This is a genomic window from Cellulophaga omnivescoria, assembly GCF_027915275.1.
Lineage (GTDB): Bacteria > Bacteroidota > Bacteroidia > Flavobacteriales > Flavobacteriaceae > Cellulophaga > Cellulophaga omnivescoria.
The window spans coordinates 2,363,599-2,695,000 of record NZ_CP115819.1 but is presented as its reverse complement, the minus strand read 5'-3'; the positions used below and the strand labels follow the sequence as shown (position 1 = coordinate 2,695,000).

The window sequence follows — 331,402 nt, the reverse complement described above, 5'->3', positions numbered from 1 at the left end:
ATCATATGTGCTGATCCCCGCAGATTTTCGCAGCTTATCGCGTCCTTCTTCGCCTCTGAGAGCCTAGGCATTCCCCATACGCCCTTTTGTAACTTGTCACTATTAAATGTTTTACATACCATTTAATAGCCTCTTGCTCTTCTCTATTTCGTATTCTTTTTATTTCTTATCGTGATAATTACCCCTGTGGTAATTATACACAATGTCCCAATATGTCAATGAACGTTATTGTAAGTCGCAATAGATAATTTAATGATCTATGCTCCTAACTACAATACTCTGAAAATAATCTTAATTATCTCCAAGCATTGCCTGGTGGAGAATATCGGAGTCGAACCGATGACCTCCTGCGTGCAAGGCAGGCGCTCTAGCCAGCTGAGCTAATCCCCCATATACTAAAAGTAGTATATAGTAGCTTGTAGTTAGTACTGCCAACTACTACTCAACTTCCAGAATTTCCTTCTACATTACGTTTATAATGTTATCTCAATACAACCAAACTAATCAATTATAGCCTCTTGTTTTACCTTGACTACTTCTGTAACACTTACTATTGATAAGCTTTACTTAGTAGTCCCAGGCAGACTCGAACTGCCGACCTCTACATTATCAGTGTAGCGCTCTAACCAGCTGAGCTATGGGACTCAATCTTAGTTGTTGTATCTTAATATTTTGAAGTGACAGCGAAAAAAGAAAATAAATCTAGTTACAACTAAATTCTTACTACATAAACTAATATGTAACGGTCGTATTTCTCTAGAAAGGAGGTGTTCCAGCCGCACCTTCCGGTACGGCTACCTTGTTACGACTTAGCCCTAGTTACCAGTTTTACCCTAGGTCGCTCCTTGCGGTGACGAACTTCAGGTACCCCCAGCTTCCATGGCTTGACGGGCGGTGTGTACAAGGCCCGGGAACGTATTCACCGGATCATGGCTGATATCCGATTACTAGCGATTCCAGCTTCACGGAGTCGAGTTGCAGACTCCGATCCGAACTGTGATAGGTTTTATAGATTCGCTCCTTATCGCTAAGTGGCTGCTCTCTGTACCTACCATTGTAGCACGTGTGTGGCCCAGGACGTAAGGGCCGTGATGATTTGACGTCATCCCCACCTTCCTCACGGTTTGCACCGGCAGTCTTGCTAGAGTCCCCACCATAATGTGCTGGTAACTAACAACAGGGGTTGCGCTCGTTATAGGACTTAACCTGACACCTCACGGCACGAGCTGACGACAACCATGCAGCACCTTGTAAATTGCCCGAAGGAAAGTCTATCTCTAAACCTGTCAATCTACATTTAAGCCCTGGTAAGGTTCCTCGCGTATCATCGAATTAAACCACATGCTCCACCGCTTGTGCGGGCCCCCGTCAATTCCTTTGAGTTTCATTCTTGCGAACGTACTCCCCAGGTGGGATACTTATCACTTTCGCTTGGCCGCTCAGATCGAAATCCAAACAGCTAGTATCCATCGTTTACGGCGTGGACTACCAGGGTATCTAATCCTGTTCGCTACCCACGCTTTCGTCCATCAGCGTCAATCAATTGTTAGTGATCTGCCTTCGCAATCGGTATTCTATGTAATATCTATGCATTTCACCGCTACACTACATATTCTAACCACTTCACAATAATTCAAGACCGTCAGTATCAAAGGCAATTCTACAGTTGAGCTGCAAACTTTCACCCCTGACTTAACAGCCCGCCTACGGACCCTTTAAACCCAATAATTCCGGATAACGCTCGGACCCTCCGTATTACCGCGGCTGCTGGCACGGAGTTAGCCGGTCCTTATTCTTACAGTACCGTCACCAGACTACACGTAGTCCTTATTCTTCCTGTATAAAAGCAGTTTACAATCCATAGGACCGTCTTCCTGCACGCGGCATGGCTGGATCAGAGTCTCCTCCATTGTCCAATATTCCTCACTGCTGCCTCCCGTAGGAGTCTGGTCCGTGTCTCAGTACCAGTGTGGGGGATCCCCCTCTCAGGGCCCCTACCCATCGTAGTCTTGGTAAGCCGTTACCTTACCAACAAACTAATGGGACGCATACTCATCTTACACCGTAACCTTTATTATAAATATGATGCCATATATATAAACCATAAGATATTAATCCAAATTTCTCTGGGCTATCCCTTAGTGCAAGGCAGATTGTATACGCGTTACGCACCCGTGCGCCGGTCGTCAGCAAGAGCAAGCTCCTCTGTTACCCCTCGACTTGCATGTGTTAAGCCTGCCGCTAGCGTTCATCCTGAGCCAGGATCAAACTCTTCATCGTTGTTTTGTAAATATTCTTAACAACCTAAAATCGTCTAAAACCAAACTCATTCTCTTTTTTTAATTCAATAATACCACTAAGTAGCATTATTTTGCTGTCTCTTCAATATGTCAAATGAACTTTTAATTCTTGTAGAAATACTAGACTCGAACTAGTTGATTAACAATATAATCATTCCAAAATTTCTTAACTCCTACCCTCTCTGAAAGCGGTTGCAAATGTATAACGTTTTTTTAAACTGACAAAATAAAAAATTAAATTATTTTAGTGCTTATTTCTGCTTTTACAACCCTAGCAAATTGGGAATGCAAAAATAGTATTTTTAATTACTACTAAACAAGCTTTTGTAAACTTATTTTTTAACCTTTTTACAATACTAATTTTACAACCTAATCAATGAACTTTACTAACTTTATAACTGCTCGTTTGTCCGTTAGCGGCTGCAAATATACTCCCATTTTTGAACACCACAAGCCTTTTTTACATCTTTTTTAAAAGTATTTTTAAAAATACAAATAACTTACTGCAATTCAATTCTTTAAAGCTTAAGTTTTTTTTAGATTTTTTATTAACCCACAACAAACTCCTAAAACCACACCTTAATATATGGTAGTTTGTGTTGAAAGTTTGGGTTATCGATCTGAAAAACTACATTATATATAAAAAGGACAATAAATATAATTTGAATTTTTGAACTAAACAAGAGTTTACTACTCCTTTTTATTAGTTATCCATTTGTTAGTCAGCGTAGTATAATCATAATTTAAAACCGTAGGTTGCTCCTTTAACCTACCTTTTGCAAAAGCTCGCTGCAGAATATCCTCAATTAAATAGTCTTCATGCACGCTTTCTGGATGATACTCTGCCTTAATACTAATTTTAAAAAACTTAGCAGAAGTATTATACCAAAAGGCTCGCCAACCATTTCTTAATTCTTTAACAAGTCCAAAAGCAGTATCTCCTGTTTGCCTATTTATTAGCTTAATGAGTATTTGCCCCTCTGTACGTGTTAACTTTTTTAATCTTTCAGAAAATTGATCTTCTATTTCTTTATGAACTTGCCTGGTGTATTTACGTTTTTTTGACTTCTTCTTAATTTTTTTTAAACTATCATTAAGTACAACCAATTTTTCTGCAGCCATTTTTGCGTAGGGATACACCTTTAATGTTTTTCTCCTTAATATATAGTAGCGTAATTTTTCTTCTTTGGAAGCAAATTTTAATGGTCCAAATACATAAACCTCATTTAAAGATATAGATGTATCATAAACAGAATCACCTTCTATCTTATACAACTCCAAATCTACAGAGTCTTTTTTAACCTCTATTTGCGCCGTACTTGTAAGTGTAAACAACAACGCTATTATTAATGATGTACTTTTTATTAGTTTCATACAATACTTAGTGTTCATATAATTAACGATAAACACGTAACGATATTATTAATTAAATAATGAATATTATTAAATTTGTATTTAAATATATACGTTTATGAGCGCAAAGAAAATTATTACTGAAAAATCTCTTGATTTTTTTGAAAGATACTTAAATAATGCATCACCTACAGGTTATGAGTGGGAAGGGCAGAAAATATGGATGGAGTACTTAAAACCATATGTAGACACATTTATTACGGATACTTACGGCACTGCTGTGGGTGTTATTAATCCGGATGCAAAATATAAGGTAGTTATAGAAGGACACTCTGATGAAATTTCTTGGTATGTAAATTACATTTCAGACAACGGATTACTATATGTAATTAGAAATGGAGGAAGTGACCACCAAATAGCACCATCTAAATGGGTTAACATACATACAAAAAACGGTATTGTTGAAGGTGTTTTTGGATGGCCCGCAATACATACAAGAAATAAAGGAAAAGAAGAAGCTCCTAAATTAGACAATATTTGTATTGATATTGGAGCTAAAGACAAGGCCGAAGTTGAAAAAATGGGCGTACACGTTGGTTGCGTTATTACATACCCAGATACTTTTAAGGTTTTAAACGGAAACAAGTTTGTTTGTAGAGCTATAGACAACAGAGCTGGTGGATTTATGATAGCTGAAGTTGCGCGTTTATTGCACGAAAACAAAGTAGAATTACCTTTTGGCTTATACATTACCAACTCTGTACAAGAGGAAATTGGCCTTAGAGGGGCGGAAATGATTACACAAAGAATTAAACCTAACGTTGCTATTGTTACCGATGTTTGCCACGACACTACCACCCCAATGATTGAGCAAAAGGTACAAGGCTTTACAGAAATTGGCTCTGGACCTGTAATTTCTTATGCACCAGCAGTACAAAACAAACTTAGGGAACGTATAATTGAAACTGCGGAAGCTAATGAAATACCTTTTCAGCGTATGGCAGCATCTAGATCTACTGGTACAGATACAGACGCTTTTGCATATAGCAATGGCGGTGTTGCCTCTGCACTTATATCTTTACCATTACGTTATATGCACACTACGGTAGAAACTGTACATAGAGACGATGTTGTAAATGTGATACGCTTGATTTACGAAACACTATTAAATATTAAAAACGGAGAAACTTTTAGTTACTTTGATTAACTATACTTGGCCTCTTTTATTTTAGAAGAGGCTTTTTTTTTACTTTTATAATATGGATGAGCTTATAGATCTTTTAGATAGCAACGGTAATTTTACCGGTAAAACAGCTTTAAAATCTGATGCTCATAAAAATGGTTGGTTTCACCAAACAGTACATATTTGGTTTTATACTGATAAAAAGCAAATTTTACTACAACAGCGTGCAAAAAGTAAAGACACATTCCCTCTATTATGGGATGTTTCTGTTGCCGGACATATTGGAGCTGGAGAAGACATTATTAATTCTGCTTTAAGAGAAATTGAAGAAGAAATTGGAATTACCATTCAACAAGCAGATTTACAAAAAATTGGTTGCTTTAAATCTATCCAAAAACATACCAATTACTTAATTGACTGTGAATTTCACCACACCTTTATCTGTGAATTAAATACAGAGTTTAATCTCCTTAAAAAACAAGATATTGAGGTTGAAGACTTACAACTTAAACTTATTTCTGATTTTAAAATAGAATTAAACAATAGTGAAACGAAGAAACTTTATGTTCCACACAGTAAAAAGTATTACAATACAATTATAGAAGCAATAGAAAAGGTTATATAATTTTAAAACAGCTGTATTTTCTTGCGGTTCAAAGATGATATTATTTTTTTCTGATAAAAAGAAATGAATTAAAAAAAACCGCTACACAATATTATTGCACAGCAGTTTTTTACTAAAAATTTAATGTATAACTTATAACGAGACTAAAAACTCTGATACATTTGACAACTTATAAGTTTGCTGATCTCCTTTTTCCATATTTTTCACAACAAAATCGCCATTAAGTAACTCTTGTTCCCCTATTAAAACAACATAAGGAACATTACGCTTATTAGCATATTTCATTTGTTTTTGCATTTTTACAGCTGAAGGATACACATCTGCTTTTACTCCGTTTTTACGTAACTCTGTAACCAATTCTAAAGCCGCAAAAGCTTCTTTATCTCCAAAATTAACACAAAGTATTTCCAATGATTTATTTATTTCTTCAGGAAAAAGATTTAGCTCTTCTAAAACCAAATAAATTCTATCTAACCCAAAAGAGATACCTACACCACTAACATCTTTTAATCCAAAAATCCCTGTTAAATCATCATAACGTCCACCACCACCGATAGAGCCCATTTTTACTCCGCTTGGTGCAGCAACCTCAAAAATAGCGCCTGTATAATAGTTAAGTCCGCGAGCCAAAGTAACATCTATAGTAAGATTAGCAGATTGTAAACCTAATTTTTCTACCGCATTAATAATAAAAGTAAGCTCTTCTACTCCTTTTTTACCTTCTTCTGAGTCCTTAAGCAATTCTGCCAAAACTTGCAATTGCTCTGTATTAGAACCTGATAATGAAAATAAAGGTGTTGCTTTTTTAATTGCATCTTCAGAGATACCCTTTTCTAGCATTTCTTTAGTTACTCCCTCTACTCCTATTTTATCTAACTTATCTAAGGCGACAGTAAAATCTATTAAACGCTCTTTTGCACCTATAACCTCTGCTATACCTGCAAGAATTTTACGATTGTTTAATTTAATTGTTGTTCCTACAAGTTCTAACTCTGTAAAAACAGCATCATACAATTGTACCAATTCTATTTCCTGTAACAGGGAGTCCGACCCAACAACATCTGCATCACACTGATAAAATTCTCTAAACCTGCCCTTTTGCGGCCTATCTGCTCTCCAAACAGGCTGTATTTGATATCTTTTAAAAGGAAAATCAATTTCGTTTTGGTGCATTACCACGTAACGTGCAAAAGGTACGGTAAGATCATAACGCAATGCTTTTTCTGAAATTTTTGTAGTTAATGATCCCGAGTCCTTCTTTTGGTATAGTTCATCATTAACTTTATTTAAATAATCACCTGAGTTTAATATTTTAAATATTAAGCGATCACCTTCATCACCATATTTACCCATTAAGGTTTGTGAATTTTCAAAAGAAGGTGTTTCTATAGGCTGAAAACCAAATGTCTGAAAATGTTTCTTTACAATATCAAAAATGTAATTTCTTTTTGCTATTTCAGACGGTGAAAAATCTCTTGTTCCCTTTGGTATTGATGGTTTTTGTGCCATAACTGTTAAAAATGTATAGAATGATAAATCATTCTTTATGCCTTTATAAAGGCTATTAATATTGTTTTATATGTAATTTACTTATTAGTAGTCTAACTAATAATATTATCAAACCACTTGTACAAATCTCCTTTAGTTATTACCGCTCCTTGCTTAATTAAATTAAATTTATCTAAATTTTTATCATCAGTATAAATTTTAGAAGCCGTTAAATACTCTACAAAGTCTGACTGCCAGTTTTTCTTAAACCAAGCAAACCCAACACTTGTTGTTAAATCTACATCAGGATTCATTACTTTAACAGAAAGCAGTTTCATTTCTTTTTCTTCTAAATGAAACAAATGCATTTGTTGTGCAGATACATTTTCTAAATACTCTACTTTAGTTAATACACCTTCCCAAATTAAATCACTAAAAACATCTAACTCCTCTTCTGCAACTTCTGGTTTATCTTTTTTAATAGTTTCCCATTCTTCTGCAGTAATTGTTTGCGATGCTAAAAAATTTACAAACTCTGGTTGCAATTCTTCTAGTTGTTGTTTTGTTAGTCTTGCATATTTCATTTTGCAAAAATAAAAAAAGGCTATGCATAAGCATAACCTTTTAATAATTAAAATTATTTATTTTTTACTAGAAAATAAAGCGCAAACCAAATTGTGCTTGCCATCTAGATAACAAACTTGCATCATACCCATTTGTTCTAGTTAAACTAGGGTCAAAAGTGTAGGTAGGTGCCTGTGTACGGTCTGCCTCATAAACATCTGGGGCTGGATTAGCATCTGGGAAGCTAACTCCCACCGGACTAATATTATTTGGCTGGCGTACAATACCCCAATCAGAACTAATTAAGTTTCCAACATTTAGGACATCAATACTAAATTGTATTTTGTTATTGTTAGCAAACTTATAATCTTGTAAAAATTTAAGATCCCAACGACCTCTCCAAGGAGCTAAAGCACCGTAGCGCTCCATAAACTCTCCTCGGTTATCTTTTAAATAATCATCTTGCTGAATATATGCTTCAAAAGCTTCTGCTTGGCCTGCTCCTGAAAATTGCATTTGAGAAATTTCTGCCTCAGTAGGAATGTATAATAAATCGTTATTTTGACCAGATCCATCACCATTAATATCACCAGCATATGTATAATTATACCTTGCACCTTTAGCATACTCAAAGAAAGTAGAAATTGTTGTATTCCATTTTCCTTGTCCGTACTCAAAGTTTTTGGATAGAACACCAATAAAACGGTGTGTATCTCCGTATTTAGAATAACTTAAAACGTCTGCATTTGCATTACCTGCATTTGGATTAAACTCAAAAGCATCACCAGTAATTTCCGCTTCAATAGAGTTTACATCTTTAGCATTTAAATAGCTATAAGCAGCCATTACGTACAAGCCATTATCAAAAGTCTTTTGTCCTTTGGCTGAAACATTAAATACTCTTCCTTTGTCAGAATTAGTAAATACATAAGCATTGTTACCCGTATCACCAGATAAGTAAACTGGTCTATCTCCTCCTGGACCAACCAATGTACCTGTAGGCTCTCTTAATCCCCAGTTTTGTACGTGAGCAGCGTTTAAATCCTTAGTATAAGAAACATCTAACGTACCAATAATACCATTTTCAAACTTTTTATCTAAGCCTAAATTAGTTCTCCATACTTGTGGAAATTTAAAATCTGGATCTACAGTTTGGTAATAAAACACATCTACACCTTGCACTTGATTACCCAACCATACAAATGGCAATCTACCAGTAAACAAACCAGTACCACCACGTACTTGTAAAGAATTATCTCCTTTTGCATCCCAATTAAAACCTACTCTTGGAGAAATTAACCATTGGTTACTTGGTAATTTTTCAGAATCTATAAATACCTCTTCTCCCGTTTCTGGATTGTAATAAGGTATACTTGGCACATATGTACCTTTCCTTGCTATATTCTCACGAATTTTATCTGCCGTATCAAAAAACAAAGGCTTATCAAAACGAACTCCATAAGTTAATTTAAAATCTTCTGTAGCATTCCACTCATCTTGCACATAAAATGCCATTTGCCCAACACTAGTTTCTGCCAAACTCCAAGTATCATTAGTATTATTTGCTGCATTAATACCTTCAGCATTTGTAATAGCATCAGAAATTAACCCATTATCTACTGCTGTTTGAAAATCTGCTAAACTACCAAATGCACCAAAAGCTCCTACGTAACCTCTTGCATCTGCATAACCATATGAACCCAGGTTAAATGAGTTTTTAAAATCAAATTTTTCAAAAGAGAAACCAATTGTATATGTATGATCTCCTTTAAAAATATTGGTATTGTTAGAAAACTGAAAAACCTTTTGATCTAATGTGTTATTAATTGAAAAAGGCTCATGACCTACAACAATATAATTAGACCCATTACCATCCTGTATAGTCATTGCAGGAATTGGAGAAGATAAAGCATCTCTAAAATCATCAAAATGAGAATAACCAACTTGCAATTTATTTGTCATAGTTTCAGACAATGTAGAATTTAATTCTATCTGAAAAGATTTTAAATTGTTATTAATTTCATATCCAGAGTTCTCAAATTGTAAAGTTGTAAAATTTGGTCCTCTTTGTCTAATAGCCGTAGGGTGAGCTGGTTTTTCTTTAGAAGAATTTAAAAAGTTATAAATAACAGCCAATCTGTTATTATCATTAATATTCCAATCTAACTTAAAGATACCTTTAGTAGACTCTCCGCCGTAAGTAAAACCTTCATAACGACCAGTATCATAACCAATACCTGCTAAGGCAGACTGTACAGCCATTAAATCGCTTTCTAAAACTCTAGACTCACCTATACTACCAGAGCCCGTATTAGGCACCCATCCATTTGTCCCTAAATCATCTCTTTCCTCTTTTTCAAAATTAGCAAAGAAAAATAATTTATTTTTAACAATTGGCCCACCAATACTTACACCATATTGATTTTGAGTTAATTTAGGCTTAATTACATCTTCTCCTTTAACCTTACCGCCTGTTAAGTCTTCATTTCTAAAAAAACCATAAACAGTACCATGAAATTCATTAGTACCACTTTTTGTAACCGCATTTACAGATGCTCCCGTAAAACCAGACAATGTAACATCATAAGGAGCTGTACTTACTTGTATTTGCTCTAAAGCATCTAAAGAAATAGGTTGCGAACCTGTTTGCCCGCCTGGTGTTGGAGAATCTAACCCAAAAGGATTATTAAAAATTGCACCATCTAAAGAAAAATTATTAAACTGATCATTACGACCTCCAAAAGAATCACCACTTGCCGTAGGCTCTAGTCTTGTAAAGTCTTGTGCAGATCTAGAAATTGTAGGCAATTTAGTTAGTTCTCTACTACCCACACTTGTTTCTGCCCCTGTACGCCCACTACCAAATGTACCACTTTGGTCTTGAACCAAAATAATTTCATCTAACATTTGACTAGATTCTGTTAGAGTTACATTAAAATTAAAAGTTTTACCTAAAGTAAGGTAAACATCGTTCTTAACTTGGTTTTCAAAACCTACATAAGAAACTGTAATTACATAAGGACCACCAACCCTCATATTTAAAAGGTTATACCTACCTTCATCATTAGTAATACCGCCGTATTTAGTACCTGTTGGTGTATGCACAGCAATAACATTTGCCCCCATAAGAGGCATTGCCTGATCGTCTACAACCAAACCTTTAATGTTTGAGGTTGTTACCTGAGCGTTAACCGACAGGGAAACAAACAAAAACGATAAGCAAAAAAATAAATAGTTTTTCATATTGTTCTAAGTTAGTTATTTTTAGATATGCTAAATTTAGAACAAAAAAAAAGAGTTATGCGTGCATAACTCTTTTTTCTATTAACATTATATTAACTATTTATTTAGCTTCAGCTACAACTTCAAAAGGAAATTCTACAATTACCTCTCTGTGTAGTCTAATCTGAGCATTGTAAGGCCCAGTTCTTTTAACAGAACCACCTTTAATAGAAATATATTTTTTGTCTATTGATTGACCTGCTTTTTCTATAGCTGCGGCTAAATCTATATTAGAAATAGAACCAAATAATTTAGTTCCAACACCAACTTTAGCAGGTATTTTAATTTCTAATTGCTTTAATGCTTCAGCAGTTTTATTAGCTTCATCAACAATTTTCTTTTCTTTATGAGCTCTTTGCTTTAAGTTTTCTGCTAAAACCTTCTTTGCAGATGGTGTAGCAAGAGCAGCTAATCCTTGAGGAATAAGAAAGTTTCTTCCGTAGCCGTTTTTAACTTCTACTACGTCATCCTTAAAACCTAAATTCTGTACGTCTTGTTTTAATATAAGTTCCATTGTTTAGCTTTTTTTATTTTAATAAATCGCCAACATATGGCATTAATGCTAAATGACGCGCTCTTTTAACAGCAACAGCCACTTTTCTTTGATATTTTAATGAAGTTCCAGTAAGTCTTCTTGGAAGTAATTTACCTTGCTCATTAACTAACTTAATTAAGAAATCTGGATCTTTGTAATCTACATACTTAATACCAGATTTTTTAAATCTACAGTATTTTTTCTGTTTGTTAGTCTCAATGTTTAACGGAGTTAAATATCTAATTTCTCCGTCTTTTTTTCCTTTTGCTTGTTGTTCAATAGCTGACATAATCCTTAAGCTTTAGTTTTTAATTTTGTTCTTCTTCTCTCTGCCCAAGAAATAGCGTGCTTGTCTAGCTTTACAGTTAAGAAACGCATAACACGTTCATCTCTTCTAAATTCTAGCTCGTAACCATTGATTACATCACCAGGTGCAGTAAATTCAAACAAATGGTAAAAACCACTTTTTTTGTGTTGAATAGGATAGGCCAATTTTTTAAGTCCCCAATTTTCTTTGGCAACCATTTTGGAACCTTTTTTAATTAAGAAATCTTCAAATTTCTTAACTGTTTCCTCTATCTGTACATCAGATAGAACGGGATTCAGAATGAAAACAGTTTCGTAATGATTCATATTATATATATTTTTTTCAGTCCGCAAAAGTAATTATTTTTTTCTATTCTCACAAGAAAAGCTAGAAATCTTCGTTCTATATAAAAATAGTTATTAACAAACCCCAATTTTCTAACCAAACCCAAATGAAATCCATAACTCGTTAAATGCTAATTACACAACAGATTAATGCATGTTCACATCTTTTCTTGCAATTCATCTGACAATTTTAGTACTTTAGCTGAGATTTAACCCCACAAATCAACTTATTTATGAAACTAAGATGTATAATTGTAGATGATTCTTCTATGCAACGTATGGCCGTGGCAAAGTTGGTTAACAATCATCCAAACCTAGCAATGGTGGCTGAGTACAGCAATGCTATTGAAGCCAAGAACGGACTTAAGAACAACGAAGTTGATCTTATTTTCCTAGACGTAGAAATGCCAATCATTAACGGATTTGACTTATTAGAGTCTCTAGAAAATCCGCCACAAGTTATACTTATAACTGGTAAACCTGATTACGCATTAAAAGCTTTTGATTATGACGTAACAGATTATTTACACAAACCAATTACAATGAGTAGGTTTGATGCCTCTGTTAAAAGAGCTGTTGCTAAGTATGAGCAAATGCACAGAGTACAAGAAGATGAAGAACATATTTTTGTAAAAAGTAATCTTAAAAAACGTAAGGTTATTTTAAATGATATTAAATGGATAGAAGCCTTAGGTGATTATATTAAACTTGTTACAGACGAGGCCAATATTGTAATTTTATCTACAATGAAATCTTTTGAAAAGCAGTTGCCTGAAGATAAGTTTTTAAGAATACATAAATCTTACATAGTTAACTTAGAAAAGGTTGAAAAATTTAATAGCAAAAACGTAGAAGTTGATGGAAGACAAATACCTTTAAGTAGAAATAAAAAAACGGAGCTTGCTGAAGCGCTAAGCAACGTTTAAAAATTATACATTATAAAAAAGCCGACTATTAAGTCGGCTTTTTTTTGCTATTTTTTTAAATATAATCTACATTATAAATTACCCTTACACCTTTAAATTGACCAATTGCATTAAAAGATTTTTCAATTTTTTTTATGTAATCTTTTGTTTTACCTAAAGGCTGCTCTTTTTTTATTTTTAAAACAACATTTTTTAAATACAAGTTTCTTATTCTGGCCACCGCAGGGAATTCTGGTCCCAAGACATCATCTTTAAAAGCTACGCGCAAGGATTTTGCAAACCAAGCAGAAGCATCTTCCACCTTACCATAATCTCTGTGTTTAAATGTTATTTTTAATATCCTATGCAAAGGCGGATACTTAAAAAACCTACGTTCATTAATTTGGTCTGTGTACATTGCCTCATAATCATTAGTAGATACTTGTTGCAATATTTGATGATAAGGGTTGTACGTTTGTATTAATACCTTACCTCTTTTTTGAGCCCTACCTGCCCTACCAGAAACTTGCGCTAATAGTTGATAACTACGTTCATGTGCTCTAAAATCTGGAAAATTTAATAGGTTATCTGCATTCATAATACCTACCAAACTTACATTACCAAAATCTAATCCTTTAGTTAGCATTTGAGTACCCACTAAAACATCTAACTCGTGTTTTTCAAAAGAAGTAATTATTTTCTCGTACGCATGTTTACCCCTAGTTGTATCTAAATCCATACGGCCAATTCGCAGGTTTGGCATTAGCTCTTGCAGTTCTTGCTCTACCTGCTCTGTACCAAAACCCTTGGTATTTAAGGTAGACATACCACAAGCCAAACAACTTTTTTGTAAAGCCATGTGATAACTACAGTAATGACAACGCATTTGTTTTTTGTATTGATGATAGGTTAAACTTACATCACAATTTGGGCATTGTGGTGAGTGGCCACAAGTTGTACATTCTACTATTGGTGCATACCCTCTGCGGTTTTGAAACAAAATTACTTGTTCTTTCTCTTGTACTGCTTCTGTAATACCGCGTAATAACCGTTCTGAAAAATGACCTTTCATACGTTTTTTACGCGTTAGCTCTTTTATATCTACCAACTCTACTTCTGGCATTAGTACATTACCATACCTACGCGTTATTTGTGCATAGCCATATTTTTTCTGCTTAACATTGTAATACGTTTCTATACTTGGCGTAGCAGAACCTAAAAGAATATTGCAATTACTAAAATTTGCTAAAACAATTGCGCTATCTCTGGCGTGGTACCTTGGTGCCGGATCGTACTGCTTAAAAGACGCCTCATGCTCTTCATCTACAATTATTAACCCTAGGTTAGAAAACGGTAAAAACAACGCTGACCTTGCACCTATTACAATTTGAGCCTTAGACTTGTTTGCTAAAACATTGTTCCAAACCTCAACCCTTTCATTTACTGTATACTTAGAATGAAAAACAGCAACATATTCACCAAAGTAGTTTTGTAGCCTTGCAATTAATTGTGTTGTTAACGCTATTTCTGGTAATAAATACAATGCCTGTTGCCCTTTAGCCAAGTAATCTGCTATTAATTGCACGTATACCTCTGTTTTACCCGAAGAAGTAACGCCATGTAATAAGGTAACCTTATTTTCTTTAAAACTAGATTTAATTGCCTGTAAAGCATTAGCCTGGTACTGATTGAGCTCTTTTAGTTGTTTTGTTTTTTTTGTAGAATCAAAAACAACCCTATCTGTTCGTACAAAAAACTCTTCTAAAATTTCTTTATCTATTAAAGCCTTAATTATAGCTGAGGAAGATTTGCTTTTTTCCTCTAACTCTTTTACTGTTATTTTTTTATGATTAGTTCCTTGTAATTGAAATAATGATAAAATTACATTACTTTGTTTTGGTGCTCTAGAGAGCGAGTCTAACAAAGCACTTAATTCTTCTTCGGTTTGGTACTTTGGTCCCAACTTAACATACCTTACCAGTTTGGGCTTGTATTGTTGGTAAACTTCTTCCTTAGTTAAAATTACATTTTTATCTAACAGACGTTTTAAAATAGGTAGCACGTTTTTTTTATCTACTATAGCTGCAATTTCTTGCACCTTTAACATAGACTGGCGCTCTAATGCTTCAAACACTAAAAACTCTTCATCTGTTAGTGTATTTTCATCTACGGTAGTCTCAGAATTTTTTAATATTAAAGTTTCACTCTCCAATAAAAAGGCACCCGGAACTGCGCTCCTAAAAACTTCACCTATAGAACACATATAGTATTTAGCTACCCAAGACCAATGTTTAATTTGTAACTCTGTAACTATGGGCTCATCATCTAGTATTTGATGAATATCTTTGGCCTCATATAAAGTTGGTGCTGTACCGTGTATTTCTGCAACTAATGCTGTATGTATTTTAGATTTGCCAAAGGGTACGGCAACGCGCATACCCACTTTTAAAAAATTGGCTTCTGCCCTTGTTACACTATACGTAAATAGTTTTTCTAAGGGAATTGGTAATATTACATTTATAAAATGCTGCATAAAGTAGGTTACTCCTTAACACGTATCCAAGTTTGAGTTCTGTAAATAAATGCTAAGTAACCACGAACTTTTAACTTATCTGGATCTTCTGGATCTAACCAAATTTTACATCTAAAAGTCATTGCTTGTTCTGGATCAAAAAGATGTTTTCCTTTGTATTCGTTTTTGTCTGTTTTTTCTGCATTTTTAATAATATGCAAGCCTAAAATTGGAGCATTTTTTAAATCGCCCTCACATTTTTCACAAACGGCATCTCTACGTTTTGGATCTACAATCTTAATTATTTTCCCATACATTTTGCCGTTTTTCTCATAAACGTCAATTATAGCTTTTTCTTTTCCGTTTCTATCATCAATAGTTTTCCACTTTCCAAAAACAGATTGTGCTACACTTATATTAGCGATAAAAAATAAGATTGCAATGGTAAATAGTGTTTTATTCTTCTTCATTTTGTATAATTTTTTTCTTTAATGAATTTAATGTTGCATTTAGCTCAAACCCTAATAAAAGGATGTTGGCATTTAACCAAATATAAACCATCAGAATTAATAATCCGCCTAAAGCACCATACAATTCATTGTACCTTGCAAATTTATCTACGTAAACTCCAAACAAGTAAGAAGTTAGCACAAATAAAATTGTTGTCATTAATGAGCCTGATGAAAAAAACTTTGTTTTTTTACCTTCTGCCGTACCAAAATAGTACAAAATTGAAATTGATAGGTAAGACAAAAATGTAAAATAAACTATTTTAGCTATCTCGGTAGTCCAAATATCTGTCTCTTCTAATCCTGTGCCAAAATAAACCTGTGTGGTGTCTGATATATTTTCTATCACATAAATCTCAAAATACATATACACAATAGCACTAACTATTATTAATATAGACAGCAATAAACCTACCATTAAAGCATACAAATATTGTCTTATAAAATGACGATTTAAACTTATATGGTAAGAATTCTCAAAACCACTAAAAATAGCATTAACACCGTTTGCTATTAAAAATATAGACAAAACAAATGTAGATGATAATAAACCTCCACGCTTTTGACTCATTATTTCATCGTAAATCTGATCAAAAAAATAATCGTTTATAGCATTTGGTAATACATACTCTAAGTATGCAATAAACTCTGTATTTAAGTTAGTATCTGGGTTACCAGAATCTACATAAGGTATTAAAAACGGTATTAGTGTTACCAAAAATATTAATAATGGGAACAATGCCATAAACAAACTAAATGCAATGGCACTGGCTCGTGTAGATAAGGTTCCTTTTAAAATTCCATTAAGGTAAAGCTCTAATAAATCATACAAAGACAAACCTACAAAGGCTGGCAAAGTAACTTTTTTTAATAGTGCTACTATCCAGTTTATTACTGGTATTTTTGCTAGTTTTTCTTCAATTTCTACCGACATTAAACTGCTTTAAGGCTTAAATCCATATTATAAACAGAGTGTGTAAGTGCGCCAGAAGAAATATAATTTACACCGCATTCTGCATATTCTCTAATAGTATTTTCATTAATACCACCACTAGATTCTGTTAAACATTTGTCTCCAATTAATGCAACAGCAGTTTTTGTATCCTGGTAATTAAAATTATCTATAAGGATACGGTACACACCATCTGTCTTTAAAATTTCTTTAATTTCATCAAGATTTCTAGCTTCAACTATAATTTTTAAGTCTCTGCCTGTTTCTTTTAAGTATTCTTTTGTTTTTTCTATGGCTTTGGTTACACCACCTGCAAAATCTATATGGTTATCTTTTAGCATAATCATATCATACAAAGCAAACCTGTGGTTTTCTCCTCCACCTATCTTTACAGCCCATTTTTCTGCTGCACGCAAACCTGGTGTAGTTTTACGAGTATCTAATATCTTAGTATTTGTACCTTCTAATAATTTTACAAAAAAGTTTGTTTTAGTAGCAATAGCACTCATACGCTGCATAGCGTTTAACACCAATCGTTCTGCTTTTAAAATACTTTGTGAGCTGCCCGTTACATAAAAAACAATATCTCCGTGTTTTACAGTTTCACCATCATTAATAAGTGTTTCTACCTGTAAACCTTTGTCTACATATGCAAAAACTTGTTTAGCAAATTCTACACCTGCAATAATACCATTGTCTTTAACCAGTAATTTTGCTTTACCAGTTGCTGTTGCAGGTATACAAGCCAAAGAACTATGGTCGCCATCTCCTACGTCTTCACGTATTGCATTACTAATAATTAGGTCTATTTCTTTCTGAAACTGCTCTTCTGAAATCATTAATTTGTTTTTGTTTTGTGCTAATTTACTAAATTGTTTTATTAAACTTTAACTGTTTTTTTGATTATCTACATAATGCAGTTGTTATCTAATAATTTTTTAAAAATTGACATTATATTTGTGGTATGACTATTAAGCTACTAGCCATTGGCAAAACCGATAATAAAAATTTACAAGCTTTAATTGCTGAATATGAAAAGCGATTAGGGCATTATATTAAGTTTAATTTAGACATTATACCAGATATAAAAAATGTAAAAAACCTATCTGAAGCACAACAAAAAGAAAAGGAAGGCGAGCTTATTTTAAAAAAGTTGAGCCCTACAGACGTGCTTGTACTTTTAGATGAAAACGGAAAACAATTTACTTCTGTAGATTTTTCTGATTACTTACAAAAGAAAATGAATGCAGGAATTAAACAATTGGTTTTTGTTATTGGAGGTCCTTATGGTTTTAGTGATGCAATTTACGCTACTGCTAAAGGAAAAATTAGTCTTTCTAAAATGACATTCTCTCACCAAATGGTACGTTTGTTTGTGGTTGAACAAATTTACAGAGGGTTTACTATTCTACGTAACGAGCCTTATCATCATCGGTAAAATTAGCTTTAACTAATATTTGAAAACAAAACTCCTTTACATACTATTATTTAGTTTTTCTACCTCTTTATTTTCTCAAAATATAGTACATACACTTCCTTTTAAATTAGTTAAAAACAGAATATTTATAAAAGGTAAAATAAATAACAACCCTTGTTATTTTATGTACGACACCGGATCTAGTGGTTTTAATATTGATTATCTGTTTGCTAAAAAAAACAACATAAATTTAATTAAAAAAGATGTATTAGTCTCTCTAGGAGATACATTTAATTACTATTTAAAAAAAGAAGATAACATAAGAAGTGTATTAGTTAACGAGTACGATTTTAATGCTTTTCATAAAGCAACCATTAACCTAGACTTTTTTAGACAATTTAATGTAAAAGTTGATTACCATAAAAAGCAAATAACATTAAGCAATAATGAAGAGCAGATTTTAGAACAAAGTAATAGTATCCTATTATTAAAAAACAAAGACAATTTATACCTGTACGGGTTTTATGAAATTTACGGTACAGTTACAATTGGTGACACAGTTATACCTGGCTACTTTATGGTAGATACAGGAAATGGCAGATATGTTACGCTGTTAAACTACCCAAACAATAATTTAAACGAATTGAAAAAAAGTATTAGAGACAATTTTAGTTATGTTGACGTAAGTATGCCAACAGCACATACTTCTGGTTTAAACAATACACTTATAACCAATAAAACTAAAGTACTAATTGGGAATAAAACGTACAATGGTGTGCTAGTAGATATTGCAAATACAACACTAAACAATTTTCCTAACAACAAGTTTATTGGTTTTATAGGAGGCGGAATGCTAAAACACTTTACCATTTACAGTAACCAGAACAAGCTAATACTAGAACAATCTAGAGATAAAGTTAAGGTAGCGCCTGAGTTAATTACTGATGGCTTTAAAATTATAAAAAGAGGTGAAAAAGCATTTGTGAGCACCACTTTTATCAATAAAACTACTACCGCAAAAGTTTCTTTAAATGATCAGATATTAGAAATAAATAACACTCCTGTTAAAGATTTGAGCAACACAGAAATAGAACAACTAAAAACAAAACTAGGGAATGTTATTACTTATAAATTAAAAAAGAAAAAGAACATATTTTTTATAAAAACTAAGGTTAAAAATTTTTTAGAATAAGATGTAATAAAAAAGACCGCACTTTTTAGTGCAGCCTTTTATATTTACTTGTAACTTATAAACTACTAATAAAGAACTCTAAATTTAATAGTGTTTTCCACCTTTTTTAAAGCCTTAATAACCTCTTTGTTATACTTTTTATCTAGGTCTGTAATTACATATCCAACTTCACTATCTGTAGATAAGTACTGACCGGTAATATTCATTTCATACTCTGCTAAAACCTTATTTATTTTAGCCATTATACCCGGTACGTTTTTGTGTATGTGTAAAAAACGATGTGCATTAGTTTGCCTTGGCAAGCGTATACTAGGGAAATTTACTGCATCTACGGTATTACCAGAGTTAATATACTCCATAATTTTATTAGGTACAAAATCTGCAATATCTCTTTGCGCTTCTTCTGTACTACCACCAACATGCGGTGTTAATATTACGTTATCTAACCCTTGCAACTCAGTAAAAAACTCACCATTACTACGTGGCTCTTCTGGGTAAACATCTACTGCTGCCCCACCAATTTTACCACTTTTTAATGCTACTACTAATGCTTGTATATCTACTACAAAACCACGAGATAAATTAATAAGCATAGCACCATTTTTCATTTGGTTAATTTCACGCTCACCAATAAAGTTCTTGTTTGCTTTATTATCATCAATATGTAATGTTACCACATCAGACACATTAAGTAAATCTTCTAAAGTATTACATTTTGTAGCATTACCAAGCGCTAATTGGTCATTAACATCATAATAATACACACGCATACCAATAGCTTCTGCTAAAACAGATAATTGTTTACCTATATTACCATAACCAACAATTCCTAAGTTTTTACCACGTACTTCTCTAGAGTTAACTGCTGTTTTATTCCATTGCCCGCTGTGAATTTCCTGACTCCTAGGAAATACATTACGCATTAAGGTAATAATTTCTCCAATAGCCAACTCTACAACAGAACGTGTATTGCTATAAGGCGCATTAAATACAACTACACCTCTTTTTTTAGCACTCTCTAGATCTATTTGCGTAGTACCAATACAAAATGCACCAACTACTAAAAGTTTATCTGCTGCCTCTAATACTTTTTTGGTTACTTGTGTTTTAGAACGAATACCTAAAACGTGTACTCCTTTTAATTTTTCTATTAATTCATCTTCCGGTAGACTGTGTTTTACAAGTTCTACAGAAAAACCGTCTTCAGATAAATTATGAAATGCTGCCGGATGCACATTTTCTAGCAACAATATTTTTATTCTGTTTTTTGGGTATGATATTTTTCGTGGCAAATCATTTACAAACAAAAACTCATCCATATTTGGTGTAACGTGATCTGCATTTGTTGTAGCTTTATCTCTACTTACATTTTCTGTATATGCAAAAAACTTATCTGCAATTCCAGCTTCACGCATTACATAATCACTATACCCATCTCCTATTACTTGTACCTCACCATCTAGGTCTAAGTTTTTAAGACACTCTATTTTACCGTTGTGAGATGCCAAAACATTAGCCTCATCAAAACCAATAATATTACCATCCGCATCAAACTTAAACGTATTTGCATATACTTTATTAGATGGTATGTTGTATTCTTCAACTATAGGATCTATAAACTCTTTAAATCCGCAAGAAATAACATAAATATCATCAGAATAGTTATGAAAAAATTCTTTATTAGTCTCAATAGACTTAGATATTTTATCTCTAAGTTCTGCTACCAATTGTGTTAAATGGCTTTTATGCGCATTAAGTAGTTTTATGCGTTTTTCTAAGGACTCTGTAAAGGAGATATCGCCATCTATTCCTAGGTTGGTAATTTCTTGTATTTCTTTAATAATTTCTTCTTTGTTAGCATTACCTTGTAATGTAATTTCAGCTAAAACATCTAAAGCTTCAACTCTGGTTAGCGTGCTATCAAAATCAAAAACATATTTTCTCCCTTGGTCTACCATTTTTAAAAAATTTAAGTAGTAAAAGTAAAAAATATTAGTGTGATAGTTGCTAAGTGAAAAGTAAAATTAAAGCAAAAAAGGCGTATCATCACATATGCTATAAAAATTGTTTTTTAAGCCCCTTTAAATTAAGAATATGATAATAAAATTAAAACCAACGACGCACTTTTTTTGTGTAAGATGTGTATTCTTTACCAAATTTTTGGGTTAGCATTTTTTCTTCTGGCAATATTTGGTAAGCGTTCATATAAGATACAAATGCAGCTGCTAAAAGCATATTAAAAGCATTACTTAAAAATAAACCCCAAGCAATTAATAACAAAAGCATTGCTAAATACATTGGGTTTCTGGTAAATTTGTATATACCAGTAGTTACTAATGTATTTGTCTTCTCTAAATTTTTAGGATCTACAGTAGTTTTGGCTTTAAAAAATTTATATGTTGATGCCGCTAAAACCAAAAGCATAACCACTAACAAACCTTTTAAAAGCATTGTTCTTCCAAAAAAGTCAAAAATACCAAAAGGTAAAAATCTTGCTAAAACGTACATAAACAAACCAAAAATAAAAACAACTACTACTGGCGGAAGCTTTAAAGACATATTAAATATTTAAGAAAATAAAATTACTACTTTTGCAATTGGTTTTTAAAAAATTTAATGTAAAATTTTACAAAAACACTCCTAATTACAAATAATGAAAATAGTATTTGCCACACATAACGCTAATAAATTTAAAGAGGTACAAGCCTTAGTTCCTAAAAACATTACACTTGTTTCTTTAACAGACATTGGTTGTTTTGATGATATACCAGAAACAGCAGATACTATAGAAGGCAATGCTATACAAAAGGCAAATTATGTTACAGAAAAGTACAACTTACCTTGTTTTTCTGATGATACTGGTTTGCTTGTAAATGCTTTAAATGGTGAACCCGGAATTTATGCTGCTCGTTACGCCGGAGAACAAAAAAGTGCAGAAGACAATATGGCAAAACTTTTACAAAAGTTAGGAGACAACCCAAACAGAGAAGCACATTTTAAAACAGTTATAGCTCTGCAAATTAATGGTGAGCAACATATTTTTACTGGTATCGTAAATGGTTCTATTACACAAAGTAAACAGGGCACAGATGGTTTTGGATACGATCCTATTTTTACTCCCGAAGGTTACAACAAAACATTTGCACAATTACCGCTAGAAACAAAAAACAAAATTAGCCACAGAGCAAAGGCTACAATACAGCTAATTACTTTTTTAAAACAATACAATTATGGCTAAGCAAACAGTAGAAGTTTCTGTAGCATCTGAACGTGCCGAGGCATATGGTGGTGTACTTATTGCTTTTTTTGCCGCACTTATGGCAATTTCTCAGTTAGTAAACGGAGAATTAGAAGAAGAAATGATGATTGCACACAACAAATTGGTTAATTATTCTAGTTGGTATCAGTCTAAAAGCATAAAAGAAAGTTTAAAAGAAAGTGAATTAGACAACCTAGAAGCTCTTTTGTACACTAATGCCGTTGCTGAAGAAAAAAGAGATTTTGTGTACAGTAAAATAGAAAAAACCAAAGCACAAATAAAAAAGTACAAGGCAGAAAAACACGAAATTTTAATTGGTTCTAAAAACATTGAAAAAAAAGATTGGACTCAAGACTTAGATGGCAAAATGGGCGTAATTACTGGCATTAACGAGTGGAAAGTACTAGCACAAAAATATGATATAGCTACCCGTAAGTTTGATTTTGGAGTTCTTTTTTTTCAAATAAGTATTGTTTTAGGTGCCGTTTGCATAATAATTTATGACAATCCTACATTGCAAAAATCACTAGTTGCTTTAATGATTATTTTTGGGGTAATTGGTGTTATTTTATCTATTTACGGCTATAGTCTTGCTCCTTAAATATAACTATTACTTATGTTGTATGGTTATTCAAAATATTTAAAGTACTTTTGCAGCTTATTAAAAAACGCCGCTGGTATAGCATGTGTTACTCTGAGTTATAATATGATAAACGCTCTATGTAACATACATATTTGCGATTAAGAATAACATATTATGACAAAATTTGAAGCATTAGGGCTAGATAAGTCCCTACTTGATGCTATTGTAGATCTTGGATTTGAATCTCCATCAGAAGTACAAGAAAAAGCAATTCCAATCCTTTTAAACCAAGAAACAGACCTTGTAGCATTAGCACAAACTGGTACAGGTAAAACAGCTGCTTTTGGTTTTCCGTTAATTCAGAAAATTGATACAAGTAGCAGAACTACTCAAGGATTAATACTATCTCCTACACGTGAACTCTGTTTACAAATTACTAATGAACTAAAAGCGTATTCTAAATACGAAAAAGGTCTTAACGTTGTTGCAATTTACGGTGGTGCTAGTATTACAGAGCAAGCAAACCAAATTAGAAGAGGAGCACAAATAGTTGTTGCTACTCCTGGTAGAATAAAAGATATGATTAGCCGTGGTATGGTTAACATATCTAAGTTAGATTACTGTGTATTAGATGAAGCGGATGAAATGTTAAATATGGGCTTCTATGAAGACATAAAAGACATTTTATCTAACACTCCAGATGAAAAATTTACGTGGTTATTCTCTGCAACAATGCCAAGAGAAGTATCTACAATTGCTAAAAAATTCATGCACAACCCACAAGAAATTACTGTGGGATCTAAAAATGCAGGTGCAACTACCGTACAACATGAGTATTATGTTGTTGGTGGTAGAGATAGATACCCTGCATTAAAAAGATTAGCAGATACCAATCCTGATATTTTCTCTGTTGTTTTTTGTAGAACCAAAAGGGACACGCAAAGGGTTGCCGAAAAATTAATTGAAGACGGTTACAATGCCGGTGCTTTACACGGAGATTTAAGTCAAAACCAAAGAGATTTGGTAATGAGCGCTTTTCGTAAAAAACAAATACAAATGCTTGTTGCTACAGATGTAGCCGCACGTGGTATAGATGTAGATGACATTACACACGTAATAAACTACCAATTACCAGATGAAATTGAAACCTATACACACCGTAGTGGGCGTACTGGTAGAGCAGGAAAATCTGGTGTATCTATGGTAATTGTTACTCGTAGTGAACTACGTAAAATAAAAGCTTTAGAGAAAAAATTACAAACAGAATTTTTATCAAAAAAGATTCCTACAGGGATGGAAATTTGTGAAATTCAGTTATACCATTTAGCAAACAAAATAAAAAATACAGAAATTAATGAAGAAGTAGAAAACTACTTACCTGCAATTAATGATGTATTAGAGGGTGTAGACAGAGAGGAACTAATTAAAAAAATAGTTTCTGTAGAGTTTACTCGTTTCTTTGACTATTACAACAAAACTAAGGACCTTAACACGTCGGACCGAGGAGAAAGAGGTGAGCGTGAAGGTCGTAGCAGAGACAAAGCAGAAATACCTACTAGTGGTTCTGTGCGTTACTTTATTAATGTTGGTGAGCGCGATGATTATGATTGGATGACATTGAAAGATTTCTTAAGAGATACTGTTGGTCTTGGTAAAGAAGATGTGTTTAAAGTAGATGTTAAGGAAAGTTTCTCTTTCTTTAATACAGATGCAGAACACACAGAAAAAGTCCTAGCCACATTTACAGAGTTTAAAGTAGATGGCAGATTTGTTAACGTAGAAATTTCTAACAACCCTGGAGGTGGCGGTGGTCGCGGAAGAGGTGGTAGAGGTCGCGGAGACAGAGGCCGTTCTTCATCTTCTCGAGGAAGAGATAATAGAGGTGGCGGTGACAGAGGTCGTTCTCGCAATAAAGACAGTAGAGGAAGCCGCGATAGTGGCGGAAGCTATGGTAACAAAAGAAGTAAAAGAAGATACTAAGCTTTTAAGTTAATAGAATATTAAAAATACGCTTCGGCGTATTTTTTTTTGTTTATTTACCACCTCTAATCAAAAATTTAACCCATATTCCGCACCTAAAGAGATAAACTTTAATATCTTAGAGTTTTTAGTAGAAGATAAACGACACCACTTTTTTTATGAATAAATACATCCTACTTGTTTTTAGCTTAATTACATTCTGTGGATTTTCACAGGAAAAAAAAACAAAAGAAAAAGAAAATGAGTTTACTGCAACCATTATAAATGCGCAAACTGATGAACCGATGCCTAGTGTACACATTGTAAACCTTAACCAAGTAAAAGGTACAATTACAGACCAAAAAGGTAAGTTTACAATACCTGCAGTTGCCAATGACACACTTTACTTAACATACCTTGGTTTTAAATCTCAAAAAATTAAGGTTACTAATGATATGCTTAAGTTTAAAGACACTAAAATTACCTTAACAGAACTTGCTTTTGCCTTAGAAGAAGTTGTTGTAAAACCATACCAGTTAACAGGCTTTTTAGAAATAGATGCTAAAAACGTTAGTTTAAACGATTCTTACCAATATGCAATCTCTGGACTAAATACAGGTTATGAAGCCGGTAACAAAAACCCAAGTGCTGTTACAAAAGTACTTGGCGCTATCTTAAATCCGGCAGATTTACTCCGTAATTTATTTGGTAAAAAACCTGCACAAATGCGCAAACTTCGACAAATAAAAGAAGATGACCGTATTAGAGATTTACTAGCTGCAAAGTTTGACAGAGAAACACTAACAGAATTACTACAACTAGAAAAAGTAGATATTGAAGATATATTAAACAACTGTAACTACTCTAAGTCCTTTATACAAACAGCTAACGATTTGCAAATATTAGATGCAATTAGCGGTTGCTATGAAGAATACAAGGTTTTAAACAGAAAAAAATAACAGTACAATTACCTACTGCTTACATTACACACCTTAACACTAACTATGACAAAATTAGAATTTTTACAGAAGAATGTTTTTACAGATCTTCAAAACTTAAATACAGGATTTGATGCTGATGACAACTTTTACTTTTCTGAGCTAGATTTTGCAATGGTTTTAGAACGTATTGAATACTTTGGTATTGGCATACACGCTATTAAACCATATATAAATGAAGAATTTGGCACTACTAAAACCAATGAAGATTACAGAAAAAAAGCAACAGATGCTAAATGGTATAAAAGAGCTTATTTTGATTTAAAAAAGGCTACACCAAAAATGATATATAATGCAGATTATAAAGTATCAGCCAAGTTGCTAAACAAAGAAGAAAACAATACCACTCAAGAAAATTAATATTAACAACTATAATGGGATTATTTAATAAAATACTTGGTAACGCAAGTGAAGTATCTGTAGAAAAATTAAATGAAAAATACGGAAGACTTCTAACAGATAATGAACAAGTAGAACTAGGATTTAAATTATTTAGAGATACGTTTATGTTTACCAATAAGCGTTTAATATTAATAGATGTACAAGGTTTAACTGGCAACAAAGCAGAGTACAGGTCTATGCCATACAAAAGCATCTCTAGATTCTCTTTAGAGACAGCAGGTACTTTTGACTTGGATGCTGAATTGAAAATCTGGATTTCTAGCGAAAACCTTCCATCTGTTAGTAAAAAGTTTAACAAAAGTATAGATGTTTACGAAGTACAAAAATATTTGGCAAGCAAAGTAATGTAACAACTTTACAGCCTATTAAAAAAGCCTATATTTTAAAAAATATAGGCTTTTTTGTTTTTAGTAAACTACGTATTATTTACTTGCAAATAGTTTTACATCTTCTTCTGTAACTTCTTGTCCGCCTAAAATAATTAATCGTTCTACAACATTGCGTAGCTCTCTAATGTTTCCTGTCCAGTCATAACTTTTTAACAATGAAACTGCTTTATCAGAAAATACTTTTTTAGCCGTTCCTTGCTCTTTACTTATTTTATCTGCAAAATATGTTATTAACAAAGGAATATCTTCTCTTCTATCATTTAACGCTGGGACTTTTATAAGTATAACTGCAAGTCTATGGTATAAATCTTCTCTAAAATTACCTTCTGCTATTTCCTTTTTTAGATCTTTATTTGTAGCTGCCACTACCCTAACATCAACCTTTATATCTTTATCTGTACCAACTCTAGATATTTTACTTTCTTGTAAAGCACGTAACACTTTTGCCTGCGCAGACAAACTCATATCACCTATTTCATCTAAAAAAATAGTTCCTTTATTTGCTGCTTCAAATTTACCAGCTCTATCTTTAACTGCAGATGTAAATGCTCCTTTAACGTGACCAAAAAGTTCACTTTCTATTAATTCAGATGGTATTGCTGCACAGTTCACCTCTATAAATGGTGCTTTACTACGCGGGCTTTTTTCATGTAACCAATGAGCTACCAACTCCTTACCCGTACCATTAGATCCTGTAATTAAAACACGTGCATCTGTAGGAGCTACTTTTTCTATCATATCTTTTATTAAAGATATGCCTTCGCTTTCTCCTATCATTTGGTAGTTTTTACTAACTTTTTTCTTAAGTTTAGTATTTTCTACAACCAAATTTTTACGATCTAATGCATTACGTACTGTTGTTAGCAACCTATTTAAGTCTGGTGGTTTAGATATATAATCAAAAGCACCTAAACGCATTGTGTTTACTGCAGTATCTAAATCTCCGTGACCAGAAATCATTATAAATGCCAATTCTGGTTTTAATTTACGCGCAGCTTCTAATACCTCTACACCATCCATTTTTGGCATTTTAATATCACACAAAACTAAATCGTAATCGTTTTTTTTAATGGCATCTATACCTTTTAAACCGTCTTCTGCCTCTTCAACATTATAAGTATCGCTTTCTTCTGATAAAATTTTTACCAAAACCCTGCGTATTGCAGCTTCATCTTCTATTACTAATATTTTTGACATATACGTGTTTTAAAAAATTCCTATTTTAAATCCTGTTTTAAAATATACATTTCCATCGTCATATAACGAATATACGCTTTTTCTTTCTTCATCTCTTAACAAACCTCTTTGTGATAAAGTATGGCCCGCTAATGCATAAAAAGATATATTTTTATTAATGTTATACTGGTAGCCAAAAGCACCTACTATTACAGACAAAGATAAGCCGGAGCCTAAGTCGTTATCAGGTAAAGCAATATCATTTTGTACATTTACAAAATAACCATCCAATAATAATGCCGCTTTAAATGTGTGGTGTTCTTTTAAGTGATATTTAAACTCCATTCTAGGCACACCAACCATATACGACCAGTTTGGATGAAATTTTTTGTAGTAACTTATAATAGGTAAAGGAACATCAAAACCAGTAGCATTGTTGTATGACAACCCTAATATTAACCTTGTAGGTTTTTCTTTTTTCATATCTGCCTTAATAGTTAAAACAGAATAATTTAAATTAAAATCTTCTTTTTGCACACCATTAATAAAGTTAGATGCTAACCTTGGTGTTACCAAACCTACAAAAGTCCATTTATCATTAAGTATATGCGCATACCCTAAATTAAGATCTACAATTCTTAATTTTTCTAATTCCTTATCATCAAACTCATAAATACTATCGTTTGCAAAATCTATAATACCATATTCTGCACCAGCAACTAAATAATTTTTTTCATTTAGCTTTATAGGAAGATTTGCCAAAAACCGAAATCTAGAAATACTTCTTGAAGATTTTTTTTTGGGCAAAGTAGTGTATTCTAACCTTACAATATCTGAGCTTTGTGACCAGACCAGCTGCACTATTAGAAAAAAACAAACTCCTAAAAGTTTTTTCATACGTAAACAAGTATATGCGTAATTCTTAACTAAATTATTTACTAATAATATGTATATCTCTTTGTGGAAAAGGGATAGATATATTGTTTTTTCTGAAAGCAGCGTCTATTAAAAAACGTAAATCGCTTTTTATTCTTGGATCTCCATAACTATCATTTGTATAATAATTTACAGAAAACATTAAGGCTGAATCTCCAAAATCTTCAAACAACACAAAGGGCTTAGGATTTTTTAAAATTCCGTTTTTTTTATCTATAATTTCTAATAACAATTTAGATACCAACTCTACATCACTACCATAAGCAACACCAACTTTAACATTTTCTCTTGTTGTTTTATGGTTTTGTGTATAATTATAAATACTGTCTGTTAAAAACTTATGGTTTGGAATAACAATAACTTTATCATCTCTGGTTAACGCTCTTGTTGTTCTTAACCTGGTTTCAAAAACTCTACCCACCTTACCTTCTACTTCTATAATATCTCCAATATGTAGAGACTGATCTAGAATAATTAATATACCAGATATTATATCCTGAAAAAGGTATTGCAATGCAAAACCTAAACCAACAAATAAAGCGGCAGACGCTGTAAGTAAAACTGTTAAATCTACTCCAGAAGAATGCAAAACAGTTATTACAGCTAGGATATACAAAAAGTACTTTAAAAAACTAAATATGCTTAAAAACTTATTTTTATCATCTTGCGGTAATTTAGCAACAACAATTTTATGTACTAGTTTTAAAATATAAGTAACTGCTAAAATAACCACAACAATAGTAACCAACGTACTTACCGTAATAACTACCTTATCACCATCTACCAACTTATAAGACATAAAGTCTTTTAAATATTTAAGTATATTTTTTAATTCTTCCATCTTAATACTTTAACCACTTATATAAGTCTTTATAGCTCGGCTTTTTACCATACATTAATATACCAATTCTATAAATTTTTGCTGCTAACCAAACTATAGACAAAAATGTTACTAATAACAAAGCTATAGAAACAACTAATTGCCATACAGGTACACCACCTTCTCCTATACCAGAAGACAAACGCATTAGCATTACAATTGGAGATGTTAACGGAAATAATGAAAAACCTACTGCCACAGGACCGTGAGGATTACTAAACACCGATATAAAGCCAACATAAATTGCCAACATTAGCGGAGATATAACTGGTAACATAAATTGCTGAGTATCTGTCTCATTATCTACAGCTGCACCAATTGCCGCGTAAATAGAACTATAAATTAAATACCCTAATATAAAGTATACTAAGAAAAAACTAAATAAAGATACCCAAGGAATTTGAACAAACATTTCTGCAAATTTCTGCACGTTATCCTCCATACCACTACTGGCCACCTGTATAGCCTGTGCTTGTGGTAGATTAGCACCACCGTTTTGTAAAGCAGTAACGTCCAAATCAAAAATTAAAAAAACAACCAAAAACAACAAAGAACCAGATAGCACCCAAATAGTAAACTGAGTTACACCTGCTAAAGAGGTTCCTATTATTTTACCCATCATTAACTGAAAAGGTTTTACAGATGATATTATTACCTCTATTACCCTACTTGTTTTTTCTTCTATTACACTACGCATTACAAAACTACCGTAGATTATAATAAACATCATTATTAAATAACCAAAACCACCACCAATTATGGCGTTAAGCTCATTTAACCCTTTTAAGTTTTCTTTACCTTGAAAAGTAGCCGTGTGTATAGAAAAGTTTTTACTAATAGCACTATATTGCTCTGGCGAAACTCCTAAATGTTCTAATCTTTTTTGTTTAAGACGGTATTGAAAAATATCTTCTAAATCATCTAAAAAACCATCTGTAGGAGACTCTTTAGAAAAAAAGTACGATGCGTTTGCCACTTCCTCTAAACTATTTCCGTTTGGTATAAATACCAAACCATAATGCCCAAGTTGCTCTGTAGAATCTTTTGCTTGCTCTAAACTTATGTTTTTAAAACGTATTACAGAGGTACTTTCTGTACTATTAAAATCTTCTTTAAAAAAGCTACTTTCGTTTAAAACTGTAATTACTTTTTTATCACTATCATTAAGCATAGCTAAATACAACACCAAAGCAACCATACCTACCATTAAAATAGGACTTAAAAAAGTCATTATTATAAACGACTTATTTTTTACCTTAGCTAAATACTCTCTTTTTATAATTAAGCCTAATTTCCCCACTATTTTGTTTTGCTTTTTACGGTTTGTATAAAGATATCATTTGCAGACGGTATAGTTTCTACAAAGTGGTTTACTTTTCCTTTTTCTGACAAATACCCAAGTAATGCACCAGTATCATTAGATCTAAGCTGAATTTTAAAATCTAGTTGCTCATCTTCTTTATTGTAAGATGGCGTCCAAATTTTATGTTTTTCTTCCAATTTCTGTAAAACATCATTCTTTTCGGATACTTGCAGACCTACATTAAAAATATTGTTTTTATATTGTTTTTTAATGTCTGATAATTTACCGTCTAATATTTTTTCTGACTGATGAATAAGCGCAATATACTCGCATAATTCCTCTACAGACTCCATACGGTGAGTAGAAAATATAATAGAAGCTCCTTCTTCCTTTAAATGAAGAATTTCATCTTTAATAATATTGGCATTAATAGGATCAAAACCACTAAATGGCTCATCAAAAATTAATAATTTTGGTTGATGAAGTACTGTTACTACAAATTGTATTTTTTGGGCCATACCTTTAGATAACTCCTGTACTTTTTTATTCCACCAGTCTCCAATATCTAGCCTATCAAACCAATATTTAAGTCGTTTTGTAGCTTCTTTTTTAGATAAGCCTTTTAACTGTGCTAAATACAAAGCTTGCTCACCAACCTTCATACTTTTATACAATCCTCTTTCCTCTGGCAAATACCCAATAGTAGCAATATGCTCTGGCTGTAAAGGTTCTCCATCAAAAAAAACAGTGCCAGTATCTGGATAAGTAATTTGATTTATTATACGTATTAGCGTAGTTTTTCCTGCGCCGTTTGGTCCTAGCAGACCATATATACAATTCTTAGGAATTTCTAAGGAAACATTGTTTAGGGCTGTATGGTCTCCAAATTTTTTAGAAACACCTTTTGCCGCCAAAATAGTATTCATTTTCACAATTTTTTCAAAGATAGATAAATGGTAGCATATAAAAATAAAACCCACCCTTATTTACATAAGGATGGGAAAAAAAATGAGCAGTGACAAGCACTGCTCAATACTTATATTTTTTAAGAGAACATATCTTTAACTTTTTCAAAAAAAGATTTGTCAGATTTTTCTGGATGAGGAACAAAGTTATCATTATCTCTCATACGCTCAAAAAACTCTCTTTGCTCTTTGTTTAATTCTTTTGGTGTCCAAACATTTACGTGTACTAAAAGGTCTCCACTTCCATAACCATTTAAGCTAGTAATACCTTTACCTCTTAAACGTAGTATTTTACCAGATTGTATACCTTCTTCTAGTTTAATACGTACTTTACCACCAACAGCATCTATCTCTTTAGAAGTACCTAAAACTGCTTCAGAAATACTAATGTATAAATCGTAATGCAAGTTATCACCTTCTCTTTTTAAGGTACTATGCTCTTCAGTTTCAATAAGTACTATTAAATCTCCGTTAACGCCGTTACCTGGAGCACTATTACCTTTACCAGGTACTTTTAACTGCATCCCATCTTCTACACCACCAGGTATTTTTATAGATACCGTTTCTTCTTTAGCAATTAAACCTTGTGCATCTGCACCAGCTGGTTTTTTATCTATAATCTGGCCACTACCACCACAAGTACTACAAGTAGCAGAAGTTTGCATTCTTCCTAAAATGGTATTTGCAATTTTAGTAACCTGCCCAGAGCCATTACAAGTAGTACAAGTGTTGTATGTTACACCATCTGCTTGTACTTTACGTTTAACTTTTACCTTTTTTTCTACGCCATTAGCAACTTCATCTAAAGTTAACTTAACTCTAATTCGTAAATTAGAACCTTTAACTCTACGCTGGCCGCCTCCGCCAAAACCGCCAAAGCCACCACTAAAGCCGCCTCCGCCAAAAATATCTCCAAACTGACTAAAGATATCATCCATATTCATACCGCCGAAGCCGCCACCGCCACCGCCAGCACCACCTTCAAAGGCAGCGTGACCGTATTGATCATATCTTGCTTTTTTATCAGGATCACTTAATATCTCATATGCTTCTGCAGCTTTTTTAAACATCTCCTCTGCTTTAGAATCACCTGGGTTTTTATCTGGATGAAATTCTATAGCTTTTTTACGGTATGCCTTTTTTATTTCTGCTGCAGTTGCATTTTTAGCAATGCCTAATATGCTGTAAAAATCTTCTTTCATTTTTTATTTTTAGTTCCCAACAACAACTTTTGGGTGACGAATAATTTTATCTCCTAACGTAAATCCTTTTTCTATTACGTCTATAATTTTCCCTTTTAACTTTTCATCTGGAGCTGGTATTTGTGTAATAGCCTCGTGTACGTCTGCATTAAATGCATCACCTTGTACAACTTCTATTTCTAACAATCCTTTACCTTTTAAAGTCTCTTTAAATTTATTTTGTATAAGCTCTACACCGGTAACCAACTCTTTATCCTCTGACTTAGAAATTTCTTTCATAGCACGGTCAAAATCATCCATAACAGGAAGCATAGATACTATAACCTCTTGACCCGCTGTTTTAAACAAGTCCATACGTTCTTTAGATGTTCTTTTTTTATAGTTTTCAAACTCAGCAAACAAACGTAAAAACTTATCTTTTTCTTTAGCTAAGTCTTGTTGCAATTGTTCTTCTATAGACAACTCTACCGTTTCTTCTTCAGTAGTTTCTGTATTTTCCTTAACTTCTTCAGCAGCTTTATTCATTTTTTCTTCTTGTGCTACTTCTTCAGCTTTATCTTTTTTACTCATTATATGCTAATGTTTAATATCTTGAAAATTAAGATGGCAAAAGTACTGCCATTTCTTTAAAAATGTCAAAATGTCACTAAACTTTATTAAAAAAATACTATAATTTACTTGCTCTAAGCATTTCTCTTTTTCCTGGAGGTCCCGGCAGTCGCTCTACCTTAAAACCAACTGCCAACATTGCACGCCTTACGCTACCTTTTGCTGCATATGTTACTAGCACTCCGTTTGTTTTTAATGCATTGTACATTATAGCAAAAACGTCTTCTGTCCAAAGTTCTGGTTGCACTCTTGCTCCAAAGGCATCAAAATAAATGAGGTTATAAGCTTCTTTATCAGTTATATCTAAAAAGTTCTGCTCCCTTTTTAGTAAATTAAAATACGGCAATACTTCTTCATTAACTTCCCAATTTGCTTTATGCATTTTAGTAAATACATCTTCAAAATCTTTAGCTTTTAACTGCTCTACGTAATTTAACTGCGATACCTCTTCTAATGCTACCGGATAAGCCTCTACCCCTGTGTAATTTATATTTAAATTGCTTTTTGGTGCCTCAATTGCCGTAATTATAGCATTCAGTCCAGTTCCAAAACCAATTTCTAAAATAGAAATAGGCTCATCTTTAAATAAAGATAAGCCGTGTTTTATAAATACATGATAAGCTTCTTGTACTGCTCCGTGCTTGGAGTGGTATTGCTCATTCCATTCTTCTATTTGTATGGTTTTAGAACCATCACCTGTTGTAATTATTTTTCGTTTCAAATATTTACTCTTTTAAAAGCACACCATCTGCCTGAAACCTGTACGTTTTTTTTGGCGTTGTTATTTGCGCTATTTCTTCTTTAGTTGCCCCACCATCTTCTGCATAGTGTTGTTGTTCATCTACAGACATTTGCTCTATAAATGCTTTACCGTTTACAATAACTTCTTTACCTGTAATATCTTTTGGCATAAAAAAACCATAATCTTTAAACTTAACCATAGCTTGCTCACCGCCCCCCAAATCTAACTTCATCCAACAACCTTTAGACTGACAAACATCTAATACCTTGCCTTTAAATTTTGTTGTTACCGTATCTGCAACTGCTAAATTATGGTATACAGATGCCATTTCTTTAGTAACTTTAGCATTATCTTCTGTAATTTTTTCACCAAAAGATGCTAATTCTTCTATTTTTTGCTCAGGTTCCTGAACTACGGTTTCTTTTTTTGCCTCTTTGCAAGACATAAACAATAAAATTACTACAAGCAAAATGTTAAAACTTTTCATATCTGATAAAATTTAGTGATAGAATGCAAATTTGGACATTTTTAATCTAAAAAAGAAGTACTAGTACTGATAATTGATTAATTTTATGAACTTAAATTCTGAATACTATGGATGTTACTACAAACCAAATTAGTGTAGAAAAAACAAAAAACACTAAAATAAACGATGTTGATTTTAATAATCTTTCGTTTGGAAGTATTTATATGGATCATATGTTGGTCTGTGATTACAAAAATGGCGCTTGGGAAGCTCCTAAGGTTGTGCCTTATCAGCCAATTTCTTTAGACCCTTCTGCTAAAATTTTTCACTATGGTCAATCTATTTTTGAAGGAATGAAAGCCTACAAGGATGAACAAGACACCATTTGGATGTTTCGTCCTTTAGACAATCACAAACGTTTAAATTTATCTGCAAAAAGATTAGCTATTCCAGAAATTCCAGAGAGTTATTTTATGGAAGGTCTTAAAGCATTATTAAAAACGGATAGCGATTGGATTCCTCAATCTGCAGGAAGCTCACTATATATAAGACCATTTATTTTTGCTACAGGCTTAGGTTTTCACGCATCACCAGCAGATGAATACAAGTTTGTTATTTGTGGAGCCCCTTCTGGCTCTTACTTTTCTGGCGAAGTAAAAGTACTTATTGAAGAAACGTATTCTAGATCTGCAAACGGTGGCGTTGGTTTTGCTAAAGCAGGTGGTAACTATGCTGGCCAATTTTACCCAACTAAACTTGCACAGGACAAAGGATACCAACAGGTAATTTGGACAGATGACAATACACACGAGTATATTGAAGAAGCTGGCGCAATGAATGTTTTTGTTCGTATTAATGATACTTTATTAACGTGTCCTACTAGTGACCGTATTTTAGATGGTATTACGCGTAAAAGTATTTTAAAAATTGCTGAAGACGAAGGTATAAAAACTGAAGTACGTAAAATAAAAGTACAAGAATTAGTAGATGCTGCAAATGATGGCAGCTTAAAAGAAATGTTTGGTGCAGGTACTGCTGCTGTAATTTCTCCTATTGCAGGTTTTGGGTTTAGAGATAATGATTATATGTTACCAAATGTAGAAGATAGTTACGCTACTTTATTAAAAAACCGCATTACAAGTATACAGTATAACAAAGCTGAAGATAAATTTGGATGGCGTTTTAAGGTTGAATAACCTTATGTTACCTATATAATATTAAAAAAGTGCCTAATTAGGCACTTTTTTTATTTATTAAGAATACTTTCTATACTAGGCTTAAAGTAATTAGGGCCTTTTAAAATTTTTCCATCTTCTCTGTATACAGGCTTACCATCTGCTCCAAGCTTACTCATATTACTACGCTGTATTTCATTAAAAACTTCTTCAATTTTATACTGCATACCATGTTCTAATATTGTACCACATAAAATATAAAGCATATCACCCAAAGCATCTGCAACTTCAACCATATCATTATTATTAGCCGCTTCTAAGTACTCCTTATTTTCTTCATCCATAAGGTTAAAGCGCAATAAATTTTTTTGCTGTCCTAAATCTGCTTTTAATTCTTCAGAAACACCAGCTCCAAAAGATTTATGAAATAACTCTACCGCTTTAAGTTTATTTTTCATTTGTATAATTTTACGTTAGTTTTGCACAAAAATAGAAATATGTTTACCACCGGACAATATATATTTGCCGCTCTTTTTGTTATTGTTTTTACTATTATTATTGTAATTACATATAAAAGAGACAAAAAATTACATTTAAAAAACTATTCTGGTGTAAAATGGGTAGCCATTACCTTTATTATCTTCATAATATCATTGTTTATTATTAAACAATTTCTAAAAAATTAACGCTTTTTTACCGTTCACAACAAAAATCAAGCAACACACAACAAAAAATAGGCTTTCTTCGTTATAGTGTAAGAAAAAACGTATTTTTGCGTTGTACTGATAACAAATTCTGTTAAATGACTATTTTTCTTAACATTTTATTTATTCTTGTGGCCGTTAATGCCTTACTTTTAGTGTTTAGTGTTAATCGTAATAATGCTAAAGTTAAAAAACCTGTTAGTAAACCTACATCACAAACAACGGCTAAAGTATACCCGCTTAATATAATCTCTACAAAATACAAAAAAGCAATATAGTTTTTTACCTTTGTAAGGTATGAAACAGTTGTTACTTGTTTTTTTAGGTGGAGGTGCAGGTAGTGTATTGCGTTTTCTTATAAGCAAAACACTAAATAATTCATTTCAACCTTATTTTTTAGGAACTTTTTTAGTTAATATAATAGGTAGTTTACTTATTGGCTTTATTATTGGCTTAACTTTAAAAGGTAATTACCTTACAGAAAATCAAGCTTTATTATTAGCTACTGGTTTTTGTGGAGGGTTTACCACCTTTTCTACTTTTGCACTAGAAAACCAATCTTTATTAAAAACCGGAGACTTTCTACATTTTACTTTTTATACTTTATTAAGTATTGCCATTGGTATTTTTGCCGTAATTGGCGGGTTTTGGATTTCTAAATCCTTATAATATTTCACAAAAAATCATTCTTTTCGCAATATTACACCTCTACAGCAATAATTTATGCTGTAATACTCCTTGGTTTCTATTTATTCCATTTTTTAAATATCATTTTAATAAAAAATTAAAATAATATTACATTACCCCTATTTAAAATGGGGTTAATTTTATTTATATCATAAAAATTAAAAAAGTACCCATAAAAATTATAGGGTCTTTATCATTATTAAATACATTTACCCTGTAAATAACTAAACGATATGAAAAAAATTGAAGCAATTATTAGAAAATCTCAATTTGATGATGTTAAAAAAGCACTACACCAAATTGAAGTAAACTTTTTTAGCTACTGGGATGTTACTGGAGTTGGAAACGAAAAACAAGGACATGTATACCGAGGAATATCTTACAGCACATCTGATATTCAAAGAAGATACTTATCTATTATAGTTTCTGATGAATTTTTAGAAAAAACTGTAAATACAATTTTAGATGCTGCTTACACAGGCAATGTAGGAGACGGAAAAATTTTTGTATCTGAAATTATAGACGCTTACCGTATTAGAACCAAAGAAAACGGTCACGCAGGAATAAACTAACCAAACCAAGACACTATTAAAAATTTAAAATTATGATTAACGAACAACAAGAAGCACTAAGTAAAGCTGTTGAAAGCATCAACAGTGATATGGGTGCATTATGGATAACAATAGCTGCCATTTTAGTATTTTTTATGCAAGCTGGTTTTACATTAGTAGAAGTTGGCTTTACACGCAGTAAAAACTCTGGTAACATAATAATGAAAAACATTATGGACCTTTGCGTAGGTTCCTTAATGTTCTGGGCTGTAGGTTACGGAATTATGTATGGTAGCGATACTGTTTTAGGCGGATTTTTTAGATTAAGCCCAGCAGAACAAGGGTATTTTTTCTTTTCTGCAGACGATTGGTATAACTTATTTTTTCAAACAGTATTTTGCGCTACTGCTGCTACAATAGTATCTGGAGCTATAGCAGGGCGTACAAAATTCTCTACATACCTTATATATTCTGCCATTTTAACAACAATTATATATCCTATTTCGGGTAGTTGGTACTGGCCTTTTGATGATAATGCCTGGTTAAATGTTGCTGGTTTTGTAGACTTTGCAGGTTCTTCTGTAGTACACGCAGTTGGTGGTGGCGCAGCTTTAGTTGCTGCAATTATGGTTGGCCCGCGTATAGGTAAATATACAGATGGTAAAGTGAACGTAATTCCAGGACATAACATGATACTTGGTGCATTAGGTGTATTTATCCTATGGTTAGGTTGGTTTGGCTTTAATGGTGGATCTCAACTTGCATGGGGTGGATCTGATACTGTTGCCGCTGGTAGTGTAATTATAAATACAAACTTAGCTGCTGCTATTGGTGCTGTTGCTGCCTTATTTTTTACTTGGATTAAATATGGTAAACCAGATATTTCTATGACATTAAACGGTGCTTTAGCTGGTTTAGTAGGTATTACTGCTGGTTGTGGTGCTGTAAACGCATGGGGAGCATTAGCAATAGGCCTTATCTGTGGAATAGCAGTTGTACTTTCTATTGAGTTTATAGATAGAAAATTAAAAATTGATGATCCAGTAGGTGCAATATCTGTACACGGTGTATGTGGTTTTATTGGTACTGTTTTAGTTGGTGTTTTTGCTTTAGATGGCGGACTACTAAGTGGCGGTGGAGCTAGCTTATTACTAGTACAAACATACGGTTCTTTAGCTTACATTTTATGGGCTGCAGGAACAACATTTATTATACTTTTTATACTAAAGAAAACTATTGGTTTAAGAGTTTCTAAACAAGAAGAATTAGAAGGTTTAGATGTTCATGAACACGATATTGAGGTATACCCAGAGTTTACAACAACAGAAAAATAAATAAAAGAAACAAAAACGGAGCGTTTTGCAGAACGCTCCGTTATAAAATGTTTCAAAAACAAAAAATAAAATCACTAACAAACCCCTTAAAATTAAGGGTTTACAATTTATTTGATATGAAATTGAATACGACAACAAATTACTTAAAAAAATTATCATTTTCAATAATGATGTTATCTTCAGCATTAATATTTGCTCAGGAAGAAGAAGAAAAAAAATTAGAGTTTAGCGGATCTGTAGATGCTTATTTTAGAACAAATTTAAGTGCAGATGATAAAGCAGTAGACGGAGAGTATTTAGCTCCTTTAACATCATTTGCAAACGAAACTGGTTTTGCACTTGGTATGGCTAACATTATTGCTAGTTATGAAGGTGAAAAAACCGGTGCAGTAGCAGATCTTGTTTTTGGACCAAGAGGTGAACAAGCCATTACTGGGTTAAATGTTAACCAATTATACGCATACTGGAATGTAAGTGAAGGAACAAAACTAACAATGGGTCGTTTTAACACCTATTTAGGGTATGAGGTAATCTCTCCTGTAGGTAACTTTAATTACAGTACATCTCACTTATTCTCTAGCGGACCTTTTTCTCATACTGGTTTAAAGGCCGATTTTACATTATCTGATGATTTTAGCTTAATGCTTGCTGTAATGAATGTTACAGATGTAGATAATAATTTAACTAGCCAATATGCTCTTGGAGCACAATTAGGTTATGCTGGTCAATATTTAAACCTTTATTATGATGACACTGCTAACCTAGGTTTTGAAATTGATTATACTGGTGGTTTTGATTTATCTGATAGTTTTTACTTAGGTATAAATGGTGCTTATGCTGATAACGATGGAAATGGATTTGCTGGTGTAGCATTATACCCACAAATTAAAGCATCAGAAACTGCTTCTTTTGGATTAAGAGGTGAGTATTTTACACAAATTATTGATGGTTTAGATGATGAACCTAGTGTATTTGCTACTACATTAACTGCTAGTTTTACTGTTGAAGATTTAACAATTAAACCTGAGGTTAGGTTAGATGCTTGGAGCAATAACGAGCCGTTTTTAGATAACGACGGCGATCCTTCAAAAAGCTTGTCTACCTTTTTAATTGCAGCAGTTTATTCTTTTTAAAAAAATTAAGTTTAGTTTATAGTTTGGTTGTTGAAGAAAGTCTAGTTTGTGCGCTAGGCTTTCTTCTTTTTTAATGCTCTTTGTTAAATGCCTTTACCCCTGCTCTAACCTCTATATCCAATGTATTTACAATTGGTACTACTGGGCAAGAATATTTTTTACTATAAGCACAATAAGGGTTGTATGCCTTATTAAAATCTACCATAATAAAATCTTCATCTGTCTCAGACAGCTCTATGTATCTACCACCACCATAAGTTTCTTTACCATTTGTTTTATCTAAAAAAGGTAAAAACAAATGATCTTTATATTTTTCTTGTTTTATTAATTGTTGGTTTTGATATACTTCTAGTTGTAAATCTTTTCCGTTTAATTTAAAAAATAACCTTCCGTATAATTTATACTCTTGACTCTGATTTGTTGTGGTTGCCATTAAAAATGGAGTTGCCCCTAAAGCCAACTCTAACCTAGCCTTTACCACATAGTTGGTATCTGGCTCAAAAAAATCTAAACCATCAAAATCTTTTCTGTACTTATTTGGTAATGGAGATGTTTTTGCATCTTTGTATTCATCGTTTAACTTTTTATGATATTCTAAAATACTTTTTAGCTTATCAGATTTTGTTGCCGCAATTTTTTCTTCAACCTCATTAGTATGATACTTTTTTTGACCATTACAACTCAACAATACCATTATAAATACAAATACAGTATACCTCATTTTATTACATTAAATTAATACTGTAAAAATACAACTTATTACTTTTTTACTTAGCTTTGTTTTAGAATAAAAGAAAAATGCAAAGACTTTCAATATATAAATCTGTGGTTATCTGTACCTTAAAAAGGTGCCAGCGCTGCTGTATTTAATATTGAAATAGATATATTATACTAATACTAAGCCTGGCGAGAAAATCGTCAGGCTTTTTTTTATTTAATTACAAAATGAAAAAACTATACACAAACTACATAGATTCATTTAAGGGTTTATCTAAAGAGGTTTGGTGGCTAGCACTAATTACCCTTATAAATAGAGCTGGCACAATGGTTATTCCGTTTTTATCACTCTATTTAAAAAACGATGTAGGATTAACGTTTGAAAATGTTGGTGTGGTTATGTCTTGCTTTGGAGCAGGTTCACTAATTGGTTCTTGGCTTGGAGGCACCTTAACCGATAAGTTTGGGTATTACAAAGTAATGCTGTTTAGTTTGTTTACTAGCGGTATTCTATTTATTCTTCTTCAATTTTTACACGATTACTACAGTATTTGTGCAGGTATTTTTATACTTATGATTGTTGCAGATTGCTTTAGACCTGCAGCTTTTGTTGCTTTAATTGCTTACAGTAAACCAGAAAACAAAACAAGGTCTGTTACACTTATTAGACTTGCTATTAACCTAGGTTTTTCCGCAGGTCCTGCCTTGGGTGGTATTATAATTACATCTTTAGGCTATATTGGCCTTTTTTGGGTAGATGGTTTAACCTGCGTATTGGCTAGTATTTTACTACTTATGGTTTTAAATCCTAAAAAAGCACGAGTTATGGACAGCTCTAAAAACGAAAATCCAAAATCTGCGTATTTAGACGGGTATTATTGGGTATTTATATCCGCTATGGTATTATTTGGCTTTTGCTTTGTTCAATATTTTTCTACAGTACCTGTGTATTATAGTGACGCCTATAAATTAAGCGAGTTTAAAATTGGATTATTATTGGCTATGAACGGTTTTTTAATATTTGCTTTTGAAATGCCTCTTATAAAATATTTAGAAAAACTAAAATACTCTAAAATTAGCTATGTTATTTTTGGTTTAATTTTAGTTGGACTAAGCTTTCTGCTACTAAACGTTTTCTCTTGGGTTGGAATTTTAATTATTGGAATGTTATTAATGACTTTAGGAGAAATGATAGCATTCCCTTTCTCTAACGCAATTGCTATGGAACGCTCTAAACGAGGTAAGCAAGGAGAATATATGGCATTGTATAGTATTGCTTTTTCTATTTCGCATATTTTTGCTCATAATTTTGGGATGCACTCTATTGCAAATAATGGTTATATATTTACCTGGAATACTATTACAGGTATAGCTGTACTTGGTATGGTGTTACTTTTTATTTTAAAACGAATAACAATTACAAACAAATGAAAAAACTAATTTATATAATATTGGGACTATTAATTAGTCTAGCTTTTGCCTGTGCAGATAAGAAAAAAGAAACTGTAAAAACTGAAGTAATAAATAATGCAGAAACTAAAGAGCGTTTTTATCCTGAACTAGACTCTACCCGTTACAATGTAGCTTTTTTAATTATGGATGGCACTTTTAATACTGAGTTTACCGCTCCTTTTGATATTTTTCAGCATACAAAGTATAGAGAAAATATTAAAGCAATGAATGTTTTTACAGTAGCTAACACCTTAGAACCCATAACCACGTTTGAAGGTGTACGCATTTTGCCAGATTATAACTATGTTGAAGATAAACTACCTAAAATAGACATACTGGTTATACCTAGTGCAGAACACCATTTAGACTCTGATTTAAAAGATACTACAATGCTTAATTTTGTAAAAAAAGTAAACAATGATGCACTTTTTATGACATCGCACTGTGATGGTGCTTTTGTACTTGCTAAAGCTGGTGTTTTAGATAATGTAACCTCTACCACCTTTCCTAGTGACATAGATTTATACAAAAAAACCTTTCCTAAATTAAAAGTTGCAGATAATGTATTGTTTGTACACCATAAAAAATACATTACCTCTGCAGGCGGAGCCAAAAGTTTTGAAGCCGCTCTTTATTTATGTGAATATTTATACGGTAAAGACGTTGCAGAATCTTTAGCTGGCGGCTTGGTTATAGATTGGGATATAAACAAAGTGCCACACCTTATTCTTCCTTAAGTATAAATCTTCCTTTTTTAAGGTATTTTTCAATTAAAGCATTATATTCTGGTGTAAGTTTTAATAATGTAGTAGACTCTAAATTATAAAGTTTATCTGCATCTGTATATCCATTTTTAAGCAATTCCTCTAAGTAAAAAATAGAAGTTCCAAAATCATCATTTTTTGCACTTAAAGATATTATTTTAAGGTAAGGATCATAATCCTTAGGTTCAATTATGGTTTTTAACATATATAAAAAGCTAAGAGCATCAAAGTCTTTGTTTTCTTCTGCCAAAATAGTATCTATATAGTCTTCCGTTAGCGCAATTAAATATCCCTCTAACCTGTATCCCATTTTTTGCTGCTCTTGGTTAGAGCTATTTTTAAACTTTTCTATTTCTTTGGTTTGGTGTGCCCACCAACCAAGGTTATTAAAGTTATGTGTGTATGCATCTTCTTCTACATAGTATTGAAAATCGTTTTTTAAAGATTGTTCTTTAAAAAGCACATTATTTTCTGCCCTTTTTAACGACTTGTATATTTTATTTTTACGTAACTGGTTACTGTTATTTTTTAAAGTATCAATATTTTTAAATGGTTTATAAACCACAATGGTTTGGTCTACCAATTCTTTTGCATTTTTAAGTTTGTTTGCACCTACTAACTTATTTATTTTTGAAAGTGCAGCATTGTAGTTTTTATTTACAAATAAACTATCTACTGCTATATTACCTTTGGCCATAGCAGACATTTTAAATAAGTCTAAAGCTTTTTGTAAATTAGATGTAGAGGGCCAATTATTTTTAGATTCCTCTATTAGTAACTGATTGGGAATTTTTAACTTATTCAGGAGCTTTTCATTAGCTAATACTTCAGTATAATTAAAATTATACTCACTAACAATACTAATGTAATAGTAAGGTTTTTTTACATTAATAATTTCTATATTACCTATAGTAGAATTATAAGTCAGCACACCATCAATATTAGAAATAAATGCCGGTATTGTAGATGCTAACCTGCCTGCTCTATTAAACCCTAAAGTGTATACTTGTTTTTCATCTATAGGTAACATACCTACTACAGCATTAAATGTTTTAGAAAAAGCTAAAATACTTTTAGAGACTGTTAACGTATCATTTAAATTGTTTGATGCCGCTAAAATATATCCTTTTTCTTCTGCAACCCCTGCCATTAAACGTAATACTTGCTTTTCTTTATTATCATAATCAACAACAAAAACAACAGGCCATTTTTTATTTACATTGAAGCTTGATGGTAAAAAAAGAGAAAAACTATACGCTGAGGAATCTGACACCTTAATATTGTCTAAAACAACTCCTTTTTTCAACTTTAATTCTTGTGCAGAAATCTGCAAACTTAACAATGCTAACAGTAGAAGTACTAATTTTTTCACAAATGATGTCTTTTGGTTTTTAGTTAGATAGAGTTAAAAACTAAAAATACTATTATTATTTGTTTTTAACTCTATATGAAGCATCAAAAACCTAGCCAAAAAAGAAACTTATAAATTAGTCTCCAATAACACCCATTTCTACCCCTTCAGAATAAGCAACTTGTATACCGTGTTTGCTAAAAGCATTTTTTATGGCTTTATTAGCCTGAAACGTAACTGGCCAATAATCATCTGGCTGCACAAAAGGCCTAACTAGCAATTGTATACTATGGGTATCAAAAGTTTGTATACCTATATCCGGAATTGGATCTTTTAATACGTTTGGAAGTTCTAACAATGCATCAATAATAATTTTTTCTACTTTAGGAAAACTCTCTGAATAAGGCATAGTAACTAATAACTCTAACCTAATCATTCCCTTTTCCGAATAGTTGGTAACCACAGAATCTGTAATTTTAGAATTAGGTATTATTAATACCTTGTTACCTGGTGTAATTATATCTGTACTAAAAATGCCTATTTCCGAAACACGACCAAATTTATCTTCAAGCTGTATCCAATCATCTATTTTGTACGGTTTTAACGTTAAAATTAAAATACCAGATGCAAAATTACCTAAACTACCTTGCAACGCCATACCTACTGCAAAACCCACAGCAGCTAAAATTGCCATTAACCCTGTTAAATCTGCCCCAACAATAGAAGCTGCAATAAACAAAGCGGTACCCTTTAGCAATACGCCTACTAAAGAAGATACAAATGGGCGTAATGTTTTAGAAATGCCTGTTTTTTCTAAGGCAACACCAACCATTTTTAATACCCTTTTTACCAGTTTAAAACCTATCCAGATTACTAAACCAGCACCAATAATACGAGGCAGAAAAAAAACTGCCTTATCTGTAGCTATTTGTATGTATTTTCCAATAGTGTCTAAATCTTCTGCTTGCATTTTAACCGTACTAAAAAATGAGTTTTTTATTTAAAAGTGCAAATTACAAATTTACTCCTAAAACCTATGTTTTACCCTTCTATTTTTTTAATAGGCGCGTTAGAAACTACATCTGATAAAATTATGTGCGTACGTGCCTCACCATATTGTATTAACCTATCTATAAATTGTTCTAAATGAAACTGATTTCTAAGCACCACTTCCATTATAATATTCTCATTACCAGTTATTCTATAACAATTTATAACCTCATCAAAAGTACCAACTAACTCTAAAAAAGGCTTTAATTTACCCATAAAAGCACGTAAAGTAATAATTGCTTTTAGTTGGTAGCCCGTTTCTGTATGTGATACCATTGCTTTATAACCAGTAATGATTCCTAAATCTTCCATTTTTTTTACACGTTCTGCAACCGCAGGTGCAGATAAGCCTACTTGCCTACCAATATGTGCAAAAGATTCTCTTGCATTTTTTTGTAAATAGTTTAGAATTTTCCAACTAATAGCATCTATCTTATTATTCAAAGCCTTTAATATTTAAAATATTTAGAATCAAAAGTAAAAAGAAAAAAACACTTTACAATCATAATTAAATCAATAACAATAAGAGTGTAATTTTATACTATAACAGTAACTACAATGCCATACAGAAATCTTAGTACAGTTCCGGTTTATAAAAAAGCATTATCGCTTTGCCATACTAGTAGAGAACTAGCATCTTACTTTAGCTACAATAAAGATTTATTACAATTGTATAAATCTAGTAGTTTAAGAGACATTATGGCGAATTCTATACTTACAGATGCCATTTTACTTCCTATACAAATAGAGCAAGCAGAGCGTAGCGACTGTAAACATACTAAGTTGCATAGCATAAAATTTATTAATACTATTACCAGAAATATACTTAGCTATTGTAATGGTTTAGAACACCACGGAGTTAAGGAAAAAGAATATTTAAACCTATTGCGTACGGAAATTACAAGTTTTAGGAAGACATATAAAAACTGGCGTAGATCTTTACGTTAATTATGTTTTAATTAAAATAAAAAAAAATCACCTAACATAATGCTAGGTGATTTTTTTTTATAACAGATTAAACTTTTACATATTTCTACGGTACTGTCCTCCTACCTGAAAAAGCGAACTTGTTATTTGTCCTAATGTACATACTTTAGAAACCTCCATTAACTTCTCAAAAATGTTTTCATTTTTAACAGCTGCTTGTTGCAAGTCTTCTAATAATTTATCTGCATTTTCAGTTCTATTTTGCACACTTTTTAAAGTATCTATTTGCGCTAGCTTTTCTTCCTCTGTAGCACGTATAACTTCTGCTGGTAAAACCGTAGGTGAACCTTTAGAACTTAAAAATGTGTTTACACCAATTATAGGAAACTCACCTGTATGTTTTAAGGTTTCATAATACAAGCTCTCTTCTTGTATTTTAGAGCGTTGATACATTGTTTCCATTGCTCCTAAAACACCTCCACGCTCTGTAATCCTATCAAACTCTTTTAAAACTGCTTCTTCTACAAGTTCTGTTAATTCTTCAATAATAAAAGCACCTTGAATTGGATTTTCGTTTTTAGCAAGTCCTAGCTCTTTGTTAATTATTAACTGTATTGCCATTGCTCGTCTAACAGATTCCTCTGTAGGTGTGGTAATAGCCTCATCATACGCATTGGTATGTAATGAGTTACAATTATCGTTTATAGCATACAACGCCTGTAATGTTGTTCTAATATCATTAAAATCTATCTCTTGTGCGTGTAAACTACGGCCAGATGTTTGTATATGATACTTTAGCATTTGCGCTCTTGGATCTGCACCATACTTTAATTTTAGTGCTTTTGCCCATATTTTACGTGCAACTCTACCAATAACTGCATATTCTGGATCTATACCGTTAGAGAAAAAGAAAGATAAGTTTGGACCAAATTTATTGATATCCATACCTCTACTTAAGTAATACTCTACATATGTAAAACCATTTGCTAATGTAAATGCCAATTGTGTTATTGGATTTGCGCCAGCTTCTGCAATATGATAGCCAGAAATAGAAACCGAATAAAAATTTCTGACTTGTTTTTGTATAAAATATTCTTGTACGTCTCCCATTAAACGCAGTGCAAATTCTGTTGAGAAAATACACGTATTTTGCGCTTGGTCTTCTTTTAAAATATCTGCTTGTACTGTACCACGTACTTGCGCTAAAGTAGTAGCTTTTATTTCTGCGTAAACCTCTGCAGGTAAAACCATATCACCAGTTAAACCAAGTAACATAAGACCTAAACCGTCATTACCCTCTGGTAAATCTCCATTATATACAGGTCTGCTTAATCCTTTGTTATCGTATACTTCTTTAAATTTAGCTTCTACCTGTGCCTCTAAGCCATTTTCTTTAATGTATTTTTCACAATTTTGATCTATTGCGGCGTTCATAAAGAAACCTAACAACATAGGAGCCGGACCATTAATAGTCATAGAAACCGATGTCATTGGATGACTTAAATCAAACCCAGAATATAATTTTTTGGCATCATCTAAACAACATATAGAAACCCCTGCGTTACCAATTTTACCATAAATATCTGGTCTGTGATCTGGATCATTACCATACAAAGTAACCGAATCAAAAGCAGTAGAAAGCCTTTTTGCTGGCATACCTAAACTTACGTAGTGAAAACGTCTGTTGGTACGTTCTGGTCCGCCTTCACCAGCAAACATACGGGTTGGGTCTTCACCAGTTCTTTTAAAAGGATATAAACCAGATGCATATGGAAATTCTCCTGGCACATTTTCTTGCAAACACCATCCTAAAATATCTCCCCAAGCTTGGTACTTAGGCAAAGCTACTTTTGGTATTTGTGAATGAGATAAGGACTCTGTATGTGTATCTATCTTAATTTCTTTATCTCTTACTTTAAAGCTATAAACAGGTTGCTTGTATTTATTTACTTTGGCATCCCAAGTTATAATAACTTCCCAGTTGTAAGGGTCTAAATCCATTTTTACTCTATCAAACTCCTTAAATAGTAAATTTAAAAAGTCTTTATCTGCATCTTCTTTTACCCCTTCTAAAATTGCAGCTGTATCTAAGCCATTTTTAAGCAGTAAATCTGCCGCTGTTTTTGGTGTATTAGAAACCGATAATATTGTTTGGTAAACACCATACAAACGCTGAGCAACTTTAGTTTGCACAGCTACAGTAGCATCATACCCTCTATTATTTTCTGCAATTTCTGATAAATAACGTGTACGAGCAGGTGGTATAACAAACACCTTTTCTTCTATTTCGTTACCAAATTTAAAAGTAGACTTTAAATTTGCATTAGCTTTTGTAGCTAATGTATCCATTATTTTTGTGTACAACCTGTTCATACCAGGGTCATTAAACTGGCTAGCCATTGTACCAAAAATTGGCATATCTTCTTGTGGCGTATCCCATAAATTATGGTTACGCATGTATTGTTTTTTTACATCTCTAATTGCATCTAAAGCACCGCGTTTATCAAACTTATTAATAGCTACTAAATCTGCAAAGTCTAGCATATCAATTTTTTCTAATTGCGTAGCAGCACCAAATTCTGGTGTCATTACATATAATGATACGTTACTGTGTTCAATAATTTCAGTATCAGACTGTCCAATACCAGATGTTTCTAACACAATTAAATCGTACTCGGCAGCTTTTAAAACTTCTACAGCTTCCTCTACATACTTAGACAAAGCAAGGTTAGACTGCCTTGTTGCTAAAGAGCGCATATACACACGCTCATTATTAATAGCATTCATACGTATACGGTCTCCTAAAAGTGCACCACCAGTTTTTCTTTTAGACGGATCTACAGAAACTAGCCCTATTTTTTTGTCAGGGAAATCTAAAAGAAAACGCCTAACCAACTCATCTACCAAACTAGATTTACCAGCTCCACCAGTACCAGTTATACCAAGTACAGGCACATTTTTTGTAGATTTTTCTATCTTAGAAAAGTACTCTACAAACTCTTCATGTCTGTTTTCTGCAAGACTAATTAAACGTGCAATAGTGTTTATGTCTTTGTTTTTTAAAGAGTCTGAAACCGTTGTACTTTCTGGTAATTTTAAAGCTGGTACCGGAAAATCGCTCTTTTCTACCAAGTCATTAATCATACCTTGTAACCCTAATTTACGGCCATCGTCTGGCGCATAAATTTTAGTAATACCGTGGTCCATTAATTCTTTTATTTCCTCAGGCAAAATTACGCCGCCACCGCCGCCAAATATTTTAATATGAGTAGCCCCACGTTCCTGAAGCAAATCATACATATATTTAAAATACTCGTTATGTCCACCTTGGTAAGATGTTATTGCAATTGCATTTACATCTTCTTGTATGGCACAATCTACTACCTCTGCAACACTACGGTCATGACCTAAGTGAATTACCTCTACGCCTGTAGATTGTATAATACGGCGCATAATATTAATTGCTGCATCGTGCCCATCAAACAGAGCTGCTGCTGTAACAATCCTAATTTTATGTTTTGGTGTATATGGTTTCTGTTGTTCCATTCGTATTAAATAGCTAATTTTAGACTTGCAATTTACGAAAATTGCAAAAATCTACACCAAAAACATTCAATATTATAAAAATATAAGAAAGCTAGGGTGCTTATTTGATAATACCCTAAATTAGTTAGCTTAATTTTATTATTTATGAAGCTAACCATACTTATTAATTGCCCAGACCAAGCTGGTATTATAAGCACAGTAACTAATTTTATACATACTAAAGGCGGTAATATTGTATATATAGACCAATATGTAGATAAAGAAAGTGCTACTTTTTTTATGCGGTTAGAGAGTGAATTTAGTAATGCGCTAACCCTTAATGAGTTTAAAAGTGGTTTTAAAACTTTAGCGCCTACTTACCAAATGAAATGGGAGATACACAAAGAAGTTACCGTGCCTAAAATGGCAATTTTTGTTAGCAAGTATGATCATTGTTTGTATGACTTATTAAGTAGACATAGCTCTGGAGAATTAGCTGTAGACATCCCTTTAATTATTAGCAACCATAATAAAGCAGAAAGTATTGCTAACCAATTTAATATTCCGTTTTACCATATACCAGTAACAAAAGAAACTAAAAAAGAAGCCGAAGAAAAACAACTTGCCTTGTTGGCAGAATATAAGGTAGATTTTATTGTTTTGGCAAGGTATATGCAAATTGTGAGCCAGACTGTAATAGACCAATATCCTAATAAAATAATAAATATACACCACTCATTTTTACCAGCATTTGCAGGTGCAAAACCGTACCACGCAGCCTATAAAAGAGGTGTTAAAATTATTGGAGCAACAAGCCACTATGTAACAGCAGATTTAGACGAAGGACCTATAATTGAACAAGATGTTACCACGGTATCCCATACACACAGCATTAAAGATTTAATTGCAAAAGGTAGAGACTTAGAAAAAATTGTATTGGCAAGAGGTGTAAAACTACATATAGAACGCAAAACAATGGTATTTAATAATAAGACAATTGTTTTTATATAGGTATTATATTTATTACTTTATCTGAGTTATATTCAAACAAAAAAGATTGCTAATGCGCTATGGCAATTAACAATCTCTAAGTATACAGGACTAAATAATTAGTCCTTTTATAGATATAATAATTTATATTACTTGTTTTTACTTTACAGTAAAATAAAATCTTCCATCAGTATCTGAATTCTTTATTTTAGTATGAAAGTTTATTTGAACATCCTTTCCATTGGTGGGATTAAATGTAAGTATTTGTTCTCCTAAACCTAGGCCAGCATTGGCTATAAAATAATTTCCAACTTTGTCTAATTTAATTCCTACACGTAATGTATAGCTTCCATCACTATAAATAGCTACTCCTAAAAGTTCTGAATCTTCAGGAACTGTATTTACAGCAAGATTTAACTTTCCTATTTCTTCTACTATATTTTCTTGCTTAAATGTTACAGGAGAAAAATTATCATCTTCAGTTAAAAAAACTGAAAAACCATAAAATGTTTCTGAAGCTTTAGTTAAGTCATAAATATCAATTTCTTTGTCTGACTTATCATCGTTTTGTTTGCTTTCCACTTTCATATTAATCCATAGAGTTTCCCCTACTTCATAGGTAACTTTATCATCATCTACATAGACAACTTCTCGATTTTCTAAATTATAAAATTCAGAATCATCAGAATTAGAACAACTGGTAAAAAAAATGGTTATAAGAATTAGACTAAATGCAATTTTTGAAATTTTCATAGCGTTTGTTTTTACTTTAAAGGTAAGTAAAGACTTACTTTTAAAAAAAGAATTAACTTATGTTTAATATTTTAATACATAAACTTTTAAGCTTATAATTACAACAGCAGCTAATATTTTTGTAAGCTTAATTTAGATTTCGTTAGCAACTATTAAAACTAAATTGTAGTAAACTTTACAAGTTGTTAATTTTTTTAATTAGGTAAGAAATAAGAAGTCCAATTGTAAATGTTGTAATTGTTGTACTTACAATAAGAGCTATTATTGCAGGTGTTGTAAATAAGAAATTAGAGTTACCTGTAGAGTCGCCAATAATTAAACAAAAGACAATCCAAATTACTAAATTCATGAATACAGAGTATTTAAATGAAGTTGAAATTAACGAATTGTTGTTTTTTGTATCTGTATAAGCTAGTTTTCCTCCTAACCAAAATGCTATTAAAAACGTTAAAACAAACCCAATTGTTTGAAAGCCACTACCTAAAACTATAGACATTGAGCTTAAGCCTTTACCTACATAAATAACAGGTATTAAAATAGTTGCAATTACTGTAAGTAGCACAATAGGAGCGCCTAATATATAAGATACAAAAATACTTTTGCCCAACTGCCTATTCATATTCATAAAATTTTGCTTTAAATAATTAGTAGTATTTGTATACGTTATTTTAAAAATAACACTCATTAAATGTAGTAAATATTTTACAAAAAAACACCTTAAGTATTTAACCTTAATAAATTAGCTATTAATTTATTAAGGTTAAAATGCTGTTAGCTCTCTAAAAGTTACCTTACTACAGTAGCCTCTAATTCTACTTTTAGTGTTTCAAAAAGACTTTTTACCTCTAACAAAGTACTAGCTTGTTGTATATTATGTTTGGCTATCCAATTTTGAAAAATATTAAAACAAGAAAAAAGTTCTTGTGATGATGTTGTAAAGATATTTAGTCTTACAATATTTTTACACTCGTAACCAGCTTCTTTAATTACCTTTTCTAAATTTTTAATAGCCATAATTAGTTGAACATCCATATTATCTGTACTACATTTTCCATTAGAATTAATTGCAGTTTGCCCAGAGACATACAAAGTACCTTTTGCATTAGTTACTTCTATAGCTTGCACATAACTTCTTTCATTTTGCCATTCCCACGGGTTAATAATTTGTTTTTTCATTAGTCTTAGTATAATTTTTGTTTATACCACAAAAATTTAAAAACTATGATAAAAAATGCGTGACAAACATCACAAATGCGAGTAATAAAAAAATTTAGGAAGATAACCTACTAAGTGTTTCTCGGGATACACCTAAATATGCAGCCAAAAGAGTCTTAGGAACTCTTTGAAACAAGAGTGGTTGCTGCTGTAGCAATTGCAAATAGCGTTCCTTTGCGTTTGAAGTTAAAAAAGATAAAATTCTGTTTTGTGATGCTATGTGTCCCGAGTGAGATTTTTTAAGAAAAAAACGCTCCATCTTAGGCATTTCTAAAGATAATTTGTTGTAATTCTTAAGGCTTATTGAATATACTTCAGTGTCTTCAATACATTGTAACGACATTTTTGCCTTTGTTTGGTTAAAGTATGCAAAAAAATCACTCTCCCACCAATCTTCCATTGCAAAAGACACTATATGTTGCTTGCCATTTGCATCATTAAACACTAATTTTAGAAGACCACTAATAACATAATAACAATTATTTACATCTTTCCCCTCTTTAATAATAAAATCGTTTTTTTTATATTTTTTATATTCAAAATGAGATAGTAAAATACCAAACTCTTCATTAGAAAAAGGGACTAATTTTGTAATATGTTCTTTTAGTTTTTCCTGCATTGGGTAATACGTACTTTTTTAAACTGTAATTAGTATTGTAAAGTACTACTCCTTAATATTGGTAATAATTTTAAATTCATTAGTTTTTCCCTGCAATGTATTTATAAAATTAGTCATTTCATTAGTAAGAAGTAGGTATTTCTGCTCTCTCCAAAATTTAGGCTTAAAAAGTTTTTTTCATAATAGGGCTTAGGTGTTTGTACTATAAAAAGTAAATTTTAATAGCTAATTTAAGTAAAAGAAAAGTATTCTAAAGCCCTATTATGTAATTCTACTGTTTGTTATATCTAAAATACGTTTCTAAAGGTTATAGGTATACTAAAAGGTACTCTTACAGCTTTTCCTTTTACTTTACCAGGAGTCATAAGTGGTAGTTTTGCAATAATTCTTCTACCTTCTAATTCTAATAATGGGTGTGGTCCTCTGGTTCTTATGTTTTTTACAGAGCCATCTTTATCAATAACAAACATAATGTTTATTCTACCGCCTACCCCTAATTTTTTAGCTTCCTCTGGGTAGCTAAAATTTTTAACAATATGTTTATTTATTTTTTTTTGAAAACAAGATCTCCAACTACTCTTAGCCATATCTTCGCAACCAGGAAATAGAGGAACATCGTCTACAATTACAAAGGGTACATCATCTTCAGCTTCTTTTTCTTCTTCTTTTAAACTTTCTTTACTTACTTTAATATCTATAACTTTTAAACGAATAGGTTCTCCTGGGTTAAATTTTGCATACAACACATATCCAGTACTAACTGCCGTATCCTTTATTGTAGCCACTTTTAGTGTAGGGAGTTTTTTTAGAACCCCATCTATTTTTTTTTCAATAAATTTAGTTTCTGGCCTACTAAAAATCTCTGTAGATTCTAGTTTTCCTTTAACGTCTGTAAAAAAGTTAAAATATACTTTTCCATTAAAATTCTGAGAAATAGAATCTTTTGGCACTTTTAAATTCTTATTAAATAGTTCTTCTATTTTACTTGTAAAGCAAATATTTTGTTCTCCTGGGCCGTTAGCTGTACAGTTACTAAAATTGGCATAATCGGTAACTTCTTCAAACGGTCTGTATGAGGTTATTTCTATACCATCTCCGTGCGTCTGGTAGTATTGTGCACTTAAGGTAAATGTAAATAACAAAGTGGCAAATAAGGTATTAAATGCTATTTTTAATTTTAGTTTCATAATAATTGTATTGTATAGTTTACAATTCAAATATTAAAAACTTTTAGGACTAATATAACCACCAACATATATTTGCTAGCTATTGGTTAATATTTGATATTAAAAATGTAATTAGAAGAGATAAACAAGAATATGCTTTTTATTCAGCTTTTATATTGATTGTGTTTTTAGCAGTTTTTTTAATTCCACATACCATTAGATTCTGTTAAAATTATTGGTGTATTATCTGTAATTAATATTGTTTGCTCGTGTTGTGTTATGTATCCTCCTTTGTTACCAACTAAAGTCCAACCATCATTAAGTTCTACTGCAATAGTAGATTTTGTAGAAATAAAAGTCTCTATTGCTACTGTAGTATTTTTTTTAAACCGTTCTCTATTTGTCCTAACTCTGTAATTTAAAATATTTTCTGGTTCTTCATGTAAACTTCTACCAACTCCGTGACCTGCTAAATTTTTAATCACTTTAAATCCAGATTTTTTAGCTTCAGACTCTATTAAATGTCCAATGTCTGCTATTTTTACTCCTCCTTTTATATTGGTAATTGCTTTGTGTAAAATATTTTTAGAGGCATCTACAAGTGGTTGGTGATTATGAATATCCTCACCAAGAACAAAAGAACCGCCATTGTCTGACCAAAATCCATTTAACTCAGCAGAAACATCAATATTTATTAAATCTCCTTCTTTTAGTATTTTATTTTTAGATGGTATACCGTGAGCAGCTTCTTTATTTACACTTATACAAGCGTAACCAGGAAAACCATAGGTTTCATAAGGAGCAGACTTAGCGCCATAACGCTTTAATATTTCTCCGCCATAAGCATCTAACTCTTTGGTAGACATACCAATTTTAGCATACTCTTTCATTAATTTTAGTGTAGTACCAACAACTTCACTAACTTTTATCATTCCTAGTAATTCTGATTCTGTTGTTATAGACATTTTCCTTATTTTAATAAGTTAGAAGAGTTTACTTATAGTTGGTTAGTTTTTACTTGTTTTTTACCACAGTACTTTGTTGGCATTTCGTATTTTATTTTTTCCGTTTATAGTGATTCTGTGTTATTTGATTCAGATAGGTTTTTGTTCCAATCAGTTCAAAATTCAGTTCGTTTGGTAGTTCCGTAAATAATGAAGAACCACCACCTAATAAAATCGGAATTGTTGTAAGTACCATTTCATCTATCAAGTCCGCTTTCAAAAAGTTCCGAATTGTGGTTCCTCCATCTACATATAACCGATGAAATCCTTTTTCGTGAATTTGGTCTAAAATTTCAGTCAACGTTCCTTTGACCAAAAACGCTTTTCCTTTGTGACTTTCAGGTATTTCTTTTAATTTATTACTCAAGACAAAGACAGGTTTATCATATGGCCATTCAACATCAAATCCAAGTACGGTTTCAAATGTTGTTCGTCCCATAACAAGTGCGTCAATTCCGTTATTGAATTCCACGTATCCCATATCGTTATTATCTGGGTTCGGAATAGTATATAACCAATCAATTCCGCCATTTTTGTCAGCAATATATCCGTCTAAACTTGTTGCGATAAATAGGCTATTCTTTTTACTCATTTTTCTTTTGGGTTCTGTATGTCAATATGAATGCCAACGTGTTTGTATATGGTTTGTTGCGTGTTTTAAGCACTTAATTTAGCAAATTAAACCGAATAGAAAATCTGCTTGAATTTTTGTAAGTAGGCCTGTACTAGCAAATAATTTTACACGAAGTAAAATTAGTAAAATGGGCAATGCAAAACTGAGAAGTCTACTATTTATATACAGTTTTAATGCCTGTAATTTTAATACCACTTGCCGAGCTTTGTATGAAAGGTTGTTAGCCAAAGGAAAGAGTAAAAAATTAGCTTTAATTGCAGTGTGTAATAAACTACTAAAACAAGCATTTTCAATTAATTCATCAAATTCAGATTCCGAAAATAGTTCTTTAAATTATTTTTGTGCTAATATTTAATTGTGTCTGTTTGATTTTGGACAATATAATTTTTAAAAAGGTATACTCTTTCCGCCTATTTTATGAAATTCCGCTCTTGTTCTATTCTAATTACGAACAGTTTTGAAATTTCCGAAAATTAAAGAAGTAAGTAAAAGTCCTATCCCAATACCGATAAAAGAACCCTTTGCAAAATCAGGTAATTGAAAAAAGTGAGATAAAATTTGTGAAGTTGCAATTACAAACATTCCAATTGATAATAAAATTAATGCTCTTCTTTTAGTTATTTTTTTCATTTGATTTTAGATTTTAAATAATTAGTATCTCAATTAAAGTATTTGTTACATTCAGTTTTTAGTTTCGTACGTTTTGGTTAATTACTTACGGTTTAGGCTATGAACAGTTGCGGGTTTTAAGTACTAAAATTTTGGTTCATAAATGACCTTCAATTTATTCATTTTCTTCTAATTAAGCTGTTTAACCGCTATTTTTTATATACGTTATTGTGTGTAGTTTTAGTTAACAAGTAATATGAGTCTTTTTTTAATAAACCAAAATTTTTATTTGATAATGTATATAATTCAAAATCTTCGAATTCGTTGTCAATTTTCAAAATATCATTTTCAATAGAGTATGAATATGATTCTGTTTTTTGCGATATTAAATTTTTCCATGTTGAAATGTTAGATTTTGAATCAAATGAAACTAAATGTTTTTCTTTTTCACCATTACTTGATAAATAATAATAACCACTAGGAGTAGATTTATTGGGTTCAATTTTAGTTTCTGAATTTGTTAAAATATCTATGTTTAATAATTGGGCTATTCTTTCATAAAAGATATAATTTTGGAATTTACTTTCTATACCAGTTAAACGGACTAGTTTTAAGTTGGGAATATTTTTGATTGAGTTGGTATTTGCTTTAAATAGATTGCAACTTAAAATTAATTGAGTGAGATTATTGTTTTTATTAAATTTATTAAACTCAATTTTTCCCTTCATTTTATGGTCAATTAAACGTAAGTATTTTACACTTGAATAATTATAAATTTCTTCAGGAATTGAATCAAAATCATTTTCAGAAATAAATAAGCTTTCCAATTTTTTTAGGCTGCTAATGTTTGGTATTTCTTCTACATGATTGTCTTCAATTAATAAATATTTTAGGTTAGTTAAATTAGATATTTTTTTTGGTAATTTAATAATGCTATTACTGCTTAAATCTAATTTTACAAGATTGGTAAGGTTGCAGATTTCTTCTGGAATTTTTTCTATTAAAGTATTGTTAATAATAAGTCCCTCTAGGTTTGTGAGCTTTTCAATTTCGATAGGAATAAACTTCAAATTATTTTTTATTATTATAAAATCGGTTAGTGATGTTAAAGTGAAAATAGAATTAGGTAATTCCGCGTCTTTATATGATTCAATCCATAAGAATTCAATTTTAGGCGAATATTGAATTAATAATTCTATATCAAATTTAGTAGCATTATAAAGGTATAAGTATTTAAGATTAACAGCTTCAGATAAATCAGTAGGGATTTTATTTTTATTAGATAGCCTAATATGTAATTCTTTAATACTTGTTAATTTTTTAGAACTGTAATCAGACAACTTATTTCTAGTACCAAATTCACAGGAGCTTGATATAACAATTAATGTTAATAGACAAAACTGTATAAAAGGTTTATTCATAATTAGTTATTATTAATTACACACAACGGTCTTGTGTATGAAACGTAGGGCAGCAGATAGGCGATACGTTTCGGTTTAACCACAAGCCATATCTTTTGTTTTTTTTTAATTTTTCTCTTTTAATACCAAATCAAAAGATTTGGCGGACTTCGTTAAAAGCTCTAAACTTTGGGTTAAGCTCCAAAACCCGCATTAATTATAGCCAATGTTAGCTTTAGTTTTTTTACTCTATTTTATTTAAAATAAACTAAATAAAAAACTGTTTTTAAGTTTATTTTAGCTATTCAAATTTTCTTTGAATTAATCTGTATGGTATCTTTTCGGAATTAATAGAATCACTTTTGGTTATATAAATTTCTGTCCAATCACCATACTCATTTAATTTATAGGTAAGGTGCATATATAATTCGGTATAATCCCAATTCAAATGCTCAGCAAAAAGATATTTAAGACTAAAGCTATGATCAACATTATTCAATGATTTAAAAGTTCTTTTAATCATATTAGGTAGATTATTTTTAGTATAATAAAAATCATAGGTAACAATAAGATCTTTTCTTTGTTTTTTTACACTTTTAATAATTCTATTTGATTCATCATAAGTTTTAATTAATAAACTATCATTTACTACAGTTGTTCTTTTATCAGGATATTTATAGCTAAAAACATTTGTAATTTTATCATAAACAGCCGAACTCTTTGAAGTAATTCTATTTTTTTTATCATATTTATATAATGTTTTGAAATTACTACTTAATAAGCTCAGAGATATTATTCTAGATTTAGAATCGTAAATTACTTGTTCTTTTTTTAAAGGATAGTATTCTTCATAAGTATATCTATGCCATTCTTTATTTTCAGATGACCACCTTTTGTCAATAAAAGACAGCTTTTTATATTTAGATTGTTTAAAGTCTAATGGAAAGTAATATTGTTCAATATTATAATATTCTGTATTATAAAATAGTTCTTTTGAGTTTAAATAAGTACTCTCTGATTTATTTATGGTTTGTGAAAAAGAAAAGTGAGTGTAAATAAATAATATTATAAAAAATATTTTTTGAATCATAATTTATTTCTCTTTTTGTAATTAAAGCTAACGGTCTCGTATAACCGTCAGTTACGGGATTAAAGTTAATGTTTTTCGGTTTAGCACTGACGTTAGCAATTACAGAGTGGATTTGGACGTAGTTGCATCCCCCGTAATTGCGGTTATATATTGTTGTACCTCGTTATTTTATTCGAGTATATTTTTTCATTATCTCAATCAGTTTATTGTGTGGTAACGCATAAACCTTATTTCCGTTAATTCCTTCCATTGTTTCAGCTGCTACCATAGCATTTATAATTGCTTCTTCAACAGCTTGAATTGTGGCATCAAAAATATCATTCATCCAGTCATTCGATACTGTTTGAACTGTAGTTTTACCTTCTCGAATATACGCTTCTTGGTTCGCAGTCGAAAAAGCAATAAATATGTCTCCTGAACCATTTGCTCCAATTCCGCCTAATTTTCCAATTCCAATTGGTACTCGTTGGGAAATTCTTTTTAATTGATAAGGAAGTAATGGTACGTCAGTAGCAACAACAACAATAATAGAACCATCTCCATTTTGTCTTCTTGATTTTGGTGATGCTATGTATTTAGGGTTTAAGGTGTCTTTTAATTCTTTTCCAACAGGCACTCCATCAACTCTAAACCTTCTTTTGTCTCCGTAATTTGATTGAACTAGCACACCAACTGTATAGGTTGTATCTGGAAATTTTAAAACTCGAGAAGAAGTTCCAATACCGCCTTTAAATCCAAAGCTCATCATTCCAGTTCCGCCACCTACATTGCCTTCTTCAACTTCTTCGGTAGTAGTATTTTCAATTGCTTCTAAAACATTTTTTTCTTGTACTTGAAATCCGTAAATGTCATTCAAAAATCCGTCATAAGTTTCAGCAACAACTGGAAAAGCCCACCACCAATCTTCATCACTCCAAGAAGTGTCAACCATCCATTTCAAAGTTGCTTGTCTAACAGTTCCGACGCTAAATGTATTAGTCAGCATTATTGGTGTTTCTAAAAAACCAGATTCTGTAATCCAAGTTGTTCCGGTCATTTCTCCGTTTCCATTTAGACTATACCAATTTGCATACAAAGGTTTCTTCTTTTTTCCACTTGGAAATATAGCAGTTACTCCAGTTCGGATTGGTCCTTTTCCTAATTCATTCTTTCCGTTTCCTGAAATAATGGTAGAATGTCCAACTGAAACACCTTTAACATCTGTTATTGCATTATATTTTCCTGTAGTTCCCTCAAATTGAATTCCTAAATCTCGTGCTCTTGGTTTTTGAGCATAAATTAAAATAGAAAGAGCAAGAAATATTATCGTTAATGTGTTTTTCAAAATCTTGGTTTTAATGAGGTACAACGTATTTGTGTATGATTTCGTTGCGTGTTTAAGCACTAAAGTTAGCAAATAAATCACAGATAGAAAGTCCGCGAGGACTTTCGTAAATAGGCTATAACTAGCAATGAATTATACACGTCTTAAGTTTGTAATTCATTAAATTAGAAACATAAACAGAAAGCACAAAAGAGAGGATTAAGGTTATTATACACGCAGAGACTACAGATCTCGTCAACATTGAAAATCCCCTCTCTTTTCTACACAGATTTCGTACAGTTCTATGAGGCTTTTAAGACCTCGATTTTAAGTCGTTGAAACTCGCGTAGGTTGTCCTTTCAAAAAAACAATTTCTTATGAATAAAGATATTAAATATTTTGGAATAGACATTAGTCATTTGGTTTTTGATGTTACAGATTCAGATGGTAATTATTATCAGTTTAAAAACACTATTTCAGGCTTTAAAAAGTTCGAAAAATTATTAGATCTATCGAGCCATTGTGTGATGGAAGCAACAGGATATTATCACTATCAGTTAGCTTATTATTTGCTTGAATCAGGTATTAAAATATCTGTAGAAAATCCATTAGCGGTAAAGCGATTTATACAAATGAAGTTGTCTAAAATAAAGACAGATAAGAGTGATTCTAAACTTATATGTGAGTATGCCAGTCAGGTAGACTTAAAGTTGTGGAAAGGCAGTTCCAAGCATCAAATAGAATGCTTGCAAATGACCAGACTCCTTTCTGTGTATACAAAACAGAGCACAATGTTAAAAAATAAACTACACGGTGAAACCGTTTTAGGAAATCCAAGTAAAGCGGTTGTGAGTTCTATAAAACGAAGTTTAAAACAGTTAGAAAAAGAAATAGACAACTTAGAAGTTAAATTATTGTTATTGGTAAAAGAAGTGCACCAAGATGTGCTAACACGGTTAAAAACTATACCCGGAATAGGAGCTAAAACAGCCTTAATGTTAGTGGTTTTAACGGACGGTTTTGAACGATTTAGTAGCGGTAGTGAATTATGTAGTTATGCTGGGTTAACACCCGTGATAAGAAATAGCGGAACAAGTGTAAATGGACGAAGTAGAATTAGTAAGATAGGAAATCAAAAACTGCGTAATCTCTTATTTATGTGTAGCTTTAATGCCTGTAAATACAATAAAGCTTGTCGTGATATTTATGAGCGTATCGTTGCCAAAGGAAAGAGTAAAAAGTTAGCATTAATAGCCGTGTGTAATAAACTATTAAAGCAAGCCTTTGCTATTGCAAAATCAGGACTAATATATGATGATTCTTACAGAAGCACTTTAGCTAAAAATTAGTTAGTTTTTACTTGTTTTTTACCACAGTACTTTGTTAGCCCTAGTTATTTCTTCCGTGACACTTTTTATATTTTATCCCGCTACCACATGGGCATAGTTCATTCCGTCCAATTTTCTTTCGTAAGTTTTCCTGGACTTTTTTAACCCCCGAAATTTCTCCATAATAATCTTTGTCAAAAAATTGCGCCCAAGTATTGTCGAGTGCGACCATATCAGATTCAGGGAATCTTTGAAGTCCTTTTTTTAAATGAAAACCTAAAAATCCTAATTCATTATCGGCTTTAAAATATTGACTATATTTTATTCTTCTTTCTATGTAGTCAATAAATTTTTCAGCAGTATTTAAGTATTTAGCAACTACTTCTAAATCAAAAACATTAAGAGCGACTGGGAATTCTTCATATTCCTTTCCTAGAAGGATATGAGTTTGATGAGTAATAGAAGGATAATCATCCAATACTATTGTCACAACGAAGCTTTTATTGATGTTTAAATCAAAATTATAATCAGGATTGTCTTTTAACTCAAAAATAAAGTCATTTGAATTATTCAAACATTTTGATGCTGTCAACCCTTGCTCATAAGCATCTTTAACAGCCTTTTTGAAATCATTCTGTATTGATTCTAGATTTCCTTTTTTTGATAAAGCGGTTAACTTTTTAGATTTAACTTGAAAGATTATAGCCTTGTCGTTTGAAAACGCTAGAATATCAATATCTGTGACCATTGTACTTTTGGTCTTCTTTATTATCAAGTTCTTTAGGGAGTTCGATTTACCGAACACATTTTCAATAATATTTAGTGTGATTTCTTCCGCAATTTCACCTCTGTTGTATAATGCTTTGGAAGAATACTCTTTATCAAAATTCATCCAATAGAATGGTGATTCATAAATTGCTTCTGATAAATCGTACGGAACAGGAATGAATAAATTTCCGTTTGGTAATTTAATTATTGGTTTTTCGGACAGAATATTGAAATCACCAATATCTGAGAAATTTTGATTCTGAGGTTGTGTTAAATCAAGTGTAAAGTTTTCGAGAATTCCCAAATACTCTTTATTCTTTTTGATTATGTCTTCAGTTGTTAAGGTGAAAACATCTAGTAATTTGGTTTTATAGGTTTCTTCAGAGTCGAACTTTAATTCGTTTAATTTGGTCTGTTGAAGAGTTTTTATTGAATGATAAAATTCGGCCAGAATATCAAGGTTTATTGACTTCTCATTTTGAAGCCATTCTTTATCATATTTATATTTTTCTGAAACCCATTTTGTATATTGATAATCGTACGCACCAGTTCCGGAATAGAACATTGTTTCTTGAAAGAATAAACCATTGTTAAAAAAGTCAAAAGGACTTTCTGATGGATTATCTATCATTTTCGAAATATCAGGTATAAATGTGTAATGAAGTTGCTCCATTAACTCATAAACTTCTTCGAAAATTTTTATTTCATCATCATAGTCATACGCTTTGTTTGGATTCCAATTTCTTATCCATAATCCCATAAGAAATCTAACCTCGTTATTATTGAAGTGTTCTTGAATATTTTTCGAAGCGAGTTCGTTGAGAGTTCCACAAAAATCTCTTAAAACGATTGCCGAAAGAACATATATAAAGTTGAAATTTGAAGTTATTTCGTTAAGCCTTTTTATAATTTGTTCTTTACTCATTCTATTATCGAAGGTTTTTTTAGTAATTAGGGCTAACTATAAATAAACGCAATTCATTGCGTTTATTCACCCATATTGGTGTAATAAACGTACATTTCAATTTTTAGCGCTTAATTTTCTTACAATATAAAAACATTTTTTGTTGTGCAATTACAGATATGTGTAATTGTATAAAAATAATTTATAATTGGTAGTAATTGGGTTATAGTTTACGGTACACGGTTTTAAAAAAAATCTCCTTTTACACTAGTTTGTAGGTACTAGTATAAAAGGAGAACATAAATAAATGTTAGGCACTTAATACGCTACGTCTATAAAACGCATAGCACCTGCTGGTACTGTTATTTCTATTTTATTGTTGGTTGCCGTTAGCTCTTCTTTAGATAAAATATCTACTATTTGTTTGGGCGTTTTGTACGCAAATGTTACGGTAACTTTTGTGTTTTGTGGGTTTATGTAATTTGGGTCTATTAAAATTAAACGTGTGTGGTTGTCATCTAATTTTATAGCACTCCATGATGCACCCGAGACTACAATTGGTAACTGCTTTGCACCTTTTGCTACTGTTGCTTTTATAACTGCACCAAACTCTTTTGCGGGTACTTTAACGCCATCTTTAATACCTACTTTGGCTGTAGATACAAAATATGGTTTGCTTAGTTTTTCTATTGTAGTTTTGGCTTCTACTGGTGCTACTGCTACCATACCGTATGGCATAATTGGCATATAGTTTAACCATCTGTATTTTACGCCTAGGGCAACGCTAGAAAAATCGTGTTCTGGTAGGTCTACTCCTGCCCAATGCATTTGCGCATATGAAAATACGGCATCATCATCTGTTGTGCTGTATTGTTTTAAATTATGGTGTGTATCTACGGTGTGTATTAGTTTTTCGTCTACGTTTTGTATTAAATGCCATGAACCTATAGAGGTTATATTTTCTGGTTTTACTACGGGTAACACACCAGATTTCATTAACGCAAATAAAATGTTTAAACCTGGTTCTTCTGTAAATGAGTTGTTTGACACTATACCGTACCTTGCGCCATAAGCTGCCATTAAAGTACCTTGCCTTAAATAAGGAGAAATAGAACGCTGACCACCTGGCGAAAGTGGTCGCCAACTTGTTGGGTTATCATCTATTAAACGCATAGCAAAATCGTTTACATATCCGCTAGACTGCATACCTACGCGGCCGACTAAATTAAGGTCTTGAGTTCTGTTACTGGTATCCTCGGAGGCTGGCACTAAAATATCGTTGTATTTATTAGAGAAAAACATTTCTTTCCATAATGGCAAATGAGATGTTGCTGCCCAAAACATATTTTTGTACCTAAAATACAATTTGGCTCTATTATTTTTTCTGATTGCTTTTGCCAATCTAGGCATATATTCTTTTACAAAATACTGTACTCTAGCATCTTCTACATTAGCCATTTCTGCATATACAAAACCATAACATGTGGTTGGTGCAACTTCTAATATTTTTTCTAGTGTTTCTATTTGTATGTAAAAAGGATCGTTACCGTGGCCTGCCCAAAACGTAAATGGTTGGTTTTTTGCCTCAAAATCTCTTGCCATTTGCACAATGTCTTCTCTAGAGTCTTGGTATTTACCACGTTTGTCTTTTTTAAGGGCTATTTTACCCATAGCTTTAACCATTGCAGAGCGCTCTGTACTTTCTTTTGGCGATTTCTGTATTACAAATTTTACATTATTTGCAGTTAGCTTTTTTACATCTTCATTAATTTTTTTAGAGGTAATCATTACCCAATCCTCGTCAGATTTTTGCTGGTATTCTGGTAATTTAAAGTCTAACGTTTGTTGGTATAGTTTTGCTAGGTTATTTTCTACCTCTAACATTCTGCCCTGTTTTGGCTGTTTTGTGCTCCACCAATTTTTATGGTCTAAATTATAAACATAAACTGCATTGCCACCATCTACTTCGCCCGCAGCAAATAAGCTATTTTTGCTGGGTATATAGGTAATATCACTATACACTTTTGCAGCAAATCTTTTGCCTTCTTTTGCTACAAGATTACCCTTGGTATCTAGCACATAAATTATACTACCGTGCTGAAACATAATTTGTTTACTTTTTGGCAAATACGCTCCTTTACTATGTGCATACCTCTGAGCATCTTTAGAACTACCATTAAATGTTGCTAATGTGTTAAAATTGCTATCCAGGGCTATAAAAAAAGATTTAAAGGATAAATCTGCAAAAAACAAAATATCATGTAAACCATCATTATTAATATCTGCCACAGCAAAATCTGTAACCATAGTTTTACCAAACTGTTTAAGTTTATTGTCTTTATACTCTAAGCGTTTTATAACTTGCTTGGTTTCTGGGTTTATAAATCCTAAAAAATCCCATCTAAATTTATCATGAACATAGGTCATTACAAAAAGGCTTTGCTTGTCTTTTTCTATAAAATTACCAGCCATTAATTTACGTACTACACCATCTATCTTGGTAGTAGACACTAACTCTCCTTTTGCATTTAACTCATACAAATTATAGTTGTTACCTCCTGCAAATATTTGTGGCTTGCCGTTATTTACCACAGCTACTTCACTAAAACGCACTTTATGTTTAGGTGTATAACTCCACAATTGTTTACCAGTACTGGTATAACAATAAATAGTACCATTAGCACTTGCTGCAATAAGTTCTTCTTTACCATTATTTGTAATATCTGCTGCAACTATATTAAACACTACAGCTGGGTTAATTGCAGGTTTGCTCCATATTTTTTCTCCAGAAAGTGTGTATGCAGCCAAAGCACCATCTAACTCAGACACATATAGTATTTGGTCTTTATTATTATTGGCAACAATAGCATTGCGTATGCCATTGCCCTCTGTTGTAAAGTTTTGTGCGTGTACAGTACCTAGCATTATAATAAATACTAGCATATATGTAAATTGGTTTTTCATTTTTTTTAAAGTTTTAGCTGTTTAAAAAATCACACATCTGTAAACAACAATTGTTATTTAGATGTTATTTGCATTGTCGAAGATATTGTCTTTGTACTTTTTTTTGTAGCCAATGGTAAATACGATGTCTACTTAAGTACAAACACCTAAAAATTAATTAGTTACCACTATACATAAATTTTATTTGTAGCAATAAGTATTTATGTTGTTCTAAGTAACTTTTTAGTATATAAAAACCAAATAGTTACAAGTAGTGACACCAATATACCTACACTATAAGATATGGTATAGTTTACCTTAAAACCTTCTGGCGCAACTAATATATAGGTAACTACAACTGTTGTCATAAAAGCTGCCGGAAAAATAATAAACCACGTTTTTTTACCTTGTTTTTTCATATACATGGCCGATGCCCATAAAACAACGGTAGCCATTACTTGATTAGACCATCCAAAGTACCTCCAAATTATGGCAAAATCTACTTTAGTAAGTATTATAGCTATTACAAAAAGCGGAATAGTTACCAAAAGTCTTTTTAATAATTTAGACTGATTTATGTTAAACGAATCTGCTATGGTTAAACGTGCGCTTCTAAAGGCTGTATCACCAGATGTTATTGGTGCAGCAACTACGCCAAATACAGCTAAAATTCCACCTAATTTACCTAGCATAGTATTACAAATTATATTTACCACCCAAGCAGCATTATGGCCATCTTGTGCCATTGCCTCTCCAAGCTGACTAACACCTCCAAAAAAAGACATAGAAACGGCTGCCCAAATTAATGCTATAATACCCTCTGTAACCATTGCACCAGCAAATACCTTTTTGCCATCTGCCTCATTAGATATACAGCGTGCCATTAATGGCGATTGCGTTGCATGAAAACCAGATATAGCACCACAAGCAATGGTAACAAATACCAACGGAAAAACTGGAAAAGTATCGGGGTTAGAATGCAAATTGCGTAAAGTGCTAATACTAAACTCTGGTATGGTATAGTCTTGAAAAAGTAAGGCGCCAAACAACCCAAAAGCCATTAGCAGTAAACAAAGTCCAAATAAAGGATATATTTTACCAATTAGCTTGTCTATAGGAATCATAGTTGCTAAAATGTAATATAAAAATATAACTATAACCATTGTAGCTGCACTAACTCCTGTAAGCTCTTGTAGTATACTAGCTGGTCCTTTTACAAATACTACACCTACTAAAACCAATAATACTACGGCAAAAATTCTCATAAAATGCTTTACACCATTGCCCAAATACTTGCCTACTATTTCTGGTATACTTTGCCCACCATGACGTATAGATAACATTCCGGAAAAGTAATCATGTACAATGCCACCAAAAATACACCCAAAAGTAATCCATAAAAAAGCCACTGGACCCCAAAGCGCACCAGATATTGCTCCAAAAATAGGACCTAAACCTGCTATGTTTAAAAACTGAATTAAAAATATTTTACCCAACTTAAGAGGTACAAAATCTACACCATCTTGTTTGGTTATAGCTGGCGTTTTACGGTTTGTATCTATACCAAATTGTTTTTCTACATAGGTACCATAAACAAAATAACCAACAACAAGAATTACCACACAGATTAATAAAGAAATCATACTCTTTTTATTTAAAGTTGGTTTTTATGTTTTTTAGCAAAATTATTAAGTACTTTTTGTTGTAAAGTTGTTAGGTTCTCTCCTTTTAAAAACCAATATACATTTCTAGAGATTACAATATCTTTTTGTAACAAAGGCATTAAGTTACTTATTAAATTACTGGTTACTGCCTGTTTGTTTTGTTGTAGTATACGTAAAAACAAAGCTGTTTCATAATAAGTAATGTTTTTACTAACTACCAAACTTAAATCTGTTACGTAATTACTATTTAACCTAGTATTAGCGTTTAACAAAGAGTTTAATGCAGCTATTTTAAGTTTAGTATTTCCTTTGGTTATAAACGTTTTTAAGGTAGATAAATAGGTATCTTCACTTCCGTTTTCTGCGTAGAGAATAGCATTACGTACTAGATTGTTATTTTTTAATGTGTTTTGCGTTACCGCAGCTACTACATCTTTTTCGTATTTTTTTTGAAGATTTACATACGTTAATGCAAACAATTGTTTTTGAAGATTATCACTATTTAAATAAGCAATATAATTTTTGCTTGAAAAATTAGAAGCCGTAACCTCTTTTATTTTTTCTACTACTGCGCCGTGCGCCCAGTGCCAAAGCGTATAACATGTTAAAGATGCACCATCTACAGTATCATCTTCATTTAACTCTAACAAAGTTTCACCAGCAACAGCATCTACAATATCATGAGATTTTACAGTGGTTAAAATTTCATCAATTCTAATGCTCTTAAAAGGCGAGTCAACATCTAAAAGTATTTTTTGCGTTTTACTATAATCCTCTTCTGTATATGGTTCTCTCTCATACTTTTCTAAGGCTACACCTTTTGCTAATTCATATTTTTGATACTCGCCAATGGTGTTCCAAATAATACGGACAGGAACAATTTTACACAAGTTCTCATAACAAATAACAGATTCTACATCCATATAATAAGATACTGGCAAGTTGTTTTTGCCTTTTACTTCTACAAGTACGGCATCTTCAATATTATTTTGCCCTTTACCAGGATGATGAACTTTTATATGGTGCTTTATTTCGTTATTAGATTGTACTAAGTGTCTTTTAGCACTTTTATCGGTAAATAAAAGTGCTAAAAAAACAACCGTAATTATGTAGGTATATCTTATAAACATTAGTAACAACGAACTTCAAAAAGCTTAATATTAGGATCGCCATAGGTATCATTAAAAGTAACACGTATTGCATTAGTTTTTATGGTTTTAAAATTAACTTTTACCAAACGTGTTCTGTTATCCGTTACCTCTGCAATGGTTTTCCAGCTTCCTTTTTCTCTTGCTTCAACTTTAAAAGATTTTACCAGCTCTGGCGGTATACCAATAACCTGTCCTTTGTTTTTAGCCGGATTCTTATGCATCATCATTTTACGCTGCAAATTAGTGTCAAACTTAAACTCTACAGCTGATAAGTCTATATTCTTTTTCCACTCTAACTGCAATTCTGCTTGTAAACCGTCTGCTTGCCAATGGTGTATTTTTTCTACCTCATCTCTGCCAACACCATCAATTAAATTTTTTACATCCCCAGATATTGTAGAAGAACCAAAAATTACACTTGCCTGCCTAGCTTTATCGTTTTTATCATTTGCTGGTCTGTTTGGCAGGTAAGAGTCGTCTCTTAACAACTGTTCTTGCAAGTCGTTTATATACTTTTTACCTATTTCTCTAGGTGTAACTTTATGTTGTATACACAATGCAGATGCCGTACCTACTGCTTGCCCCATTAGAGCGCAAGTAGCAATAATACGGGATGATGATAATGCCATATGTGATACACTTACGTTACGCCCAGCTAACATTAAATTACTTATATTTTTAGAATACAAACAACGAAAAGGAATTTCATAAACCTGCTTAAACCTAGAATGAAAATAACTAGCTGGCTCGGTTAAATTCTCTATTCCTCCAGGGCAATGCTCATCTAAAGACCAGCCACCATAGGCAACAGTATCTGTAAAATGACGGTATTCTTCCATATCTGGTTGGGTTAAAATATAATCTCCCATAAACCTTCGAGACTCTCTACGGCCTGGCACAGAACCTATCCAATCTAAAGCTATATTTTCTGCTTCAGGAAAATTACCCGAATTTTTAATATGGTCCCAAACACCGTAAAAACGTGCTAGTAATTTGTGTTTTATATCTTCTCTCTCTCCAATAATATCATTATTACTACCAATTTCTACCCACCAAAAACCTTCTTTTACTTGTTTAATTTTACGGTGCTTGTCTTTAAAAGCTGTTTCTGCATCAAAAGGAATTGCGTAAGAAGGCGGATTAAACTTTATTGGTCTACCCATATCTTTTGTAATCATCATAATACAGTCTCCCATTACCCAATTGTCTGGCACATCTGGAGCAAAGGACTCTCCAAACTCCTCTTTGCCTTCTCTACCAATTCTGTACTCCGCACCAGCCATTGCAGCCATTAAACCATCTCCAGAAGAATCTATAAAAACATCTGCGTTAAATGTATATGCCATTTCTGTAGTGGTTTGTCTTGCAAAAACAGATTTTATTTTATCTCCATTTTTAACCACGTCATAAGCTTGTGTATTTAAAAATAATTCTAAATTGTTTTGTCTTGTAACAAAATCATACAAAACGTGGTCCCATACAGGGTAAGACTCTTGCTCATTAAAATGCCAATTTTCTATAAGCATTTCTTCTAAAACACCTGTTTCTCTTTCTACAATATGTTTGTTTTTTAAACTCTGTACTCCGTTTACAGTAACTCTAATTTCACTAGAGGCATTACCGCCAAGCACTGGCCTATCTTGTATTAAAACTGTTTTATTACCCATTCTTGCAGAAGATACTGCAGCACATATACCTGCCATACCTGCACCAACAACCACAACATCTGCAGTAATTGTTTTTTTCCTATTTAAATGAAATTGTTGTCCGTCTGCATTGGTATTCCAATTAGGAGTTGCAACAGTTTCTGTGTTTTTATTTTGCGCTGTTAGCTCCCCTACTATAGGTAACATACTTGCAGCTAAAACTCCTTTTGTACTTGTTTTAAAAAACTTTCTTCTTTCCATTATATAAAGCTAAAATGTGGTATGTATTATTTATTAGGACAATTTACTAAGTAGGTATAAAATAAATGTTTTGCTCAGTAATTTAATTGTACCTCTCAGTACTTACGTTTATTTTTTAAGCAATACACTTCACTCCCTTTATCTTTACTATTTTTGATAAAAACTATTTATATGAGTAAAACTTTGGTTAGGATTGAAAATTGGAACAGAAAAGATCACTTTAATTTTTTTTCAAAGTTTGATGAACCATTTTTTGGAATTACAGTTACAGTTGATTGTACTTTGGCATACAAAAAAGCAAAAGAGAACAATACTTCGTTTTTTCTTTATTATTTATACCGTGCATTAGAAGCTGCAAACCAAATTGAAAATTTTAAATATAGAATTATAGATGATAAGGTGTATTTATTTGATACCATTAACGCATCACCAACTATAAATAGGCCAGACAATACCTTTGGCTTTTCTTTTATAAATTATAATAAAGACGAAGTTAGTTTTATTGCAGACGCTAAAAAAGTAATTAAAAAAGTACAAGAATCTACAAGTTTGTTTCCTGAGGAGGAAGATAAAATAAACGTTATACACTTTTCTGCTTTGCCTTGGTTAAACTTTACTAGTATGTCTCACGCTAGAAATTATAAATACCCAGATAGTTGTCCTAAAATATCTTTTGGAAAAATAATGACCACAGACAATACTAAAACAATGTCTGTTTCTATACACGCGCATCATGGTCTAGTAGATGGCTACCACGTTGGTCTTTTTGTAGATAAGTTTCAGGCTTTATTAAACAAATAAAAAAAACCTTGTTATGGCATTTTACTGCCTTAACAAGGTTTTACTTTTATCTATCTATAAAAATATTTTAAAACTCTAAAACCGAATTAGGCGGTAATGGAACCTTATTTTGTTTGCGCCATTGTACCAATTCTGCTAACATTGTATTGGCAATATCTTTATTGGTTTCTACTAAGTTTGTAGACTCAGACGGATCTGCGTTTAAGTTGTACAACTCTAACTTACCATCTGCTAAAAACTGAATTAACTTGTAGTTGTTTTTTCTAATTACAGAACACGTACCGTGTTTCCATTGGCTAGCTATATGCCAAAACAAAGGGCGATTTGTAAATTGCTCATTGTCTTTAGTAAACATTGGAGTAATAGAATTACCATCTAACTCACCGTTATAATTTTTTATACCTGCAACATCTAAAAACGTAGGAAAAAAATCTAACGCAGTTATGGCTTCTTTACTTCTTCTTGCCTGTACTTTACCTGGCCAATTTACCAGTGCAGGTACTTTTATTCCGCCTTCATAAATATACCCCTTAGCACCACGTAGTAAATCGTTTTTACTTTGTCCGCCATTATACCCGTTATCTGAAGTTAAAATTATCATTGTATTTTCTCTAAGACCGTTATCATCTAAATACTTAACAATTCTGGCAACATTAGTATCTACAGACTCTACCATAGATGCATACCCTGCATAATGTTCTTTTCTTTTTATTTTTTCTGCAATACCTTGTCCGGTAATAGAGTCTACCTCTTTATTTAAGTATTTTTGGTATAGTTCTTCATTACGTTTTCTAACAGGTGCGTGTACCGCATAATAATCTAAATTAATAAAGAAAGGTTCATTTTTATGATCTCCTATAAACTCAATAGCTTCATCTGTTAACCTATCTGTAAGCCATTCATCTGTTGGTTTTTGCTCTATAAACGGATTGCTAAATGGTGCTATATAACCACCACCTACACTTTTATAGCCACCTGGTTCTAAAGCAGGGTCTCCACGGTATGTACCTGCAACGTTTTTTATAAAACCACGACCCTCTGGGTAATATTGGTGTATTTCTGGTGTTTTATGTTTTGCTACCCAACTATAATCTCCCGGATCTGGTTGTGTCAGTTTCTGTTGTATAGGGAAAGTCATTTTCTTTTCTTTTTCTGGGTAAGGCCCAACAATGTGCCATTTACCTATGTGTATTGCCTTGTAGCCAGCATCTGCTAAAGGCTCTGCAAAAATGGTATGCTCCTTACCCACTGTCCACCTAGAAAAGATGTTTTCTTCTGCTGTACCTTTTTCTAAAACAGGTACAGTATACACCCCTGTTCTAAAAGATTGCTTACCTGTAAAAATTGCCGTTCTAGATGGTGAACACGTTGGGTACATATAAGCATTATCTAATACCAAACTTTCTTTAGCAAGCGCATCTAAATTAGGGGTTTCATAATAAGTAGACCCATTAAAACCAACATCTGCATACCCTAAATCATCAACCAGAATAAATACTATGTTTGGTTTTTTAACTTCTGTTTGTTGTGCTACCTCTTTGCCTTTAGTTTCTGGTTTTTCTTTGCAAGAAAAAGCTAAAAAGGTAATAAAAAAGCAGGCTACAATGGGATGTCTAAAAACATTTTTTTTTAAATGTATCTCTATCATATATTATTTTAATTTAAATTGATCATATTCAGGATTTACTTTAGCATCTCTAAACCTTGGTCTATCCTTCCATAAATTATAGGTTGCTTTTAACTGATTAACATCTTCTGGGTATTGCCCCTTATCGTCTGTATTTTGTATCCAATTTTCTAATTCAGTTCTGTGTTCTGCAAGAACAGCTGCGTATTCTAATTTTTCAGCTAAATTATTCATCTGGTGCGGATCCTGTTTTAAATTATACAACTCTTCCTTTGGGCGTATACCAAACCAATGTTCTTCTTGATATGGGGTTAATTTACCTTCTTTATGTAGTTTTTTAAAATCTTTTACTATTGGTTTATTATCTCTATAACCCGCTTGTAACATTGGTCTTTCTGGGAAATAATTACGAATATATCTAAAGTCTTTAGATACTACGGTTCTTATCCTATCTATAGTATAATCACATCTATCTCTTGCTCCAATAACATATTCTGGGGCATTGTAATCTTTTGCGAATAAATCTTGCCCATCTAAATATTTTGGCAAAGAAACTCCTCCCATAGCAAGGGTAGTTGCAGATACATCTAAAAGTGAAACTAAGTCGTTACTAACTGTACCAGCATCTATTGCAGGATGGTTACCTTTAATCATTAATGGTACCAGCATTCCGCCTTCGTAACAAAATTGTTTATGACGTAAAGAAGAATTACTTCCGTGATCGGAAAAGAAAAATATAATTGTATTCTCTAATTCTCCATCTTTTTCCAACTGTTTTAAAATATTTTCTACAGTAACATCAGATCCCCTATTGGCATTATAATGTTCTGTCCAAGCTTTTCTCTGCGAAGGAATATCCGGAAAATAAGGCGGCAGAGGCACATCATTATCTGCCAGCTTTTCACCATCGCGCACATATTTAGCATCTTTTTTTCCTCCCATTATTTGTACCTGTCCAAACCATGGTTGGTTTTTATCTTTTCTTGCACTCCAAACTCCATCGGTAACAGACATGTAATTAACTGCTTTGTTTCCTTGCCAGCCGTTCATTCCTGGTTTATAATCCTTTTCATTACCTACTGCATACAAGGCTTTACGATTGTAATGAAAATTATAATCGTCTTTACCAGAATTAAAAACAAAATATCCAGCATCTTTCATTAACTCCGGAATAGTCTTCATTCCTTCTGGTAAATTAATTCTAAGTTCTTCTGGCACAACTTCTCCATCGGTAGTTCTGCTAGATCTATGGTTATGTGTTCCTGTAGTTGTTTGCATGACACCAGTAATTAAGGCAGATCTACTTGCAGAACATACTGGAGCTGTGGCATATGCACGAGTAAATAATACTCCGTCTTTTGCAAATTTATCTATTATAGGTGTATGCCCAATATTAATAGAATCGCCATAACACCCCATAAATGGAGACAAGTCTTCTGCAACTATCCAAAGTATATTTGGTTTTTTTACAGCAATCTGCTCTTTAGATTTGCATCCAAATAAACATATAAACCCTAATAAATAAAGTGATAAAATTATTTTTTTCATTTTTTCTTATTTATTTAATTCAATCAGTTTTTTACCAAAAGCAATACCCAAACGTTTTTGGCCCTCTGCGTTGTAATGCACATTGTCTGTATGCTTAGGGTAATCTTTCCATTTTCTGTTTGTGGTTGTTTTTAAAAGAATAGCACTATTATTTTCTTTACAAAAATCTGCCATTGCTTGTCTAACCATTTCTGGACCTTCTTTAAACCTGCCATAGGTTGAGTTAATTTGTCCTATAACAAAGGGCAATTTTTCTACGTTTAAATCTTTTTTATAAGCATTGTATAATTCTTTTAAGTTTGTTTTATAACTCCTTGCAGCAACCTCTTTAGCCGCATCATTTTCACCTTGCATCCAACATAAGCCCATAATATTATATGTATTTCCTTTTTGGGTTATTGAAGTTACTATTCTTTGTATGTCTTGTATATGCATACTATACAATTTGGCTTGTTGCTTTTCTTCTCCTTTTTCTACAGCTTTACTTTTTTCTAAAGACCAATTAGGGCTCCAAGCGCCATATAAAGAAGTACCTCCTTTAGACCTTTTTATAAGAACAAACTTCTTATTTGGGTATTTTTCTGCTAAGGTTACGCCTAATAAAAGCTCTGGACCAAAACGTTTTTTAAAATTGTATTTTTCTGTTGGTTTATTATCGTAATACGATAACGGTTTGGCATCTGCTCCATTAAAACTTAGCAATACTGTTTTGGATGCTTTTGCAATTCTATTTTTTGTAATAGCATCTAAAAGACCATAATTACCTGCGCCTGCCATATTAGATTGCCCTGCTAGTAGCACAACCTGAACATTATCTTGCGCTCCTACGGCACCAAAATAAAGTAGAAAACATATTATAATTTTAAAATTCTTCATTATATCTATTATTTATCTTCTAAAACAGTTACATAAAAAACCTCGTAAGGCTTTAGTGTTGGGTTAGCTGTTACTTTTATGCCTTTTAAAAGGTCTTTGCAAACAGTTTTTTTTGCATCTTTTAATTTTATTTTTAAAGTTGCGTCTGTTTTACCTAGGTTAACTACAGATAAAATATGGTTACCTTCTTTATTCTTTATAACCTTCCAAGCACAGGTTTTAACCCCTAATTTATTTGTTTCTGTTACTGTTACTTCCGGCAATTTATTGTTAGTTGCTAAATGCTTCATTGCTTTAGTATTTAGCTCTTGCAAAGAATTACAAACAACCAAAACACCTTTGCTTTGTGTAAGCTTAGGAAGAGCATTTCCATATTCATCTTTTTTAAGACTAACTGCGTCTGTAAAAATTGTTCCTCCATTATCTAAGTAATTTTGTAATACCTTTTGTTCTTCTGATGTGATAAATTGAGTTTTATAAATTAAAACAGCTTCCCAGTTTTTTTGTTTTTGTTTGTTAAGAATATCCTGAGTTGCAAAACCAAGAGACACCCCATTAAAATGAAGAGATTCGTATAATTTAAAAACATCATCCATATGTTTTGTTTTATTTATGGCAGATGTTTTAGAATAAAAAATACGTAACGGCTTTTGCATACGTTGCATAGCCATTATATGTTCTGAAAAAGTATTTAAATCTATTAAAGTTGTAGCTACCTCATTAGTTACTCTAGGTTGCTGATTGTTACTACCTGCGTAACCTTTATCATTTATTGCTTTTTGTGATATGGCTCCATTTGCTTCCCTAGGCCAGTACCATATTTGGCTTGCCGTCATGCCATAGGTATGTGCCAACCAAAAAGCTGCTCTTACATACTTAGGATCTTGGTATAAATCTCTAGATTTTGTTGTAGATAAATAATGTAACTCAGAATTAAAATTTAGTTTAGACGGACTCACAGATTTCATAAAATCGAACCCCATACAAAGCTCTCTCCAATTAAGCGCATAATGGTGCTCCCATTCCTCTTTTGGTCCCCACATATGGTTATTTTCTGCACCAGAATCGTTACCAATAATTCCGCTTAAATCTGTTAAAGCCTCTAAATCTATACCGTGTACTCTTTTATTATCTGTCCATAAATTTGGCATAATTTTTAAATGAACTTTTGCTGCTGCATCATACTTTAAAATTTCTTCTTTTAAAAAAGTATACCATTCTGTAACCCTATGCATATTAAACAAAGACCAATCATACCATATAGGTGTACCTCTTAAACTTGTGTCTATTGGTATTTGTATTTCTACGCTATTAAAGTTTTTAAAATTAGTGTGCCATAAGCTGTTTAATGCTTTTATAGATTTATGTTTCCTTTTTAGCCATACTTTAAATTTATCTATTGTAAAATTAGAAACAGGACCAGAAGCCCAAGCTAGTTTTTCACCTGTTTTTTGTGTGAAAAAATGAGGTTCATTACACAACATATACCCCAAAGCAGTATAATTTTTACCTGCCATAGTAGGCACTAACCCTTTTATTAATTTTTTTTGTACATCAATGGCTCCTGGGTTATCTATATCATAAGCGGTATAGGTATTGGTACGCATAATAAAATTATCTCCGTACTTCTTTTTTGCCCATTTAGGCATTGTTTTGTGGTTAAAAAATATAAAACCTGCATTACCTGTTGGCTTAGTACTTAGTTCTTGTTTTTTAGAGGCATTTATAGTGCCATCTTCTTTAACAACATAAGACGGAGTTATAAAAAAACCATCTTGGTTTCCGTGGTATTCATTTAGTTCTGCTGTATTAGGTTTCCAAGTATAGTCCGCTAAAAAAACAGGTTTATTATTATACAATAACTCATCATTATTTACTGTTATTTTAGACCAATCTATTTTAGGGCTTGGAGCTCTAAACACCTCCTTATTTATAAGTAGCTTTAAGTAGCCTGTAGCCTCATCTAACATTTTTATAACGTCTTCACGCTCAAAATCTGGCAATTTATTAGCCATTTCTTCTGCATCTTTTTCATAAATTTTTACAAGTAAAAATGCATCTTTATTAGCCTTAACATTCTGCTGATCCCAATTGGCATATTTTAAAAATACTTCTGCTGTTCTAATTGTGGTTTCTTCTTTTAAAACATCTATACCTTGCATTTTTGCTTTTTGCATTAAAGCACTAAGCTCAACCATTTTTGTTTTTGCCAAATCTTCTAAAGATTGGGCTTTTACTGCTGTTACAATAACAAACAAAAACACTACCAATAAGCTTTTTCTATTTTTCATATGTGAACCCCTTATTTTTCTTTACGCTTACTGTTTTTTTTGATGCTTCATCTGCCCTAACACCATTAGTAACTGTACCGTTATACGTATTATTCTTAATTTCTACATTGTTACAATTAATAAGATCAAACATATAAGCGTTTGGGAACAATGGTTTAAATGTTTGAGTTTGTTTAATAGTGTTATTTTTTATAATTAAACCATCTACACGGTCTGCCCAAACAATTCTACTATCAAAAGTTTCTATAGTATTGTTTTCAAACACAATGTTTCTATCATACAAATCTGTTGCACTAAACGCAGCTCCTAACCTAGGAGATACTTTTAAAATTGCGTGCTCTGATCCTGAATATGCACAATCTTTAAAATGATTATTTTTTATAATTACGTCCTCTACATTACCAGACTCAAACCAATAAAATGTTTCGCCACGTAACATAATAGAAGACATCATAGAAGATAGGTTGTTGTTTTCTATTACTATTTTTTTAGGTGTTTTTATAATTATATTTCTTGCCCTATGGTCTTGTATTGTATTGCCACGCATAGTAAAACTTGGGTTCCAAGTTTTGTTTTCTAAAACATCACCAACTTTAAGATCTTTGGCAACATCAGTTTTAAACGTAAGATCTGTATAATAATCATTAATAACCTTTACCCTAGTTACAGTATTGGTTTCTTTTCTAGCAGGACTTGGTGCTTTTATAAACCAAACCTCATCTCCAACACCTGCAAACTCAAAACCATATTGTTGGTTGTGTTTTAATGCTACGCGTACAGTTTTAGAATTTATAATTTTGTCAACTTCTACATAGGTACCGTGTACGTTTGTTCCATCATCATACATACCCTCAAAACGGCAATTTTCTATTAAAATATCACCTTTACAATTGGCAAAATGAGTAGCGTCTGCAACTATAGACATTACACGATCCGATCCTTCTTTTATATAAATACCACTGTTTAGTATTTTTATATTTTCTGACCTTTCAAACAAAAAACCCATACCTAAGGCGTGATGAATTACAACATTATCAAATACAATATCCTTAGAATTACGCACTAAAAATGCTGGTGCATAACGGTTATTTTTTTTATCTCCTTTAGACTGTAAAACACTACCAACTCTTGGAATTTTTTTTAAGTCGTATTGATAAAATCGAAGAATTCCGTTTTCTCTTTTTTCAACAAAATTAGAATTTAATGATACATCCCAAGCTCCATAATCTACAGCTTTGGTTTCTTTATTATGAGGGAGAGAACTCCCTAATGATGAAAAATTAAAATTATTAATTCCGGGAAATACAACCCTTCCTTTTTCTAGTTTCCATGAAAAACCTTTGGTATATGGCTTAAGCTCATACCAATGCTCTTTTTTGTTAAAAGCAACAACATCTCCCTGAAAACTAAAAGGAATATCCCAATCTAGGGTAACATTTTTTATATCTATTTTTTTACACCCTTCAAAAACAAAAGGTGCAGTTTGTCCATTAAAAATAAACTCGGCGCCATTACCATTTATAACAACCGAATTAAAACCATTAAAATTAAAAATGATTTTTTTAAATCCGTTACCATGGTTGGTTACATATAAATATTTACCCAATGCATACTTGGTTAAAAAAGTATAGGTACCTTTTTCAAAAACCAACTCTATATCTTTATCCTTTGCATTTTCTATAGCCTGCCTTACTGCATAAGACATGTCTCCTTCTGCATGTTTAATATGTATAATTTCAGATGCATAACTATGGCTAAATGCTAAAACACATATTAATATTAATTTAGATAATTTACTCATTTTGTTTTGTTAGGTATTTTTAAAGATTAACTCCTGCTCCTTGTAATGATGCATCATGGTTCCACATAATTTTCCAAGGATCTGCTGTTTTTGTCTGAAATTCTTTAAGCTTTTCTTTTAAATTTTCAAGTTTATTTTTAAACTCTTGTTTGTTTGCCAGATTATTAAGTTCGTTAGGATCTTTATCTAAATCATACAACTCAAATTCTGGTCTAAATAAAAAGTCTTGTACTTTTTTAGGTCCAAAATATGGTTGATTAGTTCTGTAAATACTTTGCCATGTAGATGAAGCCCAAAGGTCTGATGCAAAAGGATACTCTAAACGGTAAGCAATATTCCAAATTAGTTTATAATTACCGCTCCTAACCACACGCATTGGGTAGTACATTGTAATTTCATGAAAGGTATGTGATGCGTATATTTCTGTAAAATTTCCTTTTTTTTCTGTACCTACAGTTTCTTTAAAAGATGTACCATGAAACTTATTTTTGTTGTAATCTACTTTAGCCATATCTAAAATAGTTGGTGTAAGGTCTACCCATGAAACCATAGCTTCACTAGTAACGCCTGTGACTTTTACACTAGGGTCTTTTATTATACAAGGCAATTTAATACCAGGTTCATGTACAGATGTTTTTGCTCCTGGAAAAGCCATTCCGTTATCTGAGATATAAATTACTATAGTGTTTTTATCTTTGCCCTCTGCCCTTAGCATTTTCATTAGTTTTCCAAACCCTTGGTCTATTCTAGATACACTCTGGTAATATTGTGCTATTTCTTCTCTAGTCTGTTTCGTGTTGGGCAAAAAGGAAGGCACTAAAACATCGTTTGGATTATAAGTTACTGTGTTTACATCGTTATATCCTTCTTTTTTGTTTCCAAAGCTATTAGGAGTGTCCCATTCCTCTGGTGTAAAAGGGTGTCCACGGTGCGGATCATCTGTACAGAAATACAGAAAAAAAGGTTTATCTGACTTTAGAACACTTGCACATTTATTAGCCATTTCTACCGTATTTCTAGGGTCTGCTTCTAGTACTGTATTAAAATGATATACTTTTTCTGGTGCTACGTGGTACTTCCCTATTCTGGCAGTTTCATAACCTGCCTTGCTTAATAAAACAGGTAAAGATGTAATAGAGTCATACGTACTAAAATGATGGTAATCATGAACGTGACCGTAAGAGCCTGTTGCATGACCAAACTTACCTGATAATATTACAGATCTACTTGCCGCACAGCTGGCACTGGTACAATATGCATTAGTATATTTTGTGCCTTCTGCGGCTAATTTATCTAAATTTGGTGTTTTAATTACAGGGTTTCCATAAGCTCCTAAAGCATCTAAACCATGGTCATCTGCAACAAATAATATTATGTTAGGAGAAGATATTTTAGTGTGACTTGTTTTCTTACCATCAACTACATTTTTAGGCTGCTTATTAGTATTACAGCTTAATAATGTTATAGTACAGAAAGCAATTACAGAAATATTTTTAAAAATAGTTTTCATTCACTTATATATTAAAATTTAGGCATAACCTATGGTAAACATAGTTATGCCTATCTTTTTTTTTGTGCTTATAAATAAATAAAATGTATTTGTAAATAATTAAAATACAATTACCATAAGTAAAGCCTATTTTAACTCATTGTTTAATTGTACATCTATAAAACGAAATAAACCAAGTGGCACAGTAACCGTTGTATTGGCATTATTCACCGCAAAAGTCTCTTTAGTTAAAATATCTACAATTTTAGTTGGCTTTACAGTATTAAAATGAATTATTGCTTGTTTAGAAGATGGATTTAAGTATCCACTGTCTATAAGTGTAAGTCTTAACTTTTTTGGCGCAATTTGCGCAACAACCCAAGCAACGTCTCCTTCTACCGTTATAGGTAATAACTTTGCACTTTGCTTAATAGAATTTTCTATTGTTTTATAATACGTATCTGCGCTATATGTTTGTTTGCCATCAGCAGAGAAATAAGAGTGCCCATCTGTGATATACTCTTGCAATATATTTTTGTAAAGCGGATGTAAATTATTTTTTAACAGACCTCTTTCTGCATTTTTAATTGCAAACACTCCTTGTTGTGGTGGTGTTATTAAAACCAAACCATTATTGTAAGGTGCTAAAAAATTTAGCCTGCGCTCTTTTACTCCTGCTGCATATCTAGAAAAATCCCATTCTGTAACAGGAGCACCAGGCCAAGAACCGTTCATTCTACTAAAAACAAAAGGGTTGTTTTTTTCAAACTCTTCATTGTATTTAACGGTCCATTTTACATTAGAACCATCATCTAAAAAGTGCTCATCTGGAGATTTCATACTTAAATGTACTGGAGAAAAACTAACTATTTCATTTCTCTTAGGTGTGTACAAAACTCCTTTAGCAATTAACTCCCAATACAAACTAATATACTCCTGATTTACAGGAAAGTTGTTAATGTACTGCGCACCATTAGCTGTATGAAAAATTAACATTCGTAAAAAATGATTAGGTAATTGCTGTGCACCATATTGCCTAGACCTATCAAAAGCAGTATTGTCTGGAACTGCACGTGTTCCCCAGCCATTAACCGCACCACTAGCCCAAATACCGGTTCTACCAGCCAAACTAAGCTCCATAGTTTTATCTGTTGTTTCTTCCATAGACGGCACAAAAACATTTGCATAGGAACCAGACATTAAACCAGACCAAGCATTTAGGTAATTAGATCCCAACCAAAATACATTTTTGGATCTTAAAAAAATGTTAGTGTTTTTATCTTTAGCATAATCTGCTAAAGGGTAAATCAAGTCATTTACAACAAATTCAAAATCTTTAGAATGATCTTCCATTTCTGGATATATAAGAACAGTTTTTTTACCATTTGCGGCATCCAAAACTTTTTTTGTTGTTGCTAAACTAAACATATACGGATCATTACCGTGACCAGCCCAGTAAGCCAAACCAGGGGCGTTGTTATACTCTTTAGTTAAAAGATCTACAGATTGCTGCTGCGTTAAAACATATTTTTTTCTGCGATCTCTCTTTTTTCTATATTTTTCATTAGCTAAACCAGACCTATTCCAATTTTCTACTTTTGGTAAATGTTTAGAATTTAAAAAAACTGGACTAGTATAATTTTGTTCAATTTCTTTTTTTAAAGGTGCTACCTCCGGAGTTATTTTTTCTGTCATTAAATAAACAGGCAACTGTTTTTTTCCTGTTTTTAGGCTTTTATAATTATTTAATTGCCCTTTAACTTGATTAGTATTTGCTATAATTGTTTGTATTTTTCCTGGAGGGTTCAGCTCTTTAAAATCTTTTTTCCAAGACTTGTTTTGGGTGTTAATAATGTGAATACTACTTCCACCACTTTGTGAGCTTGCTAATATAATATAACCCGTTTTAGTGTCTTTCCACAAATCATAATACGCATATTTACCAATAATACGCTCTGCTGTTTTTTCATTTAAATTACTATCTAATAATTTAATTTGATTTCTAACACGCGTTAAAAACACTGTTCTATTTTTTTCCTTTATGGTTACTGTATGGGTAACATCATACCCAAAAGGTAATTTTGTATTTTTATGATAAGTAAGTTTTCCGTTTTGTGGATTATACAACAAAATTGCACTATCGTTTGTGTGTGATGATGTCCCTAAAACTACCATTTGTTGTTCTGGAGAAACATTGTCTTCTACAGTAAAATGACCAATTACACGAACTCTTTTGCCTTTTATAGCAATTTTATCTTTTCTGTACGGTTGTTCTTCTAAAGGGTTAAAAAGATACATAGTGCCCGGAACGTTCATATGATTGTTTGTTCCTAAAACAGCTAAAACATCATCTCCGTTTTTTTGAGGAATTGGTCTTATAAAGTTTGCTGTAGAAACATTACTTTCTGGTAAATCTTTTTTAAACTGTGCCCAAGGTTTTTCTATAGAGTAAGTAGATGATTTAATTTCTTTTAGCATTTTTCCGTTTGGCGATAAATAATAAATACTTTTATCAAAACCACCAGCAACTACATATTTTTTAGATCCTTTTTTAACGGTACAAACAGCATACATTGGAACCGTATTTTTATTAAATTTCCAAAGTAATTTACCTTCATTATCTAAACAATAAATGGTACCATCTGCGTTAGCAACTAAAATTTCATCAGTAGTATCATTATTAATGTCACTACACCAAATATCGTGGTTCATAAAACCAGACAATTTGTTTTTCCAAAGTATTTTTCCACTAAAAGAAACACCCATTACAGTGCCTTCAAAACTAGTAGCTACTACGTATGTGTTATTTTTATTTTGTGCTGTACGAACTTTAGTAATAGTATAACCTGTTTCTAAACTAGTAATACCTTTACTTTTTAAATTAACTTTATTTAATTGACCTTGCATTAAAGAAAAACCAAAAACCAATAGCAACAATAAAAGCCTAATTTCTTTTTTCATTTTTATATATTATAAACAGATTAATTACATATAGGATGTATTTTGGTTTTATCGTTACAAAAGATAAGAAGGCTTTTACACCTTCTTATATCTTAACAATTAACTCAAAATAAAAACTAATTTTTGTGAGCACTACGTAACTAAAACTCACAGTGTAAAGAAACCTTAGTTTATATTATGTTGTGTATTTTAACATACATAAAATGTAGCTTGTAGTAAAAAACTCTTTAAAAACGCTTGTTAGTCTGATGTATATTTTTTGTTAATTTCGGCAGCATATTTCCCTGGAGAAATATTATATTTTTCTTTAAATACTTTGGTAAAATGTGTTCTACTCTTAAAACCTGTCATTATATAAACCTCGTTAACAGCAAGTCCTTTTTGACTAAGTAGTTCTGCTGCCTTTTTAAGTCTGTATATTTTTAAAAGCTCAAAAGGTGTTTGGTTTGTAAGCACTTTTACTTTTTGGTAAAAATGCGTTCTATTTAAGTACAGTTCTTTAGCAAGGCTATTTAAATCAAATTCTTGATTGTCTAAATTTTCTTCTATTAAACTATATAATTTTTCTAAGAAAGCATTATCGTTTCTATTGTTTTTGTTGTTCTCCTTTGTAAGCGGTATACCAATTTGGTAGCGTTCCCTTAATTGCTTGCGTGTTGTTAATAATGCTTCCGTATTTGTTATTAAGCGCTGTACGTTAAATGGTTTTTTAATGTAAGCATCTGCACCATCTCTTATACCTTGTAAATGGTCTTCAATATTACTTAATGCTGTTAGTAATATTACAGGTATATGACTTGTTTTTAAGTCAGATTTTATACGTAAACAAAGATCTAAACCATTCATTTCTGGCATTTGCACATCACTAATTACAATGTCTGGCCACTCATCTTCCATTGCTTCTAAACATTCTTTTCCGTTTCTAAAGGTTTTTACTTTAAAAAACTTAGATAATAATTTAGATACAAAATTTCTCATCTCTAAATTATCTTCGGCATAAAATATAAGTGCATCAGAAAAATCTCCTGTAGCAACAATTTTAGATGGTGAATTTTCCTGAATTAATTTATTGTTTATGGTTACTTCTTTCTCTTTAGGTAAATCTAAATCTTCTGGAACTTCTTTATCTGTAGGTAAATTATTTTTTACAATTGGCAATCTTACGGTTATTTCGGTACCCTTACCAACTTCACTATCTGCCTTAATAAAACCATAGTGCATTTCTACCAAGCGCTTAGAAAATGCCAAGCCTATACCAGAGCCACTTATGTGCGCATTATCTTCTTTTTGAGACTGATAAAAACGTTCAAAAATATGCTCTAAATCTACACTATCTATACCTCTACCGGTATCTTTTACTGTAACTATTAAATCTTTATCTACACTTTTGTATGATATAGTTATTACATCATTAGAACTAGTATATTTAAATGCATTATTTAGCAGATTGTTAAATATTTTTTCTAATTTATCTTTATCTGCAGCAACAGTAATTCTACAATCTTCTTTTTCTACAACAAGTTTTTTAGAATCGTTTTCTGCTAAAAAATTAAAATCTATTATTAAATCTTTTACAAAAGCATCAAAACTAAATCTAGAATAATTCATTTTAAGCAAATTAGCATCTGCCCTTCTAAAATCTAATACTTGTTCTATTAACTGTTGTATTTTTTTAGATTGACGTGTTATTAAGCTTAATTTTTCATTTACATCTTCATTATGCCTAAATCTCTCTGTTAAGACCTCCAAAGGCCTAGATATTAGCGTTAAAGGTGTTTTTATTTCATGAGAAATATTTGCAAAAAAACGAAGTTTAGCCTCATTAATTTCACTTACATTTTTCTTCTCTATTTTTTCAATCTCAACTTTGTGGTTTAGTGCCTGAATTTTTAAAATTATACGCACTACTAAAAATATAAAACAAACTGCAGCTAATGCGTACAAAAGGTAAGCCCAAATTGTTTTCCAGTAAGGAGGTAAAATTTCTATTTTTAAAGTTCTTGTAGGTGTCCACTCATTTAATGAGTTAGATGCCATTACTTCTAATTTATATTTACCGGGTTGTAAACCATTGTAATAAATTGTTTTTTGATGAGATGGTACATCTATCCACTCTTTATTTATTGGTAAAAGTCTGTATTTTATATTATGATTTTTAGTGTTAGAAAAATGCAAACTAGCAGCCTCTATAGAAAATACATTTTCATTGTGTTTTAATTTTAAAGCTGATAATTCATTAATTGTTTTTTTTAGCAACACCCTGTTATTAATAGTATCTCCAGGAAGTATTTTTTTATTAAAAATTTTAAAATTAGTAAACTGTAGCTTTGGTAAAATTTCTTGATTAGAGATTTGTTCTGGTTTAAAATAACAAAATCCATCTAGTCCAGAAAACAACATATAGCCATTGTCTAGTTTATTACTTGCATACCAAAAATCTTCAAAAGGTAAACCATCAGATTTATTAAAACTTCTAAATTCTTTATTAGCAGTATTAAATTTATTTAACCCTATGTTAGTAGAAATCCATAGGTTATTATCTTTATCAAACTGAAAACTTTTTACAACATTGTTAGATAAGCCTTGCTTTTCTGAATAGGGTATAAATTTTGGCGTATTAGTACTACTATCTACCATATTACAAATACCACCACCTTCTGTACCTATCCAAAACTCATCATTAGGCAACCTAATTATAGATGTAACAAAATTGCTAGATAAAGACAAACTGTCTTTTATATTGTGTGTATATTGTTTTATTTGTGCATCTTTTAAATCTCCTTTAGCGTTATTTATCCTATATAAGCCGTCTAAATCTGTTCCTATCCAGACATAATTATACAATGGATCTACGTAAACAGTTCTAGACAAAGCGGGCTTATTATTGGTAAAAAAAGGATTATCAAACAAAGACTCTACTTTTACCAAGTTGCCATCTTTATTTAAATTAATTTTAATAACGTTATCTACAAAAACAATCCAAATATTACCATTTTTATCTTCTGCTATTCTTCTGGGCCTTATAAAATCATTACTAGTATTATCTCCTACATTAATTTTTTTCAGTTGTTTTTCTCCGTTTTTAACTAAATAAAGTCCTTTTTTATTTATTTGCAGCCAAATATTTTTTCTTGAGTCTACAAAACAACCTGCTACTTTTATTTTAAAATCGTCAGGTAAATTAAATGGTAGTGCCTCAAATTTGTTTGTTTTGGTGTTATAAAGTCCAATACCACCTCTACTTGCTGTAATGTAAACGCGGTTTTCATCTACTTTAGATATAGAAGATGTATTGTTAGACAAAACTCCGTAGGTATCATTCTTTTCTGTGTTGTAACTTTTAAAAGGATTCTCCTCTACATCAAATTTATAAATACCTTCATTAAATGTTGCTACCCAACAGCCAGTACTAGTTGCTGCTGCTATTGCACTTACTCGCATTAAACCTTTATTAAAATAAAAGGTAGAAGTAATGGCATTTTCATTGTTTACAAATTCTGAAGGGTTTTTTATTCTAACAATACCATTTGTTAAAGTTCCTAACCAAATTAAACCTAACCTGTCTTTAGAAATACTATTAAATTGATGGTTTTGAAGTTTTTTATCGCTTGCTGTAAATGAATAACCTTTTTCTTCTTTTTTAAAGTTTATTATAACAACTCCGCTATTTAAAGTTGCCACAATAGAAGTATTATTATATTTTAACAGCGCATTACTAAACCTTATATTATTACTTAAAACTTTTGTAAATTTTGATTTTACAATGTTATACAACACCATACCTTTACTTGTAGAAAACAAGTAATTATTTTTATCTATAACAACAGCATCATAAAAAATAATACTTTTATCATTAGCTGTCCCCGGTATAAAAAACTGATTTACAAAAGAGTAGTCTTCATTAAAAATTAATAGCCCATTACCTTCTGTTGCACAAAAAACCTTTTTGTGCGTTTTATTTATTAATATTTTACGAATTACAGGACCGTTGTTCCCTTTTTTTAAGTCCTTATTGGTGTATATATTATTAAATTTCTCTTTTTTATAATTGTATATAGATATTCCGTGGTCTGTACCAACCCAAATATTACCTTTAGTATCTTCATTAATGCTTCTAACACGGTTACTAGTTAAAATGTTTTGTTCTAAGGTATTTTTGTATACATTAAACTCATACCCGTTGTACATATTAAGCCCCTCATAAGTACCAAACCATAAAAAACCTCTAGAGTCTTCTAGTATTGATGTAACACCGTTATGAGCCACACCTTCTGTAATTGTTAATTTTTGAGAATACTGCAAGGTGTTTTCCTGTGCTTTTACCACACAAAAAAACATAAAAAAGAAAACTGTTAGTATGTATGTTTTTTTTATCATATAATAAATAGAGCGTAATTTCTTATTTGAAAATACGATGGCACACAAGATAAAAATTATACATCACAAATTAAGAATGATTCTCTTAACGATTGTATTTTGTTTTTAGATAAAGGTATAAATTCTTGTGCCACATACCCTGTAAAACCAGTTGCTAAAATGGCTTTCATTATAGCGGTATAATTAAGTTCTTGGGTATAATTAATTTCATTACGCCCAGGAACACCAGCGGTATGGTAATGACCAAAATATTGATGATTTTTTTGTATTGTTCTAATAATATCTCCTTCTTGTATTTGCATATGATAAATATCAAAAAGGAGTTTAAAATTAGGTGAATTTAATTTTTTACACAAAGCTACGCCCCAATCAGAAGAGTCGCACATATAATCTGGATGATCTATTTGGTTAAACAATTCCATTTGTAAAACCACATTATGTTTTTCTGCCAAGGGAATAATTTTAGACAAACCGTCTACACAATTTTGCATTCCGGTCTCTGCATCAATACCATTACAATTACCACTAAAACAAATTAAATTGGTATAGCCAGCTTCTGCCACTTTAGGTATTAACTCTGTATAATTTTTAATAAGCTGATTGTGATACTCTGGATTATTCCATCCTTGCTCCAAACTAATTTCTGCACCATTACACATTGCACAATGTATGCCGTGTTTAGCAAGTAAAGGCCAATCTTTGGGACCAATTAAATCTATGGCGTTTACCCCTAACTCTTTAATGGTAATTAAAAAATCTTCTAAAGAAGTATCATTAAAACACCACTGACAAACACTATGGTTAATATTATTTTTCACTTAAATTATTTTTACTTGCTAAATAGCTTTTGGTGCATTTATTTTTAAATTAAATCTCTTAACCTTGTTGCTGCCTGTTCTGCTGTTATGTCTCTTTGTGGAGACCCAAACATCTCATACCCAACCATAAATTTTTTAACTGTTGCACTACGTAATAAAGGCGGATAAAAACTCATATGCCAGTGCCAGTGACTATTATTTTTACCATTTGTTGGCGCTTGGTGTATGCCACTAGAATAAGGGAAAGAGGTATTAAATAACTTATCATACGCTTTAGTAATTGCAGAAATAGCATCTGCAAACGCTGTAGATTCTTTAGCTGATAATTTACTTATATCCTGAGTTTGTTTTTTAGGAACTATCATAGTCTCAAAAGGCCAAACCGCCCAAAAAGGAGTAAGCACAACAAAGTCATCATTACTATAAATAATACGCTCGTTAGCTTTTATTTCTTGCTGTAAATAATCTCCTAAAAGACTGCTTTTATTTTTAGTGTAGTATTCTTTTTGTTCTTTTTCTTTTTTTATAATCTCATTAGGTAAAGTAGATTGCGACCATATTTGTCCGTGTGGGTGTGGATTACTACAACCCATAACAGCTCCTTTGTTTTCAAAAATTTGAACATAATTAATAGTGTCATTACTACCAAGCTCTACATACTCTTTTTGCCAAGTTGTTACTACTTTACTAATATCCTCAACAGCCATATCTGCCAAACTTTTAGAGTGGTCTGGACTAAAGCAAATTACTTTACAAATACCTTGCTCGCTTTCTGCCCTAAACAAACCGTCATTTACAGAAAATGTTTTAGAATCTGTTTGTAGTGCTGCAAAATCATTAGTAAACACAAAAACATCTTTATAGTCTGGGTTTACCTCACCATTAATTCTAGTATTACCAGCACATAAATAGCAACTAGGGTCATAAGCAGGCCTTACCTCATTAGATACCGCCTCGTTTTGTCCTTGCCAAGGCCTTTTTGCCCTGTGTGGAGAAACCAAAACCCATTCTCCTGTTAATATATTAAAACGTTTATGCGAAAAATCTTGTAAATCTGTATTCATTATATAGTAGAATTGTGATTGTGTTATTTTATTTTTTGTGTGCCGTTAGATAGTTTTACGTTGTAAATAGAGCACTTGTTACCAAATTCTTTTTTAAACGCTTTAGCAATTTCTTTTTTAAAAGACTTTACTTCAGATTTTAAAATTAAATTAATTGTACAGCCACCAAAGCCACCACCCATCATCCTGGAACCTAAAATATTGGGATTGTTTTTAGTTTTATCAACCAAAAAATCTAACTCCTTACAACTAACTTTAAACTGTGTGCTTAACCCATTATGAGATTGGTATAATAAAGCTCCTAACTCTTGTATATCATCTGCCTTAATAGCTTTAGAAAAAGAAGTTACACGCTGGTTTTCTTCTATAATGTATAATGCCTTTTGGTAATCTTCTTCTGTAATATCTGCTTTTATCGTATTTAAATCTTGTATTGTAGCGTCTCTTAAAGCTTTTATATTTAACTTTTTAGATACTTTTTCGCAAACCTCTCTTCTGTCATTATAAGCACTTTCAGACAAGTCATGTTTTACGTTTGTATTAATTAAAAGCAACTTATAGTCTTTAAAATTAAGTTTAAATAATTTAGATTTTACAGTTCTACAGTCTAACAAAAGAGCACTATTTTTTACCCCAAACATACTAGCGTATTGGTCCATTATTCCGCATTTAACACCTGCATAATTGTGCTCTGCTTGCTGTGAAATTAATATCATTTCCTCCTTAGAAATTCCTAGTTTAAATAGTTTATTTAAACCATAAACAACGCTGTTTTCTAAAGCTGCAGACGAAGACAAACCAGCACCACCAGGAATATTACCTGCAAAAACAATATTAAAATTTTGTAATTCTATGCCTCTTTTTTGTATTTCTGAAACTACACCCAAAATATAATTACGCCAACCTCCGTTTTGCAAAGGCGCAACATTTTGCAATCCAAATTGGTATGTTTCGTCTTTATTCAAAGCATAAACTGTAGATACTTCTTTTTTTGTTTTTTGTATAGCTAAGGCAATGCCTTTGTTAATTGCTGCCGGAAAAACAAAACCATCATTATAATCTGTATGCTCACCAATTAAATTAATTCTACCTGGAGAAAAAACCATAAGTGGCTTAGTTTTAAATGTTTGTTTAAAACTAGTTTTTACCTCTTTTATCAACTTTTTATTCATGTTACAGTGAGTTTCTAACAATTAAACTATTTGGATTTTCTATTTGTTTATCTTCATTAGATAAAATCATTTGTGCCAAGCGTTCTCCCATTGTATTAAAATTTGTAGATATTGTTGTAATACCACCTTCTACAACTTCTTTAAGCAAACTATCATTGTAACAAATAATTCCTATGTCCATACCCAAAACAAGTTGTTGTTCTTGTATTTTTTTTAATAACAGAATTAGAGCTCTATCATCCAAAATAAAGTATAGTTCTCCCTTAATAGGCTCTCTATTTTGTAGTGTACTAATTTGCTCGCAATCTATTGTTTTGGTATCACAAAATGCATTAAAACCATCTAATATGCCTTGTGGTTGTTTGTCATGAGAAAACAGTAATATCATTTTTTGATACTTAGTTATTAAGGAAACACTTTCTAACAAACCATTTAAAACATTTTTTTTAAAGTTTTGGTAAATGGATGGGTACGCTTGCAATTCTGCATTGGTTTGGTCTAATATGTAAACTTTGTCTCTTGGCAATTTTTCTACAATGTGGCCTATGTTTTTAAGGTTTGCAGGCATAATAACGTAGTAAGAGTACGCTCCTATATTATCATATATAAGCTTGCTAAAAATATCAGAATTAAAGTGATGAAAAAAGATGTCTACCTGTACATTATCTCCTAAAGTCTCTAAAAAAGAATTGTACAAATCTTCCTTAAAAGAATTAAGCTCATCAAATAACAAAAACACTTTTTGCACTACATTGACATCTTCTGTATTTAGGTAATATCCTTTACCTGCTACAGACTGTACTATGCCACGTGTTTTTAACTCATTAAAAGCCATTAAAACTGTATCTCTAGAGAGTTTATGTTTATCTCTAATACTATTTATAGATGGTAATTTATCTCCCTTTTTTAACGCGCCACTTAACACTGCTTCTTCTATAGAAGACACTATTTGCTTGTACTTTGGGGTTCCAGAATTGCCCTTTACAGAAACTATACTCATAGGACAAATATAAAATAAAAACAACATAAAACAAACTAGTAGGTACTAGTATGGTTTTTTCAAAAAAAATTCATAATATAGCTACTTCAAATTAGATACAACTAAATTTTATAGATAATGAAACATAAGATAATAGTAACTGGAGGCTGTGGTTATATAGGATCACACACGGTTATAGAGCTGCTAGAAAGTAATTTTGAAGTTGTAATTTTAGACGACTTATCTAATTCTAGCGTAAAAACAATTGATAGAATTTCACAAATTACCGGCAAAACACCAACTTTTGTAAATGTAGATTTAAAAGATGAGTTAGACACAGAAAAAGCATTTACGATACATAATGATGCATTTGCTGTTATACATTTTGCGGCACACAAAGCAGTTGGAGAATCTGTACAAGAGCCATTAAAGTATTATAAAAATAATTTTTATTCGCTTATAAACACATTAAACGCACAAACCAAAAACAATATTAATAATTTTATATTTTCTTCCTCTGCAACAGTATACGGTTTACCCAAAACATTACCTATTACAGAAAAAAATAAAACCAAACGCCCTTTTTCCCCATACGGTAACACCAAAAAGGTGGCCGAAGAAATATTAGATGACCTAACCAAAGCTAACACCAAATTTACCGCAATATCATTACGATATTTTAACCCAATAGGCGCACACGAGTCTGGCTTAATAGGAGAATTACCAACAGGTGTACCCAATAACTTAATGCCTTACGTTACACAAACGGCTGCTGGCATTAGAGAAAAACTAATGGTTTATGGTAACGACTACCCTACTAAAGATGGCACACCAATTAGAGATTATATACATGTAGTAGATTTGGCAATAGCTCATGTATTAGCAGTTAAAAGACTTGTAAAAAATAAACAAGAAAAACAGTTTGAGTGTTTTAATTTAGGTACTGGTGTAGGATACTCTGTATTAGATATTATTAACACTTTTGAAAAGGTCACCAACTCTAAACTTAATTATGAAATTACTAGCCGTAGAGATGGTGATGTACCTAAACTATATGCCGCAACAAAACTTGCTGCTAAAAAATTAGAATGGACGCCTACTAGAGAACTTAGTGAAATGATTAGCTCTTCATGGAAATGGGAACAAAACGTTAGAAAAGAACAAGCATAATGATACACACCAGACCAACATTATCACAAATATCTAAAGCCTTAGACTTATCTATTTCTACCATTTCTAAGTCGTTATCTGATAGTCCTGAAATAAGTATTAGCACCAAACAAAAGGTACAAGAATTTGCTCGTAAATGTAATTACAGGCCTAATAGTTTTGCCGCCAGTTTAAGAAGAGGATATACTAAAAATATTGGTTTAATTATACCAAGTGTATTAAACCCGTTTTATGCAAAAGTTTTGGTTGGTATAGAAAAATATTTAGATGAAAACGATTATAAACTGTTTACAAGCATTAGCAATGAGTCTGCAGAAAAGGAATCTCATTATTTAAGTTTTTTAGGCAGTGGTTATGTAGACGGCGTAATTATTTGCGTATCTAAAGAAACTGCAATTACCAACAATTACCAACATATTAACACTCTTATTACAGAAGGCACACCACTGGTTTTGTTTGACAGGATTAGCAATTTAAAAAAATGTGATAGTGTAGTTATTGACGACTACAAAGCATCCTTTAAAGCAACCGAACATTTAATTAATAATAAAAAGTGTAAAAAACCAATAATGGTTACTTTAATAAACCAGTTAGAGCATGGCAAATTAAGAGCAAGCGGTTTTATAGATGCTTTAAAAAAACACAACATACCTACAGAAAAAAGTATTATTGCTGCTGCCAATATAGATGAATTAGCCACTAAAATAAAACTTGCATTACAGCAAAATAAAGCTGATGGTATTTACGGTGCTAATGATTTAGCTTTAGTACAAGCTATGACAATTGGTAACACCTTACATACTAATAAAATTGCATATACTGGTTTTTGCAATAATTCTAAAACAGGATGGAATACTGCTTTAAAAATTATAAATCAGAATGCAGAAAAAATGGGAAAAGAGGCCGCCAAATTGGTTTTAGAGCGCATAAAAACAAAAAATAATAAAGAATTTTATACAAGAACAATAACAACAGAATTTGTTTAACAAAATGGTTGTTAATTTTATTTTCTCTCTTATAAATTATAAACTATTCTAGTTAAAAAATATCACCAATTTATATTAATTTAAGCTATTAGCTTAAATCCTTTATTAACTAAATTTTAATTTATAAATTGTACTATTAAAAAATTGTGCAAACATTTATGAGGAAAATAATTCCCCTTTTCTTTTTATTAATTTTCTGTACAACCACTTATTCACAAGACTTACCTAAAGAGTATAACTTTGTTAGTATTAAAGAAGGTATTTCTAAAGTTGGTGTATCTACCATTGTACAAGATCATTACGGCTTTATTTGGATGGGTACAAACGGTGTTGGTCTTTACCGTTATGATGGTATAGACTACACCTATTACAAGCATATTTTAAACGATACAACCTCACTAAGTAGTAGCCTAGTATACTCGTCATACATAGATAAAACAAACCGATTATGGTTTGGTACCGAGGAAGGTTTAAATTTATATGACAGAGATAATGATCAGTTTAAAAAAATATACCTAACTACTGAAGAAAAAGAAAACAAAATAAATATTCCTATACGCAGTATAGAAGGAGACAATAACGGTAACCTTTTTATAGGAACTGTAGATTTAGGATTATTTAAACTAAACCTAAAAACATTAAAAGCAGAAAAAATAGAAAACCAATACAAGTATTTACCTGTAAATGTTTATGCTCTAAAAATTGATAAAAACAACAAAATATATGCTGGTACCAGCATTGGTTTACAAGAGTATGATGCCAATACAAATAAACTTAAACAGTCTTTACTAAATACAGAGGACAACTCGTCTGCTATTAAAGAAGGCATACAATCCTTGTTGGTGGATAAAAACAACAATATTTGGGTGGGCACTATAGATAATGGTTTATATAAAATAGATCATTTATTAAACACCCGCAATTACCCTATTTCTGATACCAAAATTTTTTCTATGATTCAGTTACCAGACAATACTATAATGTTGGGTACTGAGAACAACGGACTCTTTCATATTAACACCAACGGCAGCGTTATTAAAAACTATCTATCTAGTAAAACTGATGAAAAAAGTATTTTATACAACTCTATTTGGTCCTTATTTTTAGACAGTAATGATCGTATATGGATGGGGTATTACAACTCTGGAGTTGCGGTTTACGACAAGTTGTATGATAAATTTAAAAACATAGAAAGTCTTAACAACACACCTAACTCATTACAATTAGGATCTGTTACTGGTATTGCACAAGACAAAAGTGGCAAACTTTGGATTAGTATGGATGGCGGCGGTATAGACATTTACAACCCTACAACCAATAACTTTACTCATATAAACAAAAAAGATAATAGTGTTTATAGTGGTTTAACTAGTGATTATATAGAAGCTCTATTTATAGACAGCAAAGAAAACATTTGGGCAGCAAGCTGGGATAATGGTATTTATATGCTAAAAAAAGGGGCTAACAAATTTATTAATTTTAATATTAATAATACCGGTGGCAAATTAGAATCTAACACCGTTTTAAGTATAGATGAGGACTCTGAAGGCACAATTTGGATTGGTACTTTTTATGGCGGTTTACACTCTTACAATCCTAAAACCGAAAAACTATCACAACTCAATACAGAGGTATTTATTAAAAACGGAATAACTAATAGTGATATATGGAAAGTTTTAGTAGACAAACAAAATAACATTTGGCTAGGGACTACCTTAGGATTATTTCGGATAAAAAAAATGACCAACGGCAATTTTATAGTTACTCCAATGTCTAGCCGTATGTCTAACGAATATAAAAACCAAGCTAGTGCAAATCATATTTTAACTCTTCATGAAGATAGTTTAGGAAATATTTGGATAGGTACAAAAGGAGCTGGCTTGTGCAAACACAACCCAAAATTAGACACTTTTAGTTGGTACAATAAGTTTAATGGCTTAACAGAAGAAAATGTTTGTGGTATTATAGAGTGTTTAGATGGTAATATATGGGTTACCGGTAATTCTGGCATATCTAAAATAGATATTAATAACAATAAAATTATTAATTACACTAGTAATGATGGTTTACTCTCTAACGATTTTAATATTAATGCTACTTTTAAAGATAGTAAAGGGCAATTATATTTTGGTAACTATAAAGGAGTAGATTATTTTGACCCCAACAAAATACAAACAAATAAAAACTTAACATCTATATATTTAACAGATTTTAAGCTATTTAATAAAAAAGTTACTCCTACTCAGTTAAACTCTCCATTAAAAAAAGTAATTTCAGAAACAGATAGTATTAGCCTTACCAATAAACAATCTGTATTTACTATAGAGTATTCTGGCATAAATTATACAAGACCAGAAAAAAATGAATATGCGTATTACTTAGAGGGATACGAAAAAAACTGGAATTACGTAGGTACCACCAGAAATGCTACCTACACCAATTTAGATCCAGGAAATTATACTTTTAAAGTAAAGGCATCTAACAATGATGGTGTGTGGAATGAAAATGCACTTGAATTAAAAATTACAATTTTACCACCCTGGTGGAAAAGCGTCTGGGCACTTACGGCTTACATATTATTATTTTTATTAGGGGTTTACATACTTAATAAAATGACCCAAAGTAGAATTAAAGAAAAGCAAATAATTAATAACGAAAGAGATAAACGTTTACAAGAAAAAGATTTAGACGAGAAAAAATTTCAGTTTTTTACCAACATATCACACGAGTTTAGAACTCCGTTAACGCTAATTTTGAACCCACTAAAAGATATTTTAAATGACACAAGCCTTGATTTACCTTCAAGTACAAAAGATAAACTTAATATAATACATAAAAATACAGATAGACTTTACCGTTTAATTAATGAACTTTTAGATTTTAGAAAGCTAGAATTGAATAAAGTAAATATTAAAGTTAGAGAATTAAACTTAGTTGCTTTTACAAAAGAGATAGTTAGTCATTTTACAGATGAGGCTAACTCTAAAAACATTAATCTATGGGTAAGTTCTGCTATAGAAGATTTACCTATTTGGGCAGATGAAAATAAGTTAGAAAAAATTATTTTTAACATTCTTTCTAATGCTATGAAGGTTACGCCAAATGGTGGTGCAATTAAAATAAAATTAGAGCCAAAAAATAAGCTAACAATACTACCATTAGTAAACCCAATATCACCTGTAAAGGCAATAAAAATAACAGTATCAGACACTGGTCCTGGATTAAAAAAGGAACAAGTAAAGCGTATTTTTGAGCGTTTTTATCAAGTAGACAATTTAAATAAAACGTATTATGACGGTACTGGCATAGGCCTAGAAGTGGTAAAAAGTTTTGTACAACTACATAAAGGTAAAGTAGAAGTAAATAGTACTGTAGGTAAAGGCACAAAATTTAAAATAATACTACCCGCTGGCAATGCACACTTTTCTAAAGATGAAATTGTACCAGATATAGCAAGCACAACAATTACCAATAACAAAGTTAAAAATACTAGTGACACTAATTTACCTTCAGAAAATGTAGATAGTAGTACAAACCTACACACGCTTTTAGTAGTAGAAGATAATACCGAGTTAAGAAACTACATTAAAAATGAATTTAAATACATATACAAAGTACTAACCGCTGTTAATGGTACCGAGGGACTAAAAATTGCTAAAGAATCTTTGCCAGATGTTATTATTACAGACGTTATTATGCCAGAAATGAATGGCTATAAATTTTGCAAAAGTATTAAAAACGACCTTAGAACTAGCCATATTCCTTTACTAATGTTAACAGCAAAAGCAAGGATTGATGACCGTATAGAGGGCATAGAAACTGGTGCAGATGCCTATATGGTAAAACCTTTTGATATGCGACTTTTAAAACTAAGAGTATCACAACTAATAACCAGTAGGCAACTTATATTTAATAAATATTTTAGCTTAATAAATGATGTACCTAAAAACATAAACACTACATCATTAGATAAAGAATTTATACAAAAGGTATTGGTTTATATTAATAAAAATATAGATGACCCAGAATTAAATGTAGAGTCTCTAGCATCTGAATTAAATTTAAGTAGAAGTCAGTTTTACCGCAAAATAAAAGCATTAACCAACCAAACAGCTAGCGAGTTTTTACGTAATATAAGATTACAAAAAGCAAAGCAAATTATTGAGATGGGCAATACAAACATTAGTGACGTATCATTTAAGGTTGGTTTTTCATCACCTTCATACTTTACAAAATGCTTTAAAAACTATTTTGATATGCTGCCTACAGATGTTAAACCTACTAATGCATAATAGTATAAATAATGTATTAAACTAAGCTACAAAAGGCACTCTTTTTAACAAAAGAAATCACCACCTTAAATTAATAACTAGCACAAATAGTTATTAATTTTATCATAAAAAAGTAACCATAGTTTGCTATAAAGATTACAAATTATAAGTTAAAAACACCAACTTATAGTCTTTTAACTATAACATATAAAGCAAAAAATAGCAAACTAGAATAGGGTTTACGCAAAACTTTAACATTTTAAAATACTACAATACTACAACAATACCACTGGAAATAAAACGTATGTTGTACCATATGCAACAAATGTTGCAAATAACTGTGTTTACAAGTGTTTGCTACATATTTTGTAGTGAACGCTTTAAATGTTTTAACAACTAATTTAGAACTCTAGGTATATTTGGTTGTATGAAAATTAACTACTCTAAAATGAGACGCCTAGTAGAAATAGGCTTAATAGCTGCAATAATTGCACTGCTCATATTTATTATAATATACATATTCTAGCTTTTTAAATAACAACTATATATTTAAACAAAAAAACACTCGCAACTAATTACTAACAACACATAAAAAAGAAAGGAAAATTTATGAAAAACTAACAACACAATACTAACACAATAAACTAACACAAAACTATTTTACTAACTTAAACTTTTTAATATGATAATAAGGTTAAAACACGTGATTGCTACACTTGTAATTATTATTACACAAACAGCATTTGCGCAAACAAAGACTGTTAGCGGTCTTGTTACAGACCAAGCCGGTATACCATTAGGTGGTGTTACCGTTATTGTATCTGGAACCACAAATGGGACCAGTACAGATTTTGATGGGAACTACACCATTGACAACGTTAAATCTACAGACAAATTAGACTTTACTTACATTGGTATGGTGCCACAAACTATAACTGTTGGCAGCAAAACTACCATAAATGTAACTATGCAAGAAGATGCACAAGCCTTAGACGAGGTTGTAATTGTAGGTTACGGAACTAAGAAAAAGAGCTTGGTAACAGGTGCCATTTCTAGTATAGATAGTGAAGATATAAAAAGCACATCTGGCCAAAGGGTAGAGCAAGTTTTACAAGGTAGAACTTCTGGTGTAACTGTTTCTTCCTCTTCTGGTGCACCAGGTTCTGGAGCAAAAATTAGAATTAGAGGTGCTGGCTCTAGTGGTAATTCAGACCCTTTATATATTGTAGATGGTATGAAAACTTCTTCAATTGTAGATATTGCTCCTGGTGATATTGCTAATTTAGAAATTTTAAAAGATGCCGCTTCTGCAGCTATTTATGGTACAGAAGGTGCAAACGGTGTTGTAATCATTACAACAAAAAGAGGTAAACAAGGTGGCTTAAAAGTTGGTTTTAACTCGCAACTTGCAATACAGTCTGTAAAAACAGATATGGAATTAATGAATGCTGAACAGTTTGTACAGTATATGAATGAAGCCGGACAAGCCAATGTTGCTTTAAATGGTTATGATACTAATTGGATAGACGAAACATTTGATAATGCGTTAATGTTTAGAAATGATATCAACCTTTCTGGTGCAACAGAAAAATTATCATACTATATGTCTGCATCTAACCTAAACCAAGACGGTATTGTTGGTAAAGGAAATTCTTCTTTTGAGCGCTCTACTTTTAGAGCTAACATAAAGGCAGACATAACTAAATGGTTAGAAGCTGGTGTTAACGCTACTTATTCTATTACAGATAAAAACGGTATTCAAGAAAATAGTGATACCAGAGGTGTAATACAAAATATGTTAATTATAGATCCATTAACTCCTGTTTATTATGCAGATGGCCAAGTACCACAATCTGTTTTAGATAGGTCTGCAGATAACGGTGTTCCTGTATTAACATCTAGTAATGGCAGAGTATATGGTTACCCAAGTTATTCTACTGGTGAGGTTATTAACCCTGTAGCCTTTGCTAATGACATTAATAAAACAATTACAGATACAGATCAGTTTTTAGGATCTGCATATTTAAAATTTAATTTATTTGAAGGTTTTTCTTTTACATCTAGATTTGGATATGAAAACGGAAAAACTGAAGTTAGAAACAATGTAATTCCTTACTATGTTTCTTCTGAAGCTGCAAACACAAAGTACACTACATCACAAACTAAGTATGAAACTAAAAAGTGGTTATGGGAAAACTTTGCATCTTATACAAAGTCATTAAACGATCATAATTTTACTGTATTAGCAGGGTACTCTGCAGAGCAAACTAGATTTGAGACTGTTTTATCTAGAAACGGATCTGTAGACATAGACCAATTTACTGGTTTTGATTTGGATTTACCTGGGTATACAGTAGAGGTTAAAGATATTTTACCTTCACCAGATAATATGGTGTCTATGTATGGTAGATTATCTTATGATTTTGCTGGTAAGTATTTATTTGAAACATCAATAAGAAGAGATAAGTCTGATAAGTTCCCGGAAGCAAACAAGGCTGGTACATTCCCTGCTTTTTCTGCTGGTTGGGTACTATCTAAAGAAGATTTCTGGAAAGAAGACTCTAAACTAAACTATGCTAAATTAAGAGCTAGTTGGGGACAAAATGGTAGTAGAAGCAACTTAATAGGTAATGCAGACAAAACCTATGTTATTAGAGCTATTAATGGTGTAGATATTAATTACGAAGGACAAACAGGCGCTCAAATTTCTGGATACTCTAACCCTAACTTAGTTTGGGAAACTTCTGAGCAATTAGATTTTGGTGCAGACTTTAGAGCTTTTGAAAACAGGTTAAATTTTTCTGTAGATTACTATAAAAAAACTACAAAAGATGCCATAGTAAACAACGGTGGTTTAATTACACCTGGTTCTGCTGGTTTTCAATCTAATGAATTTAATGCTGGTACTATAGAAAATAAAGGTTGGGAGTTTGAACTTGGCTATGGAGATACAACTAGCGGCGGATTTAGATATGATATAAACGCTAACTTATCTACCTTAAAAAATGAAGTAACAGAAATATTATTTGTTCCTGAAGGTGCTTCTATTATTGGTGCTGGGGCACAACAAAATCCAGATGGTGTTACTCGTTTTACAGAAGGTCAGCCATCTTGGTATTTCTATGGTTATAAAACAGATGGTATAGACCCTGCAACAGGAGAAGTTATTAAAGTAGATACCAACGGAGATACTATTGTAAACAATGCAGATAAAGTAAAGGTAGGTTCTCCTCACCCAGATGTATTGTTTGGTGGTAATATTGCATTAGGCTACAAAGCTTTTGATTTTAACTTACAGTTTCAAGGTACCATTGGTAATGATATTTTTGCTACCTACCACCAACCATCTAGACCTATCACCAACAAACCTGTACACTTTTATAATGAAAGATGGACACAACCTGGTGATGTAGCTACTTTTCCTGGTGCTGCTAATGTCATAGATTCTTATGACACAGATTTAATGGTAGAAGATGGCTCTTACATGAGAATTAAACAAATACAATTTGGTTATACATTACCAAAGAAGATTGCAGAAAGACTAAAAATAAACAATTTAAGACTTTATGTATCTTTAGATGACTACTTTACATTTACAGATTACAAAGGCTTAGATCCTGAAATAGGTAACTTTAGCTTTAATTCTATTGGTGTAGATAGAGGTTTTTATCCAACAGCTGCTAAAACAGTATTTGGTTTATCATTAGACTTTTAATAAAATAGATATAGTATTATGAAAAAAATTATAATCGCAATGGTAACTATCCTTTTTATTGGAGGAGTTACTGCATGTAGTGAGGATTTTACAACAAATCCGCGAGAAGACGGAGAAGATTTGGAAACATTTTTTCTTGAAGAAGAAAACGTAGATGCAGCAATAATTGGTATTTATGACTTAATGCAACACACCTACTCTGTAGACTGGCATAGTGCATTTTTAGTAAAACAATTACCTGGTGATGATATGAATGCTGCTGGTGGTAACAGTGGAGATCAACCACAATTACAAGATATAGATGATTACGCAAACGTATCTACATCTAACCAGTCTATAGAAAGTGTTTGGAACTTGTTTTACAGAACAATTTCATTATCTAACTTAGTTATAGAAAACATTAAAGAAAGTGATTTAAGTAATAAAGAATTAGCTTTAGCTGAAGCAAAGTTTTTAAGAGCTTGGTCTTATTTTGAGCTTACCACTATGTTTGGTGATATTCCTTTAAGACTAACTATACCTTCTACAGCAGATGAGTTTGGTATTGCTAAATCTCCTAGAGCAGATATTTACACACAAGTAAAAGCAGACTTAACAGATGCAATTGCTGGCTTACCAGACAAGACTGCTTTAGCTCAAGATTTTAGAGTTTCTAAAGGTGCCGCACAAGCTTTAATGGGTAAAGTATTGGTTTTTGAAGGCCTATACGGAGAAGCCATTCCGTTTTTTGAAGCGGTAATTTCTAATCCAGCACACGATTTAGAAGATAACCCAGAAGACGCGTGGAGTATTAACCATGAGTTTGGAAAAGAATCTTTATTTGAAATTGGTTTTATTTCTACAACCGGAAGAGACTGGGGTAACTTTGCTTGGGGCGGAAGAAATGAAAACAATATACACATACAGTTAATGGGACCACGTGGTGATGGTATTTTTGATGTATCTCCAGTTGGTTTAATTAATGGTTGGGGATTTAACTTACCAACGGCTAAACTTTTAAATGCTTTTGAAGCTGCTGGTGACACAGATCGTAAATTAGCTACTGTAATGACAGAAGAAGAACTTATTGCTGCAGGTGGTAATGTAGACCAAAGTGCTGCTACTGGTGGTTCTGTTTGGGATTATGAAGGTGGTATTAGAATTAAATACGCTACAAAAGAAGAAGATACAAGTTCTGATGGTGTAAAAGAATTAAACTATGGCACTAACTATAGGTTATACCGTTACGCAGAATTGTTATTATTAGCTGCAGAAGCTTACAATAAAGACAATAAAGATGCAGAAGCAAGAACAGAACTTAACAAGGTTAGAAATAGAGCTGGCTTACCAGATGTAGATGCATCTTTAGCTGGTGAAGATTTGTTTGAAGCTATTGTTAACGAAAAGTTTTTAGAACTAGCACATGAAGGACAACGTTTTTGGGATCTAGTTCGTTGGGGTAAAGCCGCAACAGAATTGGCAGGTACAGGTTATACATCTAAAAATGATTTATTCCCTATTCCTGAAACAGAAATAGAAAAGAATTCTGAATTAACACAAGCAGATCAGAATCCTGGTTATTAGTAGTTAGATTTTTAGTTCATGTAATACGGCGGTATAAGTTATCTTATGCCGCCGTATTTTTTTTAAAATTATTTTAACATAAAATCGCATAGAGTATAATTTTTACGCTCTATCCGGTTTTTTTGCATATACAAGGGTTAATATATAAAAAACAAGCGTTTTATACTTCACAATATTAACAAAAAAATAGACCACTTATTAGCAATTAAACAATATAAAGTGCTGTTTTTATGATGTTTAAATAAAAATATTGCTTTAACAATTAATTAACTTCGTTTAGTTCGGAACATACCGAACCAAGCGTATCTTTGCCACTTATTTTTATCGCAAAAAATATAAAAAACAAGAACTTTTAAAAAATAGCTAATGAAGAAGAACATGTGTAGTAAAAAAGGTGCTCTTGTAGAAAAATTAGGAGTACATATAGAGACTAACAACGGATATTCTCCTATAGCCTCTAGGGTGCTTGCATATATAATTCTTACAGGAAAAATAGGAACCACTTTTGAAGACTTAGTACAATTGTTATGTGCCAGTAAAAGCACAATATCTACTCAATTAAATTACTTATCAGATATAAAGGAGATAGAATATTTTACAAAAACGGGAGACCGTAAAAAGTACTACGTTATTACTTCCAATAAAATAAAAAGTCACATTTCTAATATGATTCAGAAATGGGAAGTAGAGCGAGAATTACACGAGGAAGTTAGGGACTACAAAAAGGAAATTAATGATTTAGAAAACACCCAAGAAAATGAAAAATTTGATTTAACATTTCATAACAATTACATACAATTTTTAAACCAAGCAATTACGTCCATCTCAAAACTAAACGTGGACAACATTAACCTATAAAGACAAAATAAAGATGAAAAAGAGAACTATTAGTAGAATTATAATTCCAGTGGCAGCATTCCTTGTCATTGTTAGCTGTGGAAACAAGCAAGAACAACAAGCTCCACAGGCACCACCAGCACCATTTCCGGTTGCACAATTACAACCTAAAACGGTAACAAGTTATGCAGAGTATCCTACTACCATAGAAGGTATAGTAAATAGTGACGTTAGAGCAAAAACCTCTGGATATATACAAAAAGTTTTAGTAGATGAAGGACAAAAAGTACGCAAGGGTCAGGTACTATTTAGACTAGAAACACAATCTTTAAGTCAAGATGCTGGTGCTGCTAAAGCACGTATTAATGTAGCTCAGGTAGAGGTTAACAAATTAATACCATTAGTAGAAAAAAATATTATTAGCCCTGTACAGTTAGAAACTGCAAAAGCTAATTTAGCACAAGCAAAAGCTAATTACAGCAGCGTAAGTGCCAATATTGGTTACGCTACAATTAAAAGCCCTGTAGACGGCTACGTTGGTGCTATAAATTTTAGAGAGGGCGCTTTAATTTCACCAAGTGACCCTACTCCACTTACTACAGTTAGTGATATTAGTAAAGTGTATGCTTTTTTTAGCCTAAATGAAACTCAGTATTTAGACTTTTTAGAAAAAGCAGAAGGAAAGACATTAAATGAAAAACTAGCCAATTATCCAGAGGTAAGTTTAATTTTAGCAAATGGCAGCAAGTACGCTGAAAAAGGTAAAATACAAACAAGTACAGGCCAAGTAAACCCTAGTACTGGTACTGTAAGTTTAAGAGCTGTATTTAATAACCCTAACCGCTTAATAACAAATGGTAATAGTGGTAAAATACAAATTCCTAATACCTATAAAGATGCTATTGTTGTACCACAACAGGCTACTTATGAGCAACAAGGCAATATTATGATTTTTAAAGTTGGTGAAGATAATAAAATAGCTACATCAATAATTAAAATTAAGTCTACAGTAGATAACTTATATGTTGTAGAGTCTGGTTTAGATGCTAAAGATAAAATTGTAACAACTGGTGTGGGTAAATTAAAAAATGGTATGGAAATAGTGCCTCAAGAAACTTCTTTTGATGATGCTTTAAAACCTATAGCTACATTATTTAAAAACTAAAAATTATAAACTTATTTAGTTATGTTAAAAACATTTATTGAAAGACCAGTTCTTTCAACAGTAATATCTATTATTATTGTTGTACTTGGTATAATAAGTATAACAAGCTTACCAATAGAAGAATATCCAGATATTGCGCCACCAACAATTAAGGTGTCGGCATCATATACAGGAGCAAATGCAGAAACCGTATTAGAGAGTGTAATTATCCCAATAGAGGAGCAAATTAACGGTGTAGAAGGTATGAGTTATATTACCTCTACCGCATCTAACAACGGTACGGCTGAAATAACAGTTTATTTTGATCAGGAAATAGACGCAGATATAGCAGCAGTTAACGTACAAAACCGTGTTGCCAGAGCCAACCCTTTATTACCACAAGAGGTAATACAAACTGGTGTTACTACGCAAAAGCAAGAGACTAGTGCTTTAATGTTTATATCTATGTATTCTGAAAATGAAGATTATGATGCAACATTTATTCAGAACTACTTAAAAATTAACGTTATACCAGCAATGCAACGTATTAGTGGTGTTGGTGATGTATCTGTATTTTCTCAGCAAGATTATGCTATGCGTATTTGGTTAAAGCCAGAAAAACTAGCTGCTTACAACTTAATGCCTTCAGATATCTCTGCAGCTTTAGCAGAGCAAAATTTAGAGGCTGCTGCTGGTTCTTTAGGAGAAAATAACGGTGAGGCATTTACATATGCATTAACTTATAGTGGGCGTTTTAAAGAACAAAAGCAATATGGCGATATTGTTATAAAAGCATTAGGCAACGGCGAGTTTTTACGTTTAAATGATGTTGCTACAATAGAGTTAGATGCACAATCTTACTCATCTAACGCAATGAGTTTAGGAAACCCTGCAGTATTTATGGGTATTTTTCAAACCAAAGGCTCTAATGCTCAAGAAATTATAGAAAATATTAAAACTACTTTAACCTCTGTAGAAAAAGACCTACCAGAAGGTTTAAATATATTTGTTCCTTATGACACAAGTTTATTCTTAAACGCATCTATAGAAAAAGTAATTAGTACACTTGTAGAAGCATTTTTACTGGTTTTCTTAGTTGTATTTATCTTTTTGCAAGATTTTAGATCTACTTTAATTCCTGCAATTGCAGTTCCTGTATCTATTATTGGTACATTCTTTTTCTTAAACGTTTTTGGTTATTCTATAAACCTACTAACTCTATTTGCATTAGTACTGGCCATTGGTATTGTGGTAGATGATGCCATTGTTGTTGTAGAGGCTGTACATGCCAAAATGGATGATGGTGTTAAAAACCCAAAGAAAGCCACACTTATAGCAATGAACGAGATTTCTGGAGCAATTATTTCTATTACTCTAGTTATGGCTGCCGTATTTATTCCGGTAACATTTATTACTGGCCCTACAGGTGTATTTTATGAGCAATTTGGAGTTACCTTAATTATTGCCATTTTAATTTCTGCGGTAAATGCATTAACGTTGAGTCCGGCTTTATGTGCTTTATTATTAAAAGAGCATAAACATGATGAAGAGTTAAAAGGCAAAAGTCCTTTAAAACGTTTTTACACTTTGTTTAACCGTGGCTTTAATGCTACTATAGACAGGTATGGTAAGTCTCTTCAGTTCTTATATAAAAGAAAATTTGTATCTGTATTACTATTAATAATTGCGGGTGTTGGTATTTACTGGGCTGCACAAACAACACCAACAGGTTTTGTACCAGATGAAGACAGAGGTATTATTTTTGCTAATATAGAGTTACCAGCAGGTTCTTCATTAGACAGAACAAACACTGTAGCAAAAGATTTATATGCTAAAATAAAAGATATAGATGGTATTGCCGCTGTTAACTTTATTAAAGGTAGAAGTTTAATTAGTGGTGCTGGTACCAACTATGGTTTTGGTATTATTAAATTAAAAGATTGGTCTGAGCGTGAAGACCCTTCTACATCTGTACAAGCCATAACAGGCAAGTTGTTTGGTGTAGTTTCTACAATGCCAGAAGCAAACATTATTTTCTTTTCTCCACCAAGTATACGTGGTTTTGGTAACTCTGCAGGTTTTGAAGTTAACTTGTTAGATAAATTTGGAGGTGAGTTTACAGACTTAGACAAAACTAATAAAGAATTTGCTATGGCTTTAATGTCTCATCCAGAAATTAAATACGCACAATCTTCATTTAATACAAGTTACCCACAATATGAAATGGACATAAATGTACCTTTAGCTAAAGAAAAAGGAGTGTCTGTTAGCAGTATCTTCTCTACCCTGCAAGGATATATTGGAGGTGTGTATGCTTCAGATTTTTCTAGATTTGGTAAGCAATTTAGAGTGTACATACAAGCTTTGCCAGATGACCGAGCTAGTGTAGATGACCTTAACAGTATGTATGTTAGAACAAATACTGGTGAGATGACACCTATTACACAATTTATAAACTTAGAGCGTGTATATGGGCCACAATCTGTAACTCGTTTTAACTTATTTAACTCTACCAATATAACAGGTGCTACTAACGATGGTTTTAGTACAGGTGATGCCATTAGAGTTATAGAGGAAGAAGCGGCCAAATTACCAAGTAACTACACAGTTGCTTATTCTGGTTTAACACGTGAAGAGGTTAGCGCCGGTAACCAAACCACATTTATATTTATATTAAGTATTTTGTTTGTTTACTTTTTATTAAGTGCACAGTACGAAAGTTACTTACTACCATTTGCCGTAGTATTATCATTACCATTTGGTGTATTTGGGGCTTATATAAGTACTAAGTTTTTAGGCTTAGAAAATAACATTTATTTTCAAATTGCATTAATAATGCTTATTGGTCTACTTGCTAAAAATGCCATATTAATTGTAGAGTTTGCACTACAGCGTAGAAGAGCCGGAGAATCTATTGTAGATGCCGCCATAGATGGTGCTAAATCTCGTTTAAGACCAATATTAATGACATCTTTTGCCTTTATTTTAGGTCTAATGCCATTGGCTTTAGCTAAAGGTGTTGGTGCAGAAGGTAACAACTCTATTGGTACGGGTGCTGCAGGTGGTATGTTAATTGGTACCATATTAGGGGTATTTGTTATTCCTATACTGTTTATTTTATTTCAATGGTTACAAGAAAAAATATCTAGTAAACCAGCAATTCAAACTACAGAAGAATAAAAATTATGAAATCTACAATAAAATATAAATTTATTAGCAAAACAGCGCTTATAGTAGTTGTTGCTTTTACACTACAAAGCTGTTTTGTTGCTAAGGATTATGATAGGCCAGAGTTACCACAAACCGAGGCTCTATACAGAACAGACAATTTGCCTACAGATAGTATATCTATGGCAAATGTGTCTTGGAAAAATTTATTTACAGACAATTATTTAGAGCAATATATACAAGAAGGATTGCAAAACAATTTAGATATTAGAATTGCAATACAACAATTGGCTGCTGCAGAGGCTTATGCTAAACAGGGTAAAGCTGGTTATTTTCCAACATTAAGCATTGGACCTAATTACACGCACCAAGAGTTATCTAAAAACAGTCAGTTTGGTTCTTTTTTAAGTAATACTTCTACAGACCAGTATGACATTACTGCAAACTTATCATGGGAAGCAGATATTTGGGGAAAAATAAGAAGTAATAAAAGGGCTACACAAGCTGCATACATGCAAAGTGTTGCTGGTCATCAAGCAGTAAAAACACAGCTTATATCTAGTATTGCTAATACGTATTACAACCTGTTGGCTTTAGATGCACAATTGGCTATTACCAAAAAAACTATTGAGACCAGAGAAAGTAGTGTAGAAACAATTAAAGCTTTAAAAGATGCAGGTAATGTAACGCAAGTTGCAGTAGACCAAAACATAGCACAATATAACAGTGCTAAAGTTTTAAAGGTAGATCTTGAAGCTGCTATCTTTAGAACAGAAAATACGTTAAGCATTTTATTAGGTAAAGCTCCGCAAAACTTTAAAAGAAATAGTTTAGACATACAAAAAATAGAAACCGACTTGGCAATTGGTGTACCTGCTACATTACTTAGCAACAGACCAGATGTTATGGCGGCAGAATATGGTTTAATTAATTCTTTTGAGCTTACAAATGTTGCAAGGAGTAACTTTTACCCTTCATTAACATTAACAGCATCTGGCGGATACCAAAGTTTAGAGTTAGATAAATTGTTAGACGCTAACTCACTTTTTGCAAATATTGTTGGTGGTTTAACGCAGCCTATCTTTAATCAGCGAAGGCTAAAAACACAAAAAGAAGTTGCTTTAGCACAACAAGAGCAGTCCTTATTACAATTTAAAAAGACACTTTTAACTGCTGGTTCTGAGGTATCTAATGCTTTGTATACTTACAATGCAGAAACGGAGAAATATGAATACAGATTAAAGCAAGTTGAAGCTTTACGTAGAGCAGAGCAAAACTCTGAAGAGTTACTTAAAAATGGGTACGCAAATTACTTGGATTTATTAACTGCAAGAGAAAGTGCTTTAAATGCAGAACTTAGTATTATTGACAGCAAATTACAGCAACTAACAAGTATTGTAAATTTATATGAAGCACTTGGTGGCGGTTGGAAATAATATAAGTAGTAATGATCACTAAAAAGGACCTTTTAGAATGTGCTAAATCCAACTTTACAAAATTTGGAAGTAAACGTATTACTTTAGATGAGTTAGCAAAAACGCTTGGGATATCTAAAAAAACAATTTATGTACATTTTAAAAACAAAGAAACTTTAGTGAACAAAAGTGTTGCGTCTTTAATAAACGATTATAAATTGGATATTAATGATATTGTTAAAAACAATACTAATGACGATATACTTACTATTATATTAATATACAAACGAGGGTTTGAGTATTTAAGATACTTTAAACCCTCGTTTATTTTTGGTTTAAAAAAATACTATCCTAAAGCATATACAACTTTTAATGATTTTAGAAAAGAACTTGCCTTTAGCACTGTTCTAAATCTTTTAAAAAATGCTAAAGAAAAAGGATTAATTTTACCCAATGTAAACCTAAAATTGGTAATAGAATTATATTTTTACAAGGTAGAGTCTATTGCGTTTACTGAAGATAATCTTTTTACCCTTTACGATACTGATATTATTTTAAAACATTTAATTGTATATAATTTAAAGGGTATTACCACAAAAAACTACGCTAACCCTTATTACAATTAACATTAACGCTTCTTTTTTAAAATATTAGCATCTAAAAAATAGGTCATTTTTAGAGATACTGTTGTACTGCTTTTCTCCTCTAAAACACGAGTTAAATTTGTACCGTAATTAGAGTTTACATTTGTATCATAAAAGTTAGAACCTAATTTACAAGCTAAACTAACTTCACTTGCTGGTGCAAACTGCCATTTAGATATAAAATCTATATTAAACTGGTTAAAATTATCATCAAAATCATCTGGGTTAATAGCATAGTTATTTGTCTTAAAATCACCATTGTTTTTTAGTGTAAATTGGTTATTATAATCTACAGTTATCCAATAATGACGCAAGCGCATATTTACATTTAATTTAGAGTTTACCGCATAATTTAAAGTAACAGCATTACTTAACTCGTTTACTTTTCTGCTACCAAAAATTATATCATTATTTTGTTTTGTTATAAAGCCTACTCCGTTTGGTTTGTCTTCTAAAGCCTGACTAAAATATACCGAGAAATGTTGGCCAACTCTTGCGTTAAGTCCATAACCTGCAATAAACTCTCTACTATAAATATCAGAATTAAAATATTTTACTAGAACCAAATAACCAGCTATAGAAACAGCTTTATTATCATTAGTTTGGTACTCTAAAAATGTCTCAGCTTGCGCTGGCAAATTAAAATGCATGTCTTTTGTGCGAGCCTCAAAAAAGTTTTTACTTTTTTCTATATATCTAAACTCTGCAAAAAATGTATGGTTGCTTTTTTTAAACACGCCATAGGTACCTAATTTATAATACGTTTGCTCCTGCTTCATTAAACTGTAATAGTACCTCTGCTGGTGATCTAGAAAAATTTGGTATCTAGAGAACATTTTTTTTGGATTATTGTTGGTGTATTTTAAGTCTGCTCTAAATCTTAACTCATTATTTCTAGACAAATATCCAAAATCATTAGAGTCAAACTTATCATCTAATAACTTTACAGATACACCACCTGTCCATTTACCACTAACTTTTGCTGCGTAGCCAAAATATTCGTGACCAAATTGATCTTCTACGCCCCTTAAATATTTTTGTGACAGCGCCTTTTTAAAGTACATAGAGTAGGTTCTATTTTTATTGTAATACCTGTATAAAAGAGCCGTTAAATTAGCATCATAAGCAGTGCCACTGCGCAATACAGAGTTATTTATAAAAGTTAAAGATGAGTTATTTTTTAAGGCTTTATCTAAAACAATTGCATTATAATTTGTTAGCGGATTAGTTTCTAATTTTCTTGTAGTATTGGTATTTGTGTTTCTAATTTTCGCTTCACTTTTAGCTGTTATACCATTTAAAACACTAATAGACATGCCATTTTTAGACTTACCTGTAAATTTTATTAAGTTAATAATGTTAGAGGTAGCAGGGTTGTCTTCAACCTCTTCATCATCAAATAAATTAATGTTATTTTTAGCTATTGGCTCACCTCCTATTCTACGTGTATATAAATAACCTCCTTTGTCAAAAATCTCTGTGCCTTCTACAAAAAACTGTCTATTTTCATTAAACTTTACTTCAAAAGGAGATAAATTAAAAATTTGATCATCAGAGGGAGCCTGACTAAAATCTGGAATTAATGAAACATCTAAAGTATACGCGTTTTTATGCACATATTTCACATCTAAACCACCATTAAAAGTTGTGTTTTTAATTCCTGTAGGACTCTTTTCTGTAACTACAGATACAAAGGGGTTAAATGATAAATTTAGTGGCGGTGCTATATTACTCAATCCAGTTAATTTTCCAAGCTGATTTAAATATCCATCTACGTCTAACCGTATGGGATTCCAATAAGCATTTTCATTTAAAGCATTTGTTATGCGTTGAAAATTGATTTTAAAATTACTTAAATCTCCCTTAGGAAAACGTATGCTGTTAAATGGTACTTTCATCTCTACAACCCATTTATCATCATATAATTTTACTTTGCTTTGCCAAACTACATTGTAATTAGAGTAAGAGTCATTAGCGCTTAATTTCTGGTCTGACTGCACTCCAGCAGCGGTCACAGAAAAATCATAACCTTCCCTTGCTTCTCCAAAAGGATCTATTTGTATGCCAAAAACATCTGCGTTACCCACATCATCCCTGGCTGTTAATTGGTTACTAATTTCCTTTTTATCATCAACATATAAAACACCTAAAACATACAAGTAACTATCATCAAATAAAATAGCTATATCTGTTTTTTGTTTAGATGGTTTACCTGCTTCTGGCAAAGTTTGTATAAAATTACCTGTTATTAAATGCTGTTGCCAAATTGCTTCTTTTGCCTCTCCATCAATCTTTATAGTTTCTTTAGTTTTATGTATGGTTATACTTTTTTGAGCTGCTACCTTTTGTAATAATAACCCAAACACGCTTATAGTTAATAACAAGCATTTACTTTTTTTTGCATAAAATATCATAATTAGTTGTTTTTAGTTGATGCAACAAATGTGGGGTTGTTCTATTAATAAATTGGTTAACCCAAGGTTAAAGGGTAGTTAATGGCAAGACTTCAAAAAAGCTGAAGAAATTAACATAAATGCAAAAGACCCTAAAACACTATAAATACAGCCTGTATTAACGTTAACGAAGGGTTAACGGCTGGTGTTTGTGCTACTTAATGTAGCTTTATTGGTATTTTTGACTAGCAGAAAATAACCAATGAAAAACAAAACAACCATATTAATTAGTACCGCTATACTGGTTTTAATAGCATTATCATCTATACAGGCATACTTAATAAATAACACCTATCAACTAAAAAAGAAAGCATTTATTAATGAAACAACAGATGTTATTTCTGTAATAGATGACAACCCTAAACTAGATTCTATTTACAATGTATGGGGAGAAAATTTAAAAAATTATATAGCAGATTATAAAAACAATCGCTTAACTAAAGCACAAATTGTAAGTAGATCTAATGAAAAAAGCGACAGCTTAAATATTCAGTTTAAAAAAATATTTGACAAAGAATTAAAAAAAGTAAACTTAGGTTATGATGTAGATTTTAAAATAAATTTAACTAGTGTAGTTATTTTAGATGATACTAAAAATGACACTATTTTTTCTGCTGGTAAAAATGAATGTAGACTATTTGGCAAAGATTTTAAAGATGAAGACTCTAAAACCATTAACAACGCTAAGTGGTTTTCTGAGCAAGAATTTGTAGAAAAAGTAGATGGAGAAATTAAGTTTAACACCTTTGACCTAGAAGTTAAAACGGAAAATAAAATTGTAATTAAAGACTGGAAAAGCATTGTATACAAAAGAATGGCATTTCTGTTTTTTGCATCTGTACTTATATTTTTAATAGTTATTGCTCTATTGTATTACTCCATTAAAAATTTAATAAATCAGAAAAAAATAACAGCCATTAAAACCGATTTTATAAATAACATAACGCACGAATTAAAAACACCATTGGCTACATTAAGTATAGCATCTAAAAGTCTTAAAAAAACAGAAATTAAAAACAACCAAGATATATTTAATGGCACACTTAATATTGTAGACAGGCAAAATGAACGTCTGCAAAAACTAATAGACCAAGTAATGACCAATAGTCTTAGTTCTAAAGAAATTGTTTTAAACAAAGAACAAGTTGTAGACAATGAATATTTTAAAAACTTAATTGAAGATTTTAAATTATCTGTACAACAGCAAGATGTTACCATTACAAATAAAGTTTGCAATACAGAGGTTTTAATACGTATAGATAAGTTTCATTTTACCACAGCATTACTAAACATATTAGAAAATGCAGTAAAATATGGTAAAGAAACTATACATATTACTATAGAAACCAAACATATTAATGGGGAGTATATTATTGTAATTAAGGACAACGGTATTGGTATACCTGATAAAAATATTTCCTTAATTTTTGATAAATTCTATAGAGTAACAGAGGGCAATTTACATAATGTAAAAGGGTTAGGATTAGGATTATATTATACAAAGCAAATAATAAATGCACACAACGGTACTATTGCTATAGAAAGCCAATTGCATAAAGGAACAACATTTACTATTAAAACACCTATAAACTAATGCAAAAAACAACTGTTTTATTAGCCGAGGACGATTTTGATTTTGGAAGTATTTTAAAACAATACTTAGAAATTCACAATTTTATGGTTACCTGGGCAAAAGATGGAAAAGAAGCTTTAGATATTTTTATGTTAGAGGCTACCAATAACAACCCTTTTAGCATTTGTGTTTTTGATGTAATGATGCCAAAAATGGATGGCTTTACCTTAGCCGAAAAAATAATAAACAATAGCCCAGAAACTCCTTTTGTTTTTTTAACTGCAAAAAAAATGAAGGAAGATAAAATTAAAGGATTAAAGCTAGGAGCAGATGACTATATAGTAAAACCCTTTGAAGCAGATATTTTAGTATTACGATTAAAAAATATATTAAAAAGAACACAAAAAATCATTCATCAATCAAAAAACAACAGCAGTTACAACATAGGCGCCTATGTTTTTAACCCTGTTAACTACCAACTACTTTTTAATAACAAAATACAACGCCTAACGGAAAAAGAAGCTCAGTTAGTTGCCTATTTTTTTGAGAACAAAAACCAAATGGTAAAAAGAGATCAATTACTTAATGCGGTTTGGGGTACAGACGATTTTTTCTCTGGTAGAAGTATGGATGTTTTTATTAGTAGACTCCGTAAATATTTTAAAGAAGACAACAACATTTCTATAGAGAGTGCGCGTGGTGTTGGCTTAACCTTTAAAATTAAGGAGTAAAATGTAACAACAAAAACTTCTGTTTAAAGCAGAAATTAAAAACAAAATCTATGAAAACAAAAGCAATATTAACCGTACACATTATTTTATTTTTGCTAGGAAACACAGTACTGGCACAAACAATACCAACTCCTCCAAAACCACCAACTACGCATACCACTAGCTCTAGTTCTACAATATACTCTAGTACTAGTAGTGACAACCGTGGTGGCAGCATTTCTATAGCTATTAGCAATACAAATGACAATTATAAGTTTAAAGCAAAATTTCCTGCAGAAAGATATGCAGAAATAGTATCTGTCTTAAAAAATGAATTAGAATCTAAAAAAATGACCAAATCTGGTAGTACTTATTCTTGGGTTTCTAATACTGATGGTAACCAAGTTTACAATGTTAATTTGAACTCTAAAAAGCTATCAATGTTTTTGGATAAAAGTATTGCTTCTGATGCACTAATTAATAAGTTTGAAGCCTTAGGAAAAACATTAAAGACTGTTATTTCTGGTAATGATGAAACAAAAAGAGAAGCAGAAGAATTACAGCGTGAAGCAGATAGATTGTTAAGAGATGCAGAAAGAATGAAACGTGAAGCTGCCAGAATACAAAGAGAAGCAGAACGCATAGAGCAAGCTAACTTACAAAGCTATAAAGAAGATGCTTTGCGTATTGCTGAAGAAGCCAAACGTTTAGCAGAAAAGGCTGCAATAATTAGCGTAGAAGCAAGTCATAAAGGAGCTATTAATGCTCCTTTAAAAATGTTATTGCGTAGTAACAAAACTTACTTAAATAATACCCTAAAAAAGACAATTAATTATACTTGGCCAAGTGCGCAAAATGAGCTTATTACAGCTCTTTTAAAAAATAATTTAATACAAACTAAAAATGATATAGTTTTTAATACAGACCCAACTGGTGTTTACATAAATGGCACAAAACTTACCAACACACAAATTAAGCAATACAAGAATATTTTAAAAAAATACAACATTACACCAGACAATACTTTTTCGTTCTACAAAACAAACAATAATATTGTTATTATTAATGATAACGCAAAACTTACTAGTTTTTTAAAAAACCTAAAAGAAAAAGGATATATACACTCTTTAAAGGACAAATTACTTTTAGAAATTAACGGTAGTAGTATTTTAAAAAACGGAAAAACTATTTCTGAGAAAGACTTAGCTGTGCTTAATAATTTACTTTTAAAAAATAATATTATTCCTGCACCAGGAAAAATTATAGAGATAACTTCATCTAATGCATATAAACTAGGATATACACTAAACAACAACTCCCATTTAGGAACTTGGGTTATGCCTTAATTAAAGCAAAAACCAACCTAAGGATTTATAATTAATCCTTAAGCTGGTTTTAAACTTTATAGTATTGTAAACTAAACTATTTCTGCGCTTAAACCTGCTTGTAATAGTTTGCTACACCTTGGTTCTAAATCTTTATATGAACCGGTTTTAACGGTACATTTACCTTTGTAATGCACCAAAAAAGCACATTGTTCTGCTTGTAATGGCGTATGGTCGCAAGCATCTACCAGTGTGTCTATAACATGATCAAAAGTATTTACATCATCATTAAACAACACTATTTCGTTATTGTTTGCAACCTCTTCTTCTACTAATAGTTCTTCTAAATATTTTTCCTGATTACTCATAATCTTCTAACATTTATACTAACTAAAATACATATTTTACGGCAACCCAATTATTTTTTTCCAGATTTTTTTCAAACTTTAATCCAACTTCATTACATTTTTCTGTAATTACCGGGATATCTTCTTTATAAAATCCGCTTAAAAATAAAATACCATCTTTAGTTAAACACTTGGCATACTCTGGTATATCTGCTAATAAAATATTTCTATTAATATTAGCTATGATAATATTATATTTTTGGTCTTTAAGTAAGCTAACATCGCCCTCAAAAACATTTATTTGACTACAATTGTTACGTTCTTTATTTTCTAAAGCATTTAAGTAACACCAGTTATCTATGTCTATAGCATCTACAGAGCTAGCATTTTTCATTGCTGATAAAATTGCCAAAACACCTGTTCCGCTGCCCATGTCTAAAACAGATTTTCCTGTAAAATCATGTTCTAAAATATGTTGCAACATCATATGTGTAGTTTCATGATGTCCAGTACCAAAACTCATTTTTGGTTCTATAACAATATCAAACTTAGTATTTGGCTTTTCATGAAAAGGTGCACGTACAGTACAAACGTCATCTACTACAATTTTTTCAAAGTTTTTTTCCCACTCTGCATTCCAGTTTTGTTGTTCTATTTCTTTAAAGTTAAAGCTAATATCAAAATTTTCATTAGATAATATTTGCACATTTTTTACCTTCTCTTCTGTCCAAAGATCTTTTAAAATATATGCTTGTACTCCTTCTTCATTTTCAACAAAACTATCAAACCCAACTTCGCCCAATTGCGCAATTAATATGTCTGATGCTGGTTGCAATGGTGCAACTGTAAAATTGTATTCTATATAGACTAAATCTGCCATTATGTACGTATTTGTAAACTTTTTTAGAAGTGCAAAGGTACTTTATATTGCGTCTATAATAGCAATAAAATCGTCTGCTTTTAGTGCTGCTCCACCAATTAAGCCACCATCTACATCTGCTTTAGAAAAAATTTCTTTAGCATTTGCTGGTTTTACACTACCGCCGTATAAAATAGAAACAGCTTCTGCAATTTCTGTAGTGTACTCCTCTGCTATTGTTTTTCTAATAAAAGCATGCATTTCTTGTGCTTGTTCTGGAGATGCAGTTTCTCCTGTACCTATTGCCCATACAGGCTCGTAAGCCAAAACAATATTAGACCAAGCCTCTGGCTTTAAATTAAAAAGTGCATTTTTTAATTGAGATGCAACAATGTTAAAATGATTATCAGATTTACGATCTTCTAATTCTTCTCCAAAACAGAAAACAACACGCAAATTCTTTTCTAAAGCAGTAATTACTTTTTTAGCTAAAATTTCATCTGTTTCAGCAAAATAAGCTCTACGCTCAGAATGACCAATAATTACAGTATTAATACCAATATCTAACAACATATCTGCAGAAATTTCTCCGGTATAAGCACCGTTTTTTGCAAAGTGCATATTTTGCGCAATTACTTGAATTGCTGATGACTTTACATCTTGTACAGCCGCTGCTAAATTTACAAACGTTGGCGCTACCATAACTTCTGCTTCTGTATCTGGTAATTTACCAGCTAACTCTGCTAATAAAGCATTTGTTTCTGTTAAGGTTTTATTCATTTTCCAGTTACCTGCAACTATTTTTGCTCTCATTTTTTATGTGTTTTATGAGTTTACTATCAATTTTAAGTATCAAATATAGTATATAATATTTGTATCACTTAATGATTTTGCATTAGTAACAAATAACTGCCTAATCCTTAAAAAAAAGGACATAAGCTGATAAAAATTTAATGTTTTTTGTTTTTTATTGGAATCCAAATTTCTTCTACAGAATCTGGATTTGCTGCGCCCAAATATCTATCATCTAAAAACTCAAAATGTGGTCTTTGGTCTAGCTGGTAACCTGTCCTTGGTAACCACTCTGTAAATATGTACTGAAAAGCTGTAGAAAAATCTTTAGCCATACCTTGGTATAAAAAAACTGCATATAAACCACCTTTAAGCTCTAAAACTTGCATACCATTAGGTACTTGTTCTGCATTAGTAACAGCTATTGCTGCCCACTTATTAAATGTAGCTGCTGGGTTAAAATTTACAAAAGAGTACTCTTTGCCATAATCTTGAACAGAGTAATATTCTCCTTTAATATGGTTTATAACTTCATCTTTTCTAGTCATAAAAGATTTCCAATGAGCAACATTATCCATAGTAAGTACCGAAACCTCCTTTTTAATACCTATTAAAATTTTAGGTTCTAATTCTTTTATATCTGGCGTATCACTTACTAAATTTCCCATTGTTATGCTTCAATAATTTTTATAGTACTATTGTGCTTTAAAATTTCTTTAATAAAGCTATCGTTTGTCTTTGGACTTATATAAACCTCATCAAACTTATTATATTTTATAATTAGTCCTTTGCTTGCTGTTGCTGGTTTTAAACCAACCCATAGGGTTTTACCTTTTATAATTTGGTGTATGTTTTTAATAGGAATATCACCTTTAAAGGGTCCGCTTTTATAACTAAAAGTAGTAGAACTAAGCTTGTAGCATGTACCATAAAAAACCCATAATAAAAAGCATAATACCAAAACGTTAATTACTGTAGTAACTATGTGACTTGTAGTTTTAACTTCATCAAAAATACTAAAGAAAAGAACTGAGCATAATACTAGTATTACAACTATTATAACCCCATTGAACAAATTATCCTTTCTACTTTTAAAAATCATTTTAAAACTTTAAATCGTCTACATCATTATAATGTACTTTTTGTTTAATTGTACCTTTCTCTAAAACCAAAACAGCCGGATTAGAACGAACTACTGTTTTTAACGCAGTTTCATCAGTAAAATAAAAACTAAAATCTAGATTGTATTTTTTTACAATTTGACTAGATAAATCATTGTTAGAAGCAGACATACCAATAACTTTATATCCTTTAGCTATAGCTTTGTCTGTAACTGTTTTTATTGCCGTAAAAGCATCATAATCACTTTTTGCCAAATCATAAGCAATTACCATAACCAATTTATTTTCTTGCAATAAAGAAGAAGCAAAATCTTCACCATCTTTTTCAATTGTAAAATCGTGTATAGGCGGCTCGTACCCTTTTTGTACTTCTGTAGTTTCTACACTTAAATACTCACCATCTACACTTGGGTAATCTCCTTGAGTAACGTATATTTTTTCTTCACCGTTTACATTAAATTTCCATTCATAATCAAAAATAGGTTGTGGCGCACCTTCTGGTACAGACATACCTTCTTCTATATTAGCACCAATTTTATAAGGTCTAAAATCTTTAACAGGCAAATGGTTAAGTACATAGTTTGCAAATAACACACACGCAAGTAAGCCTAGTAAAACAACACCTCTCCTAATATTAAAATTAAAAAGTGGTTTAATATATTTTAACCCTAAAACAAGAATTAAAATAAATACAAAAAGTATAATATCTTTTGTAAAAGACTCCCAAGGAGTAAGTTTTATTGCATCTCCAAAGCAACCACAATCTGTTACTTTATTAAAATAAGCAGAATAGAAAGTTAAAAAAGTAAAAAAGATAATCATCCCTAGTAAACTATATGCTGTAAACTTTGGTCTGTAACCAACCAAAAGCATAATGCCAAGCAATACTTCTACAATTACAACTACTATAGAGATTGATAAAGCGTGTGGCTCAAAAAAAGGCATATTTAAAACACCAACGCTAAAATATTCTTCTAATTTAAACGAAAAACCAACCGGATCGTTAAGTTTTATTAATCCGCTTATAATAAATAATATACCTACAAAAACCCTACTTACACCTACTAAAAACTTCATACAATAATTAAATTTTGAAAAATACTACTTAAAAGCACACCAACGCAGCTTTTAACTTTTGCTTATAATTTTTACTCGTTTAAGTGAATTAGTGCAAAAACCGAATAATTAATTATGTCTTGGTAATTAGCATCTATACCCTCGCTAACTAGGGTTTTACCCTTATTATCTTCTATTTGTTTAACACGTAACAACTTTTGTAAAATAAGATCTGTTAAAGAGCTAACACGCATTTCTCTCCAAGCCTCACCATAATCGTGATTCTTATTTTCCATTAAGGTTTTTGTAATGGTAATATGTTTATTGTAAAGTTCTACAGCCTCAGCAACATCTAAATCTGGTTGTTCTACAATGCCTTTTTCAATTTGCACCAATGCCATAATAGCATAATTAATAATGCCAATAAATTCAGATTTTTCACCTTCATCTACCTTTCTAACATCGTTTTCTTGCAAACCACGTATACGTTGTGCTTTTATATAAATTTGGTCTGTTAAAGACGGTAAACGTAAAATACGCCAAGCACTACCGTAATCTTTCATTTTTTTTTGAAATAGCTCACGGCACTCTTTTATAACCGCATCATATTGTTCCGATGTATTCTGCATTTATCTTGTGTAATTTGTGTAAATTTCGCTTAAAATTTTGAACTAATCAAAAGTAAGGGTTTTATCTTAAATCATTTATTTTTTAGAAGTCGATAAAAATCATTTTAACACACAGTATGACAATTAATTGCAACGGAAATTTAATAGACCTATCTACACCTAAGGTAATGGGGATATTAAACCTAACGCCAGACTCTTTTTATGACGGCGGAAGCTATAAAGATGAAAACGACATTGTAACCAAGGTTGATAAAATGCTTGCAGATGGCGCTACTTTTATAGATGTTGGTGCGTATAGCTCTAGACCAAATGCAACTAACATCTCTGTTGATGAGGAAATTAACCGTATTGTACCAGTTATAAAACTACTTGTTAAAAAGTTTCCTGGTATTTTACTTTCTATTGATACTTTTAGGAGTGCTGTTGCTAAAGCGTGTTTAGAAAATGGAGCTGCATTAATTAACGATATTTCTGCTGGTGCTTTAGATGATAAAATGATGAGCGTAATTGCAGAATACAAAGTGCCTTATATTATGATGCATATGCGTGGTACTCCAGAAACTATGCAACAACTAACAGAATATACCAATGTGACTTTAGATATAAAACAGTATTTTGCTAAAAAACTTGCCCAAGCAAGAGCTTTAGGTATTATAGACTTAGTAGTTGATCCTGGTTTTGGTTTTGCAAAAACTACAGAACAAAACTTTAATATTTTACAAAACTTAGACCTTTTTAAAACAATGAATGTACCTATACTTGCAGGTATTAGCAGAAAATCTATGATTTATAAAACTTTAGACACCACTGCTAATAATGCTCTAAATGGTACAACTGCACTAAACACTATTGCTTTAACAAAAGGAGCTAATATTTTAAGAGTACATGATGTTAAGGAGGCTATAGAATGTATTACTCTTTATACTGCTTTACAGTTAAATGAAACCTTATAATTTAATTACTCATTTTTTTTATAATTTTACAAAAACCCTTTTACTTGGATTTTCTAAATTTTCTTGATTTTAAAATAACAGATATTATAGACATTATATTGGTGGCTGTACTACTCTACTACATATATAAGCTAGTACGTGGCTCTGTTGCTATTAATATTTTTATAGGTATTGTAATTGTTTGGGCACTTTGGAAACTTACCGAATTGCTAGATATGAAAATGATTAGCAGTATGGTTGGCGGGTTTATGAACATTGGCTTAATTGCTTTAATTATTGTTTTTCAGCAGGAGTTGCGTAAGTTTTTGCTAATGATAGGTTCTACTAATTTTGCCACAAAACGTAATTTTATAAAACACTTTAAATTTTTAAAACAAGAAGCTATGACTACAGATACCAATGTAGAAGCCATAGTGAATGCTTGTGATAAAATGGGTAAATCTAAAACAGGAGCATTGCTTGTTTTAGAACGCACTAACTCCTTAGATTTTGTTAAAAGTACTGGAGATAAAATGAATATTGAAATTACCCAACCTATATTAGAAAGTATTTTTTATAAAAATAGTCCGTTACATGATGGTGCTGCCATAGTAGAAAACAATACCATTGTTGCTACCAGAGTAATACTACCAGTTTCGCAAGAGCGTACCATACCATTACGTTTTGGATTAAGACATAGAGCTGCAGTTGGTATTACAGAAAAAACCGATAGTTTAGCACTTGTTGTTAGTGAAGAAACTGGCACCATATCTTACATAAAAAACGGAGAGTTTGTACTTTACAAAGATTTAGACGAACTTACGAGTCTTATTAAAGAGGACTTAATATCTTAAAATGAATTGTAAAAATTGTGCAAATAGTCTACAAACAGACTATTCTTTTTGTCCAGATTGTGGTGCAAAGGTTATTAGAAATAGACTTACTATTAAAAATTTACTTAGTGACATTACAGAGCGCTACTTTAACCTAGACAATACTTTTTTACGCACTTTTTTACATTTATTTACAAAACCTGATATTGTTATAAATGGTTATGTAAATGGCACAAGAAGAAAATACGTTAACCCCATTAGCTATTTTGGTATTGCACTAATGTTAGCTGGTTTTTTAATGTTTTTTATGCGCAAGGTTTTTGATTTTGAAATGGATTTTGATGCTTTTGACCAAGGAATGAATCCTGAGTTTACTAAAAAAATGACAGATGTACTATATGATTACTCCTCCTTATTTTTTATAAGCTACATACCTGTTTTTTTAATTGTAGGACTCATTACATTAAACAAAAGAAAACACATACTAGCAGAATATACAATTAGTGTAATTTATAGTTTAGCTCAATGGAGTATTTTATCTTTTTTTACAAGTATGCTCGTGATTAGTTCTTTTCCACAATACTATTCTGACTATAGCTTACTGCTAACCCTATTTTTAATTTTATATTTTATTTACGTACAACAAAAGTTAAATAAGTACTCTGCTTGGCAAATAACTTACAAATCAGTGTTATTTATAGGAATACTATCTACTATATTCATAGGAACAGTAACTTTTATAATGATAGTTGCTATGGTTACAGGCCATTTTAATCCTGCAGATTTTGTTCCTGCTAAATAATTTAAGCTACATCTTCTGCTACAAACTGTGCTTGATAAAGGTTGTAATAATAACCGCCTTTTTTAAGTAACTCTTTATGTGAACCGCTTTCTATAATATTACCTGCATCCATTACAATAATTTTGTCTGCTTTTTTAATAGTTGCCAAACGGTGTGCAATAACAATAGATGTTCTGCCTTGCGTAATTTTCTCCGTTGCCTTTTGTATTAATTGCTCTGAGTATGTATCTACAGAAGATGTAGCTTCATCTAAAATTAAAATACTTGGGTTACTTACATAAGCACGTAAAAAGGCTAGCAATTGGCGTTGTCCACTAGATAGCATTGTACCACGCTCTTTTACATTATACTGATAATTATTAGGAAGACTTGTAATAAAATCGTGCACAGATATTTCTTGTGCTGCCTGTGTTATTGTGTCTAACGTTATATCTTCATTTTTTAAAGAAATGTTATTTTCTATGGTATCAGCAAATAAAAATACATCTTGCAATACAACCGCTATTTTATCTCTTAATGAGGCTAACTTGTAATCTTTAATATCTACACCATCAACCAAAATTTCACCAGAATTTATTTCATAAAAACGGTTTAGTAAATTTATAATGGTAGATTTTCCTGCTCCTGTAGCACCAACAATAGCTATTGTTTCACCAGCCTTTACATCAAAAGAAATTCCGTGTAACACCTCTTCTCCTTCCACGTAACCAAAGTGTACATTTTTAAAACATATATCTCCTTTTATTTCATCTTTTTCAAAAGACCCTTCGTTGGTAATAGTGTCCTTTTTATCTAAAATTGCAAATACCCTATTTGCAGCAACCATACCCATTTGTAATACATTAAACTTATCTGCTATTTGCCTTAATGGCCTAAACAACATTTGAGATAGTTGTATAAACATAAATATAGTACCTAACTCAGTAATATCATTATTTAATATAACACGCAAGCCACCATACCACACTATTAAACCAATGGCTACAGATGAAACAATTTCTGCAATTGGAAAAAAGATAGAGTTGTACCAAACTGTTTTTAACCAAGCATTTCTGTGCTTTTCATTTATTACTCTAAATTTTTCTTGTTCTACCTTTTCTCTGTTAAAAAACTGAACAATTTTCATTCCTGTTAAACGCTCTTGTACAAATGTGTTTAAGTTAGATACCTGTGCTCTTACATCTATAAAAGCAACTTTCATAGCTTTTTGAAAAACACGCGTTGCGTAAACTATTATTGGCATAATTGCAAAAACTATAAGTGCCAATTTCCAACTATAAAAAAGCATAACGCATGCAACTACAACCATTTTTAATAGGTCTGATACTATCATAAAAAAACCTTGACTAAAGATTTCTCCAATACGCTGTATATCTGTTACTGCTCGTGTTACTAGTAAACCTACTGATGAATTATCATAATATTTCATTTTAAAACTAAGCATATGCTTAAATAGTTTTATTCTAATATCTTTAATAACTGATTCTCCCAACCAATTTGCATAGTAAACAAAGGAAAGCTGACTTGTGACTTCTAACACCAAAACCACTAACATTAAAACAATAATGTTTAATAATAATCCTGAATCTTTATTTTCTAAAGCTGTATTAACAATTTGTCTTAATAAAACAGGACTTAAAACCGCAAATGCAGATAAAGATATTGCAGCCATTACTACACCATAAAAAGTTAGTTTATACGGTTTTGTAAACGTAAGCAATCGCTTTAACAATGTGTAGTCAAATGCTTTTCCTGATTCTTTTTTTGTATTAGCCATTATTTATATTGATAATATTATCTGGGTACAAAACCTGCGTTAAATATAATGCTTTTGCCGGTACAGAGGTTCCTGCCTCTGCCCTACTTTTACTAGCTAGTATAGTGTTTATATGGTTTATGCTAATTTTACCCGTTCCTACATCTAAAAGAGTACCAACTATGGCTCTTACCATATTACGCAAAAATCTATCTGCAGTAATTGTAAACACAAATTTATCCTCTTTTTGCTCCCAAATAGCTTTTTTAACAGTACAATAATAGGTTTTAACATCTGTTTTAGATTTAGAAAAGCATTCAAAATCTTGTTTACCCAAAAGCAATTGTGCTGCACTATTCATTTTATCAAGATCTAGCTTTTGCCTAATAAAATGGGTTGTTTTTAATGAAAACGGGTCTTTTTGTGTACTAATTAAATACTCATACGTACGTTCTGTAGCATTAAATCTAGCATGTGCATCTTCAGGAACCTCATAAATATTTTGCACTGCAATATCATCTGGCAAAAATGAATTTAGTCTTCGTATTAAATCTTTAGTGTCTGTTATGGTTGCTAAATTAAAATGGGCATACATTTGCTTAGCGTGTACGCCTGCATCTGTTCTACCAGCTCCCATTAAAGAAATTTTTTCTTTTAAAAGCGTACTAAATGCTTTTTCTAACTCCTCTTGCACAGTATTAGCGTTTGGTTGTATTTGCCAACCATGGTATGCTGCTCCAAAGTATGAAAATGCTACAAAATATCTCAAATTGAATTCCTATTTTTGTAAACCACAAAGATACTTAATATAAGTAAGATTTTAGCAGACAGTAAACCGTATTACTTTAATTTTAAATTAAAGTACGCTATTCTTCTTTTTTAATTTTATAACAACTAATTATTTAGAATGACAAAAATTTTATTACTGTCTGATACACACGGCCATATTGATGATGCAATTTTAAAATATGTTAAGCAAGCTGATGAAGTTTGGCACGCTGGCGATATTGGAAACTTAAATGTTACAGACAAAATTAAAAAATTAAAACCTTTAAGAGCCGTATACGGTAATATTGATGATGATAAAGCTAGACTAGAATTTCCGCTAGACAATAAATTTATGTGTGAAAAAGTGGCTGTTTGGATTACCCATATTGGCGGTTACCCAGATAAGTACAATGTGCGTATACGAGAGGAAATAAAAGTAAATTCTCCTAAAATTTTTATAAGCGGACATTCACACATTTTAAAAGTAATGTTTGATAAAAAATTAAATTTATTACATATGAATCCAGGTGCTTGCGGTAAACACGGTTTTCATCAAGTGCGTACAATGTTACGTTTTACTATAAATGGCGAAGACATTAAAGATTTAGAAGTTATAGAACTTGGTAAAAAATAATCTCTTCTTTCTTTAATTTAATGAAATTAATATGTTAAAAGTGTTAAAAAAACTACAATAACACACTGTTAACTACTTTAATCTTGTTAATCTTTCCTTATATTTACTAAACATACAGATTACAAACCTACATTATTAACCAAATATTTCCCCATATATATGATTAATAGCCCTAAAATCACTGTTGTAGATTTAGAGACCTATAAAGCAGACCCAACAATACAAAACATAAAGGATGCCTATAAAATTTGCATTATACACCCTAAAAGCAAATTACATTATCCTACACAAACAGTTACAATTAATAAGACAGCTTTGGTATTTACCAACCCGCTATTGGTTTATAATTGGGAACCTATATCTAAAGAACAAATAGGCTATTCTTGTTTATTTAATCCAACGTTTTTAGCAGAAAACACAACCGATTTAGAAAAAAAATGTCCAATTTTTAAACTAGGTGCTAAAAATATTTTTTATGTAAATAAAGAGCAAGAACAAAATATTACAAACATTTACAAAAAAATACAATTAGAGTTAAATACTAATTACATTAATAAAGAAGCTGTTGCCAGTAACTATATAAGTCTACTAATTCATGAAGCTTTAAAACTAGAACCAGAATCTGCTAATGTTGAGATTAAATGTGCAGCATCTAGAATTACATCTTTATTTTTTGAACAATTAAATAGACAATTTCCAATTAAGAATATTAACAACCCTATATTACTAAAAACACCAAAAGATTTTTCTGATAATTTGGCTGTACATATAAATCATTTAAATGATTCTGTAAAAAGCATAACAGGCAAATCTACATCTACACACATAAAAGAAAAAATTACTGCAGAAGCAGAAAATATGCTTTACAATACCAATTTAAACATATCAGAAATTGCATATTGCTTAGGTTTTAAATACCCTAACAACTTTAGTTCATTTTTTAAAAGTAATACCGGTAAGTCTCCTTTAGAGTACAGAGCCGTAATTCTTTGATTTTTATATATTATGGTTTGATTTTGATACTTTTATACAGTAACCTATATATATATTTACAAAACCAAACCTAAATTTATAAATATATATGATTGATGAAACTCAGTTGATTGGTAAAAGTAAAACCGAAATTTTAAAACTCTTTGGATCTCCTACAAAAGGAGCAATTACAAATGTATGGACTTACAACACCACTGTAAATAATATTGAAAAGGAAATAACTATTTACTTTGACCCCGAAAATGGACAAGTAATATTGTTTGATAATATACAGTTATAACATAAAAAAACCCGGGAACAACCCCGGGTTTTACGCACTAATATAACTAAGATGTTAGGTTTAACGCAAACGATCAACAGATTTTACAAGATCCTCATCCTTTTTAATGAACCTATTGGCTAGCACTAAAAATACGATAGAAAATAGTGGAATCAACATCCCAATACCCTTCTCAGAAACAACAGTTTCTCCGGATAAGTTTAGTGATCGGGAAACGAAAAATCCTAGTATAAAAAGATTACATATCATATTCAATCTGTTTACCACAAATTGATTTTTTCTATTTTTAAACAATAAAATGGCAATAAAAGCCAAAATAGCAGACACATAAAAAGCTACAGAAATATACATTTCATCTTTAGCAAAAATAACTGTACCGTTATCTAATGTCCACAAACTAGCAAAAAAAGGAAGCACAGCTGCCAAAACAACTACTATTAATAAAAAAACAGTTTGTACTCTTTGTATCATTTATCTTTCTTTGAAAAAACAAAAATAGCGTCTTTTTAAGATTTATCAATGAAATATTAAAAATAATTTGTAATATTGCTACAGAATATTAGTAATATCGCTTACCGACAGGGACTTTCAAGTCCAAATAAGTACCCAAATTACACACTTCAAGATTTCATATTTTTCAACAAAGTATAACTTATTCAACATTACATGTTTGAGATTTCCGATTTAAAAGCAAAAAAGCTTCCTGAGTTACAGGATATTGCAAAAGGTTTAAATGTTCCTAAGTTTAAAACATTAAAGAAGCTAGATTTGGTTTACCAAATACTAGATGTACAAGCAGCAAACCCTAAAGCAGTAGAAGAAGTTGTTGTTAAAGAACCTAAAAAACCAGATGCAAAACCTGTTGCAAAAGCCAAACCTGCAGAAAAACCAAAACCACGCCCTGTTAAAAGAGAACGTGTTTTAAGAGAAAAACCAAAGCCAAAAGCTAAAGAAGTTACCACTACAGAAGAAACTACTAAAGAACCTGTAGCTAAAAAAGTACCTTCTACAAAAAATACAAAACCTGCAGCTAGTCCAGAAAAAAAATCACCTCAAAGAAATTCACCACAACAAGGGCAGCAAAAAAATAACAATCAGCACAAAAATAAAAAACCGCAGCACCAAAAAAATCAAAGAGATAAAAGTAACTTTGATAAGGACTTAAAAAACAGGTACAGAGAACCTGAATTTGAGTTTGACAGCATTATTGCCAGTGAAGGTGTTTTGGATATTATGCAAGATGGTTATGGTTTTTTAAGATCTTCTGATTATAACTACCTTTCTTCTCCTGATGATATTTATGTATCACAATCACAAATTAGATTATTTGGATTAAAAACAGGAGATACAGTATTAGGAAACGTACGCCCACCAAAAGAAGGTGAAAAATACTTTCCGCTAATTAAGGTAAATAAAATTAATGGTATAGACCCACAAGTTGTAAGAGACCGCGTGTCTTTTGAGCATTTAACACCATTATTTCCTCAAGAAAAATTTAACCTTGCAGACAAGCAAAGTAAAATTTCTACCAGAATTATAGATTTGTTTTCTCCAATTGGTAAAGGACAACGTGGTATGATTGTTGCCCAGCCAAAAACTGGTAAAACAATGCTATTAAAAGATATTGCAAACGCTATAGCTGCAAATCACCCAGAAGTTTATCAAATTATTTTATTGATAGATGAACGCCCAGAAGAGGTTACAGATATGCAACGTAATGTACGTGGTGAGGTTGTAGCGTCTACTTTTGATAAAGAAGCTGTAGAACATGTACGTGTTGCAAATATTGTTTTAGAAAAAGCGAAAAGACTAGTAGAATGTGGCCATGATGTTGTTATTTTACTAGATTCTATTACGCGTTTGGCAAGAGCATACAACACGGTACAACCTGCATCTGGTAAAGTATTAAGTGGTGGTGTAGATGCAAATGCACTACACAAACCAAAACGTTTCTTTGGTGCTGCACGTAATATAGAGAATGGTGGTTCTTTATCCATTATTGCAACCGCACTAACTGAAACAGGCTCTAAAATGGATGAAGTAATCTTTGAAGAATTTAAAGGTACTGGTAATATGGAACTTCAGTTAGACCGTAAAATATCTAACAGAAGAATATTCCCTGCAATTGACCTTACATCTTCTAGTACCCGTAGAGATGATCTGTTACTAGATGACAACACAATACAACGTATGTGGATTTTACGTAAATACTTAGCCGATATGAACCCTGTTGAAGCTATGGAGTTTATAGAACAACGTATTAAACAAACTAAAAATAACGAAGAGTTTTTATTAACAATGAATCAATAACAAAAACCTCTATTCTATAATAAAAAATCCTACTAATTAATTTTAGTAGGATTTTTTATTATTTGATTTTCAGAATACTATAAAAAAGTGACTATATTTATGCGACCTTAAAATCCAATAGTTATGACCACCAACAAAAAAGCATTTTATTTTATTTTACCCTTAGCATTACTTATTGTTAGCAGCTGCAATAATCCTAAAGAGCAAAAGAAAGAACATCCAGAGCCTGTTAAAGAAGTAAAACCTCCTACACAAATAATTACCACCAAAAAGGCTCAAACTCTTTTTGATGACTACTCCAAAAGAAGAGCTACCCTCATTAAAGATTTTGAAGACAATGAAGTAGACCCTAACTCCTCTTTTGATGTTGCCAGATATGGCTATTACGATCTTATAACCTTAAAAAACTACATTGCTTTTATAGAACAAGAAGCAAAAAAAGCAAATGTAGAAATTACCAACGTACGTTTTTATTTTGGAAATTACCCTAAGGATAGCAAATATAAACACCCAAGACAAAACACATTTTTTATAGCACCTACTACCACAGTAAATGGTAAAGATTATCCATTTTCTGTAATTACAAATGGTAAAACATACAAGGCTAAAATTTTAAAAGATAATTTTTTATTACAGCCTTCTAAACAATCAACAACGGAAGAAGCATCTATTTTTCCAAAGATTTCATTTTTTAATGACGATGAAGAACAAAGTTTAATTCTTAATCATTCCAATATGGTTCCTCCTCCGTACTAGGATTAGTAAGTATACTTAGTTTCCAACAAAAAAAATGACATTAATAGATAATTTACTAGAAAATATAGCAGAGCCATTTTATGCAATAACACTAGTTATTGCATTGTGGCGCTATCCAAATTACTATAATACATATTTAAAATATTTTCCAATACTAATTGCCTACACTCTTTTAAACGAGGTTTTAGGATTTTTAATTAGCTCTTATCCAGATTTATTTAATATATCAATCAATAAATTCTATACTAAAAACAATATTTTACTTTACAATATTTACGATATAATTTATTTTCTTTATTTTCTATACATCTACAAACTATACTTAGAAAAAAAGATTTTAAAAATAGTAACCACAACAGTTATTATTCTCTTCTGCTGTATTAGTATTTTAAATATATTTTATCAAGATATACAACTAGAAAGCCATGTACTCACCCATTCATTTGGATGTTTTTTTCTAATATTAATTACCTTAGTCTACCTAAATCAAATAGATTGGCATCAAAATAAAAAAGACCCAACAAAAAATTTCTTATTTTGGTTAAGCTGGGGCTTACTTTTGTTCCACACAGGGTTTCTCCCTATAAGACTATCTTATTATTTTAGAATAATACAAAACCAAGAAAGCTATATTTTTATTAGAAGATTGCATTTGTTTTTAATACCCTTAATGTATTGTTGCTTTATTATTGGCTTTATTAAAATGAGGCGTAAATTAATAAAAGAATAAAGTATAATAACAAATACTGTATATTAATTTATTAAACATACTTTTAAATCTTTAGATAAACTAAAAAAGCGCTCTTAAAAAAGAGCGCTTTTACTATTTTTACTAAAAAAAGTATAGCTTATAAAGCTGCTACTTGCTTAGTTAATTTACTTTTTAGGTTAGATGCTTTGTTAGCGTGTATAATATTACGCTTAGCTAACTTGTCTAACATACTAATAACTGTAGGCAACATAGTTTCGGCAGATTTCTTATCCTCCTCAGCACGTAACTTTCTCAATGCATTACGCATTGTTTTGTGTTGGTACTTGTTACGTACACGCGCTGCTTCGTTTCTTCTTATTCTTTTTAATGCTGACTTGTGATTTGCCATTTTATTTTTGTTATTATGTTTTTAACGGGCTTCCACCCAAAAATTGTAGTCCGTAGGGGAATCGAACCCCTGTTACCAGGATGAAAACCTGGCGTCCTAACCCCTAGACGAACGGACCATTATTACTATTTGTATAGTGGAGTGCAAAATAAAGAAAACTTTATTTAATTTCAAAACTATACTTCATTTAAGAACTTGTAGTCCGTAGGGGAATCGAACCCCTGTTACCAGGATGAAAACCTGGCGTCCTAACCCCTAGACGAACGGACCATTAACTTTTTGCGTATTGCGGATGCAAAAATACAACTATTTTTAATTATTGCAACACCTAAGTCAATTTTTTTTTAAAATTAATATGCTTTTGCAAATAACACCCTGTTTTTAGAGGGTTTACCAGTTAGCATACAACTCCCATTTTCTTCTTTTGCATCCATAGGAATACATCTTATGGTTGCTTTTGTCTCATTTTTAATCTTTTCTTCTGTCTCTGCCGTTCCATCCCAATGTGCAGATATAAATCCACCTTTGCTTTCTAAAACTTCCTTAAACTCATCATAAGAGTTTACTTCTGTAATATGGTTAGCTCTGTAGTCTGCTGCTTTCTTGTAAATATTTTTTTGAATATCATCTAACAAAAATTCAATTTTAGCAACCACTTCATCTGCGTTAACTATTTGCTTTTCTAAAGTATCTCTACGTGCTATTTCAAATGTTCCGTTTTCTAAGTCTCTTTTTCCTATGGCTATACGTACAGGAACACCTTTTAACTCATACTCGTTAAATTTAAATCCAGGTTTGTGTGTATCCCTGTTATCAAACTTAACAGATATCCCTTTAGCTTTAAGTTCCTTTACTAACGGATTTACTTTTTCAGAAATAGCATTTAATTGTTCATCTCCTTTATAAATTGGAACAATTACAACTTGTATTGGCGCTAATTTAGGAGGTAAAACCAGCCCATTATCATCACTATGAGTCATTACTAAAGCTCCCATTAAACGTGTAGACACTCCCCAAGAAGTAGCCCAAACGTATTCTTGCTTTCCTTCTTTTGATGCAAATTTAACATCAAAAGCTTTTGCAAAATTTTGTCCTAAAAAGTGAGACGTACCCGCTTGTAATGCTTTGCCATCCTGCATTAAGGCTTCTATACAATATGTTTCTACAGCTCCGGCAAAGCGTTCGCTTGGAGTTTTTAAACCTTTAATTACAGGGACTGCCATAAAGTCTTGAGCAAAATCAGCATATACATCCATCATTTGTTCTGCTTCTGCTATGGCTTCTTGTTCTGTAGCGTGTGCCGTATGTCCTTCTTGCCAAAGAAACTCTGCTGTACGCAAAAATAACCTTGTTCTCATTTCCCAGCGTACAACATTAGCCCATTGGTTTATTAATAATGGTAAATCTCTGTAAGACTGTATCCAACCTTTATATGTATTCCAAATAATAGCCTCACTAGTTGGGCGCACTACTAACTCCTCCTCTAACTTTGCATTAGGGTCTACTCTTAATTTCCCTGGTTTATCAGGATCATTTTGCAATCTGTAGTGTGTAACAACAGCACATTCTTTCGCAAAGCCTTCTGCATTTTTTTCTTCGGCTTCAAACAAACTCTTAGGAACAAATAAAGGAAAGTATGCATTTTCATGACCTGTTTCTTTAAACATTCTATCTAGCTCTGCTTGCATTTTTTCCCATATAGCATATCCGTAAGGTTTTATAACCATACATCCACGAACAGCTGAATTTTCAGCAAGATCTGCTTTTACAACTAGTTCATTATACCATTTGGAATAATCTTCGGCTCTTTTAGTTAACTTCTTGCTCATTATTAGTAGTTTGGCACAAATATTGTGTTTTTATCAATAAATAAATTATAGTTCGACAAAACTAACTATTTTTACATTGTACAACAATTAAATTTAATATGATGATACATTCCCAATCCATCCAGAAAATAAAAAAAGTTGCATTTAGCATCTTAGTTGGCTCATTAATTGTTTCTTGTGGTTCTTACCAAGAAGCATCTTATTATGACAATGATGGTATATACTCTACCAACACAACACAAACTGTAGAACAAGCTCCTGCAAATAACAATAGTGAATACCAAGACTTTTTTGGTGAACAAGCTAATGAGTATAATGCTCTGTTAGATGGAGAAGTCTTTACAGATGTAGATAGCTATTATAGTGATGTGCAAGAAGGAGATGTAGAAAACAATTATAACGGAAATCCAGGTTGGGGAGATAATGCTACGCAAGTAAGTATTAACATTCATGATAACGGATGGGGAAACTTTGGTGGTTTTTATGACCCTTGGGGATATGGATATGGCGGATTTGGGTTTTACAACAACTGGGGAAGTCCTTATTGGGGATGGAACAACTGGAGATATAGAGGCTACAGCAGATTTGGCTGGGGCTGGGATGGTTTTGGTTATGGATATGGTTTTGGATGGGGAAATCCTTACTATTACAACCGAAGGTTTTACAATCCTTATTACAATAGATACTATAACAATTACGGAAGAAATTCATATGCATTTAACAACAGCAGAAGAGGTCGTTATGACAACATAATTTACGGTAATAGTAGATATGCTTATTCTCGCTCTGGAAGATCTAACGTAAATACAGGTATATCTAGATCTAATGTTAGTTACAGATCTGGGAAATCTGCAGCATCATCTAGAACAAGTACTACTTACAGATCATCTAATACTTATAGTAACAGGTCTAATGTTAGTGTAGATGGTATAGATCGTAATAGATCATATAGAACTAGTCGTACTACCAGAACACAACCAACATACAGTAACTCTAGAACTAATACTTATAACAGAGGAAACACGTATAGCAGAAGTAGCAATAGTAGTTCTACTAGACCAACAACTACTAGAACAACAAGATCATCTAGATCCAGCTCTACCTACTCTAGGCCATCTTCTTCTTCAAGAAGTTCTGGAACATACAGAAGTTCTGGAAGTAGCTCAAGAAGTTCGGGCACAACAACAAGGAGTAGTAGCTCTTCTAGATCTTCATCTGCACGAAGTTCTTCTTCTAGCAGCAGGTCATCTTCTGGCAGCAGCAGTAGATCTTCTGGAGGTAGATCTTCAGGTAGAGGTAGATAATACTTTATTACTTTAAATATAAAAACTAATTATAAAACTCAAAGGATGAAAAATTATATCGCCTTAGCGTTTGGCTTGGTATGTACTATTGCTAGTGCACAAAATATAAACGATGTACTACAATATAACCAACAAAACCTTATTGGTACAGCTCGCTACCAAGGTATGAGTGGTGCTTTTGGAGCATTAGGTGGAGATTTGTCTGCTCTAAACACAAATCCCGCTGGTGCAGCAGTTTTTAACAATCATTTATTTTCTGCAACGCTATCTAATTACAATAAGAGTAATGATGCAAATTATTTTAGAACCAACAGAGAGGCTACAAGAAACGACCTAGAAATTAATCAGGTAGGTGGTGTAATGGTATTTAGATCTAATAACTCTGATTGGAAAAAAATTGCCATTGCTGCAAATTATGATTTGGTTCAGAATTTTGATAATAATTTTTCTATATCTGGTGTTAGCAACCAAGGTATAGATCAGTATTTTTTAAGTTACGCTAATGGTGTACCCTTTGGACCTTTATTAAAAAGAGACGGAGAATACCTAGAAGAAGCTTATTTAGATATTGGAAGAAACTTAGGTTTTGTAGATCAGCAAGCTTTTTTAGGTTACTACGGAGGTATTATAGACCCTGTAGACGAAGCTAACGACAATAACATAGACTATGTAAGCAATGCAAATTACAATACTGTTAATCAAGACTATTTTGAAAATACTACAGGATATAACAGTAAATTTATTTTAGATTTTGCCACCCAATACCAAAACAATTTATATTTAGGCGCATCTTTAAATTTTCATAGCATAAACTATGACAAGTACACAGAATTTACAGAAACTGGTTACACTGTAGGCACAGACATAACCAGAACTACTTTTGACAATTATTTACACACAGAAGGTAATGGATTTTCATTTGCATTGGGTGCTATTGCTAAGTTAAACGATATGGTAAGAGTTGGTGCCAGTTATGAGTCTCCTACTTGGTACAGATTAACAGATGATACATCACAACGTATTTCTTCTGATTTGGCTGATGATGATATAAATTATATAAATTTTGACATTATAAATGTATATGAAAGATACACTATAAAAACACCTAGCAAAGTTACTGGTAGTTTAGCTGTTGTATTTGGAAAAGATGGTTTATTGAGTTTAGACTACGGCTTTCAGGATATGAGTCAGGCTGAAATTAAACCTACTAACGATCCTGGTTTTGCTGCTGCTAATGATGAAATATCTAACGAATTAGGAACTGTTTCTACAGTTAGACTTGGAGGGGAATACAGAATTAAAGATATTAGTTTAAGAGCTGGATACAGGTATGAACAAAGTCCGTATGAAGATGAATATACAATTGGTGATTTAAACGGATTTTCTTTAGGTTTTGGTTACTCATTTGGACCTAACAGACTAGATATAGCTTATAATAGAACAGAGCAAGATGTAAATAAACAACTATTTAATGCAGGCTTAACAACACCAGCCTTAGTAAATGTAGCAAACACAAATGTAACTATAGGTTACACTGTAAACTTTTAAAGTTTACCACAATTATATAACTAAAAAAAGCAGCCAAATAGGCTGCTTTTTTTAGTTATATAATTTATTTATTTTTTATCACCTTTTTAAAGTAAAATGGTTTTGCAGAGTTTTAGCTACAATTACACCTTCCTCTGGCTCTGCATATTCCATACGAAACCAATAATCAGATTCTGGCATTTTTTTACCATTAAACATACCATTCCAAGTTACTCCAGGTCCTAGTTGTTTTAACAGTTTACCGTACCTATCGTAAATATACACTTTAGCATCTACTAATTCTTCAATACCTAATACATTCCAACCATCATGTACTCCATCTCCATTTGGAGTAAAAAACTTTGGATAGCCAATTACTAAAAACGGAATTTCTTCAGATTGGCCACATCCATATTTATCATTTACAATTAAAGTATTTTGTCCGGGTGGCACATCATGAAAAAGTGTTTCATCTTGAAACTCACCACCATTTATAGCATATTCATACTCACTAGTACCATTAACAAGAACTTCTATTTTATTTCTATCTACCAAATAATCTATAACTGTAATTTCAATATCAGCAGGATTTGGAGGTGCGTGAAAATTTATTAAAATATCATCTGTAACTGTAGGCGGAGCTCCAGAAGCTGTAGTAATCTCTACAAAATACCTACCTGTATTTGGGCTAGTAACCGTATATTCTGTTCCTGTTGCTAAATTTGGATCATCAATAGTACCATCATCATCATAATCTACAGACCACCTAACACTTGCAACATCTGGCCCTACCGGAGATCTAAAAGCATTTAAAACCACGTCTGGATCACCTTCACAAGCATTTACATCTAACCCTAAAAACTCATCTCTAAACGTACAATCTAACGCATCTACATCTTCTGTAAAAGTTAAGGTAAAAGGTTCTGGATCGCCATCAAAATTAGTATTGTAGTTATTTATTAAAATATAATAAATTTCACCTTCTGCTATATCTAACAATTCATCATATGTGTTTTTACTTCCTTTAACAAAAGAAAAACCTTCTTGACCAGATTCTGGGTTGGTACCTAAACCTGTAAAAGCTGTATTGTTAGCTTCATAATTGCAACGTACTGGCTGTGCAGTACCATTACTTATACTAGCACAATCTGTATCTGGGCCATAAACGGCAAAATCCCATTCAGCTGTATCTGTATCTGCAGAAATATCAAACCCAATAACACCATCTTTTAAAGCTCTAAAAACATACCAAGATGTGTTATTTTCTATGTTTGCAGAGCTATTACTACCCTTTTCTAAACAACCTGTTTGCCTAATTACATCAGGGTCAAAATCATCTATATCTCCACGGCCATCTGCTATACCGCTAATTGGTGCGTCTCCGCACACTGGTATAGACGACCTACAATCTGGAGTAAATTGCGCATTGCTAATTAGTGTAAAAAAAAGAAATCCTACTACTAGTTTGTATTGTGCTCGCATAAAAATATTGCATTGGTTGGGATGTTACATAACCATATAATAAGCGGCAAATAATAAAATTTATTGCATTACGTCGAATATTTTTTTGCATAATCGACGAAATACCAATTTTACTTCTAGTTAAAATTTATCGTTTTAAGGTAAAATGACTACTTATGTGTTTTGCGGTAACCCTGTCTCCTGCGGTATTTGTATAGTTAAGTTTAAACCAATAATCAGACTCTGGCAATAGCTTTCCGCCATAAGTACCATTCCATGAATCAGCTCCGCGTAACTCCTTTAACAATTTGCCATATCTATCAAAAATATGTACTACGGGTTGCTGTAAAGATTCCATACCAACTATTTGCCAAGTATCATTAATACCATCGCCATTGGGCGTAAAATAATTATCAAAACCAACTACAACAATATCTTCTGTAACAAATCCACAGCCATTTTTATCTATAATAGAAACCGTATGGGCACCTGCAGACACGTCTGTAAACACATTACTACCTTGCACAGGAGAATCATCAATCTGATATTCAAAATCTCCTTTAATATCAGTTTCTACAGTCACTTTATTATTTGCATTAAAATCTTCTATAATTACAGTTGATATAGTTGGGGTTTGCCCCACAACAACTTGTACAACAACCGTATTAACACAAGTAACTCCTAAATTAACATAACTAATGTCTAAAACATAACTACCAGCAGAAAATACCTGAATAGTAGGTGTTGACTCACCGCTTTGCCAATTGTAATTATAATTGGGATCTGGATTGGTTTCTCCTATTGTTTCTGAAGTTGCTCCTTCACATAAAAAAACTTCTGTTTGTATTGTGGAAGTAGGAGTCTCTATAATTGTAATGTCAAATTCCTCAGAAACATCAAAGCAGTTTGGATTTTTTACAGATGTAGTTCTAACATAAACAGTATTTACACCTACGACAGGACTATATTGCATTGGCAAGCTAGATGCATTATTAAAAGCATCTGCGGGGGTTGCGTGGTAGCTAATAATAAAATCAGATGCCGCTTGTGTTCCTAGAGCCTCATCATTTTTTGTGGTTAAATTAAAAGGTAAATTTTCTTCACAAAGGGTAATATCTGTAATTGGGTTTGTAGTTGGAGCTGTAGAAAAAGCAACCTGAACATCACTTATTAAAACATCTGCCGCATTAGAAACTACCTCTACCCTATACATTGCATCTGTAGCTACATCTAAAGCTGCATTAGTTTCACCTACAATTTCTGTATATCCCAAGCCAACATCTCTATACCAAGTATAAGATGCTGTATTTGGCGTAGTAGCATCTAACCTAACAGTATCCCCATCACAAGCAGCAATTGGCGGCCCCAATAAGTTGCTAATAATAGAACAATCTAATGCCGTATTTGGATAGTCTATAAATATTTGTCCAGAAAACTGGATTGAAAAACCAGAGTTAATGTTACTAAAATTATTAATTAATAAATAATAATCTTCACCAGCCTCTACATTTAACCAATCTTCATATTGTACATTTGTTGCTCCAGTTGGGTCTTCCCCTACTCCTGTAAAAGAATTTCCATCGCCGTTATCAAAAAAATTACACCGCACAGGGGCTCCTAAACTACTACAGTCACTTGCCTTATACAAGGCAAAATCCCAATCCTCTGCGGCATCAAAACTAATATTAAAACCTAATTGTCCGGCTTCACCAGTTTTAAATCTATACCAAGCAGAATTTGACTCTATTGCTCCAGATAAAGTACGCTCTAAACAACCTGTTTCTGCTGCACCTCCAAAATCATCTACTCCGTAACCGTCTGTACCACCATTAGTTGGTGTATTATTACAAATAGGTATAGCATTGCTACAATCTGCAGACACTTGCGCACCAACAGACAGTAACCCTAACGTAAAGAAAAAAAACGCTATTGCGTACAACCTTTTCATAAATAGATAAAAGTTTGAGATATGTAAAACTAAACCTTAACAAACTTTAGCACTAATTAATGTTGTCAAACACCTTAAACTATAACATTAAATGCTATAATATGTATATCTTTGCATTTCTAAAAAATTTTAGGCTGATGAAAATAGAAAGCACTATAGAAGGGTTTGATGAAGAAATGGATAACGACCATTTATCTGCAGCTGAAGATACCCCTTTAAGAGAAGACGCTTTTGATCTTAATGATGACCAAAAGATAGAAAAAATACAAGCTAGTGTTAGAGATATTTTAACTACACTAGGTATGGACTTAACAGATGATAGTTTAAATGACACTCCAAAGCGTGTTGCAAAAATGTTTGTTAAAGATATTTTTGGAGGATTAAATCCGGAACGTAAACCAAAATCCTCTTCATTTGATAATAAATACAAGTACGGAGAAATGTTGGTAGAAAAAAACATTACTCTTTACTCTACTTGTGAACATCACTTATTACCAATAGTTGGTATTGCACACGTTGCCTACATATCTAAAGGAACAGTTGTAGGTTTATCTAAAATGAACCGTATTGTAGATTATTACGCAAAAAGACCACAAGTACAAGAAAGACTAAACATACAAATTGTTAGAGAATTACAAGAGGTTTTAGGAACAGAAGACGTAGCTTGCGTTATAGATGCAAAACACCTTTGCGTAAACTCTAGAGGTATTAGAGACATACAAAGTAGTACAGTTACTGCAGAGTATGGCGGCAAATTTAAAGAACAAGCTACACGTAAAGAATTTTTAGACTATATAAAGCTAGACACCAATTTTTAATTCCTTTTAGCCATAATGCAACTATATAAAAATCAGACAATAAAAGTTTATAATTCCCTTTCTGGAAAAAAAGAAGAGTTTAAACCTATAAACGAGGGCCATATTGGTATGTATGTGTGTGGACCAACAGTATACAGTAATGTACACTTAGGCAACTGCCGTACGTTTATGTCTTTTGATATGATTTTTAGATACTTTAAGCATTTAGGGTATAAAGTACGTTATGTGCGTAATATTACAGATGCAGGACATTTAGTTGATGATGCTGATGAAGGTGAAGATAAAATTGCAAAAAAAGCACGCTTAGAGCAAATAGAACCTATGGAGGTAGTGCAACGCTACACCGTAGATTTTCATAATACATTACAAAAATTTAATTTTTTACCTCCTAGCATAGAACCTACTGCAACCGGGCACATTATAGAGCAAATTGAAATTATTAAAGAAATTATTGAAAAAGGATTTGCTTATGAGGTTAATGGCTCTGTATATTTTGATGTTGTTGAGTTTAACAAAACAAACGACTACGGAATTTTAAGCGGCAGAAAACTAGAAGATATGATTGCCAATACTAGAGAATTGGCAGCGCAAAGTGATAAAAAAAATCCGCAAGATTTTGCTCTTTGGAAAAAAGCAGAACCAGAACATATTATGCGTTGGCCTTCTCCTTGGGGAGACGGTTTTCCTGGTTGGCACTTAGAGTGTACTGCAATGAGTACCAAATATTTGGGTGAAACTTTTGATATACACGGTGGTGGTATGGATTTAAAATTTCCGCATCATGAGTGCGAAATTGCACAAGCACAAGCAAGTAATGGCGCATCTCCTGTTAATTACTGGCTACACGCTAATATGCTTACGCTTAACGGTAAAAAAATGTCTAAATCTACAGACAACAATATTTACCCTAACGAAATATTTAGTGGAGATAACAATATTTTAAGCAAAGCATTTTCACCATCTGCTGTTCGGTTTTTTATGATGCAAGCACATTACACTAGCATTTTAGACCTTAGCAATGATGCCTTGTTGGCGTCTGAAAAAGGATACCTAAAACTAATGGAGGCTATTACAACTTTAAAAGCAATAGAGACTAGCAGTAAAACTGAATTTGACGTAGCTGCTTGGCAACAGAAATGTTATGATGCAATGAATGACGATTTTAACTCGCCAATTTTAATTGCACATTTATTTGAAGCAGTAAAACACGTTAACCTTATAAAAGGCGGCAAAGAAACTATTACTAAAGAAGACAAAGAATTATTAGAGAACACACTAAACACTTTTGCTTTTGATATTTTAGGACTTACTGGTGTTAATGAAGACGCTAATGGCAATTCAGAAAAACTAGAAGAAGTAGTAAACTTGCTAATTCAATTACGTAATGATGCACGTAGCAATAAAGATTTTGCTTTATCAGATCAAATACGCGACCAATTATTAGCAATGGGTATACAATTAAAAGATGGCAAAGATGGCACTACGTTTAGTGTATCTTAAAATATATTAAGATGATAAAAAAAATACTGATAGCACCATTTCTTCTATTAGTAAAAATATATCAAACTGCTATATCGCCTTTAACTCCAGCTAGTTGCAGATATTCACCAACGTGCTCACAATACACCGTAGATGCGCTAAAAAAACACGGTTTATTTAAAGGCGGTTTGTTGGCAACTAAACGTATTTTTAGCTGTCACCCTTGGGGAGGCAGCGGGTACGACCCAGTACCTTAGTCCTCAAAAAAGAATAAGATAAAATTAACTTATAATCACATTTTCTTTTTTAACCCCTTGCCCAAAATATGTATCTTAGCCATTCACAAAAAGAAGAATAGATGCATTTTTTAAGTATATTATGGAATCCTAATGAAACTTTATTTAGTCTTGGACCAATACAAATAAAGTACTATAACTTACTATGGATTACCTCTTTTGCTTTAGGTTGGGTAATTATTAAAAAGATTTTTGCTAATGAGAAAAAACCAATAGAGCAACTAGATTCTTTATTTTTATATACTGTTATAGCAACTATGCTAGGCGCACGCTTAGGTCACGTATTCTTTTATGACTGGGCATACTACCAAAATCATTTAATAGAAATTTTACTTCCAATAAGAGAAAACCCTAGCGGAAGACTTTTTGGTATAATTACAGGATACGAGTTCACAGGGTTTGCGGGTCTTGCTAGCCACGGTGCTGCATTAGGTGTTATTATTGGGATGTATTTATACAGCAGAAAATACCCAGACTATAAAATATTATGGCTTTTAGATAGGTTAGTTGTACCAGTTTCAATTGGTGCATTTTTTGTAAGACTAGGAAACTTTTTTAATTCTGAGATTAATGGTAAAATAACAGAAAAAACATTTGTTTTTGCTACAAAATTTATAAGAGATTCAGATGATATGCCTGCCTCAAGAGCATTAGCTCTAACTAAAGAAAGAACCGTAACTGCAGCGTACAAAGCTATTGAAAACAATCCAAAATTTGCTTCGATTTTAGAAAGTATACCTTTTAGACACCCTGCACAATTGTATGAAGGTGTTTGCTATATTTTTGTATTTGTTATTTTATCATACTTTTACTGGAAAACAGATAAAAAAGACAAAGCAGGCTTTTTATTTGGTTTATTTTTAATGCTATTGTGGACTATACGTTTCTTTGTAGAGTTTGTAAAGAAAAGTCAAGGTGGTTTTGAAGAGTCTTTAGGCACATTATCTACAGGACAATGGCTAAGTATACCTTTTATACTAATAGGCGCTTACTTTGTATTTAGACCTAAAAAAGCATAAAATGAAAACACTAAAGCATTATTCTTTATTATTAATTACTATTTTTTCTTTACTAACAAGTTGTAAAGAAAACAAAACAGAAGTTATAAAAACTCCTGAACCCGCTTTTACAAAAGAAGGCACACTAACAATTATTAAAAGCACAGACAACAGCAAAGCACTGTTATTAGATATAGAAATTGCTGAAACCGATTACGAAACACAAACTGGCTTAATGCAAAGAACAAGTATGAAGGAAAACCAAGGAATGCTGTTTATTTTTCCTGATTCTAGAATACATTCATTTTATATGAAAAATACTAAAATTGCTTTAGATATTATTTATATAGATGAAAATTTACACATAGCAAGTTTTCAGGAAAATGCAAAACCATTAGACGAAACAGGCTTATCTAGCAAAGTACCTGTAATGTACGTCTTAGAAATTAATGCAGGCTTATCTGAAAAATATATGTTAGAAGTTGGCGATAAAATAGATTTCACAAGACTATAACAATTATGAAATATCTTCTAAATGGCGAATCTACTGAAAGGTTATTATTTAGAAAATTAGAACACAAAGACTTTAACGATTGGCTTCCTTTTCATAAAGATCCTAGATCATCTGAGTTTTGGGACGGCTTACCTACAGACCCCATTGTTGCATGCAAGCAGCAATTTAACAGAGCTTTTGAACGCTACCAATATAATCTTGGTGGTATGAATGCGCTTATTTGCAAAAAAACTAATAAGCTTATTGGTTTATGCGGTTTATTAGTACAAACTGTAGATGATATTGATGAGTTAGAGATAGGATATTCTATTTTGCCAAAATACTGGAGAAAAGGTTATGCTACAGAAGCTGCTGTAAAATGTAAAGAATATGCTTTTAAGCATAATTTTACAGATTCATTAATCTCTATTATTCATATAGATAATATACCGTCACAAAAAGTTGCCATAGCCAACGGTATGCAGTTAAGCAAAACAACAAGTTATTGCAATAACCCAGTTCATATTTATAGAGTTTTTAAATAAAAGCAGTAAAATGCAACATCACATTACCATATTTACTAGCAACCAATCTAACACTAAATTGTTTATTGATAGCTTGTCTAAAAAAAATAATGCTGATTTTGATTTCCTCAGCAACAAAAAAGTACTGTTTTTTTCTAAATCTGAAATACATAAGTTTATTAAAGAGGAAGAAATACACGATATAAAAACAATTACCAAACACACTAAACAAAGCCTAAAATCTATGTCTAGTGGCGAACAAAAAAAAGCTTTACTTAATTATATACTTACCCAAAAACCAGAATATATTGTTTTAAACAACCCGTATGATAATTTAGACATTACATACCAAACAATACTAAAAAAACTACTAATTGACATTTCTGAAAATATAAACCTTATTTTAATTATTAGCAGACAAGAAGATGTTTTACCTATAAAAAGCAACATATATAAACTACACAAAAACAGGCTTACCGCCTACTCTTCCTTACAAGCATACAAAGCTTCAAGACAAAAAAATACACCATTAAAAACGCTTGCAATACCTAAAAATAATAACGTAGTTAACTATAAAGATAATGAACTTATTAGGTTAAAAAATGTATCAGTAGCTTACAACAACAAACAAATACTAAACAATATTAGTTGGAGTATATGTAAAGGAGATTTTTGGCAACTTATAGGCAAAAATGGCAGTGGCAAAACTACATTATTATCTATGATTACCGGAGAAAACAGTAAAGGCTACGGACAAGAATTATACTTGTTTGGCAACAAAAAAGGAACAGGAGAAAGTATTTGGGATATAAAAAAGAAGATTGGTTATTTTACACCGTCATTAGTAGATAGTTTTAAAGGAAACCACAGCTTACTACATATGATTATTGGTGGTTTTACAGATGCTATTGGCCTTTATACTAAACCTACAGAAACACAAAAAAGCGAAGCAGAAAAATGGTTGAAAATTGCACAGCTATCTACTTTAAAAAATAAATTATTTAATGAGGCAACTGTTGGCCAACAAAGGTTAACTATGTTATTAAGAGCTATAGTAAAACAACCTTTACTTTTAATTTTAGATGAGCCAACCGCTGGTTTAGATGATGAGAGTGCAACATTGTTTATAAACTTAGTTAACCAAATAGCTAGTAATAAGCAAACAGCAATTGTTTTTGTATCCCACCGACAAGAACCAAATTTAGAGCCTAGATCTATTTTAGAATTAAAAATTACACCAAACGGATCTTACGGCAAAAGACTAAAATAAAAAAGCTGCTTACGTATTGTAAGCAGCTTTTTATATGTTTTACAGATTGAAGAATTACTCTTTGTCTTCTACAACAACATCTTCTTTACCTGCTTGTATTCTTTTCTTTAATGTATCAAACATAACTGGTGTTGCAATAAATAAAGATGAATATGTACCTACAATAACACCAATTATCATAGCAAACATAAATCCTCTTAAAGATTCACCACCAAAAATAAAGATAGCTAGTAAAACTACTAACGTAGTTAAAGAAGTATTTAATGTTCTACTTAATGTACTGTTTAATGCTAAACCTACATTATCTCCAGAACTCCATCCTCTTTCTTTTACTATTTCTCTAATACGGTCAAAAACAACAACGGTATCGTTTAATGAGTAACCAATAACTGTTAATATTGCCGCAATAAATGCCTGATCTATTTCCATATTAAAAGGCATAACTTTACCTAATAAAGAGAAAACACCCAATACAAGTAGTACATCATGAAATACTGCAACTACTGCACCTAAAGAGAATTGCCACTTACGGAAACGGAATAAAATATATAAGAAAACTACAAATAACGAACCTAAAATTGCCCAAACAGCATTCTTTTTAATATCATCTGCAATAGTTGGTCCTACTTTTTTAGATTTTAATATTCCTATAGACACATCTTCTGTACCTCCATTATTAAACTCCTCAATTGTTAAACCACTAGGCAATAAACTCTGTAATGATGTAAATAATTTTTCCTGAATTTCTTCATCAACAGCAATATCCTCTGAATCTACTTTGTATGATGTAGTAATCATTATTTGATTATCCTCTCCAAAAGTTTTCACGTTAGTACCACTACCAAAAACCTCTGTTAAGTTTGATGAAATTTCTGAGGTATTAACACTCTGATCAAAACGTACTTGGTAAGTTCTACCTCCAACAAAATCTACACCTTGTTGCAAACCTGTAGTTAATAAAGAAAATAATGCAACAACTATTAATCCACCAGAAATAATGTAAGCAATTTTTCTTTTCTTTAAAAAGTTTATACTTAAGTTTTTAAATAGGTTTCTTGTTAGACCTGTGCAAAAATCTAAAACTTTCCCTTTACCACCTGTGTAACCTTCAATAAATAATCTTGTAACAAATATTGCAGTAAATAAAGACGTTGCAATACCTATTAATAATGTAGTTGCAAAACCTTTTATTGGTCCAGAACCAAATATAAATAAAATGATTGCTGTTAAACCAGTTGTAATGTTTGCATCTAAAATTGAAGACAATGCATTACCAAAACCATCTGATATTGCTAAAGATTGACCTTTTCCTTTTGCAAGCTCCTCTTTTATACGTTCAAAAATAAGAACGTTTGCATCTACAGACATACCAATTGTTAAAACAATACCAGCAATGCCTGGCAATGTTAATACGGCATCTAAACTTACAAGAACTCCAAATATTAATAATATGTTTAATAACAATGCAATATCTGCAGCCACACCAGCTTTACCGTAGTAAAAAACCATCCAAAGCAGCACTAACGCCATTGCAATTAAGAAAGACATTAAACCACTATTAATAGACTCATGTCCTAATGATGGCCCAACAACTTCTGACTGAATAATATCTGCTCTTGCAGGCAATTTACCTGCTCTAAGTACATTTGCAATATCTTTAGTTTCTGTTATAGTAAAATCTCCAGAGATTTCTGTACTACCTCCAGATATACCACCAACTACAGAACAACCAGGAGCAGTGTATACTCTATTATCTAAAACTACAGCAATACCAGTTTGGTTTAAGTTAACCTCACTTGTAAATTTTTGCCATTGTTTAGCTCCTTTAACGTTCATATCCATACCAACAGCTGGCCTGTTAAACTGATCGAACTGAGCACGAGCTGCACTAACAACATCACCACTCATTTTTGGAGTATTATCTCTATTCCCTTTTAAAGCAAAAAGGCCAACAACCTCAGATCCCTTAGAAGGACGCTCCCATACAAACTTAACGTGTTGTATAGCATTTGGTATTAATCTTTTAATTTCTGGCATATTAAGGTATTCATTAACCTTAGCCGTATCTTGTATTGCAAATTCTGCAATAGCAAAACTATTTGGAATTCCTTTAATTAAATCGCCTAAAGGGTTCACCTGATTAGCAACATCTAAAGAATCCTGAGTAACATCAGATAATAAAGAATCTATTTCTGACTCTGGTTTAGACTCTGTGTCTTCTGCCGTAGCAGTTTTTGTATCTACTAAAGATCTTAACTTTTCATTTGCTGCATTTATAAATTGCATTACGTTAGGGTCATTTTTAGGATATGTTTCCCAAAACTCTAACTGCGCAGTACTAGAAAGCAATTCTTGCGCTCTTGCTTTATCTTTAGCACCCGGTAATTCTACTAAAATACGACCAGAAGTACCTTCTCTTTGTATATTTGGTTGTGTTACACCAAAACCATCTATACGCTCTCTTAATACTTCAAAAGCAGATTCTACAGACTCATCAATCTTTTTACGGATTATAGATTTTACTTCTTCATCTGAAGCATCCAAAGATTTTATTTCTTCACTTAATGATTTTGTAAAGAAAATATCAGGAGAAGCTAACTTTGTATCACCCTTATTAGCATCAAAAGCATCAAAAAATAAGTCTACATATGTTTTATCACTACTTTTAGATGCCTCATCAGCATCTTTTAAAGATTTAAGAAAAACAGGGTTTTTAGTGTTATTTGCTAAACCTAATAAGATATCTTTTATCTTAATTTGTAGCGTTACATTAATACCACCTTTAAGGTCAAGACCTTTGTTTAATTCTTTTTTCTTAGCTTCATTATAAGATGTAAATCCAAAAACGGATTCGCTTCCAATTGAGTCTAAGTATTTAATTTCCAATGCCTCTCTCTTGCTTGCAAAATCTTTTTCAGATTCAGAAATTTTGCTAGCTGCATAAGTTGCTGCTTCATTTTCAATCTTACTACTTATAAAAGTATAGGATAATTGATAGATACTTACGATCCCAAATAAAAAAGCAAACAGCTTTATAAGTCCTTTATTATACATTAGTTTTTGTTTATTATTGGTAATTTTATATAGCGTGCAAATATATCATTTAAGATATGAAATGCCAATATATTTATAATATTATATAAAATAAGGGTGAACAAATAAATTTGTCACCCTTATTAAGCCCTTTTTCTTATAAATATTATAATTCTAAAAGTCCGTTTGTTTTAGAAACACCTGCAGCACTTTCTTGCATTTTTGCTTTTTCAGCATCACTAAGTTCAATTTCTACTATTTTTTCTATACCATTTTTACCTAAAATTACTGGTACACCAATACAAAGGTCATTTAAACCGTACTCACCTTCTAATAAAGTAGAACACGGAAACATTTTCTTTTGATCACAAGCAATAGCCTGTACTAAACCAGAAACTGCTGCGCCTGGAGCATACCAAGCACTTGTTCCTAATAATTTAGTTAATGTAGCACCACCAACTTTGGTGTCTGCTGCAACTTGATCTAATCTTTCTTCAGATAAAAATTCAGATACTTTAACACTATTTCTAGTCGCATGCGCTGTTAAAGGCACCATACCAGTATCACTATGGCCACCTATAACCATACCGTCTACATCAGAAATAGGAGCCTCTAAAGCCTCTGCTAATCTGTATTTAAAACGTGCACTATCTAAAGCGCCACCCATACCAATAATTCTGTTCTTTGGTAAGCCAGTAGTTTTATGTACTAAATAAGTCATAGTATCCATTGGATTACTAACAACTATTAATATTACGTTAGGAGAATGTTTTATTAAGTTTTCTGATACAGTTTTAACAATACCTGCATTTATACCTATTAATTCTTCTCTTGTCATCCCTGGTTTACGAGGAATACCTGAAGTAATAACAGCAATATCAGAACCTGCAGTTTTAGAGTAATCATTAGTAGAACCAACAATTTTAGTGTCAAAACCGTTTAAAGATGCTGTTTGCATTAAATCCATAGCCTTACCTTCTGCAAAACCTTCTTTAATATCTAACACAACAACTTCCGATGCAAAATTTTTAATTGCAATGTATTCTGCACAACTAGCGCCTACTGCACCTGCACCTACTACCGTTACTTTCATAAGTATATATATTTAATTTTTTAATGATTTGTTTATTGACTGTAAAAATAAAGAATTTAAACAAAAAAATAGAGCTTAAACCAACTTTAATATTAAATGAAACAGCTTTATAGAGATTAAAACAGTACATAATGTTAAAGAAAGGTGTATTTAAACGAAAAACTACAAAAAAAGGTGTTATACATCGATTTTTATAAAATACACAACAAAATTGAGCGTTGTATACAATACCCAAATTAATTAAAAACCTACTTATGAAAAAACCCCTACTTTTTTTCATAGCAGCTATTGTATGCTTTACTGTTTACTGTTGCTCTGAAATTCCAGAAAACAATGATCCTATTATTGGTCTATGGGCCAAAACTACCACTTTAGAATCTGGTATAGATGCTAAAGAAGAATGGATTTTTAACGATGCGTATAAAGGACGTTACCACAGTTACACTAATGACAACGTTGCTTTTTTAACAGATTTTAGATGGAAAATAGAAGGTGACACCTATACTATTACCTACCCAGGCACAGAAATGCCTAGTGACCAAGTAAAAATTAAAACAACAGAAATTAATAACAATACAGAAAAAGCTTCTGAAAACACATCTTCTGCAGTTATATTAGAAGAAACAAACGGTGAAACTTTAGCTATTAGGGAACAATAGTAAAGAAAGGAGCACCACAACAAAAGCCCTAGAAATAAATTTCTAGGGCTTTTTTTATATTTTATGTTTTATAATTTAAATATTATCTAAAACCAAAATTAACACCAACAGATAAGTTATTGTATTTAGCTAAAGAATAATCTGCATGTAATCTAAAAAAACCTAATTTAAGTTTAGCTCCTATGTTACCAGTAACACCACTAGTTTCTGTATTTATAGAGAAAGGATCTGTGTAGGTATCTCCTATAAATGGCCCAGATTGAACTCTATAAGTACCCAATACATCTACAGTAGATTTCCCTGTTAAGTAACCTAAACCACCATAAAAATTAATTACTGGTAATTTAGTAGACACTACAGCCTGAAAAACCCAAGTATTCATTTTCATATCCAAACGTTGGTTTTCACCAGCAATAACATCTTGGTCTGTAAAATCATAAACACCTGTTAAGTGCGTATAACCAATAACACCAGATATAGCTACAGGCAAAATTTTATCTGCAGGAAGTAACTTGGTAAAATCATGTTGTAAACCTACTCCAAACATACCTACTTCCACATCATCCGTATCTATTTTTGGCAGAAAACGAGCTTTAATTTCTGTTCCTTTTATTAAACCAACACTAACTTGTAAAAAAGCTGACGGCACAAAGTTTATGTTTTCTGATGCTAAACCAGTAGGAAGCTCAAATTCCTCTCTAAACAAACCGTTTTCATCCTCTACAAAAACATTAATACCTTCTAAATCTCCTAAACCTGTAGATACTTCCTTAGAGATACTACCGTCTACAAATTGCAGGTTTTCATAATCTTCAGTATTTAAAATAAAAGATTTTTTATCGTCTGGAGATTGCGCCATATTCCCTATTAAAGAAATTTCAAAACCACCTAAAGGTTTTGCATCTGCTGTATTGTACCACCCTCCAGAAATACTATATAGCATACCTTCAGACACAGGAGACATATAGTCGTTTATAAATTTATTTGCATCGTTTACACCAGCAGCAAAAACTTCATTTGCACTAGATTGGGCAGAAGCATACGCACTTAATGCCAAGAAAATAACCAAACTAAACTTTCTCATAGAATTACATTTTTTTTTATAAAACTAAAAAACTCGCACTGTAGGTGCGAGTTTTTGTTGTGTAAACATACATTATTATGCATCAATGTTAGCATAAACAGCATTTTTCTCTATAAATTCTCTTCTAGGCGGTACTTCATCACCCATTAACATAGAAAATATTCTATCTGACTCTGTGGCGTTATCTATAGTTACTTGGCGAAGCGTTCTAAAGTCAGGATTCATTGTTGTATCCCATAATTGTTCTGCATTCATCTCTCCAAGACCCTTATATCTTTGTATACCAACACTACCATTAAAGCTTTCTGCTATCTCATCTCGTTCTTTATCATTCCAAGCATAACGTTTTTTTGTTCCCTTTTTTACCAAGTATAAAGGTGGGGTTGCTATATAAACGTGACCGCCTTCTATTAACTCCCTCATAAAACGGAAGAAGAATGTAAGGATTAAAGTTTCAATGTGGCTACCATCTACATCGGCATCACACATAATAACTACTTTATGGTATCTTAATTTTTCTAAGTTTAAGGCTTTACTATCTTCTTCTGTACCAATAGTAACACCTAAAGCTGTGTAAATATTTTTTATTTCTTCGTTTTCAAAAACCTTATGTTGCATTGCTTTTTCAACATTTAAGATTTTACCACGAAGCGGTAATATTGCCTGAAAGTTTCTGTCCCTACCTTGTTTAGCAGTACCACCCGCCGAATCTCCCTCTACAAGGAATACTTCGCATTTTGTAGCATCTTGCTCAGAACAGTCTGATAATTTCCCAGGTAAACCACCTATACTCATTACCGTTTTACGCTGTACCATTTCACGGGCTTTTGTAGCCGCATGACGTGCTTGCGCTGCCAAAATAACTTTTTGTACAATTACCTTAGCATCATCTGGGTTTTCTTCTAAATAGTTGGTAAGCATTTCTGATACAGCTTGGCTCACTGCAGAAGAAACTTCTCTGTTACCTAATTTAGTTTTTGTTTGCCCTTCAAACTGAGGTTCTGCAACTTTAACAGACACAATAGCCGTTAAACCTTCTCTAAAATCATCTCCCTGAATCTCAAACTTTAATTTGTCTAACATTCCAGATGCATCTGCATACTTTTTTAAGGTTGATGTTAAACCTCTTCTAAAACCTGAAAGGTGTGTACCACCTTCATGTGTATTAATATTATTTACGTAAGAATGAAGATTTTCTGAATATGATGTATTGTACACCATTGCAACCTCAACAGGAATTCCGTTTTTTTCACCTTCCATTGAAACAACATCACGTATTAGTTGTTCTCTGTTACCGTCTAAAAACTTAATAAATTCTTTTAGTCCTTCTTCAGAGTAAAAAACTTCAGATAAAAACTCTCCCTTTTCATCTTTAACTCTCTTATCTGTAATGCTAATTGTAACTCCCTTATTAAGGTAAGCCAACTCTCGCATTCTGTTAGAAAGCGTTTCATAATTATACTCTGTAGTTTGTGTAAATATAGTATCATCTGGGTAAAAAGTAACTATAGTACCTGTTTCCTCTGTTTCTCCAATACTTTTTACCGGATATAAAGCCTTACCTCTTTCATACTCTTGCTCCCATATTTTACCTTCTCTGTAAACAGTAGCTTTTAAATTATTAGATAATGCGTTTACACAAGATACACCTACACCGTGTAAACCACCAGATACTTTGTATGAATCTTTATCAAACTTACCACCAGCACCAATCTTAGTCATTACTACCTGTAATGCAGATACGCCTTCTTTTTTATGCAGTCCTACTGGTATACCTCTACCATTATCTTTGGTTGTAATAGAGCCGTCTTCATTTATAACTACACTTATATTATCACAATGGCCCCCCATTGCCTCATCAATAGAGTTATCTACTACCTCATATACTAAGTGGTGTAAACCTCTTACACCAACATCCCCAATATACATAGAAGGACGCATACGTACGTGCTCCATACCCTCTAGGGCCTGAATACTGTCAGCTGAATAATTATTCTTGTTTGCTTCTTCGCTCATTATATATAAATTATTGTGCTTAATTTCATCATAAAAATATAACCTAACAAATATAAATTATTGATTTCTTAATTTTAAACAGTTTTAAGACTGTTTTAAAATAGTTATCAACATTTTCTTTACAACAGAAAAAGCTTCTTAAAAGCGCTTAAATTAGCTTTTAGATGCTATTTAGGATAAAACTAGCTTTTAAAAAAAAGAGGCGAACCAACAAAGTACGCTTAAAAAGGCTATAAACAAAAAGGAGCACCGTTATATTGGTGCTCCTAAAAGACTAATTATAATTAAAACCTTAGAACAGGCGATAATTCTAAATATAAGTTTATTGTTTTACATAAGCATCTGTATGTACTTTTGCTACGGCTCTACCAGATGGATCGTTCATATTTTTAAATGCTTCATCCCATTCTAACGCTATTTTAGTACTACAAGCCACAGATGGCTCTTGCGGCACGCATAATGCAGCGGCATCACTAGGGAAGTGCTCTTCAAAAATTGCTCTATAATAAAACTCTTCTTTAGATGTTGGGGTTTGCAATGGAAATCTATATTTTGCATTTGCCAGTTGTTCATCTGTTACTTCTGTTGCAACCACCTCTTTTAAAGTATCAATCCAACTATATCCTACGCCGTCAGAAAACTGTTCTTTTTGTCTCCACGCTACACTTTCGGGCAACATATCTTCAAAAGCTTTACGAACAACCCATTTTTCCATACGTTCTCCATTAATCATTTTATCTTTTGGATTAATGCGCATGGCCACGTCCATAAATTCTTTATCTAAAAACGGAACTCTACCTTCTATACCCCAAGCTGCTAAGCTTTTATTAGCCCTTAAACAATCATACATATGCAACTTATCTAATTTGCGAACTGTTTCTTCATGAAACTCTTGTGGACTAGGTGCTTTATGAAAATACAAATACCCGCCAAACAATTCATCTGCGCCTTCACCAGATAAAACCATTTTTATACCCATAGATTTAATAACACGTGCCATTAAATACATTGGAGTTGATGCTCTAATAGTTGTAATATCATAAGTTTCTAGATTGTACACTACATCTCTAATAGCGTCTAACCCTTCTTGTATAGTAAATTTAATTTCATGATGTACTGTACCTATATGATCTGCTACTTTTTGAGCAGCTGCCAAATCTGGAGAACCTTCCAAACCTACAGAAAACGAGTGCAATTGTGGCCACCAAGCATCTTTTGTATCACCAGACTCTATACGTTTTTGAGAATATTTTTTTGCTATTGCTGATGTTACAGAAGAGTCTAACCCTCCAGATAAAAGCACACCATAAGGAACGTCTGACATTAGTTGTCTGTGTACGGCAGCTTCTAATGCCTCTTTAATTTCTTTTATACTGGTTTCGTTTTCTTTAACAGCATCGTACTCCATCCAATCACGAGAATACCATTTTTTTAATTGGCCATCTTTACTATGTAAATAATGACCTGGGGGGAACAGTTCTATTTTTGTACAAGTACCTTCTAAAGCTTTTAGTTCTGATGCCACATAAAATGTACCGTTAGCATCCCATCCCATGTATAATGGTATAATACCCATATGGTCACGAGCCACAAAATACTCATCCTTATCTACATCATAAATAGCAAAGCCAAAAATACCATTTAACTCATCTAAAAATGAGGTTCCTTTTTCTTTGTACAAAGCCAAAATTACCTCACAATCAGATTCCGTTTGAAAATCATAAGAACCCTTAAACTGTGCTCTTAATTCTTGATGATTATATATTTCTCCGTTAGCAGCTAAAACCAACTTACCATCTTTACTAAACAAAGGTTGCTTACCAGAAGCAGGATCTACAATTGCCAAACGCTCATGTGCTAAAATGGCTTTATCATCTGCATATATACCACTCCAGTCCGGACCTCTGTGTCTAATTTTTTTAGACATATCTAACAACTGCGGCCTTAACACCTCAGTGCTCTCTTTTACATCAAATGCACAAACTATTCCACACATATTTTTATTCTTTATATCAATTTGATTACAAAGATGAACTAAAGGTTTCAATTTAAAAACATAATATATCTAAATGACTTTAAATTGTAACTTTATTTAAAAAAATACATAATATTTGATATTTAGCAGAACTATTTTTACAAAAAAAACAATCATTTTGTAAGTTGGCATAATTTTAGCGACCATATAATTCATTACTGCGAAAATGTCGCTAAATTTGAAAAACACAAAAAACAAACATTTATGAAAAGATTATTTGCTTTATCAGCACTTGTATTAACTATGGTATTTACTACAAATGCTACTGCTCAAAAATTCCCTGGATTAGATAAAAGTCCAGCAGACATTGCTTCACAGCCATCTAGCTACAAAATTTCTAAAAAGAACATTCGCGTAGTTTACAGTAGACCACAATTAAAAGGAAGATTAGTTAAAGATTTGGCTCCTGCAGGAAAAGTATGGAGAACTGGTGCTAATGAGGCGGCAGAAATTACTTTTTACACAGATACTAAATTTGGCGGTAAAACAGTAAAAGCAGGTACGTACTCTTTATTTTCTATTCCTGGAGATAAGCAATGGACTATAATTTTAAACCAGAACTTAAACCAATGGGGAGCTTATTCTTATGAAGAAGATGCAGATGCTGTTAGAGTAACTGGCAAAGTATCTAAAAACAAAGAGTCTTTAGAAGCTTTTTCTATTACGTTTACAGATACTGATATGGTAATGGGTTGGGGAACTACTTTAGTTTCTGTTCCTTATGCAGTTAGTATGTAAAATATTAAATTATTAAAATACAAAACCCGAAACTAAAACTAGTTTCGGGTTTATTTTTTTTCGCAAACTTTAGCTATAATTACTTTACTTGCTTACCGCCTATAAAAACTTGTTCTGCTGTTATTGTTGGTATTTTAGAGGCTTCAACCTCCATAATATTATCACTTAACACTACAAAATCTGCTTTTTTACCCGGCTCAATACTACCTTTTTCATTTTCTTCAAAATTAGAATAAGCTGCCCAAATTGTCATCCCTTTTAATGTTTCTTCTCTTGACAAAGCATTTTCCATTTGAAAACCACCTTCAGGGTAATTTTTAGTATCTTTTCTGGCAACAGCAGCATAAAAAGTTAAAAACGGACTAACACGTTCTACCGGAAAATCTGTACCCAATGCAACAACACCTGCTATATCTAATAATTTTTTAAATGCATAAGCTCCCTTAACACGCTCCTCACCTAGTCTTTCTTCTGCCCAATACATATCACTAGTTGCGTGGGTTGGTTGTACAGATGGGATAATACCTAATTCAAAATAGTCAAAATCTTGTGGTGCAATAACTTGTGCATGCTCTACTTTCCAACGTCTATCTTTTGTATTTTTTAAGGCAGATTTGTATGCGCGTAATACTGCTACATTAGCAGAATCTCCTATGGCGTGCGTATTCATCTGGTATTCCGTTTTTGCTATTCTTTTTGCAAGGCTATTTATTTGGTCTACAGGAGTAACCATTGCTCCAAAATGATTGTGTTTGTCTGAATACTCTTCTTTTAAAGCTGCACCTCTAGAGCCTAAAGCTCCATCTCCGTATACTTTTACAGAGCGCACATTTAAACCATCTGTTTTTATTATCCCTTTACTTAAATAGTAATCTAAGTTTTCTTTGTTTGCGCTTATCATAGCATAAACACGAATATCTAATTCTCCGTTTTGCTGTAAGCTATCAATAATTTCTATAGTTTGTTTATTTAAACCTGCATCATTAACCGTTGTTAAACCATAATCTACACAAATTTTTTCTGCATCTTTTAATGCTTGTGCCTGTGTAGCTACACTTGGTTTAGGCAAAACGGCATCTACCATAGCCATAGGATTATCTACCAAAACACCTGTAAGTTTACCATTAACCTTTACAATTTCACCACCATTTACTTTTGTTTCTGAAGTAATATTAGCTAAATCTAATGCATATTGATTTACAAGATATGCGTGTCCATCTACACGTTCTAAAACTACAGGAATTGAAGGAAAAAGTGAATCTAATGCTTCTTTTGTTGGAAATTCTTTTATTTCCCAATCGTTCTGATCCCAACCTCTACCAGCTATAAATGTTTTTGTATTTGTTTTCTGGAAAGCAGAAACACGCTCTACTACCTCATCAAAACTTTTAGTATCTACCAAATCTACCACTTGCTGATTCATTCCTAAACCAAAAAAATGACAGTGCGCATCTATTAAACCAGGAGTAATTGTTTTACCGCCCGCGTCTATTGTTTTATCTGACGCATATTTTTCTGAAATTTCTTGCTCTGTACCAACGGCAACAAATAAATTATCTTTTACTGCAAAAGCCTGTGCTTTTGCAAAAGTAGAATCTACAGTGTAGACATTAGCGTTAGTAACTATAAAGTCTACCTTTTCTTTTTTAGGATTACACGCTGCAATTGCCAGCAGTAAAACAAATGTTAGTTTTTTCATTAGTCTTTTGAGTTTCTTCAAAAATAATGAAATAAAAAGATTTAAAAATAAACTGATAAAAAATGAATAATATAAAGCCTATAATTATTTACTCAACATTCCAAGAATATATGTAGTACCAGAATCATACCCTGCGCCAAAATAAAGTTCATCTCTTGTTAAAATTGACTCCGCAAACAAGTATTTCCGTATTTTGTATGTAAGCAAATCATCTTTTAAGTCTTGCATAACTTTTAGCACAAGTAAATTTAATAGGCCGTTACACACTAAAACTTTATATTTTGTACTTAGTTTGTGTTTTTCTACAAACACATCTAATTCTTCAAAATTGTTTAGTAACAAGTAGCGTCTTTTGGGTAGATATTCTAGGGCAGAGTTCCAATCTAAATCTTCATCTGGTTTATTTTTAGAACCTGCTATATAGACAGTAGTTTTAATTTTACCATCATCAAATTCCGGAAATGACAAATTAGCAAGTCCAAAATAGATTGATTTAATGTCTTTAGGTATAGGTTCTCTTTTTAAAACCTCAACCAACCAATCTTTAAACTCTAAATATAGTTTCTGTTCATCTATATTTAAAATTGGAAAATTACGACGCAATAAAACTTTTTTAATTTGATTGTAACCAGATTGAATATTTAAGGACTGCTCTATTTGCTTTTCAAATAGAGCGTCTATTAGTTTCCAGTTTAATGCTTTGTTTTGATTACGATACAACATCTAACTAATCTCTACTAAATCTCCATATAATTTTTATAACTATTAGAACTACACCTAAAACCCACCACATATTTTGTTTAGAATCTTCTTTAACATAAGCAGATGCCTGACCCTTTGCCGCTATTTTCTCTGCTTCTTTAGCATCTAAAACAAAAGTGCTACAAGTGTCTTCAAAATTTGGTTTTTTACCTGTTAAGGAACAATTTATTCCGGTATTAGGATCAAACTTTCTATTTTCACATTTCTTACAAAGTATTAATTGTTCTGACAAATTCATTATAAAGTTTTAAATGGTTCATTAATTACTTACAAATCATTTACATATAGTGAAACTTTATAACGTTTAAATCATATTTTTATTACCAATTAAACTTATATGTTGCTCCTGCAAGTACCTGAAAACCTTGTACCGGATAATTTGCCCAACGTTGGTAACTATTATTTGTAATATTTGCAGTTTTTATAAAGAGAGATAATTTTTCATCTAAACGGTAACCAATATGCGCATTAGCATCAAAATAACTATCTAAAGTTACCACTGTAGATGCAAAATCTTGTGGCTGTGTACCCGTAGCAGCTACAGAGCTTAAATCTTCTCTTTCACCTACAAAGAATAAGTTAGCACCCATAAACCATTTTTCATTAATTTGATAATCCATAAACAACGATCCTTTTACTTTTGGCAAGTTCCACGCAGGATTGTCTGTTTCTGTTGTGTAGCTAAAGACTTCTGCATTTATACCTAAAGCAAAATTTCTGTTTACATCTACATTTAATTGTCCAAAAAATGAAAATGTTTTAATATCATCATAAAAAATATCAAACGTATTTCCTAAATGATAATCTTTATCTTCATCTGCTCTAAATGTATTTTCTGGATTTAATTTATATAATGCTCTGTTATTATCTGCCTTATAAGATGCCTTTACATTGTATCCTAAGTTAGTTAACAACTGTCCTTTTAAACCAGCGTAAGCATTGTACTGACTATCGGTTGGTAAAATTGTAAGCATTGGAGACACAAATGGATTTTCATCTACAAAATCGTGATAAGAGTTTTGGTGTAAATCTCCTTCTATACCACCATATGCAATAGCTGTTTCTCCAGATAACCTATAAGATGCTGTTACCGCTGGATAAATATAAAAATTACTATTGCTAGCTTCTGTATCTAAACCATAAACTACATTAGCTCCTAAATTTAAAGTAAGGTCATCTCTTAAAATTACCAGACTAGGGTTTACACCAAACTGTACTTGACCAAATTTAATTTCTCCAGTATTATCCGTATTATTTAAACTAGCATTTTTAAATTTACCACCAAGGTAATCTAGTTTTACATTAAAATTAATAAGCTCATTAGAAATTGGGACTTCTACAGCTGCGTTAATAACCGCTCTATTTTCACCAGATTCTGTTGCGTCCCAAAAACGTCTTAACAATACATCACCTCCTTTTATTAGATAATCTTCCATTTTAAGTTCGCCTCCAAGTTCAGCATCAAAATAGTGTTGTTTTTCATCTATTAAACTTTCTGGTGTTGCACCTAAAGCATCTTCCGTTACTCCATACCAGCTATACAACTTGTGTTGCAATCCTACATTAGCATTCCACTCCAAATCTCTTTCTCTTCTGGTATAAATACCTTTTACTTTAGTATCATAAAAAACATTATCTACAGGAGCTTCTTCTATATCTCCACGAGAAGAATGGTGGTTTAATCCAATATCTAACGTTTCATTTCTGTTAATAGGTCTACTAGTATAAAAATCTACCAGTGCATTACTGTAGTTTCCTAAACCTATAGAAGCGTATGAATTAAACAATTCCTCTGGCTTTCTCTTTTTTACTGCAGTAGCTTTTCCTTTTGCTGGAGTAAATGTAGAAGCTACCGGCACAGAAAAAATACTGTATTTAATTGGCTTTTTCTTTAGTTCTACGGCACCGTTAATTACTGGTGTAGACTTTAATTTAAAAGCATCTGCAATAGTTGGCTTGTAGGCTTTTACCACTGTTACAGTCTCTGTTCCTAAATCTTTTTCCTCTTCATCCTTATCTTTTTCTTGTGCAAAGGCAAATTGTGCCAATCCTAGAAATAAAGTAATAATTATATAGATATACTTTTGCATAGTGTGTTCTTATTTTTTTGTTACCTGTTTATTAGTTGCCGTCTGGATTTATAGACGAGTTGCTGCGCGACTCCTTAGTTTTAATAAGTCGTTGCTCTGTTTGCGCCTCTGCTACTATATCTGGGTAACTGCCAAAGTTTTTAATAATGTTTTCTAAAATATAATTTGCTTGGTAGGCATCTCCTAATGCGTAGTAGTTTTTAGCCATAATTAAAAGCCCTTTACCTGCCCACTCTTTATATCCAGAAAAATCTTTTACCAATGTTTGTACTGCCTCTGAAGAACCTTCATAATCTTGCTCTTTATGCTTAAAATAAGCATTGTAGTACCAAGCCTCTGCTCCTCTTTCTCCTGTTGCTATTTTTTGTACAATAGCATAAGCCTCTTTTGCCTTAGGCTCATTATTAGTTTTAATAGCAGAACGCGCTATCATAATATGAGCATCACTTTTAATACGGTTATCTATACTCTCTGTAGCCAACACTTTTTCTGCATAAGCAATAGTTTTACTGTAGTTCTTTTGGTTGTAATAACCTTTCATTAAGTTAGATTGTGCAAAGGTTACGTTTTGCTTAATATTTGCCGTTTGCTCTAGCTTTTCTAGGTAAGGAAAAGCATCTGTATATTTATTATCTGCTATATAAATTTCGCAAACACGCGCTATAGCCTGCTCTGTAAATTCTGTACCACCTTGGTCTGCCACATACTTATAATGAGGCAAAGCAGTTATTTTTTGCCCTTTAGCAAAATACAATTGTGCAAGCTTAAAGTTGGCATCTAAAATATGTGAGCCGTTAGGGAATTCTTTTATATAATTCTCATACCTCTTAATAGCTGCATCTGTTTTGTTTTCTATAAATTGCTTTTCTGCCGACTCATAAGTGGCGTTATCCAATTCTGAATCTGTAACTTCTACAAAATCTAAATCTCTAACCCAGTTTGCATACTCATCTACCCTACCAAGATCTACATAAACTAATTTTGCTGTTGCCACAGCTTGTATAGCTTCTTGTGTTTTTGCGTGGTCACGTACAACAGTTTTAAACTTAGCCAATGCTTGCTCATTTCTGCTGGCATTGTAGTGTACTAAACCTTGGCGTAATAGTGCCCTTGGCACTAAACTACTCCCCTTATACTCTTCAATAAGTTTGTTATACGCATGTAAACCTAAATCTTCATTACCTAGTTTAATATAGGTGTTTCCTAGCTCATACAAAGCATCGTCTTTTAAGGTAGAATTGCTATATTTTGTAACAAAGGTTTTTAATTCATCAATCTTTGTATCACTCTTACCAACAAAACCATAACTTAATGCTCTTTGGTAGGCAGCATAATCTTTTTGTCCGCCTCTATTTTTTAAAGCAATATTGTACGTCTCTATTGCCGGCCAGTACTTACTAGTTACAAAGTAACAATCTCCTAAACGCAAATAAGCGTCATTTAACTTAGCCTCATCTTCTGGCTTGCTATCTGTATATTTTTTATAGTATGATGTTGCATTTACATAATCATTCAGCTTAAAATAAGTATACGCTAAATTGTAATCTAACTCCTTATTTTCATCTGTAGAAACAGACATTGGGTTTTGCTGAAAAGCCACAAACGACACCAAAGCATCATCAAACTTATTAAGCAAATAAAGCGATTCTGCTTTCCAGAAATTTGCTCTAGCTTTAAATTTAGGCTCCTCTGCATTATCTAAAGACAAGTTAAAAGCCTTTAAAGAACTCTCATAATCTTGCTCTAAAAACAATTCTACTCCCCTGTAAAAAGCAACCTTTTGGTAGGTTTCTTTACTTGCATAGTTTTTGTTTTTCTCTAGTAACTCTAAAGCACCTTTATAGTTTTTAGAGGTAATGTAAGAGTCTACTAAAAGCTCCTGAATTTCTTTAGTATGCTCAGTATTTGGATATGTTTCTAAATATTTAGTTAGTACAGACGGTACAGGCTCGTAGGCATTTCCAATTTCATAACTAAGTCTGGCGTAGTTTAAATAAGCATCTTTCTTAATTTCCTCAGAATAATCCATTTGTGCCGCATTTTTAAATGCATTTAAAGCCTCTTGTTTTTTATCTAGCTTTAAATAACATTCAGCCAAATGGTAATATGCGTTTTGAGACACACTATTATCACCATCTATAATATTATTAAACTGGTCTATACCATTTGCGTAATCTCCTTGCTTATAGTAACTGTATCCAAGTAAATAATAATCTGTATTACTCCATTTACCACGTTTACCTTTATACTCTGTTAAGTATGGTATAGCGTTGTTGTATTGCTTAAGATTAAAATAACTTTCTCCTATTATTTTATTTAATTCTGATACCTCATTCCTATCTGCCTTTGGCAACTGTTCTTTAGCAAGTGCTATGGCTTTTTCAAAATTACCAAGCTTAAAGTTCATATCTGCTTGGTAGTATGATAGTTTTTCTTTTAACTCATCCTGATCTGTAATCTGGTCAAAACGCTCATTAGCCTCTTGGTAATTATCTTGTTCATAAGCAATATACCCTAAGTAGTATTTTGCCTGAGAACCATAGGTTGCAGAGTTGGTAACACGATTTAAATAACGCTCTGCATCTTTATATTTTTTAGATGAAAAAAGAGCATAACCATTATTAAACTCAAATCGTTCTTTGTCTTTCCTAGACATAGAAGATTGGTCTACCTTTGCATACCATTTTAAAGCGTGCGGATATTTGCCTGTTTCAAAATAATAATCTGCCACATCTAAATAAGCTGTATTTCTTTTGGTAGACGTTGGGTAGTCTTCTACAAATTGCTCCATAAGCTTATCTGCCCCTAACTGGTTTAGACGTATTGCAGCGGTAGCAATGTAATAATAGCTATTGGCTTTTGTCTCGTAATCATCGGTGCTTTTTGCTACTTCCTTAAAAACAGCTTGCGATGCTTGATACTGCTTGTCGTTGTACAAAGACAATGCTTTTACGTAATCTTTATTTTTGTTTGTGTAAATTTCTGTTTTTTGCGAATATCCATAGATAGACATCCCCATAAAACATAGGAGTATTGCTATTTTTTTCATTTTCATATAGACTAAGGTCTTATAGTGATATACCTTTGTTAAATTATATAACGTTTAAAATGGCTAAAAGTATATTAAAACTAAGAAAAATATTTTTTACCAAAGCACCTTACTTTTACCCTTAAACTTATTACTTTTATATCAACAATAATACCAGTAAATTTATTTACCTCAAAATTTATGCAAGACACTATTTTAGAACTTAAAGATGTTTCTGTTTACCAAAAAGACAACCTTGTACTTAATAACATCTCCTTGGAAATAAAAAAAGGCGAGTTTGTATATTTAATAGGGAAAACAGGTAGCGGAAAAAGTAGTTTTATGAAAACCCTTTATGGTGACTTGGCATTAAAAGAAGGTACTGGCAATATTGTAGATATAGATTTAAAAACAATGCAAGAAAAAGACATTCCTTTTTTACGCCGTAAACTTGGTATTGTTTTTCAGGATTTTAAATTATTACCAGACCGCACCATAAATAACAATTTACTTTTTGTTTTAAAAGCTACAGGTTGGAAAGACCGTACCAAAATGGATACTAAAATTGAAGAAGTTTTAGACAAGGTTGGGATGAAAACTAAAGGTTTTAAATTTCCTCATGAGCTTTCTGGCGGAGAACAACAACGTATTGCCATAGCACGTGCTTTGCTTAACGACCCAGAACTTATTTTAGCCGATGAACCAACTGGTAACCTAGACCCGCAAACTAGTGTAGAGGTTATGAAAGTACTACAGGATATAAATAAAGCCGGACGTACAATTTTAATGGCAACACACGACTATGCGCTTATATTAAAATACCCCTCTAAAACCTTAAAGTGTGATGATAATAAGGTGTTTGAAGTAGTACAACGCGCCGTTTAAAAAAACTTGCAAAAGGCCTACAACTATGAATGTTGAAGACACCGCCATTAAAACAACCTATTTTAGCATAATAGGCAACCTTTGTCTTGCTATTATTAAAGGACTTGCTGGTTTTTTTGGTAATTCTTATGCACTTATTGCAGATGCTATTGAGTCTACTACAGATGTTTTTTCTTCTTTACTAGTGCTTGTTGGATTTAAATATGCTAAACGCCCTGCAGATGAAAATCACCCATACGGGCACGGAAAAATAGAACCCTTAATTACTTTTTTGGTTGTTGCTTTTTTAGTTACATCTGCCACTATAATTGCTTATGAAAGCATCCAAAACATACAAACACCACACAAAATACCAAAAGCCTGGACACTTATTGTTTTAGGAGTTATTATTATTTGGAAAGAAGTTCTGTACCGTATAGTTCTAAAAAAGAGTAAGCAAATACATAGTACCTCTTTAAAAGCAGATGCTTGGCACCACAGAAGTGATGCCATAACATCTATAATGGCATTTATTGGTATCTCTATTGCACTAATTTGTGGTAAAGGATATGAAACTGCAGATGATTGGGCTGCCCTACTTGCCTCTGGTTTTATCCTCTATAACAGCTATTTAATTTTAAGACCTGCACTTGGCGAGGTTATGGACGAGCAATTGTATGATGGCTTAATTGAAGAAATAAGAACTAAATCTATACAGGTTGATGGCGTTTTAGATACCGAAAAATGTTTTATTAGAAAGGCCGGAATGAAGTTTCATATAGATTTGCACGCCATTGTAGACGGAAAAATTACAGTAAAAGAAGGCCATGATATATCTCACAAATTAAAAGATTATCTTATGGCAGAAATTCCAAATCTAGAATATGTTTTAATACATATAGAGCCAGACAATTATGAATAACAAACAACAAAACTATGAGCACTAATAAGCAATACCATAAAGGCAAACAATTAACTACATTTGGCATTTGCGGTATAATTGGCGGTATTGCATTACTTAATTTACAACAAAAAACTATTGGTATTATATGTATTGCCAATGGCATTTTACTAACTTACACTGGCTATAAAAAAATGAAGACTTCTACAAACTATAAAGAGTAGAGAAAAATATATTTAGTATAAAAAACCCGATAAACTTTAACTAAGTTTACCGGGTTATATTATTTTAAAAAGTAGGCTTATTTAATCTCTAAAACTTCTAAATCAAAAATAAGGTCTTTACCTGCTAGTGGGTGATTACCATCTATAACAATAGACTCATCTTTAACTTCTACTACCATTAGGTTCATTTCTCTACCATCTGGAGCTTTAGAAACTAATCCCATACCAACTTTAGGCTCCATATCTTGTGGAAGCTCAGATTTTTTAACTTCTTGTATTAAAGCTTCGTTAACCTCACCATATGCTTCTTCTTTAGCAATAGTAATGGTCTTTTTTTCGTTTAGCTTCATATCTAAAACACCTTTTTCAAAACCAGGTATTAACTGTCCTTGACCTAAAGTAAACTCTAACGGTTCTCTACCTTCAGAAGTATCAAAAACTTGTCCGTCTGCCAACTTCCCTGTGTAATTAACTTTTACCGTGTTGTTTTCCTTAACTATACTCATATTGTATTTTTCAATTTTTAAAATATCCTTTGTATAATTCTTATACAGCCAATATTTTATTTTAAACTTAGACTAACAATTCTGCCAAAATCAAGCCAAAAGACTAAAAACCTGACACAATAGAGCTGTAACCAACATTTAAATATCTAAATTAACCCCAAAAAACGGTCACAACCCTCTGATGGTGGCTATAGTTTTAAAAAAGAAAGTTCTAAAAAAAATAAGATTTATAAATTAAAAATCAGCAACTCTGTCAGGTTTACTTCAGAAAACAGATATAAACTTGTTGCAAGCGGTTACAAAATCAATAAAAATTAGCCAATAAAAACTATTACTTTAGCTCGGTATATTTTTATAATGAGGTATGAAAAATAGTCTAGAAGAATTTACAAACACTTTAAAAGATTTTCAGAGTGTATTACGCACAACTAAATTTGGGAGTAAAAATGACTTTTTAAACCGAAAAAATTCTACACCAATAACACACGTAAAAGAACAAGCACTTTCTGCAGAACTTAGTTACTTATACAGCAATTATAGTACACTCCTAATTTTACCACACATACATATAAATACTTTTTCTAGTTTACATCCAAAGCTTCATATTTTTGGAAAAGGATCTGCAATGACTAAAAAACATAATCCTTGGAAAAACGGAAAAGTTGTAATAGCGCACTCATTTAATGCGTCTGCAAAAAAAATATGGGCAGATACTACACAAGAACAAACCCCAATTTATGTTAGTGATTTAGAAGGTAATTTTTTACAACTAACATCTAGTATAAATATGTTTTTTAAATTACTAATAGAGTTGTGTAAAAGCTATAATTTTAATAGAGATAAAGAGCCAAAATGTGGTAGCGAAACTAATTTGTGGGATTTGCACAGAGAAAAAATAGTTTCTCCTTACTTTGCTAATAGTATAAAAGACTTAGTGCCCCAAGAAGATATATTTATTATTACCGCTGTTTTTACTTTAGATTAAAATTTTACTTTCTCTACTTTTTAAAACATAATATAGTATTTTTACAACCTCTTTTTCTCTCCATAAAAAGACGCAATTTAACATTTGAACAAATCTACATTTATGACATTAGAAGAAAGAATTGAAAAATCTGTAACAACAATTTTTAAAGCCGTTTTTCCTAACACTACCAACCATTATGACACTCTTTTTGGTGGTACTGCTATGCAACTTATGGATGAAACTGCATTTATTTGTGCTACAAGATTTAGCAGACAGCAAATGGTAACTGTTAGTAGTGATAAAATAGATTTTAAAATGCCTATTCCTGCTGGGACTATTGCAGAATTGTGTGGCTACGTTACGCACGTTGGCAATACCAGTTTAAAAGTTAGGGTAGATATTTATATAGAAGAAATGTACTCTGACTACAGAGAAAAAGCAGTATCTGGCGAGTTTACTTTTGTTGCAATTGATGAAAATAAGCAACCGGTTAAAATCTTAAAGTAAGGCAAATTTCTAATGAAAAAGGAACTTTACACAAAAGATAAAACAGCTCCAAAACAATTTTTAAAGATTGCTCCTTTTAAAAAAAATATTAGAAAAACTTTACCTCATAAACATAATAATTATTTTGAAATTGTATACTTAACTCAAGGAAAAGGCACACACACAATAGACGCTACTGATTACAAAATTAACTCTCCTGTCATTTTTAATATACGTAAAGAGCAAGTACATTTCTGGAATATTACCAGTGAACCTGTTGGTTATGTACTTATTTTAAAAAAGGAATTTATAGAACAGTGTTTAGACCTAGAAGTTAAACCTTTAATTGCTAAACTAAGTACACATAACTGTTTGTATCCTGTAAATACTGATGCTTCCATTTTTTTTAAACTACTAGAAGATGAAAACAAAAAAGAATCCTCAGTAAAAAGAGCTATTATAAACGGTTTACTAAAAGCATTGCTGGCAAAATTACTAGAAATTCCCAAACATACAGCTCCTAAAAAGTATCTAAACAATATATATAGTGCTTTTATTAATAATCTTAGTTCTGCCAAAAACCTAACTAATAGCGTAACATACTATGCAAATTTACTACATACAACACCACAAAATTTAAATGCTATTTGTAGAAAAGAAAATGACAAAACAGCAACAGAAATTTTATCTGAATATATAATTAATGAGGCAAAAAGACAACTAATATATACAGATTACACTGTAGCACAAATAGCCATTAATTTAAATTTTAAAGACAACTCTCACTTCTCAAAATATTTTAAAAGACATTGTAGTACAACTCCTGCTGCTTTTAGAAAAGTAAATATATAAGACCATATCATTTTCAAATAGACCATATTTTTTAAAATAATGTGATCTAATTTTGTTTCAAAATTGAAAACTGAAATGAACAGGAATTTGAAAGAAGTAGCATTATTATTCTTAAAACTAGGAAGTATTGCTTTTGGTGGTCCAGCAGCTCATATTGCTATAATGGAAGTTGAGGTAGTAAAAAAAAGAAAATGGATGAGTCACCAACATTTTTTAGATATGGTAGGTGCTACAAATTTAATTCCTGGTCCAAACTCTACCGAAATGACAATGCATTGCGGGTATGAAAAAGCAGGTTTCAAAGGGTTAATAGTAGCGGGCATCAGTTTTGTTTTTCCGGCAATATTACTTACAATGGGATTTGCTTGGCTATATAATACCTATGGTAAATTACCCAATGTAGAAATATTTATGTATGGCATAAAGCCAGCTGTTATTGCACTAATTTTAGGCGCAGCATACAGACTATTAAAAAAAGCACTAAAAAATACAATAACCGGAATCCTAGGACTGTTAACTCTAATTGCGTGCATCTTAGGTATAAATACAATTCTTGCTTTATTCTTACCTGGTGTTTTAGGATTATTTATTCACTACATAAAAAAACCTAAAAAAGCTTCATTAAGTGTTAATCCGTTTATATTGGTTGGCTTATTAATTTCTGCAAGCAATTTAAAAATAGCTTGGACTTTTTTTAAAGTTGGAGCTATTTTGTATGGTAGTGGCTATATTCTGTTTGCTTATTTAGATGCCGAGTTGGTAAATACTGGTTTTTTAACAAGACAAGAACTTATTGATGCAGTTGCTATTGGACAGTTTACACCTGGACCTGTTTTGTCTACCGCCACTTTCATTGGCTGGCAGCTAGGTGGTTTTTGGGGTTCAATAGCTGCAACTATAGGTATTTTTACACCTTCATTTATCTTTGTTGCCGTACTAAATCCTCTTATCCCTAAAATGCGAAAATCTAAAAGTATTGCTGCCTTTTTAGATGCAGTAAATGTTGCCGCCGTAGCTATAATTATTGCTGTTTGTATAGAAATGAGTAAAGAAACCATAGTAGATTGGCGTACTACTTTAATAGCATTATTAAGCTTACTACTTGTTTTTGTATTTCAAAAAATTAATAGTGGATTTATAGTTTTAGGAGGAGCCATTTTAGGTTATTTTTTAAGCTATATTTAATTTATATTTTTTAGGATGACTATAGACGCTATACTTAACAAAGTTTATACACTACCACAAACATCTTTGGCTAAAATTAAAGATAGTATGGTAGAAGTAACATACCCAAAGCAACATATAATTATAAAAGACCACACAATAGAACCCAATATTTACTTTATAAAAAGTGGTATTGTAAGAGCTTATGCTAATTTTGATGGTACAGAGGTTACCTTTTGGTTTGGCAAAGAGTCTGAAGCAGTAATATCTATGCGTAGTTATATTGAAAATAAAAAAGGGTATGAGAATATTGAACTGTTAGAAGACTGTACATTATATAAACTTGAATCTAACACATTAAAACAGCTTTTTTTAGAAGATATACACATTGCTAATTGGGGACGTAAATTTGCAGAACAAGAGCTAATAAAAACAGAAGAACGCTTAATATCTAAACAGTTTAAAACTGCAACACAACGCTACCTAGAGTTACTAAATACCAACACAGATTTAATAAAAAGAGTACAACTGGGGCATATAGCATCTTATTTAGGCATTACACAAGTTAGCTTAAGCAGAATTAGAGCTGTAATAAAATAATTATCTTTTTTATCATTTGTAAAATTTAGTTTAATTAAGTTATTAGACCTTTGCTAAAAATTTTACAATGAATTGGATAATTTTAATAATTGCAGGACTTTTTGAGGTTGCTTTTGCCTTTTGCTTAGGTAAAGCTAAAGAGGCCACAGGAACAGATGTGTACTTATGGTACGGTGGTTTTTTTATTTGTTCTGCAACTAGTTTTATATTATTAATTAAAGCAATGCAAACCATACCTATTGGCACAGGTTATGCCGTATGGACAGGTATAGGTGCTGTAGGCACTGTTTTGGTGGGTATTTTTGTTTTTAAAGATCCTGTTAACTTTTGGAGAGTATTTTTTATAATTACACTTATAGCATCTGTTGTTGGATTAAAAGCCGTAGCACACTAACTAAAAAGAAAAAAATGTCTGGAAAAACTAATTTATCAGAATTATTAAAAGGTATGACACCAAAACTTAACAAAGGAGAATACGTTTTTTGCACTATAAAAGACAGTAGTTTGCTAGATCGTAAAAAAGTAATTTGTGAGTTTACAGAAGCAGAAGGTATTACTATTATTACAACAAAAGGCTATGCGGACAAACAAGGGTTTACTTATAGTTTTATTGCAAGTTGGATTACACTTACCATACACTCATCATTAGAAGCTGTAGGTCTAACAGCTGCTTTTTCTTCAGAATTAACAAAACATAACATTAGCTGTAATGTAATTGCTGCGTATTATCATGATCATATATTTGTAGATAAAAAAGATGCTGAAAAGGCTATTATGGTTTTAGAAGAATTATCTAAAAAACAAAAGTAAATAAATAACTATACCTACTTAAAAATTTTAGTTTTTCACGGTAAACAGTAAATTTTTAAACATCTAATTGTAGTATTTTTGATATGCATAAAAAATAACTAAACCGCTTACAATGACAACAGATAGTATTAAACAAAAACTAATTGCTCAAGGTATTTATCATTCTGACACTACTATTACAAATAAACCAAGTGTAATTGGTTACGAGAAAAAATTTAAACTAGCTTGGATGGCTACTCAACTAAATACATTTATTGTTGCTACAGATTTTAAGGATGAAAAAATAACAACTGGAGTTATAAACCAACACATTACAGAAGCATTTAATTTTACAAAAACAAATTACACTGGTTGGCCACGTGGTTTACAGTCTGGGATTGGCGTAATTTCTATCTTAATTTCTACCAATGTAGATGAACAGGCTAAGGAATATTGCGTAAAATTAAAATCTGGTAAAAAATGGGCTGGATTTACAATTCCTGTAATTTATAACCCAGATACTAAAGAAGTACATCAATTTTCTAAAAATCCTATGTGGGGAAGAATCTATTATCCGCACTTTAAAAAATTGATTAATAGCTTAAAATAAATTACAAAAACTTAACTTAAAAGCTAAAAAAAGTTAAGCAAACATTAAGTTATTACTGCTTTATAAATAATATGCATATATATTAAAAAAAGGCTGTAATTTATGCGTTAAAAAGTCCAAATGAAGGAATTGGAAGACCATATTTATATGCAAATTCTGCAATTATCTAAAGCTGCAGATTTATTAGTAGAAAAGGAAGAGTATACAACGGCATTAAAAAAATATTGGTCTGCTTATGACCTAATTCCCGAACCTAAAACAAAATGGGAAACTAGCACTTGGTTATTGGCTACTATTGGGGATATTAATTTTATAAATAAAGATTACACAGCGGGCGTAGAAAATTTATCTAGCGCTATGCAATGTCCGGATGCTATTGGCAACCCTTTTATACACCTAAGATTAGGACAATGCCAGCTAGAAATTGGCAATAAGCATAGAGCAGAATGTGAGTTAAACAGAGCATATGCCATAAAAGGTAAGACCATTTTTATGCAAGAAGATAAAAAGTATTACGACTTTTTGGATACCAGAGTAGATCTAGCGCCTAAGAAAAAAAAATGGTGGAAACTTACAAAGTAATACATTAACAAATTTTCATCATTTTATACGGCTATAACTCCTATTTTTGTTCATTAGTAAAATTAAACTAAATGAACTTAACAATAGAAAACATTTTATTAGTTGGCTCTATATTACTTTTTATAAGCATTATAGTTGGTAAAACATCTTATAAATTTGGAGTGCCAACTTTATTGTTATTCTTGGTAATTGGTATGCTTGCAGGTTCTGACGGTATAGGAGGCATTAAGTTTGATGGTCCTAAGCTTGCACAATTTATAGGCATAGTTTCTTTAAATTTTATTCTTTTTTCTGGAGGATTAGACACCAACTGGAACACTGTAAAACCTATTTTAAAAGAAGGAATTGTACTATCTACTATAGGCGTACTTTTAACTGCTGTTACCATAGGCACATTTGTTTTTTACATTACCAATTTTACAATTTATGAAAGTATGTTACTTGGTTCTATTGTATCATCTACAGATGCAGCAGCCGTATTTTCTATTTTAAGATCTAAAAATTTAGCATTAAAAAATAATTTAAGACCAACTCTAGAGTTAGAAAGTGGTAGTAATGATCCTATGGCATACGTATTAACACTTGCCTTTTTAACATTGGTAATAAATCAAGACCAAAGCATATTTTCTATAATACCAATGTTTATACAACAAATGGCATTTGGAGCAATTGCAGGGTTTGGGTTTGGTAAACTAAGTAAATACATTATAAATAAAATTAAGTTAGATTTTGAAGGCTTATATCCTGTGCTTGTAATTGCATTAATGTTTATTACATTTTCTGCTACAGACTTTGTTGGTGGTAATGGTTTTTTAGCTATTTATATTTGTGCTGTTTATTTAGGCAACCAAGATTTAATTCATAAAAAAACCATTTTAAAAATGTATGATGGTTTAGCCTGGTTAATGCAAATTGTACTGTTTTTAACCTTAGGATTGCTTGTTTTTCCTTCTAAAATTATTCCTGTTTTTGGTATTGGTATACTTATCTCTTTATTTTTAATTTTAGTGGCACGTCCCGTAAGCGTATTTTTAAGCCTGTTATTTTTTAAAATGAAATTTAGACGTCGGTTTTACATCTCATGGGTTGGTTTACGTGGTGCTGTACCTATTGTTTTTGCTACCTATCCATTGCTGGCTGGTATAGACAAAGCAGATATGATGTTTAATATCGTGTTTTTTATATCTGTATCATCTGTACTAATACAAGGAACTACATTATCTGTAATGGCAAAATGGTTAAATGTAGCATTACCAAACGAAGAGAAAAAACTAAGTGCAACAGACCTTCTATTAGAAGACAACCCAAAAGCACTAATAAAAGAAATTCCTGTTACCACTAATTGCTACGCAGTAAACAAAAAAATTGTAGACCTAGGTTTTCCTAAACACGCAATTATAGCAATGATACGCAGAGATAATAAATACGTTACTCCAAACGGGTCTACAGTTATTGAAGATAAAGATATATTAGTAGTACTTGCAGATAAGCAAGAAGCTATAGACAATGTAAAAAACTGCCTAAACAAGTAACTTTAATATAAATTAACATTTTAGTTTTTACTTATTAAAGTACATTTGCGGCGTGAAAAAAACAGTAAATTTTATAAGCGCTTTTTTACTTACGGCACTTTATTGCTTAGCAATAGGTATTGTAACTAATTCTCTTGCTAATTATAGTGTAGAAGATACTTCTACAGCTAAAGAAGTACAGTTTTCATATAAGGCATCTAACAACTTCTTTATACAGTCTTCACAAACAGAAAATGTTGTTAGTATTCCTAGCAATAATAGCAACTACCCTTCTAATTTAAAAGATCTTTTTCAGAGTTTTTTAGCACCTAGTACTTATGCAACTCCGCATAACACATTATCATTAAGCTCTAATTACCATAATACTTACATTAACTTTTTAGTTCAATTTAAAAAGTTAAAACTAATGTTCCCTTTTCATAATTTCTTGTAATTAAGTTGATGGTTTTTACTGTAACAACAGTAAAAACAAATTACCAGAAAGGCTTTGTATACATACATTGCCAAATTTTTACATACATCAACTTTTAAAAAATTACATAATGGATTTAGGAACAGATATAACAGCAATCATAATAATAAGTGTATGTTTATTACCTTTTATTTTTATTGCTAGAAGCAGAAAAAAAAGAGAAAAAAAGATGCTTGCTTCCTTAGAAGAAATAGCAAAAGAAAACAATTGCACGGTTAATGATTATGATATAAATGCCGATTTTATTATTGGAATAGACCACAAACAAAATCAAGTTTTTTATTACAAAAGTGAAGAAGGCGTAATAAACCAAGGAGCTGTTAACTTAACAGGTATTAAAAAGTGTAAAATTGCTACGCATACGCAAACAATTAACGCCAAGAACCGTAAAGAGTATGTAGTTAAAGGTTTAGATTTAAAATTTATACCACGCTATAATCAAGACCCAGAAGTATCTTTTACCGTGTATGATTCCGATTTAAAAATGCAGCTAACTGGAGAGCTGCAATTAGCAAAAAAATGGGAAACTTTAATTAATAAAAAATTACAACATTTTAATTAATCATAAAAAAAAGCCCCTTACAACATACAAGGGGCTTTTTAAAAATATTTATCACTTAGATTTTATTCGTCCTTTAACTCCCATGATCTAACCCAATCGTAATAAGTAGTTCTTTCAGATTCCGACCCTGTCATTCCTCCATCTTCTGGAACCGGATTCCAATCATATGTTTCTACTACAAGTCTTAAGTACATTTGCAAACTAAACTCTGCCTTAGGAGTTATAGTATAAACTTTTTTACCATCCAAATAAAACTCAATTTCTGTAGGACTCTTCCACCAGGCGCCATAAACATGGTAATCTTCCCAAACTTTACCATTTGTAGCTACATTATTGCCTTCAGAACCAATTGGTGTTTCGTTACAACTAGTACCTCTACTGTGCGTGTTAGAATGTATGGTTTCATCAAAATTTTTAGCAAAATTAGCTGTACCAGTAATTTGCCCAACACATTCTTGTATATCTAACTCCGTTACCCTTTTATCACAACCTTCACCTTCACCAGCAACATTAATTAGCCAAAACGTAGAAGACATAAAAGTTTTATTTGCTTTCATTCTACATTCTACATAAGTACCTACCTGCGCTGCGTTTCTTGAGTAAATATTAGAGCCTGCGTGAGTAAATGTTTCTCCATTAATTACCTCTGGTTCATCTAACTTATATGAAGTAAGCATTAAATTACCATCAGCTTGTGAAACTGTATTGGCTTTAAAAATACCAGGGGCTCTACCTACCCAACGTGTACTTGTATTTTCCCATTTGGTTTCATCAAAGCTATTGTTTGTAAACTCATCAGAAATGTTTTCGATTTTTACCCATTTTTTACCAGATGGAGTTGGACTGTTTCCATCTTCAAAAAGCGGAGATTCTTGAATAACAGTTTCTTCAGTAACAGTTTCTTCCGCTTCTACGTCACCGGTTACACCATTATCATCATCATTAGAGCTACTGCATGATAAAGCACTAAAAACTAGTAAGGCAAACAGGTATTTACAATTTATTCTTAATATTTTTACATATTTTTCTTCCAAATATAAAGAAACTAAACAGTGTAAAAGTAAAATACAGCAACAATTATTTTTTATGAATTAAGGAAAAAAGCAAAGCGTATATCTTAAACCTGCACAAACAACTTATTACAAATAAGTTACAATATTTAGCACTTTTACTAGCAAATAAAACTATACCTACAGCGTATAGATACACATATGCTTTAAAGTTTTTTTGTTACCTTGTTAAAACTAATTATAAAGAAACTAAATGGAAGTCCTTGGTATAGATATTGGCGGTTCTGGAATAAAAGGAGCAATTGTAAATGTAACAACAGGTGAAAAACTTACAGAACGATTTAGAATTCCAACTCCGCCCACCAAAAAGCCAAAAGAAATGGCTAAAGTGATAAAAAAAATTATTAAACATTTTAACTATAACGGTCCTGTTGGCTGTGGATTTCCTACCTTAATAAAAAATGGCATTTGTAAAACACCGGGTAATTTGCACAAAAAATGGGTAGGTGTAGACGTAACTCAGCTTTTTTCTGAAACCACTGGTTTACCATTTACTGTTATAAATGATGCTGATGCTGCTTGCTATGCAGAAATGAACTATGGCGCAGGCAAAGAACTTAAAGGTTTTGTGATTATGATTACTATTGGCACTGGTTTAGGCAGTAGTGCATATTTAGATGGCAAACTAATTCCTAACTTTGAGCTGGGACAAATACCTTATAAAAAACATAAAAAAATAGAACTATGGGCAGCAGATTCTGCCAGGCAAAGAGAAGAACTTTCTTTTAAGAAATGGGGAAAACGTGTAAATACTTTTTTAGAATATGTTGAGTTGTTAGTTGCCCCAGATGCCATAGTTATTGGTGGTGGTATATCTAAAGAGTTTGACAAGTTTAGCAAACACATAAAAATTAACACACCCGTAATACCTGCTGTTTTAGAAAACCACGCCGGAATTATAGGTGCAGCTTCTGCTACATTAAACAAATAAAAAGCATAAAAAAGCCTTCGTCTAAAAAAAGACGAAGGCTTTTTTAAATACTAAATTTTAAATTTTAGTACTATTTTAAAATTTTTGCTCCTTCTGGTTTAGAAAAGTAATTTTCTTCTACCTTATCAGAAAAATTAATATCACTAACATCAATTTTTGTTATATATTCTCCCAAACCATTTTCTTTGTCCTCGTTAGACCAGTATGTTTTAAAACCTTTAGCAAAAACAATACCTTTAACGGTTGTAGTATCTTGTGTTACGGTTATTTTTTCTGGTGCGTGTCCGCCATTAGGAAAGTACTCTGGGTATGACACTATATATTTAAAAGCATCTAATAAATTAGTTTTTGCATTAATAAACATTATATAATAATCATCTGGAGCAGAACCAACACCTTTGTCATATGTAACTTTTACTACATTCTGCATAGCTCCTTTAAATTCTACTTGCGGTAACAATTCTAAGTTAACACCCTCACCATCAAAAACAAATGGTTGCCCAGAAAAGTATATAGGAGTTAGCGCCCAAAATTTAGTATCGTACTCAAAAGAAGTACTGTCTTTTGCTTGTACCCAAGCCTCACTTCCATCCCAACCAAAAATATCATTTTTGTCTGTAATACTATTATGCCTTGCTTTATTGCTCCAAGTATCTATTGTTTGATAAGAATCTCTTATGCCTTTGCCATTTAATGGTTGGTAATTAAATCTAAAAGATAAATATCCATTTGCATACCATTTTTTTAATCCGCCATGTGCTTCCATAGCACTCCATAATACCTTACCTGCTTCTGTTGCATTTAATCTTTTATTGGCAGCGTTAACTCTTTTTTCTATCCAAGAGTCTGGAATGTGGTATCCTGCTTTTTCAGTTTTTTCTACTGTAGTTTTACTAACGTCTTTTTTACTTGTTTCCTTACAAGCTACAAAGGCTAGTACTGCAAATAAACTTACAATTTTTACTGTTATTTTCATTTTAATTATTAATTATGTGTTATTATATAATAGTCGTTTAAACCTACAAAACATTTCAAAATTAAATAAAAAAAATCCCAAGACGTTCATCTTGGGATTTTTATGTATCTTCTTAATAAATTAAGCTATTTTATTACGCTTACGTTCGTTTTCTGTTAAGTAAATTTTACGTAATCTTAAGTGTGACGGTGTAACTTCTACGTACTCATCTTTCTGTATATATTCTAAAGCTTCTTCTAAAGAGAATTTTATTGCTGGTACAATTTTAGCTTTATCATCTGCACCTGAAGAACGCACGTTAGATAATTTTTTAGTTTTAGTGATGTTAACTGTCATATCATCACCTCTAGAGTTTTCACCAATTACTTGACCTTCATAAATATCTTCACCTGGATCTACAAAAAACTTACCTCTATCTTGTAATTTATCAATAGAATAAGGAATTGCTTTTCCTGTTTCCATAGAAACTAAAGAACCATTTTGACGTTGAGGAATATCTCCACGCATTGGTTGGTATTCTAAGAAACGGTGTGCCATAATAGCCTCACCAGCAGTTGCAGTTAATAATTGGTTTCTAAGACCTATAATACCACGAGAAGGAATTAAGAACTCGCATACCATACGCTCTCCTTTTGCCTCCATACTAGTCATTTCACCTTTACGCATAGATACCATTTCTACTGCTTTACCAGAAACAGTCTCTGGCAAATCTATAGTTAAGCTTTCTATAGGCTCACATTTAACACCATCAATCTCTTTAATAATTACTTGTGGTTGTCCAATTTGTAGTTCGTAACCTTCTCTACGCATTGTTTCAATAAGTACAGACAAGTGTAATACACCACGTCCAAATACTAAAAATTTATCAGCACTATCCGTTTCGTTTACACGTAATGCCAAGTTTTTTTCTAGTTCACGCTCTAAACGATCTTTAATATGACGAGAAGTTACAAACTTACCGTCTTTACCAAAGAAAGGAGAATCGTTAATTGTAAATAACATACTCATTGTTGGCTCATCAATAGCAATTGTTTGTAATTGCTCTGGATTTTCAATATCAGCAACAGTATCACCAATTTCAAAACCTTCTAAACCTACAATAGCACAAATATCTCCTGTATTTACTTCTTCTACTCTTAATCTACCAAGACCTTCAAAAGTATAAAGTTCTTTAATTTTAGATTTTACAATGCTACCATCTCTTTTTACTAAAGATATTTGCTGACCCTCTTTTAAGCCACCACGTTGTAATCTTCCAATAGCAATTCTTCCTGTAAATGAAGAATAATCTAAAGATGTAATTAACATTTGAGTATTACCTTCTTCTGGTTTAAAAGTAGGTATATGCTCAATAACCATATCTAATAATGGCTCTATATTTTCAGTTTCGTTTTTCCAGTCGTCACTCATCCAGTTATTTTTAGCTGAACCGTATACTGTAGGAAAATCTAACTGCCACTCCTCTGCTCCTAACTCAAACATTAAGTCAAAAACTTTTTCGTGTACTTCTTCTGGCGTACAGTTTTCTTTATCAACCTTATTAACAACAACACAAGGTTTTAAACCAAGGTCTATTGCTTTTTGCAATACAAAACGAGTTTGTGGCATAGGTCCTTCAAAAGCATCTACTAAAAGTAAAACTCCATCTGCCATATTTAATACTCGTTCTACCTCTCCACCAAAATCGGCGTGACCAGGAGTATCTATAATATTAATTTTTGTGTCTTTATAGACTACAGAAACGTTTTTAGATACGATTGTTATTCCGCGTTCGCGTTCTAAATCGTTGTTATCTAATATAAGATCACCTGTATTTTGGTTTTCTCTAAATAACTGACAGTGGTACATAATTTTATCTACCAAGGTTGTTTTCCCGTGATCTACGTGGGCAATAATTGCAATGTTCTTTGTTGTTGACATAACTGATTTTTAAATGCATTTACCTTCCTAAATGCGCGCGCAAAGATACTCTATTTTTTTTACCGAAAAGCAAAAGATTACAATTTCTTATTATACTGATTTTGAGGTTATTTACAAAAAGTAAAATACTGGCAAAAACTAGTATCTTTGCAAATACAAATTAAAACACAAATGAACTTAGATCTTATACCTCAAATAAAACACACAAAAAGCGACAATTTTTTCTTACTATCTGGCCCTTGTGCTATAGAAGGTGAAGATATGGCTTTGCGCATTGCAGAAAAAATAATTACAATTACAGATAAGTTAGAAATTCCTTATGTTTTTAAGGGAAGTTTTAAAAAAGCAAACCGTAGTAGAGTAGATTCTTTTACAGGTATTGGCGATGACAAAGCACTTAAAATTCTTAGAAAAGTTTCTGAAACCTTTAATGTTCCTACTGTTACAGATATTCATGAAGTATCTGATGCTGAAAAAGCTGCAGAATATGTAGATGTCTTACAAATACCTGCTTTTTTAGTTAGACAAACAGATTTAGTTGTAGCTGCTGCAAATACAGGTAAAGTTGTAAACCTAAAAAAGGGACAATTTATGAGTCCGGAAAGTATGCAGCACGCAGTTACTAAGGTTACAGATAGCAACAACCAGCAAGTTATGGTTACAGACCGTGGTACTATGTTTGGCTACCAAGATATGATTGTAGATTTTAGAGGCATACCTACTATGAAACAATATGCACCTGTTGTATTAGATGTAACACACTCTTTACAACAGCCAAACCAATCTTCTGGCGTTACAGGTGGCAGACCAGATATGATAGAAACCATTGCTAGAGCCGGTATTGTGACTGGTGCAGACGGTATTTTTATGGAAACACATTTTGACCCAGCTAATGCTAAAAGTGATGGTGCAAATATGTTACACTTAGACCATTTAGAGCACGTACTAACAAACCTAGTGGCTATTAGAAAAACTGTAAATAGTTTAAAATAGATCATCAATTCATCAATCAAAAAACCAATCAAACTTACCAATCCAATGTTTAAAAACATCTTATTATTTTGTATTGCTTTAATAAGCACTACACAACTTTTTGCGCAAGAAAGTTACACATTTGGACAATTATCTGATTTTGATAAAAACTTTACTGTTTATGAAAAAGATAGTACAGCTAATGCTGTTGTACTTTTTGAAAAAGGCGACAATTACTTTAAGGTAATAGATAATAGGATACAAGTAGTAAAAAAGTATTATTCAAAAATAAAAATACTAAAAAAAGAAGGGCTTTCTAAGGCCAATGTAGCTATTTCATATTATACGAATAGCAAGGTTAGTGAAAAAATTGATGAAATTAAAGCTGTTACTCACAATGGACAATCTAAGGTAAAATTATCGTTAAATAATATATTCACCGTTCGTGAAAATGAAAGATGGTCTAATAAAAAATTTGCTTTTCCTGAAGCTAAGGTTGGCAGTATTATAGAACTTGAATACACTGTAACATCTCCATTTATATACAATTTTAAAGGATGGCAATTTCAAACTAACATCCCAAAAATATATAGTGAGTTTAATGCAAAAATACCCGGAAACTATGTTTACAATAGAAGTCTAGTTGGCTTTTTAAAGTTGGACACTAACACTTCTGAGATAGAAAAAAGATGTTTTAAAGTAGATGGTTACCCAGAGAGTGCTGATTGCGAGGTATTAAAATATGCTATGAAAAATATACCTGCATTTAACGAGGATGAAAATTTTATGCTTTCTCCTAAAAATTACATTTCTAGAATAGACTTTGAGTTATCTGTACAATATGATTTAAAAGGAGGTAGAAATAGATTTACGCAAACTTGGCAAGATGTAGATAAAGAGTTTAAACAAGATAAAAACATAGGTAGACAATTAACTAAAAAAGGTTTTTTTGAAAAAAATGTACCAGAGTCTCTATTAACAGAAGGCGACTCTTTAACAAGAGCTAAAAACATTTTTAATTTTGTTAAGGATAGATTTACATGGAACGGTAAATATGGTATTTATAGAGACATAAGGGTAAAAAGTGCTTTTGACAACAAAAAAGGGAATATAGGCGAAATAAATATATCTTTAATAAACTTACTTAATAGCGCCGGTTTAAAAACAGATTTAGTGTTATTATCTACCAGAAGTAATGGTTTACCTAAAAAATCGCACCCCGTAATGTCTGATTTTAACTATGTGATTGCTAAAACTATAATTGGCGGAAATACTTATTTACTAGATGCCTCGGACAAGTTAATGCCATTTGGTATGCTACCGTACAGAGCATTAAACTACCAAGGTAGAGTAATGGATTTTAAAAATGATAGTTATTGGGAAACTATTACGCCACAAGAAGATAATCAGCATTATGTTTTAGCTAACTTAGAATTAGATCCAGAAAGTCATAAAATTACAGGTTCCTACAATGAAATGAATAGTGGCTATTTAGCAATTGAAAGAAAAAAAGTTTTAAATAGTACTACAGAAGATGACTACTTAAATAGCAAAGAAAAACTAATAGGCACCAGTGCAGAAATTAATGAGTATAAATTTCTAGAAGAACAAAGTAATGAAAAACGTACTGTTGAAAATTTCACCTATACAAACAACACTGTGCTAGACCAAAATACTTTGTATATTAACCCATTTTTAGTAAAGTCTTTTGGCTCTACTAATCCATTTACCGCAGATGAACGTAAATACCCAGTAGATTTTGGCTTTAAACGTACTTACACTTATGCAGCCAAAATAAAAATTCCTGCAGAATATAAGGTTGTAGAAATACCAAAAAGTATCAATTTATCCTTATCAAATAAAGGTGGCAGATTACAAATGCTTGTTACTTCAAAACCTGGATTAATTACGGTGTCCTTCAAATTAATAATAAATAAAGAACAATATAGTCCTGAAGAATACTTTTCTTTAAAAGAACTTTTTAAACAAGTCACTAACACTCAAAACAATTCCCTGGTCGTCTTAAAAAAATTATAAATTATTATCTAATTAGTAAAAAAAATCACAAATAATTTAGTTTTAGCTGGTTAATTTCCTACAAAACCAATACTTTTATCTTTCAACTAAAAATTTAGATAAAAGATGAAAACTATAAAATGTTTTTTAACATTTACATTTGTTGTGCTATGTTTTTCTTGTAATAATACAACAAAAGAAGCTGGTACTACTATTGGTTCATTATATATATCAGATGCTACACCAGTACCAGGAGACTCTTTACACATTAGTTACAAAACTAAAGCCAATGAAAAAGACCTTAGTGCTTTTTATTACTATACTGTAGGCTATAAACAATACCCTGTAGATATTAATTTAACTAAAGTAGATAGTTTATACAAAGCATCTATAATGATACCAGATTCTGCCATTGCAGTAGCGTTTAATTTTAAAAATAAAAAAGAGTTTGATACTAATAATGACAAAGGATACTTATTGCCTTTAACAAATGCTAACGGAGATACTTTAGCTGGAGCTATTGCTAGTTTAGCTAATTTTAAGTTAAGAATGGGATCTAATCTTGGATTAGATGTTAATAAAAAGGCTATTTTTAAAGAAATGAGTTCCGATATTTTATCGCATAAAAATATTCAGAAAGAATGGGATGCAGTATTCCCTAGAACCTTTATAGCTGAAAATAAAGTGGAAGCAGAAAAATATATTAAAGAAAGAATAGCTTCTTACACTGAAAATTACAATTTAACAGAGCAAGATTACAGAAACCTTAATGCCCTATACCAAACCTTAGGAGATAAAAACAAAGTAGACTCTCTACAGCTTGTGATGATAGATAAGTTTCCTACAGGTATAAATGCGCAACAAAAAGCTTGGACCAATTTTTATAAAGAACCAAACTACGACAAGCAAAAACAATTATTTGCAGATTTTAAAGAACAGTTTGGAGATAAAAGTAAAATTAAAGACTATATGGTTAGTAGGCTTGCTAATAAAGCCATAGAAAATGGTAATAAAGATGAGTATTTGCAATTAATGGCTCAGGTATCTGATAAAAATATGCTAGCTGGTACTTACAATAGTCTTGCTTGGAACTATGCAGAAAAAGGAGAAAATTTAGATTTTGCTGCAGAAATTTCTAAAAAATCTTTAGATGAAATTAAAAAGGCTTTAAACAATACAGAAGATAAACCAACCTACAGCACTACGTCTCAGTTTATAAATAATATGACAAGTACATATAATATGTATGCAGATACATATGCCCTAATTAAATTTAAACAAGGTGAGATTAAAGAAGCTATAAAGTATCAAAAAGAAGCAATTGCAGATGGTAAAGATCCGGAGTTAAATGAACGTTACATTATGTTTTTAAACGAGGACAAACAATATAAAACCATTTTAAAAGATGCTGCAAATTTTATTAAAGATGGTAATACTACAGCACAAATAAATAATTACTACAAAAATGCGTATGTTATAGAAAACGGTTCTGAAGATGGTTTTACAGAAAATTTACAAGCTTTAGAAGAAGTTGGGTATCAAAAATTGGTTGTAAAGACCAAAGAAGAAATGATAAACAAAAAACCAAAAAACTTTAAACTTAAAAACCTTAAGGGAGAAACAGTAGAACTTACCGATTTAAAAGGTAAAACTGTTGTTTTAGATTTTTGGGCTACTTGGTGCGGACCTTGTAAAGCTTCTTTTCCGGGTATGCAAAAGGCCGTAGACAAATATAAAAACAATGAAAATGTAGTATTTTTATTTGTAGACACTATGGAAAGTGGTGACTATGATACCAGGAGTAAATTAGCAGGAGACTTTATAAAAAATAACAACTATACTTTTAATGTTGTAGTAGATAACCCAGTAAAAGAAGGAGGTAGAGAATATAAAGTAGCATCTAATTTTGAAGTTACTGGCATACCAACAAAGGTAATTATTGGCCCAGATGGTAACATAAAATTTGTATCTGTTGGCTACAGTGGTAGTGCAGATAAGCTTGTAAAAGAATTATCATTAAAAATTGACTTGCTAAACTCGTAACCATTTACATTTAGTTATCAATAAAGGCAACTCTAACCAGTTGCCTTTTCTTTTTAGTACCAATTACTATTTACTTGCCATAAAATTTTTCATTACGTACTTGGTAAGCATCTTTAAGCACAGCGGTTAAAACAACATCATTAACTTCTTTTAAAGATGTATAACGCAAAGATTTCATTTTTTTACGGCCATCAGCAACTAAAAAATTAGTGTATTGCGTTAAGTAATGTCCGTTTTTAAAAACTAAATCTACATAATTTTTAGTGCAGTTTAAATGACAAAATGGACTATTATCTACATAAAAATATGGTACTCTATATTTAAACTTTAAGTCTGTATTAGGTACGTTACGTACTATAAATGCTTGTAAATGCATTAAAATAGCTCTATAATTTTCTGGTGCATTATAAATATATTCTTCTGCTGGTTTCATACTTTAAATATATAAATTTTACATTGGCCATTGCACAGTACAATTATTTTAACTTACTTTGTTTTTCAAAGTACTTTAAATATGGATTCTAAAAAATACTTAGACGATATTTCTGAGATTAAAAATATGATGAGCAAATCGTCTCGTTTTATGTCATTAAGTGGCTTATCAGGAATTTTAGCCGGTGTATATGCTTTAATAGGTGCATATTTGGCTCATAACATTATACACCCCATTAAAGCAGAACCTAGCCAGTTAAAACGTTTTTTTATGACGTTTGGCGCATTAGACAGCTTATTAATAATAGCAATAAGTGTTATGGTACTAGCCTTAGTAACGGGTACTATACTCACCTATTTTAAAGCTAAAAAAAGTGGTGAAAAAATGTGGGATGTATCTAGTAAACGCTTATTGTTAAATTTTTTATTACCATTAGTTGTAGGTGGGCTTTTCTGTTTGGTATTAATACAATATGAATACATAAAAATTGTTGCACCTGCTACCTTAATTTTTTACGGTCTTGCTTGCGTTAATGCCAGCAAATATACATTAGGAGGCGTACGTTATTTAGGCATTACAATAATTGCTATTGGTTTAATATCTACACAATTTGTTGGTTATGGTTTGTATTTTTGGGCTTTAGGTTTTGGAGTTTGCCACATAATTTATGGATCTTTAATGTACTTTAAACACGACCGTAACTAAGTATGAGTATTATAAACAATATTAATAAAGCATTTGATCATCGTATTAGATTAGGCATTATGTCTATTTTAATGGTGAATGATTATGCAGATTTTAATATGTTAAAAGAATTATTAGGTGCTACAGATGGTAACATTGCCAGCCATACTAAGTCTTTAGAAAAAGCAGAATATATAAAGGTTGAAAAACAATTTATTGGTAAAAAACCAAATACACGCTATTACGCCACTAAATTGGGTAAGTTAGAATTTAAGAAACATATAAATGCACTTGAAAAATTAATAGGAAAACAATAATACTTTTTTTACAAATTTACTTTGAAAAACAAAGTACTTTACAAAAATAATATGAGAGCATTACTATTAGAAAAATTATACGATTGGAGCAAAATTCCGTACCAAAGGTTTGTAAAAAACAACAATGCTTGGAACGTAAAAATTAGCACTTTATTAAGTTACCCAAAAGGCACTTTAGGTAATGGTCTTGGGCTCTTTATAACCAAACATAATTTTGAACTACAAGACAAATTAGAAAGCCATGATGTATTTCATGTACTTACAGAAACAGGAATTACTGTACCAGAAGAAATTAGTATGCAGTTTTATCTAATGGGTAATGGTAAGCGTAGTTTGTACTTATACGCTGTTGTATTTTTAGGACTACTACTCTACCCAGACTATTATAAAACATTTAAAAACGCATATACTAAAGGTAATAATGCATTACAATTTCATCAATTAGAATTTTTAAAAATGTTGCATATACCAGTTAAAAAAATTAAAACAACCTTTTTAATATCATAAAAATGAAACAGAAATTAATTTTATTTACTAAGTCTAATATTGGTTTATTAGCTGCAATTGGCTTTGCCTTTTTTATTTTAGCGGTACGCATAAAAATTACAGGTTCCTTATTTTTTAGTTTTTTAGTGTGGAACTTATTTTTGGCTGGTTTACCCTATTTATTTTCTCAGGTATTAAAGTACCTAAACAATAGTAACTATAGCAAAATAGGACAATTTGGAGTTTTTGGAATGTGGTTACTGTTTTTACCTAATAGTCCGTATATAATTACAGACCTTATACATTTACAAAACGAAAGCTCTACTATGGTTTGGCTAGATTTGCTACTTGTTTTTGTATATGCAATTATTGGTTTATTACTTGGTTTATTCTCTATGATAGATGTTTACCACGTGTTAAAAAATAAATATGATGCTAAAAATGCTAACTTTTTTATGATATACCTATGCTTACTTTGTGGTTATGGCGTATACTTGGGTAGGTTTTTACGCTTTAACTCTTGGGATTTATTTACAAAACCACATATACTTGCCTACAATATTGCACACAGTTTAACCAATTACAATGTTTGGGCAATGACGTTTGCTTTTGGCAGTTTGTTATATATTTTATTTTGGACACTTCACAAAAAAATAGTGTTTAAATAATAAAATACTATTTGCCATCTACATAGTCTTGTAAATATGAAAACCTATCGGTTAACTTGCCATCTTTTGTCATTCTAGCACGTTCTAACACTCCGTCTTTATCATCATTAAAAAAGGCGGGGATTACGTGTTTTATAAAAGACTTACCAAAGCCTACGCTTGCATCTCTTGGTAACTCACATGGTAAATTATCTACAGCCATTACTGCTATGGCATTAGGATTTTTATAATCTGTTTCTTTACCTGTTTCTGGATCATAACCATACACAGGATCTGCAATTGTAGATGCTTTAATGGTTGTAGCCACAGGACCATTAATATCACAACTAATATCTGCTAATACTTTTATTTTAAAATCTGACTGTTTTGCATCTTCCTTTGTAAATAAGTACGGTGCTCCGTCTCCATAAAAATGACCCGCAATATAAATATCTGACACTTTTGCAAACCTAAAAAAGTTAGATTTATATTCTGATGGATTTATAAAAAACTCTTGTTTGTTACTGCGCTCGCCATCTTTACGTTTGTTGTAATCTAAAACGTCTATTTGGCAATAAACGGGCATTGTAAATTTTTTATTTAAATAGTCTTTTAAGCCTACTTGCTCTAAGCCCATACCGTCTAACATTTCTTTGGCCCCATTACCAACACGACCTTTACCTGTTAGCACAATTTTAATATTTGGCAATATTATTTTTTTTAATTGCGCTATTAACGCGTCTTGGTCCTTAAGGGTTTCTGCTTTAGGTAAATTATACGTACCATATTTTAAACCATAAGCTCTAAAACCATTGTATGCACCTACTATACCTGCATACTTGCCAAAGGCTACTAGGCGAGTGTTTTTTTGACTTACAATAACTTCATGGTCGTAAAACTCTATATTTTTTTCTAAAATGGCTTTTAGTAGCGCTCTGTTATAGGGCTGTTTTTTTATGGTGTGCGAAAAGAAAAAATATTTTTTATTTGGTATTAATGCATCTATAGGTACTTCTTTAACACCTATAAGCACATCACAATTTTGCATTTGGTTGGCTACTGTAATATTTTGCTCGGTGTATTCAAAATCATTGTAAACCCTAATGTCTGATGGTTCTACTATTACTTGAGCTTGTTTGAAGGTTTTTATTACTTTATTGCAAGCTTCTGGAGATAATACCACACGACGGTCTGGCGGGTTTTTACGTTCTTTAATGATTCCGAATTTCATAGAAAATTGTTTTATAACTTAAAATTTAAGCATAGTTGTAAATGTAACATATGACAAGATGACAAACAAAACTTTTTTTGGAATACTTTTTGAATTACCTTTGCCGACCGCGTTAGGGATAGCAGCGACATCTTTTTTGAGTTTTATAGCTATAAAACTTAAAAAAATATAGCGAATAGCCCGTTAAAACGCCATAATAATTACTGAGATATTGGGGCCGACTGGTTTTGACAGCGAGATTAATTGAACAGTAAGCACGTCGTGTAATGGCATTGAAACACGTTAAAGGCTATACCAACTTTTTAAACGGCGAGAATAACTACGCTTTAGCTGCATAATCTGAATTATAGTAAGATTGGCCTAGGTACACAAGGTGTACAAGCTTTATGTCTCCGGAAAGCCTTGATTGACGGCGTTCTATTTTGAGGCATCGTAAATGTCAATATAGATTAGGTAGTGCTTTGTTACCTTTTTGAAACTAAAGAAGATAAGTTATAAGTAGGTTGTCTTTAACCAGCTTATAATCGAAAAAACAAGAAAAGACTAAGCGTGTAGAAAGCTCTTTGGTTACTTGTTTGGACGAGGGTTCGAATCCCTCCGGCTCCACAAGAACAACTAAGTTGTTAAATTAAAAACCTGCCTTTTAATGAGCAGGTTTTTTTATGTTTAAAATTTGCTATCTGTTTTCTTTTATAAACTTGGTCGGGTCTATGTACCCTTTTTTGTTTATGGCGTAACCTGAACCTACAGGTAAATTTATATCTGCTCTAATTTCTAAATGTAAATGCGCTAAATATTGGCCATCTGCATTGCCTATTGTTGCTATTTTTTGCCCAATTTTAACATACTGGCCCTTGGTAACTAAAATTGTATTACAGTGTGCGTATAAGGATTCTACTATTTTACCATTTGGTTTTTGGTGCCATATTCTTATTACTTTTCCCCAGCCTCCGCCAATATCTTCTGCAAAGTTTACATATCCATTTGCTATGGTGTAAATAGAATCTCCTAGGTCTGAGTTTCCTCCGGTAACAGCATTCCAGTCGTCTCCTAAATGGTTATTTTCTCCAAATACTTGCGCATTGTAATAGCCTTTTGCATTTGGTTTGCCAACAGGGAAGTTAAAATTAGTTGCTATATAGTCGGTTTTACTTTTAAATATTTTTTTAACCTCTTGCTCTTTGCCTACTATAGGTACAACCTGCTCTTTTACTTGCTCTTGCTTTTGTTTGTTCTGTTCTTGTTTTTTTTGACCTTTAGAAAACGTACAAGCAGCGCAGAGTAGTAATAGTAGTGTATATTTTAGAGGTTGAGAATTTATCATATTAAAAAGGTTTAAATGTTATTTTACAGCCTTAGATTTTATTACTCCATTTATGCTTTTGTACTTTTTGTATGAGCCAATTTTACCGGAATCATAAACATATTCATCATAATAATCTTGCGTAACATGGTACACAAAATAATGCCCTTGGTAAGGTTTATTATTTTTGTATTTGCACGTTACAAATTTACCTGTAAGGGGATTTAAACTCTTTTTTAGCAGCAGTTCATCATTAGCAAATGTATTTTCTGCAATTAATTTACCTTCATAGTATACACTTTGTACTCCGTCCTTTTTACTGTTTTTATAATAGGTATGTGTAACTTTTAACCAACTGCTTTTAATATCTAATCCATTTATGGGGTCAGTGCCTTTATAGATACCAAATCCTATTTTTTTGCCTTTGCTAGTGTACCAATACACACTATCTTTTTCTTTACCATATACTGTAGTTGCTAAAGGGTAATGGTCATTTGGAGCTAAAAACTCAATTCTTTTAGCGGTTACACCATTTTTATATAAATATTTAACTGTTGCAGCCTTATAAATACCATTGTATATTTTACCATTTTTGTATTCACTAGTATACGCTATTTTTCCGTTTTTTAAATAGGTGGTAGCTACACCATTTAATACTCCGTTTACATAGTTGGCAGTATTTGTTTTTGTACCTTTTTTATCATAAAATGTAATTTTACCTTCCATAACTTCTTGTTCTAGGTTAGAAAAATGACCATTCATTTGTAATACACCATTTATATAAAAGTCTTTTACGTGAAAAAGAGAATCGTTCTTTTTGGTAACAACTCTGTAAAACTGTGCTTTATTTTTGGTTGTTGTTTTCCAATCTTTATCAAAATAAATTTTTGATTGACTGTAGGTATTTTGAAAATAAAATAAGCATACCAATGTTATTACAGCACTTTTTAGAACTCCTATTTTTATATTTTTCATTCTTATTTTTTAAAAATTAAATTGATAGTCCTTTTAAATTTACCTCATCTACTAATTTTAGTAGCTTATACTTTTTAAGCAAGCCAATTATATACTTACCCAATTGTTTAGAAACACTACTTTTATAGTTGTTATGATTTTGTACATTTTTTAGATTAATATTTCCGGTTATTGAAGAAATATGTACTTCTGTAGCTGCTTTACCTTTATTGTATATTAAAAATACAATATTGTAATGATGCAACAACGCTCTAGACTGTTTGTACGATTCTGGACTTTGCAGCTTTCTTATATATGTGTCTTGGTCTTTTTTATCTAATACAGTACTACCCAATTCTTTTTTATACTCCTTAACTTTTGCACCTGGGTTTGAAGTTTCTTTAGTCTGTATATACCAAATAGAAAGCTTAACGCTATCTACCTTAGCCGGAATAAAATTCTTTTGCAACTTATTTGCTTGAGAAAAACAAAAGGAAGAACTTAATAATAAGCATACAATTAGTACCTGTTTCATATTTTATAAATTGCTAAAAAATTTATCTTATTCATTTAGTGCTAAACTGTCTTGAGGTATTGGTATTTGATTTATCCTAGAAAACGAGATATAGTATACAATACCGGGCTCATTATAAATAAGGCTAATGCTTACTTTATTAGAGTTATATTGTACCACATAGTTGTTCTCATATGCCGGTTTACCAAATTTTTGTTTTACTTCTGTAATGCTAGATTTACCCAATATAAGTCCGTTATAAAACTTTGCTTTTGCATTGTCTAAAGTTATTAGGGTTAATACTTGCTCTTTTGGCTCTGGCGTATTTTCTACCCAACTTTTATTAAAGTTTAGCTCTATACCAAGTGCGTTATTTTTTAAGCTAGTCCCAGAGCTCCACATTGGGCTAGAGTTACCACAGCTTAAACTTCCGTTTTTAGTTTCTGTAAAAGCTACTTTATGTTGATTTTTAAAATCAGAATATGTTAATGAGTCTATTTTTAGTGAGGAAATGGTAAAATCCTTACCAATAAGCAAAGTGTCATTTAAGTTTAAATTATATACGTTCTCTTTTTCCTGTTTTTTTTCAATCTTTTTTTTAGCTGTATTACCACAAGAAATTAAACAGAAAACTATAAGACCTAGCGCGCTATACTTCATAAATATTGTTTGTTATTAAAACAATAATACACACTATTACACAACAATTTGTATTGCAATAAATATTCGTAAGGGTAGGTTGTATATTTATTATAATTACTTTACATCTTTTTTGTTTTGCTCTTTAACAATACCACCTACTAATATACCTAGTATACCAGAGAGTGTAAAAAATGGCCAGCCAAAAAGTGCTAAAAAATAAAATTCTTGTAAATTACTTACAGTACTAATAAGCAAAATTAAAAAGACTGTAAAAAAAGGATAAAAAAACAGTTTAAGTTTAGAAGCAAAAACACCTGTAGATGCATAATAAACAGGTATTAAACCAATAATAGCCGGTAGTATTAATAAAAAAATTATTCCCTGGTTAAATATATCTAAGTCTGCACTTAATACCCTTAGCAGTATACCATAAGGTACAGCCAATAAAAAACCTGCGTAGGTTTTTATTTTTTTTATAAATGTTGCATCAGAAATATTCATTTATTAACCCAAAATGTTACTCCTCTAAATTATATAACTTTTCTGTAAAATATTGTTTTAAGTGATGTAAACGAGACTCTGCAATTGAGTTTACTTCTTCTATTTTAGACAAATTAGAAATGTAAAATAAATAACGGTTAAGTTTGTCTCTGTCTAATTTGTTACTTAATTCAGTTCCAAAAATTATTTTTTTTAGTAGTTGTACTTTTGTTAGATCATCATTATCTTGATTACTTTCTTTTATAGATTCTAAATTTTGTAATAACGCTTCTAACATTATATTTCCATTTTTAACATCCTTGTTAGCATAAGCAGTTTTTAGCATATCTAAAGTAAAAATTCCTATCTCTGCATAAAGATGTTTAGGATAAAACTTGGTAAAAGATGTAAGCACATTTTCACATTTTTTTGTATCACCAACCTCTTGGTAGTGTTTGGCTAATAATTGGTATGATGATGTGTAATTGGTTAAGGTAGATAACCTAGTCTCTAAACTATTTTTATTCCCTTCATGAAACTGAAATTCGTGTACTAAAATAGCGTAAGTTTTTTCTGCATTTATACCAGCTAAATACCTATCATCTATAGGATTTTGTGGATTAGGAGTTATTTGGGAAACAAAACCTGTTTTTTCTAAATAACTAGACACTATAGGAACTTCATTAAAGGTACAGTAAATTGGTCTTGTTGTTATGTTAGACTCAATAATATCTAAAGCAAGTAAATCTCCTTTAATAATGTAATTGTCTTTGTAATTTAGCTTTAAAGTATCTTGCTTAAATGTAATAGCAATTTTTTTGTTATTTAAGTTAGCATATTGTTTTTGTGGCCTGTAAAATATAGATGTATCTTTTACATTTATTAAACGTAAGGCTTGTTTTAGATTTAAATACTCGGCATTGTTTTGTTTGTCTTTACCATCATCTAAAATTATGTATTCTAAGTTATTATTGCTGTACGCTTGTGGTGTAAGTGTAAATTTAACCAAGTTAGATTTTGCTTTATGTTCTCTTCTTAAAAAATTTACATAGCTATTTTGGTTTAGTAAACTGGTGTTAACTATAGTAATATCTTGACGGTATTTTAAACTTGCTTGGATATATAAAAACGGAAAAGTATCGTTATCACCAGTGGTAAATAAAATACCATTAGGTTCTACAGAATTTAGATAGTTTTTGGCATAGTCTATAATAAAATCTGTATATAGATTATTTGGTAAAAAAGCGGCAGCTTCCTCTTCATTTTGGTAAATACTTAGTGCTAAATAAGCACTAACGTATTCATTAGATAATTTTTGACAAATATTACCTACTACCGTTACAAATTCTGGATTTTTATTACATAAAATAGTGTAGTTTTTTATCGCTTTTTCTACGTAATCTTTATATGTTTTAAGTTGGTTTGCCGTAAATTGGTTTTCCCCACTTTCTAAAAAATTAAATTGTTCTTTAGGGTTTGCAAACTCGTAACTATTGTTTAACAAATGGCCAGATCTTATACTGTATGCTCTGCCTAGCGCATAGTGTTCTATATCTGTAAGGTCTGTTTTTTGTTCTAAAAATGTTATCACATCTTTAGTCCAACCCACGTAGCCATAATAAGGTAACACATTAAACATTTCATTGTAATAATAGTTTAAGTGATAGTTTGCTAAATCTGTGTTAACATTTGTATTGCTGGGAAAACTAATTTTTTGATATGCATTAGTAGACGCATTCCAATATAACTCTGGCTTTTCATAATCTTCCGTATTATAGTTATACTCTTGTATGTAGTAACCTTGTTTTTTTTTAATAAACCTAATATCACTTGTTCTTTGATTCGCGCGCAAATCATAACTTGTAAAAAAAGTAGTAACTATTTCTTTATACGACGGAAGATTATATGTAGCACTCTTGCAACTAACACAAAAAATGAAACACAATAAAAGAATGCTTTTTTTTATCATTTTGTTTTAATTAGATTATTACCTACAAAGTTCTATTTTATCCATTAAACTCATAATACTCAAATTTATATACCCAAGATTTATTAATAAGCTCTAGCGTAAAATTACCACCATAACAATCGCCAGGACTGCCTTCTAGGTTACCATATAACCTATAATACCCATCTACTTTTTTTAGGGCATATATAGTTATTGATGATAAATATCCATAGTATGCATAACTCTCCATTTCTCCATTCTCTATTATAGAAATTACTGTACCTAAATTTTCAGAATAAGAGTCATAATACTCAGTTACTACCACGTTTGCATTTTGTGAAGTTTTATATGTCTTCTGAGTAAATTTTAATGTTTTTTCTGTGTTATTATTCTCAAATAAATCTATATTTTCTAGCGCACAAGATAATTGCTTATTAATTTTAGCTCTGTTTTTTTGGCTTATATTTAAGCTGATTTCTTTTAGGTTTGGAGGTATAGAATCTATTGTTCTAGAACCAAAGCCTCCTCTTGTATGTTCCCACGTTTGGTCTATTAATTCAACTTGGTCTGCGCAGTTGTCTTTTCTTAATTCATAAATTCTATTGAAATAGACATAACCAACTTCGTTTAAAGTCGTTTTCACTAAAGTCCATTTCTCATTTTCTGCTTCAGGCAAAGCAAATTTAAATTCATCGTTTTTGTTTATTCTTGCAATTATTTTACTAGATGAATTTTTACCCTGTCTAACATTTACGTATCCATCAGCATCGTTAATTACTCCTGTTCTAATATGCCCATAATCTGGGAATTTAATATTCTGAGCTGATATGTGATAACAAAAAATGAAACAGAATAAAAGAATGCTTTTTTTAATCATTAGAGAAATGTAATTTTTTAAATATATTTTTTAATGAATACCAATACTAACAATAGCAAAGCAATTACCAAAATAGCAATTAATATTCGTAAGCGTGTGTTGTATATTTAAAATGCTCCTATTAGTTATTTTTAATAGTTTATTTCCCTAACCTCTAGTTTACCTATATCGCTTTTATTAAAAGAATTTTTAGACAACCTTTTGGTCCAATTACCATTTTTATCAAATGCTAAATATTTGTATTTTATACTAGATATAGTATCCTTATTTTTATTTATGGCTACTTTGTTATCAATAAATTTATCATCTGTATAATAATAAAAATGAGTATCTATTTTATCTCCGTTTACAAGAGTTACTTTAGAAAACCTATCATTTTGCTTTTCAACTCTAATAGAAAATAATAACTCGTTATTAGGAGCAAAAGATTCTTCTAAAATTAAAGAATCAGACACATACGTTATTTTACTTTTGTTGCGTAAAACATTGTATTTACTATAATAAAAAGATTCATAATTTTTACCTTTTGCATACTTAGTTGTTTTACTGCTAGTTCTGTTATTTTCTGCGTTTAAAGTAATATATTTAGTATACCTTCCTATACTATCAAAACTAACAATTAGGGTGTTTAACAAGTTAAGTTCATCTTCTTTAATTACGTTACTACTAAAATTAACCTTATATATTTTTTGTTTTAAAGTTTTAACTATACCTGTAAGTTCAAACCTATTCCATTCTCTTGCACCTTTAGCTTGGTCTTGCTGTTTAACAAAAGCACAACTTAACGGCAGAATTAGCAGTAATGTAACTAACAGCTTTTTCATTATTTGTGTTTGTTGTTTTACTACTTCTTTTTAAAATGAATGTATTTTTCTCCGCAATCATTTAACTTCACATAATAATTCATGGCATTACCGTAATTCTGAATTGTTATTTCCTCTGGACTATATTGGCCCTCTACACCAACTGTACGCTTGCCTATTTTTTTAAGCTTTGCATATTCCTTTTCTTTTTCTGGATCTTCCTCTGCTAAGCTTACATCAAAATAATCTTCAGCGTATTCAATCTCTGATAGGTTTATGTATAAACCATCTTCTCTGTAAAAATTAAGCTTTCCTTTTAAATTTCGTTCTTTAGATTTATAGCTGTAGTAGTACTCGCCTTTAGATTTTGTAAATAATAAAGTTAAATTACACATATCATTATAATACTCCCCTATTAAATCTTCTGGTAACGCTGTAACTTTTTTGGCTGATTGTGTTAAAACTAAAGGATACTCTTTTTTGTTTTCTGCATTTACCCAAACCCCTTTTATACCAGAATCTTCAATTTTTCCTTTTAAAATAGCCAGTGTATCATTTTTATAATTTAGCTCGTATGCAAGTAAACTATCTGTTACAACTGTACCTACTACTTTTATATCTACACCTATTTTTTTGTAATAATAAAACCCATTTATATAGCCTTCCTTATTATCTAAGTTAAAGGCTACATCTAAATTGTTGTTTATTTTTCCGGTATAGCTTCCTAAGCTTATGTCCTTGTTTAATGGTTTAGATGGTTCTTCTTTTTTATTAGTCTCTTCTGCTTTATTAGAAGTAACTTCTGTGGCTTTAATATCTTCTGTTTTCGTTTTTTTGTCTGCACAAGAAACTAAAACTATTGTAAGTGCTGTAAGTAGGATTTTTTTCATTTTTATAAAGGATTATTGTTTATTTATAACTTATCTAGCGTTATTCTTGATTTTGTTTTTTGAGCAAACCTGCTTCTCCAATCGTTTATATTAAAATTGTTTCTTTCTTGAAAAGAAGATGTTTCCCAGTACATCATTAATGCATAATTCTGCTCTAACAACATAGCTTTGTTAGTATCCCCTATTTCATAGAGTTCTGTAAAAACATCTTTAATTATTTCGTAATTTTTATTTTCTTTCTGGCCTCCAAAGTTAAGATCTAAATTTTCTCTATTTTTAAATAATGGGTGATTCTCTAGCTCTTTTACTGGTGTACAGTTTTTTAGCAATCTTAACACATTTTGAGAAGGAAACTCTATAGCCCAATTAGAAATTACCGCGTTTATTATACACTTCTGAAAATCTAACTCATTGCCAATTCTTTTATATTGTGATGCTAATTTAAACCAGTTTTCGCTTAGTTCTCCAAAACTTTTTGTACTCTTTTTATAAAACTCAATAGCTTTATTTACATTATTATCTTTTAAGCATTGGTTTCCTTTTCCTAAATAATTGTATACAAAATTTTCATCTTCAATTTCTTCATCACCATAATCAAAATCGTTTAGTTTATACCATTCTAAAAATTTATCTAAAGATGAAAAACTAGGTCTAATAATACCTTCATCATGAATCATTTCGCAAACAATAGGTTCTTTATCCTCTTTACCAAACTCCCAATACAATCCAAAGTAATCTCCGTTGCCCAAGCTAGCTTCATAAAAATGTAAAAAACCATTTGGCGGGTACACACCTACTTGTACTTCCTTGTTTAAAGATATTTCTGTAATATTATTTGGCAGTTTCATAAGGTACTGGTGTGCTTTAACTATATTTTTTTAATCGTTTTTATTGCTCTTTTTTCTCTCTACAGCCCATTTACGTATTACTTCATTTAAAGCTCCAAATCCTATAAAACCTAAAAACAATCCTATTGGCATACCAATTAAAGTTTTCCAAAATTCTTTAGGGTTCATTTTATAATCTGGTAAGTAAGCCCAATATAAAAATGCAGCAAAAAGGATTCCCAAAATTACTACAATTATATACTCCATATTTGTGTTTTCATCATCTTAAAACTCCTCTAACAAATAAAAAAATACCTAATCCAATTATCCCAAAAGAAACTATACTACCTCCTGTTTTGTATAGTAATAATAAGCCCATAAGTAATAAAACTACACCAACAATTCTGTTGGCTTTAGACTTCTTTTCTACTTTTTCTACACTCTTTTTTAACTCTGGTGAAATTGTAAACAAATGCTCTGTAAAATTATTCATCATTTGTCCAATATTATCAGCGTTATTTATTACAGTGTCTCTAAATTCCTTATCACTTTTTGCTTTTTTATTTAAAGCATCTGTTAACTCATTTTGTAAACCTCTTGCAACTGCTTCGTTTTTAAAAACTGTTAATTGCTCTTCTGTAAACTTATCTATATTAAAAACAATTATATTAAGTAAGTCTTGTTGTGGCAAGTCTTTTACAGAGTCCATAATACTATTTTTTCTAGCATTATTAGCTTCTATAGCTTCGGCTAATTGCGCCTCTAATCCTCTTATATGTATTTCTTCTGTATAAGCTCTATGCTCATCGTTACAAAGGTCTCTATGTAATAAGCTATCAAAAAGCACTTCATTAGAAAATTTTTTAGCACTACTTTTAAAATCATTATAGTTCATAAGTTAGATTTGGTTATTACTACAATTTAAAACTGCTTTTTGTAATATTTATTTTCCTTTAACAGCTGCTTTTGCCCATTCTGTAGGTCTATCTCCAAAGCATTCTAATATAGCATCTACGCCTATAACAGTTCCCTTGGCTAACCTACCAAGTAAGGCTATTGGTAATTTATTTTTTGTGTCTTTTTCTATAAGATACCCATCTTTAGTTGTTTGTACCCCAAGATTATCGCTTACTATTTTTATAGACTCGTTATGAAGCAAACTTTTAACTAAGTCAGATTTTACTGCTGTAATTTTTGGTGCATCTAAAACTGAATTTATCATTACATTAAGTTCTATACTCTTATTGCCTGTACTTAAAACCCATCCATTAATAGATAATTCAATTTTTGGATTTTTTACAAAATCTAAATTTAAAATACCAGCTTTAACCAACGCCAACATTTGTTGTATGCTCTCTACCGGTGGACCATAAGAATATCTTTTAATTTCTTCATCTAACTTTATAATTTTTTCAAAAACAGTATTGCTGCAATTGTTATAAGATAACTGCTTATATATTGATGGCTGACAATGTCTCCATACCTGTCCAATACAAAAGTCTAAACTTACAGCACTTTTAGCTGTGGCCATACCTATGTAACTATTTAGTAAAGCCACAATTGGTGTTGCTGTAGGTAAAATTAGGCTATGCTTGTAATTCTGATTAGTTACCCATTTAAATGCGGCTTCTTCTACCTGTTTAAATGTATAATTTTTAGTTTCTAAAGTATGTGGTAATGAGGTATAAATACGTGCAACAATTGGCACTATGGCAGACACCAAAAAATCTACTCCTTTAGCATTACTTTGTGCTGTTTGATTTCCTATCTCTTTTTCAAAATTATAAATCTGCTCATCAGATGGTTTATATAAATCATCAATATTTTTATTTAATGGTTTGGGCACTGGAGGCAAGCCATCTAAAGAAAAAGGTACAATTATAGTTTGTAGTCTTGTACTACTAATAAACTCACTTTTTTTGGTGGCCTCATCTATAATTTTAAAAAAACCTTGTTTGGCTAGCACACCACGCATAACATCTAACATAGCTAACCCTAATCCTCTAACTCCAACTGTAGTTTTATTTGTTGTGTTGGTTACATCTATATAATTTTTAACCGGGTAAGGATCTAAAAAAAGCTTTACATTACTATTATTTTTAAAGTTACTGTGCCATTTAACCAATTGTGGTGTTACATATGTTGGTTGGTGACCTATGGCTAGCAAAACCTCATCTACATTAGTATATGTTTTACTAAGCGTTGTTATACTAACTTTAGCATTATTACTTAATTGTATGTTGGTTACTTTTTGTTGGTATAAAAAAGCAATTTTATGTAATAACAATGGTGTAATAAATGATGTAAAACGTTGCTTTAGGTATTCTCCTATTTTTGCTCTAGGAGGATATGTATCTGGTTCTGAACTCCCTATTTTATCAAAATTTAAATTGGCCCATTGGTGGTAACAAGAAAAACTTGGGATAGATATACCATTGTATACTACCTCATCTCTTTTAGGTAATGTAAGTATACGCTCTGTTATATTTATCCAGTTAGATTTTACTTGGTCTGTGCTATATACCTGTCCGTTTCCAAAATCGCCTGTTTCTTCAAACAATAGCAGCTCTACTGTAGTTTGGTCTTGCGCTAAACTTAATTGTGTTATAAAATTTTCTGCGGCATAAAGTCCTCTAGGCCCTACACCAATTATTGCTAACCTTTTGTTAATCACGTTATATGTTCGTATAGTTACATTATTATTTTAAACTGTTTACAATATACTAAACTTTAGCACAGAGCTTATGGCCTTTAGGTTACAAAAAAATAAATTTTAATATTATAACTAACCATTTGGCATACGTATAATTTAACACACAATTGTAATTATAATAGAAGCTTAACTACTTAATCTGGCTGAATCCAATCTGCATTTCGAACAAATAAAATATATTGCGCATAATCTGTAGTAACTGTACCATCTAAAATATCATAAGCATCCCAAATAGGTATAAGGTTTTTAACTTTAGTACCTCTTGTAGAGTTTAAGTACGGTGATCCCTCTGCATCTAGTTTAAGCAAACTTATTGTATTTGGTACGGTTACTTTTTTATAGTCTGCAATACCTTTTATGTACATAAAAAGCCTACTGTCTTGTGAATAATTAAATTTTGTAAACGCTTTGCCTTTGTCTTGCATAAACTTTGGTAACGCTCTGCTATCTACAGTTAATTTAGAGTCTACATACATTGTATTTAGGCTAACCATTTTGTGTGCGTATGGTAATGTAGTGTCTTTCTTAATTCGTCCTGCAAAAGTATAATTATAAGCTTGTAGTGTATGAGAAAAACCAAATCCGGCATAAATATTCTTATTTCCCCATTCATTTTGCGTATGTAATCTTTTAAAGTTTAAATACATAAACTTATCTCTGCTTCTTGTTTTACCATAATTAGAAATGTTGTACTCTATATTTTCTAGTAATTTATATGTGTATTTATCTAGTTGTGTTTTCTCTTTTTCTAGAATAGCATTAAACTTATTTTTAGACCAAAAAATTAGAGAATCTTTAGTGTTAGGAATCTCATTATGGTATTTTTTAGGTAGCTTTTCTTTTAATAATTTTTGAGTTAGTTTAAAGTCCGCAATTCTATCAATTCCTACTAGTTTAAATTTTGAGGTCTCTGGGAGTTGAGCATAATAAGTTCTCATATTTTTCCATTTATTTCTGTATTGCTTAGAAATGCTTCCTATGTAAACTGGCCAATTTTTAAGTATGTTTTTAAGTTCTAATTTGTTAGAACCTTTTATATATTCTTGCAAATAATATCCTTGGGCAATGTCCATTTCTGCCAAGTAAACATCAATTTTTATTTTTTCATTTAGTTGATTAAATAATGTAAAATCAATTCTTGGAGATGTTTCAACCTCGTGTACCTCACCAACTAAAAAGAGTTTGTTTTTGTAAAAATCTTCATCTAGTGAATTAAACTGAAGTGAATCTTCCATTTTAACCACCTCTGTATGTTCTTTTAAATAATTAACATATTTGCTAGAAGAGCAACTTGTTAAAAATAATATTAGAATAGCTGTGATAATAAGTATACGAGTTTTCATTTGTTTGTTTTTAAAGTTCTCCACAAAGAGAAAACATAAAAACAACAGAAAAAAAAGAGTGTGATTAACCTGAAGCTTTTGGGTTAAAAATGAACTACTTGGGCTAATTTTGAAGCTACTGGGACGAATTTGAAAGCCTATTATTTAAGGCTTTATAGTAAACTTGTGAAATAGGTATGGTCTCCTTAGTAGTAGTAATTCTTATAAAACGCTTTCTAGCATTGCCTTCTACGATGTCTAAATAATCTAAATTAACCAAGTAAGAACGGTGCACTTGCCAAGCCTTAGGAAGCTGTTTCATTATATTAGAAAGTGTGTTTCTAAACGTTTGTTGTTGCATTCCATTTTCTGTATTGTAGTATACATCTACATAATTTTGTTGCGCCTTTGCAAAAATAAAATCCGATTCAAGAATGGTTAAGGTTTCAGATTTGTTGTTCCCAATAATAGTTACACTTTTTTTACTTTTAGTAGTTTCTATTGTGCGCAAAGGAACCTCTATTACGCCATATTTAGAGCGTAGGTAAATCCAAAAAGGAACAACAATAGGTGCAAAAGGTACTCCAAACGATTTTATAAAACCCCATATTAATTTAGAGGTAAATGAAGTTAAACCGCTAACCACATAAAAGTGGTAAAAAAAAGAAAAAAGAAATACAATAAAAGTAGTTGCAATAATATACAAACACTCATTTAATACAAACCATCTTTTTGTTTGAGTTTTGTAAAAGTAATTTTCAATAGGATGAACAAGTAGTATTGGAATTATAAGGCAAAAAGCATAACCAGAAAGAATTAGATATTTGTATGAAAACTCGTTATTACTATCAAAAGGTTCTAATGTTATTAATAAAATTGATACAAAGGCACCTAATAATAGTGCTATTGTAAAAGTATGTATCCAACCCTTGGTATAAGCTATTGTTTTATTTAACGTAATCATTATTTTAATATCATTGTTTTAGGTACTTAATACTAGAATTTAAGTTACTATTAGAACAATTGTTTTTTTAAACTAATACTAATTGTAACGGCATACCTGTGTTACAACATAAGCCCTATTACTTTTTGCTAACAATATAATTAAATAAATGCAAAAAAGGCCCAAGCCAAAGCCCGAACCATTATTGCTTTATGTACGTTATTGTACAATAATACTTTTGTTTAATTTATTTTTTAGAGTGAAGTCCAATTGTATTACCATCTTTATCCATAAAAATAGAAACAAAACCAAATTCCCCTATAGACATTTTTGGTCTTATAATTTTTCCGCCTGCTTTTACTACTAATTTTTCTTCTGTAACTCAATCTTCAGATTCAAAATAGATAACTGTATTGCTACTGCTAGGCATAAAATCTTCTTTTTCTACTAATGCACCCGTAATATTTATCCCTTTAGGATCAAAAGGAAAACCAGATTGTTTACCAAACTCTTTAGGAAAATCAATTAGTTTTATATTAAAAACAGTTTCATAAAACTCTTTTGCATTATTTAAGTTTGATACATTAATGTCGAACCAGTTTACAGGATTTACGTTTTTCATTTTTATTTGCTTTTATAGTTTAATTGCGTTATTGCATTGCAAATATGCTAACAGTTGTAGTTGTAAAATTGTAAAAATGGGACAGACCTAATCTTTGCTATCAAAAATTAGAGACATCTTTAAATCATTACCATAAAATTCTTTGGGGGTAAGTCCTGTAAACTCTTTAAAGTCTTTTATAAAATGAGCCTGATCAAAATAATCATTCTCATAAGCTAAATCTGTTAAGCTTTTAACTTCTTGCGTTAATAATGTTTTAAGTGTATTTTGAATTCTTATAGTTTTTGAAAGTTGCTTAGGACTTAAGCCAATTGTTGATGAAAATTTACGAGTTAATTGTCTTCTATTAATATTATTTTTTTCTGACAGTTCACTTACAGAAAATTGTCCATTTGCTTCTATAATTGTATCTATAGTTGATTTTACAATACTGTCTATATAGTTTTTATTAGTTAACCTCTTTAGTAAAAATGCTTCTATTAACGCTATTCTATCTAAAGTACAGGTAGCATTTAAAATTTGCTCTCCAATTACTTCTCCTTCTTGTCCAAATAGTTTATTTAATGGTACTGCGGTGTTTTTAATTTCTTTAATATCTATGTTAGCAAAGGGAAAAAAACCGTTTGGCTGAAAACGTACTACAAATGAACCCGTAACCCCAAGTGGCTCTACAACATAAGGTTTGGTTAATTGCCCTATTAAAAAACATTTAGGTAAAATTATACTTTCCTTATTATTTGGATGATGTTTGTAAGTATCTCCGTAATGAAAAATAAGTTTCATTGTTCCGTCTGGAATAATGGTATTTTTTACAGGAGTGTTTTCAAAATCACTTTCTAAATTCCAGTAGCATTTAATCCACTCTTTTAAATTTTCTTGTGGTTTAAATGTTTTATGATTCATAGTAAAATTATCTTTTGTTAAGATAGTATTTGGTTCTAATTTATAACCTTTATCTAAATAAAAAGTAGCAGATTAATACGGTACTCACCTTTTAATTAGTAATAAAGATAGCAAATAAACAGAAACCTTTAGCTGTAGTATTTATAAGCTATATTATATAAACCGTGTAATAGCAAGTGTTATGCTACACCCAAAACATTTATTAATTTTACTGTGCTTACCAAAAGTAACACTATTAAATAGTGTTACTTTATTTTATGTTTTTCCAGTTAATCATAGTTGTTGGGTGCTCATTATCTGTGGGATAATTATTATGTACAAACTCCAACAATTTTGGCGTAAGCAAAACAAACGTTCCATCATTTCCACAGTTTATGGGATAAAATTGCTCGTCTAAATTTTGTTGTCTTAGCTGGGCGTTCAACATTTCTATAAAATTGATATAAGCAATGCTCCAGTCTTGGTCCGAAAATTGCTCGTTAAACGCTGTATATTCAATTCCGTTCAATTCAATTGTATGTTTCCAACTATTTTGGTCTTGTTCGCTTTTTTCATTTGCGTAATTTAATTCCAGTCCTAGTTTTTTAAAAGTTGGTTTAACCTGATCTAAATATTTTGTTAATCCTCCAATTTCAAAAAGTTCCTCACAATCTACCATATGGTAGCGATTGTCCATATAACTTTGTGTTTCTCCACGCATTGGTCCCCTAAAAAAATTAAAGTTGGAATATGCTTTTTCAAAACCAATTTTAACCATTTCCAATTCAGACTCGCTTGTAAGATTAAAAAAACCAAGTTTTTCTAACTCGTTAACAACTTCTTTACCGCTTAGTACTTTTAAACTTACGTTCTCTGCATTGGGTTTATCCGTTTTAAAAACTGTGTTATTCTTTTTAGAATTACAAGCCAAAAAAGTGAGAAGAATTATAATTAAAAAAATATGTTTCATTAGTTTGGTTAAATTAAAAACAACGTTTTTGTGTAGAAAACGTAGCGTATAAATATACACAAAAGTTTCGGATTATTACTGAGCCAAATCTGCACTAACTCTCGGTTTAGCACTTATTAGCTATGTTTTATACACCTTGTTAGCGTGTCGTTTTTTTCAAAGTAATATTTGTCTTAAAAAGATGCAACTCTAATTTTTCTGAAACAAATTTTATAATTGGAATTTTTCTAATCCAATCGTCTTTTGATATTATTAAATGTCCGTCATTCAAATCACATTTTCCACTAATCAAATTAAATTCATTGATTTTCGGGTTGGTATAATCTCTTGCAGGAATAATAATATCAATTTGATTTAAAGTATTAATTAGAATTCTAATCTCACTATATGAAGGAGATAAATCTGTCATATTAAAATTAAAGCCATATTCAGGTAAATCTTCCATTTTTGTTGATTTCCATTCGCCAGTTAATTCGCTAATAGATGATATATTGACAGTTTCAAACATTGATTTCCCCAATGATAGGTTAAGTATTTTAGTAATAGCTTTTGAAATTTCTTTTCCACTATTCCGAGATAATTTTGTCAGTAATTTTGAGGATTCTTTTTTACTGAAATTTTGTTTTATTAAGGGGTATAATTTGTGAGCATATTCATTAGTCGAAAAGTAATTTGATTTTAAGTTCAATTTACTTTGTATTTTATCTAAATGGGCTATTAATAAATTTTCATCAATACTAGTGCATAGTTTATCTAAATTCCATTCCATTGATGTATCGATATCTTTAATAATATTTTTACTAATATCTGACTGGATGTCATTTATTTGTCCAATAATCAATAGTTGTATCAAAGTCAAAATATGGTTATTAGTCCAAATTGTTTCTGTCTTATATTTTAATTGATAATTATTCATTTTTTAGAAATGCACGCTAACGGCTCGGCTAATGTTAGTGCGGGATTAAATTAGTATTTAATTTCCGATTAAAAATTTAGCCATCCCGATACTTCGGGATTTATTTTGTTTTATCTTTTTCTGTTCTAAAGCCAAATCAAAAGATTTTGTGAACTTGGTTAAATACACTTAACTTTGGATTGAGCACTAAAAGCCGAATTGTTTATAGGTTTTGTTGTGCGTAGGCTTTTTCAACCAACCGCTCTTTTTGGATAAGGTTGCAATTCTTTTTTTAGACCTTCAATAACTTTATACAGTTCCGAGTTATTCATTTTGCAGTCCACAAAATAATCCTTTTTGTCATCTGCGCTCTTAGGCCTAGATTCTAAGTTAAATTTAATACGAACAGTTTTAAAGTCAATTCCAAGTTTTATTAGTTCAAATTCCAAGTTTGGCTCAATAAAATTCAAACATTTATACTTAGGTGTTTCGTTTTGAGATATTTTTTTGAACCACTCTATTATTTCTTTTACATCCCCAACTAAAAGGGATGGGTCCACAGTTTGCCAATTTCCGCAATCACTTTTTACATTAAGATAAATCAACAACCAATTGGAATCATATTCGCAATCCGTTATTTCAGGAAACTGGTAGTTAGTTATCCTAAATTCAACAGTTTGGTCATTAATTCCTTTAAATATCATTTAGTTCAGATTGGTTTTTTCAGTTTGCGCACAACGTGTTTGTGTATGATTAGTGGCGTGTTTAAGCACCTAATTTAGCAAATAAAAACCGAATAGAAAATCCGCAAGGATTTTCGTAAGTAGGCGAGAACTAGCCATTAATTATACACGTTGTTACCTGCTGGCTTTTTTATCCTAAATGAGTTATTATTGATTCCAATAACCAAAATGCTGAAAAGACCAGATATCAAACCAATTAAATAATATCTTCCTTTGCGTTTTCGTTTTTTATTATTTCCGATAATCTCTTTAAAGATATAAACATTAACGTATTGACTAAATAAAAGAAGTCCAATCGCATATATTATACTCGCAGAAATTATATTTTTTTCAAATCCTATATATCTTAAAACCCCAAGTATTGTTAGCCATCCTAAAATTTCAAATAGCTTTGGTGTATACTTAAAAACAATATTTTCAAATTTCTCGGTCCAATGTTTTGATTTATGTTTTTTATTCATTTTCAATTAGAAATTGCGTTCGGTAAATCATTTCATAATCGTGTGCAGTCACGAACATTGGATAATCACTCCATTTTTTTCCGCTTTCTTTAGCTTTTTTATATGTTTCTCTGAAAAGTTCTTGCAAACGTAAAATTATTAATAATTCCGCAACTTCATAAGCTTGTTCAATTTCAGGAATGTCGTGCTTTTGATTTTTATAAACGTCTTCGTAAACTTGTTGAAGGTTTTCAAATCCAGTTATTGTCAAGTCCTTATTCGTATGATGCTCAAAATCCGCTAACCATTCATAATCTTCTTGTCCTATTTCACTAAATGAAAATAGGTCTATAAACCATCTGTCATAATTTATGGTAAACCCGTTCATTTCGCAGTAAAAGGCTTTGAGTTTTTTTGTAAAACTAAAAGTGTATTTCAGTTTTACACTTGAATAAAATTTGGAAATAAATTCGCTTAATTCCGATTCCAAATGCAGAAGATTCATTCCAATTACTTGATGAAATTCCGTTTGAGAAATCTTGCTTAATTCCGATTCCGCAATTTGTATTGCAGAATCTAAATCATTCCGCTTTACATATTCGTTAAGTTTGTCTTCTAAATCGAAGTTCATATGTTTGTTTAGCTTGCAGGTAAACTATATATAACCGTAATTAATTGCGTTTATTCAGCCATATTGGTGGTGTAAACGCAATAATTACATTTTTCCTACAATATAAAAACATTTTCTGTAGTATATACACAACTTTCTATTTTAATATAAACACATAAAAAAACCCATAAACATATTTGCTTATGAGTTTAGTTCTCTTATTTGCTATGGTTTAAATTAGATACTAGCCTTCTCATTTATGTATTCTAAGTAATCTTCTTCTAGCTTATCTATTTCTGCAATTAAAAAATCGTATATATTACCTTCAAATACTTCAATATCGGTTTCGTCATATTTGTCGTGTTCTATGGTTATAACCCCATTATTTGCGTAAGCTCTATAGCCATTTCCTGTTTTCTTAAAAAACATCTGCCCAAGGGTTTTCTCTTTATACTCTAATGCTTCTTGGTTTTTCTCTTCATAAGTCATCCAAGCTGGGGTATCTTCATCCATAGATAAACCGTAAACAAAAAAGCCATACCCAAATTTCCAAGCAGGCATAACGTCGTATACTTTTGGTCTTCTCCACACCTCTTCTTTCACCTCAAAAAGTAGCGTGCCAAATGTTATTAAAAAATCTTTTACATCTTCGCTAAATACATAACCACTACTTTTTTCGTAAGCTGTAATTTGCTCTACTGTTGCTGGGTTTGCTACAGAACCAAGTACTACAAAATCATCATTTAGTTTGTTTTTACGCTCCCAAAAAGTTTCTTTAGTTGTCATATATTGATTTTATTCTTTGTTAAACATAATTACTTTATCGGTTATATGGGTATTCGTTAATCCAATTAAACCCTCGGGAGGTTAGTCGAAAGTCTTTTTTATCCAATCGCTTGGTTTCACAATAAATAGTGTCTTTCCTAAAGACACCGTATATGTTTAAAGTAGAATCCGTTTTTTTAAAATTAAGATTATAAGTCTTGGTTGAATCTTTGAATTCTGTCATTCTAATTTGATTTTTTACCGTATCTATCTTTGAGTTTAACCCATATCTAGATTTATTCATTCGAGAAAACTGAATAGTATTTGGGTATTCGAAAAATATATATCTCCATCTTTTCTCGTCATTTAATAATGGCCTAATGGTATCTCGATTTTGGGTAAAAAGCTTTACCTCGTAAAGTCCATATAATTCAGATTTATTCTGTCGGGTTTTATACGTCTGGGTGGTATGATCAATAGTCTTGTAAAGGATAAAAATAAGAAAAGTCCATTTAAGGATATTGATACCTTTAATCAATTTCCTTGATTCAATCGGAGTAGTTAAATCTCTTCTATTTGTGGGCTTGTTTTGAACGATAAGGTTGAAAAGACGTTTTAAATCTGGAGCTACCACAATAACCGCCATTAGTAGTAATTCGGAGGAGAAGAGTTTCACTGGAACATCATAGAAGAAATTTATGGCTACAATGTTAACGGTTACTGGAATTAGGATAAGCCCACCTAGAAGTTTCGTTTTTCTGTGAAAAAGTAAAATTCCGCCAATAAACTCTGAAAGTCCTATGAATAAGTTGTAGCCTTTAGAATAACCCAAGAAAGTCCATGCTAAGCCCATTGGTGAAGATTCGCCGTATGGTTGGAGCATTCTCCAAAAAGCGATTTCCCCGAATTGTATCGGTATTATTTTAAAAAAGCTGTAGTAAATCATAAAATAACCCAAATAGCATCTTGTGAATGCTATGAACCAGTAATTTAGTTTTTCGTAATCCCTATTTTTTCTATCAAGAATGCTCCAAATAACCGTCCCAAAAATGGCTATTACCGATAGAATTAATAATAATACGTAGTCGTATGTTTTATCTCCGCTGCTATTTTGAATGATGGTAATTGGTTTTTCCAAGTTCAGAATCTTATCTCCTATCCAAGGAACAATTTTTTGATAAAGTCCAAAAAATGATTTTTGAACAAACTCTAAATTAGGGATGAGATTAAACGGGAATGGTATGGTTATCAGTCCAATAAATAGTACTAAAAATCTCAATAAATATTTATTCTTTGTTACCATTTTTTATAATTGTTCGTTAAGATACATAGTTTACACAAGTTAAAGATTAGTGTCTTATTTTATCTTTTTCTGTTTAAAAGCCAAATCAAAAGATTTTGTGAACTTGGTTAAATGCACTTAACTTTGGGTTGAGCACCAAAATCCGTATTAATTATAGGCCTTGTTGTATCGTTCTATTTTACTCCAATTTTATAAGATTTCATTTCTCCGTCTTTCCACCCACAATTGAACTCATTTATTGTATCGATATCATATAAATCAGAGTTCAAGCTTTTAAAAAGAGCTTCCTTGTCATTAACTAAATTGTGATAGTCAAAATATATTAATGGTTCAATTTTCAATTCAGACTTTACTTTAATATTTTTTTTTGAATGGTCTTCAAATGTTCCCTCGAACGAACCATCTCTGTTTGAAAAAGTGAGTTCCAATTCACATCCAATTTTTTCGTCTTTAATCTGTTCAAATTTTACACCTAAAGGCATAATATCAATTTCATTTGAGAATGAACCAAATACTTCGCCTGGTTTAAAAACAAATCGTTTGTATTCTAACCCTTTAAATGATTTTATAGATATTTTATCATAATGTCTTTGCTCAAACCATAATTCTGGTTCAATGGATTCCATTTCTCCATACATTGGGTCTTCAAAATCAATTTGGTTAGCAAAAAAGGTAATTACAATATCATCAATAAATTTTTTATTGATATTTTTATTTGTAATCCTATGGCTAATTGAACCTCTTTTAATTGTCAATTGGTTTAGAATTGGTCTTATATATTTTTCCCAGTTCCAATCATCCATAATATTTAGTATTTATCAGGTTCTTTTAATGAGATATAACGGCCTCGGCTATGAGTAGTGTTTTTTGTGTTGCACCTGCGGCAAAAAACATTACGTATGAGCCATTGTTATGCCCTGGAATTCTTCAATTTAACATTTGTTCAACATTCGAAATCATAGTATTGAATTCATCCATTTCAATAGGATTTTCTTCGTTTTCAGTCCCATTATGCATCTCTCCTCCAGATACTCTGCTGTGAATATCTCTTAATGAGTTTATTATATGTTTATCGTTATTAAGTTTTTTCAACTCATCCCAATTTATACGATTGTTTTTTGTGCTATTCTTAGTTGGTACTTGATTATTAAATACTTTTTCGTCAATTGTACATTCAACAGCCTTTCTGATTAAATTTGCAACTTTTAACCCATCTTCAAAAGGTGAACTACCTAGTAATCTTTTCGCATCACAAATATGATTTGAAGCTTTGTTCAATTTAAAATTTGTCAATACTCCTTTTGAATTTTTACCTTCATTATTGACCAGATAAATCCTAATGTGTTTACCTCTCGAATTATTGCAAGCAGAATCAATTGTTTTACAAATATGATTTGCTTTTGATGTTTCAAAAGATTCAAGGAATAACCTATTGTGATTAAAAAGAATAATTTGGTTCTCTAACTGCAATAGTCTTTCAGCAAAATTCCCAGCAATTTTATGGTCAAGACTATTAACAGGGTCATCTAAAATTATTGGATTGATGCTTTTTTGAATTTTAGCTTCTGCAATGAAAAGAGCCAAAGCGACAGCTTTTTGTTCTCCTTCACTTAAAACAGCTTTAATATCCTTATTTTTGATAAGAGTTAGTTTTGTATTTGAAGTTCCTTTCTGCCCTCTTGCATTTTCAAGCTTTACTTCAAGTTTATTAAACCCTAAACCTGTCAATTCATTGATAAAATTGGTTTTTAGCGTTTCTGTCAATAAATCATTATGAGCAGTTTTTGAAAGATTACTGACTTTGGTGGTATTTATTTTTTTTGATTTTTGTCTTAACCCTTTCTCAACAGAATCAATACTAAACCATTTTTCAAAGCTTTCTTTCTGTTGGCTGATTGATTCATTTTCTAAAAAGCCTTTTATTTCTTTTTCAAGTTTTTGTATTTGAGTATTCTTGCCTCTATTATCATTCTCAAATTTTACGATTTCAGCTTGTAAGCTTTCAATTATTGCAGAAAGTTTTAAATTAATAATATCCTTGTTCTTAAATTCAATTTTTAAATCTTTAGAACTTTTGCTATCTATAGCTGTAATTAATTCTTTTTTTCCTTTTTCAAGATTAGAAATGATATTATCTATTAGTTTATTAAGTGTTTCATCTGAATCCGCTATTTTAGTTTCTTTTAAAATCGCTTCTATGTTTTCTTTTATTTTCAGCTTAACCGAAATTCCATTAAGTTCCTGTTTAAGTGATTCCAAGTTTTGAATCGCTCCATTCAATTTTTGTTCCGATTCGTCTTTAAGGAAATTCCCATATGATTGAACCAAATTAATGGAATTATCATCTGCTAAAGGTTGACGACAATAAGCACAAACTTTTTCTACGGAGTCTAATTTTGAAGTGTATTTTTCTCCTGCTTTAATAAACTCTTTCCATTCTTCCGTATTGTTGGCAGGTATATTTGATAAAATTTCAAATTGCTTTTTCGCTAACTTATTAGCCTCTTTACTTTCTGTATATGTTTCAATGAAATTTTGTGTTTTTGTAAATGTTCCAGAAATCTTTTTAACAATATTGTCAATATGACTTTTAACGTTCTCTAATTCGCCTTTATCATTCTTTTTAAGACGAATTTTATCTTGAATATTAATCTGCTTTAAGTTTTTCAGCTCACCTTGTTTGGTTTTAAGTTTCACTGAATCTTCGTCTGAAAAAGTATATAGTTTTTCAACTTGTGATTTAATACTACTGGAAACCTGATGACTTTCAAAAGATGTTTTTATCTCATCACTTAAATATTTTAATTCTAATGTTGGTTTTTCAAGCCTTTTTTTTTCAGCTTTGTTATTTACCTTGTCCTTAAAATCATCAATTACTCCAACTAAATAAGTAAACAGATTTAAACCTAAAGGTTGGATAAGCGTGCTGTCAGCTTTCCTTGTTCCCAAAAGACCTTCTAAATACGAAGTATCAAAAACTTTACATTTATTAAGCAAATTGAGGGAGCGATTGGTTCCATCCCAATTTATTGTTTGATTTTGTCCATTTTGAGGTTCAAAGCTTAGTTCTATTTCAATTGGCTTTGAGGTTTCAGTATAAATATTTGGTAATATTTCTTTCTTTTGATTTCCTCCAACTATTTCGTTCAATACCTTGAAATAACTACTTTTTCCAGCACCATTCATACCGTATAAAATTGTGACATCCTTAGAGAACTTTATCATCTGGTTTTCTTTTAAAGCATTTACTCCACTTTTATGAATTAGTTTTGTAAGTCGAATCTCAGAATCAGTAGTTTCGTTACTTAGATTTGGTTCTGTAACATTTAAGTTAGTACCTTTTGTTAAATTGCTGAATATTTCGTTTTTTCTCTCATTTGTTATATTCCCATTTGATTCTATAGAATCATAAATAAGAGCTTTTAACCAATCAGGTTGAGAGGTAGCAAATTCTTTTAAATATTCTTTTGCATTACTTTTCATAATCGTAGGTCTCTATTTTGCTTGGGCATAACGGTTAGGCTATGGCAAGTAGGGCAGGCAAGGTAACTTTTCGTTTCCGTCTGCCAACGTAGCTAAAGCTTATTGTTTTGCTTTTTCTTTTTTTGTTCCCAAGCTAAATCTTATGGATTTAGCGACTTTATAAATATACACAGACCTTTCGGTTTAACCCTAAAGTCCGCATTACGTTTAGGCTTTGTTGTGGTGCGTTTTTATTTACGTACTGTATTTACAGACCATTTTAATATTTTAAATGTCCAGCGCATTGGATAAGCAATTCCAAGTAGAACAAGCCAAACTATAAAGGTCATTCTAAATGTTTCTGACTTTTCCATTAAACGAGATTTTTTATTTTTTAATTCTTGTTCAATTTCTGTTAATTTGGTATTTATGGATTTTGAGCGTTTTATTACATCTTCATTATATTTAAGTCCTTCTGCTATTTTCTTTTCATATTCTGCTAATGTTCCCATATCAAATTCCTTATTCATAAATTGATATAAGTTATCTCGATAATTCTTATTTTCCAATAAAACACGGAATTCTTCGTAGTTCACGTAATCGAAAACTAAACTGGAATCTTTTTTAGATACAAACTTTGCTCTGATTTTATCGACCAAAGTGTTTGCTTCAATGTCTTCGTATGCTGGGTAGATTTGCTTAATTTGATTACTCAATTCTAAATAATTCTTGTAAGTAATTTTTTTGCCCTCCAGATTTATGGTCGTTGAAGGAAACCAAGAAAAATATTCCTTATGGTTTTCTAATTGGCGCACATTTTTTAGAATTCCAAACTCGTCTACTAAAAAGTCTTCTTGATGTTTTTTTGAAACGGCTATGGTGTCCTTTCCTAGCTTGTAGTAAAAAAATAGTTCGTTTTTCAGTCCATTTTCATAAAGTGCATTAACTCTATTTGAAGGCAATGAGTTCTTTTCAAATTTTAGTTCTTTAATTAATTTGGATTTCTTTTCGGTATCACTAATCAAATATTGTTTGTAGAGCATTAATCCAGCTAGAAACAGAAGTGATGTCAGTACTGTCCCAAAAAAGATGAGAATTTCCCTGGCAACTATTTTTTTCGTTTTATTCTCCATTTTTTTTAAATGCACCACAACTAGTGAGTAATTACAATTAATTGCGTTTATTCAGCCATATTGGTAGTATAAACGCAATAATTACATTTTTCCTACAATATAAAAACATTTTTTGTAGTACAATTACGGAAATGTGTAATTGGGTTAAAAAAGAGTATAAATGGCACAAAAAAACCCATAACATACAGTTACGGGTTTTAGTTTGTTTTTAGTAGCAGTCCATTAAAATATGGCCTTTGTTTTGGTAGTAACTTAATGGCTTTTTTAGGTGGTTTTTACAAATTGTATTTAAAACCGTAGTAACTTCTTTTTGCATACCTATAGAGCCGCAAATTAAAATATAACCTTTGTTTTTAATAAGTTGGGCAACTTCTTTACCATTTGCCTCTAACAGGTTTTGCACGTATACTTTTTGGGCTTGTTCTCTAGACAATGCCAAATGTAAAGAGGTTAGTTTGCCTGCCTGCTGGTGTTCTTCTAATTGTTTTTTGTACAGCTCAAAAGATGCTGCTGTACGCCCACCCCAATACAAATGTAATTTTTTGTGTGCAGTGTTTTGGCGTATCATCCCTAAATAAGGGCCAATACCTGTACCAGTTGCTATTAACAGGGCTTCTTTTGCTTTTTTAGGCAAATGAAATGCTTTGTTTTTTACTATACCACAGCTTATTTTGTTGCCTACAGCAAGGTTTTGTAACCTATTAGATACACTGCCTTTTTGGTGGCGTTTAACGCTTATAACAAGCTCGTTTTTATCCCATTTACCAATAGAGTATAAACGTTCTCTCTGGTCTTGTTCGCCCAAAATAGAGAGTAAATCTCCAGAGGTAAACTTTACTTTTTCTACTGGTTTTAGGTGTATACAAAAAGTATCGTCTGGGTTATTTTCTGCCTTGGTGTGTTTGGTTACAGTAAAAGCATAGGTTTTACGTTTCTTTTTACCACCAATAGCTTTTGGTAAACTTATGTTTAAATTTTCTTGCTTGCTCCACGCCAACAACCACTGGTTAAAAGATTCTAAACTTTGGTTGTTTATGGTAAATACATCTGTCAAACGGTTGTTGTTTGGGTGTGCTTGCAACATAGTATCTACATCATAAGCAAATTTGCAATAGTCTGGGTATGCTAATGAGCCAAAACCTACAACAGAGTAGTTAAACTTTGCACCTTGCTGATGTGTGTTTAAAAGTGCTTTAAACTTTTTAGCATTTGTTGGCGCCTCTCCTGTACCGTAGGTAGATGTCATTACCACCAAATGCTGCATATTTTTATAGCTTATATAGCTGTTTAGTTCTGCTAAATATGCTTTTTTACCCAAACGCAGTAACTCTGAGTATAATGCGTTGGCAAAATAAAAGGTGTTTCCGTTTTCAGATCCTATAAGAATAACATAATCACAGTCGTCCTTTTTGTATTTGTTTTTAATTCTAGATTTTCTGCGTTGCAACGTTATGCTAAAGCCCGAATACATAAAAAACAAAATACCAATAGAAGCCAATAACAAAACTATACTCCATACTATACTCCCCTGCCCTGTATGAAAAAGTGTGCTGTAATACGTTAATATTACATAAAACGGATAGTTAACCTGACTAACAATATCACCATTAAATTGGTTTACTAAGTACTCCTTGTCTGTTAATTGTAGTAAAAAGTAACTTTCTGGAAAAGGTGCAAAAGGATATTCTATTTTACGAACCTGGGATAATTTAGTGTCTTTAAAAACTTTAAAATCTGCTATAGGAATAACTGGTTCTTCTGCAAACAAGGTGTCTTCTTGATGTACAATTTTTGCAGACGGTATTATAGAAAACTGTTCTAACGACAAATACACGCCTGTTAGCGTTATAACTAAAATAGGAATTAGCAACCATTTACCAAAAAGAGTATGGTAATACGGATTAAAATTTTCTTTAACTATTGGTTTAAAAAAACCTTTAACACCACCTTGCTTTTTTAGAATTAGAAAAATACCGCTAATACTTATTAAACAAAGTAATAATGAAGACAAGCCTACAAAAAACCTACCAATGCCTTTTAAAAATAAGGAACGGTGTAATGTGGTTGCAAACTTAAAAACTGCGCTAGACTCTTTTGGTGTACCTAAACTATCTCCTGTTTTTGGGTCTATGTATATTATTTTATCTGTACCATCTTTATCTATTACAGATGCCGTAACCCAGCTATTTTTATCAATTTCTACAGATATAACCTCTGTATATTTTTGCTGTAGTGTGCTTGTAAATTCTGCAACAGTAATTTGGTCTAAATCGCCTGTAGTGTATGGCTGTATACGATTGCTAATTGGCTCTAACGCTAAAACAGAACCTGTTACGGCTGCCAATAAAATAAAAATAGAAGAAGATACAGCCAACACAAGGTGACTGTATCTCCATACTGATAATGTCATAAATTAATTATTTCTGTGGTAACATACGTATGTAACGAATGTAACCAGTACCATCTACTTTGCTATTTACGCTTGCAGAAGTAAGCTCAAAAGTTACATCGTCCTCCACATATTTTTGATCTTCTACAGCAGTTTCAAAACGTATTTTGTAGCCACTGTCTATTTTATCGTCATCAATTTTAATAACTTTTATAGCACGTTCACCACCACTAATTGTAGCACCTGTAATGGCATCAATACTTGGTTTCTTATTTTCAAAAAAGTTGTACCATTTGGTTAAATCATGGTACCACTCTGGGTCGTCTCCCAAAACATTTAATGTCTCTACGTATTTACCTTCAGCATCTAATAAAGATACCACAACGTAAGCACCTTCGCCCTCGTAATTCTTTAACTGAATCATACATTTATATTGGCTAGTTTTAGGAGCCGCTGTAAAAGCTGCCATAACAAACAAACCTAATATTGCTATAATTGCTACTTTAAATTTCATTACTTATTATTTTAAAAATTCAATTTTGTTTTTGTTTAAAAGTTCGTTCTCAGAGGCTAAGTCGTACACTGTTTCTTCAAACTCTGTTACAGCATCTTTTTTGGCTCCAACACTAATTAAATACTTAATTAAGTCTACATTATTAGTTGTCATAGCTGCTAAATGTAAAGGAGTAAGTCCGTTAGCATTTTTAGCATTAACATCAATCTTTAATGGTGTAATTTTAGCTAATAATTTTTTATTATTTTTAGCTACAGCCAAGTGTAAAATGTTGTTTTTTCCTTCTTGTACGTGAGCCATATTTAAGCCCTTAGCAGTTAATAAATCCCATTTTTCTGCAAATGCTTTTTCATTTCTTTTAGAGTAAGAGTTAACCAAGTAGTATGCCAAATTGTTTCCTTTTTCATCTACCACATCAATAGCAGCTCCTTTGTTTATTAAATAAGTAACAACATCTACACTGTTATAAGCAACTGCATTAGTTAAAGCTGTTTGTCCATCTTTATTTTTAGCTTTTAAATTTTTAACATCAAAAAACTTTACCACCTCTAAACTATTACGACTAGCAGCATTCATAAGCGGAGTATTACCTTTAGCATCGGCTTGGGTTGTGCTAACTCCTTTATCTATAAAGTAATTAAAAATAGCATTGTCTTTGTTACGGCCAGCCAAATTGTGCATTGGAGTAACACCATTATTATCTGTAACATTTGCGTTAATACCCAAGCTCTCTAAATACTTATAAAAAGCTAAACTATTACCAGGACCTCTACCACCTTCTGTAGCTACTAAAATAGCATTGCTACCGTCTGCATTAGTATCCTTATAAGCAATTCCTTTGTTAATTAACTGCTCTATAATTGCTTCATTACCTGTACGTGCAGCATAATCTACGGCATTATGCCCATCTTTATCTGTATGGTTTAGGTCTAACCCTTTTTCTAAAAAGTAGCTTAAATCTTTAAGATCTTTAGCACCACCAATTAATTTTAAAATAGCATTTGCGCCTTTAGGAGAAGTCTCTGTTATTTTTGCACCATTTGCTAGTAATAAATCATATAATTCTGGATTAGTTTGTCCGCCACCAGCAGCAAAAAGTAATACAGTACTACCTTTATCATCTACAACATCTGTTTTTGCGCCAAGTTTAATTAACTTTTTCATTAACGGTAAATTACCCTTCATAGCTGCCCAAAAAAGGTAAGTACGCCCGTCGTGCGTAACTTTATTTACATCGTTTTCTTTTTTAGTTAATAAATAGTCTACAACCTCTGCAGATGCACCTGCTAAAATAGCATTTGTAGTAGCATCAAAATTATTAGAGCTTAATGCTGTTGCACTGTTGCCTGCAGCTTCTTTTGCTTGTATATCTTTAACTGTAGTATTTGGCTTAAAAAACCCACGAGACCAAAAAACATTTGCGTCTTGTGCGGCAATAGTACCTACAAACAGTAGTAAAACAAGTGTTGTTATTTTTTTCATAATAAAGTGTATTTATAATAAATAAAGCTTATTTGTTTATTTAGACTTAGTATTGATAAAGCGCAAATATAAGAACTATTTTTATTTAGAATGATTAAAAATAGATTTTTTATTTAACAATTTTACAAGGAAGATTACAGTAGTTACATACGCTATAACTTTTAAGTGTTTACATTTGTATGCAACCAACGGCTACTACAAAATTAAATTACTATACCTATGAACATTGAAGACTTGCCTGGCACCTATGCTATTATGGGAAACAACCAAAATGCAGAAAAAACAACATATAAAGGCACACTAGTTTTAGCTTTAGATACAAATAAGCGCATAAAAGCAAAATGGTTAATAGGTAATGAGCAATACCAATTAGGAACTGGTTTTTTTAAAGACAATATTTTGGTAATTAATTTTAATTACAAAGGCGAAGATAATGCTACCTACAAAGGTGTTGTGGTATACAAATGTATTAGCAAGGATATTTTAGATGGCTTTTGGTCTGAAAAACACGGAAACCCTAATTACTTGGGTGAAGAACGTTGCTTTAGATTAAAAGAAGCACAGGAATTGGTGAATTAGTGGTTATTTAATTAGTTTACTTGGTAAATAACCTATTGTTTTTTTAAAAGCTGCCGTAAAATGTTGTGGGTTAGAGTAACCAACCTCGTAAGATACCTCTGCAATTGACAAGCCTTTTTCTTGTATTAATTCTTTTGCTTTTTGCATTCTAAGCTGAGTTATGTGCTTAAAAATGGTGGTTTTGTATACTTTTTTAAAATCGCGCTTTAACTTGGTTGTATTAAATCCTGCTATTAAAGACAAGTGGTTAATAGTTAGCTTTTCTTTTAAGTTTTGCTTGCAATATTTTTCTACCCTTACCAATGCCAAATAATCAGACTCAGATATAATTACCTCTTCTGCCACAGGATTTGCAGTTTTCATTAAAAAATCTATTAGTAAAACTGTTAGTCTGCTTTTTAAATAGTTTTCTTTTAAAATTCCTGTGTACTTACATTGCAAAATTTCATTAATTTGGTTTTTAAACTTTACCGTTATTTGTTTATTTTTTTTATAATACAAACCCGGCTCTAAACTCTTTACTTTACTAAAAAACTGTTCTAAATTAGAATTAAAATTATTGCCAACTATTTTTTCTAAACCTTTTTGTGATATGTAAATCTCTAATGTTTTATGGTGTTTTCCGCTGTACGTTTCCTGGCAATTTAATAAAGGAACATAAAGCATATTACAGTACCCATCAGGAATATGAGCTTTAAAACTAGAGGTATTTTTATAAGTGTTTGTGTATTGGCCACGTAACGAGAAATGAAGCTTTATAACCGGACAATTACCAGAAACATTTACTGTAAAGCCAGATGTGGTAGATGTACAGCTTTTACTAGCGGCTACTAAATTACCTTTATGCACTAACAAATCTTCACCAATTATAATATTTGTGCTGTAAGGTATGTAGTCTTTTTTTAAAGCATTGTTGGTTTTAGATTTTTCAACCTTATTTACACCAAAATTAACTTTAGTAGTATAGCTTTTTAAACCTTGCTTCATTATTTCTTAATGCGTTGTTTAAACTTCCGTTTGCGTTATTCGTTTCAGTTATCCTAAACTTAGATTTGCAAATCTAAATTAATTTAGACTAAGTCTTAATAAATATAAAAATTTTTTATTTGTATGTTAAAAATAGTGTCTGTTTTAAGTCTACTACTTTCTTTTTCTGCTTTTTCACAACAAGCAGACTATACAAAAAAGGGTACTGTTACCGGAACTGTTTATTTTAAAAACGGTATACCTGTTGCAGAGGCTACTGTTTTTACACAAAAACCAATAAAACACGTTTATACTAACGCTAAAGGCTTTTTTACATTACCAGATTTACCATATGGTAACCATACAATAGCCATAAAATATTACGGTAAAGAAATAGAAAAAGTAACCATTGTAGTAGATAAAAAGAATACAAAAATTAAGCACACCCTTAGCTACAATGAAGATAATGAGCTAAATGAGGTTTTAGTAAGCGGAAAAACTAAAGAAACCGAAATTGAAACTCAAGGTTTTGCCGTTAACGTAGTTAAAACAGAAGAAGCTAGTATTAGAAACATACAAACTAACGAGTTGCTTAACACTACCGTAGGTGTTAAAATTAGACAAAATGGTGGTTTAGGGTCAGATGTTAGTTATAGTCTTAACGGTTTATCTGGTAGTGCTGTGCGTATTTTTATAGACGGTATTCCTAGCTCTATGTATGGCTCATCATTTAACTTAAACAGCATACCTCCTTCTATGATAAAAAATATTGAGGTGTATAAAGGTGTTGTTCCTGGCCATTTAGCAGATGACGCACTAGGTGGCGCCATTAATATTGTGCTTCATAATGATGCTAAAACCAATTTAAACGCTTCAGTTTCTTACGGTTCATTTAACACTTTACAAGCAAGCGTAAATGGTTTATATAGGTTTAATGATACTGGCTTTACCGTAAAAACATCGCTTTTTCATAACTATTCAGATAACGATTATAAAGTATCTGGAAGAAGTGTTGTTGTTACCGGATTAGGTGGTGTACAAACCCCAATAACTGCACGTAGGTTTAACGACGCCTACAGGTCTACTGGTGGTATGTTGCAAATAGGTTATACAGATGTAAAATGGGCAGATCAGTTTTTTGTTGGTGTTACTGGGTCTGATGATTATAAAGAGGTGCAACACGGTGCATTTATGACTATTACGCCATACAAAGACAGGTTTTTAGAATCCAACGCACTACTTGCAAATTTAACATACCAAAAAAAGGATTTATTTACTAAAGGTTTAGATGTAACTGTTAACGGAATTTATGGTAAAAGAAACCGTACCGTTAATGATACCGTTTCTTGGGCTTATAGTTGGAATGGTGAAAGAGCTATAGATTTTAGAGGAGATGAGTACCAATACACTTGGAGGTCTCAGCAAGAAGGCGGACCAACTTTAGCTGCTATAAACAGAAAAGTAGGATCTATTAGAACAGGAGTTTCTTATGCCTTTAACAACAATCATAAAATTTTAGCCAACCACGTATATAGCGGAATAGACCGTGAAGATAGTGATGAATTGCGATCTGTTTTAGAAAACACATTTAAAGGAACTAGGGACTTACATAAAAATATTTTTGCCTTAAGTTATGAGTTGTCTGCTATAGAAAACAAATTAAAAACAAGTGCTTTTGGTAAATTATACCAACAAAAAACTGTAAATGTAGATCCAGAAATTGTAGAAGATGAAAATGGAAATGCGGTTGTTGTTGATGAAATAATTAGCAGCAACAAAAAGTTTACAGGTTATGGTTTTGCTGCCTCTTATGCCTTTTCTCCAAACTTTACACTTTTAACATCTGCAGAAAAAGCTATACGATTACCTAATGAAACCGAAGTTTTTGGTAACGATGGAGACAATGTTGTGGCAAACCCAAGTATAAACCCAGAACAAAGTAACAATTACAATTTAGGTTTTAGGTTTGGTGCTTTATCTATAAAAAAACACAAATTTACAATTGGTGCTAATTTGTTTACCAGAAATATAAAAGACCGTATTGGTTTGCCTATAGAAACATCTTTAAATATTGATGACGAGTTAATACTTTATGTAAACCAAGGTAGCGGTACCTCTAAAGGTATAGATGCGCAATTAAATTATACGTTTAACAACAACTTTAATTTAAACTTTAACGCATCGCGTTTTAGTTTAAATATAGAAAACAATGGTGTAGAAATAGCTGTACCAAACACCCCGTTTTTTACTATGAATGGTAACATACGCTACTCTTTTAAAAATGTAATACAACAAAAATCTAGGTTAAACCTTTTTTATACAATGTACTTTACAGATGAATTCTCTTACCTACCACCACAAGGAAAAAATACTGTGGGTGATGAGTTTTTTAAAGTACCTACACAGCTTGTACAAGATTTTGGGTTAAGCTACGCTTTTCCTAACAAAAAACTAGTTGCAAGCTTTGATATCAAAAATATTTTTGACGAACCTGTGTACGATAATTTATCGGTACAAAAACCAGGTAGAGCTTTTTACTTAAAACTTAATTATTCTATACATAAATTTTAATTTTTTAAACATTATACAAAATGAAACGTAACTTAATACATATTAAATCTTTTGCGGTAGCATTTGCTACTTTAGGATTATTAGCTTCTTGTAGTAGTGATGACAATGGTGGTGATACGCCAACAACTCCAGAACAACCAACAGAAGGCAGATGGATAACTGTTGCTGCTGCAAAAATGGGAGACAATCCTGGAGATGGTAACGGTGGTACATTAATTTATTCTTTAACTAGTGAAGATGCTAAAGACCCTACTGTATCTATAGCTCCTTTTGATAACGGATTTATTGTACCGTCTAACAGAACTGCAAGGTTACAATCATCTGAAGATGGTAGTACTATGTTTAATATTAGCTATGCAGGTGATACCGGTGGTAACTATACCAAGTATACTGTAGAAGGTGGTCAAAATTTTACAAAAACAGGTACAGAAGTTAGTATTGCTCCTTACGTAGGTACTGCTCCTAGATGGATTAAGTTGTTTGATGGCGATAAAACAGGTTCTGCTGTTTATGTTTCTACAGAACACCAGTTTGATGATAATGGCACACCTGATGATGCTACAGACGATACATATTTACGTACAGAAGCTACAATGGGTGTTGTTACTTTAGACTTAGAAAACTCTGCTATTAAAAACTTTGAAGAGTCTAGCATTCCTTTAACTGCTGAAGAAGAAGCACAAGGATATTACATTTCTAGAATAGATATGCCTACTTTAAACGCTGCAGGAGACAAATTATACATTGGTGCTCGTTTAAGTAAAGTAGATCCTGCAACTGCTGAGTCTGACAGTGATTATGAAATTTTAGGTTCTAAAACTATTGTATTAGATTACCCATCTTTAACAAACCCTACGGTAATTACTTCTACCGTTGGTCACGGTAATACAAACGGATACCGTAGTATTAATGCTTTTTTATATAATGGAAGTGTTTACCAAGCTAACCAAAGTGATCCTAACGGTTCTCATATCTTAAAAATTGATGCTAATAACGAATACGACAATACGTACGATTTTAATTTAGATGATGCTTTAGGTGTAGAGGGTGCTTACATTTTAGCTTGGAGACCAGCTGCAAACGGAAAAGCTGTAGTTGCTTACCGTCATAATGGTTCTGAAGAAGGTATTTCTGGTAGAGGGCAAAGCTTTTTTGCTTTGGTTGATTTAAATGCAAAAACAGCAACAACTATAACTGAAATTCCTTACGAATTAGATTTTGAATTATTTCAGTACCAAGGTTTTGTTGTAGATGGTGATGATATTTACCTAACACAAGCTCCTGTTGGTAAAAACGGAAACATTTATGTGGTAAACACATTAACTGGTGAAGTTACTAAAGGCGCAGAATTGGTTAACACAACTGGTAGCCACTTTATTGGTGCTTTCTAGTATTAATACTAACGCATAAAAAAGTCCCTTATCTTTAATTAGATAAGGGACTTTTTTTTAACTGTGTACTACTAAAAAATTAGTATATCAATTGCCGTTATACTTGGCATATATATTATCTAAATTTGTTAGTGAGTTTTTTAATTTTAAAGTTAACGCTTCTAAATTGGCTGTTTTACCAGAAGCTGTAAAACCATAATTATTTAATACAACTTTGCCATTATTTTGCTTAAAATTTCCATTAAAGGTGTATGATATTGTAATTTTATCTTCGGGATTATTGCCTTTAAAAATCTCTTTTACACTTTCCCAGTTGTAATTTCTTAATTCTTCAATATTATCGGTTTCTATTCTAAAATCAGTATGCTTTACTAATTTATTGTCTTCCTGCTTATCGCTATTTTGAGCGTAAGATGTAAAAGATAGTAATAATAGGGTTGCTATTAAACTGTTTAAGGTTTTCATAGTATACATTTTTACAAGTTAATTATACACTGTATATCAGCACATAACATATATTTAACAAATAAATTCTTTATATAAAACTAATAAAAAAGAAAAGTTGTATTACTATTTAAACTAGACAAAAGCTTCATTTTTTTTATGTCTGTATACTATTTATGTTTTACCTACAGGCTACAGCCATACCTACTACCCTATTTTACAGCTATTAGGTTTTACTTTCTGTAATCGTAATCACAAAAAATAGCAAGCATTTTTTTGTCTTTACCTTGTTCTAAATAAAGCATAGCTTCTGTAAAATGTTGCTCATTACCATCTGCATCTGTAACATCAAACTCTAACGCAACATCTATCATACCTGTGTCTCCAATAGGCGTAATTTCACCTATTTTAAAATTTTTAATTACGGCGTCTTTTGGTATTTTATCTTCTTCACAATAACCACTCGCTATTTTTTGATAAACATCTTGACTAATTTGCTGCTCAAACGTTATTTTCTTATCACAAGAAACAATTATAAGAAAGAAAAGAATAACTAATAATGAGTGGCTTGTATTTTTCATATTTAATTTTGTTTAATTGGTTGTTATTAATTGTTCACCAATGTAACAAATAAAAAACACATACAATTGTGAAGTTTAAGATTTAAGTTTTTACATATAAATAATACTAAGTTACACTGTTGTTTTCTCTATAATTTTTAAAAAGTCGTTTTTGGTTTGCTCATTGGCAAAACAACCACCGTACTCTAATGTAGTAGTGTAACTACTTTTGTCTTTAATTCCTCTAGATGACACACATAAGTGTTTTGCACTAATCATTACAATTACATCTTCTGTTTCTAAAGTACTTTGTAAATCTTTTAGTATTTGTAATGATAACCTTTCTTGTACTTGCGGTCTGTGCGCATAATAATCTACCAACCTGTTTATTTTAGATAGGCCAATAACTTTATTTTTTGGCACATAACCAATGTGTGCAAACCCTGTTATTGGTAAAAAATGATGCTCACAAGAGGAGTCTATAGTTATGTTTTGTTCTACCAACATTTTTTTATAGGCATACTTGTTCTCAAAAACCGATAATTTTGGTTTACTCTTAGGGTTTAAACCATAAAAAAGCTCTTTTACATACATTTTAGCAAACCTATATGGTGTACCAGACAAGCTATCATCTGTTAAATCTAAACCAAGCTCTTCCATTATTTTTTTAAAATGATGTTGTATAGCTTCTATTTTTTCTTCGTCAGATTTTACAAAAGCATCTGCACGTAAAGGAGTATCTACGCTTGTAGCTATATGGTTGTCTCCTAGTATTTCTTTTTTAGTATTATCCATTATTCACACAACATTTATTGGTTTTACACTGGCAGAATTTTAAATTATAAATATGCAATGCTGCAAGCGCAAGCGCAACAACATAGGTTAAGATTTCTGGTAAAGAAAACAACTGTATTTTTTCGTTTACAATTAAAAAAAACAGGCTAAACCAACTTAACCACAACAAGGGTTTCATAAAACTTTTAGAGGTATTTTTTGTAGATTGATATACCGCAAAAAATGAAACAATTAAAAAAAAATAATCTAAGCTACTCCACCATACAGGGCTGGTTTCACAACCACCTGCAGCGCAAGTATGTGCTATAAAAATAAATGGTGTAGCAAAGCAGTGTACCAAGCATAATGTACTTGCCAGTGCGCCAAAGGTATCTGGCTTTTTTAATATCAACTTCAAAATAAACTCTATTTAATGCAACTAAGTTGCAAATATAAGAATGTATTTGGTTATTGCAATATTGTTGCAATAAAATATACGGTATTAAATAACAAAGCCCCTGAATAAAATACTCAGAGGCTTTATTTACTGATAAACAACCCACTAGCAAATTGCTACTTGCTACAAAAGGCTGTTTTATATGTTATAATTTTCTTAGCTCTACTCTTCTATTTTTAGCTTTTCCACTGTCTGTAGTATTATCTCCTACAGGTTTTGTTTGGCCAAATCCTTCACTTTTTAGACGGGCTTCACTAATACCTTCTTCTACAATAGCCATTAGTACAGCTTGTGCTCTGTTTTTAGATAATTTTAGGTTAGAAGCCGCATCGCCTACATTGTCTGTGTGGCCTTCTATACTAATTTTTAAGTCCAAATTAGATTTCATCATCTTAGATATTTCACTAATAATTTCATAAGAGTCTGCTTTAATTCTAGATTTTCCAGTATCAAAATTAATATGTAATGTAGCAATACCTTTATCTGTAATTTCTTTAAAAATTTGGTCTGCTGTAACTTTTTCTATGGTTTGTACAAACGCTTTATTTTCTACAACCGAAATGGTTTTGGAGTTAGACGATACTTGAAAAGCTATTTTTTTATCTTCGGTTTTAAGCACATAAAAGCGTACAGGATGGTTTACCACATCTGCTCCATAAAACTCATGCATATGTTTGTAAATAGCATTAGGGTTATCGCCCCATTTTTTAGTTAACTCTGACGGTATTTGCCCTTCAAAAATTAAATTTGCTCCAATAGATTTTAAATATTCAGAAACACTTTTATCAAACAAATATTGTTGCCATTCTTTATCGCCTTCCATTTTTATTTGCATACGCTCTACTCTACCGTCTAGTACAAAAAACGTATTACCATCAAAAAACTCAAGCTTATCAAATTCAAAAGATTCAGACCCATCTTTGTCTACAATCATCCCTTTTGGTGGTGTAATGTACGGGTACGCACCTATATCTACTGTAGATGGGGTTACGGTGTCCCAAGTAAATTCTTTTTGGGTAGTTGTAGCTTCAGTTGTTTCATTTTTATTTAAAGCAGGAGCCTCTTTTTCTTTAGATTCTTGTGGCTGTTTAACCTCTGATTCTTTATTATTTTTACAAGAAAAAAAAGCGAATACCACAACCAAAATTCCAAGTTTAAGTATATTTTTCATAATTAATTATTTGATGTTTTTTATAGTTAAAAAATTAATAATAAAGTGTTTATACTTTTATAAAACTAAATTAAGAATAAAATCTAAATAATAAATTAATGTTATAATACTATATGGTTAATAATTAAAACAGGGCTAACACAACCAAAAACTGCACAAAAAAATGCTAATAAAAATGAGTTGTATACTAATTTTTAACTGTAGCAATAACCTTATCTAAAATACTTTTCATAACCTCCATTTCTTTTTTATCTACAGAAAAACAATCTAACTTTTCTACCAGTTTCTGAGGAATTTCTAAGGCCTTTTGGTGTGCGTCTTTCCCTTTTTTTGTTAATGAAATAATTACCATTCTTTCATCGGTTTTAGACCTATTTCTTTGTAAGTAACCATTTGTTTCCATTCTTTTTAATAATGGCGTAAGCGTGTTGGTTTCTAACAGTAATTTTTCTGAAATATCTTTAACAGGAATTTCATTATTCTCCCAAAGCACCAACAAAACTAAGTACTGAGGATAGGTAATATTTAGCTCATCTAACAAAGGTTTGTATTGTTGTATAAGCAGCCTAGATACAGAATACAGAGGAAAACAAATTTGGTTTTCTAATTTAAGTGGATTGTAATTTTCTTCCAAAAGCATATATTTAGAGCTATTATTTTTTAAATTTTTGCTTTAAAAAACCCAATGCGCCTGTAGACCATAATGCCCAAAGTATTAATACAGGCTGAAAAAATAGTCTAATTAACCTTTTGTTATCTGTATTAAGCCCAAAAGAGTCTATTTGGTTTACGTACTGGTTTATATTACCGGGAAAAATTAACACAAAAAATATAGCCAAAGCAATACCTGTTTTTACTTTAAGCTTGCGGCCAACAATCATTAAAACACCCAAAACAATTTCTACCACACCAGATGCAAGCACTACAAAATCCATAGTTTCTGTTTTAGAAGATAACCAGGTTGGCACTTGTGCTAAAAACTCTGTTCTTAAAAAGGTTAAATGCCCTACTCCTGCGTAAAGCATAAAAGAGCCTAATAATACCCTAAAAATATTTTGTATACTGCTTGTATTTGCTTTTGTTGTATTCATATCGTAAAAGTTTTAATCGTGAACGATACAAATATATAAATAAAATATAATTTAAGCGGTTTATTATAGATGCAAAAAAAGCCGAACAATGTAAAAATCTAATTAAGTGCGAGTTACAACTACCTTTTTTAACTAAAAAACTAAGCTCTAGTTTTTAGTAGTACAAATTGATATGTGTAGTTTTGTTTAATTTTCCCAAACAGAATAAGCTAAAACTTCCCATTTTCCATTTTTTTTATAAAAATCTTGAAGTAGAAAATCCGAGAAATGGTTTTAGAAACGCCATTTAGACGGCAATAATTTGAAAATACCCCTGTCATATTCGTTCCAATAGTATAATTTTCCTCCATTCCAAAATACATCAATGACTTCTCCCTTTTTAAAGGACACATTATGTCCTTTTCCATATTCCAATCTTTCCACTACATATTCATTGTCCTCGAATTCAATTTTTACATATGGGTAATATCTGCTAACGATATCATCAACCGGGTAATTATGCTCTAGTTGATACCTAATTACTTTAGCTTTTATTTTCTTTGAAATTGATCTGGACTTTATATGGTTGATTTTTAGTTTTGTTAATGCCATTAGATAGACAAAAACCACTACAATAATTAATAATATTCCACTCCAAATTCCCATATTAAATACAACTATTTATATTTTTAAAGCTATTGAAGATTACGTGTTTAAGCAACTAAATTAACAAATAAAAACCGAATAGAAAATCTGCGAGGATTTTTGTAAGTATGCTTGCACTAGCAATGAATTATGTACGGTGTTGTAAAACGTTATTTTGTTTTTTATACCTTGTTAGCCACTGGGCTTTTCCTCGCTTAGTTCAAAATATTTCTCTAAAGTATTGAAAGTAAATAGAGATTTAACGAATATTTCTTCCAAAACTTTGGCGTAATTATCACTTTCAATTCCGAAGTATTTAATAGCTTTTTTACAATCCTTATTCGATTCACTAAATGTGTGAGCAATTAATCCCGACCTCAAATTTTGTAGATTTCTTAGAAACTCAAACATATCAGGTATATTAATTCCTTTTGATTCCAAAAATTTCTCAAACTTCCCGATTCCTCTAACTTTTGAATCTAAGTTTAATCCTTTTGCTAATTCTTTTTCGTTTAATCTGTCAATAGTAAGTTTTACAATGGTCAAAGTTTGCTCACAAAATGCTTTGACATTATTAGATGTTATTTTATGTAATGCTGTAAATAAATATTCATCTGTTTTTGATAAAGGTTTATATAATTCCCAACCAAACTTGTCTGCCCATTTTTTGTTGAAGCTTTTGTATTTTGATTTAAATAATAAATCAGCTGTTTCAGGCTGCTCCGCCCATTGACCCTCAATCATTGTTTTATAATAAGTTCGGCTGATATTCATTCCTTCTTTTGGCGGAATATTATATTGTTTCCAATGAAGTTGTTCCAATTCCGGAAGCATTCTCAAATTGGTAAGAAATACTGGAATATACTCATCTACGTTATTATCTATTTTTAATCTAAAAAACTTCGAACCAACGCTAAATCCATCAACTTGATATTTGTTTGGTTCATTGTAATATTTGTTTAAAACTTCTTTTTTGAAGTAGGTTACTTTAAAATGATTTCCGTCTGTTTCTCCACAGTCTTCATAAATTAATTCTCCTTCATCATCAATACCAATGATGAAGCTTTCGTTTTTTGATTCTCCAAAGTCAAAATGCGATTTCTTTACTTCATTCGGTTTAATGAATACTTTTCCCATTACCCAACTTTGAGTTTTGTTGGATACATTTCTAATTAAGTGACTATAAATAAAATCGGTTTCCTTAATTAGTTCATCCTTGTGTTTGATATTCCAATCTGTAGGGATTTTTTTGAGTAATCTCATAAAATCGTAAGAAACAACGAAGTTCATATCCCTCATTGTGATATATTCCCTCAAATACTTGATTTTAACTTTAATCAATTTTGGTTCGATAGTTAGCACTTCGTCCAATTCTCCATAGTCGCTTACATAATAAAATGTGCGATTTTGTTTGTCATTTCCTTTTTCATAAAGTCGAAAATAGAGAACAAACTCTTCAGCAACATCTATATATTTTATTGATGTCTCTTGTAAGGAAAAACTTTTGTAAAGTAAAAAAGGCTCTAAACCTTCTTCGTCATTGGACTTATATGTGTTATCTCCATAAACAGATGGTTTCCCTTCACTTCCCATTTGAAATGGCCAATTGTAGTCTTTACTGTATTTCTCAACTTTGTCGTTTGATATTAAACAGCAGTATATTCCAGCAGAATCGTCAAAATCTTTAGAGTCGTCTTCGTATATTTTCAACCAACCGTTCTTGATTAAGAATTTAGATTCAATTTCCTTTTTTTTATCCTCTAAAAGGAAATAGTCTTTTTCCATTTTTTTATTAGTTCAGATTGGTTTTTGCCTTGTGGCTAACGGCTCAGTGTATGAAACGTAGCGTGTAAAATGATACTACATTTTGGGTTTAGCACAGAGCAGAATTTTTATATTTTTTTTTAATTTTTCTCTATTTAAAAGCAAAGATAGACCATTTCGCTATCGCGTAATATTCTATTTAGCGGACTTTATATATATAGAAAAACCTTTCGGTTTAGCACTTATTAGCTATGTTTTATACACCTTTTTTTAGTTAGTTTATTTTCCATCGTATCGTTGTGTAACTTGAGGGTCATAAAGAGGACATTCATATTTAACCATCACTTCAATTATTCGATTCATATCTTCTCCTTCCATTCCGTAACAGTCAAATCGAACAAATTGTTTTGTATTAAATATTTGAAATGCACCTTTTCCTACGGGATTTTCAAAATCAATATTACTATCTTCCATTTTCCAAGTAATGAATTCATCCTGAATATCTTTTAGAATTAATTCAATCGGTAAATCTTCTAGACCTTCTACTATCTGTTCATCTGAGCATTTTTCATAAGTCTCTTGATTATCTAAATAGATATCTTTTTTATATTTCCAAAAATCTAAATCGTAACTCATTTCAGCTTGTCTTAATTAACTACAACGGTCTTGTGTATGAAACGTAGCGTGTAAAAAGACACTACCTTTTCGGATAAACACAGAGTCGAATTTTTATATTTTGTTTTTAATTTTTCTCATTTTAAAAGCCAAATTAAAAATTTGGCGGACATTCTAAATATACACAAACCTTTCGGTTTAGCCTTTATTAGCTATGTTTTATACACCTTGTTACCATTAGTTTTTATTCGTTCCGATTACGGTATTATAAAATCCTTCATATCCTTTTCCATATTCGCCTTGTGTTTCTATAATACCCTTGAGATATATTCGGTCAGCATTTAAGTCAGTTTCATAAAAAAATCCACCGTTATTCAATTTAAGAGTATCGGGGTTGTAGAGTTTTTTTGGATTATAAGAAGAACTATCAACAAAAATTACATTCGTTTTCTTATTAATGTTATAACCTACGAATACTATTTCGCCACTCACTTTAGAATTCAGTTCATATGTATTCTTATAACTTGGAATATCTCTTATTGTAATGCTGTCAAACACATATTTTGTATTAATATCTGCTACAATTTTCCGTAAACTATCATTTTCGGATTTCAAATATTCCAATTTAGCGGTTGTGCTTTCGTTTTGATTTTTATCAGTACAACTAAGTATCGAAAATATCAGAAAGACTATTATTATCGCTTTGGTCATTTTTTTCTAATTAATGGTAACTACAAATAAACTCTAATTATGGCGTTTATTACGTCAATATGGCTGTATAAACGCATGTATTATGTTTACCGTTGTTATTTTTTCTCACAATTTATAATTATTTTTTTATTGTAATTATGTAAATGTATAATTGCCCTAAAATAGTTTACCAATGGTATATTTTTAATGGTAATGTGCTGCAAAACAAAAAAGCAACACTAAAAATAGTGCTGCTCTTTTTAAAAGAGAGGTTCTTTTGGGGAACAGTCTCGTCTCTTACAATTACAATTTAAAACCAACTAATTAAATTTACTAATTTTCCTACAAGTTACAATCTAAATTTATATCTTAACTAAACATATGTATGGTTGTAGCAAAATACTTTACCAATGGTATGTTTTTAGTGGTAAATGGCACAAAATGCTTTATTTACAAAAAAAGCAACACTAAAAATAGTATTGCTTTTTACATATATATAGGGCTGTTTTGGGGAACAGTTTAACTGTTGTAATTTTCTTTGGGTATGTTTTTAAAAAACTCTGCAGCATTTAAATTACCCGTTGGACCATAACCTATTAAGGCTGTGCCTTTATTGTTGTCTTCTGTTTTTATAACGTATAGTATAGACATATCAGACGGGTTACTCATACCCTCATACCTGTGTTCTTCTACCACAAAAACTTGTTGTGGCGTGTATTTGGTTTTCTCTGCAACGTCTACCAATTTGCCATCTACCACGCTAAAGTTACTGGTGTAACCTTGGCTTTGGTATTTTTCTATGTTATCTCTTTCGTTTTTTGCATATTCATTACTCATAGTTTGTGTGTGTTTTTGTGATTAAAAAATAGGCAGATGCTTATTTAAAAATTTTTTTAATTACTAGTAGTGCTCCGTATTTACGGGCTAATTTATAAGCCCAGCCAAACCAGTTGTAAGGTTTTAAGTCTTCTGCAACTTGGTGTTTTTGTGCTTTTAGCTCTTCTACTAGTATTTGCCTTTCTAAACTAAGCCTTTTCAAATCTAGCTCTATTTGCTTAAATGATGTGTATTGCATAGTTTGTGGTTTAATCAAAATATGTTTTAGACATATTTTTAATTAATATTTTATCTATAAATGTTCTTCTACCATATACCAACAAGCCCAACAGTATAAAAATACCTCCTACTGCCAAATACCCTAATGGTATATTATTAAACAAGTCTCCTAAAGCCAATGCAGCGCCAATTGCCATAAACAAAAATGCTAACAATAGTAGGCCTCCTATAATAACTGTTTTTACCACGTAGGATGATGTACTTGTTAACTGCTGAAAAACTTTTAACTGGTAGTATTTTTTAGATACTTCTACGTATTGTTTTCCGGCCGCTGCGGCTTCTGTTGCCGTTTTGTCTATGGAGTTAATTACACTCATTTATGACTTTTGTAATTTTTTGTTTTTAGCCTTTAACTCTTTTAATTTACCTTCTAATTGGTTAATTACATCGTCTGCTTTATAGCTAGCATCAGATACTAAGTTTTCAATTTTAGTGTCCAAAGTTTCTTTATTAGTTGCTACTGTTGCAGCTACTGTGTTTCTTAAGTCTAATGCGCTTTCTGCAATAGTCTCTTTTGTTGCTACAGCTTCGTCTACCAATTTTCTTCTGGTATTAATTCCTTTGTCTGGCGCAAACAAAATTCCTAATGTTGCTCCTACTGCGGTTCCTGCTAATACTCCTAATAATGTGTTACTGTTATTGCTCATAATTTTTATATTTTATTTGTTTGTTTTACAAATTTCAGAAAACTTTAGGCGTTACATTGCCGCAAATGATATTATCCTTAACTCATTTACCATAAAGCATTTGCGTTAGTTTTATTTTTTTTTGCGATACTATTTTGTTTGCCATTCTTGTATACTTGTACACACACACTAAAAACTATAACAATGAAAAGAGATTTAAAACAAGGAGAAGAAGATATTAAGTTTATGAAAGAAGAAGACAAAAAAACTAGCAACTACTTATTTCAGAACAATACCATTACTATAGTGGCATTTGTAATTGTAATTGCAGCATTAATATTATTGTCTATTGCTGTTTTTAGCACAGGAACAGAATTGTAATGTTTTTTTTATTAGACTGACAATTATCATATTATAGTTGGGTTTTAGCCAATATCTTTACGGTATAAAACATAAATACACCAACAAAAAATGAAATTATCTATAATATTATCTAATTTAAACAATGGTAAAATAATGATTGCCATTTTTGCACTAGTATGTATTGTACTAGTAGCAATAGTTGTAGGTTTTTTAATGAATAGTACTAAAAAAAAAGAATAATACGTGGTTAATGGTTAGTTGTAATAATTGATTACATGTTTGGTTGAAATGAAAAAGCAGGTTTTTAAAACCTGCTTTTTTTTATGTTTATATTTTAAATGTTACTACGGGTATGGTGGCGTGGTTGGCAACATCTTCTCCTATGCTACCCATAAAAAAGTGAGATAAGCCTTTTCTGCCGTGTGTAGATATGGCTATTAAATCTGCATTTGTTGTATTGCTATAATTTAAAATTCCTTTTTCTACAGTATAGTCGTTATAAATTTCTACTTCTATACCGGCATTGGTTTTAGATATAAACTGTGCTATTCTGGTATAGGCATCTTCTGTGCTTAAAAAATTATCACCTGGTGTATTTATGTACACGTAGTTTATTTTGGCTCCTAAAAGGTTGGCAAAACTTTTTACTTTATGAAAAGCTGGTATGTTGTCTTCATTAAAACTAGACGCAAAAACTATAGAGTTTACTGTAAAATCTTCAATATCGTCTTTAATTACCAAAACTGGCACTGTTGCATTACGTACTACACGCTCTGTATTGCTACCTATAAAAATTTCTTCTAAACCATCTACACCGTGGGAGCCCATAACAATTAAGTCTGCTTTGTGCTCTTCTGCAACCTCATTAACCTCACTAAATACTTTGTAGTGTTTTATTATTGGTGTTACTGTTATATCTTTTAAAAATGGTTTGTCTAAAAATTCTGAGAATCTTTTTTCTGTAAGTTTTAATAAAAATACAACTTGCTCTTGTGGTAATCCTTCAGAAGAAATCATTACTGCATTTAGCTCTAACATATGCAAAACTACAAGCTCTGCGTTTTGCTTACTAGCTAAAGATGCAGCAACTTTTAATGCTTTATTAGATTGATCTGAAAAATCTACAGGTACTATTATTTTTTTCATGCGTAAAATTTAAAGTTTATAATTAAATTGTCATTGAAAATAGTCTTGTCTGCGGTGTTTTTTGATGTAGTAACACATCAAAAGCCATACATATATTTCTAATAAAAGGCCTGCCTTTATCTAATACAGTTAGCTTTGTAGAAGAAATTTCTATAAGACCATCATTCTTCATTTCTTGTAACTTGTCTAAAGTTTCGCTTAGTTGTGCAAATTCTTCATTTTTGTTACTCCAAGAAGTTTCTAACCTACACATCAAATTTAAAATATGTTTTCTAATTACAACATCTTCTTGTGTTAAAATGTGTCCTCTATAAATAGGAATTATATTATTAAATACTAAATGATTGTATTCTTCTAAACTTTTAACATTTTGCGCAAAACTATACCAACTATCACTAATACTAGAAACACCTAAACCTATCATTACTTGTGTTTTAGATGGTGTATACCCCATAAAATTTCTATGTAAATTATTAGTTACCATAGACTGGTATAAACTATCATTCTCTAGGGCAAAATGATCCATACCAATTTCTTTATAACCTACTTTTTCTAGTAAGGCTTTTCCTTTTTGATATTGCTCTCTTTTTTGTGTTGCAGTTGGTAAATCTTCATCTTTATAACCACGTTGCCCATTACCTTTTAACCACGGTACGTGTGCGTAACTGTAAAAAGCCAACCTATCTGGCAGCAATTCTTTTGTTTTTAAAATGGTTTCTTCTACGTGTTCTAAAGTTTGGTGTGGTAATCCAAAAATAATATCGTGCCCAACAGAGGTATACCCTATTTCCCGTGCCCATTGTGTTACGTTTTTTACGTTACTAAAAGGCTGTACTCTGTTTATGGCTTTTTGCACAGTACTGTTATAATCTTGCACGCCATAACTTACACGTCTAAAACCTACATTGTATAGTGCTTGTAAATGTTCTTTAGTAGTGTTGTTTGGGTGGCCTTCAAAACTAAACTCGTAATCTGCTGCGCGTTCTGCTTTTCTAAAAATACCATTTATAAGTGCCTGTAAGTTTTCTGGCGTAAAAAATGTTGGTGTGCCACCACCCAAATGCAACTCTTTAACAATTGGTTTTTCTGGTAACATATTGCAATACAATTGCCACTCTTTTAATACTGCTTGTATATAAGGTGTTTCTACTTCATGCCTTTTGGTAATGCGTTTATGGCAACCACAAAACGTACAAAGACTTTCGCAAAAAGGTAAGTGTATGTACAAACTTATGCCTTCTGTAGCATTACTTTCTTTAAAAGATTTAATTAAGGTACGCTCCCACTCCTTACCAGAGAACGTGTTAATATTCCAATACGGAACGGTTGGGTAACTTGTATAACGTGGACCTGGAATATTGTATTTCTGAACTAAATTGCACATTTGTATAGCGTATTTTTAAGGTAAAAATACAGGCTATTTTATGCTATAACTATGACAAATGTCATACTACCAAAAAAATACAATTTAGGCTTTATGCCAAACTATGCACGTTGGGGTATTTATGTCTTTTATTTGGTGTGATAGGGTTAACGTACCTGCATCTTTATTTCTTTTAAAGACACTTACATCATTAGAGCTTTGGCCTGCAACCAGCAACCAATCTTCAGACGGAGACAAGTTAAAATCTCTTGGTGTTATACTATTTGCATCTACACGCTCTACCAATGTTAATTCTCCCGTTTTTTTATCTACCTTAAAAACTATAATTTGACTAGTGGTTCTTTCTGATGCGTATAAAAATTTTCCGTTATCACTTATTCTAATGGCTGCCGCACCTGGCAGACCTGTAAACGATTCTGGTAACAATTTTATGGTTTGCAACAAACTACTGTCTTTAGTTGTAAATACACTTACAGTACCAAACATCTCGGTTAACACATACACAAACTCTTTTTTAGGATGAAAAACACAATGCCTTGCTCCGCTACCGGCAGCTACTTTAAAATTTAAATTAGCCCTGTTCATAAAACCAGTATTGCTACCTTTTTCATAGGTTTTAACAGCATCTAAACCTAGGTCTGTTACATACATTCTGTTTTTATTGTACAAGCACATATGTGCGTGCGGCCCTTCTTGTCTGCCTGGGTTTACTCCTTTACCGGTATGTTGTAAAATTTGAGCATTTTGCACAAAACCGTTTTTCTGTATGGCATACACCTCAGCATTTCCTGTACCATAATTGGCAACAGCAACTTCTTTACCATTTGGTGATATGGCTATGTGGCAAGGGTATGCGCCGTGTATGTATTTTTCATCTATAAATGTATAACTACCATTACCGTTGTGTTTAAATACTTTTAGTTTTGGTGTATCTTCATAAGCAATTTCTTCAATAACATACAAACAATTGTTTTTATCATTATACGCAAAATAGCTTGGGTTTTTAAGCGGTAAATGTCCTATTTCTGTAGTAGTACCAGTGTTTTCATTCCATTTTAAAATGTAAATACCTTTACTTTTCCCAATTAGGGTTTCAGACATTTTTTGGGTGTAACCACCAACCAATACAATCATAATTTAAATGCTAGTTATTTAAAACACAAATTACAAATAAAAGAATAACATTACTTTATATGCTACTTTAAATTTACAACAGTATTTGTAAAACCTGTATAATAGAGTTTTTAATAAAAAAAAAGGCTAAAACAAGCTGGTAAGTACCAAACTGTTTTAACCTTTTGTAATTTATATTATACAGTTACTATAAAGTAGATGGACAAACATATTTTGTTATATTCATATCTGCTTTACGCATAGCTGCAAAACCACCTGCTATGTCTACCAAATTATGAATTCCTCTACTTTTTAAGATTGATGCAGCTATTACAGATCTGTAACCACCAGCACAGTGTATATAAAAAGTTTCTTCTTTAGGAAACTCTGCTAAATGGTTGTTTAGCATACTTAATGGCGTACTTGTAACATCTACTAAATGCTCTGACTGGTACTCGCCTACTTTACGAACATCAAAAACAGGTGCATTTTTTTCTATTATTTCTTTTTTTGCTTCGGTAGCAGAAATAGAACGTAAACTATCTACTTCTTTACCCGCAGCTTTCCAGGCATCTATACCACCTTTTAAATAACCAATAGTATTATCAAAACCAACACGAGATAAACGTGTAATTGCTTCCTTTTCTAGTCCCTCTGGTACAACCAAAACAATAGGTTGCTTAACATCTGCTATTAAAGCACCAACCCAAGGAGCAAAACTACCGTTAAGACCAATAAAAATAGACCTTGGTATGTGTTCTTTTACATATTCATTTTGATGCCTAACATCTAAAACAATTGCATTAGTTTCATTTGCTACAACCTCTAACTCTTCTGGTGATAGTGGTCTTGTACCTCTTTCCTGCACAACAGCTATATCATCATACCCCTCTTTATTCATTTTTACATTAAGCGGAAAGTATTTTGGAGGTGGTGCTAAACCATCTGTAACCTCTTTTATAAATTCTTCCTTAGTCATATCTGCACGTAGGGCGTAATTCATTCTCTTTTGGTTGCCTAATGAGTCTACGGTTTCTTTCATCATATTTTTACCACAAGCCGACCCTGCACCGTGAGCTGGGTACACAATAACATCATCTGCTAATGGCATAATTTTGTTACGTAAACTATCAAACAAAAAACCTGCTAAATCTTTTTCTGTAATTTCACCAGCTTTTTGGGCTAAATCTGGTCTTCCCACATCTCCTAAAAACAATGTATCACCAGAAAAAATAGCGTGGTCTTTACCGTTTTCATCACGTAGTAAATACGTTGTACTCTCCATAGTGTGTCCTGGTGTGTGCAATACAACTATAGTTACATTACCTACTTTAAACTCTTGTAAGTCTTCTGCTATAAGGGCATCAAAACCAGTATTTGCATTTGGTCCAAAAACTATTGGTGCACCAGTAGCTTTAGATAACGAAAGGTGTCCGCTAACAAAGTCTGCATGAAAATGGGTTTCAAAAATATATTTTATTGTAGCATTATCTGCTGTTGCTCTTTTTATATAAGGATCTATTTCTCTTAACGGATCTATAATTGCCACCTCTCCATTACTCTCTATATAGTAGGCACCTTGTGCTAAACATCCTGTATAAATCTGTTCTATATTCATAGTCTATTTCAATTTTGTAAACGCGTAAAACTACGTTAATTATTTTTTTTAGTTACTGATATTTATCAGTTAAAGTTTTTTTGATGTGCAACCTTGGCTCTTAGTATAGATATTTCTTTAGGCTCATCAAAATACGTTACTGCTTCAGATGTTTTTACAAACAAAAACTCTCTGTGCAACTCCGTTATAATTCCGCTTGTAAAAATAATGTCTCTTGCAGGGCCAATTGCACCAGCAACATAAAACTGTATATTTTTTTCGTGAATTTCTTTTATTACTTTTTCTAGCATTTGTGCTGCACTAGAGTCTATATAATTTATAGCTTCGGCATTTAATATTACACCTTTTAAAGCGGCTCCTTTTTTATGTATGTGTTTGTACAATTCTGTTTTAAAATAGCTTGCATTACCAAAGTACAATTGTGCATCAAACCTAACAATTAATAAATCTTCTCTGGTAATTACTTCTGTACCAAACCTACTTACATTTTTGTAATAATCTGTTCCCTCTACATTACCTAAAACCGCAAAATGTGGTTTAGATGTTCTGTAGACCATTAGTAATAATGAAAATAAAACGCCTACCAAAATACCTTCTTTAATACCTATAAAAACCGTACAAATAAATGTTGCTAACAATACTAAAAACTCGTCTTTACGGTGTTTCCATAGTTCTTTGGGGTAAGCTACGTCTATTAAACCAAATACAGATACCATAATTATAGATGCCAATACTGCTTTAGGTAGATAGAAAAATAATGGTGTTAAAAATAATAACACCACCACTACCATTATTACACTAAAAAGTGATGCTAAATTTGTTTTTGCTCCTGCCTCATAATTTATAGCAGACCTAGAAAAACTTGCAGTAACCGGAAAAGATTTAAAAAAAGAACCTACCATATTTGCAGATCCAATAGCTATTAACTCCTGGTTTGGATTTATAGTTTCTTCTCCTGTTTTTTCTTCTAGAGCTTTACCTATAGATATTGCCTCTAAATACCCAACTAAAGCCAAAGTAATGGCAATTGGCCAAATATCTAATATGTTTTTTATATTTATGTTAGGTACACCAAATGAAGGTAAACCATCTGGAATTGCACCTACTATTTTTACGCCGTATTGCTCTAATTTTAAAAAGTAAACAGCCAAAATACCCAATACAACTACAAATAAAATAGACGGTATTTTTTTATTTATTTTTTTTACTACCACAATTATAAGTATACCAACCATACCAATAGCAAAGTCGTACATATTGGTTTCTGCTACTTTTGCAAATACATTTTTTATTAGCGTTACAAATTTGCTACTGCCCTCTATATTTGCACCTAGTAAATGTTTAAGCTGACTAAACATAATTATTATTGCTGCACCAGATGTAAAACCACTAATTACAGGTTTAGACATAAAGTTTACTAAAAAACCCATTCTAAAAAGTCCTAGCAGAAACTGAGTAGCACCAACCAAAAAAGCAAGTACAATTGCCATTGCAATATAATCTTCTGTGGTGGTAAGTGACAAAGCTCCTAAACCGGCTGCAACCAATAAAGAATCCATAGCAACGGGCCCAACAGCCAACTGCCTAGATGTTCCTAAAAAAACATACATTAAGGTAGGAAACAAGGCTGCATACAAACCATATACAGGTGGTAAACCAGCTATCATAGCATATGCCATACCTTGCGGAATTAAAATAATACCCACCGTAAAACCAGCAAGTAAATCTTTTATAAAATCTCCTTTTTTATAGGTTTTAAGCCAAGTAAGTATTGGAAAAAAATTATGCATTAGGCAAATTTACAGTTATTGTTTTATAGTATAAATATGATATTAAAAAAAGGGTGACAAATTAGAAGGTGTTAAAAACACTTTATATTCTGCTGGCAAGTTACCTAAATGGCTAAACCCTTTAAATAATTTGTTTTGTGCAACATCATAAGGATAAAATGTAATAGGCTCTATACATAACATAGTGTCTACCTCTGTCCATAACATTAACTCTTTAAAACCTTGGGTTTTTATAGTAATAGTATTTGTATTTTGTAGTTCTGCCTTAGTAACATCTCTTAAAGGATAAGCCACACTACCTGCAGCTTTTATATCTTGTACACTAGTTTTAATATTTTCTCCGTAACTAATTTGCGTAGTAATACTTTCTGTTTTAAAAGCTGGATGATACCCTAACATATACGGCATACCTTCTTCTGCTGTAATTGTAAATGTAATTTTTAAACCAGTGTTGGTAAGTTGGTATTTTTTTTCAAATTGAAAATCATATGGCCAGTACAATTCACTTACGGTAGATTTATTTGGATATTTAGAATTGGTTACTTTGGTATTGGCCTTATACTCCTTTTTAAAAATTGCTGTATTAGTACTATTTTCTACCAGTGTATATGCTAACTCTCTTAATAAACCATGTTGGTCTTGAACAGCATCTCCTTTGGGCGTCTGTACTTTAAAATTTGCTTCTGCAGTAGGCCCAATTATAGGAAACATTTCTGTATCTGTATTACGCCATCCCGGATCTCCCTTTTGGTGTATAAATTCTACATCGTTAACAATGTAATTTACCAGTTCACCTTTATCAATCTTAACGGTTTGGTTTGCTAATTTAAGTGTTATCATGCTAAACAAATTATAGCACACAAGTTACTATTTTATATCAAAATAGACTTTATCTTCTTCTGTAATTTGTCTTTTTACAACACAAGGATTACCTACTGCAATAACATTACTAGGTATATTTTTGGTTATTACACTACCAGAACCAATAACACTGTTATCTCCTATAGTTACACCTGGATTTATAACCACGTTGCCACCAATCCAAACATTATTACCTATAGTTATTGGCAAAGCGTGCTCATAATGTTTGTTTCTAATAGTATGGTGTATAGGATGTGTTGCAGTATATATTGCAACATTAGGACCCAACATTACGTTGTCTCCTATGGCAACTTTAGCACAATCTAATATAGTAAGGTTATAATTAGCAAAAAAGTTAGCGCCAAGTTCTATATTATAACCATAATCACACCTAAAAGGCGGCTCTATATAGAACCGCTTAGGTGTTTTTCCTAAAAGCAAAATTAGGTCTTGCTTTTGTTCTTTTAGTTGTGTGGGTCTGCGAGAGTTAAAATTAAAAACAATATCTTTTGCTTTTAAGCGCTCTGCTGCTAATTGTTTGTTATAAGGAGAATACGGCTTACCAGAAAGCATTTTATCTTTTTCACTCTGCATAGGCACTACTATTTATTCTATAAAGTTTTGCTCCCTCATCCAATCATCATTAAACATTTTACCAACATACCTACTTCCGTGGTCATGAAAAAGTACTACTACAACATCATCTTTTGTAAAATGTTCTTTTAATTGTAACACACCTTTAATGGCTGCACCTGCACTATTGCCTAAAAACATACCTTCTTCTTTAGCCAAGCGTTGTGTGTAAACAGCAGCATCTTTATCGGTTACTTTTGTAAAACCATCAATAATACTAAAGTCTACATTTTTAGGTAAAATATCTTCACCAATACCTTCTGTTATGTACGGGTAAATCTCATTTTCATCAAACTCACCAGTCTCATGATATTTTTTAAATACAGAACCATAGGTATCTACACCCCAAACTTTTACATTAGGATTTTTAGATTTTAAGTATTTACCAACACCAGATATAGTACCACCAGTACCAACACCAACAACAAAATGTGTTATTTTACCTTCTGTTTGCTCCCAAATTTCTGGACCCGTACTTAAAAAGTGTGCTTTTGCGTTAGACGGATTGTCATATTGATTTACATACCATGAATTTGGTATTTCTTCTCCCAAACGTTTAGAAACAGAGTAATATGAGCGTGGATCCTCTGGCTCTACCGCTGTAGGGCAAACAACAACCTCTGCACCTACTGCTTTTAAAATATCTACCTTTTCTTTAGACTGTTTGTCTGCCATTACAAAAATACATTTGTATCCTTTTATAATAGCTGCCAATGCCAGGCCCATTCCTGTATTACCAGAAGTACCTTCTATAATAGTTCCGCCTGGTTTAAGCCTTCCGTCTGCCTCTGCATCTTCAATCATCTGTAAAGCCATACGGTCTTTTACAGAATTCCCAGGATTAAAAGTTTCGTATTTAGACAATACCAAACAAGGTAATTCTTCTGTTAGTTTATTTAATTTAACTAGCGGTGTGTTACCAATAGTCTCTAAAATATTCTCTGCGTAATTCATTTAAATAATTTCTATTTACCTGCAAAGATAAATTAATGATATAGAAAAATAACTAAACCCGAGGTTATTGTTAGATTATGTAAGTTGTTAGCCTACTCAAACTTAATAGATTTAACTGGGCTAATTCTAGTAATTATGTAAGATGGTAATAACAACATAAGTAAACAAAGTAACATTACACCTATGTTTAGTAGTAATACAGTTACAACATTAATATGTACAGGTATATACTCTATATAATATTCTTTTGGGTCTGCAAAAGTTAAAAACTTAAATTTACTCTGCAGCCATAGCAGTCCCAAACCAATTAAGTTACCCCAAAATAAACCAATTGCAATTAAATAAACTGCATTGTATAAAAACACTTTACGCACACTCCAATTTGCTGCGCCAAGAGCTTTTAAAATACCTATCATTTGTGTGCGCTCTAAAATTAAAACCAACAGAGCAGTTATCATATTAATACCGCCAACAATTATCATAATACCAATAATAAGTGCCACATTAAAATCAAACAAACCTATCCACTCAAAAATACTACGGTACTTATCTTTTATATTGCTAGAGTCTAATGTAGAAACTGTAGCTCCGTATATTTCTTTACTTTTAGCATCTATAGCATCAAAACTATTTAAAAAGACCTCAAAACTACCCACTTGGTTTTTATCCCATTTGTTTATACGCTGTATGTGGCGTATATCTACAAAAACATAAGTACCATCAAATTCTTCAAAACCACTATCATACAAACCAACAATAGTGAAGTTTCTTCGGTTTGGTGTTTGTGAAGGATTATTATCTTTTAAAAAGAAGGTAGAAAACTTGTCTCCTACTTTTAGTTGTAACCTATTAGCAATTAATGAAGAAATTAACACTTCTTCATTTAATTTATCTTTATAATTAGGTAGTTTACCAGCAACCAAGTACTCTTTAAAAACATCCCAATTATAATCTTTTCCAACTCCCTTTGCTATAATACCTTCAAAAGTATCATCCGTAATAATTATTCCGCCTTTATTTGCAATTGCTTGTATATGCGTTATACCACTAACAGATGTAAATTCTGGATAAAATTTTTGATGTATAGATACGGGAACAACAGACACATCTGAGGTGTTATTGTCGTAATTAAAAATTTGAATATGCCCATTAAAAGCAGCTACTTTTTCTCTTACTTTCTCTTTTAGTCCGTCTCCTGTAGCAATAGCAAAAAGCATCATAATTACGCTCAATGCAATTGCTACAATAGCAATTTTTATTATTGGCGCAGATATACTACTTTTATTCTCTTTACCTTTAATTAGGCGTTTAGTAATAAAAAATTCTAAGTTCAATTTATGGCAATTTTATCCGGTTTCAAAAGTACAGTTTTATTATGGTTTTTAATACTATCTGCTTGTGGAAACGCCCCAAAAGCTAATTTTACAGCAAAAGTAGAAGAAAAAATAGAAGTTAGTACTCCCAAAAAAATTGTTGTAGCTGCTAATAAAACAAATAGCTATTTATCGTTATTAAAGGGTAAAAGAGTTGCTATTGTTGCCAACCAAACTAGTGTTATTTTTAAAACGGACAGCACGTATACTCATCTGGTAGACTCACTACAGACATTAAAAGTAGACATTAAAAAAGTATTTGCCCCAGAACACGGTTTTAGAGGCAAGGTTGATGCTGGTGAACACGTAAAAGATGGTGTAGATACTAAAACAGGTTTGCCCTTAATATCTTTATACGGTAAAAATAGAAAGCCAAATAATACACAATTAAAAGATATTGATGTGGTGCTTTTTGATATACAAGATGTTGGCGTACGCTTTTATACCTATATAGCAACCTTGCAATTGGTTATGGAAGCTTGCGCAGAAAACAATATTAAAGTTGTTGTGCTAGACAGACCAAACCCAAACGGGCATTATGTAGACGGCCCAACAATGGAAACAGAACATAAAGGTTTTTTAGGAATGACAAATATTCCTTTAGTATACGGAATGACAATTGCAGAATATGCAACAATGATAAATGAAGAGGGTTGGTTAAATGGCGATAAAAAAACAGATTTAACCGTAATAAAACTTGACAATTACGAGCATACTAGTGATTACATTTTACCTATTAGACCTTCTCCAAACCTGCCAAACAATACTGCAATTACACTTTACCCTAGTTTAGGTTTGTTTGAAGGTATGAACATTAACGCTGGCCGTGGTACAGAGTTTCAGTTTCAGCGTTATGGAGCTCCTTTTTTAGACAGTACAAAATATGGTTTTACTTATACTCCGCAACCAAATTTTGGATCTAAAAACCCAAAACACAAAGGAAAACTATGTTATGGTAATGACTTGTCTAAATCTGAAAGAATGAACAGTATGACATTAAAATGGATTATAGATGCTTATGAAAATAGCACCGATAAAAGCAACGTATTTTTAACAAACGGATTTACAAAACACGCTGGTACAGATAAATTACAAAAACAAATAGAATCTGGTATGTCTGAAACAGAAATTAAAAAAACTTGGCAACCAGCTATTGAAGAATTTAAAAAGATAAGAGCTAAATACCTTTTGTACAACTAAGTATTAGTTGTAGGTTTCCTATATTTATGAAAGGGTTGCTTTAGCAGCCCTTTTATACTTGCATTCTCTACCTCATCTGGAAAAGTATCTACACCATATACAATACTATCACGATCTAATTTCATAAATGTACCAAACAACCTATCCCAAACTGAAAAAATGTTGCCGTAATTAGAGTCGGTATAAGGCAAAACATAATGATGATGTACTTTGTGCATATCTGGAGATACTAAAAAATAACTAATAAAAGCATCTACCTTTTTAGGTAGTTTAATGTTTGCGTGTCCAAATTGTGTAGCAACTAATGATAAAGATTGATATAACATTACAACACCCATTGGTGCACCAACAATAAAAACACCTGCTAAAGTAAACATAAAACGTATTACGCTCTCTAACGGGTGGTGCCTGTTTGCTGTAGTAGTATCTACATTATGGTCTGTATGGTGAACCAAATGTACCATCCACAACGGTTTTACTTTATGCTCTGTAAAATGTGCTAGGTAAGCGCCAAAAAAATCTAGTAACATTACACCTATTGTAACATACAACCATAAAGGCATTTGTGGTAACCAATTTATAATACCAAAGTTATTTACAACAGTCCAATCACTTGTTTTAAGTAATAAAAATGCTAGTAAAAAATTTATTACAACAGTAGTAAACGTAAAAAATATATTAGGCAATGCGTGTCGCCATTTTTTGTACGTAAATCGTTGTAGCGGTAAAACACCCTCTAAAAGCCAAAAAAATGTTATACCACCAACTAAAATTAGGCTGCGGTGAGCAGATGGTATGTTTTCAAAATACGTAACTATACTTTCCATCTTCTAAATATAAAAAAAACCGTTAACTTTTTGGTTAACGGTTTTTATAAAAAATTAAAAATATTATACTTTAATTTTCTTTTTCATTTCTTCTACAATGTTATATGCAGCCGGACAAATAGCAACATTTTTTAAAGTTAAATTACTTATTTGCTGAAACTTTTTACGGTCTGTATGCGGAAATTCTCTGCACGCCTTTGGTCTTACATCATAAATAGAGCAATAATTATCTGAACCTAAAAAAGTACAGGGTACGCTTTGCAGCACATAATCATTATCTTCATCTACACGTAAATAATTTTGTATAAACTGTTGTGGTTTTTGCCTAAAAAATTTTGCAATACGCTCTACATCTGCATTAGTAAACAAAGGCCCCGTAGTTTTACAACAATTAGCACAAGTAAGGCAATCTGTTTTAGTAAACTCCTCTTCATGAAGCTCTTGCATTACATAGTCTAAGTTTTTAGGCGGCTTTTTTTTAAGCCTTGTAAAAAACTTTTTATTCTCGTTTTGTTTCTCTTTTGCCTTTTTGGGTAGTTCTTTTAAAACCTCTTCCATTATTTTAATAAACTCATAGCTGTTTCATACAAATCTCTACTCCAAGCTTCAGAAGCAGCTCCAATTTCTTTACTAAGAACTTGCTGTTTAGATATTATTTTTTTTCCTACTTCAGAATTATAATAAGCATTAAGCTCTTGCTTTTGTTCTTCTGTCATTTTTGTTCTATCGGCAAGCATTTGCTTTGCAGTCTCGCCTCTGTAAAAGCCTAACATTTCTTTTATATCATCTTGAGTAAAATGTTTTGTGTAAACCGCTTCTAAATCAGTTAAAATTTCACTAACAGCTTTACTTTTATTATCATTTAGATATTTGTAAGCATCTGCATTATTACCCGTTTTTGGATGGTTTTTAGTAAGCATTACTAACAATTGATCGTATGCATACTCGTATTGTGCTGCAGAACCGTTAGCTTGTAAATAGGTTGCTACTAAACTTTTATCTTTTTGTGTTTGGGCCATACCATTTGCCGTAATAAAAAAAACTAAAACCAATGCAATTCCAAGTTGTTTCATATAAAATACTTTCTATTGTTGTTAAAAAATGCCACTTTTGTTGGCTAAAATACAAATAAAATGGGAAGCGATATTTTTGGTGCCGCAATGTTAGACTATCTAAATAATACTTACAAAGAAGACATTGTAACGCGTTCCTCTATTTCTGAAGATGATACAATTCCTGTGCCATATCTTTTTAGAGACTATGCAAAAATGCCAATTATAGAGCAAAAAGCACTAATATTAAGTAAAGGAAAGGTTTTAGATATTGGTTGTGGCGCTGGTAGCCATAGTTTGTATTTACAAGAGAAAAACATAGATGTTACAGCTTTAGATTCATCTAAAGGAGCTATAGAAACTTGTAAAAAAAGAGGTATAAAGCAAACAATACACGCCAAAATTCTAGAGTACAATACCACTACGTATGATACTCTTTTACTACTAATGAATGGTATTGGTATAGTTGGCACATTGCAGAAATTAGGTGATTATTTACAGCACCTAAAATCTCTATTAAACACAAACGGACAATTGCTACTAGATTCTAGTGATATTATTTATATGTTTGAAGAAGACGAGGATGGCGGCTACTGGATTCCTCCTGGCAAAGATTATTACGGAGAGGTAGATTACCAAATGCAATACAAAAATGAAAAAAGCGACACTTTTCCTTGGTTATATTTGGATTACAACACACTACAACGCGCTGCAATTATAAATGGTTTTAACTGTGAACTGATAGTTGAAGGAGAACATTACGACTATTTGGCTAAACTTACCGTTGCTAAACAATAGAAATACAAATTATTACGTTTGGCTAATAGGGTTTTGTTGCAACTAACTGTTAGTTATAAAAAGATATTTATGAAGAATTTTAGCGCTTTACTATTTGCCGTTTTACTTGTTATTAGCTGTTCTAGTGCAGATGACAGCTCTGCTGAACAAAAAGAAGGGACCAACAAAGCATCTAACCTACAAGGCTCTGGAGATTCTGCTAATGATATTTTAGCTAACACAAATTATTCTAAATTAGCATTAGAAATTGTTTATGTAGATGGCTTTAGACCTAATGATGCTTCAATTGCGAACTTTACAGACTTTATTAATGATGTTACTTTTAAAAACGAAATAACAACCACGTACAAGCAAGTTTCTTCTCCTAATAAAGAAAGTTTAACGATAGAGGAAATAGCTAAGTTAGAAACTGATAACAGAACTGCTTACAATACAGATGACACCTTAGCAATTTATATTTACTTTGCAGATGCACCATCTAACAATGATGATAAAGAAACTAACTCTGTAACTTTAGGTGCTGTATACCGTAATACATCTATGGTAATTTATGAGTCTACAATAAAAGAATTAGCAGCTAAAAGCACATTAGTTTCAGAAACATCTGTAGAAACTGCAACTTTACAGCATGAACTTGGCCACTTAATGGGCCTGGTTAATTTAGGAACAGAAATGGTACACCCGCATGAAGGAGAAACCACAAATGATGACGGCGAAACTGTTGGAAGCAACCATTGCAATGTTGAAGATTGCTTAATGAACGCAAAATTAGAATTTGGGGCTGGTATGAAAAAAATGCTTATTGCAAGTAAAAACGGATTACCTACTTTAGACGCTGAATGCATAGCAGATTTAAAAGCTAACGGTGGTAAGTAGTTAATTTTTGCAACTACTATTTAGCAAATAATTGATTTAAATCTTTAAAGGCTTTAAACTCTAACGCATTACCAGCAGGATCATAAAAAAACATAGTAGCCTGCTCACCTACCTCATCCTTAAATCTCACATAAGGTTCTATTACAAAAGTTACACCCTTAGCCTTTAAGTCTTCAGAAAAATTCTCAAAAGTTTCCCAAGGTAATACTACACCATAATGTGGTACAGGAACATTTTTTCCATCTACGGCATTGGTGTGTTGTTCTTCTGTTTCGGTTTTTGGCTTGTAGTGTATTACTAATTGATGACCAAACAAGTTAAAATCTACCCAATGGTCACTACTTCTACCTTCTGGACACTCTAAAACATCTCTATAAAAATTTCTACATTCCTCTAAATTATGAACAGGAATGGCAATATGAAAAGGTGCTATTGGGTATGTCATTTTATATAATTTATTTATGCTTCTTTTATGAATGATATAACAGCATTACTTACCTCATCTTGATGTAATGAATGGCCATAACCTTCTGTTACTAGTAGTTTGCTATTTGTCCAATTTTTATGCACCAACTCAGAGTCCGAGCAAGGAGCTATTAAATCTAACTTATCATGCACAAGTAAACCTTTTTTAGTGTTCTGCTTTGCATATTCTGAGATAGAAAAATCTTCTGGCAAAAAATTAAACTTATCAAATATAAATTCTTTTAAACTGTTAAAAACAGCTTTATTAAACTTTAACATTGACTTGTAATTCTTTAATATAGTATAAAACTCTGATGGTGCACCTAGTATTACAAGTTTTTCTACAAATGGGTTGTTGTATTTGTAATTATTATACAAGGTTGTCATACCACCAACACTATGTCCTATAATATATTTTGGTTGGTATTTGGTTATTAGTGCTTGTGTAACCTCTGTATAAATTGGTACGTGTAAAACTGAGCCTGTAGAGTTACCGTGTGCAGGTGCATCAAAAGCTATAATATTATAATTTTCTTTAGTTAAATACCCAATTAAATTGCGCCACCTAAAGACATTACTTTCCCAACCATGCAACAGTAAAATAGTTTCTTTTTCTCCTGACCATTGGTATACTTGTAAATCTAAATTATTGGTATTTATTACCTCTTTTTTTGCCTTGTTTAAAAATTCTGTTTGGTGTGGCAAAACTTTACCTTTTCTTGGGGTACAAAAAAGATAAAATGCTTTTTTTGCTGCTAACCGTTTACTGAAAACAGATAGCACATTAAAATATGTACCATAGGCAACAGGTATAATTTTACTTAGCATTTTTTTCATAAAATATAGTGTAGGCTATTATAAAATAAGGGTTAATCTTCTTCTCTATTTACTGTATCTATAGAAAAAGCTGGGGTACATATAGAAATATACTCACAAGGAGCACTAAAAGGGTTAGCATATTGTACGCGTGTATTTTTTTCTATGCGTATAGATTGCCCTTGTTCTAAAACAACAAGCTCACCATCTATAGAAAATTGCTTTTTACCTTTAATAATATAAGTATACTCTGTAAATTCTGGAGTCTGAAAAGGCTCTGACCAACCTGGAGGAGCCACCATATGAGCAATACTTAAATCCTGTTGCTTGTTTGTTGCTCCGCCAAAATGTTCTTCAATTAATTTGCCATCTGCAGTAGGTACAACAAAAGGCTCTGTTTGTATGGTGTACTTCTTTTTCATACTATTCCCAGTCTATCATTAAGTATTTTATTTTAGCAGCGTCTGGTATCTGTATTGCTTCAATATTGGTATTGTTACTGTAGCGTAAGTTCTCTGGCAGCTCTTTTTTATCAATAGTAAAATACACATCACTATCTTTTATAAATAAAACTACATTATTCATAGAAGTTAATACCTTATGAATAGTGTAATTATCCTTAATATCTTTAAACGTACTAAGTAAATTAATCCCTTTATCTGTAGTGTAACGCGGATCTAAAACTCTAATATTATCAATTATAGAGTCTTTACTAATACTTACTGTAAACAATGGTTTTCCACCCTTTTCATAAATATGCTCTTTGCGTACACTAGCACTTAGTTGCACTGCATCATCCTTAACTATAGAATCTGTTGCATAAATTGTTTCTAAATCTTTTGCCGAATTTTCTTTTGTTAATTTACCAAAACTCGTTGGCGTAATTAAAAAATCTGACTCTGTTCCTTTGCCGCATTTTGCCGCCAAAATTGCCACTGCAACTAAGCAGGTAATTGTAATTTTTTTCATTTAAAATATATAGTTAGTAAGTAGGTTTTTTTTAACGTAATACTTTTTTAAGCACACCTAACACACCTCTAATAAAAGTTGCACTGGTTAAAACTTTTACCACAGGATTTTGCCTTGTACTTCTAGAACGACTACTTGTTCTTTTAGCTGCTGGTTTCTCTTTTTCTTTTTCCGCTAATGCTTCTGCTTTTTCAATTTTCTTGTTAAGCATTTCATAAGCACTCTCTCTATCTATTACATCATTATATTTTTTAACCAAAGAAGAAGCATCTATCACTTCTTTTAGCTCTTTATCTGTTAAAACATCCATACGACTCATAGGTGCGCGCAACATAGTAGCGGCTAGCGGAGTTGGCCTACCTTTTTCATCTAAAGCAGAAATTAAAGCTTCTCCTATACCTAAAGATGTTAATACATCTTCTGTATTGTAATACTCACTATCTGGGTAATTTTGTGCTGCTAATTTAATAGCTTTTCTATCTTTTGCTGTAAATGCACGTAATGCGTGTTGCACTTTTAATCCTAGTTGGGCCAAAACATCTTCTGGAACATCTGCAGGATTTTGAGTTACAAAATATACACCAATACCTTTAGAACGTATTAATTTTACAATACTTTCTATCTGGTTTAATAAAGCTTTGGATGCTTCATCAAAAATTAAGTGAGCCTCATCTATAAACAATACTAGTTCTGGTTTATCACTATCTCCTTGTTCAGGAAAAGTATCATAAATTTCAGCCAATAGACTTAGCATAAAAGTTGAAAACAACTTAGGCCTATCTTGTATATCTGTTAATCTTAAAATATTAATGTATCCCCTACCGTTTTCATCAATCCTAGTTAAATCATCTACTTCAAAAGATTTTTCACCAAAAAATAAATCGGCTCCTTGCTGTTCTAACTCTATTATTTTTCTAAGAATTGAACCTGTAGATGCAGAAGAAATTCTTCCGTAGCTTTCTTTAAACTCTGCCTTACCTTCTTCTGTAGCGTACTGTAGTACTTTTTTAAAATCTTTAAGATCTAAAAGTGGCAATTTATTATCATCACAATATTTAAAAATAACTGCAACAATACCTTCTTGCGTTACTGTTAAGTCTAAAATTCTAGAAAGCAACACCGGACCAAATTCAGATACTGTAGCTCTTAACTTTACACCATCTTGCTCAGACAACGACAAAATTTCTACAGGAAAACTTTTAGCGTTAAATGGCAAACCTATTTTAGCATGGCGTTCATCTATTTTAGGATGTCCTGCACTTGGTTGTGCTATACCACTTAAATCTCCTTTTAAATCCATTAACATAACTGGCACCCCTTTGTCTGACAAGTTTTCTGCCAATACTTGTAACGTTTTTGTTTTGCCCGTACCTGTAGCACCTGCAATTAAACCGTGTCGGTTAAGTGTTTTTAAAGGTACTTTTACAAACGCATTTGTAACGGTTTCACCGTCTACAATACCAGCGCCCATATTTATAAAATCTCCTTTTGTTGCGTATCCTTTTTCTATGTCTGCTAAGAACTTTTCCTTGGTGCTCATTTCTTAAAATTTTGATAAAAATAGCTTAAATTTAAACAACTAAAAAGAGAAGTTTTGCTGTAAATACAATAAAACATTAAGTAACAACCACCATAATTGTTGTTTTTTTTATGTTATACAGTAACACTATGCTATCTTTTACGTAAAGTTAGATAGTAAAAAACAAAAAATGTATCTTTGCATAATGGTTAAAAATGAGGTATTAGCATTGGTAGATAAAGGAGAAATGCTTCCGTTAATGGAAGAATTTTATACCATACAAGGAGAAGGTTTTCATAAAGGAACAGCTGCATATTTTATACGTGTAGGTGGTTGTGATGTAGGTTGCCATTGGTGTGATGTTAAAGAAAGTTGGAATGCAGCTACGCACCCACCAACAACTATTGATGCCATTGTAAATAATGCTGCAAAATACTCTAACACAATTGTGGTTACAGGTGGCGAGCCATTAACGTGGAACATGGCACCACTTACTGAAGCTTTAAAGGCTAAAAATTTACAAACACATATAGAAACTTCTGGTGCATATATCTTAACTGGTATTTGGGACTGGATATGCTTATCTCCTAAAAAAAATAAGTTACCACAAGGTATTATTTATGATAAAGCAGATGAATTAAAAATGATAATTTATAATAAAAACGATTTTAAATTTGCTGAAGAACAAGCGGCTAAAGTAAATAAAGATTGTATTTTATACTTACAGCCAGAGTGGAGTGTTAAAGATAAAATGACACCGCTTATTGTAGATTTTGTTATGAAAAATCCGCAATGGAAAGTATCCTTACAAACACACAAGTATTTAAACATACCATAGAAATATAAAAAAAGAAGCTAGTATAATTTTTACTAGCTTCTTTTTTTTAACACTTTTTGTACTTAATGCTGATGAAAAGCAGCAGAGACAAATTTTAAAACTTCTGGTAGAGACTCTCTCCAATAGGTCCAATTATGAGCCCCATCACGAACCCTATACTCGTGTGGTATTTTCTTTTTCATCATAGAAATATGAACCAAGCTATTACCTTCAAACAAAAAATCATCATCACCGCAATCTATATACCAACGTACAGATTTTATATCGTTTACAGGAACGCTATCTAATAAGGAAATGGCTGAATGTCTTTTAAAATAATTCTTCATTTCTTCTACAGTTTTGTTTTCACTTTGAGCAAAATCTTTTATTTTAACCGTGTCTTGTGGCAACATACCTACAGAAGCACTAAGCGGACAAGCAGAAGAAAACAACTCTGGTTTGTGTAAAGCATACATAAAAGTACCGCCACCACCCATAGAGAGTCCAGATATTGCACGATAACGTTTTTCTCCTTTTATACGATATTTCTTCTCTACATAAGGCATCAATTCTTCAAAAAAGAAATCTTCATACCTCCAGTCTTCAGTATTAAAATATCCACGTTTGCCAGTATCAGCATCTGGCATTACAATAATCATTGGTGTTGCCTTGCCTGCTTTTATAGCTTTGTCTGTAATATGTAAAACCTCACCAAATTGCACCCAACCGGTATGGTCATCTCCTGCTCCGTGTAATAAATACAATACTGGATAATCTCTTTTAGAAGTTTCGTAATCTGGTGGAAGATAAATAGAGAAGTTACGTTCGCTCTTTAATATTTCACTAGTAACTTTTAGGTTATCAAAAACCTTACCTGTTTGCGCTTTAGTTATAAAATTAAGCAGCAAACAAAAGCAAATAGTAGGTATTAATTTTTTCATGGGACAAAAAATTTTATAAGCTAGTGTCCCTAAATATAAAAAATGTAGTCCAAAACAGGACTACATTCTCTTTAAAGCTTGTAATATATTGGTTAAGTTACTAAGGTGAACTAAAATAAATTTTTAAGTCTTTCTTTTTTAAAACTACATTAATTAAGACTATTCTTCCTCTTCTTTACTTATTTCTTCATTATTAAAATCTTCATCATCATTTACCTCTTCTTTTATACTAACTTCTTCTTGAGTAGTTTCATCTAAAACCTCATCTTTTGTTTCTGAGTCTCCTTCTTCTTCATCTGTTTCCTCTTTATACAACTGTACCCACTCTGTCCAAGAGCCATCATAAACAGATGTATCTTTAGTGTCATCTACCAACTTACTAGCTAATAAAATAACGCAAGCTGTTAAACCAGAACCACAACTAAAAACTAGTGGTTTGTCTTCTGCTAAAATGGGATTAAAAATTTCTGTTAATGCTTCTTTAGATTTAAATTTACCATTTTCTAAAACTTTTGTAAAAGGAACATTAACAGAACCTGGAATGTTACCACTAGCCAATTCTGCTCTAGGTTCTGGCTCTGTACCATTAAACCTACCTTCAGAACGTGCATCTACAACTAAAGCGGTATTGCTCTCTGTATTTTCTTTAACCATAGAAAAGTTTACCACAGCAAACTCTTTTTGATTGGCTATAAAATTACCCAATGGGACTCTTTTTTTAGTTGCTTCTTCTGTTGGTAAACCTTGAGCTACCCACTCTGGTAAGCCACCATCTAAAACTGTTACTTCACTATGACTAAATGTAGTAAACAACCACCATACGCGTGGTGATGTGTATACGCCTAAATTATCATACACTACAATTTTACTGGTTTTTTTTATCCCCAGTTTGCGTGCTTCTTCTTGAAACTGTTTTGCACTTGGTATTGTATTAGGAAAATTGCTTGACGCATCACTAAAATTATCTTTTATATTAAACTTACGAGCTCCTTTTATTTGTAAATTTTCTAGGTCACTACTTAATCCGGATACATTTGTGACCGGACTAGCATCTAAAATTATAACATTACTTTCTTCTATCAATAAGGCTTGCAGCTCTTTAGCCGAGATAAGGGGTGTTTTCATTAGTTTATATTTATGCGGATTAAAATTACCCAATTAAATGGTAGGTTTGGCGCTAACTTATTAACATAAAAAAAACCATTACACGCTGTGTAATGGTTTGCTATTATTACTAAGAATACCAATATTTTTTTGGTTAAAACTTATGTTGTTTATTATTTGTTAGCACTTCTATGGCGCTCTCTAGCTAGTAACGTGTTTTTTAACAACATTGCAATTGTCATTGGTCCTACACCACCAGGAACAGGAGTAATAAATGATGCTTTTTTACTTACATTTTCAAAATCTACATCACCCGTAATATAATAACCTTTTGGCTTGGTATCATCTGCAACACGTGTAATACCAACGTCTATAACTACTGCATCATCCTTAACCATTTCTGCCTTTAAAAAGTTAGGAACACCTAATGCAGATATAACAATATCTGCCTGAGAAATAATTTGTGTAATATTTTTTGTAGCACTGTGTGTAAGTGTAACTGTAGAGTTTCCTGGCCAACCTTTACGCCCCATTAAAATACTCATTGGTCTACCAACAATATGACTACGACCAATAACAACGGTATGTTTTCCTTTAGTATCTACTTTATAACGCTCTAAAAGCTCTAAAATACCAAATGGAGTTGCAGGTATAAATGTACTCATATCCAACGCCATTTTACCAAAGTTAGTTGGGTGAAAACCATCTACATCTTTATCTGGGTCTACTGCTAAAAGTACTTTTTGCGTATCTATCTGCGGAGGCAATGGTAGTTGTACTATAAAGCCGTCAATTTCGTCATCTTGATTTAGTTCCTCAATTTTACGAAGCAACTCTATTTCACTAGTTGTACTTGGCATTTGCACCAAAGTAGACTCAAAACCAACACGTTCACAAGAACGTACTTTACTGCCTACGTAAGTTAAACTAGCACCATCATTACCAACTATAATTGCCGCCAAGTGTGGTACTTTTTCACCACGATCTCTCATTTTGGTTACCTCAACGGTAATTTCCTCTTTAATTTGGTTTGATACTTTTTTTCCGTCTAGTAATTCCATTATTAGATTGTTAGTTTGATGGTTTTTATATTACAATTACATTTTATTGATTAAGGGCGCATACCTTTCATACCACCCATCATTTGCATCATTTTTTTGCCGCCACCGCCTTGCATCATCTTCATCATTTTGCTCATTTGGTCAAACTGTTTAAGCAATTGGTTTACTTCTTGCACAGATCTACCACTACCTTTTGCAATTCTCTTTTTACGACTAGCATTAAGTAAATTTGGTGTTTCACGTTCTACAGGAGTCATAGAGTGTATTATTGCCTCTACGTGTTTAAAGGCATCGTCATCTATATCCATACCTTTTAATGCTTTACCAGCACCAGGTATCATACCCATTAAATCCTTTAGGCTACCCATTTTCTTAATTTGCTGAATTTGCTTTAAGAAATCATCAAACCCAAATTTATTTTTGGCAATCTTCTTCTGTATTTTGCGTGCCTCTGCCTCATCAAACTGTTCTTGTGCACGCTCTACTAAAGACACAACATCTCCCATACCAAGGATACGTTCTGCCATACGCGATGGGTGAAAAACATCTATTGCATCCATTTTTTCACCAGTACCAATAAATTTAATTGGTTTAGTCACAACAGATTTAATAGATATGGCTGCACCACCACGAGTATCACCATCTAATTTTGTAAGTATAACACCATCAAAATTTAAAACATCATTAAAAGCTTTAGCTGTATTTACGGCATCTTGCCCTGTCATAGAATCTACAACAAATAATGTTTCTTGAGGGTTTATTGCTTTGTGTACATTGGCAATCTCTGTCATCATTTCCTCATCTACAGCTAAACGACCAGCTGTATCTATAATAACAACATTATGTCCGTTTGCTTTTGCGTGTGCTATACCAGCTTCTGCAATTGCTACCGGATTTGTATTACCACGGTCTGAGAAAACCTCTACTCCTATTTGCTCACCTACAACGTGTAACTGATCTATAGCCGCAGGACGATAAACATCACAAGCAACCAATAGAGGTTTTTTAGTTTTTTTAGTTTTTAGGTAATTAGCAAGTTTACCAGAAAAGGTTGTTTTACCAGACCCTTGCAAACCAGACATTAATATTACTGATGGTGTACCAGATAGGTTTATGCCTTCTGCATCACCACCCATAAGCTCGGTAAGCTCATCCTTAACCAACTTAACCATTAATTGGCCAGGCTGTAAGGTTGTAAGTACGTTTTGACCTAGTGCTTTTTCTTTTACTCTATTGGTAAATTCTTTTGCTATTTTAAAGTTAACATCGGCGTCTAATAAAGCTCTACGAACTTCTTTTAAAGTTTCTGCTACATTAATTTCTGTAATTTGTCCGTGTCCTTTTAAGACGTGGAACGCTTTATCTAACTTTTCACTTAAATTATTGAACATAAGTCTACTTTTTTCTGGAAATGCAAATTTAATAATTACATTGGGAAGTGTATGCTTTAAGCAAAAAAATATAACATAAAAAAAGGGCAACTTATATAAAGTTACCCTTTTGCATAATTATTATGTGCTACTATTTAGCTGCACACTTTGGTTAAGACAATAATTTCTTCTCCTTTTTCTAGTGTAAATGCTTCTTCACTACACTCAATTACTTTCCAATCTCCTCCATAATTTTCAAGAATCATAGTAAAGTCATTAAATGATAACGTTCCGCTTTGTAAAGACCAGTTACCTTCCTCTACAACTGTATTGTTGGCATCATAAACGTGAATATTATTACTTGAAAAATCTATTAACAACTCTTCTGAAAAAGTACCATCTACATTTGTAATTTTAAATTTACACTCACCCAGTAGAGCTTCGTTTATTTCTGCATCGCTACAAGCTGCATTTTCATCACAATTTCTTTGCAATACGTTTTGATAAATTAGCTCATTCTCATTATAAATATCTACAAATATTTGATTTTGTGAGTATGACGATATTTTCCATTTTTCTGCTATTAACTCTTGGTTAATGTTGTAAAAAATAATTGCATTACTTTCTACAGCCCAAGTAGAAAAAGTATCTATAGTAAAAACAGTTCCGTTATCATCTACAAACTTAACATTTCCATTTTCTAAAAACATAATGTTATATAACCCAATAGATGAGCTACTTGGCACAGCAAAATTCCACTTACAACCATCTAACAAATCTCTAATTTCTTCATTAGAATAGTCGTTAGATAACTCACAGTGTTTTTCTAGTATTATTTTATCAGTACCGTTGTTAGCAAATAGTTTTATTCTATTATCATTTAACTCGTATACATACCAATCCAAGTTAAAATCTGCCATAGTTTCAAACTCCATTTTTAACTCTACTCTATTGCTAGTAGCATTTACGCTAGTAGACCAAGTACCTTCTACATAATTACCTTGATTGTTTTTAGTAACAACACTTCCGTTTTCTTTAAAATCCATAACAAATTCTAAATACTGCTCTGTTTGCTCTTGGTTGTTTCTAAAAATTTCGTCTATCATCCAAGGGCAATCAATTAAAAATGCATCTAACCTTTCTTTTGTAAAGTCATCATCATTATAATCATTGTCATCATCTTCATCACACATATCTTTTGCACTCTCTAACACAGCTGCTAATTCTGCATTGCTATTAACAACCACTTTAGTATTATCGTATTTTTCTAAGGTAATAGGGAAATCTAGACCAACAATGTCATTATCACCAAGACCTGCAAAAAATAATCTAAAATCTTTATCACTTTTAACCGTAGTAGTATTTGTTATTTCTAAGTTAGTATTAAAACTAAATACATCTATTGGGTACACAAAATCTATACACTCAATATCATCATCTTCACCACCTTCTACACAGTCTTTAGCTTTCGCTAATAACTCTTCTTTACTATTAATAGTAATTTCTGTGTAGTTAGACAATGTAATTTTTACTGGAAAAATAATTTCTAAATCATAATCGTTAGAATCTATTTCATCTAAAATTTCTTCAATTAATTCTAAATCTTCAATAGAATCTATAGTAATATCTAACCCATTTACATTAACCTTGTAAGGGAATTGTATTGCAAAACAACTGGCACCATCAACTATATTATCATAAGAGCCATCTTTAGAAGATGTTCCCTTAATTAATGCTGCTGTGGCAGAAGTAGACTCAATAGCTTTGCCGTCACTATTGTTTGGCAACTCTTCAAACTCTTCTTGACAAGAGGTTAGACTAAATGTTCCCATAAGTAGGATTGCGAACATAAATTTTGCGAAAAACTTTTTCATAATAATTTGGTTTATTTTTTGTTTTATAGCTCTATAACAATTCAGTTAAAAAAAACCCTACCAATAAAATATCATTTTTTTAAAATACCTTTGAAAAAAAATAAACAAAGTAGTTTTGAACATAGACAACCATAATAACGTTTGCGAAGAAAAGATATACAACCAAGTCTTTACAACCAACTCTAAAACGGTGTTTAATTACATATATTATAAGTTTGGTAACGAAGAAAAGGCTTACGATGCTGTACAAGAAGCATTTGTAAAATTATGGGAAAATTGTGCAAAGGTAGTACCTAGTAAGGCCAAAGCATATGTATACACTATTGCCAATAATTTATATTTAAATATGATTAAGGCAGACAAAGTACGCCTAAAATATGCGCATTTAAATACTGATGTAAGTAATGAAACACCAGAGTTTTTACTTGAAGAAAAACAATTTCAAGAAAAATTAGAAAGAGCACTTGCTAGTTTACCTGAAAACCAACGAACTACTTTTTTATTAAATAGAATTGATAAAAAGAAATATGCAGAAATTGCAGAATTAGAAGGCGTAAGCGTAAAAGCAATTGAAAAAAGGATGCATTTGGCACTAAAATCTCTTAGAGAACATATAAATGGTATTTAAAATACTGGTGCACAAAATTATAGATTTATAAAAAATAAAATATAAAGTAGGGTTTTTTACTTATTGATTGTTATACCTACGTAAAGCAAAAATTATGCAAGAAAATTACCTAGCCAAATGGCTTAATAACGAGTTAACAGAGGAAGAAATTATTCAGTTTAAAAAAACCGAAGAATATACCTCTTACCATAAAATAATTACAGCTTCTAACAACTTACAAGCTCCAGAATTTGACCAAGAAAAGGCTTTACAGGCAATTAACAACAAACGTAATACTATTAAAGAAACTAAGGTTGTTAAATTAAATCCATTAAAAAAATACATAAGTATAGCTGCAGCTGTACTATTAATATGCAGCTTAGGTTATTTTTACACTACTACTCTAGACCAAACCATTAGTACAGATTATGCGCAAAACAATGAGTTTGTGTTACCAGACAATTCTGAAGTTATACTTAATGCCGAGTCTAAAATAGCATACAATAAAAACAGTTGGGACAAAAAAAGAGATGTATCTTTAGAGGGCGAAGCTTTTTTTAAAGTAGCAAAAGGAGAAAAATTTACGGTTACAACCAACCAAGGTATAATTAGCGTATTAGGCACACAATTTAATGTAGAAACAAGAACTAACTTTTTTGAAGTTACTTGTTATGAAGGTCTTGTTAACGTAAATTACAATGGCAAAGATTATAAAGTACCTGGCGGTACATCTTTTATGGTAATTAATGGTAATGTGGCACCACTTAGCCACGTAAAAACATTAGTTCCTTCATGGACACTAAACGAAAGCACATTTAAGAGCATACCGTTAGAGTTTGTTTTTAATGAACTGCAAAGACAATTTAACTTAACGGTAACCACAAAAAACGTAAATACAAAACAACTATACACTGGCTCTTTTAACAACAAGGATTTAGAACTTGCCTTAAAGAGTATTAGTATACCTTCTAAAATTAGTTATACATTAGAGGAGAATAAGGTGTTGTTTTATGCTCAGGAATAAGTTTTTTAGAGTTATTTTTTACTGCTTTTTTTTTGCCATTAGTTATGTAACTAGTGCGCAAGAAACAAGTAATACTATACCTTTACTTAAATACATACAACAATTAGAGCAGACATTTAATATTAGGTTTTCTTATGTAGATAAAGATGTAGAGCCCTTTAATATTAAACCTAGCACAAGCACCAATTTAAATAATATACTAAGTTATATAACTACAAAAACAGATTTAAAACTTACCCAATTAAATAAGCGTTACTTTGCATTATCTAAAGAAAATACTATTAGTATACACGCTAAGTTTTTAGATAATTTTGAACAAAACACTATTAACGGTGCAAGTGTAGAAGTATTGCAACATAATATAGCAACCGTTACAGACTCTACAGGTTACTTTACACTAAATAAGGTACCTAAAAATGCTGTAATAAGAATACGTTTTATTGGCTACAAAACTCTACATTTTAATGCCACAGAACTAAACAAAAACAAACCTGTTAACACCTATTTACTTAGTCAGCATTATTTAGAATTAAATGAGGTAATTGTTTCTAAGTTTTTAACAACCGGTTTACGCAAATCTAAAAATGGTAGTATTGTTTTAAAAACTACAGATTTTGGTATTTTACCAGGACTTATAGAGCCAGATGTTTTACAAACTGTACAGGCATTACCGGGCATAAAAAGTAGTAATGAAACTGTGTCTGATATAAATGTACGCGGAGGAACAAATGACCAAAACCTAGTGCTTTGGGAAGACATTAAAATGTACCAATCTGGCCACTTTTTTGGATTAATATCTGCTTTTAACCCCTACCTAACAAACAGTGTATCTATTACTAAAAACGGTACTAGTCCGCAATATGGAGACGGTATTAGTAGTGTTATAGATATGAGAACCAATAACAATGTTAAAGACTCTTTTTATGGAGGAGGCTTTAATATGATAACTGCAGATATTTATGCACAGGTACCAATAACAAATAAAGGAGCTTTTCAATTCTCTGCAAGAAGATCTGTTACAGATTTTTTAAATTCTCCTACCTACAATAGATATTTTGATAAAACTTTTCAGGATAGCGATATAGAAAACGATACAGAAGACAGTGAAGTTACTAGAAAGGAAGATTTTTATTTTTATGATATTACCGCTAAAGCAATGTATAACATAAATAAAAACCACAAAGTACGCTTTAGTTTTATACAAATGAACAATGCCTTAAAATATGCAGAAACAAATGCTAATGAAGAAAATAGTAACAGTAGTTTAGACCAACAAAATACCTCTTTTGGAGGCAGCTTACAAAGTACCTGGAATAGTAAACTAACTACAAAAATTAATGCATACCGCACATATTACAATTTAAATACCTTAGCAGTAACTAATAGGCAAGAATTACAACAGAACAATAAAGTATTAGAAAATGGCTTAAAATTAAATGTAAACTATAAAATAAATAGTACTATGGGTATTTTAAGTGGTTACCAACTTATAGAAACTGGTATTTTAAACCTAACTAACGTAACACAACCGCCCTATAGAAAAAATATAAAAGGAGTTATTAGAACAAATGCTATTTTTAGTGAATTAAATTACAACACCACAAAATTAAAAGCCCAAGTAGGTGCTCGTTTAAATTATATTGAAAATTTAAATACCTTTAAAAGATGGATATTAGAACCTCGTTTAAATATAAATTACAGCATAGCTACCTATTTTAATGCTTCAATATTAGGAGAATACAAAAGTCAATCTACCAACCAAATTATAGATTTAGAACAAAACTTTTTGGGAATAGAAAAAAGAAGATGGATTTTAGCAGATGAAGATGAACTACCAATAACCACAAGCAAACAATTATCTGCTGGACTAAATTACGATAAAAACAGTATTTATATTGGTATAGAAGCTTTTTACAAAAATGTAGAAGGCATAAGCACCCTTACACAAGGATTTCAAAATCAAGACCAGTTTAACGGAGAAATAGGAAAGTACAATATTAAAGGTGTAGAATTTTTAATTAATAAAAAGGCAAATAACTACAGTACTTGGTTAAGCTATACATATAACTTAAACAATTACACATTTAAAGACATTACACCAAACACTTTTCCTAATAATTTAGATATTAGGCATACCATAACATTTGCAACAACTTATAATTATAAGAATTTTAAAATAGGTGCTGGTATAAATTATAACTCAGGTAAACCTTATACAGAACCAGAAGAAGGCAATAATGCTTTAGATGTATTAAGTTTTCCTTCTAAAATAAACTACAAAGACCCAAACAGTAGTAGATTACCTAGTTACGTTAGAGCAGACTTATCTGCTTTGTACAATTTTAAAATAAATAAAAAGTACAAAGCAACAATAGGTGCATCTGTATTAAATGTTTTAAACAAAAAAAATATTTTAAATAGATATTACAGAGTTACTAATGATAATGAAATAGAAACGGTAGAAAGCGTATCACTAGGCATAACACCAAACGCTAGTTTTAGAATTAGTTTTTAAAGCTTGCTATGAAAACTAAACTCTTCAAAATTTAACATACGCGTAATTATTTTATACAACTCCGGAAAAGTGTCTACAAAATCTGATGGAGTTTCTACGTAATTTTCTAAAGCAACAGCAAAAAACTCATGAATATTGGTTGTAGCATAAGGTCTAAAATACTGCGTGTTTTCTACGCGCTCTAAAAACGTCTTATTGTGCAATAGTTTTTCCATTTTTGTCAATCCGTTTCTAAATTTAACCGCAGTATATTTTAAATCTTTTTTAAAATGAAAAGCTAAAGCGTGTGCAAACTCATGTACACCTAAATTTAAATTATCTGTAGCATCTTCAAAACCACTAAGCACATGTTCGGCAGAAAAAACCAATGTTTTTAATTGCGGATTATATTCTCCTAAATGGTTTTGCTTAGTTATTGTAGAGAAATAAGCAGAAGGGTAAATAAGTATTTTTTTTATTGTAGATATTCTGTAATCTTTAAAACCCAACATTAAAAAAGCCGCCGTTGCAGACAACAGCAGCTTTATTTCTTCGTCTTTAGCACTTTTTTCAGAAAAAATAAAGGTTTTATTAGCTCTAAATCTAGACACTCTATTTTTAAACTTCTGTTTGTGTTTTGGAGATAGTAAGGAGTATGCCGGTAAATTTTTAACTATTAAATACTCATCTGCTGCAGATAATTTTATATTATTTTTAGAAGGTGTAAAAAAATACAAATCTGCTATGTAGTAAAGGATATAAATAAAATAGCCTAAAATTGCTAACAAAGCAGTAATACCAAAAATACTAACTCCTAAATCATCACCCATAAATTGTTTATAAAATTACATACGGTTTGGCACTTCTATACCTAATAAAGCAAAAGCAGACTTTATTATATCTCCTACTTTTTTAGATAACTGCACTCTAAATATTTTCTTTTGTAAATCTTCTTCTGGCAAAATTGGCACGTTTTGGTAAAATGAGTTAAACTCTTTAACCAAATCATACGTATAGTTTGCTACCAAGGCAGGACTATAGTTTTGAGCTGCATTTTGCACAACAGAAGGAAAAACTTGTATTTGTTTTACTAATTCTTTTTCTTTTTCATGTAAGTTGTTAGTAGCTACAGTGGCCGTATAATCAAAATCAGACTTTCTTAAGATAGACTGTATTCTTGCATAAGTATACTGTATAAAAGGCCCAGTGTTACCTTGGAACTCTACAGATTCTTCAGGGTTAAATAAAATACGTTTTTTAGGGTCTACTTTTAATATGTAATATTTTAAAGCTCCTAAACCAATTATTCTGTAAAGTTCTTCTTTTTCTTCATTAGTGTAACCATCTAACTTTCCTAATTCTTCAGAAATACTAGCTGCAGTAGCCGTCATATCTTTCATTAAATCATCAGCATCTACCACAGTACCCTCTCTACTCTTCATTTTTCCGCTAGGCAAATCTACCATACCATAACTTAAATGATACAATTGTTCTGCCCAAGAAAAGCCTAATTTTTTAAGTATTAAAAACAATACATTAAAATGGTAATCTTGTTCGTTACCAACAGTGTAAACCATACCATTTACATCTGGGTAATCTTTAGTACGCTGTATAGCTGTACCAATATCTTGCGTCATATAAACTGCAGTACCATCTGCACGTAGTACAATTTTTTCATCTAAACCTTCATCAGACAAATCTATCCAAACGCTACCATCTTCTTTTTTGTAAAAAACTCCTTTTTCTAAGCCTTCATCTACAATATCTTTTCCTAAAAGATATGTATCACTCTCATAATAATAAGTATCAAAATCTACACCTAAGTTTTTATAAGTAACTTCAAAACCATTATAAACCCATTGGTTCATTGTTTTCCACAAGGCAACAACTTCTTCATCGCCAGCCTCCCATTTACGTAGCATTTCTTGTGCTTCTAATAAAATAGGCGCTTGTTTTTCTGCATCTTTAGCATTTGTACCTTTAGCTACTAATTCTGCTATTTGTGCTTTGTATTCTTTATCAAACTTAACGTAGTAATTACCAACTAATTTATCGCCTTTTAACCCTGTACTCTCCGGAGTTTCTCCATTCCCAAAAAGTTTCCAAGCCAACATACTTTTGCAAATATGTATACCACGATCGTTAATAATTTGAGTTTTATATACTTTTTTACCAGATGCTTTTAAGATTTCGGCAACAGAGTAACCTAATAAATTGTTTCTAATGTGTCCTAAATGCAAGGGCTTGTTAGTGTTTGGAGAAGAGTATTCTACCATAACTGCATCTGCAGTCTCTGCTACAAAACCATAGTTTGTTGTATCTTTAATATTATTAAAAAAGTTTACATAAAAAGCGTTGCTAATTACAATATTTAAAAACCCTTTTACTACATTAAAATTTTCTACCTCTGCTACGTTGTCTTTTAAATACAAACCTATTTGTTCTCCAATTTGCGCAGGATTACCTTTAACAAAGCGTAAAATAGGAAAAACTACTACAGTTATGTCGCCCTCAAAATCTTTTCTTGTTGGCTGAAACTCTACTGTTGGCAGTTCTATTTCATAAATAGCTAAAACCGCTTCTTTTACCTTTTGCGTTAACACTTCTTGGATATTCATTATAAATTGTATTTAAGCCTGTAAAATTACGGCTTTTATCTTTTTTTTAAAGATAGATTTTAGTTTGTTTTTGGTAAAAATACTTCTGCCATCATACATCTTGCACTACCACCTCCGCAAGTCTCTATAGTTTCTAAAGAGCTAAGTATAATTTCTGACGTTTTTTCTATAGCTGAAATTTGAGTTTTAGTTAAACTATTATAGGCAGCAGAGCTCATAACCAAGTAACGTTTATTGTCTTTACCTAAAACTTGAAGCATATTACCTGCAAAAGAATGCATTTGTTTTTCTGTAATAGCAATTACCTCTTTACCATCTTCTTTTAAATGTTTAACTACATTTTTACGTTCTTTTTTATCGTCTATAGTATCCAAACAAATTACAGAAAAATCTTCTGCTAAGCACATCATTACATTTGTATGGTAAATAGGCAAACGTTTACCATCTACTGTTTGGTTGGCCGTAAAAACTACTGGTGTATATTCAAAATCTTCACAAAATTCAATAAATAAATCTTCATCTGCTCTAACAGACAAAGCACAATACGCCTTTTTGTTTACCCTGTCTAATAAAATACTACCTGTGCCCTCTAAATATAATTCTTCATCCTCTGCACTTGTATAGTCTATGGTGTGGTCTATACTAAAACCTTTTTCTTCTAAGATATCTAAAATATCTTCTCTACGTTCATTTCTTCTGTTTTTTGCATACATTGGGTATAAACCAACAGTACCATTATTATGAAAAGAAATCCAATTATTAGGAAAAATTGAATCTGGAGTATCTGGTTCTTTTGTATCATCTACAACAATTACATTTACTCCTTTAAAACGTAATTGAGTTACAAAAGCATCAAACTCATCTTGTGCTTTTTTATTTATTTCTGCATTTTTAATATCAAGATCTTCCTGAAAGTAATTGTTAACAGCTGTTTGTTCGTTTTTACGAAAACCAACCGGCCTTATCATTAAAATTGTATTTGTAATTTGCATAGTGTAGTTGTAAAATATTATTCTCTTAGTAATGGTAATGTACTGCAGCGTAACAAACCTTCTTGCTTAGATATTTCTGCATAAGGTATTTCTTCTACTGTAAAACCTTGTTGTCTTAACCAATTATTTAATCTTGTAAAGTTTTTTTCTGAAACGATAACATTTTCTGAAATTGAAAAAATGTTACTAAACATATGGTACATTTCTTCACTGCTTATTTCAAAAATATTTTCTTTACCAAAAAAATTAACTAACCATTGGTATTCTTCTTCTACTAAAAAACCATTTTTATGAAGAATAGCCTTATTTGTTCCTATGGGTTGAAAACAACAATCTAGGTGCAATGCATTTTCTTTAGCATTTGTAGATTTACGCAACTCAAAAGATTTTACTGTTTTATTTGGAAAAAATTTTGTAATGTGCTCTACTGCCAATTTATTTGTTCTTGCTGTTATGTGGTGCGAGTAGTTTTCTGCCGTATACGTACCAATAAAAATATGGTTGTTCCAAGGCATAACATCACCTCCTTCTATATGCGCTTCTTCAGGCAACTCTACTACCTTGTCAGGATTTATTTGATCTACTATGTATTGTATTGCTAAATATTCTTCTTCTCTATCCGGCAAAATATTTGCTCTAAAAAAAACATCGTCTATAACAAAAGCAATATCTCTAGAAAAAATCTGGTTACAGTCTTTAAGTAATTTAGGTCTTAACACCTCTACATTGTACTTTTTTAGTACAGCTTCAAAAGCATTCATTTCTGCAATCATATCTTCTTCTAAAGGATATGTACCTGCTAAAATATGCTCTAAAGATTTAGGATCATAAGCTTCTTCTGCTGTTGGAGTAGGGCCGCAACTTTCTGCAGTACCTAATACAACAGTTTTTAACCTAGAAGTTTCGTTTTTCACATTTATTTGACGCATAAACTAATTTTTATGCAAATATGAAACGAATTTTTCTAAATAAAAATAAGAATCTCTAAAATAATAAAAGCCTTTTTGAAATTTCAAAAAGGCTTTTACTTAAACTAAATTATTAAAGTTTATCTTTTATTTACTTCAACAAAAGATCTGTGATTTTCACCAACATAAACCTGTCTTGGTCTACCTATTGGCTCGTTATTTAATCTCATTTCTCTCCATTGAGCAATCCAACCTGGTAACCTACCTAAAGCAAACATTACAGTAAACATTTCTGTAGGTATGCCCAGAGCTCTGTAAATAATACCTGAGTAGAAATCTACATTAGGATATAATTTACGATCTACAAAGTAAGGATCTTCTAAAGCTTCTTTTTCCAAACCTTTAGCTATATCTAAAATAGGGTCGTCTATACCTAAGTCATTTAAAACTTCATCTGCCGCTACCTTAATAATCTTAGCTCTAGGGTCAAAGTTTTTATATACTCTGTGCCCAAAGCCCATTAACCTAAACGGATCATTTTTGTCTTTAGCTTTAGCCATATATTTTTTAGTGTCTCCACCATCAGCTTCAATAGCTTCTAACATTTCTAATACTGCCTGGTTAGCACCACCGTGTAATGGTCCCCATAAAGCAGAAATACCTGCAGATAGAGAAGCAAATAAACCTGCGTGAGAAGAACCTACTATTCTTACAGTAGATGTAGAGCAGTTTTGCTCATGATCTGCATGCAAAATCAATAATTTATCTAATGCATCAATAACAATTTTATTAGACTTATAATCTTCACTAGGTCTCTTAAACATCATTTTATGAATGTTTTCTACATAACCTAAAGAATCATCTCCATAATCTAAAGGAAGACCTTTTTTCTTTCTTAATGTCCAAGCAACTAAAACAGGGAATTTAGCTAAAATTCTTACTATTGCGTGGTACATATCATTTTCTGAAGTTACATTTACAGAAGATGGGTTAAATGCTATTAAAGCACTTGTTAAAGAAGACAAAACGCCCATTGGGTGTGCAGACTTTGGAAAACCATCTAAAATCTTTTTCATTTCCTCATCTACGTGAGACTCCTTTTTAATATCTGCATGGAATTTAGCTAACTGATCTGTGTTAGGTAATTCTCCAAAAATTAATAAATAAGCTACTTCTAAAAAGTCTGCTTTTTCAGCCAACTCTTCAATAGAATATCCACGGTACCTTAAAATACCCTTTTCACCATCTAAAAACGTAATAGCACTTTCACAAGAGCCTGTGTTTTTATATCCTGGATCTATTGTAGTTAAACCGGTTGCAGAACGTAATGTTTTAATATCTATGGCCTGTTCTTTCTCTGTGCCCTCCACTATTGGGAAATCATATTTATTCCCGTTAAATTCTAAAGTAACTTTATCTGACATTGGTATAATTTACTAATATTATTAATCGAACTGTAAATTTAAGAAAAAGACAAGAGTTTATCAATTAGTTATAGCTATTTATACATTTAATAACATATATTATTCAAAAAATATATTAAGTTAATTAAGATGTCATAAAAATCACTCAAAAAGTTACCTATATTATATAAAATTAACAAGAAGCGAAAAAGCCACTCTAAAAAGAGTGGCTTTTATTAATAATGAGTTTACAACTTATTATTTTATCTTAAATGCATCCATTTGTGGGTAATATGCAACAGTACCTAATTCTTCTTCTATACGTAATAATTGATTGTATTTTGCCATACGATCTGATCTTGACGCAGAACCAGTTTTAATTTGACCTGTATTTAATGCTACCGCTAAATCTGCAATTGTATTATCTTCAGTTTCTCCAGAACGGTGAGACATCACAGATGTGTAACCTGCATTTTTAGCCATAGTAACAGCTGCTATAGTCTCAGTAAGCGTTCCTATTTGGTTTACTTTAATTAAAATTGAGTTTGCAATGTTATTTTTAATACCCTTAGACAAACGCTCTACATTTGTAACAAATAAATCATCACCAACTAATTGCACTTTATCTCCAACCTTTTCTGTTAAAGATTTCCATCCATCCCAGTCATTTTCATCCATACCATCTTCTATAGAAATAATTGGGTATTTAGCAGATAAATCTGCTAAATATTGCGCTTGTTCTTCAGAGGTTCTTACTACACCTTTATCTCCTTCAAACTTAGTATAATCATACTTACCGTCTACAAAAAACTCTGCAGCAGCACAATCTAAAGCAATCATAATTTCATCGCCTAATTTGTAACCAGCATTAGCAACAGCTTTGGCAATAGTATCTAAAGCATCTTCCGTACCACCAGCTAAGTTTGGAGCAAAACCACCTTCATCACCAACAGCTGTACTTAATCCTCTGTCGTGTAAAACTTTCTTTAAATGATGAAAAATTTCTGTACCCATTTGCATTGCATGCGTAAAGTTTTTTGCTTTAACAGGCATTACCATAAATTCTTGAAAAGCAATAGGTGCATCTGAGTGAGAACCTCCATTTATAATATTCATCATTGGTACTGGTAAAGTATTTGCACTTACACCACCAACATATCTATATAAAGGCATACCCATTTCATTAGCAGCAGCTTTAGCAACTGCCAGAGAAACACCTAAAATAGCATTAGCTCCTAATTTAGATTTGTTTGGAGTACCATCTAAATCAATCATTGTTTGATCTATTAAGTTTTGCTCAAAAACAGACATTCCAACAATTTCTTCTGCAATAGTAGTGTTTACATTAGCAACGGCATTAGAAACACCTTTACCCATAAAAATATCACCACCATCTCTAAGCTCTACAGCTTCATGTTCTCCTGTAGAAGCTCCAGAAGGAACTGCGGCTCTACCTAAAACACCATTTTCTGTATATACATCTACTTCTACCGTAGGGTTACCTCTTGAATCTAATATTTGCCTTGCATGCACATTTATGATAATACTCATAGAATTTTTTATTTTTAGGTTGATATAATCTAGTTGTAAAGATACAAAAGTGTAGCATTAACAGTGATCTTTACGCCATAACTATACCAATAATTAACTATAATTTAAACGAAAACGATATCGTATTATTTAGTTCTGACTGTTTTTTATTAAATCAAAAAAATTATCAAATAAATAATTAGAATCATTTGGTCCAGGACTGGCTTCCGGGTGATATTGAACCGAAAAAACATTCTTATTTTTCATTTTGATACCCGCTACAGTATTATCATTTAAATGTTTGTGTGTAATTTCTAAGTCGGCATTAGCCTCTGTTTCTTCTCTATTAATTGCAAAACCATGATTTTGAGAAGTAATTTCTCCTTTACCCGTTGTCAAGTTCATCACAGGATGATTGATACCTCTATGACCATTATGCATTTTATATGTAGAAACACCGTTAGCTAAAGCAATAACTTGATGACCTAAACAAATACCAAATAATGTTTTATTGTTGGCAATAATATCTTTTGCTGTTTGAATAGCTTCTGTTAAAGGTTCCGGATCTCCAGGTCCGTTAGATATAAAATATCCATCAGGATTAAAAGAACTTAAATCGGCATATGATGCATTATAAGGAAATACTTTAATGTAAGCATCTCTTTTAGCTAGGTTACGTAATATGTTTTTCTTAATTCCTATATCTAAAGCTGAAATTTTATATTTTGCATTTTCGTCCCCATAAAAATAAGGTTCTTTAGTAGATACTTTAGATGACAATTCCAAGCCTTCCATACTTGGTACATTTGCCAATTGCTCTTTTAAACTATCAATATTATCTACATCTGTAGAGATTACAGCATTCATAGCTCCATTATCTCTAATATAACTTACCAAAGCTCTTGTATCTACATCAGAAATAGCAAAAAGGTTACTGTTTTCTAAAAAATCTTGTAAACTGGTATCTGCATCAACCCTAGAATAATCATAACTAAAATTTTTACAAACAAGACCAGAAATTTTTACAGAATCAGACTCAACTTCTTCCTGGTTTGTACCGTAATTACCAATGTGCGCATTAGTAGTTACCATTATTTGTCCAAAATAAGATGGATCTGTAAAAATTTCTTGGTACCCTGTCATACCAGTATTAAAACAAACCTCACCAAATGCAGTACCTTCTGCATCACCAACAGCTTTTCCGTGAAAAATTGTACCGTCTGCTAATAAAATTAGCGCTTTTTTTCTTGCTTGATATTTCACCCTATAAAAATTTAATCCTTATTATTTTTACTATACAAATTTAACATAAAAAAAAGGATAGACTATAAGCCTATCCTTTTTTGAATATTTAAAAATAAAATCATTATTTTATTCTTCTGAATCATCTGATTTTGTTTCTGCTACAGGCGCTACAGCCTTTTTGCTTCTACCTCTTCTAGATTTCTTCTTCTCTTTTGGTTTACCAGCGTTATAAACTTCATTAAAGTCTACTAACTCTATTAAAGCCATATCAGCATTATCACCTAACCTGTTACCAAGTTTAATAATTCTTGTGTAACCACCTGGTCTGTCTCCTACTTTAGAAGAAACTTCACCAAATAAAGTTGTTACTGCGTACTTATCTCTTAAACTTTTAAAAACTATACGTCTGTTGTGAGTACCTTTCTCTACAGATTGATTGTTTTCTGCCTTTGATTTTGTAATTAAAGGCTCTACAAATTGTTTTAAAGCTTTAGCCTTAGCAACAGTAGTGTTAATTCTTTTGTGCTCAATTAAAGAACAAGCCATATTTGCTAACATAGCTTTTCTATGCGCTGCTTTTCTTCCTAAATGATTAACTTTTTTACCGTGTCTCATTGTATTATCTTATATATCTCCTTTAATGGAAATAAAATTAATCTTTATCCAATTTATATTTTGACAAGTCCATTCCAAAACTCAATCCTTTATTAATCACTAACTCCTCTAATTCAGTTAATGATTTTTTACCGAAGTTTCTAAACTTCATAAGATCGTTTTTATTAAATGAAACTAAGTCTCCTAATGTATCTACTTCTGCTGCTTTTAAACAATTTAGTGCACGAACTGATAAATCCATATCTACTAATTTAGTTTTAAGCAACTGACGCATGTGTAATGATTCTTCATCATAAGTTTCAGTCTGAGCTATTTCATCAGCTTCTAGCGTAATGCGCTCATCAGAAAACAACATAAAGTGATGAATTAAAACCTTAGCAGCTTCAGTTAAAGCATCTTTAGGATTTATTGATCCATCGCTACTGATTTCAAAAACTAGTTTTTCGTAATCAGTTTTTTGTTCAACACGATAGTTCTCAATACTATATTTTACGTTTTTAATAGGCGTAAAAATAGAATCAATTGGAATAGTTCCTATAGCAGCACCAGGCTTTTTATTCTCTTCTGCTGGTACGTATCCTCTTCCTTTTTCAATAACAATTTCCATATTAATGCTAACTTTAGCATCCATATTACAAATCACTAAATCAGGATTTAATACTTGGTACCCAGAAATAAATTTCTGAAAATCACCCGCAGTTAACTGATTTTTTCCACTTACAGAAATTGAAACAGTTTCAGTTTCAACATCTTCTATTTGTCTCTTAAAACGAACTTGTTTTAAGTTTAAAATCATTTCTGTAACGTCTTCAACAACACCAGGAATAACAGAGAACTCATGTTCTACTTTATCCATTCTTACAGAAGTAATTGCAAAACCTTCTAATGCAGAAAGTAATACTCTTCTTAATGCGTTTCCAACAGTCAATCCATAACCAGGCTCTAAAGGACGAAATTCAAATTTCCCTTCAAAATCTGTAGAATCGATCATTATAACTTTATCGGGCTTCTGAAAATTTAATAATGCCATAGTTGAATTAGGTTGTTTATTTAGAGTATAACTCGACGATTAGTTGTTCCTTGATATTCTCTGGAATCTGAACTCTTTCTGGGATAGATACATAAGTACCTTCGCTTTTTTCAGAATTCCAAGTTATCCACTCGTATACTCGGCTATTTGCAGCCAATGCATCTTGTATAGCAGATAATGATTTAGATTTTTCTCTAACACCTACAACATCTCCTGGCTTTAAAGAATAAGATGGTATGTTTACCAATTCTCCATTAACTGTAATGTGACGGTGAGAAACTAATTGTCTTGCTCCTCTTCTTGAGTTAGAAATACCCATTCTGTAAACAACGTTATCTAAACGAGATTCACATAACTGAAGTAATACTTCACCAGTTACTCCTTTACTACTGTTTGCTTTTGCAAATAAGTTTCTAAATTGTTTTTCTAAAATCCCGTAAGAATATTTAGCTTTTTGCTTCTCCATTAATTGGATAGCATATTCAGATTTTTTTCCACGACGTCTATTGTTACCGTGTTGTCCTGGAGGGTAATTCTTTTTTTCAAAAGACTTATCTTCTCCAAATATCGCTTCTCCGAATTTACGTGCGATCTTAGTTTTAGGTCCTGTATATCTTGCCATTTTCTAAAATTTTGAAAGTGAGATTATGAATTAAGGCTTATCCTTCGATAATCGTAATTACACTTTCTGTGAAATGCCCTTAGGGCTATTAATTTAATTAAACTCTTCTTCTTTTTGGAGGTCTACAACCGTTGTGCGGTAATGGAGTAACATCAATAATTTCTGTTACTTCTATTCCTGAGTTGTGAATTGCACGAATTGCAGATTCTCTACCGTTACCAGGTCCTTTAACATAAACTTTAACTTTTCTTAGTCCAGCTTCATGTGCAACTTTAGCACAATCTTCAGACGCTACTTGAGCTGCATAAGGAGTATTTTTCTTAGATCCTCTAAAACCCATTTTACCGGCAGATGACCAAGAGATTACATCTCCTTTTTTGTTTGTTAAAGAAATAATAATGTTGTTAAAAGAAGCCGTTACGTGTGCTTCTCCAACAGATTCAACTATAACTTTACGTTTTTTAGTTGTTTTTGTATTTGATTTTGCCATATTTTTCTAGTTTTTAGTTGTTAGTTGTTAGTATTAGAATCCTAAACTATCACATTTCAAACAGATTCAATCCAACTACTAAATACTAATGACTTTTAATTATTTAGTCGCTTTTTTCTTATTAGCAACAGTTTTTCTTTTACCTTTTCTAGTTCTAGAGTTGTTCTTAGTTCTTTGACCTCTTAAAGGCAAACCAGATCTATGACGAATTCCTCTATAACATCCAATATCCATTAAACGCTTAATGCTTAATTGAATTTCTGAACGTAATTCACCTTCAATTGTAAACTCAGATACAGCATCACGAATACGACCAATCTCGTCATCATTCCAATCTGATACTTTTGTATCTTCACTAACTTGGGCTTTAGCTAAAATATCTTTAGCTCTACTTCTACCTACACCAAATATATAGGTTAAAGCTATAACTCCTCTTTTCTGTTTTGGTATATCTACACCTGCAATTCTTGCCATAATTACCCTTGTCTTTGTTTAAATCTAGGATTCTTTTTATTAATTACGTACAACCGTCCTTTTCTGCGCACTATTTTGCACTCGGCACTTCTCTTTTTTATTGATGCTCTTACTTTCATCTTAATATCTATATGTAATTCTTGCTTTAGTCAAGTCATAAGGGCTCATTTCTAATTTAACCTTATCACCTGGTAATAATTTAATATAATGCATTCTCATCTTTCCAGAAATATGCGCTGTTACCACGTGTCCGTTTTCTAACTCCACACGGAACATTGCATTTGACAATGCTTCAATTATAGATCCGTCTTGCTCTATCGCTGCTTGTTTAGCCATAACTTATGCTACTTTTCTATTTTTACCACTTTTCATTAAGCCATCATAATGTCTATTTAACAAATATGAATTCACTTGTTGAACTGTATCAATTGCTACACCTACCATAATTAATAGTGATGTTCCACCATAAAACATTGCCCAATTTCCTTGAATTCCTAGCAATTGAACAACAATAGCTGGTAAAACAGCCAGCAAAGCTAAGAAAATAGATCCGGGTAACGTAATTAATGACATAATTTTATCTAAAAAATCTGCAGTTTCTTTCCCAGGCCTTGTTCCTGGTACAAATCCACCACTTCTTTTTAAGTCATCTGCCATCTTATTTGTTGGTACCGTGATAGCAGTATAAAAATATGTGAATATTATAATTAGAAAAGCAAATAAAACATTATATGCTAATCCAAAAGGATCCTGAAAATTAACCTCAAACCATGAACCTATTGCAGAAGTATTAAAATACTTACCAATCATACCTGGCAAAAACATAAGAGCTTGCGCAAATATTATTGGCATTACACCAGATGCATTTAATTTTAAAGGAATATATTGTCTAGACCCAGTAATATTTTTTTCATAACCCCCAGAAGCAGTCCTTCTAGCGTACTGAACAGGTATTTGACGAGTTGCTAATACAATAAGTACAGATGCCAATATAACCAGGAACCACAAAATAACCTCTACCAATATTAACATCGGACCACCAGTATTTTCACCAGTTCTAGAAGCTACTTCTTGCATAAATGCCTGCGGCATTGTTGCAATAATACCAATCATTATTAATAATGATATACCATTACCAATTCCCTTGTCAGTTATTTTTTCACCCAACCACATAGCAAATACAGTACCAGTAACTAGTATTATAACAGCAGGAATCATAAAATCTAATCCCTTACCTAATACAAAAGCACTATCCGGAACACCAAATGCACCTAAACCTAATAAATAAGCAGGAGCCTGTACTATACATATAGCAATTGTTAACCATCTTGTGATTTGGTTAATTGTTTTTCTACCACTCTCTCCTTCTTTTTGTAATTTTTGAAGGTAAGGGATAGCTATACCCATTAATTGCACTACAATAGATGCAGAAATATAAGGCATTATACCTAATGCAAAAACAGATGCTTTGGCAAAAGCACCACCTGTAAATGCATTTAATAAACCAAATATACCTTGTTCTGTACCCGATTGTAAATTACCCAATTCCTGAGAGTCTATCCCTGGTAGTGCAATTTGAGCACCAAAACGGTATACTAATAGTAAAGTAAGCGTAATAATTATTCTGTTTCTTAACTCTTCTATTTTCCAAATATTGGATATGGTATCAAAAAATTTCTTCATCTTCTGTTTAGTGATTAAAGACTTATTGCTTCTCCTCCAGCAGCCTCAATAGCTTGCTTTGCAGACGCAGTAAATTTGTGAGCAGAAATCTTAAGTGAAGCTTTTAACTCACCACCACCTAAAATCTTAACCAAATCATTTTTTCTTACTAATCTATTCTCAACTAGAGTTTCAAAAGTAACTACATCTTTTATAGCTCCTTTTTCAACCAAACCTTGTAGTTTGTCAAGATTAATACCTTGGTATTCTTTTCTATTAATGTTTGTGAAACCAAACTTAGGCACTCGTCTTTGCAACGGCATCTGTCCACCTTCAAAACCAATTTTCTTAGAGTAACCAGACCTAGATTTAGCACCTTTGTGCCCTCTAGTAGCAGTACCACCTTTACCTGAACCTTGTCCTCTACCTACGATTTTACCTGCTTTATTAACAGCACCTTCTGCAGGTGTTAAATTACTTAAATTCATCTTGATAAATTTATAATTAAGCTTCTTCAGTAGAAACTAAATGTTCAACTTTATTTACCATACCAAGGATATTTGGCGTAGCCTCATGCTCAACAACTTGACCAATTTTTCTAAGCCCAAGAGCCTCTAAGGTTCTTTTTTGTCTTTGAGTCTGTTTAATATTACTCTTAACTTGCTTTACTTTAATCTTTCCCATTGTATCCTATTTATCCTTTAAATACTTTTTCTAAAGATACTCCTCTTTGATCTGCAATTGTTTTTGCATCCCTAATTTGCAATAAAGCATCAAAAGTTGCCTTAACTACGTTATGAGGGTTAGAAGATCCTTGTGATTTTGATAATACATCATGTACACCAACTGCTTCTAATACAGCTCTTAAAGCTCCACCAGCAATTACACCTGTACCGTGAGATGCAGGCTGAATGTATACACGTGCTCCACCAAATTTACCTTTTTGCTCGTGAGGTATAGTTCCTTTGATTAGAGGGATTCTAATTAAATTCTTTTTTGCGTCTTCAACAGCTTTTGCTATAGCAGTAGCAACATCTTTAGATTTTCCTAAACCGTGTCCTACAACACCATTTTCATCTCCTACAACAACTATAGCAGAAAAACCAAAAGCTCTACCACCTTTTGTTACCTTAGTAACTCTTTGTACACCAACCAGACGATCTTTTAAATCCAATCCACCTGGTTTAACTGTTTCTACGTTTTTATATTTTTGGTACATAATATATTAGAATTTAAGTCCGCCTTCTCTAGCACCTTCTGCTAATGATTTAATTCTTCCGTGGTATAAGTTTCCACCTCTATCAAAAGCAATAGTCTCTATACCAGCTTTTAAAGCCTTTTCAGCAATAGCCTTACCAACTTGGTTTGCTATTTCTATTTTAGTTCCTTTTGCATCTAACTCTTTATCTCTTGATGAAGCAGCAACTAAAGTAGTTCCTGCATTATCATCAATAATTTGAGCGTAAATTTCCTTATTACTTCTAAATACAGCTAATCTTGGTCTAGTTGCAGTTCCAAATGAAACTTTTCTAATCCTTCTCTTGATTCTGTATCTTCTTTCAGTCTTTGATAATCCCATATTGCTAATTATTAAGCTGATTTACCTGCTTTTCTTCTTAATATTTCTCCAACAAACTTAATACCTTTTCCTTTGTATGGCTCTGGCTTACGGAAAGCTCTAATTTTAGCCGCTACTTGACCTACTAATTGCTTGTCAAAAGATGTTAATTTTACAATTGGATTCTTTCCTTTCTCAGAAACTGTTTCCACTTTAACTTCAGGAGCTATGTCCATTACTATGTTGTGTGAAAAACCAACAGCCAAATCTAATTTTTGTCCTTGGTGGCTAGCTCTATAACCAACACCAACCAATTCTAATTCTTTAGTCCAACCTTTAGAAACCCCTTCTATCATATTAAAAAATAAAGCTCTATACAAACCATGTTTAGCTTTATCGTTTTTATGCTCAGAATTTCTCGTTACAATGATTGATCCTTCTTCTATTTTTACTGAAACTCCTGAAAACTCTTGAGTTAATTCACCCAACTTACCTTTCATAGTAACTACATTGTCGTTAACCTCTACGGTTACACCCTCAGGAATTGTTACTGGATTATTACCTATTCTAGACATTATTCTTATTCTTTATAGATTAATAAACGTAGCATAAAACTTCACCACCAACTTTTTCTAACTTAGCTTGCTTGCTAGTCATAACTCCATGAGAAGTAGAAACTATAGCGATACCTAAACCGTTAAGTACTCTTGGCAAGTCTGAAGAACCAGCATACTTACGTAAACCTGGCTTACTTACTCGTTGTATTTTTTTAATTACAGGCTCTTTAGTTGCTTTATTATATTTCAAAGCAATTTTAATTGTACCCTGTACTGCGTCTTCAATGACTTTATAACTTAAAATATACCCTTGATCGAATAATATTTTAGTTATTTCTGTTTTTAGATTTGAAGCAGGAATCTCTACCACTCTGTGACCTGCACGACTGGCATTTCTAACTCTTGTTAAATAATCTGCTATAGGATCTGTTACCATTTAAAATAATTTGCGGTGACGGTTTTTAACTTCTTTGTTAAACCTGAAACCAATTTATATTGATTGTTTATTGTTTACCAACTTGCTTTTTTAACCCCTGGGATTAAACCATTGTTAGCCATTTCTCTAAAAGTTACCCTAGAAATACCAAAAGTTCTCATATAACCCTTTGGTCTTCCTGTTAACTTACATCTGTTGTGCATACGAACAGGCGAAGCATTTTTTGGTAATTTTTGTAATGCTTCATAATCTCCAGCTTCTTTTAAAGCTTTTCTTTTTTCAGCATATTTTGCAACTGTTGCCGCTCTTTTTCTTTCGCGGGCCTTCATTGATTCTTTAGCCATACTAATTCTTTTTAAAAGGTAATCCTAAATGAGTTAATAATGATTTAGCTTCTTTATCAGTCTCAGCAGTAGTTACAAATGTAATATCCATACCATTGATTCTATTAATCTTATCAATGTTTATTTCAGGAAATATAATTTGCTCTGTAATACCTAAGTTATAGTTTCCTCGACCATCAAAACCTGTAGCCTTAATACCCTGAAAATCTCTAACACGTGGTAATGCACTTGTAATTAACCTATCTAAAAACTCATACATTCTCTCACCTCTTAACGTAACCTTAGCACCAATTGGCATACCTTTACGTAATTTAAATGAAGCAACATCTTTTTTAGACATTGTAGAAACTGCCTTTTGACCAGTGATAAGCGTTAACTCATCAATAGCGTGATCTATAAGCTTTTTATCTGCAACTGCAGCACCAATACCTCTACTTAAAACTATTTTAGTAAGTTTTGGCACCTGCATAACGTTTTTGTATTCAAACTCTTCTGTAAGAGAAGACACAATACGCTCTTTATATTCTTGTTTTAATCTTGGAGTGTAAGTCATAATTAAATTACTTCATTAGATTTTTTAGAAAATCTCACTTTCTTACCATCTCTTACTTCATAACCAACTCTTGTAGTTTCTCCTGATTTAGGATCTATTAAAGATAGGTTAGAAATGTGTAATGGAGCTTCCTTTTTAACGATTCCTCCTTGAGGATTGTTTGCGCTAGGCTTTTCGTGTTTAGACACCATATTAGCACCTTCAACAATTGCCTTATTTTTTTCACGATCTACACTAACAACCTTACCTTCTGTACCTTTATGGTCTCCAGCTATAATTCTTACTGTATCTCCTGTTTTAATTTTTAACTTCATCATTTTTCTGAATATTAAAGTACCTCAGGGGCTAATGAAACAATCTTCATGAATTGCTTATCACGAAGCTCTCTTGCAACAGGTCCAAAAACACGCGTACCTCTCATCTCACCTGTTGGGTTTAACAACACACACGCATTATCATCAAAACGAATGTAAGATCCATCTTGTCTTCTTACTTCTTTCTTTGTTCTTACAACCACTGCAGTTGAAACAGCACCCTTTTTGATACCTCCGTTTGGAGTAGCATCCTTAACAGACACTACTATTTTATCTCCAACAGATGCATATCTTCTTTTTGTACCGCCCAATACACGTATAGTCAAAACTTCTTTTGCCCCTGTATTGTCTGCCACTTTTAGTCTAGATTCTTGCTGTAACATATTATTTAGCTCTTTCTAAAATTTCCACCAATCTCCAACACTTAGTTCTACTCAATGGACGAGTTTCCATTATTTTTACTGTATCACCAATATTGCAATCGTTTGTTTCGTCGTGCGCAACGTATTTCTTAGTTTTTAACACGAACTTACCGTACATAGGGTGCTTAACACGCTTAACTTCTGAAACCACAATTGATTTCTCCATTTTGTTGCTAGTAACAACTCCTATTCTCTCTTTTCTTAAATTTCTTTTTTCCATAAAGCAGAACCAATTATTGGTTATCCCTTTTAGTTAATTCAGTTGCTAGTCTAGCCACCGTTCTTCTCGTCTTTCTGATTTGAAGTGGATTCTCCAAAGGCGTAACAGAATGCGCTAATTTTAAATCGCCATACTGTTTCTTATACTCAGCTAATTTATTTTTTAAATCTTCAACTGATAATTCTTTTACTTCTGATTGTTTCATGATTCCTTAAATTATAAATTAAGCTGAATAATCTCTAGCAACAATAAACTTAGTCTTTACCGGTAATTTTTGAGCCGCAAGACGTAAAGCCTCTTTTGCGATATCCATAGGAACACCCGCTACCTCAAACATAATTCTACCTGGTTTCACAACAGCAACAAAATATTCTGGAGCACCTTTACCTTTACCCATACGTACCTCTAAAGGCTTTTTAGTAATAGGCTTGTCCGGAAATATTTTAATCCATAACTGTCCTTCTCTCTTCATATATCTAGTAGCAGCAATACGAGCCGCCTCTATCTGACGTGAAGTAATAAACTTAGAATCTAAAGATTTTATACCGAACATACCGTTAGAAAGCTGATGCCCTCTTTGCGAAAGTCCTTTCATACGGCCTTTCTGCGCTTTACGAAATTTGGTTCTTTTTGGTTGTAACATTTCTCTATCTCTTTAAATAATTACTTTCTACGACGTTGTTTCTTAGGCCCTTCATTTCTTCCACCTTTGCCCTGTCCTTTAGACATACCAACTAGCGGAGAAAGTTCTCTTTTACCATAAACCTCGCCTTTCATAATCCACACTTTAATACCTAATCTTCCATAAGTAGTATGTGCTTCATTTAATGCATAGTCTATATCTGCTCTAAAAGTAGACAAAGGAATTCTACCATCTTTGTAAGCTTCAGAACGTGCCATTTCAGCACCGTTTAATCTTCCAGAGATTTGAATTTTTATACCCTCTGCATTCATTCTCATTGCAGCAGCAATTGCCATTTTTATAGCTCTTCTATAAGAAATCCTATTTTCAATTTGACGAGCAACACTAGCAGCTACAAGATTTGCATCAACCTCTGGTCTCTTAATTTCAAAAATATTTATCTGAACTTCTTTACTTGTAATCTTCTTAAGCTCCTCTTTTAACTTATCTACTTCCTGACCACCTTTACCAATTATGATACCTGGTCTAGCGGTAGTTATAGTTACAGTAACAAGCTTTAAAGTACGCTCTATAATAACTCTAGAAACACTAGCTTTTGCTAAACGAGCATGAACATACTTACGTATTTTATCATCCTCTGCTAATTTATCTCCATAATCATTTCCACCGTACCAGTTAGATTCCCAACCTCTGATGATACCTAGACGATTCCCGATTGGATTTGTTTTTTGTCCCATAGTAATGTCTTAGCTTTGAGTTTTATTGTTAGATTCTAAAACCAATGTTACGTGGTTAGAACGTTTTCTAATTCTATGTGCTCTTCCTTGAGGTGCTGGTCTTAACCTTTTTAACATTGCACCACTATCAACTCTTATTTCTTTAACAATAAGATCAGCTTCTTCTATATCTGCATCTTCATTTTTAGACTGCCAGTTAGCAATAGCAGAAAGCAACAACTTTTCTACTCTTCTAGAAGCTTCTTTTTGACTAAACTTTAAAATAGCCAAAGCTTTTTCTACCTGTACACCTCTAATTAAATCTGCAACAAGACGCATTTTTCTAGGCGAAGTTGGACAATTATTCAACTTTGCAAAAGCAATCTTTTTCTTTTCAGCCTTAATTCTTTCGGCCATCTGTTTTTTACGAACTCCCATAGCTTACTTTTTTCCTTTGTTCTTCGCACCAGCATGACCTCTAAATGATCTTGTTGGTGAAAATTCTCCTAATTTATGCCCTACCATATTCTCTGTTACATAAACAGGAACAAATTGTCTACCGTTGTGTACTGCTATAGTTTGACCAACAAAATCAGGAGTAATCATAGAAGCTCTAGACCAAGTCTTAATAACCGCTTTTTTACCCGACTCAACATTTTGTTGAACTTTTTTCTCTAAACTATAATGAACGTAAGGTCCTTTCTTTAGTGAACGTGCCATTTTTTTCTAATTTTATTTCTTTCTACGTTCTAATATATATCTATTTGTATCCTTAGTTTTAGAACGAGTTCTAAATCCTTTAGCAGGAATACCATTTCTTGATCTTGGATGACCACCTGAAGCTCTACCTTCACCACCTCCCATTGGGTGATCCACTGGGTTCATTGCTACCGGTCTTGTTCTTGGTCTTCTTCCTAACCATCTACTTCTACCTGCTTTACCAGACACAAGCAATTGGTGATCCGAATTTGATACTGCACCTATCGTAGCCATACAACCCGCTAAAACTAATCTAGTTTCACCAGAAGGCAACTTAACAGTTACAAATTTTCCATCTTTTGCCATCAATTGAGCAAAAGTACCTGCACTTCTAGCCATAACAGCTCCTTGTCCAGGACGTAGTTCTATACAAGAAATAATTGTACCTAATGGTATAGCACTCAACGGTAATGCATTTCCTATTTCAGGAGATGCCGTTTCACCAGAAGAAATCTTCTGACCAACTTCTAATCCATTTTGAGCAACAACATATCTCTTTTCACCATCAGTATACTCTACTAATGCTATAAAAGCTGTTCTATTAGGATCGTATTGTATAGATTCAACAGTCGCAACAACACCTTGTTTATCACGCTTAAAATCAACTACACGATACCTTCTTTTATGACCTCCACCTTTTTGGCGCATTGTCATTTTCCCCTGACTGTTTCTACCTCCAGACTTTTTTAACGGAGCAAGTAAACTTTTCTCCGGCTTATCAGTAGTAATCGCGTCAAATCCGTTTACTACTCTAAATCGCTGTCCTGGAGTGATTGGTTTTAATTTTCTAACTGACATTCTTTGTCTTTATAGATTATTATAAAAATCAATTATATCTCCTTCTACCACGTTAATAATAGCTTTCTTATAGCTACTAGTTTTTCCGTGCTGCACACCTGTCTTAGTGTGACGTGTTTTACGCTTTGGTCCGTAAATCATTGTTCGAACATCTTTTACCGTAACCCCATAAGCCTGCTCTACAGCATCCTTAATTTGGATCTTATTGGCATTTAAATCCACAACGAAACCATAACGATTATACAACTCGCTATCAGCGGTCATTTTTTCCGTAATTATTGGCTTAATTAATACACTCATTGCTTTTCTATTTGTTTAAGTTCGATACAATTCCCTCTAATGCGCTTTCAAATAACACTACACTTGAAGCATTAAGTATTTTGTAAGTGCTTAATTCTGAGTTAATTACAACTTCCGAACGCTTTAAATTGCGCGATGACAAATATACATTATTATTTGAATCACCCAACACAATTAAAGATTTTTTATTTTCAATACCCAAAGACTTAAGAACTTGCGTAAATTCTTTAGTTTTTGGAGCGTCAAAATTAAAGTCTTCAACCACTAAAATTGCTTTCTCATTTTGCTTGATACTAAAAGCAGATTTTCTTGCCAAACGCTTAACGTTTTTATTTAACTTCTGCTTATAGTCTTTAGGACGTGGACCAAAAATACGACCACCACCTCTAAAAACTGGAGACTTAATACTACCCGCACGAGCAGTACCTGTTCCCTTTTGCTTCTTTATTTTTCTTGTACTACCAGCAATCTCAGCTCTTTCCTTTGACTTGTGGTTTCCTTGCCTCTGATGCGCTAAATACTGCTTAACATCTAAATAAACAGCATGCTTATTAGGCTCTATTGCGAATACCGAATCAGAAAGGTCTACCTTTCTACCCGTATCTTTTCCTTTACTATCTAAAACTGCTACTTTCATTACTTCTGAATAGTTACGTAAGCGTTTTTATGACCAGGAACACAACCTTTTACTACTAAAAGATTTTTTTCTGGAACTACTTTATAAACTCTAAGGTTTTGAACAGTGACTCTCTCACCACCCATTCTACCTGCCATCTTCATACCCTTAAACACTCTCGCAGGATAAGAAGCAGCACCAATAGAACCTGGAGCCCTTAATCTGTTATGTTGACCGTGCGTAGCCTGACCAACACCTCCAAAGCCATGTCTTTTAACAACACCCTGAAAACCTTTACCTTTAGACGTACCTACTACATCTACAAATTCACCCTCTACAAACTGATCTACACCTAATGTATCACCTAATTTGTATTCACCTTCAAAACCTTGGAATTCAACGACTTTTTTCTTAGGAGAAGTACCTGCCTTTTTAAAATGACCCATTTGAGCCTTATTAGCACGTTTTTCTGCCTTGTCATCGAAACCAAGCTGAAGAGCACTATACCCATCAACTTCTTCGGTTCTGACTTGGGTAACAACACATGGTCCAGCTTCGATTACAGTACATGGAATATTTTTTCCATTTTCATCAAAGATGCTGGTCATGCCAATCTTTCTTCCAATTAACCCAGACATATTTATTAATTATTAATTATTAATTACTTATTTACTACTTAAAACTTTTTGACAAAAAAACAGGGTCAAAAATAACTCAACCCTGAATTTATTTTTTTCCGTCTTTCCATCGCGAAACGCTCAGGACATGTCATCCACTTCACACAGAAGCAGACAGAGATACTTAAACCTTAATCTCAACTTCAACACCACTTGGTAACTCTAACTTCATTAGAGCATCAATAGTTTTAGAAGAAGAACTGTAAATATCCAATAATCTCTTATAAGAACTTAACTGAAACTGCTCTCTAGATTTCTTATTTACGTGCGGCGAACGCAATACTGTAAATATTTTCTTGTGAGTTGGTAACGGAATTGGACCCGTAATAACCGCTCCAGTAGTCTTAACCGTCTTTACAATTTTCTCAGCAGATTTATCTACCAAATTATGATCGTAAGATTTTAACTTTATTCTAATTTTTTGACTCATTTTACTAAATTTAAGCGGTTACTCCTTTTGCTGCCTTAATTACTTCTTCAGATATGTTAGATGGAGTTTCTGCATAATGAGAAAATTCCATAGTAGATGTTGCTCTACCAGAAGATAATGTTCTTAATGAAGTTACATAACCAAACATTTCAGATAAAGGAACCTCAGCCTTAACAACCTTAGAACCAGCTCTATCATCCATACTAGAAATAACACCTCTTCTTCTATTTAAATCACCAACAATATCACCCATATTTTCCTCAGGAGTCAAAACCTCCATTTTCATTATAGGTTCCATTATAACAGCACCAGCAGCCTTACCTGCAGCTTTATAACCCATTTTTGCAGCTAACTCAAAAGATAATGCATCAGAATCCACAGGGTGGAAAGATCCATCTTTAAGAACTATTTTCATAGTATCCATCTCATAACCAGCCAAAGGACCATTTTTCATTGCAATTTCAAATCCTTTCTGAACAGCAGGTATAAATTCTTTTGGAATACGACCACCTTTAATTTCATCAACAAACTGAAGACCCTCTCCTTCAAAATCAGAATCCACAGGACCCATTTCAAAGACAATATCTCCAAATTTACCACGTCCACCAGATTGCTTCTTGTAAGTTTCTCTATGGTTAGCAGTTCTTGTTAATGCTTCTTTATACTCAACTTGAGGCTCACCTTGATTCACCTCTACTTTAAATTCACGTTTTAAACGATCAACAATAATATCTAAGTGAAGCTCACCCATACCAGATATAATTGTCTGACCTGAAGCCTCATCAGTTCTAACCGTAAACGTAGGATCTTCTTCAGCTAACTTACCTAAAGCCATTCCCAATTTATCAACATCAGCCTTAGTTTTAGGCTCAACTGCTATACCAATTACAGGGTCTGGAAAATCCATACTTTCCAAAACGATAGGATTCTTTTCATCAGACATAGTATCACCCGTCTTAATATCTTTAAAACCTACAGCTGCACCAATATCTCCCGCCTCGATATAATCAATAGCATTTTGCTTATTAGAATGCATTTGGTAAATACGAGAAATACGTTCTTTTTTACCAGATCTATTATTTAAAATATAAGAACCAGCATCTAAACGACCAGAATAAGCCCTAAAGAATGCTAAACGACCAACAAATGGATCCGTAGCAATTTTAAATGCCAATGCCGCAAAAGGCTCTTTAGCATCTGGCTTACGAGTAACAGCTTCACCAGTATCCGGATCAGTACCTACAATATCATCCTTATCTACAGGAGAAGGCAAATATCTACATACAGCATCTAATAAAAACTGCACTCCTTTATTTTTAAATGAAGAACCACAAACCATAGGAATAATTGCCCTATCCATAACAGCAGCTCTTAAAGCAGCATGAACTTCCTCCTCTGAGATTGAATCTTCATCCTCAAAAAATTTCTCCATTAACTCCTCATCATACTCAGCCACAGCCTCTATTAAAGCAGCTCTATACTGCTTCACTTCAGCTTTCATCTCTTCAGGAATATCAACAACATCAAAAGTTGCCCCAAAGTTCTCATCATGCCAAACAATAGCTCTATTCTTTGCCAAATCAACAATACCTCTAAAATCAGCTTCATCACCAATTGGCAAAACAATAGGAACAGCATTAGAACCTAACATTGTTTTTACCTGACCACAAACCTTTAAGAAGTTAGAACCTTGACGATCCATTTTATTAACAAAACCAATACGCGGAACCTTATAGTTATCAGCTAATCTCCAGTTAGTTTCTGACTGAGGCTCAACACCATCAACAGCACTAAACAAGAAAACTAAACCATCTAAAACACGTAGAGATCTATTTACCTCAACAGTAAAATCTACGTGGCCCGGAGTATCAATTATATTAAAGTGATAATCTTTAGTTTCTGGCAATGGCTTTGCATTCTCCATTGGAAACTGCCAAGTACAAGTAGTTGCAGCAGAAGTAATTGTAATACCTCTTTCCTGCTCCTGCTCCATCCAGTCCATAGTAGCCGCACCATCATGCACTTCTCCTATTTTATGACTAACACCCGTATAAAATAAAATACGTTCAGTTGTTGTTGTTTTACCAGCATCAATATGAGCTGCAATCCCTATATTCCTTGTATATCTTAAATCTCTTCCCATTACTATTAGAATCTAAAATGTGAGAATGCCTTGTTTGCTTCAGCCATCTTATGAGTATCAACTCTCTTTTTAACAGCAGCACCTTCCTCCTTAGCAGCAGCTAAGATTTCAGCAGCTAATTTCTGAGCCATTGATTTTTCATTTCTCTTACGAGAATAACTAATCAACCACTTCATAGCTGTAGATATTTTACGATCTGGCCTAATCTGCATAGGTATCTGAAAAGTAGCACCACCAACTCTACGACTACGTACTTCTACGTGAGGCATAACATTAGATAACGCTTCCTTCCACAATTCCAAAGCCGACTTTTCCTCGTCAGTATTTTTCTCATCTACAATTGCAATTGCATCATAGAACACCTTAAAGGCAACAGATTTTTTACCATCCCACATCATCATATTAACGAAACGCGTCACTAATTGATCATTAAATTTTGGATCCGGTAAAAGAGGCCTTTTTTTCGCCTGTTTTTTTCTCATTTCTTCTCTTTAAAAGTGTTAGTTAATTACTTCTTAGGGCGTTTAGCTCCATACTTTGATCTACGTTGAGTTCTTCCAGCAACACCTGCCGTATCCAAAGCACCTCTAACGATGTGATATCTAACACCTGGTAAATCTTTTACTCTTCCGCCTCTTACTAATACTATCGAGTGCTCTTGCAAATTGTGACCCTCACCTGGGATGTAAGCATTTACTTCTTTTCCATTCGTCAACCTAACCCTTGCAACTTTACGCATTGCAGAGTTTGGTTTCTTTGGAGTAGTAGTGTAAACACGTGTACAAACCCCTCTTCTTTGAGGACACGAATCCAAAGCAGCCGATTTACTCTTCTTAGTAATTGAGACCCTTCCTTTTCGTACTAATTGTGAAATTGTTGGCATACTATATTTATATGTATATAAATTTTTTTCCCTTCTTTTAAGGGCGGCAAATGTAGTAATTATTTATTAAAATTCAAACAGTTAGATATTAATTTTATTTTTTTTCGAAAATTGAGGTATCCAAAGTCAAAAAATAAAAACAAAAAATCAATTACAAAATCTAATATAATTATCACTATTAATTATCCCGAAAATGGTTTACATAAAATAGTTGACAGCAACTGGATTTATATTGATGAAATTAAAGTAATACATAAGAGTAATATAAAAGATTCAAATCATTTATCTATTGCTACATATAAATTTACAAGTCTTAAAGTTGAAGATAAATTATTAAATGAGAATGCAAATACTATTGATATGGGAATGCTTGTATAAAGTACTTCAAAATTCTAGTAATTACATTTTTTACAACAAGACACAAACTTTAATAAATGGCAAGGTCTTATTTAGCAGAAAAGAAAATATATACAATTAGTGATTACAAAAAAAAGATCAACAGTAAATATAAGTTTTTAATAATTTTTATTTTTTAATAACAAATAATACTTAATAATACATCAACAATATACATATAGAAAACTTATGTAAAGTATAAAAAAACAGTTGTTATCTTAATAATTCATATTATTTGTTAAAATAAAGTGAATTTAATTTTTTTAATTAACAATATTTTTTGATTTTTGGTACCGACTAATTCAAATTTCAAAAAAATGAAAACAAAACAAAGAGGAATCTTGACGCTACTCTTAGCGTTTATTGTGCACTTAACTTTTGCACAACAAAAAACGATTTCTGGTACAGTTACCGACCAAGACGGTATACCATTGCCAGGCGTAAACATCCTTGTAAAAGGAACAACTACAGGTACTCAAACAGATTTTGATGGGAAATACACTATTTCCGCATCTAACGGACAAGTACTTTTATTTACCTATTTAGGTCAAACACCTACTTCGCGTACCGTTAGTAGCTCTAGCGTAATTAATGTACAGATGCAAGAGGACGCCGAAACTCTTCAAGAAGTTGTTGTAACTGGACTTGGTATCAGCAAAAAAGAAAAAGCAATTGGTTATGCTGTTCAAAAAGTTACTGGTGAAAGTATAGACAATGCAAAAGAAGTTAACATTGTAAACTCTTTACAAGGTAAGGTTGCCGGTGTACAAATCCAAGGTAGTTCTTCAACTTTAGGTGGATCATCTAGAATAACTATTAGAGGTTCAAACTCATTCTTAGGAAATAACCAACCATTGTTTGTGATTGATGGGGTACCAGTAAGTAACCAAAGTTTTTCTGACTCTAGCCAAGAAAGAGGTTTTGGTGGAGGTAACTATGATTACGGAAACTCTGCCTCAGATATAGATCCTTCTAGTATTAAAACTATGTCTGTATTAAAAGGTGCTGCCGCAACTGCTATATATGGTTCTAGAGGTGCAAATGGTGTTATATTGATTACGACCAAAAATGGATCTGACAAAAAAGGTCTTGGTGTAACTTTTGACAGTAGTATTACTATAGACGAAGTTAGAAACTTAATACCTCATCAAAGAGTTTACGGTGGGGGTTCATCATATAATACAGCTAGTGGATTTAATGAATTTACACAAGACGGTGTGGCTTATTTAGCTCCAAATTACGGTAAAGATGGTTCTTGGGGACCAAAGTTTGATCCAAGTGTAAACGTAAGACATTGGGATTCTTGGGATCCAGGAGCAAGTAACTACAAAGAAACTAGACCTTGGGTTGCTCCTGAAAACACATATGATTCATTCTTCAATACTGGTGTAACTCTTATGAATAGTGTTGCTTTAAGTGGCGCAAATGAAAAAGGCTCTTTTAGATTAGGTTATTCTAATGTAGACCAAACAGGCACAACGCCAAATGGTGCTTTACAAAGAAACACAGTAAACCTTAACACAACTTATAATTTAACAGATAAATTAAAAGCTGGTGTAACAATGAGCTATATAAAAACAGAAGCTCAAAACAGAAACATTACTGGTTACAGTAACGGAAACCCATTACAAGGATTTAACCAATGGTGGCAAACACAATTAGATGTTGAGAGAATTAAAAATCAACAAAACACAACAGAAGGTAACCAATACACTTGGAACCCAAAAGGAATTGTAACAGATGCTTCTGGTAACTTAACTTCTTTTGATCCTACTCCTAATTATTTTGATAATCCATCATGGGTAAGAAATAACTTCATGCAAGAAGATACAAGAAATAGAGTTTTTGGTAACGCTAACTTTAGCTATGCTATAACTGATAACTTAAGTTTATCTTCTCAATTTGGAACAGATATATCTCAATTTAGTTTAATGGAAGGGATTCCTTTTAGATCAGTAGATCCTTCTAAATATGTTGAAACTGAAAGAAAGTTCCAAGAAAACAACTTTGAGGTTAGATTAAACTACCAAAAAGATTTTTCTGAAGACTTTACGTTTAGTGGTATTTTAGGTGCTAACAGAATGAGACAGTTTACAAAAAGAATAACTGCTGCAACTTCTGGTGGTTTAGTAGTAGATCGTTTTTACAATATTAGTAATTCTAGTGCTGCTGCTAACACAGACACTTACGAGGCTAACAAAGGAATTAATAGTATATTTGGATCTACTTCTTTTGGATTTAAAGATATGTTATTCTTAGATTTATCTGCTAGAAATGACTGGTCTTCTACACTTCCAAAAAAGAATAACAGTTATTTTTACCCTGCAGCTTCTATAAGTTTTGCACTATCTGAATTAGATTTTATAAAAGGGAGTAACGTTGTAAACTTTGTTAAACTTAGAGCTAGTATTGCTCAAGCAGGTAATGATGCAGATCCGTATAGACTATCTGATGTATATTCTCCACTAACTCCTAATTTTGGAAGTTTCCCGATGTACACAGTTCCTAACTCGCAGCAAAATCCGGATTTAGTAAATGAATTAACTACAGAAACAGAATTTGGTATTTTAGTTAAATTATTTAATAGTAGATTAAGTATTGATGCTTCTTACTATGACAGACTTACGGAAGACCAAATATTTAACGTGCCAACTTCTTCATCTACCGGCTATTCTTCTAAACTTTTAAATGCAGGTAGTATGAAAAACTCTGGTTTTGAATTCCAGATTAATGGTACTCCAATTCAAACTGAAAACTTTAGATGGGATATAGGCTTAAACCTTACTCAACAGAAAAATGAAGTGGTTGAATTGTTAAAAGATGAAAATGGGGAAACTTTAGTTGAAAGTATTAATATGGGTGGAACATGGGCTGCCGATTTAAGAATTCAAGAAGGTAAACCATATATGGCTATGTACGGTCAAGACTATATTTATGATGACAACGGAAACAAAGTTGTTGGTGATGATGGTGCTTACTTATTTACTGACGAAAGAGTTTACCTAGGATCTGCAATTGCCGACTGGGTTGGTGGTGTAAGCACATCTTTTACATATAAAAACTTTACATTATCTGGTTTAATAGATTTTCAAGAAGGTGGTATAATACACTCTACTTCTTTACAATGGGCTAAGTACTCAGGTATGCACCCAGAAACTGTAGCCTTTAATGGTGAAAGTGACACTAGAGCTAACGGAATGGTATTACCTGGTGTAACATCTACTGGAGCTGTAAATACTACAAGAATAGATCCACAAACTTATTACCAAACATATTGGAATAGAGCTGCTCCTAACGTTTATGATGCTAGCTTTATTAAATTTAGAGATATAAGATTAAGTTACTCTTTACCTGCTAAAGTATTAAAAGACCTCCCTTTTACTAGTGTAAATCTTAGCGTATTTGGTAGAAACTTAGCAATAATCTCTGCAGATGTACCATATATTGACCCTCAAGTTATAACTGGCTCTGGTAATGTACAAGGTTTGGAGAACGCACAGGTTCCACCAACAAGATCATTTGGTGTTAATTTATCTGCTAAATTTTAAATTATTAAAACATGAAAAAAAATAAAATATTTACCTTATTACTTTCTGCAACTATGTTCTGCGCTTGTGATAATGGACTTGAAGAACTAAATGTTGACCCAAACAATGCGGTTATAGTTAGCCCTTCTACCCTACTAACTACAGCAGAATATACTTTCTACAACAGTATGGCCGGAACAGGAGTTAATGCTGGATGGGGTATGTTAATGACACAACAGTGGGCAGAAAATGAATATACTGAAGACAGTAGATACACACAAACAATTACTGCTTTTGATGGCACGTGGTCTACTATGTATGTATCTATACTTAAAGAACTAAATTCTGCTAAAGAATTAGTAGAATTGCAGGATGTATCTGACGACATCAAAACTAATAGAAAAAATATATTGGATGTGATGTCAGTTCAAGTTTTTACTTTCTTGTCGGATGGATTTGGTTCTATTCCTTATACTGAAGCAATTAGCAGCGAGTTTAACTTACCAAGTTATGACTCTCAGGAAAATGTTTATTTAGGGATTTTAGAAACTCTAGAACAAGCAAGTAATAGTTTTGATACTAGCTCTCCTTCTTTTACAAGTGGAGATGTAGTATATGGCGGAAATGTTGATAGCTGGATTAAGTTAACAAATTCACTTATGTTAAAATATGCCATACGTCTATCTGATGTTGATTTAGCAACAGCTACACAATATGCGACAGCTGCAGCTTCTAATTTAATCTCAAGCAATGCAGAAAATGCTTTATTTACTTTTGATGCCGCACCAGATAGGTCTAACCCATTATGGAGAAATGTAAACATAAATAATAGAGATGATTATGCGGTTTCTGAATATTTAGTTACTACACTAACAGACCTAGGTGACCCAAGGTTAGAGGTATATGCTAAACCAGCTTCTAGTGGTTCAATTGTTGGTATGCCTTACGGTTTAAGTGATAATGATGCTACAGTATTAAAACCTACAACTTCTAGACCAAGTGATTTAGTTAGAGCTGCAACAGCACCTCACGTAATTATGTCTTATGCAGAAGTACAGTTTTTATTAGCTGAAGCTTACCAAAGAGGTATATTAACTGGTGATGCAGAGACAGCATACAACAATGCTGTTACAGCTTCTATGAACTATTGGGGTATTGATGATGCTGCGGCTATAAGTGACTACCTAACTAATAATCCTTATGATGCTGCTAACTGGAAAGAATCTATTGGGGTTCAAAAATGGGTGGCTTTATACGCTAAAGGTTTTGAGGCTTGGAATGAGTGGAGAAGATTAGATTACCCACAATTAACAGCTCCAGAGGCAGCATTCATTAGTACAATTCCTGTACGTATGCCTTATCCTTTATCTGAGACAACTTCAAACGCTGCTTCATTAGAAGCGGTAACTTCTACTCCAGGAGATATGACAACAAAAGTTTGGTGGGATGTTAACTAATAATTAGTTATTTAAAATTACTTCTAATTTAAAATTTAAACCTGCGGAAAATTCCGCAGGTTTTTTTATTAATAGAACTATTAGAAATAAAAAAAGTAAACTAAACTCCTTGTGAATACAATACCTACAAAACACAAAACATACTGTTAAAATAACAAATAAATTTATTTTTAACATTTTAAAATAATATAATTCAGTCATTGTTAATTTACACCAAATTAAATAGTGGTGGATATTTTTTTGAATTAACAAATGTATACTACTAACAAACAAATCAAAACCTAATAGTTAACAAAATTAAATTATTAATAACCGAATGAGGTTCTTATTATGAATACATCAATGTTTTTAGCTTTTTTATGAGATTATTGTTAAAATAAATAGAAAATTAGTTTGCTTATTAACAATAATTTTTGATTTTTGATACCGACTAATTCAAATATTTCAAAAATGAAAACAAAACAAAGAGGAATCTTAACGCTACTCTTAGCGTTTATTGTGCACTTAACTTTTGCACAACAAAAAACGATTTCTGGTACAGTTACCGACCAAGACGGTATACCATTACCAGGCGTAAACATCCTAGTAAAAGGAACAACTACGGGTACTCAAACAGATTTTGATGGGAAATACACAATTTCTGCCTCAAACGGGCAAGTACTATTGTTTACTTACCTAGGACAAACTCCAACATCTAAAACTGTTAGTAACCAAAGTGTTATTAATGTACAAATGAAAGAAGATGCTGAAGCGCTACAAGAAGTTGTGGTAACAGCTTTGGGTATTAAGAGAGAAGAAAGGACTCTTACATATGCTGCCCAAGAGGTAAAAGGAGAAAACCTTAATATTACTGAAGACGTAAACATTAAATCTGCAATTGCAGGTAAAGTTGCTGGTGTACAAATTCAAGGTCAATCAGGATCAAAATTGGGCCAATCAGGTAAAATTAGAATTAGAGGAGGAATATCTTTAACATCAGATTCTGATCCATTATATGTAATAGACGGAACACCAACTACAGACCCAAACAGTGTGGATATGAGCAACGTTGAGTCCCTAAACGTATTAAAGGGACCAAATGCAACCGCATTATACGGACAAAGAGCTGCATCAGGTGTTGTTGTAATTACAACAAAAAGAGGAAAAAAAGGACAAGGATTAGGGGTAGAAATATCTAGTGCAATAACATTTGATAAAGTAGCATATTTACCAAATTATCAAAATATGTACGGACAAGGATATTCTGGAGAAGCAGAATTCGCGATATTTGATTACTCTGCTGGAAATCGCCTTAACGGTGCTCCTTATCCAACATGGATGCAAGCATTTGACGGAAAAAGATACTTTGCGGGAGATGCATATGCAGATGAAAGTTGGGGACCTAAATTTGATGGTCAAGGGCACGTTCCATGGTACAACTACTACCCAGACAGTCCAACATTTGGAGAGGAAGTACCATATGTAGGGCAACCAAACAATATCAAAGACTTTTTTGATACCGGAGTTAGCCAAAAGAACTCTATTGCGCTATCAGGTAGCGGAGATAATTATAGAGCTAGATTATCTTATACTAACATCAAACAAAATGGTATCATACCAAATTCAGACTTTACAAAGAACTTTATTAGTACTAGTTTAGATTTTGATTTATCCGATAAATTAACCGCAGGAGTTAACATAAACTATACTGTAGATAATATCTCAGGTGATTTTAATGATGGATATTCTAATCAAACCTCTGGTTCTTTAAATAGCTGGTTTAACAGAAACCTAAATATGAACAAGGTACAAGAGTATAAAAATTTAACCACACCAAGAGGATACGCTACTTCATGGAATAACTGGGGATTAGATTATTATGCATATGCTGAAGAGGCATACCAAAGAACTGGTAACGAAACTCTTTTGGAGTATCAAAAACCTGCCTTTTGGTTCAATCCATATACGTATTTAGATGAATATGAAACAACTAATAGTACTAACAGATTGTTAGGTGACATTCATTTTAGTTACCAACTTACCGATAATATAGATATTAGTGCTAAAGCTTCTAGAAATGAAACAAAGTACAAGAGAGATTACTTTGTACCTTATTCAATAGAGTTTGCTGCTGCGCCAAACCTTTATAATAAATGGGTAAATTCATTTGGAAAGTATTATAGCTCTTCAAGTGAAGACAACTACAATGTGTTGTTAAAATACACGAAAGATTTTGGAAAACTAGATATGACTGCTTTTGTTGGTGGTAATATTCTAACTTCCAACTACTATCGTTTTCAAAATGATATGAGTATTGACAATAGTGAAAACGGAGGATTAATTTTACCAGACGTTTATACCTACAGTAACTCAAGAGAAGTTTTAACTGCTCAAACATATGAATATGAAAAGCAAGTTAATAGTGTATATGGAAATATGTCTCTTGGTTATGATAATATGGCTTATCTAGATTTTTCTGTAAGAAGAGATTGGAGTTCATCTTTACCATCTGACAATAATGGTTATACATATCCTTCAATCGGTGGTTCTTTTATATTATCAGAATTATGGGATAATAAAGGAGCTGTTACATTCGCAAAATTAAGAGGTAGTTGGGCTCAAGTAGGAGATGATGTTAGTGCATTAGCACTTAACCCTACATACCCTTTGGGATCAAACCTATATAATGACCAAATTTTGATGTACACACCTACTCAGCTCGTATCTAGCGGTATAGAACCAGCTATAAATACATCTCAAGAAATTGGTGTTGATTTAAAATTCTTAGAAAGTAGAATTGGATTAAGTGCCACATATTATACTGAAAATCGTAAGAACGAAATTATTCCTGTATCGTTATCAACAGGAACAGGATACTCTACATTATTAACAAACGCAGGAGAATCAGAAAGAAAGGGTATTGAAATTACTCTTAACGCAGATATTATTAAAACAGAAGATTTTAATTGGAGCATAACAGCTAACTATGCAAAAAATAAATCAGAAATAATTAGCTTACCAGGAGATTTAAAAGCGATTAATGGTGCTGGTGGTACGGATGCTTGGGGATTTGTACAAGTTGTTCATGAACTTGGTGGTGAATGGGGACAACTTAGAGGTACTGGTTATAAATTAGATGATAACGGTAACAAAGTAATTGGTGCAGATGGGCTATATGCTGTAGAAACAGATCAATATTTTGGCTCAATTCTACCTGATTTCACTGGTGGCTTACTAACAAATTTCTCATATAAAAATCTTAGTTTGGCAGCTTCTTTTGATTTTCAAAAGGGAGGTAAATTCTTCTCTTTATCAGAAATGTGGGGTACATATTCTGGCCTACTAGACGATACAGTAGAACTTAATGATAATGGTGTAAATCAAAGAGATGCAATTGCAGATGGTGGTGGTGTTCACGTAACCGGAGTTGATGTAAATGGTAATCCAGTTGACACATATGTAGAAGCTCAAACATATTGGAATCAATTTCAACCTAATAGACTGGCGAGTCCATTCATACACGATGCGGATTACATTAAACTTAGAGATATTAGTTTAACTTATAATTTACCTTCAAAATTATTAGAAAAAACAGCTTTACAGAGTGTAAGTATTAGTGCTGTAGGACGTAATTTATGGTTAATTTCTGTAGCTGATGACAACAAACACGGATGGGATCCTTCAGAATTATCTCAGTCTTATGGAGAAAACGCTCAATTACCAGGAACTAGAAGTTATGGTTTAAACCTAAAATTAACATTCTAATTTAAAGAATATTATGAAAAAAATTAAAATTATACTATCAGCCCTACTAATATTTGGCGCGTATAGTTGTGACACCGTAGATTTTGGTGATACAGATGAAAACGTTAATGGTCCAAGTGAATATAACTCTGGCGCATTATTAGCCGCTGCACAAAGGAGACTTGCAACCACAGGAGGTAGACAATACAAATCTGTGCCTACACTATATGTGCAGTACCAATCACAACCAGCATATCAAGATGAATCACGATATGGAGAAACACCATATACTTGGACTAGCTTTTATGTTCAAACACTTTCTAATTTAGAAGAAATAGTAAATCAAGCTAATGACCCAGAAGTTAATACTTCTGTATCATTCTTATCTAATGGATCTGTGAATAATCAAATTGGTATTGCTAAAATAATGAAAGCTATCATTTTTAGAAGAATAACAGATTCTTATGGAGACATACCTTACTCTGAAGCTTTAAATCCAGAGATTCAATCTCCAAAATATGATACACAAGAATTCATATATAAAGATTTGATAAATGAATTAAAAGAAGCTAGAGACTTGCTTGATGCTACTGAAGCAGCTCCAACAGGAGATTTGATATATGATGGAGATGTAAGTAAATGGAAGAAATTTGCAAACTCAAGTATTTTATCTTTATCTATTCAACTGTCAAATAAATATCCTGGAGTTTCAGAGTTTGCTGCTACCGAATTTAATAGCGCTCTAACAAATACTGCTGGAGTAATTGAATCAATAGAAGATGAAGCTTGGTTTACACACCTTAATACCGCTACATTTGAAAATCCATATTCTGGATTTAGAGCGGCAGATTATGCACTATCTGAATATTTTGTAAATGCTCTACAAGGAGATGGTAATGATTTCTCTTCTACTACATCTGACAGCAGATTACAAATTTTTGCTGATGATGCTAGTTTAGAAGGTTATCCTTATGGATTAGAAAGTAACCCATCTGGTTTAATTACTGCTAAAATGTCTTCGAACATTGCTAGTCCTGATGCACCTGCAGCTTGGCTAACAGCAGCTTACACTTATTTGAACAGAGCTGATGCTGCAAATTTAGGCTGGACTTCTGAAGATCCTGCAAGTATGTTAGAAATGGGAATTCAAAAATCGTATGAAACTTTATCTGCTCATTACGGTGTTGACATTACCGCTGATGCTGCTACATTTGCTGCAGCAAGAGTTAGTGATGCCTCAAGTACATCAATGGCACAGGTAATTGGTGAAGAAAAATGGGTGGCTTTATATCCTGAAGGTTTTGAAGCTTGGTCTGAATGGAGAAGAACAGATTATCCAATTTTAACACCTTCACCAGATCCATTAAACTCTAGTGGAGAAATTGCTACAAGATATATGTATCCAACATCTGAAATTAGCTTAAATGGTGCTAATTACAGCTCTGGAGTAAGCAACTTAAGCCCTGCAACAGACAATAACGATAGTAAAGTTTGGTGGGATCAATAAAAATTGATTAAACAATATTTAATATTTAAACCTGCGGAGATTTCCGCAGGTTTTTTTTATACCTTTGCCAAATGGAAAAAACTACCCAAATTTATGGTATTAGAGCTATTATAGAAGCAATAAATGCTAACGAAGCTCTAGATAAAATTTTTGTTCAAAAAGGATTAAAAGGAGATCTTTTTAGAGAGCTAGAAAATTTAGCCAGAAAAAAAGGAATAACAATTTCTTATGTACCTGTTGAAAAACTTAATAGGTTAACAAAAAATAACCACCAGGGTGTAGTTGCAAACATATCTCCTATTACGTTTCATAATTTTGAAGAATTGGTAGAAGCGGTAATTGAAAGAAAAGAAACTCCTCTTTTTTTACTTTTAGACCAATTGTCTGATGTACGTAACTTTGGTGCCATTATTAGAACAGCAGAATGTACTGGTGTAGATGGCATTATTATACAGAAAAAAGGTGCTGCTCCGGTAACAGCAGATACCATAAAAACTTCTGCTGGCGCTGCTTTTAAAGTACCAATAGCTAAAGTTAACCATATAAAAGATGCTGTACATTATCTGCAAGCATCTGGCGTTAAAATTATTGCTGCATCAGAAAAAACTGAGAACACAATTTACGATGTTTCTTTTAAAGAAGCTTCTGCAATTATTATGGGTTCTGAAGATGTAGGTATATCTCCATCAATATTAAAAGCTGCAGACCATACCGCTAAATTGCCATTATTGGGAGAAATAGAATCGTTAAATGTATCTGTTGCTTGTGGTGTATTTTTATATGAAGCTGTAAGGCAACGTTTAGGCTAAAATACTCCTACTACTCTTCTGTTTTCTTTTTAAAGTGATAGGTTATATTAATTGGACTTGGACTTGTAGTATCTAACTCAGGCTCATCTTCTGGTTTAGATTCTATAAAGTTACCATTCTCATCAAAATGACGTAAAAATTCGTCTGCGTCTTCATTGTAGTTGTCCTCTTCCCAAGCATACTTTTTGGGTTTAGGAATATCTGCTTTTAAAAAATATGCAAAAACCAAACCTGTAACAAATCCTCCTAAATGGCCTTCCCAAGAGATACCTTCTTTTATTGGTAAAATATACCAGAGCATACTACCGTAAACAAATACAACAAATAAAGAAAGTGCAATTAACCTAAAGTGTTTAGCAAAAACACCTTTAAAAAATATAAAACTAGCTAGTAAATATATAACTCCACTTGCTCCAATGTGGTAAGATGGCCGTCCTATAATCCAAGTTATAACACCAGAAAAAATTGTACCATAAAACAACACCTTAAAAGCAACGGGCTTGTAAAAATAAACAAGAGCCGCACTAAGCACTACCAATGGTAAAGTATTACTATAAAGGTGCTTTAAAGATCCGTGTATAAACGGACTAAAAAGTATACCTTTAAGTCCGCTTAAGGTTCTTGGATACACTCCAAAATTATTAAAATTTATTTTAAATTGTAGCTCTACCCAATAAACTGTCCAAATACTTAGCACAGCTATTATAGGCACTAATAGAACCGAATTAGAAAATTTAAAGTAATTATTGTCTGTCATTAACACTAATTTACTACAATAACGCAATCATTTAGCCAAAAAATATAAATCTGCTAAATTGTCATTTAGATTCTTTTTATTTTTGTGGTATGAACGAGCCCTTAGCAGAACGAGTAAGACCAAAAACGTTATCAGAATATGTGAGTCAGACTCACTTGGTTGGAAATAATGGTACCTTAACACACCAAATTAGAAGGGGTATTTTGCCCTCGTTAATACTTTGGGGGCCTCCTGGTACCGGAAAAACTACTTTAGCAAACATAATTGCTAAAGAAATAGACAGACCTTTTTACACTTTAAGTGCTATTAGCAGTGGTGTAAAAGATGTTAGAGAGGTTATTGAAAAGGCTAAAAAAAGTGGCGGATTATTTACTACAAAAAATCCTATATTATTTATTGATGAGATTCATAGATTTAGTAAATCTCAACAAGATTCTTTATTAGCTGCTGTAGAAAAAGGTTGGGTAACACTAATTGGAGCTACAACAGAAAATCCTAGTTTTGAGGTGATACCAGCACTTTTAAGTAGATGCCAAGTATATATATTAAAACCTTTTGATAAGCACGATTTAGTAGCTTTACTTGAACGTGCAATACGACAAGACACACAACTACAAAAGAAAACAATTCAGCTAAAAGAAACTGAAGCCTTATTAAGACTCTCTGGTGGTGATGGTAGAAAATTGTTAAATATGTTTGAACTAGTTATTAATTCTGAAAACACAGAAGATGTGGTTATTACAGATGAATTGGTACTTAGCAAGGTTCAAAAAAATACTGTTTTATATGACAAAACAGGTGAACAACATTATGATATTGTTTCTGCCTTTATAAAATCTATTCGTGGTAGCGACCCTAACGGTGCTGTATATTGGTTGGCTCGTATGATTGAAGGTGGTGAGGATGTAAAATTTATTGCACGCAGAATGCTTATTGCTGCATCTGAAGATATTGGCAATGCCAACCCTACTGCTTTAGTAATGGCAAATACTACTTTCCAAGCTGTTAGTACAATTGGTTACCCAGAAGCCAGAATTATACTTAGCCAATGTGCTATATATTTAGCTACATCTGCTAAAAGTAATGCTAGTTATGCCGCTATAGGTAAGGCTCAACAGGTAGTTAAACAAACCGGAGATTTATCTGTACCACTTGCCTTGCGCAACGCACCAACAAAATTAATGAAAGATATTGGTTATGGTAAAGACTACCAATATGCCCACAATTATGAAAATAACTTTGTTGCAGCAGAATTTTTACCTGATGAGTTATCAGGTAGCTCTTTTTACATTCCTGGTAATAATAACCGAGAACGAACTATTAAAGAATTTTTAAAAAATAGATGGAAAGATAAATATGAGCTTTAGAATTAAAACTTTATGTTTAATTCTTTAGATTGTAATTTATCCCCTTGGTAATACTCAAAAAACCACTTACCGTTTTTAGACACCACCATTCCGTTAATATCATTATTAGTGGCCAAAAATACATTTTGCACTGTAGTTTTATACATTTTGTATTCAATTTTTGGAGTACTATCTACCAATTGGTAACCATTGGTAATCTGTTGCGCATATAAAACACCTTCTAGAACAGACTCTTCTGCTTTGGCAGCTGCAACAACTTGTTTTTTAACTGGAGTTACTACTGTTTCTTTTTCTTCAACCTTTTTAACATCATCTTTATAACTTACAACCAAAGTTTGATTGTTTTGTTTTTCTGGCTGCTTAGGAGTGTAATTATAACTTATAGTATTAAAAGATTTAAAAGCGTTTCTAATAGCCTCACTATATGCTTTTTGGTATTCTTTTTGTTTACTTTTAGCTACTGTAGTTTTAAAAACTTGATCTGCGTTACAATCTTTTAAAAGTAAACCAGCTTTGGTAGTAAACATATTAGACTCATCTTTTAAATCTACAGTTAAACCTAAGCATCTGTTAGATTTTAAATCTTGAGGCATAGCATCATCATACACAACATTATAGCCCTTTTTATCAAACAAAAATTTAACCAATGCACTAGTTCTATATTGGTCTTCTTCTTTAAAAGCATTAAATTTTTTAGGTACAATTATATATTTATACTCGTCAAAATTTTGAGCTGATAAAAAAAATGAACACATAAAAATTGTGCTAAAAAGTAACTGTTTCATAAGGCTAAAATAAATTTAACGCCAAGATATAACATTAATTCCTAATTGAAAAGATGCGTATTGCGAAGCTGCCAAATTTTTGTAACCAATTAAATTATCTGCCATTGCATATAGGTTTACTGGGCCTAAGTTTAAATTTGCACCAAAACCAATATTTGTAGCAGAGTATTTATCTACCGTATAAGTTGTTTTTAAGCTAACAGTTTTGCCAAAATTTCTTTGGTAAAAACCTGTTAAAGCAACCTGTGGCCCTCGTGGTCTGTTAATTACATATAACTGTCCGCCAACCGCATTAGGAAAACCTAAACTACCTTTACTTCCTCCTGCTTTACAGTCACAGTCCCTCATACTTCTATTTTGTTCTCCAAAATTATAACGTATAGAGCCATAAAGTTTAGTTGGTCTAAAGCTTATATAGGAATCCTGATTTTCTTCATAAGGAATTAAACCATCTACTTCATCTACTAGTTCTTGCCAAAAATCTCTTGACGGATCTGCCAAAGCATCTGGTAAAATTACCTCTACTCCTTCTACAGTTGCTTGTCCTTTTAAAGTATAAGTTCTAACATCTGTAGAATTCATTATAAATCCAAGGTCTAAAATACTTGCAGTAACTGTTGTATTTCTGTTTAATTGGTATGTAAAACCTACATCTACACCCACACCTAAATCACCTCCAAGCAAGCCTCTTTTTGTTAAAACACCACCAACACCTGTACCATCATCATTAGCATCTTTTATACTATTTAAACCAGATGTTTGTAATTTCATATCTGCAACTAAAGTAGAAGCCAACAAATTATTTTCTCCTGGAGTAGTAACAAAATACCCTTTGTTTCTGGTAGATTTAAATGAAAAAATACTTGAGTATAGTTTAGCTCTTGCACCAACTATTAACTTATTATTTACACGCTTATTTATTCCAAAATGAAAAACATTTACCATTTCTCCTCTTGTTTTTAGGTGAGACAAATCAAACCTCTGATTTAGTCTGTCCGCATTTCCTTCAAAACCTAATATAGCATAATCTTTAAACCAATAACCAATGGCATCACCTTCATTATAAATACCAAAGGAGTAAAAATTATCTGGATTTTTTTTACTTCTAAATCCAACATTTAAAATTTCTAAATGGTAGGTTCCACTTAAATCATCAGATGGTTTCATACCGTATAAGGCACGCTCTCTAATTTTATCATTAATATCTAAACCATCGTTAGCAAAAAAATCGTTTACAGATGCTCCACTAGAGCCCGCCTGAAATGATATACCCGATAATAAAGGTATACCCACATACATATTTAAACCTGTTTCTATACCAGGGTTTAAAAGCATGGATTCTGGCACCTCTTTAAAATCGTACATTATTTGTTTATTCTGCGCAAAACCAAAAAAAGTGTACGCAAAAAATAGTAACATTACATACCTGTATATCATCTTACACCTATTTTTAATTTAGCACTAGATCTAAAAATTAACTTAGGATCTGCATTACTAGACACACTTGAGTTATCTCCTAAATTTTGAGCAGACAAACGTAAGGCAGATGTATTTCTTATAATATCTAATGGTTTACCTGTACCACCATACAAAACATCTAGGTCTGTAGTAGTGGCAGATTCTGCTGCAATATTTAAAACCGTTGTATCTAAAACATTACCGCCATCATCTATTAATTCTATAATAACGCTAACAGGCTTACTTGTTGTATTTTCTAGTTGATAGGTAATTGTACACTCCAGTACATTATCGGAGATATAATCTTCACTAAATGCATCAAAATTAAAATCGTTTGTATAAAAACCAGCTGGATCTGGATTGGTATTTATTAAATCTTCCGTAGTTTCAAAATAAAATATACTAGCTTCTACTGTTGGTTCTATTATTATATCATCGGTCTGGTTAAAGTCTTGTTCATCTATACAAGATACAAATGAGAAGCACAAAAATAGAACACCAAATAAATAGTGGGGAATTTTCATTATAGAATGGTTCTTTAATATTTGTAATTTAATAACTCTATAAATAGTTTTTTATTTCATCTAAAGAGTTAATTATACTACAATGATTATGAATTGGTTCTTGATGAGTATTAAAATGGAGTGCATGGAAACCAACAGATTGGGCTCCTAATATATCTGCTTCTAAGCTATCTCCAATCATTAAAGATTGTTCTGCTGATACATTCGCTTTTTGCAGTGCCAGTTTAAAAATATAAGGATCTGGTTTTTTTACACCTGCCATTTCTGAGTCTATTATAACATCAAAAAAGGTATGTAACTTAGCGTTTCTAATTTTTTTATTTTGAACTTCCTGAAAACCATTTGTAATAATGTGTAGTTTATAATTTGGTTTTAGATGCTGTAAAATTTCAACAGCATAAGGAAATAAGTGGTTGTACAAAGACAAATGATTAATATACTCTGCTGCAAGTAAATTAATTTCTGCATCTGTTGCTTTATAATTTATTGTATTAAAAGTGGTTTGTAAACGCTGAAAACGCAAATCTTCCTTGGATATTTTTTCTTCTCTAAATAACTTCCAATATTGATGATTAATTGGCACGTATGCAGCTAAAAAATCTTTAACTTTTACACCAATTTTATTATCTTCTAATATTTTGGTAAACGTTAGAGCAGAGTTTTTTTCAAAATCCCATAAGGTATGGTCTAAGTCAAAAAAAACATCTGTAACTATTTCTTTATACATTGTATTTTTTTAGTATTGTTTCGTAAATATTCATCCAATTAAAGCGCTGTGTACCTCCTAATAACTCATTAGAAAATATGGTAACTAATTTACCATTAACTTTATGCAATTGAAGATATAAGGCATCTAATTTTTCAAATATTGCTTTTTCGTTCTTTAAAGTTATTAGTGAGTAATTGTGTACTGCAAACGGATGAATTTTTATAGGTTGTTGGGACTCCAAATGTATATCATAAAATGAAAACGGAGAACAAGTACCAGCTCTAAAACCAATACAATGTGTATAACCCATTGTAAAATCTTCTCTAAAATCTGCATCTACCAAAGCTTTGTAGGTTGCAGGCACTTCTACCCTGTTGTACCTAAAACGCACATACTTAATTGGTCTGTTAATTACCGCTGCTAATTTGCGTTTTTCTTCTTTTAAAATTTCTAGGTTAGAAAAAGAATTATATGATGCTGCTAGGGACACAACACTATAATCTGCTACAGATTTAATTAGATATTTAAACTTATTGTTTGTTGTAGACACGTTTTTATCGAAAGTAGAATAATCTGCAAACTGAAAAAAGAACATACTTTTTACTTTGGTTGCTTTGTGCAAATTTATAAGGTAATCAAAATTATTGTAGGGATCTTTTTTAGGATTGAACCATACAGATACTCTCTGAAAAACACGTTTAATTTTTAAGGTAAAAACATCTAACAACAAACCACCCAAGCTTCGCATAACACCTCTGTGAGCAAAACAATGAGACGTGGTTACATCTATTATAGATGTGTATTGGTAAGTTCGTTTTTTATGTTCTAAATCTGGAAATTGCTTAAGCAAAGCATCTAATACCTTGTACATCCAAATATCTACCACAGGCTTGTCTAAAAAACTATGTTTATACGCCATGCTATCTTTTACAGGATACCTACCGTGCTCGTCTTTTACGTGTGGCAAATACTCCTCGTACCTAGTAATTAAATAAAAACTTGCGGCAAAAACATCAAACGGAATATTACTACGCTCTCCTGTAGCAAAAAAACAAGGTGTACCATCCCAATCTCCAATATTAATTTCTAAATCTGTTATACCCTGTTGGTAAAGTAAATCATTACTACGTATAAAAAACTCATTTTGTAATGGTTGTTTACTATAGGTTATTTTTGCTCCAGAATGCTTTATAAAATCTTCTACCTTTGTAGTTAGTGTAACCTCTATACCCAGAATTTTACCAAATAGATGTTTCATTATATATGTGAAACGTGGCGTTATTTTATGTGTATAGATTAGTAACATTATGGATTTTAGCGATTTATATTTTTTAGATTATTTTTTACAATAAATTATCATCTGCAAAGCTAAAGTATTCTCTTTGAGTAATTATAATATGGTCTAAAACTTTCATATCTAAAGCAGCTGCTGCATTTTTTAATTTTTCTGTTATTTGCTTATCTGCGGTACTTGGCTTTAACCCACCAGACGGATGATTATGCGCTAAAATTAAACCAATTGCACCAATTTCTAAAGCTTGCTTAAGCACCAACCTAACGTCTACCAAAGTACCAGTAATACCTCCTTTACTTAGTTGCGCTTGGTGTATTACCTTATTGGAGTTGTTAAGGTAAATAATCCAAAATTCTTCATGGGGCAACTCCCCTAAAATAGGTTGCAGTAAATTAAAAACATCTTTACTACTGCCTATTTTTTCTATCTTTTTAGCTTCTTCTCCTCTTCTGCGTCTTCCTATTTCTAGAGCAGCGGTTATGGTAATTGCTTTAGCTTCTCCTATACCTTTAAACTGCATAAGCTGGTTTATTGATAGTTTACCAAGGTCGTTTAAATTATTATTTACAGAGCCAAGTATTCTTTTAGATAATTCTACAGCGCTTTCATCTCTACTTCCAGATCCTATTAGTATGGCAATAAGTTCTGCATCAGACAAAACAGATTTTCCTTTTTGCGCTAATTTTTCTCTGGGTTTATCATCGTTAGACCAATTCTTAATAGAAAAGGATTGTGGTTGGTTTTGCATTTGTTAAAGATAATAATCTTTAGTAACATACGTATTTGTGTATTAAAACGTTACTTTTATAAATAAGACATTACAATGAAAGAAATTCTGAATCAGCTTTATGAAATTGAACAAAAGAGTATAAAAAATAACATTACGTTATTTGACAGAAACCTAAAACGTTTATTTCATGATATTGAAGAGCAAGGTTTTTTTATAAAAAATCCATTAGGAGAAAAATTTTCAGAATCCAGAACAGATATTGATGCTACCTTAATGAATAATATAGGTCCTGAATCTAAAATTACGAAGGTGTTAAAACCTATTATTTACAAAAAAGAGAATGACCAACTAATAATAATACAAAAAGGGGTAGCAATAGTAGAATAAACAAGTATGAAGACAATAAACTTTGGAATAGACTTAGGCACAACAAATAGTTTAATTGCTAAATATGAAAACGGATTATTAGAGGTTTTTAAAAACCCTATTGGTCAAAAACAAACCCTTGCATCTGCTGTTGCCTTTAGGGGTAGTAGAATTTTAGTTGGAGATAAAGCTAGAGATTTATTAGAAAAAGACCCTTTAAATGTTTTTACTTGTTTTAAAAGAAAAATGGGTACTACAGACCGTTATTTTGCAAAAAGTATAAACAAAGATGTTTCTCCTATAGAGCTTAGTGCTTATGTATTAAAAGAACTCAAAAATTTTATACACACTGGGGAGGAGTTGCATGAGGCAGTTATTACAATACCTTCTTCTTTTGACACTATACAATCTAACGCAACAAAAACTGCTGGCCAAGAGGCTGGTTTTAAAAAAGTATATTTACTGCAAGAACCTATTGCTGCTAGTTTAGCATTTGCCAATAAAAATAATTTAGAGCTAAACGAAACAAAAAAATGGCTTATTTACGATTTTGGCGGTGGTACTTTTGATGTTGCCTTGTTAGAGATTAACGAGAGAGAAATGAACGTTTTGGATAATGAAGGAGATAATTTTTTAGGAGGTATGGATATAGACAACCTAATTATTGAAAAACTTCTTGTTCCAAAATTAGAGCCCATTTTAAATGAAACTAAACTTTGGGATAAATTTAAAGAACCTAATAACCCTTTACAAAAACTATATTTTGAACTTTTATTTAGAGCAGAAGAAGCAAAAAAAGAACTCTCTAGGTTTGAAACCACAGAAATAGATATAGATTACCCAGAAAAAGACATTTATACCAGCATAGAGGTTACCAGAGATGGTTTTAACAACTTACTTGCCCCATTAGTAGAACACACTATTAATTTTTGCAAAAAAATACTGAATAATAATAACCTTATAAGTACAGATATAGAAAAAATTATTATGGTAGGTGGCAGCACACTTATACCCTATGTTAGAGAACAAGTAGAAAAAAACTTAAATATTATAATAGATACCAGCGTAGATCCTACTGCTGCCGTAGGTATTGGCGCTGCATATTATGCAGGCTCTAAAATTTCGGCATTAAAACCAGAGGATATAAAACCACCTACTACCAACCAAACGGAAGTTAGTACTAGTACACAACCTTTGGTAAATTTAATTTTTGAAAAAAACACAAAAGATACAGAAGAGCTTTTAGCTTTTAAATTAAATTCCTCTTTACAAGGATTTTACAGAGTTATAAGAAAAGATGGTGGGTTTGATACTGGACTTGTTACCTTACAAGATAATGTTAATGTATTTGTAGATTTATTAGAAGGACAAGTAAATAGTTTTAGTCTTAAAATTTACAACAGTAACCAAGATGTTGTTTACACCAATAATGACATCCATATAAACCAGGGTAAATACAATATACAGGGCCAATTATTACCTAACGACATTTGTTTAGAAATAGATGACATACAATATAATGTGACTAGACTAGAAGCTATTTTTAACAAAAATAGTGTTCTTCCTCTAAAAAAAACGATATACAAATCGGCTTCTAAAACTATTTTAAAAGATAGTGATGACAAACTACAAATAAATATTGTAGAAGGAGATGGCAATGGACTACCTAGTTCTGGACTATCTATAGGTTATATAGAAATTACAGGAAAAGAACTAGAACAAGATTTAATTAAGGGTACAGATATAGAATTAAACATTTCTGTATCTGAATCTAGAGATATTGATGTAGATATATTTTTAACAAGTTGTGACCAAGAATTTAGCAATTCTTTTAAGCCCACAGAAAGGTACATTAGCAATTCTAAAATGGAAAATGAAATTAGAGTTGTTACCCAAAAAATTGAAAGAGAAATTGCAAAACCTGAAAATGCAGAAAACTATGAGCTTTTGCAAAAATTTAAAAACATAGAACATGCATTAATTGAGCTACAAATAGAATTAAGTTTATTGGTAGATAATGATATTACAGATGCTAAATTTAAAATAGACAACCAAAAAAGAAGCTTAATACAAAAATATGATTTGCTTACTAGGCATAAAGAATTAGATAATGACATAGAAGAATACAAAAACAATGTTTTAGCTGTTAAACAAGTGTTAGCAGAATCTGGCAGTGAATATTATATGGCAGAATTAAACAAAGTTATAGCTAATGAAAAAACGTTTATAAACTCTGGAAATAAGTACCTAATACGTTCTAAAATTGAAGAGCTAAGAGTTATTAGAAATGCAATTTTTACAGCAGATGATTCTAATTTTATTGGTCCATTTTTTCACTATAAAACATTAGATAATTATCCAGACCAGCAAAAAGCTAATATACTAATTGCAGAAGGTGATAAAGCTTTAGAAAACAAACAATATAAAGTTGTTAAACAAGTAGTGTACCAACTTGCTAGTATGCTACCAGATGACAAACCAAAAACATCATTTAACAACCAAGACAAAACAGGATTAAGCTAATACAGGAATAAAAAAAGCGGTTAAGTAAAACTCTTAACCGCTTTTTTATTTATGTATTAGTAAAGGCTTATTTAATACTACCTTCTTTATACTTTATATCTACAAAATCTACACCAAATATATTAATGTTAATTTGTGGTTTTAAGCCCAATTCTTCTATTAAAAAATTCTTGTTAAAATATTTTTTAGCTGTTTTAGATGAAGTTTTAAAATACCCTCTTGGCTCTTGTAAATCTTCTGTATTATAACTTCCGCTTACTTTATAAAAGTCTTGGCCCATATAAAAATAAAGTGTATCACCCTCATCATGTAGGTTTATAACAACAGAATCATCACTTTTTATAAATGTAGCCTGATCCCTTTGTAAACCAAAATTTGATGTAAACAAAAACATATCTTCATCGCTCTTATTATTTACTGTTACCTCATAACCATTTAAAGTACTATTATATATACCCTTAAATAAATCTGGATAAGGATTATCTCCTGTATCAAAATTTAACAAACGTACATTACGGTTGCCTTCAGCATTTTTAAACATATTTTTAAAAAATATAGATTTATCTTTTTCCCAAACACTAGTACTTGGGTTAGTATATCTATTTCTTGGTCCACCTATAACAGTTTCCTCAACTATTTCTACCTCTTCAACCTCAGGAGGCAAAATTTTATGTGGCACTGTGTGGTAGTATATATCTGTAAAAACAATATTATCATCATAAACAACAATATTTGGGTCTGCGCCTAAGCTATCTATCACGTATTTATTTTTTAAAAAGCTTAGTTCTTTTTCATTTACACTTTTAAAGTACTTTTTACTAGCACTTAATTTTGTAGATGATCCATAGGTTTCTCGATTTAAACTTTCGTTACCCACAAAATCATCACCCATATAAAAAACCAATTCTTCTAAGTAATTTTTATTCATTATTTTAAAAGAGTCATTAGGTCTTGTATAAGCCGCATAATCTGGTTTTATAACTTTAAAATGCTCAAAAAGAATAAAAGGTCTAGTCCTTTTATTTAGTACTTTAATAAAATCGCCAGACCTTAGACCTTCATTACTTTTAAAAGAAGCTGAGTACGGTGTAGTTCCAGATTTTATAATTATTTTGTTATTTATATCTAAACTATCATTTTCTGCTTTATGTATTAAATCTGAGTAAAATGCTGTTTTATCATCCTCATAAGAAAACTCTAACGTAGGAATTTTATAATTAGGAGAACTGTATGTAGAGTAATTTGATGATGATGAGGAGGAGGATGTAAAAATGCGTCCCACTCTAACCAAAAAAATAACAATTCCTATAACTATTGCAATAGTTTTTACACCCGAAGATGATGATCCTTTGCTTTTTTGAGCTTCTTTACTAGTAGAATATTTTGTTTGTGATACCCAATGTTGGCTTCCTACGTGGTTAGCTATTTTTACATAATAATCTTTGGTTTCTTGGCTAGCTACCTCTATTAATTTAAAATTCCGAAATGCCCGTTGTACACTTGGGAACTCTCCATAAATATTTTTTGTAATGTTATAATAATCTATCATGGCATTTACATAGTCTGTTTTAGACTTTGTAATTACACCTAAAGAAACTGTATTTAATAGGTAAATATATGTTTTATAAGCTATCTCTGGACACCTACTTATTAAATCTCCATTAGCAGATATTTTTACCTTTTCTGTAATAATATCCGCCTGTGCTTTAATATATCTATAGTAAATGCTTAATAAATTATCTGTAAAAAGTTCTTTGTGCTGCATTGCCTTAATAATGGTATCGTATTTTTTTGCAGCAAAATCCTTTTTTACCATCTTCATAAAATAAGCTTCAAAATAAGGTTCTAAAAACTCTTTTATGTTTGGGGTATTAGCCAATAAAACAGCATCTACAATAAATGTTTTTTCTCCATTATCTTTTCCTGTGGTAATAAACTCTTTTAAGTATCTGTGTTTTTCTATAAAATAAACAGATTTTTTTTGCTCATCGCTAGATAACTGTTTTACAATACTACTAACTTGTTCTGGATTGTAGGCATTTGCACCAGTTTGTAGTCTTTGTACTTTAAGTGTTTTTTCTAGTCTAATAATTCCTCGGTTATCCAAGTTCATAAGTTCGTCTAGAGATAATCCTAAAAGGTCTACAGGTGAAATATACATAAGCAAGTTTAGATATTATTTTAACGAAAATATCTAAACTTTATGATGTATTTACCTAAAAAAGAAAAAAACACTACTTTATAAGTGTCTTAAAATCATTTAAATCTAAACCACCATAGTTACCAGAGCTCATAAACAAAACAACAGAATTGCTATAATCTTGGGCATAAACAAGATCTTTAAAAGCAGCTGCATTTGTTAAAATTTGTAGATCATCTCTTTTAAAAGCATCTTTAATTTGTTGTGGACTAACCGGATCTAATTTTTTAATGGCTACAGATTCTGGAATATAAAAAACAACTGCTACATCTGCTGCATTTAATGCTCCTTTATATTCTTTTAAAAACTCTGGATTAAAACTACTATAGGTATGTAACTCTAAAAAGGCAATTAATTTTCTGTTTGCATATTGCTCTTTTACAGCTTTTGTAGTGGCAGCCACTTTACTTGGCGAGTGTGCAAAATCTTTATAAGCAACACAACTTTTACTTTCTGCAATTTTCTCTAGCCTTTTAGAAGCTCCTTTAAACGTTGCTATTGCCTCGTAAAAATCGTCCTCATCTATTCCTATATTTTGGCAAATCCATTTTGCCCCAGCTAAATTACTTAGGTTGTGTTTCCCAAAAACTTCTATTGGCATTGGACCTTCTGGGGTTTCTAATAAGGTTACACCATCTTCAATAGTATAATCTGGGGTAGAATAGCCCAACTTGCGTATTGGATTTTCAGATGCTTCTACAACATCTACAACAGTAGCATCTTCTTCATTAAAAGTGATGCTTCCACCTTTAACAATGCTATCTACAAAAATTTTAAACTGCTCTACATAATTTTCTAACGTAGGAAAAACGTTAATATGGTCCCACGCAATTCCGCTTAACAAAGCAATATTGGGTTTGTATAAATGAAACTTTGGTCGCCTATCTATAGGAGAGGACAAGTACTCATCTCCCTCTAAAATTATAAAGTCGTTTTCTTCTGTTAAATGCACCATTCTATCAAAACCATCTAATTGTGCACCAACCATATAATCTACTTCTCTGCCGTGGTAATTAAGCACGTGCAAAATCATAGATGTAATTGTTGTTTTACCGTGACTACCACCAATAACAACTCTTGTTTTATTTTTACTTTGCTCGTATAAAAACTCGGGATAAGAATAAATGGTTAGTCCAAGTTCCTTAGCTTTTAAAAGCTCCGGGTTGTCTGCCTTTGCGTGCATACCTAAAATAACTGCGTCTAAGTCTGCAGTAATTTTATCTGCAAACCAACCAAAAGAATTGGGTAGTAAACCTTTAGCTTCTAACCTACTTTTAGAAGGTTCAAAAATAACATCGTCACTACCTGTAATTGTGTATCCTTTATGTTCTAAGGCTAATGCCAAATTGTGCATTGCACTTCCACCAATGGCTATAAAATGAATTTTCATACGTAAAATTATTGCCGTAAAGATAACAATACAAATAGGTTTAAAAAAAATAAACACTACTCACTATTACACGGAAAATTGGGATGTAAAAAAATTTTTATGGCATTACTTTTGCCTTACATAGAGGAGTTTACTCACTAAAAAGGTAAGTTAACGCATTCTTAATTGCACAAGTGTACTATAAAGCTCAATTTTGTTAGTACATTTAATGGTAATTTAGATTTAAAATCTTAACAAGATAACATACAAGTAATGAAAAACTTAACTTCTATTATAGTTCTAATTTTATTTGCAAACATAGCAATGGCACAAGAAAACAACAGTTTTAACGCACTTTGGAAAACCGTAGAAAAGCACGAGAGCTCCTCTATGACCAAATCTGCCCTAGAAACAGTGCAGGCAATTGCTGCTAAGGCAGAAAAAGAAGGCAACTCGCCACAAAAAGTAAAGGCCCTGTTGTACATTTCTAAATATGCAATGGTATTAGAAGAAGATGCTGTGTTGTCTATTATAAATAATTTTAAATCTGAAATTGCTAAAAGTGATTCTCCAACAAAAAACGTTTTACACAGTTATTTAGCTAATTTATATTTACAATATTTTAAACAAAATAGATATAGATTTTACAATAGAACTACAACTGAAGCTAAAGTAGATAGTGTAGATTTTAGAACTTGGGACTTAACTACTTTATTTTATGAAATTGACACACATTTTAAGGCATCATTAGAAAATAGTAGCACATTACAAAACGTAAAAGTAACTGAATTTGACTTGTTATTAAACAACAGAAAAGATTCTGAAATATACAGGCCTACCTTGTTTGACCTTTTATCTCATACTGCATTAGAGTTTTATAAAACAGATGAAAGTAGCATTACAAGACCTGCTGATAAGTTTGAGATTGATGACCAAAATATGCTTTGTAGTGGTACAGATTTTATTAGCTTACCTATTAACCAAGACGATAAAACATCATTAAAAGCTAGAGCCTTAAAAGTATATCAAAATTTATTAGATTTTCATAAAAACGATGCTTCACCAGAGGCTTTTGCTGAAGTAGATTTAGAACGTTTAAATTTTGTACTAGCAAATGCTGTTTTTTTAGAGAAAGATAAATACTACTTATCTACCTTAAAAAAAATGGTTACCGTATTTAAAAGCAATGCCGTTTCTGGTTTATACAATTACTATATTGCTACTTACTACAACAACCAAGGAGATGCATACCAACCAAATAGCGTAGAGCAAGAAAACAAATGGAAAAAAAATGATGCTATTAAAGTTTGTGAAACTGTAATAGCAAAGTTTCCTAAAAGTAGGGCTGCAAAAATGTGTGCCGACCTAATTACATCAATAAAAAGGAGCCAGTTAAGCATAACTACAGAAAGCTACTTACCAACCAACAAACCATCTAAAGTACTGGTTAATTATAAGAATGTAGACGATTTAAATTTTACAGCGTATACCGTTTCTAACAAGCAATTACGTACCATAGATACCATTTATGAAAATGATAAAAAGCTACAGTATATAAAAAAACTTAAAAGCGTAAAAACTTGGAAATCTAAATTAAAAAACGAAAAAGATTACCAAAATCATTCTACTGAAGTTATTATACCAAACCTAAATGTAGGTCAACTACTTATACTTGCACAGCCTTCTAAATTAACAAAAACATACGGATATAGCACCATACAAGTTACAGACTTGGCTGTTGTAAACAGCACTACAGATACAGCAGATTATTTTCAGGTAGTAAACAGAGCAAATGGTAAGCCTATTGCTAATGCAAGTGTTAAGTTTGAGTACCACAAAACATATGATGATCCTGTGCAACACGCTAAATTTAAAACCAATAGTTTAGGCATAGTTACCATTAATAAAACTAAAGAAAGATGGCGTAATATAAAACTAAAGGTTAGTAGTAATGATGATTACGCTACATTTGGTACGTATAATGTATACACTAAATCTAACAGAAATAGCACTGCAGACTATAATAATGCCTTTTTATTTACAGACCGTAGTATTTATAGACCAGGACAACCTGTTTATTTTAAAGGGATAGCAGTACAGCAGAAAAACAATAAATCTGATGTATTAGAAAACATTACGTTTAAAGTAACCTTAAAAGATGTAAACTACCAAGCTGTAAAATCTTTAGAATTAACTACAAATGAATACGGCTCTTTTAGCGGTGAATTTATATTACCAAGCAATGGCTTAACAGGTAATTTTACTATAGAAGCAATTTCTACTAGTAACAAAATAAATAACACCAGTTATTTTTCTGTAGAAGAATACAAACGACCTAAATTTACAACAACATTTAAACCTGTTACAGAGACTTACAAGGTTAATGATATGGTAACGGTAAACGGTACAGCCAATGCTTTTGCTGGTAGTATAATTAGTGACGCTAAAGTTGTATATACTGTAAAAAGATTAGTTAGGTATCCTATCTGGTACTATTGGAGAATGCCTTACTATAATAGCACTCCACAAGAAATTAAACACGGTGAAACAACTACAGATGCTAATGGTAATTACCAAATCACATTTAAGGCTATACCAGAAAAAAGTGCCAATAAAAAAAACTTACCTGTTTTTAACTACCAAATTACTGCAGATGTTACAGATATTAATGGCGAAACAAAAAGTACAACAACTGTAGTTAATGTTGGTTACCATAGTTTAAACGCCACTATAAATGTAAACTCGCAAATAGATAAAATTAAAAAAGACAGTGTACTATATGTAAACACAAGTAATTTAAACGGACAGTTTACTTCAGCAAAAGGATCTTTAAAAATATATAAACTACAAGCTCCTAAAAATGTAAAACGCAGTAGACCTTGGCCCACTCCAGACTATAAAATAGATGAGGATATTTTTAATGACAAATTTCCTAATGAAATATATAAAAAACAGCAACCAAAAGATTGGGACAAGGGTCCACTATTATGGAGCACTACTTTTGATACTGAAAAATCTGCCTTAGTTAATTTACCAACTATTAAAAAATGGGAATCTGGCAAATATATTATTGAGTTAGAAGCCAAAGATAAATTTGGACAAACGGTTACAGACAAGGCTATTACAAGTTTATATAGTAGTACAGATAAAACTACGGCAGACAATGAACTTTTTAATATAAAAATTGATAAAAACAGTTATAGTGTTGGAGATAATGTAGAAGTTAAATTGTTATCAGCAGCTACACCATTGTATGTTACTTTATACATAGACAGAGGTAATAAGCCTGTAGAAACAAAAATAGTGACACTTAACAACAACTCTAAAACAATTAAATTACCAATAACTAAAGAAGATATGGGTGGTTTATCTATTAACTACACTTTTACGGCTTACAATTCTTTTAAAAATGATAAAGTATATATTAATGTTCCACACCCAAGTACATCATTAGAAATAGAAACAGTAACTTTTAGAGATAAAATACAACCTGGTACAGATGAAACTTGGAAATTTAAAATTAAAGGCTCTAAAGGAGATAAAGTTGCTGCAGAAATATTAGCAAGTATGTATGATGCTTCCTTGGATGAATTTAGAAGCCACAGTTGGTATTTTTACCCAATACACCATAAAAACCACTCTAATAACATAAGAAGTAGTGCTTACAAAAGTTTTTCTGAAGATTCGTTTACAGTCTATAATAATGAATTCTATGAGTATATATACCAAGGTCAAAATTATGACGCTTTTAATTGGTATGGGTTGTATATAGGTAACTCTTATTACAATCGTAGGTCTTTATCTGTAATGAGAAAATCTGCATCACCTGTTGCCATGGAAATGGTTGCTGATGAAGATACTGAAGAAATAGTTGTTGTAGAAGAAAGTGATTCTGGTGCTTTAGATGATGCTATCAGTAGCCCAATGGAATCTAAAAAAGACACCACTGCTCCTGCTCCTCCTAAAAAAGAAAAAGAGGCGGTTAAAATTAGAAAAAACTTACAGGAAACAGCTTTCTTTTTTCCAGAATTGCAAACTGATAAAGAGGGTAATGTATCTTTTAGTTTTACTACCCCAGAAGCGTTAACTAAATGGAAATTACAATTATTGGCACATACTAAAAGTTTAGAAAGCGCTGTAACTACATTGCAAACTGTAACCCAAAAAGAGCTAATGGTAATGCCTAATGCTCCTCGTTTTTTACGTGAAGGAGATAAGCTTATTTTTAGTAGTAAAATTGCAAATATTACAGATAAAAATTTATCTGGTGTTGCTAATTTAGAGCTTAAAGATGCTGTTACAGGTAAAGATATTACATCAAAATTAATAACATCTGCTAAAGAAAATAACTTCTCTGTAGATGCTAAAGGAAATACACAGGTTTCTTGGACGTTAGAAATCCCAAAAAATCTTCAGGCTGTACAATATACTGTTATTGCTAAGGCAGGCAATTTTAGTGACGGTGAGCAAAATTTGCTTCCTGTGCTTACCAATAGAATGTTGGTAACAGAAACTTTACCAATGTGGGTAAGAAGCAATCAAACTAAAAAATTCAGCTTAGATAAATTAAAAAATAACACATCTACAACATTAACAAATCATAAATTAAGTTTAGAAATAACATCTAACCCTGCTTGGTATGCAGTGCAAGCTTTGCCGTATTTAATGGAGTATCCGCACGAGTGTAATGAGCAACTTTTTTCTAGGTATTATGCAAATACATTGGCTAGCCATATAGCTAATAGCACTCCAAGAATACAAGAGGTTTTTAAACAATGGGCAAATTCTGATGCGTTACTTAGCAACTTAGAAAAAAACCAAGAATTAAAATCGCTTTTAATACAAGAAACTCCTTGGCTAAGAGATGCACAGTCTGAGACGGAACAGAAAAAACGCATAGCATTACTTTTTAATTTAAATAAAATGAAAAGTGAGCAAGCAGCAGTTGTGCGTAAATTAGCAAATAACCAAACCAATAATGGTGGTTGGGCTTGGTTTAACGGAGGTAAAGAAAGTAGATATATTACACAGCATATTATTACTGGTTTTGGACATTTAAATACCCTAAAAGCATTAAATAATACAGATAAAGATGTAGATAAAATGATTAAAAAAGCGATTGCTTACTTAGATCAAGAATTTGTAAGTGAGTATGAGTATATGAAAAAGCATAGCTCTAACTTAAAAAGCGATCATTTAAGTAATATGCAGCTTCATTACTTGTATATGCGTAGTTTTTATCCGGATGTTAAAGCATCTAAAAAAACAAAAGAGGTTACTGAATATTACAGAGGACAAGCTAAAAAATATTGGAACAAACGTAGTATATACAACAAAGGTTTACTTGCTTTAAGTTTATATAGAATGGATGAAGATGTTACTGCTAAAAAGATTTTAAAGTCTCTAAAGCAAAACAGCATAACTTCTGATGAATTAGGAATGTATTGGAAAGAAAATACCAACTCTTGGTATTGGTACCAAGCACCAATTGAAACTCAGTCGTTGTTAATTGAAGCTTTTGCTGAAGTAGAAAACGATACAGAAACAATAGATAATCTAAAAATTTGGTTGCTAAAAAATAAGCAAACCAACCAATGGAAAACCACAAAAGCTACCACAGAAGCTGTTTACGCATTGATTTTACAAGGCAGCGATTGGCTTTCTGTTACAGATGCTGTAGATGTTTTGGTGGGAAATAAAAAAATAGATGCTAGTAAATTAGAAGATGTTAAAGTAGAGGCTGGTACTGGTTATTATAAAACAGCTTGGAGCGCTAAAGAAATAGAACCTAAAATGGCAGACGTACAAATTACCAAAAAAGGCAATGGTATTGCTTGGGGTGCTATGTACTGGCAGTATTTTGAAGATTTAGACAAAATTACATCTGCAGAAACGCCACTTAAATTATCTAAAAAATTATTCTTAAAAAAGAACACAAATACTGGTGAGCAACTATCAGAAATTACTAAAAACACAAAATTAGTAGTAGGTGATTTGGTTAAAGTACGCATAGAACTTAGAGCAGATAGACCAATGGAATTTGTACATATGAAAGATATGAGAGCCTCTGGACTAGAGCCTTTAAATGTAATATCTAGATACAAATGGCAAGACGGTTTAGGATATTATGAAAGTACAAAGGATGCAAGTACAAATTTCTTTTTTGATTATTTACCAAAAGGGGTTTATGTATTTGAGTATAATTTACGTGTAAATAATGCTGGTGATTTTAGCAATGGTATTACAACAATACAAAGTATGTATGCACCAGAATTTAGTAGCCATAGTGAGGGTGTGCGAGTTTCTGTTAACAAATAGTAGCCGTTAAACAAATGTATTGCTTATCTTAACAAGATAAACTGTTTTTTATGAACTGGATACTGCTGTTAGAAATACTATACGTGCCCTTATTACTATTTACTTGTCTGCGTATCATTTACGATACTAGAGGTACAACAAAAACACTTGCTTATTTATTAAGCGCAGTGTTTTTGCCTTTTTTGGGTATTATAATTTATTTTTCATTTGGCATAAACTATAGAAAACATAAAATGTATGCTAATAAATTTTTGTTAGATACAAAACAAAAAAAAGTTTTAGAAAAAGAAATAATAGCTCATTCCAAAGAAGTATTAGAAAATGGCAATGAACCCGCTAAAAGTAGAGCGGAGTTGGTTAATTTATTACTTAAAGACACCGCCAGTCCACTTACTAATAACAATACAGTAAAGCTTTTAATAAATGGTGAAAATAAATTTCCAGAGGTTATAAAAGCCATTGAAAAAGCGAAACATCATATCCATATTGAGTATTATATTTTTAGAGATGATAAAATTGGAAATACGTTAGAAAAGTTACTTATTAAAAAAGCTAATGAAGGTGTAAAAATTAGATTTATTTATGATGATTATGGTAGCTCTGAAATTAGAAAAACATTAAGTAACAGATTAAGAGAAGCTGGCATAGAGGCCGTACCTTTTTACAAAATAAAATTAATTGCATTTGCCAATAGTCTAAATTACCGTAACCACAGAAAAATTATTGTTATAGATGGTAAGGTTGGTTTTGTAGGGGGCATAAATGTTAGTGATAATTATGTTAATAAAAACAATACCACAGACGCCGTTTTTTGGAGAGATACACATTTAAAATTAGAAGGTCCGGCAGTAACTTATTTACAATACATATTTTTGTCTGATTGGAACTCTTGCTCTAACCAAAACCACATCTTAAAAAAAGAAATGTATGTACCATTTAATTCATTTACATACACAGACACAAAACTGGTACAAATTGCTGCTAGCGGTCCAGATTCTAACTCTCCCACAATACTGTACTCTATTTTACAAGCTATATATTTAGCCGAAGAAGAAATTTTAATTACAACACCTTACTTTATTCCTGGAGAAAGTTTATTAGATGCATTAAACATTGCCGCTATGAGTGGCTTAACAGTAAAACTCCTTGTACCCTTTGAGTCAGACACCCTTTTAGTTAACGCCGCATCTAGAGCATACTACAGAGAAATATTAAATGCTGGTGTAGAAGTGTATCGTTATAAAAAAGGATTTGTACACGCAAAAACCATAGTAACAGATAAAAAAATAGCCATAATTGGTACAGCAAATATGGATACTAGAAGCTTTGAACTTAATTTTGAAGTTAATGCTATTGTTTATGATAAAGAAATAGCTACTGAGTTAACCCAAATTTTTTATCACGATCTTTTAGATGCAGAACAAATAGACAAAGAAAAATGGATAAATAGACCTTGGTATATTAAATTAGGAGACAAAATTGCAAAACTACTATCTCCAATGCTGTAAACTACTGTTTTTTAGATTTTTATAACATAAAAAATCAAAAATATTGTTTACCTTTATTCTTCAATTTTTTTACAATTTTAATTTATTAAATATGAGAGCCTACTTTATGGTAAGTTTTAAAAAAGATGTATAAAAAGTAGTGGCTTTTTTCCCCACAATTTAGTTATTACTTTTTAGCATCTTTTATTTAAATACTCATTTTATCTTTAAAAATATAAGATTGTCTTCTAGACACCTCAACTTCTTCACCTGTGTTCATAGTTAGTTTAAGCTTACCATTAAACCAAGGAACAACATTAGCTATATAATTTACATTTATAATTTGCTGTCTGTTTACTCTAAAAAAGTTGTGATCTGGTAATTTCTCTTCTATTTGGTTTAAGGACTTGTAAAGCATTGGTTTTTCACCTTTAAAATATACACGAGTATAATTGCCTACAATTTCAAATAAAGAAATATCTCCTATTTTTACCAACCAACATTTGTCGCCATCTTTTATAAAAATCTGACTACTTTCTGTTAGCTTCTCTTTAGCCTCAGTAGAAACGTTTTCCTCCTTACTCTCTGCTGTAGCGCCTTCTAACTGTACTTTAACTTTTTCTATAGCCTTTGCAAAACGTTTTGCATTAATAGGTTTTAAAATATAATCTAAAGCATTATACTCAAAAGACTTTATGGCGTATTCATCAAAAGCGGTAGTAAATACTGTTATAGGCACATTGTCCAACATTTCTAAAAGCTCAAACCCATCTTTTTCTGGCATATTTATATCCAAAAATAGCAAGTCTGGTTGTGCTTCATTAATTAGTTGGTATCCTGCATCTACATTCTCTGCTTCACCAACAATTTCAATATCGCCGTGGTTTTTTATCAATTCTTTTAGCTCATTTCTGGCTAACCTAGAGTCTTCTACAATAACTGCTTTAATCATACTCATACCATTGGTATTTTTATATTTGCTACTACCTCATCATTTACTTCTTCTAAAGAAAACTCTGCCAAGTTTCCGTATAACAACCGTAGACGTTGTTTTATATTTTTAAGTCCTAACTGTGTAGAGCCTTTTGCTATTTTTAATTTACCTGTATTACGCACTATTATATGTAAATAATCTGGAGTTCTGTTTGTTATTAGTGTAATTGTACCACCTTTAATTAAGTTTGCAATACCGTGTTTTGCTGCATTTTCTACCAACAATTGTATAATCATTGGTGGTATAGATACCGAAAGTGAGTTAGGGTCTACTTCTTTAACAAATTCTAATCTATCTTCAAACTGAATTTTAGATAAGGCAATATAGTTTTCTACCATATCCACTTCTTCTTCCAAAGCTATAGAATTAACATCATTTTTAATTAAAGAATACCTAAGCATTTCAGACAATTTAGTTAGCATTTCTCTAGACTTACTAACATCTTCTAACATTAAACCTCTAATATTGTTTAAGCTATTAAACATAAAGTGAGGATTAATTTGTCCTTTTAAGGAGTTTAATTGAGACTCCTTTAAACTTCCTTCTAACTTAAATTGCTTTAACGTAATATTTTTATTGTAATCGTAGGCTTTTATGACCAATACAATAAAAATCCATATCACAAACATAGCCGAGAAAAATGGTATGTTTGTTAAACGCATAAACCAGTTTATAGTATCTGTTAAGTTTTTATCTGTTTGGAAATTAGAAATATCCTGAACCACATCTAGCATTGGCCATAAAATTAAAGAGTAAACTATTTGTACTCCAATAAAAAGCAATACCAAACTAACAACATTTCTCTTTTTAAGATTACCAAATGTTATGTGTTTTTCTATATAATACAGCAATATAAAAGACATTGCATACGCTAGTAAGCCACAAGCAATACCCTCTGCTATTAAGTAACCTATATAACCGTAGTATCCGTTTTGGTCTGCATATTCTAATCCGTAAGACACTTTGTCAAAAGTAAGTGTAGATAATATTAAAATTAACCACCCTATTAGGGCAAAAACCCAGTATTTCCAGTTATTTATAAGTTTCATTAAATTTTATTCTAATACATTAATACGCTAATAAAAGCTATTTATTTTTTGGCTTAAGCGATAATGTTTAAAATTACGACAATCAATAATTCTGCTAGTAGTATCATAATGTTTTTTTTTAGATTGATGGTTAATAGTTGATTAGTTGTTTTTTTAAAATCCTAAATGGTACAGAAGTTTACCAAAGTTGTAACCTAATCCAAAAAGTAATACAAGAGCAAAAGTGCTGATTAAAATACCGTAAGCAATTGCATTTACTTTTTGGGTTTGGGTTGTTGGTTTCTGCATAACTGTTAGTTTTTAAAAATGATGATTTTGATTGATGAACTATTTATTAATGAACTGTTGTTGATTGATTGATGATTTGTTTTTTGATTGATGATTCAAAAATAAAATAGTTTAAAGGTCTTTTTAGGTAATTTATGATGAGCGGTAGTATTTAAAACCTAAACGGTAATACACGCTAACACCTTGGTTTATTATACAAATAACTGTACAATAGCACCGCCTAATTTGTAGCCTACGTGGTATACTGGCACTATTGCTATAATGCTACATATTAATAAGGCTTTAATTTGTTCTGCTTTTTTGATGATTGCTATTCTATTTTTCATAATACAAAAATTTAAGGTTATTATTAGTTGTTTAATTATGATGTAAAGGTATAGCAGCTTATCCCTAAAAAAATCCGTTTTATGACAAACGGTAATTTAAGATTAGCGAACGGTAATTTTGAATAATTGAATTGAAATTGCTGTATTTACAGCACATAACTACCTAGTTTGCAACAAACAAACTAATAGTTATTTTACCTTAGGAGGGTATTTACTTAGCGCTTTTTCTACTATTTTTAATAGTTTTAGCTCTTTAGCATCGGGAGTTTGGTTTTCTTTATAACCACTTGTACTTACAGCTTGCCATACAAGCGCATCTCTTTGTACATCTATAAAATCAAAAGTAATTTGACGTTCTAATTGTGCACCTCCAATAGGTAAACCTACAGATAAGCCACCGCCAATATTGTTGCCACCACCACCTAAACCAACACCAACAGAGTTGTTTGGTGCTCCTTTATATATTTGTGCCGTAATATTAATATAAAGTTCTGGCTCTTCTGCCAACTTAAAACCTTTGGTGCGCATTACATCTTCTACTGCATTTAATAAACGTTTGGTGTCTAAATCATTTAAACCCGTGTTCATATCCATATAAAAACCATAAGTGGTGTATGCTGTAAAATCTAAATCCTTATCATAATC

At 31.8% G+C, this 331,402-nt stretch carries 309 protein-coding genes, 4 tRNA genes, 2 rRNA genes, 1 other RNA gene and 1 pseudogene (2 of these 317 running past the window's edge); 103 read left to right on the top strand and 214 right to left on the bottom strand.

The features are described 5' to 3' along the window. The 5 genes from PBN93_RS12080 to PBN93_RS12060 all read right to left on the bottom strand — a co-directional run. Positions 1–99 (bottom strand): 23S ribosomal RNA (locus PBN93_RS12080); it reaches 2,729 nt to the left of the window's first position. Positions 100–313: 214 nt separating this feature from the next. After that, positions 314–390, bottom strand: a tRNA-Ala gene (locus tag PBN93_RS12075). A 181-nt stretch (positions 391–571) separates the two neighbouring features. Next, positions 572–645, bottom strand: a tRNA-Ile gene (locus tag PBN93_RS12070). Between the two features lie 115 nt (positions 646–760). Further along, a 16S ribosomal RNA gene (locus PBN93_RS12065) occupies positions 761–2,280 on the bottom strand. The 16S and 23S rRNA genes sit together here with 2 tRNA genes alongside, the layout of an rRNA operon. A 710-nt stretch (positions 2,281–2,990) precedes the next feature. Next, on the bottom strand, positions 2,991–3,674 hold the full coding sequence (locus PBN93_RS12060) for a DUF4294 domain-containing protein (protein WP_077404066.1): 684 nt from the start codon (positions 3,672–3,674) through the stop codon (positions 2,991–2,993). A gap of 97 nt (positions 3,675–3,771) precedes the next feature. Between PBN93_RS12060 and PBN93_RS12055 the strand changes: the two genes are divergently transcribed. Continuing rightward, positions 3,772–4,860 carry a M42 family metallopeptidase gene (locus tag PBN93_RS12055; protein WP_077404069.1) on the top strand — a complete coding sequence of 363 codons (1,089 nt, stop codon included), beginning with the start codon at positions 3,772–3,774 and terminating at the stop codon, positions 4,858–4,860. A 52-nt stretch (positions 4,861–4,912) separates the two neighbouring features. Next, positions 4,913–5,461 carry an NUDIX hydrolase gene (locus PBN93_RS12050; protein WP_077404072.1) on the top strand — a complete coding sequence of 183 codons (549 nt, stop codon included), beginning with the start codon at positions 4,913–4,915 and terminating at the stop codon, positions 5,459–5,461. A gap of 132 nt (positions 5,462–5,593) precedes the next feature. Here PBN93_RS12050 and hisS read toward each other — a convergent pair whose 3' ends face one another. The 6 genes from hisS to rpsF all read right to left on the bottom strand — a co-directional run bounded on the left by hisS (position 5,594) and on the right by rpsF (position 11,963). After that, positions 5,594–6,970, bottom strand: a complete 1,377-nt coding sequence (gene hisS, locus PBN93_RS12045) for a histidine--tRNA ligase (protein ID WP_271080756.1) — start codon at positions 6,968–6,970, stop codon at positions 5,594–5,596. 92 nt (positions 6,971–7,062) lie between these two features. After that, positions 7,063–7,533: a DUF6495 family protein gene (locus PBN93_RS12040; protein ID WP_077404078.1), complete on the bottom strand. Its 471-nt coding sequence runs from the start codon at positions 7,531–7,533 to the stop codon at positions 7,063–7,065. 67 nt (positions 7,534–7,600) lie between these two features. After that, positions 7,601–10,756 (bottom strand): TonB-dependent receptor, encoded by a 3,156-nt coding sequence (locus PBN93_RS12035; protein ID WP_271080755.1) that lies wholly within the window; start codon positions 10,754–10,756, stop codon positions 7,601–7,603. A 100-nt stretch (positions 10,757–10,856) separates the two neighbouring features. Next, positions 10,857–11,309 carry a 50S ribosomal protein L9 gene (gene rplI / locus PBN93_RS12030; RefSeq protein ID WP_077404084.1) on the bottom strand — a complete coding sequence of 151 codons (453 nt, stop codon included), beginning with the start codon at positions 11,307–11,309 and terminating at the stop codon, positions 10,857–10,859. Positions 11,310–11,322: 13 nt separating this feature from the next. Continuing rightward, complete coding sequence (gene rpsR, locus PBN93_RS12025; protein ID WP_170854752.1) at positions 11,323–11,622, bottom strand: 30S ribosomal protein S18; 300 nt, start codon at positions 11,620–11,622, stop codon at positions 11,323–11,325. A gap of 2 nt (positions 11,623–11,624) precedes the next feature. Continuing rightward, positions 11,625–11,963: a 30S ribosomal protein S6 gene (gene rpsF, locus PBN93_RS12020; protein WP_013619894.1), complete on the bottom strand. Its 339-nt coding sequence runs from the start codon at positions 11,961–11,963 to the stop codon at positions 11,625–11,627. A gap of 251 nt (positions 11,964–12,214) precedes the next feature. Here rpsF and PBN93_RS12015 point away from each other — a divergent pair, with 251 nt between their 5' ends. After that, positions 12,215–12,907 carry a LytR/AlgR family response regulator transcription factor gene (locus tag PBN93_RS12015; protein ID WP_077404087.1) on the top strand — a complete coding sequence of 231 codons (693 nt, stop codon included), beginning with the start codon at positions 12,215–12,217 and terminating at the stop codon, positions 12,905–12,907. A gap of 55 nt (positions 12,908–12,962) precedes the next feature. On the opposite strand, the gene priA is transcribed toward PBN93_RS12015, so the two are convergent. The 4 genes from priA to nadC are packed head-to-tail and all read right to left on the bottom strand — an operon-like array spanning position 12,963 to position 17,698. Beyond that, positions 12,963–15,419, bottom strand: coding sequence for a replication restart helicase PriA (gene priA, locus PBN93_RS12010; protein ID WP_271080754.1), 2,457 nt, complete (start codon positions 15,417–15,419; stop codon positions 12,963–12,965). A gap of 8 nt (positions 15,420–15,427) precedes the next feature. Next, on the bottom strand, positions 15,428–15,868 hold the full coding sequence (locus tag PBN93_RS12005) for a DUF2147 domain-containing protein (protein WP_077404092.1): 441 nt from the start codon (positions 15,866–15,868) through the stop codon (positions 15,428–15,430). Beyond that, complete coding sequence (locus tag PBN93_RS12000) at positions 15,855–16,841, bottom strand: YihY/virulence factor BrkB family protein (RefSeq protein WP_077404095.1); 987 nt, start codon at positions 16,839–16,841, stop codon at positions 15,855–15,857. The genes PBN93_RS12005 and PBN93_RS12000 overlap by 14 nt, the downstream gene beginning before the upstream one ends. Next, positions 16,841–17,698: a carboxylating nicotinate-nucleotide diphosphorylase gene (gene nadC, locus PBN93_RS11995; RefSeq protein ID WP_077404098.1), complete on the bottom strand. Its 858-nt coding sequence runs from the start codon at positions 17,696–17,698 to the stop codon at positions 16,841–16,843. The genes PBN93_RS12000 and nadC overlap by 1 nt, the downstream gene beginning before the upstream one ends. 125 nt (positions 17,699–17,823) lie before the next feature. Between nadC and rlmH the strand changes: the two genes are divergently transcribed. Both rlmH and PBN93_RS11985 read left to right on the top strand, forming a co-directional pair. After that, on the top strand, positions 17,824–18,297 hold the full coding sequence (gene rlmH / locus PBN93_RS11990; RefSeq protein ID WP_077404101.1) for a 23S rRNA (pseudouridine(1915)-N(3))-methyltransferase RlmH: 474 nt from the start codon (positions 17,824–17,826) through the stop codon (positions 18,295–18,297). Between the two features lie 163 nt (positions 18,298–18,460). Beyond that, on the top strand, positions 18,461–19,468 hold the full coding sequence (locus PBN93_RS11985) for a PDZ domain-containing protein (RefSeq protein ID WP_271080753.1): 1,008 nt from the start codon (positions 18,461–18,463) through the stop codon (positions 19,466–19,468). 65 nt (positions 19,469–19,533) lie between these two features. Here PBN93_RS11985 and serA read toward each other — a convergent pair whose 3' ends face one another. After that, entirely contained in the window at positions 19,534–21,426 is a 1,893-nt protein-coding gene (gene serA / locus PBN93_RS11980) for a phosphoglycerate dehydrogenase (RefSeq protein ID WP_077406512.1), read from the bottom strand. A 148-nt stretch (positions 21,427–21,574) separates the two neighbouring features. Further along, positions 21,575–22,027 carry a methyltransferase family protein gene (locus PBN93_RS11975; protein WP_271080752.1) on the bottom strand — a complete coding sequence of 151 codons (453 nt, stop codon included), beginning with the start codon at positions 22,025–22,027 and terminating at the stop codon, positions 21,575–21,577. A 94-nt stretch (positions 22,028–22,121) separates the two neighbouring features. On the opposite strand from PBN93_RS11975, the gene PBN93_RS11970 reads away from it, so the two are divergent. From PBN93_RS11970 to PBN93_RS11945, 6 genes are all read left to right on the top strand, one after another. Next, on the top strand, positions 22,122–22,706 hold the full coding sequence (locus PBN93_RS11970) for a non-canonical purine NTP diphosphatase (protein WP_077406506.1): 585 nt from the start codon (positions 22,122–22,124) through the stop codon (positions 22,704–22,706). Further along, positions 22,699–23,328 (top strand): DUF4337 domain-containing protein, encoded by a 630-nt coding sequence (locus PBN93_RS11965; protein ID WP_077406504.1) that lies wholly within the window; start codon positions 22,699–22,701, stop codon positions 23,326–23,328. Before PBN93_RS11970 ends, PBN93_RS11965 begins: the two co-directional genes overlap by 8 nt. Positions 23,329–23,484: 156 nt before the next feature. After that, on the top strand, positions 23,485–25,290 hold the full coding sequence (locus PBN93_RS11960) for a DEAD/DEAH box helicase (protein WP_077406501.1): 1,806 nt from the start codon (positions 23,485–23,487) through the stop codon (positions 25,288–25,290). A 158-nt stretch (positions 25,291–25,448) separates the two neighbouring features. Beyond that, positions 25,449–26,228 (top strand): carboxypeptidase-like regulatory domain-containing protein, encoded by a 780-nt coding sequence (locus tag PBN93_RS11955; RefSeq protein WP_271080751.1) that lies wholly within the window; start codon positions 25,449–25,451, stop codon positions 26,226–26,228. Between the two features lie 45 nt (positions 26,229–26,273). After that, on the top strand, positions 26,274–26,627 hold the full coding sequence (locus PBN93_RS11950; RefSeq protein ID WP_271080750.1) for a hypothetical protein: 354 nt from the start codon (positions 26,274–26,276) through the stop codon (positions 26,625–26,627). A gap of 14 nt (positions 26,628–26,641) precedes the next feature. Beyond that, positions 26,642–27,019: a PH domain-containing protein gene (locus PBN93_RS11945; protein ID WP_013619910.1), complete on the top strand. Its 378-nt coding sequence runs from the start codon at positions 26,642–26,644 to the stop codon at positions 27,017–27,019. Positions 27,020–27,091: 72 nt separating this feature from the next. Here PBN93_RS11945 and PBN93_RS11940 read toward each other — a convergent pair whose 3' ends face one another. The 9 genes from PBN93_RS11940 to PBN93_RS11900 form a co-directional block, all read right to left on the bottom strand. Continuing rightward, on the bottom strand, positions 27,092–28,255 hold the full coding sequence (locus tag PBN93_RS11940; protein WP_013619911.1) for a sigma-54-dependent transcriptional regulator: 1,164 nt from the start codon (positions 28,253–28,255) through the stop codon (positions 27,092–27,094). Between the two features lie 9 nt (positions 28,256–28,264). Further along, complete coding sequence (locus tag PBN93_RS11935; RefSeq protein ID WP_077406492.1) at positions 28,265–29,131, bottom strand: DUF6268 family outer membrane beta-barrel protein; 867 nt, start codon at positions 29,129–29,131, stop codon at positions 28,265–28,267. Positions 29,132–29,165: 34 nt separating this feature from the next. Continuing rightward, on the bottom strand, positions 29,166–30,011 hold the full coding sequence (locus tag PBN93_RS11930) for a mechanosensitive ion channel family protein (RefSeq protein ID WP_077406489.1): 846 nt from the start codon (positions 30,009–30,011) through the stop codon (positions 29,166–29,168). Position 30,012: 1 nt separating this feature from the next. Beyond that, entirely contained in the window at positions 30,013–31,350 is a 1,338-nt protein-coding gene (locus PBN93_RS11925) for an ABC transporter permease (RefSeq protein WP_271080749.1), read from the bottom strand. Further along, entirely contained in the window at positions 31,350–32,279 is a 930-nt protein-coding gene (locus tag PBN93_RS11920) for an ABC transporter ATP-binding protein (protein WP_271080748.1), read from the bottom strand. Before PBN93_RS11920 ends, PBN93_RS11925 begins: the two co-directional genes overlap by 1 nt. 119 nt (positions 32,280–32,398) lie before the next feature. Then, the gene (dnaJ, locus tag PBN93_RS11915) at positions 32,399–33,520 is read right to left on the bottom strand and encodes a molecular chaperone DnaJ (RefSeq protein ID WP_271080747.1); all 1,122 of its coding nucleotides are present in this window, start codon (positions 33,518–33,520) and stop codon (positions 32,399–32,401) included. Positions 33,521–33,529: 9 nt separating this feature from the next. Next, a complete protein-coding gene (locus PBN93_RS11910) occupies positions 33,530–34,090 on the bottom strand; it encodes a nucleotide exchange factor GrpE (protein WP_271080746.1) in 561 nt (186 codons plus the stop codon). Between the two features lie 97 nt (positions 34,091–34,187). Continuing rightward, positions 34,188–34,850, bottom strand: a complete 663-nt coding sequence (mnmD, locus tag PBN93_RS11905) for a tRNA (5-methylaminomethyl-2-thiouridine)(34)-methyltransferase MnmD (protein WP_271080745.1) — start codon at positions 34,848–34,850, stop codon at positions 34,188–34,190. 4 nt (positions 34,851–34,854) lie between these two features. Then, positions 34,855–35,358: a DUF4920 domain-containing protein gene (locus tag PBN93_RS11900; RefSeq protein WP_077406471.1), complete on the bottom strand. Its 504-nt coding sequence runs from the start codon at positions 35,356–35,358 to the stop codon at positions 34,855–34,857. A 107-nt stretch (positions 35,359–35,465) separates the two neighbouring features. Here PBN93_RS11900 and PBN93_RS11895 point away from each other — a divergent pair, with 107 nt between their 5' ends. Then, positions 35,466–36,533 (top strand): branched-chain amino acid aminotransferase, encoded by a 1,068-nt coding sequence (locus PBN93_RS11895; protein WP_077406468.1) that lies wholly within the window; start codon positions 35,466–35,468, stop codon positions 36,531–36,533. 50 nt (positions 36,534–36,583) lie between these two features. Here the strand turns inward: PBN93_RS11895 and PBN93_RS11890 are convergent, their stop codons facing one another. After that, complete coding sequence (locus PBN93_RS11890; RefSeq protein WP_271080744.1) at positions 36,584–36,970, bottom strand: nucleoside triphosphate pyrophosphohydrolase family protein; 387 nt, start codon at positions 36,968–36,970, stop codon at positions 36,584–36,586. A gap of 543 nt (positions 36,971–37,513) precedes the next feature. On the opposite strand from PBN93_RS11890, the gene crcB reads away from it, so the two are divergent. The 4 genes from crcB to PBN93_RS11865 all read left to right on the top strand — a co-directional run bounded on the left by crcB (position 37,514) and on the right by PBN93_RS11865 (position 40,921). Further along, positions 37,514–37,885: a fluoride efflux transporter CrcB gene (gene crcB / locus PBN93_RS11880; protein WP_077406456.1), complete on the top strand. Its 372-nt coding sequence runs from the start codon at positions 37,514–37,516 to the stop codon at positions 37,883–37,885. A gap of 251 nt (positions 37,886–38,136) precedes the next feature. After that, positions 38,137–38,475 carry a P-II family nitrogen regulator gene (locus PBN93_RS11875; protein WP_077406453.1) on the top strand — a complete coding sequence of 113 codons (339 nt, stop codon included), beginning with the start codon at positions 38,137–38,139 and terminating at the stop codon, positions 38,473–38,475. Positions 38,476–38,507: 32 nt separating this feature from the next. Continuing rightward, a complete protein-coding gene (locus PBN93_RS11870) occupies positions 38,508–39,788 on the top strand; it encodes an ammonium transporter (RefSeq protein WP_271080743.1) in 1,281 nt (426 codons plus the stop codon). Between the two features lie 116 nt (positions 39,789–39,904). Further along, on the top strand, positions 39,905–40,921 hold the full coding sequence (locus PBN93_RS11865; RefSeq protein WP_171974521.1) for an outer membrane beta-barrel protein: 1,017 nt from the start codon (positions 39,905–39,907) through the stop codon (positions 40,919–40,921). 70 nt (positions 40,922–40,991) lie between these two features. On the opposite strand, the gene PBN93_RS11860 is transcribed toward PBN93_RS11865, so the two are convergent. Continuing rightward, positions 40,992–41,642 carry a DUF1684 domain-containing protein gene (locus PBN93_RS11860; RefSeq protein WP_077406448.1) on the bottom strand — a complete coding sequence of 217 codons (651 nt, stop codon included), beginning with the start codon at positions 41,640–41,642 and terminating at the stop codon, positions 40,992–40,994. Between the two features lie 224 nt (positions 41,643–41,866). Here PBN93_RS11860 and PBN93_RS11855 point away from each other — a divergent pair, with 224 nt between their 5' ends. Next, positions 41,867–43,069 carry an MDR family MFS transporter gene (locus tag PBN93_RS11855; RefSeq protein WP_271080742.1) on the top strand — a complete coding sequence of 401 codons (1,203 nt, stop codon included), beginning with the start codon at positions 41,867–41,869 and terminating at the stop codon, positions 43,067–43,069. Next, on the top strand, positions 43,066–43,827 hold the full coding sequence (locus PBN93_RS11850; protein ID WP_271080741.1) for a DJ-1/PfpI family protein: 762 nt from the start codon (positions 43,066–43,068) through the stop codon (positions 43,825–43,827). The genes PBN93_RS11855 and PBN93_RS11850 overlap by 4 nt, the downstream gene beginning before the upstream one ends. Here the strand turns inward: PBN93_RS11850 and PBN93_RS11845 are convergent. From PBN93_RS11845 to PBN93_RS11835, 3 genes are all read right to left on the bottom strand, one after another. Continuing rightward, complete coding sequence (locus PBN93_RS11845; protein WP_077406439.1) at positions 43,814–45,226, bottom strand: hypothetical protein; 1,413 nt, start codon at positions 45,224–45,226, stop codon at positions 43,814–43,816. The two genes, PBN93_RS11850 and PBN93_RS11845, sit on opposite strands and share 14 nt — an antisense overlap. A 115-nt stretch (positions 45,227–45,341) precedes the next feature. Beyond that, positions 45,342–46,175 (bottom strand): mechanosensitive ion channel family protein, encoded by an 834-nt coding sequence (locus PBN93_RS11840; RefSeq protein ID WP_077406436.1) that lies wholly within the window; start codon positions 46,173–46,175, stop codon positions 45,342–45,344. A gap of 71 nt (positions 46,176–46,246) precedes the next feature. Beyond that, positions 46,247–46,699 (bottom strand): Lrp/AsnC family transcriptional regulator, encoded by a 453-nt coding sequence (locus tag PBN93_RS11835; protein ID WP_077406433.1) that lies wholly within the window; start codon positions 46,697–46,699, stop codon positions 46,247–46,249. Between the two features lie 114 nt (positions 46,700–46,813). Here PBN93_RS11835 and PBN93_RS11830 point away from each other — a divergent pair, with 114 nt between their 5' ends. Next, positions 46,814–47,203 (top strand): hypothetical protein, encoded by a 390-nt coding sequence (locus PBN93_RS11830; RefSeq protein WP_077406430.1) that lies wholly within the window; start codon positions 46,814–46,816, stop codon positions 47,201–47,203. 75 nt (positions 47,204–47,278) lie between these two features. Here the strand turns inward: PBN93_RS11830 and PBN93_RS11825 are convergent, their stop codons facing one another. Further along, positions 47,279–50,728: a methylmalonyl-CoA mutase family protein gene (locus PBN93_RS11825; RefSeq protein WP_271080740.1), complete on the bottom strand. Its 3,450-nt coding sequence runs from the start codon at positions 50,726–50,728 to the stop codon at positions 47,279–47,281. A 144-nt stretch (positions 50,729–50,872) separates the two neighbouring features. Between PBN93_RS11825 and purU the strand changes: the two genes are divergently transcribed. After that, entirely contained in the window at positions 50,873–51,718 is an 846-nt protein-coding gene (purU, locus tag PBN93_RS11820) for a formyltetrahydrofolate deformylase (RefSeq protein WP_271080739.1), read from the top strand. A 138-nt stretch (positions 51,719–51,856) separates the two neighbouring features. Here purU and PBN93_RS11815 read toward each other — a convergent pair whose 3' ends face one another. From PBN93_RS11815 to PBN93_RS11785, 7 genes are all read right to left on the bottom strand, one after another. Beyond that, a complete protein-coding gene (locus PBN93_RS11815) occupies positions 51,857–52,285 on the bottom strand; it encodes a hypothetical protein (RefSeq protein ID WP_271080738.1) in 429 nt (142 codons plus the stop codon). A 340-nt stretch (positions 52,286–52,625) separates the two neighbouring features. Then, positions 52,626–53,075 (bottom strand): hypothetical protein, encoded by a 450-nt coding sequence (locus PBN93_RS11810; RefSeq protein WP_271080737.1) that lies wholly within the window; start codon positions 53,073–53,075, stop codon positions 52,626–52,628. A gap of 161 nt (positions 53,076–53,236) precedes the next feature. Then, positions 53,237–53,626, bottom strand: coding sequence for a RidA family protein (locus PBN93_RS11805; protein ID WP_271080736.1), 390 nt, complete (start codon positions 53,624–53,626; stop codon positions 53,237–53,239). A gap of 94 nt (positions 53,627–53,720) precedes the next feature. Continuing rightward, complete coding sequence (locus tag PBN93_RS11800; protein ID WP_271080735.1) at positions 53,721–54,284, bottom strand: Crp/Fnr family transcriptional regulator; 564 nt, start codon at positions 54,282–54,284, stop codon at positions 53,721–53,723. A gap of 287 nt (positions 54,285–54,571) precedes the next feature. Further along, complete coding sequence (locus PBN93_RS11795; protein ID WP_271080734.1) at positions 54,572–55,471, bottom strand: energy transducer TonB; 900 nt, start codon at positions 55,469–55,471, stop codon at positions 54,572–54,574. A gap of 179 nt (positions 55,472–55,650) precedes the next feature. After that, positions 55,651–56,415, bottom strand: a complete 765-nt coding sequence (map, locus tag PBN93_RS11790) for a type I methionyl aminopeptidase (RefSeq protein WP_271080733.1) — start codon at positions 56,413–56,415, stop codon at positions 55,651–55,653. Between the two features lie 91 nt (positions 56,416–56,506). Continuing rightward, entirely contained in the window at positions 56,507–57,046 is a 540-nt protein-coding gene (locus tag PBN93_RS11785) for a dihydrofolate reductase family protein (protein ID WP_271080732.1), read from the bottom strand. A gap of 151 nt (positions 57,047–57,197) precedes the next feature. Between PBN93_RS11785 and PBN93_RS11780 the strand changes: the two are divergent. Continuing rightward, positions 57,198–57,443: pseudogene (locus PBN93_RS11780) on the top strand (IS110 family transposase); the annotation flags it as partial. 86 nt (positions 57,444–57,529) lie between these two features. On the opposite strand, the gene PBN93_RS11775 reads toward PBN93_RS11780, so the two are convergent. The 4 genes from PBN93_RS11775 to PBN93_RS11760 form a co-directional block, all read right to left on the bottom strand. Then, the gene (locus tag PBN93_RS11775) at positions 57,530–57,718 is read right to left on the bottom strand and encodes a hypothetical protein (protein WP_077406401.1); all 189 of its coding nucleotides are present in this window, start codon (positions 57,716–57,718) and stop codon (positions 57,530–57,532) included. A gap of 188 nt (positions 57,719–57,906) precedes the next feature. Next, positions 57,907–59,118: a leucine-rich repeat domain-containing protein gene (locus PBN93_RS11770; RefSeq protein WP_271080731.1), complete on the bottom strand. Its 1,212-nt coding sequence runs from the start codon at positions 59,116–59,118 to the stop codon at positions 57,907–57,909. 280 nt (positions 59,119–59,398) lie between these two features. Then, entirely contained in the window at positions 59,399–60,187 is a 789-nt protein-coding gene (locus PBN93_RS11765) for a hypothetical protein (RefSeq protein ID WP_077406395.1), read from the bottom strand. A 163-nt stretch (positions 60,188–60,350) separates the two neighbouring features. Continuing rightward, positions 60,351–61,511, bottom strand: a complete 1,161-nt coding sequence (locus tag PBN93_RS11760; protein ID WP_271080730.1) for a DmpA family aminopeptidase — start codon at positions 61,509–61,511, stop codon at positions 60,351–60,353. 356 nt (positions 61,512–61,867) lie between these two features. Between PBN93_RS11760 and PBN93_RS11755 the strand changes: the two genes are divergently transcribed. After that, positions 61,868–62,839, top strand: a complete 972-nt coding sequence (locus tag PBN93_RS11755; protein WP_271080729.1) for an IS110 family RNA-guided transposase — start codon at positions 61,868–61,870, stop codon at positions 62,837–62,839. Between the two features lie 40 nt (positions 62,840–62,879). Here PBN93_RS11755 and PBN93_RS11750 read toward each other — a convergent pair whose 3' ends face one another. From PBN93_RS11750 to PBN93_RS11730, 5 genes are all read right to left on the bottom strand, one after another. Continuing rightward, positions 62,880–64,511 (bottom strand): SEC-C domain-containing protein, encoded by a 1,632-nt coding sequence (locus PBN93_RS11750; protein ID WP_271080728.1) that lies wholly within the window; start codon positions 64,509–64,511, stop codon positions 62,880–62,882. 297 nt (positions 64,512–64,808) lie between these two features. Then, positions 64,809–67,454, bottom strand: a complete 2,646-nt coding sequence (locus tag PBN93_RS11745) for a hypothetical protein (protein ID WP_271080727.1) — start codon at positions 67,452–67,454, stop codon at positions 64,809–64,811. 200 nt (positions 67,455–67,654) lie between these two features. Continuing rightward, positions 67,655–69,076: a carbon starvation CstA family protein gene (locus PBN93_RS11740; RefSeq protein WP_271080726.1), complete on the bottom strand. Its 1,422-nt coding sequence runs from the start codon at positions 69,074–69,076 to the stop codon at positions 67,655–67,657. 11 nt (positions 69,077–69,087) lie between these two features. Beyond that, positions 69,088–70,227, bottom strand: coding sequence for a hypothetical protein (locus PBN93_RS11735; protein ID WP_271080725.1), 1,140 nt, complete (start codon positions 70,225–70,227; stop codon positions 69,088–69,090). Then, positions 70,227–72,155: an FAD-dependent oxidoreductase gene (locus PBN93_RS11730; RefSeq protein WP_271080724.1), complete on the bottom strand. Its 1,929-nt coding sequence runs from the start codon at positions 72,153–72,155 to the stop codon at positions 70,227–70,229. Before PBN93_RS11730 ends, PBN93_RS11735 begins: the two co-directional genes overlap by 1 nt. Before the next feature lie 171 nt (positions 72,156–72,326). Here PBN93_RS11730 and PBN93_RS11725 point away from each other — a divergent pair, with 171 nt between their 5' ends. Next, positions 72,327–72,956, top strand: a complete 630-nt coding sequence (locus tag PBN93_RS11725) for a chloramphenicol acetyltransferase (RefSeq protein WP_271080723.1) — start codon at positions 72,327–72,329, stop codon at positions 72,954–72,956. Positions 72,957–73,023: 67 nt separating this feature from the next. Here the strand turns inward: PBN93_RS11725 and PBN93_RS11720 are convergent, their stop codons facing one another. From PBN93_RS11720 to PBN93_RS11665, 12 genes are all read right to left on the bottom strand, one after another. Then, complete coding sequence (locus tag PBN93_RS11720) at positions 73,024–74,604, bottom strand: sulfatase (protein ID WP_271080722.1); 1,581 nt, start codon at positions 74,602–74,604, stop codon at positions 73,024–73,026. A 3-nt stretch (positions 74,605–74,607) separates the two neighbouring features. Beyond that, positions 74,608–76,131: a sulfatase family protein gene (locus PBN93_RS11715; protein ID WP_271080721.1), complete on the bottom strand. Its 1,524-nt coding sequence runs from the start codon at positions 76,129–76,131 to the stop codon at positions 74,608–74,610. Positions 76,132–76,137: 6 nt separating this feature from the next. After that, entirely contained in the window at positions 76,138–77,007 is an 870-nt protein-coding gene (locus PBN93_RS11710) for a sialate O-acetylesterase (protein WP_271080720.1), read from the bottom strand. Between the two features lie 8 nt (positions 77,008–77,015). After that, positions 77,016–79,298 (bottom strand): beta-galactosidase, encoded by a 2,283-nt coding sequence (locus PBN93_RS11705; RefSeq protein WP_077406366.1) that lies wholly within the window; start codon positions 79,296–79,298, stop codon positions 77,016–77,018. Beyond that, positions 79,288–81,099, bottom strand: a complete 1,812-nt coding sequence (locus tag PBN93_RS11700; protein WP_077406363.1) for a right-handed parallel beta-helix repeat-containing protein — start codon at positions 81,097–81,099, stop codon at positions 79,288–79,290. Before PBN93_RS11700 ends, PBN93_RS11705 begins: the two co-directional genes overlap by 11 nt. Before the next feature lie 19 nt (positions 81,100–81,118). After that, positions 81,119–82,609, bottom strand: coding sequence for a sulfatase family protein (locus PBN93_RS11695; RefSeq protein ID WP_271080719.1), 1,491 nt, complete (start codon positions 82,607–82,609; stop codon positions 81,119–81,121). A 126-nt stretch (positions 82,610–82,735) separates the two neighbouring features. After that, positions 82,736–85,549, bottom strand: coding sequence for an outer membrane protein assembly factor BamB family protein (locus PBN93_RS11690; RefSeq protein ID WP_271080718.1), 2,814 nt, complete (start codon positions 85,547–85,549; stop codon positions 82,736–82,738). Between the two features lie 240 nt (positions 85,550–85,789). Continuing rightward, complete coding sequence (locus PBN93_RS11685; protein WP_271080717.1) at positions 85,790–89,926, bottom strand: hybrid sensor histidine kinase/response regulator transcription factor; 4,137 nt, start codon at positions 89,924–89,926, stop codon at positions 85,790–85,792. 56 nt (positions 89,927–89,982) lie between these two features. Continuing rightward, positions 89,983–90,744: a hydroxypyruvate isomerase family protein gene (locus PBN93_RS11680; RefSeq protein WP_271080716.1), complete on the bottom strand. Its 762-nt coding sequence runs from the start codon at positions 90,742–90,744 to the stop codon at positions 89,983–89,985. 44 nt (positions 90,745–90,788) lie between these two features. After that, on the bottom strand, positions 90,789–91,808 hold the full coding sequence (locus tag PBN93_RS11675) for a UDP-glucose--hexose-1-phosphate uridylyltransferase (protein ID WP_271080715.1): 1,020 nt from the start codon (positions 91,806–91,808) through the stop codon (positions 90,789–90,791). 23 nt (positions 91,809–91,831) lie between these two features. After that, positions 91,832–92,980, bottom strand: a complete 1,149-nt coding sequence (gene galK / locus PBN93_RS11670; RefSeq protein WP_077406346.1) for a galactokinase — start codon at positions 92,978–92,980, stop codon at positions 91,832–91,834. A gap of 1 nt (position 92,981) precedes the next feature. After that, positions 92,982–93,980 (bottom strand): winged helix-turn-helix domain-containing protein, encoded by a 999-nt coding sequence (locus tag PBN93_RS11665; RefSeq protein WP_077406523.1) that lies wholly within the window; start codon positions 93,978–93,980, stop codon positions 92,982–92,984. Between the two features lie 117 nt (positions 93,981–94,097). Here PBN93_RS11665 and galE point away from each other — a divergent pair, with 117 nt between their 5' ends. The 10 genes from galE to PBN93_RS11615 all read left to right on the top strand — a co-directional run bounded on the left by galE (position 94,098) and on the right by PBN93_RS11615 (position 112,854). Further along, complete coding sequence (galE, locus tag PBN93_RS11660; protein WP_077406343.1) at positions 94,098–95,129, top strand: UDP-glucose 4-epimerase GalE; 1,032 nt, start codon at positions 94,098–94,100, stop codon at positions 95,127–95,129. Then, on the top strand, positions 95,129–96,115 hold the full coding sequence (locus PBN93_RS11655; RefSeq protein ID WP_077406340.1) for a LacI family DNA-binding transcriptional regulator: 987 nt from the start codon (positions 95,129–95,131) through the stop codon (positions 96,113–96,115). The genes galE and PBN93_RS11655 overlap by 1 nt, the downstream gene beginning before the upstream one ends. A gap of 158 nt (positions 96,116–96,273) precedes the next feature. Continuing rightward, complete coding sequence (locus PBN93_RS11650; RefSeq protein WP_271080714.1) at positions 96,274–100,407, top strand: hybrid sensor histidine kinase/response regulator transcription factor; 4,134 nt, start codon at positions 96,274–96,276, stop codon at positions 100,405–100,407. Positions 100,408–101,068: 661 nt separating this feature from the next. Next, positions 101,069–104,101: a SusC/RagA family TonB-linked outer membrane protein gene (locus PBN93_RS11645; protein WP_077406334.1), complete on the top strand. Its 3,033-nt coding sequence runs from the start codon at positions 101,069–101,071 to the stop codon at positions 104,099–104,101. Between the two features lie 18 nt (positions 104,102–104,119). Further along, positions 104,120–105,664, top strand: a complete 1,545-nt coding sequence (locus tag PBN93_RS11640) for a RagB/SusD family nutrient uptake outer membrane protein (protein WP_077406331.1) — start codon at positions 104,120–104,122, stop codon at positions 105,662–105,664. 366 nt (positions 105,665–106,030) lie between these two features. Continuing rightward, positions 106,031–106,522: a GbsR/MarR family transcriptional regulator gene (locus tag PBN93_RS11635; RefSeq protein WP_077406328.1), complete on the top strand. Its 492-nt coding sequence runs from the start codon at positions 106,031–106,033 to the stop codon at positions 106,520–106,522. Between the two features lie 13 nt (positions 106,523–106,535). After that, positions 106,536–107,666 carry an efflux RND transporter periplasmic adaptor subunit gene (locus PBN93_RS11630; protein WP_271080713.1) on the top strand — a complete coding sequence of 377 codons (1,131 nt, stop codon included), beginning with the start codon at positions 106,536–106,538 and terminating at the stop codon, positions 107,664–107,666. A 21-nt stretch (positions 107,667–107,687) separates the two neighbouring features. Then, on the top strand, positions 107,688–110,825 hold the full coding sequence (locus PBN93_RS11625; RefSeq protein ID WP_077406322.1) for an efflux RND transporter permease subunit: 3,138 nt from the start codon (positions 107,688–107,690) through the stop codon (positions 110,823–110,825). A gap of 5 nt (positions 110,826–110,830) precedes the next feature. After that, the gene (locus PBN93_RS11620; protein WP_077406319.1) at positions 110,831–112,249 is read left to right on the top strand and encodes an efflux transporter outer membrane subunit; all 1,419 of its coding nucleotides are present in this window, start codon (positions 110,831–110,833) and stop codon (positions 112,247–112,249) included. Between the two features lie 11 nt (positions 112,250–112,260). Continuing rightward, on the top strand, positions 112,261–112,854 hold the full coding sequence (locus tag PBN93_RS11615; protein WP_077406316.1) for a TetR/AcrR family transcriptional regulator: 594 nt from the start codon (positions 112,261–112,263) through the stop codon (positions 112,852–112,854). Between the two features lie 2 nt (positions 112,855–112,856). Here PBN93_RS11615 and PBN93_RS11610 read toward each other — a convergent pair whose 3' ends face one another. Then, positions 112,857–115,286: a DUF5916 domain-containing protein gene (locus PBN93_RS11610; RefSeq protein ID WP_077406313.1), complete on the bottom strand. Its 2,430-nt coding sequence runs from the start codon at positions 115,284–115,286 to the stop codon at positions 112,857–112,859. Positions 115,287–115,527: 241 nt separating this feature from the next. Between PBN93_RS11610 and PBN93_RS11605 the strand changes: the two genes are divergently transcribed. From PBN93_RS11605 to PBN93_RS11595, 3 genes are read left to right on the top strand one after another with little or no spacing between them, the layout of a single operon-like run. Then, complete coding sequence (locus tag PBN93_RS11605) at positions 115,528–116,919, top strand: sensor histidine kinase (RefSeq protein ID WP_077406310.1); 1,392 nt, start codon at positions 115,528–115,530, stop codon at positions 116,917–116,919. After that, positions 116,919–117,629, top strand: a complete 711-nt coding sequence (locus PBN93_RS11600) for a response regulator transcription factor (RefSeq protein WP_077406307.1) — start codon at positions 116,919–116,921, stop codon at positions 117,627–117,629. Before PBN93_RS11605 ends, PBN93_RS11600 begins: the two co-directional genes overlap by 1 nt. A 50-nt stretch (positions 117,630–117,679) precedes the next feature. Beyond that, a complete protein-coding gene (locus PBN93_RS11595) occupies positions 117,680–118,954 on the top strand; it encodes a hypothetical protein (protein WP_077406304.1) in 1,275 nt (424 codons plus the stop codon). A gap of 71 nt (positions 118,955–119,025) precedes the next feature. Here PBN93_RS11595 and PBN93_RS11590 read toward each other — a convergent pair whose 3' ends face one another. From PBN93_RS11590 to PBN93_RS11560, 7 genes are all read right to left on the bottom strand, one after another. Then, on the bottom strand, positions 119,026–119,301 hold the full coding sequence (locus tag PBN93_RS11590) for an ATP-dependent Clp protease adaptor ClpS (RefSeq protein WP_077406301.1): 276 nt from the start codon (positions 119,299–119,301) through the stop codon (positions 119,026–119,028). Positions 119,302–119,323: 22 nt separating this feature from the next. Continuing rightward, positions 119,324–120,160, bottom strand: coding sequence for a 50S ribosomal protein L11 methyltransferase (prmA, locus tag PBN93_RS11585; RefSeq protein WP_077406298.1), 837 nt, complete (start codon positions 120,158–120,160; stop codon positions 119,324–119,326). Between the two features lie 42 nt (positions 120,161–120,202). Beyond that, entirely contained in the window at positions 120,203–120,952 is a 750-nt protein-coding gene (gene tpiA, locus PBN93_RS11580) for a triose-phosphate isomerase (RefSeq protein WP_077406295.1), read from the bottom strand. A 137-nt stretch (positions 120,953–121,089) separates the two neighbouring features. Continuing rightward, positions 121,090–121,599 (bottom strand): GyrI-like domain-containing protein, encoded by a 510-nt coding sequence (locus PBN93_RS11575; RefSeq protein WP_077406292.1) that lies wholly within the window; start codon positions 121,597–121,599, stop codon positions 121,090–121,092. A gap of 2 nt (positions 121,600–121,601) precedes the next feature. Further along, the gene (locus tag PBN93_RS11570; protein ID WP_077406289.1) at positions 121,602–122,033 is read right to left on the bottom strand and encodes a PH domain-containing protein; all 432 of its coding nucleotides are present in this window, start codon (positions 122,031–122,033) and stop codon (positions 121,602–121,604) included. A gap of 1 nt (position 122,034) precedes the next feature. Continuing rightward, complete coding sequence (locus PBN93_RS11565) at positions 122,035–123,129, bottom strand: BT_3928 family protein (RefSeq protein ID WP_077406286.1); 1,095 nt, start codon at positions 123,127–123,129, stop codon at positions 122,035–122,037. A gap of 71 nt (positions 123,130–123,200) precedes the next feature. Then, positions 123,201–123,737: a DUF1599 domain-containing protein gene (locus tag PBN93_RS11560; protein ID WP_077406283.1), complete on the bottom strand. Its 537-nt coding sequence runs from the start codon at positions 123,735–123,737 to the stop codon at positions 123,201–123,203. A 116-nt stretch (positions 123,738–123,853) separates the two neighbouring features. On the opposite strand from PBN93_RS11560, the gene folP reads away from it, so the two are divergent. From folP to PBN93_RS11545, 3 genes are read left to right on the top strand one after another with little or no spacing between them, the layout of a single operon-like run. After that, positions 123,854–124,690 carry a dihydropteroate synthase gene (folP, locus tag PBN93_RS11555; RefSeq protein WP_077406280.1) on the top strand — a complete coding sequence of 279 codons (837 nt, stop codon included), beginning with the start codon at positions 123,854–123,856 and terminating at the stop codon, positions 124,688–124,690. A 44-nt stretch (positions 124,691–124,734) separates the two neighbouring features. Then, positions 124,735–125,523 carry a diadenylate cyclase CdaA gene (cdaA, locus tag PBN93_RS11550; RefSeq protein WP_077406277.1) on the top strand — a complete coding sequence of 263 codons (789 nt, stop codon included), beginning with the start codon at positions 124,735–124,737 and terminating at the stop codon, positions 125,521–125,523. Position 125,524: 1 nt separating this feature from the next. Next, complete coding sequence (locus PBN93_RS11545) at positions 125,525–126,304, top strand: DUF3667 domain-containing protein (protein ID WP_271080712.1); 780 nt, start codon at positions 125,525–125,527, stop codon at positions 126,302–126,304. A gap of 1 nt (position 126,305) precedes the next feature. On the opposite strand, the gene PBN93_RS11540 is transcribed toward PBN93_RS11545, so the two are convergent. Next, positions 126,306–128,081: an ABC transporter ATP-binding protein gene (locus PBN93_RS11540; protein WP_271080711.1), complete on the bottom strand. Its 1,776-nt coding sequence runs from the start codon at positions 128,079–128,081 to the stop codon at positions 126,306–126,308. Beyond that, positions 128,074–128,829, bottom strand: coding sequence for a tRNA pseudouridine(38-40) synthase TruA (gene truA, locus PBN93_RS11535; RefSeq protein ID WP_271080710.1), 756 nt, complete (start codon positions 128,827–128,829; stop codon positions 128,074–128,076). Before truA ends, PBN93_RS11540 begins: the two co-directional genes overlap by 8 nt. Before the next feature lie 138 nt (positions 128,830–128,967). Here truA and PBN93_RS11530 point away from each other — a divergent pair, with 138 nt between their 5' ends. The 3 genes from PBN93_RS11530 to PBN93_RS11520 all read left to right on the top strand — a co-directional run bounded on the left by PBN93_RS11530 (position 128,968) and on the right by PBN93_RS11520 (position 130,735). Beyond that, positions 128,968–129,462, top strand: a complete 495-nt coding sequence (locus tag PBN93_RS11530; protein ID WP_271080709.1) for a metallophosphoesterase family protein — start codon at positions 128,968–128,970, stop codon at positions 129,460–129,462. A 159-nt stretch (positions 129,463–129,621) separates the two neighbouring features. Then, the gene (locus PBN93_RS11525) at positions 129,622–130,455 is read left to right on the top strand and encodes a helix-turn-helix domain-containing protein (RefSeq protein WP_271080708.1); all 834 of its coding nucleotides are present in this window, start codon (positions 129,622–129,624) and stop codon (positions 130,453–130,455) included. An 88-nt stretch (positions 130,456–130,543) separates the two neighbouring features. Further along, on the top strand, positions 130,544–130,735 hold the full coding sequence (locus PBN93_RS11520; protein ID WP_077406260.1) for a hypothetical protein: 192 nt from the start codon (positions 130,544–130,546) through the stop codon (positions 130,733–130,735). Positions 130,736–130,795: 60 nt separating this feature from the next. Here the strand turns inward: PBN93_RS11520 and PBN93_RS11515 are convergent, their stop codons facing one another. Further along, a complete protein-coding gene (locus PBN93_RS11515) occupies positions 130,796–131,206 on the bottom strand; it encodes a DUF4293 domain-containing protein (RefSeq protein ID WP_077406257.1) in 411 nt (136 codons plus the stop codon). Positions 131,207–131,401: 195 nt separating this feature from the next. On the opposite strand from PBN93_RS11515, the gene rho reads away from it, so the two are divergent. The 3 genes from rho (at position 131,402) to PBN93_RS11500 (ending at position 134,531) form a co-directional block, all read left to right on the top strand. Continuing rightward, positions 131,402–133,045 (top strand): transcription termination factor Rho, encoded by a 1,644-nt coding sequence (gene rho, locus PBN93_RS11510; protein ID WP_077406254.1) that lies wholly within the window; start codon positions 131,402–131,404, stop codon positions 133,043–133,045. A 123-nt stretch (positions 133,046–133,168) separates the two neighbouring features. Then, on the top strand, positions 133,169–133,801 hold the full coding sequence (locus tag PBN93_RS11505) for a hypothetical protein (RefSeq protein WP_271080707.1): 633 nt from the start codon (positions 133,169–133,171) through the stop codon (positions 133,799–133,801). Between the two features lie 34 nt (positions 133,802–133,835). Then, positions 133,836–134,531, top strand: coding sequence for a hypothetical protein (locus PBN93_RS11500; RefSeq protein WP_271080706.1), 696 nt, complete (start codon positions 133,836–133,838; stop codon positions 134,529–134,531). A gap of 118 nt (positions 134,532–134,649) precedes the next feature. Here the strand turns inward: PBN93_RS11500 and rpsT are convergent, their stop codons facing one another. The 4 genes from rpsT to proS form a co-directional block, all read right to left on the bottom strand. Continuing rightward, a complete protein-coding gene (rpsT, locus tag PBN93_RS11495) occupies positions 134,650–134,901 on the bottom strand; it encodes a 30S ribosomal protein S20 (RefSeq protein WP_013621871.1) in 252 nt (83 codons plus the stop codon). A gap of 46 nt (positions 134,902–134,947) precedes the next feature. Next, a tRNA-Glu gene (locus PBN93_RS11490) sits at positions 134,948–135,019 on the bottom strand. 80 nt (positions 135,020–135,099) lie between these two features. After that, positions 135,100–135,171: transfer RNA gene (locus PBN93_RS11485), tRNA-Glu, on the bottom strand. 80 nt (positions 135,172–135,251) lie between these two features. Beyond that, on the bottom strand, positions 135,252–136,730 hold the full coding sequence (gene proS / locus PBN93_RS11480) for a proline--tRNA ligase (protein WP_271080705.1): 1,479 nt from the start codon (positions 136,728–136,730) through the stop codon (positions 135,252–135,254). A gap of 98 nt (positions 136,731–136,828) precedes the next feature. Here proS and PBN93_RS11475 point away from each other — a divergent pair, with 98 nt between their 5' ends. Both PBN93_RS11475 and PBN93_RS11470 read left to right on the top strand, forming a co-directional pair. Next, positions 136,829–138,034 carry a hypothetical protein gene (locus tag PBN93_RS11475; RefSeq protein WP_271080704.1) on the top strand — a complete coding sequence of 402 codons (1,206 nt, stop codon included), beginning with the start codon at positions 136,829–136,831 and terminating at the stop codon, positions 138,032–138,034. 45 nt (positions 138,035–138,079) lie between these two features. Then, a complete protein-coding gene (locus PBN93_RS11470; protein WP_271080703.1) occupies positions 138,080–139,582 on the top strand; it encodes an OmpP1/FadL family transporter in 1,503 nt (500 codons plus the stop codon). A gap of 78 nt (positions 139,583–139,660) precedes the next feature. On the opposite strand, the gene PBN93_RS11465 is transcribed toward PBN93_RS11470, so the two are convergent. Then, positions 139,661–141,043: a T9SS type B sorting domain-containing protein gene (locus PBN93_RS11465; RefSeq protein ID WP_077406239.1), complete on the bottom strand. Its 1,383-nt coding sequence runs from the start codon at positions 141,041–141,043 to the stop codon at positions 139,661–139,663. A 127-nt stretch (positions 141,044–141,170) separates the two neighbouring features. Further along, the gene (locus PBN93_RS11460; RefSeq protein WP_271080702.1) at positions 141,171–142,970 is read right to left on the bottom strand and encodes a T9SS type B sorting domain-containing protein; all 1,800 of its coding nucleotides are present in this window, start codon (positions 142,968–142,970) and stop codon (positions 141,171–141,173) included. A 137-nt stretch (positions 142,971–143,107) separates the two neighbouring features. Here PBN93_RS11460 and folE (PBN93_RS11455) point away from each other — a divergent pair, with 137 nt between their 5' ends. The 7 genes from folE (PBN93_RS11455) (at position 143,108) to PBN93_RS11425 (ending at position 148,848) form a co-directional block, all read left to right on the top strand. Next, positions 143,108–143,788, top strand: a complete 681-nt coding sequence (folE, locus tag PBN93_RS11455) for a GTP cyclohydrolase I FolE (protein WP_077406233.1) — start codon at positions 143,108–143,110, stop codon at positions 143,786–143,788. A 15-nt stretch (positions 143,789–143,803) separates the two neighbouring features. Further along, positions 143,804–145,288 (top strand): cysteine--tRNA ligase, encoded by a 1,485-nt coding sequence (gene cysS, locus PBN93_RS11450; RefSeq protein WP_271080701.1) that lies wholly within the window; start codon positions 143,804–143,806, stop codon positions 145,286–145,288. 11 nt (positions 145,289–145,299) lie between these two features. Beyond that, on the top strand, positions 145,300–145,524 hold the full coding sequence (gene yidD / locus PBN93_RS11445; protein ID WP_077406227.1) for a membrane protein insertion efficiency factor YidD: 225 nt from the start codon (positions 145,300–145,302) through the stop codon (positions 145,522–145,524). A 101-nt stretch (positions 145,525–145,625) separates the two neighbouring features. Further along, positions 145,626–146,582, top strand: coding sequence for a prolipoprotein diacylglyceryl transferase (lgt, locus tag PBN93_RS11440; RefSeq protein WP_271080700.1), 957 nt, complete (start codon positions 145,626–145,628; stop codon positions 146,580–146,582). Between the two features lies 1 nt (position 146,583). Next, positions 146,584–147,075, top strand: a complete 492-nt coding sequence (locus tag PBN93_RS11435; protein ID WP_271080699.1) for a DUF192 domain-containing protein — start codon at positions 146,584–146,586, stop codon at positions 147,073–147,075. 5 nt (positions 147,076–147,080) lie between these two features. Further along, on the top strand, positions 147,081–147,599 hold the full coding sequence (locus PBN93_RS11430; RefSeq protein ID WP_077406218.1) for a GNAT family N-acetyltransferase: 519 nt from the start codon (positions 147,081–147,083) through the stop codon (positions 147,597–147,599). A 10-nt stretch (positions 147,600–147,609) separates the two neighbouring features. After that, positions 147,610–148,848, top strand: a complete 1,239-nt coding sequence (locus tag PBN93_RS11425) for an ATP-binding cassette domain-containing protein (protein ID WP_271080698.1) — start codon at positions 147,610–147,612, stop codon at positions 148,846–148,848. 54 nt (positions 148,849–148,902) lie between these two features. Here PBN93_RS11425 and secDF read toward each other — a convergent pair whose 3' ends face one another. Both secDF and PBN93_RS11415 read right to left on the bottom strand, forming a co-directional pair. Then, positions 148,903–151,902 (bottom strand): protein translocase subunit SecDF, encoded by a 3,000-nt coding sequence (secDF, locus tag PBN93_RS11420; RefSeq protein WP_077406212.1) that lies wholly within the window; start codon positions 151,900–151,902, stop codon positions 148,903–148,905. 145 nt (positions 151,903–152,047) lie between these two features. After that, the gene (locus tag PBN93_RS11415; RefSeq protein WP_271080697.1) at positions 152,048–152,974 is read right to left on the bottom strand and encodes a malate dehydrogenase; all 927 of its coding nucleotides are present in this window, start codon (positions 152,972–152,974) and stop codon (positions 152,048–152,050) included. A 254-nt stretch (positions 152,975–153,228) separates the two neighbouring features. Here PBN93_RS11415 and PBN93_RS11410 point away from each other — a divergent pair, with 254 nt between their 5' ends. Continuing rightward, a complete protein-coding gene (locus PBN93_RS11410) occupies positions 153,229–153,633 on the top strand; it encodes a hypothetical protein (RefSeq protein ID WP_077406209.1) in 405 nt (134 codons plus the stop codon). 82 nt (positions 153,634–153,715) lie between these two features. Here the strand turns inward: PBN93_RS11410 and PBN93_RS11405 are convergent, their stop codons facing one another. From PBN93_RS11405 to asnB, 3 genes are all read right to left on the bottom strand, one after another. After that, positions 153,716–154,717 (bottom strand): DUF6588 family protein, encoded by a 1,002-nt coding sequence (locus PBN93_RS11405; RefSeq protein WP_271080696.1) that lies wholly within the window; start codon positions 154,715–154,717, stop codon positions 153,716–153,718. A 75-nt stretch (positions 154,718–154,792) separates the two neighbouring features. Next, positions 154,793–156,733 carry a DNA topoisomerase (ATP-hydrolyzing) subunit B gene (gene gyrB, locus PBN93_RS11400; RefSeq protein WP_077406203.1) on the bottom strand — a complete coding sequence of 647 codons (1,941 nt, stop codon included), beginning with the start codon at positions 156,731–156,733 and terminating at the stop codon, positions 154,793–154,795. 322 nt (positions 156,734–157,055) lie between these two features. Continuing rightward, positions 157,056–158,729 (bottom strand): asparagine synthase B, encoded by a 1,674-nt coding sequence (gene asnB, locus PBN93_RS11395; RefSeq protein ID WP_077406200.1) that lies wholly within the window; start codon positions 158,727–158,729, stop codon positions 157,056–157,058. Between the two features lie 243 nt (positions 158,730–158,972). Between asnB and PBN93_RS11390 the strand changes: the two genes are divergently transcribed. Next, a complete protein-coding gene (locus PBN93_RS11390) occupies positions 158,973–159,506 on the top strand; it encodes a DUF2911 domain-containing protein (RefSeq protein WP_077406197.1) in 534 nt (177 codons plus the stop codon). A 79-nt stretch (positions 159,507–159,585) separates the two neighbouring features. On the opposite strand, the gene PBN93_RS11385 is transcribed toward PBN93_RS11390, so the two are convergent. The 5 genes from PBN93_RS11385 to PBN93_RS11365 form a co-directional block, all read right to left on the bottom strand. After that, positions 159,586–161,205 (bottom strand): amidohydrolase, encoded by a 1,620-nt coding sequence (locus tag PBN93_RS11385; protein ID WP_271080695.1) that lies wholly within the window; start codon positions 161,203–161,205, stop codon positions 159,586–159,588. 84 nt (positions 161,206–161,289) lie between these two features. Next, a complete protein-coding gene (locus PBN93_RS11380; RefSeq protein WP_077406190.1) occupies positions 161,290–161,928 on the bottom strand; it encodes a hypothetical protein in 639 nt (212 codons plus the stop codon). A gap of 4 nt (positions 161,929–161,932) precedes the next feature. Beyond that, positions 161,933–162,205, bottom strand: a complete 273-nt coding sequence (locus PBN93_RS11375) for a hypothetical protein (RefSeq protein WP_077406187.1) — start codon at positions 162,203–162,205, stop codon at positions 161,933–161,935. 82 nt (positions 162,206–162,287) lie between these two features. Continuing rightward, a complete protein-coding gene (locus PBN93_RS11370) occupies positions 162,288–164,057 on the bottom strand; it encodes a porin family protein (protein WP_271080694.1) in 1,770 nt (589 codons plus the stop codon). Positions 164,058–164,088: 31 nt separating this feature from the next. Then, the gene (locus tag PBN93_RS11365) at positions 164,089–167,112 is read right to left on the bottom strand and encodes a tetratricopeptide repeat protein (RefSeq protein ID WP_271080693.1); all 3,024 of its coding nucleotides are present in this window, start codon (positions 167,110–167,112) and stop codon (positions 164,089–164,091) included. A gap of 174 nt (positions 167,113–167,286) precedes the next feature. Here PBN93_RS11365 and PBN93_RS11360 point away from each other — a divergent pair, with 174 nt between their 5' ends. The 3 genes from PBN93_RS11360 to PBN93_RS11350 are packed head-to-tail and all read left to right on the top strand — an operon-like array spanning position 167,287 to position 169,074. After that, positions 167,287–167,970 carry a cell division ATP-binding protein FtsE gene (locus tag PBN93_RS11360; RefSeq protein ID WP_075695250.1) on the top strand — a complete coding sequence of 228 codons (684 nt, stop codon included), beginning with the start codon at positions 167,287–167,289 and terminating at the stop codon, positions 167,968–167,970. Between the two features lie 25 nt (positions 167,971–167,995). After that, positions 167,996–168,871, top strand: a complete 876-nt coding sequence (locus PBN93_RS11355; protein ID WP_271080692.1) for a cation diffusion facilitator family transporter — start codon at positions 167,996–167,998, stop codon at positions 168,869–168,871. Between the two features lie 14 nt (positions 168,872–168,885). Next, positions 168,886–169,074: a hypothetical protein gene (locus PBN93_RS11350; RefSeq protein WP_271080691.1), complete on the top strand. Its 189-nt coding sequence runs from the start codon at positions 168,886–168,888 to the stop codon at positions 169,072–169,074. Between the two features lie 77 nt (positions 169,075–169,151). Here the strand turns inward: PBN93_RS11350 and PBN93_RS11345 are convergent, their stop codons facing one another. Continuing rightward, positions 169,152–169,580, bottom strand: a complete 429-nt coding sequence (locus tag PBN93_RS11345) for an FKBP-type peptidyl-prolyl cis-trans isomerase (protein WP_013621845.1) — start codon at positions 169,578–169,580, stop codon at positions 169,152–169,154. A gap of 364 nt (positions 169,581–169,944) precedes the next feature. Here PBN93_RS11345 and PBN93_RS11340 point away from each other — a divergent pair, with 364 nt between their 5' ends. From PBN93_RS11340 to PBN93_RS11285, 12 genes are all read left to right on the top strand, one after another. Continuing rightward, positions 169,945–170,565, top strand: coding sequence for a hypothetical protein (locus tag PBN93_RS11340; RefSeq protein WP_271080690.1), 621 nt, complete (start codon positions 169,945–169,947; stop codon positions 170,563–170,565). Between the two features lie 102 nt (positions 170,566–170,667). Further along, complete coding sequence (locus tag PBN93_RS11335; RefSeq protein WP_075695246.1) at positions 170,668–171,054, top strand: acyl-CoA thioesterase; 387 nt, start codon at positions 170,668–170,670, stop codon at positions 171,052–171,054. Positions 171,055–171,066: 12 nt separating this feature from the next. After that, entirely contained in the window at positions 171,067–171,885 is an 819-nt protein-coding gene (locus PBN93_RS11330; protein ID WP_271080689.1) for an AraC family transcriptional regulator, read from the top strand. Between the two features lie 75 nt (positions 171,886–171,960). Further along, complete coding sequence (gene chrA, locus PBN93_RS11325) at positions 171,961–173,070, top strand: chromate efflux transporter (protein WP_271080688.1); 1,110 nt, start codon at positions 171,961–171,963, stop codon at positions 173,068–173,070. Positions 173,071–173,085: 15 nt separating this feature from the next. Next, complete coding sequence (locus PBN93_RS11320) at positions 173,086–173,649, top strand: Crp/Fnr family transcriptional regulator (protein WP_271080687.1); 564 nt, start codon at positions 173,086–173,088, stop codon at positions 173,647–173,649. A 67-nt stretch (positions 173,650–173,716) separates the two neighbouring features. Beyond that, complete coding sequence (locus PBN93_RS11315) at positions 173,717–174,043, top strand: DMT family transporter (RefSeq protein WP_271080686.1); 327 nt, start codon at positions 173,717–173,719, stop codon at positions 174,041–174,043. A 14-nt stretch (positions 174,044–174,057) separates the two neighbouring features. After that, a complete protein-coding gene (locus PBN93_RS11310; protein WP_271080685.1) occupies positions 174,058–174,459 on the top strand; it encodes an ACT domain-containing protein in 402 nt (133 codons plus the stop codon). Positions 174,460–174,571: 112 nt separating this feature from the next. Further along, entirely contained in the window at positions 174,572–175,048 is a 477-nt protein-coding gene (locus PBN93_RS11305; protein WP_271080684.1) for a hypothetical protein, read from the top strand. A 120-nt stretch (positions 175,049–175,168) separates the two neighbouring features. Then, entirely contained in the window at positions 175,169–175,630 is a 462-nt protein-coding gene (locus PBN93_RS11300) for a hypothetical protein (protein WP_077406157.1), read from the top strand. Positions 175,631–175,701: 71 nt separating this feature from the next. Further along, positions 175,702–177,162 (top strand): potassium/proton antiporter, encoded by a 1,461-nt coding sequence (locus PBN93_RS11295; protein ID WP_271080683.1) that lies wholly within the window; start codon positions 175,702–175,704, stop codon positions 177,160–177,162. A gap of 52 nt (positions 177,163–177,214) precedes the next feature. Continuing rightward, positions 177,215–177,595 (top strand): hypothetical protein, encoded by a 381-nt coding sequence (locus PBN93_RS11290; RefSeq protein WP_077406151.1) that lies wholly within the window; start codon positions 177,215–177,217, stop codon positions 177,593–177,595. Positions 177,596–177,704: 109 nt separating this feature from the next. Then, entirely contained in the window at positions 177,705–178,196 is a 492-nt protein-coding gene (locus PBN93_RS11285) for a hypothetical protein (RefSeq protein WP_271080682.1), read from the top strand. A 62-nt stretch (positions 178,197–178,258) separates the two neighbouring features. Here the strand turns inward: PBN93_RS11285 and PBN93_RS11280 are convergent, their stop codons facing one another. After that, complete coding sequence (locus tag PBN93_RS11280) at positions 178,259–179,230, bottom strand: family 16 glycosylhydrolase (protein ID WP_271080681.1); 972 nt, start codon at positions 179,228–179,230, stop codon at positions 178,259–178,261. 229 nt (positions 179,231–179,459) lie between these two features. On the opposite strand from PBN93_RS11280, the gene ppgK reads away from it, so the two are divergent. Beyond that, the gene (gene ppgK / locus PBN93_RS11275; protein WP_077406146.1) at positions 179,460–180,197 is read left to right on the top strand and encodes a polyphosphate--glucose phosphotransferase; all 738 of its coding nucleotides are present in this window, start codon (positions 179,460–179,462) and stop codon (positions 180,195–180,197) included. A gap of 70 nt (positions 180,198–180,267) precedes the next feature. On the opposite strand, the gene PBN93_RS11270 is transcribed toward ppgK, so the two are convergent. Both PBN93_RS11270 and typA read right to left on the bottom strand, forming a co-directional pair. After that, on the bottom strand, positions 180,268–181,173 hold the full coding sequence (locus PBN93_RS11270) for a hypothetical protein (protein WP_271080680.1): 906 nt from the start codon (positions 181,171–181,173) through the stop codon (positions 180,268–180,270). Between the two features lie 120 nt (positions 181,174–181,293). Then, complete coding sequence (gene typA, locus PBN93_RS11265; RefSeq protein ID WP_271080679.1) at positions 181,294–183,093, bottom strand: translational GTPase TypA; 1,800 nt, start codon at positions 183,091–183,093, stop codon at positions 181,294–181,296. A gap of 171 nt (positions 183,094–183,264) precedes the next feature. Between typA and kdsA the strand changes: the two genes are divergently transcribed. From kdsA to PBN93_RS11250, 3 genes are all read left to right on the top strand, one after another. Further along, positions 183,265–184,086, top strand: coding sequence for a 3-deoxy-8-phosphooctulonate synthase (gene kdsA / locus PBN93_RS11260; protein WP_077406138.1), 822 nt, complete (start codon positions 183,265–183,267; stop codon positions 184,084–184,086). Positions 184,087–184,131: 45 nt separating this feature from the next. Beyond that, positions 184,132–186,102, top strand: a complete 1,971-nt coding sequence (locus PBN93_RS11255) for a DUF3857 domain-containing protein (protein WP_271080678.1) — start codon at positions 184,132–184,134, stop codon at positions 186,100–186,102. Between the two features lie 105 nt (positions 186,103–186,207). Further along, positions 186,208–188,124 (top strand): TlpA family protein disulfide reductase, encoded by a 1,917-nt coding sequence (locus tag PBN93_RS11250; RefSeq protein ID WP_271080677.1) that lies wholly within the window; start codon positions 186,208–186,210, stop codon positions 188,122–188,124. Positions 188,125–188,194: 70 nt separating this feature from the next. Here PBN93_RS11250 and PBN93_RS11245 read toward each other — a convergent pair whose 3' ends face one another. After that, positions 188,195–188,557, bottom strand: coding sequence for a DUF1801 domain-containing protein (locus PBN93_RS11245; RefSeq protein WP_077406129.1), 363 nt, complete (start codon positions 188,555–188,557; stop codon positions 188,195–188,197). An 81-nt stretch (positions 188,558–188,638) separates the two neighbouring features. On the opposite strand from PBN93_RS11245, the gene PBN93_RS11240 reads away from it, so the two are divergent. Genes PBN93_RS11240 through PBN93_RS11225 form a run of 4 tightly spaced genes read left to right on the top strand, consistent with a single transcriptional unit; the run spans position 188,639 to position 190,712 of the window. Further along, positions 188,639–189,262 carry a hypothetical protein gene (locus PBN93_RS11240; protein WP_271080676.1) on the top strand — a complete coding sequence of 208 codons (624 nt, stop codon included), beginning with the start codon at positions 188,639–188,641 and terminating at the stop codon, positions 189,260–189,262. Between the two features lie 2 nt (positions 189,263–189,264). Further along, positions 189,265–189,558 carry a winged helix-turn-helix domain-containing protein gene (locus PBN93_RS11235; RefSeq protein WP_077406126.1) on the top strand — a complete coding sequence of 98 codons (294 nt, stop codon included), beginning with the start codon at positions 189,265–189,267 and terminating at the stop codon, positions 189,556–189,558. A gap of 51 nt (positions 189,559–189,609) precedes the next feature. Further along, the gene (locus PBN93_RS11230; RefSeq protein ID WP_271080675.1) at positions 189,610–190,065 is read left to right on the top strand and encodes a hypothetical protein; all 456 of its coding nucleotides are present in this window, start codon (positions 189,610–189,612) and stop codon (positions 190,063–190,065) included. Positions 190,066–190,067: 2 nt separating this feature from the next. Beyond that, on the top strand, positions 190,068–190,712 hold the full coding sequence (locus PBN93_RS11225; protein ID WP_077406120.1) for a DUF1361 domain-containing protein: 645 nt from the start codon (positions 190,068–190,070) through the stop codon (positions 190,710–190,712). Between the two features lie 7 nt (positions 190,713–190,719). Here the strand turns inward: PBN93_RS11225 and PBN93_RS11220 are convergent, their stop codons facing one another. Beyond that, positions 190,720–191,922 (bottom strand): NAD(P)-dependent oxidoreductase, encoded by a 1,203-nt coding sequence (locus PBN93_RS11220; RefSeq protein WP_271080674.1) that lies wholly within the window; start codon positions 191,920–191,922, stop codon positions 190,720–190,722. A gap of 213 nt (positions 191,923–192,135) precedes the next feature. Between PBN93_RS11220 and ssrA the strand changes: the two genes are divergently transcribed. Beyond that, positions 192,136–192,531, top strand: a transfer-messenger RNA (tmRNA) gene (ssrA, locus tag PBN93_RS11215). 67 nt (positions 192,532–192,598) lie between these two features. Here ssrA and PBN93_RS11210 read toward each other — a convergent pair. From PBN93_RS11210 to PBN93_RS11065, 30 genes are all read right to left on the bottom strand, one after another. Next, complete coding sequence (locus tag PBN93_RS11210; protein WP_271080673.1) at positions 192,599–193,246, bottom strand: M23 family metallopeptidase; 648 nt, start codon at positions 193,244–193,246, stop codon at positions 192,599–192,601. An 18-nt stretch (positions 193,247–193,264) separates the two neighbouring features. Then, positions 193,265–194,200, bottom strand: coding sequence for a toxin-antitoxin system YwqK family antitoxin (locus PBN93_RS11205; protein WP_271080672.1), 936 nt, complete (start codon positions 194,198–194,200; stop codon positions 193,265–193,267). 16 nt (positions 194,201–194,216) lie between these two features. Continuing rightward, the gene (locus PBN93_RS11200) at positions 194,217–194,714 is read right to left on the bottom strand and encodes a hypothetical protein (protein ID WP_271080671.1); all 498 of its coding nucleotides are present in this window, start codon (positions 194,712–194,714) and stop codon (positions 194,217–194,219) included. 27 nt (positions 194,715–194,741) lie between these two features. Then, the gene (locus tag PBN93_RS11195) at positions 194,742–195,353 is read right to left on the bottom strand and encodes a hypothetical protein (protein ID WP_077406105.1); all 612 of its coding nucleotides are present in this window, start codon (positions 195,351–195,353) and stop codon (positions 194,742–194,744) included. A 96-nt stretch (positions 195,354–195,449) separates the two neighbouring features. Then, positions 195,450–195,836, bottom strand: coding sequence for a hypothetical protein (locus tag PBN93_RS11190; protein WP_271080670.1), 387 nt, complete (start codon positions 195,834–195,836; stop codon positions 195,450–195,452). 16 nt (positions 195,837–195,852) lie between these two features. Next, the gene (locus PBN93_RS11185) at positions 195,853–197,667 is read right to left on the bottom strand and encodes a hypothetical protein (RefSeq protein ID WP_271080669.1); all 1,815 of its coding nucleotides are present in this window, start codon (positions 197,665–197,667) and stop codon (positions 195,853–195,855) included. A 154-nt stretch (positions 197,668–197,821) separates the two neighbouring features. After that, entirely contained in the window at positions 197,822–198,640 is an 819-nt protein-coding gene (locus tag PBN93_RS11180) for an SH3 domain-containing protein (RefSeq protein WP_271080668.1), read from the bottom strand. A gap of 131 nt (positions 198,641–198,771) precedes the next feature. Further along, the gene (locus tag PBN93_RS11175; RefSeq protein ID WP_271080667.1) at positions 198,772–199,464 is read right to left on the bottom strand and encodes a hypothetical protein; all 693 of its coding nucleotides are present in this window, start codon (positions 199,462–199,464) and stop codon (positions 198,772–198,774) included. A 20-nt stretch (positions 199,465–199,484) separates the two neighbouring features. After that, entirely contained in the window at positions 199,485–200,333 is an 849-nt protein-coding gene (locus tag PBN93_RS11170) for a hypothetical protein (protein WP_271080666.1), read from the bottom strand. A gap of 23 nt (positions 200,334–200,356) precedes the next feature. Then, positions 200,357–201,181: a hypothetical protein gene (locus tag PBN93_RS11165; protein WP_271080665.1), complete on the bottom strand. Its 825-nt coding sequence runs from the start codon at positions 201,179–201,181 to the stop codon at positions 200,357–200,359. Between the two features lie 30 nt (positions 201,182–201,211). Beyond that, on the bottom strand, positions 201,212–201,427 hold the full coding sequence (locus tag PBN93_RS11160) for a hypothetical protein (RefSeq protein WP_271080664.1): 216 nt from the start codon (positions 201,425–201,427) through the stop codon (positions 201,212–201,214). A 13-nt stretch (positions 201,428–201,440) separates the two neighbouring features. Beyond that, entirely contained in the window at positions 201,441–202,055 is a 615-nt protein-coding gene (locus PBN93_RS11155) for a hypothetical protein (protein ID WP_271080663.1), read from the bottom strand. Positions 202,056–202,103: 48 nt separating this feature from the next. Continuing rightward, positions 202,104–203,834 (bottom strand): FAD/NAD(P)-binding protein, encoded by a 1,731-nt coding sequence (locus PBN93_RS11150; RefSeq protein WP_271080662.1) that lies wholly within the window; start codon positions 203,832–203,834, stop codon positions 202,104–202,106. A gap of 173 nt (positions 203,835–204,007) precedes the next feature. Further along, positions 204,008–205,216: a hypothetical protein gene (locus PBN93_RS11145; RefSeq protein WP_271080661.1), complete on the bottom strand. Its 1,209-nt coding sequence runs from the start codon at positions 205,214–205,216 to the stop codon at positions 204,008–204,010. A 115-nt stretch (positions 205,217–205,331) separates the two neighbouring features. After that, positions 205,332–206,159, bottom strand: coding sequence for a LytTR family DNA-binding domain-containing protein (locus tag PBN93_RS11140; RefSeq protein ID WP_271080660.1), 828 nt, complete (start codon positions 206,157–206,159; stop codon positions 205,332–205,334). A gap of 361 nt (positions 206,160–206,520) precedes the next feature. Then, on the bottom strand, positions 206,521–206,760 hold the full coding sequence (locus PBN93_RS11135; protein WP_271080659.1) for a VOC family protein: 240 nt from the start codon (positions 206,758–206,760) through the stop codon (positions 206,521–206,523). 87 nt (positions 206,761–206,847) lie between these two features. Next, complete coding sequence (locus PBN93_RS11130) at positions 206,848–207,663, bottom strand: helix-turn-helix domain-containing protein (RefSeq protein ID WP_271080658.1); 816 nt, start codon at positions 207,661–207,663, stop codon at positions 206,848–206,850. A 250-nt stretch (positions 207,664–207,913) separates the two neighbouring features. Continuing rightward, positions 207,914–208,612 (bottom strand): hypothetical protein, encoded by a 699-nt coding sequence (locus PBN93_RS11125; RefSeq protein ID WP_271080657.1) that lies wholly within the window; start codon positions 208,610–208,612, stop codon positions 207,914–207,916. A 139-nt stretch (positions 208,613–208,751) separates the two neighbouring features. After that, entirely contained in the window at positions 208,752–209,528 is a 777-nt protein-coding gene (locus PBN93_RS11120; RefSeq protein ID WP_077406062.1) for a hypothetical protein, read from the bottom strand. Between the two features lie 230 nt (positions 209,529–209,758). Then, entirely contained in the window at positions 209,759–210,211 is a 453-nt protein-coding gene (locus PBN93_RS11115; RefSeq protein ID WP_271080656.1) for a WapI family immunity protein, read from the bottom strand. Positions 210,212–210,348: 137 nt separating this feature from the next. Then, positions 210,349–210,711 carry a hypothetical protein gene (locus PBN93_RS11110; protein WP_271080655.1) on the bottom strand — a complete coding sequence of 121 codons (363 nt, stop codon included), beginning with the start codon at positions 210,709–210,711 and terminating at the stop codon, positions 210,349–210,351. Further along, positions 210,704–211,321, bottom strand: a complete 618-nt coding sequence (locus tag PBN93_RS11105; protein ID WP_271080654.1) for a hypothetical protein — start codon at positions 211,319–211,321, stop codon at positions 210,704–210,706. Before PBN93_RS11105 ends, PBN93_RS11110 begins: the two co-directional genes overlap by 8 nt. Positions 211,322–211,537: 216 nt before the next feature. After that, complete coding sequence (locus tag PBN93_RS11100; protein ID WP_271080653.1) at positions 211,538–212,086, bottom strand: hypothetical protein; 549 nt, start codon at positions 212,084–212,086, stop codon at positions 211,538–211,540. Positions 212,087–212,120: 34 nt separating this feature from the next. Next, a complete protein-coding gene (locus PBN93_RS11095) occupies positions 212,121–213,368 on the bottom strand; it encodes a hypothetical protein (protein WP_271080652.1) in 1,248 nt (415 codons plus the stop codon). A gap of 173 nt (positions 213,369–213,541) precedes the next feature. After that, complete coding sequence (locus tag PBN93_RS11090; RefSeq protein WP_271080651.1) at positions 213,542–214,171, bottom strand: hypothetical protein; 630 nt, start codon at positions 214,169–214,171, stop codon at positions 213,542–213,544. Between the two features lie 124 nt (positions 214,172–214,295). Then, entirely contained in the window at positions 214,296–216,851 is a 2,556-nt protein-coding gene (locus PBN93_RS11085) for an AAA family ATPase (RefSeq protein WP_271080650.1), read from the bottom strand. Positions 216,852–217,081: 230 nt separating this feature from the next. After that, on the bottom strand, positions 217,082–217,963 hold the full coding sequence (locus tag PBN93_RS11080) for a hypothetical protein (RefSeq protein WP_271080649.1): 882 nt from the start codon (positions 217,961–217,963) through the stop codon (positions 217,082–217,084). 208 nt (positions 217,964–218,171) lie between these two features. Beyond that, positions 218,172–220,373 (bottom strand): PepSY domain-containing protein, encoded by a 2,202-nt coding sequence (locus tag PBN93_RS11075; protein ID WP_271080648.1) that lies wholly within the window; start codon positions 220,371–220,373, stop codon positions 218,172–218,174. A 7-nt stretch (positions 220,374–220,380) separates the two neighbouring features. Beyond that, positions 220,381–220,866 carry a DUF2271 domain-containing protein gene (locus tag PBN93_RS11070; protein ID WP_271080647.1) on the bottom strand — a complete coding sequence of 162 codons (486 nt, stop codon included), beginning with the start codon at positions 220,864–220,866 and terminating at the stop codon, positions 220,381–220,383. A 6-nt stretch (positions 220,867–220,872) separates the two neighbouring features. After that, on the bottom strand, positions 220,873–222,348 hold the full coding sequence (locus tag PBN93_RS11065) for an ankyrin repeat domain-containing protein (RefSeq protein WP_271080646.1): 1,476 nt from the start codon (positions 222,346–222,348) through the stop codon (positions 220,873–220,875). Positions 222,349–222,567: 219 nt separating this feature from the next. Between PBN93_RS11065 and PBN93_RS11060 the strand changes: the two genes are divergently transcribed. Continuing rightward, positions 222,568–222,927 (top strand): hypothetical protein, encoded by a 360-nt coding sequence (locus PBN93_RS11060; protein WP_271080645.1) that lies wholly within the window; start codon positions 222,568–222,570, stop codon positions 222,925–222,927. Between the two features lie 3 nt (positions 222,928–222,930). Here PBN93_RS11060 and PBN93_RS11055 read toward each other — a convergent pair whose 3' ends face one another. Then, positions 222,931–223,914 carry a helix-turn-helix domain-containing protein gene (locus PBN93_RS11055; protein WP_271080644.1) on the bottom strand — a complete coding sequence of 328 codons (984 nt, stop codon included), beginning with the start codon at positions 223,912–223,914 and terminating at the stop codon, positions 222,931–222,933. Positions 223,915–224,037: 123 nt separating this feature from the next. On the opposite strand from PBN93_RS11055, the gene PBN93_RS11050 reads away from it, so the two are divergent. After that, positions 224,038–226,464 (top strand): TonB-dependent receptor, encoded by a 2,427-nt coding sequence (locus tag PBN93_RS11050; RefSeq protein ID WP_271080643.1) that lies wholly within the window; start codon positions 224,038–224,040, stop codon positions 226,462–226,464. Between the two features lie 20 nt (positions 226,465–226,484). Beyond that, complete coding sequence (locus PBN93_RS11045; protein ID WP_077406035.1) at positions 226,485–227,855, top strand: hypothetical protein; 1,371 nt, start codon at positions 226,485–226,487, stop codon at positions 227,853–227,855. Between the two features lie 87 nt (positions 227,856–227,942). Here PBN93_RS11045 and PBN93_RS11040 read toward each other — a convergent pair whose 3' ends face one another. The 15 genes from PBN93_RS11040 to PBN93_RS10970 form a co-directional block, all read right to left on the bottom strand. Then, positions 227,943–228,320, bottom strand: a complete 378-nt coding sequence (locus PBN93_RS11040; protein WP_271080642.1) for a hypothetical protein — start codon at positions 228,318–228,320, stop codon at positions 227,943–227,945. Between the two features lie 212 nt (positions 228,321–228,532). After that, a complete protein-coding gene (locus tag PBN93_RS11035) occupies positions 228,533–228,880 on the bottom strand; it encodes a hypothetical protein (protein ID WP_077406030.1) in 348 nt (115 codons plus the stop codon). Positions 228,881–228,991: 111 nt separating this feature from the next. After that, positions 228,992–229,654 (bottom strand): GTP cyclohydrolase I FolE, encoded by a 663-nt coding sequence (gene folE, locus PBN93_RS11030; protein WP_271080641.1) that lies wholly within the window; start codon positions 229,652–229,654, stop codon positions 228,992–228,994. Then, complete coding sequence (locus tag PBN93_RS11025; protein WP_077406024.1) at positions 229,647–230,051, bottom strand: MerC domain-containing protein; 405 nt, start codon at positions 230,049–230,051, stop codon at positions 229,647–229,649. The genes folE (PBN93_RS11030) and PBN93_RS11025 overlap by 8 nt, the downstream gene beginning before the upstream one ends. Before the next feature lie 184 nt (positions 230,052–230,235). Further along, positions 230,236–231,261, bottom strand: a complete 1,026-nt coding sequence (locus PBN93_RS11020; protein ID WP_271080640.1) for an OmpA family protein — start codon at positions 231,259–231,261, stop codon at positions 230,236–230,238. A 187-nt stretch (positions 231,262–231,448) separates the two neighbouring features. Beyond that, entirely contained in the window at positions 231,449–231,901 is a 453-nt protein-coding gene (locus PBN93_RS11015) for a MarR family winged helix-turn-helix transcriptional regulator (protein WP_077406609.1), read from the bottom strand. 13 nt (positions 231,902–231,914) lie between these two features. After that, complete coding sequence (locus tag PBN93_RS11010; protein ID WP_271080639.1) at positions 231,915–232,352, bottom strand: DoxX family protein; 438 nt, start codon at positions 232,350–232,352, stop codon at positions 231,915–231,917. A 273-nt stretch (positions 232,353–232,625) separates the two neighbouring features. Continuing rightward, a complete protein-coding gene (locus PBN93_RS11005) occupies positions 232,626–232,997 on the bottom strand; it encodes a hypothetical protein (RefSeq protein WP_271080638.1) in 372 nt (123 codons plus the stop codon). A gap of 171 nt (positions 232,998–233,168) precedes the next feature. Further along, positions 233,169–234,761 (bottom strand): hypothetical protein, encoded by a 1,593-nt coding sequence (locus PBN93_RS11000; protein ID WP_271080637.1) that lies wholly within the window; start codon positions 234,759–234,761, stop codon positions 233,169–233,171. A 258-nt stretch (positions 234,762–235,019) separates the two neighbouring features. Further along, positions 235,020–235,376, bottom strand: a complete 357-nt coding sequence (locus tag PBN93_RS10995) for a hypothetical protein (protein WP_271080636.1) — start codon at positions 235,374–235,376, stop codon at positions 235,020–235,022. 216 nt (positions 235,377–235,592) lie between these two features. Next, complete coding sequence (locus tag PBN93_RS10990) at positions 235,593–236,066, bottom strand: hypothetical protein (protein ID WP_271080635.1); 474 nt, start codon at positions 236,064–236,066, stop codon at positions 235,593–235,595. 498 nt (positions 236,067–236,564) lie between these two features. Next, the gene (locus tag PBN93_RS10985; protein ID WP_077406625.1) at positions 236,565–236,882 is read right to left on the bottom strand and encodes a hypothetical protein; all 318 of its coding nucleotides are present in this window, start codon (positions 236,880–236,882) and stop codon (positions 236,565–236,567) included. 40 nt (positions 236,883–236,922) lie between these two features. Continuing rightward, positions 236,923–237,120, bottom strand: a complete 198-nt coding sequence (locus PBN93_RS10980) for a hypothetical protein (RefSeq protein WP_245799649.1) — start codon at positions 237,118–237,120, stop codon at positions 236,923–236,925. 10 nt (positions 237,121–237,130) lie between these two features. Then, the gene (locus PBN93_RS10975) at positions 237,131–237,478 is read right to left on the bottom strand and encodes a hypothetical protein (RefSeq protein WP_271080634.1); all 348 of its coding nucleotides are present in this window, start codon (positions 237,476–237,478) and stop codon (positions 237,131–237,133) included. Further along, a complete protein-coding gene (locus PBN93_RS10970) occupies positions 237,479–237,808 on the bottom strand; it encodes a YtxH domain-containing protein (protein ID WP_271080633.1) in 330 nt (109 codons plus the stop codon). It abuts the gene before it with no gap. A gap of 183 nt (positions 237,809–237,991) precedes the next feature. On the opposite strand from PBN93_RS10970, the gene PBN93_RS10965 reads away from it, so the two are divergent. Together PBN93_RS10965 and PBN93_RS10960 are read left to right on the top strand one after the other, a co-directional pair. Then, complete coding sequence (locus PBN93_RS10965; RefSeq protein WP_171974524.1) at positions 237,992–238,168, top strand: hypothetical protein; 177 nt, start codon at positions 237,992–237,994, stop codon at positions 238,166–238,168. A 90-nt stretch (positions 238,169–238,258) separates the two neighbouring features. After that, positions 238,259–238,390 carry a hypothetical protein gene (locus PBN93_RS10960; RefSeq protein ID WP_262487738.1) on the top strand — a complete coding sequence of 44 codons (132 nt, stop codon included), beginning with the start codon at positions 238,259–238,261 and terminating at the stop codon, positions 238,388–238,390. 87 nt (positions 238,391–238,477) lie between these two features. Here the strand turns inward: PBN93_RS10960 and PBN93_RS10955 are convergent, their stop codons facing one another. The 9 genes from PBN93_RS10955 to PBN93_RS10915 form a co-directional block, all read right to left on the bottom strand. Then, positions 238,478–239,296, bottom strand: coding sequence for a universal stress protein (locus tag PBN93_RS10955; RefSeq protein ID WP_077406637.1), 819 nt, complete (start codon positions 239,294–239,296; stop codon positions 238,478–238,480). Positions 239,297–239,318: 22 nt separating this feature from the next. Continuing rightward, positions 239,319–240,680 (bottom strand): oxygen-independent coproporphyrinogen III oxidase, encoded by a 1,362-nt coding sequence (gene hemN / locus PBN93_RS10950; RefSeq protein ID WP_271080632.1) that lies wholly within the window; start codon positions 240,678–240,680, stop codon positions 239,319–239,321. A gap of 84 nt (positions 240,681–240,764) precedes the next feature. After that, on the bottom strand, positions 240,765–241,814 hold the full coding sequence (locus PBN93_RS10945; protein WP_271080631.1) for a lactonase family protein: 1,050 nt from the start codon (positions 241,812–241,814) through the stop codon (positions 240,765–240,767). A gap of 187 nt (positions 241,815–242,001) precedes the next feature. After that, positions 242,002–243,411 (bottom strand): MBL fold metallo-hydrolase, encoded by a 1,410-nt coding sequence (locus tag PBN93_RS10940; protein WP_271080630.1) that lies wholly within the window; start codon positions 243,409–243,411, stop codon positions 242,002–242,004. A 65-nt stretch (positions 243,412–243,476) separates the two neighbouring features. Next, on the bottom strand, positions 243,477–245,201 hold the full coding sequence (locus tag PBN93_RS10935; protein WP_271080629.1) for a SulP family inorganic anion transporter: 1,725 nt from the start codon (positions 245,199–245,201) through the stop codon (positions 243,477–243,479). A gap of 42 nt (positions 245,202–245,243) precedes the next feature. Next, positions 245,244–246,041: an aldose epimerase family protein gene (locus PBN93_RS10930; protein ID WP_271080628.1), complete on the bottom strand. Its 798-nt coding sequence runs from the start codon at positions 246,039–246,041 to the stop codon at positions 245,244–245,246. 27 nt (positions 246,042–246,068) lie between these two features. After that, positions 246,069–246,656 carry a sugar O-acetyltransferase gene (locus PBN93_RS10925; RefSeq protein ID WP_271080627.1) on the bottom strand — a complete coding sequence of 196 codons (588 nt, stop codon included), beginning with the start codon at positions 246,654–246,656 and terminating at the stop codon, positions 246,069–246,071. Positions 246,657–246,668: 12 nt separating this feature from the next. Then, positions 246,669–247,649, bottom strand: a complete 981-nt coding sequence (locus PBN93_RS10920) for a PLP-dependent cysteine synthase family protein (RefSeq protein ID WP_013621769.1) — start codon at positions 247,647–247,649, stop codon at positions 246,669–246,671. A gap of 92 nt (positions 247,650–247,741) precedes the next feature. Next, positions 247,742–248,983, bottom strand: a complete 1,242-nt coding sequence (locus PBN93_RS10915) for an ABC transporter permease (protein ID WP_077406657.1) — start codon at positions 248,981–248,983, stop codon at positions 247,742–247,744. 3 nt (positions 248,984–248,986) lie between these two features. Between PBN93_RS10915 and PBN93_RS10910 the strand changes: the two genes are divergently transcribed. Further along, entirely contained in the window at positions 248,987–250,222 is a 1,236-nt protein-coding gene (locus tag PBN93_RS10910; RefSeq protein WP_271080626.1) for an exo-beta-N-acetylmuramidase NamZ family protein, read from the top strand. Here the strand turns inward: PBN93_RS10910 and PBN93_RS10905 are convergent. From PBN93_RS10905 to PBN93_RS10895, 3 genes are all read right to left on the bottom strand, one after another. After that, positions 250,219–251,049: a sterol desaturase family protein gene (locus PBN93_RS10905; protein ID WP_271080625.1), complete on the bottom strand. Its 831-nt coding sequence runs from the start codon at positions 251,047–251,049 to the stop codon at positions 250,219–250,221. The genes PBN93_RS10910 and PBN93_RS10905 overlap by 4 nt on opposite strands. 63 nt (positions 251,050–251,112) lie before the next feature. Further along, a complete protein-coding gene (locus tag PBN93_RS10900; RefSeq protein WP_271080624.1) occupies positions 251,113–251,607 on the bottom strand; it encodes a YkgJ family cysteine cluster protein in 495 nt (164 codons plus the stop codon). Further along, on the bottom strand, positions 251,607–252,122 hold the full coding sequence (locus tag PBN93_RS10895; RefSeq protein ID WP_271080623.1) for a DUF2059 domain-containing protein: 516 nt from the start codon (positions 252,120–252,122) through the stop codon (positions 251,607–251,609). The genes PBN93_RS10900 and PBN93_RS10895 overlap by 1 nt, the downstream gene beginning before the upstream one ends. 60 nt (positions 252,123–252,182) lie before the next feature. Between PBN93_RS10895 and PBN93_RS10890 the strand changes: the two genes are divergently transcribed. Both PBN93_RS10890 and PBN93_RS10885 read left to right on the top strand, forming a co-directional pair. Beyond that, the gene (locus PBN93_RS10890) at positions 252,183–252,899 is read left to right on the top strand and encodes a class I SAM-dependent methyltransferase (protein ID WP_271080622.1); all 717 of its coding nucleotides are present in this window, start codon (positions 252,183–252,185) and stop codon (positions 252,897–252,899) included. 69 nt (positions 252,900–252,968) lie between these two features. Further along, positions 252,969–253,775, top strand: a complete 807-nt coding sequence (locus PBN93_RS10885) for a hypothetical protein (protein ID WP_271080621.1) — start codon at positions 252,969–252,971, stop codon at positions 253,773–253,775. Positions 253,776–253,791: 16 nt separating this feature from the next. On the opposite strand, the gene PBN93_RS10880 is transcribed toward PBN93_RS10885, so the two are convergent. The 5 genes from PBN93_RS10880 to PBN93_RS10860 are packed head-to-tail and all read right to left on the bottom strand — an operon-like array spanning position 253,792 to position 257,565. Beyond that, on the bottom strand, positions 253,792–254,220 hold the full coding sequence (locus tag PBN93_RS10880; RefSeq protein ID WP_271080620.1) for a VOC family protein: 429 nt from the start codon (positions 254,218–254,220) through the stop codon (positions 253,792–253,794). A gap of 14 nt (positions 254,221–254,234) precedes the next feature. Then, positions 254,235–255,077: an alpha/beta fold hydrolase gene (locus PBN93_RS10875; RefSeq protein WP_077406681.1), complete on the bottom strand. Its 843-nt coding sequence runs from the start codon at positions 255,075–255,077 to the stop codon at positions 254,235–254,237. A gap of 32 nt (positions 255,078–255,109) precedes the next feature. Then, complete coding sequence (locus PBN93_RS10870) at positions 255,110–255,478, bottom strand: cupin domain-containing protein (RefSeq protein WP_271080619.1); 369 nt, start codon at positions 255,476–255,478, stop codon at positions 255,110–255,112. Between the two features lies 1 nt (position 255,479). After that, complete coding sequence (locus PBN93_RS10865) at positions 255,480–256,025, bottom strand: hypothetical protein (RefSeq protein ID WP_077406687.1); 546 nt, start codon at positions 256,023–256,025, stop codon at positions 255,480–255,482. 31 nt (positions 256,026–256,056) lie between these two features. Then, positions 256,057–257,565: a helicase HerA-like domain-containing protein gene (locus PBN93_RS10860; RefSeq protein WP_271080618.1), complete on the bottom strand. Its 1,509-nt coding sequence runs from the start codon at positions 257,563–257,565 to the stop codon at positions 256,057–256,059. A gap of 169 nt (positions 257,566–257,734) precedes the next feature. Here PBN93_RS10860 and PBN93_RS10855 point away from each other — a divergent pair, with 169 nt between their 5' ends. Beyond that, on the top strand, positions 257,735–258,382 hold the full coding sequence (locus PBN93_RS10855) for a 7-carboxy-7-deazaguanine synthase QueE (protein WP_271080617.1): 648 nt from the start codon (positions 257,735–257,737) through the stop codon (positions 258,380–258,382). A gap of 62 nt (positions 258,383–258,444) precedes the next feature. On the opposite strand, the gene PBN93_RS10850 is transcribed toward PBN93_RS10855, so the two are convergent. The 5 genes from PBN93_RS10850 to PBN93_RS10830 form a co-directional block, all read right to left on the bottom strand. Continuing rightward, positions 258,445–259,302: an alpha/beta hydrolase gene (locus PBN93_RS10850; protein WP_271080616.1), complete on the bottom strand. Its 858-nt coding sequence runs from the start codon at positions 259,300–259,302 to the stop codon at positions 258,445–258,447. A gap of 159 nt (positions 259,303–259,461) precedes the next feature. Then, positions 259,462–260,427 (bottom strand): sulfurtransferase, encoded by a 966-nt coding sequence (locus tag PBN93_RS10845; RefSeq protein ID WP_271080615.1) that lies wholly within the window; start codon positions 260,425–260,427, stop codon positions 259,462–259,464. 152 nt (positions 260,428–260,579) lie between these two features. Then, positions 260,580–261,467, bottom strand: coding sequence for a bifunctional 5,10-methylenetetrahydrofolate dehydrogenase/5,10-methenyltetrahydrofolate cyclohydrolase (locus PBN93_RS10840; protein ID WP_077406706.1), 888 nt, complete (start codon positions 261,465–261,467; stop codon positions 260,580–260,582). 50 nt (positions 261,468–261,517) lie between these two features. Next, positions 261,518–262,858, bottom strand: coding sequence for a signal recognition particle protein (gene ffh, locus PBN93_RS10835; RefSeq protein WP_271080614.1), 1,341 nt, complete (start codon positions 262,856–262,858; stop codon positions 261,518–261,520). A 134-nt stretch (positions 262,859–262,992) separates the two neighbouring features. Continuing rightward, on the bottom strand, positions 262,993–264,711 hold the full coding sequence (locus tag PBN93_RS10830) for a hypothetical protein (protein WP_077406709.1): 1,719 nt from the start codon (positions 264,709–264,711) through the stop codon (positions 262,993–262,995). Positions 264,712–264,826: 115 nt separating this feature from the next. Between PBN93_RS10830 and PBN93_RS10825 the strand changes: the two genes are divergently transcribed. From PBN93_RS10825 to PBN93_RS10815, 3 genes are all read left to right on the top strand, one after another. Then, positions 264,827–265,339 carry an RNA polymerase sigma factor gene (locus PBN93_RS10825; protein ID WP_077406712.1) on the top strand — a complete coding sequence of 171 codons (513 nt, stop codon included), beginning with the start codon at positions 264,827–264,829 and terminating at the stop codon, positions 265,337–265,339. A 94-nt stretch (positions 265,340–265,433) separates the two neighbouring features. Next, positions 265,434–266,342: a FecR family protein gene (locus PBN93_RS10820; RefSeq protein WP_077407152.1), complete on the top strand. Its 909-nt coding sequence runs from the start codon at positions 265,434–265,436 to the stop codon at positions 266,340–266,342. Further along, positions 266,329–268,857, top strand: coding sequence for a TonB-dependent receptor (locus PBN93_RS10815; RefSeq protein ID WP_271080613.1), 2,529 nt, complete (start codon positions 266,329–266,331; stop codon positions 268,855–268,857). The genes PBN93_RS10820 and PBN93_RS10815 overlap by 14 nt, the downstream gene beginning before the upstream one ends. Here the strand turns inward: PBN93_RS10815 and PBN93_RS10810 are convergent. The 39 genes from PBN93_RS10810 to rpsL form a co-directional block, all read right to left on the bottom strand. Then, on the bottom strand, positions 268,854–269,666 hold the full coding sequence (locus tag PBN93_RS10810; protein ID WP_077406718.1) for a zinc-dependent peptidase: 813 nt from the start codon (positions 269,664–269,666) through the stop codon (positions 268,854–268,856). The genes PBN93_RS10815 and PBN93_RS10810 overlap by 4 nt on opposite strands. A gap of 15 nt (positions 269,667–269,681) precedes the next feature. Continuing rightward, on the bottom strand, positions 269,682–271,454 hold the full coding sequence (gene argS / locus PBN93_RS10805) for an arginine--tRNA ligase (protein WP_077406721.1): 1,773 nt from the start codon (positions 271,452–271,454) through the stop codon (positions 269,682–269,684). Between the two features lie 59 nt (positions 271,455–271,513). Beyond that, on the bottom strand, positions 271,514–272,446 hold the full coding sequence (gene ctlX / locus PBN93_RS10800; protein WP_271080612.1) for a citrulline utilization hydrolase CtlX: 933 nt from the start codon (positions 272,444–272,446) through the stop codon (positions 271,514–271,516). 17 nt (positions 272,447–272,463) lie between these two features. Beyond that, positions 272,464–273,375 (bottom strand): dimethylarginine dimethylaminohydrolase family protein, encoded by a 912-nt coding sequence (locus tag PBN93_RS10795; protein ID WP_271080611.1) that lies wholly within the window; start codon positions 273,373–273,375, stop codon positions 272,464–272,466. 119 nt (positions 273,376–273,494) lie between these two features. Next, positions 273,495–274,778, bottom strand: coding sequence for a citrate synthase (locus PBN93_RS10790; protein WP_271080610.1), 1,284 nt, complete (start codon positions 274,776–274,778; stop codon positions 273,495–273,497). Between the two features lie 237 nt (positions 274,779–275,015). Next, positions 275,016–276,308 (bottom strand): phosphopyruvate hydratase, encoded by a 1,293-nt coding sequence (gene eno / locus PBN93_RS10785; RefSeq protein WP_077406730.1) that lies wholly within the window; start codon positions 276,306–276,308, stop codon positions 275,016–275,018. Positions 276,309–276,437: 129 nt separating this feature from the next. Further along, positions 276,438–277,550: a glutamine-hydrolyzing carbamoyl-phosphate synthase small subunit gene (carA, locus tag PBN93_RS10780; protein WP_271080609.1), complete on the bottom strand. Its 1,113-nt coding sequence runs from the start codon at positions 277,548–277,550 to the stop codon at positions 276,438–276,440. Between the two features lie 108 nt (positions 277,551–277,658). After that, positions 277,659–278,147 (bottom strand): 50S ribosomal protein L17, encoded by a 489-nt coding sequence (gene rplQ / locus PBN93_RS10775; protein WP_077406735.1) that lies wholly within the window; start codon positions 278,145–278,147, stop codon positions 277,659–277,661. A 37-nt stretch (positions 278,148–278,184) separates the two neighbouring features. Next, complete coding sequence (locus tag PBN93_RS10770) at positions 278,185–279,177, bottom strand: DNA-directed RNA polymerase subunit alpha (protein WP_072303176.1); 993 nt, start codon at positions 279,175–279,177, stop codon at positions 278,185–278,187. 16 nt (positions 279,178–279,193) lie between these two features. Next, the gene (rpsD, locus tag PBN93_RS10765) at positions 279,194–279,799 is read right to left on the bottom strand and encodes a 30S ribosomal protein S4 (RefSeq protein WP_077406738.1); all 606 of its coding nucleotides are present in this window, start codon (positions 279,797–279,799) and stop codon (positions 279,194–279,196) included. Positions 279,800–279,896: 97 nt separating this feature from the next. Further along, complete coding sequence (rpsK, locus tag PBN93_RS10760) at positions 279,897–280,289, bottom strand: 30S ribosomal protein S11 (protein ID WP_077406741.1); 393 nt, start codon at positions 280,287–280,289, stop codon at positions 279,897–279,899. A 99-nt stretch (positions 280,290–280,388) separates the two neighbouring features. Continuing rightward, positions 280,389–280,763, bottom strand: a complete 375-nt coding sequence (gene rpsM / locus PBN93_RS10755; protein ID WP_077406744.1) for a 30S ribosomal protein S13 — start codon at positions 280,761–280,763, stop codon at positions 280,389–280,391. A 2-nt stretch (positions 280,764–280,765) separates the two neighbouring features. After that, positions 280,766–280,882, bottom strand: a complete 117-nt coding sequence (ykgO, locus tag PBN93_RS10750) for a type B 50S ribosomal protein L36 (protein ID WP_013621733.1) — start codon at positions 280,880–280,882, stop codon at positions 280,766–280,768. A 1-nt stretch (position 280,883) separates the two neighbouring features. Continuing rightward, a complete protein-coding gene (gene infA / locus PBN93_RS10745; protein WP_013305172.1) occupies positions 280,884–281,099 on the bottom strand; it encodes a translation initiation factor IF-1 in 216 nt (71 codons plus the stop codon). A 3-nt stretch (positions 281,100–281,102) separates the two neighbouring features. Beyond that, positions 281,103–282,446 carry a preprotein translocase subunit SecY gene (secY, locus tag PBN93_RS10740; protein WP_077406747.1) on the bottom strand — a complete coding sequence of 448 codons (1,344 nt, stop codon included), beginning with the start codon at positions 282,444–282,446 and terminating at the stop codon, positions 281,103–281,105. A gap of 14 nt (positions 282,447–282,460) precedes the next feature. Then, positions 282,461–282,913 carry a 50S ribosomal protein L15 gene (gene rplO, locus PBN93_RS10735; RefSeq protein ID WP_013621731.1) on the bottom strand — a complete coding sequence of 151 codons (453 nt, stop codon included), beginning with the start codon at positions 282,911–282,913 and terminating at the stop codon, positions 282,461–282,463. A 16-nt stretch (positions 282,914–282,929) separates the two neighbouring features. Beyond that, on the bottom strand, positions 282,930–283,109 hold the full coding sequence (rpmD, locus tag PBN93_RS10730; protein ID WP_013621730.1) for a 50S ribosomal protein L30: 180 nt from the start codon (positions 283,107–283,109) through the stop codon (positions 282,930–282,932). Between the two features lie 10 nt (positions 283,110–283,119). Next, positions 283,120–283,644 carry a 30S ribosomal protein S5 gene (rpsE, locus tag PBN93_RS10725; RefSeq protein WP_013621729.1) on the bottom strand — a complete coding sequence of 175 codons (525 nt, stop codon included), beginning with the start codon at positions 283,642–283,644 and terminating at the stop codon, positions 283,120–283,122. Between the two features lie 6 nt (positions 283,645–283,650). Then, entirely contained in the window at positions 283,651–284,004 is a 354-nt protein-coding gene (rplR, locus tag PBN93_RS10720; protein ID WP_013621728.1) for a 50S ribosomal protein L18, read from the bottom strand. A gap of 11 nt (positions 284,005–284,015) precedes the next feature. Beyond that, positions 284,016–284,558, bottom strand: a complete 543-nt coding sequence (gene rplF, locus PBN93_RS10715; protein WP_077406750.1) for a 50S ribosomal protein L6 — start codon at positions 284,556–284,558, stop codon at positions 284,016–284,018. Positions 284,559–284,577: 19 nt separating this feature from the next. Then, entirely contained in the window at positions 284,578–284,976 is a 399-nt protein-coding gene (rpsH, locus tag PBN93_RS10710; protein WP_013621726.1) for a 30S ribosomal protein S8, read from the bottom strand. Positions 284,977–285,050: 74 nt separating this feature from the next. Beyond that, positions 285,051–285,320 (bottom strand): 30S ribosomal protein S14, encoded by a 270-nt coding sequence (gene rpsN / locus PBN93_RS10705; RefSeq protein ID WP_013621725.1) that lies wholly within the window; start codon positions 285,318–285,320, stop codon positions 285,051–285,053. Between the two features lies 1 nt (position 285,321). Further along, complete coding sequence (gene rplE, locus PBN93_RS10700; protein ID WP_013621724.1) at positions 285,322–285,873, bottom strand: 50S ribosomal protein L5; 552 nt, start codon at positions 285,871–285,873, stop codon at positions 285,322–285,324. A 2-nt stretch (positions 285,874–285,875) separates the two neighbouring features. Then, complete coding sequence (gene rplX, locus PBN93_RS10695; protein WP_013621723.1) at positions 285,876–286,190, bottom strand: 50S ribosomal protein L24; 315 nt, start codon at positions 286,188–286,190, stop codon at positions 285,876–285,878. Positions 286,191–286,201: 11 nt separating this feature from the next. Continuing rightward, the gene (gene rplN, locus PBN93_RS10690; protein WP_034642780.1) at positions 286,202–286,570 is read right to left on the bottom strand and encodes a 50S ribosomal protein L14; all 369 of its coding nucleotides are present in this window, start codon (positions 286,568–286,570) and stop codon (positions 286,202–286,204) included. Between the two features lies 1 nt (position 286,571). Further along, positions 286,572–286,829: a 30S ribosomal protein S17 gene (rpsQ, locus tag PBN93_RS10685; RefSeq protein WP_072303188.1), complete on the bottom strand. Its 258-nt coding sequence runs from the start codon at positions 286,827–286,829 to the stop codon at positions 286,572–286,574. A 13-nt stretch (positions 286,830–286,842) separates the two neighbouring features. Further along, complete coding sequence (gene rpmC, locus PBN93_RS10680; protein ID WP_013621720.1) at positions 286,843–287,034, bottom strand: 50S ribosomal protein L29; 192 nt, start codon at positions 287,032–287,034, stop codon at positions 286,843–286,845. Positions 287,035–287,052: 18 nt separating this feature from the next. After that, on the bottom strand, positions 287,053–287,472 hold the full coding sequence (rplP, locus tag PBN93_RS10675; protein WP_077406753.1) for a 50S ribosomal protein L16: 420 nt from the start codon (positions 287,470–287,472) through the stop codon (positions 287,053–287,055). 20 nt (positions 287,473–287,492) lie between these two features. Further along, positions 287,493–288,209, bottom strand: coding sequence for a 30S ribosomal protein S3 (gene rpsC, locus PBN93_RS10670; protein WP_013621718.1), 717 nt, complete (start codon positions 288,207–288,209; stop codon positions 287,493–287,495). Between the two features lie 9 nt (positions 288,210–288,218). Beyond that, positions 288,219–288,626 carry a 50S ribosomal protein L22 gene (gene rplV / locus PBN93_RS10665; protein WP_013621717.1) on the bottom strand — a complete coding sequence of 136 codons (408 nt, stop codon included), beginning with the start codon at positions 288,624–288,626 and terminating at the stop codon, positions 288,219–288,221. Positions 288,627–288,629: 3 nt separating this feature from the next. Then, a complete protein-coding gene (rpsS, locus tag PBN93_RS10660; RefSeq protein WP_013621716.1) occupies positions 288,630–288,908 on the bottom strand; it encodes a 30S ribosomal protein S19 in 279 nt (92 codons plus the stop codon). A gap of 12 nt (positions 288,909–288,920) precedes the next feature. Beyond that, entirely contained in the window at positions 288,921–289,745 is an 825-nt protein-coding gene (gene rplB / locus PBN93_RS10655) for a 50S ribosomal protein L2 (protein WP_077406756.1), read from the bottom strand. Positions 289,746–289,754: 9 nt separating this feature from the next. Then, positions 289,755–290,045, bottom strand: a complete 291-nt coding sequence (rplW, locus tag PBN93_RS10650) for a 50S ribosomal protein L23 (RefSeq protein ID WP_271080608.1) — start codon at positions 290,043–290,045, stop codon at positions 289,755–289,757. Positions 290,046–290,052: 7 nt separating this feature from the next. Continuing rightward, positions 290,053–290,682, bottom strand: coding sequence for a 50S ribosomal protein L4 (gene rplD, locus PBN93_RS10645; RefSeq protein ID WP_077406762.1), 630 nt, complete (start codon positions 290,680–290,682; stop codon positions 290,053–290,055). After that, complete coding sequence (gene rplC, locus PBN93_RS10640) at positions 290,682–291,299, bottom strand: 50S ribosomal protein L3 (protein WP_077406765.1); 618 nt, start codon at positions 291,297–291,299, stop codon at positions 290,682–290,684. Before rplC ends, rplD begins: the two co-directional genes overlap by 1 nt. A 163-nt stretch (positions 291,300–291,462) precedes the next feature. Continuing rightward, positions 291,463–291,768 (bottom strand): 30S ribosomal protein S10, encoded by a 306-nt coding sequence (gene rpsJ, locus PBN93_RS10635; protein WP_013621711.1) that lies wholly within the window; start codon positions 291,766–291,768, stop codon positions 291,463–291,465. 10 nt (positions 291,769–291,778) lie between these two features. After that, a complete protein-coding gene (gene fusA / locus PBN93_RS10630) occupies positions 291,779–293,911 on the bottom strand; it encodes an elongation factor G (protein ID WP_271080607.1) in 2,133 nt (710 codons plus the stop codon). Positions 293,912–293,916: 5 nt separating this feature from the next. Then, on the bottom strand, positions 293,917–294,393 hold the full coding sequence (rpsG, locus tag PBN93_RS10625) for a 30S ribosomal protein S7 (RefSeq protein WP_013621709.1): 477 nt from the start codon (positions 294,391–294,393) through the stop codon (positions 293,917–293,919). A 26-nt stretch (positions 294,394–294,419) separates the two neighbouring features. Continuing rightward, positions 294,420–294,794 (bottom strand): 30S ribosomal protein S12, encoded by a 375-nt coding sequence (gene rpsL, locus PBN93_RS10620; RefSeq protein ID WP_013621708.1) that lies wholly within the window; start codon positions 294,792–294,794, stop codon positions 294,420–294,422. A gap of 111 nt (positions 294,795–294,905) precedes the next feature. On the opposite strand from rpsL, the gene PBN93_RS10615 reads away from it, so the two are divergent. From PBN93_RS10615 to rlmB, 6 genes are all read left to right on the top strand, one after another. Then, entirely contained in the window at positions 294,906–295,172 is a 267-nt protein-coding gene (locus tag PBN93_RS10615) for a hypothetical protein (protein WP_271080606.1), read from the top strand. Between the two features lie 335 nt (positions 295,173–295,507). Next, entirely contained in the window at positions 295,508–298,738 is a 3,231-nt protein-coding gene (locus PBN93_RS10610; RefSeq protein ID WP_077406775.1) for a SusC/RagA family TonB-linked outer membrane protein, read from the top strand. Between the two features lie 11 nt (positions 298,739–298,749). Then, positions 298,750–300,174 (top strand): SusD/RagB family nutrient-binding outer membrane lipoprotein, encoded by a 1,425-nt coding sequence (locus PBN93_RS10605; protein WP_271080605.1) that lies wholly within the window; start codon positions 298,750–298,752, stop codon positions 300,172–300,174. Between the two features lie 450 nt (positions 300,175–300,624). Continuing rightward, positions 300,625–303,918, top strand: coding sequence for a SusC/RagA family TonB-linked outer membrane protein (locus PBN93_RS10600; RefSeq protein ID WP_077406781.1), 3,294 nt, complete (start codon positions 300,625–300,627; stop codon positions 303,916–303,918). A gap of 13 nt (positions 303,919–303,931) precedes the next feature. Continuing rightward, positions 303,932–305,404 carry a SusD/RagB family nutrient-binding outer membrane lipoprotein gene (locus tag PBN93_RS10595; RefSeq protein WP_271080604.1) on the top strand — a complete coding sequence of 491 codons (1,473 nt, stop codon included), beginning with the start codon at positions 303,932–303,934 and terminating at the stop codon, positions 305,402–305,404. A gap of 71 nt (positions 305,405–305,475) precedes the next feature. Continuing rightward, on the top strand, positions 305,476–306,213 hold the full coding sequence (gene rlmB / locus PBN93_RS10590) for a 23S rRNA (guanosine(2251)-2'-O)-methyltransferase RlmB (RefSeq protein WP_077406787.1): 738 nt from the start codon (positions 305,476–305,478) through the stop codon (positions 306,211–306,213). Positions 306,214–306,223: 10 nt separating this feature from the next. On the opposite strand, the gene PBN93_RS10585 is transcribed toward rlmB, so the two are convergent. Next, positions 306,224–306,970 (bottom strand): rhomboid family intramembrane serine protease, encoded by a 747-nt coding sequence (locus PBN93_RS10585; protein WP_271080603.1) that lies wholly within the window; start codon positions 306,968–306,970, stop codon positions 306,224–306,226. A gap of 89 nt (positions 306,971–307,059) precedes the next feature. On the opposite strand from PBN93_RS10585, the gene PBN93_RS10580 reads away from it, so the two are divergent. Beyond that, positions 307,060–308,337: a replication-associated recombination protein A gene (locus PBN93_RS10580; RefSeq protein WP_271080602.1), complete on the top strand. Its 1,278-nt coding sequence runs from the start codon at positions 307,060–307,062 to the stop codon at positions 308,335–308,337. A 2-nt stretch (positions 308,338–308,339) separates the two neighbouring features. Here PBN93_RS10580 and PBN93_RS10575 read toward each other — a convergent pair whose 3' ends face one another. The 6 genes from PBN93_RS10575 to radC form a co-directional block, all read right to left on the bottom strand. Beyond that, positions 308,340–309,122, bottom strand: coding sequence for a hypothetical protein (locus PBN93_RS10575; protein ID WP_271080601.1), 783 nt, complete (start codon positions 309,120–309,122; stop codon positions 308,340–308,342). A gap of 15 nt (positions 309,123–309,137) precedes the next feature. Further along, the gene (locus PBN93_RS10570; RefSeq protein ID WP_271080600.1) at positions 309,138–310,487 is read right to left on the bottom strand and encodes a DUF5723 family protein; all 1,350 of its coding nucleotides are present in this window, start codon (positions 310,485–310,487) and stop codon (positions 309,138–309,140) included. Positions 310,488–310,555: 68 nt separating this feature from the next. Beyond that, positions 310,556–311,104, bottom strand: coding sequence for a hypothetical protein (locus tag PBN93_RS10565; RefSeq protein ID WP_139344268.1), 549 nt, complete (start codon positions 311,102–311,104; stop codon positions 310,556–310,558). A gap of 37 nt (positions 311,105–311,141) precedes the next feature. After that, entirely contained in the window at positions 311,142–311,831 is a 690-nt protein-coding gene (locus tag PBN93_RS10560; RefSeq protein WP_077406806.1) for a YjjG family noncanonical pyrimidine nucleotidase, read from the bottom strand. Beyond that, complete coding sequence (locus PBN93_RS10555) at positions 311,824–313,119, bottom strand: polysaccharide deacetylase family protein (RefSeq protein WP_271080599.1); 1,296 nt, start codon at positions 313,117–313,119, stop codon at positions 311,824–311,826. Before PBN93_RS10555 ends, PBN93_RS10560 begins: the two co-directional genes overlap by 8 nt. Positions 313,120–313,156: 37 nt before the next feature. Beyond that, a complete protein-coding gene (radC, locus tag PBN93_RS10550; RefSeq protein ID WP_077406812.1) occupies positions 313,157–313,855 on the bottom strand; it encodes a RadC family protein in 699 nt (232 codons plus the stop codon). A 75-nt stretch (positions 313,856–313,930) separates the two neighbouring features. Between radC and PBN93_RS10545 the strand changes: the two genes are divergently transcribed. Further along, positions 313,931–314,224, top strand: coding sequence for a hypothetical protein (locus PBN93_RS10545; RefSeq protein WP_077406815.1), 294 nt, complete (start codon positions 313,931–313,933; stop codon positions 314,222–314,224). Positions 314,225–314,230: 6 nt separating this feature from the next. Beyond that, positions 314,231–316,726 (top strand): Hsp70 family protein, encoded by a 2,496-nt coding sequence (locus PBN93_RS10540; RefSeq protein ID WP_271080598.1) that lies wholly within the window; start codon positions 314,231–314,233, stop codon positions 316,724–316,726. A 67-nt stretch (positions 316,727–316,793) separates the two neighbouring features. Here PBN93_RS10540 and PBN93_RS10535 read toward each other — a convergent pair whose 3' ends face one another. Next, positions 316,794–318,887, bottom strand: coding sequence for a hypothetical protein (locus PBN93_RS10535; RefSeq protein ID WP_271080597.1), 2,094 nt, complete (start codon positions 318,885–318,887; stop codon positions 316,794–316,796). A gap of 73 nt (positions 318,888–318,960) precedes the next feature. Continuing rightward, the gene (locus PBN93_RS10530) at positions 318,961–320,316 is read right to left on the bottom strand and encodes a UDP-N-acetylmuramate--L-alanine ligase (protein ID WP_077407155.1); all 1,356 of its coding nucleotides are present in this window, start codon (positions 320,314–320,316) and stop codon (positions 318,961–318,963) included. 252 nt (positions 320,317–320,568) lie between these two features. On the opposite strand from PBN93_RS10530, the gene PBN93_RS10525 reads away from it, so the two are divergent. Then, positions 320,569–326,613 (top strand): alpha-2-macroglobulin family protein, encoded by a 6,045-nt coding sequence (locus PBN93_RS10525; RefSeq protein WP_271080596.1) that lies wholly within the window; start codon positions 320,569–320,571, stop codon positions 326,611–326,613. Positions 326,614–326,663: 50 nt separating this feature from the next. Continuing rightward, positions 326,664–328,121 carry a cardiolipin synthase gene (gene cls / locus PBN93_RS10520; RefSeq protein WP_077406826.1) on the top strand — a complete coding sequence of 486 codons (1,458 nt, stop codon included), beginning with the start codon at positions 326,664–326,666 and terminating at the stop codon, positions 328,119–328,121. A 187-nt stretch (positions 328,122–328,308) separates the two neighbouring features. Here cls and PBN93_RS10515 read toward each other — a convergent pair whose 3' ends face one another. The 5 genes from PBN93_RS10515 to PBN93_RS10495 form a co-directional block, all read right to left on the bottom strand. Then, positions 328,309–329,058 carry a LytR/AlgR family response regulator transcription factor gene (locus PBN93_RS10515; protein WP_077406829.1) on the bottom strand — a complete coding sequence of 250 codons (750 nt, stop codon included), beginning with the start codon at positions 329,056–329,058 and terminating at the stop codon, positions 328,309–328,311. Continuing rightward, the gene (locus PBN93_RS10510; protein ID WP_077406832.1) at positions 329,055–330,143 is read right to left on the bottom strand and encodes a sensor histidine kinase; all 1,089 of its coding nucleotides are present in this window, start codon (positions 330,141–330,143) and stop codon (positions 329,055–329,057) included. The genes PBN93_RS10515 and PBN93_RS10510 overlap by 4 nt, the downstream gene beginning before the upstream one ends. 153 nt (positions 330,144–330,296) lie before the next feature. Continuing rightward, positions 330,297–330,431: a hypothetical protein gene (locus tag PBN93_RS10505; RefSeq protein ID WP_262487739.1), complete on the bottom strand. Its 135-nt coding sequence runs from the start codon at positions 330,429–330,431 to the stop codon at positions 330,297–330,299. A gap of 191 nt (positions 330,432–330,622) precedes the next feature. Continuing rightward, positions 330,623–330,757, bottom strand: a complete 135-nt coding sequence (locus PBN93_RS10500) for a hypothetical protein (protein ID WP_013621682.1) — start codon at positions 330,755–330,757, stop codon at positions 330,623–330,625. Between the two features lie 189 nt (positions 330,758–330,946). Next, a protein-coding gene (locus PBN93_RS10495) for a DUF4136 domain-containing protein (protein ID WP_077406836.1) crosses the window boundary here: on the bottom strand, positions 330,947–331,402 show its 3' portion. The gene runs 69 nt beyond the window's last position; the window shows 456 of its 525 coding nt (coding positions 70–525); its start codon lies beyond the right edge, outside the window — the gene reads right to left on this strand; the stop codon is at positions 330,947–330,949.

What these genes read in the sequence shown, in the direction of transcription:
- PBN93_RS11710 (WP_271080720.1), bottom strand. Translation starts at nt 77,007, where the DNA reads ATGAAGAATTTTAAAATTATAATATGTTTTCTACTTTATTTTGGTGCC.
- PBN93_RS11205 (WP_271080672.1), bottom strand. Translation starts at nt 194,200, where the DNA reads ATGAAAAATATAAAAATAGGAGTTCTAAAAAGTGCTGTAATAACATTG.
- PBN93_RS10770 (WP_072303176.1), bottom strand. Translation starts at nt 279,177, where the DNA reads ATGGCATTATTAAATTTTCAGAAGCCCGATAAAGTTATAATGATCGAT.
- PBN93_RS11875 (WP_077406453.1), top strand. Translation starts at nt 38,137, where the DNA reads ATGAAAAAAATTGAAGCAATTATTAGAAAATCTCAATTTGATGATGTT.
- PBN93_RS10815 (WP_271080613.1), top strand. Translation starts at nt 266,329, where the DNA reads ATGCTCAGGAATAAGTTTTTTAGAGTTATTTTTTACTGCTTTTTTTTT.
- PBN93_RS11195 (WP_077406105.1), bottom strand. Translation starts at nt 195,353, where the DNA reads ATGAAGTATAGCGCGCTAGGTCTTATAGTTTTCTGTTTAATTTCTTGT.
- PBN93_RS11690 (WP_271080718.1), bottom strand. Translation starts at nt 85,549, where the DNA reads ATGAAAAAAGAAATTAGGCTTTTATTGTTGCTATTGGTTTTTGGTTTT.
- PBN93_RS11640 (WP_077406331.1), top strand. Translation starts at nt 104,120, where the DNA reads ATGAAAAAAATTATAATCGCAATGGTAACTATCCTTTTTATTGGAGGA.
- PBN93_RS11370 (WP_271080694.1), bottom strand. Translation starts at nt 164,057, where the DNA reads ATGCAAAAGTATATCTATATAATTATTACTTTATTTCTAGGATTGGCA.
- priA (WP_271080754.1), bottom strand. Translation starts at nt 15,419, where the DNA reads ATGCAGCATTTTATAAATGTAATATTACCAATTCCCTTAGAAAAACTA.
- PBN93_RS12055 (WP_077404069.1), top strand. Translation starts at nt 3,772, where the DNA reads ATGAGCGCAAAGAAAATTATTACTGAAAAATCTCTTGATTTTTTTGAA.
- tpiA (WP_077406295.1), bottom strand. Translation starts at nt 120,952, where the DNA reads ATGAGAGCAAAAATAGTTGCAGGTAACTGGAAAATGAATAAAACCTTA.
- lgt (WP_271080700.1), top strand. Translation starts at nt 145,626, where the DNA reads ATGCATTTTTTAAGTATATTATGGAATCCTAATGAAACTTTATTTAGT.
- PBN93_RS11565 (WP_077406286.1), bottom strand. Translation starts at nt 123,129, where the DNA reads ATGAAGTTTTTAGTAGGTGTAAGTAGGGTTTTTGTAGGTATATTATTT.
- PBN93_RS11930 (WP_077406489.1), bottom strand. Translation starts at nt 30,011, where the DNA reads ATGGAAGAATTAAAAAATATACTTAAATATTTAAAAGACTTTATGTCT.
- PBN93_RS11765 (WP_077406395.1), bottom strand. Translation starts at nt 60,187, where the DNA reads ATGATTCAAAAAATATTTTTTATAATATTATTTATTTACACTCACTTT.
- PBN93_RS11155 (WP_271080663.1), bottom strand. Translation starts at nt 202,055, where the DNA reads ATGAACTATAATGATTTTAAAAGTAGTGCTAAAAAATTTTCTAATGAA.
- PBN93_RS11910 (WP_271080746.1), bottom strand. Translation starts at nt 34,090, where the DNA reads ATGAGTAAAAAAGATAAAGCTGAAGAAGTAGCACAAGAAGAAAAAATG.
- PBN93_RS11070 (WP_271080647.1), bottom strand. Translation starts at nt 220,866, where the DNA reads ATGAAATTTAAAGTAGCAATTATAGCAATATTAGGTTTGTTTGTTATG.
- PBN93_RS11620 (WP_077406319.1), top strand. Translation starts at nt 110,831, where the DNA reads ATGAAATCTACAATAAAATATAAATTTATTAGCAAAACAGCGCTTATA.
- PBN93_RS10610 (WP_077406775.1), top strand. Translation starts at nt 295,508, where the DNA reads ATGAAAACAAAACAAAGAGGAATCTTGACGCTACTCTTAGCGTTTATT.
- rplW (WP_271080608.1), bottom strand. Translation starts at nt 290,045, where the DNA reads ATGAGTGTATTAATTAAGCCAATAATTACGGAAAAAATGACCGCTGAT.
- PBN93_RS11075 (WP_271080648.1), bottom strand. Translation starts at nt 220,373, where the DNA reads ATGACATTATCAGTATGGAGATACAGTCACCTTGTGTTGGCTGTATCT.
- PBN93_RS11235 (WP_077406126.1), top strand. Translation starts at nt 189,265, where the DNA reads ATGAGTATTATAAACAATATTAATAAAGCATTTGATCATCGTATTAGA.
- PBN93_RS10595 (WP_271080604.1), top strand. Translation starts at nt 303,932, where the DNA reads ATGAAAAAAATTAAAATTATACTATCAGCCCTACTAATATTTGGCGCG.
- PBN93_RS11945 (WP_013619910.1), top strand. Translation starts at nt 26,642, where the DNA reads ATGGGATTATTTAATAAAATACTTGGTAACGCAAGTGAAGTATCTGTA.
- PBN93_RS10960 (WP_262487738.1), top strand. Translation starts at nt 238,259, where the DNA reads ATGAAATTATCTATAATATTATCTAATTTAAACAATGGTAAAATAATG.
- PBN93_RS11285 (WP_271080682.1), top strand. Translation starts at nt 177,705, where the DNA reads ATGGATTTAGGAACAGATATAACAGCAATCATAATAATAAGTGTATGT.
- PBN93_RS11000 (WP_271080637.1), bottom strand. Translation starts at nt 234,761, where the DNA reads ATGGAAAAAGACTATTTCCTTTTAGAGGATAAAAAAAAGGAAATTGAA.
- PBN93_RS11720 (WP_271080722.1), bottom strand. Translation starts at nt 74,604, where the DNA reads ATGATAGAGATACATTTAAAAAAAAATGTTTTTAGACATCCCATTGTA.
- rplF (WP_077406750.1), bottom strand. Translation starts at nt 284,558, where the DNA reads ATGTCTAGAATAGGTAATAATCCAGTAACAATTCCTGAGGGTGTAACC.
- PBN93_RS11560 (WP_077406283.1), bottom strand. Translation starts at nt 123,737, where the DNA reads ATGCAGAATACATCGGAACAATATGATGCGGTTATAAAAGAGTGCCGT.
- PBN93_RS11340 (WP_271080690.1), top strand. Translation starts at nt 169,945, where the DNA reads ATGAAAAATAGTCTAGAAGAATTTACAAACACTTTAAAAGATTTTCAG.
- rplO (WP_013621731.1), bottom strand. Translation starts at nt 282,913, where the DNA reads ATGAATTTAAGTAATTTAACACCTGCAGAAGGTGCTGTTAATAAAGCA.
- argS (WP_077406721.1), bottom strand. Translation starts at nt 271,454, where the DNA reads ATGAATATCCAAGAAGTGTTAACGCAAAAGGTAAAAGAAGCGGTTTTA.
- rplQ (WP_077406735.1), bottom strand. Translation starts at nt 278,147, where the DNA reads ATGAGACACGGTAAAAAAGTTAATCATTTAGGAAGAAAAGCAGCGCAT.
- PBN93_RS11805 (WP_271080736.1), bottom strand. Translation starts at nt 53,626, where the DNA reads ATGAAAAAACAAATTATTAACCCGTGGGAATGGCAAAATGAAAGAAGT.
- map (WP_271080733.1), bottom strand. Translation starts at nt 56,415, where the DNA reads ATGTCTATAACAACAGAATCAGAATTACTAGGAATGATAAAAGTTAGT.
- rplD (WP_077406762.1), bottom strand. Translation starts at nt 290,682, where the DNA reads ATGAAAGTAGCAGTTTTAGATAGTAAAGGAAAAGATACGGGTAGAAAG.
- PBN93_RS12050 (WP_077404072.1), top strand. Translation starts at nt 4,913, where the DNA reads ATGGATGAGCTTATAGATCTTTTAGATAGCAACGGTAATTTTACCGGT.
- serA (WP_077406512.1), bottom strand. Translation starts at nt 21,426, where the DNA reads ATGGTAGACCAAGGGAGAAAATATGTTTTTGATTTTGATAGCACGCTA.
- PBN93_RS10955 (WP_077406637.1), bottom strand. Translation starts at nt 239,296, where the DNA reads ATGAAAAAAATAATAGTACCTGTAGATTTTTCAGATCAATCTAATAAA.
- rpsE (WP_013621729.1), bottom strand. Translation starts at nt 283,644, where the DNA reads ATGTACCAAAAATATAAAAACGTAGAAACAGTTAAACCAGGTGGATTG.
- PBN93_RS10975 (WP_271080634.1), bottom strand. Translation starts at nt 237,478, where the DNA reads ATGAGTGTAATTAACTCCATAGACAAAACGGCAACAGAAGCCGCAGCG.
- PBN93_RS10565 (WP_139344268.1), bottom strand. Translation starts at nt 311,104, where the DNA reads ATGAAAATTCCCCACTATTTATTTGGTGTTCTATTTTTGTGCTTCTCA.
- PBN93_RS10905 (WP_271080625.1), bottom strand. Translation starts at nt 251,049, where the DNA reads ATGGAAAGTATAGTTACGTATTTTGAAAACATACCATCTGCTCACCGC.
- PBN93_RS10830 (WP_077406709.1), bottom strand. Translation starts at nt 264,711, where the DNA reads ATGAAAAAGTTTTTCGCAAAATTTATGTTCGCAATCCTACTTATGGGA.
- PBN93_RS11955 (WP_271080751.1), top strand. Translation starts at nt 25,449, where the DNA reads ATGAATAAATACATCCTACTTGTTTTTAGCTTAATTACATTCTGTGGA.
- PBN93_RS11015 (WP_077406609.1), bottom strand. Translation starts at nt 231,901, where the DNA reads ATGCTTTTGGAAGAAAATTACAATCCACTTAAATTAGAAAACCAAATT.
- PBN93_RS10850 (WP_271080616.1), bottom strand. Translation starts at nt 259,302, where the DNA reads ATGAAAAAATTAATACCTACTATTTGCTTTTGTTTGCTGCTTAATTTT.
- fusA (WP_271080607.1), bottom strand. Translation starts at nt 293,911, where the DNA reads ATGGGAAGAGATTTAAGATATACAAGGAATATAGGGATTGCAGCTCAT.
- PBN93_RS11475 (WP_271080704.1), top strand. Translation starts at nt 136,829, where the DNA reads ATGATGATACATTCCCAATCCATCCAGAAAATAAAAAAAGTTGCATTT.
- folE (WP_271080641.1), bottom strand. Translation starts at nt 229,654, where the DNA reads ATGGATAATACTAAAAAAGAAATACTAGGAGACAACCATATAGCTACA.
- PBN93_RS10795 (WP_271080611.1), bottom strand. Translation starts at nt 273,375, where the DNA reads ATGCGTCAAATAAATGTGAAAAACGAAACTTCTAGGTTAAAAACTGTT.
- PBN93_RS11740 (WP_271080726.1), bottom strand. Translation starts at nt 69,076, where the DNA reads ATGATTTCTTTATTAATCTGTGTGGTAATTCTTGTTGTTGGTTATTTT.
- folE (WP_077406233.1), top strand. Translation starts at nt 143,108, where the DNA reads ATGAAAATAGAAAGCACTATAGAAGGGTTTGATGAAGAAATGGATAAC.
- rplB (WP_077406756.1), bottom strand. Translation starts at nt 289,745, where the DNA reads ATGTCAGTTAGAAAATTAAAACCAATCACTCCAGGACAGCGATTTAGA.
- rplE (WP_013621724.1), bottom strand. Translation starts at nt 285,873, where the DNA reads ATGACTTACACTCCAAGATTAAAACAAGAATATAAAGAGCGTATTGTG.
- PBN93_RS10510 (WP_077406832.1), bottom strand. Translation starts at nt 330,143, where the DNA reads ATGAAACTTATAAATAACTGGAAATACTGGGTTTTTGCCCTAATAGGG.
- PBN93_RS11525 (WP_271080708.1), top strand. Translation starts at nt 129,622, where the DNA reads ATGATTAATAGCCCTAAAATCACTGTTGTAGATTTAGAGACCTATAAA.
- PBN93_RS11250 (WP_271080677.1), top strand. Translation starts at nt 186,208, where the DNA reads ATGAAAACTATAAAATGTTTTTTAACATTTACATTTGTTGTGCTATGT.
- PBN93_RS11855 (WP_271080742.1), top strand. Translation starts at nt 41,867, where the DNA reads ATGAAAAAACTATACACAAACTACATAGATTCATTTAAGGGTTTATCT.
- PBN93_RS11230 (WP_271080675.1), top strand. Translation starts at nt 189,610, where the DNA reads ATGAGAGCATTACTATTAGAAAAATTATACGATTGGAGCAAAATTCCG.
- PBN93_RS11095 (WP_271080652.1), bottom strand. Translation starts at nt 213,368, where the DNA reads ATGGTAACAAAGAATAAATATTTATTGAGATTTTTAGTACTATTTATT.
- PBN93_RS10880 (WP_271080620.1), bottom strand. Translation starts at nt 254,220, where the DNA reads ATGACATACCCAATAGCACCTTTTCATATTGCCATTCCTGTTCATAAT.
- rplV (WP_013621717.1), bottom strand. Translation starts at nt 288,626, where the DNA reads ATGGGAGTTCGTAAAAAACAGATGGCCGAAAGAATTAAGGCTGAAAAG.
- PBN93_RS11245 (WP_077406129.1), bottom strand. Translation starts at nt 188,557, where the DNA reads ATGAAACCAGCAGAAGAATATATTTATAATGCACCAGAAAATTATAGA.
- PBN93_RS11860 (WP_077406448.1), bottom strand. Translation starts at nt 41,642, where the DNA reads ATGAGGTATACTGTATTTGTATTTATAATGGTATTGTTGAGTTGTAAT.
- PBN93_RS11175 (WP_271080667.1), bottom strand. Translation starts at nt 199,464, where the DNA reads ATGAAAAAGCTGTTAGTTACATTACTGCTAATTCTGCCGTTAAGTTGT.
- PBN93_RS11135 (WP_271080659.1), bottom strand. Translation starts at nt 206,760, where the DNA reads ATGAAAAACGTAAATCCTGTAAACTGGTTCGACATTAATGTATCAAAC.
- proS (WP_271080705.1), bottom strand. Translation starts at nt 136,730, where the DNA reads ATGAGCAAGAAGTTAACTAAAAGAGCCGAAGATTATTCCAAATGGTAT.
- PBN93_RS10965 (WP_171974524.1), top strand. Translation starts at nt 237,992, where the DNA reads ATGAAAAGAGATTTAAAACAAGGAGAAGAAGATATTAAGTTTATGAAA.
- PBN93_RS11210 (WP_271080673.1), bottom strand. Translation starts at nt 193,246, where the DNA reads ATGATAAATTCTCAACCTCTAAAATATACACTACTATTACTACTCTGC.
- PBN93_RS11675 (WP_271080715.1), bottom strand. Translation starts at nt 91,808, where the DNA reads ATGAATACAGATTTACAAGATTTTTCGCATAAACGTTTTAATATATTA.
- PBN93_RS10505 (WP_262487739.1), bottom strand. Translation starts at nt 330,431, where the DNA reads ATGCAGAAACCAACAACCCAAACCCAAAAAGTAAATGCAATTGCTTAC.
- PBN93_RS11435 (WP_271080699.1), top strand. Translation starts at nt 146,584, where the DNA reads ATGAAAACACTAAAGCATTATTCTTTATTATTAATTACTATTTTTTCT.
- cls (WP_077406826.1), top strand. Translation starts at nt 326,664, where the DNA reads ATGAACTGGATACTGCTGTTAGAAATACTATACGTGCCCTTATTACTA.
- PBN93_RS11700 (WP_077406363.1), bottom strand. Translation starts at nt 81,099, where the DNA reads ATGAGTAAATTATCTAAATTAATATTAATATGTGTTTTAGCATTTAGC.
- PBN93_RS11130 (WP_271080658.1), bottom strand. Translation starts at nt 207,663, where the DNA reads ATGAATCATAAAACATTTAAACCACAAGAAAATTTAAAAGAGTGGATT.
- PBN93_RS12040 (WP_077404078.1), bottom strand. Translation starts at nt 7,533, where the DNA reads ATGAAATATGCAAGACTAACAAAACAACAACTAGAAGAATTGCAACCA.
- rpsM (WP_077406744.1), bottom strand. Translation starts at nt 280,763, where the DNA reads ATGGCAAGAATTGCAGGTGTAGATATACCAAAACAGAAAAGAGGAGTT.
- PBN93_RS10585 (WP_271080603.1), bottom strand. Translation starts at nt 306,970, where the DNA reads ATGACAGACAATAATTACTTTAAATTTTCTAATTCGGTTCTATTAGTG.
- PBN93_RS11785 (WP_271080732.1), bottom strand. Translation starts at nt 57,046, where the DNA reads ATGAGTAAAAAGAATAGCCTATTTATCGCAACAAGTTTAGACGGATAT.
- chrA (WP_271080688.1), top strand. Translation starts at nt 171,961, where the DNA reads ATGAACAGGAATTTGAAAGAAGTAGCATTATTATTCTTAAAACTAGGA.
- PBN93_RS11085 (WP_271080650.1), bottom strand. Translation starts at nt 216,851, where the DNA reads ATGAAAAGTAATGCAAAAGAATATTTAAAAGAATTTGCTACCTCTCAA.
- PBN93_RS10540 (WP_271080598.1), top strand. Translation starts at nt 314,231, where the DNA reads ATGAAGACAATAAACTTTGGAATAGACTTAGGCACAACAAATAGTTTA.
- PBN93_RS11045 (WP_077406035.1), top strand. Translation starts at nt 226,485, where the DNA reads ATGAAACGTAACTTAATACATATTAAATCTTTTGCGGTAGCATTTGCT.
- purU (WP_271080739.1), top strand. Translation starts at nt 50,873, where the DNA reads ATGAAGCTAACCATACTTATTAATTGCCCAGACCAAGCTGGTATTATA.
- PBN93_RS11295 (WP_271080683.1), top strand. Translation starts at nt 175,702, where the DNA reads ATGAACTTAACAATAGAAAACATTTTATTAGTTGGCTCTATATTACTT.
- PBN93_RS11735 (WP_271080725.1), bottom strand. Translation starts at nt 70,227, where the DNA reads ATGTTTATAAGATATACCTACATAATTACGGTTGTTTTTTTAGCACTT.
- nadC (WP_077404098.1), bottom strand. Translation starts at nt 17,698, where the DNA reads ATGATTTCAGAAGAGCAGTTTCAGAAAGAAATAGACCTAATTATTAGT.
- PBN93_RS11060 (WP_271080645.1), top strand. Translation starts at nt 222,568, where the DNA reads ATGAACATTGAAGACTTGCCTGGCACCTATGCTATTATGGGAAACAAC.
- PBN93_RS10920 (WP_013621769.1), bottom strand. Translation starts at nt 247,649, where the DNA reads ATGAATTACGCAGAGAATATTTTAGAGACTATTGGTAACACACCGCTA.
- ykgO (WP_013621733.1), bottom strand. Translation starts at nt 280,882, where the DNA reads ATGAAAGTAAGAGCATCAATAAAAAAGAGAAGTGCCGAGTGCAAAATA.
- rpsT (WP_013621871.1), bottom strand. Translation starts at nt 134,901, where the DNA reads ATGGCAAATCACAAGTCAGCATTAAAAAGAATAAGAAGAAACGAAGCA.
- PBN93_RS11755 (WP_271080729.1), top strand. Translation starts at nt 61,868, where the DNA reads ATGAATAAAGATATTAAATATTTTGGAATAGACATTAGTCATTTGGTT.
- PBN93_RS10890 (WP_271080622.1), top strand. Translation starts at nt 252,183, where the DNA reads ATGGGAAGCGATATTTTTGGTGCCGCAATGTTAGACTATCTAAATAAT.
- PBN93_RS10860 (WP_271080618.1), bottom strand. Translation starts at nt 257,565, where the DNA reads ATGAGCACCAAGGAAAAGTTCTTAGCAGACATAGAAAAAGGATACGCA.
- PBN93_RS11530 (WP_271080709.1), top strand. Translation starts at nt 128,968, where the DNA reads ATGACAAAAATTTTATTACTGTCTGATACACACGGCCATATTGATGAT.
- PBN93_RS11170 (WP_271080666.1), bottom strand. Translation starts at nt 200,333, where the DNA reads ATGAAAAAAATCCTACTTACAGCACTTACAATAGTTTTAGTTTCTTGT.
- PBN93_RS11630 (WP_271080713.1), top strand. Translation starts at nt 106,536, where the DNA reads ATGAAAAAGAGAACTATTAGTAGAATTATAATTCCAGTGGCAGCATTC.
- rpmC (WP_013621720.1), bottom strand. Translation starts at nt 287,034, where the DNA reads ATGAAACAATCAGAAGTAAAAGAATTATCAGTTGAAGATTTAAAAAAT.
- PBN93_RS11610 (WP_077406313.1), bottom strand. Translation starts at nt 115,286, where the DNA reads ATGATATTTTATGCAAAAAAAAGTAAATGCTTGTTATTAACTATAAGC.
- PBN93_RS11345 (WP_013621845.1), bottom strand. Translation starts at nt 169,580, where the DNA reads ATGAGTATAGTTAAGGAAAACAACACGGTAAAAGTTAATTACACAGGG.
- rpsN (WP_013621725.1), bottom strand. Translation starts at nt 285,320, where the DNA reads ATGGCTAAAGAATCAATGAAGGCCCGCGAAAGAAAAAGAGCGGCAACA.
- PBN93_RS10515 (WP_077406829.1), bottom strand. Translation starts at nt 329,058, where the DNA reads ATGAGTATGATTAAAGCAGTTATTGTAGAAGACTCTAGGTTAGCCAGA.
- PBN93_RS11795 (WP_271080734.1), bottom strand. Translation starts at nt 55,471, where the DNA reads ATGAAACTAAAATTAAAAATAGCATTTAATACCTTATTTGCCACTTTG.
- PBN93_RS11870 (WP_271080743.1), top strand. Translation starts at nt 38,508, where the DNA reads ATGATTAACGAACAACAAGAAGCACTAAGTAAAGCTGTTGAAAGCATC.
- PBN93_RS11180 (WP_271080668.1), bottom strand. Translation starts at nt 198,640, where the DNA reads ATGATTAAAAAAAGCATTCTTTTATTCTGTTTCATTTTTTGTTATCAC.
- cysS (WP_271080701.1), top strand. Translation starts at nt 143,804, where the DNA reads ATGCAACTATATAAAAATCAGACAATAAAAGTTTATAATTCCCTTTCT.
- PBN93_RS11730 (WP_271080724.1), bottom strand. Translation starts at nt 72,155, where the DNA reads ATGGAAAGAAGAAAGTTTTTTAAAACAAGTACAAAAGGAGTTTTAGCT.
- rplP (WP_077406753.1), bottom strand. Translation starts at nt 287,472, where the DNA reads ATGTTACAACCAAAAAGAACCAAATTTCGTAAAGCGCAGAAAGGCCGT.
- PBN93_RS11090 (WP_271080651.1), bottom strand. Translation starts at nt 214,171, where the DNA reads ATGGATGATTGGAACTGGGAAAAATATATAAGACCAATTCTAAACCAA.
- radC (WP_077406812.1), bottom strand. Translation starts at nt 313,855, where the DNA reads ATGCAAAACCAACCACAATCCTTTTCTATTAAGAATTGGTCTAACGAT.
- PBN93_RS11575 (WP_077406292.1), bottom strand. Translation starts at nt 121,599, where the DNA reads ATGGGAAATTTAGTAAGTGATACGCCAGATATAAAAGAATTAGAACCT.
- PBN93_RS10940 (WP_271080630.1), bottom strand. Translation starts at nt 243,411, where the DNA reads ATGAATATAGAACAGATTTATACAGGATGTTTAGCACAAGGTGCCTAC.
- PBN93_RS11335 (WP_075695246.1), top strand. Translation starts at nt 170,668, where the DNA reads ATGACATTAGAAGAAAGAATTGAAAAATCTGTAACAACAATTTTTAAA.
- gyrB (WP_077406203.1), bottom strand. Translation starts at nt 156,733, where the DNA reads ATGAGCGAAGAAGCAAACAAGAATAATTATTCAGCTGACAGTATTCAG.
- PBN93_RS10895 (WP_271080623.1), bottom strand. Translation starts at nt 252,122, where the DNA reads ATGAAACAACTTGGAATTGCATTGGTTTTAGTTTTTTTTATTACGGCA.
- PBN93_RS11505 (WP_271080707.1), top strand. Translation starts at nt 133,169, where the DNA reads ATGACCACCAACAAAAAAGCATTTTATTTTATTTTACCCTTAGCATTA.
- PBN93_RS10870 (WP_271080619.1), bottom strand. Translation starts at nt 255,478, where the DNA reads ATGAAAAAGAAGTACACCATACAAACAGAGCCTTTTGTTGTACCTACT.
- PBN93_RS11600 (WP_077406307.1), top strand. Translation starts at nt 116,919, where the DNA reads ATGCAAAAAACAACTGTTTTATTAGCCGAGGACGATTTTGATTTTGGA.
- PBN93_RS10500 (WP_013621682.1), bottom strand. Translation starts at nt 330,757, where the DNA reads ATGAAAAATAGAATAGCAATCATCAAAAAAGCAGAACAAATTAAAGCC.
- PBN93_RS11985 (WP_271080753.1), top strand. Translation starts at nt 18,461, where the DNA reads ATGTACGACACCGGATCTAGTGGTTTTAATATTGATTATCTGTTTGCT.
- PBN93_RS10525 (WP_271080596.1), top strand. Translation starts at nt 320,569, where the DNA reads ATGAAAAACTTAACTTCTATTATAGTTCTAATTTTATTTGCAAACATA.
- hisS (WP_271080756.1), bottom strand. Translation starts at nt 6,970, where the DNA reads ATGGCACAAAAACCATCAATACCAAAGGGAACAAGAGATTTTTCACCG.
- PBN93_RS11125 (WP_271080657.1), bottom strand. Translation starts at nt 208,612, where the DNA reads ATGAAACATATTTTTTTAATTATAATTCTTCTCACTTTTTTGGCTTGT.
- rlmB (WP_077406787.1), top strand. Translation starts at nt 305,476, where the DNA reads ATGGAAAAAACTACCCAAATTTATGGTATTAGAGCTATTATAGAAGCA.
- PBN93_RS11365 (WP_271080693.1), bottom strand. Translation starts at nt 167,112, where the DNA reads ATGAAAATGAAAAAAATAGCAATACTCCTATGTTTTATGGGGATGTCT.
- PBN93_RS11800 (WP_271080735.1), bottom strand. Translation starts at nt 54,284, where the DNA reads ATGCAGGAAAAACTAAAAGAACATATTACAAAATTAGTCCCTTTTTCT.
- PBN93_RS10945 (WP_271080631.1), bottom strand. Translation starts at nt 241,814, where the DNA reads ATGATTGTATTGGTTGGTGGTTACACCCAAAAAATGTCTGAAACCCTA.
- PBN93_RS11020 (WP_271080640.1), bottom strand. Translation starts at nt 231,261, where the DNA reads ATGAAAAATATACTTAAACTTGGAATTTTGGTTGTGGTATTCGCTTTT.
- rplX (WP_013621723.1), bottom strand. Translation starts at nt 286,190, where the DNA reads ATGATGAAGTTAAAAATTAAAACAGGAGATACAGTAAGAATTATAGCT.
- PBN93_RS11390 (WP_077406197.1), top strand. Translation starts at nt 158,973, where the DNA reads ATGAAAAGATTATTTGCTTTATCAGCACTTGTATTAACTATGGTATTT.
- PBN93_RS11350 (WP_271080691.1), top strand. Translation starts at nt 168,886, where the DNA reads ATGAGCACTAATAAGCAATACCATAAAGGCAAACAATTAACTACATTT.
- infA (WP_013305172.1), bottom strand. Translation starts at nt 281,099, where the DNA reads ATGGCTAAACAAGCAGCGATAGAGCAAGACGGATCTATAATTGAAGCA.
- PBN93_RS11840 (WP_077406436.1), bottom strand. Translation starts at nt 46,175, where the DNA reads ATGCAAGCAGAAGATTTAGACACTATTGGAAAATACATACAAATAGCT.
- prmA (WP_077406298.1), bottom strand. Translation starts at nt 120,160, where the DNA reads ATGGCAGATTTAGTCTATATAGAATACAATTTTACAGTTGCACCATTG.
- PBN93_RS11200 (WP_271080671.1), bottom strand. Translation starts at nt 194,714, where the DNA reads ATGAAACAGGTACTAATTGTATGCTTATTATTAAGTTCTTCCTTTTGT.
- PBN93_RS11080 (WP_271080649.1), bottom strand. Translation starts at nt 217,963, where the DNA reads ATGGAGAATAAAACGAAAAAAATAGTTGCCAGGGAAATTCTCATCTTT.
- secY (WP_077406747.1), bottom strand. Translation starts at nt 282,446, where the DNA reads ATGAAGAAATTTTTTGATACCATATCCAATATTTGGAAAATAGAAGAG.
- PBN93_RS11500 (WP_271080706.1), top strand. Translation starts at nt 133,836, where the DNA reads ATGACATTAATAGATAATTTACTAGAAAATATAGCAGAGCCATTTTAT.
- typA (WP_271080679.1), bottom strand. Translation starts at nt 183,093, where the DNA reads ATGTCAACAACAAAGAACATTGCAATTATTGCCCACGTAGATCACGGG.
- PBN93_RS11645 (WP_077406334.1), top strand. Translation starts at nt 101,069, where the DNA reads ATGATAATAAGGTTAAAACACGTGATTGCTACACTTGTAATTATTATT.
- PBN93_RS11255 (WP_271080678.1), top strand. Translation starts at nt 184,132, where the DNA reads ATGTTTAAAAACATCTTATTATTTTGTATTGCTTTAATAAGCACTACA.
- rpsG (WP_013621709.1), bottom strand. Translation starts at nt 294,393, where the DNA reads ATGAGAAAAAAACAGGCGAAAAAAAGGCCTCTTTTACCGGATCCAAAA.
- PBN93_RS10900 (WP_271080624.1), bottom strand. Translation starts at nt 251,607, where the DNA reads ATGGAAGAGGTTTTAAAAGAACTACCCAAAAAGGCAAAAGAGAAACAA.
- PBN93_RS10845 (WP_271080615.1), bottom strand. Translation starts at nt 260,427, where the DNA reads ATGAAAACACCCCTTATCTCGGCTAAAGAGCTGCAAGCCTTATTGATA.
- PBN93_RS11920 (WP_271080748.1), bottom strand. Translation starts at nt 32,279, where the DNA reads ATGAATACTATTTTGGCGGCAAAAGGTGTTTCTAAAAAATTTGGAGAC.
- PBN93_RS11460 (WP_271080702.1), bottom strand. Translation starts at nt 142,970, where the DNA reads ATGAAAAGGTTGTACGCAATAGCGTTTTTTTTCTTTACGTTAGGGTTA.
- eno (WP_077406730.1), bottom strand. Translation starts at nt 276,308, where the DNA reads ATGAGTATTATCATAAATGTGCATGCAAGGCAAATATTAGATTCAAGA.
- rpsC (WP_013621718.1), bottom strand. Translation starts at nt 288,209, where the DNA reads ATGGGACAAAAAACAAATCCAATCGGGAATCGTCTAGGTATCATCAGA.
- PBN93_RS10885 (WP_271080621.1), top strand. Translation starts at nt 252,969, where the DNA reads ATGAAGAATTTTAGCGCTTTACTATTTGCCGTTTTACTTGTTATTAGC.
- PBN93_RS11105 (WP_271080654.1), bottom strand. Translation starts at nt 211,321, where the DNA reads ATGAACTTCGATTTAGAAGACAAACTTAACGAATATGTAAAGCGGAAT.
- rplN (WP_034642780.1), bottom strand. Translation starts at nt 286,570, where the DNA reads ATGTTACAGCAAGAATCTAGACTAAAAGTGGCAGACAATACAGGGGCA.
- rpsK (WP_077406741.1), bottom strand. Translation starts at nt 280,289, where the DNA reads ATGGCAAAATCAAATACAAAAACAACTAAAAAACGTAAAGTTATAGTT.
- PBN93_RS10575 (WP_271080601.1), bottom strand. Translation starts at nt 309,122, where the DNA reads ATGAAACAGTTACTTTTTAGCACAATTTTTATGTGTTCATTTTTTTTA.
- PBN93_RS10865 (WP_077406687.1), bottom strand. Translation starts at nt 256,025, where the DNA reads ATGAAAAAAATTACAATTACCTGCTTAGTTGCAGTGGCAATTTTGGCG.
- PBN93_RS11890 (WP_271080744.1), bottom strand. Translation starts at nt 36,970, where the DNA reads ATGAAAAATAAACTTAAAGCGGTAGAGTTATTTCATAAATCTTTTGGA.
- PBN93_RS10910 (WP_271080626.1), top strand. Translation starts at nt 248,987, where the DNA reads ATGGCAATTTTATCCGGTTTCAAAAGTACAGTTTTATTATGGTTTTTA.
- PBN93_RS11865 (WP_171974521.1), top strand. Translation starts at nt 39,905, where the DNA reads ATGAAATTGAATACGACAACAAATTACTTAAAAAAATTATCATTTTCA.
- PBN93_RS10820 (WP_077407152.1), top strand. Translation starts at nt 265,434, where the DNA reads ATGCAAGAAAATTACCTAGCCAAATGGCTTAATAACGAGTTAACAGAG.
- PBN93_RS11815 (WP_271080738.1), bottom strand. Translation starts at nt 52,285, where the DNA reads ATGAAAGTGGAAAGCAAACAAAACGATGATAAGTCAGACAAAGAAATT.
- PBN93_RS10970 (WP_271080633.1), bottom strand. Translation starts at nt 237,808, where the DNA reads ATGAGCAATAACAGTAACACATTATTAGGAGTATTAGCAGGAACCGCA.
- PBN93_RS10990 (WP_271080635.1), bottom strand. Translation starts at nt 236,066, where the DNA reads ATGACCAAAGCGATAATAATAGTCTTTCTGATATTTTCGATACTTAGT.
- PBN93_RS11935 (WP_077406492.1), bottom strand. Translation starts at nt 29,131, where the DNA reads ATGAAAAAACTTTTAGGAGTTTGTTTTTTTCTAATAGTGCAGCTGGTC.
- PBN93_RS11425 (WP_271080698.1), top strand. Translation starts at nt 147,610, where the DNA reads ATGCAACATCACATTACCATATTTACTAGCAACCAATCTAACACTAAA.
- PBN93_RS11635 (WP_077406328.1), top strand. Translation starts at nt 106,031, where the DNA reads ATGAAGAAGAACATGTGTAGTAAAAAAGGTGCTCTTGTAGAAAAATTA.
- rplR (WP_013621728.1), bottom strand. Translation starts at nt 284,004, where the DNA reads ATGGGATTATCAAAGACTGAAAGAAGATACAGAATCAAGAGAAGGATT.
- PBN93_RS11520 (WP_077406260.1), top strand. Translation starts at nt 130,544, where the DNA reads ATGATTGATGAAACTCAGTTGATTGGTAAAAGTAAAACCGAAATTTTA.
- PBN93_RS11035 (WP_077406030.1), bottom strand. Translation starts at nt 228,880, where the DNA reads ATGAAAAATACAAGCCACTCATTATTAGTTATTCTTTTCTTTCTTATA.
- PBN93_RS11100 (WP_271080653.1), bottom strand. Translation starts at nt 212,086, where the DNA reads ATGACAACTAAAGAAACTTTTTGGGAGCGTAAAAACAAACTAAATGAT.
- PBN93_RS10985 (WP_077406625.1), bottom strand. Translation starts at nt 236,882, where the DNA reads ATGAGTAATGAATATGCAAAAAACGAAAGAGATAACATAGAAAAATAC.
- rpsS (WP_013621716.1), bottom strand. Translation starts at nt 288,908, where the DNA reads ATGGCACGTTCACTAAAGAAAGGACCTTACGTTCATTATAGTTTAGAG.
- PBN93_RS11225 (WP_077406120.1), top strand. Translation starts at nt 190,068, where the DNA reads ATGAAACAGAAATTAATTTTATTTACTAAGTCTAATATTGGTTTATTA.
- PBN93_RS11715 (WP_271080721.1), bottom strand. Translation starts at nt 76,131, where the DNA reads ATGAAAAAAATAATTTTATCACTTTATTTATTAGGGTTTATATGTTTA.
- PBN93_RS10855 (WP_271080617.1), top strand. Translation starts at nt 257,735, where the DNA reads ATGTATCTTTGCATAATGGTTAAAAATGAGGTATTAGCATTGGTAGAT.
- PBN93_RS11300 (WP_077406157.1), top strand. Translation starts at nt 175,169, where the DNA reads ATGAAGGAATTGGAAGACCATATTTATATGCAAATTCTGCAATTATCT.
- PBN93_RS10530 (WP_077407155.1), bottom strand. Translation starts at nt 320,316, where the DNA reads ATGAAAATTCATTTTATAGCCATTGGTGGAAGTGCAATGCACAATTTG.
- PBN93_RS12015 (WP_077404087.1), top strand. Translation starts at nt 12,215, where the DNA reads ATGAAACTAAGATGTATAATTGTAGATGATTCTTCTATGCAACGTATG.
- PBN93_RS12035 (WP_271080755.1), bottom strand. Translation starts at nt 10,756, where the DNA reads ATGAAAAACTATTTATTTTTTTGCTTATCGTTTTTGTTTGTTTCCCTG.
- PBN93_RS11850 (WP_271080741.1), top strand. Translation starts at nt 43,066, where the DNA reads ATGAAAAAACTAATTTATATAATATTGGGACTATTAATTAGTCTAGCT.
- PBN93_RS11960 (WP_077406501.1), top strand. Translation starts at nt 23,485, where the DNA reads ATGACAAAATTTGAAGCATTAGGGCTAGATAAGTCCCTACTTGATGCT.
- PBN93_RS11145 (WP_271080661.1), bottom strand. Translation starts at nt 205,216, where the DNA reads ATGAAAACTCGTATACTTATTATCACAGCTATTCTAATATTATTTTTA.
- PBN93_RS11415 (WP_271080697.1), bottom strand. Translation starts at nt 152,974, where the DNA reads ATGAAAGTAACGGTAGTAGGTGCAGGTGCAGTAGGCGCTAGTTGTGCA.
- PBN93_RS11940 (WP_013619911.1), bottom strand. Translation starts at nt 28,255, where the DNA reads ATGTCAAAAATATTAGTAATAGAAGATGAAGCTGCAATACGCAGGGTT.
- rpsH (WP_013621726.1), bottom strand. Translation starts at nt 284,976, where the DNA reads ATGGTAACAGATCCTATAGCAGATTATTTAACAAGAGTTAGAAATGCC.
- PBN93_RS11625 (WP_077406322.1), top strand. Translation starts at nt 107,688, where the DNA reads ATGTTAAAAACATTTATTGAAAGACCAGTTCTTTCAACAGTAATATCT.
- rpsD (WP_077406738.1), bottom strand. Translation starts at nt 279,799, where the DNA reads ATGGCAAGATATACAGGACCTAAAACTAAGATCGCACGTAAATTCGGA.
- PBN93_RS11040 (WP_271080642.1), bottom strand. Translation starts at nt 228,320, where the DNA reads ATGAAAACCTTAAACAGTTTAATAGCAACCCTATTATTACTATCTTTT.
- PBN93_RS11825 (WP_271080740.1), bottom strand. Translation starts at nt 50,728, where the DNA reads ATGGAACAACAGAAACCATATACACCAAAACATAAAATTAGGATTGTT.
- galE (WP_077406343.1), top strand. Translation starts at nt 94,098, where the DNA reads ATGAAACATAAGATAATAGTAACTGGAGGCTGTGGTTATATAGGATCA.
- PBN93_RS10875 (WP_077406681.1), bottom strand. Translation starts at nt 255,077, where the DNA reads ATGAAAAAAATGCTAAGTAAAATTATACCTGTTGCCTATGGTACATAT.
- rpsF (WP_013619894.1), bottom strand. Translation starts at nt 11,963, where the DNA reads ATGAATCATTACGAAACTGTTTTCATTCTGAATCCCGTTCTATCTGAT.
- PBN93_RS10580 (WP_271080602.1), top strand. Translation starts at nt 307,060, where the DNA reads ATGAACGAGCCCTTAGCAGAACGAGTAAGACCAAAAACGTTATCAGAA.
- PBN93_RS11240 (WP_271080676.1), top strand. Translation starts at nt 188,639, where the DNA reads ATGGATTCTAAAAAATACTTAGACGATATTTCTGAGATTAAAAATATG.
- PBN93_RS11430 (WP_077406218.1), top strand. Translation starts at nt 147,081, where the DNA reads ATGAAATATCTTCTAAATGGCGAATCTACTGAAAGGTTATTATTTAGA.
- PBN93_RS10980 (WP_245799649.1), bottom strand. Translation starts at nt 237,120, where the DNA reads ATGCAATACACATCATTTAAGCAAATAGAGCTAGATTTGAAAAGGCTT.
- PBN93_RS11160 (WP_271080664.1), bottom strand. Translation starts at nt 201,427, where the DNA reads ATGGAGTATATAATTGTAGTAATTTTGGGAATCCTTTTTGCTGCATTT.
- PBN93_RS11355 (WP_271080692.1), top strand. Translation starts at nt 167,996, where the DNA reads ATGAATGTTGAAGACACCGCCATTAAAACAACCTATTTTAGCATAATA.
- PBN93_RS11650 (WP_271080714.1), top strand. Translation starts at nt 96,274, where the DNA reads ATGAGGAAAATAATTCCCCTTTTCTTTTTATTAATTTTCTGTACAACC.
- PBN93_RS11900 (WP_077406471.1), bottom strand. Translation starts at nt 35,358, where the DNA reads ATGAAAAGTTTTAACATTTTGCTTGTAGTAATTTTATTGTTTATGTCT.
- PBN93_RS10930 (WP_271080628.1), bottom strand. Translation starts at nt 246,041, where the DNA reads ATGATAACACTTAAATTAGCAAACCAAACCGTTAAGATTGATAAAGGT.
- asnB (WP_077406200.1), bottom strand. Translation starts at nt 158,729, where the DNA reads ATGTGTGGAATAGTTTGTGCATTTGATGTAAAAGAGAGCACTGAGGTG.
- PBN93_RS11005 (WP_271080638.1), bottom strand. Translation starts at nt 232,997, where the DNA reads ATGGGAATTTGGAGTGGAATATTATTAATTATTGTAGTGGTTTTTGTC.
- PBN93_RS11665 (WP_077406523.1), bottom strand. Translation starts at nt 93,980, where the DNA reads ATGAGTATAGTTTCTGTAAAGGGCAATTCTGGAACCCCAAAGTACAAG.
- PBN93_RS11725 (WP_271080723.1), top strand. Translation starts at nt 72,327, where the DNA reads ATGAGTAAAACTTTGGTTAGGATTGAAAATTGGAACAGAAAAGATCAC.
- PBN93_RS11165 (WP_271080665.1), bottom strand. Translation starts at nt 201,181, where the DNA reads ATGAAACTGCCAAATAATATTACAGAAATATCTTTAAACAAGGAAGTA.
- PBN93_RS11615 (WP_077406316.1), top strand. Translation starts at nt 112,261, where the DNA reads ATGATCACTAAAAAGGACCTTTTAGAATGTGCTAAATCCAACTTTACA.
- rpmD (WP_013621730.1), bottom strand. Translation starts at nt 283,109, where the DNA reads ATGGGAAAGATTAAAGTAAAGCAAGTTAAGAGTAATATTAAACAGACT.
- PBN93_RS11220 (WP_271080674.1), bottom strand. Translation starts at nt 191,922, where the DNA reads ATGAAATTCGGAATCATTAAAGAACGTAAAAACCCGCCAGACCGTCGT.
- PBN93_RS12005 (WP_077404092.1), bottom strand. Translation starts at nt 15,868, where the DNA reads ATGAAGAAGAATAAAACACTATTTACCATTGCAATCTTATTTTTTATC.
- PBN93_RS11595 (WP_077406304.1), top strand. Translation starts at nt 117,680, where the DNA reads ATGAAAACAAAAGCAATATTAACCGTACACATTATTTTATTTTTGCTA.
- ppgK (WP_077406146.1), top strand. Translation starts at nt 179,460, where the DNA reads ATGGAAGTCCTTGGTATAGATATTGGCGGTTCTGGAATAAAAGGAGCA.
- PBN93_RS12060 (WP_077404066.1), bottom strand. Translation starts at nt 3,674, where the DNA reads ATGAAACTAATAAAAAGTACATCATTAATAATAGCGTTGTTGTTTACA.
- PBN93_RS10600 (WP_077406781.1), top strand. Translation starts at nt 300,625, where the DNA reads ATGAAAACAAAACAAAGAGGAATCTTAACGCTACTCTTAGCGTTTATT.
- PBN93_RS11810 (WP_271080737.1), bottom strand. Translation starts at nt 53,075, where the DNA reads ATGAATATGAATAGGCAGTTGGGCAAAAGTATTTTTGTATCTTATATA.
- PBN93_RS11705 (WP_077406366.1), bottom strand. Translation starts at nt 79,298, where the DNA reads ATGAAAAATAGAAAAAGCTTATTGGTAGTGTTTTTGTTTGTTATTGTA.
- PBN93_RS10790 (WP_271080610.1), bottom strand. Translation starts at nt 274,778, where the DNA reads ATGTCAGATAAAGTTACTTTAGAATTTAACGGGAATAAATATGATTTC.
- rplC (WP_077406765.1), bottom strand. Translation starts at nt 291,299, where the DNA reads ATGTCTGGGTTAATTGGAAGAAAGATTGGCATGACCAGCATCTTTGAT.
- PBN93_RS11405 (WP_271080696.1), bottom strand. Translation starts at nt 154,717, where the DNA reads ATGAGAAAGTTTAGTTTGGTTATTTTCTTGGCATTAAGTGCGTATGCT.
- PBN93_RS11110 (WP_271080655.1), bottom strand. Translation starts at nt 210,711, where the DNA reads ATGAATAAAAAACATAAATCAAAACATTGGACCGAGAAATTTGAAAAT.
- PBN93_RS11190 (WP_271080670.1), bottom strand. Translation starts at nt 195,836, where the DNA reads ATGAATATTTCTGATGCAACATTTATAAAAAAAATAAAAACCTACGCA.
- PBN93_RS11120 (WP_077406062.1), bottom strand. Translation starts at nt 209,528, where the DNA reads ATGAATAATTATCAATTAAAATATAAGACAGAAACAATTTGGACTAAT.
- PBN93_RS11605 (WP_077406310.1), top strand. Translation starts at nt 115,528, where the DNA reads ATGAAAAACAAAACAACCATATTAATTAGTACCGCTATACTGGTTTTA.
- PBN93_RS11380 (WP_077406190.1), bottom strand. Translation starts at nt 161,928, where the DNA reads ATGTTGTATCGTAATCAAAACAAAGCATTAAACTGGAAACTAATAGAC.
- PBN93_RS11305 (WP_271080684.1), top strand. Translation starts at nt 174,572, where the DNA reads ATGACAACAGATAGTATTAAACAAAAACTAATTGCTCAAGGTATTTAT.
- PBN93_RS11385 (WP_271080695.1), bottom strand. Translation starts at nt 161,205, where the DNA reads ATGAAAAAACTAACATTTGTTTTACTGCTGGCAATTGCAGCGTGTAAT.
- rpsL (WP_013621708.1), bottom strand. Translation starts at nt 294,794, where the DNA reads ATGCCAACAATTTCACAATTAGTACGAAAAGGAAGGGTCTCAATTACT.
- PBN93_RS11270 (WP_271080680.1), bottom strand. Translation starts at nt 181,173, where the DNA reads ATGAAAATAACAGTAAAAATTGTAAGTTTATTTGCAGTACTAGCCTTT.
- PBN93_RS11950 (WP_271080750.1), top strand. Translation starts at nt 26,274, where the DNA reads ATGACAAAATTAGAATTTTTACAGAAGAATGTTTTTACAGATCTTCAA.
- PBN93_RS11410 (WP_077406209.1), top strand. Translation starts at nt 153,229, where the DNA reads ATGAAAAAACCCCTACTTTTTTTCATAGCAGCTATTGTATGCTTTACT.
- PBN93_RS10545 (WP_077406815.1), top strand. Translation starts at nt 313,931, where the DNA reads ATGAAAGAAATTCTGAATCAGCTTTATGAAATTGAACAAAAGAGTATA.
- PBN93_RS11570 (WP_077406289.1), bottom strand. Translation starts at nt 122,033, where the DNA reads ATGATTTTTAAAAGTAGAAAGGATAATTTGTTCAATGGGGTTATAATA.
- PBN93_RS11320 (WP_271080687.1), top strand. Translation starts at nt 173,086, where the DNA reads ATGACTATAGACGCTATACTTAACAAAGTTTATACACTACCACAAACA.
- PBN93_RS11330 (WP_271080689.1), top strand. Translation starts at nt 171,067, where the DNA reads ATGAAAAAGGAACTTTACACAAAAGATAAAACAGCTCCAAAACAATTT.
- PBN93_RS10535 (WP_271080597.1), bottom strand. Translation starts at nt 318,887, where the DNA reads ATGTATATTTCACCTGTAGACCTTTTAGGATTATCTCTAGACGAACTT.
- PBN93_RS11465 (WP_077406239.1), bottom strand. Translation starts at nt 141,043, where the DNA reads ATGCGAGCACAATACAAACTAGTAGTAGGATTTCTTTTTTTTACACTA.
- PBN93_RS11975 (WP_271080752.1), bottom strand. Translation starts at nt 22,027, where the DNA reads ATGTCTTTAAAGCTTCCGCCAGTAGTAGTTGTTTTTATTTTTGGTTTG.
- PBN93_RS11375 (WP_077406187.1), bottom strand. Translation starts at nt 162,205, where the DNA reads ATGAATTTGTCAGAACAATTAATACTTTGTAAGAAATGTGAAAATAGA.
- PBN93_RS11315 (WP_271080686.1), top strand. Translation starts at nt 173,717, where the DNA reads ATGAATTGGATAATTTTAATAATTGCAGGACTTTTTGAGGTTGCTTTT.
- PBN93_RS11140 (WP_271080660.1), bottom strand. Translation starts at nt 206,159, where the DNA reads ATGATTACGTTAAATAAAACAATAGCTTATACCAAGGGTTGGATACAT.
- PBN93_RS10555 (WP_271080599.1), bottom strand. Translation starts at nt 313,119, where the DNA reads ATGTTACTAATCTATACACATAAAATAACGCCACGTTTCACATATATA.
- PBN93_RS10810 (WP_077406718.1), bottom strand. Translation starts at nt 269,666, where the DNA reads ATGGGTGATGATTTAGGAGTTAGTATTTTTGGTATTACTGCTTTGTTA.
- PBN93_RS10560 (WP_077406806.1), bottom strand. Translation starts at nt 311,831, where the DNA reads ATGTATAAAGAAATAGTTACAGATGTTTTTTTTGACTTAGACCATACC.
- PBN93_RS11065 (WP_271080646.1), bottom strand. Translation starts at nt 222,348, where the DNA reads ATGAAAAAAATAACAACACTTGTTTTACTACTGTTTGTAGGTACTATT.
- PBN93_RS11545 (WP_271080712.1), top strand. Translation starts at nt 125,525, where the DNA reads ATGAATTGTAAAAATTGTGCAAATAGTCTACAAACAGACTATTCTTTT.
- rlmH (WP_077404101.1), top strand. Translation starts at nt 17,824, where the DNA reads ATGACTATTAAGCTACTAGCCATTGGCAAAACCGATAATAAAAATTTA.
- galK (WP_077406346.1), bottom strand. Translation starts at nt 92,980, where the DNA reads ATGAATAAAAAGTTGATAAAAGAGGTAAAAACTAGTTTTAAACAAACA.
- PBN93_RS12000 (WP_077404095.1), bottom strand. Translation starts at nt 16,841, where the DNA reads ATGTCGGTAGAAATTGAAGAAAAACTAGCAAAAATACCAGTAATAAAC.
- rpsJ (WP_013621711.1), bottom strand. Translation starts at nt 291,768, where the DNA reads ATGAGTCAAAAAATTAGAATAAAGTTAAAATCTTACGATCATAATTTG.
- PBN93_RS11750 (WP_271080728.1), bottom strand. Translation starts at nt 64,511, where the DNA reads ATGAGTAAAGAACAAATTATAAAAAGGCTTAACGAAATAACTTCAAAT.
- kdsA (WP_077406138.1), top strand. Translation starts at nt 183,265, where the DNA reads ATGAACTTAGATCTTATACCTCAAATAAAACACACAAAAAGCGACAAT.
- ctlX (WP_271080612.1), bottom strand. Translation starts at nt 272,446, where the DNA reads ATGCAAATTACAAATACAATTTTAATGATAAGGCCGGTTGGTTTTCGT.
- ffh (WP_271080614.1), bottom strand. Translation starts at nt 262,858, where the DNA reads ATGTTCAATAATTTAAGTGAAAAGTTAGATAAAGCGTTCCACGTCTTA.
- crcB (WP_077406456.1), top strand. Translation starts at nt 37,514, where the DNA reads ATGAAACAGTTGTTACTTGTTTTTTTAGGTGGAGGTGCAGGTAGTGTA.
- rplI (WP_077404084.1), bottom strand. Translation starts at nt 11,309, where the DNA reads ATGGAACTTATATTAAAACAAGACGTACAGAATTTAGGTTTTAAGGAT.
- PBN93_RS11830 (WP_077406430.1), top strand. Translation starts at nt 46,814, where the DNA reads ATGCCATACAGAAATCTTAGTACAGTTCCGGTTTATAAAAAAGCATTA.
- PBN93_RS11970 (WP_077406506.1), top strand. Translation starts at nt 22,122, where the DNA reads ATGAAAATAGTATTTGCCACACATAACGCTAATAAATTTAAAGAGGTA.
- secDF (WP_077406212.1), bottom strand. Translation starts at nt 151,902, where the DNA reads ATGTATAATAAAGGACTTATAAAGCTGTTTGCTTTTTTATTTGGGATC.
- PBN93_RS10570 (WP_271080600.1), bottom strand. Translation starts at nt 310,487, where the DNA reads ATGTACGATTTTAAAGAGGTGCCAGAATCCATGCTTTTAAACCCTGGT.
- PBN93_RS11470 (WP_271080703.1), top strand. Translation starts at nt 138,080, where the DNA reads ATGAAAAATTATATCGCCTTAGCGTTTGGCTTGGTATGTACTATTGCT.
- PBN93_RS11310 (WP_271080685.1), top strand. Translation starts at nt 174,058, where the DNA reads ATGTCTGGAAAAACTAATTTATCAGAATTATTAAAAGGTATGACACCA.
- PBN93_RS11055 (WP_271080644.1), bottom strand. Translation starts at nt 223,914, where the DNA reads ATGAAGCAAGGTTTAAAAAGCTATACTACTAAAGTTAATTTTGGTGTA.
- PBN93_RS11010 (WP_271080639.1), bottom strand. Translation starts at nt 232,352, where the DNA reads ATGAATACAACAAAAGCAAATACAAGCAGTATACAAAATATTTTTAGG.
- rho (WP_077406254.1), top strand. Translation starts at nt 131,402, where the DNA reads ATGTTTGAGATTTCCGATTTAAAAGCAAAAAAGCTTCCTGAGTTACAG.
- dnaJ (WP_271080747.1), bottom strand. Translation starts at nt 33,520, where the DNA reads ATGAAAGAAGATTTTTACAGCATATTAGGCATTGCTAAAAATGCAACT.
- PBN93_RS11775 (WP_077406401.1), bottom strand. Translation starts at nt 57,718, where the DNA reads ATGAAAAAAATAACTAAAAGAAGAGCATTAATTTTATTATCAATTGGA.
- hemN (WP_271080632.1), bottom strand. Translation starts at nt 240,680, where the DNA reads ATGTGCAATTTAGTTCAGAAATACAATATTCCAGGTCCACGTTATACA.
- PBN93_RS11540 (WP_271080711.1), bottom strand. Translation starts at nt 128,081, where the DNA reads ATGGCTAATACAAAAAAAGAATCAGGAAAAGCATTTGACTACACATTG.
- PBN93_RS11745 (WP_271080727.1), bottom strand. Translation starts at nt 67,454, where the DNA reads ATGAAAAACCAATTTACATATATGCTAGTATTTATTATAATGCTAGGT.
- PBN93_RS10995 (WP_271080636.1), bottom strand. Translation starts at nt 235,376, where the DNA reads ATGAGTTACGATTTAGATTTTTGGAAATATAAAAAAGATATCTATTTA.
- PBN93_RS10605 (WP_271080605.1), top strand. Translation starts at nt 298,750, where the DNA reads ATGAAAAAAAATAAAATATTTACCTTATTACTTTCTGCAACTATGTTC.
- PBN93_RS11770 (WP_271080731.1), bottom strand. Translation starts at nt 59,118, where the DNA reads ATGAATAAACCTTTTATACAGTTTTGTCTATTAACATTAATTGTTATA.
- PBN93_RS11655 (WP_077406340.1), top strand. Translation starts at nt 95,129, where the DNA reads ATGATACACACCAGACCAACATTATCACAAATATCTAAAGCCTTAGAC.
- PBN93_RS11515 (WP_077406257.1), bottom strand. Translation starts at nt 131,206, where the DNA reads ATGATACAAAGAGTACAAACTGTTTTTTTATTAATAGTAGTTGTTTTG.
- PBN93_RS11695 (WP_271080719.1), bottom strand. Translation starts at nt 82,609, where the DNA reads ATGAAAACTATTTTTAAAAATATTTCTGTAATTGCTTTCTGTACTATA.
- PBN93_RS11895 (WP_077406468.1), top strand. Translation starts at nt 35,466, where the DNA reads ATGGATGTTACTACAAACCAAATTAGTGTAGAAAAAACAAAAAACACT.
- PBN93_RS11685 (WP_271080717.1), bottom strand. Translation starts at nt 89,926, where the DNA reads ATGATAAAAAAAACATACATACTAACAGTTTTCTTTTTTATGTTTTTT.
- PBN93_RS11115 (WP_271080656.1), bottom strand. Translation starts at nt 210,211, where the DNA reads ATGATATTTAAAGGAATTAATGACCAAACTGTTGAATTTAGGATAACT.
- PBN93_RS10925 (WP_271080627.1), bottom strand. Translation starts at nt 246,656, where the DNA reads ATGCAGAGTGAAAAAGATAAAATGCTTTCTGGTAAGCCGTATTCTCCT.
- rpsQ (WP_072303188.1), bottom strand. Translation starts at nt 286,829, where the DNA reads ATGGAAAAAAGAAATTTAAGAAAAGAGAGAATAGGAGTTGTTACTAGC.
- PBN93_RS11360 (WP_075695250.1), top strand. Translation starts at nt 167,287, where the DNA reads ATGCAAGACACTATTTTAGAACTTAAAGATGTTTCTGTTTACCAAAAA.
- PBN93_RS11965 (WP_077406504.1), top strand. Translation starts at nt 22,699, where the DNA reads ATGGCTAAGCAAACAGTAGAAGTTTCTGTAGCATCTGAACGTGCCGAG.
- folP (WP_077406280.1), top strand. Translation starts at nt 123,854, where the DNA reads ATGACAATTAATTGCAACGGAAATTTAATAGACCTATCTACACCTAAG.
- PBN93_RS10935 (WP_271080629.1), bottom strand. Translation starts at nt 245,201, where the DNA reads ATGCATAATTTTTTTCCAATACTTACTTGGCTTAAAACCTATAAAAAA.
- PBN93_RS11590 (WP_077406301.1), bottom strand. Translation starts at nt 119,301, where the DNA reads ATGAGTAATCAGGAAAAATATTTAGAAGAACTATTAGTAGAAGAAGAG.
- yidD (WP_077406227.1), top strand. Translation starts at nt 145,300, where the DNA reads ATGATAAAAAAAATACTGATAGCACCATTTCTTCTATTAGTAAAAATA.
- PBN93_RS10840 (WP_077406706.1), bottom strand. Translation starts at nt 261,467, where the DNA reads ATGGAATTACTAGACGGAAAAAAAGTATCAAACCAAATTAAAGAGGAA.
- PBN93_RS11050 (WP_271080643.1), top strand. Translation starts at nt 224,038, where the DNA reads ATGTTAAAAATAGTGTCTGTTTTAAGTCTACTACTTTCTTTTTCTGCT.